The sequence below is a fragment of the Marinobacterium marisflavi genome (assembly GCF_982447095.1).
Window position 1 is genome coordinate 1 of record NZ_OZ457898.1, and the last position, 461,373, is coordinate 461,373.

Sequence of the window (461,373 nt, forward strand, 5' to 3'; positions counted from 1 at the left end):
GCGTTTTGTAAAGTGAATAAGTATTTTTACAACTTCTCAGGAACCTGATTTTGTTGTGGATAAGCAATAGTGATACAGGTAGACTTATCCCCAGTATGTAGATCTTTCCACCGAGAATAATAATGTCTGACGCCATTTGGTCCCACTGCTTAGAAAATCTGCGCGACGAGCTTCCATCGCAGCAGTTTCACATGTGGATAAGGCCGCTGCGCTTAGAAAGCGAATCTGAGGCTCAGATACACCTGGTTGCGCCCAACCGTTTTGTTAAGGACTGGGTGAATGATAAGTTTCTACAGCAGATCAATAATGCGCTCGAGACGCTAACAGGTGGTATTCCTCCAGAAGTCAGTATCAGTATCGCCGGGCAGCCCGACACTGCCGCTCGGGCCTGGCCTAAATCGAGTCAACCTCGTACGCGTCCCGCACCGATCCGACGTAACCCCGATCGATTCACAGATAGCGATTTAAGCGACTCTCAGCGTAGCTACGAGCCCAATACAATTGAGTCAGTAGAGCCTAGTGAAGTAGTCACTAACTCGAGTGAAAGTGAGCAGTCACTTGCACCGCAGGCCCGTGTTTTTCAATCTGAACCATCTTTGTTAGTTCCATCGCAGATGCGTTCTACGATGGTGGATCTGGTTGATCAATCTGAGATCGAGCGTGAGGTACAGGTTGAGGGTGGTCTACGGCATCAGTCTAATTTGAACCCTGAGTTTACCTTTGAGTCCTTTGTTCAAGGTAAATCGAATCAGCTCGCGTTGGCGGCTGCGCGTCAGGTAGCAGACAACCCTGGCGCCGGTTACAACCCGCTGTTCATTTATGGCGGTGTTGGCTTAGGTAAGACCCATTTGATGCACGCAGTCGGCATGGAGATGCGTAAACGCAACCCTAACGCCAAGATTGTCTACCTGCACTCGGAGCGCTTTGTTGCTGACATGGTAAAAGCATTGCAACTTAACGCCATCAACGATTTTAAACGTTTCTATCGTTCGGTAGACGCGCTGCTGATCGATGATATTCAATTCTTCGGTGGCAAGGAGCGCTCGCAAGAGGAGTTCTTCCACACCTTCAATGCTCTGTTAGAGGGCGGTCAGCAGATGATCCTGACCAGTGACCGCTACCCACGCGAGATCAAAGGCGTCGAGGAGCGCCTTAAATCCCGCTTTGGTTGGGGTCTGACGGTGGCGATTGAGCCGCCAGAACTAGAGACCCGCGTAGCGATTTTGATGCGTAAAGCATCAGAGGCAAAGGTGAAGCTTCCTGAAGATGCAGCCTTCTTCTTGGCTCAGAACTTAAGATCGAATGTTCGCGAGTTGGAAGGTGCACTGAAACGGGTGATAGCACACGCTCATTTTCATGGTGTGCCATTAAATATCCCAACAATTAAAGAAGCATTAAAAGACCTGCTGGCATTACAGGACAAACAGGTTAGTATTGAGAATATTCAGAAGGTTGTGGCGGAATATTACAGAATCAAAGTAGCTGATCTGTACTCCAAAAGACGCAGTCGCTCGGTGGCCCGTCCAAGGCAGATTGCTATGACCCTCGTAAAGGAACTGACCAACCACAGTTTGCCGGAGATCGGTAATGCTTTTGGCGGTCGAGACCATACCACGGTATTGCACGCAAACCGCAAGGTTACGGAGTTGCGTGAGACCGATTCGGATATGGCTGAAGATTACAAAAACCTCCTTCGTCTGCTGACGAGCTAAGTTGGAACTGGGATAGGAAACCACATGAGATTTGTTATCACCCGAGAAGCCCTGATTAAGCCGCTACAGTTGGTAGCGGGTGTAGTCGAGCGTCGTCAGACCTTGCCGGTACTGTCAAACATATTGATGGTGGCAGAGGGCGATCAGCTGTCACTGACCGGTACTGACCTTGAGGTTGAGCTGGTAGGCCGTGTGCAACTGGATGAGCCAGCGCAGGCTGGTTCGGTGACAGTTCCCGCTCGTAAGCTGATGGATATCTGTAAATCACTTGCTGACGATGCTCGCATTGAGATGGAAGTGGTTGGGCAGAAGATGGTGATCAAGTCAGGTCGCTCAAAGTTCTCGCTGTCGACGCTTGCGGCCTCTGAGTTTCCAAATGTAGAAGATAGCCCGCAGACGCTGGAGCTGAGCTTGCCACAAGCAGAGCTACGTCAGCTAATCGATAAGACTGGCTTCTCTATGGCGCAGCAAGATGTACGTTATTACCTTAACGGCATGCTTTTGGAAGTGAGTGAGGACTCACTCCGCGCGGTCGCAACTGATGGCCACCGCTTGGCTACATCACTAAGTGATGCCGAGGTTCCTGTGGGTACGCAGCATCAGATCATTGTTCCACGTAAGGGCATTCTGGAACTGGCTCGACTGCTCCAGGGTGGTGATGCAGCGGTCACACTGGTGATCGGTGCGTCGCACATTCGTGCCAACGTGGGTGATTACACATTTACCTCGAAGCTGGTCGACGGTAAGTTCCCGGATTACCAGCGCGTGATTCCAAAGAATGGCGATAAGATCCTTCTAGGAGACCGTCAGGAGCTGCGTCAGGTATTCCACCGTATCGCTATCCTGTCGAATGAAAAATACCGTGGTGTGCGTCTGACGCTCTCTGACGGCTATCTGCAGGTCATGGCGAACAACCCGGAGCAGGAAGAGGCGGAAGAGACCGTTGCTGTGGATTACGAAGGGCCAACCATCGATATAGGCTTTAACGTCAATTATTTGCTAGACGTGTTGTCGATCCTGCACTCTGATGTGGTTAAGTTCACGCTGGCCGATGCTAATTCCAGTGCGTTGGTTGAAGGGTTTGACGACCCGAACTCCACTTACGTCATCATGCCCATGCGTATGTAATCTGCTCGGGCCGGGCGCACTATCACAAGCGCTCGGCCTAGCTTCTCTCCAGCGATGCGTATTCAGCGCTTACAGCTTACTAATCTCCGCTCTCTCACCTCGCTTGCTCTAGACGCTTCGCCAGAGATCAATCTGGTGCACGGGGCCAATGGTAGCGGCAAAACCAGTGTGTTGGAGGCGATCCATCTTCTGTCGCTCGGGCGCTCATTTAGGACGCACCAAGCACGTCACGTTATTACCGAGGGTTGCGCTGAGGCCACGAGCTTTGCGCAGCTGTGCGACGAGCAGGGGGCTTCTGCCGGGAATCTCGGAGTATCACGCTCTAATCAAGGCGAGTTGAGAGCCCGCTTTCAGGGCCAGGATATAGACACTGCTGGCCTCGCTGCACTCATGCCGGTGCAGGTGATCGACTCTGAGGCTTTCAATTTACTGGACGGTTCGCCCGCCATTCGTCGTCAATTTATTGATTGGGGCGGATTTCACCACTCAAATCGATTTATTTCTACTTGGAGAGGCTTTCAGAGGGCCCTAAAACAACGGAATTCTCTGCTCAAATATGGTAGAATCGACCGATCAGTTTTGGAGGTGTGGAATCGAGAATTTCTCTCGTATTCTGAAGAGCTTACGAAGCTCCGCCAGGCTTATGTCGAGGCGTTAATTCCCCAGTTTCAGAGAATTTTGACCGCCCTTATTGGTGAGGGTGTGGGTGGACCGGATGTTGAACTGCGTTATTCACGGGGTTGGGACCGTGAGCGCAGTCTTGAAGAGCTCCTCGACGTCGGCTTCGAGAGAGATCAGCGTCAGGGTTTCACTGGCTATGGTCCTCAGCGCGCTGATCTGCGCTTTAGAGTCGGTGCTCGCAGTGCCGCCGAGCATCTGTCTCGAGGTCAGAAGAAACTCACCGTCAGTGCGCTTAAATTGGCACAGGGGCAGGTTTACAGCGAAACAACTGGCAGACGTTGTATCTATTTGATCGACGATCTGCCCGCCGAGCTTGATGCGCGGCATCTGGGTAAGTTCTGTACTTACCTCAAAGCGAGTGGCAGTCAGTGTTTTATCACCTGCGTCGACCCTCAGTTGCTATTGCAGCTCTGGGGGGCATCGGAGCAGGGAAGACTGTTCAAGCTAGAGAATGGAAAACTCACGGCCAGCGAGCCATTTGGAGATTCAGAATGAGTGATGAGAGCCAAAACTACGACTCTTCCAGTATCAAGGTCCTGAAGGGTCTGGATGCGGTACGTAAGCGTCCCGGTATGTATATAGGTGATACCGATGATGGCAGCGGCCTGCACCACATGGTTTTTGAGCTTGTGGATAACGGTATTGATGAGGCCCTGGCAGGTTTCTGTTCAGAAGTAGGCGTCATTATTCATGCTGATGAGAGTGTTACGGTTAGCGACAACGGTCGTGGTATCCCAACAGACCTGCACCCAGAAGAGGGCGTCTCTGCGGCTGAGGTTATCATGACGGTACTGCATGCCGGCGGTAAGTTCGATGACAACACCTATAAGGTCTCTGGTGGTCTGCACGGAGTAGGCGTCTCTGTTGTGAATGCACTCTCGACGGATCTACGTCTGACTATCCGTCGCGCCGGTGAAGTGCATGAGCAGGTTTATCATCACGGTGTCCCGGAAGAGCCGCTCAAGGTTATTGGACAGACTGATTCGACCGGTACGATCGTTCGTTTCCACCCATCACCAGAGACGTTCACCAACATTAAGTTTGAGTACGATATCCTTGCCAAGCGTTTGCGTGAGCTTTCGTTTCTCAACTCCGGTGTGCGTATTCGTTTGAAGGATGAGCGTGACGGCCGCGAAGAGGTGTTCGAATATGAAGGTGGTTTAGCCGCGTTTGTTGACTTTATGAACACTAACAAGTCGCCAGTGAACTCAATTTTCCACTTCAATGCGATGCATGAGAACGGCGTCGGTGTTGAGGTAGCGCTACAGTGGAATGACTCCTTCCAGGAGAACATCCAGTGTTATGCAAATAACATTCCGCAGCGAGACGGTGGTACCCACTTGTCGGGTTTCCGTGCTTCGCTGACACGCTGTTTGAATGGCTATATCGAGGCTGAACAGCTGAACAAAAAAGGTAACGTCAGCACTAGCGGTGACGATAGCCGCGAAGGTATCTGTGCAATTATCTCTGTCAAAGTTCCCGACCCTAAGTTCTCATCACAGACCAAAGATAAGCTAGTCTCCTCTGAGGTTAAGACGGCTGTAGAGCAGTTGATGGCGCAGAACTTTAACGACTACCTGTTAGAGAATCCTCAGGACGCGAAGGCGGTCGTGCAGAAGATGATCGATGCTGCGCGTGCCCGTGAGGCTGCTCGTAAAGCGCGCGAGATGACTCGCCGTAAAGGGGTGCTCGATATCGCGGGTCTGCCAGGTAAACTTGCAGATTGTCAGGAGAAAGATCCGGCACTCTCTGAACTCTACTTGGTGGAGGGTGACTCGGCGGGTGGTTCTGCGAAGCAGGGCCGCGATCGTCGTACTCAGGCGATTCTGCCGCTCAAAGGTAAGATACTTAACGTTGAGAAGGCGCGTTTCGATAAGATGCTGACCTCGGCAGAGGTGGGTACGCTAATCACTGCGCTGGGTTGTGGCATTGGTCGCGAAGAGTTTGATGTTGAGAAGCTGCGTTACCACAGCATCATTATCATGACCGATGCGGACGTGGACGGATCGCACATTCGTACACTGCTGCTGACCTTCTTCTTCCGCCAGATGCCTGAGCTGATTGAGCGTGGCCACATCTACATCGCTCAGCCGCCGCTCTATAAGGTTAAGAAGGGCAAGCAAGAGCAGTACCTCAAAGATGATGAGGCGATGGATAACTATCTGCTGCAGGGCGCACTCGAGGGTACTTCACTCTACCCATCAGAAGATGCTCCAGCGATCTCCGGTACTGCGCTTGAAGATCTATTCAACCGCTACCGTAGCGTAGGCGCTTTGATGTCCCGCTTGGGACGCGTTTACCCTGAATCAATACTTCGCCAGCTACTATTTATGAACAAGCTTGAGCTCGATGCTATGGGTGATCAGGTGCATGTAGACGAGTGGTGTAAAACTCTCCAGGCTCAGCTTGATGCGCTGCAGGAGAGTGGTTCAGAGGTGTACACGGTTGTACCAGAGCTTGATCGTGAGCACAGCCTCTATGTGCCTAAGATCTCGATCCTCCTGCACGGCATCAGCGATGATTACCGCTTGGACGTCGACTTCTTCCGTTCACGTGATTACGGCCAGATCTCGGCGTTAGGTGCTGAGCTGCAGTCTTTGCTGGCAGATGGCGCATACATCACTCGTGGGGAGCGTCGTATGGAGGTGAGCGATTTGGGAGTGGGTATCAACTGGCTGATGGATCTCGCACGTCGTGGCAGTAGCTTCCAGCGCTATAAAGGATTGGGAGAGATGAACCCCGAGCAGCTCTGGGAAACCACTATGGATCCAGATGCTCGTCGTATGCTGCAGGTGACTATCGATGACGCAATTTCTGCGGATCAGCTCTTCACTACACTGATGGGTGATGAGGTAGAGCCGCGTCGTAACTTTATCGAGTCTAACGCACTGAACGTCTCTAACTTGGACGTTTAGTTAGTATTTGGTTTCACGTGAAACAAAAAAGGCGACCTGTTGGTCGCCTTTTTTATTTAACCTAAACAGCTTCGTCAGGAACAAGCAGGTTCTTAATTGCGTTCACAAGAACCTCACCCGAGACTGGCTTTTGCAGCTTGAGGCTGATACCGAAGGCTTCGGCTAGGCTACTGAACCCCGCGTGGCCGGACGCGACGATGATAGGTATGTGCGGGTCAATCTCTCGTATCTCGGTGATTCCACTTATTCCCTCGTTCTCTGAATCCATCACTAGGTCGGTCACTATCAAGTCAGGATGTGTCCTGTGATAAGTATCGAGCAGGTTTCGCGAATCCGGAAGTGGGTAAATGCTGGCATTGGGAAAGGCATGGCCTATAGCCTGCTGGTAATCAGCCTGAATTAGAAACTCATCTTCGACAATAATTATGGTGTAGCCTGGCATTATAGGATCTCACATTGGTATTGACCACAGTATAGACCCCATACGAACACAGGGTGGTGACGGTGCATTAATTACTGGCGTTCTACAACTGTTTCACGTGAAACCTTTAGGCCTTGGGGCGACAGCAAAAGAAAAGCCTAGATATAAGCGCAAAAAAGCCCAGCAATTGCTGGGCTTTTGGGGGACGTACTGACCTTAAGCAAGCTGAGAGATATCAGCGATACCGATGAATTGCTGACGGAGATTGGCGAGTATAGCTAGGCGGTTCGCTTTAACGGCTTCATCATCTGCCATCACACGAACCTCATCAAAGAACTTGTCAATCGGCGCCCGCAGGCTCGATAGCGCATTAAGTGCGCCTTGGTAGTCTGCATCTTCAACCTTAGACTCAACCTCGGCACGCAGTGTGGATAGAGCGCTGTATAGAGCCTTCTCCGCATCCTCTTGCAGTAAAGCCTCATTGACGCTGGAATCTATATCGCCTTCAAGCTTGCTGAGAATATTGCCAACGCGCTTGTTACCAGCGATTAGTGCAGCAGACGCCTCTTGCTCAGCGAAGCTTGCGACGGCTCGAGCCCGGCGAACGAAGTCGAGCGGCACGCGCGGTTTGAGTGCGCGGACTGACAGATACACCTCAGCGCTAATGGACTCCTCTTCAAACCAGAAGCGGAACCGTTCTAGCATAAACTCAAAGACACTCTCGGCTGCATTATCAAGAGCTGGCAAGTCAGAGTAGTTCTTCGCTGCCACAACGAGAAGGTCCGCCAGATCGAGTGGTAGTTCGTGCTCAACCAGAATGCGAAGAACGCCTAGGGCAGCGCGACGCAGCGCGAAGGGATCTTTAGAGCCGGTAGGGGGTTGGTTAATAGCAAACAGCCCCACCAGCGTATCGAGTCGGTCTGCCAGTGCTACTGCAATGCCGCTCTTAGTTTGCGGCAGATCATCACCGGCGAACTTCGGCAAGTACTGCTCTTGAATTGCCACAGCGACTTCGTCAGCTTCACCATCATGCAGGGCGAGGTGGTAGCCAATTAGACCCTGGAGCTCGGTGAACTCATAGACCGTGTCAGATAGCAGGTCACACTTTGCTAGTTGTGCTGCACGAGCTGCATATTCAGAGTTGCCACCAATCAAGCCTGCAATGTGCTTGGCTGTCGCCTCAATGCGAGCTGCTTTGTCGTAGACAGTACCGAGCTGGTTTTGGAATACAACGCTCTTGAGCTTTTCTAGACGTGCAATCAGTGGCTGCTTTTTATCAGTTTCAAAGAAGAACGCTGCGTCAGCGAGACGAGGGCGGATGACCTTCTCGTTGCCGGCAATAACCTGCTGTGGATCTTTGGATTCAATATTGGCAATGGTGATGAAGTAGGGCATTAAACCGCCTTGCTCATTAACAAGGTGGAAGTACTTCTGGTTCTCTTTCATTGAGAGAATCAGGGCTTGCTCGGGTACTTCAAGGAAACGCTCTTCAAAACGACCAGTTAACGCGACTGGCCACTCATTGAGTGCACAGACCTCATCAAGCAGATCCTCATCAAACTCGACTATTCCGCCGATCTTAGCAGCCTGCTCCAGAACCTGAGCGCGGATCATCTCACGGCGTTCTGCGAAACCAGTGACCACGTAGCCAGTGTTACGCAGGGTAGGTGCGTACTCACTAGCGTTTATGATCTCGATCTCATGATCGTAGTGGAAACGGTGACCGCGGGTTTTGCGGCCAGATTTGATATCCAAAAGCGTACAGTCAACGACTTCGTCTCCGAAGAGCGCAATAACCCACTTAACCGGGCGCACAAATTCAGTACGGCTCGCGGCCCAGCGCATACGCTTAGGAATTGGTAGCTGCTGCATCGCATTTTGTAGCATCTCAGGCAGTAGCTCGGTCGCTGCACGGCCTTTTTCGGTCCCGCGGTAGACGTAGTATTCGCCTTTGTCGGTCTGTTCGATGCTGAGATCGGCCAAAGTTACACCGCAAGAGCCAGCGAAGCCCATCGCTGCTTTCTCAGGGGCTTTGGCTGAAGGGCCGGTGCGTTCGATAGAGCGATCAGGCTGCTCTGTGCTCAACTGCTTAACCAAGAAGCCAAGGCGACGCGGTGCGGCGTAGAGTTCAATTCCTTCAAAGCTCAGTTGCGCTGCCTTGAGTTGTGTCTCAATCGACTCACCCAGAGCGTTGGATAGCATCTTCAGTGCCGTTGGGGGTAGTTCTTCAGTACCGAGCTCAAATAGAAAATCACGTGTACTCATTACTCAGCTCCCTCTAGCGATGCCATAACTTCTTCTCGGATGCTCGCTTCAGCCAACGGGAATCCGGCTGCACGACGTGAATCAAAGTAACCCTGAGCAACACCTCGAGCCAGTGTACGAACCCTTAGAATGTAACGCTGACGTTCAGTGGCTGAGATCGCATGACGGGCATCAAGCAAGTTAAAGGTATGTGAAGCTTGGAGAACCATCTCGTAGGCGGGTAGCGGCAGTTTGGCCTCTAGCAGTTTGTTGCATTCGCGCTCATAGTGTTCGAAGTTTTCAAACAATTTGGGTACATCAGCCTGTTCGAAGTTGTAGGTCGACATCTCTACTTCGTTCTGATGGAAGACATCGCCGTAGGTAACAATGCTGCCATCCGGAGCGCGACTCCAAACCAAGTCATACACTGAGTCGACTTCCTGAATGTACATCGCCAGACGCTCTAGCCCGTAGGTGATTTCGCCCGTTACTGGGTAACACTCTAGGCCACCGGCTTGCTGGAAGTAGGTAAACTGTGTCACCTCCATCCCGTTGAGCCAAATTTCCCAGCCTAGTCCCCAAGCTCCGAGAGTCGGTGACTCCCAGTTGTCCTCTACAAAGCGAACATCGTGCGTCAGGAGATCAAAACCAAGATGCTCGAGTGAGCCAAGGTAAAGCTCCTGGAAGTTGTCCGGGTGCGGCTTCATTACGACCTGAAACTGGTAGTAGTGCTGCAGACGGTTAGGGTTCTCACCGTAGCGGCCATCAGTTGGACGGCGGCTAGGCTGCACGTATGCAGAGTTCCAGTTCTCTGGGCCGATGGCACGCAGGAAAGTAGCCGGGTGGAAGGTACCCGCGCCTACGTTCATATCAAGCGGTTGAACGATGACACAACCCTTCTCTGCCCAGTACTGCTGCAGAGCAAGAATCAGTCCCTGAAAGGTCTTTACATCCGGTTTAGCGATGTCAGTCACGAGAGTGTCCCTCGGAGGTCAAAATAAATGCGCGATTTGCAAAAAAATTAGCGCCACATTATACACGAAAATTCGCTAAAAGCGGCTTAGATATAGGGAGATAGCGCCTAACGACGCCAAAAAGCGGGTGTGAGGAGTACGAGAAGAGTGAATACCTCTAGGCGGCCGAGCAACATTGCCAACACCAGGATCCATTTTGCGGTCTCATTGATGTTGCCGTAGTTCTCAGAAACATCGCCAAGGCCTGGGCCAAGATTGTTTAGTGTGGCACCTACTGCCGACCAGGCCGTCACTTGATCCAGTCCGGTCGCCATCAGTGCGATAAGCATCAGCACAAAGACGATCAGGTAAACCGAGAAGAAGCCCCATACAGCCTCCAGCACCTTGCTGGAGATCGGTCTACGGCCAAGCTTAACCGGCATAATGGCATTGGGATGAATCAGGCGCACGATCTCGCGATACCCCTGTTTGAGGATCAGTAGGATGCGGATCACCTTCATGCCGCCGCCGGTCGAGCCAGCACAACCGCCGGCGAATGCCGCGACAAACAGCATGAACGGCAGCATCGCCGGCCAGTGGGCAAAATCGGCCACAGCAAAGCCTGTTGTTGTTGCGATAGAGACCACCATAAATACCGATTTTCGCAGCGACTCAAGCGGCGGATAGGTATCGGTAAAGTCGAGTACAAAGAGTGTCATCAGTGAGACGCTGATCAGAATGAATAGGTAGAACTTAAGCTCTGGATCGGCCAGGTAATGACTGAGGGTCCTCTGTCTGAAGGCGGCAAAGTGCAGGCCAAAGTTAATGCCCGATAGCATCATAAAAAACACACAGATCGATTCAATCAATGCGCTGTCGAAGTAACCGATACTCGCGTCATGTGTCGAGAAGCCACCAATGGCTACCGTTGCGAAGCTATGGCTGATCGCATCAAAGAGGGTCATGCCTGCGGCCCAGAAACCCAGTGCACAGGCTATCGTCAGTGTTAGGTAGATGTTCCAGAGCGCCTTGGCAGTTTCAGTAATACGCGGTGTCAGCTTAGAGTCTTTTACCGGTCCCGGAGTCTCTGCGCGGTAGAGCTGCATGCCCCCGATGCCTAGCATTGGCAGAATTGCAACGGCCAGTACGATGATACCCATGCCGCCCAGCCACTGAAGTTGCTGGCGGTAGTAGAGTAGGGATTTGGGCAGCTCATCTAGGCCGGTAATGACGGTTGCACCAGTGGTGGTGAGACCAGAAACCGCTTCGAAGATAGCGTCGGTAAAACTCAATGCCAGGGCATCGGCAAAGTGCAGCGGCAAAGCGCCGAAGAAGCTCAGTACGCTCCAGAACAGCACAGTAATTAGGAATCCATCACGGGTACGCAGCTCTTGGCGCACACGCATCACCGGTAGCCAGATAAAGAATCCTGTCAGCAAGGTGATTGCAAAGCCACCGATGAAGGCATTGAGGTTGCCGTCGTCGTAGTAGAGCGATATCAATGCGGGTGGCAGTTGCGTGATGCTGAAGATCATCAGCAGTATGCCTAGGATGCGGAGGATTACCCGAAAGTGCATGTGCGGCTCAGAAGAAGTGCAGGCCGACGGAGAAGAGTTTCTCGACCTCGGCAATCCGTTTGTTATCAACTAGGAAGAGGATGACATGGTCACCATCCTCAATCACCACATCATCGTGGGCGATCAGCACCTGATCATTGCGCACGAGTGCGCCGATGGTGGCACCCTCCGGTAGCTTGATCTCCTCAATCATGCGGCCAACTACTTTAGAACTCATCCGGTCACCGTGGGCTACGGCCTCAATCGCCTCCGCAGCACCTCGACGTAGAGAGTGCACGGCCGCCACATCACCGCGGCGAACATGGGTTAGCAGTGCGCCGATTGTGGTTTGCTGCGGAGAGATAGCGATATCGATGACGCCGCCCTGTACAAGGTCAACATAGGCAGGGTTATTTATTAGCGTCATAACCTTGCGTGCACCCATGCGCTTGGCCAGCATCGAAGCCATAATGTTGGCTTCATCGTCGTTAGTCAGCGCACAGAAAACATCGGTGTCTTCGATGTTCTCCTCGAGTAGTAGTTCGCGATCAGAGGCGCTGCCTTGGAGCACAATCGTGTTATGCAGATCACGCGCCAGTTGATGGCAGCGATTAACATTGCGCTCAATGATTTTGACCTGAAAATCATTCTCAATTGAGTCGGCTAGACGGGCACCTATATTGCCACCACCGGCGATGATGATGCGTTTATAAGGGTTGTCGAGGCGTCGCAGTTCGCCCATTACCGAACGTATATCTTTGGATGCGGCGATAAAAAAGACCTCATCGTCAGCTTCGATTACGGTCGTGCCTTCAGGAATAATCGGTCGATCTTGGCGGAAAATCGCGGCAACACGGGTATCCACATTAGGCATGTGAGCGCGTAAAACCGCTATCTCTCGTCCCACCAGTGGGCCACCGTAATAGGCTTTGACGGCTACCAGTTGGGCGCGCCCATCGGCAAAGTCGAGTACCTGCAAAGCTCCAGGGTGCTCGATCATACGTTTCACGTGTTGTGTTACCAGCTCTTCCGGACTGATCAGGACATCAATAGGAATGGCAGTGTCCGCGAATAGTTGGCGGTTGTTGTAGAGGTAATCCTGTTCGCGCACACGGGCGATACGCTTAGGCACCTTGAACAGGCTGGTGGCAACCTGACAAGCGATCATATTGATCTCATCAGAGTTGGTGACAGCGATAAGTAGATCGGCGTCACGTGCGCCAGCGCGCTCGAGCGTACTCGGCTGAGAGGCGGGCCCCTCAATGGTGCGAATATCTAGGCGGTCGGCCAGCTCGCGCAAGCGCGGCCCGTCTGTATCAACAACGGTTATGTCATTGGACTCGTTTGCCAGGTGCTCCGCGAGTGAACCACCAACCTGACCTGCGCCGAGAATAACGACATTCATCTGTTGTCTACGCCTCCTGCGCTCGCTCTAAACGAGCATAGAAAAATCCATCATGACCCTCTAACTGCGGGAAGAGCTGTCGACCAAACTCCCGCTCTACGCCCCAGTCTGCCTCTATTGGAACTAAGCGAGCATCGGCAGTTTGCTTGATAAACCGCTCAACGATTCGCTCGTTCTCCTGTGGGAAGATCGAACAGGTCGCATAGAGCAATGTACCACCCGGTTTGAGCATAGCCCAGAGATTATCTAAGATCGCGAGCTGAATCGATGCCAGAGCCAAGATATCTTCGTTGCGACGCAGGATCTTTATGTCGGGATTGCGGCGAATCACACCTGTCGCACTGCAGGGCGCATCGACCAGTAGCTGATCATATTGCTCACCGCTCCACCAGTCTGTAGTGCTGGCATCGCCAATCTTCACGCTTGCGCTGAGACCAAGCCGTTTGAGATTCTCATCAATACGAACGGCGCGTCGCGCCTCTAGCTCGACCGCTTCAACAGTTGCGGCAGGCTGCAGCTCCAGTAGGTGGCAGAGTTTCCCGCCGGGAGCAGCACAGGCATCGAGCACTCGCATTCCCGGTTGCGGCGCGAGTAGTTGCCCTGCCAGTTGAGCGGCCTCATCTTGTACTGAGACCCAGCCGTCACTAAATTTGGGTAGCTTATCGACTCCCAGCGGCGACTCTAGATAGATTGCATCCGCTGAGTGTTGACCAGCTTTGGCCTCGATCCCGGCGGCGGCCAGCAGACGCAGATAGCCATCGCGATCGCAGCGTTGGCGATTAACCCGTAGACACATAGGCGGCGCTTGGTCATTGGCATTGAGAATCTGTTCCCACTGATCGGGCCAGTTATGTTTGAGCTTGGCCAGCATCCAGTCTGGATGGTTGAAGATATATCCATCGAGCTTTTGGGCAGCTAGCGTTAGCTCCTCTCGTTCGCGTTGGTAGCGCCGAAGAATAGCGTTGAGCAGCTTGCCAGCCCAAGGTTTGCCGAGCTGCTTACAGGCCTCAACCGTTTCACTGATAACGGCATGATCCGGCACGCTAAGCTGGTCAAGCTGATAGAGCGCTGAGTTCAATAGAATCTGAATATCCTGCTCATCCGGATGGAAGGGCTTGCGCAACATCAGGCTGGCGAGATTCTCATAACGAAACCAGAACCTCAGTGTGCCGTAGCAGATCTGCTGCATCAGCGCGCGATCACGCTCGTAGGCTTTAGCGAGTGCTGCTGGCAACTGGCTAGAAAGAGATCCGCGCTGTTGCAGTAACGGTAAGAGCGCCTGAGCCACGCGGGCACGTAGGTTCAGTCCTGCACTCGATGGCTTGGTTTTATCAGTCAAACTGGGTACCCAACTGGAATGGATGATTGTTGGAGTTCAACAGTGCGGCTGCTTGTGTGGCTTTTTTGCCCGGTAGTTGCAAGCTCTTTATCCAGAGGCGACCCGTACCACAGCTCACAGCAATACCTCGTTTTGACGTTTCGCAAACTGATCCTGCAGGGGTGTTGCCGCTTTGGGCGTCGGGCTCCGCCAGCCAAATTCGCATCGCATTGCCGTCTAGGTGTGTGAAAGCGACTGGCCAGGGACTTAAGCCACGCACTTGGCGTGCAATGGCGTCAGCATCTTGGCTCCAATCTATCCGGCCCTCTTGCTTCTCGAGCTTTGTCGCATAATTTGCTTGGTTGTCATCTTGTTGCTCGGGCTGGAGTTCGCCAGCCAACAGCGCCGGTAATTGATCGACCAGCATTTGGCTACCTAGGTAGGCGAGGCGATCATGAAGTTCACCACTGGTCTCCTGATTGCTAATCTCGGTACGAACCTTCGCCAGCATTGGTCCCGTGTCGAGGCCCGCCTCCATCTGCATCAGCGTTACGCCGGTCTCAGCATCACCTGCAAGTAAGGCACGATGAATCGGTGCTGCCCCGCGCCAGCGAGGTAGTAGTGAAGCGTGTACATTAACGCAGCCGAGTTTTGGTGTATCGAGCACGACCTGGGGCAGGATAAGTCCGTAGGCAACAACAATCATCAAGTCAGCATTTAGCGCTGCCAACTCAGCCTGCGCCTCTTCAGCGCGCAAGCTCAGGGGTTGATAGACAGGGATATCCTGGCTGAGGGCGAGCTGTTTGACGGGGCTGGGCTGAAGTTTACGGCCCCGTCCTGCGGGACGATCGGGCTGGGTGTAAACCGCCGTCACCGGTATTTTGGCGTTGATTAGGGCTTGCAGGTGCTCGGCCGCGAAGTCAGGCGTGCCGGCGAAGATGATGCGTGGATCTGACATCGATACTCCAGAAGCGCAACGGGGCGCTTGAAGCGCCCCTGCGGATATAGAAGAGGTTAGGCGTGAGTGCCCTCAAGCTTATGTTTCTTCTCAAGTTTTGAGCGAATACGATCTCGTTTCAAGCGCGAGATATGATCAACAAAGAGCTTGCCATTTAGGTGGTCCAGCTCGTGTTGAATGCAGACAGCCAATAGCTCTTCAGCGATCAGCTCGTAGGGGTGCCCGTCTCGGTCGAGCGCTTTTAAACGAATACGATTGGGGCGCTCAACATTTTCATAGAAGCCCGGTACAGAGAGGCAACCCTCCTGCATTTGATCCTGATCTTCAGTGAGCACCTCAAACTCTGGATTGATCATGACCAGAGGTTCAGATTTATCCTCGGAGAGATCAATCACGACGATGCGCTTGTGTACGTTCACCTGTGTCGCCGCTAAGCCAATGCCTGGCGCGTCGTACATCGTTTCAAACATGTCGTCGATCAGCTTGCGAACTTCATCATCGACCTGCTCAACGGGCTCCGCGATGGTACGCAGGCGCGGGTCTGGAAACTCAAGAATCTTCAGTAGTGCCATAACAAATTTGTCTCTATATCGTGCGACCGTCGTCGGTCACACATGCATTCCGAAATTTTGGACTATTATACTCATAAAGCATTGCAATGTGTGCACGGTCAGCATGAGGCTAGAGCCGTGGCTTGCGCGTATTGAAAGACGTATTGAAAGACGTATTGAAAGGACTGATTATGCGATACCTACTCGGCTCCCTCTTGGCGCTGGTGTTGGCTCTTGGTACTCCCGCCATCGCGGAGATGCACACCAAAACACAGGGCGATGTGATTCAACTGCGTGATGACCACCCTAAAGAGTACGTTGTCGTGAAGGGCGATACCCTCTGGGATATCTCCGCGCGCTTTCTTCAGAGCCCCTGGCTCTGGCCGGAAGTCTGGGACATGAATAACCAGATCTATAACCCTCACCTTATTTACCCCGGCGATATCATCTACCTCTACTGGTGCGATGGTAAGCCGTGCTTAGGTCTGAAACGCGATACCGGCATGCAGCCTAAAGTGACTCCGCTCGAGGATGCGATTCCGACTATTTCGTTGCGCGACATCGCTGCTTTTCTGAATGATAACCGTGTTGTTGATGAGGATCTGCTGGAGAGAGCGCCTTACATTCTTGGCGGAAAGAATCAGCGCATCATTGCTGGCGCCGGAGATCGGGTTTACGCCCGTGGTGAATTGGTGAGTGATTTACGTCAGCAGAGCATCTACCGCCCGGCAAAAGAGTACCGCGACCCATTCGACAACGAGCTGCTCGGTTACGAGTTGTATAAGGTTGCAGACACTCTGGTTGCTGCCCGTGACGCCGATGTGCTGTCGCTGGATTTGACCGATTCGGTGGAAGAGGTGCGTCTACGTGATCGCGTATTGCCGCGCTCCGAAGAGCCGATTCAATCGATCTTCACACCGCGTGCTGGCCCACCGTTAGATGATGCGGTGATCCTCAGTGTCCTCGGTGGCGTTGCGAATATTGGTCAGTTTGACGCCGTTACCATAAATGCGGGTCTGCGTGAAGGTTTGGACGCGGGTCATGTCTACTCTGTTTACAGCAAGGGCGAGGACGTGCGTGACCCAATTAATGGCGAGACTGTGCGCCTGCCATCTGAGCGTGCAGGCGAATTGATGGTGTTTAAATCGTTTGAAAAGGTGAGCTACGCGCTGATTATGCGCGCCACTGATGTTATCTCTGTTGGTGACGAACTTCGCCAGCCATAGCAGCCCCCGGCTGCGGTAGGCACTAATAGCTTTAAATCGCGCCTCAAGGATGGGGCGCTGTTCACCAGGACTGCAAGGAGCGCAGATGTCCGACACTCTCCTCTGGCTGCAACTTCTGCAGCTTCCACTTACGCGGCTTCAAAAGCGCAAATTGATTAACCGGTTCAATTCCCTAGCAACTCTGTTCGAGAGCGATGAGGCCTGGCAGTTTGTCGCCGAATTTTGTCGTAAACACGAACGGCCGTTACTTGCGAGACAAGATTACAGCGCTGGCGCTGATCAAATTGCCGAGCAGTGTGAGCAACTAGGATGGCAGATACTCAGCGAAGAGCATCCTGATTTCCCTGAGCGTCTGCGAACAATTCCTGACCCGCCATTTCTACTGTTTGCATGCGGTGAACCTATGGCCGTAAGCGAGCCTCAGATCGCGCTGGTAGGCAGTCGTAAAGCGACACCGCTCGGAATTAAAGTAGCAGAGCGCTTCGCTAAACACCTCTCAGATTGGGGTGTGGGTGTAGTGAGTGGGCTAGCACTGGGTATCGATAGTGCTGCGCATTTGGGCGCTCTACAGGGCCCTACCGCTACAACAGCCGTGCTAGCGAACGGCCCAGGAAAGATCTATCCCCAGAGAAATCATGCATTGGCAGATCAAATCGTTAAGCAGGGTGGCCTGCTGCTGACCGAGAATCCGCCCGCAGCGTCGCTTGATGCCTGGCGTTTTCCCGAACGTAACCGTTTGATTGCCGGGTTAGCGCTCGGGACACTCGTGGTTGAGGCTGATCTCAAGAGCGGCTCATTAGTTACCGCAAAGTTGGCATTGAGTCAGGGGGCAGAGGTCTTTGCTGTCCCTGGAGCGCTCTCTAATCCTCAAGCGCGCGGTTGCCATCAATTGATCAAGCAGGGAGCGGTTCTCGTTGAATCTCCAGATGATATAATCAACGCCCTTCATCAACCGCTGCGTCAGTTATGTAGTAGCTCCGGTGATCGCGATGCATCTTCGAGCACTAAGGTTTCAGCAAGCGGTAAGGATCCAATTCTATCTTTGCTGAGCAGTGAAGACCTGAGCTTTGACGAGCTTGTTGAAGTCAGTGGTTTGGATGTAGCTCAGTTGCAGGTGGAGCTAGCCAAGCATGAGCTGACAGGTAAGCTTGTACGTAGAGCGGGTCGCTACTTTTGCAACAGTTAGGAATAGAGCGAGACAGGTTAAATTATGTTGAACGCGTGGCAGATTCGACGGGCAGTTGATTACATTCAGCAGGATGGGGTGATAGCCTACCCAACGGAAGCAGTTTGGGGGTTGGGTTGTGATCCCTATTCAGAGTCAGCCGTTAAACGACTCTTGGCACTGAAGAAGCGGCCGGTTGAGAAGGGTTTGATACTAGTCGCCTCAAAGGTTGCGCAGGTTGAGCACCTGTTAGCCAACTTAACAGTTGAGCAACGCGACACCGTTTTAAACTCCTGGCCTGGGCCGAATACTTGGCTGATTCCCGATACAGAAAACCTGATTCCTGAGTGGATAAAAGGTGAGCACAGCTCGGTGGCGGTGCGTGTATCAGACCACCCGTTAGTCTGTGCGCTCTGCGATCGTTTCGGCCGTTTGCTGGTGTCGACATCGGCCAACCCTGCTACACGTGAGCCCGCACTAACTAAAACCAGAGTAAATGCTTACTTCGGCCCTGAGTTAGATTTTGTATTGGCTGGAGAGTTGGGCGGTCGTGGCGCGCCCTCGGTTATTCGTGATGCAGTGAGCTTAAAGACGCTGCGTAGTTAAAAGATTTATTGGAGACGAGTTAATGAGCCAACCCAGTGTTGCTGAGGTAAAAGCTTACCTGCTGGATCTACAGGATCGCATCTGTTCCGCGCTTGCGGCTGAAGATGGCGGTGCCGATTTTGTTGAAGACAGCTGGGATCGCCCCGAAGGCGGTGGTGGCCGAAGCCGTGTTATCAAGAACGGTGCAGTTTTTGAAAAAGGCGGCGTTAACTTCTCTCACGTACATGGCAACCAGATGCCAGCCTCGGCGACGGCTCACCGCCCCGAGCTTAAAGGTCGCGATTTTGAGGCGATGGGCGTCTCTTTGGTGATGCACCCAGAGAACCCAATGGTGCCCACATCACACGCCAATGTGCGCTTCTTTATCGCAGAGAAAGAGGGTGAGGAGCCCGTCTGGTGGTTTGGCGGCGGTTTCGACCTCACTCCATACTACGGTAACGATGAAGACTGCATCCACTGGCATCGTATCGCCAAAGAGGCCTGTGAACCCTTTGGTGAAGATGTCTACGCACGCTACAAGCAGTGGTGCGACGACTACTTCTTCTTGAAGCACCGTGATGAGCCACGCGGCATTGGCGGTCTCTTCTTTGATGATCTAAATGAGCTCGGCTTTGAGCAGAGCTTCGCGCTGATGCGTGCTATCGGTGATGCCTACGTCGACGCTTATCTACCAATCGTGCAGCGCCGCAAAAACGACCCCTATGGTGAGAACGAGCGTGATTTCCAGCTGCATCGTCGTGGCCGTTATGTCGAGTTCAACCTGGTGTTTGACCGCGGCACGCTGTTCGGTTTGCAGACCGGCGGGCGCACCGAGTCGATTCTGATGTCGTTGCCGCCTGAGGTGCGCTGGGACTATAACTGGGCGCCAGAGCCAGGCACTCCCGAGGCCAAGCTGACAGAGTACTACCTGCAATCTCGTGACTGGCTCGGAGAAGCGGGATGACCGACCTTTACCAGGTTACAGGGAATCCTGTTGGTCACAGCCTGTCGCCGCGTATACATACAGCGTTTGCTCAACAGTGTAAGCAAGATCTGGTCTACCGTGCGCTGCAACTCGAGTCTGAAGAGTTCACTGAGACCATGGAGCAGCTGTTACGTTCAGGCGAGATCAAAGGCTCGAACGTCACCGTGCCACATAAGGAGTTAGCTTGGGATTTGGCGCAGCAGCGGTCTGAGGTTGCCGAGTTAGCTGGCGCGGTGAATACCTTGTTTGTTAGCGCTGCCGGTGAGATCTGTGGCGACAACACTGATGGCTCGGGTTTAGTTGCCGATCTAACCAACAACCTGGGCTTCAAGCTCGAGGGCGCTCGCATTCTGCTGCTTGGCGCCGGTGGTGCCGTGCGCGGTGTGATCTTACCGTTACTGACAGCCGGCGTAAGTGAGTTAGTACTAGCAAACCGTACATTAGCCAAAGCAGAGGTTCTGAAGGAGCTTTTCGACGACGAGCGAATCGTTGTAAGTCGTTTCGAAGAAGTCCCAGCACCGGCCTACGATCTAATCGTAAACGGCACTGCTGCGAGCCTCGCTGGTGACTTGCCGCCGGTACCTGAGAGCGCTGTCGGAACCGAAACGCTCGCTTACGATATGATGTATAGCGCTAAGAAAACGCCTTTCTGCGCTTGGGCTGAATCCCTCGGTGCTCGCTCTGTCGACGGTCTCGGAATGTTGGTAGAGCAGGCAGCAGACGCTTTTTGCATCTGGCGCGGTGTGCGCCCTCAAACAGCGGACCTGTTGGCTGAACTCAACGCTGAGCTGCACCAAACGAGCTAGGTCGATGTTTTTCAGCTTTTGGTTTGACTTAACCTTGCGCGGGTATCAGTCTTAAGGAAAAGATTCTGCCGACTGGAACCGCGCATGGAAAAGCACGCCCCTCTGAGCATCGAACAACTTTACCGCGTCTGCGATACCGACCTTCTCCCATTCAAAACTACCGAAACACTTGAGCCCTTTGCCGGATTTTTCGGCCAAGAGCGGGCGCTAGATGCGATGGAGTTCGGCGTGGGTATGGACCGTCCGGGCTATAACCTCTTTGTGATGGGGACGCCGCACACTGGTCGCTTCTCCTTCGCGATGGAGAGTCTACGTACCGTCGCGAAGAAACAGCGTAAGCCGAGTGACTGGTGCTATCTAAATAACATTAGTGACTCTCGCCATCCGGTGGCGCTCAAATTGCCTGCGGGTAAAGCCGGTCAGTTCCGCCGTGATGTCGGTAAACTACTGGATCGGGTGTTAACCGAGCTACCCGCTGCCTTTGAAAGCCCGGCCTATCAGCGCAAGAAGAGTCAGATAGAGCGCGATTTCAGCCGTCGTTATGATAACGCCGTCGAGACGGTCGAACGTCAGGCGCGTGAATACTCCATCGCTGTCTACCGCGACGCTGGAACCATCGGTTTTACCCCGGTTGCGGAAGGGCAGGCGATTGATGAAGCGGTCTTCTCAGCACTGCCGGAGGAGATTCGAGACGCCTTCACTAAACATATTTCAGATCTCGAAGAGCTGTTGAATGAAGAGCTAACCGAGCTACCAAAATGGCGACGTGAAGCAGCAGAGGCACTGCGTTACCTCGATCGCGACACCGCCCGCGCTGCACTTCAGCCGCTGTTTGCTGAGGTTATTGATCGCTACTCCAGCCACGCATCGGTTGGCCCCTACCTTGAGGAGGTTGAGCGCGACCTAATCCGCAACGCCGGTGAGCTCATTGCCGAGGGTATCTTTGAGAACAAGTCCGAAGCGGCCCGCCGCACCTTTATGGACGAAAATTATGGCATCAATCTGTTGGTCGACAACGAGAAGACCAAAGGCGCGCCGGTCGTCTACGAGGCGCATCCAAATTACGAGAATCTATTTGGCCGCATCGAATACAACTCAGAAATGGGTGCGATGGTGACCAACTACCGTCTGATTCGTTCGGGCGCATTGCATCGCGCTAATGGTGGTTACCTCATAATAGAGGCGGAGAAGCTATTTGAGCAGCCATTCGTATACGGTGCCCTGAAGCGGGCACTTAAGGCGCATGAGATTCGTATTGAGAATCCAGCCAGTGAGTACACCGGCATTAGCACGATTACGCTCGACCCTGAAGCGATCAAGTTGCATGTAAAAATTGTACTGATTGGTAACCGCAACACCTTCTACCTGCTGCAGGAACTGGATCACGACTTCGAAAAGATGTTCCGTGTAGTTGTCGATTTTGAAGAGGATGTGGAGCGCACTCCGCAAACAATCCGCCACTACGCCCGTCTCATGAAGACCCTGGCCACAGAAGAGAAGCTGGCACCGCTGACACGAGGCGGGGTGGCTCGCTTGGTAGAACATAGCTCGCGGCTAGCCGGTGATCAGGAGATGCTCTCGACTCACATTGGTGAACTCAAGGATCTGCTCTGCGAAGCTGACTACCGTCGCAACGTTGATGGCGCAAAACTCATAGCATCAGAGCAAGTGGACGAGGCGCTGGATGCGAAAGAGAGACGGACTGGGCGCTTAGCGCAGAAGATTCAAGATGGCATCACCAATGAGACTGTACTGATCGATACCGATGGTGAAGCAGTCGGTAAATCGAATGGCCTAACGGTTCTGCAGGTGGGCGATGTCAGCTTTGGTACACCGGCGCGTATTACGGCAACCGTGCACCCCGGCTCGCGCGGTATTGTTGATATTGAACGTGAAGTAACCCTTGGCCAACCGATCCACTCCAAAGGTGTGTTGATACTCTCAGGCTATCTTGGCCACCGCTACGCCAAAGACTTCCCAATGACGCTATCGGCCAGTATTGCGATGGAACAGTCTTACGGTTACATCGATGGTGACTCGGCCTCAATGGCTGAGATCTGTACGCTGATCTCTGCGCTAACGCATATCCCCATTAAGCAGAGCTTTGCGATGACAGGCTCGATTAACCAGTATGGCGAGGTACAGGCGATTGGTGGTGTAAACGAAAAGATCGAAGGCTTCTTTAGGCTGTGTGAAACCCGCGGGCTAACAGGCCGCCAAGGTGTCATTATTCCACAGGCGAATGTGCGTCACCTGATGTTGAAACAGTCGGTGGTTGATGCGGTCAAAGAGGGGCTCTTCGCGATTCATGCGGTCTCTACTGTTGATCAGTGTCTTGAGATTCTAACCGGCAAAAGCGCTGGTAACACGAAAGCGGACGGCACGTTTACTCAGCGCTCAATCGGGGCAGAAGTGGTGAAACGCTTGAGGGAAATTGCCAAAGCCAAGCCGTAGGCGGGTCAGGATGTAGGAGGCATCTACGCAAAGCGTACGTCGCCGACCCCTCTTTACTCAGCCTTTACTGCGCGTGCGCCCAATCCTCGGCCAGATGCTCATCCTTAAGGTTAACGTAGTTTCCGGCCGAGTAGCTAAAGTAACTCAGCTCCTCCTCGCTGAGATCACGTACCGCCTTGGCTGGACGCCCCATGTAAAGCTTACCTGACTCCAGGCGCTTGCCGGGAGGTACCAGGGAGCCAGCCCCAATCACCACATCATCTTCTACCACCGCGCCATCCATAATGGTGCAGGACATGCCGATCAGAATGCGGTTGCCGATCGTGCAACCGTGCAGCATTACCTGATGACCAATGATAACCTCGTCGCCGATAATCAGTGGGTAACCCTCGGGGTTGTAACTGCTGGCGTGAGTAATATGCAGGATAGAGCCATCCTGCACATTAGTGCGTTTACCGATTCGAATGCGATGCATATCGCCGCGAATCACGGTCAGCGGCCAGACCGATGAGTCATCGCCAATCTCGACATCACCTAAGACTACAGCACTGGGGTCGACAAAAACGCGCTTACCCAGTTTAGGTGTGATGCCTTTAAAGGGGCGGATTTTCATGGCGCTCTCCAGTTGTATATCGTTATCCGGTTGAAAGTCTGATCTAGGCCCCCCATTCTATAGTAAAGGTTATTAATTCCCAGATTTCCGGAGATCTCCATGAGCAACCCGCTGCTTACCCCAGCCTCTCTGCCGCACTTTAGCGCGATTAAACCCGAGCATGTTGTCCCTGCAATCGATGAGCTTCTGAGTCGCAACCGCGCGCGTGTTGCTGAACTTGTTGAGCAACCGATGACGGACTGGCAGAGCCTGGTCGGTGAGATCGAGCAACTGAACGATGAGCTGGCGCAGGCTTGGTCACCCGTCTCGCATCTTAACGCGGTGCAGAACACGGATGAGATGCGTGAAGCCTACAACGCCTGTCTGCCGAAGCTTTCGGAGTACTTCACTGAGCTGGGCCAGAACGAGAAGCTCTATCAGGCATTCGAAGCTTTTGCAGCGACTGACACCTTCGCTACATTAACGACTGCGCAGAAAAAAGTAATTACTAACTCACTACGTGACTTCCGCCTTTCGGGGATTGGTTTAGAAGGCGAGCAGCAGAAGCGTTACGCAGAACTGCAGCTTGAGCTCTCTGAACTGACCACTAAGTTTTCTGAAAACGTCCTAGATGCGACCCAGGGTTGGGTGAAGCAGGTAACTGACGAAGCGGATCTAGCCGGTTTGCCAGAGCACGTATTAGTTGCAGCTAAAGCAGCTGCAGAGGCGCGTGAGCTGGAGGGGTGGGTGCTGACACTGGACTTCCCGGTCTACTACGGAGTGATGCTACACGCTGACAACCGTGCTTTGCGCGAAGAGTTCTACACCGCTTATGCGACGCGAGCGTCTGATCAGGGACCGAAAGCGGGTGAATGGGACAACTCTGAGTTGATGCAGAAGATCCTGACAGCCCGTTTAGAGCTGGCCAAACTGCTTGGGTTTGAGAACTACGCCGAGTACTCGCTGGCAACCAAGATGGCGCAGTCGACCGATCAGGTCGTACAGTTCCTCGAGGATCTGGCTGAGCGTAGTAAGCCGCAGGCGGCTAAAGAGGTTGCGGAGCTGCGGGCGTTCGCGGCCGAGGAGTCCGGCCTTGAGACACTCGAAGCCTGGGATATGACCTACTATGCCGAGAAGCTAAAGCAGAAGCGTTTCAATATATCGCAGCAGGAGCTGCGCCCTTACTTCCCATTGCCACGTGTTCTCGAAGGCCTGTTCGGTGTAACCGAGCGCTTGTTCAATGTCAGTGTGCGAGAGCTACAGGATTTTGATACCTACCACAAAGATGTGCGCCTGTTTGAACTTAGCCGAGACGGTGAAGTGGTTGCACACTGCTATTTGGATCCCTTTGCACGTTCCGCCAAGCGCGGTGGCGCCTGGATGGATGATTGCCGCGTACGCCGCCGTATCGATACCAGTCTGCAGTTGCCTGTTGCTTATCTGGTCTGCAACTTTACTCCGCCGATTAAGGGTGAGCCGGCGTTACTGACGCATGATGAGGTAACGACGCTGTTCCACGAATTTGGCCACGGTCTGCACCATATGCTGACGCAGATGGAGCACGCCGATATCAGTGGTATCAATGGTGTTGCTTGGGATGCAGTAGAGCTGCCAAGCCAGTTTATGGAGAACTGGTGCTGGGAGCCCGAGGCTTTGGCACTGATCTCCGGCCATTACGAAACCGGTGAGCCGCTGCCTGCACAGATGCTCGAACGCCTGCTGGAGGCGAAGCACTTCCAGTCGGGCATGATGATGGTGCGCCAGCTCGAGTTCTCGTTGTTTGACTTTGTACTGCACCGTGATTACCAGCCGGGTGACACCTCGGTGCAAGCAGTACTCGATCAGGTGCGCTCGCAGGTTGCTGTTGTCACACCGCCAGCATTTAATCGCTTTCAACACAGTTTCAGCCATATCTTTGCCGGTGGTTACGCGGCTGGCTACTACTCTTACAAATGGGCCGAAGTACTCTCAGCGGATGCCTTCTCGCGCTTTGAAGAGGAGGGCATCTTCAATGCGGATACCGGTCAGTCATTCCGCACTGAGATTCTAGAGAAGGGGGGCTCGAAAGAGCCGATGGAGCTGTTTGTAGCTTTCCGTGGCCGTGAGCCTGAGGTTGATGCACTACTACGCCACTCCGGTATTGCAGCATGAGCGTTGTGAAACGCTTTATGGCCGGCGTGGTCTGTCCACGCTGTGCCGCGATGGATAGCACCCGTATGTATCGTGATGACGAACGCGAGTACCGCGAGTGTGTGGATTGTGGTTTTGAGGACTCAATGCGCCTTGATGGCCGTCCGGAACCCAAAGAGCTTGAGACCCGTGTCTCGAAAGAGGGTGTGGATCCACTGAAAAACACACCAGCAACTGAACCCGAGGCTCAGCCGATTAAGTTCTTTGTGAATCCGAAGCTGCAGAAGAGGGATCACTAGTATGAGTGACACCTCACATACCTGCGGTTGGGCGCGCAACTCTGAGATAGAGCACCGCTACCACGATGAGGAGTGGGGTAAGCTAAAACTAGATGACAGGACTCTGTTCGAGTTTGTCGTGCTGGAGTCGGCTCAGGCAGGGTTGAGCTGGCGCACCGTGTTGAACAAACGCGAGGGCTACCGCCAGCACTACCTTAACTTCTATCCCGAAAAAGTCGCGCAATTTGGCGAATCTGAGATAGCCGCGATGCTTGATGATCCCGGCGTTATCCGTAACCGCGCAAAAATAGAAGCCTCTATCGGCAACGCTAAAGTGTTCTTAGCGCTGGTAGATGAGTTTGGCAGCTTCTCCGATTACCTATTCAGCCATATGGGCGGCTCGGTCATAACCAACCGCTGGCAGTCGATGGCAGAGCTACCGGCCGAGACGGATCTCTCTAAAGTTATCGCGAAAGATTTGAAAAAACGCGGTATGCGCTTTTTCGGCTCCACCATCGTTTATGCGTATCTACAGGCCTGCGGTTACGTCAACGACCATATCGAGTGCTGTCCCGAGTACGCTCGGGCTAGGGCCGTGGCAGACAGGGCTGGCTTTCTAAGTTAGTTGATCTTAATCGGTGTTGAACCAGCGCTCTTCGCGCGTAAACTTGATGTAGTAGTAGAGGCCAGCTAGCCCGCGCGCGACAAAGGCTAGCGTAAATGTTAGCCAGAGACCGGTATTCTCCAAGGGTTGAGTTATCCACCAGAGCGGTAGGAATACCAGCAGCACGGTAATCAACATGATCTGCTGCATCGCCCGTGTCTGGGTCGTACCAATTAACACCCCGTCCAATAGGTAGCTGCCTACAGCAATGATTGGCAGCACCCAAATCCAGGGTAGATAGTCGACTGCGATCGCCATCACCGTATCGATATCGGTCATCAGGCCCAATATCGGCTCGCCAAAAAGATAGAAGATCATGGTTAGTGCCAGCGCAAACACCAGCGACCAGATTGCAGCGCTAAAGACTGCCTCATAAAACCCCGGTTTGTCGTTGGCACCAGCATAGCGCCCACAGCCTGCCTCGCTGGCATGCGCAAAGCCATCAAGTGCATGCGAAATGAGCATCAAAAAATTAAGCAGCAGAGCGTTTGCCGAGAGCACTTCGGTACTGATTCGTGCACCTTGGGACGTAAAGAAGGCGAACATAAACAGCAGCAGTGCGGTACGGATAAAGAGATAGCGGTTCACCCGTATCAAGGCACGATAGGCCTCCAGCCGAGTCAGCAACTCCTGTTTGATCTGTCCATCCACCAGTTTAAGCTGGCGAGCGACAAAATAGAGGCCTGCAACCAGACCGGCGTATTCGGCGACAAGCGTGGCCGCGGCTACACCTTGAGCACCCCAACCAAAGCCCATTACAAACAGCAGGTCGAGCGCAAGGTTAACCAGATTTACCAGTGTCAGCAGGTAGAGCGGTACGCGTGTATTCTGATTGCCTACAAACCAGCCAATAATCACGTAGTTGATCAAGGCGGCGGGTGCACCGTAGATGCGGGTATAGGCGTAATCTGAGGCGCTATCGAGCACCTCAGCTTCCGCACCCATTAGCTGCAAGCCAATATTAAGTAGCGGCCACTGCAGCAGTACCATCGCCAGTGCCAGAACCAGCGCGAAGATGATCCCCTGAGCTAACAGTGTTCGATTACGATCGCCATCATTGCGGCCAACGGCCTGAGCCACGAGTCCCGTGGTGCCCATCCTCAAGAAGCCAAACGCCCAGTAGATGGTCGTAAATAGAGTGGCGCCTACAGCGACCGCCCCAAGGTGGCGCGGATCGTCCAGATGCCCGACTACAGCCGAGTCCACCAGCCCAACTAAAGGCACCGTGATATTAGAGAGCATCATCGGCCAGGCAAGCGCCCAGACGCGACTGTGCATCTCGCGACTAGGCCATTTGATAGCTTGGCCGCGGATCATGCGCGGGCTCGTGGTGCCAGAAATATCAGCATAAATAGAACCAGGGCGCTGACCACTACGGACGGCCCGGCGGGTGTGTCTATAAACCAAGAGAGGCTAATACCGCCCAAGACGGAGAGCGTGCCGAGTAGGCCGGCAAAGATCGCCATCTGCTCTGGCGTCTGCGACAGTCGCCGTGCAGCTGCGGCCGGAATTATCATTAAAGAGGTAATGAGCAGCACGCCTACAAGTTTCATAGCCCCGGCTATGACCATCGCTATTAGCAGCATGAGAATGAGACGGTAACGCGACACGTGAATCCCTTCGACCTGAGCCAGCTCCTCGTTGATAGTAATCGCCAGTAGAGGCTTCCATAGCCAGTACACGAGGCCTAGCACAATAACTGCGCCAATTAGGATCCAGCGCAGGTCCTCGGGTGTGATCGCGAGTAGGTCGCCAAACAGATAGGCCTGCAGATCAAGGCGCACATTATCGAGCAGCGATATGGTAACAAGCCCCAGCGATAGAGCACTGTGCGCCATAATACCAAGCAACGTATCGTTGGCGATCCAGTGCTGGCGCTGCATCGCCACAAGTGCCAGAGCCAATCCAACGCAGCAGAGCACGACGGCTAGACTCAGATTGATATCCATCAGCACACCCAGTGATATTCCCAGTAGTGCCGAGTGAGCCAGCGTGTCACCGAAATAAGCCATCCTTCGCCAGACGACGAAAGCGCCAAGGGGCCCGGATACCAGTGCCACAGCGATACCGGCGATAAGAGCGTATAACAGGAAATCAGCCATGGTGATGATCTCCGTCGCAGCGCTCGCCTTGAACCACGTCACCGTGAAGGTCATGGCTGTGATTGTGATGATGGTTGTAGAGCGCCAGAGTTGCAGCGTGTGACGCGCCGAATAGCTCGATATAGGCAGGGTCGGCACTGACTGCCTCAGGGTGGCCGGAACAGCAGACATGGGTGTTCAAGCAGATAACGTGATCAGTCGAGGCCATAACCAGATGCAGATCGTGCGATATCATCAGCACACTGCAGTGTCGCTTTTTACGAATACTGGTGATCAGGTTGTAGAGTTCGGTCTGGCCGTTGATATCGACTCCCTGTACGGGTTCATCGAGTACCAACAAATCTGGGTTGCGCAGCAGTGCACGGGCCAACAGCGTACGCTGCATCTCACCGCCCGAGAGGTCGTGAATCGAGTAGTCCAACAGATGTGGCGCGCCTACATCTGCGAGTACTGACTCAATCTCTAATTTTGAGTAGCTATAGGGAATCTGCAGGAAACGTTTCACCGTCAGCGGCAAGGTACGGTCTATCTGGATTTTTTGCGGCATGTAGCCGACCACAAGTCCTGGACGCTTCCACACCTTGCCACTGGTCGGCTTCACCAGTCCCAAAAGAATCTTCACCAGCGTCGATTTACCGGCTCCATTGGGCCCAATCAGTGTGGTGATGCAGTCATCATGCAGCGACAGATTGATATTACTGAGAATCTGCTTTTTACCCGCCTGTAGGGCGATACCCTCTAGACGAGCTAGGTCAGGGTGGGTCACTTAGCGCCCCCCTGGCAATGTTGGCACAGCCCTATGAGCTCGACACTCTCCTGCTCGACCTGAAACCCCAGGGTTCCGGCAGCAGCCGATAGCGCTGAGTTAAGCTCGGCGGTATCTAGCTCGGCCGCGCTCTTGCATTCGCGACAGATCATGAACGCGTTGGGGTGTGTTTCATCTGGATGGCTGCAACCAATAAAAGCGTTCATTGAGGCGATACGGTGTATCAGTCCAAGCTCTTGCAGAAAGTCGAGTGCACGATAAACGGTTGGAGGTGCTGAGTTGAATCCTGCTTCAGCGAGCTGCGGTAACAGCTCATAGGCCCCCAGAGGCTGATGACTCTGCCATACCAGACGCAATACAAGTTCGCGCACCGGTGTTAACCGCTGGCCACGATCACGACAAAGCGCTTTGGCACTTGTCAGTGCAGCGCTGACGCATTTTTGATGATTGTGGTTGCTGTTGAATGCATCGCTGTTGAATGCGTTGGCCTGTGTGTGCATAATGCGCCTCCCGAAGTGGCGTTATATTATAACAGTACACTTTTTATCGATAGGGTTTTGTCAGTTATGTTGTTTCAGCGTTCCTTTACTATCGTTGCGTCTGCGCTGTTCTCTGTCTCGGCTTCGGCCGCAACGGTGGTTGCCAGTATTAAACCGATCTCACTGATCGCCACTGAACTGCTTGACGGTGTAGCACAGGTTCATACGCTACTCCCCGAGGGTGCTTCACCGCACGACTACGCGCTTAAACCGTCTGACCGCCGCAAGATTGACGAAACCGAACTGATGATCTGGATTGGCCCCGATGTGGAGCCCTACCTGACGAAGATGATTGCCGCCTCGGGTGTTGCTGATATGCGCTGGCTGGAAACCGCAGAGGAGCATGCGCATGAAGAACACGAGCATGACGAGCACGAACACCAAGAATCACAGCACGATCATGATGCTGATCATTCCGACCATGCCCACCATGCCGACGAGCACGGCCATGACGAAAATGAAGTCCATGAGGGTCACGACCACGACAATCTTCACCCCTGGCTGAGCCCAGAATCGGCTGAGCATTTTGCTGAACGTTTGTCCGTGGAGTTGCAGCAGCGTTTTCCTGCTAGCGCTAAGCGTATCGCTGCCAATACCGATGCATTTCTCAGCCCCCTAGTTGCGTTCGACTCCCAAGCGGCAGTTCTGTTGGAACCTCACAAAGAGACGGGCTTTTTCGTGTTCCATGACGCCTACCAGGGCTTAGTGGAGCATTACGGTTTGAACCAAGTCGGTTTCTTTACGCTCGATCCATCGCGCAAGCCCGGCGCTAAGCATCTGGCGCAGCTGCGTCAGCAGCTGGAGCAGGCTCAAGTGAACTGTGTTTTTGTTGAGCCACAGTATTCGGCTGCTCTCATTGAGTCGGTCACCCGTGGTTTGAATGTTCGCCAGGGAGAGCTTGATCCTCTGGCTGGCGCAATTGAGCCAGCGGTGGGCAGTTACCAGCAGTTTATGTCGGGCTTAGTCCAACAGCTTCAGCGCTGCCTGGCACCTCTGTGATGGCCGTAAAGCGCGGTTTGGAGGCTGGTTAAAAAACTATCAGCGGGGCTTCACAAGGTAGTGGTGCATCTATATAATGCGCCGCACTTTCCGAGCAGATGTGGTGGAATTGGTAGACACGCTAGCTTCAGGTGCTAGTGCCTTCACGGGCGTGGGAGTTCGAGTCTCCCCATCTGCACCACTCTTTATCTACCTACAAAGAGTGGCTGCAGCGGTTTAACTGTCCAGGAAAGTAACAATTCGATTGGGTCGTCAGCCCTTCAAAAATGACAACACGCAGATGTGGTGGAATTGGTAGACACGCTAGCTTCAGGTGCTAGTGCCTTCACGGGCGTGGGAGTTCGAGTCTCCCCATCTGCACCACTCTCTATTCTTGTTAGATCACAGAAGCGCCCATAGAAAGCAGGGTTGCTGCCAGAACCAGCATCCAAGCTGGGATCTTGACCTTCTCGATCAGACCGTAAACAGCAACAACTCCGGTCGCCAAGTAGATCGACGTAATTGTTTCCAGTGAAATACCAATCAGCGCGGAAAGAAGCACGCCGACAACTGCAGCGTTTGCACCCGCGATCGCGACTCTGATGGTGTTGTGCGTCTTGATCTGCTCCCAAATCGGTAAAACGCCGAAGAGGAGTGCAACGGCGGGTAGAAAAATCGCGAGGGTTGCCAGCACGGCTGTGCTGACATCACCATTTAATGCGCCACCTAGAAAAGCCGCGAAAGTGAAGAGCGGGCCTGGAACTGCTTGAGCTGCGCCATATCCAGACATGAATATGTCTGAACTGATTAAATCTCTCGCGACGGTCGCATCCGCCAATAGCGGTAACACCACATGCCCGCCTCCAAAAACCAGAGCTCCTGCACGAAAGAAACCATCCAACAGCTGTATTAACTGACTACCGCTTGAGGCTAGAACTGGCAGAGTTAATAGGCCCCCAGTGAACACCGCTAACCACAAGATACTGGGTAGACTAAGTTGCACGCTTAGCTTTCGTATTGAGTGCCGCGCTGAGTCCAGTGTCACAGATATTGTGCCAGCTATCAGTATCAGTATCGGAGTTAGCCAGGGAGAGGCAGCCAGCGATAATATGATTGCACAGCCGATCATCAGTAAGAGATTAGTGGGTGTTTTGCAGAAGTTGCGAGCCATCCCAATCACGGCCTGCAATACCACTGCGATTGCGATCACCTTGAGAAGTAACAGTAAGAGCGGCGGCAGAGTGGTGGAGGGATTGGCTAGGCTCACCCCCAGATAGCCGAGTGCTGCGGCCGAAGGGAGTGTGAAGCCCAGCCAAGCTAACAGCGCACCTAAGTAGCCTGCGCGCTGATAACCTATAAGAAGCCCGACTTGGCTCGAGGCTGGGCCGGGAATGAGTTGGCAAAGTGCTACGTTGTCGGCGTACTGCTGCTCACTGAACCAGCCTCTGCGGGATACAAATTCATCGCGGAAATAGCCTAGGTGAGCGACGGGTCCACCAAAGGAGGTGAGGCCGAGTCGAAAGAAAATAAAGAAGAGAGATAGTTTTGAGTTCATGCGCTATTTATACCCTGCTAGTGCATGAAGTTTAATAGCGTTACCTAAGTCAGGCGACGCACCGATTGCTAGTGAACGTCAATAACGACTCGACGATTGCGTACCTCACTTACGTTATCTGCGGTGGGTACCAGCAGATCGGTTTCACCGCGACCCTCTGTGGTGATAATTGCTGGATCGATTCCGATTTCAATTAGGCTCTGGCGAATTAATTCGGCGCGGCGCTCGGATAGTGCAATATTGTATGCCGCAGAAGCTTGGGTATCGGTATGCCCTACAACCAGTATTTCGGCAGCGGGATATGTCAGGATATCGCTGTATATCGCGTCAATCTTGGCCTTTGATTCATCGGTTAGATCGGTGGTGTCATTGTTGAAGTAGACTGTGCGAATTATCGGCGCAGGGGGTTTCATTGGATCTGGTGCAGGACAGAACACAGGCGGCTCCTCTGACAACACATACTCACCAGCCGGCTCGCGTAGATCCGACACGGGATCTTCAGGCCCTAGTGAATTCACGGCAGTCGAATAGACTGAGCAGCCCCCGAGAAATAGACTGGTGGCCACTAGCGTGAGTGGAAGTTTGATCGCGCGCATTAGGTTCTCCTCTACTACAGATCGATCGGCCGATCTGTAGCGGCCTTGTTGGTCTGACTTCTTAAATATAGGCGAGATGTAGAGGTCCACAAGTACAGCTAGCGAGAACAACTAGGGCATGGCGAATTAAGGTGTATACTCATAGGGGTGGAAAGAGCCACAACGGCTCATTCAGTTGCAAAGAGCACACGAAAAATGCGGAACCCAAGAGTTACGCCGATGCGTCCGGACGATATCAAACTGAGCTTTGGTATTTTCATACTCTATCTGTGCTCATTTCTGATTCAGAACTACGTCATTTTCCCAATTGAGAGCCGATTATTCGAGCCCGCTGTGGTTCAAATTGCCAGTTTGATGTTTATCCCTCACGGTGTAAAAGTGATTGTGGCCACTCTTTATGGCCATCTTGCCGTCTTTCCTATTTTGGTGGGGCAGACGATCGGCATCTACATGTACACCTATGACTTTGAGTTCGCGTTCAGTTTTGGTGCCATCGCAGTCTTGGGTGTCTATATTCCCGTTTTTTTGATTAGTTACCTAGAGCGCGGCGGCTTTGAAGATGGCTCGGATGTGCTAGCTGGTAGGAATACGTTGCTATTAGGGCGTAAAGTGTTGGTAATTGCGTTGATCAGCTCATTATTGAACTCCTATTTCGCAAGCCTTCTGAATGGCGTCACACCTGAGTCTCAAATTTGGTTGCGTTTTCTGGCTGGCGATATGCTAGGCGCTGCTGCAGTGTTTATGGTGGTCTATCTGGTGCGCAGCAAGATACGGAGTTGGTTGTTTAATCGGGTCGGCGTTGAAACGACTAAGAAGATGTAGAGGAGCGCTACTAATGTCCACACTCAATGGTTCATGCCTCTGCGGTGCGGTTCAGTACCGCGTTAAAAACGAGTTCAAACGCTTCTTTATGTGCCATTGCACCCAGTGCCAGAAAGCCACAGGGTCCGCTCATGCATCCAACCTCTTTGCTGTGCCGAATAATTTAGAGTGGTTGACCGGCGAGAATCTTATCAAGCGATTCGATCTGCCCGGGCGCTCGCTGAGCAAAGCGTTTTGCAGCGAGTGTGGTTCAGGCGTTCCGTACACCTCACGCGCAAGTGGTATGTGGGTTGTACCGGCAGGTTCTTTGGACGGTCAGCCGTCAATGACACCGATGGCGAATATTTTTTGGCCTGAAAGGGGTAGCTGGTATGAGGCTGGGTTGGAAGCGCCGCGTTTTGAGAAATTTATGAAGTAGGTGCGTGCGTAGCAGGTGATTTTTGAAGCATCAGGGATTTCGAGCGGACAAAACGGCAGGACAGCCGTTTTGCCCTGACGCGCAGCGTCACCCGTAAGGGGCGAGCACAGGGATGTGCGAGCGGAATGCTCGGGCCATCCTGGCCCTCGGCCCGTTGGGCCCGCCCTTCGGGCGTCCAAAATTGCTCTTGGAAATTTTGTCGAACCACCGGGTCGTGCTTCTCATCCGGCCCCGAAAAACCATTAAAAAAGCCGCACTAAGTAGCGCGGCTTTTTTAATGGTGCCTCGAGGCGGAATGATCAAAATACCTTTTGGGTATTTTGACCCTTCGGGCTTCGCAAGCTTTGCTTGCTCGTCGCCAACTCCTCCTACTCGTCGGAGTTGGTCGAACCGATTGTGATTCTCATCCAACCGCAAGGAATCCAAACAAAAAAGCCGCACATAAACGCGCGGCTGTTTTGTTTGGTGCCTCGAGGCGGAATCGAACCACCGACACGAGGATTTTCAATCCTCTGCTCTACCAACTGAGCTATCGAGGCAACTCAGGAGGCGCGTATTAAACCGAGATTGGATTGGGCTGTCAACAGCTAAGAGGGGAATTCTCTTATTTGCTCGGTGGAACGTATCCTTCGGCCTGCGCGTACTCTTCGCCGGAAAGGAATTTCTGCATCTCTTCCTGCAGGAATTTACGGCTAGCCGGGTCCATTAGGCTTAGGTGTTTCTCGTTGATCAGCATGGTTTGGTGATCAGTCCACTCCTGCCACGCCTTCTTCGAAACGTTGTCGAAGATGTCCTGCCCGATTGGGCCGGGGTAGGGTGCGCGCTCGAGGCCTTCGAGTTCCTCTTTGAACTTCTTACAAAAAACGGTACGGCTCATCTTAGTCTCCAGTGTCGAGCTTATTCAGGTTGGCCAGCAACTTTTTTACCGGGGCTGCCAGGCCGATCTCTGTGGGTTGGTCGCTGTTATACCAAAGCGAAGCCCGCTCTTCCATTAACGCAGCAAAATCGAGATCGGATGCATCGACTAACATCGGTGTAATGTCGAGGTGGTAGTGCGAAAACGTGTGGCGTAAAGGGGCGAGCGGTTTCACCCGATCGATATTGAGCTGCCAGCCTTGGGGTAGGTCGCGCAGATCCGGTGTCTCCGGGAAGCTGTAGAGTCCGCCCCAGATTCCCGTGGGTGGCCTCTGCTGCAGCAGCACCTCAGAGCCACGGCGCACAATCAGCACTAAAGTCTGTTTCTCGGGCAGAACTTTCTTAGGGCGAGGGTGCGGCAGCTCGGTTACCCGATTTTGACTGAGTGCCTTGCAATGCTGTGCTAATGGACATCGATCGCACTCAGGTTTGCTGCGGGTACAGAGCGTTGCACCCAAGTCCATCATCGCCTGGGTATAGTCGCCAACCCTTTCGGTTGGTGTTAGCGCTTCGGCGAGCTTCCAAAGCTCCTTCTGCACACTAGTTGTACCGGCCCAGCCCTCAACACCTGCAAAGCGCGCTAGTACCCGTTTTACGTTGCCGTCCAGAATAGCGGCGCGGCGCCCACCAGCAATTGAGGCGATTGCACCGGCGGTGGAGCGACCGATGCCTGGAAGCGTCTCGAGCTGCTCGGGGTCGGTAGGAAATATCCCGCCAAAGTCCGTAGCCACGTATTGTGCTGCCTTGTGTAAATTGCGAGCGCGAGCATAGTAGCCAAGGCCAGTCCACAGATGCAGCACCTCATCAATCGGCGCTTGAGCTAGATCGGAAACCGTTGGGAAACGCTCCATAAAGCGCTGATAATAGGGAATGACGGTAGCCACCTGCGTCTGTTGCAGCATGATCTCCGAGATCCAGGTGTTATACGCACTCTTCTCCTGTTGCCAAGGGAGGTGCTTGCGGCCGTGCTGATCAAACCAGCTCAGCACGGCCGCGCTAAAATCAAATCCACTCATTCGGGGAGGCAGACTCCTAGTTTCCGAGCTCTTAGTTGCCGAACAGCCCCTTCAGCAGTGAACCCGCTTCACCTTTGAGTTTATCGCCAACGCTGTCCTGCAAGTTCTCTTGCAGTTTCTCTTTGGCTTGCTGTTCGAGCTCAGCTTTTTTCTTGTCGATCTCGGCCTGTGCTTTAGCGCCGAGCGCCTTCTTGATCACGTCGCCGACAAAGCTCGTGTCGAGGGCACAGAGTTTAACAGGGTCGGTATCAAAATTACCCTTGCAGTTCACAGGGATACGCACACCTTTCAGTGCTGGGTTGATACCACAACTCTGCTGAAACAGATCATCGGTAAGCGACAGTCCCAAGTTGTAGTCAAAAGCCTGCTGTGGCAGATCGATGGTACCTTTGGCATCCAACAGGGCTGCATCGAGGCCTGCTGTGGTGCTGGGGTTCGTGACTACGCCATTTTTGATGGTGTAGCCCGACTTCAGATCCGCTATTGGCGTAGTGCGATCAACCTGATCAGGATTGAAGCCTAGCGATGTGATGTTTTCGATCTTTTGACACAGCTCCTGCGCCATGTCGATGCCTTGGATGATCCCCTCATCGGCAGAGAGATTCAGATCGCCATTGAGACTATTGATGATTGAGTGCAGTGAATTACCCTGAGTGGTCAACGCCGCATTGAGATTGGCGTTAGCTTTTACTGGTGTCTCCTCCATCGCTAGCGCCATCAGTTGCTCTACTTTGATGCCGGTAAACTTGGGCTTGATCGCTATCTTAGCCGACGTGGCACGCGCATCTAGTGCACCACTGATATCGGCAGCACCACCAAAGGCCTCGGCCGTCAGTTGTTTCAGGCGAATATCGCCCGCTTTCGCACTCAAATCTAGATTGAGGTTATCGATGCTGTTGCCCTGATAGGTCGCTTTGCCGATGGCCAGTTTGAGGTCGGCATTGATGGCCTTGAGTGGTTCAGCATCAAACAGTGGCTCCTTCGACCAGCCCTTCTCTGCGGGCGTGGTCTCTCCAACGCCTGCAGCTTCAGTAGCTGGCGCCATGTAGGTATCCAAATTGATCTGATCAAGGTTAAGGTTTGCCGCTAACGCACCGCTCTCAAGGTTCATGGCCAGCAGGCCTGTAATCTGAGTCTTATCGACGGTCAGTGCTAAATCTTGTAACTGTACGTTGCTGGCACTACCGCCTAGTTTGAATTTGGCCGCTGCGCTACTCAGAGCGCCCTCTCCGAGGGCTGGCAGTTCAGCGCCAAAGCGCGCTGCCACAGCTCGAGGGTCGAACTGCGCGACATTAATATCGCCTTGTAATGCCTGTGTTGTGAAGTCTGTAAGTGCTAACTTCCCGCTGATATCTAGATCTGCCAAGCTGAGTTTCAGGTTATCTAGATTGATGCGCTGCTCCGTCTGATTCAGACGTAGATCCGAGCTCAGATCAACCACTAGGGGCTGCGCCAAACCTGCTTGTTCGAGCGAGAGCTTAGAGACCAGATTTCGAAGCTCGATGACTCCTTGCTGCACATTCAGACTCAGCTCAGTGCTCAGCTCCATACCCATCTGGGTGGTCAACTCACCGGCATCAGTCTGGGTTAGCGACCCGGTGAAATTGATTGGAAATGCTTGATCAAGAGAGACTGCATTGGCGCTCAGGTTGAGGTCTGCCAGTTCGATTTTACGTGCCCAAATTTGATCTTCGAAGCTCACTTTGGCGTTGCTCAGGCTAATGCTATTGATCGCCAGCCGCAGGTCACCGCCATGCTCACCCCGTCCACTATCTCCATCCTTGGACTCAATCTCAACGCCAGTTTGTGTAGTGGTAACCCAGTTCTCATTGCCCTTGGCATCACGCACCAGATTCAGCTCCAGGCCGTCCACCAGAATGCTATCGAGCTGGACCGCACCGCCGAGCAGCGCGGGAATATTTAACGCTGCTCCGGCACTCGCCAAGGTAGCCAACTGTGGTTGCCCCGGATAGTTAACGCTGAGCTGCTTCAACTCCAGCCCAAGCCAGGGGTAAAACGACCAACCAATATCCCCATTGATCTTCAACTCAACCCCGCCATCCAGCAGTGCCCGCTCCTCAATCTGAGCGCGGTAATCATTGGGGTTAAAGAAGAACATCAGATAGGCCGCCAGCGCCGCCGTCACACCGACGACAAGAAACACCAACCAGCCAATAAGCTTGAGCAAAATCCGCATAGCAGAGCATCCTTTCTTCATATTTGTAATCTCACCCCAGTGTAGACCACAGACAGCCGTTGGGCTCGTCGGCTTTCGGAAATTAGGTCGCGTCGTTCGCTTTGCTCACAACCCTCCTACATGGTGGGTTTTACACACCAAAGCCGCTATAATTGCGGCCTTCGCGCAACTTCTATGGAGCAGAGCATGGCTGAACGTGTAGCCAAGGTCTCTCGAGATACCCTCGAGACTCAGATTAGTGTCGAGATCAACCTCGACGGTACAGGTCAGTTTAACGCTGAAACTGGCGTCCCTTTCCTTGACCACATGATGGATCAGATCTCCCGTCACGGCCTGATCGATCTGAACGTCAACGCAAAGGGCGACCTGCACATCGATGATCACCACACTGTGGAAGATATCGGTATCACTCTGGGTATGGCGTTCAAACAGGCAGTGGGCGACAAGAAGGGAATTCGTCGTTACGGTCACGCTTATGTGCCTCTTGATGAAGCGCTGTCTCGTGTTGTTATCGACTTCTCTGGCCGTCCAGGCCTTGCCATGGATGTAGAGTTCGTGCGCGGTTCTGTGGGTGGTTTTGATGTGGATCTGTTCAGCGAGTTCTTCCACGGTTTTGTAAACCACGCCGGTGTGACGCTGCATATCGATAACCTCAAGGGCAAAAACACGCACCACCAGGCCGAAACCATCTTCAAAGCCTTTGGCCGTGCGCTGCGTATGGCGCTGGAGTTCGATCCACGTGCAGAGGGCATGATGCCTTCAACTAAGGGCTGCCTTTAAGCATGAATCGAATTGCTGTAATCGATTACGGTATGGGCAACCTGCACTCGGTTGCCAAAGCACTGGAGCTGGTCTCTGAAAACACCGAAGTGGTCCTCACCGCAGACCCGCAGGTAGTACGCGATGCAGATCGCGTGCTGCTACCGGGTGTCGGCGCGATTCGTGACTGTATCGCTGAGATGCGCCGTCTAGGTGTAGACGCAGAGGTCAAAGAGGCGATCCAATCAGGTAAACCATTTCTCGGTATCTGCGTGGGCTACCAGGCGTTAACCGACTTTTCGGAAGAGAACGGTGGCGTTGATTGCTTGGGCGAGTTCGGTGGTCGAGTAAACTTCTTCGGCAAGAGCCTCAAAGATGCTCAGGGCGAAAAGCTCAAAGTGCCGCACATGGGCTGGAACCAAGTTAAGCAGACGCTGGACCACCCACTCTGGCAGGGTATCGAGCAAGATACACGCTTCTACTTTGTCCACAGCTACCACGTACATCTTGCCGACAAGGCGTTGGTTGCGGGTACATGTGAGTACGGCGTGCCTTTCGATGTGGCGCTGGCCAAAGAGAACGTCTTTGCTGTGCAGTTCCACCCTGAAAAGAGCTCCAAAGCAGGCCTTAAACTGCTACAGAATTTTGTAAATTGGAACGGCCAGCAGTAAGCCCCGTTCAAGCGTTAGGAAGCTAGTTCAATGCTGATTATCCCCGCGATCGATCTAAAAGATGGCAAGTGTGTACGCCTACGTCAGGGCCGTATGGACGACTCAACCGTCTTCTCTGATAACCCTGTTGATATGGCGGCTAAATGGGTCGATGCGGGCTGTCGTCGTCTGCACCTCGTGGACCTCAATGGCGCCTTCGCCGGCAAGCCGGTCAATGGTGAGATCGTCCAAGAGATCGCTAAAGCCTACCCTGATCTGCCAATTCAGATCGGTGGCGGCATCCGCTCTTCCGAGATCATCGAAGCTTACCTCGCAGCGGGCGTAAGCCAAGTGATTATCGGTACTAAAGCGGTAAAAGAGCCTGAGTTTGTGACTGAGATGTGTAAAGCCTTCCCGGGCCACATTATCGTCGGTCTGGATGCGCAAGATGGTCGCGTCGCCATTGATGGTTGGGCTGAAGTGACCGACGTGATGGCTGTTGATCTGGCGAAGCGTTTCCGCGATGACGGTGTCTCATCAATCGTTTACACCGATATCGCCCGTGACGGCATGATGCAGGGTGTCAATGTTGAGGCGACCGTAGATCTGGCCCAGCAGGGTGGCATTCCAGTTATTGCGTCGGGCGGTGTGACTAATATCGATGATATCCGCGCACTGGCACAAGTGGCTGGCAAAGGTATCTTTGGCGCCATTACTGGCCGTGCGATCTATGAAGGCACCCTCGATGTTGCCGAAGCACAGGCGCTGAGCGATCAGCTGACTGGCAACTAAGCAGGACTCCAAAGATGGCACTGGCTAAGCGTATTATCCCCTGTCTGGATGTTGAAAATGGTCGCGTTGTGAAGGGCGTGAAGTTCCTTGACATCCGTGATGCTGGCGACCCGGTTGAGGTGGCCCGCCGTTACGATGAGCAGGGCGCCGATGAGATCACCTTCCTTGATATTACCGCTAGCCATGAAGGCCGCGACACCATGGTTCACACCGTTGAACGCATGGCTTCGCAGGTATTCATCCCTCTCACCGTCGGTGGTGGAGTGCGCACCTGTGATGATATTCGTACGCTTCTGAATGCTGGCGCTGATAAGGTCTCTATCAACACGGCGGCGGTATTTAACCCCGAGTTTGTGCAAGAGGCGGCCGAGCGCTTCGGTAGTCAGTGTATTGTCGTGGCGATCGATGCCAAGAAGGTATCTGCTCCTGATGAAGAGGGTCGCTGGGAGATCTTTACCCACGGTGGCCGCAAGCCGACCGGGCTCGACGCAATCGAGTGGGCGCAGAAGATGGAAGAGCTGGGCGCTGGTGAGATCCTGCTGACCTCAATGGACCAGGATGGCGTTAAAAACGGTTACGATCTGGGTCTAACGCGTGGCGTGTCAGAAGCGGTTAACATTCCAGTGATAGCCTCAGGTGGTGTCGGTAACCTAGACCACCTTGTGGATGGCTGTATAGAAGGTAAGGCGGACGCTGTTTTGGCCGCTAGTATCTTCCACTTTAACGAGTACAGTGTTCCAGAAGCCAAAGCTTACATGCGTGAGCGCGGCATTGAAGTTCGCCTGTGATAGGCTCAACTAAATAGGGAGTAGAACATGATCTCAGAAAACCGCTTTGAACAGCAGATACGCGCACTCGAACCTTGGCAGCAGATGCTCTTCGCGACCGCGCTATCTGAGCGCATGTTCCTTAACTTTGCACTCTTCTCCCGCCTGATGAACTTTGGCGATCTGGAGAAGATGCGTAATTTGCTCAGCTCCATCTGGGAAGAGCAGATGCAACGTGGCACCAAAGTGAACTACGAAGTGCAGCTCAACCATGTTGAGGATAATATCGTCGACCTCGATGAGTACGACATGTTCGGTGCTATCCCAGCTCGCGATGCCATGATGGCGCTCTTCTCCACGCTGATTTTGAAGCTAGAGCAGGAGAGTGATGAGGCAGTTGCGGTCTCTAACCTCTCGTACGACACCATCGGCGCCTATGTCGAGTTCGCTGAGGCCGATGATCAAATGTCTGATGAGGAGCTAGTGCGCCTGATCAATATGCACGATCTGATGCTAGACGAGGATGCCTTCCAAGAGGAACTTCTGGAACGTCTGTCGGGTACTAGCTTCAAACCCGCCGTGGTTGAGACTGTGCGTGAGCTTGCGCAGAACCAAGGTGTATCCAATATCGGAATTAGCGACGAGGATTGATGCTTAAGCTAGGTCTTGCACTGCTAATCTTGCCCGCTATCGCTCTGATGGCTGGTTACATGGTCGAACAGAATCAGGTCGAAGCCTGTATTCAAGGTGGCGGTGTTTGGCACTGGGCCGCTGAAATCTGTGAAGAGTCCGGCAAATACCCCTTCGTTTCGTTTATGCAGCGTAATCCCCTACTGGTTAATGGCGGCATGTTACTGGTCGTCGTTGGCCTGTTTATGACCTTGATTGGCCTCTACCGTCCTAAAGCTGCGGAGTCACGTTAAGTGAAGAAGGTGATACTGCTGGCGCTCGTGTTAGTCGGCGTTGCTGGTTACATCTGGGTTAAGTTCTACAGCGATGAGTGGCTGGCCGAATTCAATGATGAGCGCCAGAATGCAGCTGCTGAATTTAGACAGCAGGGGCAAGCTTTCGGTCAACAGTCTACTCAGCAGGGCTGTTTTGATCAGGCGCTCACAAGCGTTGAGGATTGCCGCTCACCGATCTGCATGGTCGACTCAGGTAACTTCCTTCGCGGCTGCTTTGAGACCAGTGCCGAAACTCCCAACTTCTGTGAGGGTGTACCCGCCTATCAAACCAAGATCACCGAGGATGAGAAGTCCTGGGCACGCTATGGTTGTTGGGATATCAATAACAAGAGCGATGGCTGTCGACTGCTAAAGCGCCAGCAGCAGGCGCTCTGTAGCAATATCGATACATCTATAGAAACTGAGGTTAACTGATGAATCAGATCTTATTCACCGTAGAGCCTTTTTTCTTTTGGGGTGGCCTGATCGTCTACATTGCATCCCTGTTTATCTACGGCAACCGCACTGGTGACTGGAACGCTATTCTGCGCTTCTGGCAGCCGATGATTCAGTTCAGCGCGCTGGAGTTTAAAGTGAACCGTGCCGGACTTGCGTTAATGATTCTTGCTGTTGTAATTCGTATCTACCTGAACTTCTTTGCATCATGAGTGGTAATAACCCTATAGCAGGATCGCTCTACCTGGTGCGTGGCCTTAGCTACCTACCCAAGCCCGGTATCCGTGCGTTTGTGCTGATTCCGTTGCTGATCAATCTGTTCCTTTTTGGCGGTGCGATCTATCTGCTGATGAGTAACTTCTCTGGTTGGGTGCAGTATCTGATCGACCTCTGGCTGCCTGATTGGGAGTGGCTGAGTTTCCTTGAGTACCTACTTTGGCCGCTACTAGCGGTGCTTGTCGTGATCGGGGTCTATTACGGCTTTTCGGTGGTCGCTAACTTTATCGCAGCGCCGTTTAACGGGATTCTGGCCGAAAAAGTGGAGCAGGATCTGCGCGGGCAGGTGAACTCCAATTTAGACAGCTGGCAATCCGTCGTAAAGATGATTCCTCAGGCTTTAGGCCGTGAGCTCTCTAAGCTCGCCTACTACCTGCCGCGCCTGCTGATGCTGTTCATTTTAAGTTTTATCCCGGTGCTGAACCTGGTGATGCCCTTTGTCTGGTTCGTCTTTGCGGCTTGGATGATGGCGATCCAGTACTGTGACTACCCGATGGATAACAACCGCGTAAGTTTCAAACAGATGAAGCAGCTGCTCGCCGAGCGACGCTGGTCTGCGTTGGGTTTTGGTTCGTTGGTGCAGTTGGGTATGCTGGTGCCGGGGCTTAATTTGATTTTAATGCCGACAGCGGTAATTGGTGCAACGATCTTCTGGGTAGAGCAGTACAAGCGCTAGTCGCGTGTAACTCGATGTGCAGGGAAGGTTATACTGAAGCGGCTGCCCTCGCCAAGCTTGCTGGATACGCCTAGTGTGGCATTGTGACGAACCAGTACATGCTTAACGATTGCTAAGCCCAGCCCGGTGCCACCGCTGTCACGAGAGCGCCCCTCATCAACGCGATAAAAACGCTCAGTTATGCGAGGAATATGCTCTGCAGCGATCCCTTCGCCGTTGTCTGTGACGCTGAACAGTGCTCCTCGCTCCATCGCTTCAAGCTTGATCGCTATTGTTCCCTGTGCCGGCGTATAGCGCACGGCATTGAAGACCAGGTTGGACAGTGCACTTCGAATCTCAGCTTCATTACCTAAGATATCCAAACCCTCCACCATCTCTAGGCTTATCGCGTGTTGCTGGTCACCAGAGACATCGCGTGCTTCGTTGGCAATATTGGTGAGCATGTCGCGAACTTGGATCGGCTGTCGGCTGCGGTTCTCTGCACTCGTCTCTAGGCGCGATAACGTCAAGAGATCAGCAATCAGTGCAACCATCCTATTGCTCTGTGACTGCATGGTGCCGATAGCCCGTGCGATTGGGGCCGGTAGCTCTTGCTCGCGCAGCGTCTCTAAGAAGCCGTGAATCACTGTAATTGGCGTTCGTAGCTCGTGGGAGGCGTTGGCTAAAAAGGTCTGGCGCATCTGCTCGAAGCGCTCGTTTTCAGTCACATCGCGAGCGATCAAAACACGTTCCCGATTTTTTTCGCCGAAGCGATGAATGCGGTACTCAAGCGTCCGTTGGCCATTGGGAGATTCCAGTTTCAGCGACCGTTCCGCCTTGGGGTTCTGATAGAACTCGACGAATTCGGGTTCATTAATCAGCTCTTCCGGGCTGAGCATGCGCGGATCGGGCTTGAGGCCAAAGATGGTTTGAGCAGAGGGATTCCACCATTCGATCCGGTTCTTGCGATCAATGATTATCACGGCATCACTCATGGCCTGCGTTGCCGCTTCGAACTGGTTCATATCCTCATGAACCTCATCATATTCGGCATCGGTTTGATCCCGGTACCTCACCAGGGTCTCTACCACTCGCTCCATCTCAAGTGGTAGTTTTGGCTTCGGCAGCGTCAGCTGGCTGGCGGTCCAGCGTTGAAGTTCTGCAATCCAGAAAACTGTCAGCAGCGCCCAAAGTATTAGGCCGATTAGCGCCCCGTAGATTGAATTGAGATCGATGCTGTAGGCGAGCAGTGCAGGCAGGCCAGTAAAAACCGCCAGAATCAGCAGTTGGCGCGCGATCGATCCTATCAATTGAGACTCCTAGAGTTTGGTGGAGAACCTATAACCGGTACCACGCACCGTTTGGATAAGGTTCTCAAGGTCTGTGCCCAATGCTTTTCTCAGTCGGCGAATGTGCACGTCGACTGTACGTTCTTCAACGTAGACATTACCACCCCAGACCATATCGAGTAACTGGCCGCGCGAGTATGCCCGATCTTGATGGGTCATAAAGAAGTGCAGAAGTTTGAATTCAGTGGGGCCTAGGTTAAGTGATTGTCCGGCAGCATCACTGACTCGGTGAGAAACTGGGTCTAAGATGATGCCACCAATAGAGATCGCGTCTTCATCAGCGTCCGGCAAGGCGCGGCGTAGCACGGCCTTGAGGCGAGCGATCAGCTCTTTGGGTGAGAAGGGCTTAGTGATGTAGTCGTCGATGCCTGCCTCTAAACCTTGCACTTTGTTATCCTCGTCCGCTTTGGCGGTAAGCATAATAATCGGCAGATCCTTGGTCGCTGGATCGCTGCGCAGACGTCGCGCTAACTCAATGCCACTAGTACCAGGCATCATCCAGTCCAACAGCATCATGTCAGGTTTCTCATCAATAATCATGGCGTGGGCGCTCTTTGCGTCGTTTGCTTCTAGCGTGTCGTAACCGGCTAGCTCTAGCGCCATAGCAATCATTTCGCGGATAGCGGCTTCATCATCAACGATTAAGATACGTCGTGCTCTGCTCATGCTCTTTCTCTGCTAATTTGTGATCGCTCCATTTAATGATGCTTTTGTTACAAACAGATGACAATTGAGCTTACCAGTAGGCGGCAATAATCCCCAGAAGCACGAGCAGTTCGGCGACGTGGTTGTTCAGGAAAGCTTTAAAGCAGCCTTCGCGCTGTCGATCGCGTATCAACCACTGCTGATAAGCGAATAGGGTGACTGCGCCTGCGAGCCCCAAATAAAATACGGTACCTAGCTGCTCGATGACTCCTACCCAGATCAAAATTGCGATGGAGAGGGCGTGCAGGGTTGCGATAGCAATCTTATCGTACTGACCAAAAAAGACCGCCGTCGACTTGATGCCGATCTTAAGATCATCGTCGCGATCGACCATTGCATACTGGGTGTCATAGGCGACTGTCCATAGAATCTTGGCAAGGTAAATCAGCCAACCCACCGAGGTTACTTCACCCAGAGTGGCGGTAAATGCCATCGGAATACCCCAGCCGAATGCCATACCCAGGACCACTTGCGGGAAGTGGGTGTAGCGCTTCATAAAGGGGTAGCTGAAAGCCAAGAGCAGTGCCACAGGCGAGAGAAGGATGGTCTCTTTATTGGTAAACAGTACTAGAACAAAGGCCAGCAGCATCAAACCGACAAAGAGTACTATTGCTTCTTTGCTACTTATTCGACCTGTGGGCAGGGGACGCGATGCGGTGCGTTTTACATGACCATCCACTTTACGGTCAGCAAAATCATTGATAACGCACCCGGCTGAGCGAGTAACCCATACCCCAGCGCTAAAGATGATGATTAACTGCCAGGCTGGCAACCCTCCTGCGGCGATCCAAAGTGCCCAGAGGGTTGGCCACAGAAGGAGATAGGTACCAATTGGCTTGTCCGCACGCATGAGTTGCCATGCGGCATGGATTTTATCTGCTGTTATCACGAAAGCGCTCTGAGGTTGGGCGTTTCGCTAAGTATGAAGTGGCAGCATACTTAAAACAACAGAGCCATTTTAGTCGCGTACGATCTCGCGAATCTCTTGGTTATCCATATGTCGCACATCGGTACCGCTAACTTGATAGATTAGCTGCTCTGCGAGATTGCAAGCGTGGTCGCCGATTCGCTCGAGCGAGCGCAGCACCCAGATTGCTTTAAGCACGTTAGTGATAGCGCGTGAGTCCTCCATCATAAAGGTGATTAGAGAGCGCATGGCTGACTGATACTCCTGATCGACATGCTGATCAAACTTAACCACCTTGTAGGCAAGCTCCGTATCGCCGTTGCTAAAGGCCTCTAGCGCAAGGTTCAGCATCTCAACAACGAGCTCACCGGTATGCCGAATCTCAGAAATCCCTTTAGTACCGCTATCAGCCGCAATCAAATCAATCGTCTGTTTTGCCACCCGCGAGGCTTCATCCCCAATTCGCTCGAGGTCGGAAACCGCTCGGCTGATTGAGATGATCAACCGTAGGTCAATTGCTGCAGGCTGGCGAAGTGCAATGATCTGTGTGCAGTCTTGATCAATGCGACGCTCGAATTCATTGGTTTGTCGATCGAGGTCGATCACTGCCTGCGCCAACTCTTGGTTTTGCTCACGCAGTGCTGTAACAGCGTCGCGTGTCTGGCTTGCGACCATCTCACCCATTTTGGAGAAGTCGTTACGTAACTGCTCCAACTCGTCGTTAAACTGTTTGGAGATATGTTGAGAGTAAATTCGGTTGTTGTCGCTCATTCTGGCCCTCGTCATTAGCTGGCAGAAACACTTTGACGCTATTGTTTCACTGAATTGTTAGAGTTTTATGACAATACAAATTCGATCTAGATCTATGGTCTGGTCAGAATCTGGGCCTGAAGGCTAGGCGTAAACCGGCACAACCCCTATGATTGGGGTATACGCAGTGGTTTCACCTAGGGAAGCTTTGATGCAATTAAGCGAGAAAGAGTTAAGTTGGCTCTCATTTAATGAACGCGTCTTGCAAGAGGCGGCGGACGAGCATGTGCCGATCATCGAACGGGTGCGGTTTCTTGGTATCTATTCTAGTAATTTAGATGAATTCTTCCGTGTCCGTGTCGCCGATCTTCATCGAAAGCTTAGGCTAGAGCGTGCAGGTGCTCTGGTGCCGAGTGGAATGTCGGCCGAGGAGCTAGTCCACCGAGTTAATGAGAAGGTGCAGGAGCAAGCTGACCGATTCAACGATATTCACATTGATGTTATCAAGGGCTTGGCACGACGTAAGATCTTTCTCGTTAACAATGACCAGCTTAACGAGAAAGAGGGCGCTTGGTTGCGCAAATATTTCCGTGATGAGGTGCTGCACCATATCACGCCTCTTATCTTGACTGAGACCACAAAGCTCGCTGCGGTAATGAACGATGAGGACGCCTACCTCATGTGTGCACTGCGTCAGGGTAGTAAAACTCAGTACGCACTTGTGCCAATACCCTCAGAACAGACAAATCGTTTTGTGGAGCTACCCCGGATCAAGGGTCAGCGCCGTAAATCCATCATCGTGCTAGATAACGCCATTCGCTACTGCATCGAAGATATTTTTGACGGGTTTTTGGAGTTCGACTCGGCCGAGATGTACTCGGTTAAAGTGACTCGTGACGCCGATTACGACCTCGAGCGTGACGTCGAACTATCGCTGCTCGAGAAGATGTCTCAGGGTATCAAACAACGCGACACTAACCGTCCCGTGCGCCTCGTTTACGATGAGATGATGCCGAATTATATGTTTGACTATATGTGCGAGAATTTGGGACTTGAAGCCGATTCAGAGACCACTGCCAGTGGTCGCTACCGCAACTTTAGGGACTTTATCGGTTTCCCAAATGTTGGTCCTCGTTATCTAGAGAATGAAAAGCTACCGGCGCTCAACAGTAAACAGTTTGATAGCGCCACCAACGTGTTTGAAGCGATATCTAAAGGCGATATCTTGCTGCATTACCCCTATTACAAATTCCGCTATCTGACCGACTTTGTGCGCGCCGCCTCTTTTGATCCGGCGGTGCAGCAGATACAGGTCACAGTCTATCGCGTTGCGCACAACAGTCAGATTCTTAAATCTCTGATTGAAGCCGTGAAGAACGGTAAGAAGGTTATTGTCGTCGTCGAGCTTAGCGCTCGGTTCGATGAAGAGGCTAATATTGAGTGGGCGCGCGAACTGACCGAGGCCGGTGTTGTTGTGGAGTTTGGCGTGGCATCGCTCAAGTGCCATGCAAAGATCATCCACGTGCTGCGTCAGGAAGGTGAGGAGCAGGTCGCTTACGGTTACATCAGCACCGGTAACTTAAACGAGAAGACCGCGCGCACTTATACCGATTTTGGCCTCTTTACCAAGCACCCGGAGATCACTGCCGAGTTGGGACAGGTCTTCGATTTCATTATCAATCCGTATAAAAAGTTCAAGTTCAACCATCTGTTAGTGAGCCCAAACTTTAGCCGTGAACCGATCTATGAACTGATTGATGAGGAGATAGCCGCAGCGCGTGAAGGCAATCGTGCGGAGATCTTCTTGAAGGTTAATAACCTCGTGGATGATGGTCTTGCTGGTAAGCTTTACGAGGCTAGCCAGGCCGGGGTGAAAATTCGCCTAATTGTACGTGGTATGTGTAGCTTACAGCCCGGAGTAAAGGGTTTGAGTGAGAATATCACTATCACCAGTATTGTGGATCGATATCTTGAGCACTCGCGGGTGGCACTCTTTTATGCCAACGGTAAACGTAAGATGTACATTACCTCTGCTGATTGGATGACCCGCAATATTGATCATCGGATTGAGGTGGGGTGCCCTATTCTAGACCGCAATATTCGCAAGGTGATCAAAGATCAGATGGACCTGCATGTCCGCGACACCAGCAAGGCGCGCATCCTTGATCCGGAGCAGCGCAACGAGTACGTGACGCGTGGCAATCGCAAGAAGATCCGTTCGCAGATCGCGATCTATGAGTACTTGAAGCAGTTGGAGAAGTCGCGTGACTGAGAATCAGAACGTCGAGTCAGAAACGCAACACTTTGCGGCAATTGACCTAGGCTCCAACTCCTTTCATATGCTGGTGGTGCGCAAGCTCCATGATGATGTGCAGATACTGTTTAAGCACAAAGAACGGGTGCGCTTAGCCGAGGCTCTAGATGCGAAGAATAATCTTTCGAAAGAGGGTATCAAACGCGGTGTCGAGGTGCTGCAAACCTTTGCTGAACGGCTAAAGCCCATAGAGAACTGTGGTGTGCGTGTTGTCGGTACCCACACGCTACGTATTGCTAAGAACCGCTTCGAGTTTCTCTCTGAGGCGCGCAACGTCTTCCCCTATGATATTGAGATCGTTAGTGGTCAGGAGGAGGCGCGCCTGGTGCATCTGGGTGCTTCAAGCAGCGAGCACCTGGCCGGAAATACTCTTGTCGTCGATATAGGCGGTGGCTCTACCGAGGTTGCGCTGGGGACTGAGCGCAATATGGAGTTGGGCCGCTCTCACACCATGGGGTCCGTAAGCTTCACCCAAGCCTTTTTTCGCGATGGCGTTGATAAGAGCCGCTACAAACGGGCGAAGCTCTACGCCCAACAGCACCTCGAGCGCTTCTCTGCGCACTTTGTTGCTCTGGGTTGGAAGCAGGTCAGATGTACTTCAGGCACCGCTCAGGCCATTGCTGCAGCGAGTGAAAATTTGGGTCTGGAGCCCGGTGAGATAACCGCTGATAGTATTAAAAGCCTGCGCAAGTTAACCATTAAAAATGAGCTCTCCACCAAGGTGATGAAGGGTATCAGTCCAGAACGCGCTACGCTTTTTGCGGGTGGTTTAGCGATATTAGATGCGGTTTTCTCGAGTCTTCAGATCGAGCAGGCGAAGTTTTCATCGGGTGCACTGCGGGAGGGGCTGATAAGCGAATTTCTCTCCTCAGGTGATCAGCTTGATACTCGTACACGAGCAATTCGCTCTTTGATGGCGCGCTATCATGTGGATGTTGCTCACGCCGAGCGTGTGGCCGATACGGCACTTAAACTTTGGCGTCAGGTAGCGCCTGATCTCAGACTGCCGCTGTTCACCAAGCGCTACCTGCAGTATGCCGCGCTGACACATGAGATCGGTCTAAACATTAACTCCAGTGGGTTACAGAAGCACTCGGCCTATATCCTTGAACACTCCAACTTACCGGGCTTCAGCTTCGATCAACAGCGTCTGGTGGCATTGATGGTGCGTATGCACCGCAAGAAGCTGAAGCGTTCCCTGGTCACCAATCTAGGCATGATCTCCAAGCGTCATGCAGTTACGTTAATACTGCTACTTCGCATGGCGGTACTATGGCACCTGACGCGTAATCCTGAGACGCCTGAGGTGCCGCAGATGGAGTTCGATGGTGAGAACCTGACCCTCAGGCTCGACGCCAGCATCGCGGAGGAGAATCCACTCCTTGTTGCTGACCTCGAGCGTGAAGAGGCTTATTGCGAACAGTTTGGCCTCACTACTCGGCTTGAGTTTCGACTTTAGCTTTCAACCAAAGCGACCCGTAATGTAGTCCTGCGTGAGTTTATGCGATGGGTTAGTGAAGATCTGTTCGGTACGCCCCACTTCTACCAGGTCACCGAGGTGGAAGTAGGCCGTACGATCTGAAACACGTGCAGCCTGCTGCATAGAGTGGGTGACGATAACAATCGTGTACTGCTGTTTCAGCTCTTCAATCAGCTCTTCTACCCGCGCTGTAGCGATAGGGTCCAGAGCCGAACAGGGCTCGTCCATCAGAATGACCTCTGGACTCACAGCAATCGCGCGCGCGATACAAAGGCGTTGCTGTTGGCCGCCAGATAGGCCAGTCCCGGGTTGATCTAATCTATCCTTCACCTCACTCCATAGCCCGGCGCGTTGCAGTGCAGATTCAACTACGTCATCTAGCTCGGCTTTGTTGCGCGTCAGCCCATGAATGCGCGGGCCGTAGGCGATATTGTCGTAGATGGACTTAGGGAAGGGGTTGGGCTTCTGAAATACCATACCGACCCGAGCCCGCAGGGGTACAACATCGACGGAGGGTGCGTAGATATCTTCGCCGTCCAGAGTGATTTCACCGCTGACTCGACAGATATCTATGGTGTCGTTCATACGATTTAGCGTGCGAAGAAAGGTCGATTTGCCGCAGCCCGATGGCCCGATAAAGGCGATGACCTCTTGCTCAGCGATGTCTATGGTTACGTCTCTGATCGCGTGTTTATCGCCGTAGTGCACATTCACGTTGCGAGCAGTCATGCGAGGGTTGTCTACATACACATTGCCTGTCGTTGTTGTTGCGATCGTTTCCATGGTTGTACCTGTCGAGCTATTAATCTGTTTTAAACTTGTCATCGTCTCGCCTCTTACCAACGTCGCTCAAGCTTCTTACGCAGGGCGATGGCTGCTGCATTCATGGTGATAAGGAATGCCAGTAGTACGATAATTGCCGCACTAGTTTTCTGAATGAACATGCGCTCTGCGAAGTCTGCCCACATAAAGATCTGCACCGGCAGAACCGTTGCTGGATCGGTAAATCCAGCAGGAATATCGACAATAAAGGCGACCATCCCAATCATAAGTAGCGGGGCTGTCTCTCCGAGTGCCTGTGCCATGCCAATAATTGTCCCTGTCAGCATGCCGGGCAAAGCTAGCGGAATGACATGGTGAAAAATCACCTGCATCTTCGATGCCCCAATACCTAAAGCTGCATCGCGAATACTCGGTGGAACAGCTCTGATAGCAGCGCGGGAGGAAATAATGATGGTGGGAAGTGTCATTAGAGCCAACACAACCCCCCCAACCAATGGGACTGAGCGGGGCATGCCAAAGGTGACGATAAAGATTGCTAAGCCCATGATGCCGAAGACCACCGAGGGTACTGCAGCGAGATTGTTGATATTGATCTCGATAATCTCGGTCCAGCGGTTTTTAGGCGCCAACTCTTCTAGGTAAACAGCGGCCGCCACCCCGAGTGGAAAGGCGATACTGATACAGATTGCCAGGGTCAGCAGAGAACCGATGAGTGCACCTTTAATGCCGGCCATCTCAGCATCACGCGAAGCGGAACCAAAAAACAGATAGTCGCTGATTTCGTAGGAGATCAATCCCGCTTGCTGCCATTTATCGACAACTTCAATTGTTAAGTCGTCGATACGGCGATCTTTCTCAGGCGTCTCTCGCTTAATGAAACCGCGTAAAAACGAGTCAATATCATCATCAACGGCAAACTTTATACGCTGCGTTGTGCCCAACTGCTTTGGATTGTCGGTTACGTACTCAATCAGACGGATTGAGGCGCCGGAAGAGACCATTTTACGCAGCGCTTTTTTAAGTTTACGCCCACCCTCTTCGCCAATTGAGGACAGCGATGCTTCGAGGATTAGCGCTTCGGCATCCCCTGAATAGAGCGACGCCGCTGACAGATCGCCTGCAGGGTCAAGTCTGGCGCGATCAAGTTCCACTTCGAGTTCCACGTAGTACTGAAACATCCCCGGTAACCCTTTGCTTAGGATGCCGGTAAACAGAACCGCGAGGAAGGTGAGTGCCAAGGCTACAGCAGAGAGCCCCATCAAACGGAAGCGCTTTTCACGCTTGCGGCGTTGCTTCAGCGAAGCCGCTACCCGCAGAGTTGCCTCTTGGGGAGAGAGCCCCTTAAATTGATGATCAGTCATATTGCTCCCGATACTTCTTAACGATCTGCAACGCGAAAAAGTTGAGACCTAGTGTCAGAATAATCAGCATGGTTGAGAGGGCGAATGCGGACAGTGTTTTAGCCGACTCAAACTCCTGGTCGCCGACAAGGATAGTGACGATCTGAGATGTAACGGTCGTTACCGCGTCCAGTGGGTTAAACGACAGGTTAGCCGCAAGTCCTGCTGCCATAACCACAATCATGGTTTCACCAACGGCTCGTGACACCGCCAGAATAACCGCAGCAACAATGCCCGGAAGTGCCGCCGGCAGTACAACCTGACGCGTGGTTTCACTCTTGGTTGAACCTAGACCATAAGCGGCATCGCGCAGCGCTTGAGGCACAGCGTTGATGACGTCATCCGCCAGGGATGAGACGAAAGGAATGATCATGACACCCATGACCAGGCCTGCAGCCAGTGCTGACTCAGAGGCCACGGTTAGCCCCAGTGACTCGCCTATCCCTTTAATGGCAGGTGCTACTGTGAGTGCGGCAAAGAATCCGTACACCACGGTTGGAACACCGGCCAGGATCTCTAGCAGGGGCTTAACGGTGGAACGAATCTTGGGACTGGCATACTCCGCGAGGTAGATCGCACTTGCTAGGCCAACAGGTACGGCAACAACGAGGGCAATGGACGAGATTAGGAAAGTACCGGTAAACATCGGTAGCATGCCGTATTTAGCCTCACCACCTCCGGAGCCCGCACGTTCCGCGCCTTCAAATTGTGGGTTCCACTCGGTACCGAAAATGAACTCGGTGGGTGGTACTAATTGGAAAAAGCGTATTGTTTCAAACAGCACTGAGAGCACAATACCTATGGTGGTTAGAATTGCGATCGTGGAAGCACTAATCAGCGCCCAAGACATAATCCCTTCTACAGCATTACGCGCTCGGAACTGGTTGGAGATTTTGCGGTATGCAAATAGACCTCCACCAAGGGAGAGCGTCAGTACGGCAACGGTTTTAAAAGTAGTGGAGTTAGACTCCCATGCCGTCCAGGCGTTGCTCGCCTCAACCACCCAAGCTTCGGGTTCACCAAATCGTACACCCGCGACTAGGTTTTCTACCTTAGCCAGGGCAACGATCTCTTGTGAGCCCCCAGCTGTATGAATCTCGGCAGGATAGAAGTCACGAACCCAGTGTTGAAAAAGCTGAATCTCGATAAGCGACCAGAGCACCAGTAAAATCGCGGCGGGCAGAAAACCAAGCAGTGCGGCCCAAAGACCGTAGTAGTTTGGCAGAGAGTGAAACAGTTCACCTCTGTTCCGTGCTTTGGTCACTCTTTGTGAAGCAACCACATGGAACGCAAGAGCGATTGTCAGTAAAGCGATTAGCAGTGTCGTAAAGGCCATGTATACCCCAAATGCTCGAAAATCCGACCTGAGAACCTCAGGCCGGATTGGTTCAAGGCAGATCGAAGAGTTACTTCAATGCGTCTGCCGTCAGGACTGGAAGATCGCGTATGCGTGCGGCCATCTCCTCACGTTCCGCGTCTGGTAGTGGGATCATGCCGGCGTCTGCCAAAATGCCATCCTCACCCCAATGTTTAGTCCACTCGTTCAAATACTCTTGGATACCTGGCACTACGCCGATATGTTGATGTTTTATGTAGGAGTAGAGTGCACGAGACGCTTTGTAAGATCCGTCAGCAATGGCTTCGAACGTTGGCTCGACACCATCCAGCTGAGCACCCTGCAGCGTGTCGGAGTTCTGATCCAGGTAGGAGAAACCGAAGATGCCAAAGGTTTCGCTATCCTCTTGTAGCTTCTGCACAATCAGGTTGTCCTGCTCGCCCGCTTCAATGTAAGCACCGTCTGTGCGCATCGCACGGCAGGTTTTCGCTTTTTTATCTGCAGCTTCAAGTGCCGCCTTCATCTCTGCATCTTTGCCACAGAAGGCTTTCTCATTAATGATTTCAGCGAACGAAGCGCGCGTGCCTGAGGTTGTTGGCGGGCCGTAGACGCGGATCGCGATGTTAGGCAGGGCTGGGTTTACGTCGCTCCAGTTCATGTAGGGGTTGTCTACCAACTCACCGTTCACGGCCACTTTAGCTGTCAGGGCTTTGCCCAGATCTGATCGAGAAATCTGTAATTGCGGCGCCTCTTTCGAGTTAGCCAGCACGATACCGTCGTAGCCCACTTTAACTTCGGTGAGTTTCACACCGTTGGCGTCACAGTACTCAAGCTCGCCAGTTTTCATGCGCGACGAAGCGTTACCGATATCGATAAACTCAGTACCGATACCATCACATACGCCTTTCTTACCAACTGAAGAGCCACCCGATTCAACAACCGGCGTGTTAAAGGCCGGGTTTCGACCCAGACGTTCTGCAACAATGGTAGCGAAGGGAAGTACAGTTGACGAGCCGGCAATACTTACGTTGTCACGTGCCATTGCCGGGGTGCTGAGTAGAGCGGCAAGTGTAGCCGTTGCTGTAAATTTTGCTGCGGTTAGGCGAAGGATCATTTAGATCTCCTTACTGTCGAATCAGAGTTTCGAAGTTGGGGTTGGCCTTGGTGTCCAACCTTACTGAGATCTATTAGAGGCTTTTTTTGTTACAGGGCCGTGACGCGTTTATGACAATTTCGTGATAGTTACAGAAACGAAAAAAGCCCCGTATAGGGGCCTTTTTGTTGAAGCGATCGGTGGTGTTAAACCATCACACCGCGGATTACGAAGAACAGGATTGCAGCCAGAGTGCCTGAAGCAGGTACTGTGATGATCCACGCTGCAGCGATTTTGTAGACTGCAGAGCGTTTAACCAGCTCCTGTTTGTAGGCTTTCTTCAGTTGCTTGCGCTCTTTCTTGCTCAGTTCAGCAGAAGCAGTTTTCTTCTTCAGCTGCTTAAGCATCGCGCCTTTCTCTTCGATTGTTGCGTTCTCGAATTCAGCCAAGAACTGCTCTACCTCCTCCTGATCCGCGCCCTGGTGGTGAGATTTGATCTCATCCATCATGCGAGCGTGGCTCGATTTGAGGTATTCACGCAGGAAGCCCACACCGAATACACCACCCACTGCGATGTGAGTTGAAGATACCGGCAGACCCAGCTGCGATGCGATAATTACAGTAATTGCCGCAGCCATCGCAATTGAGAATGCGCGAGTCTGGTCAAGTTCAGTGATTTCAGAACCGACAGTCTTGATCAGTTTTGGACCGAAGAGCGCCAGACCCAGAGCGATACCCAGCGCACCGACCATCATAACCCAGAGTGGAATGCTCGCTTTAGTTGAGACACCGTGGTTGATGATTGAGTCGTTGATTGCGGCCAGAGGGCCGACTGCGTTCGCGACGTCGTTTGCGCCGTGTGCAAAGCTTAGCAGTGCCGCAGCGAAGATCAGCGGAATGGTGAACAGCTTATTGACACCAGATTTATCGTTGTCCAGGCGGTCAGCCGCTTTAGCAACCAGACCTTTAACAATGAAGTAGACAACGACAGCGATCGCAAAGCCGATAGCCAGTGCCGATACGAAGTCAAGCTTGATCAGTTTCTTAACACCTTTGAGTGCAAGGTAAGTGCTGAATGCCCAAGCCATCAAGAAGATCAGAACCGGAACCATCTTCTTGGCTGCAACACGCATATCCTTTTTATAGGTTATCGTTCGCTTGATTAGGTAGAGGAATCCGGCTGCAATAAGACCACCAAAGACTGGTGAAATAACCCAGCTCGCTGCGATAGCACCCATCTGATCCCAGTTAGCAATGCCCCAGCCGCCTGCCGCGATACCAGCCCCAAGTACACCACCCACGATAGAGTGTGTTGTTGATACTGGAGCACCGACGTAGGTCGCGAGGTTAAGCCACAGAGCACCCGCAAGCAGCGCCGCCAGCATTAGCCAGATGAAAGTGTCAGCATCACCAATCGCAGACGGGTTAATAATCCCCTTCTTGATTGTGCTCACAACGTCACCGCCGGCTATAAGTGCACCAGCCGCTTCAAAGATCGCAGCAATAAGGATTGCGCCGGTCAGCGTAAGAGCCTTGGAGCCAACAGCGGGCCCAACGTTGTTGGCAACGTCATTGGCACCGATGTTCATCGCCATGTAGCCACCTACAACAGCCGCTACAACGAGAATAAATCCACCTTCGATACCCTCGATATGAGTGCCGATGTAGAGAATGATGCCAACCATGAAGAGCAGTGCGTAACCAATACGCATCGCCTCTGAGCGGCCCGAAGCTGTCGCTTTTTCAAGCTTGTTCATCTGTTTAATGTCCAAGAGAAGCTCCTCTTGTTGATGGTTCAAGATGCGGCACTTAGAGCACCGCGGAAATTAATTCGCGCCATTACAATACAGTTTTGTTACAGCAATGTTACACAGCGGTAATTTTTCTTTAATTTAACTGAAACATTTTTGGCTTGCCCTCAATTATCTGCAAACAGCAGTTCAGACAGGGATATTGTATGGTGTAATAATCTGCAGGTTTTGTGGTCTTGGCAGGGCCTGAGGTAGCGTTATCCGATGTGCAGAGAGAAGTAGCTCGCAGGCGTAGCGCATATCCAGCTTTAGATCGTGATGCAGTACTGCGCTGAGGCGTTGTTGGCGCAGTAGTGTCAGGTTGTCACGATCAAGGTCGTGAGCAATGAAGCAGTCGAGTGATCGTCCAGCGCTATCAAAGGCGTCAAGTATGGCCTGGTTTGCACCGCCAATCGAGTAGACCGAATTGATATCCGGTTCATTCTTTAGCAGTTCAGTTACTGCATTGAAGGTCTGGGTGTAGAGGCCGCTGCCCTGCGCAATCTGGCTAACCTTGGCCATAGGGCGACGCTGTTTGATCGCCTCAAGGTAACCCTGTTCACGCTGCTCCTCACCATGAAATTCTAGGCTACTCAATGACAGCAGGGTGTGAAGCGGACGGTCGGTAGCCATCCACTGATCGGTCAGATAGGCTGCAGTTGAACCTGCAGCGACATTATCCAGGCCGACATAGGCAAGGCGAGCGTCTTCATCGAGGTCTGTAACTAATGTGACTGCTGCAATACCCTGTGCGGCGAGCTTACCAACAGTAGCGCCAAGTTCAGGTGTGTGCGGCAGTTTGAGTAGCAGACCCTGAGTGCCGCGGTTACCGATTTTCTCCAGAGTGCGCCTCAGCTCTCCAGCTGGCCAGTGTTCTGCTAGGTGGTATCGCACACGTACCGCTGCAGGCTGCAGACTGTTTAGCTGCGTCTCTAGCGCTGCTGTCACGGCATCGCTGAAGCGCCTGGGCGTCTCCATCACCAGATCAAACATGAAGCGCCGTCCTTTGAGTCCGAGCACCTGCTCCTGCTGAGTAAGTTCATATAGAGCTTGTTCAACGCGTATTCGCGTCTGTTGGCGCACTCCGGGACGACGGTGCATGACTCGGTCGACAGTCGCGAGGCTAACGCCCGCCTGCTGTGCAACCTGTTTCATCAGAAAGCGGTGTGCCATCGTTGCTGCCCTGATCTATTTGAGGTGTTTTTGAGGTGTTTTATGCTACCTCCAGATCCTCAGGCAGCGCAATATAGGAGCAACTTAATGGAGCCCGCTATGTCGAACTACAATAACTACCTTGACCATCAGAATATCGATCTGCAGCCGTTGCGCGAGCTAATCGCAAGCCATACCGCGCCGGAAGGTCTGCCTTTTGCTCAGGCTATTGATTGTCAGGTGGCAATCTACTCTGCCCAGCAACTGCGCCAGAAAATCACTGAGAATCCCTCTAGTTTGCGAGATATCCAAAGCGAGTGGCACTGGGTGTGGGCAGATGGCCCAGGTGTATTGGTTATTAAAGGGGCATTCGAGGTCGATGTTGTAGATGAGGCGAGCGAGGCGTTCCGCGAAATCATTGAACGAGAACGCGGTACTTCACGTGGTGATCACTTCGCCAAACCTGGCGCTAACGATCGTGTCTGGAATGCTCAAGAGAAGCTGGCGCTGTTAGCGCCTAATTTATACGCCCGTTACTACGCCAACGATATGTTGGCCTGGGCCTGTGAGGCCTGGATGGGGCCCGCTTATCAGATTACTTCACAGGTGAACTCGGTGAACCCGGGCGGCGAAGCCCAGGTGCCTCATCGAGATTACCACCTCGGCTTTATGACACCGGAACAGGCAACTCAGTATCCAGAATCTGTGCATCGTATGTCAGCGCACCTGACCCTGCAGTCGGCTGTCGCTCACGTCGATATGCCGGTCGAGAGCGGGCCAACCCTGCTGCTGCCACATTCACAAAAGTTTAGTCATGGTTATCTGCTGGCCAATACGCCTGAAGCGCATGAGATTTTTGCGCAGAACCGCGTACAACTGCCGCTGGAGAAAGGCGATCTGCTGCTGTTCAGCCCAGCGCTACTGCATGCAGCGGGTTCAAACGTCAGTACCGATATCAAGCGTATGGCAAACTTATTACAGATCTCATCGGCTTTTGGCCGCGCGATGGAGACGGTGGATCGCTTGGCGATGTCGCGTCTGGTTTACCCCGAGTTGTTGGAGTTAAAGCAGACCGGGGCGCTGAATGCAGAGCAAATTCAGCATGCTGTGGCGGCGACGGCAGAGGGCTACGCCTTCCCAACTAACCTCGACCGTGACCCGCCAATTGGAGGGCTTGCGCCAAAGAACCAGCAAGCGCTGATGCTTGAGGCCTTAGAGGCAGGTTGGAGTGCCGAGAAGTTTAGCGCAGCGCTCGACGCTCACGCTGAGCGTCGATGGACTAGCTAGCAGAGAGTCTTGCAGGCTTGCTGCTTAACAGGGCTGCAGGTTGGCAAATCCGACCACTAGCCACTTTACCCCTTCGTAGTCGAAGTTAACCTGTACGCGCGCTTTGGGGCCTGAACCTTCAAAGTTGATCACCATCCCTTCACCAAACTTCGGATGGAGCACGCGTTGGCCCAAGCTTAGTTGCGTATCGGGCACATCGTTACCGCTGCGGTAGTCGCCAAAACCAGAGGGCGCGGGTTCCGACAGCGGGCGGCGAACTGAAGCGTTTAGCCGCACCTCTTCAACTAATTCGATAGGAATCTCATTGATAAAGCGTGACGGGCGGTTGTAGTTAGTCTGGCCATGCAACTGGCGGCATTCAGCGTATGTGATGAAGAGCTTCTGCATCGCGCGCGTCAGACCGACATAACAGAGACGGCGCTCCTCTTCGAGGCGGCCGGGCTCTTCAGCGGACATGCTGTGTGGGAAGAGCCCCTCTTCCATGCCAGCCAAAAATACTAGGGGGAACTCCAAACCTTTTGCGGAGTGTAGCGTCATCAACTGTACCGAATCGGTGTACTGGTCCGCCTGTGCATCACCAGCATCCAGAGCGGCTTGGTCCAGGAAAGCCGAGAGCACATTGGTCTGCTCTTCGCCCTCCATATTCTCCCAGTTCTGCTCGAATTGGCGAGCGGCCGTAACCAACTCCTCCAAGTTCTCAATACGGGACTGGGCTTTTTCACCCTTCTCTTTTTCGTGGTGGGCGATCAGGCCTGAGTAGCGAATAACATGCTCAGTCTGCTCGTGCAGCTGTGCATGCTCGGTGTCCTCTCCTAACTGATTGATTAGGTCGAGGAAGGCCTGCAGCGCGTTGCTGGCGCGGCCCGGCAGTTTTTGATGCTCAACCAGCTCGTTGGCAGCGCGCCACATAGAGACCGACTCGTTGCGCGCATAGTCGCGGATAGACTCGAGTGTGCGCGTACCAATACCGCGCGTCGGCACATTGATAACACGCTCCATCGCAGTGTCGTCATCGCGACTTGAGATTAATCGCAGATAAGCAAGGGCGTTCTTGATCTCGAGGCGATCATAGAAGCGCTGACCACCATAAATTCGGTAGGGTATGCCGGCACGTATCAGCATCTCTTCAAGGACGCGCGACTGGGCGTTGGAGCGGTAGAGAATGGCGCTCTCATCCCGGCGGTTGCCCTCATCAACCCACTTGCTTATTTGATCTACGATAAAGCGCGCTTCATCTTGCTCGTTAAACGCTGAGTAGAGGCTCAGGGGCTCGCCTTCGTTGCCCTGTGTCCAGAGCTCTTTACCCAAGCGCCCTTGGTTGTTCCGGATCACGGCGTTGGCAGCGTCCAGAATTGTGCCAGTCGAGCGGTAGTTTTGCTCCAGACGGATAGTTCTTAGCCCTGGGAAATGTGTTGGTAGGTTCTGAATATTCTCAATTCGAGCTCCGCGCCAGCCATAAATCGACTGATCATCATCGCCGACGGCCATCAGCTTCTCTTCGCCCTGACAGAGCAGACGTAGCCAAGCGTACTGTATCGAGTTGGTATCCTGAAATTCGTCTACCAGCACATAACGGAAGCGCTCACGATAATGCTGCAGCAAATTAGGTGAACGATCGCGCAGCAGCTCAAGACAACGCAGCAGTAGCTCGCCGAAGTCGATCATACCGCCGCGGTCACAGGCCTGCTCATAGGCCTCGTAGACCTTAATCAACGTATCCTGAACGAGGTCGCCAGTCCGTTGGAGATGTTTAGCGCGCAGCCCCTCATCCTTCTGCGCATTGATGTACCACTGCATCTGTTTTGGTGGCCAGCGCTGCTCATCCAGAGCCATCTCTTTAGCGATGCGCTTGATCAGGCGCAGTTGATCATCGCTATCCATAATCTGGAAGTTTTCACGCAGCCCTGCATCTTGCCAGTGCGCGCGCAGCAGTCGATGTGCCAAGCCGTGGAAGGTGCCCACCCACATTCCATGCACATTGACGTTTAGCAGTGACTCTATGCGGCCTCGCATTTCACGCGCCGCTTTGTTTGTAAACGTTACTGCCAAAATAGAGTAGGGAGAGAGCCCTTCAGCCTCGATTAGCCAAGCGATGCGGTGCACGAGGACGCGAGTTTTACCGGAGCCCGCGCCTGCTAAGACAAGCAGGTTGGAGATATCTGCTGATACTGCGTCACGCTGGGCATCGTTTAGATCATCAATGATGTGGGTTACATCCATGGGGCTGTGCGTCCAAGCTTAACTGTGTGGGCGTACAGTATACGCATTTACAGGAACTAATGACTAGGATTAGAGTCTACTGAAAGGACGTACACCCAAGGATGATTTGTGGAAAAAGAAGAGCCGAGAGCGAACAGCGGAGCGCAGCTTACTAGCGCCCCCGAGGTCGGACCTCGTCTGCTCTTTTTTAGTGGTGGTACCGCCCTGAATAGTCTGGCTGCAGAACTCAAGCGGCACACCCACAACTCAATTCACCTTGTTACCCCTTTTGATTCGGGCGGCAGTTCAGCCGCATTGCGCGCGGCGTTCAATATGCCTGCTGTCGGGGATCTTCGCTCTAGGATGATGGCACTGGCCGACGATACCTGCGCCGGACACCCTGAACTCTACCGGTTGATGACCTATCGGCTACCCACGGAGCTTGGGCAGCAGCAACTGCGCCTGCGCCTCGAGCAGATTAGCCAAGCCACTGACCCTCTCTCGAGCTCGTTACAGCAGCCGTTGCAGGGGCTGATCTGTCATTACCTCGAGAGCTTCCTCCAAGAAGCGCCTGAGGAGTTCGATTATCGCGGCGCTAGTCTCGGCAACCTGGTGCTTACAGGTGGCTATTTGCAGGATGGGCGCAGCCTGACGCCGATCACCCTGCTTCTTGCTGAGTTGCTTGAGATGCGGGGTATTGTCTGCCCCATTACGCAACAGGTTGGCCAACTTCGCGTAACGACCGAGTCTGGCCGCACTCTCGTTGGCCAGCATCTGATGACGGGTAAAGAGACTCCACCCCTGGGTGAGCGCATCACAGAGGTAGCATTGGAGCATCCGCCGGGCCAGATAGTCTTACTGAGACCTGCCGAGCGTGACCTGATTCAATCTGCCGATCTACTGGTTTTTCCACCCGGCAGCTTCTTCTCGAGCCTGATTGCCAACATACTGCCGGAGGGTGTCGCTGGTGCGATTGCTAGTAGCCGCGCTCCTAAGGTCTTTGTACCTAACTTGGGGCTGGACCCAGAGCTGTACGGCATGACTTTACGCGATCAAATCGAGGTGTTGCAGCGCCAGTTGGGTGCAATTACAGAGCCTCAAAGGGCGTCGAAGATTGACCTCTTGCTGACGGACTCGAATCTACACCCTGAAGTGGATAGCCAACTTATTTGCTGGCTAAAAGAGCAGGGTATTGAGCTACTTGATATGGATCTGGCAGGTGCCAGCACTGATCGATATGACGAGCAGAAGCTGTGCCGGGCTCTGCTTGCACTCGCCTAATCTAAAACAGCTGTATTAGGGTAGAAGCGAGGGGGTCTGAATACGGTGAAGTAGGATCTCTTTGTACTCATTCGGGTCGAGTAGCGTCTTGCCGGAGCCCTTACCCTGTTGAGCTTCCACCCAAGGTTCCAGGCGCGACAGCCAGAAACGCATCGCGGCAGTGCGCGTGAGTAACGCCCAGGCCTCCCGTTCGGCTGCAGTAAATGCGCGCACCGATGCATAGCCCTCTAACAGCGCTTGCTCCTTCGCAGGGTCGATCTGTAGATCCGCATTGATACACCAGTCATTAGCAACGATCGCGAGGTCGAACAGCAGATAGGCGGTGGCGGCGTTGTAAATATCCAGCACGGCAGTGAGCTGATTATTATCAAACAGCGCATTATCGTGGAACAGATCGCCGTGAATAATGCCCATCGGTAGGTCGGCCGTCTCGCGCAGCTGATCAAAAGCGTCCACTTCGCTCTTCAACAGTGCTGCATCGTCAGCTGGGATCTGACTCGCCAGGCGGCTCGACTCTCGACGCCACCAAAACACACCGCGGTGAGCTTGGCGTTTCATATAGAATTCGCTGCCAGCTTGGTGGTAGCGCGCCAGCATAGCCCCGATCTGAGCACAGTGATCAGGCGTCAGAGCATTGCGTTTGATATGGTCGCCGCTGTAGCAGGGCTGCAGAATTGCGGGTTTGCCACACAGCTGTTTCAGGCCGATGCCATTGCGGTCTGCGATTGCATAGGAGACGGGCACATCGCGATCCGCCAACCAGGTCCCCAGTTCAACAAAGAACGGAACTTCGTCGGGTGATATCTCTTCAAACAGAGTGAGCACATAGCGGGTCGTTTTGCTCGCCAGCTCGATATCAACGAAGTAGTTGGTGTTCTCAATACCACCAGAGATGCCATGTAGCGCTGTTGCCTGGCCGAGTTCGAAGTCTGCCAAAAGGTCGTTGACCTGTTGCAGGCTCACTACTGTGTAAACCGCCATACTATCCTTAAACCGATCGGTTGGCCCGGCGCGCTCAGAGCGCTGAATCAGCACTTGGCGGTAGTCGGCCACTCCCTATTTGTCTATGATGTTGCGTCAAATCTTAGCTCACTACAACAAGTATCTTCATATGACCGATAGCACTAGCGCACCGATTGTCCTCGTTGATGGATCCTCCTACCTCTATCGAGCCTTTTTTGCCTCGCAGCAGGCGGATATGCGTACCAAGGATGGCCGACCCACGGGCGCTATCCGCCTAGTAACTTCGATGATGCGTAGTCTATTGAAGGCCTACCCAGAGTCACCGATTGCAGTGATCTTTGATGCTAAGGGTAAAACCTTCCGTGATGAGATATTTCCGGAGTACAAAGCGCAGCGCCCGCCGATGCCGGATGATCTGCGCTCGCAGGTAGAGCCGATCCATAAAATTATCGCTGCCATGGGCATCCCGCTTTTTGTTGAAGAGGGTGTAGAGGCAGATGATGTGATCGGTACGCTCGCGCGTCAGGCCGAGAAAGCAGACCGCTCGGTAATCATCTCGACCGGTGATAAGGATATGGCGCAGCTGGTAGATGAGCGTGTCACGCTAATCAACACAATGAACGATACGCGTATGGACCCGACCGGTGTGGTGGAGAAGTTCGGCGTTGGACCTGAGCTGATCATCGACTTCCTTGCGCTGATGGGCGACAAGGTTGACAACATTCCGGGTGTGCCGGGCGTGGGTGAGAAGACCGCATTGGCGTTGTTGCAGGGCATCGGTAGTATCTCCGACCTTTATCAGAACCTCGAAAAGATCGCTGAACTGGAGTTTCGTGGTTCAAAGACTATGGCGGCAAAGCTGGAAGAGCACCGCGAGATGGCTGAGCTATCCTATCTGCTGGCCACCATTAAAACTGATGTTCCTTTAAGCATCGATCTGGGCGATATCTGCTGCCCCGAGCCTCAGCCAGAAACGCTGGCGGAACTGTTCCGCGAGTGTGAGTTTCGCACTTGGGTTGCCGAACTTGAAGCGGGTGGTGTTGATAGCGCTTCAGTGGCTAAGCCGACCAAAATTGATGTTGTGCGCGAGTACGAAACGCTACTGGAGCAGGCTCAACTTGAAGCCTGGATAGAGCGACTGACAGCGGCTGGCACCTTCGCCGTCGATACAGAGACTACTAGCCTGAACTACATGGAGGCGAAGCTGGTAGGTCTCTCTTTCTGTTGTGAAGCGGGCAAAGCCGCTTACTTGCCACTCGGGCACGACTACATGGGAGCGCCTGCTCAGATCGATTTCGACTGGGCGCTTGAGAAACTCAAGCCGTTGCTGGAGAGCGAAACGATCACCAAAGTGGGTCAGCACCTCAAATATGATATGAACGTGCTGGCCAACTACGGTATCGAGTTGCGGGGCATCGCGGCCGACACCATGCTGCAGTCCTATGTGCTCAATAGCACGGCGACCCGTCACGATATGGATAGCCTCGCCAATTACTATCTGGATGAGAGCACCACCAAGTTTGAAGAGCTGGCTGGCAAGGGTAAGAAGCAGCTCACCTTCAATCAGATAGAGATAGAACCTGCCAGCGCTTACGCGGCTGAAGATGCTGATATCACCTGGCGTCTTTATGAGACACTGCAACAAGCCTACGCCGACCAACCAGAATTAAACGCTGTGCTAAACGATATTGAAGTGCCGCTAGTACCGGTGCTTTCACATATCGAACGTAACGGGGCATTGATCGACCCGGCAATGCTGCTCGCGCAAAGTGCAGAGATTGAGATCCGCCTAGCCGAGCTGGAACAAGAGGCATACGAAGCGGCAGGCGAGCCGTTTAATCTGAGCTCACCCAAGCAGCTGCAGACAATTCTGTTTGAGAAGCAGGGCTTGCCGGTCATCAAGAAGACACCTAAGGGCGCACCTTCAACTGCGGAAGAGGTGCTGCAAGAGTTGGCACTGGAGTACCCACTACCGAAGCTGATCATTGAGCATCGTGGTTTGGCCAAGTTGAAATCGACCTACACCGATAAACTGCCCACCATGATCGACCCCAGCACTAAACGCCTGCACACCTCCTATCATCAGGCGGTCACTGCGACAGGTCGTCTCAGTTCGACGGATCCGAACCTCCAGAATATCCCGGTACGCTCGGCTGAAGGCCGCCGTATTCGTAATGCGTTCATTGCGCCTGCTGGCTACAAGATTGTGGCGGCCGACTACTCCCAAATTGAGTTGCGTATTATGGCGCACCTGTCTGGCGATGCCGGTCTGGTGAACGCCTTTGCCGCTGGTGAGGACATTCACCGTGCAACGGCAGCGGAAGTATTCAAGGTGACCCCGCTTGAGGTATCAGACGATCAGCGTCGCAGCGCCAAGGCGATCAACTTTGGCCTGATCTACGGCATGTCAGCTTTCGGCCTGGCGAAGCAGTTGGGCACGGGTCGAAAAGAGGCCCAGAGCTATATCGATCACTACTTCGAGACCTACCCCGGTGTGCGGGCCTACATGGACAACACCCGTGAGAAGGCGCGCGATAAGGGGTACGTAGAGACCATCTTCGGCCGTCGCCTACACCTGCCCGAGATCAACGCGCGTAATCCGATGTCCCGCCAAGCAGCTGAGCGCACCGCGATCAACGCACCGATGCAAGGAACTGCCGCCGATATCATCAAGCGCGCGATGTTGGCGGTGGATGCTTGGTTAGCTGAGTCGGATATTGATGCCCATATGATCATGCAGGTGCACGATGAACTGGTGTTTGAGGTGGCAGAGTCACAACTCGACGCGTTTAACACCAAGATTCACCAGCTGATGGAGAGTGCCGCTGAGCTGAGCGTGCCCTTGTTGGTAGAAGTGGGCGTTGGCGAGAACTGGGAGCAGGCTCACTAAAGTGCAGACAAAAGGCCCTTTTCTTCGCGGTTTCCGCCAAGGTTTCTGGAGCGGCTTACCCTTCGCACTGGTGCTCGGCCCATTCGGAATGCTGTTTGGCGTGATTGCCACCGAGGCAGGGCTTAATCTGGCAGAGGTAATGGGTTTCTCAGTGCTGGTGATCGCGGGTGCTGCTCAGGTAACTGCGCTCAGCTTGATGAACGAAAATGCTCCGGTATTAATAGTCGTGTTTACCGCTTTGGCGGTAAATATGCGTATGGCTATTTACTCGGCCGCACTGGTGGAGCACTTTGGCGCCTTCCCGTTGTGGAAGCGGGCGGTCGCCGCCTACTGGCTGTTCGATCAGCCCTTCGCGATGACTTCAGTTGATATCACCAAAAATCCACAACGTCCGCGTGATGAGCGCTTCGGCTTCTACTTGGGGGTAGGCATTCCTCTGGGGATTCTCTGGTATGTTGTGACGTATCTGGGCGCTACCTTGGGAGATCTGCTGCCGACCGATATCGGCATGGAGTTTGCGATACCGGCAACCTTCCTTGCCCTAGTCGCGCCGCTGTTACGCTCGCTGCCACACCTCGCCGCAGCGTTTACTTCTGTGGCGGGTACCCTGGCTTTCGCATCACTGCCGTTCAACTCAGGACTGCTGCTGGCTGCACTGCTGGCCCTGATTGTCGGAGCAGAGATCGAGAAACGTCTTGAGCGTCGGAGGTCGGCGGATGTTTGATTCAAGCTACGTATGGACCATTATCATCCTGCTTGGTATCGGCACCTGGATGATTCGCTTCTCATTTATGGGCCTAGTCGGCGATCGTCCATTGCCGGCATATTTCCGCCGTATGTTGAACTACTCGGCAGTAGCAGTGCTGCCGGGTATCTGTGCGCCGATCATTCTGACCAACAAGACCGGCGACTTCGAGCCGTTGCGACTAATAGCCGCGGCCGCGATCCTAATCATCGGTGTCTGGACCCAATCACTGATGAAATCGATCTCCGCCGGCCTCCTGATCTACTTCGGCATCAACGCCCTGCTCTGAATACACTGAATGCCCTCTCAGCAGGGCTTTACATCAATCTGCGGAGACAATCAGCCAATTCAGGTTTAAACTTCAGTAAATTCACGAATTTAAGTACCGACAATGCCCACAAGAAAAACCTGTGCCCACTGTGGCTCTGACGCCCTCATTCGACTCTCAAGCATCGACTCATTGCTCTGCAGCGACTGCAAGCAGTACACCAACTGGAAGCTGAAACCGAGTGAAGCGTCTATGCTCATCGAGGGACGTGTCGGTGAGGATGATGACAGCCAGGTGACCGGTTGCGTTACGCGAACCCCTGCCGAACTTGAGATGGATGACGACTGAGTGGCGAGCTGAGGAGCTTACTCCCCAGTCGCTTCATGCTCTTCGGGAAGCATCCAACTGCTCAGTCGGTTCTGTAGCAGATCGACTCCCTGCTTCTTCAGTGCAGAGAATACCTGCACGCTCACCTTGTCGCCGAGCACGGCTTTAAGCTCTTTGCGTAGTTTCAGCAGCGTACTTTGTTGCGGACCACGCTTGAGTTTATCTGCTTTGGTGAGCAGGACATGCAGTGGAATACCGGTCGCCTGACACCAGCCCACCATCATCTCATCGAACTCCTTCATGGGATGACGGATATCCATCACTAGTACAACGCCCTGAAGACACTCGCGCTTCTGCAGATACTCATCAAGGTGCTGCTGCCAGTGCTGCTTCATTGCTACGGGTACCTTAGCGTAGCCGTAACCCGGTAGGTCAACGATGCGCAGTCCCTCGATATTAAGCGAGAAGAAGTTGATCAACTGAGTGCGTCCTGGCGTCTTCGAGGTGCGTGCCAGGCTTGTCTGCTGGGTCAAAGCGTTGATCGCACTCGACTTGCCGGCGTTTGAACGCCCTGCAAAGGCTACTTCCGCACCGATATCTTCCGGACACTGGTTCAACTTGGACGCACTTATCTGAAACTTGGCGGTGTTGAAGTGGATTTTTGGCGTTTCTTCAGTCATCTATAGCTCGCGGTTCGACGCTTATTACCAGAAAATCGGTTTTAGAAACGCCTTATAAGGTTTATAATGCCGCCAATTTTAGCGCCCTAGCGACAGAACCACCACAAAAGTTCAGCGTAAATTGGGTAAGCAAACGAATTGCAAGCAAGTTAATTGGAAGTCTAAACGATGAAAAATCTTGTTATAGGAACACTGCTCACGTTCGGTCTAGTTGCCGGTGCACAGGCTGCGGGTGACGCAGAAGCGGGACAGACTAAGGTTGCTGTATGTGCCGGCTGTCACGGTGCTGATGGTAATTCTGCTGCCCCTAACTTTCCAAAGTTGGCGGGTCTAGGTGAGAAGTATCTGTTCAACCAGCTGAAAGATATCCAGTCTAAGAAACGCAACATCGTAGAGATGACTGGCCTGCTAGACGCCTCTTCGGAGCGAGATCTGGCTGACATGGCGGCTTACTACGCGGGTCAGAAGCGTCAGGGTGGTCAGGCTGATCCTGAGCTGGTTGCTCTGGGTCAGGAGATCTACCGTGCAGGTGATGAGTCAAAAGGCTTGGCAGCATGTACAGCCTGTCACGGTCCTACCGGCGATGGCCTGGAATCAGCTGGCTTCCCAGCACTCGCTGGTCAGCACGCAGCATACATCGAGAGCTCACTAGTTAAGTTCGCCAAAGGCGAGCGCGACAATGTGATGATGATGGGCGTTGCTAAAAAGATGAGCGAAGCTGATATGAAAGCGGTCGCTTCCTACATCCAGGGCCTGACCAAGTAAGGTCTGGCACCTGTTAAAAAAAGCAGCTTAGGCTGCTTTTTTTGTCTCTGTCGAAAGCTGTTCAGCATTGTTGCTAGGTTTCAGCTAAGATTCAGCCCACACACCTTTACTATAGCGATAACAGAAACTTATTCGGAGATAACAATGACTAATCGCCTTACGCAGTGGTTTGTTGCAGCACTTTTTGGACTGAGTGCCCTGACAGTGCAGGCGCAAGAGTGGATTGCCGGTGAGCACTACCGTGTAATTTCTAATCCAGTCCCAACTGCAGATGCAAGCAAGGTCGAAGTTGTTGAGGCTTTTGGCTACTGGTGCCCGCACTGTAATGCGTTCGAGCCGATGCTGGCGCCTTGGTCAAAGCAGTTGCCGGCGGATGTAAGCTTCGAGAACATGCCGGTGGTTTTTAGCCGTAGCCACGAGTTGATGGCCCGTGCCTACTACGTTGCTGATCTGCTGGGTGTGAAAGAGAAAGTGCACCAGGCAATATACGATGCACTGCATCTGCAGCGTGTCCGCTTCCGTGACGCTGAGCAGGTTGCCGATCTGTTCGCAGATTACGGTGTAGACCGTGATCGTGTGCTTAAGGAGATGAGCGGCTTCTCCGTAGGTATGAAGTTGAAGATGGGCGCTTCGCGAGCCAAGGGTTATGAAGTGCAGGGCGTGCCGTCTATGATCGTTAATGGTAAATACATCGTCAGCGCTTCTGAGGCCGGCAGCAATGCCAATATGCTCAAGGTAGTCGAGCATCTGATCGAAAAAGAGCGCGCGGCTAATTAATTTGCCTTATCCAAAGGCTCTAGCGACCGCCCCAACTGGGGCGGTTGTTTTTTGTGGGGACTTTAACTGGCATAATGCCGGCTTAACTTATCTGTCTGAGTATCAGCAATAGTGCAAACCATACTAAGGTTGCTGCGCATCTACTGGGTTATTGCGCGCTACCGTCTGGATACCTTCCTTGATCAGGCTGCCTTGCCTGCCTATGTTCGTCTGCTTGTTAAGTTGCTGCCTTGGCGCTTGTTTTTTTCAGCGCGTGCCAGTTCAGCCGAGCGACTGCGTTTGGCGCTGATTGCCCTCGGTCCGGTATTCATTAAATTCGGGCAGACACTCTCAACTCGCCGCGACCTGTTACCTGAAGAGTTGGCGAATGAGCTAGCGAAACTGCAGGATCGAGTGCCTCCGTTCAGCGGTCAGGAAGCACGAGCGATAATCGAAAGGCAGCTACAGCAGCCAATCGAAACGCTGTTTGCCGAATTTGATCCAGCTCCACTTGCTTCCGCTTCAGTCGCTCAGGTTCACCCCGCCCGTCTTCATGACGGGACAGCCGTAGTCGTAAAGGTTATTCGTCCGGGCATCGATAAGGTAATCCGCCAGGATGTGGAGCTGCTCTATACGCTGGCTCATATGGTGCAGCGCCTCTGGTCTGAAGGGCGGCGGTTGCGTCCCGTAGAAGTGGTTGCCGAGTATGAGCAGACGATCATCGATGAGCTTGATCTGCGCAAAGAGGCGGCTAATGGCTCACTTTTAAGGCGCAATTTCGAGGGTTCCACTAGCCTCTATGTGCCAGAGATCTTTTGGGATTATACCCGTCCTCGTGTACTGGTGATGGAGCGTATCTCGGGGATCCCGGTGGCTGATGTTGAGGCGTTGCGCGAGCAAGGTACAGACATGGAGAAGTTGGCGGAGCGTGGTGTGGAGATCTTTTTCACCCAGGTCTTCCGAGACTCTTTCTTCCACGCCGATATGCACCCCGGCAACATCTTTGTTTCGCGTGATAACCCCTCCGACCCGCAATACATTGCGGTCGATTTCGGTATTGTTGGTTCGCTGAACGCTGAAGATCAGAGCTATTTGGCGCGTAATATTCTCGCCTTCTTTAAGCGTGACTATCGTCAGGTAGCACAGCTGCACATTGACTCTGGTTGGGTGCCGCCCAATACCAACGTTCAGGCATTTGAGACGGCGATTCGGTCAGTCTGCGAGCCCATTTTTGAAAAACCGCTGAAGGATATCTCCTTTGGTATGGTGCTATTAGGGCTGTTCCAGACCGCTAGGCGTTTCAATATGGAGGTGCAGCCGCAGCTTATTCTGCTACAGAAGACACTGCTCAATATTGAAGGCTTGGGTCGTCAACTCTACCCCGACCTGGATCTGTGGAAGACCGGTAAGCCTTTCCTCGAGAACTGGATGCGTGAGCGCATGGGCGTGAAGGCAGTGCTAAAGAATCTTAAGCAGCAGGCGCCCGATTGGATTGAGAAGCTGCCGCAAATTCCGCAGCTTATATACGACAACCTTCAGCAAGGCCGCACGGCGCAGCATCAGCACCTCGAGAATTGGGAGAGCTTGCAGCAGAGTTGGGATGTGCGTCGACGCAAAACGCGCCGTTCACTGCTATTGGCGGCAACCCTTGCCGCAGTTGCATCGCTTATGCATCCTACGTTGGCGCATGAGGTCGAGGTGCTGCCCTGGTTTACCTGGGTGCCTGTTGTCGCGTCTTGGTGGTTGATCTGGCGCGCGTAAGAGAGATGAAAATGAGTACTGACTGGTTAAACGCGATTAAATGGGATGATAAGGGGCTGGTACCAGCGATTGCGCAGGATGCCGAAACCAACGAGATCCTAATGGTAGCTTGGATGAATGCTGAGTCGTTGGAGCTGAGCATACGCGAGGGTCGCGCTATCTATTGGTCGCGTTCGCGTCAGAAGTTGTGGCGCAAAGGTGAAGAGTCTGGCAATGTTCAGCAGCTTAAAGAGATGCGTTTGGACTGTGATGCGGATGTTGTCCTCCTGAAAGTGGAGCAGATTGGCTCAGTGGCCTGTCATACAGGTCGACGCAGTTGCTTTTATCGTAAGCTAGACAGCAATACGCTTAGTTGGGAGACGACCGACCCGGTTTTGAAAGATCCCAAGCAGATGTATAGCAAGTAGGGACAAAAGGTGAATATGGTTATTGAGCAACTCGCTGGTATTCTGGAGGAGCGTAAGGGCGCTGATGCAGATTCGAGCTACGTCGCGAGTCTCTACGCTAAGGGATTAAACAAAATTCTTGAGAAGGTTGGCGAAGAGTCCACCGAGATGATTATCGCTGCAAAAGATGCAGAGAAATCCGGTGAGAAAGCTGATCTGGTTTATGAAACCGCTGATCTTTGGTTCCACTCAATGGTCGCTTTGTCGCACTTGGGAGTATCACCTAACGAGGTGGTTGAGGAGCTGGGGCGACGCTTCGGTTTATCAGGCCTTGAAGAGAAAGCAAATCGCCCTAATAAATAATAGAGTTTTACATCTATTCGACTTATCTTTACGAACAACAACAAAGTTACTCTAGGAGAGACACAATGGGTTTTGGTGGAATCAGCATTTGGCAGTTGGTGATCGTTCTTGGCATCATCATTTTGCTGTTTGGTACTAAGAAGCTGCGTAACCTGGGCGGTGACGTAGGTTCGGCCGTTAAAGGCTTCAAGAAAGCAATGAACGACGACTCTGCAGATCAGAAAAAGATTGAATCAGAAGATAAAGATGCAGAGTTCAAAAAGGACGATGTAGCCGCGAAAACTTCTGAGAACACTGAGTCTAAATAATCTCCTATGTTCGATATCGGTTTCGCTGAGCTAATGGTGGTAGCCATCATGGGTCTGGTTGTACTTGGCCCCGAAAAGCTACCGACCGCAGCACGGACAGTAGGTCTGTGGGTTGGCCGTATACGGCGATCGCTTAGCTCTATTCAGCGCGAAGTTCAGGCAGAACTCAAAGTTGAAGAACTCAAGCGCACAGCTGCGGTCAGCAAAGAGCAGGTAGACAAGGAGCTTAACGAGATGTCGCAACCCTTCTCCAAGCCTTTTGGAGAGGACTCACCTGCGCAGAAGGCAGCGATGGATCCACCGCAGATGGATTTTGACCCCGCTTCTTTCACCGCTGATCCTGCTGTCAAAGAAGCCTATGCTGCAACAGACGCCGGGAGCGTTGAGCAGTCAGAGGCTGTTGAGCAGGAGATTGCGTCAGCGCATGAAGCCGACACCCATGCCCCTGAATCCGAGTCGAGCGATACTAAGCGAGACGTATGAGCAATCCTAAAGCAGTAGATCAAGAGCAGCCGCTCGTAGCGCATCTAATAGAGTTGCGTCAGCGGGTGATGCGGATGTTGTTAGCAGTGCTAATAATATTTCTTGGGCTGTTCTACTTCGCTAACGACCTATATACCTATCTGTCGGACCCACTTACTGCACTGTTGCCAGAGGGCACCAGTATGATAGCGACCGATGTAACTTCGCCGTTCTTTGCGCCATTCAAGCTAGCGCTAGTATTGGCGATATTTATCGGTATTCCTTTCATCCTGCATCAACTTTGGGGCTTCATTGCTCCGGGACTGTATGAGAATGAAAAGCATCTGGCGGTACCGCTGTTGCTCTCGTCGATCCTACTCTTCTATGCCGGTATCGCATTCGCGTACTTCGTAGTCTTCCCGCTGATATTCGGCTTCTTTACCAGTGTGGGGCCAGAGAATGTTGCGGTGATGACGGATATCAGTAGTTACCTCAACTTTGTACTGAAGCTTTTCTTCGCTTTCGGTGTAGTGTTCGAAATTCCTATCGCGACACTACTGCTGATCTGGTCGGGTGCTACAACGCCTGAGAGCCTCACTAGCAAGCGTGCTTATGTAATTGTTGGCTGCTTTGTAGTCGGTATGCTACTGACGCCACCGGATATCATCTCTCAGTCTCTGTTGGCAGTGCCAATGTGGCTGTTGTTTGAGCTGGGTGTGATTATGGGTCGTATCTTTACTCGTGGTCGCAAGGATGAGTTAGATGATGAGTTCGAGGCTGCAGAGGCAGAGGACGCATTAAATCGAAATGATTCGGACTATTAAGACGCAGCATTATTGTGCAGTGCAAAACGGTCAGCTTATGCTGGCCGTTTTAGGTTTCTGACGCAGAGAAAATGGTCGGTATCGGCGTGACGATCGAAGCTGGTAATACCGCGATGAGTGTTTAGCCCAAATGCATAACCGAAGAGTGAGTCACTACTCCAGTAGTCAGTCTGTTCAATAAAGAGCCTTTGTTGATTGCCGTAGTTCAATGCAAGAAGCTCAATCATTGTTGGTAAGCGCCAATCGCTTGCAAGAGCGCTACACTGCTGAGCCGAGTCGTTCCAGCTAAACTGCTCGCTACTTATATGCTTTGTTTGCAACCCCGTCGGCTCGGTCTGTAGGACAGCAACTGTCAAGATAGTGAAGCCGCCGACTAGGGCGCTGATACCTGTAACAAAAATTTTCTTAAGCATCACTCTAGATCCACTGTTTGTTTAGGACTTGATAAAGCAGATAACGGGCCAATCTGAACTTTGTCGCGACACAGGAAAATTATTTCAAAGTTTTTACATTTTTTTGCAGATGCGTTGTTGACTTAAGTCGTAGGCATAGTAATATACGCGCCTCGCTTGGGGAGACAGCGGCAACGCGGACTACCGGCTACAAGCAACGCTCTTTAACAAATAGATCAAGTAATGCGTGTGGGCGCTTGTCAGGATTAGGCAACAAAGCTTAATCAAGACAAGCAACCTATATGTGAATTCATTTAGCGTAATGTTTTTCTTGAGCAGATTTAGATGGAAAGCCTTCGGGTTTGAAATCGAAAACTTTTAACTGAAGAGTTTGATCATGGCTCAGATTGAACGCTGGCGGCAGGCCTAACACATGCAAGTCGAGCGGTAACAGAGATAGCTTGCTATCTGCTGACGAGCGGCGGACGGGTGAGTAACGCGTAGGAATCTACCTAGTAGTGGGGGATAAGCCAGAGAAATTTGGTCTAATACCGCATACGTCCTAAGGGAGAAAGGAGGGGATCTTCGGACCTTTCGCTATTAGATGAGCCTGCGTAAGATTAGCTAGTTGGTGAGGTAAGAGCTCACCAAGGCGACGATCTTTAGCTGGTCTGAGAGGATGATCAGCCACACTGGGACTGAGACACGGCCCAGACTCCTACGGGAGGCAGCAGTGGGGAATATTGGACAATGGGGGCAACCCTGATCCAGCCATGCCGCGTGTGTGAAGAAGGCCTTCGGGTTGTAAAGCACTTTCAGATGTGAGGAAAGGTGAGTAGCTAATACCTGCTTACTGTGACGTTAACATCAGAAGAAGGACCGGCTAACTCCGTGCCAGCAGCCGCGGTAATACGGAGGGTCCGAGCGTTAATCGGAATTACTGGGCGTAAAGCGCGCGTAGGTGGTTTCGTCAGTCAGATGTGAAAGCCCAGGGCTCAACCTTGGAACTGCACCTGATACTGCGGAACTAGAGTACGATAGAGGGGAGTGGAATTTCCGGTGTAGCGGTGAAATGCGTAGAGATCGGAAGGAACACCAGTGGCGAAGGCGACTCCCTGGATTGATACTGACACTGAGGTGCGAAAGCGTGGGGAGCAAACAGGATTAGATACCCTGGTAGTCCACGCCGTAAACGATGTCAACTAGCCGTTGGGTAACTTGATTACTTAGTGGCGCAGCTAACGCGATAAGTTGACCGCCTGGGGAGTACGGTCGCAAGATTAAAACTCAAATGAATTGACGGGGGCCCGCACAAGCGGTGGAGCATGTGGTTTAATTCGAAGCAACGCGAAGAACCTTACCTACTCTTGACATCCAGAGAACTTTCCAGAGATGGATTGGTGCCTTCGGGAACTCTGAGACAGGTGCTGCATGGCTGTCGTCAGCTCGTGTTGTGAAATGTTGGGTTAAGTCCCGTAACGAGCGCAACCCTTGTCCTTATTTGCCAGCACTTCGGGTGGGAACTCTAAGGAGACTGCCGGTGACAAACCGGAGGAAGGTGGGGACGACGTCAAGTCATCATGGCCCTTACGAGTAGGGCTACACACGTGCTACAATGGCCGGTACAGAGGGCTGCGAACTTGCGAGAGTAAGCTAATCCCAGAAAACCGGTCGTAGTCCGGATTGCAGTCTGCAACTCGACTGCATGAAGTCGGAATCGCTAGTAATCGCGAATCAGCATGTCGCGGTGAATACGTTCCCGGGCCTTGTACACACCGCCCGTCACACCATGGGAGTGGACTTCACCAGAAGTAGCTAGCTTAACCTTCGGGAGGGCGGTTACCACGGTGGGGTTCATGACTGGGGTGAAGTCGTAACAAGGTAGCCGTTGGGGAACCAGCGGCTGGATCACCTCCTTAAACGATAGCCGAGTCCTGGCAAGCGTTCACACGCATTACTTGATACTGACCTTCTCTTTGAGAGATCAGTATTTTGTCGCTCTTTAAAAATTTGGATCTGAAAAAGTCGTGCTAATTGACCTACTCTAGCCGGGTAGGGAGTTAGCACAAGATTGTCTTGTATTGTTTGATACAAGCGCCAACCGGCGTAATCAATCGTTACGAACCATTCAGTTGATCAGACACCTTCGGGTTATATGGTCAAGTGAATAAGCGTGCACGGTGGATGCCTTGGCAGTCAGAGGCGATGAAGGACGTTGTAACCTGCGAAAAGGTTCGGGGAGCTGGTAAACAAGCTTTGATCCGGACATGTCCGAATGGGGAAACCCACCCGCTTGCGGGTATCTCTTTACTGAATATATAGGTTTAGAGAGGCGAACCTGGGGAACTGAAACATCTAAGTACCCAGAGGAAAAGAAATCAACCGAGATTCCCTTAGTAGCGGCGAGCGAACGGGGACCAGCCCTTAAGCTGTTTAAGTCTTAATAGAACACTCTGGAAAGTGTGGCCATAGTGGGTGATAGCCCCGTATATGAAAAGTCTTTTACAGTGAAATCGAGTAGGACGGGACACGTGTTATCCTGTCTGAATATGGGGGGACCATCCTCCAAGGCTAAATACTCCTGACTGACCGATAGTGAACCAGTACCGTGAGGGAAAGGCGAAAAGAACCCCTGTGAGGGGAGTGAAATAGACCCTGAAACCGTGTACGTACAAGCAGTGGGAGCCGACTTAGTTCGGTGACTGCGTACCTTTTGTATAATGGGTCAACGACTTACTTTCAGTAGCAAGCTTAACCAGTAGGGGAGGCGTAGGGAAACCGAGTCTTAATAGGGCGCATAGTTGCTGGGAGTAGACCCGAAACCGGGCGATCTATCCATGGGCAGGTTGAAGGTTGAGTAACATCAACTGGAGGACCGAACCGACTACCGTTGAAAAGTTAGCGGATGACCTGTGGATCGGAGTGAAAGGCTAATCAAGCCCGGAGATAGCTGGTTCTCCTCGAAAGCTATTTAGGTAGCGCCTCATGTCTCACCTTGGGGGGTAGAGCACTGTTTCGGCTAGGGGGTCATCCCGACTTACCAACCCGATGCAAACTCCGAATACCCAAGAGTGCAATCATGGGAGACACACGGCGGGTGCTAACGTCCGTCGTGAAAAGGGAAACAACCCAGACCGCCAGCTAAGGTCCCAAAGTTCTAGTTAAGTGGGAAACGATGTGGGAAGGCTCAGACAGCTAGGAGGTTGGCTTAGAAGCAGCCACCCTTTAAAGAAAGCGTAATAGCTCACTAGTCGAGTCGGCCTGCGCGGAAGATATAACGGGGCTCAAACTAGACACCGAAGCTGCGGATGCCTTAGGGCATGGTAGAGGAGCGTTCTGTAAGCCGTTGAAGCGGAAGCTGTAAGGCACCGTGGAGGTATCAGAAGTGCGAATGTTGACATAAGTAACGATAAAGGGAGTGAAAAACTCCCTCGCCGGAAGACCAAGGGTTCCTATCCAACGTTAATCGGGGTAGGGTGAGTCGACCCCTAAGGCGAGGCTGAAAAGCGTAGTCGATGGGAAGCAGGTTAATATTCCTGCACCTCGCATAACTGCGATGGAGAGACGGAGAAGGCTAGGCTAGCGCGGCGTTGGTTGTCCGCGTTTAAGGATGTAGGCTGAGGAGCTAGGTAAATCCGGTTCCTCTTAAGGCTGAGATCTGATGACGAGCTTCTATATGAAGTGAAGTAGTTGATGCCCGGCTTCCAGGAAAATCTTCTAAGCTTCAGGTTATGTGGGATCGTACCCCAAACCGACACAGGTGGTCAGGTTGAGAATACCAAGGCGCTTGAGAGAACTCGGGTGAAGGAACTAGGCAAAATGGCACCGTAACTTCGGGAGAAGGTGCGCCGGTTTTGGTGATGGGACTTGCTCCCTAAGCTGAGGCCGGTCGAAGATACCAGGTGGCTGCGACTGTTTATTAAAAACACAGCACTCTGCAAACACGAAAGTGGACGTATAGGGTGTGACGCCTGCCCGGTGCTTGAAGGTTAATTGATGGGGTTAGCTTAGGCGAAGCTCTTGATCGAAGCCCAAGTAAACGGCGGCCGTAACTATAACGGTCCTAAGGTAGCGAAATTCCTTGTCGGGTAAGTTCCGACCTGCACGAATGGCGTAACGATGGCCACACTGTCTCCACCCGAGACTCAGTGAAATTGAACTCGCTGTGAAGATGCAGCGTACCCGCGGCTAGACGGAAAGACCCCGTGAACCTTTACTATAGCTTCACACTGAACTTTGACCTTACTTGTGTAGGATAGCTGGGAGGCTTTGAAGTGGAGACGCCAGTCTTCATGGAGCCAATCTTGAAATACCAGCCTGGTAACGTTGAGGTTCTAACTCAGGTCCCGGAACGGGATCGAGGACAGTGTGTGGTGGGTAGTTTGACTGGGGCGGTCTCCTCCCAAAGAGTAACGGAGGAGCACGAAGGTACCCTCAGGCTGGTCGGAAATCAGCCAATGAGCGCAAGAGTATAAGGGTGCTTGACTGCGACACAGACACGTGGAGCAGGTACGAAAGTAGGTTCTAGTGATCCGGTGGTTCTGTATGGAAGGGCCATCGCTCAACGGATAAAAGGTACTCCGGGGATAACAGGCTGATACCGCCCAAGAGTTCACATCGACGGCGGTGTTTGGCACCTCGATGTCGGCTCATCACATCCTGGGGCTGAAGCCGGTCCCAAGGGTATGGCTGTTCGCCATTTAAAGTGGTACGCGAGCTGGGTTTAGAACGTCGTGAGACAGTTCGGTCCCTATCTGCCGTGGGCGTTTGAGATTTGAGAAGAGTTGCTCCTAGTACGAGAGGACCGGAGTGAACGAACCTCTGGTGTTCCGGTTGTCACGCCAGTGGCATTGCCGGGTAGCTACGTTCGGACGGGATAACCGCTGAAAGCATCTAAGCGGGAAGCCCCCTTCAAGATGAGATCTCACTGGACCTTTGAGGTCCCTAAAGAGCCGTTCAAGACTAGGACGTTGATAGGCTGGGTGTGTAAGCGTTGTGAGGCGTTGAGCTAACCAGTACTAATTGCTCGTGAGGCTTGACCATATAACGCCAAAGTTGTCTGAGGTGTGCTGATTAGAAGCACATCAAGATGAACAACTGAGTGGTTTAAGATTGATTACGGTTGTAGCTTGTATCAATCGATACAGACAAAGACTTTTTCGCTGATCTGACCCAACAAGGTTCAGACAGACAAGATCCGAATTAGCTAGTAGCAGTGCAAAGCAGCAGCTAAGCACATAGAAAGCGCAAAACTAGCAACCAGTTTTGCCTGGCAACAATAGAGCCGTGGAACCACCTGATCCCATCTCGAACTCAGTAGTGAAACGCGTCATCGCCGATGGTAGTGTGGGGTTTCCCCATGTGAGAGTAGGTCATTGCCAGGCACCTAATAAAGCAAAAACCCCATCCACGTTGTGGATGGGGTTTTCTGCTTTATAAGCCACTGCAAGCAGTGGCTACACAACAAGTTCAAGGCGGAGTCACACTGAATATCTACCTCAGCGTGCACTGGGAAGCACTTCAAGGAGGGCAGCCTTGCAGGCTGCAGAGTAGGGCGTCGCCTTTCGCGCATCCATGCGCTCGGCGACATAAAACCATCCTGGTTTTAATTGCCGATCGCTGCGCGATCCCTTATCCCGATACCCCTTGTATTCAGATGTCTTGTGCCTAAATTCGAAACTCAACCGGTAGGTGTCCTGAGACTCTTGATTTACAGGGATGTAAATCACGAAGCGATACACGGACGTCTCGAGCGGGTCTTAGGACATCTGCCGGTTGGGTTACCCAGACCTAAGCTAGTTCAGTTCGTTTCTAGGTATACCACCATCGTATCCGTTCACTACGGCATCGCCTTATCGTGCATCCATGCACTCGGCGATGTAAATCCATCCAGGATTTAACCTGCCGGTTGGGTTACCCTCGCAAACAGATCATTTTGCCGGCGGTATGAACGCCATTTAGCGTTGCTTTTCCTATCCACATCCCCTAGCCTCAGCACATGCATTTTATCCTGATCATTATTGGTGTGGTTCTGTTCATTTACTGGCGGTTTTTTCGGCCGCGTCAGCTTGAGGTGATCATTCTTTCGGTATTGGCGACTATCGCGACGATGACGCTGGTGGCAGTTGTTGCTGATGATGTGAAGCTAGGCTTTATGTTTGTGTTGTCGATTATGGGGTGGAGTCGAGCTTTTCAACATCTGCTGCGTCAGAACTCACCGTTGGCGGTGAAGCTCAAACGCTTCTTAGGCCGTTAACTGAGGCCTTCCAAAACCCTTCAAATTCATCTGCTGGCATGGGTTTGCCGTAGAGGTAGCCCTGAGCGTTATGACAGCCCTCAGCTATAAGGAATGCTGCCTGCTCCGCCGTCTCTACACCTTCAGCAATAACTTCCATATCCAAACCGTTACCCAGCTCTACTATGGTTTTCGTCAGTGCCATATCGGCCTTGTCGTTGGGTAGCCCCCGAACAAACGACTGGTCGATTTTCAGTTTGTTCATTGGGAGGTCTTTGAGGTAGCTAAGCGAGGAGTAGCCTGTACCGAAGTCGTCAATCGCGATAGTGACTCCAAGTTCTCGCAAGGCTCGCAGTTGACTGATTGAGCGTTCGGAACGATCCATAACGAATCCCTCAGTTACCTCCAGCTCAATCTGTTTACTCTCCAGGCGGTACTGGCTCAGTAATGCGCCCAAACGTGTCACTAATCCTCCGCGGCTAAGTTGCAGTGAGGCAACGTTAAGGGCTAAATGATTTACGTTGAGACCCGATTGCTGCCAGCTACTCATCTGTCTGCAACCCTCCTCTAAAACCCAGTCACCGATCTCAACGATTAATCCTGACTCCTCTGCGATAGGGATGAAGCGCGCTGGGGATACAGTGCCGAGGACTTTGTGATTCCAGCGTATAAGGGCTTCAGCGCCTATAACTTCCCTGCGCTTCATATTGATCTGGGGTTGGTAGTAGAGAACCAACTCTTCTCGCTCTGTTGCCTGACGAAGGTCATTTTCGAGGAGTAAGACTTCGAATGCTTTGCGCGTCATCTCCTCTGTGTAGAACTGATAGGTGTTGCGGCCCTGGGCTTTCGCGTGGAACATTGCGGCGTCTGCGTTGCGCATCAGTTCAGATGCATTGGCTCCATCCTCGGGGTAGACACAGATTCCCATGCTCGCCGTCATATTAACGATCTGGTCTGGCAGCTCGATCGGGGCAGCTAGCGCTCGTTGAATTCTCTCGGTCATGAAGCCAAGTTTAGCGATATCTTCGATATCCTCGAATAGCAGAACAAACTCGTCACCGCCAACTCTCGCGAGTGTATCGTCATCGCGAACTACGTGGCGCAGGTTATTTGCCACGTCCGCAATTAATTTATCGCCAACCGTATGGCCGTAGCTCTCGTTGATATGTTTAAAACGGTCCAAGTCCAACATCACTAGAGCGACCCGATTGCTGGTACGGTTAGCGTGGCGGATTGCCTGCTCAACTCGCTCAACCAGAAGCGCTCTATTTGGCAGGTCTGTAAGCGCATCGTAGTGGGTAAGGTGCTTCAACTTCTCTTGTGAGCTTTTTAGCTTCGAGATGTCGGAAAAGATGCCGACGTAGTGAGTCACCTCGCCCTGCTCGTTCTTAAGACTGTTTATAGTCAGAAGTTCGGGGAAAACCGCTCCGTTTTTTTTACGGTTCCATATTTCGCCCGACCAGCGGCCGCTCTCTTTGATGGTTTTCCACATCTCTTTGTAGAAACCTATTGTATGGCGCCCGGATGAGAGAATCGCAGGCGTTTTGCCCACGGCATCCTGTTGTGAGAAACCGGTTATCTGGCGGAAAGCATCGTTTACCTGCACGATGCGCTTATTGGCGTCAGTCAGCATGATCCCCTCTGCCGTATTCTCGAATATCTTGGCTAAGAGTTCGATGCGTCTATTGAGTCGCTGCAGGTCGGTAATATCGGTCAGGGTGATTAAATAACCCCGTTTATTGTGAGCTTCGTTCTGCAGTGTTTTGCATTGAAGCTCGAACTCCTCGCCGCGACCACTGGCTTGTATAACACTGTCTCCGTCTGAGACCAGCTCCCCAAGACGCTCGATCAGCGGTTGCACGTCGCTTTTCGCTAGTTCAGGCAGGTCCCTAAGTTTTTGGCAGCAGGCTTGGGGCTGGGTAAGGCCAAAATAGCTATAGAAAGCCCGATTCGCCCTGCGAACACGAGAATCTGCATCGAGAATCAGGATCTGCTGCTCAGCTTGGTTTATCGCCTCCGTCCACTCAAATTCGGTATCTGCAAGGCGGGTCTCTATGTTTTTCTGTCCTGTGATATCGGTCACGATTGAGGTCAGTCCCAGTAACTCCCCCTCGGCGTTATAGCGATAACTCCAATCAATACGTACCCATATCGCTTCGCCTGTCTTGGTTAGATTATTTGCGATAATGGGTGAGGGTATTGGTCTATCTGCGATGATGTGGGTCAGGTAGTCTCGCGTATCTGCCCTGTCTTGGTCAGTCACGGTGAAGTCCCAGATTTTGCGCCCTATTAACTCGCCTTTGGCATAGCCGAGTATGTTGCGATGTGCTTTGTTACTGAAGGTTATTGTTCCCTCTAGGTCATTTTCCTGTATCCCGTAGGGTAGTGCGTTCAAAATTGAGCTGAGGCGGCTCTCTTTGGCTTCAAGTTGAGCGCTAGCCGCTACAACCTCTGTTACGTCTTGGACGGTACCAACGGTCCGTAGCGGTGTACCGTCGTTTGCATAGGCTGTCATACCGCTCTCGTGAACATATTTGATTCGCCCGTCCGGCAACAACAAGCGATGGGTGAGGCCGTAAGGACGCCGCTCTTCAACCGATTCAGTAAAGGCCTGGTTAAGCAGTTCGCGATCTTGAGGATGGATCAGGGCCAAGAAAGATTCGTATGAAGCGGGTGAAGTCAGTGGATCGAGCTCAAAGATTTTATAGACCTCTAGTGACCACCAAAGCGAATTTTCTAGCAGGTCGAGCTCCCAGCTCCCGACATGACTGAGCGCCTGAGTCTTCGCCAGATGAGCAAAGAGCTTCTCGCGACTCGACAGATGTTGCTTTTCAGGTTTGGGTTGAGCTGACATTGGGGCCTCAATTCAGGGAGCGACCGGTTTATATCTTCGCTGTTTTCAGGGTTTTGTAACTTTAGTAGAGGCCCAACGAGCGTCAAATAGGCAGTCGTGACAGATAAGAAGCTTGTTACAGTTATTTGTAAAAAATTTAGCTAAACTATCGGACCCCAAAATCTGAGTGTGCTCTGCCTCCTTTATGCCCCAACAAGAGAACCCACCTCGCCGACCCTACCTTGCTCGCGGAGCGGGTGTGATTCGTTGCGTGAGTTGTCATCTTCCACAGCAGAGCTGTATCTGCGAGTTTCGCAATCAGGTAAGCGCAGAGGTCGAGTTTGTTGTATTGATGCACCGCAATGAGACCTACAAGCCCACCAATACCGGGCGTTTAATTGAAGCAACGATCGCCAATACGCATGTTATTCAGTGGGTGTCCCGCTCTGACCCTGGAGAGCCGTTGGAAAGGCTGTTGGAGGATCCTGCATATCAACCGATACTGGTATTTCCACCAGGGGATGGTTATCGCGAACGGATGATCAAAACGCCTTTTGCGGCAGAGCAGGCGGGTAAGCCGCTGCTAATTTTACTTGATGGTACCTGGCGACAGGCGCGGCGGATGTTCCGTCTCTCGACCTACCTGCAGAATCTACCGGTGATCAGTTTAGATCAGGTGCGCAGCTCTACCTATGCTTTGCGTAAGGCGATTCATGAAGGTCAGTTGTGTACGGCCGAAGTTGCCGCAGCGCTGCTGCATCAATTGGGTGAAGATAGCGCAGGTGATGCATTAGAGACCTACTATCAGAAGTTTAATTCGCACTACATCGCTTCTCGCCGTCGTTGGGCCAAACGCGACTCAAATACCGGCGAAACCTACGATCTGTAAGAGCGATGTAGCGCACAGCGCTATTTCGCGAAATAAGCCCTTTGCGTATTACCCTTAAACGAACTGCACATACAAAAAAGCCCGGACAGTGCCGGGCCTCTTTTGCTTTCCGCTCAATTACTCAGCGGCGGCTTCAGCGTTTTCGCCTTCGCCCTGTTCCGCTTTGTGCTGCTCCATCAGCTGCTGCAGCTTCTGCTGGTAGAGTGCGTCAAAGTTAACCTGCTGCAGCATCAGAGCTGGGAAGCTCGCTTTAACTGCCAGGTTGTCGACTGCTTCACGTGCATATGGGAACAGTAGGTTTGGACAGTAAGCGCCCAGAGTGTGGTGCATCTGTGCAGGCTCGAAGCCTGAGATCATAAAGATTGCTGCCTGGTGAACTTCGATCAGGAATGCAGTCTCTTCACCAACTTTAACGTTGACTGTCAGAACCAGAGTGACCTCGTAGTGGTTCTCATCCAACTGCGCGTTCTTGGTGTTAACTTCGAGGTTAACAGCTGGAGCCCAATGCTGGTTGAAAATTGCAGGTGCGCCCGGGCACTCGAGTGATGCATCTTTAAGGTAGATGCGCTTCATACCAAACTGTGGCTGTGGAGCCTGTGCTTCTTCTGACATTGTTCGTTCCTAAAACTTATCTTAGTTATTGTCGTTGCTGTTCTTCGCCAGCAATTCATCAAGTTGACCGCTACGCTCTAACGCGTAGAGGTCGTCACATCCGCCCACATGTACTTCATCGATAAATATCTGTGGGACGGTTCGTCGGCCACTGCGCTGCATCATCTGAGCGCGCAGAGCGGAATCTTGGTCGACATCAATCTCATTGTACTCAACCCCTTTGGAGTCGAGCAGCATCTTGGCCCGCATACAAAAACCGCACCAGCGTGATGAGTAGAGATCGATATTCATGGGGCTGCCCTTACTTGGAGACGACAGGCATATTCTGCCCACGCCATTCAGTTATGCCGCCAGATAGACGCACTGGGTTAAAACCAGCAGCCTTGAGTTTGCGACAGGCCGTGCCGGCAGTCTGACCCATATTGCAGACCACAATGATCGGCTTCTCCTTGTGAGAGTTAAGCTCGCTCATGCGACGGTCTATATCTGCCAACGGCATATTGATTGAGTTAGCGATATGGCCTGCGCCAAACTCTTTCTTCGCTCGGATATCAATAACCACCGCATCCTCTTTATTGATCATGCGCGTCGCCTCTGCTGGAGAGGCCGATTTACCGCTCTTCTGACGCTCAGTAAAGATCAGCATCATTAGGGTAAAGACCCAAGCGAGCACTAACAGAGGGTTATTGCCGATAAAATCGAAGATGTTTTCCATGGAGCATCCATCTGTACAAAAAATTATGGGGCAGAAGTATACCCTGACCGGCGCCTCGGTATAAGAGTTTGAGCCAAATTAAGCCGCCAGCGCGTGGCCTTGCGGCGGCAGAATCGGTAAGATTCACACAACTTAAGTCTTAGATGCTGAGAAGAGAGCAAATGACCACCCCAAAACAGACAAAAGCGCTGATTATTCTTGATGGCTATGGCGTAGAGGCGACTGAATCCTCTGCCGTCGCTGCCGCTAACACCCCTGTGTGGGACCGCCTGTTGAGCGCTAATCCCAATTCGCGTATCCAGACCTCAGGCATGGCCGTAGGCCTGCCCGATGGTCAGATGGGCAACTCTGAAGTCGGACACATGAATATTGGCGCAGGCCGCACGGTCTACCAAAACCTCACGCGCATCACCAAAGCGATTGAGGACGGCGACTTCTTTGAGAATAGCGTGCTGTGTAACGCGATGGATGCGGCGATTACCAACGGTCGTGCCGTGCATCTGCTGGGTCTGCTGTCGCCGGGCGGTGTGCACAGCCATGAGGATCATATCTTTGCGCTCGCAGAGATGGCTGTAAAACGTGGTGCCAAAGCTGTCTATCTGCATGCCATCCTTGATGGCCGTGATATGCCGCCACGCTCTGCTGAGGCTTCATTGAAAGCGGCCGATGCGAAATTCGCTGAGTTGGGTGCGGGTGCAGTTGCTACGGTTGTCGGCCGTTACTTTGCCATGGACCGCGATAACCGCTGGGATCGTGTACAGCAGGCGTACGATGCTATGACGCTGGGTAAGGGCCAGCAGACGGCAAACTCGGCCGCAGAGGCGCTGGCCGCGGCCTATGCCCGCGATGAGAACGATGAGTTTGTCGCTGCAACGGTTATAACCGATGCAGCAGGTCAGCCTAAGGGTGTAGTTGCCGATGGCGATGCGCTGATCTGCGCAAACTTCCGTCCAGACCGCGCGCGTGAGATCACCCGCTGTTTTGTTGAAGGTGAGAGCTTTGACGGGTTTGCACGGGCGGCTAGGCCTAAGCTTGCCGACTTTGTGATGCTGACTGAGTATGCTGCGGATATCCCCGCCTCTTGCGCCTACCCACCAGAGAGCATCTCTAATGATCTGGGTGCTTATCTCTCCTCCATCGGCCGCACACAGCTGCGTATCTCAGAAACCGAGAAGTACGCTCACGTCACCTTCTTTTTCAATGGCGGTGCAGAGGCTGTGTACCCCGGAGAGGATCGTATTTTGGTGCCTTCTCCGGACGTGGCAACCTACGATCTGCAGCCTGAAATGAGCCTGCCGGAGGTGTCGGACAAGCTCTGCGAAGCGATTCGCAGTGGTAAGTACGACCTAATCGTTTCGAACTTTGCTAACGGCGATATGGTTGGTCACACCGGTAAGTTTGATGCCGCAGTGAAGGCCTGTGAAGCGGTTGACGCAGCGCTTGAGAAAGTACTGGCGGCGATGGCAGAAGTTGGTGGTGAGACACTGATCACCGCTGACCACGGCAACGTTGAGCTGATGGTGGACCCGAATTCGGGCCAGCCGCACACCTCACACACCACCTGGCCGGTAGCGCTCGTTTATGATGGCCCTCGCAACGCTTCGTTAAAGCTGCGTGATGGGGCCCTATGTGACCTGGCTCCGACACTACTGAAGCTGATGGAACTACCTCAGCCTGAAGAGATGACCGGCCAACCTCTGGCGGATATCTAAGTTGAAGCTTCGAGTTGCTGTGCTGCTGTTGGCTAGCTTGATCTGGCCAGCAGCAGCGCAGACTGCGTCTGAAACTGGCGCTGAACTCGAGCAGCTCAAACAGCAGATCGCCAAGCTAGAAAAGCAGATCGATGCAGAGTTGGGTGATCGCGAATCGCTGCAACGCCAGCTGCGTGCTAACGACAAAGAGATCGCCGACCTTACGTTGCAGCAGCAAGACCTGCAGTTGCGGATCAAAGCACTCAACAGTCGTGCAGGGGATCTCACTGCTCGTCGCGCGCAATTACAAGCTAAGATTGGTCAGAGTCGTGAGCGCCTACAGCAGCTGCTATTAGAGCAGTATCAGCAGGGGCAGCAGCCTCGCCTTAAGTTGCTCCTATCCAACCGCTCTCCTGCCGATCTTGACCGCATGATGCGCTACTACGAGGGGATTAGTTCAGCGGTCAAACACCAAGCCGATGCTTTTAACGCGCAACTGGAGGCACTGGCGACAACGAACGCTGATATTGATGCAAACGAGGCTGAACTGCGGGCTGAGGGTGAGCTCTTAGCTAAGCAAAAACAAGCAGTTGAGACGGCTAAGATTAAACGGGTTAAAACACTGGCCCGTATCAACAGCTCAATCGATAAGAAAAAAGGTCGCGTGGCTGAGCTCAACGCAGACGTCGCGCGATTGCAAAAGCTACTTGAGGATATCAATCGATCAGTCGATCTGATGGCGCTAGAGTCGGGCTCTGCCCCCTTTGATAAGAGCCGAGGCAAGTTACCTTGGCCGGTGCAGGGTAAGGTTCTGCAGCGCTTTGGTTCAGAGCGCAGCAGAGATGGGGTGGTGTTGGCGGTGGATGCCGGTAAAGCCGTTTATGCCATCCATCCAGGCCGCGTGGTATTCTCGGAGTGGTTGAGGGGTTACGGGCTTCTAATTATCGTTGACCACGGCCAGGGCTACATGAGTCTGTATGGCCAGAATCAATCTCTGATGCGTCAGACAGGGGATTGGGTCGGCGCTGGAGACGCCATTGCAGTTTCTGGAAATAGTGGTGGTTATGCCCAACCGGCCCTCTACTTCTCGATCCGACACAATGCCCAAAGTGTCGACCCGATGAAATGGCTTAAGCGATCATAGCGAGGTAAGCATGTTCAAACTCCGTCCACTGATGCTGGCAACAACGCTGGCTCTAAGCACCCCTGTAGTGCCAGTTATGGCGGAGGAGTCCGAGCAGCTGCCACTTGAAGAGCTGCGTATGTTTGCTGAGGTGTTTGGCCGCATCAAGAGTGCCTATGTTGAACCGGTGACGGATGAGCAGCTCCTAGAGGATGCCATTCGCGGTATGGTCGCAGGCCTCGACCCTCACTCCTCCTACCTGGCTCCCGATGACTTTGGCAGTTTGCAGGAGAGTACTTCTGGGCGTTTTGGCGGCTTGGGGATAGAGGTGGGTATGAAGGATGGATTCATCCACGTTATCTCACCGATTGATGATACTCCGGCTTCGCGAGCAGGCCTTCAGTCGGGCGATCTGATCATCAAGATTGATGATACCCCAGTACAAGGCATGGGCTTGAGCGAAGCTGTAGACCTACTGCGCGGTGAGATTGGAACCAGCGTGCGTCTATCGATTATGCGTGACTCTGCTGATGCACCTTTTGAGGTGGAGATTGAGCGTGCGGCGATCAAATCCTCAAGCGTGAAGAGTCGTCTGCTGGCAGATGGATACGGTTATGTGCGCATCAGCCAGTTCCAAGCTAATACCGGTGAAGAGCTCAACAGCGCAATTGCGAAAGTCAGTGAAGCTCAGCCGCTAAAAGGGTTGGTTGTGGATCTGCGAAACAATCCCGGTGGCGTGCTTCAGGCGGCGGTCGATGTCTCTGATGCGTTTCTAAATGAGGGGCGAATCGTCTACACCGAGGGGCGTCTGGAGCGTTCAGAACTGAGTTTTGATGCCAATGCTGATACCGCAGTGCCGATGGAGACACCGGTTATCGTGTTGATCAATGGCGGTTCAGCCTCGGCTTCAGAGATTGTGGCCGGTGCACTGCAAGATCAACAGCGGGCGGTAATTTTGGGTACCCAGAGCTTCGGCAAAGGGTCTGTGCAGACGATCTTACCGCTTTCTGAGGATCGTGGAGTTAAGATTACCACCGCCCGGTACTTCACCCCCTCAGGCCGCTCTATTCAGGCGCAGGGGATAGTACCGGATGTGGTTGTCGAGCGGCGCTCGTTGACGGATGCGGATACACCCGAGGTGGATATCGTGCGCGAACGCGATCTAACCGGTCATCTGGAAAATGGTGACGAGAGCAAACCGGTTGCCGAAGAGCTGAACGGCGAAGATTTCCAACTTTACCAGGCCTACACCCTACTGAAAGCCTTGAATATCGTCAGTAAAAGGTAGGAGTGATGTAGCGCGCAGCGCTATTTCGCGATATCGCTCCCTTATCGCTATGGGTCGCTATGGGTCGCGCAATACGCTTTGCGTACAGCGCTTCTACAGCAGCTTTTACATCTACTCGTCAATCTTACCCGGCGCGCAGACAATCCAGCCGGCAAGGTTCTGTAGCGTTATAACGGCAATGATTCCCCAGACCACAAGCGTCCACTCGTGGCTGAAGTCGTAGATAGCACCCACCAAGCTTGGTGTGACACTGGCTCCCAGATATCCCAAACCCTGTACCATTGCCGATAGCGCCGTAGCTTGGCGCATATCGTGAGTTTTGATCGCGAACAGCACCAGCGCCATACTCAACGAACTACCCCCGTAAATACCTAGCAACGATACCCACAGCTCAGCAAATTTCTCTGGCATCAGTAGCAAGCCAAACATGCCGGCCAACCCAGTGATCAGAATCATTAGAATTAGGCCGCGTTGCGACTGCATACGCGAGGCTAATACTGGAATTATAAAAGCCGCAGGCAGACCAACGAGTGCTAGCAGTGAGGTTAGAGAACCTGCATAGACATCAGTGTAACCACTATCCATCAGAAGACGCGGTAACCAGGTCGCTAAAACATAGAAGACCGAGGACTGCAGTCCCATAAAGGCAGTCAGTGCCCAGGCTTTAGGGAGTCGCCAGACACTCGCGCTCGGTGTCGGCATGTTTTGTGGGGTGAAGCGGACCCGCAACATAGGTAACCAAACCACCGCTGCGAGCAACGGGAGCAGAGCCCACACAACCATAGGAGCCTGCCAGCTATCAAAGTAGTCGCGCATCGGAATGGCACTGACAATACTCAGTGTGGCACCCATTGTTAGAACGACGGTGTAGAGGCCCGTCAGCGAACCGCTCTGTTTCGGGAAGAGCCCCTTCACCAGTCCAGGGATCAATACGTTCAGGACAGCGATACCGGTACCCATTAACAGGGTGCCAAGCAGCATAATTGGGAAGTTGATCAGTAGTCTCAGTGCTGCGCCCGCAGCGATCAGCAGGGTCGCCCCAAGTACCACTTTTAGAGGTTCTATTCTGCGGGCGAGCGAGGGCACAAGCAGCGAAATTAAACCGAAGCATATCAGCGGTAGCGTCATCAACATGCCGAATGCCGAAGCACTAACGCCGAGGTCAGCACGCATGTCGGCGACGATGGGCCCAATAACTACTAGGCCGCCGCGCAGGTTCGCTGCCGCTAGCATCAGCGCAAAAATAGCGCCTACAAAAGCCCAACGCCGATTATCGAAATGTCCAGTCTGCACTTATACGCTCTTCGTTCGGAACAGCCCTTGGGCTAAGCGTGTCCACTGCTCCGGCCAGAACTCTGTTGGGCGGCGACGGAAATCCGTGCGCACGTATTGACGGATGCGTCCTTCAGCCGTCGCAATGATCAGGTTGGCCGCGGAACCGGCTGGAATCTCCGTGCGTGAACCATCGCGCATCTCCGCTTCGCGCAGGACTTGTTTGATCTGCGTTTCGAGCCGTTCGAACAGTTGATTAACTTGCGTGCGCAGGCGTTCAGTTTCACCAGCGAGCGCATCGCCCGCGAGAATACGAGCCATACCAGGGTTCTTCTCAACAAATGCCAGTAGCAGGGTCATCATCTGTTCGCACTGGCGTGCGGCCCCGGCATCGGATTGAACAATCAGTTTAACGCGCGTGAAGATCGTCTCTTCGATAAAGTCGATCAGCCCTTCAAACATGCGTGCTTTGCTGGGGAAGTGACGATAGAGTGCCGCCTCGGAGACACCTACCTCTTTTGCTAGTGCGGCAGTCGTTATGCGCTGGCCGGGGTTGCTCTCCAGCATGCCCGCCAGTGCCTGCAAAATCTGCTCGCGGCGCGAGACTTTTAGTTCGGTCATGCTCCAACCTTTAAGTTCTTGTTAGTGATCAGTGTACCCACACCCTCATCGGTGAAGATCTCTAGCATGCAGGAGTGCTCAACACGGCCATCGATAATGTGTGCCGAGGTCACGCCTGACTTAACCGCGCTCAGTGCACAGTCGATTTTTGGCAGCATACCGCCGTAGATCGTACCGTCTTCAATTAGCTCATCGACCTGTTTAGGAGAGAGGCCAGTCAGTACTTTACCGTCCTTGTCCATGAGGCCGGCGATATTGGTCAGCAGAATTAGCTTTTCAGCCTGCAGTACCTCGGCAACTTTGCCAGCAACCAGGTCGGCATTGATGTTGTAAGAAGCACCATCTTCGCCGACACCGATCGGGGCAATGACTGGAATGAAGTCGGACGCTACTAGCATCTCTAGTACCTTCACGTTGACGCGCTCAACTTCGCCGACATGACCGATATCAATAATTTCAGATGCTGCCATCTCCGGTGTTTTATGCTTCACCACCAGTTTGCGTGCGCGCAGCAGGTCACCATCTTTACCGGTCAGGCCGATTGCTTTACCGCCGGCAGAATTGATCAGGCCGACAATCTCTTTGTTTACCGCGCCACCAAGCACCATCTCAACCACATCCATGGTTTTAGAGTCGGTTACGCGCATGCCGTTAACGAAGTGCGACTCGATTTTTAGCTGTTCCAGAAGTTCACCGATCTGTGGGCCACCACCGTGGACAACAATAGGGTTTAAGCCGATCAGTTTCAGCATGACGATGTCGCGTGCAAAGCTCTCTTTGAGCTTGTCGTCAGTCATTGCATTACCGCCGTACTTAATCACCAGCGTCTTGCCAACAAAACGTTGGATGTAGGGCATCGCCTCTGAGAGGACATTTGCTGTGGAGATCGCTTGATCGCGGTTGAGTGGCATGTCTGCCTCCTGAGTTGTCAGTTAAAAAGCTCGATCGCGCATTCATTTGCGCCTATCTGAGCTAAACTTCGGTTAAATATCGTAATTATCTCGTTTATTCTCTCGCGGCTGTCCGCTTCGAAACGCACCACCAATGCCGGTTCGGTGTTGGACGCGCGCAAAAGCCCCCAGCCATCCCCGAATTCAACACGTAATCCATCGATGCTGATCAGTTCGCGGGCCCCGAATTCAGTACTCTCAAGCTGGCGCACAATCTCAAATTTGCGTTCATCGGCAACTTCAATGCGCATCTCCGGCGTGCTGACACGTTGAGGAAGAGAATCAATCAGCTGATCCAGTGTTTGACCCTTGCGTTGCAGTAGCTCTAGCAGGCGTACCGCAGTGTACAAGCCATCATCAAAGCCGTACCATTCGGCAAAGTAGTAGTGGGCACTCAGCTCGCCGCCACAGAGTGCGCCGCTCGCCTGCATAAGGCGCTTCATCGGAGAGTGGCCGGTACGGCCGATCTGTATGACACCGCCTTTAGATTCAATCTCAGAGCGTACTAGGGAGCTGCACTTTGCATCCATCAGCACCAAGCCCTGCTCTTGTTCAAGGATATCGCTCGCCAGCAACATAAGAAGTTGGTCGGGCACCAAGATACGACCGCTAGCGCTAATTGCGACCACGCGATCTGCGTCGCCGTCGAGCGCAAATCCGATGTCTGCTTTCTGTTTTACGACTGTACGCTGAAGTTCCAGCAGGTTGCTGGCAATGCAGGGGTCTGGTGAGTGGTTAGGGAAGTCTCCGTCCACATCGGCAAACAGCGGGCTCAGGCGGGTGTTGAGGCGCTTGAATAGCATCTCCGTGACTGGGCCGCCAATACCATTGCCGCAATCGATGACTACCTTCATCCCCGGTTTAAGGTCAAAGCGCTGAGCAATGGCGTGTACGTAAGAGGCGTTCTGCGTCTGCTCACGTAGTTTGCCTGCACCCGAGTGCAACTCGTCGCTGCAGCCAAGGGTGGCGAGCTCGCTAATCTCATCATCCAGTAGGGCGCGGTTGTTAAGAATCAGTTTTAAACCGTTCTGATCGCTGGGATTGTGACTCGCGGTCAGCACAATGGCGTTCATAGTCTCTTGCTGTGCTGCGGCAAAGTAGACCACTGGCGTGGCGCAGAAGCCGCAGTCGAGTACATCTGCGCCACCTTCGCGTAGCCCTGCAACCAAGGCTTGTTTGAGTTCAGGGCCGGAATTGCGGCCATCGGCGCCGACGCACACCTGAGCGTCATTTAACCCTCTGAGTTGATGGGCATAAGCGCGACCGAGCCAGTAAACCGCCTGAGCGGTTAACTGGGTAGCGACTCGACCGCGGAAGTCGTAGGCACGGACTATTTCCCGGTCTATTGCCTGTAGGGGCTGGCGAAAGTCAGTGCTCATTGGCGCCCATCAGCTCGGCAATCTGTTCGATCAGCGTCCGCGCAAGTGAGTGTTTACTGTCTCGTGGGAGCTTGAAATCACCCGCAGTACTGACGAGTGTGACCTCGTTCTCATCAGCGTTAAAACCGATGCCGCTCTGAGAGACATCGTTGGCGATTACTAGGTCTAAGCTTTTTCGCTCTAGCTTTGAGCGCGCATAAGTAAGCACGTTCTCAGTCTCTGCCGCGAAGCCGACGGTAAAAGGTCGGTTAGGCAGTGCGGAGACGCTCGCGATAATGTCTGGGTTTTTAACCAGACGCAGTTCCATCAGCTCCTCTTGCCCTTTCTTAATCTTCTGATCGGCTACAGCTACGGGTCGATAATCGGCCACCGCAGCTGCTCCAATAAAGATGTCAGCGGAGGGCGCGACTTCGAGAGCGGTTACTAGCATCTGTTCAGCAGACTCTACGTTGATGCGCTGCACACCTGCCGGAGTCTCCAAGCTGACTGGGCCAGAGATTAGAATAACTTCAGCGCCGGCTTTGGCAGCGGCCGCCGCTAGGGCGTAACCCATCTTGCCGGAGCTGTGATTTGAGATGTAGCGCACAGGATCTAGCGCCTCGCGAGTCGGGCCCGCTGTAATGCAGACACGCACGCCATTCAGATGCGGTTTTCCGAAGGCTTCAGCGGTAAGTTGGGCGAGCTCTGTAGGCTCCAGCATGCGTCCAGGCCCTACATCGCCGCACGCCTGTTCACCCGCACCGGGTCCCCAGAGCTGCACACCCTGAGCCGATAGACGCTGAGCATTCTCTTGCGTACGCGGGTCGCGCCACATCGCTTGATTCATGGCTGGGGCAATACAGATAGGTGCATCGCTCGCCAGACAGAGCGTTGTTAACAGATCATTAGCCATGCCGTGGCTGAGGCGTGCCATAAAATCGGCACTGGCCGGGGCTATCAGAATCAGGTCGGCCCAGCGAGCCAGTTCAATGTGGCCCATTCCCTGCTCAGCTTCGGGGTCCAGAAGGCTCTGATGCACCGGGTTGCTAGAGAGCGCCTGCAGCGTCAGCGGCGTGATGAACTCAGCGCCCGCCGCAGTAAGTACGATGCGCACATTGGCGCCGGCGCCGACTAGTGCACGCGTCAGTTCCGCACTCTTATAGGCAGCGATTCCACCCGTGATTCCAAGCAAAATATTGCGGTTAGTAAGTCTATGCATACCCCGAAAGCCCAGTCATAGCTGAATTGGTTAGGAGGTGGAGAATAGCACCTATACTGAAAACCAAGCAATCTAGAAGCGTGCACAAGGAGGTGCAGAGATGAAGATTCAGAACTGGCCGGCCGCCGAACGGCCACGTGAACGGCTATTGGCCCAGGGCGCAGCGGCACTCAGTGATGCCGAACTGCTGGCACTCTTTATCGGGCAGGGGCTACCCGGACAGAATGCTGTTGAGCTGGCGCGAAGCTGGTTGGCCAACCATCAAGACCTAGCAGGACTGTTAGCGTTAGATAAAAAAAGCTTCTGCCATCTCAATGGTGCGGGTAGTGCTCGCTATGTATTGCTGCAGGCGGCACTGGAGCTCGGTCGACGTGTAATCAGTCAGCCGCTATTGCGTGGTAACGCGCTCTCAAACCCGGAGCAGGTGCAGCAGTTCCTGCAGCTTCAGATCGCGCGCTCCCCGCGTGAGCACTTTGGTGTGCTTTTCTTGGATACTCAGCATCGCGCTCTGCATTGGGAGGTGCTTTTTAGTGGAACGCTCAATGCGGCGGCGGTTTACCCGCGTGAAGTAGTGAGGGCTGCTTTGCAGCAGGGTGCCGCCGCAGTGATATTGGCGCACAACCACCCCTCGGGCGTTGCAGAGCCCTCATTGGCCGATCGACAGATCACCGAACGGATTCAGCAGGCGTTGGCACTTGTGGATATCCGCACCCTAGATCATCTGGTGCTGGGCGCTGGCGTTACTGTCTCGTTTGCCGAACGTGGTTGGCTCTAAGATCTGTTTGACCTCGCGCCGGTGGTGATTATTTGCACAAAAGAGTGGCGTATAGAGGGGTACTTGTGTATTATTGCGCGCCTCTGTCTCACTGGTACGGGATTTTTGTCTCGTTTTCGGACGCTCCGCCTGAGGCTACAGCGAGTTTAAGTGCAGTAGCCAATAAAGATCTGACAGGGTTAAGAAAACATTATTAACTGAGGTTTTAAAATGTCTCGAGTATGTATGGTTACTGGTAAGCGCCCAGTAACGGGAAACAACGTTTCTCACTCACAGCGCAAAACACGTCGTCGTTTCCTGCCTAACCTGCACTGGCACCGTTTCTGGGTAGAGAGCGAAAACAAATTCGTTCGTCTGCGCGTCTCTTCTAAAGGCATGCGTATCATCGACAAGAAAGGCATCGATGCCGTTCTTGCTGAAGTCCGTGCAAACGGCAACAAAGTTTAAGCAAAAGGAGCTAGATCATGGCTAAAGGCGCACGCGAAAAGATCCGACTGGTTTCTTCTGCTGGTACAGGTCACTTCTACACCACAGATAAGAACAAGCGTAACACTCCAGACAAGTTCGAATTCAAGAAATACGATCCTGTTGTACGCAAGCACGTTATCTACAAGGAAGCTAAAATCAAGTAATTGATTTTGCTTCTAAAAGAGCCCGCACTCAGCTAGTCTGACTGCGGGCTCTTTTGTATATGGATGTACTTCTGCTGCGAAGGACAGGATGCCCGAGAGCAGCGCCCTCGATTCATAACTGGGCCTTTGAGTAATCTATGCACCTCTCTAACAATTTCACCCGCGCAGTCCCCTTTCTCTTTGTTGGTCTATGGAGTACCGGCTTTATTGGTGCCCGCTGGGGTTTGCCTTACATAGAACCGTTCAACTTCCTGTTCATCAGGATGTTGCTGACACTGGTCGCCTTTCTCGGCCTGATCTTGTGGTTTAAAGCGCGATGGCCGACGTTAAAGCAGAGTGGCCATCAGATGGTGACCGGTAGTCTTATCCATGCCGGTTATTTGGGCGGAGTCTTTGCGGCGATTAAGTTAGAGCTACCAGCGGGCGTTGCGGCGATTATCGTCGGTTTGCAGCCCCTGCTTACGGCATTTCTATCAAAGTACTTTTTGGGTCAGTCACTGAGTCAGCGCGGCTGGATTGGACTATGGCTGGGACTAGTCGGCGTGGTGGTCGTGCTCGGTTCGGGCGTGTTTGAACATCAGTTTGAGGTGCATCCGGGAGCGCTAGCGGCCGCGCTTGTCGCGCTCTTCAGTATCACGATTGGCACCCTTTACCAGAAACGCTTTGGCGGCGGTGTTAACCTGCTAACCGCCTCATTTGTGCAGTATATAGCGACGGCGATCTGGATGGGGCTGTTAACCTTTAGTTTTGAAACCCGTGAGATCATTTGGGACCCACACTTGATGGGGGCTCTAGCCTGGCTGGTATTTGGACTGTCAGTTAGCGCAATCTTGCTGCTGCTATTTATGATTCGTGAAGGTGAGTCGGCCAAGGTGGCCAGCTATTTCTACCTGGTACCTATGGCAACGACCGTAGAAGCTTGGATGCTCTTTGATGAGCAATTATCGATGCTGGCGCTGGCGGGTATAGCGGTTACCGTGATGGGTGTTTATCAAACCCAGCGAGCGATAACCGCTAAGGTCTGAGTTAGTCGACAGAACAGCTCATATCTTGGCCGCAGCACATCGGTGATTTGATCTTACCGTGGCCGTTCGGACAGCTAGAGATCTGTACTTCGCTACCATCTTCTAGTTTTAGACTGCCGTTTTCTAGTGGTGCATCGCAGTGGCCGCACGTTGCGTTAACAGACATGCCACAAACTTTACATTCGTATGTTGCCATGAGGTTGTTCCTCTTTATCGTTGTTCTTGAGTGTTGATCACTTATCTAGTTTAGACCTTTTCGTAATATGGTTCCTAGGTGGGATGGGACTCCTATCGAAAAGAGGTAGAATTTGATCATTAAACTTCCACTCTTAGGTGTAGTCAGATGAAAAAAGTGATGATGTTGGGTTCGGGTGAGCTCGGTAAAGAGGTTGTAATTGCGTTGCAGCGTTTGGGGCACCATGTGATCGCCTGTGACGCCTACGAAGGAGCTCCTGCCATGCAGGTAGCCGATACCTACGAGGTCTTCTCTATGCTTGATGGTGACGCGCTAGACGCCGCTGTAGCTAAGCACCAGCCTGATATTATCGTCCCTGAAATCGAGAGTATCCGCACCGCCCGATTCTATGACTACGAGGCTCAGGGCATTCAGGTAACGCCGAGTGCCAAAGCCGCCAACTTTACGATGAACCGTAAATTGATCCGTGATCTGGCAGCTAAAGACTTAGGGCTTCGTACAGCGCCCTACGACTACGCCACAACCTACGAGGAGTTTGAGGCTGCAGTTGCGAAAGTGGGTATTCCTTGTGTGGTTAAACCGCTGATGTCGAGCTCCGGTAAGGGGCAGTCTGTAGTTAAGAGTGAAGCGGATATGCGCCATGCGTTTGAGTATGCGCTTGAGGGGTCGCGCGGCGATTTGAAAGAGATGATCGTCGAGGGCTTTATCGATTTTGATTTTGAGATCACCCTGCTGACGGTAACCCAGAAGAGTGGCGAAACTTTGTTCTGCTCTCCGATCGGTCACCGCCAAGAGCGCGGTGACTACCAAGAGAGTTGGCAGCCTTGCTATGTCGAGCCTAGCCAACTTGAGGAGTGTAACCAGATGGCTAAGGCGGTCACTGAAGCACTGGGCGGTGCTGGTATTTGGGGTATCGAGTTTTTCATCTCTAAAGATGCTGTCTACTTCTCTGAATTGAGCCCACGCCCACATGACACCGGTATGGTGACACTCGCCGGCACACAAAACTTTAATGAATTTGAACTCCATGCCCGTGCGCTCTTGGGTCTACCGATCCCAGCAATTGAGCAGCGTTATCCCGGTGTGAGCGCCGTGATTCTGGCCTCGCAGGCGGGAACTCCGAACTTCTCTGGGGTTGAGGAGGCGTGTGCATACCCACAGGCGGACCTGAAGATTTTTGGCAAGCCAACTACGCGTCCTTATCGTCGTATGGGTGTAGCGCTAGCTTACGACCGCACCGGTGAAGAGAGTATGGATCAACTGCGCGCACGTGCTGCTGAAATCGCCTCTAAAGTGAAGGTGCATTAACAGCGTGCCCGAATTACCTGAGGTTGAGACTACCCGCCGAGGGATTGAGCCCCACATTGGTCAGCGGCGGGTCACCGACGTGCGCGTGCGCCAACCAATGCTACGTTGGGCTGTGCCGACTAATCTAACTGAGCTGTTGGTTGGCGAGCAGGTGCGCGCGGTTAAGCGTCGCGGAAAATATGTGCTGGTTAACTTTGATACCGGCGATCTGCTGATTCATCTGGGGATGTCGGGTAGCCTGCGTGTGTTACCGCAAGAGACAGTGCCGGCCAAGCATGATCACGTTGATATAGTCTTTGATACTGGCATGATGATTCGGTTGACGGACCCTAGGCGTTTTGGCGCTGTACTCTGGCAACCCAGCGGTGAGGTGCATAACTTGCTAGCTTCGCTCGGGCCAGAACCCTTGACCGATGCATTCGATGTCGAGCATCTAGCTAAAGCCTGCAAGGGGCGTTCGCAAGCGATCAAGCTGTTGATCATGAACTCGCATGTTGTCGTGGGCGTCGGTAATATCTATGCCAATGAGGCGCTGTTTCGCGCAGGAATCGATCCGCGGCGCGCTGCGGGAAAGATTTCGAAGGCCAGGCTGGCGCGCCTCGTGGGAGAGATTAAAGCGGTTCTGGACTATGCTATTAAGCGTGGCGGCACCACACTGCGCGACTTTCTCGCGTCGGACGGTAAGCCCGGTTACTTTGCCCAAGAGTTGCTGGTCTACGGCCGAGCGGGTCAGCCCTGTAAGAGCTGCTCTAAATCGCTGAAAGAGATACGTCTTGGTCAGCGTTCAACGGTATTTTGTACCCACTGCCAACGGTAAGCCTGTGACCCAAGCACTGCTTCAGGTACCACCAAGCGTCGATGCGCTGCAGGTCAGTATGCGCCAGGGGCTCGGGATTACCGGGATACTTGAGCTGCGAGAGTGCTGGCTATTTGAAGAGCAGCTTCATGTTGAGATCTATCCCCGTTCACACACAGCCCCTACACTGATTTTCCTGCCCGGCATTGGTACTTATGTTGAGCTCTATGCTGAGCTACTAAGTGCGCTGCACAATCGCGGTTTCAATGTCGTCGCGATCGATCCACCGGGCCATGGTTTTTCGGCGGGGCAACGTGGCCGCTTCGAAGTCATTCCATTTGTGCAACAGATTAGTCGGCTAGTCGATGAATTGCAGCAGCGATTTACCGGCAGTTGGGGTGCTTATGGCTACTCGATCGGAGCAGTCAGTGCACTGGCTCTGGCCGAACGCGATGAGCGCATAGAGACGCTGGTATGCGGTACCTTATTACTCAGTGAGTTTCCACCGGATCTGCTACATGCGCTGGGCTGGTCTTGGACATCAATGAGTGCGGTCTGGTTCCCGAGTGTCTGTGTGCCGCTGCGAAGTTTTATTGATTTCGAGACGCTGCTGGGCAGTCACCCAGCAGGGCGCTGGATCAATCAGGACCGGCGCATCGTTTTTGATTATCCGTTGGCAACCTTGGCAAACCTTTTTAGCCATAAGTGCGGTATTTTGGATCGCACGTACCCGTTTAGACTCTACCTTTTGCAAGGTGATCGTGACGAGGTGCTCTCAATTGACTATGCGCAGAAAGTGAAGGAGGAGTCTGAACATCCTATCCAATTAGAGGTTGTTGCCGGGGCTGGGCATATGTTGCCTTGGGATGATCCAGAGGGTTTGGCTAAGCGGGTTTGGGAGTGTTTTTAACAAAGGACTTATGTGGGAGGTTTATTCGGCGTAGCCGAATGACGCGATAGGATTCTGGCCTACGATGCCTTTCTCTCTGCGGGCCGAAAATGAACGGTGGCCTACGACGCCGCGCTCTCTTCGGGCCGAAAATGAACGGTGGCCCACGACGCCGCTCTCGCACATCCATGTGCTTCGCGGCATAAGTACATCCATGTACAAAAAAAGGGCACTCGAATCCTTCGAGCGCCCTCGGATGAGATCTTCCTTTATCCTTGCAGCCTTATCCGCATTCTGCGTGACCCTGATCGCCGCGTAAAATCTCAAAAAGTATCAATCCTTGATTGCTGGCTAATCCTTAACCAACGATCCACACGTGTAGATTAAACAATTCACCGATCTGCAGATATTGGAATAGTTCCTAAATTCCGATTTTTTGGAATAAATGATTCATCTTTAGTCTTATATCGAACAGGTCGTCTATTTCAATCGTTGCAGACAGGCATCCAACGTCGCACCTAAAAGCTCTGCGGGTTATACTCTGCGCACTCTAATTAACTAGCCTTTTGAGGTGTAAAGTGGCCTTCGATCCTAGTCAGCGTGCCTTTCCGTCCACCCGTATGCGCCGGATGCGTGCCAATGAATTTTCACGTGCGATGATGCGCGAGTCGCAGCTCACACCGGCGGACTTTATCTACCCTATGTTCGTAATTGAGGGCGAGGATTGTTCTGAAATTGTCCCATCAATGCCGGGTGTTGAGCGCCTCAGTATCGACCGCCTGGTCAAAGCCGCGTGCGAGGCATGGGATCTGGGTATACCAGCAGTCGCACTCTTCCCCGTCACCCCTCTGGACGTTAAGTCCCTGGAAGCGGAAGAGGCGTGGAACCCGGAGGGGCTTGCCCAGCGTGCAGTGCGCGCGATTAAGGCAGCCTGTCCGGAAATTGGTGTTATTACTGACGTGGCGCTGGACCCATTCACGACTCATGGCCAGGACGGCATCATTGATGAAGAGGGTTATGTTCTTAACACTGAGACAGTGGATGCACTGGTAAAGCAGGCACTGTCTCACGCTGCGGCAGGTGCTGATGTTGTCGCGCCAAGTGACATGATGGATGGCCGCATCGGTGCTATTCGAGAAGCACTCGAAGCGAACGGCTTCATCAACACGCGTATCCTCGCTTACTCAGCGAAATATGCCAGTGCATACTATGGGCCTTTCCGAGATGCAGTAGGCTCGGCGGGTAACTTGGGTAAGGGCAACAAGTACTCCTACCAGATGGATCCTGCCAACTCGAATGAGGCGTTGCATGAAGTCGCACTAGACCTAGCCGAGGGCGCCGATATGGTGATGGTGAAGCCTGGCATGCCCTACCTCGACATCGTACGCCGTGTGAAAGCAGAACTTCAGGTGCCCACTTTTGCTTACCAGGTGAGCGGCGAGTACGCCATGCATATGGCTGCTTTCGAGAAAGGCTGGTTGGATGAGGAGTCGGTGATGCTGGAATCTCTGCTGGCGTTCAAACGCGCTGGCGCCGATGGCATCCTGACCTATTTTGCCGTCAAGGCGGCGCGTCTATTGAACAAAGCTTAAGTAGGCTTAGAGAAGTTCTGCAAAGCCCCGGCGATAGTCGGGGTATATGAGCTCATAGCCTGTCGCACGCAATCGGGTGTTGCGACAGCGCTTACTCCCACCACGCTGTATCGGTACCTCTGATTGAATCTCCACGCCCATCCGCTGTGCCAGCCAATGGGTAATCTCACCGATCGGGCTGGGCGCATCGTCACTTGCCAGATAGACCGGTTCTAGCATCTCGCCTCGCGCATCCAGCTGTACTAGGTGGGTAATAAATCCAGCGGCGTCGTCGCGATGAATTCGGTTGCTGTAATGCAGCGGCTCCATAGGCGCGACCTCGCCGACACGCACTCGATTAAGTAGATGCATACGACCGGGGCCGTATATGCCCGAGAGCCTGACGCGGGTTACAGCGGGATGGGCAGCTGCGAGCGCGAGTTCACCCTGCAACAGCCGTTTACCGAAAGGATTGCTAGGAATAACCTCGCTCTCTTCGTCGATCCACTGATGCTGGTTCTGTGCATAGACTCCCGTAGAACTCGTCAGTATTACCCGCTTGGTAGGTTGAGGCAGCGCGGCCAAAATTTTCAGTGGGCCATCGACATAGATTTTCTGATAGATATCGAGATCACGCGACTTCGCGGCGGCGGTGTAAAGCAGATAATCAACTTGCGGTAATTTTGGTGGCGCATCGCCGTTTAATAGGTCATATTCTATTGGAACCACTGAAGTTGATAGCTGGTCTATATTGCGGCGCATGCCGTAAACGCGTAAGCCTGCGGCGCTCAAGCGCTCGGCAATTGCGTTTCCCAAGTCTCCGCAACCGGCAATAAGAACAGATAACTGCGCCACTTAAACCACTCCTTTTAGTCGCTCACACTGAGGTTTTGGCTAGGGTAGCAGAGGATAGCCTATGACGCTTACTGAACTTCGCTATATCGTCACACTCGCCCGTGAGCAGCACTTTGGCCATGCGGCCGAACGCTGTTTTGTTAGCCAGCCAACCCTCTCAATTGCGGTGAAAAAGCTTGAAGATGAGTTGGGTGTGGCTCTATTTGAGCGCAGCAAGAATGCGGTACGAGCGACTCCGGTGGGTGAGCGTGTGGTAAAGCAGGCTCAGAAAGTGCTGGAGCAGGCGGATGCCATCAAGGAGATCTCCAAAGAGGGTAAGGACCAGCTAGCCAGTGCGATTCGTGTTGGTGCGATCTACACCATCGGCCCTTATCTTTTTCCAAAACTGGTACCTGAGATGCAGCGCATCGCACCGCAGATGCCGCTCTACATTGAAGAGAACTTTACCGAAACACTGCGCCATAAACTACGCAAAGGCGAGTTGGACGCGATCATCATCGCACTCCCTTTCCACGAGCCAGATGTGCTGACTCGGCCCCTATATGACGAGACCTTTAGTCTGATTACGCCGAAAGACCACCCTCTGGTTGCTAAGGGTGAGGTGGATAGTACCGAGTTGAACGAGTTGAGCCTGCTACTGCTGGGCGAAGGGCACTGTTTTCGTGATCAGGTTCTGGAGGCCTGTCCTTCAATCAATCAGTCATTCCACGATCAGCACCGGGTGACCGAGGGTAGCTCGCTGGAGACCATCCGCATGATGGTGGCTTCGGGTTTAGGCACCTCTGTGTTGCCAAAATCGGCCATTGAGGGGCATCCAACCCAGGGGATGGTTGAAGTTTTGCCCTTTAAAGCGCCGCAGCCACAGCGTACAGTAGCTCTAGGTTGGCGAGCTAGCTTCCCGCGTCCACAGGCAATAGACGCGCTGGTAAACGCCATTATCAAGTGCCACGGATCCAATTGACACCAGACTAATGCCCGTTACAGCTATTGCGGAGCGCCCAGTTACCGATCTGAAAGGGGTCGGTACAGCGCTCGCACTCAAACTGCAGCGCCTAGGTATTCACCAGCTGCAGGACCTGTTCTTTCATCTTCCTGCTCGCTATCAGGACCGCACGCGCCTCTCTGCGATGGGTGGGCTGATGCCGTCGATCGAGGCCGTAGTCGAGGGTGAGGTACAGCTCTGTGATATTCAGATGGGGCGACGTCGTGCGCTGCTCTGTCGATTACACGATGGCACGGGTTCTCTCACGCTCAGGTTTTTCCACTTTAATGCTGCTCAGAAGAATCAGCTCTGCAAAGGCGCTCGCGTGCGCTGCTTTGGTGAAGTACGCCCGGGTCCAGCGGGATTAGAGATGGTGCACCCCGAGTATCGCGTGCTCAAAGCGGGCAAAGAGGAGCCGCTAGAGCAGGCCCTTACGCCAATTTATCCCCTGACTGAAGGGGTAACGCAGAGTCGTTTACGCAGTCTAATCCTACAAGCGTTGGAGATGTTAGGTAGCCAGCCGCTTGATGAGCTGGTACCCGAAACGGAGCTGAAACGGCGCAACTATCCTGCTCTAACCGATGCAATTCACTACCTGCACAAGCCTCCTGTTGATGCCGATCAGCAGGCGTTGTTAGCCGGCAGTCATCCAGCGCAGCGGCGTTTGGCGTTTGAAGAGCTGCTGGCGCATAACCTGACCTTGCGTCAGGCGCGCACCAAGATTCAGCGCTACGGTGCTCCACCACTTAAAGCGACCGGCCGTCTCAGCCGTCCCTTCCTAGATCAGTTGCCCTTTCAACTAACCGGTGCACAGCTGCGAGTTGCGCGCGAAGTCGCCCGTGATATGAATAGCGAGCAGCCTATGCTGCGTCTAGTTCAAGGTGATGTCGGCTCGGGTAAAACAATGATCGCCGTTTTGGCGGCCCTTCAGTCTATCGAAAACGGTCGGCAGGCTGCTGTGATGGCACCCACCGAGATACTGGCAGAGCAGCACTATATAAATTTCAAAGGCTGGCTCGAGCCGATGGGGCTCAAGGTGTGTTGGCTGGCGGGTAAGGTGAAAGGCAAGGCCCGTGCCGCGGTACTTACAGAGATAGAGAGCGGTGAGGGCCAGATTATTGTCGGTACTCATGCACTGTTTCAGGATGATGTGCATTTCAACGACCTAGCGATGGTGGTGATTGATGAGCAGCACCGCTTTGGCGTTGATCAGCGCTTGAGCTTGCGTGAGAAGGGACGCAAAGACGGAACACTGCCGCACCAACTGATTATGACTGCAACGCCGATACCGCGAACCTTGGCTATGAGCGCCTATGCCGACCTCGATTGCTCGATCATCGATGAACTACCGCCAGGGCGTACACCGGTTAAGACCCTTGCAATAGATGATTCGCGCCGCGCAGAGGTGATTGAGCGAGTGCGTCAGGGCTGCTCGCAAGGCAAGCAGGCCTATTGGGTCTGCACGCTGATCGAGGAGTCTGAAGCGCTGCAGTGTCAGGCGGCTGAAACCACTGCCACGGAGCTCGCCGAACTCCTGCCGGAACTGCGTATCGGTTTGGTACATGGGCGTCTTAAGCCGGCTGAGAAGGCTGAAATCATGGCGCGTTTTAAAGCGCATGAGCTCGATCTGCTGGTGGCAACTACGGTTATTGAGGTGGGTGTTGATGTACCCAACTCCAGTCTAATGATTATTGAGAATCCTGAACGTCTTGGTTTGTCCCAGCTGCACCAGCTGCGTGGGCGGGTAGGACGCGGTTCACAAGAGTCTTTCTGCGTTCTGATGTATCATGCACCGCTATCGCAGCAAGGGCGCGAGCGAATCGCGGTGATGCGTGAAACTACTGACGGTTTCCGCATTGCCGAGCGTGACCTCGAGCTCCGCGGTCCGGGCGAGGTACTAGGCACCCGCCAGACCGGTATGATGCAGTTTAGAATCGCTGATCTACAGCGCGATGCGGATTTGATGGAGGCGGTGCACCAGTGTGCCGTGCATATCAGTAGCGAGTCGACTCAGGCACTCGCTCTTGGCCGCCGCTGGATAAGCGATGCAGAGCAATACGCACAGGTTTAATAGATGCAACCCACGATACAACAGCTAGCCATAGTTAAAGAACAGATCGGCCGCGAGCCGCGTGGAATCGCAGCCGTTGCGGTTGCTAACCCCGAGGGCGTGCCGCTGGTGCTGCAGATGCGCTCGCTGGTTAATGATAAACCCTTCCCGACCCTTTACTGGCTCTGCAGCCGTGACCTGAGCCGCGAGATCGGCCGCATAGAGATGACCGGTTGGATCAAGCGTTTCGAAGAGGAGCTGGCGGATGACGCAGAGCTGCGGGCCACTTTTCATCAACAGCAACAGGGCTACGTAGATCGGCGATGGGAGCTAATGGACCCCTCGGATCGCGCGCGTTTAGAGGCGCTGGGCTACACCGATATGTTCAACAACGTCGGTATAGGCGGTATCAGCAGCTGGGATAAGGTGCGCTGCCTGCATATGCAGTACGCTCACCATCTGGCTGGCGACAACTTAGTCGGCCAACGCCTCGATGCCGAGTTCAAATTGAACGAACTGAAGCCTCAGATCTAGTAAGAAATGAGATGGACCCACCCACTCTGTGCCAAGATTGGTTTTTGAGAATCAATCAAGTACGGCATCCAAGAAGGGGGTCCACATGAATAAGACTAGCATTATTGGTATCGATCTGGCGAAGAGTGTTTTTCAAGCTCACGGTATGACGAGCAGTGGTAAGCAGACGTTTTCGCGTCAGCTCAAGCGCGCTGAGGTCGCCAAGTTTATAGCTAAACAACCCAAGTGCATTATTGGTATTGAGGCGTGCAGCGGTTCTCACTATTGGGCCAAGTTATTCAAGCAGTATGGTCATCATGTGAAGATCATCCCGCCTGGCTACGTAAAGGCGTACGTGCGGGTTAATAAAAATGATAAACGGGATGCCGCAGCGATTGCGGAGGCAGCGTCCCGAGAGCAGGCGCCGGTAGTAGCTGTTAAAACGACGGAACAGCTCGACCTACAGGCTCTGCACCGAGTCCGCGAAGACTCGGTTAACAACCGTACGCGCATCGGTAATCGGATACGGGGACTACTTGCTGAACAGGGCGTCGTAGTTAAGCGTGGACATGCTGCAACTCGCTATGAGGTCGCTTTGATACTTGAGGACGCTTCGAACGGGTTAAGTTACGGTTTAAGAGAGATCATTGCCGATCTCAGAGAGGAGTGGCTACGCTGCGATGATCGAGTTGATTACTACACCTCACGGATCGAAAAGATCGCTAGGTCTGATGCGCGCTGTAAACGGTTGATGACGATACCTGGTGTAGGCCCAGTCATATCGACCCTGCTGGTTGCGTATGCGGGGAATGGTCAATCATACCGGGGCAGTCGCGACCTAGCCGCCTCGTTAGGCTTGGTGCCCGCCCAGCACTCAAGCGGTGGTAAGGACGTGTTACTGGGGATCAGTAAACGAGGAAATCGACAGTTGCGCAAGCAACTGGTACACGGCGCGAGGGCTGCATACCGCTCACTAGAGAAATGCCCCGAAAGCAGCCGACTTGGCTTATGGGCACAGAGCTTGAGGGCTTCAGGCAAACACGTAAATAAGATCGTGGTAGCGATCGCAAACAAGCTGGCCCGTATCGCCTGGAGCTGCTTAGTAAACGAAAGAGATTACAAAGCGTTGTAATCAACGCAGTACGGAGCCTGCCCAAGGCAGGATAAATAGAGTTAAACCCAACCAAAGAGTTGCGCAGAACGTTAAGACACGACAGATAAGATCGACTTGCTGAAAATCTGAAGATCCCTGTGGCTCACCAAGAAGCCGGGTAAGAGATAAGAACAGCAAGAGCACATCTCATAATGGCCCGGGTGGATACGCCCAAACTGAGAGGCCGGATATAAGCGTGCAATCTACTTCTATCGAGCCAAAACGGTCTTGCAACAAACGGGTGGGTCCATATAAGCGATCTGCGTAAAGCGCACGTTCGCGATCCAATTGGCATCGCTCATCGGCAAATAGCGCTGCGCGCTACATGCCTCGTACAAGGGCAAAAAAAGGGAAGCTTAAAAGCTTCCCTTTTTTTGCGCCGTGCATGCTATCAACCAGCAGCGATCAGTCCTTCATACTTAGCCATCAGCATATCTTCGGTCTCGACGTGATCCGGATCCTTAGGAATACAGTCTACCGGGCAGACTTCGACACACTGTGGTGTGTCGTAGTGGCCAACACACTCAGTACATTTCTTTGGATCGATCTCGTAGATCTCATCTCCCGGAGAGATCGCTTCGTTTGGACACTCTGGCTCACACACATCGCAGTTGATGCATTCATCAGTGATCATCAAAGCCATTTTGACTTACCTCTTAAATCGGACCGCGGTCCGTTAAACTTCAGAAAAATGTTGCTTCAGTGCAGCGTTAACAGCAGGGTGAACAAACTCTGCTACGTCGCCGCCCAAAGACGCGATCTCACGAATTAGCGTAGACGAAATAAATGAGAGGTGCTCATCCGGTGTGAGGAAGAGGCTCTCAGCTTCAGGCGCCAATTTGCGGTTCATATTTGCAAGCTGAAACTCATACTCGAAATCCGAAACCGCTCGCAGACCACGCAGAATTACGTTTGCGTCGTGCTTACGCAGGAACTCCGCTAATAGGCCAGAGAAGCCAACTACCTCAACATTGTCGAGGTGTGCCAGGGCCTGTTTAGTGAGTTCCACACGCTGCTCCAACGGCAGCAAAGGACGCTTTTTAGGGCTCTCGGCAACGGCAACAATGACGCGATCGAATAGTTTAGACGCGCGCTCTACCAGGTCACTGTGACCATTGGTGATTGGATCAAAAGTACCCGGGTATGCAACGGTGTTCATCCTGCTTCTCTCAAGCTAGACCTTATTGCCGCGCATCTTAACGAAGTTCCGCCAACGCGACAAATATTAGAGCATAGTGATAAAGATAAGAAGTTATAAAAAATGATTTGCTTATATTAATAAAGAATATTCGGCTGAGGCTACTGCTCTCGATTGTAAAGTCTATAGCTGACCTGCCCGGCCGCTTTCTCACGATGTAACCGCCAGTTTGACGGCACCTCGGGTGTGCCCAACTCTCTCTCGGTTTCGACATAGATGTAGGCGTCATCGGCTAGAAGGTTACGGCTCTCAAGCAGTTCAGCGATCGGCTTGAGTAGACCCTTGCGGAATGGCGGATCGAGAAAGACCAGATCAAAGCGTTGAGACAGATCGGCGGGTTGCCTCTCTAACCAGCCCAGTGCATCGGCTTCATGAACTTCGGCGTTCTGTGCCTTAAGCGTCTGCAAGTTGGACTTTAGAGAGCGAACCACCTGCGGCGAGGCATCGATCAGAGTCGCTTGTGCGGCACCACGCGATAGCGCTTCAAAGCTGAGTGCACCGCTGCCGCTGAAAAGGTCGAGGCAGCGTGCGGCAGGGGTAACCGCCTGTAGCCAGTTGAATAGAGTCTCGCGTACACGATCGGGTGTAGGGCGCAGGCCCTCTGCTTCCGGGAAACTCAGCTTACGGCTGCGCCACTCGCCGCCGATAATGCGCAGTTCGGAAGCGGGGCTGGTGTTTTTAGGCGCGGCTCTGCGCGGATTGTGTCGACTCATCGTTAACCTTGCTGAGCATTAAATAGACGAGCGCGGCGATCGGCACCCTGTTGCAGTTGCTGGAGTAGGGGTTGCAGCAGCGTCTCTGAGTCGGACCTCAAACGCTTGAAGGCAGACGTCAGCGATAGGGGCTCTAAGTTGTAGAGCAGGATCGCTTCACTCCAAGAGCTCCTGTTTTGCTCAATCGCTTGAGCCCAGCGTCGCTCCAGTTGATCAATCGCTGAATTAAACAAGTCGCTGTCGGAACTCACTTGATTGAGTGCAGCTGTTAGAGACTCTGCCTCAGCGGTTGTCTCGATCAACACCAGTGATCCCTGAGGGGCTAGCTGTTGCTGAATTCTAGTGCTGGGCAGTTCCGCCAGAGATTGGCTGATCAGCACACCCAGTGTCTGTTGGGCTAAATAGCTCGCGCTATCTGTCGGGGCCGCTAGCTGCCAGAGCGAAATGGTGCTCGCCTCTTTGCTGCGCACAGAGATTGATGCCTTGCCCGGCTGCAGCCCACTCAGTTCTGTGTGGCTTTCCAGCGATTGCGGCAGAGGTTCGGACGCAGTCTGGAAGAGTAAGTGAATAGGTTGATCAACCAGCTCGACGTAGGAGCGAGCCGTGAGCTGTAAGTCACTGCTGCTAAGCAGCCCGTCTAATGCGCGCTGACGGCCGTTCTGCCCTGCAAGGTAGGCCTCGGCTGAAATGCGCTCGATAATAGGTGTCCAATCTATTGCCGGCGGCTGTTTTAGCAGTTCGAGGAGGATAGTTAGCGCCTCGGAGTCGATAGAATCGGCCGCAGAGATTGCCAGTGCAGTGTAGAGGCTAGAGCTCTGTGGTTTGACGCGCCAACTCTGTTGGTACAGGAGTTCGTTGATCTGAGGATCATCGAGGCGCAACTTGAGCCCTTCAAGCAGCAGTGCCTGACGCGCGGCATCTTTAGTTGTGAGGCCCGAACCCTGAGAAAAATAGATAGTGAGCTGTGGCTTCTCGCTCTCAATCCAGAGTTGGTCAGGCGCAATCGTTTTACCCACCTCATCAGCGGATGGCTCAAGGCGACTGAGTATCAGAATCGCAACCGGTAGCAGCCAAACGAGTGTCAGCAGATACTTTCGATTGAAGAGCGGTTTATCGCCACTGAATATCACGCGCAAACCTCTATGTTGGGCAGGTTCTTATAGTTGGTCTCTATGCTAAGATATTGCGCAACTTTCTGAAAGCTTTAAACAAACTGTATCCGGCTAGCGCTGGGCCTTCTCTGGAATAGTAGATCATGGAATCGCTGTACGTTTGGATGACTGAGCAGGGTTACGACCCGAGCATCGTCCCGTGGATTATTGGTGGTATCGTCTTTTTGGTGATGCTGTTTATCTGGCGTCTGATTAAGAACGACAACTCTGAGGCGGCCAAAGAGCTGCAGGCTAAAGCCGAGAAGTCGATCGCTGCACAGGAGCGCCGAGAAGCAGCAGCTAAACAGCCAGTTGAGCCCGATCCAGTTGAAACAGTTGAACCTGCTGTAACTGCGACGCCCGTCGAAGAGGTTCAAGAAGAGCAGCCGGCAGAAGCGCAAGTAGAAGAGGCCGAGGTCGCTGCTGTAGAAACAGCAGAGCAATCTGAGCTTGAAGTAGAGCCAGAGGTTGCTGAAGCTGCTGACGTTGATACTCCGCAAGTTGAAGCTCAAACTGAACAGCCAGAGCCAGAGCCAGAGCCAGAGCCAGAGCCAGAGCCAGAGCCAGAGCCAGAGCCAGAGCCAGAGCCAGAGCCAGAGCCAGAGCCAGAGCCAGAGCCAGAGCCAGAGCCAGAGCCAGAGCCAGAGCCAGAGCCAGAAGCGCCCAAGAGCTTCTTCGAGCGTGTGCGCTCGGGCCTGACACGTACTAAAGCCGGTCTGACATCACAGATCAGTAGCCTGTTCGCCGGCTCGCCTGATATTGATGAGGATCTTCTCGAAGAGATCGAGACACTGCTTTTGATGGCTGACGTGGGCGTCGAAGCAACAACCTCAATCATTAGTCAGCTGGAAGATCGTATCAGCGCCGAGAAACTCGATTCAGGTGAGGCGGTTCAAGCAGCTCTGCGTGAAATTCTCGGTGAGCTACTAGCGCCTGTAGAAGAGCCACTAACACTGCAGGCAGAGAAGAAGCCAACCGTTATTCTGATGGTGGGTGTGAATGGCGTTGGTAAAACAACCACGATCGGTAAGCTGGCCAAGCGCTACCAGAGCGAAGGCAAAAAGGTGATGCTGGCGGCAGGTGATACCTTCCGCGCGGCTGCTGTGGAGCAGTTGCAGGTGTGGGGTGAGCGCAACGATGTTCCTGTGGTTGCACAGCACACTGGCGCTGACTCAGCTTCAGTACTCTTTGATGCGCTGCAGTCTGCACAGGCTAAGGGTATTGATGTACTGATCGCCGATACGGCCGGTCGTCTGCAGAATAAAGACAACCTCATGCAGGAGCTGCAGAAGGTAGTGCGCGTTATGCAGAAAATCGACCCCACCGCACCGCACGAAGTGATGCTGGTGCTGGATGCGGGTACGGGCCAGAACGCGATTAGCCAGGCACGCGAGTTCGGTGATGCCGTGGGTGTCACCGGTATCAGCCTGACTAAGCTCGACGGTACAGCGAAGGGCGGCATCATCTTCGCGATCGCCAAACAGTTTGGCCTACCAATCCGCTTCATCGGTGTCGGTGAGCAGATCGACGACCTGCGTCCGTTCGAGGCGAAAGCCTTTGTTGACGCACTGTTCGACTAGGCGCACAGATGTCTGCCATCCGTTTTAGCCAGGCTAGTAAGCGCTACCCCAATGGGCACGATGCGCTGCGCACGGTCGACTTCGAGCTGGAGTCGGGCGAGATGGCCTTTCTAACCGGTCACTCCGGCGCGGGTAAAAGTACACTGCTCAAGCTATTGACGCTGGTCGAGCGACCGAGTCGCGGTGAAGTTTGGGTGGGGGACTACAACCTGGCTACGATGGATCGCCGTCGTATCCCGGGTTACCGCCAATCCTTGGGTGTGGTCTACCAGAATCACCGTCTTCTGAGCGATCGCACGGTTTTCCAAAACATCGCACTGCCGCTGCAGATCGCTGGTTATTCGGATGATGATATCGGCCGGCGCGTGCGCGCTGCGCTGGATCGGGTTGGCTTGCTCAGCACCGAGAACGCCAATCCACTCGCGCTCTCGGGTGGTGAGCAGCAGCGCATCGGTATTGCTCGTGCCATTGTGCACAAGCCGCGTCTACTGATAGCCGATGAGCCTACCGGTAACCTCGATCCACGCCTATCGCTGGACATCATGCAGCTGTTTGAGCAGTTCAATCGCATCGGTACAACCGTATTAATTGCGACGCACGATGTCGCGCTGATCAAACGGATGAAGCACCGCGTGTTGATTCTCGATAAGGGGCGGATGCGTCATGTCTGAAACGCAGAAGGTCCCTAGTCGCAATAGACCAAGCCGCGGCGCCAGCGGCCACCGCATTACCCGTACAGATCGTCTTAAACGCTGGGCAGCTCGTCATCGCTACGAAGCGCAAGATGCACTGGCCCGCCTGTTACAGATGCCGGCATCCGCGCTAATGACCCTGTCGATGCTGGCGGTCGCCCTCGCAGTTCCGGGCTTTTTGCTTACGCTACTGATCAACTTTGAGCAGCTCACCCCGACCACCGAGCTCAAACCCCAGCTAGCCGTCTATCTTAAGCCGGCGACTGAGGCCAAGCGTGTGGATCAGATTAGTCGTGAGATGTTGTTGCGCGATGATCTGTTGTCGGTTGAGTTGATCAGCCCAGATACTGGCGCGGCGGATTTTCGTGAGCGCTCCGAGTTAGGTGGGCTGCTTGAGCTGTTCGAAACTAACCCGCTACCGGCGGTGATCCTGCTGGTGCCACGGGATGAGGATCCTGAGTCGCTGCAGGCTATGCAACAATCACTTTTTGCCATTGAAGAGGTCGATACGGTCGAGCTGGATATAGAGTGGTTGGTGCGGCTCTCGGCAATACTGAACAGTTTCGAGCGTATTAGCTTTATTCTCTCACTATTGCTGGCGCTAACGGTGTTGCTGGTTGTGGCGAATACCATTCGTACGATGATTGGTAATCGCCTTGAAGAGATTGAAGTCAGTCTGTTGATGGGGGCCACTTCTGGTTGGGTGCGTCGGCCATTTCTGTATGCGGGTCTCTGGTATGGGCTATTCGGCGCCATCTTGTCGATCCTGCTCATTTATCTGGCTTTAATTCTGGTGGAATCACCGCTGCGAGAGATGACGGAGCTCTATCTGGGGGCGTTTGAGCTGCAAGGCTTGGGCTTTCAGGGAGTGGTCAGTCTTTTGGCGCTAGGATCACTCTTAGGTTGGGGCGGTGCTTACTTGGCGGTTTCACGTCAGCTGACCCAGTTTGAGCCGAATTAGGCAGCTCGAGCCTAACTAAAGAGCCTGAAAAGGTGATCTGTGATAGCAAAACTTGCGTTTATCACAGGCTCTGGTACATTTTTCAGTCCGGTCGGCTAATATTAGTAACATCTTATGGAACTTTTGCCGCCGAGAAATGTCCAAGTAATAGACAGGACAAGCTCAGTGAAAGCTGAGTAGGTTATTGATTTATATAGAGGTTGAAATCGAATAATGGGCACTAGCTTGCAAGTTGTTGAACATCTGTCACCGGGTCGAGATCTCGACGCGTATGTGGCCAATGTCAGCACTATTCCTATCCTCAACGCTGAAGAGGAGAAGACGCTGGCAGAACGTCTCTTTTTTGACAACGATCTTGAGGCCGCGCGTCAGTTGGTAATGTCGCACATGCGCTTTGTGGTGCACATCGCGCGTAGTTACCAAGGGTACGGTCTGCCACTGGGTGATCTTATCCAAGAGGGCAATGTTGGCCTGATGAAAGCGGTTAAGCGCTTCGACCCAACCATGGGTGTGCGTCTGGTCTCTTTCGCCGTGCACTGGATTAAAGCCGAGATGCACGAGTTCATTCTGAAAAACTGGCGCATCGTTAAGGTTGCGACTACCAAGGCACAGCGCAAGCTGTTCTTCAACCTGCGTTCGCAGAAGAAGGGCCTGGGCTGGATGAACAACGAAGAAGTTAACGCAATCGCTGAAGATCTAGGCGTTGATGCAGCAACCGTTCGTCAGATGGAGGGCCGTATGGCTGCCACTGATATGGCGTTTGATGCACCGTCCGACGCTGATGACGACGCAGCGGTTATGGCACCTTCAATGTTCTTGGAAGATCACTCAGCTGATCCCGCGCTGCTGTTGGAACATCAGAACTACGAAGAGAACAACAACCAGCAGTTGGCAGAAGCGATGTCTGAGCTGGACGAGCGTGCGCGCGATATCCTCGCCCAGCGCTGGTTGGTTGAAGAGAAAGCGACCCTGCACGAGCTAGCGGCTAAGTACGAAGTCTCGGCTGAGCGTATCCGCCAGATCGAGAAGAACGCCATGAAGAAGCTCAAGAACGCCATCATGATCGTCTAACTTGAGAGTCTCTCCCCAGAGGGCCGCTGATGCGGCCTTTTTTGTGCCTGTTAGTTGGCGAATCCGAATTCCTGCGTGCTTCGTTTAAGGAAAAGTCATGCGAACTTCGTTATGACATACTTTTTAGCCGAGTAGTTTCGGTTTGAGGTCTTTATGCAAGATAATAAAAGAGCACTGCTAGTTCTGACATCGCACCGCCAACTCGGAGATACCGGGCGTGGCACCGGCTTCTATTTTGATGAGATGGCCGCTCCTTACTACGCACTGATAGATGGGGGCGTAGACGTTACGCTGGCATCCGTCGCCGGCGGTCAGGCTCATGCTGATCCCAAAACTCTGGTTGAACGCGATAAGCGTCCACCCATGGTGGCGCGCTTCATGGATGATGAGATTGCTATGGCAAAGCTAGCGTCAACACTAAAGGCCTCTGAGGTCGACGGCAGTCAGTATGATTGTGTGTTCTTCCCTGGTGGGCACGGCGCGATGTGGGACTTCGATTCTGAAACCATTGGGCAGATTGCAACCCAAGCCTGGGCGGCTGGCGCTATCGTCGGGGCTGTCTGTCACGGCCCCGCCAGCTTGTTGAAGGCGAAAGCTGAGGATGGTTCGCCGCTTGTCAGTGGACGGCGCGTTAATAGTTTTACAGATTCCGAGACAGAGCAAATTGAACTGATTGGAGTGGAACCTTTTCTGCTAGAGACTGAGCTGCGTAAGCTTGGAGCGTTGTTTGAGAATAGCACTAACTTTACTTCCCACGCTGTACGAGACGGTCGTTTGATAACGGGACAGAATCCTCAGTCTACGATTGCAGTTTGCGAGTTGTTGCGAGAGGCGATGGCAGAGCGATAGAAGTTTCACTGATCTCGATACCTTCACCCTCTAAAATCCAGGAACTGAGCCTGGATTTTTTTGGGGCAGATAAGCGAGTCGAGGTAGTGTATCCTTGCCGCACTGAGAATTGAGGTGAAACGGTGACGCGTAACTTTCTGGTAATTGCCGCTCTGCTTGGCGCCACTGGCGTCATGCTGGGGGCGTTTGGTGCTCACGGTCTGCGTGACCTACTAACGCCAGAGCGTATGGAGACTTACCAGACGGCCGTTACCTATCAAATGTGGCACGCCCTCGCTTTACTAGGTGTCTCCGTATTAGGGGCGCACTTCAGCGCGCGACCCGCTGCAGCAGGCATAAAATCGCTGACTGTTGCCGGCTACGCGCTTACTACAGGCACCCTAATTTTCTCCGGTAGCCTCTACCTGCTAGTGCTGCTGGATCTTCCTATACTCGGCGCCATTACCCCGATCGGCGGTGTGGCCATGATCACTGGCTGGCTTGCGCTAGCCTACGCTGCCCTGCAGTTAAAGAGTTGAGATTTAAAGATGAGTGAAAACGACCAGATTTCTGACCAGACACCTGAAGAGAGCAAGGATTCAGAGAAAAAGCACCGCCGCATTCGTAGCTTCGTTGTTCGCGCAGGCCGCATGACAGAAGGGCAGCAGCGCGCCTACGACGAGAACTGGGCAGAGTATGGCCTAGAGCTAGATGGCGGCATGCTGAACTTTAGCGAGCTATTCGGGAACGATGGCGGTGTTACGGTAGAGATTGGTTTCGGCATGGGCGACTCACTGATCGAGATGGCGCGCCGCGCACCCGAGAAAAACTTCATCGGCATAGAGGTACACCCTCCAGGCGTTGGCCGCCTGCTGGCGCGCGCCAAAGAGGAGGAGCTGACTAATATTCGGGTCTTCTGTGACGATGCAATTGAAGTTCTCGCACAGTGCATCCCAGACGGGTCGCTGGCCGGCGTACAACTCTTCTTCCCCGATCCATGGCATAAGAAGCGTCACAACAAGCGCCGCATCGTTCAGCCCGAGTTCGCTCAGACTATTCGAAATAAATTAAGCATCGGTGGGGTGTTCCATATGGCAACCGACTGGGAACCTTACTCAGAGCATATGATGGAAGTGATGAGCGCCGCAGAAGGTTACACGAACCAGGCGGGTAATGGTCGGTTCTCACCACAGCCCGACTTCCGTCCCGTCACCAAGTTCCAGAAGCGTGGTGAAAAGCTGGGTCACGGCGTTTGGGATCTGATGTTTGAGCGGGTTAGCTAATGGATAACCAGCCCAATAACCCGCTTCACGGTGTCAAACTCGCAGACATCGTTGAACGCCTTGTCGACCATTATGGTTGGGATGAATTGGGCGATCGAATCGATATTAACTGCTTTCAGGTCGACCCATCCGTTAAGTCTTCGCTTAAGTTCTTGCGTAAGCAGCAGTGGGCACGCGATAAGGTTGAGCAGCTCTATATCGATACTTTTTGCTCCTGAGTAGCTGCTTTTAGCTATCTCCCCAATCGCGCCGCTTCCGCGCCAGTTCGCTCTCCCACGCTTCGGCATCACCATACTCCAGGAATTTAGCTGTGCGGGCGTGAGCGCCGCGAGCGCGCTTGGCGTGTTTGATAGGGCACCAGAACTGCTCTGTGCGGGCGGTGATTTCACGCCCGTAAGCCATCACACCGTTGCCGTAGCCGCAGTAGACGCAGTTGAGCTTTTCGATAGCGTTGAGGTAAGCGAGCATGTGGCGGTCAATCACGATGTATTCGCTGCGTTTAACAAGGGGGATGCCGTAAATCCTGAAGCAGATCTGTTGATAGATGGTCATTCCTAAGTCGAGCAGGGCGATCGGAATTACCATTGCGTAGATTATCGGAGCTGAAAGTATATAGCTTGGCGTAGCGCCCCGCAGATACTGCCACACGGTGCGCCGATAGCGTTGTTGAAGTAGAGCAACTGCCTCTTCAAAGCGTATTTTCCCGCTCTCTACTTTATAGTGGAAGCGCTCTTTCTGCTCGTCCACGAGCCGTTCAATCTCTGCTGAAACGTCCTCCTCGGCCTTGCGAACGCGTTCGATAAGCTCCTCAAGTCGCGATTCATTCGCCACGCTGTTCTCCCCAATCAGAATAGTTCTTATACTCTAAGCTTAGTCGAGGAATTCAATGCCGAGGGTGTAGCGATAATGAGTGAATTACCCGGATTTAAGCTCCAGTTTGCAAGTGACAACACCGCCGGTGTCTGCCCGGAGGCGCTGTCGGCATTTAATGAAGCAAACGCGGGCTTTGCTAGCCCCTACGGTAATGACGTCTCTACCGCAAAGGTTTGCGACTTGCTGCGTGAGGTGTTCGAGCGCGATGAGTTGGAGGTGTTTTTTGCTTTCAACGGTACTGCGGCTAACTCGCTAGCGCTTGCCTCAATGTGCCAGCCCTATCAGTCGGTTATCTGCACCGATGCGGCGCACGTAGAGACGGATGAGTGCGGTGCACCGGAGTTCTTCTCCAACGGCTTAAAGTTATTAACCGCACCGCATCACCAGGGCAAGCTGACCGCAGCTGGGGTCGAGGCACTGGTTAAACGCCGTGATGATATTCATTATCCGCGTCCTAAGGTGGTGACGCTGACGCAGTCGACAGAGATCGGTACGCTCTACCACAAAGGGGAAATCGCCGGCATTTCGCATGTGTGTAGAGATCATGGCCTCAACCTTCATATGGATGGTGCCCGGTTTGCGAATGCTGTAGCTAGCCTCGGTTGCGCGCCGGCGGATATCACCTGGCGCTCGGGTGTAGATGTGCTCTGTTTTGGTGGGACTAAGATGGGTCTGCCGGTGGGGGAGGCAATTCTCTTCTTTAACAGGGAGCAGGCTGAGGACTTCGCTTATCGTGGTAAGCAGGCTGGCCAGTTGGCATCTAAGATGCGCTACCTGAGTTCGCCTTGGTTGGCGATGTTGCAGCAAGATAACTGGCTTAAACATGCACGGCATGCAAACAGCATGGCTAGGATTTTGAGCGATCGTATTGCCGACCTACCTGGAGCCGAGATGCTCTATCCCACCGAGGCCAACGCCGTGTTGGTCAACTTGCCGGACGCTGCGGTGACCGAGCTCAATCAGATCGGTTGGAGCTTCTACAACTTTATTGGCGGTAGCGCGCGGTTTATGTGCTCGTGGGCGACTACGGAGGCGGCAATTGACGCGCTAGTGGCCGACATGTCGCGGGTGCTGGAAAGTCTCTAGTCCCGCGCTCTTATGTAAATTTTCAGCGGCCCAAGAATCTATCAATGCCCTCGGTGGCACCTGGATCCATCATGTTCTGCGCCATCACCTCGGCGGCGAAGTCGTAGGCTTCGGCCAGATCCATCTGACGCTGTGGGTGGAACATCGATTTGCCATAGCGAATCGCAGCGGCGTTCTTGCTCAGAATCTTCTCAACCTTCGCCTGCACCGCGGCTTCGAGTTCGTCATCCTCAACAACTTCGCTAATCAGACCGGACTCCACTGCCGTTTCAGCACTTATCATGTCGCCCGTTACCAGCATATCGAAAGCGCGTTTAGCGGAGACCGAACGCGATAGTGCTACAGCGGGGGTAGAGCAGAATAGGCCGAGGTTGATGCCGGGTACGGCGAACTTGGCTCGTTTACCGGCGATGGCGAGATCACAGCTTGCGACCAACTGACAGCCTGCCGCAACGGCAGCGCCGTGCACCTGGGCAATGACTGGAACTGGCAGTGAAACCAGACTCTGCATCATTTTGCCGCAGCGCTTGAATAGTGTCTGGTAGTAGGCGTGCTCTGGGTTTGAGCGCATCTGCTCGAGGTCGTGTCCGGCACAGAAGGCGCGACCCTCAGCGCTAATCACGACACAACGAACATCAGGATCGGCGTTTATCGACTCGATCTCCTGCTCCAGCCGACCGATCACATTTTCGGAGAGCGTATTAAGTTTGTCTGGGCGATTGAGGCGCAGATAGACCACATGGTCTTTATCCGTGCGAATTAGCTCGTCTTTCATGGTCAGCGCAAGTTCCGTAAGTTTTTGGGTTGTCCTGATCATAACTCAGTCGACGCGATCAATACCAAGTCCATGTGGTGATTAATTAGTCGAAATCCGATGCGAGATTTGCGATTATTCTGAACTGCACATACGCGACGGTCGTAATCCTGACGATAACAATAATCAATTCAGCAGAGTTTCGAGATGCATTTAACCGAACGCTTTTTTAATCAGAGTGAAACCGTCCCTCAGCAAACCTGTTTTGCCTCACGATCGCCAGAAGGATGGCAGAAACTTACATGGCGTGAATCTGCACAGTTGGTGCGCTCTGCGATGGCTGGGCTGCGGGCCGCAGGCGTAAAACCGGGGGATCGCGTTGTTCTGCTGTGTGAGAACCGTCCTGAGTGGGCAATCTTCGATCTAGCGATTATGGGTGTGGGCGCTCTGGTTGTGCCGGCCTACACCACACACTCGCGCGCCGACTTGAGTCACATTTACGACCTGGTAACCCCCTCAGCGATTATCGCCTCAAGCAAAGCGCTTACCGAACGGGCGCTGGAGGGGGCCGAGGACTATCGAGGTATAGAGCATGTTTGGTCGCTGCAGGCAGATGCTTTTGATAGCGCGGAGGTGAAATCCTGGAGTGAGCTCCTCGAGGCAGAGCCGAGCGATTCAGCTGTAGAGCCGGGCACACCAGACGATACTTGCTGCCTAATTTTTACGTCGGGTACTAGCGGTCTGCCTAAAGCAGCTATGCTGACGCACCGCTCGATTGGTGCAAACTTAGATGCTGCGGTTCGCCTCCTGAGTGAACTCGGTGTTGGCTATGATGACCGCTTCCTCTCCTTCCTGCCGATGGCCCATGCCTATGAACATATGGCTGGTTTGCATCTGCCAATCGCGCTCGGATCAGAGCTCTGGTTCTGTGAATCTACCGATAAGCTGCAGCAGTATCTGCAAGAGGCTCAGCCAAGTATGGCAACGGCGGTGCCGCGACTTTATGACCTGTTGCACGCACGGATAACCGCGCAGGTTAAGAATGCGCCGCCTACCAAGCAGAAGCTCTTTAATGCGGCAGTGACTCTGGGTCGCAAGCGTCTGGCAGGGGAAAAGCTCTCTATGCTCGAAAGCCTCTTCGATAAGTTACTAGATCGATTGGTTCGCAAGAAGGTGAAGGAGCGTTTCGGCGGACGTATTCGCTACTTCATCTCCGGCGGTGCGGCGCTCAACCTTGAGGTTGGACACTTTTTCACTAGCCTGGGACTTGGCATCATCCAGGGTTACGGCCAGACCGAGGCGAGTCCACTGATCAGTGTGAACCACCCCAATCGCGTCAAACTGCATACCGTCGGTGAGCCGATGGATAATGTAGAAGCGCGCTTGGCCGAGGATGGCGAGCTGCTAGTTCGGGGCGACTGTGTAATGAAGGGCTACTGGGAGGATGAAAAGTCGACCCAGGGCACGATCATCGATGGTTGGCTGCACACCGGAGACTTGGCTGTGATCGACGAGGATGGATACATCGAGATCGTCGGTCGTAAGAAAGATCTAATCGTCACTTCCGGCGGTGACAATGTCGCCCCCGCGAAAATTGAAGCGGCACTCTGTGCTCACCCAGAGATTGAACAAGCCGTAGTCTTTGGTGACGGTCGCCCTTGGTTGGGTGCGGTCATTATTCCGTCGCCTGATGAGGGTGCGGATGAGTCGCAAATAGAGGCGTGCGTGCGCCAAGTAAACCAGCAGTTGAACAACTATGAGCGGGTGCGTAAGTTTGTCATTCAAACAGAGGTCTGCTCCATTGAGAATGGTCTGCTCACCCCAACGCAGAAGGTGAAGCGCGATAAAGTGTTAGCGATTAATCACGAGCAGATTAGCGTGCTCTACTGATTTAGCTAACGGTAAACCAGGTCTTCATTCCTGCCATTTGGTGTTCAATCATGTGGCAGTGGATGAGCCATTTACCCAGATTATCCGCTGGCATACGAATAGTGACGCGCTCTTGTGGCGCCATCAGCAAGGTGTCATGCCAAGCGCTGGCGGGGTAATTTGCGGAGTCTGACTGAAAGTGATGCCCGTGAAAGTGCATCGCGTGATCCCAAGCGGTGTTATTGATCATCTCAATCTCCACCAGGGTACCGCTGGCTACATCAAACATGGGGTCTTCTGCCATATTGGCAATGCCGTTGAGGGCCCAAGCTTGCTGACGCTGCATCAACTCGCGCCCTGAAAGGCGCTCGCCTTTGTAGGTGGCCTCGGATAACCAGCGCATAGCGCCGCCCTGCATCTCGAGTTTTAGCTTCAGACCGGGCTCCCCACTGAGTATCTCAATAGGATTTGCGGGTAGTGGTTTAGGTTCACCGCGAGTCGCTAATGTACTCGCCGGTTCGCTGACGAGGATTTGGGCGATCTCGTAGAACTGACCCTGATATTCAAAGCCAAAGGGCAGGATTGCACCCGCCTCGTTTGGAATATCGAGTAGCAGGTCATAGCGCTCTGCCGGTGCAATATTCAGTGAGCCCTGTAGGGTTGCGACCTCTGCCAGAGGTTGGCCATCTTTAGCAATTATCCAGCCGGGAAGCGGGGCGCGAATCGTCATAACGCGAGCGTTCGCTGCGTTGATCAGCCGCACTCGAACACGCTCACCTGCTTGAGCATCTAGCTGAGGGCCGAGCTGCTTGTTGACGCTCAGCACGTTGCCCATGCGGCCTGAGTGCGACCAGTCGTGCATATCCTCGAGCGATTCTAGATCAATCTGCCCATCCTGCTTAACACGCCAGTCATCCAGCATCATGACTAACTCGCGATCGTAATCGGGTTGAGTGGGCTCCTCAATAATCAGCGGGAGGTAGAGGCCCCGGGCCAGCTGTTCATAGGTGCGATGGTGCGTGTGGGCCCAATAGGTGCCTGCATCCTGAGGGGTGAATTTGTAGATAAAAGTTTCACCCGGCTGAACCGGTTGTTGAGTCAGACCGGTCACCCCATCCATCGCGTTATCGATACGCAGGCCATGCCAGTGCACACTGCTAGGTTCACTCAGTTCGTTTACGAACTCAATCTCGACGGGTTGCCCCTGCACTAAACGCAGTTCATTCTCGGAGTAGCCCCACAGATTCGTCGAGGTGTTCTCATCGAGCATGTTGCGGGTCTCTTCCCGAGCGATTAACCGAATTTTTCGAACACCCTCCTGAGAGTATTGCTGGGCGATGACCAGACGCGGCGCTAGTGTTGCAGCTGCGGTCAGTGCTAGAAAACGACGACGATTGAGATTCATACTAAGCTCCAAATTTGCCTTCAGTGTACCAGCGGTTGGCTGTCATATAGCTGAAGCCGCTCGCGGGCAGAGGAGGCGCAGCTTTAAAAATTTGTCATCAACTGTGCGTCTAGCAGCGCGTGTTTCTCAATTAACCGCGCAAAGTGGAGTTGTTGGGTTTGGCTGGCAGGGCCGAACCCCAAGAATTGACCCTCTTGATGCCTCAACTCTTCAAACCACATTTTTGAATCACGATAAAACACGCGCCGCCGCTTCAGGCCACCGAGCTCGTTACTGATATGTTGCAGTACAAGCGTCGGGCACTCGCGAATCGGCGAGGTCTCCTTAAAACAGGCATCCGCGAGTAAGACGTGGGTGTCTGTCGCAACGAAGAAATAGAAAGCGTACTGCACATTGGCCACCGTTGATTCCGAACAATTTGGATACGAAAAAGCTCGGGCGGGCGATCTAGTTTTTCTTCATAACCGTTAGACCAGAGTAGATTTCTTCAGCAAACGATTCGGGGATTAGCGTGAACGGTTTTTTAGCAACGGCTCTCTTAAGTCTCAGTTTGTTTCTCGGTTCGGTGCATGCCAGCGAGCCTACAGTGATACGTTTTGATCCCCAATCAAGTAGCCTGCTGATCAGCATACCTTCACAAGCAATGCCTCAGAGCGAACATGAAATACCGAAGTTTTTAGCCGTAACAGCTCAGACGCAAGATCTAGTGACTCTGACAGGGAAACTTCCAGAGATTTCGGAGCCCGATAGCCGTTTCGGTGTGGGTGAGGGGGGGGCGTTTCTTTTCAGCGCCATCGATTGGTTAGATCCTGCGGTGTGGGCGGGCGGTTATTTGCGGCTCGAATCACCCTCGGGCTATCCTGGTGTGGCTTCCGGCAGGCGGGTGAGTGAGTTAGATGCGAATGGCCAGTACATAGCGGAATACCGCATCAATAGCGACGAGGACCTTAGCCAGCTTCACGTGTTTTTTGGCCCTTATTTGATCAACACAGAAATACTAGAGCTGAATGACCAAAGCATCGAATTGAGAACGTACTTTAAGCCCGAGAATCAGCCGGACTCTCCGGCCTACTTGAGAGCAGTTGCCACCTACCTAGAAGGGTACTCAAATCGTATTGGACCCTATCCGTTCGAGCGCTTTTCCGTTGTTTCTGCACCGCTTCCGGTCGGACTCGGATTGGACCGTATGACCTATGTGAGCGAACAGATATTGGGGCACTCCTACATGCTGGGGCGATCGCTGGCGCACGAAGTTTTGCATGGTTGGTGGGGCTCGGGTGTGAAGGTTAACTACCAACAAGGAAACTGGGCTGAGGGGTTGACCACTTTTATGGCCGACTATGCGTTAGCGCAGCAACAGTCCGAGGCAAAAGCCATGGAGATGCGTCGAGGCTGGCTGGAGGCACTCAATAGAGTCGATTCATATGAGCCCTTGGGTCGTTTCAGGTATGCCCCGAGACGCACCGATCAGTCTGTTGGGTATGGCAAGAGTGCGATGTTCTTTCACATGCTACACCAGCGCTTGGGTGATGAGGCTTTCTACACAGGGATACGCCAATTCTGGAACAGCTCGAGAGGCGCCTCAGCCGGATGGTCGGAGATACAACATGCCTTAGCGAAGTCGAGTGGCGTTGATCTCTCCGCGGATTTCGAGTTCTGGTTAGCGGCGCAGCGACTACCCAGCTATTCAGTCGAGATAGCGGATCAGATGCAAGCGTCGAATGGCTACAGGGTTGTACTGTCCATTCATGCGACAAACGCCCCTCAGACGGGCCGTTTACCCATAAAGTTTCTAAGCAGTGAGTCTGCCGAAACGCGCTGGGTACAGTTTAATAGGGAGTGGTCCGAGGTTGATCTCATCTTCGCGAATAAGATCGATACAGTGGTAGTGGATCCGCACTTTGAGGTGTTGCGTCGCTTGGATACTAAGCAGTAAGAGCAATCAGAAAATGATTCCACTGGACTCACTGCACCAGCCCTGTAAAACTAGCCGAAAATGCATTGTTAAGGAAAAAACGCTCTCATGAGTTACGAACTATCCGGAACCGTCAAAGTTATTCAACAGCCTCAGACCTTTGCTAGTGGTTTCTCGAAAAGAGAGCTGGTGGTGACTGTGCAGGACGGCAACTACCCGCAAGACATAAACCTTGAGTTCGTAAAGGACAAAGCGGATCTGCTTGATAGCCTTTCAGTGGGTGATTCTGTAAAGGTGTGGTTTGATATCCGTGGCCGTGAGCATAACGGGCGTTACTACAATAACCTCAGCGCCTGGAAAGTGGAGAACCTCAGCGGTAGTCAGCAGGGTGCTGCACCCGTTCAGGAACCGCCTCCGTTCGACGATGATCTCGATGATGTACCCTTCTAACCCTCTCTGAGTACGAATCTGAGTGGATCATCGTCTTCCCATAGACACCCGTGCAACCATGCTGATGACGCTCCTCTGCGTCATCTGGGCAACTCAGCAGGTCGCACTCAAAGCGACCGCGGCTGACTTCTCTCCAATGCTACAAACCGCGTTGCGTTGTGGCTTTGGTGCGCTGCTTGTCTCCCTGTTTGTTTTGGTGCGCCGTCAAGGCGGCTTTACCCACACCGAGCCGACCTTCTGGCCGGGAGCGCTTGCGGGCTTGCTGTTTGCCTCGGAGTTCATGCTTGCGGCGATCGCTATCGAACTTACTAACGTCGCTCATTTGATTGTTTTGCTCTACACCGCGCCCATTTTCGCGGCTATCGGATTGGCGATCTATCTACCGAACGAGCGCTTACATCGGCTTCAATGGCTGGGTATCTTACTGGCGTTCGGCGGAATCGTGATCGCTTTTTGGGAACCGACCGATCAGGGGCTGAGCGATGTTCTGATCGGTGATCTTCTGGCGCTTGCTGCTGGGGCAATCTGGGGTTCGACAACCGTGGTTGTGCGCACTACCAGCCTTACCCGGGCACCCGCGGCCCTAACGCTGATCTACCAACTGGTTGCTTGTTTCCTATTGCTGCTCGCAGTGGCGTGGTTTACCGACGATCTGCGCTTCACTCCAACACCGCTGGTATTGACCAGTTTTACCTTTCAGGTCGTAGTTGTGTCGTTTTTTAGCTATCTGGTCTGGTTCTGGATGTTGAAAACCTACCTGGCCTCACGCTTGGGCGTCTTCTCGTTTTTGACCCCTGTGTTGGGCGTGATGCTCAGCGTACTGCTACTCGATGAGAGCTTTGGGCCGCGTTTTCTCATTGGCACCCTGCTGGTCGTCGTCGGAATTACGTTGGTTAGCGCCCACAGTTTTATCTCGAAGCAGCTAGGATTGCGCAGTAAATAATCGTTGCAACTTTGCATCTGGCGTCGGAATATCTGAGCACAATCCGAATCCCAAGGAGCTCCGATGCTATCCTCCTCTGAAGTCTCTCAAGCCGCCGAACTACTGATTACTGCTCATCGTCAGCACAAACGTATCAATCAACTTCCCGCATCGCTAACACCGACCGATTTTGCGGATGCCTATGCTATTCAAGAGCGGGTTTGGAATGCTTTGGAGCAAGTCGCAGACCAGCGTATTTCTAACTGGAAATGCGGTTGTCAGACGCCAGAGTCAGATCGCTTTGTCGCACCGATCTATACAGATCGCGTATTTTCTAATGGTGAGAAAGTACCGGAAAATCTACTGCATGAAATTGCTGCAGAGTCGGAGATTGCCTATCGAATAGGCAGAGACCTACCTCAACGGGACGAGCCCTATACTGACGAAGAGATACGCGCAGCGATCGATGCGATCGTGGTCAATATCGAGATCTGCGATAGCCGTATAGAGGGTTGGCGTGATGCGCCGTTTTATTGGCAATGTGCAGATAACCAGAACTCGGGGGTCATGGTGGTTGGCGAGGCCTTCAGCGATTGGCAGAGCGTTGATATGGCGCAGCAAGAGGCCCAGCTTTGGGTCGATGGCGAGCTCAAACTTAGTGTGGTTGGCGGTAATACGGTGATCGATCCGTTCAAGGTTGTACCCTCTGCCGTCAATCAGGTCATCAACCGTACAGGCGGTGTTAAAGCTGGGGACCTATTTACTGCCGGCAGTTGTCTAGGAACCCTTGTGGTGTCGCCTGGCAGCGATGTGATCGCGCGTTTCCCCGGCATTGGTGAGGCCAGAGCACTGCTCGGAGTCTAATTATGGAGGCGTTGAAGCTGCAGCGGGGACATTTGACTGATGCTCAGGTCGAAAAGTACTGGGAGCAGGGCTACCTCTTTCCGATACAGGTCTTTGGTGAAGCTCACGCCGCTCAGATACGCGCGGAACTCGAACGGATTGAATCTGACTGGGCGCAGGCAGACCTGCCGCGCTCGGTGAAAACCTACAAACGGGTCAATGCCCACGCCGTCATGCCCTTCGCCTATGACTTGGCTCAACGCTCCGAGCTTTTGGACGTTGTTGAGGGGATTCTGGGTCCTAATATTCTAATCTACGGGGTCGAGTTCTTTATCAAAGAGCCTAATACCCGTCAGTTTGTCAGTATGCATCAGGACCTAACCTACTGGGGCTTGGGTGATACACAGAAGATGGTGACGGCTTGGCTGGCACTCTCTCCGTCCACGACTGAAAGCGGTTGTATGGAGTTTGTTAGTGGAAGCCACAAGTTGGCAATTCAGCCCCATAAAGACACCTTTGCAGAGGATAATCTTCTTTCGAGAGGCCAAGAGGTTCAGGCGGATGTGTCACCTAGTCAGCGCACACCCATTGAGCTGGCGCCGGGTCAGATATCTCTGCATCATGGGATGACAATTCATGGCTCCGGCCCTAACACAAGCGATGATAGGCGTATCGGAGTCGTGATCCGCTATATGTCGACTGATGTCCGGCCGCAGAACGAAGCGCCTGATTACGCGGTGCTTGCTCGCGGAGAATATGATTTCGGTGCGTTTCATCCGATAGATCGCCCTCAAGCACTTTTTCACCCTGACGCCTTGAGTGCCTATGATGAGATTCGAGCGGCACAGGCCAGTGTAAAGTTAGCTAATACCCGGGTAGCCAAAGATCCCTTTCATGAATAGCCATCTATTCCTGTTCGCTTTGCTGACTATGCTGGGGTCCTCCACCCAAGCAGAGGTTGCGCTCAGATTAATTGATCCACACTCGCACCACGAGCGTGATTACGAGACCGAGTTTGATTGCGCAGATGTGATAGCGGCCCTAGACGCGGCATCGGTAGAACGGGTGCTGATCACTAGTGGGGGAAACCACTCCTCCCAGCTCTGTTTCAAGAGGTATCCAGATCGCATTATTCCTTTCTATTCGGTCTATGGCGGGGCACTGGATAAACAGACCTGGATGCATCAACCGGCAAAGATTGATGAGGCTCAGGCAGCGCTAGAGAGCGGCGAGTTTAGTGGTATTGGCGAGCTGCATATCTTTGCTCAGGACAGTGAAAGTGAGGTCTTAGCAGGCTTAGTGGGTTTAGCCCGTCAGCATCGCCTACCGATGCTAATACATGGCGATGCTGAAGTCATCGAGACGGTGTTTACCCTCAATCCTAAAGCACGTGTGCTCTGGGCACACCTAGGAACTGAGCCCGAGATCGAGTTGTTGCAACAGCTGCTAGATCGCTACCCAGAAGGGCTTTATATCGACACCTCAGTGCGCGACACGTTATTGCTTGGAAACCCCATTGTTAATGGCCCGCAGCGTAACCGCCTTACTCCCGATTGGCATGCTTTCTTGGTGCGCAACCAGGATCGATTATTGGTCGCTGTTGATACCTACAGTCTGAATCGCTGGCGCAATTATGCTGAGGTTGCTGATCAAATTCGCCTCTGGCTTTGGCAGTTACCGCCATCGGTAGCAACGAAGCTGAGCTACACGAATGCCCAACGATTTTTTGATGATTCACACAGAGAGTAGCTATGCAGATACGTGAACTGACGCCGCTTGACCGCTTTGAAACCCTTAACCTCTTTAGAACGGTATTCACTGAGTCCGAAGGGGTTGAGGAGGGCAAGATGCTGGAGTCTCTGGTTGGAAAGGTCTTTGACTCGTTGGGCGCGCCCGCGATTTTGGGCTTTGGGGGTTATCTCGATGAGCGTTTGGTGGCTGCGATCTTTTTTAGCCAGTTGGATTTTCCTGACGGTGAGCAGGTTTATCTGCTCTCGCCGGTCGCAGTCGCTACAGCGGAACAACGTAGCGGCCTCGGTTCAGCGCTTATCAAAGCGGGGCTAAGCGAACTTAGATCGCGCGATGTGGTAGTTGTGATGACTTATGGTGACCCCGCCTACTATGGTCGCTTCGGATTTGAAACGGTATCCGTTCAGACTGTTGCTGCGCCTTACCCTCTCTCTATGCCGATTGGTTGGCTAGGTCTCTCTTTGGGCCAAGATAAGCTGCTAGGTCTCAGTGGAACGCCACGAACGCAACCCGCATTTGCAGATCCGGCAATCTGGTAAATCGGCGTTTCCGAGACAGATGTCCGCGGTAATTGAGTCACTTTCAACGCCCCGCTACCGCGTTAACGTCGGCAGGCGCTCTGAATCTCTCTCAGAGCGGGCTGCCAGCGTTCAAAGTCGATAAGTCTGTTTCGCTCTATTGCCGCAAACTTTGACTGGGCAAACCACTCGTTTACACAGGCTTGCACCTCGCCCTGTGTCTCTCCTAGGAAAGCTTCTTTGTCGATCTTTACGCCAACCATGCGTGAGAAGCCATCGTTTAGCCCCATCGCATAGACCCGCTCGCCCGCGCAGCAGACCGCACAGTTGGCTAGGTCGTCATAGGGTTGCCAGCCCCCTAGAGTGGTTGGCGTGTCACCAGACGCATCGGGGTTGAGCATCTCAAGCATGCTCTGCATGCGCCAGTCAGTATCATCCAGAGGATTGAGCAGACGGAAAGGGGTGGCCGCGACTGAGTAGAAGAGCTGCTCATCTGCTAGACCGATAAAGCTGGGATAACCGTCGTTACAGCGATCACCGGCCCACTGCCACCAGAGTGGATAGGCTTCACCGTTCGCCTCTTTGCTAACCATCGCCAGCAGACCAAAGTGGCCAGAGCCCCCAGTGTTAAACATCAACTCTAAGAAGGCGAGTTCACTATCCTCACCAGTATCGAAGCTGCGAAAAAGTGAGTAGCTGTTGAAACCAGCGTAGCCCGGGTATTCAGGGTCTTCAGGATTATCTGAAGAGAAGCTGGTCTGCTGCTCGCCCTGGTTGTCCCAGCTGTGCGTCTCAATCGGTAGTTTGATCAATTCGGGATCGCAGTTCAGCGGCTTCTCTGGATCTATCCCCTCGCCGGAGAACACCGATTTACCGAAATCGGCAAAGCAGTGAGGATGCAGAAACGGCTCTTGAGCGAGTGAGTAAGCTGAAAGTGTCAGCCCTAGGATCGATAGTACGAAGCTTGCGAGGTTCTTCTGCATAGAGAGCGGCCGGTTATTGTTAGAGTAGTTGTTTACATTGATCGTAGCGCAACTCGTTATAGGATATTTGCGATGGGTCGTGCAAAACGCTGGGCGTACAGTACTCCTACAGCGGTTCAGTATAGCTGTCACATCAGCTCCCAAAAAGCCGATACTAGTGGGTTCTTCAGGCTCTTTTTCAACGTGAATAGTCCGATATCAAACGGCTCGAGCGCAGGGTCTACCTCAAGCACTTGGACGCGCTCTGCCAGTGGACTGTTGTCCAACACGATTTTAGGTACGACACCGATCCCGAACCCAAGACTCACCATACTTACGATCGCCTCGTTACCGGCCACTTGCGCATAGATATTCGGTGCGATGCCTTGCTCTCTAAACCATTCGTCCACACACCCGCGTGAAACCCCCGCTTCGGACAGAATCATCGGCACTTGGGCCCACTCTGCAGTGTTTTTAGGCGACGTGGTTGGCAGATTCGGTTGCGGCTGAAGCGGGGCGATAAATAGCAGCGGAGACTGTGTGATTGGCTTGAATGCCAATCCACGGTGCACGATATCTGGGCGTGCGGCGATGGTGACCTCTTCATTGCCGTCCAAAATGCGTGAGATGGCGCGATCGGGATCGCCCGTGTGCAGTTTAATCTCTATACCCGGATGCACTGGACGGAAGCGATTAAGCAGCTCGTAAAGGAAGGAGTAACTAGCGGTTACCGAGCAGTAGATACTGATCTCACCGCTCAGCTGACCGGACTTATCGGTTAGTTCGTGGCGAATGAGATTCCACTGGCTGGCGGTATCGCGAGCGAACTGCAGAAACTTCTGCCCCTCAGCGGTAAGCTCAACGGTGCGGTTATCGCGATTAAACAGACTAACCCCTAACTCCTCCTCCAACTGACGGATATTGCGCGACAGTGCTGAGATGCTGATATGGCACTCTTCACTCGCGCGGCCGAAATGCAGCGTGTCTGCAAGAGCAAGAAAGTGGCTGAGGGTCTTTAGGTTCATTGCGCCATTCTAAACCTTTATCGATTGTGTTGCGAAATATGGGACGTTGTTTTGCAAATATATCAATTTACGAAAAGGTTTGGCTTCTGTACATTGCACGCATTCGCGAATCATCTGCGCTGTTTATCGGGCATCTGAGTCGTTAATTTCACCAAAATTGGGATGTGTTAAGCATGGCTAACTACTTCAACACTTTGCCACTGCGTGAGCAGCTTGCTCAGCTGGCAAAATGTCGCTTCATGGAAATGTCTGAGTTCGCTGACGGCGTAGATGCGCTGAAAGGTAAGAAAATCGTTGTTATCGGTTGTGGTGCTCAGGGTCTGAACCAGGGTCTGAACCTGCGTGATTCAGGTCTAGACGTATCTTACACTCTGCGTGCTGAAGCGATTGAGCAGAAGCGTCAGTCATGGAAAAACGCAACTGAGAACGGCTTCACTGTAGGTACCTACGAAGAGCTGATCCCAACTGCTGACCTGGTTCTTAACCTGACTCCAGACAAGCAGCACACGGCTGTTGTCAACGCTGTAATGCCCCTGATGAAGCAGGGCGCTTGCCTCTCTTACTCTCACGGTTTCAACATCGTTGAAGAGGGTATGAAGGTTCGTGAAGACCTGACTGTAATCATGGTTGCTCCTAAGTGCCCAGGTTCAGAAGTTCGCGCTGAATACGTTCGTGGCTTCGGTGTACCTACACTGATCGCTGTGCACGAAGATAACGATCCTAAGGGTGAAGGTCTGGCTCTGGCTAAGGCTTACGCTGTTGGCACCGGCGGTCACAAAGCTGGCGTTCTGATGTCATCTTTCATCGCTGAAGTTAAGTCTGACCTTATGGGTGAGCAGACTATCCTCTGTGGCATGCTGCAGACTGGTTCACTGCTGTGCTTCGACAAGATGATCGAAGAGGGCGTTGACGCTGGTTACGCGTCTAAGCTGATTCAGTACGGTTGGGAAACTATCACTGAAGCACTGAAATACGGCGGCGTGACTAACATGCTGGACCGTCTCTCTAACCCAGCTAAGATCAAAGCTTTCGACCTGTCTGAAGAGCTCAAGGAGATCATGCGTCCGCTGTACAACAAGCACCAGGACGACATCATGGACGGTACTTTCTCACGCGTGATGATGGAAGACTGGGCTAACGATGACAAAGATCTGCTGGGCTGGCGCGCAGAAACTGCTGAGACTGCTTTCGAGAAGACTCCAGCAGGCGACATGGAGATCTCTGAGCAGGAGTACTTCGATAACGGTATCCTGATGGTTGCAATGGTTAAAGCGGGCGTTGAACTGGCGTTCGAAACTATGACTGCTGCTGGCATCATTGACGAATCAGCGTACTACGAGTCTCTGCACGAAACTCCGCTGATCGCGAACACTATCGCACGTAAGAAACTGTACGAAATGAACGCAACTATCTCTGATACTGCAGAGTACGGTTGTTACCTGTACAACCACGCATGTGTTCCACTGTTGGGCGATTTCATGAAAGGCATCAAGTCTGACGTTATCGGTCGCGGTCTGAACGCTGAAGACAACGGTGTTGATAACGCTCGTCTGATTGAGGTGAACACTGCACTGCGCTCTAACCCAGTTGAGAAGATCGGTACCAAGCTGCGTGGTTACATGTCTGACATGAAGAAGATCGTTTAATTTCTGATAGGAATTAGATCTTCTAAAAGCCGGGTGCCTCGCGAGGAGCACTCGGCTTTTCTCTTTTTGAGAAGCTAGTCATCTTTTTTGAATTTCTGATTGCGTAGGTATCGGTAATGGCATCTGCAATACGTTTAGACAACCTGCACGTTAACTTTGAAGAGCGCTTCGACCTGCTCGATATCAACTGGACGCTCGAGCCTGACCAGCACTGGGTTATCACCGGCACTAACGGCTCTGGTAAATCAGCGTTAGCGGCAGTGCTTGCCGGGGCGGGTGATATTAAATCTGGCTCGTTGGAGGGCCTTCCTGCGCGCATTGGTCTCGTCTCGTTTGAGGTACAGAAAGAGCTGATTGCGCGGGAGTTGAAAAAAGATGATGCGGATATCATGGACGTTATCTCAGAGGGGACTCCCGTCAGTGAGATGATCTTTGACTATGTTGCTGATGCCGAGTTGGCGCAGCAGCTAGTTGAGAAGTTTGGACTGTCACACCTGCTGGATCGTGCTTTTCGCAAGCTCTCCACCGGTGAGACGCGCAAGCTAATGCTGATTCGTGAGCTCTCCAATAAGCCGGATCTGCTGGTACTGGACGAGCCCTTTGATGGACTGGATGCCGATACCTTAGCGATGCTGCAGGAGCATCTGGCGTCGATCATCGATACCACCCCTATGGTATTGGTGTTGAACCGTTTCGATGAGATGCCCGATTTCGTGACCCATATCGCCTATACCGAGAAGCGTCCGGGCGATGCGGGTACATTGTCGTTTACAGTGGATCGCAGTGACGAGGCCGCTTACGCCGACCTTTACCAACTGCTGCACCTGAAAACGACGGATCTGGCTGTTCCATCAACTGATCCTGCACACTCTCTGCCACAGCTCGACTCGGCTCAGCCGCTGGTACGCCTGACTGATGCCACCATCAAATATGGTGATACGGTCATTGTGGATAAGCTCAACTGGACGATCGAGCGTGGTAAACACTGGCAGCTGAGTGGCCCGAACGGTAGCGGTAAAACTGGCGTGCTGTCGTTGATTACCGGTGATCATCCTCAGTGTTACGTCAACGATATCTTCGTATTTGGTTTTCAGCGGGGCAACGGTGAATCGATCTGGCAGATCAAACAGTTCATCGGCTTTGTCTCCAGTGCGCTGCAGTGGGAGTACCGCGTTAGTGTCAGCTGTAAGAACGTAATCATCTCTGGCTTCTACGACAGCATCGGTATGTACACCAAGTCGACCGATGCGCAGAAGGAGATCGCCGATCAGTGGCTAGCGCTGCTCGGTATGACTGAACGTGCAGATGACTCCTTCAACAAACTCTCGTACGGCGATCAACGTCTGCTTTTGATTGCCCGTGCAATGGTTAAGCATCCACCGCTATTAATTCTTGATGAGCCTTGTCTAGGTCTTGATGATATGAACCGTCAGTTGGTACTGGCGCTGATTGAGAAGATCTGTGAAGCGGGCGAAACAACTGTGCTCTATGTGAACCATCACGCCGAAGATCAGATAAAAGGTATAGAGAACTATCTGAAACTAGAGAAGAACAGCTAAATCGCCCCGTAGGAGCGCATTCTTCAGGGCAAGCAAATCGCCGCGTAGGAGCGCAGTTTACTGCGCGATTATGCTGCCTCTCAGATAGACAAATCGCGCAGTAAAACTGCGCTCCCACAGCGAAGGTAAAGACCATGCCGAGCCACGACACCCGCGAAATCAACGCCGATCGCAGCGACATAGAAGCGCTGCATCAGATCTGGCTCTTCGGCTACGGCTCGCTAATCTACAAGGTCGACTTCCCCTACGCCGAATCAGCCCCAGCCTACATCACCGGCTGGCAGCGCCGATTCTGGCAAGGCAGCCACGACCACCGCGGTACACCAGAAAAGCCAGGGCGCGTCCTAACGCTTATCGAGGCACCTGCCGAACGCTGCTTCGGTATCGCGTACCGCGTCTCGCTTGATGTCTTCGATCACCTAGACCATCGCGAAAAGAACGGTTATCTTCGCTCAATTCAGACGCTGGAGTTCACCAATGGCGATTCACACCCCGGCGTTGTCTACATCGGTCAGCCCGATAACCCCGCCTTTGTTGGGCCTGCCCCCGCAGAAGAGATCGCGAAACAGATCTTTCACAGTGTCGGCCCCAGCGGCCCCAACGCTGAATATGTTCAACTGCTTGCCGAGGCATTGCGCGAGCAAGGCGAGACGGATGAGCACGTCTTCGAAATCGACCGCCTACTTAGAGAAATGCGCCAATAGGAGCACTATCTATTTTCTATCACCAAGACTTGGAACAAGGGGTCTGAACCGATACATTCAGATGATTCACGAACAATAGGAGCTTGATGTGAATACATTGGATGCGACGGCAAAGGGCGTCTACCTTATCACTGTTACGCCGTTTACGGATTCGGGTGCTCTAGATTTGGACAGTACTGATCGAATGGTCGATTTCTGTTTGGAGTCTGGTGTTACAGGCCTGACTGTTTTGGGCATCATGGGTGAGGCGACCAAACTCACAGCGCAAGAGTCCCGCCTGTTTGTTAAGCAGGTACTCAAGCGTGTTGATGGTCGAGTTCCTGTAGTGGTGGGGGCGTCTGCTGCGGGTTTTGCGCCAATGAAAGAGCTGACCCAAAGTGTGATGGACCTTGGTGCGTCTGGCGTTATGGTTGCGCCCCCGTCGACTATGCGAACAGATGATCAGATCATTGGCTACTTCGATATGGTTACCGAAACTCTGGGCCCCGATGTGCCTTGGGTGTTGCAAGATCATCCTGTCTCAACGGGCGTTAAGATGTCCGCTGCAGTCATACTTCGTATTGTCGAGAACTCACCCACCTGTGTGATGCTCAAGCATGAAGATGTTCCGGGCTTGGCGAAGATCTCTGCGTACCGTACAGCGAGTGAAAAGGGAGAGGCGCGACGTATATCGATACTGACAGGTAACGGTGGCGGTCTGTTCCTACCCGAGGAGCTATCGCGTGGCGCCGATGGCGCTATGACCGGCTTTGCTTACCCAGAGATGATGGTCGATGTTGTCGCTGCTCATGCGAGAGGTGATATTGAGCGCGCGCACGACCTATTTGATGCTTACCTGCCGCTCTCACGCTATGAACAACAGCCCGGTATTGGATTAGCCGTGCGCAAGCACCTCCTAGCTGAGCGCGGTGTGATTGCCAGCGCTACGATTCGTAAACCGGGGCCTAAACTTTCGGCGCAAGATATTGCCGATATAGACCGCTTGGTGAAACGCCAAACCCGCCGCCTTGCTGAGCTGGGTTAGATAGAACTTCTGTAGGAGGGTTATTTGGCGAAGCCAAATGACGCAACTTTATGGGTCGCCACTTTCGCTGCGCGAAAATACCTCCTACACGAGGTTCTTACTTCCCGAACTGCAGCTCAGCCCAGCGTTTGTAGAGTGAGTTGCTCTCGATCAACTCAGAATGAGTTCCGGTAGCCACCAACTTGCCCTGATCTAGCACGGCAATTCTATCCGCATTCACCACGGTTGCGAGGCGGTGCGCAATGACCAGTGTGGTGCGCTCTTTGGTGAGGCTATCGAGGGCTTTTTGCACCATATGTTCAGATTCAGCATCGAGGGCGCTGGTTGCCTCATCGAGTAGCAGCAACTGGGGATTCTTGAGTATCGCTCGTGCGATGGCTAGACGTTGACGCTGTCCGCCCGAGAGACGGACACCGGCTTCACCGACTTGCGACTCGTACCCATTTGGCAGGCGTTCAATAAACTCATGCGCATAGGCTGCTTTGGCCGCTTCAATGACCTTAGCCTCTGAGGCCTCAGGCGTGCCGTAGCGTATATTATCGAGGACGGTGCCGCTGAAGAGCGTGGGCATTTGTGGCACTAGACCGATGTGCTCACGCAGCTCGAGTGGGTCGATATCACGAATATCGACGCCGTCAAAAGCGATTCGCCCTTGCTGTACGTCGTAGAAACGTAGCAACAGATCGATCATTGTCGATTTACCTGCCCCTGAAGCGCCAACCAAAGCCAGGGTCTCGCCGCGCCCAATATGCAGAGATAGCTGATTGATCGCTAAGTGATCGAGTCGAGTAGGATAGCTAAAGCTGATCTCTTCAATGCTGATATCCGCCTGTGCGCTATTGGGTAGCGTTTTGATGCTTGTAGGGGGAGTGATTAGGTTGGTGACGTTTAGCAGTTCGATTAGTCGTTCAGTCGCTCCGGCCGCACGCTGTAGATCCCCCATCACCTCACTAATGGAGGCCATGGCAGTCGCTACCATGATGGCGTAGAAGAGAAAGGCTGCCAGTTCGCCACCGGTGATTGCACCGGATTGCACATCTTGACCGCCGATCCAGAGCAGCACCGAGATACCGCCAAAGACCAAAATGATAACCGCGACGGTTAGCCAGGCGCGTTGCTTAATACGTATGACCGATATATCGAAAGCATCTTCGACATGCGCGCCGAAGCGTTGTCGGTCCTCGGCCTGGTGATTAAACGCGTGCACCGTTTTTATATTGGAGAGCGACTCATTTACATAGCTGCCTACGTCAGCAATTTTGTCTTGAGTGCTGCGCGAGAGCTGGCGTACTTTGCGTCCGAATATCAGGATAGGTATGACCACTAGGGGCACCGTACCTAGCAGTATTAGCGTGAACTTCACATTGGTGATAAACAGCCAGATAATACCGCCGAGGAACATCAGCACGTTGCGCAGCGCGACCGAGACCGATGATCCCACTACGGTTTGAATCAGAGTGGTATCGGTGGTGATGCGAGACTGAATCTCGCCACTTGAAGTGGATTCAAAGAAGCCTGGGTGCAGCGAGATAATGTGGTTAAACACCGCCTTGCGCATATCCGCGGTGACCCGCTCACCGATCCACGAGACCAGGTAGTAGCGCGTAAAGGTACCCACAGCCAGCAGCACAATCAGGATCATAAAGAACTCAACTGAATCGGCTAGTGCCGCCGCCGAGTCCGAGGCAAAGCCTCCATCAATCAGCAGACGGATCCCCTGACCAATCGACAGTGTTACCCCTGCTGTGAACATCAGTGCAAGCGCCGCACCAAATAAACGCCAACGGTAGGGCGTGATGAATTTGAGAACCGGACGCAGAGCGCTGATTTTGCCTTTGGTCGCGCGGGCGTCAGCTCGAGAGGTTTGGGACATTGATAAGACTCTTCAAAGATTTCGCATATCATACACTGTGTTGGGTCGCGACCGTGCGCTGCGCGCAGGTTCCTCCTACAGAGAGCTGTTGTAGGAGGGTTGTGAGGTGCAGCCGAACGACGCGACCCGACCCGCAGATTCTTCGTACAAAGAGCCATTGTAGGAGGGTTGTACAGCGCAGCTGTATTACCCGACATCCGGCGGATTACAAAAATCGCCTTCTTCGCTCGCTCCTACTGTAAAATGGGCGCTTCACATTCACAGGTAAAGGTACGGCATGGTAGGCTTTTCTGATCTTGGACTTCGCACTGAGCTGCTTGAGACGCTGAGCGTGCTCGACTATGCCGAGCCGACCCCAGTGCAGCAGAAGGCGATTCCACAGGTTCTGAAAGGTCATGACCTGATCGCAGAAGCGCAAACGGGTACCGGTAAAACCGCCAGCTTTGCGCTGCCCATGATTCAGCGTCTTAGTACGCTTCATGTCGAAGGCGAGTATCGTCAGATTCGCGGCCTGGTATTGGTACCCACGCGAGAGCTCTCCGTGCAGGTGGCGGATGACACCCTAGAGTACGGTCGTGCGTTGAAGATGCGTGTGGTCGCGATTTACGGCGGTGTGCGTTTCGACAATCAGATTCGCAAACTTAAACGCGGCGCCGATATTTTGGTCGCGACTCCGGGTCGCCTGTTAGATCTGATTCGCCATGAGGTGATCTCGCTCGCAGAGGTTGAGATGTTGGTGTTTGATGAGGCCGATCGTATGCTCGATCTCGGCTTTATCGACGATATTCGCAAATTGCTCGCCCTGATCCCCGAACAACGCCAAACCCTGCTGTTCTCGGCCACATTGAATGACTCCGTTGAAGTACTAGCCGAACGCATTCTGACGGAGCCTAAGCGCATCGCCATCGCCGCACGTAATTCGGCTAGTAAGCAGGTGAAGCAGAGTGTTTATGCAGTGGAGCGGGGCGATAAAGCTGATGTGCTCGCCTTCCTGATTCAGGCGGGCAACTGGCAACAGACATTGGTATTTACGCGTACAAAAGCGGGTGCCGATGCGCTTACCGAATCGCTGCTTGCCGAGGGTATCAGCGCTGCCGCCATTCATGGTGATCGTAAGCAGCGCGAGCGACTAGCTGCTCTGCAGCAATTCACCAATGGTGAAATTCGCGTATTGGTTGCCACTGACGTTGCCGCTCGCGGTCTGCATATTGAAGCGCTGCCTCAGGTGGTGAACTTTGATCTACCGAACCAGCCTGAAGCCTACGTGCATCGTATTGGTCGTACAGGGCGCGCAGGCCTTAAAGGGCATGCAATTTCGCTGGTGGGTGGGGACGAGCGCCGTTTCCTCAAGGCGATATCGGAGCTGATTGGTAAACCGCTGCAGTTACAGCCGGTGCCGACACTTGAAGACGGGAAATTGGTGGAGGGTGGCTACCTCTCAGAGAAGAAGCGCAACCCCAGCAAGCGTGAGCGTGCTGCGAATAAACAGCAGAGGGCCGCTAAGCCTGCTCCGACTGAGTATCAAAAGGACAAGTCGCGCCCGGCCCTGCGCCAGTCGCTGTTTAAGAAATGATCGTGAGAGGCACTGCGCTTAGCCGTAGTACGAGCGATGTAGAGCGAAGCTCTATTTCGCGGCTCTATCTCGGTATAAGTGTCGGGCAATAGCGCTGCGCGCTACAGCCCTCCTACAGTAGTTGTTCTCCAACCTCAGATTCACTAATCTACGCGTCAATTTCTAACTATTTCTGGTGTTATTTATGAGCAGTTCCAATCAGGCGCTGAATGCATTTGAGCGTATTCGCTCAAACAAAATTTTTGAGCTCAGTGTTATCTCAGTCATCATCGGCTCAGCACTACTAGTTGGCGCGAAAACCTTCCAGTTAAGCCCGCTCGGAGAGCAGATCGTCTACTGGTTGGATATCGCTGTAACGATCTTCTTCCTTCTAGAGATCAGCGTGCGGTTCATCGCCCATGAGAACAAGAAGCGCTTCTTTCACGATCCCTGGAATGTGTTCGATACACTTGTGGTAACGATCAGTCTGGTTCCGATCAGCCAGGCCGATACTGCACTTGTAGCTCGCCTTGTTCGTGTGTTCCGAGTGCTGCGAATGGTGTCTATCATCCCCGAGCTGCGGATGCTGTTGAATTCTCTGGTGAAGGCGCTGCCGCAGTTGGGTTACGTTATTTTGCTGATGTTTATCATCTTTTACGTCTATGCGGCGGTTGGTGCGACGCTGTTCCACGCCATTAACCCGACGCTCTGGGGCGATGTAGCTGTCTCCATGCTAACGCTGTTCCGCGTGATGACCTTTGAGGACTGGACTGACGTTATGTACGAGACCATGACGGTCTACCCGCTTAGCTGGATCTACTACCTGTCGTTTATTTTCCTCACCGCCTTCGCTTTCCTCAATATGGTGATCGGTATCGTCGTGAACGTGATGAACGAGGAGCATGAACGCATCATGCGCGAGGAGGCCGAGGCAGCGAATGAGCCAACCATCGCCGACCTCAAAGCGGAGCTCACTGAGATCAAACAGATGTTGGCGCAACGCAGATGAGTGAACTGAAGAAACACTCGCTGTTTGAGGACCTCCAAGCGATCTTTACCGGTGCTTTGGCGGTGGCGGTGGGCGTACTATTTCTGAAAACAGCGGGCTTGCTGACGGGTGGTACAACGGGGCTGGCGATACTGCTTCACTACTCGACGGGTATAAATTTTGGTCTGACGCTTTTCTGTGTGAATCTGCCGTTCTACATACTAGCTGTAAAACGGATGGGGTGGCGCTTCACTCTGAAAACGCTGTTTGCTGTTTTCCTAGTATCCTCAATGACGGAACTTATCCCTCTTTGGTTACAAATAGAAGCGATTGACCCAGTTTTCGCGTCAGTTGGCGGTGGTTTATTGGTAGGTATCGGTCTGCTGATTGTGTTTCGACACAAAGCGAGCCTCGGTGGCTTCAATGTGCTGGCGCTCTATATTCAAGACCGCTACGGTATAGCTGTAGGTAAAACACAGATGGCGCTGGATGTGAGCATCGTTGTAGCGGGGCTCTGGTTGATCCCGCCTTGGCTACTCGTCGTTTCGGTCGCGGGCGCTGTGGTGTTGAACTTCGTCATAACGGTCAATCACAAGCCGGGGCGCTACACCGGTTTTTAGCACCGCATACAATCAAGAGAGGCGCGTATGAGAATTGCAGAGGTCAGGGTTCATCCGATATCAGTGCCATTGGAGACGCCCTTCTACTTCTCCCAAGGGTGGGTGCATCAGCGCAGCTCAGTCATCGTCGAACTGGTATCAGATGATGGCCTGACGGGTTGGGGGGAGTCACTCTGCCACGGCCTGCAGCCGCCGCAAATAGCCGCTGCCTTTATCGAACATGTGTTTCGTCCGATCCTTTTGGGCGCTGATCCTTTGGATGTAGAGCTTCTTTGGGAGCGGATGTACAACACCACTCAGCCTTATGGCCAAGGCGGGGCCGCCGTCAACGCGATTAGTGGCGTCGATATTGCCCTCTGGGACCTGATTGGCCGTTCGCTAAACAAGCCGATTCACAAGCTTATAGGTGGCGCTTTTCGTAGCGATGTGCAGCCCTATGCGACAGGTTTCTACAGGGTTGAGGGCGCAAACTATCCTGAAGATTCGATCGTTGAAGCTCAGAGCTACGTTGAAGCAGGTTTCAACGCCTTTAAGCTCAAAATTGGCTTCGGAGTCGATGAAGATATCGCTCTTGTGAATGCGATACGGGATGTTATAGGGCCAGACGTTAGAATCATGGCCGATGCCAATGCGGCCTACTCGGTGGGCAGCGCACGCAAGCTGATTGAAGCGACTCGTGACGCCAATCTCTACTTCTACGAGGAGCTGTTAGCACCCGAAGATCTCAAAGGTTACCGAGAGCTCAAAGGGTTATCCTCATCACTTATTGCCGCAGGCGAGCAGCTCTTTGGTAAGCAGGGTTATGCGCCTTGGCTTGAGGCGCGAGCGCTGGATCTAATTCAGCCTGACCTCTGCTCTTCAGGTGGTTTCACGGAACTGAAGAAGATCGCTGCGCTGGCACAAGCTGCTCATACACCGATGACTCCTCATGTTTGGGGTTCAGGTGTCGGCCTGGCGGCATCCTTACAGTTCATCGCTGCGTTACCCTCTCTACCGCTGACGCTTAATCCTGTTGAGCCGATGTTGGAGTTTGACCGTTCGTCACACCCGTTTCGTCGCGAGCTGATCTTTGATGGCATTCAGATGCAAGCTGGCCGGGTGCAGATTCCAGATGCTCCGGGGATCGGCGTTGAGGTTAACCGCGAAGTGTTAGCGCGCTACGCCGTTTAGAAGAGATCTAACTGTTCGTCTGGATTAGGTTTTGGGGCATCGGTCTGATCGCCATTGCGTGCTTCGCTCGCTCCTACAGGCGATATTTCTTCGCTAGTTTCTATTGCGCCGAATAGGGCTGCACCCAAGCCGCTGGCGCGTTCCGTGCGTCGTTGGGCGATTGTTAATAGGTGATCAGGGCGTTCTGAAATCAGTGTGAAAAAGCTGCGGGCGCGGGTGATGGCGGTGTAGACCAACTCACGTGTCAGTACGGGGCTATCCTGAGGTGGTAGCAGCAGCGCGCAGTGCTCAAACTCCGATCCTTGGGATTTGTGGACTGTCATCGCAAAGACTGTTTCGTGAGCCGGAAGACGGCTGGGTGGTATCCAGCGCATCTGTTCATTCGTCTCGGTTGGCATGAAGGCGACTAAGGGGCGATCACCAATAACCAAGCAGATACCCACATCACCGTTCATCAAACCGACGTTGTAGTCATTCGCGCTGATCATAATCGGGCGCCCGTGGTACCACTCGTTGCTGTTGTCGATCAGCTTCAAGGCGTGAAGCTTCTGTTCGATACGTTTGTTTAGCTCGGTTACGCCGAAGTCACCCTGACGTACCGGGGTGAGCAGTTGGAAGCGACTATAGGCTTGGAGCAGTTCGGCAGCCGCTACATTGCGAGCTTCGTAGGTAGTCTCAGCTGTCAGTCGCAGCTCGGACAAGCGTTTCAGATAACCGGCGTAACTCACTTTTGCAGCATCACTAGGCGCCGTGTTCAGGCAGGCCTGTTGCTCGGTTAGCCGCAGCAGGGCCTCAGAACGCTCGGTCGCCTCAGTTTTTTCGGGACTCACAAAGTGTATGTCGGCGTAATCCCCCGCGATGGATGCGTTTAGGATCTCATTAAGTGACTGGTCGGTATTGATTGCCGTAGCCAATTGGCCGATACCTGAAGCTGCATCGAAGCGATAGCTGTGACGCAGCATTGCAACGGATTGGTCGAGTGCCTGACCCTGCTCATCTGTGAGTGTTGCGGGTAGTTTGATACCAGCAACTTGCCTGAGCCAATCAACAGTCGTGGGGAGATAGTGTCCGTCTCTTGAACGAGAACATAGCTCGCCCAATATTGAACCCGCTTCAACGGATGCGAGCTGGTCTTGGTCACCCAGTAGAATGAGTTGTGCATCGGTTGGTAACGCACCTACAACCGCCGCCAGCATGCTCAGATCAACCATTGAGGCTTCGTCGATTACCAGTACATCGATCGGCAGTGGATTATCGCTGTTGTGGCGGAACTCGCGGCTAAAGCGTTGTGAACCCAATAGGCGGTGCAAGGTGCGCACTCTTGACGGTAGGTCTGCTTTAGTTAGGCCGCAGGCTTGGAGTTGGGGTTCGATAGCATCTACCGCTGAACGAATCGACTCGTTGAGGCGCGCTGCAGCCTTTCCAGTGGGTGCTGCGAGTTCGATACGATAGGCTTGCTCTGTGCGTGCTGAATCCGTTTTTGCTTGGGCCTGGAGTAGCGCTAGGAGTTTGATCACGGTTGTGGTTTTACCAGTGCCGGGGCCTCCAGTGATCAAACCAAAATGGCTGCGCGCGGCTAGCGCACAGGCAGCGCGCTGATAGTCAACGGCATCGGTCGCATTGAACAGATGGTTCAGGGTCTGCTGCATTGCTTGCGAGCGTTCTGAAGCCTTATCGTTCAGCCCCTCACGTCGGGTAAGTCTGCTCTGAATCGCTGTCGTGACCTGCTGCTCGTACAGCCAGTAACGGCGCATGTAGAGACGCTGCGAATCAATGACGAGCGGTGTGACCTTTGTGCCATCACTGGCCAGTTCAGTGTGCAGCAGAAGTTGTTCAGCCGCATCAGGGTTAAGTTCGCTTAGCAGGCTCGCGGGCAAATTTGCTTCTGCAGCCTCTTTTGCAGCGAGTTTAGACTGTGGATAACGCTTTTCAGGTGGCGGTATCGCAAGCTGTGAATTGGGTTCGCTCAGCAGGCCAGCTAGGTCGATACAGACGTGCCCACGACCAACTTGATGACTCAAGAGTGCTAGGAGCAGTAGAGCGCTATCGGCACTCTTCTGATCGCTAATTGGAGTCAACTTTACAAGCTGTTTGGCAAACTGCAGATCCACTGCACGAATCCATTCCGCGTCTAACCAGTGCTGCAGAACGCTAAGCATATTGCGACTCATAATGCGGCTCCTGCAAACAGTCGGTCCATCTGCTCAATCAGTGCTTTTGGAGGACGATCGCCTAAAATTCCGGACGTCTCGCTATTAATTCCGCGAAGATACATCACTAGAGCACCACCTATATGTTTGTCATAGTCATAATCGGGCAGCCGACTGCGCAGGTAGCGATGCAGTGCTAGCGTGTAGATCAAATACTGCAGGTCGTAGCGCTTCTCTAGGGTTTTAAGCAGCATCTTCTCTTGGCTGTATGCGCTATCATCTGGCCCGAGAAAAGTCGATTTGTAGTCCAGCACATAGTAGCGACCTTGGTGCTTAAAGGTGAGATCGATAAACCCTTTGAGCATGCCGTTGAACTCTAGCTCTTTGGCGGCCGGGCGAGGAACGGTTGTTGGGGCAAGTCGATTGATCAATTGGTCCAGCTCGACCACTTTCAAATCATTCACCTCAAACCAAAACTCCATCTCAGCTTTGGCAGATTCCAGCCCGTTCAGAGAGCAAGAGTCGCCGTTTGGAAGCGTGAAAGGTCGAGAGATAATTGCCTGTATCCATTCAGTCACAAGTTTAGGATCGTAGTCCGGACTGTTCTTCGATTCGCAACGGCGTTGTACTTCAGCCTGCAACAGCTTTTCGTCTATGCGGTTGAAGCCTTGTTCGCAGCACCACTCGAGGATTGAGTGCAGGAAGTCACCGGGTCCCGCACCTTTAACAAAGGCGTGGAAACCCTCGAGTTTAGTTAGGGTTGGGCTCTGTTCTACAGGAGGCTCATGCTCGTCGGCACGTTTCTCGGCACTTGGGTCATCGATATCACCAAGGCTCTTTGCCTCGTACTGAATGCGCGAATAACTGGCGATCCACCAGTTCTGCTCTAACTTCTGTTGAGCCGCTAGCGCGCTGCCCAACTGCATCTCATCTGAGTCGTTGTAGATCTGTTGATCTGCTTCAGGCTCGCAGATGAGTTTAATTAGGTCATCATCCGCCAGTTGCTGCAGTGCCGGCGATATCTCGGACCCGGGAGATTCCGACATACCCAGCGCATAGCCTAGTGCGCTGATGTGCCAGTTCTCAGTTGCAGCTGCTCCAACCCACATCGCGTATTTGGCACGCGTTAGGGCGACATAGAGCTTGCGCAGATCCTCAGCAAGGCGTTCACGATCTGCGGCTTCTAACTCCGCTTCTGTTGGGTTAAAACGGGTAACCCAGCGGTTGTCGCTGTCGTGATAGCGTACGTGATCTTTGTTTTTCGTCTCGCTACGCAGGCTGGTGCCGAAAGGTAGAAACACCAGCGGATATTCAAGACCTTTGGATTTGTGCACCGTGACCACCTGTACCAGGTTGGCATCGCTCTCCAAGCGCATATTAAGGTGCTCACTCTCCTCATCGGCACTCAGGAGCATCGCCTCATATTGGCGAATTAGCGCATGTTCACCATCCAACTGCATGCTTTCACTCTGCAGCAGCTCACCCAAATGCAGAATATCGGTCAGCGCGCGTTCGTTGTGATTAGCTAGCAGCTTTGCCGGCACCTGATAGTCGTTGAGGTAGCGTCGCAGCGTGGCGTAGATGCCATTGCGCTGCCACTGTCGTTGGTACTCTTCGAACTGCTCTAGCACTCGGCCGAGCTCAAGCTCATCCGAGTTAATGGCCTCAAGTTCAGCGTGAGTCAGTGCAACTGAAGCTGTGCCTAGAGCCGCGCGCAGCAGGTCGAGGCGACGGGGTTCTGCAAAGGCGCGAATCCAGTGCAGGAGCTCCTGTGCCTGCTTGGATAGCAGTACCGAGCTGCGATCGGATAGATAGACGCTTTTTACCTGACGTTCAGCCAGCGCTGCGCGCACTGCATCTGCTTCGGTGCGATTGTTTACCAAGATTGCGATGTCGCCCGGTTCGACCCGTCTAAACTCTGTGTCATCCAAAGCTGCGGCGAAACCGGCTTTGCGGTTGCTCAACAGTTCAACAATCTGACTAGCACAGACGGCTCCGAGAAGTTTGCGCGTTTCTATGGTCCCGAGTGTTTTGAATTCGCCCTTTTTCTTACCCTCGGGAGGATCAAACGCCCAGAGTGTCAGTGCTTTCTGGGACTGGCGGTCAACGTAAAAATTCTTTTTAGTACCATTAGCAGCCATCTTCTCGAAAGGAAGGTCAGACTCTTCGCCCGAACCAAACAGGAAAGCTCCCTCCGATGTTTTGTCCGCATGCAAGAAGAGTCGGTTCACCGCGTCGACCACTGCCTGGTGCGAACGGAAATTCCGACCCAACGTATGGACGCGGTCGGCGACACTGTTGCGTGCATTCAGATAGGTGAAGATATCGGCACCACGGAAGCCGTAGATGGCCTGTTTTGGATCGCCGATCATTACGAAGCAGGAGTTCTGATCGTTATCCGCAACACTATAGATACGATCAAAAATCTCATACTGTATCTGGTCAGTATCCTGAAACTCATCTATCAGGCCGGCTGGGAACTGCGCTCGAATCTGACGTGCCAAGTGTTCACCACGGGGCCCATGCAGCGCAGCATGAAGGTTGTCTAGAAGGTCGTTAAACCCAAGCTCTGCTCGCTTGCGCATCTGTGCGCTGACTCGCTTGTTGAGCCAGTCGGAAGCGTGCTTAAGCAGTGGCTCGGTTAGGTTGTTTAGTTTGGCTTGCAACTGGTAAAGCTGATCGATCGCCACAAAAGCGGGGTGGTCGACCTGGGCCGGAGGCTCAGCCATCATCTCGCGCAGTCGTTCGGGCCGCTGATTTTGGAAACCTTTACTGGTAGCAAAACTTTCCGGGAAGGACTCATCGCTTTCAGCCCAATCTAAAAGCTTGTCCCAGGCTTTAACCATCGAGTTTTTACTGGTGCCGTTTAGCTTGTTGACCTTATTGAAGCTCTGCAGCAGATCGGGGATCTCGTCGTACCATTCAGACCAGGGTAGAGCCTTGAGTCGTGCCAGTTCAGCCTCGAACGCCTGCTCAAAATTATTGAGGAGTTCACCTAGAGAGTGATTATCACTATCTATGCCACCTCCCAGACCTTTGACCTTTTTGAACAGGATTTCAGGGTCTGGGTAGAGGCCTAGATAGCGATCGGCACATGCCCCAATGAGTGGATAGACCTCGGTCCTGTAATAGTCACGAAGTGCCGCAAGTTGCAGCTCTTTGATGCTGGTGACCAGCGTCTGACTAAACAGATTGCCGCTGTCGAAGGCGTGCTCCTGCAGCATCTGGTAACACCAACCATGGATGGTGGATATTGCCGCTTCATCCATCCACTCGGCCGCCAATAGCAGCTTAGCCTGTTGTGTTTTGTGCTCGGACTCATCGAACTGCTCACGCAGCATGAAAAGTATCTCGTTATCTGAGTTGCGCTCGACGTCGCCGGCAAACACCTCAGCCGCCTGAGTTAATCGTTTGCGAATACGCTCGCGCAGCTCCTTAGTAGCCGCTTCGGTAAAAGTCACCACCAGCAGATTCTGTGGCAGCAGACCGGCGGCCAATTCAGCGTTCGATAGTTTAGGTTGGCCCAGCACAAGGCGGACGTAGAGCAGGGCGATGGTAAAGGTTTTCCCGGTACCCGCGCTCGCCTCAATCAGGTGGCTGCCAACCAGAGGTAGTTTTAATGGCTCGAGTGTGTGGCGTTGGCTCATGCTTCCACCTCGCCGCGAGCACTCAGATGTATCAGACGGAGCGGCTCATAGATCTGGCCCGTGTAGAGAGTAAAATTCTCAGAATCATAGAGTGACTCAAAATTTGGGTAAGCGCGTGCAAGGTAGCCGCGATCATAATCTTTGAGCTGTGTCTCATACTTGGCAGCAGCCTTATCGCGCACCTTCTCTGCATCGAGTTTAACTGCAGCTTCGAGCATTTCGTAAGCCACTTCTGGCAGAACGGGTAGCGGTTGAGTCATACCTCTGATCCAGCCCGCCATGATCGCGTCGAACAGTGGGCGCGCCTTTTCGGCAGTTAGTTGAGGCAGTTCGATGCAGCAATCCTCCTCCTTGCTGAGGATAAAGCTTCGGAACCCTACTCCATCGAGTTGCCCTGCTAGGTGAACAACCCAGTCGTTAAGAAGCTTCTCATATCGAACGCGCTTTTTGTTCTGACTATCCAGCAGTTTAGAACCCGAAATATGGATACGCGCGCGTTCGCCCTCTGTGTTTGTTCTCAGTTCTGTTATCCGATCGGCAACCTCGATAGTGCCCTGCTCGTTGCAGTACTCCAGAGCAAAGAGTTGATCAGGAGCGCTCATTGACCAGTGCGTCAGCAGTTCGCAATAGCGCTCAAAAAGATTGGGCATGTTGGAGCTGATCACCTTTGATAGTTGCCTCTCGATGCTATCGACACCGATCGCACCACTGCCCGCCCAGCGTTCCAGCTGCTGTTGCAAGCTGCGTTCAAAGGCTGGGGTGTCGGCACTTTTCTGCACAACTTTTTGAATCAGTTGCGACTCAAAAATGGCCTTCTGCAGATGGCTGAAGGTGAACAGCTCGTTGTCCGTATCGATTTCCTGCAGATCAGTGAACCAGATATTCAACCGCTGATTATAGAAGTAAGCGATTGGGTTCTTCAGGAAGTTAGCGATCGCTTTAAAACTGAGCGGCTCATCAGGCTGAATATAAGATAGTGGGCGTTCACTATCTCTGGATCCGCAGCTAGATCTGTCAAGCGCGTCTCTCCAACTCGTATTGTAGGTGAAGAGTTGGCGCTGTTTTAGCACTGTATCGAGTGATTCCGCTCGGTTCTCTGATGCGTAGTACCGAGGGCTGAACGGTTGCAGCGGGTGGATCGTGCTGAGTAGTTGCGAGCTGCTTTTGTCTGCAACTGGGCTGCTCCAGAGCAGATTGATGTAGTCCTGTAACTGCTCAACTAGCACCGAGGCTGGGCGTTCGGAGTCATCTAGTATGCTACGGGCGACCCAGCTTATGTAGAGCTTTTCGCGAGCAGATAGTAGCGCCTCCAAGAAGAGGTAACGGTCGTCATTGCGGCGTGAGCGATCGCCGGGGCGATACTCGCGAGACATGAGATCAAAGTCCATCGGTGTGCGACTGCGCGGGTAGTCGCCGTCATTCATACCTAGTAGACAGATCATCTTGAAAGGGATCGAGCGCATTGGCATCAGCGTAGAGAAGTTGACGCTTCCTGAGAGGAACCGCTGCCTTAGGTTCGTCTCGTCCATTGATCCAATAACCCGTTCACGGGCGATCAGCAGTGGGATCTCCTGATCGAGTCCGCTACCGATCTCAAGCTCGTCCTGCCAGCGCTGAAGTTGATGCCCTAATCGATCGATCAGTAGCTCATCGGCTGGCTCTTCTGCGGCAAAAAACTGCTGCAGCAGCTGTTTGATACGCTCTATCCAGTTTCGGCCTGTCTGTATTTGACCTAAGTTATGGGTCAGTTGCTGCAGTGCCTCAACAAAGGTGGCTAGGTTACCCGCAATGGCTATCTCACTTCCGGATATTTCGCTATAGCCTTGGATATCCATCCAAGCCTCCTGTTGGCCCAGTGAGAAGCCAACTAGCATTGCCTGAACGCCAGAGAGCCAGGTGTTACGGGCTCCGATAGCCGGGTTGTCAGAACTGCCACGCTGGTCGGCATCTAGACCCCAGCGAATGTGCGTGCCGTCGATCCACTGCGCGATCAGTTCAAGGTCTGATTCGGCGATATTGAAGCGATTGCGCAAGGCGGGCGCCTCCAACAGACTCATCACTTCACTGACACTGCAGCGAGCCTGCGGCAGCGACAGTAATATCTCTAGCGCGCTGAGCAGCGGACTTTGACCGCGTTGCCCAAGGTCAGCAATGTTGAAAGGAATATGCTGTGCTGACTCTCTTGGATACTGGCTGAAGACGGCTTTGATGAACGGGGCATAGACATTGATGTCCGGCACCATCACCATGACGTCGCGTGGTTGTAGTTGTGGATCTGCGTTGAAAGCCGCGAGCAGCTGGTCATGTAGAATCTCAACCTCGCGCAGTGGGCTGTGAGCGAGATGAAACGCCACAGAGTGATCGCTGCCGAGATCGAGTTGGCGTTGCTCCTTCTTGACCTCTTCAAGATCACTAAGGTGGAAAATATCGTCCTGTATTTGGTGCAGCAGAGAAGGAGCATCGGTCTCGCTATGTGGGAAGAAGAGGTCGATCTCGTTACGGTATAGCCGGTAGGCTGCCGCACGTGCTTGGGTGTCATCAAATTCATCGAGCATGCGCAGAAAATCACGCCCCTGCTTGCCCCATCCAGCCAGCAGTGGGTTGGCGTGGCCGTGCAGCGCTTCTAACTGGCAACCGGGCTCAAATCCATCTTTCTCTTTGCCGCGGCGCCTTTCGGCTGTCAGCAGCTCGCGGTCACTGATGATCTCAGCCCAATGGTACTGGCTCGGGTTCAGCACACAGAAGATAACTTGAGAGAAACGGCTCAGCAGTGCGAGCGCCTCGAGTGTCTGCCAGGGTAGAGACGAGACGCCAAATACAAACACGCGTTTGGGTAGCTTGGCACCGACCGGAATCGCGCTTAGCCTTTTTGCCTGCTCAACGAAATGCGTGTGAACGCGCGAGCGACTGGTATTCGCTTCTTGATTGCGCTGCGTATGTATATCTGCACAGATAGCGCGCCACAAAGCGGACTGCCAAGTGTCATCGTCACTTAATGCGGTTTCAAATCCGCTGCTGCTTAGGATCGAGTCGGCTCCCCCCTCCCAATGCGCCAACCAGTCGGCACGATAGACCTGATACTGGTCATAGAGGTCGGCCAGTTTCTCTGCAAGCTGATAGGTTCTTGTTAGCGGTTCTTCGCCTTCAATAAAGCGTTTAAGCGGCCCGTAAACAGGTTGATTAATCAAGGTTGGCAGTAGACCATACAGGCGCCAGCTCAGTGGGCGTTTGTCATACGGAGAGCTCTTTGGAACTTCACTTTCTGTCAGAACTGAGCGGTAAACGCTCCAGATAAATTCGGCGGGCAACTGAAATTTGAGATCAGCGGCGATGCCTAAACCGCCCACAGACGCATCACTGCCTGGATTGGTTGCGATCGATTGCTTCAACCATTGCGCGATACCGTTACTCTGCACCAGCACCACATCCTCATCAAAAGGGTCCAGCGGAGCGGTGCGCAGGAAGGTGATCAGTGATTGGCGCAGATCCTCAAGGCGGTTGCCGTGAATCGCGATAAAGCCACTGTCATTCGGTGCCGGCATTAAAATCTCTTTTCTGGAAAACGGGCGCTAGGAGATTGAAAAATAGCATGTTCTGCACTCAGTTAGGAGCGAATCAGAATCAAATCCCTTATACTTGCTCCATCGAAGAACAGTCATGGAAATCCGATGAAACTCCTTATTCGCAACCTCGCTCGCTCAACAACTGAAGCTGACTTATTGGAACTATTCGAAAGTTACGGCAGCGTGCAGTACTGCAACTTGGTTATGGACTCTGTAACCGGTGGGTCAAAAGGGTTCGGTTTTGTCGAAATGCCTAAGGTAGGCGAAGCCAAAGCGGCGATGAAAAATCTCAATAACACGCTGGTTAACGGCAATATCATTCGCGTAAAGAGAGCTGAGGATAAACCGGTATAGGGCTGAGGTTTTAACATGCTTGCACTGAATCGACTTAATCTCAGCAATGCCCGAGGCGATCTTTTAGGTGGTGTGACGGCCGCGGTTGTCTCTCTGCCTTTGGCACTGACCTTTGGTGTGGCTTCCGGCGCCGGTGCTGAGGCAGGTCTTTACGGCGCCATTCTTATCGGTCTTTTCGCCGCACTTTTTGGTGGCACTTCCACTCTGATCTCCGAACCTACAGGTCCGATGACCGTTGTGATGACCGCAGTCGTCAGTTCGTTGATCGCCGCCGACCCGGAGAATGGATTGGCTATGGCGTTCACCGTCGTCATCCTTGCCGGTATTTTCCAAATAGTTTTCGGCTATCTTCGCCTTGGAAAGTACATCACGTTGATGCCGTACTCCGTCGTATCCGGATTCATGTCCGGTATTGGCGTTATTCTGATCTTGATGCAGTTGGCACCGGCGCTGGGTCAGCGGGCGCCTCCGGGTGGCGTAGTTGGCTCGTTGATGTCACTGCCTGAGCTGATTATGAACATAGAGTTCATTGAGCTGCTGCTGTTCGCTCTTACTCTTGCTGTGCTGTTTAAGATGCCAGAGAAGTACCGCAAGTTGGTGCCGCCCCAGTTGGTTGCGCTAGTAGGGATCTCGCTCTTTTCAGCGCTATTCATATTTGCGGATATCGATGTGCGCCGTATCGGAGAGGTCAACGCCTCGCTGCCATCGGTAAATATGCCCTATTTCACCCACGAGCAGCTCGCAGTCATGCTGGTCGATGCGATGGTGTTGGGTATGCTGGGGTGTATTGACTCCATGCTCACGTCAGTCATTGCGGATAACTTGACGCGCACCGAGCACAACTCCAATAAAGAGCTGGTCGGTCAGGGTTTGGGTAACATTATGTCTGGCCTCTTTGGTGGTCTGCCTGGTGCCGGCGCCACCATGGGCACTGTGGTCAATATTCAGGCAGGTGGGCGTACAGCCCTATCAGGAGTCATCCGAGTTGTTGCGCTCTGTATCGCCGTGTTTGGTTTGGCGGGACTGATTGAGAGTATTCCGCTAGCGGTGCTGGCAGGGATTGCCGTCAAAGTCGGGCTGGATATCCTTGATTGGTCGTTCATCCGTCGTGTTCATAAAGTGTCGAAATACAGCACGATGATTATGTATGCGGTGCTGGTGCTGACAGTCTTTGTTGACCTCATCGTTGCTGTTGGCGTGGGTGTGTTTGTCGCTAACATCATCATTATCCAGAAGCTATCCGCTGCCGAAGAGGAGAACGTGCGTTCGATGTCCGATGTGGATGATTCGATTCCGCTGGATGATGAGCAACGCGATCTTCTCAATGCTGCCGATGGGCGAGTCCTACTGCTGTATTTGTCGGGTGCAATGATCTTCGGCGTGGCCAAGGCGTTGTCGCGTGAGCGCAAAAATATCGATAAACACGACGCAGTTATTTTCGATATCAGTGAGGTAACTTATATAGATGACACCATGGCGTTGTCGCTAGAGAACGTTATCTACGAAGCGCTCGATGCCGGTAAGCATGTGGGATTAGTTATCGGTTCAGATCTGGCCAAGGATAAGCTGATGAACCTCGGTATTGGCGAACGCCTGCCACTCGAGAATTTTGCGCATTCTCGCACTGGGGCCCTGAGACAGGTGTTGGAAAATTTAGAAATTGATGTCCGCTCGGACACGCAAAGATAACGCTCGCGAACACAATTAAACTCTTTGAGCTCGACTGTTTACAGCCCTGCGAGCTTGAAGAGTTGTCTGGTTGTAAACACTGTTGGTTTTAGTATCTCCTCGCTCATATCGATTCCTTTTTTAGGTGTTTTTCCACGCTAGCCCTGCAGGTCAGGCCCGATCTGGCTCTAAAGATCAGACATCAATTAGCAGATGTGATTACCGTGCGTTAGCCGCGGGCCTTTGAAAGTGCGTGGTGCAAATAAGCCAATGTGGTCCGTATGCGTACAAATGTCGTAAAAGATACTAATGCCAATCTATATAATCTTAAAAACCATCTGGTTAGGGGTACGCATGCAAACCAAAGTTACAAAAACAGCGCTGCGGCTGTCGTTAGTTACGCTATCGGCCGCCTTCATTCTAGGTTGCGTGCCTAACGCGGCGGTGAACAGTTCAAACGAATCAGTTGGGATCTATGGCTACAAAGGCGCAGCACAAGCCTTTCTCGACGACTCGGGAGCCCCCTCAGTGAATCCTGATGACCTTCACGAGTTGTTGGTTGCGGGTAAAGCGCTTCATGACGCAGGTATGTGGGAGCAGAGCCGTGAGGTACTCGATACAGCTGGTCAGCAGTTAATGTGGAAGGAAGATACGATAGATACCCCTTCGGAGGCGGTAAAGTTTATTGGAACGACTCTGACAAACGACACTTTGGCTGGGTACAACGGAAAAATTTATGAAGGGTTGATGTTGGACTACTACCAAGCCATCAACAACTTAATGCTGGGTGACGAGAGTAGCGCGCGTGTTTCATTCAATAGGCTGGAGGAGCGCCAGGGCAACGCTGAAATCCAGCTCCAGTCGTATACTCGTTCGCTTAATGACGCCGATATAGAGGTTGACGACCAGCAAGACCGGGAGATCGTCGAGCAGACAGTAGCTGATGCCGATGTGAATTTTGCGCAGGGTTTGGCCAACCTTCCTGAAAATCAGATGGCTGCTCAAATACGCTCACCCTCAGGTGATTTGGTGAATGCTCTGTTTCGACAGACCTCTTCAGCAAGCGCTGATCGTTCTAGCGATCGCACTAAGCGTGCAATCAAAGCGGTTCAGGCCAAAGCGCCTGACGCGACCGCTCGCCGATTCGCAGGGGCACTTGAACAAAGCTTCGCCAATCTAAAAGCAGACCATGTATTCGTTCTTTATGAAGACGGTAGCGGGCCATCTATCGAAGAGTTCCGTGTTGATCTTCCCCTAGCACTTGTCAGTGATGACCTACTGTATGCGGGGGTCGCACTACCTGAGTTTAGACGAGGGTATGTGAACAATCCAAGCTTGACCCTCACCCAAGGCTCTCTGGCAGCTGATACGGTGCCCGTTACTGACATGAACCGCATAGCTTCGTTAGAGTTCAGCGCTGCGTATGACAAGAAGGTTGCAAAAGAAGTTACCAGTGCAATTATAAAAACAGTTGCCCAGGTTGCAGCGAACAAAGCAATTGATCAGGAAGTGGACAACCCACTCGCAGGGCTGCTGATGAAAGTTGCGGTCGCAGGAACTCAAGCTGCACTGACAAGGGCAGATACTCGCCACTGGGTAAATCTTCCCAACCAAATCCAGATGGCGTCTTTTAAGAAATCTGGCACTGAGGCAATCAAAATTTTCGATGCCGTTGGCAATCCAATCGTAACAGTGCCAGCATTACCCGGACACCAGCTGATTTACGTTCGCCAACAGACTCGCGGCGGGGATGTGAAAGTCTACGCACAGCGTCTGCCTGCGAACGACCGGGCGGTAGAGTATGTCACCAACTGGGCACCTGCTGAGTAACCAAGGAAAATAATATGATTAAGTACAGATCCATTGCACTCCTAGCTCTTTTTGCACTTGCGGGATGCACATCCAATCCAGCAGTCGTCTCAACGAATCCGTTATCCGGTTCGGCGACCGGAAACAAAAATGCTTACGAGTCATTTTCTATTACTAGCACTGACATAGGTTATGCAGCTAATGAAGCGGTTCAGCAGTTCTTGGAGGCGCCAGAGTCAATGAAACCGGGTGGTGGTCGATATGTGATTGCCGTAGATCAAATCATTAACGATACCCTAAATAATTTCGAAACCCGAAGACTGACTGCTCAGATCAAACGCAAATTGCGTCAATCGAATCGATTCCGTTTCACTAACGCAATTGGCGCAGATCAAACAAAAGCGATAATTGATGAGCGAGAGCTTCAAGACTCAAAGCTCTTTGATCAATCAACGGTTGCTCAGGATGGAACTCTCGCCGCTCCGGAAATCTATTTGACCGGCGCAATCGTCGTTGATGCAACGCGCTCAGGTGATGGCAAAAAACAGCAGCTGAATTATGCCTTTATGCTCGAGGTGGTCGATAAAGTGAGGGGTTATGTGTTGTTTGATAGTTACATAGAAATCGATAAGACGGGTTCAAACAAAAACTTTGCGTGGTGATTGATATGCGCTTTATCAGCCTAACTCTCGTACTTGCTAGCGTTTCGTTTAATGGTTACGCGGTTGCGAATACTTGCGATAACGCAGTTGCACAGCCTTCTGCGTCCGAAGTCATTGAGAAGCAGATGCGTGCCTTTAGACAGACTGACTTTGGCGCGGCAATTGCTAGTCGAGCAGAAGCTGGCTCACTAGTTTCATTGCGAAGCGAAGCTATTTCTGTTGATCGAAACGTCAGCCACCCTGACTTTGCCAAGTCCCGCGATTTTGCCTATGCAAAGGCTCTGGTGAACGTTCAAGCTAAATTTATATTGAAGAAACAGTCAGAGCTTGCGGCCGAGATTGTCACTGAAGAGTACAACGCAGAACCGGCCTCTGTTGATCTGCAATTCAATGACTCGGACCGAAGCGATGAATGGGTGCGTATCGGGGATAAAGCACTCAGATTAACTGAGGCGAAATTGGACAATGCCCTACGCGAGGAGGGAGTGTCTGATGCTGAAATTAAAGGGGCAACCCGTGAAAAGCGCGTTGATCTTTTCAGGGAGTCAATTGCGCGCAAGACGTCGAGACGAGCTTTTGGAGCCGCTGCGGGTGTGATTCCAGTTAAATCGTTTGAAGCAGTGGATTGTAATGGCCGGGCATCGGTATCCATAATGGCGGTTTACTCCGAGAAGAATCGTGAGTTTGTTCAAGCGATTTTAGGTGGAGAGAGTATGAAGCCCGACGCCTCGAGAGCGTCCGCCATGCCGTTTGAACTTTCAGTAGAGTCTGAGATTGATGACGGCTCAATTGTTTACGAATGGGGTATTCGCAAACTTTATGACTCCACCGGTTTACCGCTCCTCGCGAGTTATGGCCAGTGGGGGTATGTACCACAGGAGGGTATGGCTAAGGCGAATGAGCGCCGTCGCCGGAGTGCCTTGAATCAGGCTGATGCGGGTGCGCTTGAGCAATTGACACTGTTCCTTGACAGCCAGGCGAATTTTCTTAACGAGACATCTCGCGAGGAGTTCTCCAATAGTTTCGTAAAAGTGAACCAGACTACTGAGGGCACTACACGAACTGAAGAAGATGTCAGTGAGATTGTTGAGCGTAGTACCGAGCAGTTTCGAGCTCGCGGATCAGTCCGTTTAACCGGTCTGTCTGATCCTATCCATTGGGATAGGGCATATCCTCACGAACAGGCTCAGGCTAATGTGGTCGGCTCTGTTATCTATTGGTCGCCGAGAGCTGAGGACGCTATTAATCGTGCTACTGGACAGCGCGCGGATCGAGTTTTAACCGAGAAGCCTATAGCTGAGCAACCTCAAGGGGAAGCTCAATCAGCTGGCAGCAAGGTGAAGAACAGTGCAGATGATTTTTAAGTTTCTGTCAGTCTTGGCTTGCACATTGGCGATCGGAGCCAATGCACAGGTTGTAACTCTTTCAAAAGACGCACGTGGGACCGGTGATAGCCGTGGTGAAGCTGTACTCGTAGCGTTAGAAAACGCGGTCGGCAAAGCCTTCGGTTTTCGTCTCGAAGGTGAACTGAGTCGATTCACGTCAGAACACTCGTCATATTCCAACGATAGCGGCAGTGAAGAGCTCGTTTCCAGCGTAAGTCGAGAGATCCGTAAAAGGACTAACACCCCGGACAATACGCCCGTTGTAGGGTATGAGGTTCTGAACGCCTTTGAGACCGGCATGGGGTGGGAAGCGCAGGTACGTTTGCTTTACAAGAGCTATCAAAAGCTAGGCGCTGCCGATAATCGACGAACCGTTGCTGTCTACGCTGAAAATAAATCAGCTTCCAGTCTTGCCGGTGCGCTCGAGAGCTCGCTTGTCGCAAGTCGCCGCTTTAATTTGCTAAAACGGGACTCTGAAACCGCTTTTAATAGAGAGAAAGCTTTTGTGCAGGGCGCCGATGCTGCTTTTGGAGAGGCCGCAAGGTTAGGGCAAGGTGAGGGTGCTGACTATCTTGTTTTAGTGCAGACCTCGGGCTATTACAACCGTGAACTGCCTGTAAGAGTTATAAAAGCGACTGGGGAGCGTCTGTATGCGTCAGAGGCAGGCCTTAACTACAGCATTGAGGTAGTCGAGTTCGCCAGTCGTGAAATAAAGTGGCGTAAAAGAGGTGTCATCGCGGTCGAGTCCAATAGACAGCCCTCTGACGTAGGGTCGAAGTTGGCGGCGCAGCTGAATAAGCTCTCCTTGTCTGCCGCCACAGACCTAACGGAGGCTATTTACCCGGCTCGGATTGCGCGTGTGATGGGTTCTCAAGCCGTGCTAAATCGTGGAGATGGTGCTGTAGCTCTCGGACAAAGGGTCAATATTTACTCAGTCGGCGAGGCGTTGGTCGACCCTCAAAGTGGTGAGTCGCTGGGTGCTTTGGAGGTTCAGGTAGCGTCGGGTTTGATCGTTGATGTCAAACCCAAATTTTCCGTGCTTCTGGTAGAAGATGGGTCGCTTTCAGAGGGCGAGGATTACATTGTCCGCTGGGATGAAGCTAAGGATCGTAAGTCGGTGCAACGGAAATCCAGCGTTAAGCGAGAGCTCGAGCAGAACACGACAGATTCGGTAAGGAAGTTAGACGACGCTTTCCTGAATTAGATTTTAACGTCCACCTAACCTATATTGAATGGACGCTTAAACACCAACAGGCGGGTGTCGATTGTTTGACGTAGGTCGCCGTATTGATTTTTTGTCTCTACATGGATCTGTACGGTGCCGCGATCGGGTTTTGAGCGCGATTCGGTTAAATCTATCACCTCAACTTCGATATGCAAAATATCGCCAGGTCTTGTCGGGCTGAGCCAACGCAGGTCGACGCCGCCTCCTATGACGCCTGTCGCAATCGGTAAAGTCTGTGCCATCAATCGCATAGTTACCGAACCTGTATGCCAGCCACTAGCCGCGAGCCCCTCAAAAAAGGTTTTCTTGGCCTGCTCGTGATCAAGGTGAAAAACCTGAGGGTCGTAGTGCTCGGCAAAGGCGATGATACGCTCCTCGGTCATCTCATACTCTTCGCTGATAAAGCGTTCGCCAACATAGAGATCTTCAAAGTATTTCATCTGCGTAATTCCGTTAATATGGTGTCAGTCATTAGGCCGCAGGCCGGTTTGATCTACAATTACCTAAGAGTACAAATGCGAGGATAAGGCGATGCGTGCACTCTTTTTGTCGATTCTGATGGTGCTCTCACTTGGTCTGAGGGCCGAAACCTTCAACGAGGTGATCTCCATGGACGAGCGCCCAGATGGAGTGGTGTTTGAGATTCTTGCCCCGAATGAGCGCAGCTGGACGAGGACTCAGCCGAAGCTGCTGCAGGCCATAGAGCAGCTCAAGCGCCGCTGGCCAGACATTGATATCGCCGTTGTCAGTCATGGTAACGAACAGTTTGCTTTGACCACTGAGAAGGCGAGTGTCTTCCCTGAGCTGCACCAGTCAGTACTGAATTTGGGCGAACAGGGTGTCGATGTGCACGTCTGTGGCACCTATGCTAGCTGGCGCGATATCAAACCTGAGGCGTTTCCAGACTATGTTGATGTCTCCGCCTCAGGCCCAGCCCAGATCAATGATTACATAGCGCTGGGCTACGTCTTGGTGACCGATTTCGCTTTTTAGCTCGCTGCTTTTACCTCTGACGCCGTTGTTGATGCTAGGCGATCATCGCGAATCATCTGCGAACCCTTGGCTGCAATCATGATGGTTGGCGAGCTTGTATTACCCGAGGTGATCGTTGGCATGATCGAAGCGTCAACAATGCGCAGTCCCTCAAGTCCAATAACACGCAGGCGGCTATCAACGACGGCCTGAGGGTCATCAGTTCTGCCCATCTTACATGTGCCGACGGGGTGGAAAATTGTTGTGCCCACGTCACCGGCTGCTTTAGCCAGCTCTTCATCTGTCTGATACTCAGTACCGGGTACAAACTCTTCTGGTTCAAACGGCTGTAGCGCCTGTTGCTGCACAATTTTGCGCGTCAAACGCAGACTGTTGGCCGCAACCTCTCGGTCGCGGTCTGTCGACAGATAGTTCGGGGCGATCTCAGGCGCGCTGTTCGGGTCGGTATCGGTGATTTTAATAGTGCCGCGCGAGGTTGGACGCAAATTACAGACGCTGGCGGTAAAAGCCGGGAATTTGTGCAGTGGATCGCCAAATTTATCCAGTGATAGTGGCTGCACGTGATATTCAATATCCGGTGTCTCTACCTTGTCATCCGAGTGGGCAAACATCCCTAGCTGACTGGGGGCCATTGTCAGAGGCCCGGTCTGAAAGAGGGCGAACTCCAGTGCCATCATCGCCTGGCCCCAGAGAGAGTTGGCTGTCTTATTAAGAGTTTTAATACCTTTGACTTTGAATACGGTGCGCAACTGCAAGTGATCCTGCAGATTTTCACCGACGCCGGGTAAGGCATGTATAACCTCAATGCCTTTGCTCTGCAGGAACTCTGGGTTACCAATACCGCTGCGCTGCAAAATAGCTGGTGAGCCGATTGATCCCGCTGCCAAAACGGTTTCGATGCGTGAACTTGCTTTGCAAGGCTGGCCTTTATGTAGGAACTCGATGCCGGTTACGCGTTTCCCTTCGACAGTAACCTTGTCGGATAGGGCCGCCGTCATAATGGTCAAATTAGGGCGCGAGCGCACAGGGTCAAGGAAACCGCGTACGCTAGACCAGCGCCAACCGCGCTTCTGATTGACCTCAAACTTCGAGACACCGAGATTGTTGCCAGTATTGAAATCCGGATTGGTTGGGATGCCTGCTTGGTTCGCGGCAGATTCAAAGTGATCGAGGATCTCCCAGCTGAGACGCTGCTGCTCAACGCGCCACTCACCGCCAGAGCCGTGATTGTCGTTCGCACCACGCCAGCTATCTTCAACCGATTTAAAAACGGGTTTAACGCCATTCCAGTTCCAAGCACTGTCACCGGTGAGTTCAGCCCACTCATTGTAATCACGCTCCTGACCGCGCAGGTAGAGCATCGCGTTGATCAGTGTGCTGCCACCCAGGCCCTTGCCGCGCGCATAAATGATAGAGCGACCATTCAGCCCTTTTTCGGGAACTGTTTTATAACACCAGTCAGTGCGGGGGTTGTTGATGCAGTAGAGATAGCCAACCGGTATGCGCGTCCAGATCCACTTCTCATCATTACCTGCCTCTAGCAGCAGAACGCTGACATCTGGATCCTCTGACAGACGGTTAGCCAGCACACAACCGGCCGCACCGCCTCCAGCGATGATGTAGTCATAGGTTCCCAGGTCTTTCATGCGGCCACTCCCGAAGGTTTAAAAAGAGCGTAGCTCTTTTACTGTTAAACGTGTCTGGTGTTGAATTTAAGCGCTGTACTCATGCATATCCAATGAATTATTGTTAGGGTTGTTATTAGAGATTTTTATATCTATGGACCTCAATAGTCTCAAAACTTTTCTTATTGTTGCCCAAGAGGGGAACCTCACTAAAGCCGCAGAGCGACTCTGCCTAACCCAGCCGGCCCTCAGCCATCAGCTGAAGAAGCTGCAAGCTGAGTTGGGCGTGCAACTGTTGGTGCGCGGCTCGCGAGGTATGCAGCTAACCGAAGAGGGGCTAAAACTTTTACCCGCAGCTGAACGCGCCGTTAGAGCAGCAGCGGAATTTTCAGCCTCAGCTAGTAGTCTGCAATCGGCGCTCTCTGGACGGCTCAAGCTCGGCTCAATTGTAGACCCCGGCTTTTTGCGGCTTGGACGTGTGTTGAAACTCCTAGCGTCTCAGCATCCGGTACTGCAGTTTGATTTGACCCATGGAATGTCGGGCCGCGTATCCAGGCAGGTGGAGCAGGGCGAGTTAGACGTAGCCTACACTCTGGGTCATCCCGGGCTATCAGAGTATCAAGGCAGCTTTTCTGTTCTGCCGCTGACAGAATTTCGTTATCGGGTTATCGCCCCGCCCGGTTGGCACAGCATGGTGACAGGACGGGGCTGGCGCGAGTTGGCGAGCCTTCCCTGGATCTGGACGCCCGAAGACTCAGCTCACAATCGCTTTCTGAATACGCAATTCAGCGCAGCTAATGTGCGTCCGAATATCGTGGCCCAGGTCGATCTGGAGCCGTCAATGGCCGATCTCGTGCGTTCGGGGGTGGGCTTAAGTCTAGCCCGTGAAAATTTAGCGTTGGATGCCGCCCATCACGAGGGTATTGTGATCGCGGATGCTGTCTCGGTTGAGGCCGCTCTTGGATTCATCTGTCGGAAGGAGCGGCGGACCGAGCCTGCGATTCAAGCTGCTTTCGACGCTGTAGAGACTGTATGGCACTCTGAGCTGGGCTAAACCTTTGTAGTTTTTCGTGCAGACTTATTGTTCTTCGAGCCTGTGCTCTCAGGCTGAGCGGTTTCAGCATGTGTCAGCTCGAGTTGCGGTTCCGCTGTGGGTTTGCCCCAATGAAAGCCCTGAGCGTAATCGATACCGATCTCTTTAAGCAGATCGACAACGCTTTCATCCTCTACGTACTCCGCCACGGTCATTTTACCGAAGCCTTGAGCGATCTGATGGATGGCGCGCACAGTGGCCTCGTTGGCACTGTCTTGCAGGATATTTACGATGAAGCTGCCGTCTATTTTGACGAACTCTACCGGGAGGCTGCGAAGGTATTTGAAAGAGCTGAAGCCGGCACCAAAATCATCCAAGGAGAAGAGGCAACCGAGAGCGCGAATCTGCTCGATAAATTCAAGCGCTGTATCAATGTTCTCGATCGCGGCTGTCTCGGTAATCTCAAAAATCACGCTCAGTTTCGGTATCTGATTCTCTGCTATCAGTTCACGTATACGCGCCAACAGTTCGCGGTTGCCGATAGAGCGCCCAGAGAGGTTGATGCTGAGCTTCAGTGACACGCCTTGATCTTGATAGGTTTTCATCGTCCGTAGAGCATGGGTAACGACCCAGGCATCGATGTCACCCATCAAACCACTGCGCTCTGCTACCGGGATGAATTCCGCGGGCGAAATGGGTTGTTGATTACTGTCGCGCATACGCAACAGCACTTCATGGTATGCGATGCTGCCGTTGCGAATATCGACGAGTGGCTGAAAATTGAGGGTTAAATCATTACGATCCAGTGCCCTTCGGATCTCGCTTAAAAGGTTAAACTCGCTCAAATTACTCCGCCCGGCTAGATCGTCGGGGGCGAAACAGTGAAGCTGATTACCGCCTGAGCGTTTAGCAACATAGCAGGCCAAATCTGCACGTCGAATTACCTCGGACGCATCTGTACCGGCTTGGTCTACCGTTGTGAGACCCGCGCTGAGCGTTATATCAAAGGCGTGTGTATCCCACCGAAAAACGAATCGCTTAACTAGATGCAGTATGTGAGTTGTCAACGCTTCAGCGTTTTCAAGTGAGGTGTTCGGCAGCAGTAGCGTAAATTCATCGCCACCCATTCTGGCGAATAGATCCGAATTGCGGAGACGGGACCGAACAATACGCACAATGTCCTTGAGTAGCTGATCTCCCGCTTGGTGGCCCGCAGTGTCGTTAACCACTTTGAATAGATCCATATCGAAAAAGATCAGAGAGCACGGGCGATTTGTACCGACTTTTTTAAGTTCACGCTCCAGAGCTGCGTTAAACTGGTGTCTGTTCGCAACACCGGTCAGTAGGTCATGCTCGGCAAGGTATTTAATCCGCTGCTGTGTCTCGTGTGCCTCAGAGATATCACGAAAAACCATAACAGCTCCAACAACACGACCCGATTCAAGTCGAATCGGAGAGGCTGAGGCGGAGATCACAAACTCTTGCTCGTTGTGCTGTACCTGCACCCGCGCCTCGTTAACTAGAACTGACTCGCCAGTCTGCAGGCAGCTCTCTAGAGGCGTTTGTACCTCTGTGTTGTAGGGGCCCTCAATAAGACCCAAAATTTCAGAAATATGCTGATTTTTTGCGATCTCCTCGGAAACCTGTGTAAGCCGAACCGCAGCTTCGTTGAATACTTCGACAAATCCCAAGCGATCAGTCGCGATAACGGCATCAGCGATACTCTGTAATGTGATCACCGAGCGCTCATGCTCGTACTCTATGGTCCTTTTACTTTCGAGCAGCTTGACCAGTGTACGCCGATTGTTCTCGAGCTCTCGGTTCAAAGCAGAGAACTGACCGGACCCCTGAATCTGCCAACTGCAGTGCAGTGCAATCATTTTTCCGTGACTGGATATCGAATCTGATTCAAACCGAGAGGCGAAAGTTTTCAGTTTGAGATTCTCTCTATTGTGTCGCCAGTTCAATGGCGTCAATGTTGGGCTGGTACTTCTGGCTGATCGCGCTAAAAACTCTCGCAGTTGTGCTTCGGAGTTATCTAACAGAGAGATGAGTTCTAGGCCCAGAATAGTGTTGGCCTGCAGATTAAATTGTCGTTGCGCGGCTCGGTTTGCTGCGACTAGTCGACCATCTAGGTCAACTAGAAAGAAGATATCTGGAACGGCATCTATCAGTCTTATGAGCGTCGGAAACGGCACCGGTTAACCCTCGTAATACTCGATGCCACGCAACGAATCTTCATTCGCGGGCGGGGAGAGGTAGACAATCACCTTGCAACAGCCATCACCGGCAGCAATGGTTTTATCCAAAATGACTCGAGAGTAACCGTTATTCTCGGCAGCGATAGTGCCAAAGACCGTCGACGTCATCATGCAGAGCGATTGTCGACCCAATACTTTGTCACCAAAGGGACAGCGGCTGTTACTTAGGACCACTTTGGTCTCGTCGACTGATTCCAGTTTGAAATCACCCTCGATTCGCTCTTTCAAGTCGACCAATACTTGCGCCAGTTTATCTAACGGCAGTCGCTCGAGTTCATACTTAGAGCGATATTCACTGTTTATCCAATCGCCGATTTTCTGCCCAACAAGTGAGATATACCCAGATGCCTCTTCGAGGCCCACAAGGTCCTCAAGTGTACCGCTCAGTTCACGCAGTAAATTGCGCAGAAAAATGTCTCTGTCGAGTTCGATTTTGAGTTCGTGTGCACTTAGATCGCTCATTCACTTTACCTGCGCAGGCAAGCCTCCAGTGCTCATTGGATACAACATCGCTCCAGATGTTGAGAGGAATTTTAAGTGTAGTTGGGATTTGGGCGCTCTGGGGATTCCAACAGACGTTAAGCGGGCAATGAATATGAAATTACTTCAAGCTTCTCAGGCGCTTAGGACATTTATGCAGGTTAGCGCCCGCCGGCAACATCTACCAGATTGCCCGTTACATAGGAGCTCTGCTCTGATAGCAGCCCATAGATGGACTCAGCCACATCGTATGTCTTCCCTGCGCGCTGCAGCCGAGGCGATATCTCCGGCAGCCTCAGGACTGGAGTGACGTCGCAAGTACTCAGGGCAACAGAGAAGACAGCTATTGACGTTTTCCTGGATGACCTTGTTGAAACGGTCAAAATAACGTAACCCAGGGTAGTCCGTTGAAATAGGATACCGACATTAATGGGGGTGTTTTAAGCTGATGACTTCACTGTGGTGCACAGCAGCAGCGCAAAAGGTAAGCTAGCAGCGATGGTTTTCAATAGAGTTTTAGTATGCAAATTAGTCGCGCAGAATATGGCATCAGTCGAGCAGGTCAGGCCGTTGATAAATACACGCTCACAAACGACTCGGGTATGAGTGTTGAGCTCCTTACCTATGGGGGACGAGTAAGCGCAGTCTATGTGCCGGCGGCTGGCGGTGAGCCCGAAAACGTCGTTCTCGGTTTCGATGATTTAGTGAGCTACGAACAAGATAGTGCCTATATCGGTGCGCTTGTGGGTCGTTATGCGAACCGGATTGCTGGTGCGTCCTTCGATATTGAAGGTAAAACGTACCAACTCAGCGCTAATGAAGGCGAGAATCAGCTGCATGGTGGTTTTCAGGGTTTGCATAATCGCGTGCTTGAGTCTGATACCTTTGAATCTCCTGATGAGGTAGGCGTGAAGCTATCGACGGTTCTGGAGGACGGCCTAGAGGGCTTTCCCGGCAATCTCTCTGTTCGCGTTCGAATCTCACTCAATTCCAGCAATGAATTGAAGTTCGACTATCAAGCAAAGTGCGACACGCCTACGCATGTTAATCTGACTCACCACGGATATTTTAACCTGGCCGGGGCCGACTCTGGCAGTTGCATGGGGCATGAGCTTTGGATAGATGCCGACCGTTACACACCAGTCGATAGTCAGTCGATTCCCACGGGCGAGCAACGCGCTGTTAGCGATACAGTTTTCGATTTCAGGCAGGCAAAGAGTTTGGGAGCCGACTCAGGCGCATTTGTTGGAGAGCCTGCCGGTTTCGATCATAACTTCGTGCTGAATAAACACGAGGGAGAGTTGACGGAGATAGCTAGGTTGAGAGATCCAGTTTCGGGTCGCTCAATGTTAGTTAGCACTACGAAGCCCGGTCTCCAGCTTTACACCGCGCAGTATTTGGATAGTAGTTCGGTTGACGGCCGGGTTCGTTTTGCTTCGTATGCGGGTGTCTGTTTGGAGACTCAGCACTTTGCAAACAGTCCCAATGAACCCTCTTTCCCATCTACGCTGTTGCGACCGGGTGAAGAGTACCGTCAGCAGACTGTCTATCGCTTCGAGTATCAGTGATTAGCCTGCCAGACTGTTGAGCCAAGCTCGGTGTCCCAGTGCCATATTAGCCATCTGGCTGCTTTGACGTGTTAAAAAGTCGGTAGTCTCACGCGCGAAACGCTGAAACTGTTTGTCTTGATTCATTACTTTGCGGGCAAGGTTTTGATTGAGTAGCCCAAGCCCGTCTAGCACAGGTAGGTGTAGCAGCTCCTCTAAATGGGGAAGGCCATCTAGTTCGTTGCTGAAATCCTCAGGCCCCGGCATTTTCTGGCTCCAGAGCGCCAGACGTTCTCGGGTTTCTGGCTGAACATATTGCTCTGCGACATCGCACCAGAAGGGTGAGTCCCTGCGTTCGCTGACATAGTGCAAGTTAATAAAGTCTCTGAAGTCGTCGGTCTGTCCGCAAATTGCACGGTTGAACGAGGCCTCTTCGTCCGCAGTTATCGTACTAAGATTGTTCAGATGACGGCCCGCGAATAGCAGTATGCTTACCAGCGTACCGTGTATCGATGTCGCCTCTAGGGGCTCTAGAAACGAAGCTGCCAGGCCAATAGCGAGCACGTTCTTATTCAGCGGCTGCTCAACCCGACCTGACTCGATCTTTATATCGTTGCGAGGTTCTATCGGGTGTCCCAGTGTCCGCTCAATTTCAGCCTGGGCTTGCTCAGGTGTCAGGTGCGCATCGGAGTAGACATAACCGCAACCGATGCGCTTCTGGGTGGGTATCTGCCACATCCAGCCCGAGCTTTGTGCCCAGGCGTGGGTGTAGGTTGGGATCTCATCATCATCTTTGAGTTCTACCCAGAAGGGCATCGCGCGGTTGACGGGCAGCACATCACTGTAACTTTTCCACACGGAACCCATTTCGTTGCAGATAAGAGAACGTCTGAAACCAGTAGCGTCTATAAAAAAACTGCCCGATACCGTTTCACCGGTATCGAGCACAAGCGAGACAATCCTGCCGTTTTCAGAATTCAGTCTCGCACCCTCTACTGCTGCATCTATATGCGTGATGCCATCCGCTTTACTGCGCAACCAGGCCCCGACTTTAGCCTGATCGAAATGGTAAGCGTGGTGGAACTGACTAAGGGGCTTCAGCCCGCCCGGTGTTTGTGCCACAGGTGCCCGGTTCTGTTGCATCAGGGCGCCAAACAGGTGCGGTTCCGCTACTGATCGCCCGGCAGCAACACAGAACGTATCTATCCAGGAGCCTTTTCCTTCGACCCGATCAGCCAGGTGATAGACGTCATCTATAGGGCCGTCATAGACATGCCCTTTGCGACGCCAGTCGCGATGGCGGATACCGTATTTTATGGTCGCTTCGGTCTTGGCGATAAACTCCTGTTCATCAAGGCCTAACCGGTGCAGTACTCCGCGGAATAGCGAGGTTGTGCCCTCGCCAACACCTATGGTCGGTATCTTCGAGCTCTCAATAAGCGCGATAGAGAGAGGCTTTCCAGCGCTTTTAGACTCTGCCTGAAGGATCATTGCGGCCAGCCATCCAGCTGTGCCGCCGCCAACAATTACGATATCTGCTGTGCTTTGTGCCATCTCTCTCGCTTTACCTTAGTTCTTGGTGTGTACCCACTCTGGTAGCCATTCGCCGTGCGCCTCGATCAGCTCATCGATCAACTGCCAGATCTGCTCCAGGTCTAGTTCGGCACCTGTATGCGGATCCATCATCGCCGCGTGGTAGATGTGCTCGCGCTTCTCCTGCATCAGAGCTTCAACTGTGAGCTCCTGCACGTTGACATTGCTGCGCATAATAGCCGCAAGCTGCGGGGGAACATGATCGATGCGTGTTGGTTGGATGCCGTTGTGATCCACTAGACAGGGTACCTCAACCGCACAGCCATCGGGTAGCGCGCTGATGTAGCCGTTGTTACGTACGTTACCGTAAATCACGCTGGGGGTGCCGGTCCAGGCCGAGTTAATGATCTGTGAGGCGTACTCTACTGAGCTTGGAACCTCGATTTTCTCGGCTTGCTGGTACTCAGCGAGCTGATCTTTCCAGCGACCAATCTGTTCAACGCAGCGTTTAGGATACTCATCCAACGGAATACCAAACTTCTCAATCAGATCCTCGCGTCCCTCTTTAATGAACCAGGGCGTGTACTCCGCAAAGTGTTCTGAGCTCTCTGTACAGAAGTAGCCAGTGCGCTTCATCATCTCGTAGCGAACCTTGTTCGGGCAACGCGGGTTCCAGCTCGATTCTGGGCGTGGGTAGACGCCATCAGCGTAGCCTTTCTGCAGGTCAGGGTAGAGATCGCGGTAAGTACCGTCCTCCATGATCTCCTCAAACTTGAGGAAGAATGCAACATGGTTAATACCCGCCGAAATATACCGAATTTTGCTGTCATCCATCTGCAGATCAGTCGCGAGTTCATGCGCGGTGCCTTGAACCGAGTGGCATAGGCCAACCTGTTTGATCTGGGGGTACTTGCGCGCAATCGCCCAAGTGTTGATTGCCATCGGGTTAACATACTGCAGCATCAGCGCGTCTGGGCAGACCTCTAACATATCCTCACAGATAGCCCAGAGGTGCGGTACGGTGCGAAGACCGCGCATGATGCCACCGACGCCAAGAGTATCGGCGATAGTTTGGCGTAGCCCGAACTTCTTTGGAATTTCGAAGTCGGTTACCGTGCAGGGCTCGTAGCCACCGATCTGAAACGCAACTACTACGAAGTCTGCACCTTCAAGTGCGGAGCGTCGATCTGTGTGTAGAGAGTGGGTCGCTTTTGCACCCAGGGAAGCCACCAGCTTGTTGAAGACAATCTCTGATTCAGCAAGACGTCCTCCATCTATATCCATCAGGGCAACGTGAGCAGCTGACAGTGCCGGGCGCTGCAGTACATCACCGATGATGTTCTTCATGAAGACGGTGGAACCTGCACCTATAAATGCAATCTTAGGCGATGAGCGCATAGTGTTTCCTCTTAGCTATCTATATCTGTCTAGGCGACAACATTAAAAGCAGCATCAACAAGACGCTGGGTATATTCGTTAGTTGGGTTACTGAGTACCTGCTCGGTTGGCCCCTCCTCAACAACTTGACCGTGCTGCATCACAATCACGTTGTGGCATAGAGCACGAACCACCTTGAGATCGTGGCTGATGAACAGGTAACTGAGATCGTGTTTGCGGCGCAGTTCGCGCAGCAGATCGATTATTTGAGCTTGTATCGACAGGTCGAGTGCTGAAGTCGGTTCATCTAGCAAAATAAATTCGGGTTTAAGAGCCAGAGCGCGAGCGATCGCGATGCGCTGGCGCTGTCCGCCGGAGAATTCATGCGGGAATCGCTGCATCGCATCGGCTGGCATTTGCACATCCTTAAGCGCTTGCTTAATCAACTCCTCGCGCTCGGACGCTGTTTTGCCAATGCCGTTTACGATCAGCCCCTCTTCCAATATCTGGCGCACGATCATACGCGGATTGAGTGACGAAAAGGGGTCTTGGAATACGACCTGGATACGGGTGCGATAGGGGCGCATCGCCGTACGATCCAGTTGATCTATACGGTCGCCATCAAAATAGATGGCCCCGGAAGTCACCTCTTGTAACCGAACCATAGACATCGCAAGCGTCGTTTTGCCTGAACCACTCTCGCCTACAATACCCAGCGTTTCGCCTTTACGAATTTTTGCCGAGATGTCATCAACGGCGATCAGTTCATAGTTCTTGCGGCTGAAAAAGCCACCGTATTGGGTGTTGTAGACCTTTCGCAATTTGTCGCTGGACATAACAACCGGTGCAGTCTCCTCCAGCGGGTCGGGATGCCCCTTAGGTTCCGATGCGAGCAGGTGTTGGGTGTAGGGGTGTTGAGGGTTGGCAAACACCTCTTCGGTACGACCGCGCTCTACCACCTCCCCATAGCGCATCACTACGACGTTATCAGAGGTCTTCTCAACTACCGTCAGGTCGTGCGTAATGAGAATAACAGCCATGTTGTGGCTGCGTTGTAGCTCTTTCAGTAGTCCAAGAATCTCAGCCTGAACCGTAACGTCCAGTGCCGTAGTGGGCTCGTCTGCAATGAGAAGATCGGGTTTGTTAGCCAAAGCCATAGCGATCATGACACGCTGGCGCTGGCCACCTGACATCTCATGCGGGTACTGGCTCAAACGCGCTTCAGGATTTGGGAGGCGCACCTCTTCAAATAACTTCAGCACTTCGGCCATCGCTGCTTTCTTTGACATGGGGCGGTGGGTCAAGATGATCTCTGCCACCTGATCCCCAACGCGGTAAATAGGGTTGAGCGAGGTCAGGGGCTCCTGAAAAATCATTGAGATCTGATTACCGCGCAGACGCTGCATCTCCAGTTCTGAATACGTGGAGATATCTTTGCCTGCAAAGGTGATGCGTGAATCCCCACCTACAACCGCATTTTCGGCTAGCATCGACATGATCGCGCGAGCAGTAACCGATTTACCCGAACCACTCTCGCCAACGACAGCAAGGGTTTCACCACGGGCGACCTCGTAAGAGACACCCCGTACGGCGTTAACGGTACCCGCAACGGTCCGGAAATCGACGACAACATTTTCGACTTTAAGTAGTGGTTCAGTCATTGGCGTATGGATCCATTGCATCGCGCATGCCGTCACCAAAGGCGTTGAAAGCAAGTACGGAGATAATAATCATGGCTACTGGTGCCATCAGCCAGGGGGCTGCGGCAAAGGATTGAAAGTCTCTCACCTGGTTGAGCATGGTTCCCCAGCTCACCATTGGAGCCTGTACACCCACGCCCAGGAATGAGAGGAAGCTCTCTAGTAGAATCACCTCAGGGAGTTGATAAGTAGCCCATACAATCATGTGCGAAGAGGTGTTAGGCACAATGTGGCGAGCTAGTATGCGTTTGTCTGATGCACCTACAGATACTGCGGCACGCACATACTCCATTGAGCGCAGGGAGATCACCTTACCCCGCAATTCGCGGCTGATATCTGCCCATCGAAGCAGCACCAGTATCGCCGCGAACATGATGAAAATAGTCATCGGTTCAGCACGGCGCGGCAAAATAGCCACCAGTGCCAGATAGAGCGGTAGATCCGGGAAGGATTTTACGAACTCCACGATACGCTGTGTGATTAGGTCGAAGCGACCGCCATAATAGCCAGACGCCACGCCAACACTGGTACCGATTACCAGTGCCGCGCCCATTACTAAGAAGCCCATGAGCAAGGTGATTCGCGTCCCCCAAATCATGCGCGAGAAGACGTCTCGTCCGAGCGAATCAGTGCCCAAGAGGTGGAATTTGGCCCCCGAAGTGGTACCAAAAAGGTGCGTAGAGAATTCCATGCCAAGCAGCGTCCAACTATCGCCCTGAACGAAGAGGCTGAGATCGTGTCGGTCGCTTGGATCTGGAACGAAGGTGATCTCGAAGGTGTTCATATCCATCTCCTCGGCAAAACCAAGGATATAGGGGCGAGCCAGGGATCCATCTTCATTGAAAAAATAGATGGACTGGGGCGGGTGATATATAGCCTTGCGATCCTTAGATTCAACGCCGTACGGTGCGATCAATCCCGCAAAAATGGCTGAACAGAGCACAAAGATACAGCCGATGAGTCCAGCAACACCGTATCGGTTGCGCATAAAGCGGCGACGTACGAGTTGCCAGTAGCTCAGGCCTGAAGAGTTCTGGGTGGCCTCTGCGTTCATGCTGATATTTGTCGTACTCATCAGATCAACCCCGCGCCAATGTTGCACGGCGAACTCGCGGATCAAGCAGCGCCAGGATTAGATCGGCAAACAGGTTGCCTAGAACAAGAAGTACCGCAACCATCATGAATATGGCTGAGACGACGTACATATCACGATCAGCCACTGATGAGAGAATCAGCGGACCAACCGTCGGAATACCGAGGACAATAGCGATCTCAATCTCACCCTTAATCATGTAATCGAAGCGTGTTCCGAGGTTCATAACGACGGGGTGGAGCGCGTTCGGTACGGCGTGTTTATAGAGCACTTTACGACGACTCAAACCTTTGGCACGTGCGGTTTCGATGTATTGCATATTCATTACGTCGAGCAGGTTTCCGCGCATCATTCGAGTGGTGTATGCCTGTCCTGCCCAGATAGAGACCAGCAGTACAGGCCAGACATGCTTGAGGAAATCCCAAAACTTTGGCAGATCCCAGTAATCTTGCAGCACATACTGTGCTGAGTTCACAGCCCCGATGTAGGGGGAATGCCATACGAAGGCCAGCAGGTAGAGAATAACCAGTGAGATAACGAACTTCGGTATGACAATGCCGATAAAGGCGATAAACGTAGCGATGTTGTCGCCGAGTTTGTACTGATGTGTTGCGGCAAAAATACCTAGCATGACACCAATAACCTGACTCAGCACGACGGTAATGATCGCCAGAAAGAGCGTTCGCGGCAGGCGAACACCGATTACCTCAGTGACAGGTCGGTTGTGTCGAAAGGACATGCCGAAATCACCAGAGATCACAATATCTTTAACCCATACCAGATACTGAACCGGTAGAGGTTCGTCTAGTCCCAGGCGTTCGCGCATCACTTCGGCCTGAGGCAGGAGTTCATCATAGGATTTGCCGGTTTGTGCCGATGTGGCGGATATCCAAGTGTCGACATAGTCGCCTGGCACGGCCTGGATAATCCCGAATGAGACGATCGATATACCGATTAGGAGCGGTATGGTCGCCAACATTCGTTTGGCAAAGAAAATGACAAAGTCCATCTTAAAGACCTAAAGCTTGGGTGAGAATCTTGGATAGACCGCCCCCGGGAGTCCGGGGGCGACTATTTGCGCTGAACTTACTTGTAAGTCGGAATGGTGCCAGGTAGCAGCTCAGCCATCTGCTGATCTTCTGGTACCCAGAGGCGCTCGCGAACTACACCATCCTCAGCCCACTCGTACATAAATACGGGTGTTCCAGGGTGAGCGTTCTTAACACGCTTGTTTACCAGTAGTGCTGCAGGAACTTGCACCAAGCCAACGTTGTAGACGTTTTCAGTCAGCAGCTGCTGCATGCGGTTTGCATACTCGGTCTGCTTCGCGGCATCGTCCGTTGAGTTGAACTTAGTCACCAGTTCGCCCAGCTCAGCTTCAAACGACATCAGCTCACGACCGTCGCTGCCTGATAGGTGGAATGCCGGACAGATATCTGACACAGGCAAGTTACCGCAGGTTTCACGCGTTGGTAGGATGAAGTTTGCGCGCTGTAGGATGGCAGTGAAGTCACCCGAGTTGCGCATTGGGTCAAAGCTGGTCTCGTCTACCGATTTTGGTAGTACACGAATGCCGACTTCAGCGAGCTGTGAGGTAACCGCGTCCATCTGTTTGCGGTCATCGTTGCGCTGCGCTTTGTAGGTCATATCGATCACCAGATCCTGACCTGTACCCGGCAGGTTCAATACGCCATTGCCGTCGGTGTCTTTCAGCCCAAGACCTGCCAACAGCTCACCGGCCTTCGCCTGATCGAACGGGGTGTAGTCGGTAGAGTCAGCGTTGTAGTACGGTGAACCCGTTGCGTAGCCGCCCATGTATGGGTAGGCAAATGGGCCACGTGCAAGCGCCTGACCTACAGCATCACGATCGATTGCATGAGACATGGCTTTACGGAAGTCGAGATTGCGGAACAGGCCGCGGAGCTCTTTTTCGTAATCATCTTTACCCATGTTCTGGGCAAAGTTCAGTTCGATGCGCCACGCCAGAGTACGCGGACCAAACTTAGCTGAAACTGGCGAGCTTGCGTCCTGAGACTGCTTTAGCGCCTCAACGAAGTTGCCGGGGTTCTCCATGTTTGACCAGTCGCCGGTGCCGGCTACTGCCTGAGTTGTACGGTCATCCCAGGTGGTCAGCTTGAAGTGCATCTCGTTGATATATGGAAGCTGGTTGCCCTTGTCGTCGACTTTAAAGTAGTAGGGGTTGCGACGCAGGATTACGATCTCGTCGGGCTTGTGCTCGACTGGAATCCAGGCACCTAGGCCAACAACCGGCATTTTGTCTGAAGGCGCGGCGTTCAGATAGTCGTCATAGGTCTTCGCTGAATTGTATTTAGGGTGCGACTCTTTCAGGATGTGAGACGGACCCGGACAACCCTGAATGTACGCCAGACCTTCAACCAGAGTATTGGACTGTGCAGACGGGAATACAAACTTAAAGGTGTGCGCGTCGATGACTTCGAGCTTAGCACCACCGCCAAAAGAACCCTGCGAAATACGCGCGTTTACGTTTGGATCTTCGACGTTGTCGTTGTACCAGAACGCAATATCTTCGGTATCGAACGCATCACCGTCAGACCATTTAACACCTTCAACAAGATGCATGGTTAGCTCGGTCATGTCGCTGTTCCACTCCCAGCTCTTGGCGAGGTTTGGTAACGGGCCGGTCTGGTCTTCAGGTTTAACCTGCCAACGTGGACCCTGGCGCACGAGACACTCTTGCACCGCCATGTTGATACCACCCCAGCCTTGGTGCTGACCTGCAAGCCAGTTGAAGCCTTCAGGGCGACCGCCGATTACATGGCGGAAAACACCGCCGTAAGTGCCCACACCGTCCGACATCACGCCTGAGTTGTGAACTAGTGGCTCTTTAGGGAGGCGATCTTCAATCTTAGGGAGCTTGCCAGCTGCCACAAGGTCAGAGAGGAATGGTGCTTCGTTGTATTTCGACAACGATTTGTAGGTCCAGAGGTCATCACGTCCGATCAGCTCATAGTTAAGACCTGCCAGACTCTTTTCTGGAGGCATCTGATCTGCAACTGCAGGTGTTGATAACAGGGCGGTAGCGCACAGGGTGCTAACAACGCAGCTTAAGGGTTTTAATCTAAACATCGGCTTTTCCTTTGTTATTGTTCAGCGCATTTTTAATCTACTGGGAAATTACCGCAGTAAACTTCCGAAAAACTAATGTGAGTTTCCAGAAAAGGGTCTATTCTCGAGTTTTGCTGTTGTGTGATTAGAGAGGCTTCGTTAATTATGTCTGCGAAACGTTTTTCAAAGGCAGTAACTTATGGGCGCAAATTTGGCTAGGGCGAGAGATGTTGCAGAGGTCGTTCCCTACTCTGAACAGCATGACCGCACACGCATGCCTGCGCCGAATCAGTTCATTATTGAGCGGCATGAGCCGGCTATGTTTGATGCGCCTTTCCATCACCACACCTCCGTCGAGATCAACTTTTTACGTGGCTGTGAGATGCAGTACTCCTTCTCCGGCGTGCCTGTGAGTGTAAAACGAGATTCGCTCACGATTTTCTGGGGAGCCCAACCCCACCGCGTCATCTCTGTTTCTCCGGGGGGAGAAATTACTAACCTCTACCTATCTCTCGGCCAGTTTCTGCGCTGGGGGCTACCTGAGGAGCTGGTGCAGGCGATACTTGCCGGTACGGTGATTGCGGGTCGCACCAGCAGTTTCGATGATGCTGGCCTGATGGACCGCTTGTGGAATGAACGAGAACGCGATCGAGAGAATGGTGCCTGGCGCCGCACCCATCTGGACGAGATCAGCAACCGCTTGCGTCGACTCGGCCTGGAAGGGTGGGATGTACTCTTGGATCCGCGCTCAGCCTCATCTGTTTTAGATGCTGATGTGCGGACGATGAATCATGTGGAGGCGTTGCTCCGCTTTATCGCGGATAACTTCAACCAGCCGGTAAGCATCGCCGATATTGCGGCCGGGGTAAGCCTATCAGCTGGACGAGCAATGACGTTATTCAAAGAGGTGATGGGAGTATCAATTAAACACCACCTCACACGTACGCGGCTGAGTCACGCCAAAATGTTACTCAGTGAAACCGATCAAAAGATCGTCAATATCTCGATGGATAGTGGCTTTGGCAGTCTCTCTAGCTTTTATGATGCCTTCGCAGAGCACAACGAGGGTATGTCACCGGCTAAATATAGACGGACCATGCGAAGGGGCTAGGCCGCTTCAATTTTTGCTTTAATAGGACAGATTAAATGACACAGACAGCTACATTTCACGACCTACGCGATACCGTGGTTTTCATCACCGGTGGTGGGTCAGGCATTGGTGCGGCCCTTACTGAAGGCTTCCTGCAGCAAGGTGCTAAGGTCGGTTTTGTTCAGCGCTCCGATGCGAGCTCCTTTGTTGAGGAGATGGCGGCGAAATATCCTAACGCACCTCTTTTCGTTCAGTGCGATATCTCTGATGTTGATGCGCTTAAAGCTGCCATCGCACAGGTTGAGACAGCGCTTGGCACTATCTCTGTCCTGGTGAATAACGCAGCCAATGATGCTCGCCATACTCTCAATGACTACAGCGTCGATGAGTGGGATCGGGGTATGGCAGTGAATCTTCGCCCGCACTTTTTTACCGCTCAGGCCGTTTTTGAGGGCATGAGAGCGGCCGGTGGCGGTTCGATCATCAACTACTCATCCATCTCCTACATGATGGGCAATGCCGGCTACCCAGCGTACGCCACCTCTAAAGCTGCAATTACAGGTTTAACACGCTCGTTAGCACGGGAGTTGGGACCGGACAATATTCGCGTCAATGCACTGATGCCGGGCTGGGTATTAACAGATAAGCAATTGGAGATGTGGGCTACGCCCGAGGATCTGGCGACGCACCTGGAAAAACAGTGTCTAAAAGAGCACCTAAAACCCCAAGATGTGGTTGATGCGACGCTCTTTCTTGCCTCGCAAACCAGCCGCATGATTACCGGGCAAGCGCTGGTAGTTGACGGCGGTGTGGTGGTTACGGGATGAGTAACCTGGAGTGGATTGCGGTTGACTGGGGTACCAGTCGGATGCGCCTTTGGGCGCTGGATAGCCGCGGTAGTGTGATAGATAGTCAGAGCTCTGACACGGGCATGGCAAAGCTAGCGCGCGACGAGTTTGAACCAACCCTGCTTGGTTTAATTGAGCCGTGGATAAACGATGCGACTGGTCCTGTGCCGGTGATTGCATGCGGCATGGTTGGTGCCCGACAGGGTTGGCAGGAGGTGCCGTATGAAGCGGTCCCTTGCAGGCCTTCTATCCAATTAAGCCGAGCTGAAACTCAGTCACTGAAGGTCGACGTACGTATCTGCTGGGGGCTTAAGCAGCTGGATCCCGCCGATGTAATGCGCGGGGAGGAGACACAAATAGCAGGCTTGTTGGGTAACTATGCAGATTATGCTGGCGTTGTCTGTTTGCCCGGTACGCATTGTAAGTGGGCACGGGTTGATCAGGGGGCTGTGACGGAATTCCAGAGTTACATGACGGGTGAGATATTTGACCTGCTGTCGAAAAGCTCAGTCCTGCGCTTCTCGATTGATCAGCAAGACTGGTTGGATGAGGTGTTTGATGCTGCGGTTCTTGAGGCATTAGATGCACCTGAGAAAATCAGTGGGTGGTTGTTTGGTTTGCGCGCTGAGTCTCTGGTTAGCGAGGATCCTAGAGGCGGCAATGCCGCACGCTTGTCTGGTTACCTGATCGGTCTGGAGCTGGCTTCGACGCGCTCGTACTGGGAGTCTAATGAAGTTGCTATTATCGGTGCCTCGGCACTAGCGCGACACTATCAACGTGCATTGAGTTTAGTGGGGAGAGCAGCGCAGATGCTGGATACCCAAGAGATGACGCTGGCCGGTTTAACAGCCGCTTACACTGCCTATAAGGATCGAAATAATGTCTGATCGAGAGCTAATCGCCATACTGCGCGGTATCAAACCTTCTGAAGCAGTGGATGTGGCCAGTGCTCTAATAGACGCTGGATTCAGCCGCATTGAGGTCCCGCTTAACTCCCCTGACCCGATTACTAGCATTGCTAAAATGGTCGAGGCATTCGGTAAGGATGCGCTCATTGGTGCCGGCACAGTTCTCAATGTCGAGCAAGCCGAGGCAGTCGCTGCGACAGGTGCAAAACTGATCGTTTCGCCCAACACCAATACTGCCGTGATTGAGCGTACGCGAGAACTTGGCATGCTCTCCTATCCTGGTGTTATGACACCTACTGAGTGTTTTGCCGCGATCGATGCAGGTGCCACGGGGCTGAAGCTCTTCCCTGCTGATTTGGTTGGCGTTGCGGGCGTTAAAGCGTTCAAAGCCGTTCTGCCATCTGAGATGAAACTTTACGCTGTTGGGGGCGTCGCAAATGACAATCTGGGACAGTGGCGTGCCGCTGGCGTGACCGGTTTTGGTATAGGTAGCTCACTCTACAAGGCAGGTCGCACTGTGGATGAAGTGCACACTATCGCGAAAGGGATCGTCGCTGCGTACGACCAACTTTAATGCCTCTTGGAGCTCGCCGATATGAAGCCCGAACTTGGTTGTTGTTACTACCCAGAGCACTGGCCTGAAGAGCGCTGGGCAATTGATGCTCAGATGATGGTTGAGTCTGGTCTTTCGTGGGTCCGCATTGGAGAGTTTGCCTGGAGTCGGTTAGAGCCCAAACCTGGGCAGTTTCAGTTTGAGTGGCTCGACAGAGCGATAGCGACTCTGGCCAATGCTGGTTTGAAAATTGTATTGGGAACTCCGACCGCCACGCCGCCACGATGGATGTTAGATATTTACCCGGACATGCTGGCAGTTGATCGTGAAGGTCGTGAACGAGGGTTTGGATCGCGGCGCCACTACTGTTTCAGTCACCAAGGCTACCGCCAAGCCTGTGCAGATATTGTAGAGAGCTTGGGCCAGCGGTATGGCTCTCACCCGGCGATACAAGCTTGGCAGACCGACAATGAATATGGTTGTCACGATACAGTCCTATCGTACAGCGATGCTGCGCTAGTCGAGTTTCGCATTTGGTTGCAGCAGCGTTATCAAACGATTGAACGACTGAATGAAGCCTGGGGCACAGTTTTTTGGTCGATGGAGTATGCGTCCTTCAATGAGATAGGGTTGCCGAATCTGACTGTGACCGAGGCAGCGCCCTGCCATGAACTGGATTTCAAACGTTTTAGCTCTGGCCAGGTGGTGAGCTTTAACCGTCTACAGACGGAGATTCTGCGCCGCCACACCCCTGCTGCACTGATCCATAACTACATGGGCCGCATTGTTGAGTTTGACCATTTCGCCGTTGGCGCAGACTTAGATATCGCAAGTTGGGACGCCTATCCGCTAGGTTTCCTCGAGGATCGAAGTGACTATGGTGAGGCTTGGCGTGCGCGGTTCGCACGTCAGGGAGACCCGGATTTTCAGGCGTTTCATCACGATTTATATCGCGCGGTAGGGCGAGGCCGTTGGTGGGTCATGGAGCAGCAACCGGGTCCGGTAAACTGGGCGCCGTTTAATCCTGCGCCTCTCGATGGCATGGTGAAGCTCTGGAGTTTAGAGGCGATCGCCCATGGGGCAGAGGTGGTTAGCTATTTTCGCTGGCGACAACTGCCATTTGCCCAGGAGCAACATCACGCCGGCCTGTTGACGGCAGATGGCCGTCCGGCCCAGGGATTGAAAGAGGCTCAGGCGACAGCAGCTTTACTAGCGCAACTCGGTGAGCTTGCGCAGAAACCGGCAGATGTGGCCATTTTGTTCGATTATGAGTCCGCTTGGGCCTGGCAAACTCAGCCTCAAGGAGAGAGCTTCGACTACTTCAGATTAGTATTCGAGCAGTACCGGGCCCTGCGTCGTCTAGGTGTCAACGTCGATATCATCAGCAAGCAGGGTATCTCTCAACAACGCTACAAACTGCTCTGTGTCCCTGGGCTAATGAGTGTTGATCAAACGCTACTGTCCCAAATGCGAGATTGCGCTTCAATTCTTTTGATGGGCCCACGAACTGGCAGCCGTACGGAAGATTTCCATATGGATACGCATCAACCGCTGCTTTTTGAGACAGTCCATCAGGACCGTGTTGAATCCTTGCGGGCCAGTGCGGCTTATAACACCGGTACCGGTGCGATAGAGCATTGGTTTGAGCACTATGATGCTCCCGATGAGCTTGTGGTGCATCGCACGGAGACGGGCCGGCCTGTGTTGCTCGAACAGAACGCCAACTTCTATCTGTGTGGTTGGCCCGATGCTGAATACGCGCATTCGCTCTTTGCTAATCTGCTATCGCAGTTGGGCATCAATACGTACGAGCTGCCCGAGGGATTGCGATTGAGGGAGACCAAAACACATCGGTTCTGGTTTAACTACGATAGTCAGCCTGTGGTATTTCGTGGTTTAGAGTTGCCTCCGACCGGAGTAAAAATTGAAGCGCTCTAGGGCGGTTTAAACAGATATTAGCCTTCGCCAGCTATAATCTCGCTCGCAATCTATGTTTAAAGGCTGGGTGAATATCTGAGTTCGTCTCATCAGTTATTGGCTTGTATCAGGCGCTGAGTCAGGCTCGTTCTCTTGCTGCAGATGCCACATCTGCGCGTAACGTCCGGCCTTGGCTAAGAGTTGTTGGTGTGTTCCGGTTTCGATTAGCTCGCCGTGCTCCATTACAAGTATCTGATCTGCATCAACAATCGTAGAGAGTCTGTGAGCGATTACGAGGCTGGTGTGGTTGCGAGCGAGTGTCTCGAACGCAGCAAGAATGGACTTTTCTGTTGCGCTATCGAGGGCCGAAGTTGCCTCGTCAAACAGGAGGATTGGTGGACGTTTCAGTAATACCCGCGCAATCGCGATACGTTGCTTTTCACCACCTGAGACTTTCAGTCCTCGTTCGCCTACTTTGGTTTCGGTGCCTTCGGGTAGGGAGCTAATGAAGGGCTCGAGATTAGCCATGAGAATTGCATCACGCACCTCTTCAGCAGAGGCGGTAGGGCGCCCGTAGGCGATATTGTTGTAGATGCTGTCGTTGAACAGAACTGTATCCTGAGGGACTACGCCAATGGCCTGTCGCAGACTCTCTTGTGTAACCTGGCTGATTGACTGCCCATCAATGCGTATCGCGCCTCTCTGAATATCGTAGAAACGAAATAGCAGACGGGCCAAGGTCGATTTGCCTGACCCGCTTGGGCCTACGATCGCCACCTTCGATCCGGGCTCGACTTTAAAGCTCAGATCTTTCAGGATCGGCCTTTCTTTGTGATAGGCAAAGCTCACCTTATCAAATTCAATTCCGCCCTCTGTTACTCTGAGGGGCATAGCTGCTGGAGCGTTTTCAATGCTGGGATTGCGCTTGAGCAGGCCAAACATGTTCTCTAGGTCTGTCAGTGCACGGCGCACTTCGCGGTAGACCATGCCGAGGAAATTAAGTGGCATAAACAGTTGCAGGATGTAGGCGTTAATCATCACCAACGAACCCAACGTAATTGCGCCGCTGGCAACATCGCGCGCAGCCATCCACAACAAAAGTACCATCCCTAAGCCAATAATCAGTGCCTGACCTGAGTTCAGTAGCATCAGGGTCATGCGGGTTTTCAGGCGTGCGCTCTCCCATCGCGCCAGGTTGGAGTCATACTGCTGCGCCTCAAACTCCTCGTTGTTGAAGTACTTAACCGTCTCATAGTTGAGTAAGGAGTCGATGGCGCGAGTGTTGGATTGGGAGTCCAGCTGATTGGCTTCACGCACAAAACGGTTGCGCCACTCGGTTGTCAAAATGGTGAAGTAGATGTAGCAGCCAACACTGACGAGAATGATAATCGCATAGAGGTAACTGAAGTTAACTAGTAAAATCGCGGCAACCATACCCAGTTCGATCAGGGTTGGCACTATATTGAACACCAGCATGCGCATCAAAAAGCTAAAACCATTCCCCCCGCGATCAATATCGCGTGATATGCCACCTGTTTGACGCGAAAGGTGGAACTCAAGCTCTAGCGAATGGAGATGGCGGAAAACCTTAAGCACCATGGAGCGCATGGCCCGTTCAGTTATCCGACTGAATATTGCATCTCGCGCCTCAGCAAAGAAGACCGATCCGAAACGTAACAGGCCATAGGCGATAATCAGCATGACCGGAACGACGAGCACCGGATTGATCGACTCATCCAGACCATCAACAATCTGCTTGAGAACCCAAGGCATAGTGACCGTGGCCACCTTCGCGAGCACAAGCAGCACAAAGGCAAATCCGAGGCGAGCACGAAACTCCCACAGATAGGGCCAGATCATCTTAATCACATCAAAAGCCTCAGACCAACCAGCCGGTTTACGGTCGTTGGAGGCACTGTCAGCCGAACTAGAATGGCGCAATATACGGCGCTCCGAATGAGAGGGGTTTTATTGTTATTGAAGCCTATCAGAAATGTGGAGCGGGTGTTCAGTCTATCATTGCTAGTTCAAGTACATCGGGCGCTGCAAGACAGACGGCCTGAACTGTTTGCTCAGCCGGATCAGCCTCGCGTTTTAGCTCTTTGAGCAGCAATTCGCGCTCCTCAAAACAGGTGCTCATCTTCAGGTAATGACCCTCTGATGTGGCTGCGACTTCGCCTGTACCCAGCAGGCTTACGAATACTAGGACATAGCCCATATTGACCCCTCGAGTGCAAAAACACTCTACTGGTGTGTCACGTCTTACCCTTCAGTCCCTGAGTGCGTGAGCTTCTCTTTGTTCTACGTATAAGTTAACGGCTAAGATCTACTTTTCCTTGAGGTATAAAGAGCTTTAACTGCTAGACTGCAATGCAGAGAATGGCTAGCCCGATACAAAGGAATGGAAAGATGGCCGTAACGATTAATGAGACCTCCTGGCCGCAACTCCAGCGGTTGCGCTTTATCGAACGTCAGTTGCTGTGGGAGCGCGAAGTGACGCCCACCATGCTAACCGGGGCTTTCGGGATTCTGCGCCCACAAGCTCTCGAGTCAATACACACCTATATCGAGTTGGCACCTGAGAACGTGCGTCCTTATGAACCGTCTGATCGCAGCTATAAGCCAACCTCCGAATTTAAACCGAAATTGATTCCCGACTCAGCAGACTCGTTGATCACCATCTCGCGTCTGGCTGTGCCGAGCAACCCTGACTTTCACTCGGTGCCGGTACTCAGTCGCAGTACCGCGCCAGGTACACTCGCAGCGATACTTACCGCCATCGAGCACCGTATCCGGTTTGAAACGACCTATGTCTCGATGCAGAACCCAAGCGGTTCCCGCCGTAGTCTGACACCCTGCGCCATTATTAGTGCGAGTAACCGTCTGCACGTTCGTGCGTACTGCTGGGAACGCCAGGGCTTTCGTGATTTTGTCCTCAACCGTTTTCGCGGGACCCCTAAATTAAAGTTCGGTGAGCCCGACCTGTTACCAGAGGATAGCGCCTGGGAGGAGAGTCTAGAGGTGCGTCTAGTCCCGAATCCTGCACTTTTGCCTGAGCAGCAGACCTTGATCAGTGATGACTACGATCTAAATCAGCTAGAGCCATTTAAGATCCGAAAGGCGCTGATCACCTATTTTTTGCAGGCCAACCTGCTGCCGACCAGCGATGCGGAACTGAGCGAAGCAGCGCAGATGCCACAGCGGTTTCCGGTTCTGGCAGTCAGTGCGGATAGCGGGGAGAGCGTCGTTAGCTTTGCTTTCTAGTACGGATGTTGTCGTCCGTACGCGAACAAGGAGACCTAAGTCCCCTTGTTAATTTAATCTAGCGACGTGTTAGTCGTCACACTTCTCTTCACCGTGGCCGCCGCGTTTACCCCAGCCCTTACCTTCGCCGTGGCCCTTTTTGCCTTTATGCTCACGATCGCCGCGCGCCTCTTTTTCGGCATGCATCTGATCAAATAGAGCGACCTGTTCAGGTGTTAGCAGTGCTTTAATCTGTGACTCAGTCTGAGCTTTCATCGCGTCACGCGCATTCTCGCGAAGGTTCTCACGCTGCTCTTCGGTGGTGCTCTCCATCATGTTTTTACGATCGAGGACCTTTTGGTCAAAGATCTCTTTGATTTGCACCTGCTGCTCTTCAGTCAGGTTAAGACGCTCAGTTAAGCGTTCAACAGCACCCTCAGGGCCTTTGCTGCCTTTGTGAGCGAATGCTACGCCAGAGATAGCACCGGCAGTCAGGGTTACAGCAGTCAATATAGCGATCAGTCTCTTTTTCATGGTTGTCTCTCCGTTGAGGGCTCATCAATGTCTCTGTTTCGATGAATTCATTATGGCGAGGAGCAATGCTAAGTTGGGTTGCGATAGCGTAAAGAAGGGTAAAGATGATCGGCTCTTACTAACAAAAAACGCCCGCTTTTGCGGGCGTTGAAGTTAGTTAGGTAAGCGCGGCTTACTCAGATGCAGTGTTGCCGTATGGAGCCTCTTCGAAGCCTTTCATGTCGAAAGCATGAGCGACAGTCGCTTCAGCTGCAGCGTAATTCTCGGCTGGGCGCTGCACACCATACGTTGGCTCCTGGGTGTAGGCGGTTGCCACGGTTGCCTCGCCAATGGCACGCAGAGCAGGCTGCTGGGATTCGCCGTATGTTGGCGCCATCACGTAAGCCGAGCTGACTTGTGCTTCCTGTTCAGCGTAGGTTGCTCCAACTGCTGCAATAACTTTTGGTGCAGCAGATTCAGTCGTCTCAGCTGCGTTGTACTGGTAAGCGGTCGCAACAGTCGCTTCGCTCAGAGCTCGGTTCTCAACAGGTGTTGCTTTACCGTATGTTGGCTGCTGTACGAATGCTGATGCGACAGACGCTTCGTCAATTGCCCGCAGTGTCGGCTGTTGTGATTCACCAGAAGTCGCTGCCATTACATAAGCGCTGCCGACTGTGGCTTCGCTCTCAGCGTAAGTTAGGTCTGCGGCGTTTACTGCAGAAGTTGCCAGGATTGCTGCGCCAAGGATTGAAACATTTTTCAGGGTATTCATCGTTGTATCTCCAACTTGTTCGTTTTGATGAGTCCAGTATGGTCTTGGCGCGCGTTAAGTTGGGTAAGGGCAACGTAAAGTTGCGTTAAGTTTGTGTAAGTATTTTAAATGAGCATTAAACTGCAGATATCGATTGAATAAGGACACTACGAGAAAATGGCTGCACGCATTCTGCTAGTTGATGATGACACCGATCTTTCTGACTTATTGGCTGAGTATCTTGGCAACGAGGGATTTGAGGTCCAGACCGCTGATAGTGCCGAGGCTGCCATTGCCCGCCTGAATGCTCAAGAGAGTTTCGACCTTTGGGTGCTGGATATTATGATGCCGGGCATGTCCGGTTTAGAGCTCTTGCAGCAGGTGCGCCCGCGCATGCAGACACCAGTAATTATGCTGACTGGCCGCGGTGATGATATCGATCGAATTCTGGGATTGGAGATGGGGGCTGATGACTATCTGCCCAAGCCCGCAAATCCACGTGAACTCTTGGCTCGCATTAAAGCTGTGTTGCGCCGTGCCCAGTCGCACCCAGCCGAAACTGCCGATGGATTTCCACAACAGCAGATGCATCTCGGTGATTTGAGTCTCGACCCTCAGCTGCGCGAGGTGCGCATAGCTGGCGAACCTCTGAGCCTGACGAGCGCAGAATTCTGTGTGCTTGCTTATTTGATGCAGTCAGCTGGCCACCTTGTAACTAAAGAGCGACTGACCGAACAGGTTCTACACCGGAAATTAACTGCCTATGACCGCGCTATAGATGTCCATGTAAGTCGCGTCCGTACAAAGCTTGCGCAGGTATCGACAGGACTGGCAGAGAGCATAAAAACGGTTCGCGGTCAGGGGTATCAGTTAGCCCTGAGGGAGTCGAGCTAATGCGCTGGTATCAAAAGCTGTTCTGGCGCATCTTTGGCGCTATCTGGCTGGTCAGTATGGCCGGTATCCTTGTAAGTGTGGGTGTCTACCAAGAGTTGGCGCAAGAGCAGGAGCGCCGTGGGCTGCAGCAGGAACGCGCTCAGCTATATGCTGAGCAAGTTATCGAACGCTATGAGTCCGGTTTAGAGCTGGAACCCCGTCAGGCGCGTGGCTTACCTATCTGGGTGATCGATGAGAAATCAGGACGCCAGATCTTCGGAGGTAAACGCCGGCCTCCGAGAGATGCTCAGCACATTGAAGTAGAGTCTCAACAGGGCAATGAATACAAGATATTCTTCCCTTCGGCACCCGATTCGCAAATGTTGGAGCGGATGTTCCACTTTGTGCTCTCTTTCCAGGTTCTCTGGCTGCTTATTGTCTCGTTGATTAGCAGCCTACTGCTCGCCTGGCTCATTGTGCGTCCGATCAACAAGCTCCGTGCTCAGGTACGAGAGGTTTATGACAGCGATGACTGGCGCCCGAAGAGTAGTTTTGCGCTGCAAGATCGCAAAGACGAACTTGGCGAACTCGCACGCGAGATGAATCAGGCTGCTCGCTATGTAGAAGAGACGCTCAACGCCCAAGAGAATCTCCTACGTGATGTCTCACATGAACTGCGTGCTCCGCTGGCGCGCCTTCAGGCTTCAGCCGGTCTGGCCGAGCAGAAGTTAGGTGAAGACGACAAGTTAGTGGTGCGTATCAATACCGAGTGCGCGCGCCTCGAGAAGTTGATTAGTGAGCTGCTCTTACTCTCGCGCCAGCAGGTTGCCCAGGCGAATCAACAGCCAGTTCTGCTCAAACCACTGTTGCAGGAGCTGATTGAGGATGCGCGACTATTGGATCCAGCGCGCGAGATTAGTGCTGACTTCAACGCAGTAGGCGAGTCTGTGCGTTTCTCTGCCGAGCCGCTTAGTCGAATCGTGAACAATCTATTGGCTAACGCTGTTAAGCACGCTGGCGATAGCGCCAAAGTTGAACTGAAGGCGATTAGCACCAGTGAACAGCTCAAGGTAGAGGTGTTTGACGATGGTGTTGGTGTGCCTGGTGAACTGCTTGCTCAGTTGGGTCAGCCGTTTAAACGTGGCGCTAAATCTAGCGGGTATGGCCTGGGCTTGAGTATCTGTCAGCGTGCGGCCCGTCAAGTTGGCGGTGAGGTTCGCTTTGCCAATCGGGACTCTGGCGGCTTCAGTGCTACTTTGATTCTGCCGTTGCGGTAAGAGTCAAACTTCAGCCATAAAAAAGGAGCCATCAGGCTCCTTTTTTATGATCTTACTGCTATTACAACGCGTCTGAACCGGTCTCACCTGTACGGATACGGATAACCTGCTCAACTGGCATAACGAAGATTTTGCCGTCGCCGATCTTACCAGTGTTCGCAGTTTTAGTGATCGCTTCAATCACCTGATCAACCATATCGTCGTCGATAGCAACCTCTATTTTTACTTTAGGAAGGAAATCTACAACGTACTCTGCACCACGGTAGAGTTCGGTGTGTCCCTTCTGGCGACCAAAACCTTTAACTTCAGTTACGGTGACACCCTGTATGCCGATGTCTGAAAGTGCTTCACGTACATCGTCGAGTTTGAAGGGTTTGATAACCGCAGAAACCAGTTTCATTCTTTTCTCCTTAGTAGTGAACGCTCATCAGCCCTGACTAGCGCATTGCTCACTTTGGGTTATTAAGAAAACAAAATCTTATTACAGCGCATTATGGATGCTAAAGCGGGGTTACTCAAGTCGGTTATTTTTTGCGGGCAGTTGAACCACGTACGACCAGCTCGACGCTGTCCACGCGTTGCATCTTCGCTGCGGGTTTATCCTCAATCAGATCGAGAACCATTTTTGCTATAGGGGCGCATGCGTCATTAATTGGCCTGCGTGTCACGGTTAGCGGTGGGCTGAACTCGTTGGTCTGACCCTGAGATATATCATCATCGTGTGCAATGACAGAGAGATCCTCGGGAATTCTTAACCCAAGTTCACGCGCGGCTCGGTAGACGCCCAATGCTTGGAACAACCCGTTAGCGCAGTATATGGCAGTAGGGCAATCGGCCTGGCTCAGTGCGCGTTTCGCAATTGAGTAAGCGAAATGGGACTGGTGCTCGTCGATTAGCAGTTCTGAACTACAGCCACTGTGCTTAGCGACTGCACTTTCGAACCCATCGAGTCGGCTGGCGGCAAACGCGAGATTGGTATCACTGAGAAGAATGGCCAGGCGTTCATGGCCTAAATCACAGAGGTAATCAGCCGCCTGTTTGGCACCTCCAAAGTTGTCGATGTCGTAGTAGGCGTAGCCTTGATGACGAATATCGCGACCGTGGACTACATACTTTGCACCTGCCTCTTCAAGTGCTTCTATGCGGTAGTCGTCTACATGAGGAGCGTTGATAATGATGCAGTCGACGAAGTTGCGGGTAGCAAAACGTTTGTACGGTTCCGTTTTCTCTGAGGGTGAAATTAGGCGCACGACTAGGTCTAGGTCATGTTCCGCAAGGGTGTGAGTAAGCTGGCCTAGGAAAGAGTCGGTAGAGAGATCCAGCAAGCTGTTTTTCTCTTCCTGCACTAGCAGTGCGACTACGCCGGAGCGTCCCGTTATCAATTTGCGGGCATGCAGATTTGGGCGATACCCAAGTTGCTTGGCCGCCTCGCGGACTTTGGTTTTGGTCTTTGCGCTAACTTCCGGAAAATCATTAAGCGCCCGGGATACGGTAGCGCGAGACAAGCCAAGATGGTCGGCAATATCTTGTAAAGTTGCCATGCTTTACCCCTTAACGCCGCCGGCTGACAGGCCCGAGACCAGGAAACGCTGCGCGAAAAGGAACAGCATTGTGATAGGTGCTCCGGATAGGATTGCAGCTGCAGCGAAATCGCCCCACATATATTTGTTATCCATTAGATATTGGCGCGAGCCTACAGCGAGGGTTAGGTTCTCCTCGGCGCGCAACATTATACTGGCGAGAGGGTAGTCGCCAATTGCGCCAATGAAGGCCAGCACGAATATTACCGCCAAAATGGGTGTTGCTAGGGGTAGAAATATCCATTTAAAGGTTTGGAAGTGGCTGGCGCCATCAATCGCTGCGGCCTTATCCAGCGCTGGGTCTATTGAGTCAAAATAGCCTTTGATGGTCCAGATATGCATCGCAACGCCGCTGAGATAAACCAGTATCAGTGACCAGTGACTATCGATTCCGAGGATCGGTAACACGTCGCCAAGCGAGTCAAACAGCGCATATAGCGCAACGATTGCCAGTGCTGCCGGGAACATCTGTACGACCAGCATGGTATCCAACAGTGTCGCTTTTCCTCGGAATCGCAATCGTGAGAAGGCATAGGCGGCTGTGGCAGCCATACAGAGCACACCAAAGGATGCGATAAAGGCGATCTTCACCGAGTTCCACAACCAGAGTAACACCGGGAAAGGTGGCTCTACTACTGTGCCATCTGGGCGAACGTACTCAAGTCCAAACGCCAGATACCAGTGCTCCAACGTTGGGTTGCTTGGGATAAGACTTCCGGTAACGAAGTTACCCTCTCGAAAAGAGATCGACAGCGTGACGAAGAAGGGAAATAGAATAATGCCGAGGAAGATCCACAGAAATCCGTGAGCCAGAAGCTTGCGCACAAACAGATTCTTTTTGGCGTGTACCATGCTCATACTAGCGCGTCCCCTTAGCCATTTTGCGCATCGCTATTAGATTGGCGTAGGCGATAACGGCCACGATAATGAACATCACCATCGATATCGCGCCTGCCAAGCCAAAATCTTGCGCTGAGTCTGAGAACGCGATGCGGTAGGTGAAGGAAGCCAGAATATCGGTGCTACCCGCTGGTATAAGCGTTCCTGGCATATCGGGTCCGCCGCGAGTCAGCAGAATAATCAGCACCAGATTGTTGAAGTTGAAAGCGAAAGCTGAAATCAACATAGGCACAAAAGGCGGCAAAATCTGTGGCAGTGTGATGGAGAAGAACCGCCGCACAGGCCCCGCCCCCTCAATAGCTGCAGCTTGATAGTGATCGGTCGGGATAGACTGTAGGAACCCCATCGCCAGCAACATCATGTAGGGGTAACCCAGCCATATGTTGACGAAGAGTACTATTGAGCGAGCCAGGAAGGGGTCGGTAAACCAGTCAGGTTTTATGCCGAACAATGTATCTAACAGGAAGTTGATCTCGCCGAAGTTCTGGTTGAAGAGTCCGCGGAATACCAAGATCGAGATAAACGCGGGCACCGCATAAGGCAGAATTAGCAGAATACGGTAGATGCTCTTACCACGCAGTTCGGGCCATTGCAGAATGAGTGCGAGCAGCATGCCAACACCGAAGCAGCCTAGAACTGAACCAAAGGCGAAGATAAGGGTCCAGATAAAGATCTCAACAATCGGTTCGCGAATCCCCTCAGAGTTGAGCATGCGATCGAAGTTGCGTCCTCCGACCCAGGTCTTCCAGCCAGGCTTCAGATGCTCACCATCTGCTGTTTGGTAGTACCCTTCGGAGTGGTCCGGCGTCAGGATCTGACCGTTAGCGTCCTCGAGCCGTCCGGTCTCATCAATCAAGCGGTAGGCGGGTACAACTGTAGCCAGTGTTTTGATGCTAGCGCTCTGGAGTAGCACTCCATCAGGCGTTTCAAAATTTAGCGTGCCCAGCAGCTTGCGCTGTTTAACCATCGCTTTAATCGGCAGAGTCTCTGTCGGTTCTGTTGAAGGTGCTAGCTGAAGTATTGAACCTGTTGAATCCGCGGTAAACGGTTCTGAAAGCAGTTGAGAATCAGGCAGCCAAAGCTTTAACCCATCGCTGGTCTCGCTGAGTTTGAACTGTTGCTCAGTGCTCTTATCGACGACCACTTGTGTGGTGTAGAAGCGCTGTACCTGCTCGAAGCTGAGTAGGTTGGATCCACCGTAGTTTGTGAAACCTACATACCCTGTGTAGAGCACCGGGAAAACAGTGAACAGCAATAGCCCGCCAATAGCCGGGTAGTAAAAGCGGGCAGTATAGAGCCGCTTCGATGTGAAGATGATGGCAAACGCCGCCGTAAGCACCACAAAGACCATGGCCAGCGCGTACTGTTGGGTGATGAATAGCGCAGTGCTAGCGTACAGCAGTAAAAGCAGTACAGCGGCAGTCGTGAGTGTCTGGGCGTTGAGTTTTAGTGTCATAAGTGATGGCGCCGGGGGAGTGCCCCGGCGCTTGTCAGTAGCGGTGGATTATTCGCCGCTCAGGATACGTTTGGCAGCATCATCCAGTGCGTCTTCAGCACTCTGCTGACCGCCTGAGATGTTAGCCAGTGCTGGGCCCATTGCGCCCCAGAACGCACCCATTTCAGGGTTGTTTGGCATCGCAATACCGTTCGCTGCGTTCTCTAGAGTAATTGCCAAACGTGGGTCATCTTGAGTAGCTGCAACGGCTGCGTTAACCATCGCTCCATTCAGTGAAGCGGCCAGTTTACCCAAGCCGTCCTGCGTCATCACATACTCTTCCATGAAGAGCTTCGCCAGGTCTTTGTTTGGGCTTGCCGCATTGGTAGCGACCGAGAAAACGCCAACAAAAGGTTTTGAGGCATTTCCGTTGATTGATGGAATAGGCGCCAGACCGATGTCGAGGCCAGCCTGCTCGTAACCACTCCAAGACCAAGGCCCGTTGATGATCATGCCGACTTTGCCAGCTGCGAATTCCGAATCCATGATGCCGTAGTCAGCACCTGCAGGCATGCCGTTGTCGATCAACTGTTTGATGACTGCAGCACCCTGTTTGGCGCCGGCATTATTCACACCGGTATCTTTACCATCGTAAATGCCGTTTTTCTTGGCGAATGCATAGCCGCCGTTTGCGTGCAGCAGTGGCATAGTGAAATAGGTGTTGTTGTAGTCCCAAAGAATTGGCTGAACGCCGTCTGGAACTTTTACATCGCCAGCGAGGATCTCTTCAAACGAGCTGGGTGGGTTTGGCACCAGGTTCTTGTTGTAGATCAGTGATACGGCTTCAGCAAAGATTGGGTAACCGTATACCTTGTCACCAATTGTTACTGCGTTCCAGGCAAACTCAGCCGACTCTTTTTTGAGGTCAGCATCGACGTCAACGGCGGAAATCAGGCCTGAATTCGCCCAATCACCAAAGCGGTCGTGAGCGAAAAAGATGAGGTCAGGGCCATCACCGGTTGATGCTGCCTGTTGGAACTTTTCAGTGATTGGATCTGGGTTTTCGATAACTAGGCTCACACCTGTATCAGCTTCGAATGCTGCACCTATCTCAGCCCAAGCGTCTGCGCCGCGCTCGCCCCAAATGACGAGTTTGCCGTCTTCGAAAGCTTGAGCGCTTGATGCCATGCCAGCAAGCACCGCTACTGCCAGGAGTTTGCGAACTGGAGTCTGCATATTTTGACCTCATTGTTGTGTTTATTTAAGTAAGTGCTGTATTTGTACAGAAATTTAAATCGATTTGGAAGTGTTGAGTTTGAAATCTTCTATTCGGCAGATAAAGTCACGTATTTGGCTATCTAAATGGTGAATTTAGGAATTAAATCGATTTGAAAATGCGTGGTGAATTCGCCGTAACCTGTGTAAGATTTTGCAGAAAATTAGAGCGAGGGTGTCAAGAGACGATGGAATCGGTGCTGAAGATTTCGGATCTGGATAAGGTCTACGAAAACAATGTCTCCGTGCTGGAGAAGATCAATATAGAGATGGAGCCCGGTGGTTTTCTGATTCTGGTTGGCCCCTCCGGATGCGGTAAGTCAACGCTCCTTAACTGCATTGCCGGGCTAGAAACCTGTACTTCTGGCGCTATTGAGATCGCTGGGCGAACCGTGACAGAGGTAGAGCCCAAAGATCGTGATATCGCCATGGTTTTTCAGTCATATGCTCTCTATCCGACCATGACGGTAGGCCAGAATATCGCCTTCGGTATGAAAGTCCGAGGCGTCCCGAAGTCAGAACAGCAGGCAAAGGTTTCTGAAGTGGCCAAGCTGCTACAGATTGAAGCCTTGCTAGATCGTAAACCTGCACAGCTATCGGGGGGGCAGCGTCAGCGTGTCGCTATCGGTCGCGCGCTGGTGCGTCAGCCGTCACTCTATCTGTTTGATGAACCGCTCTCGAACCTGGATGCCAAGCTGCGAGTCGAGATGCGTGCTGAGCTCAAAGCGCTGCACCAGAAGACAGGTTCATCCTTTGTCTACGTTACACATGATCAGGTTGAAGCGATGACCATGGGAACGCAGATTGCGGTACTCAACGGCGGAAGTGTGCAGCAGTACGGAACGCCGGCAGAGATCTATCATAATCCTGCGAATGTCTTTGTTGCCTCCTTTATGGGGTCGCCACCGATGAATATCGCCAAGGCGCGCGTGGATCGTTCTGCTGGATTTGCGGTAGAGCTGAGTGATGGTCAGCGTCTTCGTCTGCCTGCGTATGAGACAAGCAAGCTTCAACAAGGTAATCAGGTGCTGGTAGGGGTGCGCCCTGAACACTGTCATCCGGAACTTGGTGATATCAGCGTGCGGCTAAGTGCAGTCTCCGTTGAGGTGACCGGAGCAGACCAGTTTGTCCGATTCGACCTAGGGGTTGGCGACAAGCTTACCGCCCGATTTACCGATATTGCCCCTGTGCATGCAGGATCTGAGATGAGCTTTACGCTGAAGTCCGCTGATGTGCGTCTGTTTGACTCTCAGACCCAGCTTGCTGTGGAGGTGTGCTGATATGAGTGCGATTGATCTCTCTTTGCGTCCACCTGAATGGTACAAAGACGCGGTGATCTATCAGGTTTACCCGCGCAGTTTTCAGGATAGTACTGGAGATGGCGTCGGGGATTTGCAGGGCATCAGCTCCAGATTGGAGTATCTGGCAAGTCTTGGGGTCGACACAGTTTGGCTATCACCCTTCTTCAAATCACCCATGAGAGACTTCGGGTACGATGTCAGTGACTACTGCGATGTTGATCCGATATTTGGCAATCTTGATGACTTCAAAAAACTGGTAGAGAAAGCCCACTCACTTGGATTGCGCATTATTATCGACCAGGTGCTTAGCCACACATCTGACCAACACCCCTGGTTTGTTGAGAGTCGAAAGAACCGAACCAACGACAAAGCCAACTGGTATGTCTGGTCCGATCCGAAAGATGATGGCACTCCACCAACGAACTGGCTATCAATCTTCGGCGGCACTGCTTGGCAGTGGGATGCGCGCCGCAGGCAGTATTATCTGCATAACTTTCTGACGGAACAGCCGGATCTCAATTTCCATGAACCTGAGGTGCAGGATGCAATTCTTGCAACGATGAAGTTCTGGCTGGATCTTGGCGTGGATGGTTTTCGCCTCGATACCGTGAACTACTATTTCCACGATCAGCGCCTACGCGACAATCCGCCGAACATATCCAGCATAACGCAGGATCCAAGCGATCGCTCGCACTCGGTTTATGATCATCAGCATCACTACTATGACAAGTCTCGCCCGGAAAATATTGTCTGGTTGGGGCGTATGCGCGAACTCTGTGACGGCTACCAGGCGGTACTGCTTGGAGAGATTGGTTGTGAGCGGCAGATAGAGCGGATGCTCGAGTACACACTGGGCGATGACAAACTGCATACCGCCTACAGCTTCGCGTTGATGGGGCCAGACCACTCAGCTGAGTTTATCACTGAGCAGGTGATGCCCTTTGTTGAGAATCAAACCGAGAGCTGGCCTTGTTGGGCGACTTCAAATCACGACGTCAAACGTACAGCGAGCCGCTGGTTGGTTGACGGTGAGGCGGAGGCGAGTCGCAGCGCGCTGGAGAGTCATGCGGTACTGCTTGCGACTCTGTTTGGTACACCCTGCATCTATCAGGGCGAGGAACTGGGCCTAACCGAGGCGGACTTGGCGTTTGAGGATCTGGTCGATCCCCCGGGCATTACCTTCTGGCCTGAATATAAAGGTAGAGATGGTTGCCGGACGCCGATGGTATGGAACGCTGAGGCTGTGAATGCGGGATTTTCCGATGCCAAACCTTGGTTGCCTGTATCGCCTGAGCACTTGGCGAAAGCGGTGGATCAGCAGGTTTCGAATAGCGCATCGCTGCACGCTTTCTATGTGCGCTTGCTGAGTTGGCGCAAGCGTAACGATGTTGTGCGTCGCGGTGAGTTTAGGTTTGTTGATGCAGCCGAGCCCCTGTTGGCTTATGAGCGCAGCTTAGATAAGCAGATGGTGCGAGTGGATATCAATCTAGGTTCAACCAGTGCCGTTGTAGATGAAGTGCCGGGTGAGTTGGTGTTCGGTGTGCCGGGTGCTGAATTGCAGCCTGGTGAGTACAGGGTAGTGATGCGGACAAAGTAGGGTGATGTTGCGCAGGTCTCTCAGTGCTTAACTTTAAGCGGTGGCCCACGAGCCCCGGCAGTGTGCTCCTGCACTGCCGATATACAGTACATCCGTCGGGCTAATTCCAGACTTACGGCGCCGCTCTCGCACATCCTTGTGCTTCGCGGCACCTGTGCCCGGACGGGTATAAGTGCGTCCATGCACAAAAAAGCCCCAGCTGGAAGGCTGGGGCTGGAGAGGGCGGCTGAGTCCTTCAGCCGCGGTCAACAGATGTGGGTTACTTGCGAGTAGTGGTGAACTCTGGGTACGCTTCCATACCACATTCAGAGATATCTACACCTTCGTACTCTTCCTCTTCGCTTACTCGTACACCCATCACAGCTTTGATGATGGTCCATACGATCAGGCTGACTACGAATACCCAAACGAAGATGGTACCTGCGCCGATCAGCTGGCCAGAGAAGCTAGAGCCATCGTTAGTTACTGGTACCAGAAGCAGACCCAGCAGACCTACAACACCGTGTACAGAGATCGCACCGACTGGATCATCAATCTTCATCTTATCAAGAGTCAGGATAGAGAAGACTACCAGTACGCCACCCAGCGCACCAAAGATGTGAGCCTGAAGTGCAGAAGGAGTAGAAGGTTCAGCTGTAATAGCTACCAGACCAGCCAGCGCACCGTTCAGTGCCATTGTCAGGTCAGCTTTGCCGAATAGCATGCGAGCTACGATCAGGGCAGCAACAGCACCGCCTGCGGCAGCAGCGTTAGTGTTCATGAAGACAACTGCGACAGCGTTTGAGTTCGCAACATCAGAAGTCGCCAGAACCGAACCACCGTTGAAGCCAAACCATCCCAACCACAGGATGAATGTACCCAGGGTAGCCAGTGGCAGGTTAGCACCTGGGATCGCATTGATCTCACCGTTCTTGCCGTACTTGCCTTTACGAGCACCCAGTACCAGAACACCCGCCAGAGCAGCAGCTGCACCAGCCATGTGTACGATGCCTGAACCTGCGAAGTCAGAGAATCCGAGGTCACCCAGAGTGTACATGCCAAAGACAGCGTTGCCGCCCCAAGTCCATGAACCCTCCATAGGGTAAATGAAACCAGTCATGACAACTGCGAAGACTAGGAATGCCCAAAGCTTCATACGCTCAGCAACTGCACCCGAGACGATAGACATAGCCGTTGCGACGAATACCACCTGGAAGAAGAAGTCTGCCGATGGCGCATAGGTTGCAGGCTCGTCACCGGAGAAGCCATCGCCAGTGATACCGGACAGGAAGTACTCGCCGCCGTACATGATTGCGTAGCCGCTGACGAAGTACATGATAGAAGCGATCGCGTAGAGCGCGATGTTCTTGGTTAGAATTTCAGTTGTGTTTTTAGAACGGACCAGACCTGCTTCGAGCATCGCGAAGCCAGCAGCCATCCACATGACTAGGGCACCACACACCAGGAAGTAGAAGGTGTCTAGTGCATACTTGAGCTGAGTTACATCCACAGCTGTTGTGTTGAGCATCTCTTCCATTGTTCAGTCCTCCAATGGCAGCAAAATTAAAGTGCGTCGTTGCCGGCTTCGCCGGTACGGATGCGGATAACCTGTTCCAGCTCAGAGACAAAGATCTTGCCGTCGCCGATCTTGCCGGTGTGAGCTGCTTTAGTGATCGCCTCGACAACCTGATCTACCAGCTCGTCAGAGACAGCAGCGTCTAAACGAACTTTAGGGAGGAAGTCGACAACATACTCGGCGCCCCGGTAGAGCTCGGTGTGGCCCTTCTGGCGGCCGAAGCCTTTAACTTCTGTGACGGTGATGCCCTGCACACCAATCTCTGACAGTGCTTCACGCACGTCGTCGAGCTTGAAGGGCTTGATAACGGCTGACACTAATTTCATGTCTGTTCTCCTTAGAAAGAAAATCGGTCTTTTTCGAATTCGTATGTCTGGGATTGCGTAAGTCGTGCCAACTATTAATAAAATTATTTATAAACAATGAGTTATAAGTGTTTTTATGCGTGGGGAAAGTTCTTAGGAAAAAGTCTGTGCACCTTTTTGGAGAGTGATGCGTGCACATATTTGGTGCGCGCACTATTTTGGTGCATTGCGAGATGGTGCAGACAGCCTGTGTATTCAATTGGGGGGTGTGGCTAGCGGCTGGTATACTGTGTGCTCTTTTTTGGCGTTTTTTCTGGAGATGAAAAAGATGATCGATCCCAAGGTTTTCGAGTCAATCAGTGCTGGAATGGCGCAGTTCATGCAATCTCGACCAGATCTTCCGGGGCAGGAGATGCTACAGCAGCAGATCAAGCAGATGTTGCAGAGCAGTTTTTCTAAGCTAGATCTGGTGACCCGGGATGAATTTGATGCCCAGGCGGCTGTTCTGAGTCGAACCCGAGAGAAACTTGAGCAGCTCGAAGCGCAGGTTGCCGCTCTTGAAGCGCGCCTGAATGAGCAGCAGTAGGCTTCTAGCTGCAGCTTAAAAAGCGGCTTTAATAACAGGGTCCAGATCTGCTGCTACACTGAAAAGCAGTTCTGAACAGAGACACAAGGATGGTGTCATGGCCCTAGCTAAACTAAAAACCCGGGCGCAGCTCGGTATCGATGCACCGCTGGTAAGCGTTGAGGTGCACCTCTCCGGGGGACTCCCCCACTTCACAATTGTTGGCCTAGCTGAAACCGCTGTCCGCGAAAGCCGTGAGCGGGTGCGCAGCGCGCTGTTGTTATCCGGTTTCGATTATCCTCAGCGGCGCATCACTGTGAGTCTGGCACCGGCAGATATCCCCAAAGAGGGTGGCCGATTCGACTTGGCGATCGCGTTGGGTATTTTGCAAGCCTCGAACCAGATCAATAGCGCTCATCTGCAGCAGTTGGAGCTCTATGCCGAGCTTGGGTTAGACGGCCAGTTGCGTCCGGTATCAGGTCTGTTCCCAGCGCTGCTGGCCTGTCAGCAGAGCGATAGCGCTGCCGTTGTTGCGCCCGAACAGTACGCAGAGGCCGGGTTGGCGGGCTGTTCGGTGCTGAGTGGGGTTGCCAATTTGTTGGAGCTTTGCCATCGTCTGCAGCAGGCTGACATCGAAACTCAGCAACCAGATCCGGCTCTGTGCGGCGCTGAAAATGCCGAGCACGCCTCCCAAGAGCTGTCGCAGATTCGCGGGCAACTGAGTGCGCGCTTTGCGCTAGAGCTGACAGCAAGTGGAGCACACAATTTACTGATGCAGGGCCCGCCAGGCAGTGGCAAAAGCCTTCTAGCGCATGCGTTACCGGGTATTCTGCCACCGCTGACACCGCAACAGGCGCGCGAAGCCGCTGCACTGCACTCGATCACCGGTAAGCCGATAGATTCGCTCTTTGCAGGCCTGCCACCGATTCGATCGCCGCACCACAGCGCTTCGGCTACTGCCATTATTGGGGGTGGCTCGATCCCTCGCCCAGGAGAGGTGTCGCTGGCCCATAATGGTGTGCTATTTCTCGATGAGGTGGCGGAGAGTTCACGCAGTACACTGGATATGTTGCGCGAACCACTGGAAACGGGCGCGGTCACGATAGCGCGGGCTAAAGCACGTTTTACCTTTCCTGCTCGCTTTATGCTGATTGCGGCGCTCAATCCCTGTCCTTGTGGCTACTACGGCGACGGCAGTGACCGCTGTGTCTGCGCGCTAACCGCGATTGAGCGTTATCAGGCGCGTCTCTCAGGCCCTTTGCGAGATCGCTTTGATCTGCAACTCACATTGGAGGCAGTTGATCAGGAGGATCTGATTCGAGCATCTCAACCGATGGAGGGCAGCGCTGATGTGCGAGCGAGGGTATCGCGAACCCGAGAAGTACAACTTCAGCGTCAGGGGTGTCTCAATTCACAATTAGATATGGAGGCGGTGCAGGCACTGCTGAGTCACTCAGAGCCGCTGCAGCAGCTCTATATTGATGCCAGCTCTAAGCTCAAGCTCTCCGCCCGAAGCACCCACCGATTGTTGCGCGTGGCGCGGACGCTAGCCGATATGCAGCAAGCTCAGCATATAGAGGAGTCACACTTGTTGCAGGCGCTGAGCTATCGTCATTAGCTTAGGTCACTGGCATTGGGAATGCCCGGCTGAGGGTGTAAACTTGTCGCCCGCATAACACTGCCGAGTACACTGCATGTCACGACTCAATCCACGCCAAAAAGAAGCTGTCGAATATATCGGCGGGCCGCTGTTGGTGCTGGCCGGTGCAGGTTCGGGCAAAACCAGTGTAATCACCCGCAAGATCGCCTACCTAATCGAAACCTGCGGCATCGAGGCGCGCAATATCGCTGCGGTCACATTTACCAACAAAGCAGCGCGCGAGATGAAAGAGCGTGTGCTGCAACTGGTGCAAGGGAAGGCGAGTCGCGGTTTGACGGTCTCAACTTTCCACAACCTTGGGCTCACCATCATTCGGCGTGAGCACAGAGCGCTGGGAATGAAACCGGGCTTTTCTCTTTTTGATGATCAGGATTCGCGCATCCTGATACGTGATCTACTGCTGCATCATGATGAGGATGCCGACCACGTGAATACCGTGCAGAATCAGATCTCTGCGTGGAAGAACGAGATGATCACGCCGCAGCAAGCGATCGCCCAAGCGGATGGTCCGTTAGAAGTTCTCTGCTCTCGCGCCTATGAGGCGTACGAGCGCTCGTTGCGGGCATATAATGCGGTCGATTTTGACGACCTGATACTTGTGCCCGTTCGCCTGTTCGATGAAAACCCCGAAGTTCTCACCCGCTGGCAGAATAAGATCCGCTACCTTTTAGTCGATGAGTATCAGGATACCAACCTATCGCAGTATCGTTTGGTGCGTCAGCTAGTGGGTCACCGTACGGGGCTGACTGTCGTCGGTGATGATGATCAGTCTATCTATGCCTGGCGTGGCGCGCGTCCTGAGAACTTGGCGCAACTCCAGAATGACTTTCCAAGTCTGAAACTCGTGAAGCTAGAGCAGAACTACCGCTCAACTAGCCGAATCTTGAAAGCCGCCAATACGCTTATTGCCAATAACCCGCACGTGTTTGAGAAGACCCTATGGAGTGAGATGGGCATGGGCGACCCGATTAGGGTTATTCATGTACCCCATGAGGATGCAGAGTGTGAGCGTATCGCCACTGAGATTCTAGAACGTCATATTCGAGAAAAGGCACCGTTTAAAGACTTCGCCATTCTCTACCGTGGCAACCATCAGGCGCGCTTGCTAGAGATCAAACTGCAGAACTTTAAGGTGCCCTACAAGCTCAGCGGCGGTACCTCTTTCTTCGCACGCGCGGAGATCAAAGATCTGATGGGCTATTTCAAAGTACTGATCAATCGTGATGATGACAATGCGTTCTTGCGCATCATCAACGTACCTCGGCGTGAGATAGGCCCTGCAACGCTGCTGGCGTTGGGCGAATATGCGACGGGGCGCGGTGTTAGCCTCTATGCCGCAATTAACGAAATTGGCGTTGAGCAGGTACTCAAACCTCAAGCATTAGCGCGTCTGCGAAGCTTTAGCGAGATGATGGAGCGCCTACACGATCAGTGTCAGCGCGCGAATCCTATCACCGCCATACACGACTTGATCGCTGAGATCGGTTATGAGGACTGGATCCGCTCCAACTGCTCCAGTGACGGTGTTGCCGAGAAGCGGATACAAAACGTGTGGTTCTTGGTGGAGTCGTTGAAAAACACCTTGGAGCGTCTTCAGGAGGACGAGCCGGATGCCGGTATTGAAGAGGCGATATCACGTCTCGTACTGCTGGACTTACTGGAACGCCAGGAAGAGGAGGATGACTCCGATCGCGTGCAGTTAATGACGCTACACGCCTCCAAAGGGCTGGAGTTTCCGCACGTCTACCTAATGGGTGTGGAGGAGGATCTTTTACCGCACCGCAACTCGATTGATAGCGACACAGTCGAGGAGGAGCGCCGCCTCGCTTATGTGGGTATCACACGCGCCCAGCGTACGCTGGCTCTGACGCTAGCGAGCAAACGCAAGCAGTTTGGCGAGTGGCAGAACTGCGAACCCAGTCGGTTCCTAGAGGAGCTACCTCAGGAAGATCTTGAGGTAGAGGGGAAGGGGCAGATGGACCCCGAGCGTAATCGTGCGCGGGGTAAGCAGACATTGGCTGGGCTACGAAGCCTGCTCGACGATCTCTAACCTTTTACCAGGTTCGGTAGCTCCAGACATTTCGCACAGTTATGAGCTCGGTCTCTATTTTACGAGTGGGTTGAGTGAGTACTTCGCCAGCCGCCAGGCGTATTCCCAGCTCTGCAGCGAGTGCGCCAATTTTTGATGGAAACTGTGCTGCCGTCGCTTTGATCAATGTGTCGTCCTCTTTAATGCGCAGTTTGGCCTCGGGTGCGCCATCAACGCTTACAATCATCACATCATCTCGACCGGCGGCCAGCGCCGCCTGCTCGGCGCCCATTGCGCTGGGGTCGTTGATTGCAAACACGGCATTAATCTCTGGAAAGGCGGTAAGCAGGTGAGTCATGCGCTCGAAGCCCCCATCAAAGGTGCCACCGCCGTTCTGATCGGTATCCAGCACCTCAATAGCGCTGTGCTGTGCGAGCACATCGAGACAGCCATCAATGCGGTCGATGATAGAGGAGACGGGGGGGCCATTAATAACGCCAACCGTACCTTTGCCCTTCAGTTGCTCGGCAATGTAATCACAGCTGATGCTGCCAGCTTGGTTGTTATCCGTCGTGATGGTTGCATCAACGCCCTCGGCTTTCACGTCGACGGCGATAACCTTTGCACCTTTGGCACGCAGCTCTGTGATTGTCTCTGTGAGACCATCGTAGCTCGCCGCTGAGACCAGCATGATGTGATATCCCTCAGTGAAGAAGCGTTGGAGCTGACGCGATTGACGCTGCAGGTCGTAGGCGCTGGAGACGACTAGAACATCAACACCACCCGCTATGCGACCCGCCTCAGCTTCGGCTGCGCGTGAGAGCTGCCGAAAATAGGGGTTGGATAGGTCCGAGACTGAGATGCCGATTTTTAACGGTTTCTGCTCTTGGGCGTTGGACAGCGGTATCCAGCTTAGACTCAAGGCTAGGGTTAGGGCGCTAAGCCAGTATCGATTGTGCATCGCTGAACTCTCCATTCTTGTTCTATGCCAACGCTTGATTGAGGCGTTCCAGTAGCGCCTCTTTGCTGTACGGCTTTGCCAGTACAGTCGCAGTGCTATCCAATCCAAAACTCTCAGTCAGTTGTTCTGGAGGTAATCCCGATGTCAGTACAACCGCCGTTTTGGGCCAGTCTCGCGCTATTTGCTGCATCAGGTCGATACCGGTTCGGCGCTCGCCTAGGTTGATATCGGTAAATACCAGTTGAATATCCGAGTTGCTCTCTAATGATCCTATGGCGGAATCATAGTCAGCAGTGGCGGTCGGCGAAAAACCTAACTCGGTCAGCATGTCGGTGATCATGGCGCGCACCTGCGGGTCATCCTCTACCACCAGAATCTGCTGGCCGTGGCCTCGTTGCGCGGTACTCCTTGGTGCGTCGCTAAGAGCGTCCCTCTCATCGATCTCCAGAGGGTCGGTGACTGGCATCCAGATTGAGATCTTTGTCCCTTGGCCAACTTTGGAGTCAATATGTAGTTCGCCATCTGATTGCTTCACAAAGCCGTAAACCATACTTAATCCAAGGCCGCTACCTTCACCCACCTTCTTGGTGGTAAAGAAAGGCTCAAATACGCGGCTTAGGAATTCTGGGGCAATACCTGAGCCCGTATCGATGACATCCAAAAGCACACCGAAGTCGCCCGCCGGACCCGCTTTCAGGGCTGTTCGTAATACTAGCTTGCCACCCTCAGGCATTGCACTGGCGCTGTTAATCGCGAGGTTCAGCAGAGAGTTCTCCATCTGTCCCGGGTCGAGTAGGCTCAGCGCATCTGGAGCTTGAAGGTCGAGCTGAATATCTATTTTACTGCCGACAGAGTACTCCAGCAGGTCGCGTATTCCCTCGATGAGTTCATCGATGATGGTGAGCTCGGGTTCTAGGCGTTGCTTACGCGAGAAAGCTAGAAGGCGTTGGGTTAGCTGCTCGCCGCGCTCAGCGGCGGTGAGTGCGCGTTCAGCGGCACCTCGTGCCTTGTCAGCCTTGTCTAAACGCATCTCTACAAGTTGCAGGTTACCGATGACCGCTGCTAGCAGGTTGTTGAAGTCATGGGCCACGCCTCCCGTGAGCTGGCCAAGTACCTCCATCTTTTGAGCTTGGCGCAGTTGGGACTCAATCTCTTTCCGCTCTGTAAGGTCAGAGTAGAGGGTAACAAAACCACCCTCAGGCAGCGGGCTAGAGCGGAACTCTACGATTCGACCATCCTCGAAACGGCGTTCAAATCTTTGAGCGGTCTGCTGGCGCTTCACGCGTAGCTCATCGCGGTCAAGTACACCCCCTTTCAAACTCCAGCTATCCTGTGCCGCTTCTGGCAATAATTGGGTGATTGCCTCCATCGGCATGCCGGGCTGCAGCTCGCTCACCGGCAGTTTAAGCATTGAGGCGTATTGCGGGTTCCAGGCGCGTAACCGGTCGTGCTTATCGAACACACTCAAACCGTCGTTGATGCTGCTAAAAACCGTCTCCAACAGCTTGGTTTGCTGGCGCAGTGAGTCACCCATCTCCTTTATTTCCTGTGCATTGCGCTGGAAAACGCCAAAGGCGGTCACGAGCTCACCGATCTCATCGTTCTCTTTGACGCGTGGGGGAGATGCGGAGCGGTCGGCCCGGGAGAGGCGTGTCATCATTGAAGTGACTGCGGCAAGATTTTTTGATAACCGTCCCACAATCACAATACCGGCGATCGCGACGATCACACAGAGTGCAGTCAGTAGGGTGATACGCGTGAGGCCCTGAGCAAGCTGGTCATTCACCTCGGCTGAGCGACTGTTGGCCAGTGCCTCAGCGCTGGCAACGAAGCCACCCACTTCTATGCTTAACTGGTCGGCAATGGCACGGGTGGTCGAAAGTAGAAAGCGCCCTTGTTGTTCCAGGATCAACTCGGTGCGTTTAAGTTCAAACAGGTTGCCCGGATCAATTGCGGCGTGCTCAATGGTGCGTTGCCACTCCCGGTTCTGTCCGAGTAGTAGAGGGTCCATCTGCAGGTACTGCATGCGTACTCGTTGATTCAGGCGCGCCAGTTCACCGATGCTATTAAGTTTAGTACTCAGTTGCATCCGTTCGGCCATAAGCAGAATCTCTGAGCCCTCTGTTTCGTCTAACATCTGGACCGAGGCTACAAGGCTGTCGATATCGTATTCGAACTGCAATAGGTCTTCGCGCAGAAAGAGCCGCTGATTCGTAAGTTCAACTAGCCGGGTTACCGTCTGCTCTAGCTGTGATAGCAACTCCTGTAATCGCGGAGCTGTTTTTTCAAGCTCAGGTATTGAGTCGGCCAGCTCCAAAACTAGCCGGGTACGTTCCTGTAGGTCTTCACTCTCCGAGCGCAGGGTCGATGCACTCGCTGCGTTAGTGAGGTAGGGTGCGGCCGCTGCAAGGTTGGAGGTTCGTTCTGCCAGCTCAAGAGAGCGGGAAATATCGGGCAGGGCATCTGCCTGAAAGGCCGTGAGTGCGCGATTTGCGTCTTGGAGAATATTCCAACTTACGGTAGCGAGCGTCAGCGTTGCGAAGATCAAAAAGAAAAACGCCAGCATTAAGCGTGTTCGTACCCGCATGCTGAAGTTGTTTAGCACGCTCGAACCTCTTCGCGGAAAATGTAGCCCAAACCGCGCTCTGTTTGGATGTAGCGTGGTCGGCGCGAGTCCGGCTCAATTTTGCGACGTAGGCGCAGTATCAGCACATCAATCGTACGGTCAAACACGTCGGCCTGCATGCCGCGTGTCGCCTCCAACAACTGCTCGCGGCTGTAGACACGGTTAGGCGAGCGCACGAGTACTTCCAGTAACGAGAATTCGGCAAAGGTGAGTTGCTCAAGTTTTCCATCGGGGCGCGTCAGCGTGCGTGACGTAAAGTTGATGATCCAGTTATCAAAGCAGAGCTGTTCGAGCTCTACGCTGGGCGTGGCAATTGCCGACTCGGTCACAGGGACAGCTTGTGGTTTGGCGCGACGCAAGAGGGCACGAATGCGTGCGATCAGTTCGCGATTGTTGAAGGGTTTCATCATGAAGTCATCGGCTGCCAGCTCAAGACCCACAATGCGGTCGGTCTCATCACCTTTGCCGGTCAGCATTAGAATCGGAAGGTCGGAATCGGTCCGTACAGCGCGGGCTAATTCCATACCATCTTCGGCCTGCAGTCGTAGATCGAGCAACAGCAGATCCACATCGTTGGCAGCTAGATGCTCACGCATCTGCGCGCCATCGGCGGCTAACAGCGGAGTAAACCCGTGCGATGACAAAAGATCCGCCAAGAGTTCACGAATCTCGATTTCATCATCGACAACTAGAATGCGAGGAGTGACCTCATTCATTACGCGTTGGTGCTCTTATTATTCTCTGTATGAGCCTGCATTATTGCAGATACGGTGGGTACTGATAAGACAAAAAAATCCCCGCATGAGGCGGGGATTATTCAAGGTTTTTTGGTGCTTACTGCGAGTTCGCGATCATATCTTCGATCGCCAGTTTGATCTCGTCGTCAGAACAGTCACCGCAGGTACCGCGAGCAGGCATGTTGCCGATACCGTTGATTGCGTTGGTTACCAGCATATCGAGACCTTTCTCGTCGAGACGAGCCGCCCAGTCACCAGTACCGGTTTTCGGTGCGCCCAGTACACCGGCGTTGTGACAGCCTGCACAAGCCTGCGCCACGATATCTGCGCCAGTACGCGCTCCGCCCGCTGCAGCTGCTGCAGCCGTACCACAGCTGTCATCGCCCTGAAGGCAGACGCTGCCGACAGGTTTGATGCGCTCGATGATCGCCTCATCGCTTGTTGCAGCATGAATAGTAACTGACAGAGCCAGAACTCCCAGAGCAGCCGAAGCTTTAGCAAACAATGTTTTCACAGGTGTGACCTCATACATAGTTTTGTTGCTGTCGCCTAAGAGTAGATACTCTTATAGCCAACAGACTGAAATTTGGCGGCGATTATACCGACAAATTATGCACAAGCGAAATATGAATTGGACTAACGGCCTAGCCAAGCTTGCAATGGGATAGTTTGCAGGTAATATGCGTCATCTCTCGTAAGCGATATAACGAGTCTATCTCGTCGTTGGATAGCACTATACAATTTAGGAAAAATTACGCGCCCGTAGCTCAGCTGGATAGAGTAGCAGGTTCCGATCCTGTTGGTCGGGGGTTCGAATCCCTCCGGGCGCGCCACCTAAAGGTATTATCAGATGAACATCACCCTCTACTCCAAGCCCGCGTGCCCTGGCTGTGACCAGATCAAAAACTACCTAAAGGCGGCCCAGGCTACCTATACTACCGTTACTGCTGGCGTAGATCTGTCTGTTGAGGATATGCAGGCAGAGGTACTAGAGAAAACAGGTCAGGCGCTGACTACTGTACCTTTCGTACTGATTGATGGTGAAGTGCTGGGTGGGCTGGACAAGTTCATGCCCTGGTTCCGTGAGCACAAAGATGGCCTGAAAGAGGCGACTGCCAAAGATGAAGACATGGATCTTGGCGATCTCAGTCTCTGACACTTAGCCCTTAAAGCCTCGACCCACGACATACACCTCACGTGATCTAGCACGTGAGGAGTCAGGCTTGCGAATCACTACGCTGTCGAACTGCTCGCGCACCTGCGCAACAAAGGCGTCGTAACCTTCCCCCTGAAACGCTTTAGCGACAAAGCTTCCCTTAGGTTTGAGCACTTGGTTAGCCATATCGAGGGCGAGTTCTATCAGATAAATTGAAGCGGCTTGGTCTGCTGAGGAGATACCGCTCAAGTTTGGTGCCATATCCGAGATCACTGCGTCCACGGGCTGGCCACCGATAGCCGCCATAATTTGGTCAAACACAGCCTCCTCGGTGAAGTCGCCCTGGATGAAGTCCACTCCCGGCAATGGGTCCATGGGTAGAATATCTGAGGCGATCAGTTTGCCGTGGTCACCTACAAGCTCCGAGGCCACCTGCGACCAGCCTCCCGGTGCTGAACCCAGATCGATTACCAGCATGCCCGGTTTTATCAGCTTATCTTTGTCGCTCAGCTCTTTGAGCTTATAGCTGGCACGCGAGCGGTAACCATCCTTCTGTGCCTGTTTCACAAAAGGGTCGTTGACGTGCTCTTTAAGCCAGCGCGCGCTGCTTTTTGATCGTGCCATTGCTACTACGAATCCGGTAAACGTGAATTAAGCGCGCATTATAGCGCTGCATCGCAGCCGCGCACAGAGAGCGGACTCGCGCGGAAAGTTAGGGGCGCGTATACTCTGCCAGCAAAGTAAAAGGCCCTCTATGAACCTCGATACCATCAAAAAACTGCAGCAGAAAAAGTACCGCAATGAACTGGGGTACTGCTTGGTCGAGGGTGAACACCTGATCTTGGAGTTGCAACAGGCGGCAAAGTCTCAGCCCGGCCTACTGCAGGCAGAGCTCTACCTTACTGAGCAGTACGAGAACTGGGAGACTGACTTTAAGGTCAACTTGGTCACGGCCAAACAGATGACGGCCCTAAGTGCGACCAAAAGCCCGCAAGGCATTTTGGCGGTACTACCAACTGATGCGATTAAACCGAGTTCAAATGCGTCCGAAGCCGGTATCTATTTTCATGAGATTCAAGATCCTGGCAACCTCGGTACTATCCTGCGCACGCTCGCTTGGTTTGGCGGCTACCGTTGTCTGCTAAGCCCGGGTTCGGTCGATCCGTTTAATCCCAAAGTGATTCGCGCCAGTATGGGGGCGATATTCCATGTGCCAATAGAGTTGGATGTTGAGCTAGACTCTCTATCCAAGCGCTACCAGAGGATAGGATGTCTCGATATGCAGGGGGACGCACTTAGCTCTGCGGCGTTTAAAGCCTGTGATTGTTATCTATTCGGCAACGAAGCCCGCGGTGTTCCACGCGAGCAGTTGAGCGCACTTAACGCTCAGGCCTTCACCATCCCTGGCGTTGGTCTAATTGAGTCACTAAACCTTGGTACCGCGGTTAGCCTGAGCGTCTACGAGCGTCAGCGTTAGATTAATCGCACACCGATAACCTGATCTACCGCCTTTACGGCGTCGATCAGTTCGCTGTCCGGCGCCTCCTCGATATCAATGATGTTGTAAGCGATATCACCACGGCTTTTATTCATCATATCGAGCACGTTTACATTATGCTCTGCCAGTACAGAGAGCACATGTCCCAGCACCCCAGAGACGTTTGCATTACAGAACGTGATACGTGCGCTACCTGCACGAGCCATGGTCACTGCAGGGAAATTAACAGAGTTTTTAACGTTGCCGTTCTCGAGGTAGTCCATTAGTTGCTCGGCAGCCATCACCGCGCAGTTCTCCTCAGCCTCGGCGGTGCTGGCACCGATATGAGGCATGGCGATCACGTCGGCACGACCGAGTAGACAGGGCTCAGGGAAATCACAGATGTACTGCGCCAGATTACCACCATCCAAACTCTGCACGATCGCCTCAGGATCAACGATCGCATCACGGGCAAAGTTGACCAGAATCATCCCTTTTTTAGCGGACTGCAGCGCCTCAGTATTGATCATATGCCGCGTTGCATCCAAGGCTGGCACATGAAGACTGACATAATCAGACTTTGCTAACAGAGACTGCAGGTTCTCCATACGCTCAACCTGGCTCGGTAGTCTCCAGGCGGCTTCCACCGAGAGGGCGGGGTCGTAGCCTAGCACCTTCATGCCCATAGCGAGCGCCATCTCCGCCACCATGGAACCGATCGCGCCGAGACCAACAACACCCAAGGTGCGGCCATAGAGCTCGTTGCCGGCAAAACGCTTCTTCTCTTTTTCGAGCAGTTTCGACATCTCGCTAGCGTCGGTGATATCGGTGAGACTCTGCACGTAACTCATCCCTTCGGTGATGCCGCGAGAGCCAAGTAGGAGGCCGGCCAGAACCAACTCCTTAACCGCATTGGCGTTGGCACCCGGCGTATTAAATACCACCACGCCACGTTTGGAGTACTGCTCGACAGGGATGTTGTTTACACCGGCACCCGCGCGGGCCACAGCGACGAGCGTGTCTGGGATAGGCTCGTCGTGCAATTTCTGGCTACGCAGTAGAAAAGCGTCAGGGTGGCCGATTTCGCTGGCCACCTCATAACGGTCGCGTGAGAAGCGATCAAGCCCTTTAACGGAGATCGCGTTGTACGTTTTGATCTTAAACTTGGCCGTCTCTGACCCTGTTGCTGCTGACATTGTTGTTCCTTTTCATTGTTATTTTTATTCTCAGACGTTGTCTAAGATCATCGGCTACTGTGTCGCTTGGGTGTAGGCCCAGCTTAGCCAAGGCATGAGTGCCTCAAGATCTGCTTCTTCAACCGTTGCACCCGCCCAGATACGCAGCCCAGCAGGTGCATCACGGTAGGCGCCAATATCATAGGCAACACCCTCGGCCTCAAGCAGTTTGGTCATCGCCTTAACCTGATCTTCATTCGCATCAAGAGTAAAGCAGACGCTCGTGTTTGAGAGAGTTGCAGGATCCTGTGCGAGGAAATGGATCCAGTCGTTGGCTGCAACAAAACGCTCCAGCACTGCCAGGTTTGCTTTTGACTTGTCGATAGCAGCCTGCTGCCCACCAATCGAGCGGATCCAGTCGAGCGCGTCCAGGTAGTCGGCTACCGCTAGCATTGACGGAGTATTAATAGTCGCACCCTTGAAAATACCCTCAATCAGTTTGCCGCCTTTGGTCATGCGGAAGATCTTTGGCATTGGCCAAGAGGGTGTGTATGTCTCGAGACGCTCAACCGCTCTGGGACTCAGAATTAGCATGCCATGAGCACCCTCACCCCCGAGCACTTTCTGCCAACTGAAAGTGACGACATCGAGCTTCTCCCAAGGCATCTCCATCGCGAAGACCGCAGACGTTGCATCACAAATGGTTAGCCCCTGACGGTCGTCAGCAATCCAGTCCGCATGAGGAACTTTTACACCGGCAGTGGTCCCGTTCCAGGCGAAGACAACGTCGTTATCGCAGTTCACCTGTGTCAGGTCAGGTAGCTGGCCGTAGTCTGCTTTTAACTCAGTAACATTTTCGAGTTTCAGCTGTTTGGTGATATCCGATAGCCAGTCAGAACTGAACGCCTCCCATGCCAGTACATCGACTGGACGTGCACCCAGCAGAGACCAGAGTGCCATCTCAACCGCACCGGTATCAGACGCTGGCACAACACCCACGCGGTAGCCTGCCGGCAGGCCGAGGATATCGGCTGTATCGCTGCAGGCACGCTCTAAAGCTGATTTGCCAATCGCAGAGCGGTGCGAGCGGCCCAGCGTAGTCAGATCGAGTTGGTTAACGTCGTATCCTGGTCGCTTGCTGCACGGGCCTGATGAGAAGTTGGGATTGTTGGGCTTAACCTGTGGTTTCATGATCGTCCTCATTAACGATTAACGCCGCCTCGATGGGCGCTTAGGTGTTCCATTGTTGGCACTGTTACCGCGGCTAGATGGTTTACCTGCCCGCGGCCCCTTAGTTGTCTGTTTTGCTCCACGAGCACCGGGAGCGGCTTTACTGCTTGTGTTCGTTCGGCCTCGACCAGGGGGTTTCTGACTACTTGCGCCAGCACGTGTCTTAGCAGGCTGCTTTGCCCCTCTCTCTTTACCCTGACCTTGGCTTACTTGCGCTTTCGCTGCGCCGGCAGCGTTTGATTTACGTGGTGTATGGCCACGCTTTTTAGTGCCGGGTTTTGCTTCAGATGAAGAGTGCTCTACTGACTTTAGCAGCGTCCCCAGCTCTTTCTCTGTCAGGTCGCGCCACTCGCCAACTGGCAGCTTGTTCAAGCTAACATTCATGATGCGCGTGCGTTCGAGTTTCACTACCTCGTAGCCAAAATGCTCACACATACGCCGGATCTGTCGGTTTAAACCCTGAACCAACGTAATGTTGAATACGAAAGGCGCGAGTTTCTCTACTGGGCACTTTTTGGTCATAGTGCCGAGAATGGGCACGCCACCTGCCATACCTTGGATAAACTTGTCGGTAATCGGCTTATTCACTGTAACCACGTACTCTTTCTCGTGGTTATTACCTGCACGCAGTACTTTATTAACCAGGTCGCCATTGTTGGTTAGAAAGATCAGCCCCTGTGAGTCTTTGTCGAGACGTCCAATCGGAAAGATGCGCACACCGTGATTAACAAAATCGACAATGTTGTTGGGCCGGGTGGTTTCCGTGGTGGACTCAATGCCAACTGGCTTATTTAGCGCGATAAAAACAAAGTCTTCGGCGTCCTGTGGCTCAATAGTCTGGCCGTTAACTTTTACAAAATCGCCGGGGGATACCTGGTCACCTACCTGAGCCCGTTTGCCGTTTATAAAGACGTTACCCTGCTCAATATATCGGTCTGCCTCACGGCGCGAGCAGATGCCGCTCTCGCTAATATACTTATTGAGGCGTTTAGAGTTGGACGGGTAAATGGGGCACCACCTAGGTTTTTCACTTCAGGGTTGAACGAGTGGGTATTTAGCCCCAATTCCTCTTGAGTAGCAATCCAACCTCTGGCAATCCAACTTAGCAAGAGCACAGATCGAAACAGATCAGCTTGCGTATAGCTAGATGAGCGAGAAAGGAGCTTAATTGATGCGAAGATGGTTCGGACTTCTGTTGGCTGCACTGCTGTTGAGTGGCTGCGGTGCTAAGTTCGCGTACAACAATCTCAGTTTGATCACCCCCTGGTATGTGGATGACTATATCGACCTGACTGAGCAGCAACAGGTGATTTTCGACCGGCACCTCGAGAATCTGCATAGTTGGCATAGGCAAACCGAGTTGCCTGAGTATCGTCGGCTATTCAGCGACCTGCATCAGCACCTGCAGCAACCTGAGCTCGATCCACAGCTATTACGCACGAAGATCACCAAACTGAGAGGCCACTGGGATGCGCTGATTCAGCAGGCTAGCCCTGCTGTAATTGAGCTCAGTGCAACGCTGACCGACGCGCAGCGAGAAGCGTTTTTTGCTGCACTTGACGAGCGTAACCAGAAACGGCTCGAAAGGGCCGACACGCCAGTGGAGCACAAGCAGGAGAGCTTAGAGCGCATTGAGAAGTGGATGGGGCCCCTCTCCAAGCAGCAGCGCACCTGGGTGGAGCGTTTCGCCGCTGAGAACCCCGATTTAACAGAAGAGACGGTGGCTGCTCATCGCGCGTTTCAGGCTCAGCTCTCCAACCTGATGTCGCAAAGTACGATGGCGAGTTTCCCATCACGAGTCGGCGCTCTGCTGGCTGACGCACTGGGAGGGTCGCAAGAGGGACAAGAGCTGAACAGACTGCGCGAGCAGCAACTCAATGCCCGGGTGGAGCTGTTTCAAAAACTCTGGATTAGCGCCACCGACAATCAGAAGCGCAAAGTGCGCTCCCGATTAAAGGGGTACATCGATGATATCGATGATCTGTTAGAGGGTTAGCCGCTGTTAGCTGTTTGCCGCCGCCGCTTTGTCAGCGCCCTCGCGCAGCGCTTTGAGCTTCTTCCAGGTCACGCCGGGGTCTATCTTGCCATAGCCTGCAAAGGTACCGAATCCGCAGTCTGTGCTGGCTACAACACGGTCGATCCCCACAATATCGATAAACCGCTGCAAACGCTGAGCCACTAGGTCCGGGTGCTCAATGTAGTTGGAGCAGGTATCGATTAGTCCGGGAGCCAAAACCTTATTGTCTGGGATCTTGGCATCGCGCCAGACAATCCACTCATGTTCGTGGCGTGGGTTGGCGGCCTCAAATAGAACCGTTGCCGGACGCGCTTTGAGGATTGAGTCGATCACCTGAGTTAACGGGATATCATGGTCATGCGGTCCCTCGTAGTTACCCCAGCAGATATGCATGCGCATCTTCTCCGGTGCAATATTGGCGGTGGCAGCGTTAAGCGCCTCGATGTTAGCTGCCGCAATTTTGACGAACTCCTCATCGCTCAGATCTTGATAGCCTGTATGGCGCGACATCGCCAAATCAGGGCAGTCCAGCTGTAGGTAGAAGCCAGCATCAACAATCGCCTCGTACTCAGCGCGCATCGCGTCCACGAGATCCGCCAAGTAAGCTTCGTGAGATGGATAGAACTGGTTGGGCTGAAACGCGGTAATCAGACCAGGCGAGGCCGAGTTCATAAAGGCTTTTATCGGTTGGTTAACGGCACCTAGTGCGGTTTTGAAACGGCGAATATCGTCGTGTAGCGGCTGCAAGTTAACCAGTTTCACCTGATCGATACAGGCAGCCCGCACAAACTCCTGCGAACCCATGATTGCTGACAGCTTTTTCGCCAGATCAGGGTGGTTGGCGAGGTCGCGCGCAGGTTTGCGTGCAATATGCGCATCGCCGAAGCCGCTCAAGCGCTCTGTCATATAGGTGGAGTAGCCCACCTTGCCAAGTTCACCGTCGCTCACTACAGAGACGCCTGCGTCTATCTGGTGGCGTAGTGCATCTTCAATTTCACTCTCTACTAGGGTGTCAAAGGCTGCATCGTCCGTATGTTTGCCGTGATCGCGGGCAATCAACACCTCGGCAAGCTCCATGCTGCGTGGTAGGCTGCCAACGTGGCTTGTATCTATCTGCTTCGAACTCATCTTGTTGCTCTCTTATTTTTCTTGTTAGCTGGCGCGCAGGTCGACTGACCCGAGGCGTTGACTGAATAACCACTGGCCATCGACGCGCTCTAACCGGTCTTTAAATCGACCGATTAGATAGGGTGGTTTGGACTCGGTGGAGTTGATAGGTGCCGTGTAAAGCAGGACGTAGCTCAGTGCTTCGGCTCTGTTCTCGTCGACAATGTCGACCAATATGTTACTGATGAAGTGGCGGCTGATCCGCAGTGGACGCGCTTTGAAGGCGGCAAGTATCGCCTCTTTGCCGCTGAGAATATCCTGAGGCTGACTGGGTCGGGCGAATTCGCCCGATTCGGTAAACATCCCGACCATCTCGTCGTATGCGTTTTCATCATTAAGCACGGCAAAACGTTTAATTAGTCGTTCGCACTGGTGCTCAGCAAGCATCCTTTCAGCCGGTGTCATCCCGCCTCCGATCTGTTGTCATTATTGGATAGACCAAATGAGATACGCGCCACGTCTGAGTAGCGGATTAGCCTTGGCTAGTTATACATAAAAAAGCCCGCCGATGTCTCCATTGGCGGGCCTTATTAGCTGTAAGAATAGCTATGATAAGCGCTCAGGGTTTGATGCGCTCTTCGCTCTGTGGATCGAAGGCTACGGCCTTGTCCATGTTGATCGCAAAATCGAAGCTCTGCTCCGGTGCTATGTTCACATCGGCACGCATACGTGCGATTACATCTTTACCTGAGAGTGTCATTGTCACGAAGGTATCAGAGCCCGCTGGCTCGGTGACGCCTACCGTGTTGGTCAGGTGCTGCACGTTAGTTGCATTGCGGTCTGCACCCTCAGAGTCGGTGATCGCCTCAGGGCGAATGCCCAGCAGAATCTCTTTGCCGTTCCACTCTTGCAGGTAGTTGGTGTTGAACTTCAGCTGCTGCTTGGCTCCGTTTGAATCTTCGATCTCGGCGTAAGCATCATCACCGTTGATAACCACTTTGGCAGGCACGATGTTCATCGCTGGGCTACCCATAAAGGTGGCTACAAACACGTTGGCAGGGGTGTCATAGATCTCTTGTGGGGTGCCAAGCTGCTGTACGTAACCGTTGTACATAACTGCGATACGCGTAGAGAGCGTTAGCGCCTCGATCTGGTCATGAGTTACGTAAACTACTGTTGTTTTCAGCTTCTGGTGCAGCTTCTTAATCTCAGTACGCATATCAACACGCAGTTTCGCGTCGAGGTTAGAGAGCGGCTCGTCGAACAGGAATACGTCGGGGTTACGTACCAGGGCACGGCCCATGGCAACACGCTGGCGCTGACCGCCGGAGAGCTGACCTGGCTTGCGATCCAGTAGGTGGTCGATCTGCAGCAGCGACGCAACATCGGCCATAGCCTTATCACGTTCAGCCTTAGGTACGCCGTGCATCTCCAGGCCAAAGGTGATGTTCTGACCTACAGTCATGTTGGGGTAGAGCGCGTAGCTCTGGAACACCATCGCGATGTTTCGACGTGATGGGTGTACGCCATTCACCACGCGACCGTTGATAGAGATCTCACCTGAAGTGATCTCCTCAAGACCGGCGATCATGTTCAACAGGGTTGATTTACCACAGCCAGACGGGCCGACAAGTACGAGGAACTCACCCTCCTGCACGCTGATATCTACGCGGTGCAGTACTTCGGTATTACCGTAAGCTTTGGTGACGTTAGCAATATCAAGAAAGCCCATAATTTTATCCTTTTACTGAACCCGCCATCAGGCCGCGGACGAAGTAGCGTCCGGCGACAATGTAGACGAGCAGAGTTGGCATGGCGGCTAGAATGGCGCCTGCAAAGTGTACGTTGTACTCCTTAACACCCGTTGAGGAGTTAACCAGGTTGTTCAGTGCGACTGTCATTGGCATCGAGTCCACGTCGGCAAATGAGGCACCGAAGAGGAAGTCATTCCAAATGTTGGTGAACTGCCAAATGATCGATACCACCGCGATCGGTCCCGATACCGGCAGCATGATGCGCCAGAAGATGCGGAAGAAGCCAGCACCATCAATCTGCGCTGCACGCACCAGTTCAGTTGGGAATGCTGCATAGTAGTTACGGAAGTAGAGGGTCGTGAAGCCCAAGCCGTAGACCACGTGAACCAGCACCAAACCTGGTGTTGAGCCTGCCAGCCCCATGATGCCAAGCATACGAGCCATGGGGATCAGGATGATCTGGAATGGAATGAAGCAGGAGAAGAGCAGCAGACCAAAAACGATGTTATCGAAACGGAAGCGCCATTTAGTCAGGACGTAGCCGTTCAATGCGCCCAGAACTGTAGAGATCGCTACAGCAGGCACCACCATAAGAATGGAGTTCCAGAAGTAGGGCTTAAGTCCGGTTGGCTCTACACCAATTTGCGCAGACGACCAAGCCGCCAACCAAGCGTCTATGGTCCAAGTCTCTGGTATCGCCATCATGTTACCGCCGGTCACTTCAGCCAGAGGCTTGAGTGAGTTGGACAGCATCACGTAGAAAGGCACCAAGTAGAACAACGCGAACATTACCAGTACAAGGTAGATCGTCGCGCGGACGAAACCGCCGGTGCGTACCGCTGTATCTTGAGAAGCAACAGACATTATTTCTTCTCCTTCAGTTCAGCGTAGATGTACGGGGTCATAACAGCGGCGATGGTCATCAGCATGATTACCGCGGATGCCGCACCTATACCCATGGAGTTACGTGTAAAGGTGTAGGAGTACATGAACGTCGCTGGTAGTTCAGTTGCTCGGCCAGGTCCACCACCGGTAAGGGCGATAACCAAGTCGTAAGACTTAACGGCAAGGTGTGCCAAAATCACGACTGCAGAGAGGAACGCAGGGCGCAACAGAGGGATGACGATGCGACGGTAGAGGCTCCAGTTTGAAGCACCGTCGATCTGTGCTGCTTTAAGAATCTCATTGTCGATGCCACGCAGGCCCGCCAGGAACATCGCCATAACGAAACCACTGGTCTGCCACACAGCGGCAATCACAACGGTGTAAATCGCCATATCGCGGTCTTTGATCCAGCGGAACTCGAATGACTCCCAACCCCACATCTGCATGGTATTTTGCAGACCTAGACCCGGATCAAGGAACCACTTCCAAGCAGTACCGGTCACGATGAACGACAGTGCCATAGGGTAGAGGTAGAGTGGACGTAGCACGCCTTCGCCACGGATCTTTTGGTCTAGCAAGATCGCTAGCGTCAGGCCGATGAGCGTACAGATGCCGATGTAAAGTGTCGCAAAAACTGCGAGGTTAGTAACTGCGGTCCACCAGGCGCGCAGGCCCCAGAGTTTTACGTAGTTATCGATACCGAGCCAGTCATAGCTGGGCAGCATCTTCGAGTCAGTAAAACTGAGGTAAACGGTGAACACGATAAAGCCGTAAACAAACACAACCATGGCTGCGACAGTCGGCGATAACACGAGCTTGGGCAGGAGATCCTGTAGTCTCGTGCGGAAATCGGCTTCACTTGCGTGATTGGCCATATCCCCTCCTAAATTCGTGCGCTGGCACGAATCAATAATTCAAATGTGCTTAAAGATCAGGGTGTAGCAGAAGCAAAGTCGGGGGCTTTGCAGCCCCCGACTCGTTGGATCAATGGATTACATTGATTCCAGAGCAGCAGACAGCTCTTCGACTGCAGCAGCAGCGTCGAACTCACCGTTGAAGTGAGCAGTTACGACGTCGTATGCAGCGTTTTTCAGTGCAGCTGGCTGGCCGTGGCCGTGTGCCAGTGAACCTACGAGACCGCCAGTTGCGTTAGCGTACGCCAGGTCAGCCATACCTTTTTGTGCACAGATATCGAACACGCTACGGTCGATGTCAGTACGTGAAGGCACAGAGCCTTTAACCTGGTTGAATGCGATCTGGAAAGATGGAGCCATGATTGCAGAAGCCATCTTAGCCTGAGCATCTTTCGCTTCAGCTGAGTCTACGTTGAACATAGCGAACTGGTCAGCCAGGAAGGTCATAGAACCTTCTGAACCTGGTACGCGGAAACATAGGAAGTCTTCACCTGGTACTTTACCAGCGTTGATGAACTCACCTTTCGCCCAGTCACCCATGATCTGGAATGCAGCTTCACCGTTGATAACCATTGAAGAAGCGAGGTTCCAGTCACGACCAGAGAAGTTGTCGTCTACGTAAGAGCGCAGTGTCTCCATACGTTTGAATACTTCAAGCATACGGTCGCTCTCTAGAGCAGAACGCTTACGCTCGATCAGAGCTTCACGGTAGAAGTCAGCACCGCCTACAGAGAGTACGATACCGTCGAATACAACCATCTCCTGCCAAGCCTGACCACCGTGAGCCAGTGCGATCTTGCCAGCAGCTTTAGCTGCAGCCATGGCTGCTACGAACTCATCCCAAGTGTGTGGCTGTGCAACACCAATCTCGTCGAGAACAGCTTTGTTAGCCCAAACCCAGTTGTCAGAGTGGATGTTTACTGGCGCAGAGATCCAGTTGCCATCGTACTTAGCGAAGTTCTGCAGTGGAGCAGGTACTACGTCGTTCCAGCCTTCAGCTGCAGCGATGTCGTTCAGGTTACCCAGAGCGCCTTCAGCAGCCCAGTCCTGAATGTCGTAACCAAGCATCTGTACCGCAGTTGGTGGGTTACCCGCAGTTACACGTGCACGCAGAGTGGTCATAGCAGCTTCACCGCCACCACCAGCAACTGGCATGTCAGTCCAGCCGATGCCCTGACCCTGAAGGTCCTCTTTCAGTACGTTCAGTGCAGCAGCCTCACCGCCTGAAGTCCACCAGTGCAGAACTTCTACATCTGTTGCGTGAGCAGCAGTTGCAGCCATAAGGGCGCCAGCAATGGCAAACTTTTTGACGAATTTAGTTTTCATGGATTTACTCCGACTTTTGTTGTTATCGATCTACCGTCTTTTGCAAAAGTGCGGGGCAGCGGCCGCCCCTGTTGAACTTCTAACGGGTGGAATCGTGCAATTTGAATGTTAATGGAATATTTCAAAATTTAAGTTTTTTGTTACAGATTGAAATATTCCGATCTAAAAAACGGGTGAGACTCAGACCTCATAGTCAAAGGCGAGAATGCCAGAGTGGTCTGGATCGCAGGCGGCAATGATCTTTCGCCCGGTAGCCTGATGGTTAGGGTCGGCCTGATAGAGAGCCAATGCATCCCAAGAGGCTAGCGCCAGTGTGAAGCCGTAGTTATAGCCGTGATCACGATCTTCCGGCGTCTTATTAGGCCCATGCTCAAACCCCAGTATTCCCGGATGCGTCGGCTTAAGTGCCTCTATCTCATCCATTAGGGCGATAAATTCTGCCTCGGTCACCTCAGGACGCTTCTTGAATAACACGACATGCTTAACTTGCTTAGACATAACCTAACTGCTCCTTGCCAAGTGGGCTGAGTTGATCGGGTGTAAACCGGCCTTTGAAGTCGATCTCATAGTCCTCGGGAGCGAAGTCGGGGCAGGATTTACCGGCTTCGAAAGCGGGGCGCAAAATCTCAAGGAAACGGCGGTTTTTTTCGCAGTCCGGTGCTGCACCTATATACATCACATTGGAGTAGCCACTGCCGGTGTGTTTGTCCTCAACACCGTGTATGACATCGGGGTGCCACCAGACGGTGTCACCCGGATTGACTGTAGGAATCGGCACATAAGCATCCATCACCAGCTCGTGGTACTCCTTGAACACGCCGAGAGCACGTCCGGCTTTGGCACGGCAGAGCGCATCGGCTGGAATATCATCGGCCAGGGCCCGCAGTAGCAACCAGGCGATGGTGCGAGTGATTGGAACGATGTTGAGAGTACCGTCACCGGGGCCCTGTTTGGTCAGTGCCGTCCAGCCCTGATAGGTGCGGAACATCTGGCATACCGCAGGGGAGGGGATCTCGTTAGTGCGTGTACGATAGTGGGCATCCCAAGGGTTGTATTTCTCTGGGTCGCCAAAGAAGACTTCGCGGTAGACTTCATGGAAGCTCGGATCGATCCAGCGCTCGACCGAGCCACCGTCGATGTGCGGGCTCAAACCGAGTGAGGCATCTCCCGGTTCACGCTGGCGGATACGATCTGCGTAGAGGCACTCCTTGTTTGGATCAAATTCAGGATTGTCAGCGTCTAGCTCCCACAAATCATTGAGCCATTTGCGCAGATCCGCCATCTGCTGCGACGTACGTGCCTGCATCTGCGGTTGCGACCAGTAGAGGCCGAAGATCTGCGGTTTGCTTGATGCCAGCGCACCAAAGTAGTTATCCAACCCCGCCTTCTCTTTCTGCTTGTCGAAGTAGTTGTTGTCGGCAACGTAGCGCATCAGATTGTCGTTCCAGGCATTTACCTGCGCCTGATCGAAAACCTTACGTACAACGATAACACCACGTCGGTGAATCTTATCGATGGTTGCCTGGCTTATCTTCCCAGCCTGTATGTCAGCAAAATCAATATCCACCACAGCATGCCCCTCAGCCATCTCCTGTTTTACCGCAGCGATTTCAGCTTTAAGACGCGCTGTCTCTTGCTCCAGGCGCTGCTCAAAGTCCGGCATGCGCTCACGTAGTGTCCGCTTGGAGTCGATGATCTGCTGTTCGATGTTGTTTGGGTCTAACATTTTCGGGTCCTCAGTCTAGGGGATAGGCCACAGGGATTAGGGTCTGGATTGGTTCGCGGGTGGGCGCACGTAGACGAGTAATCAGCGTCTCTGCAAGCTGCTCTCCAGCCGTGTAGAGATCTTCGGCAATCAAGCGGATGCCGTCTTTGAGCTGGTAGCCAAGCGGCTGGCTCAGTGCTTTAACAACGTATTCTGGTCGTGGATTGGTGGGATTCTGATGTCGGCCCTCAAATAGTGCCGGCAGAATTGCATCAGAGAGCAGCACTAAGCCGTCATACACTTGCTGTCGCTCTTTTGCCCAGCTGACCAGGGCTTCGGCCGGCGATTCGTTATTGATATCGCTGATCACCTCGCCTTGGATTCCAAACGCACTGCAGGCGTTATTGAAGGCGCGGCGCGTAATGAACTCATAGGTGGTATTCGCGCTTGGTAGAATGATGCCTAGTTTGTGTGCGCCTCGTTGAGCAAGGTCTGCTACAGCGCGCTGAACAAAGGCGTCGTTATCGAAGTCGACGTAGTCATGCTCAAAATCGAGCAGAGTACGGCCGTGGGTTACAAAGGGGAAACCTTCGGTGTGTAGCCAGCTGACGCGGGGATCTTTTGGCGCTGTATGGGTCAACACGACACCGTCACAAGCGTTGTAGCGTTTGAGGTACTCAATGGAACCGAGTGGTGAGATCTCATGCTCGGGTATCACGACAAGGTGGTAATCATCCTGTGACATGCGGTCCGTCAGGCCGAGCAATAGTTGGCGCGCAAAGCTATCCGATGGATCGGTTCGATTAAGGATAAGGCCAATGACTCGGGTTTCACCGGTCTTTAGACGGCGAGCAGCACGATCGAGTTTGAAACCCAGCTCATCGCACGCGTTGTCGACTAGGTCACAGGTTTTGGCTTTGACCTTGTCTCGCTGACCATTAAGTACGCGCGATACGGTTGCGACTGACACGCCAGCTAATTGAGCTACATCTTTTATGGTCGCTTTTGTCATCTAATTTGGTAATTACTGTTGTTGATCTAGATTTTCAAAATGTAAACGTTTACATTGTGTTACATTAACCGATTGATAGAAGATTTAGCAACCCGGTTTTAGATAAAATTTGAACAAAAATTCACCAAAGAGTTGAGGGCATGGTTATGCGATGGGGTTTAGTAGGAGCCAGTACAATTGCGGCGGAGTGGATGATCGATGCGATTCGCGCCAATGGCGGAGAGATTATTGGCGTTCAGTCTGGTAGCGCCGAGCACGGCGCTGACTATGCGCAAAAACACGGGATAGCATACTCAACCACCGACCTCGCAGCGCTGTTGGATCAGAAACCTGACGCGATCTATATCTCGTCAGTCAATGATAAGCACCGTGCACAGTTAGAGGCCGCGGCTAGTCGTGGTATCCATGTGCTGTGCGAGAAGCCCTTAGCGATAAGCCTTGATGATGCTAAAGCGATGATCAAGGTCTGTGATGAAAACAATGTGCGCTTTGCGACCAACCATCACCTGCGTTGGGCAGCGACTCATCAGGCGATACGTGCAGCAATAGAAGCAGGCAAGATAGGCGAAGTGCGCTCTGCGCGTGTCTTCCATGCTGTTTACCTACCCCCACATTTGCAGGGCTGGCGCATCGATAACCCGGCTGCCGGAGGCGGGGTTGTTCTTGATATCACCGTCCACAACTGCGATATCCTCGCGTACCTGCTGGGCGAATACCCACAAGAGGTGGTTTCGATGACCGATCATAAGCTCTTCGGAGATCTCGTCGAAGATGAAGCGATGAGTGTTTGGCGCTACCCCAGTGGAGTGCTGGCTTACACACACGAGAGCTTCGCCACGCCACATGCTGGCCACGGTATCGAGATCCACGGCAGTGAAGGCTCCCTGTTCGGTGAGTCGGTGATGAGTCAGCAGCCGGTCGGTAAGGTCTATCTACAGCGAGATGGTGAGCGAGAGGAGCTACCCGTGAGCCCACATAACCTCTACCAAGCCGGTGTAGCTGACTTTATAGCGGCCATCAACGAGGGTAGAGCACCAGCCTGTGATGGCATTGCCGGTACGCGCTCGCTGGCCGTCGCCTTGGCTGTACTAGAGTCCGCTAAGAGCGGCAATAAGGTGAGCGTAGACTATGCGGGAGTTTGATATGCAGTTTGATACGCGCGAGTTTCTGCAAACACACACCGAGTCTGTCTTGGCTTTCTACGAGCCGGTTGTGCGTGACCCTAAGGGCGGTTTCTTTCAAAACTTTCGCGACGACGGTTCTGTTTACGACCCGGTGAATCGCCACCTTGTTTCGTCTACGCGTTTCGTTTTCAACTATGCCGAGGCCTACCGCCGCGGCTATGGTGAGCACTATGCGGACTGGGCGCGCATGGGTCTTAAGTACCTGGAGACACACCATCGAGTGGACGCTACTGGCCATTTTGGCTGGATGCACGGTGATGAGCTGGATAACACTGCCATGGCGTACGGCCAGGCTTTTGTGATTCTGGCTTATTCGCACGCACACCTAGCAGGGCTGACCGATGGTACTGCGGCGATCGCGGCCGTCCATCAATTGTTGGACGAGCAGTTTTACGAGCCCGAGCACCGTGCCTATGCTGATGAGCGCAGTGCTGACTTGCAGACACTCGACCCTTATCGCGGGCAGAATGCCAATATGCACCTGTGCGAAGCTTACATTGCGGCGTACCGAGCAACGCAAGATCCGATCTACTTCGATCGCGCAAACTCACTCGCGCGCCGTTTTGCTGGCGAGCTTGCCGGCGTCTCAGGCGGATTGATCTGGGAGCACTATGACGCGGATTGGAATCCCGACTGGCAGTACAACATCGACAAACCCGACGACCTATTCAAACCCTGGGGTTTCCAACCGGGGCATCAGAATGAGTGGGCCAAACTTCTGCTACAGCTTAACGCGCTGAAACCAGATAGCTGGTATGTTGAGCGCGCAAAGGCACTCTTTGATGACGCGGTAGAGAAGGGGTGGGACAGCGAGTTTGGCGGTCTAGTTTACGGCTTTGCGCCCACCGGTGAATTTGCTGATGCGCAGAAGTACTTCTGGGTGCAGGCTGAATCAATCGCTGCGGCTTATCGCCTCTATAAGGTAACGGGTGAAGAGCAGTATCTGGATTGGTACAACCGTATCTGGCAGTACAGCTGGGACAATTTGGTTGATCACCAGTACGGTGCCTGGTTCCGTGTAGTCGGGCGTGATGGTTCAAAGATATCAGATGAGAAGTCCCCGATGGGCAAGGTGGATTACCATACCCTCGGGGCCTGCTGGGATGTGATGGATAATTTGAGCTCAGCTCAGCTTTAAGATCTCACTCTTAAGCTCGAACTCTTCGATGAAGCGGCCCAGCGCCTGACTGGCATCCGCTTCAATATTGGCGAAGGTCTGGAAAGCGTCGATGCCTTGATAGAAGAACAGATCAAAGCCGCTTACCAGATCCAGCCCAGCCGCATGCGCGGCTTTTAGGAACTCAGTCTCCAGAGGTACATAGACCGCATCAAATGCCCACTGCTGCCCGCCAAACAGACTTGGATCCAATGGGATGCCAGGGGTTGCGTAGTGGCCAACCGGAGTGCAGTTCACTAGGCCATCGGCCTGCCTCGCTGCTGCTTCAATCTCATCTGCGCTAATAACTTCCGCCGTGTAGCCCTTGGCGTTCACCGCATCCGCGAGCGCTTTGGCGCCTTTTGTATTCAGGTCAAAGATTCGTAGTTTGGTAGTGCCGCAGTGGAACAGACCGAATGCGACTGCACGGCCTACACCACCCGCGCCCAGCATCAAGACTTCGCCGGCGGGTTTATCGCCGCGGCGCGCTTTGTAGCCGCGAATAAATCCGGTGTAGTCGGTGTTGGTCGCGCGCACTTTCCCGTCTGCCAAGTAGAGTGAATTGGTGGCGCCGACCTCGACTACCGCCTGGTCAGGCTCATCCACATACTCCACCGCTAGCGCCTTAAATGGGAATGTGACGTTACAGCCGGTGTAACCCTCATCTTTGAGCGTCTGCAACATTCCCTCAAACGCCTCACGGCTATTCTCGCCCGGATCGTTGAGGTTGTAGGTAACATCCACCCCGTAGATATCGCCTAGCATGCGGTGTAGGAAAGGCGCGCGCGACTGAGAGATAGAGTTGCCGATCAGGCCGAGTTTAATGTTCATGGGGACGTTCCGAATAAAAAGAGAGTGCACACATGATAATGACTTGGCGTCTACACTCAAAGCTGAATGGTAATAGGAGGCGAGTGTGGATAACGACGTATTGGAGTTCTGGTTCAACGAACTCGAGCCTAAGCAGTGGTTCGTAAAAGACCGAGATTTGGACGCGATGATCGAGGCGCGTTTCTCTTTGCTAGTTGAGCAAGCGCGCGCGGGTGAGCTGTTCTCCTGGCGAGTCGCGCCTCAGGGGCGCTTAGCTGAGATAATCCTAATCGATCAGTTCTCGCGTAATATTTTCCGCGACAAACCTGAGTCGTTTAGTGCCGACCCTGTTGCTCTAGTGCTGGCGCAAGAGGCGATTGGTGCGGGTGCCGATCAGCGGTTAGATGTCCAGGAGCGGGCATTCCTTTATATGCCCTTTATGCACTCGGAATCGCAAGCTATACACGAGCAGGCTGTTGTACTGTTTGATCAGCCAGGGTTGGAGTACAACTTGGAGTTTGAGTACAAACACAAGGCTATAGTCGATCGCTTCGGGCGATATCCGCACCGCAATGAGATCTTGGGACGCAAGTCGACTGAAGAGGAGATCGCCTTTTTAAAAGCGCCGGGATCATCATTCTAGGGGTTCTTTTATGGTGCAATTTGGTCTGACCATCGAAGTTTGTACGTAGTTTTGATATAGCTCGATAGATAGTTTGATAGATAGTTTGATAGAGAGTGTGTAAGGATTCAGCGCGCTCGACGACAAAACAATAACTAGACCCGCTAAGGAATTTATGAACATGTCAAAACGACCCCTTCTGCCGGCACTTCTGCTGGCTTTACCCTTTGCTTCAATCACTCATGCACAAGATTGGAATGCTGTAGAGAGCGAAGCGCGCGGGCAGACAGTCTATTTCAATGCCTGGGGCGGTAGTGATGTTATCAACAACTACATTGAATGGGCCGCAGGACGTGTTGCCGAAGAGTCCGGCGTACAGGTCGAGTTAGTCAAAATTACGGACGCAGCAGCAGTCGTTACCCGGATCGCCACAGAGTTTAAGGCGGGTAACACAAACGAAGGTAGCGTCGATCTAATGTGGGTGAACGGCGAGAACTTCCGCCGCCTGAAGCAGGAAGGGTTGCTGGCTGAATCCTGGGCACAAGATCTACCCAATGCCGCTCTAGTTGATTACAGCTTGCCTGTGACCACGGATTTCTCGATTCCCACTGAGGGGCAAGAGAGTCCTTGGGGCGGCGCGCAGCTAACGCTGATCTATCATCCGGATCGATTGGAGACGCCTCCCGCGGATGCAAAGGAACTGCTGGCGCTGGCTAAAAAGCAACCCGGCACACTGGCCTATCCTCGCGTCCCTGATTTTCATGCAACCAGTTTCCTGAAGCAGCTGTTGCTTGATCTCTCGGACGAAGACAGTGCGCTCTACCAGCCAGTGACTGATGCTGAGTTCGAGCGCGTGACCGCACCGCTATGGAGTTATCTGGATCAGCTGCATCCGCTGCTCTGGCGTGAAGCTCAAGCTTTTCCTCAGGGTATTGCTCAAATGCACAGTTTGTTTGCCGACGGTGAGTTGCTAACGTCGCTCAGCTTTAACCCAAATGATGCCGCTAATTTAGTGCGCTCGGGAACCTTACCTGAGGGTGTGCGCAGCTTTGGGTTTGAGCGCGGAATGCTCGGCAATATTCACTTCGTAGCGATTCCCGGTAACTCAAAATCGAAAGCCGGCGCGCAGGTGTTCGCCAACTTCCTGCTCTCACCTGAAGCGCAACTGCGCAAGGCCGATCTGGATGTATGGGGCGACCCGAGTGTGCTGGATTCGAGTAAGGTCTCAGGGCCGAGTGCTAGGCAGCTGAAAGAGCGCGATCCAGCTGCACTACCAGCTAAGACTCCATGGATAGCAGAGCCGCATGCAAGCTGGGTAGAGCCGCTCGAAAAAGCCTGGCTTGTGCGTTATGGAGCGGGTAGTTGAGTATCAGGCTACTCGGTGTTGCCGCGCTACTGATCTCTCTTACGCTCTATCTCCCGGTCATAACGCTCTTCGCTCCGTTTTGGGAACTTGAGCTCCTCTACTTGTGGGCAGAGTTGTTCAAGGCGACTGAGTTTGGGCCGGCGCTCGCAGCAACTCTGGTCTCGACACTCGCAAGCTTGGCGGTTGCGCTAGGGCTCAGCTACCTGTTGATGGGCGCTCTCGTCTTTACCCACGCTTATCAACGATTCGCCCGTCAGTTGCCGCTGCTATTAGCCGTACCGCACTTAGCCTTTGCTGTTGGCCTGTACCTGCTACTGAGCCCTAAGGGGTGGCTAGAACGTCTCGTCGCCCCAATGGATGTCGGTATCTGGGTGCAAGATGGCTATGGACTGAGTTTGGCTGTGGCGTTAGGCATTAAAGAGAGCTGGTTCCTCTGCTGGATGATCTGGGCGCAGCTGCAACAGAGCAGCTTGGCAGATCAATTCTTGGTCGCCCAGTGCCAAGGATACCAGCGCGGGCAAATAGTCAGACAGATCCTCGTACCACAGCTGCTGCCCAAACTGCGATGGCCGCTACTCGCTGTCGCGGCTTACAGCTTATCATCGGTTGAGATGGCTTGGGTGTTAGGGCCCACTCATCCACCTACGCTTGCCGTTTTGGCCTGGAACTGGATGCTCGATCCGATGGTGGAGCAGCGTGACCTCGGCATGGCGTTGACGCTCTTGTTAATGGTACTGATGCTGGCGCTATCACTGACGATTTGGCAGCTACCTCGGGTATTCAGCGGCATAGTGCCCTCGGGAAGGCGCCGTGTCGGGCGACTACGCATCGGTCTGCCTGCGAAGCGGCTGCTCCTTATGCTGCATCTGGTATTGGGGCTATTAATTCTTCTCTGGTCGTTTACCCACAGCTGGTTCTATCCAGCGCTATTGCCGGGACGTTGGAGTCTGAACGCCTGGCAGAGCCTAGCCGTTGAGCCGCTATTGAACACCCTCAGCCTCGGCCTCGTCTCTGCACTACTGGCAATAGCGCTGGTGTTGCTGGTGTTAGAAGCGGGTATCAAACAGACGGGTTGGATATTGCTTCCACTCTTCCTTCCAGTGCTGCCGTTGGTGGTGGGGCAATACCAGATCAGTCTCTTTGTGGGTATGCCCCCTAGCTGGTCAGCCGTGCTTTTGGCACATCTGCTGTGGGTGCTACCCTATGTTTATCTGGTTCTAAAACCTGCTTATCTCGCGCTGCCCCATGAGCAGTTACTGACGGCTCGCACACTTGGCCTGAATCAAACCGACTTGTTCATGCGGGTTAAGCTACCGCTGTTGCTACGTCCGATCTGTGCGGCCTTTGCGCTTGGGTTTAGTGTTAGTCTGGCACAGTACCTGCCAACGATCTTTATTGGGGCAGGAAGGGTGGAAACACTCACCACGGAGACTCTGAGCCGCTTTGCCGGCGGTGATAAGCGTCTACTTGGTGCTCAAGCGATGGCGCTGTTGGCGGTGGCCCTGCTTGCCTACATCCTGGCACAAAGGTTGCCTCAGATTGTCTATGCCAAACGGAGGGCGATGCACTGATGTTGGAGTTGAGCCGGGTCGAGATAGAGACGCCTGAACGCAAGTTGTTCGGTCCCCTGACGTTTCAGATCGAGCGCGGAGAAATTCTAGGGCTGCAGGCTGCCTCCGGCAGTGGAAAGTCAGTGCTGTTGCGCTGGATGCTGGGCGCCGTACCTGAGGGGCTGAGTGCTAGGGGTGAATTATCCCTGGATGGCCGCAGGATTCATCAATTGCCCACAGATGAGCGGCAGATCGGATTACTGTTACAGCAGGCGACGCTATTTCCACATCTCAGCGTAGCGGGAAATCTGCAGTTTGCGATGCCACCATCGTCAGACCGAGCACAAAAGATCGCTCAGCTTTTACAGCAAGCGGGGCTCAATGGTTTTGAACAGCGCGACCCGGCAACCTTGTCGGGCGGGCAACAGGCGCGGGTGGCACTGTTGCGGGCACTGGCAGCCGAGCCGAAAGCGCTGCTGTTGGATGAGCCCTTTTCGAGCCTAGATCCTGAGCTTCGAGCAGAGTTCAGAGCTTGGGTGTTTGATCAGATTAGGGAACGGCAAATTCCAGCGTTGGTGGTGAGTCACGATCGCGACGATCTGCAGCAGTGCAGCCGGGTGTTGAGATTAAACGGAGAAACAGTCGATGTTTGATGCGCGTGTGCTAGAAGCGAGCCGGGCTTGGATCGAAGATCTGGCCGAAGCACTTGATGAACGGGGATTCAAAGCGGATCAGGTAACCTGGGCCGGTTTTGCGCTTGGCCTGCTGGCGCTGCCTTTTTTGGCGCTGGGAGCAGAGTTATTGGCGATCATAGCAATACTCGCCAACCGAGTTGCAGATGGGGTTGATGGAGCGTTAGCGCGTAGGCAAGGGCCAACCGATACCGGTGCGTTCCTCGACATTCTGCTCGATTTTATCTTCTACGCCTCAATACCGCTGGGGTTTGCACTACAAAATCCGGAGCAGAACGCTACTACAGCGGCGCTGCTGCTATTTAGTTTTATCGGTACTGCCAGCAGTTTTTTGGCGTTTGCGATCTTTGCCGAGCGGCGCAAGCTGAGCAGTCTCGAGTTTCCTCGTAAAGGTTTTTACTATCTTGGCGGGCTAACCGAAGCGACCGAGACGATAGCGCTCTTCCTGATCTGCTGCCTCTTTCCTGGTCTCTTTCCAACCTTGGGTACGCTCTTTGCGGTGCTCTGTCTAATTACCACTGCAATGCGACTGAAAGCAGGTATGGAGGCGCTAAGCTGATATGAAAAAGATTCTGATTGTACTGTTTGTGTCCGCTTTAGGCGCCGCCTATCACTTTGACTTGACCAGTTATCTGAATTTCGACGCTGTGCGCGGGCAACTCGATAATGCTCGCGCAGAAGCTGCTGCGGCGCCGCTCTTTGTCGGGTTGCTGTTGTTCGGGATCTACACGGCCGTGACGGCTTTATCGATTCCCGGTGCGGTACCGCTGACCTTGCTGACTGGCGCTATTTTCGGTCTAGGCTGGGGTACCCTGATCGTCTCCTTCGCCTCAACTCTGGGCGCGACCTTAGCGTTCCTAGTGGCACGTTACCTGCTACGTGCCTACCTTGAAAAACGTTTCGGTTCGACATTCAGCAAAATCAATGCGGCGATGGAGCGCGAGGGTGCGCGCTACCTCTTTTCACTGAGGCTAGTGCCGCTCTTTCCGTTCTTTTTGATCAATTTGCTGATGGGTCTGACCCGTATTCCAACGCTGAAGTTCTATTGGATAAGTCAGCTTGGCATGTTGCCCGGAACGCTGGTCTACGTGAATGCAGGTAGCTCGCTGGCGGAACTCGAGAGCCCTGCCGGAATTCTCTCTGTGGAGATGTTTGTTGCTTTCGCGCTTATCGCGCTACTGCCCTGGGTCTCCAAGTGGCTGCTTGGTTGGATGGATAGGCGTCGGGTTTACCAAGGCTTCAAACGTCCAGCCAAGTTCGATACCAATATGGCGGTGATTGGTGCCGGTGCTGGCGGTTTAGTCAGTGCCTATATCGCGGCAGCGGTAAAAGCCCGGGTGACTCTCATTGAAGGGGCCGAGATGGGGGGCGACTGTCTTAACCGCGGCTGTGTGCCGAGTAAGGCGCTGATTCGGGCGGGCGCTGTGGTTCGAACCATTGAGACCGCTAACAAGTTTGGTGTTAACGGCACGGCAGAGGTCGATTTTCCGGCGGTAATGCGGCAAGTACGGCAGGTGATTGCTGAGGTTGAACCGCATGATAGCGTTGAGCGTTATACCGGGCTCGGCGTGGACTGTGTGCAGGGTTGGGCGCGATTTGTTGACCCTTGGACGCTAGAGATAGAGCAGCAGGGCAAGCTGAGCCGACTAACCGCTGAAAATATTGTCGTGGCCACCGGTGCTAAACCGAGGCAGCTGCAGATTCAAGGATTGTCGGATGCGTTGACGCTCACTAGCGACTCCTTATGGGACTACTTGAGTTCACTCGATACTGCACCCGAGCATTTGGCTATTTTGGGTTCGGGCCCTGTAGCCATTGAGCTAGCGCAGGCGCTTAATCGTTTGGGCGTCAGAATAACGTTGGTGGTGCGTTCCGAACGGATCCTAAAACGAGAGCCGACTGAAGCGGCCCAACTGGTTCAAACTCAGCTTCAGGCTGAAGGGGTTGAGATGCTGTTTAACGCGCAGGTCAGCGAGGCTAGCTCAACTGAACAGGCAGTGCTCAGTATCCAGCATTCTGGGGGTGTCTGTGAGGTGACAGTCGATCGTGTGCTGTTCGCATTGGGGCGCGAGGCCAGCATGGCGGGGTTGGGGCTTGAGGCGCTGGACGTCGATACCTCAGAGGTGCGCTTGAATGAGTATCTGCAGACGCACTTTCCGCATATCTACGCCGTCGGCGACCTGGCTGGGCCTCATCAATTTACTCATGCAGCTGCGCATCAAGCTTGGTACGCAAGCGTCAACGCGTTGTTTGGCAAGTTTAAGAGCTTTAAGGTCGACTATTCGCTGATACCGCGTGTCACTTTTAGCGATCCGCAGGTCGCTGCTGTCGGGTTGACGGTTGATGAGGCCAAACAGCGTAACATTGGATATGAAGTGACACGATTCGACCTTGAGGAGCTCGATCGCGCTATCGCCGAGGGGGAGGCGCGCGGTTATATTGAAGTTTTGACGTCGACTGGGTCGGACAAGATCCTAGGTGTAACGATTACCGCACCCGAGGCAGGTGATCTCTTGGGTATCTTCTGTGTCGCGATGCGCCACAAACTCGGCCTGAACAAACTCCTCAGCGTGGTGCATGCCTATCCAACGATGAACGAAGCGAGTAAATACGTCGCGGGCAACTGGAAACGCGCACACCAGCCCGAGCGTCTGCTTAAGTTCACAAGCTGGTGGTTCAATCGTCGTTTAAAGTCCTGAACGGAAAGGGAGGGTTAACAGCTTCCCTAGCGGCACCGCACGAGGGTTAGGTGTACGGCTGATTCCGAAGGTGATGCCCAACTGGCCGTCGACCGAGTCAGCTCTGTAGGTGCCGAAGAGCTTATCCCAGATCGCCAAATTAAAGCCGTAGTTGGAATTTGCCTCCTCCATGCGCCACGAGTGGTGTACACGGTGCATATCTGGGGTTACAAACAGCCTTCTGATAACGCCATCGAGCCTGTTTGGCAGGCGAACGTTAGAGTGTGTGATCATCGCGCAGCCATTCAGGATGATCTCGAAGAGCAGTACAGCAATCGCTGGAAAACCGAACAGTAGAATCAATGCAGCTTTGATAAACATCGAGAGCAATACCTCGATGGGGTGAAATCTAAGTCCCGTTGTCAGATCAAAATCTAGGTCGGCATGGTGCACACGGTGCAGCCGCCAGAGGATAGGAATCTTATGGAACAGCAGGTGCTGGTACCAGATAAACAGGTCTAGCAGTACGATAGATGCCAGTACCACCCACCAAAGCTGCCCTATTTCAAACCAGTGAATCAGACCTATCGAGTTGCTCTCAGCCCACAGGGCTGTGCCGACGGCGGCCGCTGGGAAGATGAAGCGAATAACCAGCGTATTAACGACAACAAGGCCGAGATTATTGAGCCAGCGTCTGCCTTTAGCGATGCTCAACTCGCGTCTCGGAGCCAGAATTTCCCACAAAGCCATCACTACAAAGATTGATAGGAAGGCTCCGAGTCGAATACTAGATTCAATTTCAATAAGATTATCCATGCTGTAAAGATACGCAGAGAGAGGTTTTCTGATCAACAAAAAACGGCACCCGAAGGTGCCGCTTTGTCGATGGTGGCCGATTAAGGCTTAACCGTCGTCAGGCCGAGGTTCTCCCAATCCTGCATGCCGCCACGGTACCACTTGATCTTGTCAGCTGGGTAGCCGAAGTCGAGCAGCGCCTTGATGTTAGTTGGCGACTGGCCACACCACATACCGTTACAGTACATAACCAAAGTTTTAGCGCCGCCAAACTTCCACAGGCCGTCAAACTCTTCTGCACCGAACTGTTCAGTGAAGATATCACCGATAGAGATTGGGTCAGCCCCTTTTGCTGTGTTCAGTGCAGTCCAAGGGATATTGACGGCACCCGGAATCATCCCACGCTCCGCCCAATCTGGGGTACGTGAGTCGATAACGAGAATGGAGTCGTCACCGGCTGTCATCTTCTCTAGGTAGGCTAGCATCTCAGTCTCACCGATGGTCTCCACTCCTTCAGACAGTTTCATCGGCTGAATACAGAATGGCGGGCAGGGACGGGAAGTCAGTGCGAAGCTAGGGTTAACGGTGTTTTTGTTGTCAGCGTTACGGGAAATCGTGACCGACGCACCGTTGTGCATCACATCAACACTCATCAGGCTGCTTGTAACGCCGACTGGTTTACCCGCAGGTGCTGCCGCTTTTTCTGCCGTAGCTTGGCAGCCGCTCAAGATAAGTGCACAAGCTGCAATAGTAAGTAGTTTTTTCATGGTCGGGCTCTCTTATTGTTATCGTCTCTACAAAGTGCGAATAAAAAAGCAGTGCTTTTGAGGGCACTGCTTTCTATTTTGACTGAGCTAATCCTCAGCTTATGGCTTAACTGTAGTCAGACCCAGGTTTTCCCAGTTCTGCATACCGCCACGGTACCACTTGATCTTCTCAGCTGGGTAGCCGAAGTCGAGTAGCGCTTTGATGTTAGTTGGCGACTGGCCACACCACATACCGTTACAGTACATAACCAGAGTTTTAGCGCTGCCAAACTTCCACAGGCCGTCAAACTCTTCTGCACCGAACTGTTCAGTGAAGATATCACCGATAGAGATTGGGTCAGCACCTTTCGCTGTGTTCAGTGCAGTCCATGGAATGTTAACTGCGCCTGGAATCATACCGCGTTCAGCCCAATCTGGAGTACGTGAGTCGATAACCAGAATTGAGTCGTCGCCGCTAGACATACGATCAAGGTAGTCAACCATCTCTACTTCACCGATTGTCTCAACGCCTGGAGCTAGTTTCATAGGCTGGATACAAAACGGTGGGCAAGGACGTGAAGTCAGAGCAAAAGATGGGTTAACAGTATTTTTGTTGTCAGCGTTGCGCTCGATAGTAACCGCTGCGCCGTTGTGCATTACTTCAACGCTCATAAGGCTGCCAGTGATGCCAACTGGCTTATCTTCGGCAGATGCTAGAGTGGCAAAGCCAGATGCAGCAATGCCGATTAGGCCAACCATCAGTGATTTACGGATCATAGTTTGTTCCCTCAGTGTTTCTTTTATTTTTGAGTGTTGCGGTGTTTACGTGACGTTACCTAGTGACTGACTACAGATTAGTCACACTCCGGCTCCGGTTCTCCATCTGGTACACAGAGTGAACCATCATCACAGTAAATCGATTTCTTCTCAGCGTCCTCTGCTGCAAACGCACTGCTACCAACAAACCCGCTCATCAGCGCAAAGGTAGCGAGCAAGACAGACATAAATCGTACCAACATTAGCTCTCTCCATTTTGATCGCCTCTATGCTAGAGGGGTGAGCCGTCAATCGCAAAGCGAAATGGTATAAAAACCTAGACTGATTACACATACTGAGCATAAATCATATGACATATATGAATATTCGACCTTCGAATATGGGACTAATAGAATAACAATATATCTATATTGTATATGTGTATGCAGTTTGTAGTACTTATGGTCAGACCAATCAGTTTTGGTCAGAAAGCTAACGGTTTATTTAGTTTCGCATGAAAACTCAGACCGCATCATCATTGTGATCGCGTCGACGGCATTTGCGGGGCGCTTCGCTTGATCTCGCCAAAAGTTGAGAAAGCTAGCGTAGATTACCTGATCGGCATCAGGTCGTAGTGGAATCGCAAAACACTCGCGGGGATCAGTTGAGTGCTTGAGCGCGTCAACAACGCCGAGGGTGTATCCCTGCAGCACCATCGACTCTTGTGACAGGGCATCGTAAAGGTCGTCACCGCTGATAAAGCTGTAGGGCTCTGGCATCTCTGCCTTCGCAGAAACGCTGAGTAGCACACTCGCCAGAAGAGCGGCGACGAACTTCATTAGAGGCTCCAGCGCTCTGCAATCGCTGAGCGAGTCGGAAGGTCGGCTCCTACGCGTTCGCAGGTGAGGGCAGCCGCGTGTGAGGCAAAACGACAGACACGCTCGGCATCTAGCGTATCCAACATGGCGGGGCCACCCTGCTCAAAGATCTCGAAGATCATCGCCGCTTGGAAGGTATCACCGGCACCCACGGTATCTTTAACATCAATCTTAGGCGCAGCCACACTGAAGTGTTCGCCGTTCTGACCAAACACCTGAGAACCTTCACCACCTTGAGTCACAAAAACCCAGCGTGGGCCTAGCTCCAGGCAGCTCTGAGCGTACGCTGCGATGCTGCTGTCCGGAGCCAAGAAGGCGATATCCTCATCAGACAGTTTCATAACATGGGCAATAGATCCGAGCTTTTCGACGGTTGCTTGCCAAACTGCACGATCCGGCTGAATAGATGGGCGAATATTTGGATCGTAGGCGATCAGAGCGCTCTCTTGTGCTTCATTCGCAAACCAAGCCAGTGTGGTTGCACAAGGCTCTACCACAGTGCTGTAAGATCCTAGCGAGATCGCTCTGAACTGCGACGGTTCTGGGCACTGCTCTTGGCTGAGTGATACATCGGCACAGCCCTCTAGGTAGAAGGAGTAGCTTGGATGGCCCTGTTCGTTCAACGCAATCATTGCCAGTGACGTGTTGAGATCGCTGGGCGCAAGAAATTGAGTCGAGACGCCGTTGGACTCGAGATGTTTAGCCAGTTTCTGGCCCAATGCATCTTTGGAGTTTGCTGTAAGGTAGCCGGTCTCTAAACCGAGGCGCGCCATGCCGATCGCGACATTGAGCGGTGAACCTCCCACAGTCGCGTTGAGTGTGATCTGCCCGGAAGAGGCTGAGTCACCAGGAAAAACATCATAAAGGGCATCGCCACAAGCAAGAAACATCATTACTCCCTAAGTACCTACGCAAAGTAATCGCTATGAATTAGACGGTGAAGTCTTATACTAAAGTTTTGGATGAGGCGGATTTTACCCCGATGGAATGGCTATTAGATAGTGCGAAGCGTGAAGATTGGAAGAGAGTATCAATCACGGGGCTTTTTTCGGCTATCACCACTAACCCATTGTTGATTCAGCGCGCTGGGTTAGATGTTAGCTTTGTCCGCTACCGCGCTCTGGTTGATGAGGCGCTTGATCTGGGTTTTGAACATATCCAACTACAGGTGTTTGGTGATGATTGGCACGGCGCAGCCGAACAGATCCTAGAGCTTTCAGAGCAGACAATCGTTAAAATTCCTGCCACTGAGGCGGGTTTTTCCCTAGTGAAAACCCTCGGAGTGCCTGAACGTACCACGCTAACCGGTGTCTACTCTGTTCGTATGGGGGCGATTGCTGAGCGCCTCGGTGTACGCTACGCCGCACCCTACTACGCCCGCTTGATCGAGTCTGATCGAGATGCAGACGCAATTTTTACCGGACTTAGAACGAGCTGCCAGAAAACCAACATTCTGGTGGCAAGTTTGCGAAATATCGGGCAGTTTGATCACTTGCTGGCAAATGGTCACCGCTGCTTTACCCTGCCTGGCCCGCTCCTTGATGATCTACTTTGCGATCCGATGACGCTTGATGCGGTCGCCCAGTTCGATGAGGCGGCTAGACTTTCGATTAGTCGACTATAATAGTAGTTCCGACATACTCGATGACAAAAGTGCAGACGAGCTCGTTCGTCGCCATAATTGAGACCCAAATCAGTGAATAACCGTTTTGAAGAGCTAAGACGACGAATTGAGCGTGCAGGGGTCGAAACACCTGACAAGGATTTCGTAAAGCTGTCCTCTGATGAGTTGATTCACGAGATCAGCGTCTACCACGCCGAGCTTCTCGCGCAGAATGAGGAGTTGGGACATGCTGCGGTGCTTGCTCAAGATTAAGCTGCCGCCAACACAGCCCGGCTCAAGTAGATGCGGATGCCGTTACCAAAGCTGAACAAGTTGAGTCAGTACTGAATGGTGCGCGGATCTTATTAGCTGACGACGATCAGTTCCAGCGAATGCTTTTGAAAAGTACCTCGAAAGCCTCGGCGCAGTGGTTGCTGAAGTTGAGGACGGCGCCGTTGCACTGGAAGTTTTGGAACAGCAAGAGTTTGATCTTCTCGTATCGGATCTGAATATGCCGAACCTTGACGGGTTAGACTTACTCAGGGAGCTGCGCCTGATTGGAAAGAGGCTTGATAGCCTGATTGTTACTGGGAGTACCGACCCTGATACACGTCAGCGGCTTAAGAGTCTAGGGGCCATTGATGTCCTTCATAAGCCTGTTACAGCTGCAGACATTGCGCAAACGGTAGCCAACCACCGTTTTTCATAGCCGAGAGGTAGTTGACTCATCATGAGCAGGCCGCTCAACTGATAAGTGGCCTCGATTTTGGACTGTTACGCATCCTTCAACAGCGGTTCGAAGAAGTGGCACAAGCCGTCAAAATCTTCCAGCGGTAGCACATCAGCTACATACTGATCTGGGCGCACAATAATGATACAGCCCTCACGGCTGATGCCGCGCATATCATAGATATCAGGTCCAGTTAGATGGTCGACACAGAAAGCCTTTTCGTGATCACGCAGCCCGTAGCGGCCCTTCTCTGGCGCCAACACTGGATGCATCGAGGTGGTCTCGAACGATTGGTGGTGCTGCTGGAACACCGCGCGCACATCAATGACTGAATCGGGATCAGCATCTGCCGGTGTATAGCGTTTAATGGGTGATTTTAGATCTGTGGCCAAGCGTTCGCACAGAGCCTTAACTCTGCAGCTGTCGCTCATCGGCTCTTCTGGACCAGCAAATAGGAACAGACGGTAGGCGGCGTTGGCTGTGATGCAATGGCCGAGTTGTACGGGCTTAGCATCGCCATGACGAATGACCGGTGCTGAGTGGAAACGCATGCCAATCGTTTGGCCAGTAGCCAGATCCTGGTGCTTGCCCTCGCTCGTCATGATTGATGGGCGGTATTGGATAGAGACACCCGCAGTGTAGCGACCGAAGAGTTGGAAGTAGCGTTTGAACTCTTCCGGATCTACGCCGTTTGGATTCTCTTTAGTCTTTGGCTTGGCACTGAACATCGCTGCCCACTCTTTATCAAAGTCGATTAGCTTCTTGCCGTATTCATGACGCTCTGTTGAGTAGGTTTTAAGCAGCGACTCATCCGCGCGACCTGTCAGGACATGGGCCATCTTCCAGCCAAGGTTCCAAGTATCCATCACTGAAGTGTTTAGGCCCTGGCCCGCTTTCGGGCTGTGGGTGTGGCAGGCATCGCCAGCAAGGAATACGCGCGCAGCGCGATCCTCAGTCGAATCATCAAAGCCGGTAGTGATGCGCTGGCCAATCTCGTAAACGCTCCACCAAGCAACCTCTTTAACATCAAGTGTGTAGGGGTTCATAATGCGGTTAGCCGCTGCGATCAGTATTTCAGGCGACATCTGATCACGCGCGACACGCTCGTCCTCCTTGAGCTTGTCCAGCTCGACGTAGATACGAATCATGTAACCACCCTCACGTGGGATGATCAGCATATTGCCTTCGTTATCGGACTGAATCAGTGCTTTGAGGCGTACATCGGGGAAGTCAGTATTGAGCAGGACATCCATCACACCCCAAGCCTGGTTCAGAGGATCGCCTACTAGTTCCTTGCCAATCGCCGTACGCACACTAGAGCGTGCCCCATCACAACCGACAACGTATTTGGCTTTAACGGTCTCAACTACCTTGTTGAACTGCGCCACGCTGACACCGCGCTCGAGGCGTACCGTAACTGGGTACTCGCCACCCTCTGGATCGACTTCAATATCGAGTAGACGACGCTGGTAGTGTGGCTCTACTTTGCCCGGACTTTTACGCATTACATCGAGGAAATGATCGTGCACTCGCGCCTGGTTGATAATCAGGTGCGGCATCTCCGAGAGATCCTCTTCGACATCGGCGACCTTGTCAGCACGAGCGATCTTTGAAGAGTCGCTTGGATCGGGTTTCCAGAACGCGGCCTCATTAACCTGGTACCCCTCTTGAATGATTTGATCCGCAAAGCCATAAGCTTGGAACATCTCTAAGGTACGACAGGCCATCCCATCAGCCTGACCAACAAGTAGACGGTCATCCTTCATATCAACTATTGCAGTTTTTATCTCGCCGAACTGGGACAGCTGCGCAGCTAGGTTCAAACCTGCAGGTCCGCAACCCACGATCAGTACGTCTACCTCTTCTGGCAGTGAGCGTTTAATCGGCGGTGGAACTACTGCGTCTTGAGGATCTGCATAGCGAGGGTCACCGGGGGTGTAACCGTTGAGATGAAATTGCATGGTCGTCTCCTTGTTTTTGGACACTCTAATGCTGATTAGGTATAAAGAAAAATAGATATTTTCTTTCAGATATAAAGAATACGCATATATGAATCCTAACCTATTGAAACAGTTAGCTATCGTTGTAAAGCAGGGTTCGATTAGTAGTGCAGCTGAGCAGCTCTATGTCACTCAGCCGACCTTGACGCGTGGTATTCAGCAGTTAGAGGCCCGTGTGGGTGCGCCGGTGCTGAAGCGCACACGATACGGAGTCGTTCCCACTGAAATTGGTGCGCGTTTGGCGCTAATCGGTGAGCGGATTTTGGCCGATACCGATCAGGGTGAGGAGGTCATTCGGCAGTTTCACTCGGGCTATCAAAGTGAGTTTGCGATTGGTATCGATCCGCTCTGGGAGTTTGCCACAGCGCGAGATTTTGCTGAGCTTTTGCTGCAAGAGTCACAGCATGTATTTCACCTTCGTACCGGTTCTGCGTCCGTACAGATGCGCTTACTGCAGGAGAGGGAGCTGGATTTTTTGCTGGCCCCAGCGCATCTCACCGTGCCTCAGGGGGAGTTGCAACGCGAAATACTGTTTCGCGACCGGGCCGGGGTGCTGGCGGGAGCCAAATCAAAACTCATTGGACGAGCGGGGCCGATATCACCGCAGGAGCTGGAACAGCAACAATGGATTACCGCAGGTGCGCGGGCCGGTTTTCTCGATGCCCAAGGCGAGTTTGCCGGTCCCCAAGCAGCTAAAATGGCTTTTACTGGCAGTATATTCACCGTTCTACATCTACTTAAAACGACGGACTATTTAGTTCGCATGCCGGCGCGGTTAGCGTTGCTCACTGGGCAACTTGCCGAGTCGCAGCTATTAGATGTCGCTACCGAACCCGGGCCGCGTCGTGATGTCGCTCTTTGGTATCGGGCGGCCGATATTGAGCGCCCCGATTTTAGCCGCGTACATCATACCCTACAGCAGCTTGTCTCCAACCTCGATGCTCAAGCCCCAACATTTGGCGTCAATCTTGCTAGATGAATCCAGTAATAGAGTCGTGAGAATTATTCCTAGATAAGTTAGTCTACAAATTAAAATCGGTCCATAGCCATGCAAACACTAAGAAGTCGTTGTGTTTAAGAATTTATCGCGAAAGAGATTATTAGATTTGGCACTGCTGCTAGCCGCACTGTTTTGTGTGGTCGAGCTTCTCTTTTTTTTGATAAACCACTCACCCGAACAGAACAGGTCGACCACTACCTATTTGGAGCTGATTAGTGCGCTGCTGGGCTTTGCACTTTTTGCGCTGCTGTTGGTCTACCGTTCCGGATATAAGCAGATCTCGGCGGTGGGGATAGCCTTGGACCATGCCGCCAACCTTTCAGGCGTTGGTTATCTGCACTATTTTCCGCAACAGGGTCGGTGGGTCGCCAATCATGTGGCTCAAGCCTTGTTACGGCGCTCGACACCTGAATTCAATGCGACGCTGGTAGAGATCTTGCAGAGAGTACATCCTGATGACCGAGAAGCCGCCGCAGCTGCCGCGGAATCAGCATTGCGTGGGGGGGATTCTGTCAGTGGGCGGGTGCGTATCGGTGACAGTGTGTATGGCTATACATTGGTCAGCTACCACGCCTACAAACTACAAGATGACTCCCTGTCGATCTCTCTGGTTGATATTGATCCAGAGCACGAAGCGCGCAGGCTTGCAGAACGGACGGACGGTAGGCTAAAGGATGCTTTGAAGGCGGCGCGAGCCACTCGGTTTGAGATCGATCTCGACTCGCTACAGATCGTTGCTGCCGCGGCGGCTCGAGAGGCTATAGGGCTCGAACCTGCGGGAGGTCTGTTAGATCTGATCAACTGCGTTGATCTGGAGTATCGGGATGATCTGCAGCTACGCTTTGAACAGCGTCAGGCTTTCGAGAATCTCTATCCCGTAACAACGCAAGACGGTGCAAAGCGCTGGCTACGATTTACTGCCAGCGTTGAGGCCCGCTCTAGGCTTAATTTGACACTGGTCGATCTGACCGAGCATAAAGAGGTGGAGTTTGAACAGCGTAACTCGTTGAGTCAGATTCAAGCTGCGTCGAGAGTCGCTAAGTTATCGATCTACAAGGAAGAGACAGAAACAGGCATTCTGGTGCCGATCTACCAGGATCCGCAGCAGAAGTTTGATTTTTGCGGTGGTGAACAGCGACTGCTGCGTATTCCTGCCCAGTACCACGCTTTGTTGAGTGTAGCTCTAGAGAGTATCGGTGAAGTCGTTGAGTTTCCCTACTTGGCTGACAACGGCTCTGAGGTCTGGTTACGGTACTCGGTTATTGCTGTTGATGCGCACTCAACACCACCGACTCAGACAGTAATAATTCAAGATATTACAGGTTTGGCGGCCCAGCGCCAGGAGCTTCAGGACTCCTTACATGAGATGGAGAAAGTCCGCGGACAGTTACAAAACCGAGCTGAACGAGAGCGGCAGATGTTTGCGGTAATAGGACATGAACTGCGCACACCTGCGGCGAATATAAAGATGCTGCTGGATGAGCTTGAGCTTGATCAGGCCTCGGAACATGCGAAGACATTGGCCGATCAGGCTGATCATCTGCTGGATGTGTTGGATGACGTACGCATCCTTGTGAGTCCCGATCGGGTCTACAAAACTCAAGAGAGCTTCATGGCGCTGCGCCCAATTCTGGAGCGAGCAACCCTAGCTTTGCAGCCGCTGACACTGGATTCGCGGCTCGAGGTCTCCCTAGCGGCCGACGAGGGTGCTGAAAGACTGTACCGCTTAAATCCACAACTTCTTCGTCAACTCACGCTCAATCTTATCCGAAACGCTTGCTTCCATGCAGACGCCAGTTTTTTGCGAATTACTCTTCGCACGCGAGAGATTGATGATCTGAGTACCAGAGTGATGTTGAGCTTCGCAGACAATGGTAAGGGCGTGCCAGAATCATTTAAGGGACAGCTTTTTCAGCCGTTCCATCGGGCAGATAATGAGTCCCAAGGGATGGGTCTTGGACTGTCCATTTGTGAAACGCTGGCGAAAAAGCTCAATGGTAGTATTCGATATGAGGATACTCCCGGTGGCGGAGCGACCTTTGTAGCGGAGTTCGAGTTGACTCCTGTCGCTCAGGCTGCTGACCAGATAGAGGCTGACGATAGCGCAGAGGTGGCCGAAGCGGAGCAGATTAATTGGCAAGGTCTGCGGATTCTATTTGCTGAAGATAATGCCACGTTGCGACTGTTGACCCAGAAGATGTTAACTGTGAAAGGGGCGTCAGTGGTTGCTGCTGAAGATGGTCAGTTGGCACTTGCGCAGTTCGATAGCGGTACGTTCAATTTGGTTGTCACCGATATCTTTATGCCGAACGTGGATGGTTATGACTTTGTTGCCGAGCTGCGCAAGCGCGGTTTTGACGGACCGGTAGTTGGTATCTCAGCTGCGGTAGTAGGTGAAGAGACCGACAAGTTGATCGAATCGGGTGCTGATGCGGTATTGAGTAAGCCGATCAACATGGGTGAGTTTGAGCAACTACTGAAAGCTGAGGCTGAGCGCATCCAGTATTTCGATGGCTCAGCCGGTGAAGCTTAGGTTTTAGCTCACTTTCACGACTACGCGCCCACGCAGCTTACCGTCCAAGATTCGGGCTGAGGCATCAATTGCTTCAGTGAGTGAAATCTCCTCAGCAATGGCGCCCAGTTTTGCAGGATCCAGATCTTCTCCTAAACGTCTCCATGCCTCGAGGCGCAGCTCGCGCGGTGCCATCACTGAGTCTATACCTGCCAGCGTAACACCTCGCAGGATGAAGGGCGCTACGGTTGACGGCAGGTCCATACCACCCGCTAAGCCACAAGCTGTTACGGTACCGCCATATTTGGTGCTGGCGCAGGCGTTGGCCAGCACGTGCGAGCCAACAACATCGACCACGCCGGCCCAGCGTTCACGCGCTAGTGGACGCCCCGGCTCAGACATCTCCTCACGCGGGATAATATCGACAGCGCCGAGAGACTGCAGATACTCCTTTTCCTCTGGACGCCCTGTTAAGGCAATTACCTGATAGCCAAGCTTTGCTAGTACTGCGATAGCGACACTGCCGACACCGCCTGCAGCACCGGTTACTAGAATCTCGCCATCTTCAGGTTTTACACCCTGACGCTCCAGAGCTATCACACAGAGCATGGCCGTGTATCCTGCAGTGCCGATCGCCATGGCTGTTTTAGCATCGAACGCCTCGGGTAGTGGCACCAGCCATTCGCCTTTGAGGCGAGCTTTTTCGGCTAGGCCGCCCCAGTGACCTTCACCCACGCCCCAGCCGTTAAGTAGTACTTTGTCGCCGGGTTTGTAGTCTGAGTTTGCTGAGTCAGATACGGTTCCAACCAGATCGATACCGGGTACCATCGGGAAGGAGCGTACAACAGGCGCCCCTTTGTTGATGGCAAGCGCATCTTTGTAATTCAGCGTGGAGTACTCAACGGCAATGGTGACATCACCCTCGGGCAGAGATGCTTCATCAATATCGCTTATTGCAGCGGTTAAAGTGCCATCCACTTTGTCGATCAAAATGCCTTTAAACATGGGTTCTCCCTTAGGGTTGAGTGTTTAATACTTAGTTCGCCAAAAACGCTCTAGCGAAGAGTTTTAGAGGACGATCGGTTCGTTCGAGCTTGGCTCGCAGAACCGCACCCTCCCAGCCGATCCAAAATAGGTATGCAAGTGTTGTCGGCGCCGTGTGATTAGACAGTTGGCCGAGTTGCTGAGCTTCCTGTAGACACTGAGCAAGGCGCGCCTCCCAATCAGCGAAAACTGTCTCGATCTGAAAGCGGAAGGGTTCGGGGAGGGTGCTAACCTCCTGCCCCAAGTTACCTAGTAGGCAGCCGCGGCGGAATTCGTAACGGGCCATGCCAGCCGCCGCAGCCTCAACAAACTTGAGAATACGCTCGAGCGGTGGGTGGCGAGCGTCCAATAGATGCTTATCAAGCAGGCTGGCGAAAAACGCAGCATATGCGTCAATGACCTCGGCAACGAAGGCATCTTTGGATTCGAAATAATAGTAGAACGAACCTTTTGGAACGCCAGTGGGTTTGAGAATCGCATCTATCCCAGTGGCGGAATAACCGCGTTCGGTCAGCAGCTCCATACCGCGACGAATCAGTGTGCTGCGCATCGCGCGAAGCTGTTCAGGCGACTTGGCTGGGCGGCCGCGACGGGGCTTTTCGGCTGTTAGATTATCCATAAGAATAATATTAGACCGACCGTCTATTAAACTCAATCTGAAATGCTAAGACCAGTGCTCGTCCTCTCTCGAAGCGCTGAATTGGTGGTCCTCGCCGCTGGCGCCGAGCTGCTGAATCTTTTGCGGAACACCATCTTTGTCAAACTCTATCCAGCCAATGCCGGGGGAATTTACCAGGCGTCGTCCGATAGGAAATTGGCTCGGGATGCGCGGTCGGATGCGCATCAGACGGCGCTTAGTGAGCCAGTTAAGTGGTGACCAGCTGGCGTAAAGCCAGCGATTGAGCCGATCGAGAATTGCCAGAAGTTTCCCTGGGAAAGCATTACGCAGACCGCTGCTGGTAATTTGATAGATTCTGGGTCCGCCGTTGCGAAACCGTAGCTTGATATCGTAGACAAAGGAGTAGTGCACATCGCCAGAGAGCACGACAAACTGCTCTGGCGTGCGGCTGTGTCGGAAAATATTCAGAATGACATTGGCGGAGCCGGGGTGAGCCATCCAGTTCTCCGCATCGACCATCAGTGGCTTACCGATAAGAGTGAACACACGTTGTATCGCTTCGATAAGTTTGACACCAAAAATGGGTGCGGCTGAGACCAGGATGACCTGTTTACGATTTATCAGGCTCTGTTGCAGGTCGACCAGTTGCTCCCAATCCATCAGTCCAGAGGGTTTCTGCGGACTGCGCTTCGACCGCCAACGTTGGGTACGGGTATCCAGCACAACAATACCCGGTTCAATTGGAATCTCATTACCCCAGTATGGGTATGACTGCAAGGCTTATCAGGTGGTTGCGTGCCGAATCTGACGTGAATATTGGCTTGCGCTTGGCTTCGAAGAAGCTGCGTTGCAGGTCCTCGGTCGCTTCACTATCCGGCAGTAGTTCACTGCGCTGATAGTAGCAGCGCGGGTCACGCTCTTGATTATCAGAGTGTGCAGCCAACAATGACTGCCTAAAGGATAATTGAGAGACTCAATCTGCTTCTGTTCAAGTTCAGTGATCAAACCGTCGGGGCCGTACAGTTCTAATCGATATTCGACGATTCTGCTCGAGACCAGCTGTAGACAGATCTGCTTCGGGCTCGCTCGTCGAAGGATGGGGCCGACAAGCACTGCGGGTAGGGTTTTATCCGGGTCCGTTGAGATCATAGAGTAACTCTAGTTCGTTGGGACGCAGCTGCCAAAGAGAGCGGTAAAAAATCCCGCCCCGAATTGCTTACTAGAGCATGCTGGGGCGGGTTACTGCTGAAGGGGCAATAAGAACAACAGTCGCAGGATATTCGGTAAAGCTGACAAAAACCTGAGACCTCCTATTGAATATATTCTATTTGGTTATGTTCTTATTGGTTTTGTGTTGCTATGCTCGCCGGCAAGTTATCTTGGGTGAGGAAGTATTAAATGAAGAACACAATTTTTGCAGCGCTCGCGTTGGCGCTTACAACGGCTCTCACGCCTGTTTACGCCAATGAAGAGGCGATAGAGGTCATGAACGACTACATGGCCTTCCAAGAATACGAATCTGGCATTATGGTGCCGCAGCAGATTGATCAGGTTGTATTTGAAGCGTCGACTTTCATCGACACACGTGATGCGGAGCAGTTTGCTGCTGCCACGATTCCTGGCGCGATCAATATTGAGTGGCGTGAGGTTTTAGAGCGTATTGATGAGATCCCAGAGGAGGGTAAGGTAATTCTGTTCTGTAATACCGGTTCTCTGTCCGCTCAGGCGACCTTTGCGCTGCGTGTTGCTGGGCGCGAGAACGTAGTTGTTCTACAATCAGGATTCTTGGGTTGGCAGGAGAACGCCGCCTACAAGCCGTAATAAGTCTGAAGCGTCTATACTCAGATAAAGGATGCACACAGAAGGACCCTAAACGATGAGAGTTTTCGATAATACCGAATGTTATCTTGGCGAGGGTCCACTTTGGCATCCGGAGCTGAAGCAGCTCTTCTGGTTCGATATTGTCAATGCCAAGCTCTACTCCCTCTCGGGGAATACTGCTTCCTCGTGGTGCTTTGACCAGATGGTCTCCGCGGCAGGATGGATCAGCAAAGAAGAACTGCTAATCGCGGGTGAGACCTCTCTGTTTCGATTTAACCTGCGCACGGGTGAAGAGAGTGAGTTGGTCCCGCTTGAAGCAGATAACCGAGTCACACGCTCAAATGATGGACGCGCTGACCCTTGGGGTGGTTTCTGGATTGGAACCATGGGTAAAAAGGCAGAGACCGGTGCTGGAGCGATTTACCGTTATTACGCCGGTGAGCTTCGTCAGCTATACCCCGATATCAGCATTCCCAACGCGATCTGCTTTGCACCTGATCGCAATTGCGCCTACTACACAGATACGCCAACCCGTAAGGTAATGCGTCAACCCTTGAACGCCAAAGATGGTTGGCCCGAGGGTGAGCCTGAACTCTTTATCGACCTGAACGACGCGGGGTTGAACCCAGACGGTGCAGTAACAGACTCAGAAGGAAATATCTGGATCGCCTGTTGGGGTGACGCAGCCGTGCGTGCTTTCAACCCGGCTGGTGAAGAGATCGAGAGAGTCGCTTTACGCGCGGAACATGCAACTTGTCCCGCTTTCGGCGGCTTAGACTTATCAACGCTTTACGTTACCTCTGCTCAGCAGGATATACCGATGGAGAAACGCGACCTGCAGGCCGCAGGGCAGACTTTCTTTGAGGGTGTTCGGTTTACGGGTGTGCCTGAGCCGGCGGTGCTGATTGAGGAAGAGACGGGCGACTAGGCGAGGCGTTTACCAATCGCGATCAATCTGTTTTTAGCTACCAGTAAAAGCAGAAGCACCACAACAACTCCCAGCATATCCCCGATGAAATACTTCAACGCTACCAGATCGAGTGGTGACGTAGAGAAGCGTACAGCCCCTATTGCCCCATTAACCAAAGACGAGATGGCACCGACAACGATCACAAGCCGAAATAGGCTGAGATTCTCTGTGTTGCCAACGGCGAGCGGCGATAGCGCCGGCTGGTGACTCAGATAATTAATTAGAACCAAAGGCACCACCATTGCTAGAACGGTAGCTGCCCCGGAGATCGCTCCTGCAGTTAAACTGAGCCCGATCGCTAAATCCGTTATCAAATGAGCAAGAAAAATAGGCGCAAGGGCGGAGGCGCCGCTGAGTACGACGGCGATTGCGCGTATTCCGTGCGGTATGAACATCAAGCTGGCTACAGCGAGAGGGCTGTATTCAAGCAGCGAACTTTCGATCTTCCAGATGACTTGAAACTGGATTAAAAGCGATATCAGCATTAGCGCTAGGATGATCAACTGTTGGGATAACATTCTCATAGATACTGCCCATAGAGCTATAAGATCGACATTGTACGCATTCTGCTACAGCAATGCGTAGAATTTTATTCAACAAGCGGTGGAATGTTGTGTCGGTGGTGTTGGGCTGTTTTATCTATCTTGGGTCTGTGTCCGGATAGAGTGATGGTTGTGATCGAGGCGGACAAAACGGCAGGACAGCGGTTTTGCCCTGACGCGTTAGCGTCAACCGAAGGGACGAGTACAGAGAGGTACGAGCTGAACTCGAGCCGGAATGATCCAAACGCCTTTAGGCGTTTGGCCCCTTCGGGCTTCGCAAGCTTTGCTTGCTCGTCGCCAACTCCTCCTATTCGTCGGAGTTGGTCGAACCGATTGTGATTCTCATCCAACCGCAAGGAATCCAAACAAAAAAGCCGCGCTCAAAGCGCGGCTGTTTTGTTTGGTGCCTCGAGGCGGAATCGAACCACCGACACGAGGATTTTCAATAATCGAATGCGATTATAAGTTCAATTAAATCATATAGTTACTGGGGTGTCTGTTGCGTGACTTTCATAACTATACATAACAAAGCACTACTTGTTCACGCAAAACTCCGAACAGATTGGCATTGCTAATTAATGACTCATTACCCGCAACACCGGTCATTCAATGCCATCCATGCTGGGAGTCTGCTCTCGATCCAGAGCGGTCTTTGCATGCGAAGGGTCTAAAGAACAACCGCACAATCGTAAAATGCCGGAGAGATCCGGAATCATTACTACGTCGCCCGCAATTAATTACTAATATACCGGCGCAGATCGAGCTTTTAATAAAACCTATTCTACTCTTCTGATTTCATGTCGAAACTTTCCATGGGGAGGCTCGGTGTGCATGACTCTCTAACGTATTTATAGATGGAATCAAGCCCTCTGCGAGGGATTGAATACTGAGACTAATCAACACAAATAATTCGATAGCGAATTATTTGTGTTGACCTAAATCAAATTTATATCTACCATTATCAAAATTAGCCATCTAACTTTAAGGTGGTAGCGTCTGACAGCATAGGTGCGTCCGCTAGGCGATTAGTCTGTAAGCGCATCACATATGAACTAGAGATTGTGCGTAATGCATAGATAATAACGGGAGGTCTAGAGGAAGGGAGATATATTTATTGGCTGTCGTGTAATCCGGCAGCTGAAGACAATACACATAATGCTTTACATAGTTGGTTGACTACCAAGTTCAAAAATAAGAGGAATTTAACTATGTTATCAAGTTTGAAAAAGTGTCTTGCAGTTTCGTTAACGACAGCTGCATTGCTTCAAATGCCAACCGCACAGGCTGAGTCATATGAGATGACTGTTGCAGGTGCGTCTCCGGGAGGGCTGTGGAGCTTGTTAGGCGCTGGTTTAGATTCAAGCGTCAGAGCAGCATACCCTGATTCAAAAATCACCTATCAAACCTCTGGTGGTGGTATCGCCAACATTGGTCAACTAGACCGAAATCAAGCAGATCTGGCCATTGTTCACGATGCAGAATTGCTACTGGCCAAAAAAGGGGAATCACCATTTCGCGAACCGATAGATTCCATTCGCGTTCTTTCCTATTTGTACACTTGGGCTCCGATGCAGGCGCTTGTACGTAACAGCTTTGCAGAAGAGTATGGTATTCATACCCTTGAAGATATCGCTAAAGTTAAACCACCCATCACAATTGCTATCAACAAGCGCGGTAACATCGCATCAAATGTAGCCGTTGAAATGCTGAATGCTATCGGTGTTACTGAAAAAGATATCGAAAGCTGGGGCGGTAAAGTTATCTATGCTGCTTCAGGTGAACAGGTGTCTTTGATTACGGATCGCCGAGCAGATCTGATGATCAACTCGCTCTTCGTACGCCACAGTTCTATTCAACAGGCAGCTAACAGTGTCGAATTAACCCTGCTAAGCATGGATCCTGCAACCGTTGAAGCTGTGAACAAGGTAAGTGGAACGATTCCTTTTGTTATTCCTGAAGGGACCTATGAATGGTCACCAGGAAAGGTCGACACCCCGTCCTTGGGTGCAACCCTCGCTGTAAGAGCTGATATGGATGATCAGAAAGCTTACAACCTAACAAAGGCCATCTTTGAAAATTACCAGCAAATCGCTGGCGTACATCCAGCCATGAAAGCGTTAACTCCTGAGGTTATGGCCTCTGTCACTGTGGTTCCATACCACCCAGGTGCGTTGAAGTATCTGGAAGAAGCAGGCTTACGTTAAGCTAATAAAGCTATAAAAGTTATAAGAGCTAGTTAAATGTCGAATATACTTTCATCAATGTTAGAGACCGGTACTAAACGTCAGTTGAGTCCCGGGCTTGCCCGAATACTCCAATCAATCGCAGCAATAATAGCGTTAGGAGTGATCTACACAACTACTATCGTCTACGTCGATCTCTTTGCGATGACGATCGTATTTTTGTCATCAATGCTAGCTCTTCTGTTCTTGTTATACACACCTGGACCCTGGGGGCGTACTAACGCCCCTGGAATAGCCGATTGGTTACTTTCACTGACAAGCGTTGCGGCCGGTGTTTACTTTCTAGTAGAAAGTTCTCGAATCGTAGAACGGATTACGTTGTTATTTCCTCTGGAAATGCCCGACCTTATTGCGGGCTCGGCACTATTTTTCCTGACAATTGAAGCCACGCGAAGAACAGTCGGATTTGGCCTAACCAGCGTAGTAACGATTTTTGTACTCTACAATCTCTTTGGGCATGGTTTGCCCGCGGGACTTGGTTTCCGTGAAGTAGGGTATAACCACTTTCTTGATATCATGATGTTTACCAGTGATGGATTGTTTGGCGTACCACTCCGTGTAGCTGCAACTTATGCGTTTCTTTTTGTACTCTTTGGGACTTTCTTATCCCGAGCTGGTGGTGCAGATTTCTTCTTTGATCTTGCATCGGCTGTGGCGGGAAGGCGGGTTGGCGGTCCAGCAAAAATCGCTGTTATCTCTTCAGGTCTGTATGGAACGATGTCTGGCAGTCCTACATCTGATGTTGTAACTACCGGATCGATTACGATTCCGATGATGCAACGTTTGGGTTACGGAAAATCGTTGTCTGGAAGTGTTGAGGTTGCAGCATCGACAGGCGGTAGTTTGTTACCCCCTGTTATGGGGTCAGCAGCCTTCATTATGGCTGAATATACGGGTATCGAGTACCGGGATATTGCTATCGCAGGTATTGTTCCAGCGCTTCTGTACTACGTGTGCGTTTATACACAGATTCATTTGCGATCTGAAAAAATGGGCCTTAAAGGTCTAGAGGAAAACGAAGTTTCAACGGTAAAAGTAGCAATGTCGAACGGAGGATTGTTCATTATTCCTCTACTGGTTCTTTCAGTAGCTCTTGTTATGGGATATTCGCCAACTTATGTTGCAGCATTTGCCTCTTTAAGTGTCATTGCAGTTGCAGCGATAAAGCCCTCGACTCGTATGGGACTAAAATCCATTTGGGAAGCGCTCGGTGAAACGACCCTTAGAATGGTTTCTGTAACAGCTGCTTGTGCTGCTGCCGGTCTCGTAATCGGTGGTATATCAATGACAGGACTCGGTGGTAAATTTGCTGACCTAGTGTTCATGCTTGCGGGTAACAGTAGTATCTTGGTTCTGATCATTTCAGCAATTTTGGCAATCATTCTAGGTATGGGTATGCCAACACCGTCGGCATTTATACTCGCGGCAGTATTGGTAGGGCCGACCTTAAGCTCGCTTGATTTCTCTGCGATGCAGTCGAACATGTTCATCCTTTACTTCGCGGTGCTTTCCGCTATGACCCCGCCGGTGGCTGTAGCTGCATTTGCTGCTTCGGCGATAGCGGATGCAAAACCTCTTGGTATATCGGTTGGAGCGGTAAAGCTTGCGATTACAGCGTTCGTGGTTCCATTCGCCTTTATGTATGGAGAAGGGTTACTGCTTGAAGGGCCGATTACGGGGATAGTTTTGAACTGTCTGACTGCTACCCTAGGCGTTATCGTGCTAAGTGCAGGTATAGAAGGATACTGGAAAGCACCACTATCAGGCATAGCGCAGGCTATGTTGTTGGTGGCTGGCTTAATGTTCTTGGCACCGAGTATCATCGCATTGGGCATAGCTGTCGCTTTGGTGGTGGCCGCTGTCATATCAACACCTCATCTGAGGTCTCGAGCCAAAATAGCTTAATCATTCAGAATGATTGATTTCTAACCGGACATTCTTTAAAGCGAGGCAACATAGTGGAAGTGATTTATGCATTATTGTCTTCCATTATGTTTGCGGCTACATTTTTACTTGTGAAAATAGGTCGTGAAAGTGCCTCGCACCTTTCTGTTTTATGGATCACGCTTACCATCAATGTCGTTGTGCTGGGTTTATCTACCTTATTTATAGATATTCCTAAATCTCTAACGCTGGTTGATCTTAAGTTTTTTATTGTTTCGGGTATATTTGCGCCATTACTTGGCCGGCTATTCCAGTTCGTTGGTATGTCTAGATTAGGGGCAAATACAACGACAGCATTAACTTTGACTCATCCTTTGGTAACAGTATTAATAGGATTAGTATTTCTCGGCGAGTCCGGAAGTGTTGTTCAAATGCTTGGTGCATTTTTGATAATCACAGGGTCGTTGTTAATTGCTATATTTTCTGGATCAAATGGAAATCTAAGAATTTCGAGTGGTTATCAGATATATCTTATATATCCTCTGCTGGCATCATTGACCTATGGGATATCTATTGCGCTAAGGAAAGTGGGCATCGACCAACTTAATTCACCTGTACTCGCTAGTGCGGTGACGGTTTCTGCCTCGTGGATTATACTGAGCCTATATATTTTGGTTGCTAGATGTAAAATTTCATGTAGTAGTCGAGAGTTTACTTATTTTGTTTACGCAGGAATACTTTCAAGTATAGGGCCGATTTTTCTTTATCTATCGTTGGCAGTTGGAAACCTGCTTCTGATTGCTCCCTTAGCGGCTACCACTCCGTTGTTTGTACTGGTGGGGACTTGGCTTTATTCAAAGAATAATGAAAAATTTGGATATCAGATAATCGTTGGAACAGTCGGTATATTTATTGGAGTGACACTGCTAACGCTATTTAAAAATTAGCAGTGTGCTTGGTTTGAAGTTGATAACTCTCAAACTTCTGGTAGCCAAGACTTCTGAGCCTTAATCGCTCTTGTTTTCCATAGATTCCATGGGCGGTCTACTTGCCCTTCGTTGGTTACTTGAGTAGCTTGAGCCTCTCCTTCAGATAAGAATTCAATTGGTCCGAGTCTGGACGCTTCGATCTGTAATTGTGCGTTAACTTCTACATAGACCGCTCTATAAACCGCTTGTTTGAGGCTAGGTGCAACGACTGTAGAGCCATGGCCTCTCATCAGTACTAACGTATTTTCTCCAAGAGACTGGGTTAGCGAAGAACCAAGTTTCCGGTTGGTAATCAACATATTGGTTTTATCACCCGCTACATCGCGTATTTCAAATATAGGCACATGTGTACCCATGAAACCACTCATGTGGCACATAGGTTTTAAGGGGGCAGATTTTACAACACTAAAAGGTACCACAGAGTGAGAGTGGCTATGTACGATCGCCTCGACATCATCTCGCTCTCTGTAGATTTCGCTGTGAATATAACGTTCTAGATAGACCTTTCTGGGATCGTTGTTTACAACTTCACCATCAAGGTTAAACTCGAGTATATCTTCCTTGGTAACAAGCCCTGGGGCCATATTTCGAGCTAAGAAAAAATGATCTCTGTTATGAGGATTTCTTACGCTTACGTGGCCGAAAGCATCCAGTACACCTTCATTGAATAGAATTAAATTTGCAGTTACTAAATCGTCTATTAGGCTTTCTAATATTGTATTATTCATGGATATTCCTTTTCATTTTGTTATTTGTTTCAGGGTTGAAAGTAATAATTTATTATATATAATTAGCAATCTAAGAATTTGATTCTACACCTCATTAAAAGGAAAATAAATGATGAGTTATGAGTCTCCTTATCAGGCTCTGAAAGAATCAGGGATTCGAGATTTGGTTAATGAGTTTTACAGAATCATGGATGCCTCGCCAAACTATTCAGAGCTGAGAGCTATGCATTCAGCTGATCTGAGTGGTATTTCTGAAAAGTTAGGTGACTATTTAGTTGGTTGGATGGGCGGTCCACAAATTTATTTAGAAAAATATGGGTCGGTATGCATGACAGGGCCGCATAAAGCTTTTTCTATTGGTCCTAAAGAAAGGGACGCTTGGGTCTCGTGCATGTATGAAGCTATGGATTCGTTAGCACTTAGTGACGATGTAAAAGAGATGCTAAAGAATCCGATATACCGCCTCGCTAATGCTGTGAAGAACAGGTAATATCATTTCTAAATATGGCTTGTTTTAACTACTAGGTTCCTCGAGGAGCTGCTTTGTTGCAGCTTTTCTTTCGCAGATATTCTATATCTGCTTTTTTTTGAACGAGAAAATTTTATCTATCTAGAGACTATGGCAAGGCCCTAGTTTCCTAGACAGCTGCCAGCTTTTGTAAATACTGCTCTTCATATTGAGCTGGAGACATCCCATTATTGTTGCCGTGACGGCGCGATGAGTTGTAGAACAGCTCGATGTAATTAAAGATATCCGCTCTTGCTTCATTCCGTGTTGGGTAGATTTTGCGCTTGATCCGCTCGGTTTTGAGGTTCGAGAAGAAGCTCTCGGCGACGGCGTTATCGTGACAGTTCCCGCGTCGACTCATGCTGGCTTCTAAACCGTGGTCCTTTAAGAAGGTACGCCAGTCGCTGCTAGTGTATTGAACACCTTGGTCGGAGTGGATCAGAACAGTTCCTTTGGGTTGCCGACGCCAAAGAGCCATCATAAGCGCATCGATGACCAGCTCTGCCCGAGGATTGTTCTTCATACTCCAGCCGATGACTTGACGGTTAAATAGGTCAATGACAACAGCCAGATATAGCCAACCCTCGTGAGTTCGGATGTAAGTAAAGTCGGTCACCCAAGCCTCATCGGGAGCGTCAACATCAAACGCTCGAGCAAGCGTATTCGGCACCACTAGACTAAGATCCCCGCCACTGAAGCCTCTGTGTTTCTTATAACCCCGGTGAGATGAGATGTCGTTCTGCCGCATAATACGATGCACTCGGTTTTTCCCGACCTGCTCGTTATCATCCTTCAGATCTTTTGTTATATTTCGGTAGCCGTACACAAATCCACTCTCAGCCCAAAACTGCCTGATCTTCGTTAATAAGCGCTTATCTTCCTGTGCGCGTTTCGACTCCGGGTTCCTACGCCAGGCGTAAAAACCGCTGCGTTCAACATCGAGCACTCTGCACATCGCTGCGATTGGGAACTGATCAAGTCGTGACTTTATGAACGCGTACTTCTCTTTGACTCGGCTGCAAAGTACGCTGCGGCCTCCTTTAATATGTCTCGTTCTTCAGTGACACGTCTAAGCTCAGCCTTGAGTTTACGGAGCTCTTCCTGCTGATCATTAATCGTATGATGTTGAGAGCTCGCGGAGCCATATTTCTTAACCCAGTTGCGAAGAGTCGGCTCTGAAACTCCTAATCTCGTAGCTACTTCGCTGAGCCTGTAGTTGCGTTCCGTGACTTGCTTGGTTGCTTCGATTTTGAACTCTTCAGTGTAACGTTTCGCACTCATTTGTGATCACCTCATGTTAGGCGTTAGTGTAACGCTAACAGGTGTCTACAATACTAGGGCCTTGCCACTAGCCATTTTTGTAATTTCTTGGTGAGCCAGGGCGCGATTAGAGCCGTTGTTATCCCAGTAAGAATTGTGGCGACTAACAACAGACCGATAGGTTCGGGTACTTTCGACGTAATCGGCTTTAGTAGATAGATTAATACGATAAGGGCCGGGTAAACAGCGACTAAGCTAACAATCCATCGTTTCCAAAGGCGTGGAGGCTTTGGGGGGATTGGTAGGTTAACAACAGGCTCAAACCAAATATTTGAGCCATAGGCTTGTTGTCTGTCTACGTCGAGTACGGATAGTGTTTCAATAGGGTCAAGTACGGTCTTCCTGTCCGGAGAAAGCTTCCAGGCTTCTAAATCATCTTTACTTCTAAACCTCGCGATACAAAATATATCGATGCCTTGCCCATCATCTCGACGAACTATGTCGATAGACTCAAATCCGTCATGATCTTCTAATAGAAGATTCAATTTAGCAAGATGCGATGCAAACCTATCAACGTCTGAATAATTGATACGCAGAGAAACTAAATAGGATGCTGAATGGACGGTATTGTGCCCTGCATCGAGTAAGTTATCATCGTTCATGTGTTGAATGTCTCTGTATCGGAGTAATGGTTCAATATTGGGTAAAAAAACCAGCGAGGAGTGACCTGGCTGGTTTGCTTCTATACCGTTTGTAACTAAAGATATCTACAGAGAATAGACCTCGGTAGTTGCTGGGTGGAACAGTTCATCTACAGAAAGATGTCTTGAACTCAGCCCCTGTTCGTAGTGGTTGCGCAGGAAGTATTCTAGCGTTTTGACGTTCGGTGCGACTCCGTATGACCAAAGATCCTTGGACATTTGTTGCGTTACGCCCAAAACATCTTCGACAAATGGCATTGTCACTTTGGTTGCTGAAGTATCTGATAGGGCATCAAGCGCCATTGTTTTAGCTTCAGTGAAGGCCTTGAGTAGAGCGCCGGGTAACCAGGGGTGCTGCTCAGCTAGGCTACGACGCACACCTAGAACGTGCATGATTGGGAACAACCCGGTGTCTTGATGCCATTGGCGTGCAGCAGAAAAACCATCTTGCCATAGGCGACGGATCTGAGGGTGGCCTTCGTGGAAACAACGTGGCCATCTAGGGCCGATGAAACCATCAATTTCCCCGTCGATTAGCATCTGGTTTAGGGTAGCGCCTTCTGGAGCGTTCTCGATAGTTACGTTGTCTGGTAGATCAAGTTTGATCTTTTCAGGACGTCCTGGCTTGTCCATTCCCCCGCGTACCCAGGTAATCTGATCAGGAGTCACACCTGCATCTGCAAGAATAGCTCTAACCCATACGTTTGCTGTCAGTTGGTATTCCGCGATGCCGATGCGGCGACCTTTGAGATCTTGAGGTGTTTCTATTCCTCTATCCGCACGAATATAAACAGAGGAGTGGCGGAATGCGCGGCTAAGGAAAACAGGAATTGCGATGTATGGAGGATTCTCTCGAGTCAACGAAACGCAATATGAACTCAACGATATTTCTGAAATATCGCTGGTTTCGTGGCGAAATGCGTTGAAGAACATCTCTTCTGGTGATTGAAGAAAAGTGATCGGATCGACACCGTCGATCTGTACTCGTCCATCATGAATAGGGCGAGTTCGATCATAATCACCCATTGCTAGGGAAAGTTGGAGCTTAGACATTTTTTATCCTTCTTGGTAATTAAGTGTGACTGTGTCACCCGTTTCGCTACTGGTAAGTAGTGCATGACAGATTTCGAGTGAAGCTCGGCCCCATTTGCCATCCTGCAATGGAGTCGTTTGTTCACGAACTGCGGCATAAAGTGTGTCAAATACTTCTGCTCGGGCGGTTCTAAAAGGTGCGGGGTAGAATTCGGGTCCATTCGTATCGGTAATTTCTACTCCGTTCGGCGTCAGGCGCAGGTCTCCGCGGTCGCCGAATACGAAAACCTGACCAAAGTGCTCGTGAGTTTGAGCCTGAGGGCAGGTTTCGAGGGATGAGAAACCACGTGATGACTTAAACTCCGATTCGTCCTGGACGGATTCCAGTATTTTGCGGGCGCTCTTGAATTCATCTGACTTGGGTATGCCTAATTCAGCAGTGTTCTCCATTAGCCGGTCGCCATCAAAATGAGCGTAACCTGAGTACGTCAGGCTGGCATAGACACCTTCGCTGAAATCAATCAGCATGCTGTAGGCGCCCTCGGTCGGTCGGTCAGCATCCCAGGCTCCACCCGTTCTGGCGGTAACACGCTGAGCGGGGACAGCAGCGAGTCGGCGGACGAGATCGATTTGATGGACGGCTTGGCTAAACACTACACCTCCACCTAAGTCTGTAGAAAGCTCTGCCGCTGTTCTTGGGCGATATAAAAAATCGGTTGCATAGAGCGCATGTATCATCCTTACGCGCCCTATCTTACCTTCCGCGATTAAAGCTTCAGCGAGCTTAACCGGACCATCAAAGCTGTGGCTAGGGCCAACAATGATCTGTACTCCCGCCTTTTTTGCCGCTTCAATTAGCGATGACGCATCTTCTAATGAGACAGTCATCGGCTTTTCGATAAGGACGGATTTGCCGGCGTTTATAGCAGCTAAAGCATGCTCTTTATGTAATCCATGAGGCGTGGATACATAGACCGCTTCCACGTCTGGGTCTGTTACTAGGTCGCGAACATCGGCATAGGTCTTTGCACCAAAAGTCGTTTCAAATGACCTCCTATGCTCGGAGTTTGGCTCCGCGCCAGCGACTAAGTTAACACCTGGGTGTGCATGAATAGCGGGGGCTGATAGCGCAAAGGCTCTCCCTAATCCCGCTACGCCTAGGCGTATTGGATTAGATATCGAGGACAAGGCGATCACCTTTTGCTCGGGATACACACAGCATAATAGTGTCGGATTTCTCGTCATCCATTAAAGCTAAGTCACGGTGATCCACTTCACCTTCCGTATATTTGCATTTACAGGTGCCACAAGTCCCGGTTTCACAGGAGCTGGAAAAATCGTGTCCATTAGCGCGCAGAGCTTCCAGAATAGTGTGATCCGCGGGAACAGTTATCGTTTCACCTGATTTAGCGAGTTCGACGGTGAATTCGGTATCGCTATCTCGAATGATTTCTACGGGCATGAACTCTTCAAAATGCACTCGGCCATCAGGCCAATGGCCCGTACCGCCTTTCACTTCTTCCATTAGAGACGTTGGCCCACAGCAATAGATATGCTCCTGCGTTGGCGTCATCAGCAGATCCCAAAAATCGAAAGCGTTTGAACTATCGCCTTCGCTATAGTGGATAGTGATTGCATCTCCGCAAAGCTCCTGAAGCTCATCAGCGTACGCTGCTTTTTCATAGCTGCGAGCTAAATAAACAACTCGGAATTTTCTACCTTCTGCTTTTAGTCTTTGTGCCATAGAGTAAATCGGTGTGATACCAATACCGCCACCGATTAACAAAGCATCGTGCTTCGGACCGAGAGGAAACTCATTATCAGACGTTTCTACATCCAGAACCGTCGATACTGTTGCCTGTTCATGCATCGACTTTGAACCACCACGAGAATTGGGCTCTTTTTTGATCGCAACGGTGTACGCGCTTAAGTTGTCACCAGAGTAAACCAACGAATAATAACGATGAGCCCCAGAGGGAGTGGTGATAGAGATGTGTGAGCCAGGCTCTGCTGGTGGCAACTGTTGCCCATCAACAGGGGTCAGGGTGAATTCTTCAATCTCTGGCGTGAGTGTGCGCCGAGCAGTTACGTGCAGTTTCATTGTTCTTCTCTCTAGGTATCACTACATATTGATTTGGTGTCATCAATCCTTAAATAGGGATGTTCGTGACTTGGATCAATATTAGCAATCTAATTATTTATCGTCAATAAAAATTAGATTGCTAATTATGTTGACTGTGCAAAATTAGATATCTATTATTTGTTCCGTTGAGGTAATCGAACATGAGACTGATTTTCTGTTAACGCCTCCTCGACATGTTTTGTCGACTCGTCAAATAGAAACTTGGTTACAAATTTGGCTTACAAGCAGTGACGTAGGGTGCTTGTAGCTATACGAAATAAAATAAAATGGAGAAAGGCACAATGCTTACACCACAAGAAAATGAATTGTTAACTCATGTTATGCCAACCGACCCGATGGGTAAGCTTATGCGCCAGCATTGGACGCCGGTTTGTTTGCTCGAAGAAGTTAAAGAGTGCGATGGCACTCCAGCACTGGTTGAAGCATTAGGTTCTCGTTATGTTGCATTCCGCGATACTGAAGGTCGAGTGGGGTTGTTGGATGAGCTTTGCCCACACCGCTTGGCTTCCTTGGTGATGGGTCGTAATGAAGATTGTGGTATCCGCTGCCTGTATCACGGCTGGAAGTTTGATGTGGAAGGTAACGCTGTAGCAATGGCTTCAGAGCCACCGGAAGCAGAGAAATCAATGTGCTCTAAAGTAAAGCACAAAGCTTATAAAACAGTTGAGTGGGGTGGTTTCCTTTGGGCTTGGTTGGGAGAAGGTGATGCGCCGGAATTTAAAAAGCCAGCATTTGCACCTAATGAAGATGTGCAAGTCTCTATCCTCAAAATTCGCCTACCATGTAACTGGGCTCAAGTTCTAGAAGGTCAGATTGACTCAGCTCATTCTTCATCATTGCACTCTTCGGACATGGTTCCTGCAAAAGTTGAAAGTGCGGCTGCGGATGATCAAGGTTGGTACCGTCCATCAACTGATAAGTCCCCGCGTATGCAGTCTGCGAAAACTGATTATGGATTCCATTACGCTGCGATTCGTCGTCCTATCGCGAATGCTGCAACCCACGACTACATTCGTATCACTCAGTATGTCGCACCTTACTACGCGCTGATTCCGCCTAACACTTCATACAACGTCGCAGCAGTCATCGTTCCGATCGACAATGAAAACTGTAACTTCCACTTTATTGCCTGGGGTAACCCTGAAACTACGCCAGATACGACTGCTTGGCGTGAGTTTGCTCGTGCGGTACCGGGAGTAGATGTTGATCCAATCACTTGGGCCACGGTCGGTAATATGGAAAACCGTTTCCGTCAGGATCGTGTAAAAATGAAGGAAGGTGATTTTACTGGTATCGCGGGTATTCCAAACCAAGACATCGCGATGTGGGTATCGATGGGTAAGATTGTTAACCGTACCGATGATATTCTTGGTTCTTCTGACTTGGCGATTGTGGAATTCCGTCGCACAATGGTTGAGGCTGCTCAAAAAGTTGCTGATGGCGAGCCTGCGATTGGTGCTAGTCCTGAAATTATTCAGTCTTCGATCGCTTCGTTCCAGGGTGTTGTGCCAAAAGAATCGGATTGGCGTGAACTTTGGAAAGAAAACGTAGTGGCGGAATAAACACTAAAGAGGTTGGCTTCCTTTAAGGTTTCTTAGAAGTGCCAAATGCCCCAGTATGAGCAAAGTCTTGTGCTGGGGTTTTGCTTTCTGCTATCTCGCTACCGGCTATTTTCTGCCTTAGCAGTCATCACAAATTAGGTATTGTCTTTCACAAGGTTGGAATGCATGTTCAATAAATATTTGCGAACGATTGCAATTTCCTCAGGGCTCATGCCGCTTTGAGCGACGTCATTGACCTCTTTTGCTAGAGGTTCAAGGGTGTCCTTAAGGCTCTTTCCATATTCAGTTAAATAAACGACCTGTCTTGGCTTTCCTTCAATGATAGGACGAAGTTCAACGAGGCCTGCCGCTAACATGCGTTTAACAACGGAGTTCGTTGTGGGTCCAGTAAGCCCCACTCGTTCACTTAAGGTCTTTTGGGAGATTCCTTCCTCGTTCCACAGCTCACGTAAATATCCCCAAAATCCATGGTTTACGCCGTAGGGCAGTAGTCGCCGTTCCAATGAATTAAAGTACTGCTTAGAGAGCTCTCGAACGATGTGTGCCATCCTCTCGTATTTTAGCTCTGGAACAGTATTTAATTTCTCTACAGACATGTTCTTGTTTCCTGAGATTTCTCATAATATCGAACCTGTAAACTTGGCTTTGAAAGCTCTTGGTTTACTGGTGCTTTAAGCATCAGGGTTAATCCGATCGTGTTGGTATAACAAAGTTAACTAACACGATCTGTGATCTTAGGCCCTTACTATGCTTCCATGTATAGCCGCATCGATAAATCGACGGCTGTAACATCTTTGGTAAGCGTACCCATTGATACATAGTCAACGCCAGCTTGTGCGATGTCTATTAGCGTATCGTCATTTATACCGCCAGAGGCTTCGATTTTCGCCTTACCACGGCTCAGTTCTACCGCTTTCTTGGTATCTTCTAATGAGAAATTATCCAGCATAATGATATCTGCACCGGATTGGAGCGCCTGCTCTAGCTCCTCAAGAGTTTCAGTTTCAACTTCGATTAGCTTATTTGGCGCTAGAACTCGTGCGGCCTGAACAGCTTTATCGATACCACCGCAAGCTGCGATATGATTTTCTTTTATCAAGAATGCATCGTACAGACCCATTCTATGATTCTGTCCGCCACCACAAGTGACAGCATATTTTTGAGCCAGTCTTAGCCCAGGTATCGTTTTCCGTGTGTCGATGAGTTCCATTTGGTTGCCACGAACTTTACTAACAAAGTATTGAGTTCGCGTTGCAACAGCTGACATGAGTTGAAGAAAATTAAGTGCCGTTCTTTCACCTGTGAGGAGTGAGCGGGCGGGTCCAGTAACCTCTACAATAAGATCATCAGCTTTGAGGCTATCACCATCGTTAAAGTGCCAGCGTAGTTCGATCGAAGGATCAATTTGGCGGAAGGTCTCGATCACCCAAGCTGTTCCGCATAGCACAGCATCTTGCCGTGTAATAATTTTTGCAACAGCCGTTTGAGACTCTGGGATAAGTAATGCGTTGATGTCCCCACTCGCAACATCTTCAGTAAGAGCTGCACTTACATTCGCTGCAATCGCAATCTGTAACGCTGTATTATCTAAATTGTACACTATTATAACTCTCTCTCTCTCTCTCTGATATTGCCACTGTGTAAATTTATTAAGGCTACTCAATGGAGTACGCGTGAAAAATTTTGACAGCGTTACTATCTGATAAATTTACTATTTTTGAGTAACGATTCTACCACATGAAGTGGACTCTTTTGGTAATTATTAGGTATGTAATATTTTTAACAGTGAGGCTTAAATTAGCATACGGTTGAAAGTTACCGATCGAGGTTTCAGGTAGGTTGGAAGTAGACCATCCAATACTGAAGGTCTATTTATCGCTCATTGGAGTCGTTCAAAAGCCTCCAAATCGTGTGATTTGATAGTCTGCTTTTGAGGGTTATCTTGATCTAAATCAGCACCCGAACCTGCTTCTCTGGCTGAGTTGCGAACATGACCTAGTCTTCAATCTCCAATAAACATTGGAGGTGAAAGATGAGATATTCCGTTCAACATGATGGCTCTTGGAACAAGGGCCGTATTCTGGGACAAAAGCGTCCATTGAAGTTAAAGGAGATCTGGGCTATCCGCGTACGTCTGGAGCTCGCCAAGGCGATTCGAGACTTGGCTCTATTTGATCTAGCGATTGATAGTAAGTTGCGTGCCTGTGATTTGGTAAAACTCCAAGTGCATGATGTCATGCATGGCAATACGATACTTTGCCGCACGATGGTAGTTCAGCAAAAAACCAAGCAACCTGTTCGTTTCGAAATAACAGAAAAAACACGAGACGCTTTGAAGGCCTGGATCACGGAAGCCAAGCTCAGAGGAAGTGACTTTATCTTTCAAAGCCGGTTGCACGCTTCACAACACCTATCAACGCGACAGTATGCCAGGATTGTGAAGGGTTGGGTTGAGAGCATTGGGTTGGATTCTGCCGAATATGGAACGCATAGTATGCGACGCACCAAGGCCTCTTTGATTTATAAGAAAACCAAGAACATTCGTGCGGTTCAATTATTACTAGGCCACACCAAACTTGAAAGCACAGTGCGTTATCTGGGCATAGATGTCGATGATGCTCTTGAGTTGTCGGAACAGATTGATGCTTGAGCGTGTCTTTGTCATCGCGGATGAAAAGAGTACAATGTACACCGGCAGGAGGTCCGCGTTTGACTAAAGCGATAGAGTTTATTGAAACGAGTATATTTACTCGTCAGATTAAAGAGTTAGCTACTGATGATGAGCTGAGAGAGTTGCAGACGGAGCTGATTGCAAATCCAACAACTGGCGCACTGATCGTAGGAACCGGCGGCCTGAGGAAGATTCGGCTCGCTACCGGTGGAAAGGGGAAAAGCGGCGGCTCCCGTATTATTTACTTTGTAGCTACGGAGGAAGTGATTTACCTCGTGTTAGCCTATCCGAAATCTACGAAAGAGACTTTAAGCTCTGCTGACAAGGCCGCTTTGAAGTCGCTTGTGAAGCAGTTGAAAGAGGAGTGATTACAATGAGCATTGCTGAAGATTTAAAAGCTTCCCTAGAAGAAGCTATAGACATTAAAAATGGTCGGAAAGACGCATCACGCCTTACTCGCTTTGATATAGCTGATGTAAAGGCTATACGTGCAGAACTCAATGTGTCTCAGGCAGAGTTTGCGCAGGCCCTCGGCACCAGTATTGATACTGTGAAGAGTTGGGAAGGTCGACGTCGCAATCCAACAGGACTGGCTGCAAAAGTTCTCGCGTCAATAAAAGATGACCCGAAAATATATGAACAACTGGCCTCTCACTAGCTGGTGACAGGTGTTTTTTCAATACCATCGCGTTTCTAAAATTTCTCTACTGATTGCCTCACATCCGTTTTAAGTATCGGCTCCCAAGTGATTTAGACGGCTGAACGGCGGGAATTGGATCAACTTTAGCCGTTCAAGTTACATTGATTGTTCTGAATCGAACGGCGGGAAAGGGCAATTATAAGACATCATTCACATGCTTTTAGCGGCTGGTTCTTTTGTAGAGTATGGTAAAATTAGGGTGTTCTAAATTGAGGTGCACCCTATGCCTAAATTGAAGAAACCATCCACATTAGAGTCCGAAATTCTAGCTGGCGCTGGTAGTGAATATATATCAGCAGAGCTTGCTGAGGAGCTTTTTAAAACGGGTGACGGATCTACTGTAGATGTTTCGAAATTCGTCTCAGAAGCTCGCTCCTTGGCTGAGAGTGTTAAGTCTGGAGACAATGGTAATCTTGTCGATAAGCTAACATCGCAACTTCACCTGCTTGATGTGCTTTTTACCCGTACTACCCGGCTAGCTGTCGCTCAAAACAACCCTGAACGAATGCTGGCGATCATGGATATGGCGCTGAAAGTTCAGAACCACTCACGTCGAACAGCTAGTACGATCAGTGAACTAACCCACCCTAAAGCCAATGTGAGCTTTATCCGTGCTGAGAATGCCAATGTGGCTACCAATCAGCAGATCAACTTTTCAGAAAAAAATCTCGAAAACGAACTAAACACTGGTGATATCCATGAGATGGACAGACGAAGCTCGGGCAAAGCAAGCAGAGCGGATCAGGAAATCGAAGCCTTGGTTGAAGTCGACAGGGCCTAGGACAGAGCAAGGTAAACGTGTTTCCCGAATGAATGCTCGGAAAGCTGGCGTATTTGATGCCGAGATGCGTGAACTTAATGAGCTAATCAACGCACTCCTATCGTAATACCCCCGCAATACATACCTGTGCACCAATGCAACATAACCCGTGCATATATGCCCTCCTGTGCAATATATTTATGTATATCTTTAATAATTATAGGGTGGATCTATGGGTACCAGTTTTCCAGGCGACTATTTACATGGGGATTTCTTAAATTCTGCATTTGCCATACCAACATTTGCAGCTCAACAAATTGCATTAAGCCATGGTCTCACTGAGGAGGATGTTAAGTCTATTCAGAGCGTTGTATGGGCTGGATTATTGGAATGGGTTGCGGAAAATACACCTAGGTTGCTTCCAATTGTTCGTGAATATTCGATGGATCAATTGATCGTAGATAGTAACTTTTGGGGTGAGCTGAACGTTGAAATAGTCGACATTATAGATGCCATTGTGATTATCCAAGATAGTAATGGTGATTCTTTATTATTGGGTGAAGCATTCAATAAGATAGGTCATGAAAAAGTTTATGCTGCGTTGATTTTGTTGGGTGCTGAGGTCGCATCTAAAAGGCCTGTACATAAGTTTAAGTTGGAGTTTTTGAGTTTGTCCTCCATGGTTAATAAGTGTTACACCCAGTTAACACTCCTTGAAGACGGTCCATTTATGCATAAAAAACAGCATCTCAATGAAATTAAAGCTGTTCAAAAAATGCTGGCGCGAGGTAATCAGTATATGGGGGAATCTGGCGGTAAGGGCAAGGGGAAATCATACGAGCCTATTAGGGAGCTATTGCAGAAGCTTATTAATGAGAGAAGACCAGCTTCTATGGCTGAAGCAGCAGGTATGTTTTTAGATGAAGTTATAGAGTTTGATAAAAATGAAAAGTGTTTGTTTTATAAGACAGAAGATAAGTATAGGGCTGTTTATAACCAAATATCGAAACTAAATAATGATAAGCGACTATTCAAAGTTTTTACCAAGTAGCCATTTAATCGTTTGCTGAATACATAATACTTGTATTGTGTAAACGAAATACTTGTATTGTGTTTTTTCGTCAGAATTGAAAATGAAATAGTTTAGGTTCCAGTAATTATTTGGGATCTGAACATGAAAAATGAAAATGCTTTTAACCCTTCAAACCTTCGCCTTTCTCAAAACTTTAGAGAAAATACTGGTGTGAAGAAACACCTAACAACCATCCCTGTCCGAAAGCCGGGCAAACAGGACTTTGTTAGGGTTCACCCAAGCCAAGAGTATCGCGTTGATACTGCAGTTATCGAATTAAAAGAGGAGCGTGAAATTTATCTTCTCGCACCAGATCTTTTATCCGAGCTCCCATCTGAATGGGTGGCAAAATCCTTAATCACATACATTAACAGGCAGGGAGTTCTTGCCCTCTGGCCCATCGGTCTCCCAAATGCAGAGGGTCGCACTAACAGCTGGAACGAATCTGCTCGCGATGCCGCTCAGATAGCCCAGGATTCCTGGGTGCGTGTATCGGCGAATATGTCACTGGGCGCATACGATACTTTTACTGCGTTAGGTGATATCCCAGAGCCAGAATGGCCAGATCTTTCATTTGAGGAGATCTTAAAAATTGCCTTCAAAGGTAAGTACATCGAATCGACTGATCATGTTGTTATTCGTGACTTGCTAGGAGGTGAGCTATGAGCAAGCTCATGACGCCAATCAAATCTATCTGGTTTGTTGATTTTGAGTTCATAGCAATCGATGGTAACAATCCTGAGGTGGTTTGCCTCGTTGCCCATGAGTACCTATCTGGGCGAACGGTTCGCTACTGGCAGGATGAGCTCATACAGATGGAAGAGCCTCCTTACGATATAGGTAAAGACTCCGTTTTTGTTGCCTACTATGCCTCGGCTGAGATGGGTTGCCACCTTGCCCTAGGTTGGGACATGCCAGAAAGGGTGGTTGACTTGTATGTCGAGTTCAGAAACCTCACCAACGGCTTAGATACGCCCTGTGGGCGGGGTTTGATAGGTGCGTTGGCATATTATGGTTTGGATGCATTAGAGGGTGCTGAGAAGGATTCTATGCGCGAGCTGATTTTAAGTGGTGGGCCCTGGAGTGAATTCGAGCGCCGGCAAATTCTTTCCTATTGCGAATCCGACGTTCAGGCACTTAAACGACTATATCCAGCAATGGAGTCTGATCTAGAGCTCCCGTATGCATTCATACGAGGCTCGTATATGAAGTCTGTAGCGCGCATGGAGTTCAATGGAGTGCCCATAGATACAGTGTCCCTCGACCTTCTCAAAGGCTCTTGGGACTCTATTCAAGATGCTCTCATCGAACAAATTGCAGGTGAAACAGGTATCTATGAGGGGCGGACATTTAAACAAGATCGATTTGCTCAGTTCCTGATTGATCATGAAATACCTTGGCCCCGCTTACCTACTGGTAAATTGGACCTGAGTGATGACACGTTCAGGGATATGGCCAAGTCGTACCCTGAAGTGTCTCCACTGCGTGAGCTGAGATACCTGCTTTCTAAGATGCGGCTGTCTGATTTGCCTGTTGGGGCTGATGGAAGAAATCGTTGCCTGCTTTCACCTTTCAGTGCTCGAACAGGCCGCAATCAACCCAGTAACTCTCGATTCATCTTTGGCCCCTCAGTGTGGTTGAGAAGCCTTATCAAGCCCAAAGAGGGCTACGGTATTGCTTACATTGATTGGTCACAGCAGGAGTTCGGTATTGCTGCTGCACTCTCTGGTGATAAGAAGATGAAAGCAGCCTACAAGTCTGGCGATCCCTACCTTGCGTTTGCTAAACAAGCTGGCGCTGTTCCAGAAAGTGCCACTAAGCATAGTCACAAGTCAGAACGTGATCAGTTTAAGGCATGTGTCTTAGCGGTTCAGTATGGTATGGGGGCCGAGTCGTTAGCAGCTCGCATTAATCAACCAGTTGTCAGGGCAAGAGAGCTACTCCGACTTCACCGAGAAACCTACAGAGAGTTTTGGGCCTGGTCAGACGCAGCTGTAGATCGAGCTATGCTCCGTAATCAGCTATACACAGTCTTTGGTTGGAAGATCAATGTTGGTACAAACCCCAACCCTCGTTTCTTGAGGAACTTCCCCATGCAAGCAAACGGGGCTGAAATGCTACGGATGGCAATTAGCGTCATGCTTGATGAGGGTATCAAGGTATGCGCCCCCATCCATGATGCGGTTCTTATTGAAGCACCACTCGATGAATTAGATGAAGTCATAAGCAAGGCACAAGTCATCATGGCAGATGTTAGTGACTATATCTTGAGTGGATTCCGCTTGAGCTCTGATGTGGATGTCGTGAAATACCCCGAACGCTATTCCGACGACAGAGGTGCTCATTTGTGGGAGACCATTATTGGGCTAGCAGCTGACACCTTAGGCTGAGGGTAGTGCTATGTCGATTGATCCTAAACAGATTGCTTTACCTAATGGCCTCCGTCCTGCATCTACTTCCACCAAAAATGAAGTGGTTGTTGATAAGGCTTCTAGGAAGCGAATCACAGGCCGTTTTCTGAGGGGTCCGATACCCCTGGAATGGCTCATGAAAGCTGGTCAGCAGTCTGGTCAGGCCCTTCATGTAGCTATAGCAATTTGGTTTTTAACTGGAGTAAAGAATACGAATTCTGTCCAGGTGTCGAACAAATTGCTGAGCGAGTTTGGGGTCAATCGATATTCTAAAAGAAGAGCACTGAAACAACTTTCAAATGCGAAGTTGATATCTGTAGAGCAAGGCCGAGGTAAAAGCCCTGTTGTAACAGTGTTGGAGTGCTCAGATGTCTGCTGAACAAATACTCCTACCCCGATTGATTAGGTTGCGTGATGCTCCGTTTTACTTGGGTATGGATCGCAATAGGTTTAGTGCTGAAGTACGGCCTTATGTAACTGAAATAAAGATGGGGGTGCAAGGAGTCGCGTTCGACAGGCTTGAACTAGACGCTTGGGCGGAGCAATATAAGGCTCGCAACGGGCGTCCTGGTCAACCGAAAGGAGAGGCCATATGGGACGTAAGAAAATACCCGGACTCATCAAAAGAGCCGGTGTCTGGCACATCGACAAGCAAATCTCAGGGCGGCGCATTTGCCGCAGCACTGGCACAGATCAACTTGTAGAGGCCGAAAAACTCCTAGCGCGAGTGATCGAAGAAGCTCGCCAGGCGGAAATATACGGTGTAAGACCTGAGCGGTCATTTGAGCAAGCTGCGGCTAAGTATGTGTTGGAAAACACTCATAAGCGGAGCCTGAAGAATGACATTAGTCGTTTGAAACAGCTTATGCCGTGGATTGGCGATACATCAATCAGCCGCCTGAATCTAGGATCTTTGCAGCCGTGGATTGACCACAGGCGAGCAGAGGGTGCTGCCGCTGGCACCATAAACCACGGCTTAAAAGTTGTGCGCCGTATACTCAACCTTGCGGCACACGAATGGGTAGATGAGTATGGCCTGAGTTGGCTTCTGACAGCACCTAGAATTAAGTTGTTGCCAGATGTTGATAAGCGCCAGCCTTATCCACTTAGCTGGGATGAGCAGGAGAAGTTGTTTGAGGCGTTACCAAAACACCTTAAGCAAATGGCTCTGTTTACAGTGAATACGGGTTGTCGAGACGCTGAAGTTTGTAATCTCCGATGGGATTGGGAAGTTCAGGTGCCTCAACTTAAAACCTCAGTATTTATTATCCCCAGCGAACACGTTAAGAACGGAGATGAACGTCTCATCGTTTTGAACGACGTAGCTAAGAGTGTTGTAGAGGAACAGCGAGGTTTGAGTAACACCTATGTGTTTCCATACCAAGATAGACCGGTACAACGCATGCTTAATGGGGCTTGGCTACGTGCTCGAAAGTCAGTTGATCTTGAGATGGTGAGGGTCCACGACCTAAAACATACTTTTGGCAGACGATTGAGAGCAGCTGGTGTTAGCTTTGAGGATCGGCAGGATCTCTTGGGTCATCGCTCTGGTCGGATAACAACGCATTATTCGGCTGCTGAGTTAACGTCACTGATTGAAGCAGCAAATAAGGTCTGCTCTAAGAGCGACAAGCCAGATTTAGTCGTGATGAGAAGGTTGAGGCTAGTGGGGTAGGTCCCGCAAAAGTCCCGCAAGGGAAAAATAAAAAAGGCCCGCAATCTCTGCAAGCCTTTAATATTGGTGCCTCGAGGCGGAATCGAACCACCGACACGAGGATTTTCAATCCTCTGCTCTACCAACTGAGCTATCGAGGCATCAGGCGGCGGCATTAAAACCTTTGAGAGAAATTAAGTCAACCGCTGTGCAGAAAATTGCGTTAGAAATCAGACGCTGATGCCGTATTCGGCGCGGTAGGCTTTGATCGCCTCTAGTTCTGTGGTGTGATCGCCGAGCTCTTCTAGATATTCGATCAGGTCATCCAACGAGATTATGCTGGCTACTTGCATGCCATAGTCGCGCTCAACTTCCTGAATGGCAGAGAGCTCGCCCTTGCCTCGCTCCATTCGGTTAAGTGCGATAACCGTTGCGGCGGGGATGGCGCCGGCCTCTTCAATAATCACCATCACTTCGCGAATCGCTGTGCCCGCAGTGATCACATCATCGATGATTAGAACACGACCCTCTAGAGGAGCACCTACCAGGTTGCCTCCTTCGCCGTGGTCTTTCTTCTCTTTGCGGTTGAAGACGTATGGCACATCCCTGCCGAAGTCATTGGCAAGTGCCACTACAGTAGTGGTTGCCAGTGGAATACCTTTGTAGGCTGGGCCAAGCATGATGTCGTAGTCGATACCCGAAGCTTCAATCGCAGCTGCGTAAAAACGCCCGAGTTTGGCGATCGCCTCGCCGGTGTTGAACAGACCTGCATTGAAGAAGTAGGGGCTGGTGCGACCAGATTTAAGAGTGAATTCGCCGAAGCGCAGCACGCCCTTCTCGATTGCAAACTGAATGAATTCGCGCTGGTATGACTGCATGACTCTGAAACCTCGGAAATTGCGTATTTAGAGAGGCGCTAAGGATACCTGAATTCAATCAAAGCGCCCAAATTTCTCAGCCTTGAAGTTCTGTAAATAAGACCGTATCAAGGCTACAATGTTTGCTCTCCTTAATAACGCTTAGAACGGAGTACACCATTTCAATGCGTGTGATTAGCTTTAACGCTCAGGGAATCGTCCAGGCTGCCGATCGCGGCTTCTTTGACTGGATGGTTAAACAAGATGCTGATGTCGTCTGTATTCAGAACCTTAAGGCGCGTGAATACCAGCTTGACGACGAACGTTATCACCCAGAGGGTTATCATGCTTACTTCTTCGAAGCTTGGGATGATGGTTACTCAGGTGTCGCAATCTACACGCGCCAAGTACCTAAAGCGATCATGACCGGTCTAGGCTTTGAGGCGTGCGATACCGAGGGGCGTTTCATTCAAGCGGACTTCGACCGCGTTAGCATCAGCTCATTCACTATCCCATCGGGTTTGAAGAGCGAAGAGGCACAAGCGCGCAAGATGGATTACCTTGAGCACTTTCACGGTCACCTATCCAAAACCCTGCGTAAGCGTCGCGAGTTTATCTTTGCCGGTACGGTTAATATTGCCCACAAACCGGTGGATCTAAGCAACTGGTATGTGAATCAAAAGGTGTCGGGATTTTTAGCTGAAGAGCGTGAGTGGATCGAAGAAGTGTTCGGCGAAATGGGATTCGTGGACTGTTTCCGCGAGGCCAACAAAGCCGAGAAACAGTTTACTTGGTGGCCTGACTACAACCGCGCTTGGACTCTAAACGAGGGCGCACGTCTGGACTATCAGATCTCCACGGCCAACCTGCGTAAAACCGTCCGCTCAGCCTCAATCTACAAAGGTGAGCGTTTCTCTGACCACGCCCCTCTAATCATCGACTACGCGATCGATTTCTAGGCATCTGCCGACAAGTTAAATGAAGAAGGTCGGCTTAATGCCGACCTTTTCGGTTCTGGATCTCGCCTCAAGAGACGACCTACTCACGGGTTGGTTGTGTTGAGCAGGTCAGGTCTTGATCTGGCAGGCCGATAACCTGCGATGCTCAGCTTTCGAGAGCTGCAGTCTGCGCAGCTGTGATTTCAGCTATCCCTTTACGCGCCAGAGCCAACATCGCATTGAGCTCCTCTTCGCTGTACGGTTCGCCTTCAGCGGTACCCTGTACTTCAACAAAGCCGCCTTTTTCAGTCATCACAACGTTCATGTCTGTTTCGGCAGAGGAGTCCTCAGCGTAATCGAGGTCGAGGACGGCCTGCTCTTTGTAAATACCTACTGAGATGGCAGCGATCTGGTGTTTCAAAGGGTTGCCCTTCATCGCACCGTTTTTGTCCTTCTTCAGGAAAGCGATCGCATCGCACAGCGCAACATAGGCGCCAGAGATCGATGCGGTACGCGTGCCGCCGTCAGCTTGAATAACATCACAGTCGATGGTGATAGTATTCTCGCCGAGTTTGTTCAGGTCCATAGCGGCACGCAGTGAGCGTCCGATCAGACGCTGAATCTCCAGAGTGCGTCCACCCTGCTTACCGCGTGAAGCTTCGCGTGCTGTACGTGTATTCGTAGCGCGTGGCAGCATACCGTATTCGGCGGTAACCCAACCCTGGCCAGAGCCGCGTAGGAAACGTGGGACGCCGCGCTCGACTGATGCAGTGCAGAGTACTTTGGTATCACCAAACTCAACCAGTACGGAACCTTCGGCATGCTTGGTGTAATTGCGCGTAATGCGGATTTCACGCATCTGGTCTGGTTCGCGACCGCTTGGGCGCATGGCATCGAGGCCGAGATTTTTTAGTTGATCTGACAGCGTAGAACTCATTGAGGTACCTTCCTGCGCGTTCAAAAGGCTAGTCGCCCGATAGAGCGGATAGTGAACGGCTGTTATAGTGAGTGGATAACCGAATTTTAATAGAGATTGCCCGTTTATGACACAGAGTATGACCGCATTTGCGCGCAAAGAGGCGACTTATTCCTGGGGAAACCTGAGTTGGGAGCTGCGCGCGGTGAATCATCGTTATCTTGAACCACAGTTAAAGATTCATGAGGCTCTGCGAGATATCGAGCCGGTTGTGCGTGACAAGCTGCGCTCGAAATTGAGCCGCGGCAAGGTTGAGTGTGCGTTGCGCTTCCATGCCGAGTCAGGTGCCTCAGCGATTGAGGTTGATTCGCACCGAGTCGCTGCGCTGATTAAAGCGCTGGAACAGATAAGGTCTCACTCTAGCGATCTCGCGCCTGTGGATCCGCTGGCGCTGCTGCACTATCCGGGCGTGCAAAAGAGTGCCGGCATCGATACTGATGCGGTGCTCAGTGCCGCTGCGGCACTGTTGGATGAGACGCTGGAGCAATTTATCGAAGCGCGCAAACGTGAAGGGGTAGAGCTTGCGAAGCTCATTGAACAGCGCCTAGACGCCATTGATCAAATCGTGGCCGAGGTTCGTCGCTTGATGCCAGAAATCCTGCAGGCGCAGCGTGGTAATTTGCGTCAGCGTGTCGAGCAGCTCGGTGTGGACCTTGATCCCGAGCGCTTGGAGCAGGAAGTTGTAATGCTGGCGCAGAAAGCGGATGTGGCTGAAGAGCTTGATCGTCTCGAAACTCACGTGAATGAGGTCAGGCGGGCACTCAAACAGAAGGGTCCCGTGGGCCGTCGCCTCGACTTTCTAATGCAAGAGCTCAACCGTGAAGCCAACACGCTCGGATCTAAGTCGATAGTAACCAGCACTACCGCCTGCTCGGTTGAGTTGAAGGTGTTGATTGAGCAGATGCGGGAGCAGATCCAGAATATAGAGTAAATTCCATAAATATCTCGGACTGTCCAATAAGCCCAGTATTTACTGGGTTTTTTGTTGCTCGTAATCCTGTAATGTCTTGTGAAATCTTTTAAAATCCTGGTCTAATTGGTGGGTAAAGTGGTGGGTATTTAGTGATTTACTCATTTAAAAGTGGTGGGTATTATTGATTTTAATTGGTCGGCTGCAGTGGATGGTTGGATATGAGTGAGAAGTTAACGGTTAAAGAGATCCAGTCTCTAGTTGGTAAAAATGAAATAGGAAAACATCCTGATGGAGGTGGTCTTTACTTTGTTATACCAAGATCAGGTACGCCATATTGGATGCTTCGTTATACCTCTAACAAGAGACGTAAAGAGATGACTTTGGGTCAGTACGCAGACTTGTCTCTAAAGGATGCCAGATTCGAAGCTGCAGCTAAGCAGAAGCAGAATCGTGAAGGTATGGATCCGCTTTTGGCAAAGCAGCGCTCAAAGCAAGAAAGCATTAAAACAGTAAATGATCTCTTTAATGACTGGTACCCGACTCTTGAGAGTAGGCTTAAGCATCCGCAGATTCCAAAGAGAATTTATACAAAAGACATAGCGCCACATATCGGCGAATTCAAACTAGATCAGCTATCAGCACGTGACATCCGAAATATTATCGAAGCGATTAAGAAAACGGGAAGAATGGCGATAGCAAATGATGCATTGGGATATTGTAAGCAACTATTTAATCACGCAATCAAGCTTGATTTGATGGGATTGAATCCAGCGTCAGCTTTCACATTTAGAGATGCAGGTGGCTTGGAAAAGAGTCGAGAGAGAGCCCTAAGTGAAGGCGAATTAAAGCAATTCTTCTCAGTGGCAAAAGCAAATAGTAAAAGTTTTAGTCGCGAAAATTATTTGGCGTGTCTGCTATTAGTATCAACAGGGGTTCGTAAATCAGAACTTTGCGAAGCTAAGTGGGAAGAGTTCTCTTTGGAGGAAGGTTTATGGAAGTTGCCTGCGTCTAGAAGTAAAACTAATGTTGGTTTTGATATTCCACTAGCTCCACAGGTTCTTGTATGGCTAGAAGAGTTAAAAGTAAGAGCGTTTGGTTCAGGCTATGTGTTTCCAAGCCGACGAACTAGCACTAGGCCTCACATGGGAGCCGATACCTTAAATAGAGCGATTTCTAAGTTATTTGGTCATGAGGCTGGTAAGAAAAAACAACCACCTAATCTGATGGGGGATATGGAACACTTTGCAGTTCATGATTTGCGAAGAACTTGCCGTACGCTCCTGGCCCAGCAGGGTACACCAGGATATGTGGCTGAGCGGTGTCTCAATCATAAGCTGAAGGGGGTAGAAGGTGTTTATAACAAACATGATTATTTAGATGAGCGAAAGGTAGCTCTGAACTTGTTGGCTGAAAAGGTAAGTAGTCTCCAGCCATTGCAGCAAAACTAGGTGCGCAAAACATAGGCATCTCTATAATTTGTTAGATGCGAAGTGTGCAGTTGTGCATACCAAAAACTGCACACTCTTTGCATAGTTGCTGCGCACTTGTTGCACACATCCTGCGTACTTCATGCGCACCCTAAATCTCTAATCAATTACACTGGATGACTTAAGTATTAGTTAGCATGTCAGCAATTTGGAAAAAAGGTTGTTTCAGCATCTCTTTGGTGTCGATATCACATTCAATTGAGTCCAAGGCCATATCCATACACAGCATCCATTGGTCTCGATCGTGTTCGGAGATTTTATACTTTGAATGTGAGTCGGTAAGGCATAGGCTACCACGACGTTCTAAAAAGTAGTTGGGTCCTCCCATCCATGTGATGAGGAACTCGGCGAGCATCGCTTTTATTCCGGATAAGTCTTTTGCATGCATAGCTCGGATAGAGCTTGCTGATGGTAAATCATTCATGATGTCGTAAAAATTTGAGGCTAGGTCTCTGATTTTTTCTTCGCCGAGCGCTTCAAAAGGTGTCGAATGTTTATTCATAATGTATCTGTGTAAAAAAATCTGGAAGGCCCGATAGAACCTTCCAGAGGATTACTTCTTAGGGATAAGCGTGGCTAGCGCGGCGGTATTATCTATCAGAGCGTCTTCTGGAGGAGATAGCTCTAACTCGATCAATTTTTTGCCTACCATAAATGCTTTCGCATTGTTGATGGCATCGACTGATATCAAGTTGCCTTCTTTGAAGTACCATATTGATAAGCTATTCGTTGTTTCCTCATTACGGACTACGGTGTGGTCATATCCAATGTTTAACCCTGCAATCTGTAGCTTTGTTTCATATTGATCGGACCAAAACCAAGGAATTGCCGAATAGCCGAGATTTGCTTTGTTACATATAGAATCGGCAGCTAACTCTCCCTGAACGATCGCATTTGGTACCGATTCAATTCGAGTTTTAGTGCCGTGGTATGAGTAAACACAGCAATCTCCGACAGCGTAGATAGATGGGTCGTTTGTGCGGCATCTGCGGTCGACCAAAAATCCGTTCTCCGTCTTGAGATCGCAGTCAGTTGCAAGGTCGTCATTCGGGATAACACCAATACCAACGACGACGATGTCAATTTTAATGCTGCTACCATCTGAGAGCATTGCTTGTTCGGCATTCTGGTTGCTACCAGTTAGGTCTTTTAGACCTACTCCTTCGATGATTTTGACGCCGCGATTAGTGTGTAAGTTTCTAAAGTAATCAGATGTCGTAGGTGACGCTACACGTTGTAGAATCCTTTCTGACATTTCAAGAACAGTAACCTCCATCCCAAGTTCCCTAGCAACGGCAGCCATTTCGAGACCGATATAGCCACCACCGACAATTAACATGCGAGACGCGCTGCCCAATTTCGAACCCAGACTTTTGGTATCGTCGAGTGTTCTTAAATAGAAAATGTTCTCAAAGCTATGAGCGACACTATCAGGCAGTTTTCTGGGTCTTGAACCAGTTGCGATTATGAGGTCATTGTATCGGAGAGTATCCTGACTTGATGTGAACACGGTTTTGGATGTTCTATCAATCGCGGTAACAGATGTATTGGCTAAGATGGCGATGTTTTTCTGAGCGTAGAAATCATCAGGTCTCAAGTACAGCTCGTTTTCGGTAATCTCTTGCTTTAGAAATTTCTTCGAAAGAGGAGGTCGTTGATAGGGGAAGTAACTCTCATCTCCGACTATTGTGATGTCACCCTCATAGTCATTTTTTCTCAGTTTTAGCGCCGCAGATGCAGCTGCCTGTCCGGCACCAATAATTATAGTAGATGGCTTCATAATTTTATTCTCGACACCTATCTGAGATCGTTAGTGAGATAGTGATCTTCCCATTCACCGAACGAGACCTTTACTCTTACTTCATCCAATACTTCGCATTCGAGCGTTAATGAATTAGCAAGTTCTTCGCTGTTAGAAAATTCTTCTACTTCTTTAGAAAAGTGAAGCGCGTCATCTTTTGTCAGACGCCACTCAACCTTGTAAGTGTCTTTATCGACCAGCCAAGCTCCCGGTTTTCGACCGTCTTGATCTTTATGTTCAACCAGAAACACTTCGGTATCGGTAGAAAAAATATTCTCTTCTCTCAAACTTTTGGAAACGCCATCCTTGGCGAATGTTTTAAGAATGTCTGCTACAGCCATGAGTTCAACACGACTTCCTAGGATTAGAACAATCGGGTGAAAGTCAGAGGGCATAAAGCTCATTCTAAGCATGATAAATTCCCTTTATTTTCTCGTTTAACCGTCGACTTCGACTTCTGCGATATCCTGGCTGTGAACCAGTTCGCTTTCTTCGTCGTCGAATGTACAGGACAGCCACTGTCCATCACCGATATTTTCATCGACGACACAAGTGCGGCCATCTAAAAGAGTAATCTTTGCACCAACTGGAATCTGAAGAATATCCGTTGTGGTATTAAGAATTAGTCGTCCCATTTTAAAGTCCTCACTAGAAGAAGGTTGATAGGTTTTTAGCCATGAGAACGTTCTGATCCAGGATGATTTCCCTTCTCAGCAGCTTCCATTCGTCATTTTCCTTAACCAATGTGTCGTAACGGCGACCTACAAAAAAGTAAGTTTCGTATTCAACACGGTTGAGGTAGACGATGAACCGACAGGAGCTCGATACTTTTTTAGGATCTTCGATATTATCTACTTCCTGAATTTGAACGTTTGTAATCAAATGCGAAGTTCGAGATAGGGGTTCTTCAGCGTAGTGAACGCCAGTAAGAATCTGTTCGACGCGCTTGGTTACAGTCCACTTATCTTCGTTGAACCAGCTGATGCCTTCGTCTTCACGCGTGTTTTCGAATTCGGCGTGTTGACCGAATTTTACGTTGCGTCGCATTGGCATGAAGTAGCGAAGGTCTTCATGAAGCATGTCCAGCCAGCCGTGGAAATTGCGGTTGTCGATATTCTCCGCTTCATCGTAGAAGAATTCTTCGATATTGGATCGAAGTTGGAAATAACTATCGTTGCGATCGATATTCTTTAAGTTTTTTGATTGCATAATTAAGTCTCAGCTTTATAAGTTTCACAGAGGGGTAGATGACCCTTGATGGAAGAAACATCCGACATCGATTACTGTTCCAGAAATCGAGTCACCATCGTCTGACAGCAGGAACGAGATGACTTTCCCTAGGTCATCTCCGCTGGTGTATCTACCCGCAACATTGCCCACCGCGTTCTTTCTCAACTTTTCATAGTCACCGGAGACGCGACCAAGGCTCATCCCCGCAGCAATGCCGCCGCCGCCTGGGATGACAACGTTGACGGCTATACGATCTTTGAAATGATCGAGCGCTAGTGCGGAGGAGAAAGCAATAAGTCCACCTTTGGAAGTTGAGTAGGCAGCCATATTCGGCTTGCCCCAACCGGCACCGGATCCAATATTGATTATTCGACCCACGCCTTCTGATTTCATCAGAGGAATAATCTCTCTGGACATTAGGTACGGTCCTTTCAAGTTAACCGCCATGATTTGATCCCAGAGATCAGGGTCTGTATCAAGAATTGTTCCCAAGGGCCCAATAGCCGCATTATTAACAACGCCGAATATTGATCCGTGTAGCGCTAAAGTGGTTTCAACAACTTTTTTGATATCGGACGCATTAGTTACATCCGCTTCAATAAATTTGATGTTGAAACCACTGTTATCCGCCTCAGCCTGAAGTGCCGCTATCGTCGTATCAGCGATACTCGATACCTGTGGAGCTTCTAGACCGATGCCAACAACGGGCCAACCGCGTTGTGCAAGTAGGTGAGCGATCTCCTTACCGATGCCGAAAGTTGCACCGGTAACGATTACTGCCTTTCCTTCATAGGTGCTCATTTAGAACTTTCCTGAGCGTTTGAGTGGTAGTAAGGATCATCCTTACCTGACAAAACGTCCCAGCTCTTTCCGTCAATGTACTGTGACCAGCGCTTATAATAGCCGAGCGCCATGTGCTCAGTTTCCTGCTGGTTTACTACGCCACGTAATTGAATACCGTGGACAATGGGATCCAGCTCCGCTTTTGTCATAGACTGTGAGTAGTTGAATGGGTATCGGCGGGCAACGGTACCGACAGATGCGGCAGTCGCGTAGAGCCAGTTTTCCATGTCATCCTGTTCAGTCATGCCGGCTGGGCCGGAGTAGCGCATATAATAAGTACGCAGGAAGTCTTTAACGGCCTTCGGTGCGTCTGCATCTACCAGAAAGAATCTCCAACCCTCAGTCTTATCGGGTCCATGCGGATGCCAAACGCATAGGTTTCGAGGTTGGCGGCCGTGGTATGAGGTGTTCGGGAAGATGGTCCCTACGAAAGGAAGGAATCGGGAATCGTCACCGAGGCGTTCTTTACGCTGCTCGTAGCAGTTGCGGAAGTACTCTTCGATTTCTGGATCGTTTTTAAATTGCTCTTTGTATGAGGAGCCTTCAGGCATTACCGCTGAGTGAACACCGTGTCCGCCTGCAAAAGATACCCAAATGTGCTGAGCTACTTCGAGCTCGTTATCACGGCGTCCTTTGACACCTCCTTGCGCGGATGGACCGATGCCGATCAGATCGACAGATCTGTGGCTGGGGTTGTGGTACGTATCACCCAAGAAGTTTTCAGCAGCGAACTTCCAGTTGGAAGGGAAGATCCATTTGTGAACGCCGATTACCTCTGAGCCGCCTGGACGTCCGTCACGGCAATCCAAAGCGTGATCCAAGTGAAGCTTTGCCTCTCCCAAATAGGTTTCAAAATCTGGTGCGTTTGGATCCCAAGTTGCCCAGATCGAGCCTTTGTAGTTAACAATCTGTGCGACTTCGATGAGAGACCAGTCATCACGTTCCAGTACGCCTTCATACAGGGTTTTGTAACGTGGAATACCACGGATTTTGCCGTCCGTTGTATACGTCCATGAGTGATACGGACAAGTGAACAGAGTGGTGTTGCCTGACTCGTAGCGACAAACCTTCATGCCTCTGTGGCGGCATGAGTTTAGAAATACGTGAATCTCATTAGCTTTGTCTCGAACAAGAATTACGGATTCCTCACCCATTCTTGATGAGAAGAAATCGCCTGGGTTCGGTATCTGGCTTTCATGACCGACAAACAGCCATGCGCGCATGAATACGGTTTCCAGCTCTTTCTTATACACCTCATCGCTTACGAAGATTTCTCGACTGATCGTTCCTCTTTCGAGATCAACGAGTCCTTCAGCATTTAAGTTATTGTTCTCAACCATTTTTATATTCCACCTTCGGGCTAAGTAAATCTGACACACGGTTCTGAATGCCATCCCTTAATATAGTTAACTTGTTTACTATAATTCTGTCAACACTAGCTTTTTTATCCCGTCAGAATTTGTTGATTAAAATTCATACAGGTTGCAGTATGAAAATAAAACCCATAAACATCATTAAGTTAAATATATTATTTGACGATACAATGCTTGATAAAATAAAAATAACTAGCAACATAGTTGATTGACCGAGATCAATGAATTACTGTTAACGTGTTAATTGAATTCAGGTAGGACTGATCGATTGGCGTCTCGTTGAGGAAGACCTTACAAAATGAATAAGCAGGTAGCTTGATGAAAATGTTGAAAAAAATACTTACTTGCACAGCGATATCGATCGCGATTGGTGCAACTACAGCAAAGGCTGAATTAACTAACATAACCGTTGGAACAAACCCGTCCGGGTCGACTTTTTACCTACTCGGGGGCGGTTTCAGTAAGTTGTTTCAGGAAAAGTTAGGTATTAGATCTTCTGCACAGCCCTTCATGGGGTCGTCAGTTTATCTTCCGATGATTCAACAGGGCGATGTGACTTTGGGGATTTCCTCTACTGTCGATGCGCGAATGGCGTACACGGGCGGTTTGGAGTATCCAGCGGAGATGACCGATCTGCGCGCCTTGGCAAACGTATGGGAGCTTCCATATGCATTCATTACTAGAGCAGATAGTGGAATAAATACTATCGAGGATCTAGCTGGAAAGCGGGTTATGGGGGATATCCCCGCGTCACAGGCCTTGACTTTAATTGATACCATCATGCTTCGCTCAGGCGGTCTTGAGCTGAGCGATGTCGAGTTCATGAAAAGTGGTGGTTTGATGGATGGTATCAATGCGCTGGTTGAAGGGCGAGTTGATGCGGCACCTGTTGCGACCACGATGCCAGTTCTTACCGAGTCAAACTCATCTGTACCCGGTGGTCTGAGAATAATTGCTAACGGCAAATTGGCTGAAGATCCAAACTATTACTCGACACAGTTGCCAGGTATTAGAAGCACTATCGCCAAAGAAAATCCAAAGCGTCCTTACATTATTGGCGACACTCCAATCGTTGCATATAACACGTTGCTTGTCGGTAATGTGAATCTTACTGAGGACGATGCCTATCTGCTGACTAAAACTCTTTACGACAACTGGGAAGAGCTTCAGAAAGACTATGGTCCTTTGCGCGGTGTTCAAAAGGATGATCTTCTGATTGGGCACAACACAGTCCCATATCACGATGGTTCAATTCGATTCTTTAAAGAATTGGGTCTCTGGACGGATGCTAATCAAGAGCACCAGGACGCCTTGCTCAAATAATAATAGGTAGTAGAAACCACTCCTAACCTGAGAGTTCTCGCAGGTTAGGAGTATCCGAGATATGACTATGAACAGTGTGAACAAGACAATAAGTACCATACTCTTATTAGCTGTACCGATCCTCGGGATACTTTGGATTCTTAATGTCCCGCAATATTTTGGTTTGCCTTGGGTTACACCTCAGGTCGTAGCGGCATTGCTTGGTATCGCAACTGGTGCGGTATTGTTGACTCACCCTTACCCCACTAAGTTCCGGTATTTTGACACGATACTTGCTGTAGCGGCTGTGGCCTCATGGGGATGGTATGCGTGGAATTTCGAACCTTGGGCCGTCAAGATTGCGTTTAGAACGCCTGATATGTGGATTCCAGGGATTATCGGGATTGTGTTGCTGTTAGAGGGTCTGCGGAAATCAGTAGGTTTGGGAATAGCGGTCCTAATTTGGGCGGTAATCGCGTACGGCTTTTTTGGGGATGTGGTTCCTGGTTCTCTTCAGGCCCAAGTAATGGCCCCTACTAGAACAGTGCTATATCTTTATGCTGATTCAAATGGGATTCCGGGTCTGGTGCTTACGGTAATTACTACGTTAGTGCTGCCCTTTGTGATTTTCGGAAAAATGATGGAAATCTCGGGGGGCATGAAGTTCTTCAATGATCTGGCTTTTGGACTAATGGGTCATAAGCGTGGTGGTCCAGCGAAAGTTGCTGTTGTTGCATCCGGTTTCTTTGGAACGCTGTCCGGTTCTACAGTAGCCAACATTATGTCGACTGGGATTATCACAATTCCATTGATGGTAAAAAGCGGATTCAAGCGCACATACGCGGCCGCTATCGAGGCGGTAGCCTCGAATGGGGGGCAGATAATGCCGCCGATTATGGGTGCGACAGCCTTTATTATGGCTGAGTTTTTACAGCTTCCGTACTCTGAGGTAGTCGTCTCCGCGGCCGTTCCTGCACTCATCTATTACTTAGTATTGTTGATGAAAATCGATGCAATATCTGAGCGTGATAACATCACTGGAATTGACAAGGAAGACCTTCCTTCGGTTAAGTCTACGCTGGTTGATGGTTGGATAGTAGTTATCCCACTTCTGTATCTGTTTTATCTTCTGTTCTACAAAGGCTACAACCCGGGTATTTCCGCCCTGATGTCGTCAGCCCTCATGTTTGGCGGATACGCATTGAAAACGCGTCTAAAGATAAACTTCAAGGAAGTATATGAATTAGCTTTGGATGCTGGACGGGAGATGTCTCCTCTACTACTGATAGGTGGAGCAGCTGGAGCAGTAATTGGGATGCTTAATTCTACCGGCTTCGCATTCCAGTTATCTTTGATGCTTACAACTATGGCGCAGGACTATGGTCTTTTGGTTCTGCTTCTATTGACGGCAATCATTTCGATAATTCTTGGGATGGGAATGCCCACGGCCGCCGTTTATATCATTCTCGTAACAGTAGTAGCTCCGTCCGTTGTTGACTTTGGTGTGGAGCCGTTAAGCGCGCATCTATTCCTTTTCTACTTCGGGCTGATGAGCATGATAACTCCTCCGATTGCTATCGGCAGCATCGTTGCAGCAAGGCTGGCAGACGCCAATATGTGGAAGACAGGGTACAACGGTATGAGATTTGGTCTCGCTGCCTATTTGTTGCCGTTCTTGTGGATATATAACCCTGCGTTGTTACTTAAAGGAACGGTGCTGGAGATCGTGTTGGTCCTTATCACAGTTGTGATTGCGGCTTACGTGTTGAAGCAGACTGTGTATACAAGTCCTTGGAAGGTAGTGCCCACTTGGCTACACAGGGTTGCAATGTATATAGCAGCCCTCTTCGTTGGGAGTTCGACGGTTTACCTGGGTAATGATCAGGTGGTGAGCTTAATCCCGGCAGCGATTCTATTGGGTTACATCGTAGTTACCAGAAAGGTGGCTGCCTCAACACTGTAAATCTATTTCATTCTAAGACCCTCGAGGAGCGCTTCACTCCTCCTCGATGGGTGATAGGACAAGTCTTGTAAAAACAAACTTTTCCGGAAAAAGTAAACAAGTTAACAATTATTATCGAATGGAGAAATATCATGCCTACGGTTAACTATGTGATGCCAGATGGCTCCGTAATAGTCGCGGAAGTTGACGAAGGTCGTTCAATCATGGAGGCCGCACTCGCAAGCGGTGTTGAAGGGATTATCGGTGAATGCGGTGGAGTGTGTTCGTGTGCTACATGTCACGCTTATATCGATTCTGAATGGATAGAAAAAGTAGGCGAGGCGGTCGATGATGAGGCAGATATGCTCGAATTCCTTGACTCGTGCAAGCCAGAATCCAGGCTGACCTGTCAGATTCACATGACAGATGAGCTTGATGGTATAAAAGTATACATACCTGAAGAGCAAGACTAATAAAGTCGTCAATAGCAGTGTTGTATCCAAAGCAGTGTTGTATCCAAAAAAGGCGACAGACTTTAGCGTCGCCTCCTGTCAAACCCTCTTGGAAGAGAGAGCATAAGCCTAGGTCTCATATCATTATGCTCTCGATTAACAGGTGAATTGTGTATAGTATGTCCAATCTGCTTGTTAATGTAGCGTTCGATATGTCACCTTCCTCAAAATCCAAATATGCCAGCATGCCGTATGCTAGACGTTCATTGGCGATTGCCTGTATTCGTGGGCGTGAAGCGGTTGTAAGTCGGTTTAAAGATCTACTACTTTCAGTAGATCTTACTGAGCAGCAGTGGCGTATTATGAGGATCGTTTACGATGAGTCTCAGATCTCCGGTACGGAATTATCTCAGTTATCTTGTATACATAAAGCAAGTATGTCTCGAATATATCTAGTATTAGAAAAGCGTAAACTTATACAGCGAGTTTCAAGTGAATCAGACGGTAGATCATTCATCGTTAAATTGACGGCAAAAGGTAAAAAATTCATGGATATTGCGCTACCAAAGGCTGATGAAATTTACCTTAGTATAATTTCGGACTTCGGTGAAGATAGATATCTTGCGCTTCTGGAATTGCTAGGAAATTTGGCTGATATCAATGCAAAGGATTTTTAGGTTCTAATAACATCTTCAAATTTTCTTTGTTTCAATTGGTTTAAGATATTTCGGTCACTGGTTCCTCTTTCGCTATTTTTAATACTCAGTTGGTTGCATCCGGGTATCCCGTCAAGGAATACCATCTCTCCGTCGATTCCTTCTTCCTCGCTCATGGTAATCGTGTATTTTATCCCGTCATATAATCCTTGGAAGTAGAGTTGTGCATTAATGAATTGCATTAATCATATCATTCGTAAGCGTTGACTGCTTACACCTAGATCGCTTCAGCAACCTGTGAGTCGTTGAGGTTGATGTTCCAAGGCAGCAGACTGTTCACCTCTGAAGTCTTGGTACTGTTGATCCGTTTCAACACAGCCGTCAGATAGGCCTTCGGATCGATACCCTTGAGCTTGGCGGTAATGATGCTGGGATTGTTTTGGAAGATGCAAAACTAGATGAGCTTGCTTTTAAGAAGTTATATCTTGGTGCATTTATGAGTTCAGGCCAGGTTTGTATGGCATTGAAGCGTTTATATGTGCATAGAAGTCGTTTCGATGAGGTTGTTCAGGGGCTGGAAGATATTTGTAATAAACAGATCATTGGTGATGGTACGCTTCCTGAAACAACAATGGGACCTTTAAATAATGCAAAACAGTTTAAAGTTGTTAGATCCATGATTGATGAAGCAATTGCTGCTGGAGCTGACGTAAGAGAGTGCGGTCAAGTCCCTGATAAAGAAATGTATAAAGAAGGGTATTTTCAACGTCCAACTTTGATTGTAAATCCTAGTCCATCTCTTAGAGTTGTCTGCGAGGAGCAGTTTGGGCCTGCATTACCAATTATTCCTTTTGATACAGAAGATGAAGTTATTGAAATGGCAAACGATAGTGAGTTTGGTTTGTGTTCTTCAATTTGGACAGAAGATTATAAGAAGGCAGTCAAACTGAGCCGTCGATTAGAAGCAGGTTATACCTACCTAAACGCTCATGGCCCATCAGCTCAAGATGGTAAAGGCCCTTTTGGCGGTTTTAAACAATCTGGATTTGGGCGTAATTTCGGCTACGAAGGAGTGATTGCTTTCCAAGGTTACCACTGTATATCGGCACCTAAAGGTAATTTATTTGCTAGTCATTGAAACCTATTTCTTGGGGCACCTTGATTAACATTCTTGGTGAATTTGGGTGGGTCTCACCTTGAGCCGCATTTCATTTGAGTGCGGTTTTTTTTATATTGATAAATCAATTCGTTTATTGCCTATGATTTATCCCAAAAACTAGTCCACTCCTGCGTTATCAACTCTAGTTGTCGAGGGGCTGCTATGTGCCGGTAACAGCCCCTCATTGTTACTGGTACATACACTAAACTAGTCCTCCTGAATTACCTACACGACCATACACCTAGCTCTCGCGTTCCCATCCAGGAACCTTTACATACAAGCCCATACACAGAACAGGTTTTGACGTACATGAAAGTACAGTTAAGTTAATGTCAGAGCGCTTTAGTAACTAGGTGACCATCATCATGAACGGATAACAAACTACCCAGCGATAATTAATCCGTCCGCATTAAATTAGGGATAAGCGGCTGCTCACGACCCAAACCGGACCTAAGTACTCTCTCGAGATTGAGTTGCAGCTCAGTAAAAACGCATTGTTTCACTGATTCAAATCACCCAAAAGCAGACCTTTGATCTCGTTCGCCAGCAAGGGGTGAAATGCTCATCAATACTTCTTCGTGATACTTACGAGGATAAAATAATGAGTGAAGAAAATCAGAATGTACCCTGGAATAAAGGCAAACTACTCGGACAGAAACGCCCACTGAAGCTTAAAGAGATATGGGGAATCCGTATCCGTCTTGAGCTCGCAGGACAGACCCGCGATTTGGCGATGTTCAACTTGGCGATAGACAGTAAGCTCAGAGGCTGTGATTTGGTCGGGCTGAGGGTGAAGGATATTAGCCACGGAAACACCATCCAGCGCAGAGCCATTGTCGTTCAAAAGAAAACGGGGCGGCCGGTGCAATTCGAGATCACTGAGGAGACGCGTAAATCTCTTCGTGTATGGATCGATGAGAAAGGGTTAGGCAGTAATGACTTTCTATTTCCGAGTAGGATTAGCCGCGGTCGGCCCATCTCTACGCGCCAATACGCACGAATCGTCGATAAGTGGGTCACGAGTGTCGGACTCGATCCCTGCGATTATGGGACGCATACAATGCGAAGAACAAAGCCCACGCTGATTTACCGCCGGACTCATGATCTGCGTGCTGTGCAGCTTCTTTTGGGACACTCCAAGTTGGATAGTACTGTGCGGTACCTGGGCGTAGAGCTGGACGATGCGTTAGTTTTAGCTGAGCAGACTGACGTGTAAAAAGATCCGTCTTCAATAAAGTGGCCTTTTAGCTGCAGTGGGTTACCGTTGGTCAGCTACAAATTACTCGGTAGAAGGTGGCCATTGCTGTGCGGTGTGCAATACCCGCAGAATCCGTACAGAGATCGCGTTTTCGTCGTAGACGACTACATGATTTGTCCAGATGACTAACTCTCGGGTGCCTTCTACCCGCCCAGGCCGCCCCATTCTGGGGAAGTCTTGTAATCTTGTTACTTTGTATTCAATGTCATCCTTTACACGTTGGGCCGCATCAGGATTATCATCTGCAATGTATTCGATTATCGACAGTAGATCGGCACGGGCAGGCTCTAGCCATTCAAGTTCAGGCACCGCGACGTTTCCTGTCGATCATTGCTTGAACCTCATCCATTACGTCCTTATGGGCAACGGTAGGACGATTATCTTGCAGAGCTTCATTCACTTTTTCTCGAAACCAGGCATCGTGAGCTTCAGGATCTGAGGTGAGCCCAGCTGGCAAGCCGCCTTCTTTAGTAATTCTGGTGAGCAAAATCCTTACCGCGTCGGAAACGGTCAATCCGAAGTTAGCTAGAGTTTCAGTTGCTTCGGTTTTCAGCTGGTCGTCGACGCGAACGTGTAACATTGATGAGTGAGCCATAACTGATCCTCCAAGTAGTAACAGTATTATGTATCTCAATTGAGATACTCGCAACCTCGCGGAGGTCTATCAGTTAGATTTCGATTTGGACGTGAAGATAGTCCGGCGAAGTTCTTGCTCAAGTAGTGCAGTTAGAATCCACGGCGCCACCTCTTCAGCAGACGATAAAAGCCAGCCCTTTAGCGACGAGTGCTGGCCCAAACCGGTCCGTTAGCGATTTCTAATAAATCTATATAGCGGACGAAAGAAATTCGATTATTTTCTAGCGATGCATTTGGTTTCATCCCAGCGCTATCACGTAGACTCTGCGAATCAGAGGATTCGTGCGCAGATCTATTAACTTATCTGTGTGGAGTGGGCTCCAGATGGATTTTATCTACAAAACGTCCAAGAACTCTGGATGCTCTGGTAGATATCGGTTATCGGCCCTGATATACCGGTCGGCGTTTTTCCATAAAGGCACGAGGCCCTTCGCGTGCATCCTCTGATGACATCACAATTGCTTTGGCTTCATCTTCTAGGGAACATGCGATCTAGTCCCTTGTTTTCGGCTAATTCGGCAGTTGCAGCGCCATAGCCATTATTTTGGCCGAATTTCAGCCAAACTTTCTCACTTTTCAGTGTCTGGGTGCTGACTTTTCAGAATCCAGACGGATTTGTCCTGCTATCGAGCCCGTAACATCTGGTCTACGCGAACAATATTCGCCAACGTAAACAGCATAGCCAGCTTACTGTCGTTCCTCACCAGACCACGATAGCGCGCCTTAACGAATCCGAATTGACACTTAATAATCCTGAATGGATGCTCAACCTTGGCGCGGATACTGGCCTTCAGATACTCTGTACGCAACTTACGTTTATTGATTCTCGGATGCTTTTTGAGTGCCCGGATTTTTCCAGGCTGTTCCGCGATATGCCATCCCGCTTTAACACCTTGGAGCTCCTTGCGCTTCTCGGCTCCACGGTACCCAGCATCAGCAAAGATAAACTCCTCCTTCCCATGAAGGAGATGACCTGCCTGATTTAAGTCGTGCTCATTTGCAGCCGTTGTTGTAAAACTATGTGTAATACCTGTTCGAGCGTCTACGCCAATGTGCGCCTTCATCCCGAAATGCCATTCATTACCTTTCTTGGTTTGATGCATTTCAGGATCCCGTTCGCCTGACTGATTCTTTGTCGACGTTGGAGCCTCGATGATCGTAGCGTCTACTAAAGTACCTTCTTTGAGTAAAACATTAGCTTCCGTCAGCCACTGATCGACCTCGTTGAACAGCTTTCGTGCCAACCCTTTACGTTCCAGAAGATGGCGGAAGTTCATAATGGTCGTATGGTCTGGTATCGCCTTATCAAGCGATAGGCCCGCAAACAGCCGCATCGATGCAATCTCATATAGCGCATCTTCCATAGCGGGATCACTCAGGCTGTACCATTGCTGCATACAGTGAATGCGTAGCATGGTCGATAACGGATAAGGCGTCCGGCCATTGCCTGCTTTAGGGTAATGCGGTTCGATGATGAACTCCAGACGCTTCCATGGAATCGCCTTGTCCATACGCTCTAGGAATATCTATTTGCGTGTGCGCAGGCGTTTCTGGTTGAACTCGCTATCGGCGAAGGTCAGTTGGTGATCCATCAGTGATCTCTAAGCAGGTTGGGCGGCGGATTCTCTCAATTTGAAGGACTTATTCGCAACTACCCTAGGTAGATTGGTTCTTTATAGATAGCTCTATATTTTGGTATTGAGGCCGGTTTAGGCTCTTTGAACCTACAAGGAGTTATTGTCAAAAGTAGACGGAGCGGTAAAAAGTCACTGCTCTTCTTTTGGGAAACGTGATTCAGCGTGACCGACCAGTTTCCGCTTGAGCGACTTTGCAGGGCATTCAGCTGATTTCAGCGCACTCATCGCACTTCCAGCTTCAGTTGCCTACCAATCAGAACAAGAATAGGCCGTTTCAGCCCGTATAGGCCGCGACACGTTTAATATTCATGCCCAGCGCTCTCAAATAGACCGCATACTTCAAAGAGTGTCTGCCTCGAACTCGTAAGGAGGATAGACCCATCTGATGCTTCAGTCTCGACATAGTTGCCTCAATGCCTGCGCGCCATCGGTACCGATCAATAAAGTATTCCGATTTCTCAGCTAGCCTGCGACGGCGTTGTGCGACTCGATCTGGCGTGTATTGCCATCGACGATTGTTCACACTCTTTGATTGAGTGTAACCAGGACAACGCTGACGGTCTTTGCAACTACTGCAATCATCCTGATCAAACTGAACCTCAATCCTCTTCGTGCTTTGAGAAGTACTCACAGGTACAAGCCCCGCAGGACAACTGACCACAACACCTGAAGCATCCAGTTGAAAATCCTCCAGATTCAGTTTTCCGAGCTTATAACCTCGTGGTGGCATGGATGGCGATACGACCTCAACGCCTGTTTGCACAATCCGCTTCATCGTCTCGACAGATCCGTAATGACTATCTCCTAAAATGACCGCGGGCTTTATAGCGCGCCTCTCCAGTTCATCAAGCGCGGGCTCTATGGCTCGAGAGTCGTGTTGCGTCATTTTTTGGACGTCAATATAGGTGATGAGATTAGGTTTGTTGTCCTCAGAAGGCGACTCTGGGGTGTACGTCTCCACAACCTGAACAAGATAGCCCACACCACGGTGGCTGTTATAACTGGCATCAGGATCTGATGGGTTTTGCACCGTATCACTCGGGATGGTAGACGGCTCTTTAACCTGAACTAACAAGTCTTCGGTAGTACTGTGAACCACTTCGCATTGCTCTTCGAATACGCGAGACAGCACTAGATAGCTTTCTAAATCCGCAGCGCTTGTATCTCTGTATTGAGTTACTAAATCAGCTAAAACCTGTGCCGCTTCCGGTAACTGGCGCTTCGTTTCACTGGGTTTTCCAAAACCGAAACACTCTCCCTCGCGATCGACATAGCGTTGAATAATTTGTGGCTCAACCTGAGCATGCAAAGCAGGATTATGACGCGCTAGTTCGCGCAGAAACTTGCTAACCGCAGCAACCAAAATACCCAGTCGAGTCATCGTACGCATTGCTGAACGGACAGCCGTTGAGTCAATTCGCTGTCGAGTCGTGTCTACTGCAAACGCATTGATTAGCTTGTCTGTAAGGTGTTCAAACAGCTCTTCATCTAGGCCCTTATCAATGACCCATCTACGATAAGTTCGCAGAGTTCGCTGACAGATATAGCTTTCGGAGGAGTGTTGAATATCCAGGGCATAATGCCACGCAATATTGAAAGAGACCGCCTCGACAGTGGCCGCATCAGTCAAATCATGTAGTTGCTGCAAAACCAACGCGCCAAGAACCACGTGCAGATCTTTACTCGGCCGGCCGAAGGATTCAGTCAATTTATCAGCTAACTTCGCAGCAGGGAGTTGTTTCAATAAATGCTCGCGGAATACACCCGCCCAGCATCGGTCCAATAGCTTTCTTCGCTTTTCACCCAAGGACTCCCAAGGGTCAAAAAGGTTGTAGGTGCTTCTGTCGCGTAATGTGATCATCTCGAAAGGATAACTCAACGCATATACCATACGCATCTATATCGGTACTTTTTGCCGCCCCGTCAAAAGTAGTGTTTAGGCTGTTGCCCGAACGGTGGTCTGGCTGAGGTGCGTCACCTCTTCACCATCTTTAAACCTGATGCCCTGGATAACCTTGGCCAGGTAGTTAAATCCTCGTTGTTTTCTCCAGTTCTTCTGAGCACACTCGCCCAGTTTGAAGATCATATGTAACATCCCATCGCGGCTCATACAGCCTTTTGATCGTTTGGTTCGGTGACGGATCGTACCGAACGTCGATTCAATTGGATTGGTGGTTCTCAGACTCTGCCAGTGCTGGGCGGGAAAGTCGTAAAATGCCATAAGCTCTTGCCGATCTTTCTGTAAACACTGCACCGCCTTTGGGTGCTTGGGTTCGAACATTTTCTCGAATTTACCGAAGGCTTTCTCAGCATCATCCCGCGTGGGAGCACGCCATATATCATGCAGGCAATCTTTCATCTTAGGCTGCACTGACTTGGGCGCGTAGTTCAGTACATTACCTGTCTTGTGCATCCAACAGCGTTGCTGACGAGTCTCTGTAAACACCTCATCCATAGCCGCCCAGAAGCCCATTGCACCATCACCGATAGCGAGCTTCGGTGTATTCATGTCTCGCCCTTTGAGGCTCAGCAAGACCTCTCTCCAGCTCTGCGTGGACTCACGTACGCCGTCTTCAATCGCCAGAAAGTGCTTCTGTCCGCGCTCATTGACACCGATGATGACCAGGGCACACAACTTGGTATTTTCTGCCCGTAAACCACTGTAGATACCGTCTGCCCAGAGATATACCCAGCGATCTTTATCCAGCCGTGACTCCCGCCATAGGCTGTACTCATCTGCCCACTGTCGCTTCAATCTTGAGACCGTACTGGCTGACAGACCCTTTGCGTCTGGACCGACCAAAACCTCCAGAGCATTCTCCATCTCCCCGGTAGACACCCCTTTAAGGTACAGCCAGGGCAAGGCTGCTTCCAGTGAGCGAGTTTTGAGCACATACGGCGGAACCAATGCGGAACGAAATGCGACAGGTTTCCCATCACGTGATCGCACCTTCGGTACCTGAACAGTGACTGGACCAATGCCGGTTTGAATCTCTCGCTCAGGATGATGTCCGTTGCGAATGACGGCGGCTCGACCATCTTCAAGACGACGACTACCGAAGCTTTGAAGATACTCGGCCAACTCAGCTTCAACAGCTTTCTGAATCAGCTCGCGCGCGCCTTCACGCAACAACTCTGATAAAGGATCAGTTGATCCTGCTCGACCTGAAAGCGCGACAACGTTACTCTTATCCATGCGGTGTATCTCTGTGTTGTTTTGATTTGTTTGGCGACAACAAATCAACCAGATACACCGTTCTTATTCAACCTACCCAAACACCAGATTCAGTTATAACTCCCTACAAGTTCGTATATAGGTTAACAAGGAAGAAACTCTACATTATGTGAGTTATTCTTTTTGCTCCATCTTGTAGTATAGGTAATGAGTTTTTTATGAAATCGTCGAGAGACTGTCGGTCGGTCTGAGTGCTAACTCCAATAGCAGCAATTGCTGTGCCCTGATTGTTTCTAATTGGGACAGCTAACGCGAGTAGTCCTATATCAAGTTCTTGATCAACAATAGCATAACCTTGCGCTCTCACTTTGGTTAACGATTCTTTAATTTCATTTACGTTGGTTACCGTGTAGGGTGTCAATGATACAGGTGGATTTCTGACGAAAAATTCATCTACCGCTTCTTTGTCAAGTTCGGCAAGAAGAGCCCTTCCCATACTGACGGTATTGACTGGAATACCGCGCCCAGGAGTCAAGTTGACTTTTAGCTGCCGAGGGCCTTGAGCTCGAGCGACTACGATTATTTGGTCGTTAGAAAGTACTCCGATCGAGCATGGCTCGTGAAGTTTTCGTGAAATCTCCTCCGCAACTGGATTTGCTAATTGCCACCACGGTAAGTTCGATAAGTAGTTATATCCAAGTGTAAGTACTTTTGGGGTAAGGCTGTATCGCTTATTTGACATAGTTAAATACCCTAGGTCTACCAGTGTTAATAAGAAGCGCCTGGTAGTGGCAAGGTTCAGCCCAACATTTTCTGCGACTTGACTAAGCGTCAATTCAGATCGTCCGTCTGAAAAGCTTTGTAGAACTAGTAGCCCCTTGTGGAGCGATTGCGCTCTATCCGAGCTTTTGTCGACTATGCTTTTTATCATGGTCATCCCGTATAGATTAATTCAAACCCAAGCATAGTGTAATCATGACATAGCTTGTACGCCGGCTACTAGCTAAAACGGCGTTAAATCAAGGTGTTGTTTTTACTATAGCCTTGAAAAGCTAGTTCAGAGCAAGTTGTAAAACGCTTGCTTTAGGTAGTCGTATCAAGGCCAATACAGTTTAAATCCATTTCATGGAAATCGTTAGCTATGGAAGGTGCGATCAAGCACCCAGTTTTCGGCTAATCCACGAGTTCTAGTGGCTTAGCCGTCATGTTGGCTGACTTTGAGCCAAAACTTCCCATAATTTTAGTGTCTGGAAGCTGATTTAGCAGGTGCCATACGGATTTATCCTAGTCTTAGGCCCGCAAGAGTTGGCTCACGCGAACGATATTTGCCAGCGCAAACAGCATCGCCAGCTTTGAATCGCTCTTCATCAGTCCAAGATAACGAGCCTTAACAAAACCGAACTGGCATTTGATGATCCGGAACGGATGCTCCACCTTGGCCCGCACACTCACTTTCAAGTATTCAGTGCGTATAGGCGCTTTGTTCTTTCTTGGATGTTTCTTCAGTGCCCTGATCTTTCCGGTGCGCTCAGCAATGTGCCAATCGGCTGCAACAGATTTGAGTTCTTCTCGCTTCTCGGCGCCCTGATAACCCGCATCGGCGAAAATAAACTGCACCTCGCCATGCAGGAGCTGGCCAGCTTGATTGAGGTCATGCTCATTGGCCGCTGTGGTCGTGAAGCTATGGATGAATCCTGTACGCGCATCGATGCCTATATGCGCCCTCATGCCGAAGTGCCAGGCATTGCCTTTCTTGGTCTGATGCATATCAGGATCACGCTCGCCCGATTTGTTTTTGGTCGAAGTGGGCGCTTCGATGATGATGGCATCCACCAGTGCGCCTTCTTTTAACAGGACGCCCGCATCGGTCAACCACTGGTTAACTACCTTGAAGATTTTACGGGCCAACTTCTTATGTTCCAGAAAGTAGCGAAAGTTCATGATCGTGGTTTGATCAGGAATCGGCTTATCCAACGAGAGGCCAGCAACGAGTCGCATTGAGGCAATCTCGTACAGCGCATCTTCCATAGCGGGATCACTCAGGCTGTACCATTGCTGCATACAGTGAATGCGTAGCATGGTCGATAACGGATAAGGCGTCCGGCCATTGCCTGCTTTAGGGTAATGCGGTTCGATGATGAACTCCAGACGCTTCCATGGAATCGCCTTGTCCATACACTCTAGGAACATCTATTTGCGTGTGCGCAGGTGTTTCTGGTTGAACTCGCTATCGGCGAAGGTCAGTTGGTGATCCATCAGTGATCTTGTCAAAAAGGCATTCGCTGATTGTCTCAGGTCAGGGGACTTGATCGCAACTTTCCTAGCTCTTATCTTCTATAGCTCCATCAAAGTTTTTTCATCTTCACGTACGGTCGCTAATAGTATTCAAAAGCGCTGCTTTTGGATGTCAGTCAAGACTAGGCTCATAGCGTTAAAAATCTCGATTGACTTGACACATGCAATGCCTAGTGATAATTTCAATATAGAAATAAATATTAGGATAATGAAATTAGAGGGTCGAAATGCATTCGTTAGAGTTTTGTATGCGCGAGACGGAAGGTCTGGGTTGCATGTCTAAATCTAAAAAGTTGTTCCTAAAGTTGGGAGCTCAAGATGAACGCTAACAGGAGGGAGCTTTCCGGTATTTCGGCGAGATTAGTTCTTTTTATGGCAGCTTTAGTCCCGGTTTCGGCATTGGTTTATGCTATGAGGCTACTGCCTGAAATTGGAGTTATCATCTATAAAGAACAGTTTTTGGCATTCTTTCTCTCCGTTTGCCTGATGATTACATTCATGGTGAAGCCGGCGACTGCAAAGGCAGTTGAGGTGAAAGTACCGTGGTATGACGTAGTTTTGATTTTTGCCACGTTAGGTGCTGGCGGATATACAGCCCTTTGGTACCACGAGTTGGTTGAAACTATGGGATTGATAACCCTAGACAAAACTATATTAAGTGGGATTGGCTTGTTTGTGCTCTTAGAGGCGGCGCGCCGACTAGCCGGGTTAACGATGGTGATGGTCGCGATTGTTGCACTAGGATACGCGTTTTTTGGGCACTACCTGACAGGTATGTTCGAAACGCGTGCCATTCCTGTTGAACGCCTGTTGATCTATAACTTCCTAGGCACGGACGCTGTTCTTGGTACTCCTTTGTACGTCGCAGCTACTATCGTTACCGCTTTCGTTCTTTTCGGTCAGATTTTGTTCTTAGTTGGTGGTGGCGAGGCTATATCCAATCTTTCATTTTCCCTAATGGGGAATCGTCGGGGTGGACCGGCCAAGGTTGCTGTTTTTTCGAGTGCGCTGTTTGGTTCATTGTCAGGAAGTGCTTCGGCCAACGTGGCAACAACCGGAATGATTACGATCCCTATGATGAAGAGAGTTGGTTACTCGAGCGAGAAGGCTGGGGCGATTGAGGCTGTGGCGTCGACAGGGGGACTAGTCTTACCGCCGGTAATGGCAGCTACGGGATTTCTGATGGCGGAGTTTTTGGGCGTTCCATACAGTGCCATTGCGATAGCGGCGGCTATACCTGCTCTGCTGTTTTACTTATGTGTTTATCTGCAAGTCGATCTAGAGGCTGGGAAAAGCGGAATTTCGGCGCTGGAAGGGAATGAAGTACCTCCTTTGAAGGTTGCGTTGATACAAGTGGCGCCGGTTGCATTTTCTTTTGCGGTACTACTGTATTTTCTGTTTGCTTTGATGCAGAGCCCAGAGAGTTCGGCGTTCGCGGCAACGGCGGCAACAGTGGCAGTTAGCTTGTTTCTTCCGTCTATGCGGAGAGCTTTTCTCCAATACGCGAAGGTTCTTTCAGCAACTGGAGAAGCTGTGGTTTTTATCGCAGTGATGTGTGCGGTCGCAGGTTTAGTCGTGGGATGTTTAGGATTAACTGGTCTAGGTTCTAGTTTGTCGCAGAATCTAGTGAATTTGGCCGAGGGCAATGTATGGTTGCTACTAATTTTTTCGGCTATTGGTTGCATAGTTCTAGGTATGGGCGTTCCGGTAACGGCTACGTACATTATTTTAGTAATTCTTGTAGGGCCAGCTCTGACTCAAGTGGGAGTAAATGAACTTGCTGCTCACATGTTTGTGTTTTACTTCGGAACCTTATCATTCTTAACTCCTCCAGTATGTCTTGCGGTATTTGTTGCAGCATCTATCGCTGGTTCAAAACCGTGGTCGACAGCTTTATATGCGCTTCGGTTCGCCGTTATAGCTTATCTGATTCCATTTGTATTTGTTTTCAATGACGCATTCCTGATGCAGGGTAGCCTATTTGAAATAGCGCTTGCTTCTGTGGCAGGTGTAATCGGTGTTTTCCATCTCTCTATCGCTTTGGTTGGCTATTGGAACGGTGTGGTCAGTCCAATATTAAGAGTATTCGGCTTTGGCTCTGGCATTTTGGCATTTTCTCTAGGATCTACATCTTGGGTTGTATGCCTGTTTTCAATGTCAGTTTTAATAGGGATTCATTATTTGCAGAAAAGAAGGAGTATTAAATTAGTATCTACATGAAAATTTTACGAGTTTAGATATTTATCGACGATAAATTAACGGTTAGCAATTAGATTGCTTAGAGGATATAAAAATGAAAAAAGCAAAACTCCGTAATAAGTTTGTTGGGGTAGTAGCAGGTGCTTTATTAAGTATGGCTGCATCGGTGTCATCAGCAGGAATAATTGTAATGGGGGGTAATCCTGCGGGTAGTCTTTTCTATACTCAGGCGCAGGCTCTGGCAACCACTATAAGCAAATACAGTGGCGACCGAGTTGATGTTTTACCTCAGTCTGGATTGGTGTTTTTCCCGATGTTTATGAGCCAGGAAGCAGACTTGGGGATCGCTAGTCCGGTAGAGGCAAAGCTTGCTTACGATGCAGAAGGCCCTTTCGAAGGAGTCAATCAAGGTAAGGGTTACGAGATGCGTACCCTGATGCTTGGATCGAAGATTAGACTGTCTTTGGTTACTAGGAAAACCGACGGTATTAACTCTATAGCGGAATTAAAGGGTCGGAGAGTCGTGGTCGATTATGGGGCTTTCGCTGGTGCGACTAAGACGGCACTTGCTGCTTTAGCAAACGCCAATCTCACTGAAAATGATATTCAGGTGGTTCGGGTTTCTAGTTATCCAGAGGGTGTTCGTGCTGTCATGGAGGGGCGAGCAGATGCGGCTGTCGGTTCCGTTGGTAGTGGAATACTTCAAGAGTTAGATGCGCAATCCGGCGCTAAGCTTCTTCCTATTGATCCTTCCCCTGATGCGATGCGTCGCTCGCAAGAAGTTGGGCCTGCTTTTGTCTCCTTTCACACAAATGCAGGGCCGGTAGGAATAGAAGATGGTGATATTGACGTTCTTAGTTATCAGACGACTCTTTATGTGCGGCCTGATCTGGATGACGATACCATCAAAAAAGTGATGAATGCTCTCTGGGATCACGCAGATGAGCTGCCGCTGATCACTCGAACTTTATCAACTTGGACTCCTTCAGCATATGCAAACACAGATGCAGTAATACCTTTTCACTCGATGGCTGTTGATTTCTATAAAGAAAAAGGTGTTTGGACTGACGAGTTAGAAATTCATCAGCAACAATTGCTAAATTCGAAATAGATTTAAAATGTAGAAAATAGGGCGTTATTTTAATTCACTTAACGGAATACTATGCGCCCTAAATTTAAAATCTAATTATTTCTTAATCTTTAAATCACAAAGTAAAGCTATCTAAATCATATTCATAGAATTGATTTATAGGTGAGTATTGTCTTCGAAAACTCGAGAAGGAATTTATATGACGACTCCAAAGCATCTAGTTTTAGCCAGCGTATCAGATGTTCCAGTTGATGATGTAATTGCTGTGCATGTTTCTGGGCACGATATAGCTCTCTATAACGTAGATGGAAAATTTTATGCTTCGAAAGACCTATGTAATCACGGTAACGCCATGTTGTCGGAAGGCTTTTTAGATGGGGACGTTATCGAATGCCCACTCCACGGAGGTTGTTTTAACGTTGTTACAGGAGACCCGTGCGGAGCGCCTGTGACGCATCCGATGATTACTTATAGCGTAGACGTAGTGGATGGTTTGGTTGTGTTAACCGCTCCAGAGGAACTGGAGCTTGGCAATGCCAACTAGAAAACGGATTGTGATTATTGGAACTGGTATTGCAGGCTCTACTGCTGCGGTTAGTGCTAGGTCACAAGATTCTTGCGCCGAGATTATCCTAATTGGTGAAGAGCCGCATTTTCCCTATGACCGTACACACCTTTCTAAACAGCAATTGGATGAAAATGCGAATCTATCCACTTCAATACTAATAACTAGCGCTGCGTTTAAAGAACTAAATATACATTTAGTAACGGGAGTGAAGGTAAGGGAATTACACACAGATGAACATTTTATCGTTCTCGATAATGGAGAGCAGTATTTATATGACAAATTAATTGTAGCTACTGGATCGTCTGTGCGTCCCTTGCCAGATTCATGGGGGTGTATTAACGATGAGCGGATCCATTCTGTAAGAACGGCAGAGGATTCACATCGTCTCCGTATTGCACTAGGAAAGTCGGAAAAGATCGTTGTTATAGGTGCTGGGTTAATTGGGCTGGAAGTAGCTGCGGTGGCCCGGGAAAAAGGGATAGATGTAACTGTAGTAGGTCCTGGTAAGCGTATATTGACGAGATCCTGCGATGAGGTAACTGCTGATAGGTTGGAAAGCATTCATCGTGACAATGGAGTTCACTTTAGGCTTGGCATGTCAGTAGAGGCTATTAGGAAGCTGACTAGCGGTGAGCTAGAAGTATTACTATCAGATGGTAGCACATTGGCTGCGGATAATGTGGTAGTCGGAATCGGAGTACTACCAAATGTCGCAGTAGTTTCAGGCACAGATATTGAAATTAACGACGGTATCGTAGTAGATCGTTTTGGCCAAACTAATATACCGGATATTTTCGCCGCCGGTGAAGTTGTTAGTTTGTTAGACGAAACAGGAACCTCGAATTTCAGATTAGAAACTTGGCGGCACTCTCAAGAACATGGGCGCCTAGTTGGTGAAAATGTTTTAAACAATGAGATGAGAGCATACGAATTAAACTCATCATTTTGGTCCGATCAGTATGGTCATAGGCTTCAAGGTGTAGGTTTAATTCCACCCGAGAACTATAACCTTATCGTTCGCGCATATGATGATCATAGTCATATCAGCTTCTGCATTGGAGCAAATCAAAAGTTACTGGCTGTAGTAGGCCTAGATGATAGTAAAGATGTCAATGCGGTGGGCCGCCTAGTAGGTTTTCCATTGACAATATCGACCGAAGTATTAGAAGACGCCTCAAAGCCGCTCGTACCTTTGGTCAAATCAATCCTGAAAAAAATGAAATAAGAGGATTTCTAGCATGTCTGAAATTATAGCTAAGTCGAGTGATATTCAGTGGCCATCGAATAAGACATCGACAATACCTTATGCTTTATATACTGATGCTAATCAGTACCACCTTGAACGCGAAAAAATATTCAAGGGACCAACTTGGAATTATCTTTGTCTAGCAGCTGAATTGCCTGAACCTGGTACATATTTTGTTTCTCGTATTGGTGAGACCCCGATTGTTGTTACCCGTGATTTAGACGGAGAGTTACATGCTGTAGTTAACCGATGTTCTCATCGCGGTTCTCTGCTGTGCCTTAAAAAACGTGGCAAAGCAGAAAATCTAACCTGTGTTTATCATGCTTGGAGCTATGATCTAAAAGGGAATCTGGACGGAGTAGCTTTCCAGCGCGGGATAAAACGACAGGGTGGTATGCCAGATAAATTTTGTAAAGGCGATCATAACCTTCGTAAGCTAAAAGTTATTGAATTTTGTGGTTTGGTATTTGGTTCATTTTCTGAAGATGTTCCTGAAATTGAAGATTACCTTGGTCCTGAGGTGTCAGGTCGAATCAAGCGAGTATTAAAGAAACCGCTGCGCGTTCTTGGCCATAATACCCAGGTTCTAAAGAATAACTGGAAGTTATACTTTGAAAATGCGAAGGATAGTTATCACGCAAGTATACTTCACACATTTTTTACAACTTTTGAGATCAATAGATTAAATCAGGTTGGTGGCATCATTGTTGATTCTAGTGGAGGTAATCACGTCTCATATTCGATGGTTGATCCAAGCATATCAAACGAGGTTTACGGCGATCAGCAAATTCGTTCCGCGAAGGAAGAATACCGCTTGGCGGATGGTAGTTTACTAGAATCCGTTGATGAATTTGGAGATGGTATAACACTTCAGATTCTTACCGTCTTTCCTGGCTTGGTGTTACAGCAGATTCACAATGCTATAGCAGTAAGACAGATTGTGCCAACGAGCGTAGATACAACTGACCTAGTTTGGACTTACATCGGATTTGAAGACGACGACGAAGAGATGATCCAACGCCGTTTGAAACAAGCGAATCTTGTCGGGCCTGCAGGGTTAGTTTCGATGGAAGATGGCGCGATAGGCAATTTCGTGCAGCGTGGGATCGCTGGTACTGATGAAGATACTGGGGTAGTGATGATGGGAGGAGAAACCGCAGAGAGTCAGCCGTTTCGAGCCACTGAAACGTCCGTCCGAGGTTTTTGGAAAAAGTATAGAACCTTGATGGAAGGTGAAGTTCCAAACGCATAAATAGTTTAAGGAGACTTAATATGTTCGAGAAAAATAGAAGCTTGATTGAGAATCTTATGATGGATTACTCAGAATCAATAGATAGCAAAGAATATGAACGGTGGCCTGAATTATTTACTGAAGATGGTCATTATCGCGTGACTAACAGTGACGATTTTTACCAAGGTTATAAACATGGAATAATTTGGGTTGATTCTCGTGGGATGATGAAGGATCGTGTTAGTGCGTTGCGTGAAGCGAACGTATATGAAGAACAGGGTTATCGCCATCTAAATAGTATGGTTCGGGTTTTAAAAGAAGATCCGGATAATAATACATTATCCTTAACTTCTAGTTTCATGGTCGTACGTATTCTTCATACCGGAGAAACTCATTTATTTGCTACTGGTAGATATCTTGACCGGATTCAAATTAAAGATAACGTTGCTCTGTTCAAAGAAAGGATTGTCGTGTGTGACAGCCAAAGAATCGATACGCTATTAGCTATTCCTTTGTGATGGATTTTAATCGAAAAATAGTGGCTGTCCCAATTGGGGATCCGGCCGGTATCGGCCCAGAGATAGTTCTCCGGGCCTTAAAAGATCGGAAAATCCGAAACCTCATGGATATTGTAGTTGTTGGTGAGGCTGAGGTATTGAGGCGTCATTCGGAAGCCTGTGGATTGAATATCGAAGTCAAAGAAGCTTCGATTTTAGTTCCCAGTTTACCACCGGTGAAGCTTATAAATGTTCCGGTTCTAGAGAATCATGATTGGAAGTTCGGAGAAATAAGTGGAGCTACAGGAAAAGCGTGTTATGAATATGCTTGTACTGGAATAAAGCTAGCTTTAGAAAAAAAGGTAAGTGTGGTAGTTGCAGCGCCCCATACCGAAGCGTCAGTTAACTTAGCTGGATTAAGGTTTCGAGGTTACCCAGGATTGGTAGCTGAAAAAACAGGTACTCCTCAAGAAAGCACGTTTCTTATGCTGCTCTCCCCATTCTATCGGGTTGTTAATGCAACCCTTCACCTTTCCTTAAGAGAGGCAATTAATTTACTCGATAAGAAACTAATTCTGAATGCTCTAAAATCTACAAAGCAGGCTTTGGATGATTTAGGTCTCCCTGATGGTTCCATTGGCGTTTGTAGCTTGAATCCTCATGCAGGAGAGGGAGGTTTAATGGGGTCAGAAGAGGCTGATTTTATCGAACAAGGGGTTTATGAAGCTAGAAAACTAGGAATTAATGCAAATGGACCATTCCCATCGGACTCTTTATTTGGTGATCGAAGGTATGATGCGTATTTAGCTTTGTATCATGATCAGGGACATATACCAGTGAAAGTTGCATCACCAAGGTTAGCTTCGGCTATCACTATCGGTACACCAGTCTTATTTGGATCAGTGGCTCATGGTAGTGCGCTTGATATAGCTGGGAAGGGTGTGGCCTCTGAAAAGGCTTTTATACAGGCGCTAAATAATCTCGTTAGTTACTCCGATTTGGAGGCTTTATAATACATTTTAGCTTTAATATTCTCCTTGAGTAGGGTTATTTATATAACCTCTATTCGTTTGGCCTGCGTAAGCAGGCCTTTTTTGTTTAACCTGTCGATCCTGAAAAATACGCAACCAATTGATTCTTAATGATTTATAATAGGTCTCTGTTCTAGAAAACCTACGGTTTTCACCCTTCAGAGCCCAAAAAGTTGCAGAATCGTTGATTTATGAAACCGAAGAAAAAGCTTTCAGAACCGCAAAACGATATGTTCAAGCCTCGACTGGAGGATATTGTCAGTCCTGCGCATCCTCTGGTTCGTTTGTCGGCGGTGATTGATTGGGATCGGATAGATCAGGAGCTGGACCATCATTTTGCAACGGTGGGTGCGTCAGCATTACCCACTCGATTGATGACCGGGCTGATGTATCTGCAGCATATTCATAACCTGTCAGATGAAGCGCTTTTGAATCAGTGGTTGGAGTCACCGTACTACCAGTATTTCTGTGGAGAGACTTTCTTCCAGCATAAGCTGCCGTGTCATCCGACCAGTCTGATCAAGTGGCGTCATCGGTTGGGCGAAGAAGGCTGCGAATGGCTGTTAACCGAGACGATTAACGCAGGTTTGAAGCTTAGCGTAGTAAAGCCATCCAGCCTTAAACGTGTCGTTGTGGATACGACCGTTCAGGAAAAGAATATTACCTTTCCCACCGATGCGAAGCTGTATTACAAAGCGCGGAAAACATTGGTATCGGTAGCTCATGACCACCGAATCACCTTAAGACAAACGTACGATAAAGCCTGTCAGGATCTGATGCCAAAAATTGGCCGCTATGGTCACGCGCGTCAGTTCTAACGGATGCGCAAAGCGATCAGGCAGGTTAAAGGGTTTCTTGGGCGTGTTGTTCGCGATCTGAAGCGCCAGGTTGAATCTCAAGGCATTCGGCTGAGTGACGTGCAACGATCACATCTGAACCAGGCGAAGCCGCTTTTGGAGCAGACGCGTAAAAGTAAAAACAAGATCTACAGCTTGCACGAGCCAGACGTCGATTGCATCTCCAAAGGCAAAGCCAATAAGCGCTATGAGTTCGGTGTAAAAGCGAGCATCGCCGTTACCGCTAGAGAGTCATTTATTGTCGGTGCACGCAGTTACCGGTAATCCGTATGACGGCCATACGCTTGCCGATCAACTTCAGCAAGTTGAAACATTGACTGGACGTACACCTGAAGCCTGCTTTGTCGATCGCGGCTATCGTGGATCGGGCGTGAAGAATGTTGCTGTTTATATTGCAGGCCAAAAGCGTGGTTTACCCGAGAAGGAAAAACGCTGGCTGAGTCGACGGAATAGCGTTGAACCGATCATTGGACACCTGAAATCTGATGGAAAAATGCGACGATGTTACCTGAAGGGCAAACTGGGTGATGCAGTTAATGTTCTGCTGAGCGCCTGTGGCCAGAATCTGCGTAAGCTACTGCGGTGGCTTTATTTTGCGCCAAATAAATACCGTATTTTGGCGGCTTATTTGATCGGGTTGTTGAAGCAGAGAGAAATGAACACACAACACGGGATTTTAGGTTGTGCGTAAAGGGTATTTTTCAGGGACGACTAACAAGGCGCATCAGTTCGCAGCCATAGGCTGCCGGAATCGCTACGCTCGTCGCTTTGCGCGGCGTTAAAGTCAGCAAAGAGCTCTCCAGCTGAGCGGGAGAGGGAATTGCCTCATAGCCAACTTCTGCTGTTGGGGTCTCGGGTAAATTTGGTTCTGACCGCTATGTGCGCTTATCAGCTCTGAGAAAATTGGAAGCTAATGTCTGGTATTGCGCAGTCATTCACAGAGTTATTGGGTTCACTTGTTCACGCGGTTCCAGAGGGTAAAGCACAGCCTTCAATTCCGAGAGGCTAAATACTAATCCCGATACTTGCAGTCACTTGTCACTCTACGTTCGTTAGTTTGGCTAACGTCCGCTTCTGAGGATTCTCTTCAGTAGCCTTTGGGTCGCTGTTTACACTTTGCAACTATTCACCGTTTTGAGGCTAGGGTCCGGAGTGTGCCGATAACAGCCGCTGAATTAGCCATCTCTCAATCGATGTTTGCCACTCCTAATGGAGTGTCATCATCTCTAATACTTCGCGCTTATGGAGTGCGTAGCTCCGTGTCGCTTCGCTAACTACGCTACTGCTCCAGCGCTCAGTAACGAGCTGAACAGCATTGCTTTCTAGTTCTTAGGTTTAGTTCTGTTTTTATTTTTACTTATAGAGAAATGGAACGATCTTGCCTGGCAGATCATGCTGGGCTGTTAATGAAACTAGGGGATATGCCCCTGGCACATACTTCCTAACGATTGCTCCCTAGTTCTCTTGCATTTCTTGTCTCGATCAGTTTAAACCTTAAAACAATAGCTTTCATACGTAGCTATTACGCGTTTACATTTCTAACCATCTTTTAATCATAGTTAGTAAGATTGAACCGAAACTAACATCACGTGAATTCACTATGGCAGTTAAACCAGGCTATATCTACATTCTGAAACATCCCTCTGATGAGACCTTGATCAAGGTTGGCATGACTACACGTAATGTTGAGCAGCGTATCAAGGAGCACAACACACAGCTTGATAAAGCAGTTGGAAAATTAGTGAAGGCAACCGGCCAAGAGTGGGTACTTTATGATTCATTCCCTGTAGTAGATACATACAACGCAGAGGCTGCATTTTGGCAACGACCACCATGGACAGAGATTCCATTTAGAGGAAAGGAAGAGCTTATTAGATTAATTGGTGGGCTGGATTGGTCCTGGGTAGAAGAGGGTGTCGAAGCAGCAAAATCAGCAGGTGTTCGTAGTGATATATCAAAGCCTCCCATTCCTACGCCTAGTCCAAAAGCTAATGCTGATAGTTATCAGGAACAACTCTCAAGAACAGGTATAAGTCCAGTAAAAGGTTACGGAAACGGTATTACTAAGGTTTGGTTTTCTTGTTCTAACAGCCATGTCTTTAAGCTAGATTCAAAAACGCTATGTAGATTTTTAGCATGCCCTTTATGTGAGCCATCTAAATTTGATGACTACACATTAAACAGAGTTGAGTACGAATAGATAACAGCGACTAGGCACCATTACTCCCTAGTTTCCCTTCAGTGCCAACCATTACACCTGCCATGCGTTACGCAGGCATTGCCCCCAAATTTGGTATTACTTCTATCTTTAATCTTATATAGGGGTTCACCACTTTTGGACTGGCTTCCTCAGCAACTTAGTTGACCTGAACTCGCCATACGTAAAATTGCTCTCGTTTGGTGAGAGGGTATTACTTACTTACACAACTTACTGATCATACATACCCCCCTAGTTGTATTTATCCAAGGGGCTCATTTCCCGAAGTTCGATTCTTGTGGGTGGAATCTAACAACTAGGGATAAGCCCATGAGTAAATTTACAAACCAAGAGCAGCAGTTAATCAATGCTGCGTTACACGTCATACACAACAAGCTCAGCCAAGAGAATGGCCTGGCATTACCAGTAGAGATGCAGAACTATCTGAGGATACGCCTAGCTTGCGATAAGGATGAATGGCTATGCGCCATGTTCATGAACAACCAGTACAGGATGATCAGCTTCCAGAGGCTCTTCAGGGGGGCTGTGAGCGTATCTAGCATTATGCTGAGGGTTATTGTCCGTAAGGCGCTAGAACTCAATGCTGGGGCTGTGGTGCTGTGTCAGAATCATATAGAGGGGGACGTAGTACCTAGAGATGAAGACAGGGTGTTAACAAGTAAGGTCAGAGATGCGCTGGCGTTGTTTGGTATTCAGCTGCTTGATCACATTTTTGTATCTAAGAAGGACTCGTACTCTTTAGCTGAGTATGAGTTGTTGTAATGGCTACAGGCATACACCACCTAGCTTTATGAACAGGACCTTGGAGATGTTTTTGATTTCTTCAGGACAGATGGCATAGCCATAAGAGCGTTCTCAGCCTCTGCCGAGGCTTCGTCATCTTTACCCCTTAGTCTTTTGCTTACGGAACATTGAAGCACTTCGCTTCGCTCGGGTGCTTCTAGTTCCGACGCAACGACACGGGGTAAATCTGAACACTAGGTGGGGAGTAGGGTGATGCTAGGTCGGCATCTCCTTCCAGATTTCTGCCACCTTCTCAAAGCTGTGGGCTGGTATGAAGAGGTATGGGTTCAGCACGTATTGACCAGGTTTGACTTGCTTAAGCACGCCCTTCTTCTCCAGTGTCTTCCGATTTCTGTTCTGACTCATCCTAGTTCTAATGCTCTGATGCATCGGGTTCATTTTTTTCTGAAGGACAACTAGGTTGGGGTTCTCCACTTTTCTCTTAGCAAAATGGTTGTCCATATTCTGCTCGATCAGAATATCTTTCAGATCAATGAATAGAAGCTGCTGAGCCTTCGTTAGCTGAGCAAAGATATCAAAGGCATCAATTGCCATATCCTCAGGGCAAGTCTTGGATGACTTGCCGTTGCCAACCGAAATGAACGGTGGTGTTTTGTCTTTTCGTTTTTTCTGAAAGATGACTTCGAGTTGCTCGTCACTGTTCAGATTATCGAGCTGTTGCTCTAATTCGTTAAGTTTGTTCATGATTTAATTCCTAAAGGGTTGATAGATTTTTGAGTCAAAAATCTGTTGGATTGATTGGTTGGATTGCTATTAAGTAGCTGTTTTTAAACGTTTTTTAATAGTTATTAAATAAAAGTAAGGCACTCGCCCATTCCTGATAGAAGCGATACATGTGATCTAGTGATCTAGAGGGTTTTGCTTGTTTGGAAAGGGTGGAGCGGGGTGACAGCAAAGATCTGCCAAATTATTCTAAATGAAATGATTGGAGCATGCCGTCACTCCCGTCATTGTGCCGTTTCATTTAAGACAACGTGATACCTTTAAAACCGCGGGTCTTGCTATTGCGGAAGGGTTGAACAAGAGAGTTGTGTTCGAAGTACAACGCAGCTCGTTTACTGAAGCCCTGCATTCGCTCTGGAATCTTGAGGTTATCTCTACACCAGGTTTCGTATGCATCGAACAGTTGCTTGGTCGCGATGACCTGATCGGCATCAAGCACAATGATGTTGTTCAAGAACTCGGTCACTGAGTCGATTTCAATCCGATACTCTAGACTCTCATCAAAGATTTGCTGAGGTGTCTGTAGTCCATTCTGATTCCAAGCTGAAAGTCCATCTAGCGCCCAGTTAAGGATGCCAGGCAATTCAGCCTTTAGCTTATGGAGCAGAGCTGGATCTCGGTCCTCTTTAGGCACAACGTAGCCAAAGTGGATGAAACGGAATCGACGCCAGAAGCCTTCATCATTGATATTGCCATATGGCTTATCATTCCCGTACATCACTAGCTTAGCTGTCGACTTGAACGTGATCGGATTCTGACGTAGAAATCGACCAGTCACCTCATCATCACCAGAAATCGACTTGAGTGTTTGAGCATCAAATGCTGAGTCACCATCATTGGTTTCGTCAGTAATTGCTAATCGAGCACCAGCTAGCATGGCTAGACTTGCTTGAGCGCCCAAATTCAAAGTCCCACTGCGCTTTTTCATGAAGCTATCGGATGACACCTTCACTCCATAACTTCCCAGCAGGCTCTTGACCAAATCAATAAACGTTGATTTGCCATTAGCTCCTGTTCCGTAGAAGTAGTAGATCTCTTGCTCTCGCGTGCTGGCTGTTAGGAAGTACCCAACAAGTCGCTGAAGGTAATCAATCATCTCCTGATCGCCCTGCATGGCTGAGTACAGGAATTGCTTCCATTGTGGACAGTCAGCAGTTGGATCGAAATGAGTACCTAATGACTTGAAGACCAAATCCTTGGCACGTGCCGGCCTAGTTGTATTGGCATCAATTTCATACACCATATCCTGAATGCCAATGAGGTTATGATCAGCATTCATGCTCTTGATGCCTTTAGCGGTCAGAATCTCGACATACTTCAACACAGCAGAAGCCTTGTTTTGATTCATGACGCTTTTTAGCCATTTGGCATCGCCAATTTGATATTGAGGGTATTTGTAATCTGAGATGTCCAGAACGATTCTGTAGTAATACTCTAGAACCTTCCTGGCTGCATCTTCAGCCTCAATCCATATCCCATCACAGAACACTTTCCATTCCTTAAGTGAGGTGTCGTAAATCAGGTTGTCTCCATGTTTTTTTACGAGCAAGTCAGCAACCATTGCGTCATGTTCATCAATGAGCAAATTGTCTTCGCTGCTCGTGTTGTTGGTTTTAATAGAACTAGCATCTTTGGCTAGGTGTTGTATTGCCATAATCGGATTGTTCTTCGTATGGACGTTTACTAAGGTTGAGTTCATTAGATTTCTCCTTGTTAGTTGGTTTGAGTTATTAAGGTGTACTTCGCTTGACGCCTAGGAAATAGATATTTCCCAGTCCTCTCCTTTACGCGCCGTGACATGATGCACAGCCCCTTTTTCCTGAGTTTATTGATGACCGCACTAGGGCGCTTGATGCCTAGATCAACAAGTAGATCAGTGGTTGCTGATCCTCTTTGCTGAAGAACCGCAATAACCAATTCCTCTTGGGTGTATTTTCGTTTGATGTCGTTAGAGCGAATGATTAAGAGATTCATAGAGATGCACCTCCATCCCGACAAGCAATTCTGCTTTCCACCCAATCCTGTACTTCAGATTCCAGCCATGCACTGGATCGTTCGCTGAGTTTGATTGGTTTTGGGAATTCCCCTTTTTGTATGAGCGCATACATATGCGATCGAGATAATCCAAGGTTAGATGTGATATCAGTCCTTTTGAGTAATTTATGATTTGTCATATTTAGTTTCCTTAATGAGTGATGCGTCAGTGACGCTAGATAAGTTAATAGGCATAGATAGCCCTCCTTCCCTGTTAGGTTCTAGTTGGGATTGCTCAACAAATGAACATGGCAGCAGAAGGATTTGGATGAATGAAAATAAAAAGATATTTTCATCATCCCGTACGAGGCGAAGAGAGAAATGAAAAAGAGAGAGCAAGCTTATGGGTAAGATAATTAAATAAATAATTACTTATCCTTCTTCCCATAAAATAAAAATATAAGTTTTTGCTTTTATTAATATAGCTTGTATTTTTTAAAAAAAGATCGTTAAAACAATAAGTTATAAAAATAAAATACTATACCAATCATAGTAATATTAAAATTACACATATAGATTGTATTGAAAATTCAAAAGTCATTAACCAGCTTCTAAGTTGAAATTGAGGTTTTTTTCTATTTCTTATATAGTGTTTTGAGTAATAAACTATATTTAATGAGATGTTTTTTAGCATTTTCTATATAAAATATAACCAGTATTTTGCATTATCGGAGGTGATATGGAGCTTGAAAAAGCAGCTGTGACTGTAGAGAAACCGCCTTACTGGAAAGATCCTAAGCCGCCCTACACCATGATTGGAAGTGGGGAAAAAAACCGTATGTTTCCCCAGGGAACTGTCGATGCACTTTGGGTTATTGGATCGCTAAATAAATCTCAACTGACCCTCTTCATGTGCTTTAAACTTTTAATAATGAGTAACTATCAGTTGGATAGGGAGATGCCGGGGGGTGATAAGAATAGAAATCTAAACGAGGTAGATCTTAGGGTTAGCGGTATCGATGTGATGAAGAAATTGATGCAGCGCAACAACAACATTAAAGCTTTAACTGAGAAGGGTATAGTTAAGAAGGGCAAGGGTAAGCGCTACATGGTCAATCCGTATATCCTCATCCCTAATCGTGATTTCAAGCGGCATGCTGCAACGTGGATGTATTACAAGCTGATTGATGCAGAGAAGGGCCTTGACCTTGAGATGGTTTTAACCGGGATGAATTTGTCGCTCGAAGAATCAATTAAGCAGATGAAGCATGACATCTAAGCCTAGTTGATATTTGCTAAGCGTTGGTTTTAAGCTCGTCTAAGTAATCAGTCCAGTGCTGCATCATCTCAGTTCTTTGAGCTAGGTGCTTGGTGTGGTTGTAACTCAACGGCTTGGTAACGGCAATCCTTGTGGTGGGTTAAATGGTGGGTAAAAGATAAAAATCACTAAAATATTTTTATTAAGCTACTGATAAATAATAATTTTAATTTGATATTCTATATTCAGATACAGAATATAGAGTAACCAGAGGCGCTCTCCTTGGTTTTGCCCTCCCAAAGAGAGCTATCACAGTGCCCGCTGAAGTATGTCGCGATACTCTTCAGGTGTTGCGACCCGCGGGTTGGTCAGGTGGCAGTGATCCTTCGTTGCACCGGCGATGATCTTATCGAACTGTGACTCACCTATACCCATCTCAGACAAGCCGCTCGGCATGCCCAGGCGTTCATTCATTGAGTTGAGGGCGCCAACTACCGTTTCACCTGCACCTAAGTTCATTGCTTGGGCCATGCGCATCAGCTTCTGCTCACGCTGCATTGTCTCGGCAGGTGTGTTGAACTCAACAATCAGCGGCATAAATATAGCGTTTAAGGTTCCGTGGTGTAGTCGCGGATCTACGCCGCCCATCGAGTGGCTCAGGCTATGTACCGCGCCTAGACCTTTCTGGAATGCCATCGCGCCTTGCATTGACGCACTCATCATATTCAAGCGCGCTTCGCGGTTGCTGCCATCCTGGGTGGCCCGCTCGATGTATGCCCAGCCCCGGCGCAGGCCATCCAGAGCGATACCATCGGCCGGGGGGTTAAACGCCGGAGACATGAAGGTCTCCATGCAGTGGGCGATGGCGTCCATCCCGGTTGCTGCGGTGAGAGCGGGCGGCAGGCCAAGCGTGAGCTCAGGATCACAGATCGCAACTTTCGGCATAACATAAGGGGAGATGACGCCAACTTTGCGGCCGTCATCTAGAATCAGAACGCCGGCGCGACCCACCTCGCTACCCGTACCCGCCGTTGTCGGGATGGCTATAACCGGAGCAGTTGCTGAGGTGATACGGTTTAATCCGCCCTCAATTAACGCGTACTGGCTTAACGGTCCCTCATGGGTTGCACATACAGCAACGCCTTTTGCTAGATCGATGGCTGAGCCGCCGCCGACGGCAATCAAACCGTCGAAACCGCCATCAGAGTACTTTTGCGCTGCCAAGCGCACGGTCGCTTCATTGGGGTTGGGTGGTGTCTGATCGAATATCTGCTCTTGTGAAAAATCGTTCAGTTGGGTGCCTACTTGGTCGATTAACCCAGCCGCTCGCACCCCTTTGTCAGTAATGATGAGCGGACGTTTGATTGATAGCAGGTCGCATTCGCTCTGAAGAGAGGTCAGGCTGCCAAAACCAAATTGAACACGTGTGAGATAGTTGATCAGATGCAAAGCCAGCTCCTAGCGCTGAGATTCCAGTTGTTGAATCTCTTTATATACCGCATCGGCTTTTTCGGATAGCTTTGAGTAGCCTTCGATATCGCCGTTGCGTTGAGCATTCATCGCCTGCTCGAGAAGCTGGCCATACTCTTTATTGAGTTGCTTAAGGGGATCTTTCTTGAATAAACCGAACATCGACTGCTCCTCTACATTAATTCAGTACCTGGGTACGCAGCCCATGCCATGACGGTTCGGACTCTGGGGTATTTACTCAGCGTTGGTTTTTGCCTGCCAAGTGTTTAAAGGTTTTGAGATTGCACTTTCGGCGAATAGGCAAAGCCCTTCTTGAGGCGTAAAGTCGGAATCACTGAGATTATATATTGTTGTTCTGCACAACAATTAATTGTAAAGTTCATCTAAGTCTTAAAGTAGATGCTCAAATACTAATAATAGATTGGGGGCACCATGAGTCACTCACCCTTTGAAACGAATTTAGATCAGTGCGCTGCGAACTACGCTGCGCTGACGCCGATCAGCTACCTCGAACGCTCGGCATTTGTATATCCCAACAAAGTGGCAACGGTTAATGGTGAGGTGCGTCGCACCTGGAGTGAAACCCTCAAACGTTGTCGCCAGTTAGCCAGTGCACTAAAGAAAGTGGGCGTAAAAAAGGGTGAAGCGGTCTCTATTATCGCCTCCAACCTACCTGAGCATTTTGAAGCGCACTTTGGTGTGCCCATGGTCGGCGCCATTCTCAACTCAATCAATACACGACTGGACGCCGCGACGGTTGCCTTTATCCTGCAGCACGCTGAAGCCAAGGTTTTCCTAGTCGATAAAGAGTTCGCTGAGGTCGCCACAGCGGCACTTGCAACCATCGATAATAAGCCACTGGTGATCGGTATCGATGATGCCAGCTTTGAAGGCGGCGAGATGATCGGCGAGATGGACTACGAAGCGTTCATCGCAAACGGTGATGAAGAGTATCTTGGCGAGGCGGTAACCGACGAGTGGAATGCCATCACCCTGAACTACACCTCAGGTACTACCGGTGATCCTAAAGGGGTTGTGTACCACCATCGCGGTGCTTACCTGAACGCAGCGAGCAATGCGCTCTCATGGAGTATGGGTATGCATCCGGTCTACCTCTGGACGCTGCCGATGTTCCACTGTAACGGCTGGTGTTTCCCGTGGACTATCGCTGCTCAGGCGGGTGTCAGCGTGAGCCTGCGTCATGTTCGCGCCGACAAGATCTTTGAACTGATCAAGAGCGAAAAGGTTGGCTTCTTCTGCGGTGCGCCAATCGTTCTGAATATGCTCAACTCAGCGCCTGCTGAGATGAAAGCGGGTATCGATCACAAAGTCAGTGTTATGACTGCAGGTGCTGCGCCGCCGGCAGCAGTTATCGCGGGTATGGAGAGTATCGGTTTTGATGTGACGCATGTTTACGGCCTCACCGAAACCTACGGCCCATGTGCTATCTGTGCTTGGAATAACGATTGGGACGATAAATCTGCTGAAGATAAGGTTGTGCTCAAGGCGCGTCAGGGTGTGCGCGCGCCGATGCTTGAAGATATGGCCGTGCTGGATCCTGAAACCCTTGAGCCGGTACCTCAAGATGGTGAAACCATGGGTGAGATCTTCATGCGCGGTAACCTTGTCATGAAGGGCTACTTGAAAAACCCAGCGACAACCGAGAAATCCTTCCGTGGTGGCTGGTTCGCTTCAGGTGACTTAGCGGTTTGGCATGCAGACGGGTACGTGCAGATCAAAGACCGCTCGAAAGACATCATTATCTCCGGTGGCGAGAACATCTCATCAATCGAGGTTGAAGGTGTTCTATACGCCCATCCGCACATTCAGGAAGCTGCGGTTGTCGCTAAGAACGATGACAAATGGGGCGAAACGCCTTGTGCTTTTGTCACCCTCAAAGAGGGAGCGCCTGATGTAAGCGAAGCCGAGGTGATCGAGTTCTGTCGTGAGAATATGGCGCGGTTTAAAGTGCCTAAAAATGTGGTGTTCGGACCACTGCCGAAAACCTCAACCGGCAAGATTCAGAAATTTATTCTACGAGAGCAGGCTAATTCGCTCTAAGAGTTAACCAAGGCGCCGAGCAGGTTTGGGCGCAGAAGGAAGTAAAGATGAAAGCAATAGTCGCGGTTAAACGCGTTATCGATTACAACGTGAAGGTTCGCGTTAAAGCTGACAACTCAGATGTTGATCTGGCGAACACCAAAATGTCGATCAACCCTTTCTGTGAGATCGCTGTTGAAGAGGCGGTACGCCTGAAAGAGGCGGGTACGGTATCTGAGATCGTAGTTGTCTCGGTTGGCCCTAAAGCGGTACAGGAGCAGATGCGTTATGCCATGGCTCTGGGTGCTGATCGCGGAATTCAGGTTGAGACTGAAACCTCTCCCAGCTCTCTCGACGTTGCCCGCTTGCTGGCGAAGATCAACGAAGAGGAGAATGCTGACCTGTTCATCTTGGGTAAGCAGGCTATCGATTCCGACAACAACCAGACAGGCCAGATGCTGGCTGCGCTGCTGGATATCCCACAGGCAACCTTCGCCTCTGAAGTGAAAATTGCTGATGGCAAAGCTGAAGTAACCCGCGAAGTGGACGGTGGTTTGGTAACACTGGAGATGGATCTGCCAGCTGTTGTTACTACCGACCTGCGTCTGAACGAACCACGTTTCGCTGCGCTTCCCAAGATCATGCAGGCCAAGCGCAAGCCACTGGCAGTTAAAACGGTCGAAGAGCTGGGTGTTACGCTGAGTAACAGCACCGAACTTCTCTCTGTAGAGCCGCCAGCCGAGCGTCAGGCTGGAATCAAGGTGGGCTCAGTAGACGAGCTACTCGATAAACTGCGTAACGACGCTCAGGTTCTTTAAGGAGAGATGATGAAAACCCTGATTATTGCCGAACACGAAAACGGCGCTATCAAGAGCGCAACTCTCTCAGCAGTTACTGCAGCGGCAGACCTAGGTGCCCCTGTTGACATGCTGGTAACCGGTAGCGATGTGGCCGCGGCTGCACAGGCAGCTTCACAGGTTGCTGGTGTCTCTGCAGTACTGACCGTAGAGGACGCTGCGCTGGCACACCCTCTGGCTGACCTTATGGCCCCTGTCGCGAAGCAGCTGGCGGGCGATTACACCCACATTCTGGTGGGTGCGAGCACCTTTGGTAAGGACTTGGCACCACGTCTGGCGGCGCTGTGCGGCGTAAACCAGATCTCTGACATTATCACAGTGATCGATGCGGATACCTTCAAGCGTCCTATCTACGCTGGTAACGCTATCGCGACCGTTAAGAGCAGTGATGCCACTAAGGTGATCACTGTTCGTGGTACGGCTTTCGCAGCAGCAGCTGCAGAGGGCGGTAGCGCTGCTGTAAGCGCAGCAAGTGCCACTGTGGGTACCGCAAAAGTTCGCTTCGTGCGTGCCGATGTTACCGAATCTGATCGTCCAGAGCTGGACTCGGCCGATATCGTTGTATCGGGCGGCCGTGGTGTAGGTTCTAAAGAGGACTTCGCTAAGGTATTCGAGCTGGCTGATAAGCTCGGTGCTGCTGTAGGAGCATCACGTGCAGCGGTAGATAGCGGCTTCGTTCCTAACGATATGCAGGTAGGCCAAACCGGTAAGATGGTTGCACCTAAGCTCTACATCGCTGTAGGTATCTCGGGTGCTATCCAGCACATTGCAGGTATGAAAGAGTCAGGCGTTATTGTTGCGATCAACAAAGACGAAGAGGCGCCAATCTTCAATATCGCTGACTACGGTCTGGTAGGTGATCTGCACGATATCCTGCCGGAACTCGTTTCTAAAATCTGATCGACCGCCGGGGCCGGCTCTGCGCCTTCCCCGGTTCGCTAATTTTCTGAGACCCTAACCATGAGTATCTACAACGCCCCGGCGCAGGACACTGCTTTTGTGCTCGACCAGTTAGTGCAGTTAGACAAACTGTGCGAAGCGATGCAGCTTGAGGAGGTTAACCTCGAGCTGGCTAATGTGATCGTAGAGGAGGCGGGTAAGCTCGCGTCTGAGGTGCTGGCGCCGTTGAACGCTGAAGGCGATTCAAATGGCGCTAAGCTCAGCGATGACAAAGTGCAGGAGTCTGCGGGATACTCAGATGCTTATCAGCAGTACATGGAGAATGGTTGGGCGACGCTGACAGCTCCTGAGGGGTTTGGCGGTCAGGCGCTACCCAATGTTGTAGGTACCGCAGTAAACGAACTTTGGCACTCAGCCAATATGGCGTTTGCGCTCTGCCCAATGCTGACTCAGGGTTCGATTGAGGCGTTGATAGCGCACGGTAGTGATGAACTCAAGCAAGCCTATCTGCCGCGCCTAGTCAGTGGCGAGTGGACAGGTACAATGAACCTGACTGAGCCCGCTGCCGGTTCGGATCTCGCAGCTGTGGCAACCAAAGCGGTACCCAATGGCGACCACTACCTGATAACCGGTCAGAAGATCTATATCACCTGGGGTGATCATCAGATGACCCCGAACATCGTTCACCTGGTGCTGGCGCGTCTGCCTGATGCACCCGCCGGCGTGAAAGGGATCTCACTGTTTATCGTGCCCAAGTTCCTGCTCGACGAAAACGGCGAGCCGGGCGAGCTGAACGATGCTAAATGTATCGCGCTGGAGCATAAGCTCGGCATTCACGCCAGTCCTACCTGCACCATGAGCTTCGGCGACAACGGCGGTGCCGTAGGGTACCTCGTGGGTGAGGCTAATAAAGGTCTAGCCTACATGTTCACCATGATGAACCATGCGCGTCAGTCGGTTGGACTGCAGGGTTTGTCTATCTCTGAGCGTGCATATCAGCAGGCGGTTTGGTACGCCAAGGATCGCACTCAGGGTAGCCGTAAAGATGGCTCAAAGATCCCTATTCTTGAGCATCCCGATGTGCGTCGTATGTTGATGGCGCAGCGCGCAGGGTGTGAAGCGATGCGCGGACTGGCGCTTATCGCCGCTGCAGAGATTGACCGCGCACATGTGGGCGAAGTGGGAGCTTCTGCCCGTGTTGAGTTGTTGACCCCGATCGTCAAAGGCTGGATGACCGAGATGGCGAACGAGCTCACCTCGCTGAATATCCAGGTGCATGGCGGTATGGGCTTTATCGAAGAGTCAGGTGCGCCACAGCACTACCGCGATGCGCGCATCCTGGCGATCTATGAGGGCACTAACGGTATTCAGGCGCTCGACCTGATTGGCCGCAAAACAATCTCAGACCAGGGTGCTGCTCTTGCCGCACTGCTTGATGAGATGGCGGGTCTAGAAGCTCAACTGCGCAGCGCTGGTTTGGATAAGCTTGCTAAGCGTTACGCCGCATCTGTTACGCGTGCCAAAGAGGTACGTGAGTGGATTTTGGAGAACGCAGCAAAGGACCGTCAGATTATGGGGGCGGTGGCGTTCGACTTCCTCATGCTCATGGGTTACCTCAGCGGTGCTTGGGTGATGGCTAAGTCAGCTGTTGCAGCGAAAGCGCTTGAGGCGCAGGAGAATCCTTACGGTGCACCTTTCCTCAGTGCTAAAGTGGCAACAGCACGTTTCTTTGCCGAACACTATTTGCCGCGCGTCGAGCAGCATGCCCAGACCCTTATGACTGGTCTGGATGCAGCCTTTGTTCTGACTGACGAGCAGTTCTGATAGCGCTGCAGCGCGTTAAAGATTTTGGAGATCCCGATGGAATACGAAGTAATGGTGTTTGATGTCCTGATTGTGGGTGCTGGCCCTGCAGGACTCTCGGCTGCTTGCCGCATCAAACAGCTCAACGAAGAGCTGAGTGTCTGTGTGGTGGAGAAAGGCTCCGAAGTGGGTGCTCACATACTTTCAGGTGCTGTAGTAGACCCTAAAGCACTGAACGAACTCTTTCCTGAGTGGAAAGAGCAAGGTGCACCACTGGTTACTGAGGCAAAAACTGACGAGATCATTCTGCTCAAGAGTGACACAAAGTCAGTCACTATTCCTAACTTCGCTGCACCAAAAACCATGCACAACCACGGCTGCTACATAGCGTCTGTTGGCAACTTGGCGCGCTGGTTGGCTGAGCGCGCAGAAGAGCTTGGTGTAGAAGTTTTCCCCGGCTTCCCAGCAGCAGAAGTGCTCTACAACGAGGATGGCGGTGTTAAGGGTGTGCTGACCGGCGCAATGGGCGTAGGTGAGAACGGCGAAGAGAAAGACACCTATGTACCGAGCATGGCGCTGGAAGCTAAGTTCACACTATTTAGCGAAGGCTGTCGTGGCCACCTTGGTAAAGAGCTGATTAACAAGTTTGATCTGGCCGCCGGTAAGGATCCGCAGCACTACGGCCTGGGTATCAAAGAGCTTTGGGATATTGAGCCTGAGCGCCATCAGGAAGGTCTGGTTATCCACGGTAGCGGTTGGCCACTGTCGGATGGTACTAGCGGTGGTTTCTTCCTCTACCACGCTGAGAACAACCAAGTGGTTGTTGGTCTTATCGTAGACTTGAACTACTCCAACCCTTGGGTGAGCCCGTTCGATGAGTTCCAGAGAATGAAGCATCATCCGAAGCTGGCGCAGTACCTCGAGGGTGGTAAGCGCGTCTCTTACGGTGCACGTGCAATCGCGAAGGGCGGTTACAACTGTCTGCCTGAGATGACTTTTGATGGTGGTCTGTTGATTGGCTGTGATGCCGGTACGCTGAACTTCTCGCGTATCAAGGGCGTTCACACAGCAATGAAGTCAGGCATGCTCGCGGCTGAAAGCGTTGTTGAAGCGATTGCTGCTGGTAGTACTAAGGCACAAAGCTTCAATGACAAGTACAAAAACTCCTGGCTCTACGACGAGCTCTACTCGTCACGTAACTTTGGCCCAGCGCTACACAAGTTTGGTCCTATTTTGGGCGGTGCTTTCAACACCCTAGACCAGAACATCTTTGGCGGTCGCATTCCGGTGACACTGCACGATACCCATGCAGACCACGAGCAGATGCGCAAAGCAAGCGAGTGCAGCAAAATTGAGTACCCTAAACCGGATGGCAAGCTGAGCTTCGATAAGCTCTCGTCAGTGTTTATCTCAAACACTGCGCATGAAGAGGATCAGCCCTGTCACCTACAGCTGTTGGATGCTTCGGTGCCAACCAGCGTGAACATCCCCGATTATGCCGAACCAGCGCAGCGCTACTGCCCAGCAGGGGTTTATGAAGTGCTCGAGGATGAGGGTGCACCACGTCTGCAGATTAACGGTGCCAACTGTTTGCACTGTAAGACCTGTGATATCAAAGATCCCATGCAGAATATCCGTTGGGTGACACCGGAGGGTGCAGGCGGCCCCAACTATCCTAATATGTAGGGCCAAATATGTAGGGCCCAACATGTAAGTCCAAACATGTCGGGCTTACCGTCTAGAGTCGTGGGTTTAAACGCCGTGATCTGATATTGTGCCGACTCGTAAGACGGCACATCTGTTGTAGCCGTTGGCAAAAGTATTTGTTTTATAATTCGATTGGCCTAAAGGTAACACTCTTTAGACTAAACTGCTTTAAACCCCCCTGTTGGAGCTCCACATGGCAACTAGCCGCCTCACTGTCGTCCTCGCGGCACTACTTCTGACACTCAATGCTCAAGCAGAAACGCCTGTCTCAGCCGAGCCCGTATCTGCACTGGTGTTTTATCCTGAATTTAGTGCACCCGCAGAGGTAATCAGCAAGCAGGATGCTTTCCTCAGTGCGCAGATAAGTGCCCAGATCGAGAAAATACATGCCCAGGTGGGTGATCAGGTGGCTGCCGGCGATACTCTGGTTGAGCTCGACTGTGCAATCTATCAGGCGCAACTCAATACCCAGAGCGCGGCCTTGGGTGAGATTGATGTCCAATTGAGCCTCGCATCAGATCAATACAACCGCGCTAAACGGCTCAACGAAGCGGGCAATCTGGGTGAAGAGGGTCTGCAGCAGCGCGCGACCGAATTGGAAGCGCTACAGGCACGGCGTGTGGTACAGGAACAACAGGTTAAGGTTGCGCAAATCTCCGTCGATCGCTGTGTGGTCATCGCACCTTTTGCGGGTGTGGTGACGGAGCGTGCAGCGCAACTTGGCGCTCTAGCAGCTCCGGGCTCACCGTTGATACGTCTGGTGCAGTTGGCTGATGCTGAGTTGAATGCTCGAGTACCGCCAACGCAGAGCTTTGCAGAGAATCAGCTGTTGATCTTCGACTATCTTAACCGCGACTATCCAGCGCAGTTGCGTGTGGTACTGCCAGTGGTGGACAGCCGGCAGCGTACCCAAGAGTTGCGCCTCACCTTCCCAGAACACATGCCTCCACCGGGTGCCGCTGGACGGCTGCTGTGGCAGGCGAGTCAGCCGCACCTCCCCGCGGAGTTGCTAGTACGTCGTCAGCAAGGTGAAGCCTGGAAATTGGGTGTGATGGTTGCGGTGGATGGAACAGCGGTGTTCTATCCGACTGATAACGCGATAGAGGGGCAACCCTTCGCCACTGACTTGCCACAAGACTCGATGATTATTACTGATGGACGCCTTTTGGTGCGTGAGGGTCAGGCGGTGAGTCTACGCGGGGACGACCTCTAATGTTCCAGCGCTTCATAACCAACCACGTGTTGGCAAACCTCGCGTTTGTTCTGGTGCTATTTATCGGTTTGACCTCCTACCAGTCACTGCCGCGCCAGCAAGATCCAACAATAAACTTTAACTGGATCATTGTAACGACGGTTCTACCGGGCGCCTCCGCCAGTGATGTTGAGTCTAAAGTGACGGGGCCGCTAGAGGATGCGATTCGCTCTTTGGCGGATGTGAAGTTCGTCTCCAGTAATTCGCGTGAGGGTATCTCCAGCATGCTGGTGCGTTTTGTCGATATCGATCAACGCACCTTTGATAAGCGACTCTCGGATCTGCGCCGGGAGATTCAGAATGCCGAAGCGGAGCTGCCGGACGAGGCTCTCGATCCCCTTATCTTAGAGATTACCAGCTCTAACGCCTTTCCATCGGCAACGCTGGCCGTAACCAGCCTGGCCGATGACGAAAACCTGCGTGCTCAAGCCACGCGCATCAAAAAGGATCTCGAACGCCTCAAAGGTGTATCGCGTATAGACCCAGTTGCGTTACCCGATCCCGAACTACAGGTGAATTTCGATCTGGCTGAGATTGAGAATCTCGGTATCTCGCCACAACAGGTCGCCAATACCGTTACTGCATTCTTCCAAGACGAAGCCGCAGGATCTTTGCGCCAGGGTGATCGTAACTGGTTGGTGCGAGTTGTTGGCACCGCATCTGATCCGAGTTACCTCGCACAGCGGCCTGTGTTGGGTGCCGCCGGTGAGCTTAACTTAGGGCGAGTGGCTCAGGTAGAGCGCGCACGGGAGAAGGCGAGCTATCTGGTGCGTGTCGATCAGAAACCTGCGGTGCTGTTGGCGGTAATGAAGAAGGAGTCGGCGAACACTCTGGAGCTGGTTGAGCGCGTACAAGCTTACATGGATGATCGTAATCGCTTCGCCGCCGATACCGGCGTTGAGTTGGTGTTAATCGATGACCAGACTATCGCTACACGTAATTCGATTGCGATTATGGAGAACAACGCGCTGATCGGTCTTATCCTGGTCTTGGTGGTTGCATGGCTCTTTCTCGGTACGCGGATTGCTCTGCTCACAGCAATCGGTATTCCATTTGTACTTGCGGCTACCTTCTGGGTACTCGCGGGTACTGGCGAGACACTCAATGTAACGGTGCTTCTGGGCGTCGTTATCGTTCTTGGTATGTTGGTTGATGATGCTGTAGTGGTGGTGGAATCGATCTATTACCGACTGCAGCGGGGATTTGATGGGCTCTCGGCGGTTAAAGGTGCTTTGCATGAGGTAGCAGCCCCAGTCACAGCTGCGGTGTTAACAACGATCGCCGCTTTCATGCCGCTGATGCTGCTGCCCGGTATCCTCGGGAAGTTTATGAAAGTGATCCCGATGGTGGTGTCGATTGCGCTGGCGATCAGCTTGATCGAGGCGTTCTGGATGCTACCTTCACACGTGCTTGCCGCAAAGGTGGGCTTTGCTAAGAAGTCGCGAATACAGCGCGCACGTGAGTGGTTCACCCACCGTATTCAGCTCTTCTATGTGCGGATGCTGATCAAAGCGTTGCGCCGTCCCTTCTTGGCGCTGCCGCTTGCCATTCTGCCGTTCGTTGCCGCAGTAGGTGCGCTGGGGCAGGGCTATATTAAGATGGATTTCTTCGCATCCGATCCGATGCGACTCTTCTACGTCAATGTAGAGATGCCTCCAGCGACGCCTGTATCCCGAACTATGGAGCTGGTGGCGCGCGTGGAAGATCAGGTGCGCAAGCATGTGAACGAGGGCGAGGTTCGTGAAATGGCCGCTTACGCCGGTCAGATGTTTACCCAAACTGAACCGCGCATTGGTGAACACTACGGGCAGATTCTGGTCGGCCTTAATCCTAAAGCAGAGGGTTTGCGTGACGTCGATGAGATGATCGAAGCGATGCGTGCTGATGTCACCTCTGTGGTCGGTCCGGTGCGGATCTCCTTCCTGCGCATGGCTGGTGGCCCGCCTGTGGCTAAACCTATCTCTATCAAGGTGCGAGGCGATGATTATCAGGAGTTGCGTCAGGCTACCGATGAGCTGATCGCCATTATGGCGACCAACTCTGACTTTATTGATGTTGAAGATGATGCTGCTCGCGGCCGCTACGAGCTTGAGCTAGAACTTGATACTGATGCCATTAACCGTGCTGGATTGAATCCGATCGATGTGCGCCGCACGCTGCGCCTGTTGGTGGACGGTGAGATTGTCGCCAGTATGCGAGATCAGGGCGAAAAGCTCGATGTGCGTGTACGCGCTCTGCCCGAATCGCGCCCATCTCTGGAGCGCCTGCTGAGCTACCGTATGCCGTTGGCCGACGGTGGCTCTATCCCACTCTCTGAACTGGTCGAGCAGGAGCGGCGTCAATCACTGGGTAATATTCGTCACTACAATTTCCGCCGCGCGATCACGCTCGAAGCCGATCTGGTAGAAGGTGGCTTGGATACTGTAGCGGCAAACGCGTATGTGCTTGAACGCTGGAAGGCTATAGAGGCGAACTACCCGAATATCGCACTCGACTTCTCCGGGGAGCTTGATGACATCCAGGAGAGCTTGGACTCTATCGCGGTGCTCTTCCTCTTTGGGGTTGGGCTCATGTATATGATCCTTGGCACCCAATTCCGCAGCTACTGGCAGCCGTTGATGATTCTTGCGACTGTGCCCATGGCATTCACTGGCGTAGTGCTGGGTCTGATTCTGACGCAAAATCCTCTGAGTCTATTTACTTTGTACGGGGTTGTGGCCCTTGCAGGTATTGCCGTGAACGCGGCGATTGTTTTAATCTCCGCGGCCAACAGTCGACTAGAAGCGGGCATGAGCCTGATGCACGCAACACTCTACGCCGCGCGTCGACGGGTAATCCCAATCATGATAACTACTCTGACAACCATCGCGGGCCTCTTCTCGCTAGCGGCCGGCTTGGGTGGTGACTCTCTGATTTGGGGGCCTGTAGCGACGTCGATTGTATGGGGTCTGGGCTTCTCGTCTGTACTGACACTCTTCGTCATTCCGCTGCTCTACCGCATAAGTATGCGCGGCACGGCGAAGAAGATCGCCCAGCAGAGAAAAACAACGTAGTAGGGATCTCGCGCAGCGAGGTCGCGACCAATATGGAAGTGTCGCGACGTTCGCTCTGCTCACATCCCTCGTACAAATTTAATCGACAGCCGAATATGAATCTCCAAATCGATCAGCTAATCCAACATTTAGATGCCCTGCCTAAACAGGGGCGCCAACTCGTCGCTGTAGTCGGTGCCCCGGGCGCGGGTAAATCTACCCTTTCTGAAGCCGTGGTGGAGCATCTGCGCCAGTCAGGTCGCAGGGTTCAATTGGTACCGATGGATGGATTTCACCTGGATAACGGCATTCTCAATGCTCGTGGACTCTTCGCTCGCAAGGGTGCGCCACAGACGTTCGACGCTGCCGGTTTCCTGAGCCTGGTACAGCGTTTGGTCAAAGGCGAAGAGGTAATAGCACCGACCTTTGATCGCATGCATGATCTGTCGATCGCTGGTGCCGTTCAGGTTCCAGCTGATGTGGAGTTGCTAGTTTTAGAAGGGAACTATCTGCTGCTTGATCAGCCTATCTGGAGAGAGCTAAAACAATACTGGGATCTCAGTATCTATCTGGACGTGCCGTTAGACGAGCTGGAGCGTCGTTTGATTCAGCGCTGGTTGGATCATGGGCTGGATCCAGAGGCGGCCGCTGCGCGTGCTCGCGGTAACGATCTGGTGAATGCTCAACTGGTGGTTGAGCATTCACAACCAGCCGATGTAACGATTCAAAACTACTGATTTTTTCGCGACATTCGCTGCGCGAATATCCCTCTTACAGAGCTCTCTTGTTGGAGGGATCTGCCAAAGGCAGGTCGCGACCCGACAAGACACTTAAAACGGCTGTGGGTACCTGCGTAACACAGCCGCAACCTCAGCCTGAACCTCTTCGCTCAACGGCATATCAAAGGCTGCGATATCCTCTTTCAACTGCTCCATGGTCGTGGCACCGATAATTGTCGAGGTCACCCCATCGACCTGATCACACCAAGCCAGAGCTAATTGGCAGGGTGTGTAGCCATGGCGCTTAGCAACCTCGGCATAGGCCGCGATCGCTTCATGTGCTTCTGGAGTGTTGCGGTGTAGTGATGCGGGGTTAGAGATACTCCAACGACTCCCTTCAGGCATTGCTCCGTTAGCGTATTTGCCGCTGAGCATGCCGGAAGAGAGCGGCGACCAAGGCAGGTAAGCAACGTCCTCGTGCAGGCAGTTCTCAATTAGGAACGGCCAGTCTTTGGTGTGCAGCAGATTGAACTCGTTCTGGATCGATACGACGCGTGGCAAGTCATGCTTTTCGCTCAACTTGAGATAGGTGTTGATGCCCCAAGTAGTGTCATCTGACAGGCCGAAATGGCGAATCTTACCCGCTTTTACGCACTCGCCGACGCCCTGCAATATATCCAACATCTGCGCTTCGTGATCTGCAGCATCAATATCGCTGAACTTAAAGAAGTTGGGCGCATGTTTACCGAAATGTGGAGAGGTGCGGTTTGGCCAATGCAACTGGTAGAGGTCTATGTAGTCCGTCTGCAGGCGCTTGAGCGAGTTATCGACCGCCTCGATAACCGCTTTTCCAGTGATCGGGCCGCCATTACGTACCCAGGAGAGTCCCGGACCCGCGATCTTGGTTGCGATAATCATCTCGGAGCGGCGCTCGGGGTTACGTGCCAGCCAGTTACCGATGCAGGTTTCAGTCTTGCCGTAAGTCTCAGCAGTCGGTGGGACAGCGTACATCTCGGCAGTATCGAAAAAATTGATGCCGACAGAGAGTGCATATTCGATCTGCTCGTCAGCCTCAGCCTGAGTATTCTGTCGACCCCAAGTCATTGTGCCTAAACAGATCCGCGAAACCTCAAGTCCTGATCGGCCGAGTTTGGTGTACTGCATTGCTAACCCCTTAAATTGAAATAAGTTTGCTCGGTTATACGTTGAATTTAGGTTGGAATCCACCCGCCCGATCACTTTGGCTTTATCGCATGTCAGTGGAGTCACAATAGTCTATAGTCAATGAAGGTTTAGGTATCGGACAGAACAATGAAGAATAGAGGCTTTACCTTAATTGAACTGATGATGGTTGTGGCGATCATTGGCATTTTGGCGGCCATAGCGCTCCCTGCTTATCAGAAGTATGTCTATCGGGCTAAAGCTGCGGACCTCGTGACCGAGTACGATGCACTGAGAGTGAAGTATTGTGCTGCTTTGGCAACGGGGGATGTCTCTTCCTCAAAATCTCTTGGTGCGATTGGCAATCATGTGGAACATTTCGATGTTACGGTCAGCAGTAAGCCAGGTCCGATTGTCGCTTTTCACCCGAATGATGCTGAAGGTAGACATATTGCTGACGCTGCTCTTTCAATCTTACCTACGTCAACATTCGCACCTGCTAAAACTCTTCAAGCTAAGGTATCTTTGCAAGGGGGTACGCTGAGTTTGAAGTTAGATTGCGGTCTCTCGATGCCCAAAACTTTGGCGTCACAAAGCGGGACCTCACCGAACCCTCAAATTCCAAGTGTCGCGAATAAAAAACAACCCAAAGTGGTTACGACGAGTAAGCAGGTTCAACGCATACCGGCCTGCCCGATGGATCAGAGAGTGTACCACTCAGTTCCTAATCCAAATGATCCATGCTCACGACCTATAACTGAACGCCCCGCTAATTACTGTGCGCCTGCGCTTATCGTGTATGTGGCAAATCCTGATCCGGCTGATTCCTGTCAGCGACAAGCCCCATCACAGATTGCAGTGTTAGCACCACCTAAAATTGCCCAATCGATCCCTCAGGTTGCGCCTGTGGTGGCTCAGACCCAAGTCTTTATTTGCCCTGTCCCTCAGAGTTGCAGCGGGTCGGGCGCATCATCCAATGGCCTGGCTGATTGCCCCTCGACCCAAACTCGGCTGTACTCGACGGCTGCGGGCTTGGTTTTTTCAACCACTGCTCAGCCTTGCCCAAAAATTACAGGACCCGTTGCCACGGCCGCTGTTGTTAATCCGTCGGCCACGAGGCCCCCGCAAACGTCTCAGCCGCCCAGTTCAAATACGGGAGGCGTAGTCGTTCAGGCGACGAGTGTGAGCCAGGGACAAACGTCCAATATGAACCCGCCAAGGTCTCCTGCGCCCGCAGGTGTGTGTACTACCCGTGCTCCAACCGATGAAAAACACTGTCGACAGAACGGCTTGTGGCACCATTTTTGCCCAATTAAGAAGATCTACTCAGACAGCAGTTGGGACCCCAAGTCCGGGTTTAGCTGCTAAGTGATTGAGGAGTAAACAGAGTGAGTACGTTAAACGAGTTAATCGCTGCGGCTGTTGATAGCGACGTGGAGGATACCCCCGAGGTACGACGGGTGAAACGTCGTTCAAAAATTAAGATGACGTCGTTGCTCTGGCTCTGTTTGGTGATACTGATTGCTTATGAGGCTGAGCATATTCTCATTGGAATGGGTTTAGAGGCCGCTAAGCCGGTTGAGACCCTTTCTGTCGAGGCTATGTACGATCGTGCTCAGCAGATTTTGACGACTCGTTTCCAAAATGGGCAGCTTCTTGATCAACCCTTCGAGGATCCGGTGCTCGACCGGTGGATTGCCATCATCTATGAGGGTAGAGGAAGCTACACACTTTATTACATGGGTGCGCGCGATCATGAAATAGCCGGGCGCAACTTACAGTTCAGCTGGGAGTAACAGATGCAGTGGCTTGTTGATCTGCTTTCGCGCAGTAAACCCGAATATGCCGAGACACTCGCTAGTCTTAAGCTTCCAGAGGATCCCGGCCATGCTTGGTCCGTTATTGGTCGAAAGCTAAGTATAGGTACTGATCAACTGCTGAAAATAATCAGTAAGAGCGGTATACCCGTAGCGGATTTGGATCGCATCGGTGCCAGTGAGATTACTCGGATCCCTGAAGCGATTGCGCGTAAGTATCAGGTCGTTGCTGCGGCCCGCACCAGAAGCCACCTGCAGCTAGGCTGTGCGACACCGCTCAGAGATGACTTGGCTAAGGAGCTTGGGTTTGCCCTCAAGCATCCAGTCGAGCTGCTCTTCTCTCCGCCCGACCAGATCGCTAATTCACTCAACCGCTTCTACTCCGCCAATGTTGGTGAGGCGGGGCGTACGCTTTGGGTCGATGAGAAAGAGCTTGAGAAAGCCAAGGTCAATCCGGAAGAGGCGATCGCCCGCATTACACAGCACATTCTTAACGATGCGGTGAAGCTGGGCGCCAGCGACATACATATTCAGCCATTCTTGGGTGGCGGCTTGGTGCGCTACCGCGTAGATGGCATGCTGATGCGCGGTACCAGTTTGCCAGTGACGGTGCGTGATTCGGTGCTGCGTTTTAGTCTGACCCAAGCCGATTTAGACATCTCTAATCACACGACTCCACAAGACGGCCGCTTACGCGTGCAGATCAACGATGGCACCTATGATCTGCGTATCTCCTATCTACCAAGCCATGACGACAGTCGGTTGGTTATCCGCCTGCTCAACCAGAGCCGTAATTTTTCGTTAGAAGCGCTGGGTTTCCCGATGCGAGACCAGCAGACGCTAAAGCAGGTTTGTCGCCAGTCGAAAGGCCTGATCTTGTTCACCGGCCCGACAGGCTCGGGTAAAACGACCAGCCTCTATTCTCTGCTAGCCGGTCTGAATAAACCCGAAATCAATATCATGACAGCGGAGGACCCGGTGGAGTATCAGTTGCAGGGTATCAGCCAGATAGAGGTAGACGAGGGGCGGGGTCGCCGTTTTGATACGGTCCTTAAATCGATGCTGCGTCAGGATCCTGATATCATCCTGGTGGGTGAGATCCGTGATGCTGAAACGGCTCAGATGGCGATGCGGGCCGTGATGACCGGTCACCTAGTATTTTCGACTCTGCATACGCAGGATGCCCTGGGAACCATTCAGCGCCTCGTTGACCTGGGAGTGACGCAGGGGCAGTTGGCCGATGGCCTTAAAGCGGCTGTGGCGCAACGTATGGCACGTAGGGTCTGCTCGCACTGTGCCGAAGAGGTTAAGCAGCGTACACCGCTAGAACAGCTGTTTTTTGATAATTTCAGTGAAACACCGCCGTTACGAGCTATCGGTTGTGAGAGCTGTCACTTTACGGGTTACCTGGGGCGCTTCCCGTTAATCGAGATTTATCAGCCTGATGCGGATGCGCGTGCTCGAATGCGCAAGAGTCAGTACCTGGAAGAGCCGGATCTTGAGTTGAATCGCAGCCTTGCCAAGGTTGCCGTGCAGGCGATTGTGGGTGGAATTACAACGATCGACGAGGTTACTCGTGTCCTTGGTGCTGACTTCTGGGGCAGTATCGATCCGGAACATATCAATGTGGCGATGTCGATGGCTGGGCTGGAGCTTAACGATCAGCGCAAGCCCGGTTTCTTGCTGCTCGGCGGGGATCAAACCTTGGCTGACCAGTGGTCTGAAGTGATCGATTATCCGATTACGATTGCCGGTAGCGGGCCAGAAGCGGCCCGTATCCTGCGTCAGGATACGCAGATTTTTGGGCTGATCTACCACATCGATATGCCTGATGAGCAGGTACGCCCGCATATGGAGAGCTTGCGCCGATATGTTGCGTGGGCAGGTCTGCCGCCGGTTTATGTGTTGGCGCAGTCACATCCTGAGCTGGAAACGGCACTAAGACAGCATGGGGTTAACGATTGGGTTACAGGCTCAGATGATACTCTCAAACTCAAGCAGCTCTGTGACGGAGCACTTACGTAGATCCGGATCAGGCACTGGGGCTATTACTAGCGCGATATCTGGCCAAGTCAGCCATTGCTTAGACTCGTTGAGCGCATGCCATCAACAGAATCTATCTACCCTAAAAGTTTTAATTAATCCGATTAAACTCTGACGCACTTTATTCCGCAGGTGCGAAATAAATCTGCATCAAAGTTTAAATATCTGGGCGGATTGTTTAAAAATCACACAGCTTCCGGTGCTACTCTGATGCGCAGACTCTGGCTAGAAGACGTTAAAACTTGCTTTAACGTACTAGAACGGGCTCTAAGAAGAATAATCCATCAGGAGTAACACAATGAAACTGAAAATGCTCTCTGCTGCCGTTGCCGGTAGTATCCTCGCATCAACAGCCGCTATGGCAGGTTCTCACGCCGGTACTGAGCTGGTTATCGCGACTGTAAATAACGGTCACATGATCGAAATGCAGAAGCTGACGCCAAAGTTCGAAGAAGAGACTGGCATCAAAGTTAAATGGGTAACCCTAGAAGAGGGTGTGCTGCGTCAGCGTGTAACAACTGACATCGCAACGAAAGGCGGTCAGTTCGATATCATGACTATCGGTATGTACGAAGCACCCATCTGGGGCGCGAAGGGCTGGCTTGCGCCACTTAACTTCAGCGCCAGCTACGACGTAGATGACATCCTGCCAGCAATGCGCGGCGGTCTGTCTCATGAAGGCAACCTCTACGCTGCACCGTTCTACGGCGAGTCTTCGATGGTCATGTACCGCAAAGACCTGACTGACAAGGCTGGTATTACTCTGCCTGAAAACCCAACTTGGGCTGATATGGAACAGGCTATCGAAGCCATGCATGATCCAGCTAACGGCGTCTACGGCGTGTGTCTACGCGGTAAGCCAGGCTGGGGCGATAACATGGGCTTCATCACCACGTTGGCAAACACCTTCGGCGCTCAGCTATTCGGCATGGATTGGAAACCACAGTTCGATTCACCTGAGTGGAAGCAGGCGATCAACTACTATGTTGACCTGATGAACAAGTACGGACCTCCAGGTTCTACTGCCAACAGCTTCAACGAAATCCTTGCACTGATCAACGAAGGCAAGTGTGGAGCATGGATTGATGCGACCATCGCTGCATCATTCGTATCTGACCCATCACAGTCTAAAGTTGCTGACGTAATCGCTTACGCTCAGGCGCCTACACAGAAGACTAAGCGCGGTGCAAACTGGCTGTGGGCTTGGGCACTGGGTATCCCAGCTTCTTCTGAGAAGAAAGATGCTGCGATGAAGTTCCTCGAGTGGTCAACGTCTAAGGACTACATCAACCTGGTTGGCGAAACTAACGGTTGGGGCCGAGTACCTACAGGTACACGCGCATCTACCTACGCTAACGAGAAGTTCCAGGCTGCTGCTAACTTTGCAGATGCCGAGCTGACAGCGATCTACAGCGCTAACCCATACGACTCTACCTTCAACAAGTCTCCATACACTGGCGTACAGTTCGCTGCGATCCCAGAGTGGCAGGCAATCGGTACAGCTGTAGGTCAGCAGATGGCTGCTGCACTGGCAGGTGAGAAGTCTGTTGATGAGGCACTAGAAGCGGCGCAGGCTGCAGCTGATCGCGAAATGCGTAAGGCGCGTTACTACTAAGCGGTGCTAACGGTGGGGCTTCCAGCCTCCCGGTAAAATCAGAGCCCGGCGCTGGGTATCCGGCGCCGGGCTCTTTGTTTGGTCTATTTGAACGGGTATCTTCCCATGTCTACTGAGCGCACACAGAGCCGATTTATGCCACGGCTTCTGCTGAGTCCGGCTGTAATTACGCTGTTGATCTGGATGATCGTGCCACTGGCTTTGACGATCTACTTCTCGTCTATTTTCTATAACCTGATGCAGCCCGATGTGACCGGTTTTGCTGGTTGGATGAACTATGAGTTCATGATTACCAACCCAGCGTTTACCGACGCCATCTGGAACACGCTAGTACTGTTGGCATCAACTGTTGCGATTACACTGATTGGTGGATTGGCTATCGCATTGTTGATCAACGAAGCCTTCCCCGGACGCGGTATTGTGCGTCTGCTGTTGATCTCCCCCTTCTTCGTCATGCCTACAGTGAACGCGCTGTTGTGGAAACACATGATGATGAACCCAATTTATGGTGTGCTGGCCCAGGTTTGGACCTTCTTTGGCCTGACACCGATTAACTGGCTGCAGGACCTGCCGCTCTTCTCGATCATTCTAATGATCAGCTGGCAGTGGCTCCCCTTTGCCTGTCTGATTCTGATGACCTCACTACAGTCTATGGACCGTGAACAGCTGGAAGCGGCTGATATGGACGGTGCCAACTACTGGCAGAAGTTCCGCTACATGTACCTGCCACACCTGGCACGTCCGATCTCGGTTGTGATCATGATTGAGGTGATCTTCCTGCTGTCGGTCTTCGCAGAGATCTTTGCGACCACCAACGGTGGCCCAGGTACGCAGAGTACTAACTTGGCCTACCTGATCTTTAACGAAGCGCTGCAGGCCTTCGATATCGGTGTCGCGTCTGCAGGTGCTGTATTTGCGATCATTCTGGCCAACATCGTAGCGATCTTCCTGATTCGCATCATCGGTAAGAACCTGGAGAAGTAAGACGATGAATACGAAAAAGAGATGGACTCCAAGCCTGATTATCCGCACCGCGGCGGCTTGGGGTATCGCACTGCTGCTGTTCTTCCCGCTGATTTTCATGGGCTTCACAGCATTCAAAACTGAGTTGCAAGCGATCGCTGTACCGAGCCTCTGGGCATTTGAACCGACCTTTGAGAACTTCGAAGTGGTCAACGAGCGCTCGGACTACGTTCAGTTTGCGTGGAACTCGGTAGTAACCAGCGTGTTGTCGACTGTACTGGGTCTGCTGATCGCCGCACCGGCGGCTTACAGCATGGCGTTTGCACCGACTAAGGGTACTAACGGCCTGCTGCTATGGATGCTCTCGACCAAGTTTATGCCAGCAGTCGGTGCACTGCTGCCGATCTACGTCATTTTCCAGCAGCTCAATATGCTGGATACCAAAGCGGCGCTGGTCATCATCTTTACCATGATGAACCTGCCGATCATGGTGTGGATGCTCTACACCTACTTCAAAGATATCCCGCAGGAGATCCTTGAGGCGGCGCGTATGGATGGCGCAAGCGTTTGGGATGAGTTTAAGCATGTACTACTGCCACTGGGTATTGGTGGTCTGGCCTCAACCGGTCTGCTCTGTCTGGTATTGGCGTGGAATGAAGCCTTCTGGGCGCTAAACCTCGGTGCGGCTGAGGCCGGCACCCTGGCAACCATGATGGTGAGCTACTCAAGTCCTGAAGGTCTGTTCTGGGCGAAACTCTCTGCCGCGTCGCTGATGGCGATCGCTCCAATCGTTGTGATCGGTTGGTTCTCGCAGAAGCAGTTGGTTCAGGGTCTCACCTTCGGTGCAGTGAAATAAGTTGTTGGAGTAATTAGAAATGTCATATTTAGAGCTTAAGGGCGTTGAGAAGTACTACGGCGACTTTCACGCAATCAAAGGAATTAACCTAAACATCCAGAAGGGCGAGTTCATTGTATTCGTTGGCCCTTCCGGCTGTGGTAAATCAACGCTGCTGCGCATGATCGCGGGCCTTGAAGATATCAATGGCGGTGATCTGGTGCTGGACGGTAAGAACATCACAGACATGCTGCCCTCCAAGCGTGACCTGGCGATGGTGTTCCAGTCATACGCGCTCTACCCGCACATGACAGTGGAGGAGAACATGTCCTTCGCACTGCGTATCCAGAAAGAGGATCCGGCAGTGATCCAAGAGAAGGTGGCGAAGGCGGCTGAGAAGCTGAACCTGACCGACTACCTCAAGCGCACACCGAAGGAGCTCTCCGGTGGTCAGCGTCAGCGTGTGGCGATTGGTCGTGCGATCGTTCGCTCGCCTAAGGTGTTCCTGTTTGACGAGCCACTCTCTAACTTGGATGCGGCGCTGCGTGGCCAGACGCGTGTTGAGATTGCACATCTGCACCGCGAGCTGAACGCAACGTCCATCTATGTAACGCATGACCAGGTTGAGGCGATGACGCTGGCAGACCGCGTGGTGGTTATGCAGGCTGGTGTGATCGAGCAGTGTGGTACGCCGATGGAGTTGTACGATCGCCCAGCCAACAAGTTTGTGGCGCAGTTTATCGGCATGCCGAAGATGAACATGATGCCGGCCAAACACTTCCCGAGCGTCGCTCCAAACGTAGCTGAGGTGGGGGTGCGACCTGAACACTTTTCGCTGGTCGACGCCGGTAGTGGCGATCTGCAGGGCAAGGTTGAAATGGTTGAAGCCCTCGGTAACGAGACCCTAATTCATGTCGAACTTGAAGATGGCGAAATGATTATCGTGCGTCAGTACGAGCAGACGACACTGCGTCCAGAGGCAACTGTGGGCGTCAAGTTCGATCCAGTTCAAATTCACTGTTTTGATGCGCAGGGACAAGCGGTTCGCTAAGAGGTAAAAATTATGAGTCAGGCACTTACACAACTTCACTTGGGTCTAGGTTCATTTCATCGAGCTCATCAAGCCGTTTATCTGCAGCAACTGCATGATCTTGGTGATACCTCATGGGAAATTGCTGCCGGTAATATCCGCGCGGATAGCGAGGAACTTATTCAAGCGCTGATAGAACAGAAGGGACGCTACACTCTCGAGACAGTCACACCCCAAGGGGCACGCAATTATAAGGAGATCGGTTCGATTAAACGTGTCGTCGCCTGGGATGCGGACTTGAGTGGATTGACGCAGGTTGCTGTTGAACCCACCACTCGGATTATCTCCTTCACCGTAACGGAGGCGGGGTATTATTTGGATGCCCTCGATCAACTCGATCACTCGTATCCGGATTTGGTCAGCGACCTGAAAGGCGACACTTGCTGCACACTATACGGCGCGCTATCGCGCCTGCTGGATGCACGTCGTGCTGCAGGTGTAGGGCCAGTCACATTGATGTCCTGTGATAATTTGCGCTCCAATGGGGACCGTTTTGCCAAAGGTTTTAAACAGTTCCTTGAACAGCAAGGCAAAACGGAACTTTTGGCTTGGGTAGCGGCTAACACGAGCGCCCCCAATGCGATGGTCGATCGTATTACCCCCCGTCCAACACTCTCCGTAGCTGAGCGCGTAACAGCAGCAACGGGTGTCGAAGACAGAGCCGCACTGAGCGCTGAAGCGTTTATTCAATGGGTCATTGAAGATCATTTTGTGGCCGGACGTCCCGCTTGGGAGAAAGTAGGCGTTGAACTGGTTGAGGATGTGCTGCCTTACGAGGAGGCGAAGATTCGTCTTCTAAATGCGACGCATAGTTGCATTGCTTGGGCCGGAACTCTTGCGGGATATACCTATATTCATGAGGGTGCACAGGACAGCGAAGTGCGTCAGCTTGCATATAACTATGTAACTCAGGATGTGCTGCCTTGCTTACAGCCCTCGCCACTAGACCTGCAGGATTATCGCGATGTGGTATTGGATCGTTTCTCTAATCCAAATATTCTTGATACAAATGCTCGTGTAGCGATGGATGGGTACTCTAAGGTACCGGGCTTTATTCTGCCAACCATTAGTGACCGCCTGACTTCGGACCAGAGCATTGCATGTGTTGCGGTGCTGCCGGCTCTTTTCTTGGAGTTCTTGGCCCAGGAGCGAGCTGGCTTCGTACCTTATCGCTACGAGGATCAATTGATGGAGCCAGGCACCGCAGAGGCGATACTGGATTCCGACGATCCAGTACAGGCCCTATGTAACGAGCGCTTGTTATTTAACGACTTAGCAGGCGATACTCGATTGATTGAGGCCGTACGTGATGCATACGCGCGCGTCCAGGCTTTCTCAAAGTCGCGTAAAGCAGCTTGAAAAGAGACAGTCTAAATGGTGCCGCGACTAGTGAGTTGTCCGGCACCTTGAAAGTAAGAGGGATGACGTTATGGGAGTCCATAGAGGTAGTCTGAACAGCTTACAAAAACCGGTGATGGAGAAGAGCTATCAGCGGGGGACTGAGCTTGGTTATGAGCCGCAAGTTGATGGCCTCTTGCGGTTTGTTGAACATGGCTCGCCCAGTCCACTGATTCGCTGGCATCAGCACGATGAGTATGAGCTACATCTAGTCACGGCTACGCGCGGACGGATGTTTATCGGTGACTTTATCGGAAACTTTGAGCCCGGAAATTTGGTGCTGACCGGCCCGCGTCTGCCCCACAATTGGGTGACCACTGAATATGAAGAGGGCGATGCTGCACCTTTGCGTGATCGTTGCCTCATCTTCCTCGATGACCCTATTCGTCGTGCTGCTGAATATATTCCGGAGATGCGTTCTGTTTTTCCGCTACTAGAGCGAGCAAAAAACGGAATCCAGTTCTTTGGTATTAGCGATTCGGTTTCCAAACACCTGGACCAGATTCGAGATACTCAGGGTGCGCGACGGATGGCGGCCTTTATGGAGTTGCTCAGTGATCTCGCGCAGCATGAGAACTACAGACTTTTGTCGTCAGCGCAATTGCAGAACTTTGGTGATCATAAAGCGCAGTCTCGCATCAGTGAGATTGTTGATTACATTTCGGATAACTTCCATCAGCATCTCTACATGGGTGACGTTGCCGAGCGTTTCGGTATGAGTGAGAGTCGCTTCTCCCGCTATTTCCGTAAGGAGACGGGTAACTCGTTTACTGACTTTGTGAACCAAATCAGGGTAAATAAAGCCTGCCAATTACTGACCGAAACTGATAAGTACATCAGTACCATTTGCTATGAAGTTGGCTTCAACACAGTCGCAAACTTCAACCGCCGCTTTGGTGAGTTGCGTGATATGACTCCGACGGAATTCCGTAAGAACGCTAAGATGCGCTACCTGCACTCGTAGTTTCGGTGTAGGAGGTATTTGCCAAGGGCAGGTCGCGACCTGCGGCTTTGCCGCATATCCCTACAGTGCCAAGTCCTTGAGTGCTGGATAGATGCGGGTGTAGTGCTGGTAAGCATCTTCGTAAGCAGCTTGATGCTGCGGCTCAAATACCGCATCGACCGCCGGAGTGGTCAGCAGGTCGGTTGGGTTGGCTCCGCTAGCGGCCTGTTGAGCCAAGCGTGCCGCGCCAAAGGCTGCACCAAAATCACCATCTTTGGGCAGCTCAACCGGTAGGTTGAGAATATTCGCTAAGGTTTGCAGCCAGAATTTAGAGCGCGAACCACCCCCAACCGCAACTACGGACTGCAACTGAGTACCTGCGCTGCGCAGTGCTTCCAAGTTGTCTCGGATAGCGGAAGAGACACCTTCAAGTACGGCCTGAGTCAATGTTGCTTGATCGGACTGATGCTCCAAACCAATAAAAGCGCCGCGAACACGGGCATCGTTGTGTGGCGTTCGTTCCCCAGAAAGGTAAGGGAGAAAACGAACACTGCTTGGCCCTGAGGGTGCGTCGCCTAGGGTGGCCGTAAGAGTCGCCGCATCTTTACCGGCAATACCTGCATACCAGTTCAACGCATCGGTGGCTGAGAGAATGACACCCATCTGATGCCAGGTGTTGGGGATCGCATGACAGAATGCGTGAACGGCGCTTTCCGCCTTGGGCTTGTAGCCATCAGTTGCTGCGAATAAAACGCCAGAGGTGCCGAGAGAGAGAAAGGCTTGTCCCTCACGCACAACACCCATCCCTATCGCCGAGGCGGCGTTGTCGCCAGCGCCTCCGCCAACTACAGGTGCTTTGCTAAAGCCCCAGTGAGCAGCTAGATCAGCACGCAGCTCGCCAGCCATCTCAGACCCTTCAACGAGTCGTGGCATTTGCTCTACGCGCATACCGGAAGCAGCAAGGAGCTCGTGAGACCAATCCCGTTTGGCGACGTCAAGCCAGCTAGTCCCCGCGGCATCGGACATCTCCGATACATACTCACCGGTTAACCAGAAACGCAGATAGTCTTTCGGCAAAAGTACTTTGGCAACGCGGGCGAAGTTCTCTGGCTCATGCTTAGCTACCCAGCAGAGCTTTGGCGCGGTGAAACCCGGAAAGACAATATTGCCCGATAGTTGGCGAAACAGGGGATTAGCATCCAGCTCTGCTGCCTCCATATAACTGCGGGTATCATTCCAGAGAATGCACGGGCGGATTACCTGTCCAGAGCTGTCTAATAGTGTTGCTCCATGCATCTGGCCAGAAAACGATATCGCCTCGGTCGCTGTTAACTCGACAGGATACTTTTCACGCAGCTCGGCCATCGCCTGTCCACAGGCGCTGATCCAATCTTGCGGGTTCTGTTCCGACCAGCCCGGATTCGGCCTTGATACATTAATGTTCGCGTTTGCCGAGCCAATGATACGCTGCTGGGCGTCCATTAAGAGCGCTTTGATACCTGAGGTGCCGAGGTCGAGGCCAATGTACATCATTGTTTCCTATGTGATTTTTGCGACTTTCGCAACGGAATTCGTGAGTAAAAGTACTCTAATTCTTGAGTTATATTACTGTAATCTTATCTTGCAGTTTTTTACGCAAATGCGAAATAGAAGTGCAAATAAGTACAACACTTTGTTAAGGCCGTACAATTCTGTACCAGTTTGCGGTGCTACTCTGTTGCACAGACGCTGACAACCTAACCTGTTGCTGCGGAATTGCGTATCAGCGGTAGGCGTCTGGATAAAAATAATATTCCTTCAGGAGTAAAAAATGAAAATCAAAATGCTTTCTGCTGCCGTTGCCGGTAGCATCCTAGCTTCTACTGCAGCTCTGGCTGGCTCCCACGCTGGTACCGAACTGGTTATCGCTACTGTAAACAACGGTCACATGATCGAAATGCAGAAGCTGACACCAAAGTTTGAAGAAGAGACTGGTATCAAAGTTAAGTGGGTCACTCTGGAAGAGGGTGTTCTGCGTCAGCGTGTGACAACTGACATCGCAACTAACGGCGGTCAGTTCGACATCATGACTATCGGTATGTACGAAGCACCAATCTGGGGTGAAAAAGGCTGGCTTGAGCCTCTGAACTTCAGCGCTAGCTACGACGTAGACGACATCCTGCCAGCAATGCGCGGCGGTCTGTCTCACGACGGCAACCTCTACGCAGCACCTTTCTACGGTGAGTCTTCTATGGTTATGTACCGTAAGGACCTGCTGGACAAAGCGGGTATCACCCTGCCATACAACCCAACTTGGGCTGATATGGAGCAGGCGATCGCTGCAATGCACGATCCAGAGAACGGTGTTTACGGTACCTGTCTGCGCGGTAAGCCAGGCTGGGGTGATAACGCTGCATTCATCACTACTATTGCGAACACCTTCGGTGCGCGTTGGTTCGATGAGAACTGGAAGCCACAGCTGGACTCTCCAGAGTGGAACGCTGCAATCACTTTCTACGTTGATCTGATGACTAAGTACGCGCCTCCAGGCTCTACTGCAAACAGCTTCAACGAAATCCTTGCACTGATCAACGAAGGCAAGTGTGGTTCTTGGATCGATGCAACTATCGCTGCATCTTTCGTATCTGACCCATCACAGTCTAAAGTTGCTGACGTAATCGCTTACGCTCAGGCGCCTACACAGAAGACTAAGCGCGGTGCAAACTGGCTGTGGGCTTGGGCGCTGGGTATCCCAGCTTCTTCTGAGAAGAAAGATGCTGCGATGAAGTTCCTGGAGTGGTCAACTTCTAAGGACTACATCAACCTGGTTGGCGAAACTAACGGTTGGGGCCGTGTACCTACAGGTACTCGTACTTCTACCTACGCGAACGAGAAGTTCCAGGCTGCAGCAAACTTTGCTGACGCAGAGCTGGATGCGATCTTCAGCGCTAACCCATACGACTCTACTTTCGAGAAGACGCCATACACCGGTGTACAGTTCGCTGCGATTCCTGAGTTCCAGGCTATCGGTACAGCAGCTGGCCAGCAGTTTGCTGCTGCACTGGCAGGCGAGAAGAGTGTAGAAGAAGCGCTGGCTGCAGCTCAGGCTGCAGCTGACCGCGAAATGCGTAAAGGCCGTTACTACTAAGCAGTAGTAACCGGGTGGGGTTTCGCCTCACCCAACACGTACACCACCCCCGGCAGAGTCTCCTTGTCGGGGGTGTTTTTCCCCTGAATAATTTTCGGTATCTGATTATGTCATCGCAATCCCGAAGCAGTCGCTTTATGCCGCGTCTGTTGCTAAGCCCGGCTGTGATCACGCTGTTGATCTGGATGATCGTGCCACTGGCTTTGACGATCTACTTCTCGTCTATTTTCTATAACCTGATGCAGCCCGATGTGACCGGTTTTGCTGGTTGGATGAACTATGAGTTCATGATTACCAACCCAGCGTTTACCGACGCCATCTGGAACACGCTAGTACTGTTGGCATCAACTGTTGCGATTACAGTGATTGGTGGATTGGCTATCGCGTTGTTGATCAACGAAGCCTTCCCCGGACGCGGTATTGTGCGTTTGCTGTTGATCTCCCCCTTCTTCGTCATGCCTACAGTGAACGCGCTGTTGTGGAAACACATGATGATGAACCCAATTTATGGTGTGCTGGCCCAGGTTTGGACCTTCTTTGGCCTGACACCGATTAACTGGCTGCAGGACCTGCCGCTCTTCTCGATCATTCTAATGATCAGCTGGCAGTGGCTCCCCTTTGCCTGTCTGATTCTGATGACCTCACTACAGTCTATGGACCGTGAACAGCTGGAAGCGGCTGATATGGACGGTGCCAACTACTGGCAGAAGTTCCGCTACATGTACCTGCCACACCTGGCACGTCCGATCTCGGTTGTGATCATGATTGAGGTGATCTTCCTGCTGTCGGTCTTCGCAGAGATCTTTGCGACCACCAACGGTGGCCCAGGTACGCAGAGTACTAACTTGGCCTACCTGATCTTTAACGAAGCGCTGCAGGCCTTCGATATCGGTGTCGCGTCTGCGGGTGCTGTATTTGCGATCATTCTGGCTAACATCGTAGCGATCTTCCTGATTCGCATCATCGGTAAGAACCTGGAGAAGTAAGACGATGAATACGAAAAAGAAATGGACTCCAAGCCTGATTATCCGCACCGCGGCGGCTTGGGGCATCGCACTGCTGCTGTTCTTCCCGCTGATTTTCATGGGCTTCACAGCATTCAAAACTGAGTTGCAAGCGATCGCTGTACCGAGCCTATGGGCATTTGAACCGACCTTTGAGAACTTCGAAGTGGTCAACGAGCGCTCGGACTACGTTCAGTTTGCGTGGAACTCGGTAGTAACCAGCGTGTTGTCGACTGTACTGGGTCTGCTGATCGCCGCACCGGCGGCTTACAGCATGGCGTTTGCACCGACTAAGGGTACTAACGGCCTGCTGCTATGGATGCTCTCGACCAAGTTTATGCCAGCAGTCGGTGCACTGCTGCCGATCTACGTCATTTTCCAGCAACTCAATATGCTGGATACCAAAGCGGCGCTGGTCATCATCTTTACCATGATGAACCTGCCGATCATGGTGTGGATGCTCTACACCTACTTCAAAGATATCCCGCAGGAGATCCTTGAAGCGGCGCGTATGGATGGCGCCAGTGTTTGGGATGAGTTCAAACATGTACTACTGCCACTGGGTATTGGTGGTCTGGCCTCAACCGGTCTGCTCTGTCTGGTGCTGGCGTGGAATGAAGCCTTCTGGGCACTGAACCTCGGTGCGGCTGAGGCCGGTACCCTGGCAACCATGATGGTGAGCTACTCAAGTCCTGAAGGTCTGTTCTGGGCGAAACTCTCTGCCGCGTCGCTGATGGCGATCGCTCCAATCGTTGTGATCGGTTGGTTCTCGCAGAAGCAGTTGGTTCAGGGTCTCACCTTCGGTGCAGTGAAATAAGTTGTTGGAGTAATTAGAAATGTCATATTTAGAGCTTAAGGGCGTTGAGAAGTACTACGGCGACTTTCACGCAATCAAAGGAATTAACCTAAACATCCAGAAGGGCGAGTTCATTGTATTCGTTGGCCCTTCCGGCTGTGGTAAATCGACGCTGCTGCGCATGATCGCGGGCCTTGAAGATATCAATGGCGGTGATCTGGTGCTGGACGGTAAGAACATCACCGACATGCTGCCCTCCAAGCGTGACCTGGCGATGGTGTTCCAGTCATACGCGCTCTACCCGCACATGACGGTAGAGGAGAATATGTCCTTCGCACTGCGTATCCAGAAAGAGGATCCGGCAGTGATCAAAGAGAAGGTGGCGAAGGCGGCTGAGAAGCTGAACCTGACCGACTACCTCAAGCGCACACCGAAGGAGCTCTCCGGTGGTCAGCGTCAGCGTGTGGCGATTGGTCGTGCGATCGTTCGCTCACCGAAGGTGTTCCTGTTTGACGAGCCACTCTCTAACTTGGATGCGGCGCTGCGTGGCCAGACGCGTGTTGAGATTGCACATCTGCACCGCGAGCTGAACGCAACGTCCATCTATGTAACGCATGACCAGGTTGAGGCGATGACGCTGGCAGACCGCGTGGTGGTTATGCAGGCGGGTGTGATCGAGCAGTGCGGTACGCCGATGGAGCTGTACGATCGCCCAGCAAACAAATTTGTGGCGCAGTTTATCGGTATGCCGAAGATGAACATGATGCCGGCAAAACTGATTTCTGGTCAGGCCGATAACGTAGTAGAGGTGGGTGTTCGCCCTGAGCACTTTGCACTCACTGGTGCTGGTGAAGGTCAGTTGCAGGGCGAGGTAGAGATGGTTGAAGCGCTCGGCAACGAGACCCTGATACATGTCGCACTAGAGGGCAGCAAGGAGATGGTTATCGTACGTCAGTACGAACAGACATCAGTGCGTCCTGGCAATAAAGTCGGTATTAACTATGATGCGTCGCAGCTGCACTGCTTCGATGCTCAGGGTTTAGCACTTCGCTAAGGGGGCTCTATGAGTCAGGCACTCACACAACTACATCTTGGATTGGGCTCGTTTCATCGTGCCCATCAGGCGCTCTACATGCAGTTTCTGCATGACATGGGCGATACATCCTGGGAGCTTGCCGGCGGAAATATCCGCCCGGACATGGCAGAGCTGATTGAAGCGCTGCAAGCTCAGAATGGAGCCTATATGCTTGAGACAGTCTCACCTCAGGGTGAACGCGAATACAAGCAGATCAGCTCAATTAAGCGAGTGATTAGCTGGGATGCTGAACTCGCGGGTTTGACTGCGGTAGCTGTGGAACCGACCACACGTATCATCTCCTTTACCGTAACAGAGGCGGGCTACTATCTGGATACCAGTGACAAGCTGGATCAGAACTACCCGGATTTGGTATCCGATATCAAAGGCGATACCTGCTGCACGCTCTACGGTGCGCTGTCGCGCTTGTTGGATGCTCGCCGAGCTACCAATGCAGGCCCAGTGACTCTGATGAACTGTGATAACTTGCGTGCAAATGGTCACCGTTTCGCTGCAGGTTTTAAACAGTTCTTAGAACTTCAGGGTAAAGCTGAGCTGCTGGATTGGGTTGAAGAGAATACCAGCACGCCTAACGCCATGGTGGATCGCATTACACCACGCCCAACACCGGCTGTTGCTGATCGTGTAAAGGCCGCCACAGGCGTTGACTGTAAAGCAGCCCTAATGGGCGAAAAGTTTATTCAGTGGGTGATTGAAGATCACTTTATCGCTGGCCGCCCTGCTTGGGAGAAGGTTGGCGTGGAGATGGTTGAAGATGTGATGCCCTATGAAGAGGCTAAAATTCGCATCCTCAATGCGACACATAGCTGTATCGCTTGGGGCGGAACGCTGGCAGGCTTCAACTACATTCATGAGGGTACGTTAGACGAGGAGGTGTGCAAATTCGCATACGACTACGTCACAGAGAATGTAATTCCCTGTTTGACACCTTGTCCGCTACCGTTAGAAGAGTACCGCGACGTTGTTCTGGATCGTTTCTCGAATCCAAACATTCAGGACACCAACGCCCGCGTGGCGATGGATGGTTACTCAAAAGTGCCTGGCTTTATTTTGCCGACTATCCGTGAGTCGCTTGAGAAGGGATTGGATCTGAGTGCGGTTGCGATGCTGCCAGCCTTTTATCTATCGTTCCTGCTACGCGAGAACAAAGGGCTGATCCCATACAAGTATGAAGATCAGTTGATGGATCCTCAGAGCTTCAAGCGTATTGTAGAATCTGACGACCCAGTGGCCGCTTTTGTAGCGGAACCCCTGTTGTTTGATGATTTGGCGGGGAATGAGCAGGTGACCGCGGCGGTGCGCGACGCCTATGCCCGTTCTGAAGCCTTTACTGCGAAACGAGGCGCGTTCTAATGAGTGGATTGCTAGAGGGAAAAGTTGCAGCCGTTACCGGTTCTGCATCAGGAATAGGTTTGGCCAGTGCTGAGGCGATGATGGCCGAAGGTGCCCGGGTTGTCTTTGTTGATTACAACGAAGCTGCACTGGCTAATTTGGTTGCCAAACATGGTGGCTCTGCCATCCCTTTGGCAATTAATCTGCTTGATGCAGATGAGTGCGCATCCATGATGCCGCGCATTCTGGATCAAGTAGGCCAGCTCGATATTTTTCACGCAAATGCCGGCCTCTATGTAGGCGGTGACTTGCTGGAGAATGATCCGGCAGCGATCGACCGCATGCTGCAGCTGAACGTGGCTGTAGTGATGAAAAATGTTCAGGCTGTACTTAAACATATGACCGAGCGCGGTACTGGTGATGTGTTGGTTACCAGTTCGTTGGCGGCACACTATCCAACCCCCTGGGAACCGGTGTATGCGTCGTCTAAGTGGGCGATTGATTGCTTCGTGCAGACCACACGTCGGCAGATGTTTAAACATGGAATTCGTATCGGATCGGTCTCACCCGGTCCGGTAATTACCGGTCTGTTGGCGGACTGGCCGGCAGAGAAACTAGCTGAGGCGAAAGCCAATGGCAGTTTGGTGGAGACAGAAGAGATTGCACAAGCGCTGATCTTTATGCTGACTCGACCAAGGCACGTTACCATCCGCGATATGGTGATAATGCCGACTAATTTTGACCTCTGATTTAGAGGTAGGGACACTGAAGCTGAACGTTGTTCAGCTTCATTATTAGGGTCTCTGAGCTTACAGAAATATAATAAAGCTCGTGTAGTGAGGTAGTGGTATGGCGCAAGCAACCAGAGTGCATCAGGCACCCGAAGTTGAAAAAAATTATCAACGAGCACCGGAGTTAGGGTACGAGCCTGACGACGTCGGTCTGTTACGATTTCTTGAACATGGCGCGCCACATCCTCTCATTCGTTGGCATATCCACGACGAGTACGAGCTACATATGATCACCAATACCTACGGCAAAGCCTTTGTTGGGGACTACATTGGTCATTTTGGACCGGGGCAGTTGGTGTTAACAGGTCCTCGCCTTCCGCATAACTGGATCACGACTGACTATCCTGAGGGTGGCGAAGCCCCGTTGCGTGATCGCGCTGTGCAGTTTGGCGATACACCCATTCGTGAGGCGGCCAAGCTGATTCCTGAGCTGCAGACTATTCTTCCGTTGTTAGATCGTGCCAAGAACGGTATCGAGTTTTTTGGAATTAGTAACCAAGTCTCTATCTATCTGGACCAAATCAAAGACAGTGTTGGTAGCAAGCGTCTAGCAGTTTTTATCGAACTGATGACAGAGCTTGCAAATCACAGTAACTACCGCCTGCTATCCTCCGCACAGATTCAGAGTGAGGATGATCAGCAGCAGCTCGATCAGGTGAATGATGTGGTTGAGTTCATCACCTCCAACTACGCTGAACCCTTTAGCATGGCTGAGGTTGCAGAGCGCTTCGGTATGAGCGAGAGCCGCTTCTCGCGCTATTTCCGTCGCTCTACAGGCAATACATTTACTGACTTCGTTAACCGCGTGCGCGTGAATAAAGCTTGTCAGTTGCTGCTGGAGACGGATAAATACATCAGTACCATCTGTTACGAGGTCGGCTTCAACAATGTGGCCAACTTTAACCGGCGCTTTAGTGAGTTCCGCGGTATGACCCCGAGTGAGTTCCGTAAAACGGGTAAGTTAAGGTATTAGGCGCGCTCTGTAGGCCACTACTTTGTGTGAAATGTGATGGACCCACCCACTCTGTGCCAAGATTGGTTTTGAAAGATCAATCAAGTACGGCATCCAAGAAGGGGGTCCACATGAATAAGACTAGCATTATTGGTATCGATCTGGCGAAGAGTGTTTTTCAAGCTCACGGTATGACGAGCAGTGGTAAACAGACGTTTTCGCGTCAGCTCAAGCGCGCAGAGGTCGCTAAGTTTATAGCTAAACAACCCAAATGCATTATTGGTATTGAGGCGTGCGGTGGTGCTCACTATTGGGCCAAGTTGTTCGAGCAGTATGGCCATCATGTGAAGATCATCCCGCCTGGCTACGTAAAGGCGTACGTGCGGGTTAATAAAAATGATAAACGGGATGCCGCAGCGATTGCGGAGGCAGCGTCCCGAGAGCAGGCACCGGTAGTAGCCGTCAAAACAACTGAACAGCTTGACCTACAGGCTTTGCACCGAGTCCGCGAAGACTCGGTTAACAACCGAACCCGCACCGGCAACCGGATAAGAGGACTGCTTGCAGAACAGGGCATCGTAGTAAAGCGCGGACATGCTGCAACTCGCTACGAGGTCGCGTTGATACTTGAGGACGCTTCAAACGGGTTAAGTTATAGCTTAAGAGAGATCATTGCTGATCTGAGAGAGGAGTGGCTACGCTGTGATGATCGAGTTGATTACTACACCTCACGGATCGAAAAGATCGCTAGGTCTGATGCGCGCTGTAAACGGTTGATGACGATACCTGGTGTAGGCCCAGTCATATCGACCTTGCTGGTTGCGTATGCGGGGAATGGTCAATCATACCGGGGCAGTCGCGACCTAGCCGCCTCGTTAGGCTTGGTGCCCGCCCAGCACTCAAGCGGTGGTAAAGACGTGTTACTGGGGATCAGTAAACGAGGAAATCGACAGTTGCGCAAGCAACTGGTACACGGCGCGAGGGCTGCATACCGCTCACTAGAGAAATGCCCCGAAAGCAGCCGACTTGGCTTGTGGGCACAAGGCTTGAGGGCTTCAGGCAAGCACGTAAACAAGATCGTGGTAGCGATCGCAAACAAGCTAGCCCGTATCGCCTGGAGCTGCTTAGTAAACGAAAGAGATTACAAAGCGTTGTAACCAACGTAGTACGGAGCCTGCCCAAGGCAGGATAAATAGAGTTAAACCCAACCAAAGAGTTGCGCAGAACGTTAAGACACGACAGATAAGATCGACTTGCTGAAAATCTGAAGATCCCTGTGGCTCACCAAGAAGCCGGGTAGGAGATAAGAACAGCAAGAGCACATCTCATAATGGCCCGGGTGGATACGCCCAAACTGAGAGGCCGGATATAAGCGTGCAATCTACTTCTATCGAGTCAAAACGGTCTTGCAACAAACGGGTGGGTCCATATAAGGGATCTGGCGAAGCCAGGTCGCGACATGAAATTTGGTCGCGACCTTCTGCTCTGCACAAGATCCCTCCTAAAAATCCTCATTTTTTGCTACATTTACACCATTCGCTCATATCCCCAAGGCACATCATCGGCTTATGCACTCTAAAGGTACGCTCTACATCGTCTCTGCACCCTCAGGTGCGGGTAAAACTAGTCTGGTTAAGCAGCTGTTGGAGCGTGATCGTAAGATCATGGTGTCAGTCTCGCACACCACGCGCGAGCCGCGCTGGGGCGAAGAGAATGGCGTTGCTTACAACTTTGTCTCAACGGAAGAGTTTGATGAGTTGATTGCCCGCGGCGCTTTCCTGGAGTACGCAGAAGTTTTCACAAACAAGTATGGAACCTCGCAGCTCTGGGTACAGGACCAGCTGGATAAAGGCCGTGATGTGATTCTTGAGATTGATTGGCAGGGTGCGCAGCAGGTGCGTCGCCTCGTTCCTGAAGCGCTGTCTATCTTTATTCTGCCACCCAGTCGTGAAGAGCTGGAGAGTCGCCTGCACAGCCGCGGCACCGATTCACACGAAGTGATTGAGCAGCGTATGTCCCAGGCAATCAGCGAGATGTCACATTATGGTGAGTATGATTACTTGGTGATTAACGACGATTTCCAAACGGCACTGCAGGAGCTACACGCGATCTTCCTTGCGACACGTCTGCAACAGCCGACTCAGGCACAGAATCACGAGCATCTATTGGCGGCGCTCTTGTCTTAGGGTGGTGATAATCTGTACAATCGCCGGTTCCGAAATTTAGTGTAAATAGTTTGAGGCTTGTTAAATGGCTCGCGTAACAGTTGAAGATTGCCTGGATAACGTAGAAAACCGCTTTGAGTTGGTTATGGTTGCATCTAAGCGTGCTCGCCAGATCCAGGTTGGCGGCAAAGACCCTAAGGTTGAGTGGGAAAACGACAAGCCGACTGTTGTCGCTCTGCGTGAAGTTGCAGAAGGTCTGACCACACCAGCCGTTCTTGACGAACAAGAAGCCGAGTAAGCTTCCAACTCCCTCGCCTTTGCGGCATCATCTACGCAGTAACCCTCTATACTGATAGATGATGCCAAACATAGACGCACTCTCCGAACGCCTTCACGACTACCTGGATCCTGCACAGATCCAGCGGGTTAGGCGCGCCTATTTCTATGCCGAGCAGGCACATGATGGCCAACGCCGCAAAAGCGGCGAACCCTACGTGACTCATCCCCTCGCTGTTGCCAATGTTCTGTCAGAGATGCATATGGACCATGACAGTTTGATTGCGGCGATGTTGCACGATGTCATCGAAGATACTGAGATCAGTTATGAGGGCATACATACTCAGTTTGGTGAACAGGTCGCGACTATCGTTGATGGCGTCTCCAAACTGACGCATCTTGAGTTTGAAACCAAGGCTGAAGCCCAAGCTGAGAACTTTCAGAAAATGGTGCTGGCGATGGCGGAGGATATCCGCGTTATCATCGTGAAGCTTGCCGACCGCTTGCACAATATGCGCACTCTCGGTGCGATGCGCCCTGATAAGCAGCGTCGCATTGCAAAAGAGACACTGGATATCTATGCGCCGATCGCCGCACGTTTGGGTATGCGTGATCTGCAGGTCGAGTTGGAGGACTTAGCCTTTCAGGCTTTCCATCCGATGCGCGCTAAATATATCCGCCGTGCGGTGGTAAAAGCGCGCGGGCAGCGCAAGGACATCATTACTGAGATTCAGCAGGCAATTCAGAAGCGCCTGGATCAAGAGCACATGAGCGGCATTGTCACCGGTCGCGAAAAGCACCTCTACTCCATCTACCGTAAGATGAAGAGCGAGAATCGATCTTTTGCCAGCATCATGGATGTGTTTGCGTTCCGAATTGTGACCGAAACAGTTGATGACTGTTATCGTATTTTGGGCGCAGTTCACAACCTCTTCAAGCCAGTTCCGGGTCGTTTTAAAGATTATATCGCCATCCCCAAAGCTAATGGTTATCAATCGCTGCATACCGATCTTTTTGGTGCGCGCAACATCACCATTGAGGTGCAGATCCGCACCAAAGAGATGGATGCGGTTGCCAGCCAGGGTATTGCTGAGCACAGCCACTACAAAGTGTATGGCGACTCAGAGAGCGCAGTCGGCTCCTACAACCGTGCACGAAAATGGGTTGAAGGGCTGTTGGAGATGCAGCAGCGAGCCGGTGACTCTATGGAGTTTATCGACAGTGTGAAGAAGGATCTCTTCCCTGATGAGGTGTATGTGTTCACCCCTAAAGGGAAAATATTCGAGCTGCCACGTGGCTCCACGCCGGTCGATTTTGCCTATGCGGTGCATACGGATATCGGCAACTCCTGTGTCTCCTGTCGTATCGACCGCAGACTCGCGCCGCTATCTGAGCCGCTATCGACTGGTCAGACAGTTGAGATTATCACCACACCGCGAGCCCAGCCCAACATGGCGTGGCTCAATTTTGTTGTAACCGGGAAGGCACGGACTTCGATTCGTCACTTCCTAAAAAATCAGCAGCGGCATGAGTCCGTGGAGTTGGGACGCCGTCTGTTGAATCAGTTCTTGGCGACCTATGACCTGAGCATTGAGCAGGTGGACTCTGAAAAGTTGGAACAATTGCTTAAAAGCGCTGATCTCAATAAGCTTGATGATCTGCTCGAGGATATCGGTATGGGTAACCGTATGGCCTATGTCGTTGCTCGAATGCTGCAGCCCGATCCTTTTATTGAGGCCTCGGAAGCTCAGCAAGATCGTGCTCGCGGTGCGGCGGTGGGTATACGTGGTGCTGAGGGTATGGTGATGCATTATGCCCGCTGCTGTCATCCAATTCCTGGTGATAGCATAATTGGCAATATTTCGACGGGTCGTGGATTGGTGGTACACCGCGCAGATTGCCGTAACCATAAGAAGAAATCGAAAGACGAAGAGCAGCGTACTATCTACCTCGAGTGGTCAGAGACAAATGATGATGAGTACCCGGTGGTATTGCAGCTTCAGGTCGAATCACAGCGCGGCATGATTGCGCAATTGGCAATGGCGGTATCGGCTGCAGGTGCTAACCTTCTTAAGGTGGACTCCGGTGAAAAAGATGGCCAGATGAACGCCGTCTCCATGGAGCTCACCGTGCATAACCGAGTACACCTTGCGCGAGTGATGAGAAAACTCAAAACAGTGCGACAGGTAACGCGCGTTACACGTCAATAGTTTAGGGAGCTCCGAGTCTCCCGATCCCGTAGATTGGAGTGTGGCTATGGAGCAACAGGGGCAGAACCTCAGGCTTCTGATGATGCAGGATGAGCTGGGCAAGCACCTGCTCGTTATCCCTGCTGATATGGAACTCAAAGCGGATCTATTGGAGGAGGCGACCGACCGCCAACTCCGCGCTATCTCTCCAGCCGCGCTACAGCGATACTTTCGCCAGCCAGGTATGCGCCGTCCCGAAGGTCAAGCTAAGCTTTTTGATGGCCTCCCTGTCCTAGCGGACAGCTCTGTTAGAGCCGACGAGCCCCTCTTACTCGAGGCGACAACCGGTATGCTGATCGATATGGATCTTGCAGAGACCCGCTTAAAAGATATGCCGCGCGCTAATCTGGGCCGTCGAATTGCGCCTGTTAAGACGCCCGATGATAGCTTGGATAAACAGATAGACTCTGCGCTGTTCGAGCACACTCAACGCCGTATCGGAGAGCGTATCGAAGAGACCCTCTCTATCCCCACCCTTTCACCAACAACTCAAAAACTGCTGCAGTTACGTGGCAATCCTGATGCAGGTATCGGAGAGCTTGTGCCTTTGGTCAGCTCCGACCCCAGTTTGAGCTCACAGGTGGTAGCCTGGGCGAATTCACCGATGTTCGCTGCGCCTGGACGGGCCAAGTCAATTGATGACGCAGTGGTACGTATCCTTGGCTATGACCTAGTGCTTAACCTGAGTATCTCTATGCTGCTCAGCAGTGAGCTCAATTTTGAAGTGAAGGGGCCGCGCGGCGCTGTACCCTTCTGGACGCGAGCACTGGCTACAGCTCGCTTGTCGGAGTTGTTGGCCCGTCAGATCCCAGTCACGCGCCGACCCTCCATGGGGTTGGTCTATTTGACCGGCTTGCTGCACAACTTTGGGACTCTTATTCTGGCTCACCTTTTTCCACCGCAGCACGCCAAACTCTGTCGAGCTATCGAGCTAAACCCGCATATCGAAGCTTGGCGCCTCGAGCGCAGTCTGCTGGGAATTGATAGTGCACAACTGGCTGCTTGGCTCTTCCGTCACTGGGCTTTGCCGAACACACTGGTTGAAGCTATTGAATGGCAGAATCAACCCGAGCATGCGCCGCAGGGCTCAGCTATGGCCATGTTGTTGAGTCTCTGTAATCGACTTTTACGCGAACAGGGTTTTAGTGACGGCCCGGTTGAGGCGCTACCGGAGGGTATCACCGAAAAGCTTGGGCTCAGGTATCAGCAGATTGAAGAGGCCGTGCAGCTGTTTGAGGGTATGCGCGAAGAGATTGCAGAGACGGTTTCGCAATTGAATGGATAAGTTATCGCGTGCTGTGCTCGCTCCTACAGATCGGGAGCGAGCGTAGCACGCCACCTAAAGCGCCCTAGGCTAATTCAGCCTTAAAGAACTCAACGGTTCGGCTCCATGCCAACTCTGCAGCCGCCTCGTCATAGCGACCGGTAGAGTCGTTGTGAAAACCGTGATTAGTCTGCGGGTAAACGTGCGCAGTGTAGCTTTTGCCTAGCTTATCAAGTACCGCTTGGTACTCTGGCCAGGTGGCATTTACGCGTTTATCCAATTCAGCAAACTGAATCACCAGTGGTGCAGTGATATTCTCAAAGCCCTCACTCGCAGGGGTGCCGTAGAAGGGGACGCCGGCGTTAAGGTCGGCACCGAGATCAACTGCGAGCTTGTTGACTAAGTAGCCACCGAAGCAGAAGCCGACCATACCCAGTTTGCCATTGCTGAAGCTGTGGTTTTTCAGCATCTTGGAGGCGGCGATAAAGTCCTGCTCAATCTTGCCGCGATCAAGGGTCTTCTGCATCGCACGGCCATCATCGTCATTGCCGGGGTAGCCACCGAGCGGGTAGAGCGCGTCTGGGGCAAAGGCGATAAAACCAGCCTTGGCGAGACGTCGAGCCACATCTTCGATGTAGGGGTTGAGGCCGCGATTCTCATGGGCAACCAGAACAGTCGGTGCCTCGTTCATCTCATCGACGCCGGTGGGTACGACTAGGTAACCGCGGCCTTCGCCATGGCCCATAGGTGAGTCAAATTTTACGTAGGTGCCCTTGATGTCTGGGTCGGTAAAGTCGACCTGATGCGCCAGAGCGTAGTTCGGTGTTAGTGCTGCGGTCATCGCGCCCAGAGTCAGGCCGGCGATTCCCAGTGTGCCGAGGCGTGCTAAGAAGGTCCGTCTATCAATATCTCCATGCGCATACTCATCGTACCAGTCGAACGCGACCTGGGGGATGTGCAAAACCTCGTTTGAAGCTTGTTGTTGCTGAGTTTGCATCTGTGCTCTCCTAAAGTTAATGCAGCAGTCTGCTTTCAGGCTTACGGCGCCCTTTACTGTTCAGACTGCTACGAGAAATATAGAAGAGATTTTTGAATCAGGTAGGTGCGTTTTCAAGCCGACACCGAGTTGAACGAGCCCCGATCTACAGCGACGCCTCAAGTTCGTCCAGCGCTTCCTGGCGCTCCATCCAGTCGTTCTCAGCTTGATTGAGCCTGCTGGATAGCTCAGCTTGTTGTGCCAGCAACTCCTTCAGCTCAACTTTGCGCTCATCGCTGTAGATGTCAGGGTCAGCAAGCTGATTCTCTACCTGCTCGAGTTTTGTGCTGATGCTATCGACCAGCTCCTCAAGCTTTTCGACCTGCTGTTTTAGGGGGCGCAGTTTGGCGCGTCGTGCAGCTTCAAGGCGCTTCTGCTCTTTGCGATCAGCTGCACTGGCACCGCGACTCTCGGTAGTGATCTGCGGTTTAGCCTCTGAGCGCTGTGATGCCAACCACTGATGGTAGTCGTCTAGGTCGCCAGAGAACTCCTCCACCTTACCGTCTGCTACGAGCAGGAACTGGTCAACGGAGTTTGCCAACAGGTGACGATCGTGCGACACCAGAATGATGGCACCCTCAAAGCTCTGCAGGGCCAGCGTTAACGCGTGGCGCACTTCTAGATCTAGGTGGTTGGTCGGTTCGTCGAGTAGCAGCAAGTTTGGCTTACGCCAAGCAATCAGAGCCAGGGCTAAACGCGCCTTCTCACCACCAGAGAAGCGTTTAATCGGCTCCAGTGCATCATCCCCGCTAAAGCCAAAGCTACCCAAGAATGACCGCAGATTCGCTTCGCTCGCCTTAGGATCCATGCGCTGCAGATGCAGCATCGCTGAAGCCTCGAGGTCGAGCGCTTCAAGTTGATGCTGGGCAAAGTAACCAACGCTCAGATGTTCGCCGGCCTGGCGCGCACCACTAATAAGTTCGAGATCACCCATCAGGGATTTCACTAGGGTCGATTTGCCGGCGCCGTTGCGCCCCAGCAGGCCGATACGCTGTCCAGGTACAAGGCTTAATTTAATTCCGTCGAGAATTTTTGCTCCGGGGTAACCCAAATCAGCTTGGTATAAATTTAACAGCGGCGATGAGATTTTATCGGAGCTATCAAAGCGGAAGGTAAACGGACTGTCGATATGAGCCGCCGAGATCATCTCCATGCGCTCGAGTTCTTTGATTCGGCTCTGAGCCTGTTTCGCTTTGCTCGCTTTAGCTTTAAAGCGACGCACGAAGTCCTCAATCTGTGCAACGCGCTCTTGCTGCTTCACGTAGGCTGCCTGCTGCTGCGCTAGACGCTCCGCACGCATGCGCTCGTAAGCACTGTAGTTACCTTTATAAAGGTGCAGCTTGCGCTGGTGAAGATGTACAACGTGACTCGCGACAGCGTCAATGAAGGTGCGGTCATGCGAGATCAGAATTAGCGTACCGGGGTAGTTGCGCAGCCAGCTCTCTAGCCAGAGCGTGGCGTCTAGATCCAAGTGGTTGGTGGGCTCGTCCAGTAACAGTAGATCAGAGCGACTCATCAGTGCTTGGGCAAGGTTCAAGCGAATACGCCAACCACCCGAGAAGGCATTAACCGATTTTGACGCATCGGCTGTGCTAAAGCCGAGGCCGTCCAGCAGTTGATGGGCGCGTGATTCAGCGCGATAGCCGTCTATCGCTTCCAGCTCGGCATGCAGGGTACCCACCTCGGTGCTGTGATCAGCCTCTGCTTGCGCCAGTTTTGCTTGAATATCGCGCAGTTGCAGGTCGCCATCCAGCACGTAATTCAGTGCTGTTCGATCACTACTCGAGACCTCTTGCGCCATATGCGCTATCTGCTTGCGGTCAGGTACACTGAGATCACCGGCGTCCGCATGTAGCTCGCCCAAAAGTAGTTTGAATAGACTCGATTTGCCTGCACCATTGGCACCCACGAGGGCCAATTTCCAGCCGGAATGGACGCTCAAGTTGGCGCCGTCGAGAAGTTTTGTAGAGCCGCGCAGCAGGCTGAGGTTTTCGAGTCTGATCATGGTCGCGGATAGTACCAAAAAGCGTGCTAGCATAGGGAAAACTTTCGCTATTGGAGTTGTCTGTGATCCCTGACGGCATTAGGTTGCAAAACCCGCTCTGGGAGTTTGCACTGGAGGTCTACCCAAGGCTGAGCGAGCCGCTGTTAGCACTACAAACTGAGGGTGCGCGGGTCAATCAGCTACTCGCTGCTCTGTGGTGTGTTGAGACTGGGCGAGCTTGGCCCGGCCCAATCCCGAAAGAGATTGAGGCTTGGCACAACATCGAAGTCTTACCCATGCGCCAACGACGTATGGCGCTCAAACCGCAGTTAGCGGACCATCCCGAGCTAGAGAAACTCTACCAGGCCTACAAACAGGTGGAGTTGAACTGCGAGCGGGTTGAGTTGGCTATGCTTTATCAGTGGTTGGAAGGAAGGCCGTCCGGGGAGGCTATTGATCTGGCAGCAACAATAGCTGATGTGCTCGAGCTCAATCGTATACCGCGCCCCTCCCAAAGGATGCAGCCCCTAATAATTGCTTATCAGAAATTAATTAGCGAGAGGAGTTAAGCGATGGCCTTAACGCTATTCACTCACACCGACTTTGAGCTACACAATATGGGCGACAGTCACCCTGAGTCGCCACAGCGTTTGGCCTCTATCCGCCAATCGCTTGAGGAGTTTGCGAGTGATGAGCTCGAACTTAATGACAAAGCACCGCTCGCCGAAATCGAACAGCTGAAGCAGACCCATCAAGCCGCCTACATCGACAACCTTATCGAGAAAGATGGCTGGCTGGCGCTACGGGTCAAAGAGGGGGAGGTGAATCCTGAGGTTCAACTAGACCCCGACACTGCGATGATGCAGCATACCTGGAAAGCAGCTCGGCGCGCAGCCGGAGCTGGTATTGCAGCGGTTGATGCGGTCTTAGATACCAACAATAGGCGTGCTTTCTGTGCCGTGCGTCCGCCGGGCCATCATGCGTTACGCGACGGAGCTATGGGCTTTTGCGTGTTGGGTAACATCGCCATTGCTGCACATCATGCGCTGAATCATCGTGGTTTGAAACGCGTGGTGATTGTCGACTTTGATGTTCACCATGGCAACGGTACGGAGAATATCGTAGAGGGTGATGAACGGATTCGGCTCTACTCCTCCTACCAGGCCAACTATTACCCGTTTCCAGACATTAGCGCAGCCAAACCGAATGTAATTCACACACCCCTCGCTCGCGGAAGTGATGGTGCTATTTTTCGCGAGGCTGTGACGCCTTGGTTTGCCGATATTGATGCGTTCGCGCCTGAACTTATTCTGATCTCCGCGGGCTTTGATGCTCATGCTGAGGATCCGCTAGCGCAGATTAAATTAGTCGAAGAGGATTATCGCTGGATTACGCTTGAGCTGATGAAACTGGCTGACAAGCATGCCGATGGTCGCATTGTCTCTATGCTCGAAGGTGGCTACAACCTTAGTGCTCTCGGTCGTTCAGTAGCGGCACACATCGAAGTGTTGGTAAAGAGCTAGATATCATCCTCGCTGTCGTACGCTGCATTTGTGGGAGGGATCTGCCGCAAAGTCGCAGGTCGCGACTTATTAATTTCCTCCAGAGGTTGTTTTCATGTGGAATTCATCTTAGGTTGTCAGCCTAGTCTTAGTTGATACAGCATTCAAAGTCTATTTAGGAACTAACCCAATGAAAAAAGCGATTTTAACAGTCGCACTGGCCAGCACACTGACCTCAGGTGTGGTACTGGCTGGCTCACACGCGCCACAGACTGACGAACAGAAATTGAGCTACGGTCTGGGTTACATACTCGGCCAGCGTTTGAAGCCGGATTTTGATACCTTGGATTTCGATATGCTTAAACAGGGTATTGAGGATCTGTTCACCGGCGCTGAACCGCTGATGACTGATGGCGAGATCGCCGAGCAGATGCGTGCCTTCCAGCAAGCTAAGATGGAAGCGCAGCGCGAGCAAGCAGCTGCCGTTGCCGTCGAAAACTTGGAGCAGGGCAAGGCTTATCGCGAAGAGAACGGCAAGAAAGCCGGTGTAACCACTACGGCCTCCGGTCTACAGATCGAAATTATGGAGCAGGGCGAGGGTGCGCAACCCACTGCGGAAGATAGTGTAAAAGTTCATTACCGCGGCACGCTGATTACCGGTCAGGAGTTCGATAGCTCATACGGCCGGGGTGAGCCGGTAACCTTCCCGCTGACAGGTGTGATTCGTGGCTGGACCGAAGGTCTGCAGTTGATGAATCAAGGCGGGAAGGCACGTCTGGTCATCCCATCAGAACTGGCTTACGGTCCTGGCGGAGCGGGCGAGATGATCGGTCCTAACGCTACGCTGGTGTTTGAGGTTGAGCTGTTGGAGATCAACCCAGCGGAGTAACACTCTGCGTATCAACGAGAAGCCGCCAATGGGCGGCTTTTTGCGTTTATTTTGTTTCTTGGTTGGTTTGATAAATAAAGACAATGGCTAAACATATCTCGTTTTGAAGATTTGATTCTTACAGTGAGAGTGGTTATTTAATTGGTTTTTCCTATTTTCAGGGCCGAAAATAAAAGTACTGACACTCAACTCAAGTTTTGGAGGTACTCAATAGGTCTACAAAACAGGATCTAATGGAATATTAAGACTTTTTCTTATAGACATCTGTCACTTCTGGGTCGATAGTCATGAGATGCACAAAAGTAAAAAATTAAGGGAATTCACTTTATGCAGATAAAAGTGAGGAACCGACAATGGCAGCGAGACTAGCCCTAGCGCTCTCTCTACTCCTGACTTCTTGGGTTGTCTGTGCAGACCAGCCTATTCTTTTGTTCGAAGATAGCGAAGGACAGCAGACGATTTTTGATGTTTCCCAAAACCCTCAATGGTTTACGGAGACTCAGCAGACCGCCCGCGGCGTTACGGATGCGGTTTTTTGGCTCAAGGTACGAATCTCCAACCTCTCAACTGAAGCCAGCCATAGGTATGTCGTTTTTGAATCTAATCGGCTCGGCTCTGTTGTTGAATTCAAAAAGATAAGCGAGGGGTTTCGACAGAGAGAACATGGCGCCGACGTACCTTTAAACCTGCGGGCTTCCTCCGGCACAGCGATCAGTTTCCCGCATAACTTTGAAGAGCGTCAAACTGACGTCGTCTATTATCGCATCAGCGGTCAACACGTGATTAACCTGGGTTACAGCGTCGTTGACGGCGAGGTCGCCCAACGGATTGAGGCACGTGGTGCTGCAGTTGACGCTGGGTTAACGGCAGTAGCGATAACGCTACTGCTATTCAACCTTGTGATAGCGTTCTATCTAAGGTCACCAATCTACTGGTATCTTTGCGCATTTCTGGCTTCGACCGCACTGCTGATCCTTAGCTCCACCCGGTTGTATGAGTTGGTGGGAATCACCACCAATCAACTAGCGATAGAGATGGCCGCTCGGGCCTTGCTCTTTGTAACAGCCTATTTACTGATCGAGTGTGCTTTCCAGCGCCACAATAACGTGTTTATCAAGAAATTGAGGAGCTCAATTATTGCGGCGGCTGTCCTTTACACAGCGAGCATCGTCCCTGTCGCACCGTCGGGTGCTCGACATATTTATGCGGCTGGGGGCTCATTCCTTGCAATGCTGGCTATCGGGTATCTCATCATCAATGCACTGCGGGCAGGCGATAAGCAGGCCTGGGTGATGTTGTTGGGATTCTTACCCCTTGTAATTAGTTCCGTCAGTTACAGTCTGTACACTCACGCGTATCTGGGGCCAGAGGCTGAGCCTGTTGTATTTGGCAGTTTGGTTGTACTCGGGCCGTTATTCTCGCTTCTACTAGCGTTCAAACTAAAAAGAGCGGATAGAACTGAGGAGTTGTTAGCGCAAACTAAGTTCGTTGCTGAGAAGACAGGAAGCGCCTACTGGCATCTAGATCTAACCGCTAATCAGATGAGTTATAACTCAACCTTCGCACACCGTTGGGGGTTGTCCGAAGATCAAAGACTTAACTTCAATGACTATATCGCGAGGCTATCTCCGAACGTTCGAGAGGTAGTTGAAGATGCGATGGAGCGTGTCGTTACCTCTAAGCGGCATACTGAACAAGTGTTCCAGACGACTCAGCATGGTTTGAAAGGCCGGTGGATGAAACTACAGCTCGAGCCTGTTGCTGATGAGCGAGGAGGGGTAATCGGTGTTGTTGCGGCGAGTACTGACGTCACGGAGCTCAAATTAGCAGAGATCAACCTAGAGCGTGCGGTTCTGGATAGTGAGGAGGCAAGGTTACGCAGCGATTCAGCACGTCATGCAGCCCAAGAGACTTTAGCAAGACTAGAAGCTGTGAGTAGTGCTGTCGATATGGTGTATTGGACCTATAACGTCAAGAGTTCTACTGTTGCTTACGGCGACCGCTTCGCTGAGGTACATAGCCTGAAGCCTGGCGGCACGCTGAGTTGGCAAGAGTTTGGGCGGTTGAATCTACATGAACCTCGATCGCTATTCGGACAGATGATTATGGATGTACTGAAAACTGGCAAAGAGTGTCGTAAGACGCATCCCGGCATACAATCTGGACATCGGAATAGAACCCACCAAACGATCTGTTTGCCTGATCAGGTTGTACAGCCGATCAGTAGTGTCACCTTTGTGACGCGGGATATTACTGACCTGATGCATAGCCAGCGTGAATCAGAGAGAGTTGCATCAGAGCTAAAAAGAGCCAACCATGCTTTGCAGACTTTGCAAGAGAAGCGTAATCAGCTCTTCGGTATGGTAGCTCACGAGTTACGCACACCGGTCGCGGCTATCATGATGATGGTCAACGAGAGCAGTGACGCTGAACTGCTGGAGCGCAAATCTGACATTTTGCGGTCTAGTCGGGATTTGCTCAACACGATTGATGATATGCGCATGTTGGTAAATCCAGATTTGAAGCGGCCGATTCGCTTGGAGACCTTTACTGTTGAGGAGTTGAATGAGCAAATATCCACCAGTGTTGCATCGATTGTCTCTGCGACCGGTATGCAGTACTTGCAGCGCAACGCCCTCCCAATCCGCTCGGCAACACAGTCGTTCTCCAGTGATAGCTACCGAGTGCGTCACGCGGTTGCCAATCTAATCAAGAATGCCTGTCTGCACGCAGACGGGTCGCGCGTCAGTTTGATCTCCCGTATCTATCAAGATGGGCTCGGTGATGATTATCTGCAGTGGGTTGTCCTGGATGATGGAGTCGGTATCCCCGAGGCGATGGTTCAAAGGTTGTTCTCAGCGGGTGAGCGCGGCCACTCCAAATCTGACGGCAGCGGTTTTGGCTTGTATATAGCAAAAAGCTGGATTGAAGAGCTAGGCGGTTCGGTGAATTACCGATTACGCCAAGGGGCGAATCGGGGTAGCGAATTCAGAGTCACTGTACCGCTGGTGCGTGAGTCCGCTGAGTCGCCCGTCGAAGTTGCATCAGAGTCTGAAGCACAACGCCTGAAGCAGTTCAGTGAACTCAAAGTTCTTATGGTTGAAGACGAAGCAGTGCTCAGGATGCTAGGTCAGAAATTGGTTGGGCAGGTCGTTGCGAGCGTGGATGTCGCTGAGAACGGCGCTGTCGGTTTAGAACGATTCTCAGAAGCGTATGATCTTGTGCTCACCGACTACTTCATGCCGCAAGTTAACGGCCCAGAGATGATCAAGGCGATGCGTGCTCAAGGTTTTAAGGGGCCAATTATTGGAGTCACTGCGGCAACTATTGGCGAGCAACGCTTGGATCTGCTCGATGCAGGTGCGGACTTGGTGCTCAATAAACCGTTAACCAAAGAGTCGATCATCGATGCTTTTAAGCAACTCTCTCAGAGCGGCCGGTTGAAGCAGACAGAAGAGCAGGGCAACCACCGTGAATGATGCTGTCGAGATAATTGTGGTAGAGGATGATCCTCTCTACCAAACACTCTACGCAGATGAACTCTGTGCCATCGAAGCAAATGTGTCCTACTGCTCCAACCTTGCTGCAGCTGATTTGTTGATCCATGACATGCCGCCAGACGCAATCATTGTCGATCTATCGCTCCCTGACGGAGACGGCACTCAGATCGTGGAGAAGTTAACCACTTCAGAGTCAGGCGCTCCTCCAATGATTATCGTAGTGACCGCTGATACTGATGCGCAGAGGCTTGCTGCCGTTGAACGTGCAGGTGCGCAACGCGTGATTACCAAGCCGTTTGAAGCGGGCGCGATACAGAGTGCGCTCGCCACCTTGCCAATGAGACGGCTACTAGGCTGATTCCGCTGACCCTAATGCTGCTGTCGTGCGTACTGACAGCAAAGCAGAGGAGTCAGAGATGCTACCGAGTGACACTGTTCAATGCCCATTTTGTTGGGAGAGCATAGAGATTGTTTACGAGCCAGACGAGGGCACCGACGCGTTCGTCTGCGACTGCACGGTCTGCTGTAATCCCATAAACTTTACTGTCGTTGATGATGGTATGGGTGGCACCTATTTAGTGGCTCAGTCGGATGATTTTTGAATCCGCCCCATATCCTCTAGTTTTTCCTTTGATCCAATGCCTCGATAATTCCCTAGGACTCAGTAACACCTGATTGAAAGTAGTTTACAAACTAAAGCTGATTCGCTACATTTGATGAAATCGTTTTCATGCTTATGGTTAGATAAAGTAAAGGCTGAGCAGTTAAGCCTGAAAACGTTGCCATAAATCCGTAAAGCACAGCTCTGATTGAGTAGACATTTAAATCAATGGGCAGAGGAATAACAATGAAAAAGCTTGGTATCGCTACAGCCATAGCTACTGTTGTAGCAACTGTGAATATCGCACATGCCGCTGGTGCGCATGCTCAGGGCGGCACGTTGACCGTCCCTATTATCACACAGACATTCGTAGAGGACTTTAACCCCTACTCTGGTGCCCAGGCCGACATGGTAAGCGGAACCATGTACGAGCCACTGTACGTAATTAACACGCTCAAAGGGGATATCAACTGGCGTCTAGCCGAGAACTACACCTACGCCAAAGATCTGATGTCGATGACCATTAAGCTCAAGAGTGGCCTCACTTGGTCAGATGGTCAGGCGTTGAATGCAGATGATCTCGTGTTTTCCCTTAACCTCGGCCGAGATGATGCCAAGCTTGATGCAACGGGCCAGTGGGGCTCGAAGAAATTCAGTTCTGTGGAAAAGCTGGATGATCTTACTGTGAAGATTAATTTCAGTGCTAAGGATGGCACTATCGATTGGCATCTGCCGCGTCTGCATGTAGTGCCGGAACACATATTCGCCGGTGTAGAAGATCTGTCCACATTTAAAAACCCTAACCCGGTTGGTTCTGGTCCTATCACGGAAGTTAAACAGGTACGCGATAATCAGATCGAAATCTGTCGTAATCCGAATTACTACAAAGCCGCTGAGGGGCTTCCGTACCTCGACTGTATCAAGTTCCGTCAGTACACCGATAACTCCCAGATTCAGGCTGCTCTGATTAATGACGAAATTGATTGGGGTTCAAACTTCATTTCAGATATCGATAAGACATATGTAGCAGCTAACCCTGAGACGCATGGCTATTGGTACCCTGCTAATGACCTGATTAACGTATATCTGAACACGCGAGAGCTCCCGTTTAGCGATGTCCGCTTCCGTCAAGCTTTCTCAATGGCGATGGATCGTGAGTTGATCGTAGATTTGGCAGCCTATGGTTATCCAACAGTTGAGACTCAGGTTTCAGGTATCGGCGAGTTCTTTAAGACCCACCTCAATGATGAGGTAAATAGCAAGTACAACTACCTTGCTGAGTACAACCCAGAGCGCGCGATGGAGTTGCTTGAGGAAGCTGGCTTTAAAGATGTTGATGGTGATGGCTTTGTTGAAAACCCAGACGGTTCTGAGATTAATTTCGACATTCATGTTGTAAATGGTTGGACGGACTGGGTTCAGACTGTGCAGATGGTAAGCGAGTTCCTTGCTGAAGTCGGTATCAAAGCGAACACCAAAACGGTTGATTGGTCTGTTTACGACAGTGCGCTGAAAGAGGGTACCTACCAGGCCTCAATTAACTGGTCGCGCACCAACGGCGAAGATCCAATCCAAGCCTACCGCGACTACTTCTACACCGCTCAGCAGGGCCTCTCTTGGCACACTAACCACGGTATCAGCAGTGAAAAAGTGGACAAGCTTATCGATGAGTACTCCGCCACTGTTGATGAGGCGCGTCGGAAAGCGATTCTGGCAGAGTTGATGGAGTTTACATCCGAAAATCTGCCGTTCGTCCCACTCTTCTCTAACCCGACCTGGTATCAGTACAACGCTACGCGTATTGGCGGATGGCCGACTGAAGAGAATGATTTTGTGCAGCCAGTTTTCTATAACGGCGGTAACAAACTCCTCGTGTTTGAGCAGCTTTACGCTAAGTAAATCATGTCGCTCGCGGGGTTTTGCCTCGCGAGCAGTTTTCGGCCACGCTCTGTGGCACGCTTTAATCGTATCTTACGGGTGCAGTCATGAGCTTTATCCTCAGGCGCTTTGCGTTCTATTTGGTGGCGATACTCATAGCCATTTCGTTTAACTTTCTGATCCCCAGGCTGATGCCAGGCGACCCGGTGGATGCACTGTTTGCCAGCGCGCAGGGCCGTATGCCGTTGGAGACACTGCAAGCTTACAAGGAGATGCTCGGCTTCGTAGATGGCCCGTTGTGGGTACAGTATCTGCAGTATATGAAGAGCATCTTTACTTGGGACCTCGGCCCAACGATTATGCTTTTCCCTTTGCCAGTTACCGAGCTGTTGGCAGTTAAACTGCCATGGACACTGGGCTTAGCAGGTATGTCTACGGTGATCTGTGTGATGATCGGTCTGATCATCGGCACCTTTGCGGCCTACAACCGTGGCGGCTTCACCGACCGCTTCATGCCAGCATTCTGGGCCTTCATGGGTGCGATGCCGCAGCCTGTTACTGCGCTTTTCTTATTCTTTATATTGGCGCTGAGCTGGAAGTGGTTCCCACTTTCCTACGGGGCCAACCCTGACCTCGATCCAGGCTGGACGCTAGAGTACGTGTCTAGCGTGCTTCACCATGCGGTATTACCAATTCTTTGCATGATCATAGGCGGCATCGGGGCTTGGATCTTCAATATGCGCAACGCGATGATCAATGTTTTGGGCGAGGACTACATCACCATGGCGCGCGCCAAGGGGTTGTCAAACCGTCGCGTAATGACCCACTACGCGGCTCGCAACGCACTGCTTCCGGTGGTGACCGCTGTATCCATGCAGGTCGGCTTCGTGATGGCGGGTGCAATCTTTATCGAGACAGTATTTAACTACCCAGGGGTTGGGCTTCTGCTCTTCAAAGCACTCGCAGCGCGTGACTATCCGACGATGCAGGCCTGCTTCCTGATGATCGTCGTATTCGTTTTGGTCTTTAACTTCATTGCAGACCTATTGAATCTTTGGCTGGACCCAAGGCTGCGCAAGTAGATCCAATTGCGTAGCACGGAGCAATATTATGTTTTCAAACAAGTTTTTTAAGTTTTTACGTCGTTTCTACAAGGGTAATCCGGCCGCAATTATTGGCTCGTTTATCGTCGCATCGATGATTCTTTTGAGCGTCTTCGCTGGTGCGATTGCCGAGAATGACCCCAATAAACGTGTGGCAAGGGGACATCAGCCGCCTAGCGCCGAACTGCTCTTGGGCTCAACGCGTTCAGGCAAAGATGTATTCAGTCAAGTTCTTCATGGTGGCAAGATCTCGCTGCTTGTTGCTTTCTCTGCTGCTGCAATTACTACCGTAATCGCTGTGGCGGTGGGCGTAAGTGCCGGGTATTTTGGTGGGCGCGTCGACGAGATTTTGATGTCGACCACAAATATCGTATTGGTTTTCCCGCAATTGCCTTTGCTCATCATCATTGCGGCCTTTGTAGGGCAGGTGGGGCCATTGGTCATCGCACTGATCATTGGGCTGTCATCCTGGGCGTGGGGAGCTCGCGTCATTCGCAGTCAGACGATGGCGGTAAGAAATAAGGAGTTTGTCCTCGCTGCCGAGGTCATGGGCGAATCAAAATTACGCATCATCTTCGTTGAAATCCTGCCAAATCTTACGAGCATCGTGGTTGGTGGGGCTATGGGTACGTGTATTTATGCGCTTATGGCAGAGGCTGGCCTTGAGTTCCTCGGGTTGGGTGACCCAACTATCATCACGTGGGGCACCATGCTGTTCTGGGCTCAATCCAATTCAGCCTTTATCGTAGGTGCTTGGTGGGACATGGTTGTTCCAGGTGCTGCAATTGCGATATTTGGCGGTGGTCTTGCGTTGCTCAATATGTCGATTGACCAGGTGGCTAACCCGAAACTTAAGACGGGTGGGTACATTAAGACTTGGCGTCGAATGAAGGCTGATGTCGAAGCACGGAGGGCCGCAGCATGAGCACTCCTTTACTTGAGATCAGAAACCTCTGCGTGGATTACGTTACTGATTCGGGTAACGCACGCGCGGTCAATAATGTAGATCTAGACATCTATCCAGGAGAGACTGTAGGTCTTGCAGGTGAGTCGGGCTGTGGTAAGAGCACATTGGCGTTTGCTATCGCAAACCTACACAGCGCGCCTGCTCTGATCACTGGTGGTGAGATACTCTTTGAGGGCCAGGACGTTCTCAAAATGTCTGAGGAGGAACTACGTGGTTTCCGCTGGGCCAAAGCGAGTATGGTTTTCCAGAGCGCGATGAACGCCTTGAACCCCGTGATAACAATTGGTGAGCAGCTTACCGATGTTGTTTTGGCGCACGAAGATGTTAGCCCTGCTGATGCTCGTGAACGAGCGATCAAAAATCTGGAGTTGGTTGGTATTCACGCCTCGCGCATGGAGTCCTATCCGCATCAGTTGTCGGGTGGTATGCGCCAACGTGTCGTGATCGCTATTGCTCTGATTCTGCGTCCGAAACTTATTATTATGGACGAGCCGACTACAGCGCTGGATGTGGTGGTTGAACGTGAGATCATGGATCAGCTATATGAGCTCAAAGAGCAGTTCGGTTTCGCAATTTTGTTCATCTCGCATGACCTTGGCTTGATGGGCGAGATCACTGACCGCATTGGCGTAATGTACGCTGGGAAGATGGTGGAGCTTGGGGCATCTAGCGAATTGATGGCTGCCCCTAAACATCCGTACACACGTGGTTTGCTTAAATCCTTCCCCACGATATTCGGGCCAAAGACCCGTTTGGAGGGGATACCGGGTAACCCGCTTAACCTGCTTGAGGTTCCTGATGGATGCTATTTTCAGGCGCGTTGTGGGGAGTGTGTCGATCAGTGTATTTCAGCTATGCCACCTCTTAAACGCATAGCAGGCGGGTCCGAGCGGCTTGTCGCTTGCCACCTAGTTGAGGAGGGTGAGCTTGTATGAACCAGTCAGTAGATGCCAAGGTGGTTGAAATGAAGCAGTCCGTTAGTGACGTTGAACAGCTAGAGGTAGACGGGCTTGTAATCGACTTTGCGCTCGATAACGCGCTGTTCAATCGCCAATATATGCGCGCCGTTAACGATGTAAGTTTTTCAATTAAAGCGGGCGAGGCACTGGCGATTGTCGGCGAATCTGGCAGTGGTAAAAGTACCTGTGCGCGGGCGTTAACTCGCCTTTACGAGCCGGCTAGTGGAACCTTGCGCCTCAACGGCAAGGATATCAACGACAAAGCTGCTCCCATAGCTCAGGGCGCATTGGCCAAGCAGGTGCAGATGATTTTTCAGGATCCTTTTGGATCGCTGAATCCAGTGCACACAATTCGCCATCACCTGTATCGCCCAATAAAGATACACATGCCTCATCTCAAAGGTGAGGCGGTTGAGCAACACATGCTCGAGATGCTTGAGAAGGTAGGGCTAACCCCTGCGGCGCAGACGGCCGATAAATACCCGCACGAGCTCTCTGGTGGTCAGCGTCAGCGTGTCGCCATCGCGCGTGCTGTTGCGACAGGCGCGCGTTTCATCCTGGCGGACGAACCCATCTCCATGCTCGATGTCTCTATCCGTTTGGGCATTCTCAACCTGATGGCGGATATGAAAGACGAAGGCATAGGTTTTCTATACATTACCCACGATATCGCTACAGCTCGATACTTTGCTGAGCGCACGGCAGTGATGTATGTCGGGCATATGGTGGAGTGGGGCGAGAGTGACTCGGTGACGCAGAAACCAAGACACCCTTACACTCAGCTTTTGCTCAGCGCAGTACCCGAGGTAGGGCGCCAGCGAGATGTGAAACGTGCTGATAGCAAAACGAAGAATCAGATCCCGTTGTGGAAGCCTGACTCCGTTGGCTGCCCGTTTGTTTCAAGGTGTACGCTCGCTACCGATCGCTGCAGTCGGGAGATGCCCGGGGTAAAACAGATTGCTTCTGATCACTTTGTTCGTTGTTTCGCAGTCGAATGAGGTAGAATTCGTCTGTCGTAAGAGATTATCCAATGAATAGATCGAATATATTAGAAGTTGCAAAGCTTGCGGGTGTTTCCCCGTCTACTGTGTCACGCGTTACCAGTGGTAACGCAGTTGTAAAGCCTGAGACCCGCCAACGTGTTCAGGAGGCGATGGACAAACTGGGCTACAAACCCAACTCGGCGGCGCAATCGCTCTCATCAAAACGGTCGAATACAATTGGAATGGTGGTAGCCGGTCTGGACGGTCCTTTCTACGGCCCCATGATTGCTGGCGTTGAATCGGCACTCCGGGAACGTGGCAAACACCTGTTGATCGCTAGTGGTTCGGGTACTACCGAAAGCGAGATTGAAGCCGTTGAATTCTTGCTAAGCCGTCAAGTGGATGGCCTCATTCTACTAACGGAATGGTTGGAGCAACGCTACGTTTCTGACTTAACTGCGAGAATCCCTGCCTATATGATCAATCAGTATTATGACGGTATGGAAAACCGGGTGATGTTGCTCGACGATGTTGATGGTGGTTATCGCGCAACTAAATACTTGTTGGATAACGGGCACACAGAGATTGCTTGCATCAGCGCACAGGAGTTCAAACAGGATGCTAACGATCGAGTCAAGGGCTATAAAACGGCTCTACGAGAAGCCGGCATTCCTGTGCTCGATGACTTAATTGCACGAACCAGCTTTGAAGTGCAAGGCGGGATTGAAGGGATGCAGCAGCTGTCTGAGCGAGGTGCAAATTTCACAGCAGTCGTAGTAGGCAACGATGAGTCTGCGATCGGTGTTTACTCGTGGGCGAAAGACCGCGGATTACGAATACCGGAAAACCTATCAGTCATCGGCTACGACGATATTCTGTTAGGTCGCTTCCTAACCCCACCGCTCACAACGATGCATGCTCCGAATTTTGAGATGGCCAAGCGTGCCGCTGACAGTGCGTTCAATGAAATTTATCGAAAAGGTTCACCGTTGGGTGGAAGTTTCAAGACGAAATTGATAGAGCGGGAATCGGTTGCCCCGCTTATACGCGAGGTAGATAAGCAGGCACTTACCAGTTAATTGCCGGTTACAGAGTTCGTATAGATCGGCAGTGTGAAAAGTCATCCTAGGGTGGCTTATTCTTTTTCTGGGCGTCAAATTCAAACTGGAATTATGAAATCATTTTCAATGATTAAATCCCGCCTGCTTTGTGATCGAAAAATGTCCTTTTTTCATATGAATTAACGCCATTAGCTTGATGGTTGGCTTGCTTTCTATTCCGGCTTGTAGCAATATCATGAAAACGATTTCATGATAATTAGCCGGCCTCGCGCCGAAAATAACGATAACAGGGCAGGATCATACAGTGATTACTGATACGAAGACGTTCTCTCCATCCATTCTTGCTTCGGCAATTATTGCTGCAAGTACCTTTTCAACATCTGCGATTGCGCGTGGGCCTGATCTGCCCGTTGAGCTGCTTGGCGGTAGTTTGACCGTTGACGGCCTCGTAAAGAACGGTGCCGCGCGCCAGTTGGATGGTGGTAATTCGCTCTTTCTCGACCTGGGTTTAACAGGGCTGGGGTTCGCAGGTGAAATGACGTTGAATGCCATGACTAAGTCATCGGACAGTGACATCTACTTCAAGTACGGTGATCGCTTAGAAGCCCAAGACTATCCGAATGGTGGCAAGAAAGTTGAGGTATACAGCTTTACAGCAAGTCACATTGGAGACGAGTATGACCTGAATCTCTTCTACCATGTTCCACGTTACCACTGGGGTTACGAAGGTGACGCGTTTGGTCTGATGCGCGAAACCACCAACATGGCTGATCAGGATACCTGGAATGCCAAAGCGCCTGCAGGTGTCGAGTTTGTTGGTAAAGGCTCTCTCGACGGTCTTAAAGTGGTGGGTGGTAAGCAGATCTACTGGGGTGCTGAGCCGATGATTATGGCGAAGTACCAGTTTGGTGATAAGAAGCAATATTCATTCATAGCCTCTAGCGATACTACCGATGGGGTTAACGATCAGCAGTTTTCACTTCAAGGCGGATTTGAACTATCCGATACAGCATCTCTTGACCTCGGTTTGTTGCGTTCGGGCGCTGAGAAAGTGGGGCAGAGCTTTCTCTATGACGATGGCGCGAACGTCTACTCAGATGAGGTAGACTCAGCAGACGCATATGCCGTAAAAGCGCGCGTTACAGAGAAGTTCTCAGGTGGTGTAAGCGCGTATGTCGAGTTTAATTACGCGGGTCTTGTGGCCGACGCTGGTGAGCATCAAGAAATATGGACAACAGGTCTTCCTTACTCAGAATTGGGGAACAAGAAGTCTGTAGAGCTCACGGGTGAGATCATTCGCGGTAACTGGATGTTTAAACCTCGTCTATTCGCGCGTCGCAATTTGGTTGATGCGTTGTCGCTAGCAGCTCAAGCCGCGCGCGGTAAGAAGATTACCCGGTCAATCACAACGACGGAAACCACAGTTGTCTCGCCGTTTTCGGTTACAAGCAACCGAGAAGCTGATGCTGTTGAGCTTTTCGCTACCTACGATACAACCCCAAATACTTACTTCTACGAGTGGGATAATTACCTGCGTGAGGATGCCCCAGTCGCCTTTAATATCGGTATGACACACATTGATTTTAAGGGCAAGACTGACTCTAGCATTATGAATTTTGATACGGGGGCTTTCCCCGATGCAGGGCGTGGTGCTGAGAAGGTTACGAAGGTTGAGGGGCGTTTAGTCCTAAACCCTACCGATGCGATCCGTCTCAATATGAACTTCGCAGTGGGTAAACAGCAACCCGTCTTTGCACAGGTGCCTGTTACCAATTTTGCATCCGTGGCGGGTACGGTGGTTCATGCGTCAAAAAATATCTACGAGTTCAAATTGGCGCGTGATGCCTACGGTGAATACGACTTCCAAGAGGAGCAGGGCGTGGCTTACCCATTGCAGATGGTGCTGGGTTACGAGCGAATTATCGATTTGGGCGATGGCGACAGCCGAGTGGGTGTTAAGGCGACAAAACGAACAAATGATGGTGCGGCGGACGAGTCGGAAGTTCGTGCCTACTTTACTTACAGTTTTTAAGTAAGAGATCGAGTACTGATGAAGCAACTTAGCTCTATATTAGCAGCGTCCATAATCGCTGCATCATCCTCCGCATCGGCTACAGACGGTGATTTTAATACGATTGATTATGCCCTCAAGAAGGGTTGGAAACTTGAGTGGAGCGATGAGTTCGACGGCAAGGATGTTGATGAGTCGAAATGGGATTGGGAAGAGAATTGTTGGGGCGGTGGTAACAATGAGCTTCAGTGTTACACCGATCGACACAAGAACTCTTTTATTCGCGATGGAAAGCTCGTTATCCAAGCCCACAAAGAGACTTTCCGTGGGCTTGCAGATGTAGAAGAGTCGGGAACGAAAGAGAAGAGAACGCTCCCGTACACTTCTGCTCGCTTGCGCACTAAAAATAAGGGTGATTGGACCTTTGGGCGGATCGACGTCCGTGCCAAGCTCCCGGCTGGTCAAGGTCTTTGGCCAGCGATCTGGATGCTGCCAACCGATAGCAAATACGGAATCTGGGCAGCTAGCGGCGAGATCGATATTTTAGAGATGGTCAGCCAAGCACCTGAGGACCCAAACAAGGAAGTTCATGCAACTCTTCACTACGGTCGTACCTGGCCAAACAATGCGTATTCAGGCTCTACGTATGAGTTTGAAGACACGGATCCGACCAAAGAGTTTCATACCTACTCCCTAGAATGGGCGGACGGCGAAATGCGTTGGTACATCAATGACCATCACTGGGTGACCCAGTACGCCTCAGGTTGGTGGACCCAGGTTCCGGATGAGAACGGCGACCTCTACAATGTGGAAGGAAACGCACCCTTTAATGAGCGTTTCCACCTCTTACTTAACCTGGCGGTCGGCGGAACTTGGCCAGGCTCACCCGACGACACCACCAAGTTTCCAGCAGAGATGGAAGTGGATTTCGTTCGTGTTTACTCATGTCCCGGTGCGGAAGCCTCTCTTCGCGGATGTGCAACCAAGAACCGTCGCGCAGAGCGTAACTTCGGCACACAGGCGCCTGAGATTATTCAATACGACCCCAACTTCATTAACGCAGATATCGTAGATGTGTTTACCGATGAGGCGATACCACCATATGCACTCGGTACATACGCTGCAGGTGGTAGTATTGACACCCTGCTTGTGGATGCGGGTGATCGCGGCAAGGTTACTCAGCTCAACTTTAAAACTGATCAGGGCGTGGCCTACTGGCAGAGTCTGCAGGGACATGACTTCTCACCGTTCCAGTACGTTGAGTTTGATCTTCGAAAGATCGCGGATCCACGTGCTAGCGGCGACATCATTATTAAGGTGGACTGTGGATTCCCATGTAGTAGTGGTGAGTACAAGCTCAAAGATGCGCCGACTGATGAGTGGAAGAGCTACCGCATACCGCTTTCTGAGTTGGTGGGCAATGCAGGCTCGTCGCTTGATCTGAAAAAGGTGAACACACCGCTGGTAGTATCGCCTGAGTTCGGTAATCAGAACGGTGTAGTAATTCAGGTAGATAACGTTCGCATGGTTCGTTAACCCTCATCGCTTCAGTGTGACAAAACAAAACCGGTCAATTGACCGGTTTTTTTGTTTGCTTTGGGCGGTGGTTCTGAGCTACCTAGGACTATCGCTAGGCGATCAGAGTATCGCTAAGACACGCTTGGCATTCAGAGTGTAATCATCGAACAGCGAGTTCACTGCGACGGCTATCACCTCCGTGGAAGTTGCCCACGAAACAATGAAGTACTTCGTGACCCAACACTTCAAGATTCACGCTATGCCCGACTGTGATTTCACATGTGTTGTACTCTTTTCCTGTAGATTTAAGAGTTTTGTTAGGGGGCCATCTGGCGCAACTTTGGTATCTGGCCACGACTTGAGGATAGTTGGTTCCGGCACCTTCATTGCAGCTGTCGTGTACATCGTCGACGACCTTTATTTGCAAGACAGAGACGTTTCGTTGCAGTTCAGGCAAGGGTTTTTGGGGAAAAGTACAGCCCGTTATCATTAAAGCCGTACAAACTATAATTGACATTTTCAAGGTTTTTACCACCAGCAATTTTGGTCATAATATTGAGATGGTAGTCTAGACCCGTTGATAAGTCTCTTTTTGGAAACGTTTTCATTAAAAATAGTTTAAACATCTTACTGCAAAGTAGAATTAATAGAGAGTTAGATTACTTTGAGCCTGTGGTGCTGTAGGAGTGATAACATCTACTCAAACCATAGGGAGCAGAGTGATGCTTGAAGCTGGAGCGAGTAAATTTTGAGTGGTATGGCATAAAAAAGCCGGCTCAAAGCCGGCTTGATAGAGGTTACAGATTACTAAGCGATGTAACCACCAAAGTTTACGTTATCGAAATAGTAGACTTCACCGTCACCCGCATTGCCAAAGTCGAAGAAGATCGACGCCTTGTCATAGTTGTTGAGATGATTGAGCCCATCCACGGCTGAGAGATCCCAAGATAAGGTTTCCCATGCGTCCGATCCGTTGCTCTCAGTGATTGCATCGAGTTCAACGACTATATTGCCGTTTGAGCTATCCTCTAGTTTTAGTCGAACTGCAACTCCGTCTTTTGCACTGAATACATCAGCCGTGATTACTGATCCTCCATCGCTTATGAGCTCGCCGTCACCGGAGAGTTCAAAGAAGGTAGTGCCGGCCCAGGTTTCAGCGCCAGTAGTCTTCAATACTTTCACAACTGAACCGTCAGATCCTGTCGGTGCGTCAGCACCAGCAACAACACTGGAGGCGTTACCACCGAAATCAGTCAGCACAAAACCTGAACCATCATTTGAGTCGAACGTTAGAGTTAGTTCAGGCGGTGTGAGGTCTGCAACAGTTCCGTCTTGCTGGTATATGCGAACGTAGTCGACTTCCATGGCGTACTCGAAGTTACTGCTTGGTACTGTTCCACCCAATGTGCCGCCAATCGCGATGTTCAGAATCAAGTCCATTGGTCCATCGTATGGCCAGGTATTGTTTGTGGCATTTTCAGGTTTTGAGTACACCAAGTGGGAGTCTGCTTCTGTACCATCCACCCCAATTTTAATTGAGTCAGGTGTCCACCATAGCTGGTAGGTGTGCCACTCATCGACGGCGCTGGACAGCGTTGCGTTGGTATCGTTGGCACTTTCACCATGGGCAGCAGGATAATGCAACGCGCTAATGATCTCTGTATCGCCGCTAGCGTAGGCCGATGACCACTCAACCAGATCGATTTCGCCATCAGCAGGCCAAGTTGAACGACCTCCCTCACCAAGCAGCCAGATTGCTGGCCAAGCACCCGCTTCAGACGGTAACTTGGCGCGCACCTCGTAGTAGCCGTACGGGCCAACATCAATGTCACTCTTCACACGTGCAGAGGTGATAGTCCCGTCTACGTTCTTGGCTGTGATGCGCAGAGCACCGTTGACCGCAGTTGATGGGTCCCAGTCAACGATTTGTGCATCATCTAAACCAGACTGATAGTCCTGAGCCTCACCGTTACCCCAGCCATCGTTTCCTAGGTCGAAGGTCCAGTTAGTCGAATCAGGCGATTCGCCTACTGCGTTGAATTCGTCCTCGAAGACTAGTGCGTAGCCGGTCAGGTCGGCCGGGCTGACAGGGCTATCCGAGTAAGTAGTGTACTGAGCACCGCTGCTCAGTTCGGTGTCGGTGAAGAAGAAGTCGAATGTTGCATCAGCCTGATCCCCTGGAGGGCCCATGAGATAGCCTGAGTGGTTAGCGATCTGATCAGCATTGCTAAACTCAGAGAACGGAATGGACACGGAGTACCAACCGTTGCCTTCATCAATTGAACCTGCGTAGGTGTCGAGATCGATAGTGGCAACACTGTCGAGACCCTCGCCTGCGCCAATGAATTTCACTTCGAGGTTACCCAGAGGCGAACCATACACTTTAGCGTTGAAATGATCAGCGCCATCAGTGAAGCCTGCTCCGATACCTGGGAAGGCAGCAAACGCCACATGTACACCGGCGCCATAGCCTTCGCCGCTGGTGATCTGGAACACCCGGCTGTAAGTGCCTGCGGGATCGGTTGCGTCGCCGTTGAATGCGGCACCGCTGCCGAAGTTTTCAACAGCATTCCAGTGGTTGGGGTGGTCAGCATCTGCGGAGGTGTCTGAAGAGTAGAGCTGAATACGTACCGACTCTTGAGTTGGCTCTTCGGTTGTCTCTTCTTGCGAAACAGAATATTGAGCACCGCTGCTCAGTTCGGTGTCGGTGAAGAAGAAGTCGAATGTTGCATCAGCCTGATCCCCTGGAGGGCCCATGAGATAGCCTGAGTGGTTAGCGATCTGATCAGCATTGCTAAACTCAGAGAACGGAATGGACACGGAGTACCAACCGTTGCCTTCATCAACTGAACCTGCGTAGGTGTCGAGATCGATAGTGGCAACACTGTCGAGACCCTCGCCTGCGCCAATGAATTTCACTTCGAGGTTACCCAGAGGAGAACCATACACTTTAGCGTTGAAGTGATCAGCGCCATCAGTGAAGCCTGCTCCGATACCTGGGAAGGCAGCAAACGCCACATGTACACCGGCGCCATAGCCTTCGCCGCTGGTGATCTGGAACACCCGGCTGTAAGTGCCTGCGGGATCGGTTGCGTCGCCGTTGAATGCGGCACCGCTGCCGAAGTTTTCAACAGCATTCCAGTGGTTGGGGTGGTCAGCATCTGCGGAGGTGTCTGAAGAGTAGAGCTGAATACGTACCGACTCTTGAGTTGGCTCTTCGGTTGTCTCTTCTTGCGAAACAGAATATTGAGCACCGCTGCTCAGTTCGGTGTCGGTGAAGAAGAAGTCGAATGTTGCATCAGCCTGATCCCCTGGAGGGCCCATGAGATAGCCTGAGTGGTTAGCGATCTGATCAGCATTGCTAAACTCAGAGAACGGAATGGACACGGAGTACCAACCGTTGCCTTCATCAACTGAACCTGCGTAGGTGTCGAGATCGATAGTGGCAACACTGTCGAGACCCTCGCCTGCGCCAATGAATTTCACTTCGAGGTTACCCAGAGGAGAACCATACACTTTAGCGTTGAAGTGATCAGCGCCATCAGTGAAGCCTGCTCCGATACCTGGGAAGGCAGCAAACGCCACATGTACACCGGCGCCATAGCCTTCGCCGCTGGTGATCTGGAACACCCGGCTGTAAGTGCCTGCGGGATCGGTTGCGTCGCCGTTGAATGCGGCACCGCTGCCGAAGTTTTCAACAGCATTCCAGTGGTTGGGGTGGTCAGCATCTGCGGAGGTGTCTGAAGAGTAGAGCTGAATACGTACCGACTCTTGAGTTGGCTCTTCGGTTGTCTCTTCTTGCGAAACAGAATATTGAGCACCGCTGCTCAGTTCGGTGTCGGTGAAGAAGAAGTCGAATGTTGCATCAGCCTGATCCCCTGGAGGGCCCATGAGATAGCCTGAGTGGTTAGCGATCTGATCAGCATTGCTAAACTCAGAGAACGGAATGGACACGGAGTACCAACCGTTGCCTTCATCAACTGAACCTGCGTAGGTGTCGAGATCGATAGTGGCAACACTGTCGAGACCCTCGCCTGCGCCAATGAATTTCACTTCGAGGTTACCCAGAGGAGAACCATACACTTTAGCGTTGAAGTGATCAGCGCCATCAGTGAAGCCTGCTCCGATACCTGGGAAGGCAGCAAACGCCACATGTACACCGGCGCCATAGCCTTCGCCGCTGGTGATCTGGAACACCCGGCTGTAAGTGCCTGCGGGATCGGTTGCGTCGCCGTTGAATGCGGCACCGCTGCCGAAGTTTTCAACAGCATTCCAGTGGTTGGGGTGGTCAGCATCTGCGGAGGTGTCTGAAGAGTAGAGCTGAATACGTACCGACTCTTGAGTTGGCTCTTCGGTTGTCTCTTCTTGCGAAACAGAATATTGAGCACCGCTGCTCAGTTCGGTGTCGGTGAAGAAGAAGTCGAATGTTGCATCAGCCTGATCCCCTGGAGGGCCCATGAGATAGCCTGAGTGGTTAGCGATCTGATCAGCATTGCTAAACTCAGAGAACGGAATGGACACGGAGTACCAACCGTTGCCTTCATCAACTGAACCTGCGTAGGTGTCGAGATCGATAGTGGCAACACTGTCGAGACCCTCGCCTGCGCCAATGAATTTCACTTCGAGGTTACCCAGAGGAGAACCATACACTTTAGCGTTGAAGTGATCAGCGCCATCAGTGAAGCCTGCTCCGATACCTGGGAAGGCAGCAAACGCCACATGTACACCGGCGCCATAGCCTTCGCCGCTGGTGATCTGGAACACCCGGCTGTAAGTGCCTGCGGGATCGGTTGCGTCGCCGTTGAATGCGGCACCGCTGCCGAAGTTTTCAACAGCATTCCAGTGGTTGGGGTGGTCAGCATCTGCGGAGGTGTCTGAAGAGTAGAGCTGAACACGTACCGGTTCTTGAGTTGGCTCTTCGGTTGTCTCTTCCCCGGTGCCGATGTCAGCTCCGCCGGCATAATATTCGGGCTCACCAAATCCCATAACGACATTATCTACATAGTAGGTAACGTCCTCTGTTAGCGCTGCTCCAACCTCGTTACCGGCGTAATCTTTGCCGTTGTTCCAATCGATGAACAGGCTGAGTTTGTCGTAGGTAGCATCTGCTGCGATTGGTGTTGCTAAAGAGCCATTAGCTTCGTCCACGTAACGAACAACTGGGCTGGCGAAGTCAAAGACAACATCGTTCCACCCGGTACTCAGTGTCGCTTCAGCATGTACATTGAAGTACATATTTTGAGCTGCTACCGCTGAAGAATCAGCAATCTCCATTCGCGCGACGATGCTGTCTGACGGTGACCAAATGCGAGCATTAATTGTTGTCTCGCCAGCATCTGCGTTGATCGGGATTTCACCTACCGTTGAGCCGGTTAGGTAGCCCAAGCTGACACCTGAATAGTGCTTCGAATCCGGGGTTCGTACAAATTTTAGAACAGAGTTGGATGTATCGGTTGGATCTGTAAGCAGTCCACCGTTAGATCCTTCGAAGAACTCTATCTGGTATTCGTTCGCGGCTAATTCGAAGTCCAATCCGCCAAAGGCATTATTATTTGGTACGCTGGCACCAGCGATCTCTGAGTCGACATCGAACTGATCAAGCGTCGTCAGGGCTGCAGTAGCATCATCGGCTTCAAGTACCGAAGTGGCGCTCTGGGCTAACCCGACCTGAGCAGTTTTAGCGGCTTTGTAAATCTGCTGTAGAGCAGCGGTAGGATCACTAGCGCCTGAAGTTGCTGCGCTTAGGATTGCCGCGTTTGTGGCGGCTATTTTGGTGCTCAGCGAGTTGCTGAGTGCTGCGGTAACACTCGTATCGATCTGCGCACCACTGTCGTTGATAATCGACTCAAGTGTCTCCTTCACAACGGTCGCATCAGTCAATGAGAAACCGACAGTATTGAGCTTGGTTGCGATGGTGCTTGCAGCAGTTTGAGTCGCGGAAGCAGAATCAACCCCTGCGGAGCTGAGTGATTCTGAGGAGACATCAAGGATGTTAGAGACCGCTGTACTCGCAGCTTTGAACTTCAGCGCTGCTTCGATTTCAGCCGTACTAGCGCCTGTAGCTGTCGCGGCGGCGATTGGATCGAAACTTGTAATGTCGATACTGGCGTCGAGGCCGAATGCTTGTTTGATTTGCTCTTGCGTAGCACCGGCACTCATCAGCGTTGAGAGCGGCGAAACTACTGCGCTTCCGGCCGGTGCTGTGAACACCGTAGAGACACTCGCGCCGGTAGTCTGGTCGGTCGCGGTAACTGTGTCGCCCGAGTTGTTGGTCCAAACAGGCTGAGCGATAATCTGCCCGGCACCCTCTACGTAGCCGTTTAGGCTAAAACGCCCAAGCGAGTCGGTTGTGCCTGTTGGTTCGCCACTGTCGAACGTGCCGTTCCCGTTGTTATCCTGGAAGACGCGCGCATCCTTTATGTAGCCGTTGATCAACTGCCCAGAGAAAGAGGAGTCGAGTGTCGAAACAACGGTACCGCCACCGCCACCGCCACCACCACCGCCAGCCGCAAGACCAAGCGCTCCCAAACCTGCACCAGGTCCAACGAAGCCTACATCCGGCATCGATAGTAGCTCGGCTTCCGACTCGGCCGCAGCCTCAGCGATCTGCTGCAGCTCCTCTGCGCTAGCTTGCTCCAGCGCCTCAGCATATTGCTGTTCGAGTTCGCTTAGCAGTGCGGCTTCTTCTTGCGTCAGTGTGCCGACGGCCTGCTTCGCTTTGAGTTCGTTAATCTGCTTGGAGAGTGCTTCAACTGCAACCATCTTTCAGTCCTACGCTATTGCGGTTTTTTAATTATGTTTCCAGGATCAGCTATGGCTGCTCTGAAAATTATTGTGTTGAAATCGTTTTCATGGGAGTATCTAGCAATAGGTGAGTAAATGTCAACCCATTAATGAGTTTGGCTAACCTTGCAGTTGCGAACTCGCTGTACGTCCCGGATTGTTTGGTCTAGTGGAATAGAAAACCGCATCGATATATCTGGCGTAATAGAATAAAGATGGCCGTATTCGAACGCTTGCTGCTCTGAAAAGGCTTTCATCAAAACAATAAAGGACACAGGTATATGACTCTTCAAACGGCCATCAAGTTAGTGCCGGTAACGATTCTGCTAACTTTCGGTTCCGGAACTTTCGGTGCGGAGCCGACACAATCCTTGTCACTTGAACGGCTATTAGAGCAAGTCAGATCAAATCCAGAACTCGGTGTTGAGCAGGCACGCAGTAGCTCTCGGCAAGCCCGGTTGGATATTGTCGAATCTCGAAGGCTGCCGACTCTGCAGTTTGCCGGGGACGGTGATCTGATTAGCTCGACCAGCGAGCAACGGTTGATCAGTGCAACTGTAGAACAGACCATTATCGACTGGGGAGCGCTCTCATCCGATCTGCAGAGCGCCTCGGAAAGCCTCGAAGCGCAACGCCAAGCCCAGTTAGCCACTGAAGTTGAGTTGCGTCGCAGGGTTGTTGATAGTTACATGGCCGCGGTTGTAGCAGAACAACAGCTAGAAGCGACTCAAACAGCAATTGCCACAACGTCAGATATTCGCAGTATCATGCAGAGGCGAGTTGATCAACGTGTTGATGCCGCGAGTGATCTACTACTTATAGACAGTCGCATCAGTCAATTGGAGGCACGAGTCTTCCAACTCAGAGGCGCCCAGAGAGACGCTCAACTGAACCTGTTGCAAACGGTGGGGTTTCGCGCCGACGTGCGTGAGTCACTCAGCTGCAACGGTGATTTGGATGAAGCCTACCTCGCCGAGCTCGCTGTTGAGCGTTCCGCTGACCTAGCTGCAACCAAAGCGCGCTCGCGCAGCATTAAAGCCGAATTTGGTGCCGTTGATGCCAAGCGTTTGCCTGCAATTGTCGCTGGTGTGACACTGAGCCGTGACGTTGACGATGCGGACGATGAGGCGCGGGCCTTCTTGCGCGTTCGATATAACTACGATCTTGGGGATAGTCTAGACTCGGAGCTCGCCGAGTTAAACGCAGACTACTCCGCGTCTGTCTACGAAGAGCAGCGATTGGCGCAAGCCATCGTTCGGGAATCAGCGGGCCTTGTGAATCAGTATCAAGTCAACGCATCGCAGTTGCCTGTCTTATCTTCGCTCACTGAATTGCGTCAACAGCAGCTGGATTCGTTCAGCCGGCGGTTCAGTTCGGGTAAGTCTTCACTGCTCGATTTGCTGAATGCTGAATCGGAACTTCTGGACGCACGGCTCGCTAGGGCGGATGCGTTCGGCAATGCGTGCCAAGCTATCCTAACGTTGGAGCAGTTCGTTGGGAGGAACCTGCGTGACTGAAATCAACAGAGCGGCTCCAGAACAACTGGAAGACGATACAGCACCCTCACATGCTATCTCTGCGCTGCTAAGCCAGCTTTCGATGGCAAAGGGTAACGGTGCTTCTCAGCGTCGCATACTTGAATGCCTTGAACGATTAGAGCTAAAAAGCGCCGGTGATATAAATCGCAAACGGCTACGCAAGGTATGGAGGGATCTTTTTCCGAAGTCACGGGTCGAAGAGCGCTCGCTAACTGCCCTCAGTGAAAGTGACTATCCCTGTCTTCTAATCGATAGAGATTCGCAGGAGGCATACCTCTGCAAAGGTCAGTCGCCAAAGGGTGTGCTGTTGCAAGATTCGCTCGGGCAGAGCCATGTTCGCGACCCTGAAACTTTAAACAGTCAGGTGTTCACCTTTAATTCGGTCAAGCAGCGAACGAGTCGCAAGCCGATAACGGCAAGCGATCTGTTTCGACTGGCGATGAGATCTCACCGGCGCTTGCTTAATGAGGCGTTACTCGCTTCGTTGGTGGCTGCAATACTAGGTGTGGGTTCTGCGTTATACACCATGCAGGTTTACGATCGAGTTGTCCCAACGGGAGCCTACTCGACTCTAATTGTGCTGTCTGTCGGTGTTGCGGTGGCGGTGCTGTTGGAGTTCTTTTCAAAGCAGATCAAAACAAGCTTCGTTGATAGAGCCACCGAGTCAGCCGATCTTGGTTTAAGCCAGCTGTTCTTCGAGCGCGGTATTGACCTAAGTCTGGCAACGCGCCCCAAAACCGTTGGCACGCTGGCAGCCCAGATAAAGAACTTTGAGTTAGTTCGGCAGTTTATGGTGACTTCGCTGTTCTTTTTGTGGGCAGATCTGCCATTTGCGATATTTTTTCTAGGGGTCATCTGGATGATCGGCGGGCAGATTGTTCTAGTGCCTCTTGTTTTGCTCCCATTAGGTGTGCTCTTCGGGCTGCTGCTTCGCGGCCCGATTGAAAAAAATACCAAGCTGAACATGCAGGAGTCCAATAAAAAAAGTGGTCTTCTAATCGAAGCGCTTGATGGTATCGAGACAGTCAAGGCGGCGGGCGCGCGTAGCTTCTTCACGCAACGGTGGAAGAGTTTATCTGAGGCTGTAGTAGTGGGTGAATTCCGGGTCAAGCGTCTGTCGGCGTTGGCGACTAATGTGAGTCAGACCCTGCAACAGTTCTCTTACATTGGAATGGTTACTTTTGGCGCCGTTTTGGTCACACAGGGTGAACTAACTATGGGGTCGTTGATCGCGTGTACCATTTTAGGTGGTCGTGCCTTGGGCCCGCTATCTCAGTTCCCGAATATGCTGGCTCAGGCTAAAAAATCGAAGATTGCGGTCGAGGCGTTAAATGGCATTATGGCACTGCCTGTCGATAGAGATGTCAATCAAAGTAAGGTTGTTCCTGATCGTTGCACCGCCCGTCTGGAGACTGACGCGATCTCTTTTGGTTACGACCAGCGACCCGCGGTCTCTTTCCCTGCGTTGCGTTTTAATCCAGGTCAAAAGACTGCAATTCTTGGGGCAGTCGGTTCCGGTAAATCCACCTTATTGAAAATACTAGCCGGCCTGTATGCACCTTCAGAGGGTCGCGTACGGCTGGACGATTATGATCTACACATTCTTGCCGAAGACTTTGTGCGCGAGCAAATTAGTTACCTACCTCAGGACGTGAAGCTTTTCAGTGGGACGCTGCGTGACAATCTGACGCTGGGCTTACCGATGATCAAAGAGAGTGAGCTCAATGAAGCGTGCCAACTTACGGGGTTGTCGCGGGTCATTGCAGGTAATCCGATGGGGCTTGATCTGCCGATTCATGAGGGTGGGCAGGGGCTTTCGACAGGTCAACGTCAGCTTGTCGGTATCACGCGTCTACTGTTGGCAAAACCAAAGATCGTACTCTTGGATGAACCCACTTCAGCACTAGATCAGCTGTTGGAACAACACCTTCTCAAGGTGATCTTCAGTCAATTATCCGAGGCCACGATCATTATGGTGACGCACAAGCTGGCCCACATAGAGTATGTCGAACGTGTAGCCGTAGTTGATCAAGGGCGCATGGTGATGGATGGCCCGCGAGCCGAGGTGATGGCACGCCTTAACGGAAAAGCAGATGCAGGAGGTGCCAAATGAATTGGCTATGGTTCAGGGAGGAGCTTCCCACCGACTTTGGCGCAGTTGAGGTCCGTGCCAGGGTACGAGGGCGACGAGTGGCATTGTGGATGCTGGTGTTCTCTCTGGTTTTGTTCTTTGCATGGGCTGAGTGGGCCGAGATTGATGAAGTGACTCGCGCGGGCGGTTCAGTTATCGCGAGCTCCAAAACGAAGGTTGTTCAGTCGCCAGAGCCCGGAATCGTTGCCGAGATAAATGTGGTGGAGGGCTCTCGTGTCGAGCAGGGGGAGTTAGTTGTCGCTTTGCAAAAGGATCAGACTGCAAGTGAGTTGGCCGAGGTTCGTGCAGAAAAGGCATCACTTGCAGCAGTTCAAGCACGGCTCAAAGCGGAGATAGATCGCGTGGAGCTCAAGTTTTCTGCTGAATTGGATGAATTTCCGAGCTTTATCAGTACTCAGCGCGCGCTTTATGAGACTCGGCAGAAGGCTCTTGCGGATGAGGTGAAAGCAATAGAGGCTATCGCTCGGAATGTAGAGCGTGAATTGAATCTGCTTCGGCCTCTACTTGCAAATAATGACGTTGCGGAAGTTGATGTCATTCGTTTGGAACGCCAGCTTGACGAACTGCGTGGTCAGGCGGCGAACACGCGCAACCGTTTCTACCGCGATAGCGCGGCTGAACTGAGTAAAGTCGAAGAGCAGTTGGCCAGTGTGGAGCAGCGGTTGAACCAAAGTGAGGACCGACTGTCTCGCACTGAGCTGCGAGCACCAGTAAACGGAATCGTCAAAAATCTCGCAGTGACAACTGTAGGCGGTGTTGTTCGACCCGGTGAAGTGCTGCTAGAGATCCTTCCATTAGATGACAGCCTGATTGTGGAGGTGGAAATTCCTCCGTCCGAGATCGCGTTTGTTGATTTGGGCATGCCAGCGACCATCAAAATGGATGCTTATGACTACACCATATTTGGTGATCTAGAGGGAGAGCTGGTTTACCTGAGTCCGGATACGCTGCTAAAACAGACGGACGCCGGTTCAACGCCGTATTATCGAGCGCAAGTACAGACCCTAGGTAAGCGGTTCTCTAAGCGTCCCAACTTCGAGTTCGATATCATTCCCGGTATGACTGCGACTGTTGAGATCAAAACGGGTTCAAATACGGTACTGAACTACCTGACTAAACCTTTGACTAAGACATTGGCTGAGTCGTTTAGCGAGCGCTGATTCCGTTATGTAAGCCAGATGGATCATCAGCGGTTGCGTTTGTCTGATAAACGCAGAGCACAAAAAATACCCCGCACAAAGCGGGGTTAATTTTGCGTGCTTCTTTTCGAGGCTAATCTGGCTGGAAGCGTATATTACCCAGTCGGAATTTTACTGGCTGCTCGCTGTAGATTAAGAAAGGCGAACTCAGATTGATAAAGTCTGCGCCCGCTTCGTCGAATTTAGACAAGGGTATCTTGACCGTCGTCCAACTTGACTCGCTCGTCGAATTGACGTCGGGCAAGAGATCGATAAGCGAAATTTCACCCATGCATGGCCAGGTGCAGTGCATCGCGAGCTTGAGCACAGCCGGCGGCTCTGAGATTAGGTCAATATCGAACACGAGGTGCCCGCCAGAGCTTATGTAGCCACGGGCATCCAGGGTGTCGTCTTCCAACATTCGGACATAGATCTGCGCGGGCTCACCGCTAAATTCGACTAATAAGGCATCTTGCTGGTGTTTGTAATCGATAGGCGTAGTAGAGACGCCGGGGACCGATGTTTTCGTGCCTTTCGACACTTTAACGGGGCTCCAGTTGTTGCCCGCACCCGACATGACCATCTCAAAGTCGGCATCAGCAGTGGCGCCAAATAGTTCGAGTAACTCTGTCGCCGTTGCTGCTGCAGAGATACCGCAAGCACCCTCACTTAAGTCGAGCTTGATATCGCTTAGGTCGACACCCAAATCAGTCGCTTTGTTTCTGTCATAGGCGAGTCCGTAGCCAAACGGGAACAGTGGTGCGTGTTCTCCGTTCAGGTCTTGCTCGTGCGCGGGGCGCTCAAAGTTGGGTATGTGAGAGGGCGCAACATTGATTGAGGTTCCGCATTTAGTTGCTGGCCACGAAAAGCTCAGTCGGCCGCGGAAGTCATAACCAAACTCCTCAAAGAGTACATCGGTAATACCCCCTGCCTCAGTCCCAGGTAGCCACGCTGCAACGAAAGCATCAGATAATTGAATCTCCTCATTAACGTAAAGCGGTCTGCCGCTATACATCACTGTTACCACCTTGCGGTTAGAGGATTTTAGAGCGCGGAGGAGTTCCAAATCGGCAGCGTAAGAGCGTTTGATCTTGGCATATTCAAGGGTGCGCGAGCCTTTGATATCGCCCATCATCTCAGCGTACGGATCCTCGCCAATCACGACAAGAGCAATCGCATCCCCAGGCGCTTTTTCTAGATCGGTGTATACGTTCTCGATACCTACAACACTCTGTACTGCTTGCAGAAGCGTTTGCGCACCCGGGAAATCGCGATCGATAATATTCTCATCGCCTTGCCAGGATAGCGACCAACCGCCAGTCTGTTTTTGGATATCGTTTGCGCCACTACCCAAAACAACAAACTTGCTCTGGCTCGAGAGTGGCAGGGTAGCCGAGTCATTCTTCAACAGCACAAGAGACTCGCGCACAGCTCGGCGAGCGAGCGTGCGATGTGATTCTCGGCCGAGAAGATTCTCCGCTCCAGCATGTCGGCGTGCTGCAGGGGACGGTTTTTCCCATAGCCCAGCACGCATTTTGACCCTAAGTACACGAGTTACGGCATCATCGATGCGACTCATCGGTATCAGCCCGGCCTCTACCTGAGTCACAACATTGGAAAAGAACTGTTTCCAGTCTTTGCGCGCAGTCACCATGAACACATCGTTACCAGCCAAAACCGCTTGAGGGCAGTTGCCTGAGGTGCAGCCGCTGATTTCTGAGTGCCCGTTCCAGTCGGTGACTACGATGCCATCAAAGCCCATTTTGTCTTTAAGAACGTCTGTAATGATGTATTTACTACCGTGTAACTTGTAGTTGTAGCCGCCGGATTCGAGGAGGTCGTAGTTTTTGGCGTCATGCCAAGAGTTGAATGATGTCATAACAACTTGCGCACCGGCTTCTAGTGCTGAGAAATATCCTGGCGCATGAATATTTATAAGATGCTCTTCGCTGTAGTGGTTCTCGCCACGATCGACACCTTTGAATGTGCCACCGTCGCCAACCCAGTGTTTCACAGTAGAGATGACTTTATCTGTGTCTAAGCCTTGACTGAGGTCGCCTTGTAGCCCCTTAACCATGCGTTTAGCGTATGCGTATGTGATTTGTGGATCTTCTGAGTACCCCTCATACACACGTCCCCAGCGGTAATCCCGCGGTACAGCAACTGTGGGGGCAAAAGTCCAATCCAAGCCTGTGGCAGCGATCTCCAGTGCTGTAGCAGCGCCGATCTCTTCAATGAGATCCGGATTATTTGCTGCACCCAGTCCGATGTTATGCGGGAACAAAGTCGCTTTGAACACGTTGTTGTGGCCGTGTACTGCATCAGTTGCCCAAGCAAAAGGTACCCGGAATCCGCGGTCGGAGTAACCGCGCTCCAGAGCTTGATAGAACTTCTCCGACTCTTGCGCCCAGTCAGTTGCTGAAGCATATTTGTTGTTGCTAGGCCAAGCTCCACCACCATTTAAAACCGAGCCAATTTTGTACTCTTCTGCCTCTTCGGGTGTTATTTCGCGCAGGTCAGGCTGAATCATCTGACCAACTTTTTCTGGCAGTGTCATCTTGCTGAGTATCTCGGCGATACGTTGCTCGTGTTCTGGTTTTTTTCGCACCGAGCTCTGGATTGCAGGCCAGTCTGAGTAGTAAGCCAGTGTTGAGTATTGGGGTGTATGTTCCACTGTCATCGAGTTATTCCGACTTTTTATCGCCCACCAGGGACTTTTGATACTTTTGATGGACGGATGTTACCGCGAATTGACAACAAATGAAATCGTTTTCATGAGGTAGAGGTTTGAATTTAGAATAGGGTTTTTAGGAAAGCGGTTCTGAGAGTAGCTGAATTAGGTACAGTGGGTGAGGTATCTATCTTTGGGAGAGGAGAGAGATTGCATTTACTGAAAACGGTTCCAAATCCCGTTAGAACCCATAGCGCTGATACTCGAGTCGGGACCAAAAGCGACATCGTAAACGCCGGTCTGTACAGGGCCATAGCTCTCCTTGGTGGCAACCCGCCAGCGCTGTAGCTCTTCGCCGCTAGCGACATCCCAGAGCTGCACGAGGCCGGCAGCCGTGCCGGTGAGGAGCTGACTGCTGTCGTCCGAAAAACTGGCGGTGAGATAACTGACTCTCTTTGGCCAATACCACTCATCGCCGCTAAGACTATGGATCATCTCTCCAGTCGTGATATCCCATATCTGCGCGCTGCCGAGCGTCTCGGCGCTGAACGCGAATTGGTTGTTGGGTGCCAAAGCAACTGAGTCGATCTGGTTGGTAAAGGCACGCTCAAACAGCATGGTTTCGGTGGTGACATCCCATATACGGGCGACGTAATCATCGGCGCCCGTCAGCGCGAGAGTGCCCTCGGCATTAATCGCCACACTACGCACACTCGCGGGGTGATACATACGCTTGAGCACGCCGCCTTGCTGGATATCAAAGATCACCGCCTCAGCATTGTCCAGACCCAAAAGGGCATAGCGTCCATCGCTGACCAGGTCGATATCGTGTATTTCGTCCGGTGTTTTCCAGTACCACTGGGGTGCTCCCGTTTCGATGCTCCAGAGCACGAGATCAAAGGGGCTGGCGGTCACCGCCAAGCGATTGTCTTTGGAAAAACGGGTGTGGTTTAGAATGGTGTAGCCACCTTGCTGATGGTTCCAGTCGAATAGGCGTTCGCCTGATCGAAGGTCCCAGAGTGAGCCGCCGTGATCGACGGCCGCGACTAGGGCAAAGTTGCCATCTGAGGAGAGGGCAGCGGCGTTGGCACCACGGATGGTGGTCTCCAGCGTTTGTTGCGGCCCGGGGGCATCACTACAGGCTGTCAGAAGGGACAGGCTGAGTAGCGCACCGCCAAGCCGTTTTATCATTAGGACTCCGTTGAGGCCTGCTCCCGATGAGACTCATGCAAAAGTGCAATCATCTTGTCTTCAAGATCAAAGCGCTCTTCCAGGAATTCGCCTAGTTCAGACAGGCGTGTGCTGAAATCTCGAATTTCAGCAACTGAGGGCTCATCGAAGCGAGTAAAGTCATCGTTGAAGTCCAGCGCACGGTCGGTCGACACCTGAATCAGCGGCAGCAGCTTTTCACCCGCTGCGTCGGAGCCATCAGCGAACTCTTTGCCCTCAAGCATCAACTGCTCGTAGACCTCAAAGTGGCCGGATGAGAGGTAGTCCATTAACAGATCGCAGAAGTTGCTCAGACGCATATTGAGCTCCTCTCCGATTGCTGCAGAGGGCAGTGATACGAACGCGCTGATCAGAGCCTGGCGTGAACCCAGCCAGTTGTCGATAATCTCGCTAACACCACCCCAGCGCTCCTGCGCCGTTTTGCAATTTTCCAGCATAGAGTGTTCTCCTTTTTCGTCAGTGTATCCCTCCCCCTGCAAAATTGCCAAAGTTCCTCAGAAATAGTCCTAAAAAATTGTTTGGAATTCCGATCTATACTGCTCGTAACCGTTTCAAATTGAGGGAAGTACCATGCGCTTGCTGCGAATAGGTTTGTATTCTGTTTTCGCCATGCTTCTAGGTTGGAGCACCGCCGCAACAGCTGAGGGGGAAGAGGGCACCCCTTATGTAGGGTATATCGAGCTGAAGCCTTTCGTAACCAACTTTGATGGCGGCGACAGACTACGATTTTTGAAGGCTGAGGTTACTGTGCAGGTTGACCAAGAGATCGCCCATCACTATATAAACTCCCACAAGGCTCAAATACGTAATGATCTGCTATTCCTCTTCGCCGAGCAGACTGAGCAGGATGTCAAAGGGGTGGCAGCACAGACGACGCTGGCGGGAAAAGCGCTGGATGTGGTGCAGAAGGCGATGATTGCAGAGACGGGTGAGCCTCAAGCCGCAGACCTGTTCTTCACCAGTTTTGTAATTCAATAGAGGTAGATAGGCGCAACCCACTAGGTTGGCTTTCAAGCCAACAATTTTGGGTAGATCTGGTCTCAAGAGGTTACCTACGTTGGGCCCACTAGTTTTCCAAATAGTGCTGTAGGAATTGATCAAAAGGCTCCTGCGGCTGCGCTTCTTGTTCTTTCTGACTTTGAATAGAGTCCGCGGCCATTTTATCGAGCTCATCTCGGCGTGCATCCGCTAGTGGCTCCTTCGCCAAGGCTTGGCGATGCTCGCGACTCTTCTCTAGCGCCCAATCTTGATAGCTCACCCCCGAGCTCTTCAACTGCGCCAGAATCTGCGCTGAGGGTGTTAGCTCCGGATCAGCTAAGCGAGCGCGCTGAGTCGCTACAGACGCTGTGTAAGCTCGGGTAGAGTGCACTTCGTCCAGCATTTGTGCCACCAGCTCCACCTGATCCAGAATATGCGTTCCGAGGAGTTCGCGCGAGGTCTCGCCATCTAGCTGTTGTAAACGCAGGCCCGGCTTGCGCCCCTCTTTGACCACGGTGCTTTTGTTCAGGTTGAGCAGTGAACACTCGCGGTCGCTCAGATGGTTGTCGGAACCGAGTAGGCAGGAGATCAGGTAAGCATCCATAAAACGTGCTTGTTCTGCATCGATGCCCAGCGGCAGTAGTGGATTGATATCAGTATTGCGTACTTCAATGTACTGAACGCCGCGATCGATCAGCGCATGAACTGGCTTCTCACCACTGAACGTGACACGTTTGGGGCGGATATCGCTGTAGTACTCGTTCTCAATCTGCAGCACGTTCGCACTGAGCTGACGGTAGTGGTCGTCCACTTTCACGCCCAGAGCCTTGTAGGGCGGGTGTACTGTTCTGATCGCCTGCTGCAAAGTGGTGGCATAGGTTGATAGCTGATTAAAGCAGACGTTCAAACCTTTTTGGGCGCGGTTTGAGTAACCTAAATCTGACATGCGCAATGAAGTAGCGTGCGGCAGATAGAGCGTCTCGCTATCCAGTTCGGCCAGTGCATGAGCGCTGCCTTGCATAAAGTCTTTTCCCAGGGCCGGCGAGGCACCAAAAAGATAGAGCAGCAGCCAGGAGCTGCGGCGGAAATTACGAATCAGGGTGAAGTAGCCGGCACTGGCGAGGTGCTTATCACTCAGGCTGCTCTGTTTGAGTTCGCGCCAGAGCGGCCAAAATGCCTCAGGCAGAGAGAAGTTATAGTGAATCCCGGCAATGCACTGCATCATCTTACCGTAGCGATACTCCAAGCCCACTCGATAAATATGTTTGAGCTGACCAACATTGGAGCTGCCATACTCGGCGATACGAATATCCCGATCAGAGGCGATGCGACAAGGCATGCTGGCATTCCATAGCTCCTCAGTGCTGAGCTTCTCATAGCTGAACTGATGCAGCTCTTTGAGGTGGTTTAGTAGCGCATCGATATCCTCTTGAACCGGAGTAATAAACTCTAGCAGAGCCTCGGAGTAGTCGGTGGTGATCTGCTCATGGGTGAGCGTCGACCCCAGTGCAGCTGGATGATCGCTCTGAGCGATAGCGCCCTGCGCGTCGACCCTCAGGCCCTCTTTCTCTATGCCGTGCTGCAGGGAGCCCAGAAGTTGGCTCTGACCAGATTTGACCAGCAGGTCCAGGTTCGCGATGAGATTCTGTGGCACAAGAGATCCTTAGAGAGGCATTTTGAGCTGTGATGAACAGTTGGCAATAGTATAAACCACTGTACTCTGTGTTGTTAGTCGCTGGCTGCCCCGAGGTTAGGCTTGCAAGCCGTGCTTCAGTGCGAAAGAATCGAAACTAGAGGACTCAGAGTTTCATAATGCTAACAACGAAGCCGCTCCAACAATCAAACCGACCGCTGATTCTGGTGGTGACCGTGACGCTATTCGCTGCGCTGATTATCTATGTCAGCTTGGTTACGCGTGCTCAGGTGATGGTGGAACTGAAGCAGAAGGCGGCTACGGACCTAGCCCAATATCAAGATAGCTTGCAGCAGCGTTTGGAGCGCTATCGAAGCTTACCTCAGCTTTTAGCTAACCATGACCTGCTGCGTCTGGTGGTGACCGCTGGGCGTACCCCAGAACTTGTTAACCGAGCGAACCGCTATCTAAAAGACTCTGCCGAATTGGTGCATGCGCTTGATGTATACGTGATGGCAGCTGACGGTACAACCACGGCCGCGAGTAACTGGCAGAAAGAGACCAGTTTTGTCGGCCGCAATTTTAGTTTTAGGCCCTATTTTACCGATGCGATGCAGGGCAAGCCGGGGCGCTATTTCGCTCTGGGTAGCACGACCAAAAAGCGTGGCTATTACTTCAGTTACCCTATCGAGAGTCCAAACGGGGTTATTGGTGCTGTAGTTGTTAAGATCGATCTCGATCAGATTGAGGAGCGTTGGACTGATCCCAATACCCAGATTATGGTCGCTGACGATGACGGCGTGGTTGTAATCAGCACCCAGCCTGAATGGATGTTTAGGACACTCAGGCCGTTGGATAACCAGCAGATGCAGCGTATCGTAGACAGTCTGCGCTACGGCGACCAACAACTGGAGTCTCTGGATATTGTCTATCAAGGTGAGGCCGATGGCGTAGAACAGGTAACAGTTCTTAGTGGAGATAGGCTCGGCGGTGATAACCTGGAGGCTGTGCAAGCGCAGCGGTTTTTCCGTATCTCCGAAGACCTTGCAGACACAGACTTGCGTGTACATATGCTGGTCAGTCTCGAGCCACTTGAGGAGCGTGTTCTGCTTGCTCAGGCGCTCTCTTCATTCCTCTTTCTTTTGGTCGTGTTGGTCATCAGCCTCACACAGCAGCGTCGGCGCATTCGTCGTGAGCGAGAGCTGTTCCGCAAGCGTGAGGAGCAGGTACGCCAAGAGAATGAGGCGCGGGTAACAGGGATCCTTAACAACACCCACGCGGGTCTTGCGTTGATCAATACCGACGGCTGCATTGAGTACTTTAATCCAGTACTTCAGCGTCTATTTGGTTATCAGCCTCAGGATATGATGGGCGAGCCGTTCTATCGTCTGTTGGCTTCGGAAGACCAGACATTGATGCAGCAGTACGTAATGCGTGAAGTGAGCACGCGAGAGCAGAACTTACGTTTGGAGGTCAGTGCTCTTAATGCCCACGGTGAGCAGATTCCTGTTGAGATGACGCTCAATACGATGCTGCTTAGTGGCAAGTACCACTTAATCGTAACCCTTGTAGACATCACTGAGCGCCGACTCCATCTTGAAGAGATGGAACGGATACAGGGTGAGCTGGAGCAGCGAGTGACCGAGCGGACCAGCGACCTGGAGGCGACTAACCAACTGCTACGTACCGAGATGGAACAGCACCGCCAGACTGAGAGTGAGTTGGTGCAAGCTGCGAAGTTAGCGGTCTTGGGGCAGATGTCTGCTGGCATCAACCACGAGTTGAATCAGCCACTGACCGCGATTCGCAACTATGCGGATAATGCCCAGCGTTTTTTGCAACGGGGTATGCCCGAGAAAGCGGACTCTAATATGACGGCCATTGCCGGTCTCACCGAACGCATGGCGCGTATTCTTCACCCGCTAAAAGAGTTCGCCCGCAAGAGTGACGCAGACACCAGCAGAGTCTGTCTGCGCGACCTGCGTGATGGCGCAATGTCGATACTCTACGGGCAGCTTGAGAGAGCCGGAGTGCGGGTAGCCTGGCCAGAGAGTCTCGAGCGTCATTGGGTTGCAGGTGATCAGCTGCGTCTTGAGCAGGTGGTCGTCAATCTATTGAACAACGCGATGCAGGCGATGGAGTCTGCTGAGACCAAAACAGTTCAGGTGCACCTCTACGATGACGAGTCTGGCCGAGTCGTGCTTGGTTTTGAGGACAGTGGGCCGGGTGTCACCCCAGAAGTCGCTCGCCGTATATTCGAACCTTTCTTTACCACCAAAGCTCAGGGGCTTGGACTAGGGTTAGGCCTCTCTATTTCCCAACGTATCGTGCATAGCCTCAACGGCGAGCTGAGGCTCAGAGAGGGTAAGAGCGGCGGTGCTGAATTCATCTTAAAACTATCGCGCTGTGAGGCTCCACAATCACAGCCCAAGCAAGTGAGTTAACCGTGACTGCAACGCTGGATGATAAGACTAATTTAATCTTGGTTGATGACGACCCGCATATCCGCGAAGCCGCGGGTCAGACGTTGGAACTTGAGGGCTATGAAGTAGCAACCTATGCCAATGCCGAGGACGCCCTGGCTGCCACTCCTGAGGGCTGGTGTGGGGTTGTGGTGAGCGACATAAATCTGCCGGGTATGAGTGGCCTCGAGTTGCAAGCACAACTGCATCAGCGTGATCCCCAACTACCGGTCATCATGATTACAGGGCACGGTGATATCTCTATGGCGGTCAATGCGATTCGCAACGGTGCCTATGACTTCATTGAGAAACCTTTTCCTTCGGACCTGCTTATTGATGTGGTCCGCCGTGCGATTGAGACGCGTCGCCTCACACTGGAGAACCGCGCGCTTAGAGAGGAGATTGCCACCCACAATATGGCGGGCCCGCGAATCATCGGAAATGCGCCCGGCATTCAGCGCTTACGCCTGTTGGTTAAGAATTTAGCCGATATGCCAACTGATATCTTGATCCATGCTGAGACTGGCTCGGGTAAGGATATGCTAGCGCGCTACATCCACGAGACCTCGAATCGTCGTAGTGCGAACTTCGTTGCCATCAACTGTGGTGCTGTGCCCGAGAATCTTATCGAGTCCGAGCTATTTGGCCATGAGGCGGGTGCTTTTACCGACGCTAAAAGCCGGCGCATCGGCAAGTTTGAACATGCGAATGGCGGCACGTTATTTCTCGACGAGATTGAGTCGATGTCGATGGCGATGCAAGTCAAACTGCTGCGCGCACTTGAGGAGCGAACCATTGAGCGGCTCGGCTCCAACCAATCCATACCACTTGATATTCGCGTGATAGCCGCAAGCAAGAGCGACCTGAAAGCCCTAGCTGAACAGGGGAATTTCCGCGAAGATCTCTACTACCGACTCAACGTTGTACGGCTCGATATCCCCCCGCTGCGTGATCGTCGGGAGGATATACCGCTACTGTTTAAACACTTCTCGTTGGTGGCTTCAGGTCAGTACGGGCGCGAAGTGGCGCCGCTGCCTACCGAGCAGATGCAGGCGTTGGTAGCACACAACTGGCCCGGTAATGTGCGTGAGTTGCGCAACCTGGCGGAGCGCTATGTCCTGTTAGGAGACACCTGCGATTTCGACCTTGGTTCACAGGAGTTGCCGGCGGTATCGAATAGCACACTGAGCTTGCCGCAGCGGGTGGAAAACTTCGAAAAAATGCTGATACAGAACGAGCTAGAGCGTCATGCAGGATCGATCAAAGAGACCCTAAATACTCTGGGTGTTCCGCGCAAAACCCTTTACGACAAGATGCGTAAATACGCGCTGGACAAGGCTGATTACAAGTAGGAGGAGCGCAGAGCAAAACTCTGCTGACTAATGTTTGTTTAGCAGTTTCTCCCCAGATCACTGAATTGATATACTGCGCGCCGTCGATTTTTTTGAGGTTATTTTTGTGGGAATGGTTGCTGCCCTCTGGGGCTTTGCAGGGATTTTTCTGCTGCTATCCAGCGCAATTTATCGCCTAACACCGATGGCGTTAGATATTCCCTTTGCTGAGATCGGCCTATTTCATTGGGTCGTGCTGGTAGTTTGGGTGCTGATGATGGCTTACTCGGAAGGCTACAAAGGCTTCCAGAAGAACTTCTCGCCGCGCGTTGCCGCGCGTATCCGTTATTTGCGCCACCACCCGACACCGGTTCGTTTTCTGCTGGCTCCGGTTTTCTGTATGGGGTTTTTCTATACAACACGCAAACGCAAAATTGTCGCATTCAGTCTGACGACCGGTATCATTTTGCTAATTATTCTCGTGCACTACATCCCTCAACCTTGGCGCGGAATCATCGATGCCGGAGTCGTTGTTGGACTGACTTGGGGGCTGACCTCGATGACGCTCTACACCATTCAAGCGATGGTACGAGATCACTTTCATCACTCACCCGAGACGCCCTGTAACAATACCAGTAGCCCTAACTAGAGTTATGAAGTAGAGCCGATCAACGCCAATCGCTCCTGAATCGGCTGCATACCTGCCGTCAATGGCTCGATAGCGCTCCTACATGGTTGCTGGCGTACCGAACTTCTTGGAGCGCTAGATAGTCCTCAAGCTGCTGCTGTTGCTCTTGCGATAGACGTAAACCCTGCTTCGTTCTGCGCCACAGCACATCCTCGGCCGTCACAGCCCATTCGTTCGCTATCAGATAATCGACCTCACAAGCGAATAGTGTCGCGCCGAAGTGTTGCCCCATATCTTCTACGCATGTCCGACCGGTGAGCACCTCATGAGTCAAAGTGCCGTAGGTGCGCACGTAGCGTTTGCGCACGAGCTCGGGTAGCCAGGGGTATTGGCTTGCCAGTTCGGTATTGAGCGATTGATGATCACTAAAATCGCCGCCTGGCATCGTTGCGCTCTTGGTCCAGGCTTTTCCAGCCTGTGGAAAGTGCCTGCAAATCGCGTTTGTTGCTGCTTCGGCCAGCTTACGATAGGTCGTGATTTTGCCACCAAATACAGATAGTAAGGGGGCTGAGCCTGCAGGCGCATCCACCTCAAAGGTGTAATCACGTGATGCCTTCTGTGCCGATCCACCTTCGTCATCCATCAGTGGGCGCACACCGGAGTAACTCCAAACCATATCGGCGGGAGTTAGCTGTCTCTTGAAGTGTGCGTTTACAACACCCAGCAGATACTCTATCTCCTCATCAGAGATTGTCGCTTTCTTGGGATCGCCGGTGTAATCAACATCTGTGGTGCCAATGAGCGAGAAGTCATCTTCGTAAGGGATAACGAAGACGATGCGGTTGTCCTCATTCTGAAGGATGTAGGCTTCGTCATGATCGTAAATCTTTGGCACAACCATGTGGCTGCCTTTGACCATGCGTATCTCTTTAGGTGCTGGCGTATGCAGTGCCTCTCCGAAGAGCTTGCTGACCCAGGGCCCAGCTGCGTTTACGAGCGCCTTTGCCGAGACAGAACGTTTCTCGCCGGTCTGCATATCCTCAGCCTCGATGATCCAGAGGTTGCTCTCTCTTTTTGCGGAAGTTACTTTGTTGCGAGGCAGAATGCTTGCACCATGCTTTTGTGCCTCCAGAGCGCAGTAGACAACCAGTCGAGCATCATCAACCCAACCATCTGAATACTTAAATCCCTTTCTAATGGTATCTTTCAGTGGGGAAGACGAGTCAAAACGCACTCCCTCAGAGGCCCTCAAGGTCTCCCGTTTAGCGAGATGGTCATACAGAAATAATCCTATGCGGATCATCCACGAAGGCCGAAGGTGCGGGCGATGTGGAAGAATAAACCGAAGAGGCCACATAATGTGGGGCGAGTTGCGCAGCAGTGACTCGCGCTCTGCTAGAGCCTCTTTAACCAGTCTGAACTCGTAGTGCTCGAGATAACGGAGTCCGCCGTGGATTAATTTGCTGGAATTCGAAGAGGTTGCCGCTCCGAGGTCGTGCATCTCGATCATCGCGACCTTTAGACCGCGTCCCGCTGCATCCATCGCAATGCCCGCACCGTTAACGCCGCCACCAACAACGACAACATCGAAAACCTGTTCAAGTTGAGCCATAAAACTAACCGCACCACATACTGAATTGTTGAAGTTTACTATTTCAATCTAATATCGAACATAAACGAATTAAAAAGAAAAATAAACGAAAATAAAGTAAAAATAGTTAGTGCTTTGTTACGGCTGTTTTCGATTTTGCTTCAGTTATGAAGATTGTGGACAGTGAAGTTGAACGCCATAGGATTTGATAAGTTCTGGATACTCCCCACCGGGACAATCGTCCGTATAGAGATCATCGATCTGTTCTAATGTGCCCAGCCTTACCATTGCGCTGCGCCCAAACTTACTTGAATCCGTACACAGCATTACGCGGCGTGAGTTTGCGATGATTGCTTGGGCTACCTTTACCTCGCGGTAATCGAAGTCGAGCAGGGTCCCATCCGCCTGGATTCCGCTAATACCAATAATCGCGAAATCCATTTGGAACTGCCTTATCAGGTCTACAGTGGCCTCACCTATTATGCCGCCATCGCTGTGCCTCACTTCGCCGCCTGCGATGATGACTTGAAAATCTTCTCTCTGAGAGAGGATCGAAGCGACGTGTAAGTTGTTGGTCACAACCTTCAATGCCTCTTTCTGTAACAGCTCTCTAGCGATGGCTTCAGTTGTTGTACCAATGTTGATGAATAGAGATGAGCCATCGGGTATGTCTCTGGCGACCATTTTCGCGATAGCGTTCTTTGCTGAGGTTCCTTGCGTTTGACGGGTGTTATACGCGGTATTCTGCGTGCTTGACTCTATGCCGGCCCCGCCGTGATGGCGGACTAGATGGCCGGAGTCTGCGAGTTGGTTTAGGTCCCGTCTTACGGTCTGAGGGGTCACGTCAAATAATTCAACTAGCTCATCTATGCTGACGAATCCGGTCTCCTCAAGTATCTCGAGAATTCTGTCTTTTCGTAATTGCTGCTTCATAGCGGCCTCTTTTATTCCCTCTCTAATCGTTGTTATCGGGAAGTCTACGTCAATTTTCGTAAACTCGCTCTGGCTTCTGTAATAATTCCTCCAATATTGATTCACTAAGTCTCGGTACGAATATCTTAGGCACAAAATACGAACATAGTCGAACATAAAAATTTTCCTTTACTTTCGATTTTTACTTTGGCACATTTTGGAAAGCCGATGGAGCCTCCGTCTCAGCGGCGACAAGAATAATTAACAAGGAGATGAAGCTATGCGTAAGCAACTTGCTGTAGCAGTAGCGCTGGCGTCAATGACGCTTACAGGTCAAGTTCAGGCAGATATCGCTGCGGCTAAGAAGTGGATCGAGTCTGAATTCCAACCCTCATCACTCTCTCAGGAACAGCAAGTTTCAGAGATGCAGTGGTTCATCGACGCTGCCAAGCCATATGCGGGCATGGAGATCAACGTCCTATCAGAAACCATTCCTACTCACACCTACGAATCGACAGTCCTAGCCAAAGCGTTCGAAGAGATCACTGGTATAAAAGTGAACCATCAGCTGCTAGGCGAAGGTGAAGTGGTTCAGGCTGTTCAGACTCAAATGCAGACCAAGCGTAATCTTTACGATGCGTATGTAAACGACTCTGATCTTATCGGTACTCACTCACGACTGCAGCTTGCCTACAGTCTGACAGACTTAATGAACGGCGCGGGCAAGGATGTTACTAGTCCAACGTTAGACCTCGATGATTTCATGGGGCTGCAGTTTACAACGGGTCCTGATGGTGAGGTCTACCAGTTACCCTCGCAGCAGTTCGCCAACCTATACTGGTTCCGCAAAGACTGGTTTGATCGTGAAGATCTGCAGGCACAGTTTAAAGCTAAGTACGGTTACGATTTGGGTGTGCCAGTTAACTGGTCGGCTTACGAAGATATCGCAGAATTCTTCTCTAATGACGTCAAGGAAATTGACGGCACAGCTATCTACGGTCACATGGACTACGGTAAGCGCGCTCCTGACCTAGGCTGGCGTATGACCGATGCGTGGCTCTCCATGGCAGGTGCCGGTTCGAAAGGCCTACCAAATGGTACTCCTATCGATGAGTGGGGTATCCGCATGGAAGAGGGTAGCTGTAACCCGGCGGGTGCAAGTGTAACCCGCGGCGGTGCCACTAACGGCCCTGCGGCTGTATACGCAATCCGCAAGTGGGATGAGTGGCTGCGTAATTACGCTCCTCCGGGCGCTGCATCCTACGACTTCTACCAGTCCCTGCCAGCATTGAGTCAGGGTAACGTAGCTCAGCAAATTTTCTGGTACACAGCGTTTACAGCTGACATGGTTAAGTCTCAGGCAGACGGTAACAACACGGTTGATGCGGAAGGTACTCCTCTGTGGCGCATGGCACCAAGCCCACATGGTCCATACTGGGAAGAGGGTCAGAAAGTCGGTTATCAGGACGTGGGCTCTTGGACAATTCTGAAATCTACCCCAGAAGATCGTGCAAAAGCGGCCTGGTTGTACGCACAGTTCGTTACCTCCAAGACCGTTGATGTTAAGAAGTCACATGTCGGTTTGACGTTCATTCGTGACTCTTCAGTTAACCACGAATCGTTCACAGAACGTTCACCAAAACTGGGTGGTTTGGTTGAGTTTTACCGTTCGCCTGATCGCAACATGTGGTCACCCACCGGTGTAAATGTTCCAGACTATCCGAAGCTGGCACAGATCTGGTGGCAGCAGATTGGTGACGTAAACTCGGGTGCGTTCACTCCGCAGGAAGCGATGGATCGCTTGGCTGAAGAGATGGACATCACCATGGCTCGTATGGAGCGCGCTGATAAAGGTGCAGAGGTATACGGTGGCTGTGGCCCACGTTTGAACGAAGAGAAAGACGCGTCCTACTGGCTGGGTCGTCCAGACGGTCCTAAGGCTAAGCTCTCTAACGAGAAGCCTCAGGGTATGACCGTGAACTACGATGAGCTCGTCAAGAGCTGGACTAACTAATTAGTCTACATGAGCCACTCCGCCGGAGTGGCTCATTTTTTTTCACTGTTTGAGAAAGTTGTCATGAAACTCGAACTTCGAGATGTATCGAAGCGCGTCGGCGCCGACATACATATCCATGAAACCAGTTTGGTTCTTGAATCCGGTGCATTTAATGTTCTTTTGGGGGCTACGAATGCCGGAAAAACTACGCTGATGAAACTGATGGCGGGTCTGGATACTCCGACCTCAGGTCAGGTTCTGTATGACGGCGTAGATATGACCAAAGCGCCGCCACAGCAGCGCAATATTAGTTTCGTTCACCAGTTCTTCATTAACTACCCTCACCTAAGCGTACGCGACAACATTACTTCGCCTCTGCGTCTTGCAAAGGTAAGTCCGTCTGAAATTAAGCGCCGCTTAGATGAAACGGCAGATTTGCTGCGCCTGGGGCCAATGCTGGATCGCCGTCCTCATGAGTTATCCGGCGGACAACAGCAGCGCTGCGCTCTGGCGCGCGCGATTATTAAAGATTCAGTAGTGGTTTTTCTTGATGAGCCACTCGCAAACCTTGATTACAAGCTGCGCGAAGAGTTGCGTTCAGAATTGCCGGGGATCTTTGCAGATCGTGGGGCGATTGTGGTTTACGCGACCTCTGAACCCGCTGAGGCTCTGATGTTGGGTGGTCATACTGCTGCCATGTATGAAGGTCACATTGCTCAATTTGGCAGTACCGCTGACGTCTACCGTTCCCCAGCGAATCTTAATGCGGCACAGGTATTCTCTGACCCACCGCTGAATATATCCAAAGTACAGAAGCGCGGTGGCTCGATCGCTCTTACGAACGCGTTTAGTTGGCCCGCGCAAGGTGAGGCGGCAACGCTGACTGAGGGCGAGTATACCTTGGGAGTGCGTCCGCATTTTGTAAGACCGAAACCGGATTCGGAAGCAAAAATACCCCTGCATGGCGATGTTAGGGTAACTGAGCTCTCCGGTTCCGAGAGTGTTGCTCACTTCCAATTGGACCACGAGGTCTGGGTATCTCAATCGGACGGCCTGCACCCATACAAAGTCGGAGAACGACATGATTTTTATCTTGATGACAGCCGCTGTTTCTTCTTCGGCGCTGACGGTCAGCGAGTTGTGTAGGGGGCAGTATGGCTAAGATTAAGCTCGAAAATATACGTCACTCCTACTACCCAAATCCAAAGAGTGAAGATGACTTCGCTCTAAAACGGGTACATTTTGATTGGCAGGATGGTGGTGCCTACGCACTTCTGGGGCCCTCGGGTTGTGGTAAGACAACACTTCTGAACATTATTTCAGGTCTCTTGGTGCCTTCACATGGCAAGCTGACGTTTGATCAGACTGATGTGACTAAGCTATCGCCTAAAGATCGTAATATCGCGCAGGTTTTCCAGTTTCCCGTCATATACGACACTATGTCTGTTTATGACAACCTTGCATTTCCGTTGAGAAATCGTGGTGTTGCAGAGGCTAAGATCGATGCAAAGGTCCGTGAAATCGCGGGCATGCTCGAGATCGAGGATATGCTCTCCAAGAAAGCTGCTGGGTTGTCGCCCGACAATAAACAGAAGATCTCTCTGGGTCGTGGCCTCGTTCGTGAAGATGTAAATGTCATCATGTTTGATGAGCCGTTGACTGTTATTGATCCGCACCTGAAATGGAAGCTCAGATCAAAGCTAAAAGAGCTTCACCAGCAGGTGAAAACAACGATGATCTACGTCACTCATGATCAGACCGAAGCTCTGACGTTTGCTGATCAGGTGGTCGTGATGAACTTTGGTCAAGTATTGCAGGTCGGCACGCCTGAAGCATTGTTCGATCGACCGGAACACACCTTCGTTGGCCACTTTATTGGTTCCCCAGGCATGAACGTGTTGCCGGCAGAGGTTAAGGACGGAGAGGTTTGGGTCGAAGGGCAGTGTGTTGCGGTTGATAGTCCTACACATGACCTTCCGGAAGGTCCATTGGAGATCGGGGTGCGCCCTGAGTTTGTGTCTCTGGCCGACAGTGGTGTGCCCGCCAAGGTTCGAAACTTGATGGACGTAGGTCGGCACAAGGTTCTGGAAACCCTGGTGGGTGACCGAAAAGTCAACGTCATCCTTGATGAACATCAGGAGATCAGCTCAGAGCAGGTATTCCTTCAATTTGAACAGTCTAGCACGCGCCTCTACGCCGACGGCTGGTTAGTTGATCTGCAGCACGAGTTTGAGGAGGCATAATAATGAAAACAGAGAACCCTAGAGCTTGGTTTCTAGTGCTGCCAGTAATTCTACTGGTTGCGTTTAATGCGTTGATACCGCTAATGACAGTGGTCAACTACTCCGTACAAGAAACTTTTGGTAATAACGTATTCTTCTGGCAGGGCGTTGATTGGTTTGAGCAGATTCTTCACTCAGAACGATTTCACGCGGCCTTAGGTCGGCAGTTCCTGTTTACAGGAATAATCTTGGCTATCGAGATCCCATTGGGTGTGGCGATCGCCTTGGCTATGCCGCGCAAGGGCATTTGGGTGCCGGTGTGCTTAATTCTGATGGCGCTACCACTACTTATCCCCTGGAACGTCGTTGGTGCGATGTGGAACATCTTCACTTTGCCTGACATCGGTCTGATGGGTTACGGCCTGAATAACTGGTTGGGTATCGATTACGATATGACTCAAAGCCCGTTAGCGGCGTGGGTGACGATCGTCGTAATGGATGTCTGGCACTGGACCTCGCTCGTGGTGCTGCTCGCATATGCTGGTCTGGTATCGATTCCGGATGCTTACTATCAAGCGGCCGAGATTGATGGTGCATCTAAGTGGTCGGTTTTCCGCTTCATTCAGTTGCCGAAGATGAAGCAGGTTTTGACGATTGCCATACTGTTGCGTTTCATGGACAGCTTCATGATCTACACAGAGCCTTTCGTTCTAACCGGAGGTGGTCCGGGTAACTCCACCACCCTGCTCTCTATCGATCTAGTAAAAGTGGCGTTAGGTCAGTTTGACCTAGGCCCTGCAGCTGCGATGTCGCTGATCTACTTCGCGATTACGTTGCTGGTTAGCTGGATTTTCTACACATTGATGACGAAAGAGTCCAAGGACTAGGAGAGGGTGCTATGAGACTTCGAAGCGTAGCTCCGCTACTTTACATTCTATTTTTGATGCTGCCTATTTATTGGCTAGTGTCGATGAGCTTTAAAACTACTAACGAGATACTCAGTGGGTTCTCCTTCTTTCCGCAGGTGTGGACTCTTGAGAACTACGCAGTGATCTTTACTGACCCAACTTGGTATTGGGGTTACATCAACTCTACGTTGTACGTGGCTATCAATACAGTCATCTCGCTGATGGTGGCTTTGCCCGCAGCTTATGCATTCAGTCGCTATCGCTTTATGGGTGATAAGCATCTGTTCTTCTGGCTGTTAACTAACCGTATGGCCCCACCAGCTGTTTTCGCACTGCCGTTCTTTCAGCTGTACTCGGCTGTTGGGTTGTTTGACACGCACATAGCAGTTGCACTTGCGCACTGTCTGTTCAATATACCGCTAGCTGTCTGGATCCTTGAAGGTTTTATGTCGAGCGTGCCGAAAGAGTTAGACGAAACGGCCTATGTCGATGGGTATTCGTTTAAGCGCTTCTTCGTTCAGATCTTCATGCCGAATATTAAGGCAGGTATTGGTGTGGCAGCTTTCTTCTGCTTCATGTTCTCCTGGGTGGAGTTGCTACTTGCGAAAACTCTGACAGCCGTGGACGCAAAGCCAATCGCAGCAACGATGACAAAGACAGCATCAAGTGCCGGATATGAGTTGGGGCTACTTGCAGCTGCAGGTGTGCTAACCATTATCCCTGGCGCGATTGTAATCTACTTCGTGCGCAACAATATCGCGAAAGGTTTCGCGATGGGGAGGGTCTAATGTTGAGTTGGATGGCATGGACGTGGCCAACGGCAGCAATTTTTGTCTTCATATTTTCTTGCATCGGAATTTTGGCCTTCCTCGAAGCCAAATACCCCGGAGGCGCCGAGCGAACTGGTGTATTTGGCATCACTACAACCCGCGGCGACAGGCTCTTTATCTCAATTCTAGGATCAGTATTTATTATGCTGGGCTGGCTGGGATTTATGGGCACCCCCTTGTGGGGAGGGCTTGCACTTTGTATCTTCTGGGCGGTATTCGTTTTTAGGAAGGTATAATGACAAAGTACATTCTCGCGATCGATCAGGGTACAACCTCGTCCCGCGCTATTGTGTTCGATACGAACCTGCGGCCGGTCTCTACCGGTCAGCAGGAGTTTGAGCAGATATTCCCGAACTCCGGCTGGGTCGAACACAACCCCGATGAGATCTGGTCATCCACAGTAGGCGTTTGCAGTGCAGCGATCGAGAAGGCAGGTATCTCTGCTGCAGATATCGCAGCAATCGGTATCACCAATCAGCGCGAAACCACCTTGGTCTGGGACAAAGCCACGGGTGAGACTGTCTACAATGCGATTGTTTGGCAGGATCGTCGCACCGCTGAGTTCTGTGAAGGCCTAAAACAGCAGGGTCACGAACCGCTCTTTACTGAGCGTACGGGATTACTGCTCGATCCTTACTTCTCTGGTACCAAGGTGAGCTGGATCCTCAATAATGTTGAGGGCGCTCGCGAGCGCGCTGAACGAGGTGAATTACTGTTCGGTACGGTGGACACCTATCTGATCTGGAAACTGACTGGCGGTGAGTCATTCGTTACCGACGCCACAAACGCTTCGCGCACGTTGATGTACAACATCCGAGACGGTCACTGGGACCAGGAGCTGCTCGATATCCTCGGCGTTCCGGCCAGCATGCTGCCTGAAGTAAAAGACTGTGCCGCTGATTTCGGTACCGCGCGCAAAGAGCTGTTTGGTGGGTATGCACTGCCTATCTACGGTGTGGCCGGCGATCAACAGGCAGCAACCTTGGGGCAGGCCTGTTTTGAACCTGGGATGTTCAAGTCGACCTACGGTACTGGTTGTTTTGCACTGCTGAATACCGGCGATAAATGCGTACATTCGAAGAACCGTCTGCTCTCCACGATCGCTTATCAGCTGGATGGTAAACCGACCTATGCTCTGGAAGGGTCCATCTTTATCGCTGGCGCGGTGGTTCAGTGGCTGCGTGATGGTCTGCAGATTATCCGCCACGCCAGTGAGACTGAGGCGCTTGCCTCGGGGGCTAAACCTGAAAACCGCGTCTATCTTGTGCCAGCGTTCACCGGTCTGGGTGCGCCCTACTGGGACTCTGAGTGCCGCGGCGCGATCTTTGGGCTCACTCGCGATACCGGATTTGCTGATCTTGCGCGTGCTGCTTTGCGTTCGGTGGGTTATCAGACACGAGACCTGTATGAAGCGATGCGTTCAGATTGGGAAGCGAGTAGCGGCGAGTCTGCAGAGGCCGTGCTGCGCATTGATGGCGGCATGGTAGCGAATGACTGGATGGCGCAGTCGCTAGCTGACATTCTGCAAGCGCCGGTGGATCGTCCTAAGGTCATAGAGACAACCGCTGTCGGTGCGGCCTGGTTGGCTGGCTATAGAGCGGGCATTTACCCAGCTCAAGGTGAGTTTGCCAAGACTTGGGCGTTAGAGCGCCACTTTGAACCGCAGATGAGCGCGGCAGATGCCGACGAGCGTTATGCTGGGTGGTTGGACGCGGTTAGGCGGGTTTTAACCAAGGGGTAGCCCAGGGTCGGGTAATGCGCTTTGCGTACAACCCTCGCACAGGACGTTTTTTTGCGTACGAGGGATGTACCGCGCAGCGGTATTTCCCGAAATTACACGAGACCCTAGGTCGGGTCTCGACCCGACCTGTTCTGCTTAGGCCGACTCTTTAAACGCGATAGAGGCCAGAATACGACGATCGCCTTCGAACGGCTGGCGAGCGTGCAGTACCGTGTGGTTGTTAATCCACAGCACGTCACCTTTCTCCCATTTGAAGTTCACACATTTCTCGTCCATTGCTTCGACTAGACGCGCCATAACGTCCGCATCGAGGTACTCCCCATTTGCCGTAAGCACAGCGGTTTCGCCTTTGTTGCGGCTATCGTTCCAGCCGGTGTAGACCGCCGCCAACGAGTTGAAGAACACTTTGCGATGGGTCTCTTTGTCTAGTCGAACGGCGGGTAGAACAGCGGTGTATGTCTTCACATCGCCGTTCTCCAACCACTCCCACTCCATGCCAGCGGCGCGCATCGCCTCCTCAGCCTGTTCGCGCGTCTCAACCTGGAAGGTATCTTTCCATGAACGACCAATAGCTGACGCAGTATCGGTTATCTCAGGCATCACGCGGATGTAGCGCACGCCTTGTTCCTCGACTTTGGCAGCAAACTCCGGGTTGAGTTCAAAGAAGGTGTCGCAAATCTCTGCCGAGTGCAGGATAGAAGTAGCTCCGCCCACTGGTGACGGAATGTCGCAGTAGAAGAAGATGTACCCGGGCGGTGTAGGTACCTGTGCCATCTCGTGGTGAAATGGGATCTTTTCAGTCGCCGGCGACTCATTTGCAGTGACAATACGCGAAGCGGTCACTTGTGTACGTGGCGCAGCCCCACCGATGTACGGCATATTTTCGTAGTTTGTATGGTCCAACATGCGTTCGAACGCATCTGAAGAGTCCACTGGGAACCCGCGGAACAGTACAGCTCCGTGCTTGATCAAGAGCTGGTGCAGCTCTTCGCGATTATCACTAATCCACTGGAGGCTGGATGCCTCAGTTGCACTTACCTCATCCGATGGCGGTGTGATCAGCAGTGGGAAATCTAAACCGTCTACCTGCTTCTGTTCTGCCAGTTTTGAAATTTGGATGCTCATGATGACTCCAGCTCTTTAAATCGCTTTCTCAATAAGGTGAATCAATAATGCATGAATCGCACCTTATCTGAAAAAACATCGCATGTAAATGATTAGTGTATGAATTTATTTATCAGCGGTAGCTCAGTCCCGAATCAACAATCTCTACAGCTCTACCTGTGCGCGCCGACTCTTGCGCCGCTAGGCCGAGAACGACAGCCTTAAGGCCGTCTTCGACAGTCACGTCTACCGCGCCGCCCTCGGTAATCGCACGGAAAAAGCCAACGTGCTGGTAGTAGGTTGATCCGTTGTGATCGCCGGCTGCCAAGATTGTCTCATCCACAGGAATATCCAGCTCGATCGGACCTTTAGGTTCGCGTGGGCTGATAACGAGTTTAGGAATGGGAGCGGCTCCCAGTGTCTCCGTTGGCCAGAAGCGGCCGGGGCCCGGTACAAAGCACTCTAACTTCGCTTTCGGTCCGATCGCGCAGATCTCCTCTTGGTATCGCGAGCCCTCGGCGAACATGTTTAGATCGAGCGATGCCCGTTTGCCGTTGGCGAAGTCGACAATCACAAAAGCGTTATCGATGATGTCAGGGGTCTTGCCGTCGTATGTTTCGTCAAGATGGTTAGCGTCTTGTCCGGTCGAGGCGTACACACGGATCGCCTCACCGCCCACGATTAAACGCATAAGGTCAAAGAAGTGGCAGCACTTCTCAACCAGAGTACCGCCTGTTTTGTGGTTGAAGCGGTTCCAATCCTGGACTTTTTCCAAAAATGGAAAACGGTGCTCGCGGATGGCTAGCATTTTCAGATCGCCGAGGTCTCCTGCGCTAATTTGCTCGCGAAAACGCGCTACCGGCGGCATGTACCGATACTCCATAGCGACCCAAACCGGCGCCGGGTGTTTTGCAGCGGCTTCATGCACTGCCACCGCTTGTTCTAGCGAGGTCACGATCGGTTTCTCAACCAAAATAGGGAGTGTAGTGCGCTTAAACAGTTGTAGCAGTTGATCAGCGTGCTGATAGTTGGGTGTAGTTATCACCAATGCATCTAATTCAGTGTCGCTGTCGAGTAGTTGCTCAAGCGTGTCGTAGCAGATGGCATCCGGAACCAGTTCTAGGCTGCGCGCACGCATCTGAGCGTCGGGCTCTACCAGCGCTACGACCGTTGCGCCATCTATCAGCGCTAGATTGCGCAGGTGCTCCTGTCCCATCATGCCTGAACCGAGTAGGCCGTACCGAACAACATGTGTCATTATCGAGATGCTCCGAAAAAGAGAGATTAATTAGCGCCAACGCGCCACATAGCGGGCCTTGGCGGGATCAAACCAGGTGTAGGAAAACTCTTCCACGTGGTTTTCGTTGGACCAGCTCCAACGTTGAACACGTGGTAATACCGAGCCTTCGGGGAGTCCTAAAGACTCGCAAACCCAAGCAGGGGCCTTGGCACAGTCAATCTGATCCTCGACCTTGCTGATCCAGAATCCGAAGTGAGTTTCGTAATGTAGGTACAGCGATTCGTGTAGATCCTTCAACTCCAGTTTTTTTGCGTGCGCAGAGTTGAAAAAAATCTCCTCCATCGCCACCAGACGCCGATTTAGCATACGCTCGCGGCGGATACTCCATACTCGGCCGCCCGGAAAGGTGGATGCGAGGAATGTAACGTCGCGAGGCTCCACCAGCAGGGTGTTTGCTGACGGGGCGCCGCCACCTTCAACTAACTCAAGGTGGAAAAAGGAGTAGATCGCTTTGCCATCAGGTGCGCGTTTGACATAGGTTCCGGAGCCTTGACGGCGCTCAATCAAGCCATCTTCCTCCAGTTTTGCCAGCGCCTTGCGTAGCGTGCCCACTGCAACGCCCAGATTCGCGGCTAGTTCTGCCTCTATCGGCAGGCGATCGCCGGCCAGCCAGCGACCGGAAAGAATCTCGCGATGGAGGTATTCGCTAATCTGCTGGTAGATCGGCAATTTGTTACTAGTCTTAGAGCTGCGGGCTGGCATTGGGCACCTTATCACTGTGAAGATCGAATATTTTCGAAAAGAATAACGAAAATACCTACAACATTCATTTACATTATTTCAGCTCGTTGTTAGGATCAAGCAAAATTGATTCACTATTGATACTTATTTTTGGTAGCACAGAGTAAACAGGGGTTCAGTATGCAGCGTGTCACTCTCGGGAAGTCAGATCTATCACTCAGCCGTCTCGTTTATGGGGTTTGGCGTCTTGCTGATGGCGATGATCAGAGCTCTGCGACCGTACGCGCCAAGATTGATACTTGTCTTGAGCAGGGTATCTCTAGTTTCGATCATGCAGACATTTATGGTGATTACGAGTGTGAGCGCTTGTTTGGCGAAGCGCTGAAAGAGGCGCCTAGTCTGCGCGACTCTATGGAGCTGGTGAGCAAGTGCGATATCGCGCTGATCTCCGACAAATATCCTGGCCGTCGCGTGAAATACTACGACACCAGCGCCGGCTACATCAGCACGAGTGTTGATAATAGCTTGCGTCACCTACACACAGATCACCTCGATCTGCTCCTGATTCACCGCCCCGATCCGTTTATGGATGCCGCTGAAACAGGCGCAGCCCTCGACAGTTTGATTGCTAGCGGTAAGGTTAAACAGGTGGGTGTCTCTAACTTCGGCGTCTGGGATTGGAAACTGCTCCAACAACACATGACCAATCCGCTAGTGGTCAACCAGATAGAGATGAGTTTGTTGCACCGCGATCCATTCACTGACGGAACGTTATCAGCGATGCAGCTGGACAACATTAGCGCGATGGCTTGGTCACCACTGGGTGGTGGCTCGCTATTTTCAGGATCGGCAGCAGCTGATCGACTCCAGCCAATTTTCCAACGTCTGGAGTCTGAACAGGGGGTTTCGAGTGACCTAGTGTCACTAGCGTGGTTGCTTGCGCATCCGGCACAGATCCTCCCGGTGATCGGTACCAACAACCTTGGCCGAATTAAAAGCGTTTCAAAGGCCCTTGAGGTCGAGCTTGATCGCGAAACTTGGTTTGAACTCTTGACGGCTGCTGCTGGACACGAGGTACCTTAAGTTGGATAGTCGTAGCGATCGGACTGACTGCTCGATCGCTACGCGGGTGCCCGCGGGGCAACAACAAAAAATATAATAAAGGACAGTCAATGAGAGCGGTTGATAAAGCGCTGGATGGTCTTGGGTGGGTAAATGATCAGGCTGGCAGAGTAGGTCTGGGTATCGCCTGGGTTCTGGTCGCGATTATGGTCGCGACCATCCTCTTGCAAGTCGTTATGCGGTACGTATTCAACAACGCCTTACCCTGGCCGGAAGAGGTAGCACGTGCGCTAATGATCTGGATGATGGCGCTTGTCGCTGCGCCAGCGTTGCGTCGCGGTGATTTTGTCGCAATTACGTTATTGCCTGACTCCCTTCCGCGATTCTTGAGCCGTCTTTTACGCCTAGTCTTGACCTGTGTCGCCGTTGCCATTCTGGTGATTCTCAGCGATATCTCTATCGACTTCTTTCAGCGGGGTTTTCGCACTCGCGCGGCGAGCTTTAATCTACCTAGGGCTTGGATCTATCTCGCTATGGCAGTCTGCTACTTCACCATGCTTTTTGTCACTATCGAACTGGCGCTGAAGCATCTCAAAGCACTCTTCAGCGGGGAGCAGTCAGCATGAGCTTAACCTTCTTTTTACCGCTATTCCTGATTCTCATTCTGATCGGCATGCCGGTGTTTTTTGCAATGTTGGCCGCGCCCGGTTCTATGCTGATGCTTCTAGATATGGATCGCGATATTCCGCTGCTGTTCCGCAATATCTATAACGGCATCGATAGTTTCCCATTGATGGCGATTCCTTTCTTTATGTTGGCGGGCGAGTTGATGAACCGTGGTGGGATTACTCTGTCACTCGTGCAGTTTAGTCAGTCACTACTCGGACACATTCGCGGTGGTTTGGCCCATGTGAACATCTTCAGCTCAATGCTCTTTGCCGGACTCTCGGGTAGTGCAGTAGCCGACACCAGTGCCTTGGGATCGATGCTGATCCCGGCAATGGAGAAGAATGGTTATAAACGTAAATTCGCAGCGGCAATCACCGCAGCTAGCTCGGTTATAGGCCCTATCATCCCGCCGAGCGGCATCATGATTATCTACGCGTACACCATGGAGGTGTCGGTTGCAGCGCTGTTCGCCGCGGGCCTAGTGCCGGGCATTCTAGTGGGTGTGTCTCTGATGGCGATCACCTCAGTCATGGCGCGCAAATACGATTTCCCTGTGGCGAGCAAAAAAGCGAGTTGGCGTGAACGAGGCCAAGCCGCGCGGAGTGCGTTTCTGCCTCTGCTGACGCCCGTTATTATCCTTGGTGGTATCCTCGGGGGTATTTTCACACCGACCGAAGCCAGCGCTATCGCAGTAGCCTATGCCCTTGTTCTGAGTCTATTCATCACTCGCACATTGAAGATGAGCGAACTGCCAGAGATCTTTAATAAAGCGGCGATGTCGAGTGCAGTCGTTCTCCTGCTGGTCGGTGCTGCTATCGCCTTCAAAACCGTGGTCAGTTTGTCACATGTGGCCGAGGATTTAGCGACCTATGTTCTGGGGCTCAGCGACTCGGTTTATATGTTGCTGTTCCTGATCAACATTTTGCTATTCGTTGTGGGAATGTTCTTGGATGCAGGTCCTGCAATCATCATATTGGGTCCTATCCTAGGCCCCGTGTTTATCAGCATGGGCATAGACCCCGTGCACTTCGCGATCATTATGAGCGTCAACCTGACGGTTGGTTTGGCGACGCCGCCCATGGGGCTGGTGTTGTTTGTTGCCAGCTCAGTATCAGGCGAAAAAGTGGAGACTATTAGTCGTGCGATTCTGCCATTCTTGGCGGTCGAGATACTGGTGATATTTCTAATCACCTATTTCCCGGCAATATCGATGACGATACCCAGATTGTTAGGGCTAGCGAACTAACCCTGATTAAAACCGAGGCCCAGCCTCACCCAGCAAGCAAGAGGAAGCAACATGTTTAATAAAACCAAAAAAATGTTGAGCGCAGCCCTGATTGGCTCAAGCATTGCGCTATCTGGCGCGGCAATGGCGGCTGATTACAATCTGCGTGCCGTCGCAAACTCAAACGAGAACGACGAAGACTATGATGGTCTAGTAGTTTTCAAAGACTACGTAGAAGCTGCGAGTAACGGTGCGATTAAAGTTGACCTGTATATCGGCACACAGCTTTGTGCTAACGGTACCGAGTGTCTGCAGGCGATTGAGGACGGTAGCGTAGATATCTACATCTCTACCTCGGGTGGTGTTGCAAGCACGTTCCCATACGTGCAGATGTTCGACCTGCCATACGTAATGGCGAATGACCGTGTTGCTGAAGAGGTTCTGACTGGCCCATTCGTGCGTGATCTGCGTGATCAGATGCTGAAAGACTCTGACGGTGTTGTACGTCTGATGACCGTTGGTAACACTGGCGGCTGGCGTAACTTTGCGAATACTAAGCGCACTCTGAAATCACCTGCAGACTTTGATGGTTTGAAAATCCGTACCGTCGTTGCGGACCTGCCGCAGGAGCTGGTTAAAGCTCTGGGTGCAAGCCCAACGCCAATCCCATGGCCAGAGCTGTTCTCAAGCTTCCAGACCGGTGTTGTAGACGGTTCGAAGAATGGTATCACCGATATCATGGGCATGAAGTTCCCAGAAGCGGGCCTTAAATACGTAACTCTCGATGGTCACGCCTACATGGCAGCGCTGTGGATGATGAACAACGAAGTGTTCACCTCTATGCCAGAAGATATGCGTAAAGTGGTTGTTGATGGTTTCGCCGCGCTGCAGCAGGCGACCTTCGCAAGCCCCAAGCGTAAGTCAATTCAGGCATACCAGGAGTTTAAAGAGATCGGTGGTGAACTCTACGTGCCGACACCTGCAGAGAAAGCTGCACTGGCCGAAGCTGCTAAGCCTGTTTACGACTGGTTCCAAACTAACGTGCGCGAAGGTGATCGCTTCTTCAAAGCCTTCCAGGCTGCTTCTCAGGAAGCTGAAGCTAAGTTCGCTAAAGAGTACGAACGTGATCTGATGTAATTCAGAGCTAAGTAAAAAGGGGGACGTTTGAGTCCCCCTGTTTTATTGGAATGGGTAGATATGAGCGCGGTAATCTTTAACCAGTATCAGGCTCTGTTCAATCTCTTCTGGGGTCATCTTTTTAACGATCTCCTCAAGACTGATCGCCGCATCCGGATCGCCACCTATGGCAGACAGGGTGTACCAAGCGTAGCCCCTTACAAGGTCAGGAGCCGGCATGCCACGGCCGACCTCGTAGTACCAGCCGATACCCGACTGTGCGCCCGGATGGCCACGCAAACTCGCGCGCAGATACCATTCGAAGGCGCGAATGTCGTCGCGTTCAACGCCAGTGCCCAGCGCATACATGCTACCAATCAGCTCTTCTGCTTCGGCGTTGCCGGTTTGAGCCATGGGGTAAAGTACCTTGTAGGCCTCCTCGTACTCCCCGCGTTCCATCATATTTTTCGCATCCTCAACATCGATAGCCAAGACCGGAGTTGATAGCGCAATGCAGGTTGTTAAAACTAAAGTTTTAAGCATTCTTACTCTTATCTCTCTGCCCGTATTTGCTGAGCTGCCGTGGCAGCCAATCAAGGTGGAGGATTATCTTACCACTCGACCTGAAACTGTCGAGCTCGGTAAGAGGCTCTTCGCTGATGAGATTCTCAGTGGTAACCAAAACATATCTTGTCAGACCTGCCATCACCCAGATCAGGGCACGGCTGACGGTCTCTCATTAGGGTTGGGCGAAGGGGCGATGGGTATTGGTCCTGATCGCAAGGCCAACCCTGAGATTATGAAACGTGTACCCCGACATTCGCCGCATCTGTTTAATCTTGGACACAAGTCAGTTACCGAACAGTTCTGGGATGGGCGGGTATCGATAGATCCCGGGGCTCCCTCGGGGTATGACAGCCCAGCTGAGGCTTGGCTGCCGCATGGACTCACCAGTTTATCAGCCGTTCAGGCCACACTACCGGTGACAGCTCAATTTGAAATGGCTGGAAATACCGGCGAGAACGAGGTGATAGGTGCGGTGCGTCAGCGTATTGATTACGCCTGGCCGGTCATTGTTGAGCGTGTAATAGCCGATGATGAGTACTGGCGCTTGATCAACGCGGCCTATCCGCAGTTGGAGCGCCGCCGAGATACGGAATATACCCATTTAGCCAACGCGATCGGCGATTACATAAATTCCGAGTTTCAAAGCTTTAACGCGCCTATCGACCGCCTATCGCGCGGTGAACAGATTGATATGAGCGCTGATCAGAAAGCGGGTATGGCATTGTTCTATGGCGAAGGCCGATGCGGTGAATGCCACTCAGGGCCGCTGTTTACCGACGGCAAATATTACTCACTAGGCTTGCCTCCGATGGGGCCCGGTCGCACTCGCCAGTGGGACCCCTGGGCACGAGATGTCGGTCGAATGGGTGTCAGCAATCGAGCCGAGGACGCCTATGCGTTTCGGGTGCCGAGTCTCAGGAACCTCTCATTTACGGCACCTTATGGTCACAACGGGGCCTATGCAACGCTGCGTGCGATGATCGAACATCATAATGACCCGATTGCAGCGCTTGAAAGCTATGATCGCTCCCAAGCTATCTTGCCTGAGGCGCCCCATATTGAGGTGATTGATTGGATCGGCTTCGCCGATAAACGCGAGCTAGAGCGCATCAAACGCTCTGTTGATCTTGAACCTCTGGGTTTAAGCGATGCTGAGATCGGTCAGATTCTCGAATTTTTGAAACTGCTTGATGAACCCGAACTGATAGCCAAATTGCAGTCCCGATGAGTGCCTCGTCGCCTCGTTCGCCGCTCGGCGGCTCACAAGCCTCGTACAAAAGTGTTTTGTACGAGGGATCGTCGCGTAGCGACGGTCGCGACTTGGCTAACCCAAAAACAGCGTGTATGCCGGGTTCTGTGTCTCATCAAACCAGGTGTAGCCTAGTTCGTCGAGGTAGTGGTTCACCTTCTCACGATCTTCCGGCGGCACTTCCATCCCCACCAGTACTCGGCCGTAGGCCGCACCGTGGTTGCGGTAGTGGAACATGGAGATATTCCAGCGCCCGCCCAGCTTGTTGAGGAACTTCATGAGAGCACCGGGGCGCTCAGGAAACTCAAAGCGGTAGAGCAGCTCATGCTCAACTTGCGCTGGCTTATGGCCGCCAACCATGTAACGGACGTGTACCTTGGCCATCTCGTTGTCGGTCAGGTCCTCAACTTTGTCGAGCTCCTGCTCGAGTTCCGCCATCAGTTCTGCGCGGCCGCCATTGTCAGGATTGACCTGTACGCCGGCGAACACAATCGCCGCTTGAGAGTCCGCGTAGCGGTAGTTGAACTCGGTGATATTGCGGTTGCCCAGCACCTTACAGAAATTCTTGAACGCGCCCGGGCGCTCTGGGATCTGCGCAGCGATCAGCATTTCGCGCTTCTCACCCAGCTCAGAGCGCTCGGCGATATGACGCAGACGGTCGAAGTTGACGTTCGCCCCCGAGTTAATCGCGATGAGCGTCTGTTCGGTGCACTGCTCACGCTCAACATAGGCCTTCAGGCCTGCGACGGCGAGCGCGCCAGCTGGCTCTGAGATAGAGCGGGTATCGTCGTAGATATCTTTCACTGCGGCGCAGATCTCATCGACACCAACCGTGATCACCTCATCGACATGATCTTTACAGATATCCCAGGTGTGTTCACCGATCTGCGCAACGGCGACACCGTCAGCGAAGATACCAACAGTATCAAGTACTGCGCGATGGCCCTCTTTCATGGCAAGTGCCAGACAGGCCGACTCGTTAAACTCGACACCGATCACTTTAGTCTCGGGGCGCAAATATTTGACGTAAGCGGCAACACCGGCGATCAAGCCGCCGCCACCAACAGGCACAAATATCGCATCGATGGGGCCGGTGTGCTGGCGTAAGATCTCCATGCCAACAGTGCCCTGACCGGCAATGACCTCCATATCATCGTATGGAGGGATGTAGGTCAGCCCCTTCTCTTCCATCAATTTCGCCGCATGTTTGCGCGCGTCGTCGAAAGCGTCGCCATGTAGCACCGCACGGCCGCCCATGCGGCGCACGTTGTCGACTTTGACGGAAGGGGTGGTCTTAGGCATGACGATGGTTGCTTTGATGCCTAGATGACGCGCAGAGAAGGCAACACCCTGAGCGTGGTTACCTGCGGATGCAGTGATGACGCCACGGGCTTTCTCTTCATCGGTGAGCTGAACCATACGGTTGTACGCGCCACGAATCTTGAACGAGAAGACCGGTTGCTCATCTTCACGTTTGAGTAGCACGTGGTTATGTAGACGCTCGGACAGACCACGCGCCTCACTTAGAGGGGTCTGCTCGGCAACGTCATAGACGCGTGCTTCAAGAATTTTACGGATATAGCGCTGCATAGTCGGAGTTACTCACGGACCTAATAATTTCCAGTGCGCAAATGGTATAGATTTGGGCTAATTTCGTCTACATAACTGCCCAGTTCACGTATAATCGAGGCACTTTTTTACACGAATCTAGTGAGATCGATCCGATGACTCAAGACGAAATGAAACAGGCCGTTGCTCAGGCTGCAATCGACTATGTTGTCCCTAAACTTAAGTCAGATGACATCATCGGTATCGGTACAGGTTCAACTGCGAACTGTTTTATCGATGCGCTGGCTCAACACAAGGATAAGTTCCAGTCCGCGGTAGCCAGCTCAGAAGCCTCGGCAGAGCGTCTGCGCTCGCACGGTATTGAGGTGGTCGATCTGAATCAGACTGGTGGGCTGGAGTTCTATGTGGATGGTGCCGACGAGTTCGACCCACATCTGAACCTCATTAAAGGTGGTGGCGCAGCGCTGACGCGCGAGAAAATTGTGGCCGGAGCGTCAAAAGAGTTTGTCTGTATCGTTGATCAGAGCAAACAGGTAGACGTGCTTGGCGCCTTCCCGCTGCCCATAGAGGTCATTCCTATGGCGCGCTCCTATGTTGCGCGTGAATTGGTAAAGCTCGGCGGTGAGCCAGAGTACCGTCAGGGTGTAGTGACAGATAATGGCAACATTATTCTCGATGTGCACAACATGAGCATTCTCGACCCGAAAGCGGCCGAAGATCAGATTAACAACATCGCCGGTGTTGTGACGGTCGGTCTGTTCGCGCTGCGTGGAGCTGATCTTCTGATGATGTCGACACCTGAGGGTGTTGAGGTGATCAAAGCCGATTGATACTGGAGGCTGGGTCCATGACCCGGTCTACTGCCCCACCGCTGCATATTAAGCTAAAGACGCTTCATGGAAGTATCTTTAGCTTAGTCGGTGCTCACCACTGAACCACGGTGAGCAGGGCAATGCTCACAGGCATCGTAATCCAAGCCAAAGCGATTAGGTTGATGACAATCCAGCCCCAGCCGCTCTCGTCGCCTTTGAAATCTTCGTGTGCCATGTTTACTCCGAAAAGTTTGATTCAAGTCAAAAAATTTGGCGCGGATTCTAGCAGGTGTTGACGATTCGTGCACGGTCGCACGGATCCGCTGAATCTAGCTCTTTGGTTTTAGATTGATCAGGTTTTCTTGGTGTAGAAACTCGTGAGCTGAACTAAGCTTAAGGCTCTAGACCCAATTATTTTAGCTGGAATGACTGCCTCTATGAGACTTGTTTACTGGATCGCATCTCTGCTTCTGGTGGGCGCCCTAATGTTGCACTCCGCGCCCTACGTGGCACGCGATGTTATTGTCTATTCGCTGATTGAGCGGGGTGCCGACAGTGCCAAGCTCAAGCGTGTACGTATCGATTGGTTCAACGCGAAGCTCGAGCTCCAAGGGCTCGACTTGAGTTATCAGGGGCGCTCCGCGCTGAGTGGTGAACGTCTGAGTTTTGATATCTATCTGCAAGAGTTGCTAGATAATCGTCTGCGCCTGTCGGGTCTTCGACTTGAGGGTATCTCGGCTCAACTGACACAACAGGATCAGCTACTGCTGCTGGGCCCGATTGTGCTCTTGGGTGGGGAGTCTCAGGTACAGAAACTCGAGGAGAGTGAGAGCAGTTACGAGTTCGGCTCGGATCTGATCGAGCTTGTTGATGTAGATATCGAACTGTTACAGCCAAACGCCTCGCAAAAACTCAACATTGAGCGCCTAAATATCGGTGGTCTGTATCAATGGTCACCGCTTGAGGCCACCGATCTGCGCTTTGTTGGTCACCTTAATGGTGCGCCAATCACTATCGACTCCTCCGCACTGCCACTGCCCGAGCGTAAAACACTCTCAGTACAATTGGCGCTTCGACAGTTGGAACTGACACCCCTGGTCGCAACATTCTCTCCCGGGCTAGCGGCCACCGTCGACCTTAACTTGAACGTTGAGTTGGCTTTGGAGGGCTACCAAGCCTGGATCTCTCAATCGGGCAGCGTGCAGTTGAGTGAGGTCTCATTAGCTCTGGATGAGAGTCGAGCCGAACTGGGTAGCCTTAGTTGGCAGGGCGAGAGCTCGCAGCTGCTCAACCTGCAGGAGGGTGCTGAACCCTTGATTGAGTTGGCGCTTAACGGATTGCTCGGGGCAGATCAGATCGAACTTTTGCAGGGCGATCTTGCTGCTCGGCTATCTACGTTTTCACTTAAGACCGATCTAAGCGTCACGCCGGAAACGCTGACTATGCAGGGCTCAACCTCACTAGCTCTGGTTGAATTGGGTTTGAGTCAGCCTGGTCAAAATCTGGAGTTGGGCGCCCTGGATGTGAATATTCCCGATCTCTCAAGTGGCCCCCAAACCAGCGTCGATTTGAGTGCGACTGACCTGCGCGCGACGCGAAGCAGCGCCGAAACTCTGAGTCTCGCACGACTCAACGCAGATCTAGTTTTGGGCCAGCAGAGTGGTCAGCCAATCTGGCAGCCAGTCTCGGTAGCTGGGGATATAAGTTTAAACCAGCTGGATGCCAGTGCTGAGGGTATTGAAGTTGCTCTGCAACAGCTGCAGGCGAAACTATCCAGTAGCTCGCTCAGTGAAGTTGAGAAGCTAGCGGTGGATGCAGGCTTTGAGGGTATGACTGCACTGCAGGCCGACACCCGTATGATCCTCGGCTCGGGGAATGTGGCGCTCAATTATGATGTTGCTACCGAGCTGTTTGAGCTGCGCTCAGAGTTAGGTCAAAGCGAGCTGTGGTTAGCGGATCAGCAGCTTAAGTCCGACTCCATTCGCTCCACCGTGAATGGCAGTTTACCGTTGGACTTCAGTCAGTTTAGCGGCGAGGTTGGATTGCAGTCAGAGCAGCTGATGTTCTTCGCATCCAAGCTTGATGCTAGTTGGGAGGCGCTAAGCTTCGCGGGACCGGTCAAACTCCAACTCTCGCCCGATATTTTGAGTCTACCGTTGACCCTTAGGGGTGACCTCGGACTTAAACAGCTGCAGTTGAAGGCCGCTGAGACAGATCTCAGTTTGGCGGGTCTTGCAGGCAGCCTGAAACTGAACCAAGAAGAGGCACTATCTCTAGCGGCCAGCTTAAGAATCGATCAGCTGAATCTCGATCAGAAAGGCCAGCGAGCTAGATTCAACAGAGCGCAACTGCGCCCCAATCTTAACTTCAACCACTCGCTCGCCCAGCTTGATCCGCTAGCGGTTGAGGGGGGCGTGCAGTTAAGCCTGAATGAGTTGGGCGCCAATTTTGGCGGGCAGGATCTTAGTCTGACTCGGCTCACATCCGATCTTCAACTGCAATCTGATGCCAAGAGACAGACTCTGAAGGGCAGTCTGAGCACCGGAGCGTTGAGCTATCAAGCAGATCAACAGAGCCTGGAATTAGCCGAGTTTAGCGCTCAACCTGAGATTGCCCGAGACAGTGCGGGCGTGACAATCGATACACCAATCAGCCTGTCAGGCTTGGCCTATCGAGACACGGACCAGAGCGCTAATCTGGATAAGTTGAATGGCTCAGTCAGCACTCGACTGAATCCCGATTTAAGCTTCTTCAGTGCAGAGCTCAGTGCGCTTTCGCTGACCGGTCTGATGGCAGAATTTGATGAGATACTCCGGCTAGAGCAGGCACAGCTGGCCAAACTGACTGTGGAGCAGCCACTGCACGCGCAACTACAAGCACAACTGCAGGCGCTCGAACTTAGGCAGTTCAGCTTTGGACCGCAAGAGGCAAATCTGGTTAGCCTGAGCAGTTTGAACCTTGACCGAGCCACGTTTGGTGATGATCTGTTAGACCTCGGTGTATTACTTACGGAGAACTTACAGGCGAATCTGCAATCAGAGTTGAATAGCCAAACTGTGAAATCTGAGTCGGATCCCAGCCAGACGAATGCGACAGGGCCATCCGCTGATCCAGCCCAAGATCGTCACCTGCCGATTGATATAAGACTTCAAAGCTTTGATGCTCGTGGTCAGACACAGCTGAATTACCGGGACTCTTCGCTGGCAGCGCCGCTGAATCTGAATTTGGTTGCGTCAAAATTGAGCGCTGGAAGCTGGGATTCGCGCGCTAGAAAGCCGCTCGCAATTAATCTGCGCGCGAAGCTTAATGAATCGGCTGATATCTCCCTAGATGCCAGTTTTACGCCATTGAAGGCCAAACCTGATGGGCAATGGAACGCCCAGATTCAATCGCTGCAGATGCCTATCTTAAGCCCGCTGGTGCAGACCTTTGCCGGTTATCAGATTCGCGCAGGGGCGTTGAGCCTAGATGCTAACGGCACGCTAGAGGCAGGGCAACTGAATGGTAGCAACGCCGTACGGATCCAGCGTCTAGAGGTTCAGCGTGGTGCCGAGAGCGCTGCTGATGAGACAGATAAACTCTTCACGATGCCGCTACCCAGCGCCGTCTCTCTGTTGGAGAAAGAGGAGCGGTTAATTGAGTTGGATCTGCCGGTGAGTGGCGATATCAATGATCCCAAATTCAACTACCAAGACATCATCCAGATTGTTGTGACCAAAGGCGTGAAGGAGGGGGCAACGCTCTACCTGACCAACGCCCTGCAGCCTTTTGGCGCCATCTATATGCTCTACAACACCGTTAAGGATGTGAATGAGAAGGGTCGGTTTATTCAACTGCAGCCGCTGGAGTTTGATCCGGCAACCGCTGAACTCAATCGTGCTGGTAGAGACTATGCAGCCAAGCTCGGTGGCATGATGCAGGAGCGTCCAGGCCTGACGCTCGAGATCTGTCCCATCACTCTGGAGAGTGAAGAGCAGTTGCTTTGGGATGAGCTGGTAAAAGCGCAAGAGGGCGCAGAGAAGGCGCTAACCGGTAAAGCACTCGGCGATGAGTGGAATCAGCGAATAGCCGCTTTGGCCGCGGCGCGGATCGAAGCTCTGCGCTCTAGTCTGATTCGCTTGGGCGTCGCAAACGAACGCATCTTCCCCTGTATCGCTCGCAGCGGCGCTACCGAGGGAGCGCCGCGTGTTGAGCTCGCCTTCTAGCCTGGAGCTATCAGGTCTTGCTGCGCAGTATGTGGTAGCACTGCTCAATCCGCAGCGGCGTGCGCAGCATAAAGCCGATGCCCACAAACAGTAGAACCGCGAGCGGTGGCAGGCTGAACCAGAGCTCGGGGTGCAGGCGGACATCAACACGCAGTAGATTCTGATGCAAGGCTGCCAGCACTAGCTCAGCACTGGCTGCTGCAAGGGCACCACAAACGGCACCCAAGAGCGCAAACTCGAGCAGGTCCAGTCGTTGTGTCTGTTTTGATGTGCTGCCCAAAGTCTGTAGCAGTGCAGCTTCAAACCGGCGTTGTTCGAGGGCCTGCAGTAGCGTAACGGCAATCAGTATCAGGCCACAGGCGAGTGTTAGACCCAGTACCATCGCTGAACTATCTGCTAAGCGCTGCAGCCAGCCTGCGAGCTGCTCGAGAAGTTTATCAATATCGATCAGGGTCAATGATGGAAACTCGCGCAGCATGTCGGTTGCCGCGGTGCGTTTATCATCATCCAGTTTGAAACTGGTAATCCAAGTGCCCGGGTAGTTCTCTAAGGCCTGACGCGAAAAGATAACGTAGAAGTTAGGGCGGAACGACTCCCACTGCACTTCGCGAATGCTGGTTATGGTGCCGCTGACCGGCTGGCCACCCACATCAAACCCGAGTTTGTCACCTAGCTTCAGACCTAAGTCCTCAAGCATATCCCGTTCAATCGAAATCTGCGGTTCAGTCGAATTCGCGTCCCACCACTGGCCGCTCAGTAGCTGGTTGTGCTGCGGCATGGTGTCGCGCCAGGTAAGGTTGAGCTCGCGGCGTAGCGCACCATCTTTAAGCTGCTCCTCGTTTAGCTGTGGGCGTATGGGAGCGTCATTGAGCTCAGTGAGTCGGCCACGGATCATCGGGTAGAGATCCGTCTCTATCTGACGCTGCTCAAGGAACTCATCTAACCCTGGCTTCTGCCAATCTTGGATATTAATGACGAAGTAGTTGGGTACGTCATCGGGGAATTGCGCTTGCCACTCCTGCAGTAGATCCTGACGGCTGACCCATACAACACTTAAAAGCGTCAGCAGCAGTACAACAACGGCCGACTGCAGACGGTGCCAACGACGCTGCTGGCTTAAGCGAATTTTCAACAGGCGCCCCAGCGTCATCTGCTTGGCCAGTGGTTTGGCAATCCAGTGCAGCAGTTGCTGGGCAACCCAGCCAAAGAGAATGCCGCATATGCCGAGAGCTAACAGCAGCAGAAAGGCTGCGAGTGGAGCTTGCAAGAAGAGCAGAATGGTTACGCCCAAGAGCGCCAAACTGAGTGCGTAGAGCGAACGGCCCGAGCCAGTTTGGGTGCCCAGTTCTTCGCCTCGCAAAAGCTGGGCCACCGGGACCCGTGCTTGCTCCAATGTCGGGGGTAGACCTAATAGAATGAGCATCGCAAAGCCGAGTGCCGCACCACTGAGGTAGCTCCACCAGTTTGCAGAGGGCAAGGCTTGAGGTAGTAGGTCAGAGATCCAGTAATCTGCGATACGTTCAAATGTGATTCCGCTTATTGTGCCTGCAGCACCAATAACGAGCGCCGCTATCAGCAGCTGCCAAAGATAGAGGCGCACCACTTCGCGTGGCTGAAGTCCCATAGACATGAGCAAAGCACTGCGCCCCTGCTGGCCATTACTGAATCGGCGTAACGCAAGCATGATCGTTAGCGCAGACAGAAGGAGCGCAGTGAGCGCACTCAGGCGTAGGTAGGACATACCGTTGCCTAGCGCATTACCGGTAACCGGCTGATCGCTGGTTAGCGATAGCAGGCGTTCGTACTGCGCCAAATTTGGTTCAAGTTCTGTCTCAAAAGCGGAAATCAGTTCAGCGGCTCCTGCCATCAACAGCCTGAACTCTGCCCGGCTCCCCGGAGCCAGTACACCGCTTGCTTCAAGATCAGCCTTGTTGACTAACACATGTGGGCTAAGGCTACGAAAACCGCTGCCGCGGTCGGGTGAAGTGAGCATGCGCGCTGTGACGGTCAGATCGACGTAACCAAATTGAATGCTGTCACCGATATCAATTTGTAACTGTTCTAGAATCCGGGGCTCCACCCAAGTCTCGCCGGGGGCTGGAACTGCTGTGCTCTGAGACGGTTCGGTAACGATTTCGCCTCTCAGTGGATAGGGTGCGGTCACGATACGAGCCGAACTCAGTACTAGGTTATCGCCGGCGCCAACCATAGTGGGGAACTGTATAACCTGGGTGGTCTCTAAGCCTGCTTGCTGCGCATCCAAAACGCGCTGCTCGTCAAGTGGTCGACTTGAGCGTAGCACCAGATCGGCACCCAACACGCTGGCGCTCTCTCGCAACAGCCCCTGTTCCAGACGATCACTGAGCAGCGATAGGAAGGTGGTCAATGTAATGGCCAGCCAGGTGGCCAGCACGAGAGCGCGCCACTCAACGGTGCGCAACTGAGCCCAGAGCTGGCGTTGAGCGAGCTTTATAACAACAGGATTCATTAACGCTCCTCCAGAGTACCGTTCGCGAGGAGGATGCGACGCTGGCAGCGAGCTGCCAATTCAGAATCATGGGTGATGAGAATCAGCGTGGTGCCCTGCTGTTCATTGAAAGCAAAGAGCTGATCAATAATCTGGTTGCCAGTCTCCTCATCTAGGTTACCAGTTGGCTCGTCAGCGAACAGTACCTTTGGCTCACCGGCGAAAGCACGGGCGATTGCCACACGCTGCTGCTCACCACCCGAAAGCTGCGAGGGAGTGTGGTCAAGACGCTCTCCCAATCCCACTCGCTTCAGCCAGTCTACTGCTTTCTGCATTGCGTTGGGTTCGTTACGAATCTCCAGTGGCAGTGCAACGTTAGCCTGTGCGTCCAGCTCGGGTAGCAGGTGAAATGATTGGAAGATAAAAGCGATCTGCTCGCTGCGTAGTTTGGCGCGTGTGGCATCATCAAGCGTGTCGAGTCGCTGGCCGTCCAAGCTAATCGAACCAGAGGTAGGCACATCTAAGCCTGCCAAAAGGCTTAGCAGTGTCGATTTGCCTGCGCCGGATTTCCCTACAATTGCTAGAGTCTCTCCCGCTTTAACGCTCAAGTTGAGCGACTTAAATAGTTCGAACTCGCGTCCGGCGGAGCGAAAAGATTTAGCAAGATTTTGAGTTTCGAGGACAGTTGCAGGTGCATTCATCAGCGCTTTGCTCTTCTCATTCAGGTGATCTAAAGATTTGCAGTCTAGTATATGTCAATACGCCCTATCCTGTTGTTTAGCTCAGGTTTTGGAAGGAATCGACGTGATAAGACTTGGTATAACAGTATTTATAACAGCCCTTACTTTCACTTCGCTGAATGCCCGTGCCGACGGCATCCTTGTGCTCGGCGACAGTTTGGCCGCCGGTTATGGGTTGCAAGCTGATGAGGGGTGGGTTGATATGTTAGAGCAACGCCTCGGTGAAGCGCCGCAACCGATTGAAGTAATCAATGCGAGTGTGAGCGGCGAAACGACTTCGGGTGGCCTGTCGCGCCTGCCCGACCTGCTAAAACTGCATAAGCCTGATATGGTGCTGCTTGAACTCGGCGCCAACGATGGTCTGCGCGGCCTGCCGTTGCAGATTGTCGAGGAAAATCTTAATGCCTTGGTGGAAATGTCTCAGCAATCGGGTGCACGTGTGGTGGTGCTGGGCAACCGCCTCCCGCCGAACTACGGGCCGCGATACACTCAACAGTTTTTTGATCTGTTCGGCAAACTGGCAGCTAAGTATGAACTACCGCTCGTCCCCTTCCTGCTGGATAAGGTCGCGACTGAGTGGGATCTAATGCAGTCCGATGGCCTGCACCCCAATGCTCAGGCTCAACCTATCATTTTTGATACAGTCTGGGCGGTGCTCGAGCCAGAGCTGTAAGAGCGATCTGCCGAAGGCATGTTCGCGATCGATCGTGTGCCGCCAATATGCAGCCAATGCAGGAGTTATTTGCAGATATCACATATGCAAAGATGACTGATCAGTTGAGACGTAAATGATTTGAAATGCGACAGATTGGCGATTTTCGCCCCAATCGCTCCCTTTTCGGTGCTAACATCCAACCCTAATTTTAAATAGAACAATATCTAGGGAGATATGATGAGAACTCGTGCTGCCGTCGCCCTTGCACCGGGCAAACCACTGGAAGTTATGGAAGTTAACCTTGAGGGCCCAAAAGCCGGTGAGGTTCTAATTGAGATCAAGGCGACGGGTGTGTGTCATACCGATGAATTCACACGTTCAGGTGATGACCCAGAAGGCCTTTTCCCAGCGATTCTTGGCCATGAAGGAGCGGGTGTTGTTGTGGAAGTCGGCGAAGGCGTGACTACGCTCAAGCCAGGTGATCACGTTATCCCTCTCTACACGCCTGAGTGCCGCCAGTGTCACGCTTGTCTCAGCGGCAAAACCAACCTCTGTACTGCGATCCGCGGAACTCAGGGTCAGGGTTTGATGCCAGATGGCACAACCCGTTTCTCTATGCTGGACGGTACGCCAATCTACCACTACATGGGCTGTTCAACCTTCGCTAACCACACGGTTATGCCTGAAATCGCTCTAGCAAAAGTGCGTGATGACGCGCCATTCGACAAGATCTGTTACATCGGTTGTGGTGTGACGACGGGTATCGGTTCTGTTATCAACACGGCGGGCGTAGAGATTGGCTCAACCGCTGCTGTATTTGGTTTGGGTGGTATCGGTTTGAACGTAATCCAGGGCCTGCGCATGGCAGGTGCTGACAAGATCATTGGTGTCGACCTCAACGACGACAAAGCTGAGATGGCGAAGAAGTTCGGTATGACTCATTTCGTTAACCCATCGAAGATTGAGGGCTCCGTTACTCAGGCGATCATCGAGCTGACTAAGACCGAGCAGGACCAGTTCGGTGGAGTAGATTACTCATTCGACGCTACGGGTAACGTTAACGTGATGCGCGATGCACTTGAGTGTTCGCACCGTGGTTGGGGTGTCTCGGTCATTATCGGTGTAGCACCAGCAGGTGCAGAGATTAGCACACGTCCATTCCAGTTGGTCACTGGCCGCGTATGGAAAGGTACGGCCTTCGGTGGTGCTAAGGGACGTACTGATGTGCCTAAGTTCGTTGACTGGTACATGGATGGCAAGATCGAGATCGATCCAATGATCACGCACAAGCTCAAGCTTGAAGACATCAACCAGGCGTTCGATCTGATGCACTCAGGTGAATCTATTCGCGCGGTTGTTGAGTTCTAAAGTAAAGGGTCAAAGGAAAGTTCTGATGGAAGTTCTATCAAGCAACAAGAGCTTCGGTGGTGAGCAGTTGGTAATTCGCCATGCTGCTAAATCCACTGGGTGTGATATGACCTTTGCGCTCTTCCTGCCCCCGGGTGAAGGGCCGTTCCCAGTCGTTTGGTATCTCTCGGGCCTTACCTGCAGCCACGCCAATGTGATGGAGAAGGGGGAGTACCGCCGTGTCGCCGCTGAGCTGGGTGTGGCGGTGGTCTGTCCCGACACCAGTCCACGCGGCGAGGATATCGCTGGCTTCGATCCATCCGATTGGCAGATGGGGCAGGGAGCAGGCTTTTACGTTGATGCAACGCAGGAGCCCTACGCAGCAAACTACCAGATGTACTCCTATGTAACCGAAGAGCTGCCACAGCTGCTGTTTGCTGAGTACCCTCTGGATGCCCAGCGTCAGTCTGTGTTTGGTCACTCTATGGGCGGTCACGGTGCGCTGGTTTGTGCGCTCCGTAACCCCGATCGCTACAAGAGCTGCTCTGCGTTCGCTCCGATTGTGCAGCCATCAACGGCTGACTGGTCTAAGCGTGCGCTGGGTGAGTACTTGGGCGCGGATGAAGCCAACTGGCGTGCATACGACAGTGTCGCGCTGATCGAAGATGGTGCACGTTTCCCAGAGTTCTTGGTGGATCAGGGGGAGGCTGATGGTTTCCTCAACGACGGTCTGCGCCCTTGGCTCTTGGCCGATGCGTGTAAAGAAGCGGGAATTAATCTGACGCTGCGGATGCAGCCAGGTTATGACCACTCCTACTTCTTTATCTCCAGCTTTATGGAAGACCACCTGCGCTGGCACGCCAAGCGTTTGCGATAACTCTCTTTAGGAGCGCAGCTCTGCTGCGTTTGGATTCGTTTGTAAGAAATGAGATGGACCCACCCACTCTGTGCCAAGATTGGTTTTTGAGAATCAATCAAGTACGGCATCCAAGAAGGGGGTCCACATGAATAAGACTAGCATTATTGGTATCGATCTGGCGAAGAGTGTTTTTCAAGCTCACGGTATGACGAGCAGTGGTAAGCAGACGTTTTCGCGTCAGCTCAAGCGCGCTGAGGTCGCCAAGTTTATAGCTAAACAACCCAAGTGCATTATTGGTATTGAGGCGTGCAGCGGTTCTCACTATTGGGCCAAGTTATTCAAGCAGTATGGTCATCATGTGAAGATCATCCCGCCTGGCTACGTAAAGGCGTACGTGCGGGTTAATAAAAATGATAAACGGGATGCCGCAGCGATTGCGGAGGCAGCGTCCCGAGAGCAGGCGCCGGTAGTAGCTGTTAAAACGACGGAACAGCTCGACCTACAGGCTCTGCACCGAGTCCGCGAAGACTCGGTTAACAACCGTACGCGCATCGGTAATCGGATACGGGGACTACTTGCTGAACAGGGCGTCGTAGTTAAGCGTGGACATGCTGCAACTCGCTATGAGGTCGCTTTGATACTTGAGGACGCTTCGAACGGGTTAAGTTACGGTTTAAGAGAGATCATTGCCGATCTCAGAGAGGAGTGGCTACGCTGCGATGATCGAGTTGATTACTACACCTCACGGATCGAAAAGATCGCTAGGTCTGATGCGCGCTGTAAACGGTTGATGACGATACCTGGTGTAGGCCCAGTCATATCGACCCTGCTGGTTGCGTATGCGGGGAATGGTCAATCATACCGGGGCAGTCGCGACCTAGCCGCCTCGTTAGGCTTGGTGCCCGCCCAGCACTCAAGCGGTGGTAAGGACGTGTTACTGGGGATCAGTAAACGAGGAAATCGACAGTTGCGCAAGCAACTGGTACACGGCGCGAGGGCTGCATACCGCTCACTAGAGAAATGCCCCGAAAGCAGCCGACTTGGCTTATGGGCACAGAGCTTGAGGGCTTCAGGCAAACACGTAAATAAGATCGTGGTAGCGATCGCAAACAAGCTGGCCCGTATCGCCTGGAGCTGCTTAGTAAACGAAAGAGATTACAAAGCGTTGTAATCAACGCAGTACGGAGCCTGCCCAAGGCAGGATAAATAGAGTTAAACCCAACCAAAGAGTTGCGCAGAACGTTAAGACACGACAGATAAGATCGACTTGCTGAAAATCTGAAGATCCCTGTGGCTCACCAAGAAGCCGGGTAAGAGATAAGAACAGCAAGAGCACATCTCATAATGGCCCGGGTGGATACGCCCAAACTGAGAGGCCGGATATAAGCGTGCAATCTACTTCTATCGAGCCAAAACGGTCTTGCAACAAACGGGTGGGTCCATATAAGGGATCCGCCGGAGGCGGGTCGCGACATAATTGTTCGGTTGTCGCACATTCGCTTTGCGAATATCCCTCCTACCTTGTTAAAGCATTTTCGCTTTTTTGTCGGGAAATACGCCTTTGGCGTACATCCCTCCTACGGAGTCGCTCTTCGCTGGGTGTACTTGGAGATCGACCACTCCAGGGCTACGCCGACTACCAGTGCCGTCATCAAGCCGCCCCAGAGAGCAACTACCGTCATAGCGGCAATAATCAGCTTGCAGGAAGGTCTTACCTTGAGAATCTTGGCGGGCTCCGCGAGGTGCCAACTGGCAAATAGCACCAGCACAGCTACAACTTCCATGGGTACAGCAGTCAGTAGGTGCGTGACCTGCGCGCCAAACAGTGCAGCCAGCACGAGGCAAGTTATGCCGAAGATAGCGATGGACCATCCCGAGCGTGATCCCATCGCATGATGCGCCGCCAGTCCACCTGCGCCGTGACACATGGGTATTGCCCCCAGGGGTGCGAGTAAGAAGTTAGCCAGCCCCGAACTCAGAGCCAGGCGCTTTTCGGTTGCCGGCTGCTTATCATCGGGAAAATAGTCCTGCGCAATTACCGCCGTAAGTATGAGCGCGTTGGTAAGCGTCAGTGCCAGCTGTGGCAGATAAGCGAGTTCCAGAGCCGAGGTGAAGGCTGCTGCTTGAGGGAACTGTATTTCGGGCAGGCTAATTGCGCCTAAGGCTGCTGCCGGTATCTCAGAATCGCCCAGAACCATCCACCCTAACGCCAAAATCAAGAGTCCGCTAAACGCACGCAGTGCAGTGAACTGCAGGCCGACCAGCAGAAGCAACAGCGTGCCGGTCCAATACAGGGATATGAAACCAAGACCGTAAGCGTTGGTGATCAGTGTAAGCGCCAGAGCCGCACGCATGCCGTGCAGTATGGTTGGTGGGATCAGGCGTTTAAGTTTTAGCGTCAGTTCAGTCTGGCTCAGCAGTATCAGCGTTAGGCCAAGCAGCATACCTGTAGCAATCAGCACCTCGGTACCAATCATCCCAGCAACGGCCATAGCGGCTGTCGCTTTCATCGGCTGAACAGGTATAGGTCGTCTGTAGAAGAGGGCGGTACCCAGGGCGAAGAGGCCGAAGCCGTATAGCAGACCAATAGGGTCAACGCCAGCAAGCACAATGAGGCCAACGACCAGAGGTAGAAAGGTACCTAGGTCGGCAAAGGCGGCGGATGACTCAGTCAGTGCTCGGGTTGCCTTCATATTGGGCTCTTATTTTTCTTCTCTCTACATCTTAGTGATTTTTCTTCGGCTTGCAATTGATCCGTTTACGGTAAAGAATGCGAAAAAATTACATATTCTGAAAAAAATGCACAAATATGCTTATTGATGCGTTCTCTGAGGCCGTTATCCTGATCGGTTCGGCGGACCCTGATCTCTTTGAAATCATGCTGTTATCCATCGAGGTCAGCCTGACAGCCCTACTTATCTCTGTGCTCTTGGCGTTGCCTTTGGGTACCCTGTTGGCTATCAGTCAGTTCCCGGGTAAACGCATTGTAATTACCTGCCTCAACTCTTTGATGGCGATGCCGCCGGTCGTCATTGGGCTGCTGGTCTATCTGATGCTGTCGCGCTCGGGCCCACTCGGTGTACTCGGGCTACTTTACACTCCTACTGCCATGGTCATTGCGCAGGTCCTGCTTATTACGCCAATCATCGCCTCTTTGGCTCACCAGACAATGGAGGATCTGCACCTTGAGTACTCCGAGCTGTTTCAGAGTCTTCGTGTGTCGAAAATGAGAGCCATTCCTGTCTATCTTTGGGATGCGCGTTACTCGCTTGTAACCGCCGTGCTCGCGGGCTTCGGACGGGCCGTTTCTGAGGTGGGTGCCGTGATCATAGTGGGCGGCAATATCGATCACTTAACACGTGTCATGACGACGGCCATCGCGCTGGAGACAGCCAAAGGCGAACTCGCGTTGGCGTTGGCGCTGGGGATTATTTTGGTGACGATGGCGCTGTTAGTGAATGCCGCAGTGATGCTAGTTCGGACTTTCGCCCAGAGGAACGCCTATGTTTAATCCTCAGCCACTCGCCTCTAACCTAAATGAACCTGTGCTTTCGGTACGTTCACTGCGTCTTACATTGAGCGGACAGGAGTTGCTGCGAGGGCTGGACCTTAATTGCTATGAGCCTGGCGTTACCATGATGATGGGTGCCAATGGTGCGGGCAAAAGCCTCTTCTTGCGCTCCCTACATGGTCTTTTACCGGCTGAAGGTGTGATTGAGTTTACCGGTCGTTCGCTGCGAGAAGCTCAGGGCGAGCAGGCGATGGTGTTCCAGAAGCCTACACTGTTGCGTCGTACCGTTGAGCAAAACATGCAGTTCGCCGCTCCTGAGGGCACGTCAACTGCCCAGATCAATGCGCTACTGCGCGAGGTGCACTTGAGTGAGAAGGCAAAGCAGCCAGCACGCCGGCTCTCGGGTGGCGAGCAGCAGCGTCTGGCGCTGGCGCGTGCTCTGCTGACACAGCCGAGGATACTGTTGTTAGATGAGCCGACTGCGAGTTTGGATCCTGGCTCCGTTTTGATTATTGAGCGTCTGATTCAGCAGGCATCTGCGGCGGGCGTCAAAGTTATCTTCGTCTCTCATGATATCGGCCAGGCGAAACGTTTAGCGTCCGATGTGGTGTTTATGCATCAAGGAAAAATTACCGAGCATACGAGCGCTCAAACATTCTTTCATCAGCCAGCTTCGCGGGAGGCGCAGGCCTATCTCGCGGGTGAACTGCTGATTTAACGACCCGGGAAATACAAGAAGGAAAACCCTCAATGAAAAGCCCAAACGCTCTACCCTTTGCAACAGCGCTACTGGCTGCGTCGCTATTCAGTGGCATCGCTCTTGCTGACTCAATCATTGTACAGTCGACTACTTCAACCAAAAACTCAGGACTGTATGACCATCTTTTGCCGATGGTAGAGGCTGATACGGGTGTCAAAGTTAACGTTGTCGCCGTCGGCACGGGGCAGGCGATCAAGAATGCTGAACGTTGTGATGGGGATGTGCTGCTCGTTCATGCCAAAGCATCAGAAGAGAAGTTTGTTGCAGCCGGTTACGGTGTTAGTCGCTCTGATCTGATGTACAACGATTTTGTTGTGGTCGGCCCCAAGGCAGACCCCGCAGGTGTGCACGGTTCTAATTCAGTGTCGCAATCCCTAGAGAAGATCGCCGCTGCTAAGGCGCTTTTTGCCTCACGTGGTGACGACTCCGGTACGCATAAGGCTGAACTGCGTCTGTGGAAAGCAACCAGTGTAAATCCTGAAGCGAGCTCTGGTACTTGGTACCGTGAGACGGGCTCGGGTATGGGCGCTACCCTTAATATCGCAGTAGGCATGGGAGCGTACGCGATGACAGACCGCGCTACCTGGACCAAGTTTGGCAACAAAGATGACTTCCAGATTCACGTAGAGGGTGATACGCGACTGTTTAATCAATACGGTGTAATACTGGTGAACCCTCAGAAGTGCCCCAATGTTAATGTTGAAGGCGGACAGCAATTTATCGATTGGTTGGTTTCGGACAAGGGGCAGAGTGCGATTGCCAGCTACAAAGTGGCAGGGAATCAGCTATTTTTCCCAAACGCGAACTGAGCTCTAACGGGTTCCGTTAAAGAGCACTTTACCGGTCTGGGTTACGTCGTAACCGACGTAGCGGTTGGCCTCTGCAGCGAAGGCGGATGTTCTTGTGAAACCCAGTAAAGACTGTATAGCTGGCTCGAAATAAGCGTGGCGGTCTATCACCAAATCGTAGGACTCGATACAGATCGGTACGAAGTCGAGACGATAGCGTTCGGCAAAACAGCGTAGTCCGAACGCAACATCCGCTTGATCTTCGAGTATGGCAAGTGCCGCTTCCGTTTCTGTTTGCGCTTCGCGGGTAAAATTGAGCGCTTGCGGACTCAGTCCCGCTTGCTCAGCGCGTGATAGGAAGGCGGTTTGGGAGCCGGTACCTGACTGACGCGCCACCAGCCGTTTGTCAGCTAAATCAGTGAAGCCGGAAATCTCTGCACCCGGTTTAACGATCAAGCCGCGCTCGCGCCGAGCCCAGTGCACTAACACACTCTGACTGTTTGCGAGCTCTTGATTGACTATCTCAGAGTTCCAGCCGGACTGATCAGCGTTCTCAATATGAATTGCGCAGATAATACCTTCTCGGTTTTTGAAACGCTGCAGGCCATCGTAGCTGCCGCTGAATAGCGTAGGAATGCCTGAGCCAGATGCACCGAGTGCCCACTCAAACACTGGATCATGTGATCCCAGAACGACTGCCGCAGGTGCAGCCGTTGTGTCGGAATTGATTCCTTTTTCCTGCATCCAAGCCTTAATTTCGGCTTTTGGAAACAGCAGTTTGCCGGTGGCTTTGGCGCAGGGGATAGCATTGCGAGCCGCGAGATCATACACCTTGCGCTCCTTGATGCGCAGTAGATCGGCCACCTCTTTAGTCGTTAAAAACTCTGACATGGTTTACTCTCTGAAGCAGAGCGTTAAGGATACAACAGTCGAGCGACTCAGCGTACCGCAGTTTAGATCTTTTGGCTGATCAGAGAGGCTGGTCTGCACGTATTGAAAGAGATATGCAGCCTCGCCCGCGATTAATTAGCCCCTTAGCTGGCAATAATATTATGAACCAGAAAAATCCTGTCCCAAATCCAAGTGATCCGCGTCTCTCTCGAGAGGTCGAAGGTATTGATGAACTTGGACAACCTAAATCAATCAAGGTTATTGAAGAACGCCCGCTGACAATCTATCTCAACTCACAAGAGATCGTTACGGCGATGACGATTGGTGATTACCCTGAATACCTTGCGCTTGGTTTTCTGCTAAATCAGGGAATGCTCAAGCCGACTGATGAGATAACGGCCATCGACTATGACGAAGAGCTAGAGGTTGCCGTGGTGCGCACGGCGGCGCCGACCAATGTTGAGGCGAAACTCGAGAAGAAAACCCGCACCTCGGGGTGTGCAGTAGGTACAGTGTTTGGCGACATGATGGCCGGACTAGAGGGTTTGGAGCTCGAGGATACGCCCGTAAACACTAGTAGCTTCTATGCACTCTCTTATAAGGTGAACCATACTCCGAGCCTCTATATGGAGACCGGAGCTATTCACGGTACAGCGCTTTGTCAGGGTGAGGAAGTACTCGCTTACATGGAGGATGTAGGACGCCACAACGCGGTTGATAAAATTGCAGGTTGGATGCATGTGAACGGCATCAGTGCCGCTGATAAAGTCCTCTACACTACGGGCCGACTCACCTCAGAGATGGTCATCAAAACGGCGTTGATGGGTATTCCAACGCTGATTAGCCGTTCTGGATTTACCGCCTGGGGTGTTGATATAGCCCGCCAGGTTGGTCTGACGCTGATTGGCCGAATGCGCGGGAAAAAGTTTACCTGCCTCAGCGGTCAGCACCGCTTGATCTACGATCAAGATCTTAATTTGGTGGTCGACGAGAGCGACAAAATGCAACGCAAAGGAGCGCGACTTGGCTGAGTGTGCGGTTATATTGGCGGGCGGGCAGGCGACCCGTATGGGCGGTATCGATAAAGGCCGTCTTGAGCTGCACGGGCAAACTCTGATTGAACGTGTTATCGCGCGAATTTCGCCGCAGGTCGATGCGGTTGTGATCAATGCTAATGGGGAGTTGGAGCGTTTCGCTGATCTAGGTTTACCGGTTGTTGCTGACTCTATATCAGACTACCCGGGCCCCCTTGCGGGGGTTTTGGCGGGTATGGATTGGGCTGCAGAGCAGGGCTATGAATGGATTGTTAGCGTTGCAGCGGATACCCCGGATTTTCCTGCAGACCTCGTTCAACGTTTTCGCACCGAGACAACCCCCGTTGTGCTAGCGGCAACACCTGATCCGCAGCGTGGGCGCCTGCCTCAACCGACTTTTGGGCGCTGGAAAGTGAGCTGCAGGGACGATCTGCGCCAAGCGTTGCAGGAAGGGGTAAGAAAGATTCGCCAGTGGACGCAAGCTCAGGGTGAATCTCTGGTACTCTTCAACGAGAACGACTTCTTTAATATCAATACGCCAGAGGATCTGGCCCGGGCGGAGCAGCACCTTAAGTGAAGATTATCGGGATAGTCGGTTGGAAGAACTGTGGCAAAACAACTCTAGCCACTGCTGTTATCAATGAGTTGAGTTCTCGCGGGTTCAACGTGAGTTCTGTCAAACATGCCCACCACTTTGTTGATGTAGACCAGAAAGGTACTGACAGCTATCGGCATAGAGAAGCTGGCGCAAATGAGGTGATCCTGGCTAGTGGTCAGCGTTACGCAATCATGCGTGAGCTGCGTGGTGCGCCCGAGCCAGATCTTGACGAGCTACTCACTCGGCTGAGTCCTTGCGACTGGGTCGTAGTTGAGGGAATGAAATCCCACCGGCATCCGAAAATTGAAGTACACCTACAAACTTGCGATCAGACTCCGCTGTTTCATCAGGATCCCGATATAATCGCGGTGGCGACCGACCATAAGCTGGACTTTGACGGCCCAGAGTTCGATATTAATGACGTCAAATCTATGGTCGACTTTATTCTGGTGCAGGAGGCACATGAAGCCCTTACGTAATGACTGTTTTGCGCTGCCGCCTGGTGTTAACTGGACACCGGTTGAGGAGGCGTTGGCGCGCTTAAAAGAGCGACTCCATCCCGTTGTTGAAATTCAAGCTGGGGTGCCGCTGGCCGAAGCCAATGGCCGTATCCTTGCACAGGATGTTGTTGCTCCACGCGCTCATCCGCCGAGTACCAACTCAGCGGTTGATGGTTACGCCCTTGCCGGTCCACTCACGGATGTGCCCGCGCAGATGCCACTGGTCGATGGCCGCAGTGCGGCAGGGGTCCCCTACCAAGGGGAGGTCCCTGAGGGCTATGCAATTCGCATTCTCACCGGTGCAGTCGTACCAGCGGGTACCGACACTGTCGTATTGGATGAGGATTGTGAGGTTATTGACGGCGTATTGCACCTCAATGGCACGTTGAAACAGGGCGCTAACACACGCCTGGCGGGTGAAGATATTCACTCCGGTGATGCCATTATCACCGCCGGCACTCGTCTCGCACCGACCCATATTTCGGTACTCGCCAGTGTCGGTGTAACCCATGTAGATGCCTTCAAGCCGCTTCGAGTTGGGGTGCTCTCTACCGGGGATGAGGTGAAACCGGTCGGATCTGAAGTGACGGACTGGCAAATCTACGATGCGAACCGGCCGATGTTGATCTCCTTGGTTGCTCAATTGGGTTACCAAGTGGTCGATTTGGGCCATGCACTTGATCGCGCTGAAGAGGTTGTGGCGGCGTTGGACAGGGGCGCTCAGCAGTGTGACATTGTTCTGACCAGTGGTGGTATCTCTGCGGGCGATGAAGATCACGTCTCTAAAACCCTGAAAGCCGAGGGTGAGATCAGTAACTGGCGTATCGCTTTGAAGCCTGGCCGGCCGTTGGCACTGGCGATGTACAAAGGGACGCCTGTCGTTGGTCTGCCCGGCAATCCGGTGGCCGCTTGGGTGTGTACGCTGAGATTTGCTGCGCCTGCGATGGCCTTGCTTTCAGGTGGTGAGTGGTTTGAGCCTCAGGGGTTTGAGATGCCGGCTAACTTTACCAAGAATAAGAAGCTAGGACGTTCAGAGCTGCTGCGCGCGCGAGTGCGTGATGGCAAGGTTGAGGTGTTTAGTTCTGAGGGTTCAGGCCGGGTGACCGGATTAGCTTGGTCTGAGGGCTTGGTCGATCTGGATGAGTCAGCTCAGCAGATCGAACCAGGCGTTATAGTGCGCTACATCCCTTACTCAAGTTTTGGGCTCTGACCAGAGCCCGTTTTAACTTCAAGTTTCAGTCGTAACTGCCGTGCACCGCAAAGGCTTCGAGTGAGGCATCCTGAGGTGCGCGGGATCGATAGGTCTCCTCTACGCCTAGATCGGTTAGAGTCCTGCTCACCATCAAAAGAGTGTTGTCCTCGAAATCCTCACACATAGCCTGCATCTGCTCAACTTCATCGATCGCTACCGGCATGGCTGCTTCAATGCTTGGTGCACCATAGATCTCTACAAAGGTCTGAGCGAGCTGTCTTTTTACGGCGTCTAGTTCCGCCTCTGTAATGGCGCATACGCTGACGAAGCTGGCTCGGCCGCCAGACTCCACGCTATACCAGCCATTGCTAAATGCCTGTTTGGCTTTACCTTTGAGATCGACTTCGCTCCAGTTAGAGAACTCAAAACCGCCCGAAATAGCCCACTCACCGCTTTCGGCAGGCTGGTCAAACACATTCTGATCGGAGATGTCTAAGCGTACAGTTCGAGCTAACTTCATTGGTGCTCCGCGTAGTTAATCAGGCTCAGTGTTTCCGTCATTACGCCTTGGCGTAACAACATCCGTCCCTTCTCGTCCAATCCGACAAACAGCCCTTCCATCGGCGCTTCAATCTCTTTGCCGAGGCTGTCGCAGCGGGGCCGCCATTCGTTGTGGATCCGGTCGAAACCGCTATCCAGAAAGTAGGTAAGCCACAACAACGTGTGTTTCGACCAGCTCTCCAATAGCGCCATAGGTTCTATCTCGCCGCATCCCTCTTCGTAGAGGCATGTCTGGTGAGGATTAGCGCCGGGATCATCCGTTTCAGGTATGAACGCGACCTCAATTCCAATCACCAACCAGTTAGGTATCTGGCCCGGGTCCATGGTCTCTGCGGCATAGCGAACTCGACCGCACGCCGCGCCGTTCACTTTGATGCGGTCAGGCCACTCGAAATGCACAGGCACTTCGGGCGGGGCCAGAGCGCCTAAACTCTCTGCAAGGCCGATTTGAGCCACATACACTGCTTGTATGGACTCTTCTAGAGGGGTTTCTGGCGCAAGTACTAAGGCTGCCCTTAGTGTGTCGCTATCCTCAGAGTAGAATATGGTTCCTGAATCGATACCAGCAACCGCACGGCTGACCGCCTTGTCAAAAGGGTCAGTGTGCTTTGGTACTTTTTCACCGTTAAAGAGCGGTGGAAATTGGGGTGTCTGTGTCATAGAACCGCCTGGGCGTAGACCTCAGAGTTAATAATCTGATCAGCAATGCGACTAAAAGCCTGAGCTTGTGGGCTGTCGGGTTTAGAGACGACGATGGGTACGCCGCCGTCTGCACCGATACGGATATCCAAATCCAGAGGAATTTCGCCCAAGAAGGGCGCGCCAATCTTCTCTGCCTCGGCGCGTGCACCGCCAGAGCCGAAGGGATGGTGCTCTTTGCCACAGCCATCGCAGACAAAAGAGGCCATGTTTTCGATCAGGCCGAAGAGGGGTACCTCCATGCGTTTGAACATATCGATGCCCTTGCGTGCATCCAGCAGAGCAATGTCTTGGGGTGTAGAGACAACGACTGCACCCGCTACAAAGAACTTCTGACTGAGCGTCATCTGCACGTCACCGGTGCCTGGTGGTAGGTCAACTAGGAGTACATCGAGCTTGCCCCACTCAACCTGGTTCATCATCTGCTCAAGTGCACCCATCAGCATAGGTCCACGCCAGATAATTGCTTCATCCTCCGGCATCATTAGACCGAGTGACATCAAGGTTACGCCGTGGTTTCGCAGCGGCAGAATGGTCTGACCGTCTGGACTTGAAGGACGCCCGGATACGCCCAGCATACGGGGTTGGCTAGGGCCATACACGTCGGCGTCTAGCAGACCCACCTTTAAGCCTTTGGCGGCAAGTGACACCGCTAGGTTGGCTGAAACCGTTGACTTGCCTACACCGCCTTTGCCCGATGCGATGGCGATTATGCGATCGATACCGGACGGATTCTTATCCTGCGGGCGTGGCGCATCAGTGCCGATAATATTTGGGTTGGCGCCTACGTCTACAAATTGTTCCATGTTCTATTCCATTATTCTTCTTAGCTGTCGAGATAGTCATCAGTGGTGCGGACTCTTGGTCGCTCGCCCATTGCCATAGGAGAGCTCTCTCCATGGTATTGTGCTTTCACGCGGCAGTCATCACACATCTTCACTAACTGCAAATTATCGGTATTGGTGTACATCCAGTGGTTGCCCTCCAGCTTCTCCACGATTCGATTGATCGTACTGGCAACGCCAAAGGGTTTGCCACAGCTGATACATTCGAACGGGTCCTCACCATGTAGCGCACGCTTCTCAAGCGCACTTTTGCTCAGCTCCAGTTGAGGGATAAGTTGGATAGCGGTTTCCGGACAAGTGCTCTCACAGACACCACATTGTACACAGGCATTTTCGGTAAACTGCACCTCTGGACGGTCGGGGTGGTCGGCCAGTGCTCCGGTTGGGCAGAGCGAAACACAGGCTAGACAGAGCGTACACTTATCGGAATTGATCTCGATCGCACCGTAGGGCGCGCCTGCTGGCAACGCTATAGCCTGTTCGGTTGAGCCACCTGCTTTGGTTGTAATTGCAGCTGCGGTAACTCGAGTGATATCACGTCGACCGCCGAGAAGCAGGACAGGATCGCAGGCAGCTACAGTGTGCGTTGCCGCCGAGCTCAACTGCTCGACACCGATCAGTTTTACTCGCTCTGCTTGCGACGAGGCACCCGTTAGCATCGCATGTGTCAACTCCAGCTGTGGTTGCAAAACCGCAGCATCTTCAGCGCTATCTGGAAGTATCAGTACTTCAGAAAAGCCAGCGCCCAAAGCAGCTAGCATTTCGGCGTGTCCGAAACGGTCGGTATGTTCGATCGCAAAAGGGATCAAATCATCGGCCAAGCCCTCTGCTTGACGCGCGTGTTTAGCTATGGACTCGTAACCCAATTGCGCAGTGTGCACCAGTAGTCGTGGCGCCTCTTTGGTCTGTTCGGTGTAGGTCTTCGCCATCAGTGACAGCGCTTTGGTAATAGACTCGAAGGGCGACTCATTCATATCGATGGCGGATGTAGGGCAGACTGATGCGCAGGTGCCGCAGCCAGCACAGATATTCGAGTCGATCTGCACAAAGTCGCCAGCCGAGTAGATCGCTTCGGTTGGGCACACATCCAAGCAGCGTGTGCAGCCAACCTTGGATGCGCGCGAGTGTGCACACAGATTAGTGTCCAGCTTGTAGTAGACGCTCTTCTCAAACTCGCCCACCCGCTCGCGAGCGACCAAAGCGATGCGTTCTAGTTCGCCGTCTTTGGCGGGATCTGCCCAAAAGTAGCCGTTACGTTTTTTGTAACTAGGGAAGGCTGGTTCTGTGCCGCGCAGGTCTATGAATACGTCACAACTGCTGCTGGCAGACGGGTTTGGAGCGGAGAAGCTGGGTGTACCGCGGCCAGGATGGCTCAACGTTTGAAGGTTGGTAAACTCAAGCTCGAAGCAGCCGAGGGCACCTTTGGCCGATTTTAATTGACCCTTGGCGACATCGTAACGCGATGACGGCAGTGCGATTGGGCCTGAGTCAGTCACAACACAAGTGACCCCAAGATCGTCCTGAACCAGCTCGGCCATCCGTATGCACTGCTCTGTGGGGCCAACTATGCAGCAGACTCCGTCGGAAACAATGTTTTTAAGCGGCACGATCGGGTTAGCGAGTTGTGATGCAGCGAGCAGTCCTGATTGCTTGGCCGTGACGCGTTTTGACTTCGCGCCTTTGGGCGCCCAGCCAGCGCGATCACGTAAATCAATAAAATCGAGTGGTGCCACTCGTCCAGCATTTTGCTCTATCTCGTCAGACAGTCGCTCGAACAGAGCTGCTTGCTGCCCGCAAGCTATTAGAACCTCGCTCTCACCATTCAAATGCTGCACTGCGACGCCGAGTTCGTTTGTGCACAATTGATCGACTTTGACAGCTTCGTCAGCCTTCGCAGCGGCTTTTAATGCATTGATATCAATAGATTGAGTTTTGTCGCAGCTGCACAGCAGCAGGGTTTTGTTGGTCGCCATCAGGGAGAGACTCGTGTTGTTATTAGGTCTACTTATTCTGCATTTCGCAATGCGGACACTCTGTTATTACCAAAGTGATCTACGAACGTCTATATTAAGTAGATTAGCGTAGGTTCGCGAATTCGGATAGAACAACAAGAGAATAGCCATGAGCGGTCGTACTGATAGTTGGAGACGAGAGCTTCCTGTCGGCGCAGTTGTGCGTTGTAGCCCCGGCGTGACGCGCTGGGCCAAGCATATTTGGAAGCCGGTAGCGGTCATACCAGGCGCCACAGATGCGTTCTGGAAAGAGCTGGTGCGCGAGGGTGATGTCGTTGACTATCACGCAGGCACGGTAACGCTGGAGCTGTTCCGCGCTGACGTAGAAGCCTACCTTGTCTCTCTTAACATGGCTGTCCCTTCTCTCTGGGTGGTTCTCGACCGAGACGAAAGTGGCCAATCCCCTTCTGATTATTTCCTCAGTGCTATCACTGCGAGTGCATACGAAGCGCAAGATGCCTTGGACAGCGGTGAAAGCATCGTTGAAGCCGTGCCGATGCCTGACTCTTTGGCGGCGTGGATCAAGGAGTTTATCGATATGCACTACATCGAGGAGCCATTTAAAAAACGCCGTCGTGATAAACAGAAGGTGGATGGTATCGAGGATGGCAAAGGTGATGTGCGTATTCGTCAGGAGAGTGACGTCTACCGGGCACCTACCACGATCAAAAAGGCGAGTGTGCACTGATGGCTGAGTCTCGATTTGAGCGCTGGTCGCGTCGCAAGTCTGAGGCGCGTCAGGAGGAGCAGTTAGCCGAACAAACGGCGGTGGAGTCGAAAGAAGAACTCTCTGAGGAGCTTTCCGAGGAGGAGCGCGAGCTTGCCGTCAATGAGACGCTTAGCGACGAGGAGATTCTGGCGAAATATGAGCTGCCCAATCCAGATGTGTCTGAGCTCGGTATGGATATCAAAGGGTTCATGCGAACCGAAATCCCGGAGGCGCTCAGGCGTCGTGCTTTACGGTCGCTGTGGCGTTCTAATCCGGTGTTGGCTGTACTCGATGGTCTGAATGACTACGACGAGGACTTTAATGCCGTGACCACCGGTGCTGAGGGTGTGAAGACACTCTATCAGGTTGGCAAAGGGATGTTTGACAAAGCCCAGAGAGCGCAAGAGAAGTTAGACGAGCTAGCGGCTCAATCCCAGAATGAGATCCAGAATTTTGAGGTCGACGTAAGCATTCCGGTTGAGCCGCAGATTCAAGCAGCCGCATCTGAGCCTGAAATGCTGACTCAAGACGCGGCGCAGATAACCGAAGACTCTTTTGAACGCGAGGACAAGGAGAGTTCCCAGAGGTCAGAAGAGGTGCAGCAACCGGAGATCCCAGCGACTCGATACCGGCCGAGAATGAGTTTTAGTTAAAGGATTGAAAGCCGCTGTGCAGGATGCTTAGCGCCGTTTGAAACAAGACGTAAAAACGCCTTACCAAGAACAATTAAAAGGAAAACACCTTGGAAAATAGTGCGGAAAAACAGTGCCCTCGATCTATCACCCCTGAAGATCGAGCCCGCGCGCAGCTATATCAGTTGCTGGGCAGTCTGCTCAGCGCACCCCCGTCTGCCGAACTCTTGGCAGGGCTTGCAACAGTTAGCGGCGATGAGACACCCGTCGGCCAAGCAAGTCAGAACCTTGCCAAACTCGCGGCGAGAACCAACTCATCCAACGCTGAGCGCGAATTCAACAATCTTTTCATAGGTCTAGGGCGCGGCGAACTTCTGCCTTATGCCAGTTACTACCTAACCGGTTTCCTCAATGAAAAACCCCTAGCAGATCTGCGTACCGATTTGATGCGCCGCGGTATTCAGGCAAACGAGGACGTGAAAGAGCCAGAGGACCACATGGGCACTCTGTGCGAAATCATGGCCGGGATCATCACCGATGAGTTTGCCTGCGATGGCGATCTTGCATCGCAGAAAGCGTTTTTCGACGCCCACTTAGGGAAGTGGGCTGAGCTCTTTTTCGCTGACTTAGAAGAAGCGCAAAATGCTGTGTTCTATGCCCCTGTAGGCTCCCTCGGGAAAGCCTTCATGGCGGTAGAGGCTCAGGCTTTTGCAATTCAATAACCGGGACTTTCGAGTCCTTTAAATCAGGTGGAGGTGTTCCATGGAGAACCAAACGCGTGAAAACAGCCGTCGCCGCTTTTTGCGGTTGGCAGTAACTGCAGCCCCTGCTGCTGTTGCTGTGGCAGTTGCACCGAAAGCCGCCGCTCAGGCCGCCGCAGATGGCGTCCCTAAGAGTCGTGGCCTACGTGACACTGAGCACACACGCAAGTATCTGGAATCGGCTCGCTTCTGAAGAAATTTTGATCCCCGCGGTTGCGTGATGCCCACGGGGTGAATTTTTTTTGACGAACGAGAAAAATAAAAACATGAGGTAATAGGCATGTTAAGAAAGAAAACGAATGGGGTAGCGAAAGGCTCCCGTGCGGGATCTTTACTATCATCGCTTGCGGCCAAAACATTGGATCGTCGATCATTCTTGGCGGCATCCGGTGTGGCAGTAGGCGGGTTAGCAACCTTGTCTCTCGGCTCTTCGCGAGTACAAGCTGCTACACCATCCGATGCGGGTGGTGAGGTAGTACGTAAGAAGTCGGTATGTACACACTGTTCAGTGGGTTGTACCGTTGAAGCAGAAGTACAGAATGGTGTTTGGACTGGCCAGGAACCTGGCTGGGATAGCCCATTCAACCTAGGCGCACACTGTGCCAAAGGTGCTGCTGTTCGTGAGCATGCTCACAACGAACGCCGTCTCAAACATCCGATGAAAATGGTCAACGGTGAGTGGCAGAAGATCTCTTGGGATCAAGCGATCAACGAGATCGGTGACAAAATGTTGCAGATCCGTGAAGAGAGCGGTCCTGACTCTGTCTACTGGCTTGGTAGTGCGAAGTTCTCGAACGAACAAGCCTACCTGTACCGTAAGTTTGCAGCCTACTGGGGTACAAACAATATCGATCACCAGGCTCGTATCTGTCACTCAACTACGGTGGCAGGTGTAGCGAATACCTGGGGTTACGGTGCGATGACCAACTCCTACAACGATATTCACAAGTCGAAAGCGATCTTCCTGATCGGGGGTAACCCAGCTGAAGCGCACCCAGTGTCTCTGCTGCACATCCTCAAAGCGAAAGAAGAGAACAACGCACCTGTGATCGTATGTGACCCACGATTCACCCGTACCGCAGCCCATGCTGACGAGTACGTGCGTTTCCGTCCCGGCTCAGACGTTGCGTTGATCTGGGGTATTCTCTGGCACATCTTTGAGAACGGCTGGGAAGATAAAGAGTTCATCCGTACTCGTGTCTACGGCATGGATGACATCCGTGAAGAGGTTAAGCGCTGGAACCCTGCAGAGGTTGAGCGTGTAACCGGTACTCCGGGTGCGCAGCTCGAGCGTGTTGCTCGCACTTTGGCGAACAACCGTCCAGGTACAGTTATCTGGTGTATGGGTGGTACTCAGCACACCAACGGTAACAACAACACACGTGCATACTGTGTGCTCCAGCTGGCGCTGGGCAACATGGGTGTTGCGGGCGGTGGTACCAACATCTTCCGTGGTCACTGTAACGTACAGGGCGCAACTGACCTGGGTGTTCTGGCAGATACACTGCCAGGTTACTACGGTCTGGCAGCGGGCTCTTGGGCTCACTGGGCGCGTGTATGGGAAGAGGATCTCGATTGGCTGAAAGGTCGCTTCGCTACACTGGATAAAGACGGAAAGTCTCGTCCGATGATGAACGAGAAGGGTATCCCTGTATCTCGTTGGATCGACGGTATCCTGGAGACGAAAGAGAACCTGGATCAGCCTGATAACACACGCGCAATGGTGCTTTGGGGTCACGCTCCGAACTCACAGACGCGTATGCTAGAGATGAAAGAGGCGATGGAGAAACTCGACATTCTTGTTGTAGTTGACCCATTCCCAACTGTCTCTGCAGTACTGCATGACCGTAAAGATGGTGCTTACCTCTTGCCTTCGACAACCCAGTTCGAGAATGCAGGTTCAGTAACAGCATCTAACCGCTCACTGCAGTGGCGCGAGAAAATCGTGGAACCGTTGTTCGACTCTAAAGTCGATCACGAGATCATGAAACTCTTCGCTGATAAGTTCGGATTCACCGACCGTTTCTTCCGCAATATCAAGCTCGAAGGCGATATCCCGAACACCGAGGACATTACTCGCGAGTTTAACCGTGGTATGTGGACGATCGGCTACACCGGTCAGTCTCCAGAGCGTATCAAGAAGCACATGCAGTACCAGCACCACTTCGACAAGACCACACTGCGAGCAGTGGGTGGACCTTGTGACGGTGATGTCTACGGTATGCCATGGCCTTGCTGGGGTACACCTGAGATGAACCACCCGGGTACACCTAACCTCTACGATATGTCGTTGCCTGTGTCTGAAGGTGGTCTCACCTTCCGTGCACGTTTCGGTGTAGAGCGTGATGGTGAAAGCCTGCTGGCTGATGGTGTCTACTCGAAGAACTCGGAAATCAAAGATGGTTACCCAGAGTTTACGATGCAGATGCTGATGGACTTGGGTTGGGATAAAGATCTCACTGCAGACGAGCGGGCGGCGATCGATGCAGTAGCGGGTCCTAAGACCAACTGGAAAGTCGACCTCTCCGGCGGTATCCAGCGTGTAGCTATCAAGCATGAGTGTGCACCATTTGGTAACGCGAAAGCGCGTGCGATCGTCTGGAACTTCCCAGACCCAATACCGCTTCATCGTGAGCCGTTGTACACCACTCGACGTGATCTGGTTGAAGATTACCCAACCTACGCTGATAAGAGCTTCTGGCGCGTTCCGACTCTTTACGAGTCAATTCAGAAGAACGACTTCAGTAAAGAGTTCCCAATCATTCTGACCTCCGGTCGACTGGTTGAGTACGAGGGCGGTGGTGAAGAGACCCGTTCGAACCCTTGGCTAGCAGAGTTGCAGCAGGATATGTTCATAGAGGTGAACCCGCGTGATGCGAATAACCTGAACATACGTGATGGCAACGACGTTTGGGTCTCTGGTCCGGAGGGCGGTCGCATCAAGGTCAAAGCGATGGTAACCGAACGTGTCGGTGAGGGCGTAGCCTTCATGCCGTTCCACTTCGGTGGTCACCTAGAGGGTAAAGACCTGCGGTCGAAATACCCAGCGGGTGCCGACCCATTCGTTTTGGGTGAATCATCCAACACCATTCAAACATACGGTTATGACTCGGTTACCCAAATGCAGGAAACCAAGGCGACCCTATGTGCGATTGAGCCAGCATAAGAGGAGGTGTAGAAGATGGCACTTGAAGGACAAGCACGCGCAAAGTTCCTTTGCGACGCCGAACGCTGCATCGAATGTAATGCTTGCGTCACGGCTTGTAAAAACGAGCATGAGGTCCCTTGGGGCATCAACCGCCGTCGCGTGGTAACCATCGAAGATGGTAAGCCAGGCGAGCGTTCGATCTCGGTAGCATGTATGCACTGTTCAGACGCGCCTTGTATGGCAGTCTGCCCAGTGGATTGTTTCTACCAGACAGACGACGGTGTGGTGTTGCACTCTAAAGATCTCTGTATCGGATGTGGCTACTGCTTCTATGCTTGCCCATTCGGCGCACCTCAGTTCCCGCAAGCGGGTAACTTCGGTAGCCGAGGCAAGATGGATAAGTGCACATTCTGTGCAGGTGGTCCGGAAGAGGACAACTCAACTGTGGAGTTTGCTAAGTACGGACGTAACCGTATTGCAGAAGGCAAATTGCCTATCTGTGCGGAGATGTGTTCGACCAAAGCGTTGTTGGCCGGTGACGGCAACGACGTAGCAGACATCTATCGTCAGCGTGTCATTAACCGTGGTTTCGGTTCTGGCGCCTGGGGATGGGGCACAGCCTACGAGAAGAAAGCCTAATTGGGCTTTGGCCGGGGCCTATGGGCCCCGGGTTATCTCTAACTGCTTCATTTAGTGAATTCTATTGGAGTGCTCTTATGAACTTCAAAGCGGTAACTGCTGCCTTTCTTTTGGTAGCATCACTGTTAAACACCAGTTGGGCGAACGAGGCGGCTCCGGTCGTTGATCGCACGTCAACTGGCGGTGCTCAGACACTGGAAGACATTATGGCGCGTCAGGCGCAGTTGAATGTTGATGAGCGCTTCAGATCCGAGAACATCGGTGATCCGAGCCGAGCTAAGCCGATTACTGAACAGCTCGGTACTAATGGCGGCACCTCAGATTCTGAGGTTTATCGCGCAATTCGTTACAACGAGATCGACCCGTCGCTGCAGCAGCGTGGACCGGCAGCCGCAGTCCTGATCCAGGATGCAGGTATGCCCTGGTACAAGCTGCGAGAGGGGCCAGTCATCACTTACGGCGGTGGTGCTCTGCTGGGTATCATCAGTCTATTGATTATTTTCTACTTCGTCCGTGGCCGAATCATGATCGATGGCGGTCCTGCTGGCACAACGATCGAGCGCTTCAAAGCGATTGAACGTTTCGGACACTGGCTGTTGGCCGGCTCTTTTATTGCACTGGGCATCACTGGATTGTTGACGTTAATGGGGCGTAAGTTCCTCATACCGGTCATGGGGCCAGAAGCCTTCGCAACATTGGCGGCGGGCTCCAAGTTTATTCACAACAACATCGCCTGGGCCTTCATGATCGCGCTGGCAATGACCTTTGTTATGTGGGTGGCTCACAACATTCCGAATAAACTTGATATCAAATGGCTATTGGCGGGCGGCGGTATTTTTACTAAATCCCACCCGTCGGCTAAGAAGTTCAATGCCGGTCAGAAGATCATTTTCTGGACCGTCATGTTGCTGGGCTTCTCGGTATCGCTGTCGGGTTTGTCTCTGCTATTCCCATTCGAGCTGCCGATGTTCGCCAAAACTTTTGCGCTAATCAATTCAGTGGCTGGTACTGATCTACCTACGGTGCTCCTGCCGCATGAAGAGATGCAGTACGCCAACATTTGGCACTCCATTGTGGCATTCGTCATGATGCTGGCGATCATTGCGCACATCTATATCGGTTCTGTCGGTATGGAGGGCGCGTTTGATGCTATGGGTAATGGCCAGGTGGATCTTGAGTGGGCGCGTCAGCACCATGACCTTTGGGTTGCTGAAGTCGAGGCCAAACAAGGTATAGGGCAGGGTAAAGGAGGTCCATCATGAAGGCTATGATCTCTGCTTTCGTGATTGCACTGGTGATCGCCTTTGCGGCGCCATCGGTGCTAAGTGAGTTTGGTTGGTCGTCTGCAGAGCGAGGCAGCAGTGCAAGCAGCGTACGACTTAACTGAGCAGGCTGAGGTGATGCAGGTTGACGCTGTCGGCCTGCTTTGCCCTCTACCCATTCTCCGCCTAAAGAAGCGCACCGCCGGCCTTGCGAGTGGTACGGAGGTAGATTTCCTTACTGATGATCCCAGTGGCCGTAGAGATCTGTTATCCCTCTGTGAGCTTGTAGGACATGAGCTGCTTTCGATTGAAGAGTCCGATCGCGGTGTTATTCATTATCGGATTAAGCTCGCCTGATGCAGCGCGTTGATGGCCAAGCTGAATTTCAGCGCCTTTGGCCGACACTGTTTATGGCGATCCGCTTGCCGGGCTATGATGCGGCTAATCCTGTTCTATCCGCTTTGGTGCTGCAAGCCAATGCCCAGCATAATCAGCTTACTACTAACTATCTCAATCAAAACCTATTCGAATTAAATCATCCTGCCATAGGCTGGCTGCAGCAGTGCGTAATGCGTGCGATCGCTGATTATACAGTCGAGACGGGGATGGAGAAGATGCCAGAGGTTTCGGTACAGGCCTGGGCTAATGTAAACGCTAAAGGCGATTACCATAACCTACATAATCATCCGCACTCTTGGTTGTCTGGTACCTACTATCTGGATGTGCCTACTCAACCAGAATCGGGATCTGCCCGCGATGATCTGAACCCTGGCTGTATCAGTTTTTTTGACCCTCGCGGTACGGCCAATATGAGCGCGCTGAGAAACGATGGTCAATTCGACCCAGAGTATCGGCGTCTACCTGAAGCCGGCGAACTCCTGCTCTGGCCTGCTTTTCTACATCACTTTGTACACCCCAATATGGCTGATCAGCCAAGACTCTCTATCTCATTTAACGTCGTAGTCACCAACAAATCCAAATTCCTGTAGGAGCGATGTAGCGCAAAGCGCTATCTCTCGACCTGACCCTGTAGGAGCGCACTTTATGCGCGATCGCGCAGCATAGCCGCGCTCCTACAGGGTGGTCTGTCTCAGTAACCGGTGAACTGATCGGTCAGTTCAACGTCGCAGGTCTGTTCAATCTGCTCAGCATTGAATCCAGCGCTGAGACGGAAGGTACCCGCGTCTACACGCCAGCCTTTGGCATCGACATCGCAGTAGGCGAAGTCGCGCAGACCCAGTTCAAACTCTACAACCGCGCTCTCGCCAGCCTCCAGTGTGAGTTTGTTAAACTGCTTCAACTCCTTAACCGGACGCTCAACCTTGCTGTTCAGCTCTGAGGTGTAGAGCTGCACTACGGCAGTACCGCGGTTTGCACCGGTGTTGGTCACGTTGACGCTAGCTGAGACGCCGCCGTCAACATTGGTTTCTGCGTTGAGGTCGCTCAGCGAAAACTCGGTGTAGCCCAAGCCAAAACCGAAAGGGAAGAGTGGCTTCACACCGGTCGTATCGTAGTGGCGGTAACCGATATTGAGCTTTTCGCGGTACTCGACACGGCCAGCTTTGCCCGGGTAGACCAGGTCATCACCCATAGCTGTTGGGTTGTCGCTCCATTTTACGGGGAAGCTCTGAGGCAGGCGGCCGGTTGGTTCTGCATCGCCAAAGAGGACATCGGCAATCGCGTTACCGCACTCCTGACCAGGGTACCAGGCCTGCACAACGGCCGGGGCCTGATCGATCCATGGCATTTCGATGGGGCCACCCGTTTGAAGCACAACGATTGTGTTTGAATTTACCTCAAGTATTTTGCTGATTAACTCATCCTGGCGCCCGGGAAGGGTAATATTTTCCAGATCACTACCTTCAGTGTCCCACTCTCCAGACCGCCCCACAAAAAGAATAACTGTATCGGCTTGAGTTGCAGCTTCAATTGCAGCTTGAAGCTCGATATCACCGAGCGGCTTCGATATACCCAGGCGCCACGCTGAGAGTGTGAGGTTATCGCTCTCGCGGCTCATGAAGTCGAAATGAATTTTGTACTCGTTGCCTGCCTCTAGCTCTACTGCAACCGTCTGCTCGTCACACCCCTCTTCGAAGAAGGTGCGGCCTTTCTGCCAGTTGTCTGTTAAATCAAGAATAAGCTGATCATTTAGAAAGACCCTAGCGAGCCCGGCACAATGAAACCCGAGGTGGTGCGTGCCGGAACTATCAGCTGTGTATTTGGCTGAGACCCTTGCGGAGAAGTTACCAACTTCAACTTTATTGCCGCCGAAGGGAGGTATCCAGAAGGCAACACCATCTGTCATCGTTTCGGTGTGCACAGGTTCGCCGGATAATTGTCGGTTAGCAAAAAACTCAACTTGCAGCTCACCTTCGTACAACGGTTCAAATCGATAATTGCTGCACCCCTCGGAGAAGGTTAGTTTGGAACTCCCTATCCGAGCTTCAAGGCCCTCTAATGGGGTCACTGCATAGTGCGGGTTAAGCTGTGCAGAACCGCCGCCCATAATGCGGGCTACCTTCGCATTGGGGCCGATGACGGCTACTTTTCCCGCGCTCTCTGCTTTGAGTGGCAGCAGATTGCGTTCGTTTTTTAACAGCACCATACCTTCCGCACCCGCTTTCCGAATCAACGCGCGATGTTCGGGGAGGTCGTCTGCGTGCTCTTGAAATGGGCGATTGTCATCTAGCGAACCGACGCGCTCCATTAAGCGCAGAACGTCGAGTGCTAAGGCCCTCACTTGATCTCGAGTAACCTCTCCTGAGTCGACTGCATTGATCAACTTCTGGCCACGATCACGGACTGGACCTGGCATCTCCATATTGAGGCCAGCATTAATTGTTGGAGAGGTTGAGCGTGAGCCGAACCAGTCAGAGGTGAGTGCACCGTCAAATCCCCACTCTTCTCGTAGAACTTGAGTCAAGAGCCAGCGATTTTCGGCTGTGTACGTCCCGTTCAACTTGTTATAGGACGACATCATCGACCATGTGCCAGCTTTCTTAACAGCGTCTTCAAATGGGCGTAAGTAGATTTCGCGCAATGTCCGTTCATCAACGATGGAATCGATGGTAGTCCGCTCAATTTCGCTCTCATTTCCAGCAAAATGTTTCACAGCAGATCCGATACCCTCTTTTTGCAGTCCCTTGATATAAGCTGTTGTCAGCGACGATGCTAGCTCTGGATCCTCTGAATAACATTCAAAATTTCGGCCATTTGTACAGCTGCGGTGCACGTTTACCGTTGGTCCCAGTGAAAGGTGTGCGCCTTTGGACTTTACCTCTTGCGCGATCGCTGAGCCGATCTCTTCGGTGAGTTCTGGGTTCCAGGTTGCACCAATACAAATTCCACAGGGAAAGCAGGCGGCGCTTACACCGCCAAACAGCGAGCCGGAGCCGCGCGCGCCGTTAGGGCCATCTGTTACGCGCATTTTATTTATTCCAAGACGCGGTATAGCCGGTAAAGACCAAAAGTCTTCACCTGACAGAAGGCTGACCTGCTCCTCTAGGGAGAGTTGATCGACAAGTTGTTCGGCGCGGCTTGATTCGGTTGACATATTAGCTACCTGTTGGATTGGCATCACGTTTTGAAGGTGTGAATTTATAACGTTGCAAAAAATGTTGCAACGTTTTAACTTTGTTGGGAAAGAAGTTCACTAGATCGAAATAAGATGGCACGAGCAACACTCAAGAGTATCGCACTCGAACTAGGCGTCGCAGTCACTACCGTATCAAGAGCCATGCGCGATGATCCTGCAATTAAAGCTGAGACGCGCCGACGCGTGAAGCAGAAAGCGGATGAGCTTGGCTATGTGCCAGATAGAGCGGGAGTGCGTCTACGAACCGGCAAAACGAACGTTATCAGCGTGCTTTTTCCGATAGAGCGAAACATGTCGAACTATCAAACGCGACTACTTGAGGCGATTGCTGAACGGCTGAAAGGGTCCGGTTATCACTTAAATACCAGTTATTACTTCGATGAGGAGGATGCTCTGCGCGAGACTCGGTATTTGGTGGAGACCCGCGCGGCCGACGGTATAATCCTCAACAATACGTCCCCGCGTGATCCGCGTGTGCGCTATATGCTGGACAATAACTTCCCATTTGCTGTTCACGGTCGAACTGACTGGTGTGAACGACACGCTTATTACGATTATGATAATCACCGCTTCGCAACCCTAGCGGTCGAAAAGCTGACTCAGCTGGGTCGCAGGAAAATATTAGCCATTCTTCCTCCAGAGAGTGCAAACTATAGGTTTGAAATGCTGTCAGGCTTGGAGGCGGCTGCAGACGATATTAGCGTTGTTACATGTCCAGAGGTGCATGCTGATAGTCCGTATCTCGAGATTGAAAAGGCAGTGGAAGAGGCCGTGGATGCTCTACCGCAGATCGACGGTATACTCGCCTCGTCTCCAGTGTCGTGTATGGCGGCGGTAAGCGCCGTTGAGAGGCGTGGGCGCAAGCTAGGTAAAGATATTGATGTGCTTAGTCGGGAGGCGATACCTTTTCTGAAGATGTTTCGTTCAGAGCTGATAGTCGCTTATGAGGATGTTGCCAGCGCGGGGTTGTTTTTGGTGGACGCCCTGCGTCAGCAAATCGAACAGTCGGAATGTTCGCCTTTGCAGCACTTGGCACCCCCTAGCATGAGCGACTTCAGATAATCTAGACACAAAAAAAGGAAGCCGTAGCTTCCTTTTTTTTACTTGGGCCTGGCTTATGCAGCGAGGTTCGCGTTTGCGAACTCCCAGTTTACCAGTGACCAGAAACCGTTCAGGTAATCTGGACGCACATTGCGGTAATCGATGTAGTAAGCGTGTTCCCACAGGTCAACAGTCAGGATTGCAGTCTGACCGTCAGTCATCGGGCTGCCAGCGTTGCTGGTGTTAACGATGTCGAGTGAACCATCAGCGTTCTTAACCAACCAAGTCCAAGAAGAACCGAAGTTGTTAACCGCTTTATCGTTGAACGCTTCTTTGAATGCGTCAAAAGAGCCCCACTTAGCATTGATCGCATCAGCGATAGCGCCTGTTGGTTCACCGCCACCGTTTGGTGACAGAGAGTGCCAGTAGAAAGTGTGGTTCCAGATCTGTGCTGCGTTGTTGAATACGCCACCCGCTGGAGCAGACATGATGATCTCTTCCAGTGTCTTACCTTCAAACTCAGAGCCTGGCAGCAGGCCATTCAGTTTAACAACGTAAGTGTTGTGGTGTTTGCCGTGATGGAAGTCCAGAGTCTCAGCTGAGATGTGTGGTTCCAGTGCATCTTTTGCATAAGGCAGTGCTGGCAGTTCAAAGCTCATGGGTTGCTCCATAATGATCAATTGTTATCGAAAAGCCTGTAAAGCGCTGGGGCGTATGATAACACCCTTTTCTAATACTTAAAGCGCAGATACAGGGCTGTTTAGCGCTCTTAGTTAGGCGCTTATAACTGGTTTGCGTGGTGCAACTAAAGTTAGCTGGCGCCACCCCTCAACAGCCTTACAATAGGGCCGCATTTTCATTATTCAAGGTTAGGCTATGTCAAAAGTGCTCGTTTGGATCAGTATTGTGATGCTGGCAATCTATGTGGTGAAGACCCAGTACCTTACTTCAAAGACTTGGGAGCCGTTCCGCGATGGCTGTACCGCTGGTGGTGGTACTGAGGCGCAGTGTAACTGTCTGGCTGATTATGTTCACGAGCGCTTCTCAGATCTGGAGGTCGAGCGCATCATGCGAATGGAGCAGGGTGATTCGGCTTTTGAGGCCAAGGTGGAGCAGACGATTATGGCTGGAACGCTGGCTTGTAAAGCGGGCGAGTGAAGCCTCGCGAACATGCCGTTGGCAGATCACTCATACACGGATGCTAACGATTCTCTGCCAACCAGTTCTTCAGCAGGAATAGAGCTGCAATAGCCCGGCCTTCATGGAAGTCAGCTTGGGTGATCAGGTCATCAATTTCGGACAGGGGATGGCGCACTACTTCAAGAGGCTCGGGTTCATCACCCTCAAGCTTGCTTGGGTAGAGGTCGCGGGCGATGACTAGGTCGAGCATATGCCCCATATAGTTGGGTGCGGCGCTGATGCGTTTAAGGGGATGCAGTTCTCGAGCACCGAAACCGGCCTCCTCCTGCAGTTCCCGATTTGCCGCTTGCAGCGGATCCTCACCTGGATCGATCACCCCCTTGGGTAGTGTCAACACATACTCATCAAGCCCGGCAGCATACTCTCGGATCAGGATCAGTTGATCGTCCGAGTCGATCGCGATCACCATCACAGCCCCGCGCGGTGGCGTGATCAAACGCTCGAACATCCGTTCTTCACCGTTACTAAAACGCAAATGGACCTGCTCTACATGAAAGAGGCGTGAGCGCTCTGGGCGACTTAGCTTCAAAATCTCTGGTTTGATGGGCATACTTATAGTCTTCCGTGCTGAACCCTGAGTGTTCCCTGATTATGTTGAATTGGCAAGCGATAGATACCGTCTTTCTCGATATGGACGGAACTTTGCTCGATCTCCACTTCGATAGCCACTTCTGGCTAGAGTTTATCCCTGCTGTCTATGCTGAGAAAAATCAGCTCGATCCAGATGAGGCCCGAATTTGGCTGCACGAACGCATTATGCGCGAGGTCGGCACACTGCAGTGGTACTGCTTCGACTACTGGTCAAAAGAGCTGGATCTGCCGATCACCGAGTTGAAAGCAGAGGTGGCCGATAAGATTGGCTACCGTGACTCGGTGCAGGAGTTTTTGCACCGTGTGCGCCAAACGGGTCGACGCATAGTGATTGTGACCAACTCTCACAGAGGCGGTGTTGATTTGAAATTCAAACACACTGAGCTGGAATCTGAGATCGACCGAGTTATCAGCTCACACGATTTAGGTGTGCCAAAGGAGCAGCCGCTATTCTGGGAAAAGCTGCAGGAGATCGAACCCTTCGATCCTGCGCGTACTCTGATGGTGGATGATAGTCTGCCGGTACTGCGTTCAGCGCGCGAGTACGGTATTGCTCATCTGCTCACCATTGCACAGCCAGATAGTCAGCAGCCGCCGCGTGATCTAGCCGATTGTGATTTTCAGGTATTAAATGATTTTTCTGAGGTATTTCCCGACTAATGAGTGATTCAGAACAGGTTCGGCTCGATAAGTGGCTCTGGGCTGCGCGTTTCTACAAAACGCGCGGTTTAGCTAAAGAGATGATCGAGGGGGGCAAGGTTCAATATAACGGACACAAAGCGAAGTGTTCGCGAAACGTTGAGATAGGGGCCGAAATTAAACTGCGTCAAGGTTACGAAGAGAAAACCATCGAAGTCCTCGGATTGTCCGATACGCGCCGCGGAGCGCCTGAAGCGCAGAAGCTCTACCGTGAGACTCAAGATAGTGTCGATAAACGAGCATCCAACGCCGAGGCGCGCAAAAACCTGGGCTCTGCACCAGAAAATCGACCCAATAAGAAGAGTCGTCGAGAACTGCTCCGTATCAAGGGGTTCTGGGACGGTTAAAACAGACTCGGCTGCTGCCCATTTTTTCGTTACAATTTGCGCCTCGCAAAATATGCCGTTTTTTATCGAGTTTGAGCCCAAAAATTCATGAGTAGTCCCGACCAGATTCAACGCCTTCTGTTTGATGATATTGATGTGCGAGGCGCCCTAGTTGGCCTCGACAAAGCGTACGCTGAGGTGTTGTCGCGCGCCGACTACCCGGAGCGCTTGCAGATTCTGTTAGGTGAATTGCTAGCAGCCGTTGCGCTGCTTACCTCGAACCTCAAAATCGAAGGCCGTGTGTCACTCCAAGCTCAAGGTGAGGGCGCTGTTCGGATTCTGATGGCTGAAGCGACGCATGATAACCATCTGCGTGGTATTGCGCGTTTCGATGAAGGAGAGCTGCCTGAGGTCGAGCGCTTTGACGAGCTGTTGAAGAATGGTCGTATGGCTCTCACGATCGAGCCAAAGGACGGTCAGCGCTATCAAGGCGTTGTGCCACTTGAAGGTGCCACCCTCAGTGACTGTCTTGAGCGTTACTTCTCTCAATCGGAACAGCTACCCACCAAAATTCAGCTTGCCGCTGATGGGAAGCATGCAGCCGGTATGTTGACTCAGGTGTTGCCGGCGGCAGGTACGGGCTCAGCGGACTGGGAACATATCGTTGCCTTAGCTCAAACGCTTAAAGCCGATGAACTGCTGGGGCTTGATAACGAGACCATTCTCTACCGCCTTTACCACGAAGAGAAAGTGCGTCTGTTTGAGCCCGATGACCTTATCTTTAATTGCGACTGTAGCCGCGAGCGTAGCGCTAATGCGATGCAGATGATGACGCAAGAGGAGTTGCTCGAACTTGCCGAAGAGCAGGGCGGTGCAATCGAGATGAGCTGTCAGTTCTGTAATGAGCTGTACAGTTTTGATACGGCGGATATTCGCGCACTCTTTCACAACGATGGCCGTCTAAATGATGAGGGCTCATTGCACTAATAGCTAAGGCTCCAAACGTACGCATGCGCCGCGGCTTGTGAGAAAATCCGTGGCACAAGATTTGCTTCGTTACAGAAGCTAGCGACACAACAAAACAAGAGACTAGATCGACTGGTCCATATCCTACCCAAGCAAAGCGTCAATGAACGTGGCCCGCTAGAGGCCAGCTGGGTTTTTATTTCCAGGTAAACGGGGCAGTGCCCGAAAGGATAGAAAAACAGATGACTAAAGAGTCAGTTTCCACGACCCACCTTAATCTAGCGCCCGCAGCGCTGGTTGAAGCCGCAGTTGCTCGCGGTGAAGGCGTGCTAGCCAACACTGGCGCGCTTGTTGTAACGACGGGTAAACGCACCGGTCGCTCACCTATGGACCGTTTCATCGTGCAGGAGCCGAGCACCGCGGACTCCATCGACTGGGGAGCAATCAACCGCCCATTCGATGCAGCTAAGTTCGATGCGCTCTGGTCACGCGTTGAAGCGCACCTGAGTGACAAAGAGCACTTCGTCTCTGAAGTGCATGTTGGCTCAGATCCAAACCACTACCTTGCAGTACGAATGACAACAGAGACGGCTTGGCAGAACCTGTTCGGCCAGAACCTCTTTATTCGCCCTGCGCACTTCAACCCGAAGGATAAAGAGGAGTGGCAGATTCTTAACGTCGCCAGCTTCGAATGCGATCCTGAGCGTGACGGCACTAATTCAGATGGCTGTGTCATCCTCAACTTTGCTAAACGCAAGGTGCTGATTGCCGGTATGCGTTACGCCGGTGAGATGAAGAAAGCGATGTTCTCAGTACAGAACTTCCTGCTGCCCGAGCGCGATGTGCTGCCGATGCACTGTTCAGCAAACATCGGTGAAGATGGCGCGACAACGCTCTTCTTTGGTCTTTCTGGCACCGGTAAAACGACCCTCTCTGCGGATCCTGATCGCTACCTCATTGGTGATGATGAGCACGGTTGGGGTAAAGGCACTGTCTTCAATTTGGAGGGCGGGTGCTACGCCAAGACGATTAACCTGAGCCACAAAAACGAGCCGATTATCTGGGAAGCGATCCGTTTTGGTGCAATTGTTGAGAACGTGACCCTTAATGATGCACGTTGTGCTGACTATAACGACACCAGCCTGACGGAGAATGGTCGCTGTGCCTACCCGCTCGAGCATGTTGAGAAGCGCTCAGCGACCAATATGGGTGCCGAGCCCGACAATATCATTTTCCTTACTTGTGACCTGACCGGCGTGCTACCACCGGTATCCGTACTCACCAAGGAAGCTGCGGCTTACCACTTCCTGTCGGGCTACACAGCGCTTGTTGGATCTACGGAGATGGGTTCAGGCGGTGGCATTAAGTCGACCTTCTCAACCTGTTTCGGTGCGCCCTTCTTCCCTCGTCCAGCGGCTGAATACGCCGAGCTACTAATGAAGCGTATCCAAGAGTTCGGTTCGCGTGTCTACCTGGTTAATACCGGTTGGACTGGCGGTAGCTATGGCACGGGTCAGCGCTTTAGCATCCCAACCACGCGTTCAGTGATCTCAGCGATTCAGAATGGCTGTTTGAATGATATTGAGACCCAGCACATTGATGGGCTGAACCTCGACGTTCCTGTGGCTGTGCCTTCAGTGGATTCTAATCTTCTTGTGCCACGCCAGACTTGGGAGTCGACTGAAGCTTATGACGCTGCCGCAGCTGAGTTGGCCTCGAAGTTTGTGAAGAACTTTGAGAAGTTCAGCGGTGTGGATGAAGCGATTATCGCGGCGGGCCCACAGGTTTGATCGGTTAGGAGCGATGTGTCGCGAACGTACGCTTCGCGTAGATCGCTGCTACACAATCGTCCTGTAGGAGGGTTGTAGCCGCAAAGCGGCTATTACCCGACCCGTTCCGTTGGCTCTTTTACCACCGATGTAGCAAACCACCGATCCAGCATCCTATCTGGAATCAACGGAATGAGCCTCGCAATGATTGCAATCAGAAGCAGCGCCCAGATCAACCTGTAACCCACCACTGCCCAAAGTGATGCGCCGGTCAGTGCAATCAGCAGGGTATCCTCAATCAGGCTGTGACACAGTCCCAGCAAACTGATGGCCGAGAGAATTTCTCGTGGCGTGAGTTCGCCTTTTTCCGCTTCGCGAATCAAAAGGCCGCCGCCAAACGCGAGCCCTAATGTCATACCGATCAATGTCATCGACAGCGCTTTTTGTGAGATTCCAATCAGTTTCAGCAGTGGTTTAAGAGCTCTCTCTAGCATGCGTTCAATGCCGGTGACCTTGAGAATCTGTAGGGCCGTGACTAGCACAAAGATAACAACGGCTGTCCAGAATAGGCTGGCGAGCTGGGTTTTAGTCCATGTCGCCCAGTCCGCGCCGCGCACCTCGGGCTGCCAGATGAAGGCGTGGGTTTGCTGCATCATCGCATCGTCGGCGTAGTACCAACTCAATAGCCAAGCGAGTAGAAAGGCGCTGACAATCCGCATCAGTGTTTGTGGCAGGATGCGACAGCCCGCTTTACGCGCAATGCTGACCTCTACCAGCAGGTTATGAGCGCCGAGCATCAACATACCCATGCAGGTCACCTGCGCCAGTGTCCAATCGGATGCGTAGGTGATCATGATCACCAGACCGGCATAAATGTTGGTCAGCATCGCTGTTGCCCAAATCAATCCAGCCAAGGGTGGCAGGTCGATTAGGTGCATCAGTGGCGCCAGTAGTTGGGCAAGTAAATCAACAAATCCGGCCTGTTCCAGCAGGCGTACCACAATCAATGCTGGAATCAGAACTTTAAACAGAGTGACTGTGATTTCGTACCATTGATGAGCCACTATACGGCTATGTTGGGCAAAGCTCAGGTGCATGTTTGAATGATCTCGAAAGGGGTGCACAAGTTAAACCTTGGGGCGATTCCCCAAAAGTGGATACAGATGCTATTATCCAGCCACTGTTTTGCGCAATAGAGTGCGTAAGAATTCGTTTCATAGACGTATACTGATTAACAGCGTGCAAGCGCTTTGGAGAGATTCACGAATGAGTGAGAACATCGTTAATGTAAGTGATGCCAGCTTTGAAGAAGATGTACTGAAAGCTGACCTACCGGTATTGGTTGATTACTGGGCTGAGTGGTGTGGTCCATGCAAGATGATTGCACCTGTCTTGGAAGAGATCGCGAAAGAGTACGACGGACGCATTAAAGTCTGTAAATTGAACATTGACGAGAACAATGAGACTCCGCCTAAGTTTGGCATTCGCGGTATCCCAACGCTGATGCTTTTCAAAGGCGGTAACGTTGAAGCGACCAAAGTTGGCGCGCTGTCGAAGTCGCAGTTGGCTGCCTTTGTAGACGCAAATCTATAAGCTTTTGTTATTCGAAAAGAGCAGATTTCATCGATCTGCTCTTTTTTTGACCAGTTTGCTGGACAGCCCCGCAGACGCTGTATATATTTAGCCTGACATTCCGAAAGAAACTTTTCGAACTCCTTCTTCTTAACTTAAACCTTCCGGCAATCCAGCCGTTCGGCTGCAACTAGCCCTTCATCTATTACGACAATGAATCTTACCGAACTTAAATTAAAATCTATGCCCGACCTGCTCAACATTGCAGCAGAGATGGGACTCGACAACCTCGCTCGTTCACGCAAACAGGATGTTATCTTCGCGATTCTGAAGAAGCATGCGCGCAGCGGTGAAGATATCTACGGCGACGGCGTACTTGAGATCCTGCAGGATGGCTTCGGCTTCTTACGCTCCGCGGACTCCTCGTACCTGGCCGGCCCAGACGATATCTACGTATCACCTAGCCAGATACGCCGATTTAATTTGCGTACCGGTGACACAATCTCCGGTAAGATCCGTCCGCCGAAGGATAGTGAGCGTTACTTTGCGCTGCTGAAGGTCTCTGAGATCAACTATGATCAGCCAGAGAACGCTAAGAACAAGATCCTATTTGAGAACCTGACGCCACTGTTTGCGCAGAATCGCATGCGCATGGAGATCGGTAACGGCTCAACTGAAGATATCACTGCGCGTGTACTGGATCTGGTAAGCCCTATGGGTAAAGGTCAGCGCGCGTTGATCGTGTCACCGCCGAAGGCAGGTAAGACACTGATGCTGCAGAACATTGCTAACAGCATCACGCGTAACAACCCAGACGTGTACCTAATCGTGCTGCTGATTGACGAGCGTCCGGAAGAGGTAACCGACATGCAGCGCACCGTGCGCGGCGAAGTGGTTGCGTCAACTTTCGATGAGCCTCCATCACGCCACGTACAGGTTGCAGAGATGGTGCTGGAGAAGGCGAAGCGCCTGACCGAGCACAAGAAAGACGTGGTTATCCTGCTTGACTCTATCACCCGTCTGGCACGCGCGTACAACACGGTTATCCCTTCATCCGGTAAAGTACTGACCGGTGGTGTGGATGCACACGCACTCGAGCGTCCTAAGCGCTTCTTTGGTGCTGCACGTAACATTGAAGAGGGTGGCAGCCTAACCATCATCGCGACTGCGCTGGTCGATACTGGCTCCAAGATGGACGAAGTTATCTTTGAGGAGTTCAAAGGCACAGGTAACTCTGAGGTTCATCTGGATCGTCGCGTTGCAGAGAAGCGTGTCTTCCCTGCGATCAACATCCGCCGTTCAGGCACGCGTCGCGAAGACCTGC

Annotated in this window: 414 protein-coding genes, 5 tRNA genes, 3 rRNA genes and 6 pseudogenes (1 of these 428 only partly in view); 257 read left to right on the top strand and 171 right to left on the bottom strand. The window is 51.8% G+C overall.

The features are described from left to right. Positions 1-122 precede the first annotated feature (122 nt). From dnaA to gyrB, 4 genes are read left to right on the top strand one after another with little or no spacing between them, the layout of a single operon-like run. Entirely contained in the window at positions 123-1,712 is a 1,590-nt protein-coding gene (gene dnaA / locus AC1WNR_RS00005; protein WP_481642511.1) for a chromosomal replication initiator protein DnaA, read from the top strand. Positions 1,713-1,736: 24 nt separating this feature from the next. Further along, positions 1,737-2,840 carry a DNA polymerase III subunit beta gene (gene dnaN / locus AC1WNR_RS00010; protein ID WP_481642512.1) on the top strand — a complete coding sequence of 368 codons (1,104 nt, stop codon included), beginning with the start codon at positions 1,737-1,739 and terminating at the stop codon, positions 2,838-2,840. Positions 2,841-2,894: 54 nt separating this feature from the next. Beyond that, on the top strand, positions 2,895-4,016 hold the full coding sequence (recF, locus tag AC1WNR_RS00015; protein WP_481642513.1) for a DNA replication/repair protein RecF: 1,122 nt from the start codon (positions 2,895-2,897) through the stop codon (positions 4,014-4,016). Further along, positions 4,013-6,436, top strand: a complete 2,424-nt coding sequence (gene gyrB / locus AC1WNR_RS00020) for a DNA topoisomerase (ATP-hydrolyzing) subunit B (RefSeq protein WP_481642514.1) — start codon at positions 4,013-4,015, stop codon at positions 6,434-6,436. The genes recF and gyrB overlap by 4 nt, the downstream gene beginning before the upstream one ends. A 61-nt stretch (positions 6,437-6,497) precedes the next feature. On the opposite strand, the gene AC1WNR_RS00025 is transcribed toward gyrB, so the two are convergent. From AC1WNR_RS00025 to def, 8 genes are all read right to left on the bottom strand, one after another. Continuing rightward, a complete protein-coding gene (locus AC1WNR_RS00025; RefSeq protein ID WP_481642515.1) occupies positions 6,498-6,878 on the bottom strand; it encodes a response regulator in 381 nt (126 codons plus the stop codon). A gap of 195 nt (positions 6,879-7,073) precedes the next feature. Next, positions 7,074-9,122, bottom strand: a complete 2,049-nt coding sequence (gene glyS / locus AC1WNR_RS00030) for a glycine--tRNA ligase subunit beta (RefSeq protein WP_481642516.1) — start codon at positions 9,120-9,122, stop codon at positions 7,074-7,076. Next, positions 9,122-10,075 (bottom strand): glycine--tRNA ligase subunit alpha, encoded by a 954-nt coding sequence (gene glyQ, locus AC1WNR_RS00035; protein WP_481642517.1) that lies wholly within the window; start codon positions 10,073-10,075, stop codon positions 9,122-9,124. The genes glyS and glyQ overlap by 1 nt, the downstream gene beginning before the upstream one ends. A 107-nt stretch (positions 10,076-10,182) precedes the next feature. Then, complete coding sequence (locus tag AC1WNR_RS00040; RefSeq protein ID WP_481642518.1) at positions 10,183-11,631, bottom strand: TrkH family potassium uptake protein; 1,449 nt, start codon at positions 11,629-11,631, stop codon at positions 10,183-10,185. A 7-nt stretch (positions 11,632-11,638) separates the two neighbouring features. Continuing rightward, the gene (trkA, locus tag AC1WNR_RS00045; protein ID WP_481642519.1) at positions 11,639-13,015 is read right to left on the bottom strand and encodes a Trk system potassium transporter TrkA; all 1,377 of its coding nucleotides are present in this window, start codon (positions 13,013-13,015) and stop codon (positions 11,639-11,641) included. Between the two features lie 7 nt (positions 13,016-13,022). Further along, positions 13,023-14,354 carry a 16S rRNA (cytosine(967)-C(5))-methyltransferase RsmB gene (gene rsmB / locus AC1WNR_RS00050; protein ID WP_481642520.1) on the bottom strand — a complete coding sequence of 444 codons (1,332 nt, stop codon included), beginning with the start codon at positions 14,352-14,354 and terminating at the stop codon, positions 13,023-13,025. Beyond that, positions 14,347-15,291: a methionyl-tRNA formyltransferase gene (gene fmt / locus AC1WNR_RS00055; RefSeq protein ID WP_481642521.1), complete on the bottom strand. Its 945-nt coding sequence runs from the start codon at positions 15,289-15,291 to the stop codon at positions 14,347-14,349. The genes rsmB and fmt overlap by 8 nt, the downstream gene beginning before the upstream one ends. A gap of 56 nt (positions 15,292-15,347) precedes the next feature. Beyond that, positions 15,348-15,863 (bottom strand): peptide deformylase, encoded by a 516-nt coding sequence (gene def / locus AC1WNR_RS00060; RefSeq protein ID WP_481642522.1) that lies wholly within the window; start codon positions 15,861-15,863, stop codon positions 15,348-15,350. A 170-nt stretch (positions 15,864-16,033) separates the two neighbouring features. On the opposite strand from def, the gene AC1WNR_RS00065 reads away from it, so the two are divergent. The 6 genes from AC1WNR_RS00065 (at position 16,034) to AC1WNR_RS00090 (ending at position 23,063) form a co-directional block, all read left to right on the top strand. Further along, positions 16,034-17,068 (top strand): LysM peptidoglycan-binding domain-containing protein, encoded by a 1,035-nt coding sequence (locus AC1WNR_RS00065; RefSeq protein WP_481642523.1) that lies wholly within the window; start codon positions 16,034-16,036, stop codon positions 17,066-17,068. Positions 17,069-17,153: 85 nt separating this feature from the next. Continuing rightward, the gene (gene dprA, locus AC1WNR_RS00070; RefSeq protein ID WP_481642524.1) at positions 17,154-18,254 is read left to right on the top strand and encodes a DNA-processing protein DprA; all 1,101 of its coding nucleotides are present in this window, start codon (positions 17,154-17,156) and stop codon (positions 18,252-18,254) included. A gap of 24 nt (positions 18,255-18,278) precedes the next feature. Next, on the top strand, positions 18,279-18,839 hold the full coding sequence (tsaC, locus tag AC1WNR_RS00075; protein WP_481642525.1) for an L-threonylcarbamoyladenylate synthase type 1 TsaC: 561 nt from the start codon (positions 18,279-18,281) through the stop codon (positions 18,837-18,839). A 22-nt stretch (positions 18,840-18,861) separates the two neighbouring features. Continuing rightward, the gene (hemF, locus tag AC1WNR_RS00080) at positions 18,862-19,782 is read left to right on the top strand and encodes an oxygen-dependent coproporphyrinogen oxidase (RefSeq protein ID WP_481642526.1); all 921 of its coding nucleotides are present in this window, start codon (positions 18,862-18,864) and stop codon (positions 19,780-19,782) included. Then, positions 19,779-20,609 (top strand): shikimate dehydrogenase, encoded by an 831-nt coding sequence (gene aroE / locus AC1WNR_RS00085; protein WP_481642527.1) that lies wholly within the window; start codon positions 19,779-19,781, stop codon positions 20,607-20,609. Before hemF ends, aroE begins: the two co-directional genes overlap by 4 nt. Before the next feature lie 84 nt (positions 20,610-20,693). Next, positions 20,694-23,063 (top strand): Lon protease family protein, encoded by a 2,370-nt coding sequence (locus tag AC1WNR_RS00090; protein WP_481642528.1) that lies wholly within the window; start codon positions 20,694-20,696, stop codon positions 23,061-23,063. A 64-nt stretch (positions 23,064-23,127) separates the two neighbouring features. Here AC1WNR_RS00090 and AC1WNR_RS00095 read toward each other — a convergent pair whose 3' ends face one another. Then, positions 23,128-23,676: a gamma carbonic anhydrase family protein gene (locus AC1WNR_RS00095; protein ID WP_481642529.1), complete on the bottom strand. Its 549-nt coding sequence runs from the start codon at positions 23,674-23,676 to the stop codon at positions 23,128-23,130. 99 nt (positions 23,677-23,775) lie between these two features. On the opposite strand from AC1WNR_RS00095, the gene prlC reads away from it, so the two are divergent. From prlC to AC1WNR_RS00110, 3 genes are read left to right on the top strand one after another with little or no spacing between them, the layout of a single operon-like run. Further along, positions 23,776-25,806 carry an oligopeptidase A gene (gene prlC, locus AC1WNR_RS00100; protein WP_481642530.1) on the top strand — a complete coding sequence of 677 codons (2,031 nt, stop codon included), beginning with the start codon at positions 23,776-23,778 and terminating at the stop codon, positions 25,804-25,806. After that, entirely contained in the window at positions 25,803-26,084 is a 282-nt protein-coding gene (locus AC1WNR_RS00105) for a YheV family putative zinc ribbon protein (RefSeq protein WP_481642531.1), read from the top strand. The genes prlC and AC1WNR_RS00105 overlap by 4 nt, the downstream gene beginning before the upstream one ends. A gap of 1 nt (position 26,085) precedes the next feature. After that, positions 26,086-26,688, top strand: a complete 603-nt coding sequence (locus tag AC1WNR_RS00110) for a DNA-3-methyladenine glycosylase I (RefSeq protein ID WP_481642532.1) — start codon at positions 26,086-26,088, stop codon at positions 26,686-26,688. Positions 26,689-26,694: 6 nt separating this feature from the next. Here AC1WNR_RS00110 and AC1WNR_RS00115 read toward each other — a convergent pair whose 3' ends face one another. The 4 genes from AC1WNR_RS00115 to AC1WNR_RS00130 are packed head-to-tail and all read right to left on the bottom strand — an operon-like array spanning position 26,695 to position 30,095. Continuing rightward, positions 26,695-28,044, bottom strand: coding sequence for an MATE family efflux transporter (locus tag AC1WNR_RS00115; RefSeq protein ID WP_481642533.1), 1,350 nt, complete (start codon positions 28,042-28,044; stop codon positions 26,695-26,697). Further along, the gene (znuB, locus tag AC1WNR_RS00120) at positions 28,041-28,829 is read right to left on the bottom strand and encodes a zinc ABC transporter permease subunit ZnuB (protein WP_481642534.1); all 789 of its coding nucleotides are present in this window, start codon (positions 28,827-28,829) and stop codon (positions 28,041-28,043) included. Before znuB ends, AC1WNR_RS00115 begins: the two co-directional genes overlap by 4 nt. Beyond that, positions 28,822-29,595: a zinc ABC transporter ATP-binding protein ZnuC gene (gene znuC / locus AC1WNR_RS00125; protein WP_481642535.1), complete on the bottom strand. Its 774-nt coding sequence runs from the start codon at positions 29,593-29,595 to the stop codon at positions 28,822-28,824. Before znuC ends, znuB begins: the two co-directional genes overlap by 8 nt. Beyond that, positions 29,592-30,095, bottom strand: coding sequence for a Fur family transcriptional regulator (locus tag AC1WNR_RS00130; RefSeq protein WP_481642536.1), 504 nt, complete (start codon positions 30,093-30,095; stop codon positions 29,592-29,594). Before AC1WNR_RS00130 ends, znuC begins: the two co-directional genes overlap by 4 nt. Positions 30,096-30,161: 66 nt before the next feature. On the opposite strand from AC1WNR_RS00130, the gene znuA reads away from it, so the two are divergent. From znuA to AC1WNR_RS00145, 3 genes are all read left to right on the top strand, one after another. Further along, positions 30,162-31,133, top strand: a complete 972-nt coding sequence (gene znuA, locus AC1WNR_RS00135) for a zinc ABC transporter substrate-binding protein ZnuA (protein ID WP_481642537.1) — start codon at positions 30,162-30,164, stop codon at positions 31,131-31,133. Positions 31,134-31,227: 94 nt separating this feature from the next. Next, positions 31,228-31,314 (top strand) — tRNA-Leu (locus AC1WNR_RS00140). A gap of 95 nt (positions 31,315-31,409) precedes the next feature. Further along, positions 31,410-31,496 (top strand) — tRNA-Leu (locus AC1WNR_RS00145). A 13-nt stretch (positions 31,497-31,509) separates the two neighbouring features. Here the strand turns inward: AC1WNR_RS00145 and chrA are convergent. Both chrA and AC1WNR_RS00155 read right to left on the bottom strand, forming a co-directional pair. Further along, complete coding sequence (gene chrA, locus AC1WNR_RS00150; protein WP_481642538.1) at positions 31,510-32,667, bottom strand: chromate efflux transporter; 1,158 nt, start codon at positions 32,665-32,667, stop codon at positions 31,510-31,512. A gap of 68 nt (positions 32,668-32,735) precedes the next feature. Next, the gene (locus AC1WNR_RS00155) at positions 32,736-33,263 is read right to left on the bottom strand and encodes an OmpA family protein (RefSeq protein ID WP_481642539.1); all 528 of its coding nucleotides are present in this window, start codon (positions 33,261-33,263) and stop codon (positions 32,736-32,738) included. Between the two features lie 195 nt (positions 33,264-33,458). On the opposite strand from AC1WNR_RS00155, the gene AC1WNR_RS00160 reads away from it, so the two are divergent. Continuing rightward, complete coding sequence (locus tag AC1WNR_RS00160) at positions 33,459-34,085, top strand: hypothetical protein (protein ID WP_481642540.1); 627 nt, start codon at positions 33,459-33,461, stop codon at positions 34,083-34,085. Positions 34,086-34,098: 13 nt separating this feature from the next. Further along, positions 34,099-34,503, top strand: coding sequence for a GFA family protein (locus tag AC1WNR_RS00165; RefSeq protein WP_481642541.1), 405 nt, complete (start codon positions 34,099-34,101; stop codon positions 34,501-34,503). A 463-nt stretch (positions 34,504-34,966) separates the two neighbouring features. On the opposite strand, the gene AC1WNR_RS00170 is transcribed toward AC1WNR_RS00165, so the two are convergent. From AC1WNR_RS00170 to AC1WNR_RS00185, 4 genes are all read right to left on the bottom strand, one after another. Further along, a tRNA-Phe gene (locus AC1WNR_RS00170) sits at positions 34,967-35,042 on the bottom strand. Between the two features lie 65 nt (positions 35,043-35,107). Then, a complete protein-coding gene (locus AC1WNR_RS00175) occupies positions 35,108-35,380 on the bottom strand; it encodes an oxidative damage protection protein (RefSeq protein ID WP_481642542.1) in 273 nt (90 codons plus the stop codon). Position 35,381: 1 nt separating this feature from the next. Then, positions 35,382-36,434 (bottom strand): A/G-specific adenine glycosylase, encoded by a 1,053-nt coding sequence (mutY, locus tag AC1WNR_RS00180; RefSeq protein ID WP_481642543.1) that lies wholly within the window; start codon positions 36,432-36,434, stop codon positions 35,382-35,384. A gap of 31 nt (positions 36,435-36,465) precedes the next feature. Further along, positions 36,466-38,631 carry an AsmA family protein gene (locus AC1WNR_RS00185; protein ID WP_481642544.1) on the bottom strand — a complete coding sequence of 722 codons (2,166 nt, stop codon included), beginning with the start codon at positions 38,629-38,631 and terminating at the stop codon, positions 36,466-36,468. Positions 38,632-38,817: 186 nt separating this feature from the next. Between AC1WNR_RS00185 and hisB the strand changes: the two genes are divergently transcribed. The 9 genes from hisB to cysZ are packed head-to-tail and all read left to right on the top strand — an operon-like array spanning position 38,818 to position 43,951. Next, positions 38,818-39,411, top strand: a complete 594-nt coding sequence (hisB, locus tag AC1WNR_RS00190; RefSeq protein WP_481642545.1) for an imidazoleglycerol-phosphate dehydratase HisB — start codon at positions 38,818-38,820, stop codon at positions 39,409-39,411. 2 nt (positions 39,412-39,413) lie between these two features. Continuing rightward, positions 39,414-40,061: an imidazole glycerol phosphate synthase subunit HisH gene (gene hisH, locus AC1WNR_RS00195; RefSeq protein ID WP_481642546.1), complete on the top strand. Its 648-nt coding sequence runs from the start codon at positions 39,414-39,416 to the stop codon at positions 40,059-40,061. A 30-nt stretch (positions 40,062-40,091) separates the two neighbouring features. Then, complete coding sequence (gene hisA, locus AC1WNR_RS00200; protein WP_481642547.1) at positions 40,092-40,832, top strand: 1-(5-phosphoribosyl)-5-[(5-phosphoribosylamino)methylideneamino]imidazole-4-carboxamide isomerase; 741 nt, start codon at positions 40,092-40,094, stop codon at positions 40,830-40,832. Between the two features lie 14 nt (positions 40,833-40,846). Next, the gene (gene hisF / locus AC1WNR_RS00205; protein ID WP_481642548.1) at positions 40,847-41,620 is read left to right on the top strand and encodes an imidazole glycerol phosphate synthase subunit HisF; all 774 of its coding nucleotides are present in this window, start codon (positions 40,847-40,849) and stop codon (positions 41,618-41,620) included. A 27-nt stretch (positions 41,621-41,647) separates the two neighbouring features. Further along, on the top strand, positions 41,648-42,250 hold the full coding sequence (locus AC1WNR_RS00210; protein ID WP_481642549.1) for a DUF416 family protein: 603 nt from the start codon (positions 41,648-41,650) through the stop codon (positions 42,248-42,250). Then, positions 42,250-42,522: a hypothetical protein gene (locus tag AC1WNR_RS00215; protein WP_481642550.1), complete on the top strand. Its 273-nt coding sequence runs from the start codon at positions 42,250-42,252 to the stop codon at positions 42,520-42,522. The genes AC1WNR_RS00210 and AC1WNR_RS00215 overlap by 1 nt, the downstream gene beginning before the upstream one ends. Next, positions 42,523-42,978, top strand: coding sequence for a hypothetical protein (locus AC1WNR_RS00220; RefSeq protein ID WP_481642551.1), 456 nt, complete (start codon positions 42,523-42,525; stop codon positions 42,976-42,978). Further along, positions 42,978-43,211 (top strand): hypothetical protein, encoded by a 234-nt coding sequence (locus AC1WNR_RS00225; RefSeq protein WP_481642552.1) that lies wholly within the window; start codon positions 42,978-42,980, stop codon positions 43,209-43,211. The genes AC1WNR_RS00220 and AC1WNR_RS00225 overlap by 1 nt, the downstream gene beginning before the upstream one ends. Beyond that, positions 43,208-43,951 (top strand): sulfate transporter CysZ, encoded by a 744-nt coding sequence (gene cysZ / locus AC1WNR_RS00230; protein WP_481642553.1) that lies wholly within the window; start codon positions 43,208-43,210, stop codon positions 43,949-43,951. The genes AC1WNR_RS00225 and cysZ overlap by 4 nt, the downstream gene beginning before the upstream one ends. Here the strand turns inward: cysZ and phoR are convergent. The 4 genes from phoR to phoU all read right to left on the bottom strand — a co-directional run bounded on the left by phoR (position 43,948) and on the right by phoU (position 47,662). Continuing rightward, positions 43,948-45,240, bottom strand: coding sequence for a phosphate regulon sensor histidine kinase PhoR (gene phoR / locus AC1WNR_RS00235; protein ID WP_481642554.1), 1,293 nt, complete (start codon positions 45,238-45,240; stop codon positions 43,948-43,950). The two genes, cysZ and phoR, sit on opposite strands and share 4 nt — an antisense overlap. Positions 45,241-45,249: 9 nt before the next feature. After that, on the bottom strand, positions 45,250-45,945 hold the full coding sequence (gene phoB, locus AC1WNR_RS00240; RefSeq protein WP_481642555.1) for a phosphate regulon transcriptional regulator PhoB: 696 nt from the start codon (positions 45,943-45,945) through the stop codon (positions 45,250-45,252). 70 nt (positions 45,946-46,015) lie between these two features. Continuing rightward, a complete protein-coding gene (ubiA, locus tag AC1WNR_RS00245) occupies positions 46,016-46,873 on the bottom strand; it encodes a 4-hydroxybenzoate octaprenyltransferase (protein ID WP_481642556.1) in 858 nt (285 codons plus the stop codon). Between the two features lie 69 nt (positions 46,874-46,942). Beyond that, entirely contained in the window at positions 46,943-47,662 is a 720-nt protein-coding gene (gene phoU / locus AC1WNR_RS00250) for a phosphate signaling complex protein PhoU (RefSeq protein WP_481642557.1), read from the bottom strand. A 190-nt stretch (positions 47,663-47,852) separates the two neighbouring features. On the opposite strand from phoU, the gene ppk1 reads away from it, so the two are divergent. Beyond that, complete coding sequence (gene ppk1, locus AC1WNR_RS00255; protein WP_481642558.1) at positions 47,853-49,913, top strand: polyphosphate kinase 1; 2,061 nt, start codon at positions 47,853-47,855, stop codon at positions 49,911-49,913. Further along, on the top strand, positions 49,906-51,414 hold the full coding sequence (locus AC1WNR_RS00260; RefSeq protein ID WP_481642559.1) for a Ppx/GppA phosphatase family protein: 1,509 nt from the start codon (positions 49,906-49,908) through the stop codon (positions 51,412-51,414). The genes ppk1 and AC1WNR_RS00260 overlap by 8 nt, the downstream gene beginning before the upstream one ends. Before the next feature lie 3 nt (positions 51,415-51,417). Here the strand turns inward: AC1WNR_RS00260 and pstB are convergent, their stop codons facing one another. From pstB to AC1WNR_RS00290, 6 genes are all read right to left on the bottom strand, one after another. Beyond that, entirely contained in the window at positions 51,418-52,260 is an 843-nt protein-coding gene (gene pstB / locus AC1WNR_RS00265; protein ID WP_481642560.1) for a phosphate ABC transporter ATP-binding protein PstB, read from the bottom strand. An 11-nt stretch (positions 52,261-52,271) separates the two neighbouring features. After that, the gene (pstA, locus tag AC1WNR_RS00270) at positions 52,272-53,579 is read right to left on the bottom strand and encodes a phosphate ABC transporter permease PstA (RefSeq protein WP_481642561.1); all 1,308 of its coding nucleotides are present in this window, start codon (positions 53,577-53,579) and stop codon (positions 52,272-52,274) included. Further along, entirely contained in the window at positions 53,572-54,954 is a 1,383-nt protein-coding gene (gene pstC, locus AC1WNR_RS00275; RefSeq protein ID WP_481642562.1) for a phosphate ABC transporter permease subunit PstC, read from the bottom strand. Before pstC ends, pstA begins: the two co-directional genes overlap by 8 nt. A gap of 70 nt (positions 54,955-55,024) precedes the next feature. Then, positions 55,025-56,068, bottom strand: a complete 1,044-nt coding sequence (locus AC1WNR_RS00280) for a PstS family phosphate ABC transporter substrate-binding protein (protein WP_481642563.1) — start codon at positions 56,066-56,068, stop codon at positions 55,025-55,027. 185 nt (positions 56,069-56,253) lie between these two features. Beyond that, on the bottom strand, positions 56,254-57,804 hold the full coding sequence (locus AC1WNR_RS00285) for an inorganic phosphate transporter (protein WP_481642564.1): 1,551 nt from the start codon (positions 57,802-57,804) through the stop codon (positions 56,254-56,256). 183 nt (positions 57,805-57,987) lie between these two features. Then, entirely contained in the window at positions 57,988-59,010 is a 1,023-nt protein-coding gene (locus tag AC1WNR_RS00290) for a LacI family DNA-binding transcriptional regulator (RefSeq protein WP_481642565.1), read from the bottom strand. Between the two features lie 99 nt (positions 59,011-59,109). Between AC1WNR_RS00290 and AC1WNR_RS00295 the strand changes: the two genes are divergently transcribed. Then, entirely contained in the window at positions 59,110-60,276 is a 1,167-nt protein-coding gene (locus tag AC1WNR_RS00295; protein WP_481642566.1) for a phytanoyl-CoA dioxygenase family protein, read from the top strand. A gap of 24 nt (positions 60,277-60,300) precedes the next feature. Here AC1WNR_RS00295 and uvrD read toward each other — a convergent pair whose 3' ends face one another. Continuing rightward, positions 60,301-62,496: a DNA helicase II gene (uvrD, locus tag AC1WNR_RS00300; RefSeq protein ID WP_481642567.1), complete on the bottom strand. Its 2,196-nt coding sequence runs from the start codon at positions 62,494-62,496 to the stop codon at positions 60,301-60,303. Between the two features lie 108 nt (positions 62,497-62,604). Here uvrD and AC1WNR_RS00305 point away from each other — a divergent pair, with 108 nt between their 5' ends. Next, entirely contained in the window at positions 62,605-63,756 is a 1,152-nt protein-coding gene (locus tag AC1WNR_RS00305; protein ID WP_481642568.1) for a GAK system CofD-like protein, read from the top strand. 15 nt (positions 63,757-63,771) lie between these two features. Here AC1WNR_RS00305 and AC1WNR_RS00310 read toward each other — a convergent pair whose 3' ends face one another. Beyond that, positions 63,772-64,809, bottom strand: a complete 1,038-nt coding sequence (locus AC1WNR_RS00310; RefSeq protein WP_481642569.1) for a homoserine kinase — start codon at positions 64,807-64,809, stop codon at positions 63,772-63,774. Between the two features lie 58 nt (positions 64,810-64,867). Here AC1WNR_RS00310 and polA point away from each other — a divergent pair, with 58 nt between their 5' ends. From polA to AC1WNR_RS00330, 4 genes are all read left to right on the top strand, one after another. Further along, positions 64,868-67,609, top strand: a complete 2,742-nt coding sequence (gene polA / locus AC1WNR_RS00315) for a DNA polymerase I (RefSeq protein ID WP_481642570.1) — start codon at positions 64,868-64,870, stop codon at positions 67,607-67,609. Position 67,610: 1 nt separating this feature from the next. Next, complete coding sequence (locus AC1WNR_RS00320) at positions 67,611-68,333, top strand: AzlC family ABC transporter permease (protein WP_481642571.1); 723 nt, start codon at positions 67,611-67,613, stop codon at positions 68,331-68,333. Beyond that, entirely contained in the window at positions 68,326-68,643 is a 318-nt protein-coding gene (locus tag AC1WNR_RS00325) for an AzlD domain-containing protein (protein WP_481642572.1), read from the top strand. Before AC1WNR_RS00320 ends, AC1WNR_RS00325 begins: the two co-directional genes overlap by 8 nt. A gap of 102 nt (positions 68,644-68,745) precedes the next feature. Next, positions 68,746-68,970, top strand: a complete 225-nt coding sequence (locus AC1WNR_RS00330) for a hypothetical protein (protein WP_481642573.1) — start codon at positions 68,746-68,748, stop codon at positions 68,968-68,970. 17 nt (positions 68,971-68,987) lie between these two features. On the opposite strand, the gene yihA is transcribed toward AC1WNR_RS00330, so the two are convergent. Then, positions 68,988-69,629 (bottom strand): ribosome biogenesis GTP-binding protein YihA/YsxC, encoded by a 642-nt coding sequence (gene yihA, locus AC1WNR_RS00335; RefSeq protein ID WP_481642574.1) that lies wholly within the window; start codon positions 69,627-69,629, stop codon positions 68,988-68,990. A 168-nt stretch (positions 69,630-69,797) separates the two neighbouring features. Here yihA and AC1WNR_RS00340 point away from each other — a divergent pair, with 168 nt between their 5' ends. From AC1WNR_RS00340 to tatC, 8 genes are all read left to right on the top strand, one after another. Continuing rightward, on the top strand, positions 69,798-70,394 hold the full coding sequence (locus AC1WNR_RS00340) for a c-type cytochrome (protein ID WP_481642575.1): 597 nt from the start codon (positions 69,798-69,800) through the stop codon (positions 70,392-70,394). Between the two features lie 144 nt (positions 70,395-70,538). After that, positions 70,539-71,171 (top strand): thiol:disulfide interchange protein DsbA/DsbL, encoded by a 633-nt coding sequence (locus AC1WNR_RS00345; RefSeq protein WP_481642576.1) that lies wholly within the window; start codon positions 70,539-70,541, stop codon positions 71,169-71,171. 111 nt (positions 71,172-71,282) lie between these two features. Then, positions 71,283-72,911 (top strand): ubiquinone biosynthesis regulatory protein kinase UbiB, encoded by a 1,629-nt coding sequence (ubiB, locus tag AC1WNR_RS00350; protein WP_481642577.1) that lies wholly within the window; start codon positions 71,283-71,285, stop codon positions 72,909-72,911. A gap of 11 nt (positions 72,912-72,922) precedes the next feature. Next, positions 72,923-73,318, top strand: coding sequence for a phosphoribosyl-AMP cyclohydrolase (gene hisI, locus AC1WNR_RS00355; protein ID WP_481642578.1), 396 nt, complete (start codon positions 72,923-72,925; stop codon positions 73,316-73,318). 15 nt (positions 73,319-73,333) lie between these two features. Next, a complete protein-coding gene (locus AC1WNR_RS00360) occupies positions 73,334-73,660 on the top strand; it encodes a phosphoribosyl-ATP diphosphatase (RefSeq protein WP_481645343.1) in 327 nt (108 codons plus the stop codon). 65 nt (positions 73,661-73,725) lie between these two features. Further along, entirely contained in the window at positions 73,726-73,968 is a 243-nt protein-coding gene (gene tatA / locus AC1WNR_RS00365; protein ID WP_481642579.1) for a twin-arginine translocase TatA/TatE family subunit, read from the top strand. A 6-nt stretch (positions 73,969-73,974) separates the two neighbouring features. Then, positions 73,975-74,451 carry a Sec-independent protein translocase protein TatB gene (tatB, locus tag AC1WNR_RS00370; protein ID WP_481642580.1) on the top strand — a complete coding sequence of 159 codons (477 nt, stop codon included), beginning with the start codon at positions 73,975-73,977 and terminating at the stop codon, positions 74,449-74,451. After that, positions 74,448-75,254, top strand: a complete 807-nt coding sequence (gene tatC, locus AC1WNR_RS00375; protein ID WP_481642581.1) for a twin-arginine translocase subunit TatC — start codon at positions 74,448-74,450, stop codon at positions 75,252-75,254. The genes tatB and tatC overlap by 4 nt, the downstream gene beginning before the upstream one ends. Before the next feature lie 35 nt (positions 75,255-75,289). On the opposite strand, the gene AC1WNR_RS00380 is transcribed toward tatC, so the two are convergent. After that, entirely contained in the window at positions 75,290-75,667 is a 378-nt protein-coding gene (locus tag AC1WNR_RS00380; RefSeq protein ID WP_481642582.1) for an Lcl C-terminal domain-containing protein, read from the bottom strand. A gap of 358 nt (positions 75,668-76,025) precedes the next feature. Between AC1WNR_RS00380 and AC1WNR_RS00385 the strand changes: the two genes are divergently transcribed. The 4 genes from AC1WNR_RS00385 to AC1WNR_RS00400 all read left to right on the top strand — a co-directional run bounded on the left by AC1WNR_RS00385 (position 76,026) and on the right by AC1WNR_RS00400 (position 81,902). After that, positions 76,026-77,565: ribosomal RNA gene (locus AC1WNR_RS00385) — 16S ribosomal RNA — on the top strand. Positions 77,566-77,803: 238 nt separating this feature from the next. Continuing rightward, positions 77,804-80,689, top strand: a 23S ribosomal RNA gene (locus tag AC1WNR_RS00390). A gap of 225 nt (positions 80,690-80,914) precedes the next feature. Beyond that, positions 80,915-81,030, top strand: a 5S ribosomal RNA gene (gene rrf / locus AC1WNR_RS00395). The 16S, 23S and 5S rRNA genes sit together here, the layout of an rRNA operon. Positions 81,031-81,644: 614 nt before the next feature. After that, on the top strand, positions 81,645-81,902 hold the full coding sequence (locus AC1WNR_RS00400; protein ID WP_481642583.1) for a hypothetical protein: 258 nt from the start codon (positions 81,645-81,647) through the stop codon (positions 81,900-81,902). On the opposite strand, the gene AC1WNR_RS00405 is transcribed toward AC1WNR_RS00400, so the two are convergent. Then, entirely contained in the window at positions 81,880-84,735 is a 2,856-nt protein-coding gene (locus AC1WNR_RS00405; protein ID WP_481642584.1) for an EAL domain-containing protein, read from the bottom strand. The two genes, AC1WNR_RS00400 and AC1WNR_RS00405, sit on opposite strands and share 23 nt — an antisense overlap. A 250-nt stretch (positions 84,736-84,985) precedes the next feature. On the opposite strand from AC1WNR_RS00405, the gene AC1WNR_RS00410 reads away from it, so the two are divergent. After that, positions 84,986-85,603 (top strand): tRNA-uridine aminocarboxypropyltransferase, encoded by a 618-nt coding sequence (locus tag AC1WNR_RS00410; protein ID WP_481642585.1) that lies wholly within the window; start codon positions 84,986-84,988, stop codon positions 85,601-85,603. Positions 85,604-85,720: 117 nt separating this feature from the next. Here the strand turns inward: AC1WNR_RS00410 and secB are convergent, their stop codons facing one another. Genes secB through AC1WNR_RS00425 form a run of 3 tightly spaced genes read right to left on the bottom strand, consistent with a single transcriptional unit; the run spans position 85,721 to position 86,930 of the window. Then, the gene (gene secB, locus AC1WNR_RS00415) at positions 85,721-86,215 is read right to left on the bottom strand and encodes a protein-export chaperone SecB (protein ID WP_481642586.1); all 495 of its coding nucleotides are present in this window, start codon (positions 86,213-86,215) and stop codon (positions 85,721-85,723) included. A gap of 21 nt (positions 86,216-86,236) precedes the next feature. Beyond that, positions 86,237-86,506 carry a glutaredoxin 3 gene (gene grxC, locus AC1WNR_RS00420; RefSeq protein WP_481642587.1) on the bottom strand — a complete coding sequence of 90 codons (270 nt, stop codon included), beginning with the start codon at positions 86,504-86,506 and terminating at the stop codon, positions 86,237-86,239. Positions 86,507-86,516: 10 nt separating this feature from the next. After that, a complete protein-coding gene (locus AC1WNR_RS00425; RefSeq protein ID WP_481642588.1) occupies positions 86,517-86,930 on the bottom strand; it encodes a rhodanese-like domain-containing protein in 414 nt (137 codons plus the stop codon). Between the two features lie 161 nt (positions 86,931-87,091). On the opposite strand from AC1WNR_RS00425, the gene gpmI reads away from it, so the two are divergent. From gpmI to AC1WNR_RS00440, 3 genes are read left to right on the top strand one after another with little or no spacing between them, the layout of a single operon-like run. Then, positions 87,092-88,642, top strand: a complete 1,551-nt coding sequence (gpmI, locus tag AC1WNR_RS00430; RefSeq protein WP_481642589.1) for a 2,3-bisphosphoglycerate-independent phosphoglycerate mutase — start codon at positions 87,092-87,094, stop codon at positions 88,640-88,642. A gap of 1 nt (position 88,643) precedes the next feature. Then, positions 88,644-89,765 carry a murein hydrolase activator EnvC family protein gene (locus AC1WNR_RS00435; protein ID WP_481642590.1) on the top strand — a complete coding sequence of 374 codons (1,122 nt, stop codon included), beginning with the start codon at positions 88,644-88,646 and terminating at the stop codon, positions 89,763-89,765. A 10-nt stretch (positions 89,766-89,775) separates the two neighbouring features. Then, complete coding sequence (locus AC1WNR_RS00440) at positions 89,776-91,032, top strand: S41 family peptidase (RefSeq protein ID WP_481642591.1); 1,257 nt, start codon at positions 89,776-89,778, stop codon at positions 91,030-91,032. Between the two features lie 111 nt (positions 91,033-91,143). On the opposite strand, the gene AC1WNR_RS00445 is transcribed toward AC1WNR_RS00440, so the two are convergent. Genes AC1WNR_RS00445 through coaBC form a run of 5 tightly spaced genes read right to left on the bottom strand, consistent with a single transcriptional unit; the run spans position 91,144 to position 96,452 of the window. Beyond that, the gene (locus tag AC1WNR_RS00445) at positions 91,144-92,325 is read right to left on the bottom strand and encodes a CynX/NimT family MFS transporter (RefSeq protein ID WP_481642592.1); all 1,182 of its coding nucleotides are present in this window, start codon (positions 92,323-92,325) and stop codon (positions 91,144-91,146) included. Further along, a complete protein-coding gene (gene slmA / locus AC1WNR_RS00450) occupies positions 92,326-92,925 on the bottom strand; it encodes a nucleoid occlusion factor SlmA (RefSeq protein WP_481642593.1) in 600 nt (199 codons plus the stop codon). Further along, the gene (gene argB / locus AC1WNR_RS00455) at positions 92,922-93,836 is read right to left on the bottom strand and encodes an acetylglutamate kinase (RefSeq protein ID WP_481642594.1); all 915 of its coding nucleotides are present in this window, start codon (positions 93,834-93,836) and stop codon (positions 92,922-92,924) included. Before argB ends, slmA begins: the two co-directional genes overlap by 4 nt. A 17-nt stretch (positions 93,837-93,853) precedes the next feature. Next, positions 93,854-95,254, bottom strand: a complete 1,401-nt coding sequence (locus AC1WNR_RS00460; RefSeq protein ID WP_481642595.1) for a phosphomannomutase/phosphoglucomutase — start codon at positions 95,252-95,254, stop codon at positions 93,854-93,856. Beyond that, positions 95,244-96,452, bottom strand: coding sequence for a bifunctional phosphopantothenoylcysteine decarboxylase/phosphopantothenate--cysteine ligase CoaBC (coaBC, locus tag AC1WNR_RS00465; protein ID WP_481642596.1), 1,209 nt, complete (start codon positions 96,450-96,452; stop codon positions 95,244-95,246). Before coaBC ends, AC1WNR_RS00460 begins: the two co-directional genes overlap by 11 nt. 100 nt (positions 96,453-96,552) lie before the next feature. On the opposite strand from coaBC, the gene radC reads away from it, so the two are divergent. The 4 genes from radC (at position 96,553) to AC1WNR_RS00485 (ending at position 98,884) form a co-directional block, all read left to right on the top strand. Further along, positions 96,553-97,227: a RadC family protein gene (radC, locus tag AC1WNR_RS00470; protein WP_481642597.1), complete on the top strand. Its 675-nt coding sequence runs from the start codon at positions 96,553-96,555 to the stop codon at positions 97,225-97,227. Positions 97,228-97,437: 210 nt separating this feature from the next. Then, positions 97,438-97,674: a 50S ribosomal protein L28 gene (gene rpmB / locus AC1WNR_RS00475; RefSeq protein ID WP_481642598.1), complete on the top strand. Its 237-nt coding sequence runs from the start codon at positions 97,438-97,440 to the stop codon at positions 97,672-97,674. A gap of 17 nt (positions 97,675-97,691) precedes the next feature. Beyond that, complete coding sequence (rpmG, locus tag AC1WNR_RS00480; RefSeq protein WP_027854336.1) at positions 97,692-97,859, top strand: 50S ribosomal protein L33; 168 nt, start codon at positions 97,692-97,694, stop codon at positions 97,857-97,859. Between the two features lie 137 nt (positions 97,860-97,996). Then, positions 97,997-98,884 carry a DMT family transporter gene (locus AC1WNR_RS00485; protein WP_481642599.1) on the top strand — a complete coding sequence of 296 codons (888 nt, stop codon included), beginning with the start codon at positions 97,997-97,999 and terminating at the stop codon, positions 98,882-98,884. A 1-nt stretch (position 98,885) separates the two neighbouring features. Here the strand turns inward: AC1WNR_RS00485 and AC1WNR_RS00490 are convergent, their stop codons facing one another. Beyond that, entirely contained in the window at positions 98,886-99,080 is a 195-nt protein-coding gene (locus AC1WNR_RS00490; RefSeq protein ID WP_481642600.1) for a hypothetical protein, read from the bottom strand. Between the two features lie 147 nt (positions 99,081-99,227). On the opposite strand from AC1WNR_RS00490, the gene purT reads away from it, so the two are divergent. The 4 genes from purT (at position 99,228) to hemB (ending at position 103,665) form a co-directional block, all read left to right on the top strand. Further along, complete coding sequence (gene purT, locus AC1WNR_RS00495; protein WP_481642601.1) at positions 99,228-100,388, top strand: formate-dependent phosphoribosylglycinamide formyltransferase; 1,161 nt, start codon at positions 99,228-99,230, stop codon at positions 100,386-100,388. Positions 100,389-100,392: 4 nt separating this feature from the next. Further along, on the top strand, positions 100,393-101,205 hold the full coding sequence (gene mutM, locus AC1WNR_RS00500) for a bifunctional DNA-formamidopyrimidine glycosylase/DNA-(apurinic or apyrimidinic site) lyase (protein WP_481642602.1): 813 nt from the start codon (positions 100,393-100,395) through the stop codon (positions 101,203-101,205). Then, on the top strand, positions 101,162-102,094 hold the full coding sequence (locus AC1WNR_RS00505) for an alpha/beta fold hydrolase (protein WP_481642603.1): 933 nt from the start codon (positions 101,162-101,164) through the stop codon (positions 102,092-102,094). The genes mutM and AC1WNR_RS00505 overlap by 44 nt, the downstream gene beginning before the upstream one ends. 557 nt (positions 102,095-102,651) lie before the next feature. Continuing rightward, the gene (gene hemB / locus AC1WNR_RS00510) at positions 102,652-103,665 is read left to right on the top strand and encodes a porphobilinogen synthase (protein ID WP_481642604.1); all 1,014 of its coding nucleotides are present in this window, start codon (positions 102,652-102,654) and stop codon (positions 103,663-103,665) included. A 6-nt stretch (positions 103,666-103,671) separates the two neighbouring features. Here the strand turns inward: hemB and AC1WNR_RS00515 are convergent, their stop codons facing one another. Then, positions 103,672-104,499 carry an SDR family oxidoreductase gene (locus tag AC1WNR_RS00515; RefSeq protein WP_481642605.1) on the bottom strand — a complete coding sequence of 276 codons (828 nt, stop codon included), beginning with the start codon at positions 104,497-104,499 and terminating at the stop codon, positions 103,672-103,674. Positions 104,500-104,560: 61 nt separating this feature from the next. Between AC1WNR_RS00515 and AC1WNR_RS00520 the strand changes: the two genes are divergently transcribed. The 4 genes from AC1WNR_RS00520 to AC1WNR_RS00535 all read left to right on the top strand — a co-directional run bounded on the left by AC1WNR_RS00520 (position 104,561) and on the right by AC1WNR_RS00535 (position 109,176). Beyond that, positions 104,561-105,460, top strand: a complete 900-nt coding sequence (locus AC1WNR_RS00520; RefSeq protein ID WP_481642606.1) for a LysR substrate-binding domain-containing protein — start codon at positions 104,561-104,563, stop codon at positions 105,458-105,460. A 10-nt stretch (positions 105,461-105,470) separates the two neighbouring features. Then, on the top strand, positions 105,471-107,552 hold the full coding sequence (recG, locus tag AC1WNR_RS00525; protein WP_481642607.1) for an ATP-dependent DNA helicase RecG: 2,082 nt from the start codon (positions 105,471-105,473) through the stop codon (positions 107,550-107,552). Positions 107,553-107,555: 3 nt separating this feature from the next. Then, positions 107,556-108,065 (top strand): DUF501 domain-containing protein, encoded by a 510-nt coding sequence (locus tag AC1WNR_RS00530; RefSeq protein ID WP_481642608.1) that lies wholly within the window; start codon positions 107,556-107,558, stop codon positions 108,063-108,065. 85 nt (positions 108,066-108,150) lie between these two features. After that, the gene (locus AC1WNR_RS00535) at positions 108,151-109,176 is read left to right on the top strand and encodes an IS110 family RNA-guided transposase (protein ID WP_481642609.1); all 1,026 of its coding nucleotides are present in this window, start codon (positions 108,151-108,153) and stop codon (positions 109,174-109,176) included. Between the two features lie 412 nt (positions 109,177-109,588). Here AC1WNR_RS00535 and AC1WNR_RS00540 read toward each other — a convergent pair whose 3' ends face one another. The 4 genes from AC1WNR_RS00540 to AC1WNR_RS00555 all read right to left on the bottom strand — a co-directional run bounded on the left by AC1WNR_RS00540 (position 109,589) and on the right by AC1WNR_RS00555 (position 112,238). After that, positions 109,589-109,840, bottom strand: a complete 252-nt coding sequence (locus AC1WNR_RS00540; RefSeq protein ID WP_481642610.1) for a YfhL family 4Fe-4S dicluster ferredoxin — start codon at positions 109,838-109,840, stop codon at positions 109,589-109,591. A 33-nt stretch (positions 109,841-109,873) separates the two neighbouring features. Continuing rightward, entirely contained in the window at positions 109,874-110,356 is a 483-nt protein-coding gene (coaD, locus tag AC1WNR_RS00545) for a pantetheine-phosphate adenylyltransferase (protein ID WP_481642611.1), read from the bottom strand. A 140-nt stretch (positions 110,357-110,496) separates the two neighbouring features. Continuing rightward, positions 110,497-111,108, bottom strand: a complete 612-nt coding sequence (rsmD, locus tag AC1WNR_RS00550; protein ID WP_481642612.1) for a 16S rRNA (guanine(966)-N(2))-methyltransferase RsmD — start codon at positions 111,106-111,108, stop codon at positions 110,497-110,499. A 2-nt stretch (positions 111,109-111,110) separates the two neighbouring features. Beyond that, positions 111,111-112,238 (bottom strand): hypothetical protein, encoded by a 1,128-nt coding sequence (locus AC1WNR_RS00555; protein WP_481642613.1) that lies wholly within the window; start codon positions 112,236-112,238, stop codon positions 111,111-111,113. A 125-nt stretch (positions 112,239-112,363) separates the two neighbouring features. On the opposite strand from AC1WNR_RS00555, the gene ftsY reads away from it, so the two are divergent. The 8 genes from ftsY (at position 112,364) to AC1WNR_RS00595 (ending at position 118,892) form a co-directional block, all read left to right on the top strand. Then, positions 112,364-113,839, top strand: coding sequence for a signal recognition particle-docking protein FtsY (gene ftsY, locus AC1WNR_RS00560; protein ID WP_481642614.1), 1,476 nt, complete (start codon positions 112,364-112,366; stop codon positions 113,837-113,839). Between the two features lie 8 nt (positions 113,840-113,847). Then, entirely contained in the window at positions 113,848-114,510 is a 663-nt protein-coding gene (ftsE, locus tag AC1WNR_RS00565) for a cell division ATP-binding protein FtsE (protein WP_481642615.1), read from the top strand. Next, positions 114,503-115,492 carry a permease-like cell division protein FtsX gene (ftsX, locus tag AC1WNR_RS00570; RefSeq protein WP_481642616.1) on the top strand — a complete coding sequence of 330 codons (990 nt, stop codon included), beginning with the start codon at positions 114,503-114,505 and terminating at the stop codon, positions 115,490-115,492. The genes ftsE and ftsX overlap by 8 nt, the downstream gene beginning before the upstream one ends. Positions 115,493-115,705: 213 nt before the next feature. Then, positions 115,706-116,563 carry an RNA polymerase sigma factor RpoH gene (rpoH, locus tag AC1WNR_RS00575; protein WP_481642617.1) on the top strand — a complete coding sequence of 286 codons (858 nt, stop codon included), beginning with the start codon at positions 115,706-115,708 and terminating at the stop codon, positions 116,561-116,563. Between the two features lie 153 nt (positions 116,564-116,716). Continuing rightward, positions 116,717-117,412 (top strand): type 1 glutamine amidotransferase domain-containing protein, encoded by a 696-nt coding sequence (locus tag AC1WNR_RS00580; protein ID WP_481642618.1) that lies wholly within the window; start codon positions 116,717-116,719, stop codon positions 117,410-117,412. Between the two features lie 122 nt (positions 117,413-117,534). Next, positions 117,535-117,930, top strand: a complete 396-nt coding sequence (locus AC1WNR_RS00585) for a DUF423 domain-containing protein (RefSeq protein WP_481642619.1) — start codon at positions 117,535-117,537, stop codon at positions 117,928-117,930. A 9-nt stretch (positions 117,931-117,939) separates the two neighbouring features. Further along, positions 117,940-118,674, top strand: a complete 735-nt coding sequence (trmB, locus tag AC1WNR_RS00590) for a tRNA (guanosine(46)-N7)-methyltransferase TrmB (RefSeq protein WP_481642620.1) — start codon at positions 117,940-117,942, stop codon at positions 118,672-118,674. Then, on the top strand, positions 118,674-118,892 hold the full coding sequence (locus AC1WNR_RS00595; RefSeq protein ID WP_481642621.1) for a VF530 family protein: 219 nt from the start codon (positions 118,674-118,676) through the stop codon (positions 118,890-118,892). The genes trmB and AC1WNR_RS00595 overlap by 1 nt, the downstream gene beginning before the upstream one ends. 10 nt (positions 118,893-118,902) lie before the next feature. Here AC1WNR_RS00595 and AC1WNR_RS00600 read toward each other — a convergent pair whose 3' ends face one another. Then, positions 118,903-119,505 (bottom strand): hypothetical protein, encoded by a 603-nt coding sequence (locus AC1WNR_RS00600; RefSeq protein WP_481642622.1) that lies wholly within the window; start codon positions 119,503-119,505, stop codon positions 118,903-118,905. A gap of 75 nt (positions 119,506-119,580) precedes the next feature. Between AC1WNR_RS00600 and AC1WNR_RS00605 the strand changes: the two genes are divergently transcribed. Further along, positions 119,581-120,633 (top strand): threonine aldolase family protein, encoded by a 1,053-nt coding sequence (locus tag AC1WNR_RS00605; protein ID WP_481642623.1) that lies wholly within the window; start codon positions 119,581-119,583, stop codon positions 120,631-120,633. A gap of 22 nt (positions 120,634-120,655) precedes the next feature. Here AC1WNR_RS00605 and AC1WNR_RS00610 read toward each other — a convergent pair whose 3' ends face one another. After that, positions 120,656-121,408 carry an enoyl-CoA hydratase gene (locus tag AC1WNR_RS00610; RefSeq protein ID WP_481642624.1) on the bottom strand — a complete coding sequence of 251 codons (753 nt, stop codon included), beginning with the start codon at positions 121,406-121,408 and terminating at the stop codon, positions 120,656-120,658. Between the two features lie 186 nt (positions 121,409-121,594). Here AC1WNR_RS00610 and AC1WNR_RS00615 point away from each other — a divergent pair, with 186 nt between their 5' ends. After that, positions 121,595-123,277: an AMP-dependent synthetase/ligase gene (locus AC1WNR_RS00615; protein WP_481642625.1), complete on the top strand. Its 1,683-nt coding sequence runs from the start codon at positions 121,595-121,597 to the stop codon at positions 123,275-123,277. Between the two features lies 1 nt (position 123,278). Here AC1WNR_RS00615 and AC1WNR_RS00620 read toward each other — a convergent pair whose 3' ends face one another. Next, complete coding sequence (locus tag AC1WNR_RS00620) at positions 123,279-124,661, bottom strand: multicopper oxidase family protein (RefSeq protein ID WP_481642626.1); 1,383 nt, start codon at positions 124,659-124,661, stop codon at positions 123,279-123,281. A gap of 83 nt (positions 124,662-124,744) precedes the next feature. Continuing rightward, positions 124,745-125,062 carry a hypothetical protein gene (locus AC1WNR_RS00625; protein ID WP_481642627.1) on the bottom strand — a complete coding sequence of 106 codons (318 nt, stop codon included), beginning with the start codon at positions 125,060-125,062 and terminating at the stop codon, positions 124,745-124,747. A gap of 185 nt (positions 125,063-125,247) precedes the next feature. On the opposite strand from AC1WNR_RS00625, the gene AC1WNR_RS00630 reads away from it, so the two are divergent. The 7 genes from AC1WNR_RS00630 (at position 125,248) to AC1WNR_RS00660 (ending at position 131,079) form a co-directional block, all read left to right on the top strand. Beyond that, complete coding sequence (locus AC1WNR_RS00630) at positions 125,248-126,597, top strand: M1 family aminopeptidase (protein ID WP_481642628.1); 1,350 nt, start codon at positions 125,248-125,250, stop codon at positions 126,595-126,597. 87 nt (positions 126,598-126,684) lie between these two features. Further along, positions 126,685-127,026: a DUF3127 domain-containing protein gene (locus AC1WNR_RS00635; protein ID WP_481642629.1), complete on the top strand. Its 342-nt coding sequence runs from the start codon at positions 126,685-126,687 to the stop codon at positions 127,024-127,026. A 22-nt stretch (positions 127,027-127,048) separates the two neighbouring features. Next, positions 127,049-127,969 carry a DMT family transporter gene (locus AC1WNR_RS00640; RefSeq protein WP_481642630.1) on the top strand — a complete coding sequence of 307 codons (921 nt, stop codon included), beginning with the start codon at positions 127,049-127,051 and terminating at the stop codon, positions 127,967-127,969. A 63-nt stretch (positions 127,970-128,032) separates the two neighbouring features. Continuing rightward, the gene (locus AC1WNR_RS00645) at positions 128,033-128,812 is read left to right on the top strand and encodes a 2-keto-4-pentenoate hydratase (protein WP_481642631.1); all 780 of its coding nucleotides are present in this window, start codon (positions 128,033-128,035) and stop codon (positions 128,810-128,812) included. Between the two features lie 2 nt (positions 128,813-128,814). Beyond that, entirely contained in the window at positions 128,815-129,693 is an 879-nt protein-coding gene (locus AC1WNR_RS00650) for a phytanoyl-CoA dioxygenase family protein (protein ID WP_481642632.1), read from the top strand. Next, positions 129,686-130,540 carry an amidohydrolase family protein gene (locus AC1WNR_RS00655; RefSeq protein WP_481642633.1) on the top strand — a complete coding sequence of 285 codons (855 nt, stop codon included), beginning with the start codon at positions 129,686-129,688 and terminating at the stop codon, positions 130,538-130,540. Before AC1WNR_RS00650 ends, AC1WNR_RS00655 begins: the two co-directional genes overlap by 8 nt. A 2-nt stretch (positions 130,541-130,542) precedes the next feature. Then, entirely contained in the window at positions 130,543-131,079 is a 537-nt protein-coding gene (locus AC1WNR_RS00660; protein WP_481642634.1) for a GNAT family N-acetyltransferase, read from the top strand. A 62-nt stretch (positions 131,080-131,141) separates the two neighbouring features. Here the strand turns inward: AC1WNR_RS00660 and AC1WNR_RS00665 are convergent, their stop codons facing one another. Together AC1WNR_RS00665 and ilvY are read right to left on the bottom strand one after the other, a co-directional pair. After that, positions 131,142-132,041, bottom strand: a complete 900-nt coding sequence (locus AC1WNR_RS00665) for a hypothetical protein (RefSeq protein WP_481642635.1) — start codon at positions 132,039-132,041, stop codon at positions 131,142-131,144. A gap of 128 nt (positions 132,042-132,169) precedes the next feature. Then, positions 132,170-133,045, bottom strand: coding sequence for an HTH-type transcriptional activator IlvY (ilvY, locus tag AC1WNR_RS00670; RefSeq protein WP_481642636.1), 876 nt, complete (start codon positions 133,043-133,045; stop codon positions 132,170-132,172). 173 nt (positions 133,046-133,218) lie between these two features. Between ilvY and ilvC the strand changes: the two genes are divergently transcribed. From ilvC to AC1WNR_RS00690, 4 genes are all read left to right on the top strand, one after another. Further along, entirely contained in the window at positions 133,219-134,691 is a 1,473-nt protein-coding gene (gene ilvC, locus AC1WNR_RS00675; RefSeq protein ID WP_481642637.1) for a ketol-acid reductoisomerase, read from the top strand. A 116-nt stretch (positions 134,692-134,807) separates the two neighbouring features. Then, entirely contained in the window at positions 134,808-136,250 is a 1,443-nt protein-coding gene (modF, locus tag AC1WNR_RS00680; protein ID WP_481642638.1) for a molybdate ABC transporter ATP-binding protein ModF, read from the top strand. A 134-nt stretch (positions 136,251-136,384) separates the two neighbouring features. Continuing rightward, complete coding sequence (locus AC1WNR_RS00685; protein WP_481642639.1) at positions 136,385-136,954, top strand: gamma-glutamylcyclotransferase; 570 nt, start codon at positions 136,385-136,387, stop codon at positions 136,952-136,954. A gap of 88 nt (positions 136,955-137,042) precedes the next feature. Beyond that, positions 137,043-137,978: a dihydrodipicolinate synthase family protein gene (locus tag AC1WNR_RS00690; RefSeq protein ID WP_481642640.1), complete on the top strand. Its 936-nt coding sequence runs from the start codon at positions 137,043-137,045 to the stop codon at positions 137,976-137,978. 97 nt (positions 137,979-138,075) lie between these two features. On the opposite strand, the gene AC1WNR_RS00695 is transcribed toward AC1WNR_RS00690, so the two are convergent. Next, positions 138,076-139,851 carry an ABC transporter transmembrane domain-containing protein gene (locus tag AC1WNR_RS00695; protein ID WP_481642641.1) on the bottom strand — a complete coding sequence of 592 codons (1,776 nt, stop codon included), beginning with the start codon at positions 139,849-139,851 and terminating at the stop codon, positions 138,076-138,078. Between the two features lie 277 nt (positions 139,852-140,128). Here AC1WNR_RS00695 and AC1WNR_RS00700 point away from each other — a divergent pair, with 277 nt between their 5' ends. From AC1WNR_RS00700 to AC1WNR_RS00715, 4 genes are all read left to right on the top strand, one after another. After that, positions 140,129-141,424: a DEAD/DEAH box helicase gene (locus AC1WNR_RS00700; protein WP_481642642.1), complete on the top strand. Its 1,296-nt coding sequence runs from the start codon at positions 140,129-140,131 to the stop codon at positions 141,422-141,424. Positions 141,425-141,608: 184 nt separating this feature from the next. Then, on the top strand, positions 141,609-142,412 hold the full coding sequence (locus tag AC1WNR_RS00705; RefSeq protein WP_481642643.1) for an ion transporter: 804 nt from the start codon (positions 141,609-141,611) through the stop codon (positions 142,410-142,412). Then, positions 142,409-143,011 carry a DUF6198 family protein gene (locus tag AC1WNR_RS00710; protein WP_481642644.1) on the top strand — a complete coding sequence of 201 codons (603 nt, stop codon included), beginning with the start codon at positions 142,409-142,411 and terminating at the stop codon, positions 143,009-143,011. Before AC1WNR_RS00705 ends, AC1WNR_RS00710 begins: the two co-directional genes overlap by 4 nt. Before the next feature lie 27 nt (positions 143,012-143,038). Then, entirely contained in the window at positions 143,039-144,181 is a 1,143-nt protein-coding gene (locus AC1WNR_RS00715) for a mandelate racemase/muconate lactonizing enzyme family protein (protein WP_481642645.1), read from the top strand. On the opposite strand, the gene recD is transcribed toward AC1WNR_RS00715, so the two are convergent. The 3 genes from recD to recC are packed head-to-tail and all read right to left on the bottom strand — an operon-like array spanning position 144,178 to position 153,520. Then, on the bottom strand, positions 144,178-146,352 hold the full coding sequence (gene recD / locus AC1WNR_RS00720; RefSeq protein ID WP_481642646.1) for an exodeoxyribonuclease V subunit alpha: 2,175 nt from the start codon (positions 146,350-146,352) through the stop codon (positions 144,178-144,180). The two genes, AC1WNR_RS00715 and recD, sit on opposite strands and share 4 nt — an antisense overlap. Next, on the bottom strand, positions 146,349-149,978 hold the full coding sequence (gene recB / locus AC1WNR_RS00725) for an exodeoxyribonuclease V subunit beta (protein ID WP_481642647.1): 3,630 nt from the start codon (positions 149,976-149,978) through the stop codon (positions 146,349-146,351). The genes recD and recB overlap by 4 nt, the downstream gene beginning before the upstream one ends. Continuing rightward, positions 149,975-153,520 (bottom strand): exodeoxyribonuclease V subunit gamma, encoded by a 3,546-nt coding sequence (gene recC, locus AC1WNR_RS00730; protein ID WP_481642648.1) that lies wholly within the window; start codon positions 153,518-153,520, stop codon positions 149,975-149,977. Before recC ends, recB begins: the two co-directional genes overlap by 4 nt. 126 nt (positions 153,521-153,646) lie before the next feature. Here recC and AC1WNR_RS00735 point away from each other — a divergent pair, with 126 nt between their 5' ends. From AC1WNR_RS00735 to AC1WNR_RS00760, 6 genes are all read left to right on the top strand, one after another. Next, complete coding sequence (locus AC1WNR_RS00735; RefSeq protein ID WP_481642649.1) at positions 153,647-153,895, top strand: RNA recognition motif domain-containing protein; 249 nt, start codon at positions 153,647-153,649, stop codon at positions 153,893-153,895. A gap of 15 nt (positions 153,896-153,910) precedes the next feature. Beyond that, complete coding sequence (locus AC1WNR_RS00740; protein ID WP_481642650.1) at positions 153,911-155,584, top strand: SulP family inorganic anion transporter; 1,674 nt, start codon at positions 153,911-153,913, stop codon at positions 155,582-155,584. A gap of 333 nt (positions 155,585-155,917) precedes the next feature. Beyond that, on the top strand, positions 155,918-157,393 hold the full coding sequence (locus AC1WNR_RS00745; protein WP_481642651.1) for a COG3014 family protein: 1,476 nt from the start codon (positions 155,918-155,920) through the stop codon (positions 157,391-157,393). 14 nt (positions 157,394-157,407) lie between these two features. Further along, positions 157,408-158,034, top strand: coding sequence for a penicillin-binding protein activator LpoB (locus tag AC1WNR_RS00750; RefSeq protein WP_481642652.1), 627 nt, complete (start codon positions 157,408-157,410; stop codon positions 158,032-158,034). A gap of 5 nt (positions 158,035-158,039) precedes the next feature. Continuing rightward, the gene (locus AC1WNR_RS00755) at positions 158,040-159,398 is read left to right on the top strand and encodes a DUF6844 domain-containing protein (protein ID WP_481642653.1); all 1,359 of its coding nucleotides are present in this window, start codon (positions 158,040-158,042) and stop codon (positions 159,396-159,398) included. Continuing rightward, entirely contained in the window at positions 159,388-160,623 is a 1,236-nt protein-coding gene (locus AC1WNR_RS00760; RefSeq protein ID WP_481642654.1) for a hypothetical protein, read from the top strand. Before AC1WNR_RS00755 ends, AC1WNR_RS00760 begins: the two co-directional genes overlap by 11 nt. A gap of 14 nt (positions 160,624-160,637) precedes the next feature. Here AC1WNR_RS00760 and AC1WNR_RS00765 read toward each other — a convergent pair whose 3' ends face one another. Next, positions 160,638-161,084 carry a MaoC family dehydratase gene (locus AC1WNR_RS00765; protein ID WP_481642655.1) on the bottom strand — a complete coding sequence of 149 codons (447 nt, stop codon included), beginning with the start codon at positions 161,082-161,084 and terminating at the stop codon, positions 160,638-160,640. Between the two features lie 91 nt (positions 161,085-161,175). On the opposite strand from AC1WNR_RS00765, the gene AC1WNR_RS00770 reads away from it, so the two are divergent. Further along, entirely contained in the window at positions 161,176-161,637 is a 462-nt protein-coding gene (locus AC1WNR_RS00770; RefSeq protein ID WP_481642656.1) for a DsrE family protein, read from the top strand. Here AC1WNR_RS00770 and AC1WNR_RS00775 read toward each other — a convergent pair. Further along, positions 161,634-163,283: a GMC family oxidoreductase gene (locus AC1WNR_RS00775; protein ID WP_481642657.1), complete on the bottom strand. Its 1,650-nt coding sequence runs from the start codon at positions 163,281-163,283 to the stop codon at positions 161,634-161,636. The two genes, AC1WNR_RS00770 and AC1WNR_RS00775, sit on opposite strands and share 4 nt — an antisense overlap. A gap of 133 nt (positions 163,284-163,416) precedes the next feature. Between AC1WNR_RS00775 and AC1WNR_RS00780 the strand changes: the two genes are divergently transcribed. Further along, on the top strand, positions 163,417-164,316 hold the full coding sequence (locus tag AC1WNR_RS00780; RefSeq protein WP_481642658.1) for a LysR family transcriptional regulator: 900 nt from the start codon (positions 163,417-163,419) through the stop codon (positions 164,314-164,316). Here the strand turns inward: AC1WNR_RS00780 and AC1WNR_RS00785 are convergent. After that, on the bottom strand, positions 164,313-166,493 hold the full coding sequence (locus AC1WNR_RS00785; RefSeq protein WP_481642659.1) for a putative bifunctional diguanylate cyclase/phosphodiesterase: 2,181 nt from the start codon (positions 166,491-166,493) through the stop codon (positions 164,313-164,315). The genes AC1WNR_RS00780 and AC1WNR_RS00785 overlap by 4 nt on opposite strands. A gap of 3 nt (positions 166,494-166,496) precedes the next feature. Then, positions 166,497-167,018: a methanogen output domain 1-containing protein gene (locus AC1WNR_RS00790; RefSeq protein WP_481642660.1), complete on the bottom strand. Its 522-nt coding sequence runs from the start codon at positions 167,016-167,018 to the stop codon at positions 166,497-166,499. Positions 167,019-167,557: 539 nt separating this feature from the next. Here AC1WNR_RS00790 and AC1WNR_RS00795 point away from each other — a divergent pair. Next, the gene (locus AC1WNR_RS00795) at positions 167,558-168,604 is read left to right on the top strand and encodes an aldose epimerase family protein (RefSeq protein ID WP_481642661.1); all 1,047 of its coding nucleotides are present in this window, start codon (positions 167,558-167,560) and stop codon (positions 168,602-168,604) included. Here the strand turns inward: AC1WNR_RS00795 and AC1WNR_RS00800 are convergent, their stop codons facing one another. From AC1WNR_RS00800 to AC1WNR_RS00825, 6 genes are all read right to left on the bottom strand, one after another. Continuing rightward, the gene (locus tag AC1WNR_RS00800) at positions 168,605-170,137 is read right to left on the bottom strand and encodes a tryptophan halogenase family protein (RefSeq protein WP_481642662.1); all 1,533 of its coding nucleotides are present in this window, start codon (positions 170,135-170,137) and stop codon (positions 168,605-168,607) included. A gap of 15 nt (positions 170,138-170,152) precedes the next feature. Beyond that, positions 170,153-171,514, bottom strand: coding sequence for an alpha-galactosidase (melA, locus tag AC1WNR_RS00805; RefSeq protein ID WP_481642663.1), 1,362 nt, complete (start codon positions 171,512-171,514; stop codon positions 170,153-170,155). A 29-nt stretch (positions 171,515-171,543) separates the two neighbouring features. Then, the gene (locus AC1WNR_RS00810; RefSeq protein ID WP_481642664.1) at positions 171,544-173,154 is read right to left on the bottom strand and encodes an ABC transporter ATP-binding protein; all 1,611 of its coding nucleotides are present in this window, start codon (positions 173,152-173,154) and stop codon (positions 171,544-171,546) included. After that, on the bottom strand, positions 173,147-174,268 hold the full coding sequence (locus tag AC1WNR_RS00815) for an ABC transporter permease (protein ID WP_481642665.1): 1,122 nt from the start codon (positions 174,266-174,268) through the stop codon (positions 173,147-173,149). Before AC1WNR_RS00815 ends, AC1WNR_RS00810 begins: the two co-directional genes overlap by 8 nt. 4 nt (positions 174,269-174,272) lie before the next feature. Next, positions 174,273-175,295, bottom strand: coding sequence for an ABC transporter permease (locus AC1WNR_RS00820; protein WP_481642666.1), 1,023 nt, complete (start codon positions 175,293-175,295; stop codon positions 174,273-174,275). A 77-nt stretch (positions 175,296-175,372) separates the two neighbouring features. After that, entirely contained in the window at positions 175,373-177,394 is a 2,022-nt protein-coding gene (locus AC1WNR_RS00825; protein WP_481642667.1) for an ABC transporter substrate-binding protein, read from the bottom strand. A gap of 178 nt (positions 177,395-177,572) precedes the next feature. Here AC1WNR_RS00825 and AC1WNR_RS00830 point away from each other — a divergent pair, with 178 nt between their 5' ends. Genes AC1WNR_RS00830 through AC1WNR_RS00850 form a run of 5 tightly spaced genes read left to right on the top strand, consistent with a single transcriptional unit; the run spans position 177,573 to position 182,710 of the window. Next, positions 177,573-178,484, top strand: a complete 912-nt coding sequence (locus AC1WNR_RS00830; RefSeq protein WP_481642668.1) for a helix-turn-helix domain-containing protein — start codon at positions 177,573-177,575, stop codon at positions 178,482-178,484. A 35-nt stretch (positions 178,485-178,519) separates the two neighbouring features. Continuing rightward, on the top strand, positions 178,520-179,290 hold the full coding sequence (locus tag AC1WNR_RS00835) for an SDR family NAD(P)-dependent oxidoreductase (RefSeq protein ID WP_481642669.1): 771 nt from the start codon (positions 178,520-178,522) through the stop codon (positions 179,288-179,290). Beyond that, positions 179,287-180,198 (top strand): 2-dehydro-3-deoxygalactonokinase, encoded by a 912-nt coding sequence (locus AC1WNR_RS00840; protein ID WP_481642670.1) that lies wholly within the window; start codon positions 179,287-179,289, stop codon positions 180,196-180,198. The genes AC1WNR_RS00835 and AC1WNR_RS00840 overlap by 4 nt, the downstream gene beginning before the upstream one ends. After that, entirely contained in the window at positions 180,191-180,793 is a 603-nt protein-coding gene (locus AC1WNR_RS00845; protein WP_481642671.1) for a 2-dehydro-3-deoxy-6-phosphogalactonate aldolase, read from the top strand. The genes AC1WNR_RS00840 and AC1WNR_RS00845 overlap by 8 nt, the downstream gene beginning before the upstream one ends. 21 nt (positions 180,794-180,814) lie before the next feature. Beyond that, on the top strand, positions 180,815-182,710 hold the full coding sequence (locus AC1WNR_RS00850; protein WP_481642672.1) for a beta-galactosidase: 1,896 nt from the start codon (positions 180,815-180,817) through the stop codon (positions 182,708-182,710). 93 nt (positions 182,711-182,803) lie between these two features. Here AC1WNR_RS00850 and AC1WNR_RS00855 read toward each other — a convergent pair whose 3' ends face one another. Beyond that, complete coding sequence (locus tag AC1WNR_RS00855; protein WP_481642673.1) at positions 182,804-184,630, bottom strand: ABCB family ABC transporter ATP-binding protein/permease; 1,827 nt, start codon at positions 184,628-184,630, stop codon at positions 182,804-182,806. Positions 184,631-184,697: 67 nt separating this feature from the next. Then, a complete protein-coding gene (locus AC1WNR_RS00860) occupies positions 184,698-184,907 on the bottom strand; it encodes a hypothetical protein (RefSeq protein WP_481642674.1) in 210 nt (69 codons plus the stop codon). Positions 184,908-185,098: 191 nt separating this feature from the next. On the opposite strand from AC1WNR_RS00860, the gene AC1WNR_RS00865 reads away from it, so the two are divergent. Beyond that, positions 185,099-185,953 carry a BrxR family helix-turn-helix transcriptional regulator gene (locus tag AC1WNR_RS00865; RefSeq protein ID WP_481642675.1) on the top strand — a complete coding sequence of 285 codons (855 nt, stop codon included), beginning with the start codon at positions 185,099-185,101 and terminating at the stop codon, positions 185,951-185,953. Between the two features lie 69 nt (positions 185,954-186,022). On the opposite strand, the gene AC1WNR_RS00870 is transcribed toward AC1WNR_RS00865, so the two are convergent. Both AC1WNR_RS00870 and AC1WNR_RS00875 read right to left on the bottom strand, forming a co-directional pair. Next, positions 186,023-186,466, bottom strand: a complete 444-nt coding sequence (locus tag AC1WNR_RS00870) for a Spy/CpxP family protein refolding chaperone (protein WP_481642676.1) — start codon at positions 186,464-186,466, stop codon at positions 186,023-186,025. 172 nt (positions 186,467-186,638) lie between these two features. Next, complete coding sequence (locus tag AC1WNR_RS00875; protein ID WP_481642677.1) at positions 186,639-187,217, bottom strand: hypothetical protein; 579 nt, start codon at positions 187,215-187,217, stop codon at positions 186,639-186,641. Positions 187,218-187,373: 156 nt separating this feature from the next. Here AC1WNR_RS00875 and AC1WNR_RS00880 point away from each other — a divergent pair, with 156 nt between their 5' ends. Together AC1WNR_RS00880 and AC1WNR_RS00885 are read left to right on the top strand one after the other, a co-directional pair. Continuing rightward, positions 187,374-188,090: a response regulator gene (locus AC1WNR_RS00880; RefSeq protein ID WP_481642678.1), complete on the top strand. Its 717-nt coding sequence runs from the start codon at positions 187,374-187,376 to the stop codon at positions 188,088-188,090. Then, entirely contained in the window at positions 188,090-189,346 is a 1,257-nt protein-coding gene (locus AC1WNR_RS00885) for a HAMP domain-containing sensor histidine kinase (RefSeq protein WP_481642679.1), read from the top strand. Before AC1WNR_RS00880 ends, AC1WNR_RS00885 begins: the two co-directional genes overlap by 1 nt. A 61-nt stretch (positions 189,347-189,407) precedes the next feature. Here the strand turns inward: AC1WNR_RS00885 and glnK (AC1WNR_RS00890) are convergent, their stop codons facing one another. The 5 genes from glnK (AC1WNR_RS00890) to malE form a co-directional block, all read right to left on the bottom strand. Further along, positions 189,408-189,746 (bottom strand): P-II family nitrogen regulator, encoded by a 339-nt coding sequence (glnK, locus tag AC1WNR_RS00890; protein WP_481642680.1) that lies wholly within the window; start codon positions 189,744-189,746, stop codon positions 189,408-189,410. Between the two features lie 124 nt (positions 189,747-189,870). After that, complete coding sequence (locus tag AC1WNR_RS00895) at positions 189,871-190,887, bottom strand: LacI family DNA-binding transcriptional regulator (RefSeq protein WP_481642681.1); 1,017 nt, start codon at positions 190,885-190,887, stop codon at positions 189,871-189,873. Between the two features lie 3 nt (positions 190,888-190,890). Next, positions 190,891-191,784: a maltose ABC transporter permease MalG gene (malG, locus tag AC1WNR_RS00900; protein ID WP_481642682.1), complete on the bottom strand. Its 894-nt coding sequence runs from the start codon at positions 191,782-191,784 to the stop codon at positions 190,891-190,893. 1 nt (position 191,785) lies between these two features. After that, a complete protein-coding gene (malF, locus tag AC1WNR_RS00905; RefSeq protein WP_481642683.1) occupies positions 191,786-193,282 on the bottom strand; it encodes a maltose ABC transporter permease MalF in 1,497 nt (498 codons plus the stop codon). A gap of 48 nt (positions 193,283-193,330) precedes the next feature. Continuing rightward, entirely contained in the window at positions 193,331-194,497 is a 1,167-nt protein-coding gene (malE, locus tag AC1WNR_RS00910; RefSeq protein ID WP_481642684.1) for a maltose/maltodextrin ABC transporter substrate-binding protein MalE, read from the bottom strand. Positions 194,498-194,724: 227 nt separating this feature from the next. Here malE and AC1WNR_RS00915 point away from each other — a divergent pair, with 227 nt between their 5' ends. Next, positions 194,725-195,816: an ABC transporter ATP-binding protein gene (locus AC1WNR_RS00915; protein ID WP_481642685.1), complete on the top strand. Its 1,092-nt coding sequence runs from the start codon at positions 194,725-194,727 to the stop codon at positions 195,814-195,816. 1 nt (position 195,817) lies between these two features. Beyond that, positions 195,818-197,434 (top strand): alpha-amylase family glycosyl hydrolase, encoded by a 1,617-nt coding sequence (locus AC1WNR_RS00920; protein WP_481642686.1) that lies wholly within the window; start codon positions 195,818-195,820, stop codon positions 197,432-197,434. Between the two features lie 259 nt (positions 197,435-197,693). On the opposite strand, the gene AC1WNR_RS00925 is transcribed toward AC1WNR_RS00920, so the two are convergent. Both AC1WNR_RS00925 and glnK (AC1WNR_RS00930) read right to left on the bottom strand, forming a co-directional pair. After that, positions 197,694-198,950, bottom strand: coding sequence for an ammonium transporter (locus tag AC1WNR_RS00925; RefSeq protein WP_481642687.1), 1,257 nt, complete (start codon positions 198,948-198,950; stop codon positions 197,694-197,696). 26 nt (positions 198,951-198,976) lie between these two features. Beyond that, positions 198,977-199,315, bottom strand: a complete 339-nt coding sequence (gene glnK / locus AC1WNR_RS00930; protein ID WP_481642688.1) for a P-II family nitrogen regulator — start codon at positions 199,313-199,315, stop codon at positions 198,977-198,979. A gap of 307 nt (positions 199,316-199,622) precedes the next feature. Between glnK (AC1WNR_RS00930) and AC1WNR_RS00935 the strand changes: the two genes are divergently transcribed. The 3 genes from AC1WNR_RS00935 to rep all read left to right on the top strand — a co-directional run bounded on the left by AC1WNR_RS00935 (position 199,623) and on the right by rep (position 203,569). After that, the gene (locus tag AC1WNR_RS00935; RefSeq protein ID WP_481642689.1) at positions 199,623-199,880 is read left to right on the top strand and encodes an accessory factor UbiK family protein; all 258 of its coding nucleotides are present in this window, start codon (positions 199,623-199,625) and stop codon (positions 199,878-199,880) included. 97 nt (positions 199,881-199,977) lie between these two features. Continuing rightward, the gene (locus tag AC1WNR_RS00940) at positions 199,978-201,477 is read left to right on the top strand and encodes a YifB family Mg chelatase-like AAA ATPase (protein ID WP_481642690.1); all 1,500 of its coding nucleotides are present in this window, start codon (positions 199,978-199,980) and stop codon (positions 201,475-201,477) included. Positions 201,478-201,553: 76 nt separating this feature from the next. Next, positions 201,554-203,569: a DNA helicase Rep gene (gene rep, locus AC1WNR_RS00945; RefSeq protein ID WP_481642691.1), complete on the top strand. Its 2,016-nt coding sequence runs from the start codon at positions 201,554-201,556 to the stop codon at positions 203,567-203,569. Positions 203,570-203,573: 4 nt separating this feature from the next. On the opposite strand, the gene AC1WNR_RS00950 is transcribed toward rep, so the two are convergent. The 4 genes from AC1WNR_RS00950 to AC1WNR_RS00965 form a co-directional block, all read right to left on the bottom strand. Continuing rightward, a complete protein-coding gene (locus tag AC1WNR_RS00950) occupies positions 203,574-204,509 on the bottom strand; it encodes a substrate-binding domain-containing protein (RefSeq protein ID WP_481642692.1) in 936 nt (311 codons plus the stop codon). Positions 204,510-204,531: 22 nt separating this feature from the next. Beyond that, positions 204,532-207,114: a PAS-domain containing protein gene (locus tag AC1WNR_RS00955; RefSeq protein ID WP_481642693.1), complete on the bottom strand. Its 2,583-nt coding sequence runs from the start codon at positions 207,112-207,114 to the stop codon at positions 204,532-204,534. Further along, positions 207,108-207,851 carry a response regulator gene (locus AC1WNR_RS00960; RefSeq protein WP_481642694.1) on the bottom strand — a complete coding sequence of 248 codons (744 nt, stop codon included), beginning with the start codon at positions 207,849-207,851 and terminating at the stop codon, positions 207,108-207,110. Before AC1WNR_RS00960 ends, AC1WNR_RS00955 begins: the two co-directional genes overlap by 7 nt. Positions 207,852-207,969: 118 nt before the next feature. Further along, positions 207,970-208,386, bottom strand: a complete 417-nt coding sequence (locus AC1WNR_RS00965) for a c-type cytochrome (protein ID WP_481642695.1) — start codon at positions 208,384-208,386, stop codon at positions 207,970-207,972. Between the two features lie 242 nt (positions 208,387-208,628). On the opposite strand from AC1WNR_RS00965, the gene AC1WNR_RS00970 reads away from it, so the two are divergent. Together AC1WNR_RS00970 and AC1WNR_RS00975 are read left to right on the top strand one after the other, a co-directional pair. Beyond that, positions 208,629-208,705, top strand: a tRNA-Arg gene (locus AC1WNR_RS00970). A gap of 17 nt (positions 208,706-208,722) precedes the next feature. Continuing rightward, positions 208,723-209,028 (top strand): glutaredoxin family protein, encoded by a 306-nt coding sequence (locus AC1WNR_RS00975; protein ID WP_481642696.1) that lies wholly within the window; start codon positions 208,723-208,725, stop codon positions 209,026-209,028. A gap of 3 nt (positions 209,029-209,031) precedes the next feature. On the opposite strand, the gene rlmE is transcribed toward AC1WNR_RS00975, so the two are convergent. Then, positions 209,032-209,652, bottom strand: coding sequence for a 23S rRNA (uridine(2552)-2'-O)-methyltransferase RlmE (gene rlmE, locus AC1WNR_RS00980; protein ID WP_481642697.1), 621 nt, complete (start codon positions 209,650-209,652; stop codon positions 209,032-209,034). A 130-nt stretch (positions 209,653-209,782) separates the two neighbouring features. Between rlmE and AC1WNR_RS00985 the strand changes: the two genes are divergently transcribed. After that, entirely contained in the window at positions 209,783-210,505 is a 723-nt protein-coding gene (locus tag AC1WNR_RS00985; RefSeq protein ID WP_481642698.1) for a TrmH family RNA methyltransferase, read from the top strand. Here AC1WNR_RS00985 and AC1WNR_RS00990 read toward each other — a convergent pair. From AC1WNR_RS00990 to rluF, 3 genes are read right to left on the bottom strand one after another with little or no spacing between them, the layout of a single operon-like run. Continuing rightward, positions 210,502-211,701: a phosphoglycerate dehydrogenase gene (locus tag AC1WNR_RS00990; RefSeq protein WP_481642699.1), complete on the bottom strand. Its 1,200-nt coding sequence runs from the start codon at positions 211,699-211,701 to the stop codon at positions 210,502-210,504. The genes AC1WNR_RS00985 and AC1WNR_RS00990 overlap by 4 nt on opposite strands. A 54-nt stretch (positions 211,702-211,755) precedes the next feature. After that, entirely contained in the window at positions 211,756-212,871 is a 1,116-nt protein-coding gene (locus AC1WNR_RS00995) for a phosphoserine transaminase (RefSeq protein ID WP_481642700.1), read from the bottom strand. An 18-nt stretch (positions 212,872-212,889) separates the two neighbouring features. Continuing rightward, positions 212,890-213,918: a 23S rRNA pseudouridine(2604) synthase RluF gene (rluF, locus tag AC1WNR_RS01000; protein ID WP_481645344.1), complete on the bottom strand. Its 1,029-nt coding sequence runs from the start codon at positions 213,916-213,918 to the stop codon at positions 212,890-212,892. Positions 213,919-214,081: 163 nt separating this feature from the next. On the opposite strand from rluF, the gene AC1WNR_RS01005 reads away from it, so the two are divergent. Next, positions 214,082-214,906, top strand: coding sequence for a DUF6279 family lipoprotein (locus AC1WNR_RS01005; protein ID WP_481642701.1), 825 nt, complete (start codon positions 214,082-214,084; stop codon positions 214,904-214,906). Between the two features lie 6 nt (positions 214,907-214,912). Here the strand turns inward: AC1WNR_RS01005 and AC1WNR_RS01010 are convergent, their stop codons facing one another. From AC1WNR_RS01010 to AC1WNR_RS01050, 9 genes are all read right to left on the bottom strand, one after another. Further along, the gene (locus AC1WNR_RS01010; protein ID WP_481642702.1) at positions 214,913-216,055 is read right to left on the bottom strand and encodes a cobalamin-independent methionine synthase II family protein; all 1,143 of its coding nucleotides are present in this window, start codon (positions 216,053-216,055) and stop codon (positions 214,913-214,915) included. A 24-nt stretch (positions 216,056-216,079) separates the two neighbouring features. Next, positions 216,080-216,499 (bottom strand): nuclear transport factor 2 family protein, encoded by a 420-nt coding sequence (locus AC1WNR_RS01015; protein ID WP_481642703.1) that lies wholly within the window; start codon positions 216,497-216,499, stop codon positions 216,080-216,082. Between the two features lie 154 nt (positions 216,500-216,653). After that, positions 216,654-217,766: an ABC transporter ATP-binding protein gene (locus AC1WNR_RS01020; protein ID WP_481642704.1), complete on the bottom strand. Its 1,113-nt coding sequence runs from the start codon at positions 217,764-217,766 to the stop codon at positions 216,654-216,656. Positions 217,767-217,770: 4 nt separating this feature from the next. Continuing rightward, positions 217,771-218,652: a carbohydrate ABC transporter permease gene (locus tag AC1WNR_RS01025; RefSeq protein ID WP_481642705.1), complete on the bottom strand. Its 882-nt coding sequence runs from the start codon at positions 218,650-218,652 to the stop codon at positions 217,771-217,773. Beyond that, entirely contained in the window at positions 218,652-219,548 is an 897-nt protein-coding gene (locus tag AC1WNR_RS01030) for a carbohydrate ABC transporter permease (RefSeq protein ID WP_481642706.1), read from the bottom strand. Before AC1WNR_RS01030 ends, AC1WNR_RS01025 begins: the two co-directional genes overlap by 1 nt. Before the next feature lie 117 nt (positions 219,549-219,665). Continuing rightward, positions 219,666-220,913, bottom strand: coding sequence for an ABC transporter substrate-binding protein (locus tag AC1WNR_RS01035; protein ID WP_481642707.1), 1,248 nt, complete (start codon positions 220,911-220,913; stop codon positions 219,666-219,668). 180 nt (positions 220,914-221,093) lie between these two features. Beyond that, complete coding sequence (locus tag AC1WNR_RS01040) at positions 221,094-221,411, bottom strand: Dabb family protein (RefSeq protein WP_481642708.1); 318 nt, start codon at positions 221,409-221,411, stop codon at positions 221,094-221,096. Next, positions 221,404-222,639, bottom strand: a complete 1,236-nt coding sequence (locus AC1WNR_RS01045) for a YbiU family protein (protein ID WP_481642709.1) — start codon at positions 222,637-222,639, stop codon at positions 221,404-221,406. Before AC1WNR_RS01045 ends, AC1WNR_RS01040 begins: the two co-directional genes overlap by 8 nt. 10 nt (positions 222,640-222,649) lie before the next feature. Beyond that, positions 222,650-223,630: a LacI family DNA-binding transcriptional regulator gene (locus tag AC1WNR_RS01050; RefSeq protein WP_481642710.1), complete on the bottom strand. Its 981-nt coding sequence runs from the start codon at positions 223,628-223,630 to the stop codon at positions 222,650-222,652. A 140-nt stretch (positions 223,631-223,770) separates the two neighbouring features. Here AC1WNR_RS01050 and AC1WNR_RS01055 point away from each other — a divergent pair, with 140 nt between their 5' ends. After that, positions 223,771-224,772: a Gfo/Idh/MocA family protein gene (locus AC1WNR_RS01055; protein ID WP_481642711.1), complete on the top strand. Its 1,002-nt coding sequence runs from the start codon at positions 223,771-223,773 to the stop codon at positions 224,770-224,772. 1 nt (position 224,773) lies between these two features. Continuing rightward, positions 224,774-225,952: an AGE family epimerase/isomerase gene (locus AC1WNR_RS01060; RefSeq protein WP_481642712.1), complete on the top strand. Its 1,179-nt coding sequence runs from the start codon at positions 224,774-224,776 to the stop codon at positions 225,950-225,952. Here AC1WNR_RS01060 and AC1WNR_RS01065 read toward each other — a convergent pair. Further along, a complete protein-coding gene (locus AC1WNR_RS01065) occupies positions 225,938-226,801 on the bottom strand; it encodes a shikimate dehydrogenase family protein (protein WP_481642713.1) in 864 nt (287 codons plus the stop codon). The two genes, AC1WNR_RS01060 and AC1WNR_RS01065, sit on opposite strands and share 15 nt — an antisense overlap. Before the next feature lie 85 nt (positions 226,802-226,886). On the opposite strand from AC1WNR_RS01065, the gene AC1WNR_RS01070 reads away from it, so the two are divergent. The 6 genes from AC1WNR_RS01070 to AC1WNR_RS01095 all read left to right on the top strand — a co-directional run bounded on the left by AC1WNR_RS01070 (position 226,887) and on the right by AC1WNR_RS01095 (position 233,709). Then, positions 226,887-227,423, top strand: a complete 537-nt coding sequence (locus AC1WNR_RS01070) for a DUF924 family protein (RefSeq protein WP_481642714.1) — start codon at positions 226,887-226,889, stop codon at positions 227,421-227,423. A gap of 160 nt (positions 227,424-227,583) precedes the next feature. After that, positions 227,584-228,768, top strand: a complete 1,185-nt coding sequence (locus AC1WNR_RS01075) for an ABC transporter substrate-binding protein (protein WP_481642715.1) — start codon at positions 227,584-227,586, stop codon at positions 228,766-228,768. Further along, positions 228,765-230,339 (top strand): ABC transporter permease subunit, encoded by a 1,575-nt coding sequence (locus AC1WNR_RS01080; protein ID WP_481642716.1) that lies wholly within the window; start codon positions 228,765-228,767, stop codon positions 230,337-230,339. The genes AC1WNR_RS01075 and AC1WNR_RS01080 overlap by 4 nt, the downstream gene beginning before the upstream one ends. Further along, the gene (locus AC1WNR_RS01085; RefSeq protein ID WP_481642717.1) at positions 230,339-230,971 is read left to right on the top strand and encodes an ATP-binding cassette domain-containing protein; all 633 of its coding nucleotides are present in this window, start codon (positions 230,339-230,341) and stop codon (positions 230,969-230,971) included. Before AC1WNR_RS01080 ends, AC1WNR_RS01085 begins: the two co-directional genes overlap by 1 nt. Beyond that, positions 230,964-231,569: a CDP-alcohol phosphatidyltransferase family protein gene (locus AC1WNR_RS01090; RefSeq protein WP_481642718.1), complete on the top strand. Its 606-nt coding sequence runs from the start codon at positions 230,964-230,966 to the stop codon at positions 231,567-231,569. Before AC1WNR_RS01085 ends, AC1WNR_RS01090 begins: the two co-directional genes overlap by 8 nt. 1 nt (position 231,570) lies before the next feature. Then, positions 231,571-233,709, top strand: coding sequence for an FAD-dependent oxidoreductase (locus tag AC1WNR_RS01095; protein ID WP_481642719.1), 2,139 nt, complete (start codon positions 231,571-231,573; stop codon positions 233,707-233,709). Here AC1WNR_RS01095 and AC1WNR_RS01100 read toward each other — a convergent pair. From AC1WNR_RS01100 to AC1WNR_RS01125, 6 genes are all read right to left on the bottom strand, one after another. After that, positions 233,698-234,504 carry a sterol desaturase family protein gene (locus AC1WNR_RS01100; RefSeq protein WP_481642720.1) on the bottom strand — a complete coding sequence of 269 codons (807 nt, stop codon included), beginning with the start codon at positions 234,502-234,504 and terminating at the stop codon, positions 233,698-233,700. The two genes, AC1WNR_RS01095 and AC1WNR_RS01100, sit on opposite strands and share 12 nt — an antisense overlap. 80 nt (positions 234,505-234,584) lie before the next feature. Beyond that, positions 234,585-235,250 (bottom strand): rhodanese-like domain-containing protein, encoded by a 666-nt coding sequence (locus AC1WNR_RS01105; RefSeq protein WP_481642721.1) that lies wholly within the window; start codon positions 235,248-235,250, stop codon positions 234,585-234,587. Positions 235,251-235,349: 99 nt separating this feature from the next. Then, positions 235,350-236,006, bottom strand: coding sequence for a rhodanese-like domain-containing protein (locus AC1WNR_RS01110; protein ID WP_481642722.1), 657 nt, complete (start codon positions 236,004-236,006; stop codon positions 235,350-235,352). Between the two features lie 77 nt (positions 236,007-236,083). Further along, positions 236,084-236,248, bottom strand: a complete 165-nt coding sequence (locus AC1WNR_RS01115; RefSeq protein WP_481642723.1) for a hypothetical protein — start codon at positions 236,246-236,248, stop codon at positions 236,084-236,086. 237 nt (positions 236,249-236,485) lie between these two features. Next, positions 236,486-236,824 carry a hypothetical protein gene (locus AC1WNR_RS01120; protein WP_481642724.1) on the bottom strand — a complete coding sequence of 113 codons (339 nt, stop codon included), beginning with the start codon at positions 236,822-236,824 and terminating at the stop codon, positions 236,486-236,488. Further along, positions 236,824-237,753, bottom strand: a complete 930-nt coding sequence (locus tag AC1WNR_RS01125; RefSeq protein ID WP_481642725.1) for a carbohydrate kinase family protein — start codon at positions 237,751-237,753, stop codon at positions 236,824-236,826. The genes AC1WNR_RS01120 and AC1WNR_RS01125 overlap by 1 nt, the downstream gene beginning before the upstream one ends. A 47-nt stretch (positions 237,754-237,800) precedes the next feature. On the opposite strand from AC1WNR_RS01125, the gene AC1WNR_RS01130 reads away from it, so the two are divergent. The 3 genes and pseudogenes from AC1WNR_RS01130 to AC1WNR_RS01140 all read left to right on the top strand — a co-directional run. Further along, positions 237,801-238,487 carry a transaldolase family protein gene (locus tag AC1WNR_RS01130; protein WP_481642726.1) on the top strand — a complete coding sequence of 229 codons (687 nt, stop codon included), beginning with the start codon at positions 237,801-237,803 and terminating at the stop codon, positions 238,485-238,487. Between the two features lie 72 nt (positions 238,488-238,559). Continuing rightward, positions 238,560-238,739: a hypothetical protein gene (locus AC1WNR_RS01135; protein WP_481642727.1), complete on the top strand. Its 180-nt coding sequence runs from the start codon at positions 238,560-238,562 to the stop codon at positions 238,737-238,739. A gap of 130 nt (positions 238,740-238,869) precedes the next feature. Further along, positions 238,870-239,175: pseudogene (locus tag AC1WNR_RS01140) on the top strand (response regulator); the annotation flags it as partial. Positions 239,176-239,240: 65 nt separating this feature from the next. On the opposite strand, the gene AC1WNR_RS01145 reads toward AC1WNR_RS01140, so the two are convergent. Beyond that, complete coding sequence (locus AC1WNR_RS01145) at positions 239,241-241,157, bottom strand: FAD-dependent monooxygenase (RefSeq protein ID WP_481642728.1); 1,917 nt, start codon at positions 241,155-241,157, stop codon at positions 239,241-239,243. 88 nt (positions 241,158-241,245) lie between these two features. Between AC1WNR_RS01145 and AC1WNR_RS01150 the strand changes: the two genes are divergently transcribed. Both AC1WNR_RS01150 and AC1WNR_RS01155 read left to right on the top strand, forming a co-directional pair. Next, positions 241,246-242,175 carry a LysR family transcriptional regulator gene (locus tag AC1WNR_RS01150; RefSeq protein ID WP_481642729.1) on the top strand — a complete coding sequence of 310 codons (930 nt, stop codon included), beginning with the start codon at positions 241,246-241,248 and terminating at the stop codon, positions 242,173-242,175. 127 nt (positions 242,176-242,302) lie between these two features. Next, on the top strand, positions 242,303-244,729 hold the full coding sequence (locus AC1WNR_RS01155; protein ID WP_481642730.1) for an ATP-binding response regulator: 2,427 nt from the start codon (positions 242,303-242,305) through the stop codon (positions 244,727-244,729). 3 nt (positions 244,730-244,732) lie between these two features. Here the strand turns inward: AC1WNR_RS01155 and acuI are convergent, their stop codons facing one another. Genes acuI through AC1WNR_RS01175 form a run of 4 tightly spaced genes read right to left on the bottom strand, consistent with a single transcriptional unit; the run spans position 244,733 to position 247,314 of the window. Then, positions 244,733-245,713, bottom strand: coding sequence for an acrylyl-CoA reductase (NADPH) (gene acuI, locus AC1WNR_RS01160; RefSeq protein WP_481642731.1), 981 nt, complete (start codon positions 245,711-245,713; stop codon positions 244,733-244,735). A 31-nt stretch (positions 245,714-245,744) separates the two neighbouring features. Next, on the bottom strand, positions 245,745-246,371 hold the full coding sequence (gene acuR / locus AC1WNR_RS01165) for an acrylate utilization transcriptional regulator AcuR (protein WP_481642732.1): 627 nt from the start codon (positions 246,369-246,371) through the stop codon (positions 245,745-245,747). A 45-nt stretch (positions 246,372-246,416) separates the two neighbouring features. Continuing rightward, a complete protein-coding gene (locus AC1WNR_RS01170; protein ID WP_481642733.1) occupies positions 246,417-247,148 on the bottom strand; it encodes a metallophosphoesterase family protein in 732 nt (243 codons plus the stop codon). Next, positions 247,123-247,314 carry a hypothetical protein gene (locus tag AC1WNR_RS01175; RefSeq protein WP_481642734.1) on the bottom strand — a complete coding sequence of 64 codons (192 nt, stop codon included), beginning with the start codon at positions 247,312-247,314 and terminating at the stop codon, positions 247,123-247,125. The genes AC1WNR_RS01170 and AC1WNR_RS01175 overlap by 26 nt, the downstream gene beginning before the upstream one ends. Before the next feature lie 455 nt (positions 247,315-247,769). Here AC1WNR_RS01175 and AC1WNR_RS01180 point away from each other — a divergent pair, with 455 nt between their 5' ends. Together AC1WNR_RS01180 and AC1WNR_RS01185 are read left to right on the top strand one after the other, a co-directional pair. Then, positions 247,770-248,192, top strand: a complete 423-nt coding sequence (locus AC1WNR_RS01180) for a rhodanese-like domain-containing protein (protein ID WP_481642735.1) — start codon at positions 247,770-247,772, stop codon at positions 248,190-248,192. Between the two features lie 55 nt (positions 248,193-248,247). Further along, positions 248,248-249,120 carry an SMP-30/gluconolactonase/LRE family protein gene (locus AC1WNR_RS01185; protein WP_481642736.1) on the top strand — a complete coding sequence of 291 codons (873 nt, stop codon included), beginning with the start codon at positions 248,248-248,250 and terminating at the stop codon, positions 249,118-249,120. Here the strand turns inward: AC1WNR_RS01185 and AC1WNR_RS01190 are convergent. Continuing rightward, entirely contained in the window at positions 249,117-249,686 is a 570-nt protein-coding gene (locus AC1WNR_RS01190; protein WP_481642737.1) for a hypothetical protein, read from the bottom strand. The two genes, AC1WNR_RS01185 and AC1WNR_RS01190, sit on opposite strands and share 4 nt — an antisense overlap. 1,226 nt (positions 249,687-250,912) lie before the next feature. Here AC1WNR_RS01190 and AC1WNR_RS01195 point away from each other — a divergent pair. From AC1WNR_RS01195 to AC1WNR_RS01205, 3 genes are read left to right on the top strand one after another with little or no spacing between them, the layout of a single operon-like run. After that, a complete protein-coding gene (locus AC1WNR_RS01195; RefSeq protein WP_345423152.1) occupies positions 250,913-251,908 on the top strand; it encodes a TAXI family TRAP transporter solute-binding subunit in 996 nt (331 codons plus the stop codon). A 36-nt stretch (positions 251,909-251,944) separates the two neighbouring features. After that, positions 251,945-253,852 carry a TRAP transporter permease gene (locus AC1WNR_RS01200; RefSeq protein ID WP_345423149.1) on the top strand — a complete coding sequence of 636 codons (1,908 nt, stop codon included), beginning with the start codon at positions 251,945-251,947 and terminating at the stop codon, positions 253,850-253,852. Positions 253,853-253,905: 53 nt separating this feature from the next. Then, positions 253,906-254,778 carry a DMT family transporter gene (locus tag AC1WNR_RS01205; protein ID WP_345423146.1) on the top strand — a complete coding sequence of 291 codons (873 nt, stop codon included), beginning with the start codon at positions 253,906-253,908 and terminating at the stop codon, positions 254,776-254,778. Between the two features lie 29 nt (positions 254,779-254,807). Here AC1WNR_RS01205 and AC1WNR_RS01210 read toward each other — a convergent pair whose 3' ends face one another. Beyond that, entirely contained in the window at positions 254,808-255,548 is a 741-nt protein-coding gene (locus AC1WNR_RS01210) for a class II aldolase/adducin family protein (protein ID WP_345423143.1), read from the bottom strand. A gap of 109 nt (positions 255,549-255,657) precedes the next feature. On the opposite strand from AC1WNR_RS01210, the gene AC1WNR_RS01215 reads away from it, so the two are divergent. Further along, a complete protein-coding gene (locus AC1WNR_RS01215; protein WP_345423140.1) occupies positions 255,658-256,038 on the top strand; it encodes a group II truncated hemoglobin in 381 nt (126 codons plus the stop codon). 148 nt (positions 256,039-256,186) lie between these two features. Here AC1WNR_RS01215 and AC1WNR_RS01220 read toward each other — a convergent pair. The 5 genes from AC1WNR_RS01220 to AC1WNR_RS01240 form a co-directional block, all read right to left on the bottom strand. Continuing rightward, positions 256,187-257,337 (bottom strand): IS3 family transposase gene (locus tag AC1WNR_RS01220; protein WP_481642738.1). Its coding sequence is split into 2 segments (ribosomal slippage): positions 256,187-257,100 and positions 257,100-257,337, totalling 1,152 coding nucleotides; the frame shifts between segments, so codons are not numbered across the junction. 53 nt (positions 257,338-257,390) lie between these two features. Continuing rightward, positions 257,391-257,978, bottom strand: coding sequence for a hypothetical protein (locus AC1WNR_RS01225; RefSeq protein ID WP_481642739.1), 588 nt, complete (start codon positions 257,976-257,978; stop codon positions 257,391-257,393). 105 nt (positions 257,979-258,083) lie between these two features. Further along, positions 258,084-259,070, bottom strand: coding sequence for an ABC transporter substrate-binding protein (locus AC1WNR_RS01230; RefSeq protein WP_115469681.1), 987 nt, complete (start codon positions 259,068-259,070; stop codon positions 258,084-258,086). 3 nt (positions 259,071-259,073) lie between these two features. After that, positions 259,074-260,237, bottom strand: a complete 1,164-nt coding sequence (locus tag AC1WNR_RS01235) for a Gfo/Idh/MocA family protein (RefSeq protein WP_211313905.1) — start codon at positions 260,235-260,237, stop codon at positions 259,074-259,076. Beyond that, positions 260,221-261,150, bottom strand: a complete 930-nt coding sequence (locus tag AC1WNR_RS01240) for a PDR/VanB family oxidoreductase (protein ID WP_299081232.1) — start codon at positions 261,148-261,150, stop codon at positions 260,221-260,223. Before AC1WNR_RS01240 ends, AC1WNR_RS01235 begins: the two co-directional genes overlap by 17 nt. Positions 261,151-261,473: 323 nt before the next feature. Here AC1WNR_RS01240 and AC1WNR_RS01245 point away from each other — a divergent pair, with 323 nt between their 5' ends. After that, positions 261,474-262,754: a Rieske 2Fe-2S domain-containing protein gene (locus tag AC1WNR_RS01245; protein WP_345423125.1), complete on the top strand. Its 1,281-nt coding sequence runs from the start codon at positions 261,474-261,476 to the stop codon at positions 262,752-262,754. A 134-nt stretch (positions 262,755-262,888) separates the two neighbouring features. Here AC1WNR_RS01245 and AC1WNR_RS01250 read toward each other — a convergent pair whose 3' ends face one another. After that, entirely contained in the window at positions 262,889-263,350 is a 462-nt protein-coding gene (locus tag AC1WNR_RS01250; RefSeq protein ID WP_345423122.1) for a MarR family winged helix-turn-helix transcriptional regulator, read from the bottom strand. Positions 263,351-263,499: 149 nt separating this feature from the next. Further along, the gene (nadC, locus tag AC1WNR_RS01255; RefSeq protein WP_345423119.1) at positions 263,500-264,354 is read right to left on the bottom strand and encodes a carboxylating nicotinate-nucleotide diphosphorylase; all 855 of its coding nucleotides are present in this window, start codon (positions 264,352-264,354) and stop codon (positions 263,500-263,502) included. Between the two features lie 432 nt (positions 264,355-264,786). On the opposite strand from nadC, the gene AC1WNR_RS01260 reads away from it, so the two are divergent. The 9 genes from AC1WNR_RS01260 (at position 264,787) to AC1WNR_RS01300 (ending at position 272,043) form a co-directional block, all read left to right on the top strand. Then, a complete protein-coding gene (locus AC1WNR_RS01260; protein ID WP_345423116.1) occupies positions 264,787-265,404 on the top strand; it encodes a tyrosine-type recombinase/integrase in 618 nt (205 codons plus the stop codon). Positions 265,405-265,463: 59 nt separating this feature from the next. After that, positions 265,464-265,793 (top strand): type II toxin-antitoxin system RelE/ParE family toxin, encoded by a 330-nt coding sequence (locus AC1WNR_RS01265; RefSeq protein WP_481642740.1) that lies wholly within the window; start codon positions 265,464-265,466, stop codon positions 265,791-265,793. Positions 265,794-265,798: 5 nt separating this feature from the next. Beyond that, complete coding sequence (gene nadS, locus AC1WNR_RS01270; protein ID WP_345423113.1) at positions 265,799-266,083, top strand: NadS family protein; 285 nt, start codon at positions 265,799-265,801, stop codon at positions 266,081-266,083. Positions 266,084-266,348: 265 nt separating this feature from the next. Beyond that, entirely contained in the window at positions 266,349-266,906 is a 558-nt protein-coding gene (locus AC1WNR_RS01275; protein WP_481642741.1) for a hypothetical protein, read from the top strand. 211 nt (positions 266,907-267,117) lie between these two features. Beyond that, positions 267,118-267,936: a hypothetical protein gene (locus AC1WNR_RS01280; protein ID WP_481642742.1), complete on the top strand. Its 819-nt coding sequence runs from the start codon at positions 267,118-267,120 to the stop codon at positions 267,934-267,936. A 123-nt stretch (positions 267,937-268,059) separates the two neighbouring features. Next, positions 268,060-268,623, top strand: coding sequence for a hypothetical protein (locus tag AC1WNR_RS01285; RefSeq protein ID WP_481642743.1), 564 nt, complete (start codon positions 268,060-268,062; stop codon positions 268,621-268,623). Then, positions 268,620-270,347 (top strand): DNA polymerase, encoded by a 1,728-nt coding sequence (locus AC1WNR_RS01290; protein ID WP_481642744.1) that lies wholly within the window; start codon positions 268,620-268,622, stop codon positions 270,345-270,347. The genes AC1WNR_RS01285 and AC1WNR_RS01290 overlap by 4 nt, the downstream gene beginning before the upstream one ends. Before the next feature lie 10 nt (positions 270,348-270,357). Beyond that, entirely contained in the window at positions 270,358-270,747 is a 390-nt protein-coding gene (locus tag AC1WNR_RS01295) for a hypothetical protein (RefSeq protein WP_481642745.1), read from the top strand. A 213-nt stretch (positions 270,748-270,960) separates the two neighbouring features. After that, entirely contained in the window at positions 270,961-272,043 is a 1,083-nt protein-coding gene (locus AC1WNR_RS01300; protein WP_481642746.1) for a tyrosine-type recombinase/integrase, read from the top strand. 64 nt (positions 272,044-272,107) lie between these two features. On the opposite strand, the gene AC1WNR_RS01305 is transcribed toward AC1WNR_RS01300, so the two are convergent. Together AC1WNR_RS01305 and pyrE are read right to left on the bottom strand one after the other, a co-directional pair. Beyond that, positions 272,108-272,183 (bottom strand) — tRNA-Phe (locus AC1WNR_RS01305). Between the two features lie 69 nt (positions 272,184-272,252). Next, a complete protein-coding gene (gene pyrE, locus AC1WNR_RS01310; RefSeq protein WP_481642747.1) occupies positions 272,253-272,900 on the bottom strand; it encodes an orotate phosphoribosyltransferase in 648 nt (215 codons plus the stop codon). Positions 272,901-273,064: 164 nt separating this feature from the next. Here pyrE and AC1WNR_RS01315 point away from each other — a divergent pair, with 164 nt between their 5' ends. Further along, positions 273,065-273,838, top strand: a complete 774-nt coding sequence (locus AC1WNR_RS01315) for an exodeoxyribonuclease III (RefSeq protein ID WP_481642748.1) — start codon at positions 273,065-273,067, stop codon at positions 273,836-273,838. 145 nt (positions 273,839-273,983) lie between these two features. On the opposite strand, the gene rph is transcribed toward AC1WNR_RS01315, so the two are convergent. Further along, positions 273,984-274,706, bottom strand: a complete 723-nt coding sequence (rph, locus tag AC1WNR_RS01320; RefSeq protein WP_481645345.1) for a ribonuclease PH — start codon at positions 274,704-274,706, stop codon at positions 273,984-273,986. Positions 274,707-274,872: 166 nt separating this feature from the next. Here rph and AC1WNR_RS01325 point away from each other — a divergent pair, with 166 nt between their 5' ends. After that, on the top strand, positions 274,873-275,724 hold the full coding sequence (locus AC1WNR_RS01325) for a YicC/YloC family endoribonuclease (protein ID WP_481645346.1): 852 nt from the start codon (positions 274,873-274,875) through the stop codon (positions 275,722-275,724). 200 nt (positions 275,725-275,924) lie between these two features. Next, entirely contained in the window at positions 275,925-277,154 is a 1,230-nt protein-coding gene (locus AC1WNR_RS01330) for a tyrosine-type recombinase/integrase (RefSeq protein ID WP_481642749.1), read from the top strand. Between the two features lie 160 nt (positions 277,155-277,314). On the opposite strand, the gene AC1WNR_RS01335 is transcribed toward AC1WNR_RS01330, so the two are convergent. From AC1WNR_RS01335 to AC1WNR_RS01365, 7 genes are read right to left on the bottom strand one after another with little or no spacing between them, the layout of a single operon-like run. After that, complete coding sequence (locus AC1WNR_RS01335; protein ID WP_481642750.1) at positions 277,315-277,695, bottom strand: group II truncated hemoglobin; 381 nt, start codon at positions 277,693-277,695, stop codon at positions 277,315-277,317. 51 nt (positions 277,696-277,746) lie between these two features. Further along, a complete protein-coding gene (locus AC1WNR_RS01340) occupies positions 277,747-278,973 on the bottom strand; it encodes an NAD(P)/FAD-dependent oxidoreductase (protein ID WP_481642751.1) in 1,227 nt (408 codons plus the stop codon). Between the two features lie 17 nt (positions 278,974-278,990). After that, entirely contained in the window at positions 278,991-279,407 is a 417-nt protein-coding gene (locus tag AC1WNR_RS01345; RefSeq protein ID WP_481642752.1) for a hypothetical protein, read from the bottom strand. A gap of 24 nt (positions 279,408-279,431) precedes the next feature. Then, the gene (locus AC1WNR_RS01350; protein WP_481642753.1) at positions 279,432-279,629 is read right to left on the bottom strand and encodes a hypothetical protein; all 198 of its coding nucleotides are present in this window, start codon (positions 279,627-279,629) and stop codon (positions 279,432-279,434) included. A 13-nt stretch (positions 279,630-279,642) separates the two neighbouring features. Continuing rightward, positions 279,643-280,203 (bottom strand): 3-phenylpropionate/cinnamic acid dioxygenase subunit beta, encoded by a 561-nt coding sequence (locus AC1WNR_RS01355; protein WP_481642754.1) that lies wholly within the window; start codon positions 280,201-280,203, stop codon positions 279,643-279,645. A 24-nt stretch (positions 280,204-280,227) separates the two neighbouring features. Then, positions 280,228-281,025: an SDR family NAD(P)-dependent oxidoreductase gene (locus AC1WNR_RS01360; protein WP_481642755.1), complete on the bottom strand. Its 798-nt coding sequence runs from the start codon at positions 281,023-281,025 to the stop codon at positions 280,228-280,230. Continuing rightward, entirely contained in the window at positions 281,022-282,407 is a 1,386-nt protein-coding gene (locus AC1WNR_RS01365) for an aromatic ring-hydroxylating oxygenase subunit alpha (protein ID WP_481642756.1), read from the bottom strand. The genes AC1WNR_RS01360 and AC1WNR_RS01365 overlap by 4 nt, the downstream gene beginning before the upstream one ends. 351 nt (positions 282,408-282,758) lie before the next feature. Here AC1WNR_RS01365 and AC1WNR_RS01370 point away from each other — a divergent pair, with 351 nt between their 5' ends. The 4 genes from AC1WNR_RS01370 to AC1WNR_RS01385 all read left to right on the top strand — a co-directional run bounded on the left by AC1WNR_RS01370 (position 282,759) and on the right by AC1WNR_RS01385 (position 286,813). After that, positions 282,759-283,763 carry a TAXI family TRAP transporter solute-binding subunit gene (locus tag AC1WNR_RS01370; protein WP_481642757.1) on the top strand — a complete coding sequence of 335 codons (1,005 nt, stop codon included), beginning with the start codon at positions 282,759-282,761 and terminating at the stop codon, positions 283,761-283,763. A gap of 61 nt (positions 283,764-283,824) precedes the next feature. Beyond that, positions 283,825-285,705: a TRAP transporter permease gene (locus tag AC1WNR_RS01375; protein ID WP_481642758.1), complete on the top strand. Its 1,881-nt coding sequence runs from the start codon at positions 283,825-283,827 to the stop codon at positions 285,703-285,705. A 131-nt stretch (positions 285,706-285,836) separates the two neighbouring features. Continuing rightward, positions 285,837-286,157 carry a 2Fe-2S iron-sulfur cluster-binding protein gene (locus tag AC1WNR_RS01380; RefSeq protein ID WP_481642759.1) on the top strand — a complete coding sequence of 107 codons (321 nt, stop codon included), beginning with the start codon at positions 285,837-285,839 and terminating at the stop codon, positions 286,155-286,157. Positions 286,158-286,315: 158 nt separating this feature from the next. Continuing rightward, entirely contained in the window at positions 286,316-286,813 is a 498-nt protein-coding gene (locus tag AC1WNR_RS01385) for a MarR family transcriptional regulator (protein ID WP_481642760.1), read from the top strand. A gap of 256 nt (positions 286,814-287,069) precedes the next feature. Here AC1WNR_RS01385 and AC1WNR_RS01390 read toward each other — a convergent pair whose 3' ends face one another. Next, complete coding sequence (locus tag AC1WNR_RS01390; protein WP_481645347.1) at positions 287,070-287,240, bottom strand: transposase domain-containing protein; 171 nt, start codon at positions 287,238-287,240, stop codon at positions 287,070-287,072. Between AC1WNR_RS01390 and AC1WNR_RS01395 the strand changes: the two genes are divergently transcribed. Further along, on the top strand, positions 287,190-287,930 hold the full coding sequence (locus AC1WNR_RS01395; RefSeq protein ID WP_481645348.1) for an aldehyde dehydrogenase family protein: 741 nt from the start codon (positions 287,190-287,192) through the stop codon (positions 287,928-287,930). The genes AC1WNR_RS01390 and AC1WNR_RS01395 overlap by 51 nt on opposite strands. A 622-nt stretch (positions 287,931-288,552) precedes the next feature. Further along, positions 288,553-289,167: a tyrosine-type recombinase/integrase gene (locus tag AC1WNR_RS01400; RefSeq protein WP_173482843.1), complete on the top strand. Its 615-nt coding sequence runs from the start codon at positions 288,553-288,555 to the stop codon at positions 289,165-289,167. Between the two features lie 63 nt (positions 289,168-289,230). Here the strand turns inward: AC1WNR_RS01400 and AC1WNR_RS01405 are convergent, their stop codons facing one another. The 8 genes and pseudogenes from AC1WNR_RS01405 to AC1WNR_RS01440 form a co-directional block, all read right to left on the bottom strand. Then, positions 289,231-289,518, bottom strand: a complete 288-nt coding sequence (locus tag AC1WNR_RS01405; RefSeq protein ID WP_173482842.1) for a type II toxin-antitoxin system RelE/ParE family toxin — start codon at positions 289,516-289,518, stop codon at positions 289,231-289,233. Further along, entirely contained in the window at positions 289,511-289,804 is a 294-nt protein-coding gene (locus AC1WNR_RS01410; RefSeq protein ID WP_173482841.1) for a type II toxin-antitoxin system RelB/DinJ family antitoxin, read from the bottom strand. Before AC1WNR_RS01410 ends, AC1WNR_RS01405 begins: the two co-directional genes overlap by 8 nt. Before the next feature lie 664 nt (positions 289,805-290,468). Further along, positions 290,469-291,371 carry an IS5 family transposase gene (locus AC1WNR_RS01415; RefSeq protein WP_481645349.1) on the bottom strand — a complete coding sequence of 301 codons (903 nt, stop codon included), beginning with the start codon at positions 291,369-291,371 and terminating at the stop codon, positions 290,469-290,471. 385 nt (positions 291,372-291,756) lie between these two features. After that, complete coding sequence (locus AC1WNR_RS01420; protein ID WP_481642761.1) at positions 291,757-293,343, bottom strand: transposase; 1,587 nt, start codon at positions 293,341-293,343, stop codon at positions 291,757-291,759. A gap of 75 nt (positions 293,344-293,418) precedes the next feature. Next, entirely contained in the window at positions 293,419-294,678 is a 1,260-nt protein-coding gene (locus AC1WNR_RS01425) for an IS256 family transposase (RefSeq protein WP_481642762.1), read from the bottom strand. Between the two features lie 139 nt (positions 294,679-294,817). Further along, positions 294,818-295,399, bottom strand: a complete 582-nt coding sequence (locus tag AC1WNR_RS01430; protein WP_481645350.1) for an IclR family transcriptional regulator domain-containing protein — start codon at positions 295,397-295,399, stop codon at positions 294,818-294,820. 12 nt (positions 295,400-295,411) lie between these two features. Continuing rightward, positions 295,412-295,594: pseudogene (locus tag AC1WNR_RS01435) on the bottom strand (helix-turn-helix domain-containing protein); the annotation flags it as partial. 353 nt (positions 295,595-295,947) lie between these two features. Next, on the bottom strand, positions 295,948-296,847 hold the full coding sequence (locus AC1WNR_RS01440; RefSeq protein WP_481642763.1) for an IS5 family transposase: 900 nt from the start codon (positions 296,845-296,847) through the stop codon (positions 295,948-295,950). A 423-nt stretch (positions 296,848-297,270) separates the two neighbouring features. On the opposite strand from AC1WNR_RS01440, the gene AC1WNR_RS01445 reads away from it, so the two are divergent. From AC1WNR_RS01445 to AC1WNR_RS01490, 10 genes and pseudogenes are all read left to right on the top strand, one after another. Beyond that, positions 297,271-299,172, top strand: a complete 1,902-nt coding sequence (locus AC1WNR_RS01445) for a TRAP transporter permease (protein ID WP_481642764.1) — start codon at positions 297,271-297,273, stop codon at positions 299,170-299,172. A 73-nt stretch (positions 299,173-299,245) separates the two neighbouring features. Next, positions 299,246-300,262: a TAXI family TRAP transporter solute-binding subunit gene (locus tag AC1WNR_RS01450; RefSeq protein WP_481642765.1), complete on the top strand. Its 1,017-nt coding sequence runs from the start codon at positions 299,246-299,248 to the stop codon at positions 300,260-300,262. 178 nt (positions 300,263-300,440) lie between these two features. Beyond that, positions 300,441-300,785, top strand: a complete 345-nt coding sequence (locus AC1WNR_RS01455) for a non-heme iron oxygenase ferredoxin subunit (RefSeq protein WP_481642766.1) — start codon at positions 300,441-300,443, stop codon at positions 300,783-300,785. Continuing rightward, the gene (locus tag AC1WNR_RS01460; RefSeq protein WP_481642767.1) at positions 300,775-302,034 is read left to right on the top strand and encodes an NAD(P)/FAD-dependent oxidoreductase; all 1,260 of its coding nucleotides are present in this window, start codon (positions 300,775-300,777) and stop codon (positions 302,032-302,034) included. The genes AC1WNR_RS01455 and AC1WNR_RS01460 overlap by 11 nt, the downstream gene beginning before the upstream one ends. A gap of 13 nt (positions 302,035-302,047) precedes the next feature. After that, positions 302,048-303,307 (top strand): SRPBCC family protein, encoded by a 1,260-nt coding sequence (locus tag AC1WNR_RS01465; protein WP_481642768.1) that lies wholly within the window; start codon positions 302,048-302,050, stop codon positions 303,305-303,307. A 20-nt stretch (positions 303,308-303,327) separates the two neighbouring features. Next, positions 303,328-303,804 (top strand): aromatic-ring-hydroxylating dioxygenase subunit beta, encoded by a 477-nt coding sequence (locus tag AC1WNR_RS01470; RefSeq protein WP_481642769.1) that lies wholly within the window; start codon positions 303,328-303,330, stop codon positions 303,802-303,804. Between the two features lie 104 nt (positions 303,805-303,908). Beyond that, entirely contained in the window at positions 303,909-304,796 is an 888-nt protein-coding gene (locus tag AC1WNR_RS01475; protein WP_481642770.1) for a PdxA family dehydrogenase, read from the top strand. A 209-nt stretch (positions 304,797-305,005) separates the two neighbouring features. Further along, a pseudogene (locus AC1WNR_RS01480) lies at positions 305,006-306,362 on the top strand (IS5 family transposase). A 909-nt stretch (positions 306,363-307,271) separates the two neighbouring features. After that, a complete protein-coding gene (locus AC1WNR_RS01485; RefSeq protein ID WP_481642771.1) occupies positions 307,272-307,871 on the top strand; it encodes a GIY-YIG nuclease family protein in 600 nt (199 codons plus the stop codon). Positions 307,872-308,198: 327 nt separating this feature from the next. Then, positions 308,199-308,651, top strand: a complete 453-nt coding sequence (locus AC1WNR_RS01490; RefSeq protein ID WP_481642772.1) for a JAB domain-containing protein — start codon at positions 308,199-308,201, stop codon at positions 308,649-308,651. A 237-nt stretch (positions 308,652-308,888) separates the two neighbouring features. On the opposite strand, the gene AC1WNR_RS01495 is transcribed toward AC1WNR_RS01490, so the two are convergent. The 4 genes from AC1WNR_RS01495 to AC1WNR_RS01510 form a co-directional block, all read right to left on the bottom strand. Continuing rightward, complete coding sequence (locus AC1WNR_RS01495) at positions 308,889-309,377, bottom strand: hypothetical protein (RefSeq protein ID WP_481642773.1); 489 nt, start codon at positions 309,375-309,377, stop codon at positions 308,889-308,891. A gap of 280 nt (positions 309,378-309,657) precedes the next feature. Then, positions 309,658-311,115 (bottom strand): DNA primase family protein, encoded by a 1,458-nt coding sequence (locus AC1WNR_RS01500; RefSeq protein ID WP_481642774.1) that lies wholly within the window; start codon positions 311,113-311,115, stop codon positions 309,658-309,660. 14 nt (positions 311,116-311,129) lie between these two features. Beyond that, positions 311,130-311,390: a helix-turn-helix domain-containing protein gene (locus tag AC1WNR_RS01505; RefSeq protein WP_481642775.1), complete on the bottom strand. Its 261-nt coding sequence runs from the start codon at positions 311,388-311,390 to the stop codon at positions 311,130-311,132. Next, positions 311,387-311,590, bottom strand: coding sequence for a helix-turn-helix transcriptional regulator (locus AC1WNR_RS01510; protein ID WP_481642776.1), 204 nt, complete (start codon positions 311,588-311,590; stop codon positions 311,387-311,389). The genes AC1WNR_RS01505 and AC1WNR_RS01510 overlap by 4 nt, the downstream gene beginning before the upstream one ends. Before the next feature lie 539 nt (positions 311,591-312,129). Between AC1WNR_RS01510 and AC1WNR_RS01515 the strand changes: the two genes are divergently transcribed. Then, complete coding sequence (locus tag AC1WNR_RS01515) at positions 312,130-312,669, top strand: hypothetical protein (protein WP_481642777.1); 540 nt, start codon at positions 312,130-312,132, stop codon at positions 312,667-312,669. A 288-nt stretch (positions 312,670-312,957) separates the two neighbouring features. On the opposite strand, the gene AC1WNR_RS01520 is transcribed toward AC1WNR_RS01515, so the two are convergent. Then, complete coding sequence (locus AC1WNR_RS01520) at positions 312,958-314,097, bottom strand: iron-containing alcohol dehydrogenase (RefSeq protein WP_481642778.1); 1,140 nt, start codon at positions 314,095-314,097, stop codon at positions 312,958-312,960. Between the two features lie 9 nt (positions 314,098-314,106). After that, positions 314,107-314,280, bottom strand: a complete 174-nt coding sequence (locus AC1WNR_RS01525; protein ID WP_481642779.1) for a DUF6435 family protein — start codon at positions 314,278-314,280, stop codon at positions 314,107-314,109. A 270-nt stretch (positions 314,281-314,550) separates the two neighbouring features. Here AC1WNR_RS01525 and AC1WNR_RS01530 point away from each other — a divergent pair, with 270 nt between their 5' ends. From AC1WNR_RS01530 to AC1WNR_RS01565, 8 genes are all read left to right on the top strand, one after another. After that, the gene (locus AC1WNR_RS01530; protein ID WP_481642780.1) at positions 314,551-316,179 is read left to right on the top strand and encodes an acyl-CoA synthetase; all 1,629 of its coding nucleotides are present in this window, start codon (positions 314,551-314,553) and stop codon (positions 316,177-316,179) included. 47 nt (positions 316,180-316,226) lie between these two features. Beyond that, positions 316,227-316,976 (top strand): electron transfer flavoprotein subunit beta/FixA family protein, encoded by a 750-nt coding sequence (locus tag AC1WNR_RS01535; protein ID WP_481642781.1) that lies wholly within the window; start codon positions 316,227-316,229, stop codon positions 316,974-316,976. A gap of 9 nt (positions 316,977-316,985) precedes the next feature. Continuing rightward, complete coding sequence (locus AC1WNR_RS01540) at positions 316,986-317,915, top strand: electron transfer flavoprotein subunit alpha/FixB family protein (protein ID WP_481642782.1); 930 nt, start codon at positions 316,986-316,988, stop codon at positions 317,913-317,915. Between the two features lie 60 nt (positions 317,916-317,975). Continuing rightward, positions 317,976-319,739 carry an acyl-CoA dehydrogenase family protein gene (locus tag AC1WNR_RS01545; protein WP_481642783.1) on the top strand — a complete coding sequence of 588 codons (1,764 nt, stop codon included), beginning with the start codon at positions 317,976-317,978 and terminating at the stop codon, positions 319,737-319,739. 36 nt (positions 319,740-319,775) lie between these two features. Beyond that, positions 319,776-321,404, top strand: coding sequence for an electron transfer flavoprotein-ubiquinone oxidoreductase (locus AC1WNR_RS01550; protein WP_481642784.1), 1,629 nt, complete (start codon positions 319,776-319,778; stop codon positions 321,402-321,404). A 214-nt stretch (positions 321,405-321,618) separates the two neighbouring features. Beyond that, positions 321,619-322,638: an efflux RND transporter periplasmic adaptor subunit gene (locus tag AC1WNR_RS01555; RefSeq protein ID WP_481642785.1), complete on the top strand. Its 1,020-nt coding sequence runs from the start codon at positions 321,619-321,621 to the stop codon at positions 322,636-322,638. Further along, on the top strand, positions 322,638-325,730 hold the full coding sequence (locus AC1WNR_RS01560) for an efflux RND transporter permease subunit (RefSeq protein ID WP_481642786.1): 3,093 nt from the start codon (positions 322,638-322,640) through the stop codon (positions 325,728-325,730). Before AC1WNR_RS01555 ends, AC1WNR_RS01560 begins: the two co-directional genes overlap by 1 nt. A gap of 32 nt (positions 325,731-325,762) precedes the next feature. Beyond that, positions 325,763-326,446, top strand: a complete 684-nt coding sequence (locus tag AC1WNR_RS01565; protein ID WP_481642787.1) for a nucleoside triphosphate hydrolase — start codon at positions 325,763-325,765, stop codon at positions 326,444-326,446. 93 nt (positions 326,447-326,539) lie between these two features. Here AC1WNR_RS01565 and AC1WNR_RS01570 read toward each other — a convergent pair whose 3' ends face one another. Next, positions 326,540-327,592, bottom strand: a complete 1,053-nt coding sequence (locus AC1WNR_RS01570; RefSeq protein ID WP_481642788.1) for an aldo/keto reductase — start codon at positions 327,590-327,592, stop codon at positions 326,540-326,542. A 147-nt stretch (positions 327,593-327,739) separates the two neighbouring features. On the opposite strand from AC1WNR_RS01570, the pseudogene AC1WNR_RS01575 reads away from it, so the two are divergent. From AC1WNR_RS01575 to AC1WNR_RS01615, 9 genes and pseudogenes are all read left to right on the top strand, one after another. Then, positions 327,740-327,857: pseudogene (locus tag AC1WNR_RS01575) on the top strand (prepilin-type N-terminal cleavage/methylation domain-containing protein); the annotation flags it as partial. Between the two features lie 1,120 nt (positions 327,858-328,977). Continuing rightward, positions 328,978-329,385: a hypothetical protein gene (locus tag AC1WNR_RS01580; RefSeq protein WP_481642789.1), complete on the top strand. Its 408-nt coding sequence runs from the start codon at positions 328,978-328,980 to the stop codon at positions 329,383-329,385. A gap of 3 nt (positions 329,386-329,388) precedes the next feature. Next, a complete protein-coding gene (locus AC1WNR_RS01585) occupies positions 329,389-331,431 on the top strand; it encodes a GspE/PulE family protein (protein WP_481642790.1) in 2,043 nt (680 codons plus the stop codon). Between the two features lie 316 nt (positions 331,432-331,747). Next, the gene (locus AC1WNR_RS01590) at positions 331,748-333,064 is read left to right on the top strand and encodes an ABC transporter substrate-binding protein (RefSeq protein WP_481642791.1); all 1,317 of its coding nucleotides are present in this window, start codon (positions 331,748-331,750) and stop codon (positions 333,062-333,064) included. Between the two features lie 105 nt (positions 333,065-333,169). Further along, on the top strand, positions 333,170-334,048 hold the full coding sequence (locus tag AC1WNR_RS01595; RefSeq protein ID WP_481642792.1) for a carbohydrate ABC transporter permease: 879 nt from the start codon (positions 333,170-333,172) through the stop codon (positions 334,046-334,048). A 4-nt stretch (positions 334,049-334,052) separates the two neighbouring features. Beyond that, complete coding sequence (locus AC1WNR_RS01600; protein WP_481642793.1) at positions 334,053-334,883, top strand: carbohydrate ABC transporter permease; 831 nt, start codon at positions 334,053-334,055, stop codon at positions 334,881-334,883. A gap of 19 nt (positions 334,884-334,902) precedes the next feature. Beyond that, entirely contained in the window at positions 334,903-335,913 is a 1,011-nt protein-coding gene (locus tag AC1WNR_RS01605) for an ABC transporter ATP-binding protein (protein WP_481642794.1), read from the top strand. 12 nt (positions 335,914-335,925) lie between these two features. Further along, on the top strand, positions 335,926-337,311 hold the full coding sequence (gene dalD / locus AC1WNR_RS01610) for a D-arabinitol 4-dehydrogenase (protein WP_481642795.1): 1,386 nt from the start codon (positions 335,926-335,928) through the stop codon (positions 337,309-337,311). 70 nt (positions 337,312-337,381) lie between these two features. Next, entirely contained in the window at positions 337,382-338,314 is a 933-nt protein-coding gene (locus tag AC1WNR_RS01615) for an AraC family transcriptional regulator (RefSeq protein WP_481642796.1), read from the top strand. A 60-nt stretch (positions 338,315-338,374) separates the two neighbouring features. On the opposite strand, the gene xylB is transcribed toward AC1WNR_RS01615, so the two are convergent. Then, a complete protein-coding gene (xylB, locus tag AC1WNR_RS01620) occupies positions 338,375-339,823 on the bottom strand; it encodes a xylulokinase (protein ID WP_481642797.1) in 1,449 nt (482 codons plus the stop codon). Between the two features lie 280 nt (positions 339,824-340,103). Here xylB and AC1WNR_RS01625 point away from each other — a divergent pair, with 280 nt between their 5' ends. From AC1WNR_RS01625 to AC1WNR_RS01680, 12 genes are all read left to right on the top strand, one after another. Continuing rightward, positions 340,104-341,420 (top strand): ABC transporter substrate-binding protein, encoded by a 1,317-nt coding sequence (locus tag AC1WNR_RS01625; protein ID WP_481642798.1) that lies wholly within the window; start codon positions 340,104-340,106, stop codon positions 341,418-341,420. A gap of 107 nt (positions 341,421-341,527) precedes the next feature. Beyond that, a complete protein-coding gene (locus AC1WNR_RS01630) occupies positions 341,528-342,406 on the top strand; it encodes a carbohydrate ABC transporter permease (protein WP_481642799.1) in 879 nt (292 codons plus the stop codon). A gap of 4 nt (positions 342,407-342,410) precedes the next feature. Continuing rightward, on the top strand, positions 342,411-343,241 hold the full coding sequence (locus tag AC1WNR_RS01635; protein ID WP_481642800.1) for a carbohydrate ABC transporter permease: 831 nt from the start codon (positions 342,411-342,413) through the stop codon (positions 343,239-343,241). Positions 343,242-343,260: 19 nt separating this feature from the next. Further along, positions 343,261-344,274: an ABC transporter ATP-binding protein gene (locus AC1WNR_RS01640; protein WP_481642801.1), complete on the top strand. Its 1,014-nt coding sequence runs from the start codon at positions 343,261-343,263 to the stop codon at positions 344,272-344,274. Positions 344,275-344,283: 9 nt separating this feature from the next. Next, a complete protein-coding gene (dalD, locus tag AC1WNR_RS01645; RefSeq protein WP_481642802.1) occupies positions 344,284-345,669 on the top strand; it encodes a D-arabinitol 4-dehydrogenase in 1,386 nt (461 codons plus the stop codon). Continuing rightward, positions 345,669-346,397, top strand: coding sequence for an SDR family oxidoreductase (locus tag AC1WNR_RS01650; protein WP_481642803.1), 729 nt, complete (start codon positions 345,669-345,671; stop codon positions 346,395-346,397). The genes dalD (AC1WNR_RS01645) and AC1WNR_RS01650 overlap by 1 nt, the downstream gene beginning before the upstream one ends. A 100-nt stretch (positions 346,398-346,497) precedes the next feature. After that, on the top strand, positions 346,498-347,412 hold the full coding sequence (locus tag AC1WNR_RS01655; RefSeq protein WP_481642804.1) for an AraC family transcriptional regulator: 915 nt from the start codon (positions 346,498-346,500) through the stop codon (positions 347,410-347,412). 110 nt (positions 347,413-347,522) lie between these two features. Next, positions 347,523-348,548: an IS110 family RNA-guided transposase gene (locus AC1WNR_RS01660; RefSeq protein WP_481642805.1), complete on the top strand. Its 1,026-nt coding sequence runs from the start codon at positions 347,523-347,525 to the stop codon at positions 348,546-348,548. A gap of 411 nt (positions 348,549-348,959) precedes the next feature. After that, positions 348,960-349,577 carry a guanylate kinase gene (gene gmk, locus AC1WNR_RS01665; RefSeq protein WP_481642806.1) on the top strand — a complete coding sequence of 206 codons (618 nt, stop codon included), beginning with the start codon at positions 348,960-348,962 and terminating at the stop codon, positions 349,575-349,577. Positions 349,578-349,641: 64 nt separating this feature from the next. After that, positions 349,642-349,854, top strand: coding sequence for a DNA-directed RNA polymerase subunit omega (gene rpoZ / locus AC1WNR_RS01670; protein WP_481642807.1), 213 nt, complete (start codon positions 349,642-349,644; stop codon positions 349,852-349,854). A 61-nt stretch (positions 349,855-349,915) separates the two neighbouring features. Continuing rightward, positions 349,916-352,042 (top strand): RelA/SpoT family protein, encoded by a 2,127-nt coding sequence (locus AC1WNR_RS01675; RefSeq protein ID WP_481642808.1) that lies wholly within the window; start codon positions 349,916-349,918, stop codon positions 352,040-352,042. A 46-nt stretch (positions 352,043-352,088) separates the two neighbouring features. Further along, positions 352,089-353,366 (top strand): HDOD domain-containing protein, encoded by a 1,278-nt coding sequence (locus tag AC1WNR_RS01680; RefSeq protein ID WP_481642809.1) that lies wholly within the window; start codon positions 352,089-352,091, stop codon positions 353,364-353,366. A gap of 64 nt (positions 353,367-353,430) precedes the next feature. Here AC1WNR_RS01680 and AC1WNR_RS01685 read toward each other — a convergent pair whose 3' ends face one another. Together AC1WNR_RS01685 and AC1WNR_RS01690 are read right to left on the bottom strand one after the other, a co-directional pair. Then, entirely contained in the window at positions 353,431-354,342 is a 912-nt protein-coding gene (locus tag AC1WNR_RS01685) for a dienelactone hydrolase family protein (RefSeq protein WP_481642810.1), read from the bottom strand. Between the two features lie 145 nt (positions 354,343-354,487). Next, positions 354,488-356,386: an ATP-binding cassette domain-containing protein gene (locus AC1WNR_RS01690; protein ID WP_481642811.1), complete on the bottom strand. Its 1,899-nt coding sequence runs from the start codon at positions 356,384-356,386 to the stop codon at positions 354,488-354,490. 62 nt (positions 356,387-356,448) lie between these two features. Here AC1WNR_RS01690 and AC1WNR_RS01695 point away from each other — a divergent pair, with 62 nt between their 5' ends. From AC1WNR_RS01695 to AC1WNR_RS01760, 14 genes are all read left to right on the top strand, one after another. Then, positions 356,449-356,934, top strand: a complete 486-nt coding sequence (locus AC1WNR_RS01695) for a DUF2390 domain-containing protein (RefSeq protein ID WP_481642812.1) — start codon at positions 356,449-356,451, stop codon at positions 356,932-356,934. Positions 356,935-356,937: 3 nt separating this feature from the next. Continuing rightward, on the top strand, positions 356,938-357,888 hold the full coding sequence (locus AC1WNR_RS01700; protein WP_481642813.1) for a histone deacetylase family protein: 951 nt from the start codon (positions 356,938-356,940) through the stop codon (positions 357,886-357,888). A 169-nt stretch (positions 357,889-358,057) separates the two neighbouring features. Then, complete coding sequence (locus AC1WNR_RS01705) at positions 358,058-358,756, top strand: FKBP-type peptidyl-prolyl cis-trans isomerase (protein WP_481642814.1); 699 nt, start codon at positions 358,058-358,060, stop codon at positions 358,754-358,756. 353 nt (positions 358,757-359,109) lie between these two features. Beyond that, positions 359,110-362,235, top strand: a complete 3,126-nt coding sequence (locus tag AC1WNR_RS01710; protein WP_481642815.1) for an ATP-binding protein — start codon at positions 359,110-359,112, stop codon at positions 362,233-362,235. Further along, positions 362,228-362,614: a response regulator gene (locus AC1WNR_RS01715; protein ID WP_481642816.1), complete on the top strand. Its 387-nt coding sequence runs from the start codon at positions 362,228-362,230 to the stop codon at positions 362,612-362,614. The genes AC1WNR_RS01710 and AC1WNR_RS01715 overlap by 8 nt, the downstream gene beginning before the upstream one ends. Before the next feature lie 58 nt (positions 362,615-362,672). Next, positions 362,673-362,858 carry a zinc ribbon domain-containing protein gene (locus AC1WNR_RS01720; RefSeq protein WP_481642817.1) on the top strand — a complete coding sequence of 62 codons (186 nt, stop codon included), beginning with the start codon at positions 362,673-362,675 and terminating at the stop codon, positions 362,856-362,858. A 245-nt stretch (positions 362,859-363,103) separates the two neighbouring features. Beyond that, entirely contained in the window at positions 363,104-364,756 is a 1,653-nt protein-coding gene (locus AC1WNR_RS01725) for an ABC transporter substrate-binding protein (RefSeq protein ID WP_481642818.1), read from the top strand. A gap of 86 nt (positions 364,757-364,842) precedes the next feature. After that, complete coding sequence (locus tag AC1WNR_RS01730) at positions 364,843-365,817, top strand: ABC transporter permease (protein ID WP_481642819.1); 975 nt, start codon at positions 364,843-364,845, stop codon at positions 365,815-365,817. A gap of 28 nt (positions 365,818-365,845) precedes the next feature. Further along, positions 365,846-366,763, top strand: coding sequence for an ABC transporter permease (locus AC1WNR_RS01735; RefSeq protein WP_481642820.1), 918 nt, complete (start codon positions 365,846-365,848; stop codon positions 366,761-366,763). Beyond that, positions 366,760-367,740, top strand: a complete 981-nt coding sequence (locus tag AC1WNR_RS01740; RefSeq protein WP_481642821.1) for an ABC transporter ATP-binding protein — start codon at positions 366,760-366,762, stop codon at positions 367,738-367,740. Before AC1WNR_RS01735 ends, AC1WNR_RS01740 begins: the two co-directional genes overlap by 4 nt. Then, on the top strand, positions 367,737-368,762 hold the full coding sequence (locus tag AC1WNR_RS01745; RefSeq protein ID WP_481642822.1) for an ABC transporter ATP-binding protein: 1,026 nt from the start codon (positions 367,737-367,739) through the stop codon (positions 368,760-368,762). Before AC1WNR_RS01740 ends, AC1WNR_RS01745 begins: the two co-directional genes overlap by 4 nt. Positions 368,763-368,794: 32 nt before the next feature. Next, a complete protein-coding gene (locus AC1WNR_RS01750; RefSeq protein WP_481642823.1) occupies positions 368,795-369,826 on the top strand; it encodes a LacI family DNA-binding transcriptional regulator in 1,032 nt (343 codons plus the stop codon). 286 nt (positions 369,827-370,112) lie between these two features. After that, positions 370,113-371,840 (top strand): hypothetical protein, encoded by a 1,728-nt coding sequence (locus tag AC1WNR_RS01755; RefSeq protein ID WP_481642824.1) that lies wholly within the window; start codon positions 370,113-370,115, stop codon positions 371,838-371,840. 18 nt (positions 371,841-371,858) lie between these two features. Beyond that, on the top strand, positions 371,859-373,355 hold the full coding sequence (locus AC1WNR_RS01760; RefSeq protein WP_481642825.1) for a family 16 glycosylhydrolase: 1,497 nt from the start codon (positions 371,859-371,861) through the stop codon (positions 373,353-373,355). Positions 373,356-374,144: 789 nt separating this feature from the next. Here the strand turns inward: AC1WNR_RS01760 and AC1WNR_RS01765 are convergent. Then, positions 374,145-380,099, bottom strand: coding sequence for a family 16 glycosylhydrolase (locus AC1WNR_RS01765; protein WP_481642826.1), 5,955 nt, complete (start codon positions 380,097-380,099; stop codon positions 374,145-374,147). A gap of 302 nt (positions 380,100-380,401) precedes the next feature. On the opposite strand from AC1WNR_RS01765, the gene AC1WNR_RS01770 reads away from it, so the two are divergent. The 4 genes and pseudogenes from AC1WNR_RS01770 to AC1WNR_RS01785 all read left to right on the top strand — a co-directional run bounded on the left by AC1WNR_RS01770 (position 380,402) and on the right by AC1WNR_RS01785 (position 384,970). Then, positions 380,402-381,637: a TolC family protein gene (locus tag AC1WNR_RS01770; protein WP_481642827.1), complete on the top strand. Its 1,236-nt coding sequence runs from the start codon at positions 380,402-380,404 to the stop codon at positions 381,635-381,637. Between the two features lie 460 nt (positions 381,638-382,097). Beyond that, positions 382,098-382,886: pseudogene (locus AC1WNR_RS01775) on the top strand (ABC transporter transmembrane domain-containing protein); the annotation flags it as partial. A 249-nt stretch (positions 382,887-383,135) separates the two neighbouring features. Next, positions 383,136-383,771: pseudogene (locus tag AC1WNR_RS01780) on the top strand (ATP-binding cassette domain-containing protein); the annotation flags it as partial. Continuing rightward, complete coding sequence (locus AC1WNR_RS01785) at positions 383,768-384,970, top strand: HlyD family type I secretion periplasmic adaptor subunit (RefSeq protein ID WP_481642828.1); 1,203 nt, start codon at positions 383,768-383,770, stop codon at positions 384,968-384,970. The pseudogene AC1WNR_RS01780 and the gene AC1WNR_RS01785, both read left to right, overlap by 4 nt. Before the next feature lie 112 nt (positions 384,971-385,082). Here AC1WNR_RS01785 and AC1WNR_RS01790 read toward each other — a convergent pair whose 3' ends face one another. The 3 genes from AC1WNR_RS01790 to rsd form a co-directional block, all read right to left on the bottom strand. Beyond that, the gene (locus AC1WNR_RS01790) at positions 385,083-387,668 is read right to left on the bottom strand and encodes a glycoside hydrolase family 3 protein (protein ID WP_481642829.1); all 2,586 of its coding nucleotides are present in this window, start codon (positions 387,666-387,668) and stop codon (positions 385,083-385,085) included. Positions 387,669-387,875: 207 nt separating this feature from the next. Next, entirely contained in the window at positions 387,876-388,850 is a 975-nt protein-coding gene (locus tag AC1WNR_RS01795; RefSeq protein ID WP_481642830.1) for a WD40 repeat domain-containing protein, read from the bottom strand. Continuing rightward, complete coding sequence (rsd, locus tag AC1WNR_RS01800; protein ID WP_481642831.1) at positions 388,850-389,326, bottom strand: sigma D regulator; 477 nt, start codon at positions 389,324-389,326, stop codon at positions 388,850-388,852. Before rsd ends, AC1WNR_RS01795 begins: the two co-directional genes overlap by 1 nt. 133 nt (positions 389,327-389,459) lie before the next feature. Here rsd and AC1WNR_RS01805 point away from each other — a divergent pair, with 133 nt between their 5' ends. After that, the gene (locus tag AC1WNR_RS01805) at positions 389,460-389,867 is read left to right on the top strand and encodes a flagellar basal body-associated FliL family protein (RefSeq protein WP_481642832.1); all 408 of its coding nucleotides are present in this window, start codon (positions 389,460-389,462) and stop codon (positions 389,865-389,867) included. A gap of 88 nt (positions 389,868-389,955) precedes the next feature. Here the strand turns inward: AC1WNR_RS01805 and gshA are convergent, their stop codons facing one another. Continuing rightward, positions 389,956-391,521, bottom strand: a complete 1,566-nt coding sequence (gene gshA / locus AC1WNR_RS01810; RefSeq protein ID WP_481642833.1) for a glutamate--cysteine ligase — start codon at positions 391,519-391,521, stop codon at positions 389,956-389,958. A 158-nt stretch (positions 391,522-391,679) separates the two neighbouring features. Here gshA and AC1WNR_RS01815 point away from each other — a divergent pair, with 158 nt between their 5' ends. The 3 genes from AC1WNR_RS01815 to AC1WNR_RS01825 all read left to right on the top strand — a co-directional run bounded on the left by AC1WNR_RS01815 (position 391,680) and on the right by AC1WNR_RS01825 (position 395,942). Next, positions 391,680-393,944 (top strand): ATP-binding protein, encoded by a 2,265-nt coding sequence (locus tag AC1WNR_RS01815; RefSeq protein ID WP_481642834.1) that lies wholly within the window; start codon positions 391,680-391,682, stop codon positions 393,942-393,944. A gap of 2 nt (positions 393,945-393,946) precedes the next feature. Beyond that, entirely contained in the window at positions 393,947-395,314 is a 1,368-nt protein-coding gene (locus tag AC1WNR_RS01820) for a sigma-54-dependent transcriptional regulator (protein WP_481642835.1), read from the top strand. Positions 395,315-395,426: 112 nt separating this feature from the next. Beyond that, positions 395,427-395,942 carry a hypothetical protein gene (locus tag AC1WNR_RS01825; RefSeq protein ID WP_481642836.1) on the top strand — a complete coding sequence of 172 codons (516 nt, stop codon included), beginning with the start codon at positions 395,427-395,429 and terminating at the stop codon, positions 395,940-395,942. Positions 395,943-396,000: 58 nt separating this feature from the next. Here the strand turns inward: AC1WNR_RS01825 and glpD are convergent, their stop codons facing one another. Both glpD and AC1WNR_RS01835 read right to left on the bottom strand, forming a co-directional pair. Further along, the gene (gene glpD, locus AC1WNR_RS01830; protein ID WP_481642837.1) at positions 396,001-397,533 is read right to left on the bottom strand and encodes a glycerol-3-phosphate dehydrogenase; all 1,533 of its coding nucleotides are present in this window, start codon (positions 397,531-397,533) and stop codon (positions 396,001-396,003) included. Positions 397,534-397,677: 144 nt separating this feature from the next. Then, positions 397,678-398,445 carry a DeoR family transcriptional regulator gene (locus tag AC1WNR_RS01835; protein ID WP_481645351.1) on the bottom strand — a complete coding sequence of 256 codons (768 nt, stop codon included), beginning with the start codon at positions 398,443-398,445 and terminating at the stop codon, positions 397,678-397,680. Positions 398,446-398,704: 259 nt separating this feature from the next. Here AC1WNR_RS01835 and AC1WNR_RS01840 point away from each other — a divergent pair, with 259 nt between their 5' ends. From AC1WNR_RS01840 to glpK, 7 genes are all read left to right on the top strand, one after another. Continuing rightward, positions 398,705-400,438 (top strand): ABC transporter substrate-binding protein, encoded by a 1,734-nt coding sequence (locus AC1WNR_RS01840; protein ID WP_481642838.1) that lies wholly within the window; start codon positions 398,705-398,707, stop codon positions 400,436-400,438. Between the two features lie 63 nt (positions 400,439-400,501). Next, complete coding sequence (locus AC1WNR_RS01845) at positions 400,502-401,566, top strand: ABC transporter ATP-binding protein (RefSeq protein WP_481642839.1); 1,065 nt, start codon at positions 400,502-400,504, stop codon at positions 401,564-401,566. 8 nt (positions 401,567-401,574) lie between these two features. Then, positions 401,575-402,663, top strand: coding sequence for an ABC transporter ATP-binding protein (locus AC1WNR_RS01850; protein ID WP_481642840.1), 1,089 nt, complete (start codon positions 401,575-401,577; stop codon positions 402,661-402,663). 2 nt (positions 402,664-402,665) lie between these two features. Beyond that, positions 402,666-403,529 carry a carbohydrate ABC transporter permease gene (locus AC1WNR_RS01855; RefSeq protein ID WP_481642841.1) on the top strand — a complete coding sequence of 288 codons (864 nt, stop codon included), beginning with the start codon at positions 402,666-402,668 and terminating at the stop codon, positions 403,527-403,529. An 11-nt stretch (positions 403,530-403,540) separates the two neighbouring features. Beyond that, positions 403,541-404,338 carry a carbohydrate ABC transporter permease gene (locus AC1WNR_RS01860; protein ID WP_481642842.1) on the top strand — a complete coding sequence of 266 codons (798 nt, stop codon included), beginning with the start codon at positions 403,541-403,543 and terminating at the stop codon, positions 404,336-404,338. After that, entirely contained in the window at positions 404,338-404,616 is a 279-nt protein-coding gene (locus AC1WNR_RS01865; protein ID WP_481642843.1) for a DUF2160 domain-containing protein, read from the top strand. Before AC1WNR_RS01860 ends, AC1WNR_RS01865 begins: the two co-directional genes overlap by 1 nt. Then, complete coding sequence (gene glpK, locus AC1WNR_RS01870) at positions 404,616-406,121, top strand: glycerol kinase GlpK (RefSeq protein ID WP_481642844.1); 1,506 nt, start codon at positions 404,616-404,618, stop codon at positions 406,119-406,121. Before AC1WNR_RS01865 ends, glpK begins: the two co-directional genes overlap by 1 nt. A gap of 135 nt (positions 406,122-406,256) precedes the next feature. Here the strand turns inward: glpK and AC1WNR_RS01875 are convergent, their stop codons facing one another. From AC1WNR_RS01875 to AC1WNR_RS01885, 3 genes are all read right to left on the bottom strand, one after another. Beyond that, a complete protein-coding gene (locus AC1WNR_RS01875) occupies positions 406,257-407,246 on the bottom strand; it encodes a TauD/TfdA family dioxygenase (RefSeq protein ID WP_481642845.1) in 990 nt (329 codons plus the stop codon). A gap of 112 nt (positions 407,247-407,358) precedes the next feature. Next, positions 407,359-408,483, bottom strand: a complete 1,125-nt coding sequence (locus tag AC1WNR_RS01880; RefSeq protein WP_481642846.1) for a Gfo/Idh/MocA family protein — start codon at positions 408,481-408,483, stop codon at positions 407,359-407,361. Positions 408,484-408,513: 30 nt separating this feature from the next. After that, positions 408,514-409,227, bottom strand: a complete 714-nt coding sequence (locus AC1WNR_RS01885; RefSeq protein ID WP_481642847.1) for a GntR family transcriptional regulator — start codon at positions 409,225-409,227, stop codon at positions 408,514-408,516. A 159-nt stretch (positions 409,228-409,386) separates the two neighbouring features. Here AC1WNR_RS01885 and AC1WNR_RS01890 point away from each other — a divergent pair, with 159 nt between their 5' ends. The 4 genes from AC1WNR_RS01890 (at position 409,387) to AC1WNR_RS01905 (ending at position 413,299) form a co-directional block, all read left to right on the top strand. Beyond that, positions 409,387-410,289 carry an aldo/keto reductase gene (locus AC1WNR_RS01890; RefSeq protein WP_481642848.1) on the top strand — a complete coding sequence of 301 codons (903 nt, stop codon included), beginning with the start codon at positions 409,387-409,389 and terminating at the stop codon, positions 410,287-410,289. 89 nt (positions 410,290-410,378) lie between these two features. Next, positions 410,379-410,894 (top strand): TRAP transporter small permease, encoded by a 516-nt coding sequence (locus AC1WNR_RS01895; RefSeq protein ID WP_481642849.1) that lies wholly within the window; start codon positions 410,379-410,381, stop codon positions 410,892-410,894. Further along, positions 410,891-412,183 carry a TRAP transporter large permease gene (locus AC1WNR_RS01900; protein ID WP_481642850.1) on the top strand — a complete coding sequence of 431 codons (1,293 nt, stop codon included), beginning with the start codon at positions 410,891-410,893 and terminating at the stop codon, positions 412,181-412,183. Before AC1WNR_RS01895 ends, AC1WNR_RS01900 begins: the two co-directional genes overlap by 4 nt. 51 nt (positions 412,184-412,234) lie before the next feature. Further along, on the top strand, positions 412,235-413,299 hold the full coding sequence (locus AC1WNR_RS01905) for a TRAP transporter substrate-binding protein (protein ID WP_481642851.1): 1,065 nt from the start codon (positions 412,235-412,237) through the stop codon (positions 413,297-413,299). 42 nt (positions 413,300-413,341) lie between these two features. On the opposite strand, the gene AC1WNR_RS01910 is transcribed toward AC1WNR_RS01905, so the two are convergent. Next, positions 413,342-413,821: a tetratricopeptide repeat protein gene (locus AC1WNR_RS01910; protein WP_481642852.1), complete on the bottom strand. Its 480-nt coding sequence runs from the start codon at positions 413,819-413,821 to the stop codon at positions 413,342-413,344. On the opposite strand from AC1WNR_RS01910, the gene AC1WNR_RS01915 reads away from it, so the two are divergent. After that, positions 413,790-415,073, top strand: coding sequence for a cytochrome-c peroxidase (locus tag AC1WNR_RS01915; protein ID WP_481642853.1), 1,284 nt, complete (start codon positions 413,790-413,792; stop codon positions 415,071-415,073). The genes AC1WNR_RS01910 and AC1WNR_RS01915 overlap by 32 nt on opposite strands. Before the next feature lie 96 nt (positions 415,074-415,169). Here AC1WNR_RS01915 and ilvA read toward each other — a convergent pair whose 3' ends face one another. Then, complete coding sequence (gene ilvA / locus AC1WNR_RS01920) at positions 415,170-416,684, bottom strand: threonine ammonia-lyase, biosynthetic (protein WP_481642854.1); 1,515 nt, start codon at positions 416,682-416,684, stop codon at positions 415,170-415,172. Positions 416,685-416,818: 134 nt separating this feature from the next. Here ilvA and rpiA point away from each other — a divergent pair, with 134 nt between their 5' ends. After that, a complete protein-coding gene (gene rpiA / locus AC1WNR_RS01925) occupies positions 416,819-417,493 on the top strand; it encodes a ribose-5-phosphate isomerase RpiA (protein WP_481642855.1) in 675 nt (224 codons plus the stop codon). A 94-nt stretch (positions 417,494-417,587) separates the two neighbouring features. Here the strand turns inward: rpiA and AC1WNR_RS01930 are convergent, their stop codons facing one another. Further along, positions 417,588-417,710, bottom strand: a complete 123-nt coding sequence (locus AC1WNR_RS01930) for a hypothetical protein (RefSeq protein WP_481642856.1) — start codon at positions 417,708-417,710, stop codon at positions 417,588-417,590. Positions 417,711-417,912: 202 nt separating this feature from the next. On the opposite strand from AC1WNR_RS01930, the gene AC1WNR_RS01935 reads away from it, so the two are divergent. Beyond that, a complete protein-coding gene (locus tag AC1WNR_RS01935) occupies positions 417,913-421,680 on the top strand; it encodes a DUF748 domain-containing protein (protein ID WP_481642857.1) in 3,768 nt (1,255 codons plus the stop codon). Between the two features lie 10 nt (positions 421,681-421,690). Here AC1WNR_RS01935 and AC1WNR_RS01940 read toward each other — a convergent pair whose 3' ends face one another. Continuing rightward, positions 421,691-424,168 (bottom strand): ABC transporter permease, encoded by a 2,478-nt coding sequence (locus tag AC1WNR_RS01940; RefSeq protein ID WP_481642858.1) that lies wholly within the window; start codon positions 424,166-424,168, stop codon positions 421,691-421,693. Further along, positions 424,168-424,848, bottom strand: a complete 681-nt coding sequence (locus AC1WNR_RS01945; RefSeq protein WP_481642859.1) for an ABC transporter ATP-binding protein — start codon at positions 424,846-424,848, stop codon at positions 424,168-424,170. Before AC1WNR_RS01945 ends, AC1WNR_RS01940 begins: the two co-directional genes overlap by 1 nt. A gap of 103 nt (positions 424,849-424,951) precedes the next feature. Here AC1WNR_RS01945 and AC1WNR_RS01950 point away from each other — a divergent pair, with 103 nt between their 5' ends. From AC1WNR_RS01950 to AC1WNR_RS01965, 4 genes are all read left to right on the top strand, one after another. Beyond that, positions 424,952-425,560: an arylesterase gene (locus AC1WNR_RS01950; protein ID WP_481642860.1), complete on the top strand. Its 609-nt coding sequence runs from the start codon at positions 424,952-424,954 to the stop codon at positions 425,558-425,560. 219 nt (positions 425,561-425,779) lie between these two features. After that, positions 425,780-426,910, top strand: coding sequence for an S-(hydroxymethyl)glutathione dehydrogenase/class III alcohol dehydrogenase (locus AC1WNR_RS01955; RefSeq protein WP_481642861.1), 1,131 nt, complete (start codon positions 425,780-425,782; stop codon positions 426,908-426,910). A gap of 25 nt (positions 426,911-426,935) precedes the next feature. Continuing rightward, positions 426,936-427,766 carry an S-formylglutathione hydrolase gene (fghA, locus tag AC1WNR_RS01960; protein WP_481642862.1) on the top strand — a complete coding sequence of 277 codons (831 nt, stop codon included), beginning with the start codon at positions 426,936-426,938 and terminating at the stop codon, positions 427,764-427,766. Between the two features lie 127 nt (positions 427,767-427,893). Further along, complete coding sequence (locus tag AC1WNR_RS01965) at positions 427,894-428,919, top strand: IS110 family RNA-guided transposase (RefSeq protein ID WP_481642609.1); 1,026 nt, start codon at positions 427,894-427,896, stop codon at positions 428,917-428,919. Positions 428,920-429,325: 406 nt separating this feature from the next. Here the strand turns inward: AC1WNR_RS01965 and AC1WNR_RS01970 are convergent, their stop codons facing one another. Next, positions 429,326-430,441, bottom strand: coding sequence for a putative sulfate/molybdate transporter (locus AC1WNR_RS01970; RefSeq protein ID WP_481642863.1), 1,116 nt, complete (start codon positions 430,439-430,441; stop codon positions 429,326-429,328). Positions 430,442-430,557: 116 nt separating this feature from the next. Here AC1WNR_RS01970 and AC1WNR_RS01975 point away from each other — a divergent pair, with 116 nt between their 5' ends. From AC1WNR_RS01975 to AC1WNR_RS01985, 3 genes are read left to right on the top strand one after another with little or no spacing between them, the layout of a single operon-like run. Beyond that, positions 430,558-431,259 (top strand): ABC transporter permease, encoded by a 702-nt coding sequence (locus AC1WNR_RS01975; protein WP_481642864.1) that lies wholly within the window; start codon positions 430,558-430,560, stop codon positions 431,257-431,259. Next, the gene (locus AC1WNR_RS01980) at positions 431,252-431,977 is read left to right on the top strand and encodes an ATP-binding cassette domain-containing protein (RefSeq protein WP_481642865.1); all 726 of its coding nucleotides are present in this window, start codon (positions 431,252-431,254) and stop codon (positions 431,975-431,977) included. The genes AC1WNR_RS01975 and AC1WNR_RS01980 overlap by 8 nt, the downstream gene beginning before the upstream one ends. A 32-nt stretch (positions 431,978-432,009) precedes the next feature. Then, positions 432,010-432,828: an ABC transporter substrate-binding protein gene (locus tag AC1WNR_RS01985; protein ID WP_481642866.1), complete on the top strand. Its 819-nt coding sequence runs from the start codon at positions 432,010-432,012 to the stop codon at positions 432,826-432,828. A gap of 3 nt (positions 432,829-432,831) precedes the next feature. On the opposite strand, the gene AC1WNR_RS01990 is transcribed toward AC1WNR_RS01985, so the two are convergent. Beyond that, positions 432,832-433,698, bottom strand: coding sequence for a substrate-binding domain-containing protein (locus AC1WNR_RS01990; protein ID WP_481642867.1), 867 nt, complete (start codon positions 433,696-433,698; stop codon positions 432,832-432,834). A 161-nt stretch (positions 433,699-433,859) separates the two neighbouring features. On the opposite strand from AC1WNR_RS01990, the gene fdhD reads away from it, so the two are divergent. From fdhD to AC1WNR_RS02010, 4 genes are read left to right on the top strand one after another with little or no spacing between them, the layout of a single operon-like run. Further along, positions 433,860-434,729, top strand: a complete 870-nt coding sequence (gene fdhD, locus AC1WNR_RS01995; protein ID WP_481642868.1) for a formate dehydrogenase accessory sulfurtransferase FdhD — start codon at positions 433,860-433,862, stop codon at positions 434,727-434,729. Continuing rightward, entirely contained in the window at positions 434,722-435,309 is a 588-nt protein-coding gene (gene mobA, locus AC1WNR_RS02000) for a molybdenum cofactor guanylyltransferase MobA (protein ID WP_481642869.1), read from the top strand. The genes fdhD and mobA overlap by 8 nt, the downstream gene beginning before the upstream one ends. Then, on the top strand, positions 435,306-435,809 hold the full coding sequence (mobB, locus tag AC1WNR_RS02005; protein ID WP_481642870.1) for a molybdopterin-guanine dinucleotide biosynthesis protein B: 504 nt from the start codon (positions 435,306-435,308) through the stop codon (positions 435,807-435,809). The genes mobA and mobB overlap by 4 nt, the downstream gene beginning before the upstream one ends. Further along, a complete protein-coding gene (locus AC1WNR_RS02010) occupies positions 435,793-437,040 on the top strand; it encodes a molybdopterin-binding protein (RefSeq protein ID WP_481642871.1) in 1,248 nt (415 codons plus the stop codon). The genes mobB and AC1WNR_RS02010 overlap by 17 nt, the downstream gene beginning before the upstream one ends. Positions 437,041-437,065: 25 nt before the next feature. On the opposite strand, the gene AC1WNR_RS02015 is transcribed toward AC1WNR_RS02010, so the two are convergent. The 4 genes from AC1WNR_RS02015 to AC1WNR_RS02030 are packed head-to-tail and all read right to left on the bottom strand — an operon-like array spanning position 437,066 to position 441,100. Further along, complete coding sequence (locus AC1WNR_RS02015; protein WP_481642872.1) at positions 437,066-437,542, bottom strand: DUF6505 family protein; 477 nt, start codon at positions 437,540-437,542, stop codon at positions 437,066-437,068. Further along, a complete protein-coding gene (locus AC1WNR_RS02020) occupies positions 437,539-438,243 on the bottom strand; it encodes a biotin/lipoate--protein ligase family protein (protein ID WP_481642873.1) in 705 nt (234 codons plus the stop codon). Before AC1WNR_RS02020 ends, AC1WNR_RS02015 begins: the two co-directional genes overlap by 4 nt. Continuing rightward, the gene (locus AC1WNR_RS02025) at positions 438,240-439,088 is read right to left on the bottom strand and encodes an Mrp/NBP35 family ATP-binding protein (RefSeq protein WP_481642874.1); all 849 of its coding nucleotides are present in this window, start codon (positions 439,086-439,088) and stop codon (positions 438,240-438,242) included. Before AC1WNR_RS02025 ends, AC1WNR_RS02020 begins: the two co-directional genes overlap by 4 nt. Before the next feature lie 20 nt (positions 439,089-439,108). Then, complete coding sequence (locus AC1WNR_RS02030; RefSeq protein WP_481642875.1) at positions 439,109-441,100, bottom strand: 4Fe-4S binding protein; 1,992 nt, start codon at positions 441,098-441,100, stop codon at positions 439,109-439,111. A gap of 148 nt (positions 441,101-441,248) precedes the next feature. Between AC1WNR_RS02030 and AC1WNR_RS02035 the strand changes: the two genes are divergently transcribed. The 10 genes from AC1WNR_RS02035 (at position 441,249) to AC1WNR_RS02080 (ending at position 449,279) form a co-directional block, all read left to right on the top strand. Further along, positions 441,249-441,827, top strand: coding sequence for a DUF3305 domain-containing protein (locus AC1WNR_RS02035; RefSeq protein ID WP_481642876.1), 579 nt, complete (start codon positions 441,249-441,251; stop codon positions 441,825-441,827). Then, complete coding sequence (locus AC1WNR_RS02040) at positions 441,827-442,501, top strand: DUF3306 domain-containing protein (RefSeq protein ID WP_481642877.1); 675 nt, start codon at positions 441,827-441,829, stop codon at positions 442,499-442,501. Before AC1WNR_RS02035 ends, AC1WNR_RS02040 begins: the two co-directional genes overlap by 1 nt. A gap of 89 nt (positions 442,502-442,590) precedes the next feature. Then, on the top strand, positions 442,591-443,202 hold the full coding sequence (locus AC1WNR_RS02045) for a TorD/DmsD family molecular chaperone (RefSeq protein WP_481642878.1): 612 nt from the start codon (positions 442,591-442,593) through the stop codon (positions 443,200-443,202). Positions 443,203-443,242: 40 nt separating this feature from the next. Continuing rightward, on the top strand, positions 443,243-443,434 hold the full coding sequence (locus tag AC1WNR_RS02050; protein WP_481642879.1) for a hypothetical protein: 192 nt from the start codon (positions 443,243-443,245) through the stop codon (positions 443,432-443,434). A 165-nt stretch (positions 443,435-443,599) separates the two neighbouring features. Continuing rightward, entirely contained in the window at positions 443,600-446,407 is a 2,808-nt protein-coding gene (locus tag AC1WNR_RS02055) for a formate dehydrogenase subunit alpha (protein ID WP_481642880.1), read from the top strand. A 15-nt stretch (positions 446,408-446,422) separates the two neighbouring features. Further along, positions 446,423-447,028, top strand: coding sequence for a formate dehydrogenase FDH3 subunit beta (gene fdh3B, locus AC1WNR_RS02060; protein ID WP_481642881.1), 606 nt, complete (start codon positions 446,423-446,425; stop codon positions 447,026-447,028). Positions 447,029-447,105: 77 nt separating this feature from the next. Next, positions 447,106-448,290, top strand: a complete 1,185-nt coding sequence (locus AC1WNR_RS02065; RefSeq protein WP_481642882.1) for a formate dehydrogenase subunit gamma — start codon at positions 447,106-447,108, stop codon at positions 448,288-448,290. Beyond that, on the top strand, positions 448,287-448,415 hold the full coding sequence (locus AC1WNR_RS02070; protein ID WP_481642883.1) for a hypothetical protein: 129 nt from the start codon (positions 448,287-448,289) through the stop codon (positions 448,413-448,415). The genes AC1WNR_RS02065 and AC1WNR_RS02070 overlap by 4 nt, the downstream gene beginning before the upstream one ends. Further along, positions 448,390-448,647 carry a sulfurtransferase TusA family protein gene (locus AC1WNR_RS02075; RefSeq protein ID WP_481642884.1) on the top strand — a complete coding sequence of 86 codons (258 nt, stop codon included), beginning with the start codon at positions 448,390-448,392 and terminating at the stop codon, positions 448,645-448,647. The genes AC1WNR_RS02070 and AC1WNR_RS02075 overlap by 26 nt, the downstream gene beginning before the upstream one ends. Continuing rightward, positions 448,647-449,279: a 2OG-Fe(II) oxygenase family protein gene (locus tag AC1WNR_RS02080; RefSeq protein ID WP_481642885.1), complete on the top strand. Its 633-nt coding sequence runs from the start codon at positions 448,647-448,649 to the stop codon at positions 449,277-449,279. Before AC1WNR_RS02075 ends, AC1WNR_RS02080 begins: the two co-directional genes overlap by 1 nt. Before the next feature lie 101 nt (positions 449,280-449,380). Here the strand turns inward: AC1WNR_RS02080 and AC1WNR_RS02085 are convergent, their stop codons facing one another. Then, positions 449,381-451,843, bottom strand: coding sequence for a glycoside hydrolase family 3 C-terminal domain-containing protein (locus AC1WNR_RS02085; RefSeq protein ID WP_481642886.1), 2,463 nt, complete (start codon positions 451,841-451,843; stop codon positions 449,381-449,383). Positions 451,844-451,957: 114 nt separating this feature from the next. Between AC1WNR_RS02085 and AC1WNR_RS02090 the strand changes: the two genes are divergently transcribed. Next, a complete protein-coding gene (locus AC1WNR_RS02090; RefSeq protein WP_481642887.1) occupies positions 451,958-452,947 on the top strand; it encodes a LacI family transcriptional regulator in 990 nt (329 codons plus the stop codon). 53 nt (positions 452,948-453,000) lie between these two features. Here AC1WNR_RS02090 and AC1WNR_RS02095 read toward each other — a convergent pair whose 3' ends face one another. Further along, positions 453,001-453,585, bottom strand: a complete 585-nt coding sequence (locus AC1WNR_RS02095) for a superoxide dismutase (protein WP_481642888.1) — start codon at positions 453,583-453,585, stop codon at positions 453,001-453,003. Between the two features lie 217 nt (positions 453,586-453,802). On the opposite strand from AC1WNR_RS02095, the gene AC1WNR_RS02100 reads away from it, so the two are divergent. After that, complete coding sequence (locus tag AC1WNR_RS02100) at positions 453,803-454,084, top strand: hypothetical protein (protein ID WP_481642889.1); 282 nt, start codon at positions 453,803-453,805, stop codon at positions 454,082-454,084. Between the two features lie 43 nt (positions 454,085-454,127). On the opposite strand, the gene nudE is transcribed toward AC1WNR_RS02100, so the two are convergent. Next, positions 454,128-454,676, bottom strand: a complete 549-nt coding sequence (nudE, locus tag AC1WNR_RS02105; RefSeq protein WP_481642890.1) for an ADP compounds hydrolase NudE — start codon at positions 454,674-454,676, stop codon at positions 454,128-454,130. Positions 454,677-454,717: 41 nt separating this feature from the next. Between nudE and yrfG the strand changes: the two genes are divergently transcribed. From yrfG to AC1WNR_RS02125, 4 genes are all read left to right on the top strand, one after another. Continuing rightward, positions 454,718-455,377, top strand: coding sequence for a GMP/IMP nucleotidase (gene yrfG / locus AC1WNR_RS02110; RefSeq protein WP_481642891.1), 660 nt, complete (start codon positions 454,718-454,720; stop codon positions 455,375-455,377). Further along, positions 455,377-455,763 (top strand): RNA-binding S4 domain-containing protein, encoded by a 387-nt coding sequence (locus AC1WNR_RS02115; protein WP_481642892.1) that lies wholly within the window; start codon positions 455,377-455,379, stop codon positions 455,761-455,763. The genes yrfG and AC1WNR_RS02115 overlap by 1 nt, the downstream gene beginning before the upstream one ends. A gap of 87 nt (positions 455,764-455,850) precedes the next feature. After that, positions 455,851-456,729, top strand: a complete 879-nt coding sequence (gene hslO / locus AC1WNR_RS02120) for an Hsp33 family molecular chaperone HslO (protein ID WP_481642893.1) — start codon at positions 455,851-455,853, stop codon at positions 456,727-456,729. Between the two features lie 221 nt (positions 456,730-456,950). After that, on the top strand, positions 456,951-458,498 hold the full coding sequence (locus AC1WNR_RS02125) for a phosphoenolpyruvate carboxykinase (protein ID WP_481642894.1): 1,548 nt from the start codon (positions 456,951-456,953) through the stop codon (positions 458,496-458,498). 92 nt (positions 458,499-458,590) lie between these two features. Here AC1WNR_RS02125 and AC1WNR_RS02130 read toward each other — a convergent pair whose 3' ends face one another. Continuing rightward, positions 458,591-459,601 carry a hypothetical protein gene (locus AC1WNR_RS02130; protein ID WP_481642895.1) on the bottom strand — a complete coding sequence of 337 codons (1,011 nt, stop codon included), beginning with the start codon at positions 459,599-459,601 and terminating at the stop codon, positions 458,591-458,593. Positions 459,602-459,743: 142 nt separating this feature from the next. On the opposite strand from AC1WNR_RS02130, the gene trxA reads away from it, so the two are divergent. Continuing rightward, complete coding sequence (gene trxA, locus AC1WNR_RS02135) at positions 459,744-460,070, top strand: thioredoxin TrxA (protein WP_481642896.1); 327 nt, start codon at positions 459,744-459,746, stop codon at positions 460,068-460,070. Positions 460,071-460,262: 192 nt separating this feature from the next. Then, on the top strand, positions 460,263-461,373 hold the 5' portion of the coding sequence (gene rho / locus AC1WNR_RS02140; protein ID WP_481642897.1) for a transcription termination factor Rho. It continues 149 nt past the right edge of the window; only the first 1,111 of its 1,260 coding nucleotides appear in the window; its start codon is at positions 460,263-460,265; its stop codon lies off the right edge, out of view.

Excerpts from the sequence above, each read along its gene's own strand:
- dnaA (WP_481642511.1), top strand. The coding sequence starts at position 123 with ATGTCTGACGCCATTTGGTCCCACTGCTTAGAAAATCTGCGCGACGAG.
- dnaN (WP_481642512.1), top strand. The coding sequence starts at position 1,737 with ATGAGATTTGTTATCACCCGAGAAGCCCTGATTAAGCCGCTACAGTTG.
- recF (WP_481642513.1), top strand. The coding sequence starts at position 2,895 with ATGCGTATTCAGCGCTTACAGCTTACTAATCTCCGCTCTCTCACCTCG.
- gyrB (WP_481642514.1), top strand. The coding sequence starts at position 4,013 with ATGAGTGATGAGAGCCAAAACTACGACTCTTCCAGTATCAAGGTCCTG.
- AC1WNR_RS00025 (WP_481642515.1), bottom strand. The coding sequence starts at position 6,878 with ATGCCAGGCTACACCATAATTATTGTCGAAGATGAGTTTCTAATTCAG.
- glyS (WP_481642516.1), bottom strand. The coding sequence starts at position 9,122 with ATGAGTACACGTGATTTTCTATTTGAGCTCGGTACTGAAGAACTACCC.
- AC1WNR_RS00040 (WP_481642518.1), bottom strand. The coding sequence starts at position 11,631 with ATGCACTTTCGGGTAATCCTCCGCATCCTAGGCATACTGCTGATGATC.
- trkA (WP_481642519.1), bottom strand. The coding sequence starts at position 13,015 with ATGAATGTCGTTATTCTCGGCGCAGGTCAGGTTGGTGGTTCACTCGCG.
- fmt (WP_481642521.1), bottom strand. The coding sequence starts at position 15,291 with ATGTCAGATCCACGCATCATCTTCGCCGGCACGCCTGACTTCGCGGCC.
- def (WP_481642522.1), bottom strand. The coding sequence starts at position 15,863 with ATGGCACTACTGAAGATTCTTGAGTTTCCAGACCCGCGCCTGCGTACC.
- AC1WNR_RS00065 (WP_481642523.1), top strand. The coding sequence starts at position 16,034 with ATGCGATACCTACTCGGCTCCCTCTTGGCGCTGGTGTTGGCTCTTGGT.
- dprA (WP_481642524.1), top strand. The coding sequence starts at position 17,154 with ATGTCCGACACTCTCCTCTGGCTGCAACTTCTGCAGCTTCCACTTACG.
- tsaC (WP_481642525.1), top strand. The coding sequence starts at position 18,279 with ATGTTGAACGCGTGGCAGATTCGACGGGCAGTTGATTACATTCAGCAG.
- hemF (WP_481642526.1), top strand. The coding sequence starts at position 18,862 with ATGAGCCAACCCAGTGTTGCTGAGGTAAAAGCTTACCTGCTGGATCTA.
- aroE (WP_481642527.1), top strand. The coding sequence starts at position 19,779 with ATGACCGACCTTTACCAGGTTACAGGGAATCCTGTTGGTCACAGCCTG.
- AC1WNR_RS00090 (WP_481642528.1), top strand. The coding sequence starts at position 20,694 with ATGGAAAAGCACGCCCCTCTGAGCATCGAACAACTTTACCGCGTCTGC.
- AC1WNR_RS00095 (WP_481642529.1), bottom strand. The coding sequence starts at position 23,676 with ATGAAAATCCGCCCCTTTAAAGGCATCACACCTAAACTGGGTAAGCGC.
- prlC (WP_481642530.1), top strand. The coding sequence starts at position 23,776 with ATGAGCAACCCGCTGCTTACCCCAGCCTCTCTGCCGCACTTTAGCGCG.
- AC1WNR_RS00105 (WP_481642531.1), top strand. The coding sequence starts at position 25,803 with ATGAGCGTTGTGAAACGCTTTATGGCCGGCGTGGTCTGTCCACGCTGT.
- AC1WNR_RS00110 (WP_481642532.1), top strand. The coding sequence starts at position 26,086 with ATGAGTGACACCTCACATACCTGCGGTTGGGCGCGCAACTCTGAGATA.
- AC1WNR_RS00115 (WP_481642533.1), bottom strand. The coding sequence starts at position 28,044 with ATGATCCGCGGCCAAGCTATCAAATGGCCTAGTCGCGAGATGCACAGT.
- znuB (WP_481642534.1), bottom strand. The coding sequence starts at position 28,829 with ATGGCTGATTTCCTGTTATACGCTCTTATCGCCGGTATCGCTGTGGCA.
- AC1WNR_RS00130 (WP_481642536.1), bottom strand. The coding sequence starts at position 30,095 with ATGCACACACAGGCCAACGCATTCAACAGCGATGCATTCAACAGCAAC.
- znuA (WP_481642537.1), top strand. The coding sequence starts at position 30,162 with ATGTTGTTTCAGCGTTCCTTTACTATCGTTGCGTCTGCGCTGTTCTCT.
- chrA (WP_481642538.1), bottom strand. The coding sequence starts at position 32,667 with ATGAACTCAAAACTATCTCTCTTCTTTATTTTCTTTCGACTCGGCCTC.
- AC1WNR_RS00155 (WP_481642539.1), bottom strand. The coding sequence starts at position 33,263 with ATGCGCGCGATCAAACTTCCACTCACGCTAGTGGCCACCAGTCTATTT.
- AC1WNR_RS00160 (WP_481642540.1), top strand. The coding sequence starts at position 33,459 with ATGCGGAACCCAAGAGTTACGCCGATGCGTCCGGACGATATCAAACTG.
- AC1WNR_RS00165 (WP_481642541.1), top strand. The coding sequence starts at position 34,099 with ATGTCCACACTCAATGGTTCATGCCTCTGCGGTGCGGTTCAGTACCGC.
- AC1WNR_RS00175 (WP_481642542.1), bottom strand. The coding sequence starts at position 35,380 with ATGAGCCGTACCGTTTTTTGTAAGAAGTTCAAAGAGGAACTCGAAGGC.
- mutY (WP_481642543.1), bottom strand. The coding sequence starts at position 36,434 with ATGAGTGGATTTGATTTTAGCGCGGCCGTGCTGAGCTGGTTTGATCAG.
- AC1WNR_RS00185 (WP_481642544.1), bottom strand. The coding sequence starts at position 38,631 with ATGCGGATTTTGCTCAAGCTTATTGGCTGGTTGGTGTTTCTTGTCGTC.
- hisB (WP_481642545.1), top strand. The coding sequence starts at position 38,818 with ATGGCTGAACGTGTAGCCAAGGTCTCTCGAGATACCCTCGAGACTCAG.
- hisH (WP_481642546.1), top strand. The coding sequence starts at position 39,414 with ATGAATCGAATTGCTGTAATCGATTACGGTATGGGCAACCTGCACTCG.
- hisA (WP_481642547.1), top strand. The coding sequence starts at position 40,092 with ATGCTGATTATCCCCGCGATCGATCTAAAAGATGGCAAGTGTGTACGC.
- hisF (WP_481642548.1), top strand. The coding sequence starts at position 40,847 with ATGGCACTGGCTAAGCGTATTATCCCCTGTCTGGATGTTGAAAATGGT.
- AC1WNR_RS00210 (WP_481642549.1), top strand. The coding sequence starts at position 41,648 with ATGATCTCAGAAAACCGCTTTGAACAGCAGATACGCGCACTCGAACCT.
- AC1WNR_RS00215 (WP_481642550.1), top strand. The coding sequence starts at position 42,250 with ATGCTTAAGCTAGGTCTTGCACTGCTAATCTTGCCCGCTATCGCTCTG.
- AC1WNR_RS00225 (WP_481642552.1), top strand. The coding sequence starts at position 42,978 with ATGAATCAGATCTTATTCACCGTAGAGCCTTTTTTCTTTTGGGGTGGC.
- cysZ (WP_481642553.1), top strand. The coding sequence starts at position 43,208 with ATGAGTGGTAATAACCCTATAGCAGGATCGCTCTACCTGGTGCGTGGC.
- phoB (WP_481642555.1), bottom strand. The coding sequence starts at position 45,945 with ATGAGCAGAGCACGACGTATCTTAATCGTTGATGATGAAGCCGCTATC.
- phoU (WP_481642557.1), bottom strand. The coding sequence starts at position 47,662 with ATGAGCGACAACAACCGAATTTACTCTCAACATATCTCCAAACAGTTT.
- ppk1 (WP_481642558.1), top strand. The coding sequence starts at position 47,853 with ATGCAATTAAGCGAGAAAGAGTTAAGTTGGCTCTCATTTAATGAACGC.
- pstB (WP_481642560.1), bottom strand. The coding sequence starts at position 52,260 with ATGACAAGTTTAAAACAGATTAATAGCTCGACAGGTACAACCATGGAA.
- pstA (WP_481642561.1), bottom strand. The coding sequence starts at position 53,579 with ATGACTGATCATCAATTTAAGGGGCTCTCTCCCCAAGAGGCAACTCTG.
- pstC (WP_481642562.1), bottom strand. The coding sequence starts at position 54,954 with ATGGCCTTTACGACACTGCTAATCGCTTTACTGACAATCGCTCTTGCG.
- AC1WNR_RS00280 (WP_481642563.1), bottom strand. The coding sequence starts at position 56,068 with ATGATCCTTCGCCTAACCGCAGCAAAATTTACAGCAACGGCTACACTT.
- AC1WNR_RS00285 (WP_481642564.1), bottom strand. The coding sequence starts at position 57,804 with ATGAACAAGCTTGAAAAAGCGACAGCTTCGGGCCGCTCAGAGGCGATG.
- AC1WNR_RS00290 (WP_481642565.1), bottom strand. The coding sequence starts at position 59,010 with ATGGCACACCGCTTTCTGATGAAACAGGTTGCACAGCAGGCGGGCGTT.
- AC1WNR_RS00295 (WP_481642566.1), top strand. The coding sequence starts at position 59,110 with ATGTCGAACTACAATAACTACCTTGACCATCAGAATATCGATCTGCAG.
- uvrD (WP_481642567.1), bottom strand. The coding sequence starts at position 62,496 with ATGGATGTAACCCACATCATTGATGATCTAAACGATGCCCAGCGTGAC.
- polA (WP_481642570.1), top strand. The coding sequence starts at position 64,868 with ATGACCGATAGCACTAGCGCACCGATTGTCCTCGTTGATGGATCCTCC.
- AC1WNR_RS00325 (WP_481642572.1), top strand. The coding sequence starts at position 68,326 with ATGTTTGATTCAAGCTACGTATGGACCATTATCATCCTGCTTGGTATC.
- AC1WNR_RS00330 (WP_481642573.1), top strand. The coding sequence starts at position 68,746 with ATGCCCACAAGAAAAACCTGTGCCCACTGTGGCTCTGACGCCCTCATT.
- yihA (WP_481642574.1), bottom strand. The coding sequence starts at position 69,629 with ATGACTGAAGAAACGCCAAAAATCCACTTCAACACCGCCAAGTTTCAG.
- AC1WNR_RS00340 (WP_481642575.1), top strand. The coding sequence starts at position 69,798 with ATGAAAAATCTTGTTATAGGAACACTGCTCACGTTCGGTCTAGTTGCC.
- AC1WNR_RS00345 (WP_481642576.1), top strand. The coding sequence starts at position 70,539 with ATGACTAATCGCCTTACGCAGTGGTTTGTTGCAGCACTTTTTGGACTG.
- hisI (WP_481642578.1), top strand. The coding sequence starts at position 72,923 with ATGAGTACTGACTGGTTAAACGCGATTAAATGGGATGATAAGGGGCTG.
- AC1WNR_RS00360 (WP_481645343.1), top strand. The coding sequence starts at position 73,334 with ATGGTTATTGAGCAACTCGCTGGTATTCTGGAGGAGCGTAAGGGCGCT.
- tatA (WP_481642579.1), top strand. The coding sequence starts at position 73,726 with ATGGGTTTTGGTGGAATCAGCATTTGGCAGTTGGTGATCGTTCTTGGC.
- tatB (WP_481642580.1), top strand. The coding sequence starts at position 73,975 with ATGTTCGATATCGGTTTCGCTGAGCTAATGGTGGTAGCCATCATGGGT.
- tatC (WP_481642581.1), top strand. The coding sequence starts at position 74,448 with ATGAGCAATCCTAAAGCAGTAGATCAAGAGCAGCCGCTCGTAGCGCAT.
- AC1WNR_RS00380 (WP_481642582.1), bottom strand. The coding sequence starts at position 75,667 with ATGCTTAAGAAAATTTTTGTTACAGGTATCAGCGCCCTAGTCGGCGGC.
- AC1WNR_RS00400 (WP_481642583.1), top strand. The coding sequence starts at position 81,645 with ATGCATTTTATCCTGATCATTATTGGTGTGGTTCTGTTCATTTACTGG.
- AC1WNR_RS00405 (WP_481642584.1), bottom strand. The coding sequence starts at position 84,735 with ATGTCAGCTCAACCCAAACCTGAAAAGCAACATCTGTCGAGTCGCGAG.
- secB (WP_481642586.1), bottom strand. The coding sequence starts at position 86,215 with ATGTCAGAAGAAGCACAGGCTCCACAGCCACAGTTTGGTATGAAGCGC.
- grxC (WP_481642587.1), bottom strand. The coding sequence starts at position 86,506 with ATGAATATCGATCTCTACTCATCACGCTGGTGCGGTTTTTGTATGCGG.
- AC1WNR_RS00425 (WP_481642588.1), bottom strand. The coding sequence starts at position 86,930 with ATGGAAAACATCTTCGATTTTATCGGCAATAACCCTCTGTTAGTGCTC.
- gpmI (WP_481642589.1), top strand. The coding sequence starts at position 87,092 with ATGACCACCCCAAAACAGACAAAAGCGCTGATTATTCTTGATGGCTAT.
- AC1WNR_RS00440 (WP_481642591.1), top strand. The coding sequence starts at position 89,776 with ATGTTCAAACTCCGTCCACTGATGCTGGCAACAACGCTGGCTCTAAGC.
- slmA (WP_481642593.1), bottom strand. The coding sequence starts at position 92,925 with ATGACCGAACTAAAAGTCTCGCGCCGCGAGCAGATTTTGCAGGCACTG.
- argB (WP_481642594.1), bottom strand. The coding sequence starts at position 93,836 with ATGCCACTCAACCGCGATCAAGCGATCTCCACAGCAAATGTCCTCTCA.
- AC1WNR_RS00460 (WP_481642595.1), bottom strand. The coding sequence starts at position 95,254 with ATGAGCACTGACTTTCGCCAGCCCCTACAGGCAATAGACCGGGAAATA.
- coaBC (WP_481642596.1), bottom strand. The coding sequence starts at position 96,452 with ATGCATAGACTTACTAACCGCAATATTTTGCTTGGAATCACGGGTGGA.
- radC (WP_481642597.1), top strand. The coding sequence starts at position 96,553 with ATGAAGATTCAGAACTGGCCGGCCGCCGAACGGCCACGTGAACGGCTA.
- rpmB (WP_481642598.1), top strand. The coding sequence starts at position 97,438 with ATGTCTCGAGTATGTATGGTTACTGGTAAGCGCCCAGTAACGGGAAAC.
- rpmG (WP_027854336.1), top strand. The coding sequence starts at position 97,692 with ATGGCTAAAGGCGCACGCGAAAAGATCCGACTGGTTTCTTCTGCTGGT.
- AC1WNR_RS00485 (WP_481642599.1), top strand. The coding sequence starts at position 97,997 with ATGCACCTCTCTAACAATTTCACCCGCGCAGTCCCCTTTCTCTTTGTT.
- AC1WNR_RS00490 (WP_481642600.1), bottom strand. The coding sequence starts at position 99,080 with ATGGCAACATACGAATGTAAAGTTTGTGGCATGTCTGTTAACGCAACG.
- purT (WP_481642601.1), top strand. The coding sequence starts at position 99,228 with ATGAAAAAAGTGATGATGTTGGGTTCGGGTGAGCTCGGTAAAGAGGTT.
- AC1WNR_RS00520 (WP_481642606.1), top strand. The coding sequence starts at position 104,561 with ATGACGCTTACTGAACTTCGCTATATCGTCACACTCGCCCGTGAGCAG.
- recG (WP_481642607.1), top strand. The coding sequence starts at position 105,471 with ATGCCCGTTACAGCTATTGCGGAGCGCCCAGTTACCGATCTGAAAGGG.
- AC1WNR_RS00530 (WP_481642608.1), top strand. The coding sequence starts at position 107,556 with ATGCAACCCACGATACAACAGCTAGCCATAGTTAAAGAACAGATCGGC.
- AC1WNR_RS00535 (WP_481642609.1), top strand. The coding sequence starts at position 108,151 with ATGAATAAGACTAGCATTATTGGTATCGATCTGGCGAAGAGTGTTTTT.
- AC1WNR_RS00540 (WP_481642610.1), bottom strand. The coding sequence starts at position 109,840 with ATGGCTTTGATGATCACTGATGAATGCATCAACTGCGATGTGTGTGAG.
- coaD (WP_481642611.1), bottom strand. The coding sequence starts at position 110,356 with ATGAACACCGTTGCATACCCGGGTACTTTTGATCCAATCACCAATGGT.
- rsmD (WP_481642612.1), bottom strand. The coding sequence starts at position 111,108 with ATGAGTCGACACAATCCGCGCAGAGCCGCGCCTAAAAACACCAGCCCC.
- ftsY (WP_481642614.1), top strand. The coding sequence starts at position 112,364 with ATGGAATCGCTGTACGTTTGGATGACTGAGCAGGGTTACGACCCGAGC.
- ftsE (WP_481642615.1), top strand. The coding sequence starts at position 113,848 with ATGTCTGCCATCCGTTTTAGCCAGGCTAGTAAGCGCTACCCCAATGGG.
- ftsX (WP_481642616.1), top strand. The coding sequence starts at position 114,503 with ATGTCTGAAACGCAGAAGGTCCCTAGTCGCAATAGACCAAGCCGCGGC.
- rpoH (WP_481642617.1), top strand. The coding sequence starts at position 115,706 with ATGGGCACTAGCTTGCAAGTTGTTGAACATCTGTCACCGGGTCGAGAT.
- AC1WNR_RS00580 (WP_481642618.1), top strand. The coding sequence starts at position 116,717 with ATGCAAGATAATAAAAGAGCACTGCTAGTTCTGACATCGCACCGCCAA.
- trmB (WP_481642620.1), top strand. The coding sequence starts at position 117,940 with ATGAGTGAAAACGACCAGATTTCTGACCAGACACCTGAAGAGAGCAAG.
- AC1WNR_RS00595 (WP_481642621.1), top strand. The coding sequence starts at position 118,674 with ATGGATAACCAGCCCAATAACCCGCTTCACGGTGTCAAACTCGCAGAC.
- AC1WNR_RS00605 (WP_481642623.1), top strand. The coding sequence starts at position 119,581 with ATGAGTGAATTACCCGGATTTAAGCTCCAGTTTGCAAGTGACAACACC.
- AC1WNR_RS00610 (WP_481642624.1), bottom strand. The coding sequence starts at position 121,408 with ATGAAAGACGAGCTAATTCGCACGGATAAAGACCATGTGGTCTATCTG.
- AC1WNR_RS00615 (WP_481642625.1), top strand. The coding sequence starts at position 121,595 with ATGCATTTAACCGAACGCTTTTTTAATCAGAGTGAAACCGTCCCTCAG.
- AC1WNR_RS00620 (WP_481642626.1), bottom strand. The coding sequence starts at position 124,661 with ATGAATCTCAATCGTCGTCGTTTTCTAGCACTGACCGCAGCTGCAACA.
- AC1WNR_RS00635 (WP_481642629.1), top strand. The coding sequence starts at position 126,685 with ATGAGTTACGAACTATCCGGAACCGTCAAAGTTATTCAACAGCCTCAG.
- AC1WNR_RS00645 (WP_481642631.1), top strand. The coding sequence starts at position 128,033 with ATGCTATCCTCCTCTGAAGTCTCTCAAGCCGCCGAACTACTGATTACT.
- AC1WNR_RS00650 (WP_481642632.1), top strand. The coding sequence starts at position 128,815 with ATGGAGGCGTTGAAGCTGCAGCGGGGACATTTGACTGATGCTCAGGTC.
- AC1WNR_RS00655 (WP_481642633.1), top strand. The coding sequence starts at position 129,686 with ATGAATAGCCATCTATTCCTGTTCGCTTTGCTGACTATGCTGGGGTCC.
- AC1WNR_RS00660 (WP_481642634.1), top strand. The coding sequence starts at position 130,543 with ATGCAGATACGTGAACTGACGCCGCTTGACCGCTTTGAAACCCTTAAC.
- AC1WNR_RS00665 (WP_481642635.1), bottom strand. The coding sequence starts at position 132,041 with ATGCAGAAGAACCTCGCAAGCTTCGTACTATCGATCCTAGGGCTGACA.
- ilvY (WP_481642636.1), bottom strand. The coding sequence starts at position 133,045 with ATGAACCTAAAGACCCTCAGCCACTTTCTTGCTCTTGCAGACACGCTG.
- ilvC (WP_481642637.1), top strand. The coding sequence starts at position 133,219 with ATGGCTAACTACTTCAACACTTTGCCACTGCGTGAGCAGCTTGCTCAG.
- modF (WP_481642638.1), top strand. The coding sequence starts at position 134,808 with ATGGCATCTGCAATACGTTTAGACAACCTGCACGTTAACTTTGAAGAG.
- AC1WNR_RS00685 (WP_481642639.1), top strand. The coding sequence starts at position 136,385 with ATGCCGAGCCACGACACCCGCGAAATCAACGCCGATCGCAGCGACATA.
- AC1WNR_RS00695 (WP_481642641.1), bottom strand. The coding sequence starts at position 139,851 with ATGTCCCAAACCTCTCGAGCTGACGCCCGCGCGACCAAAGGCAAAATC.
- AC1WNR_RS00700 (WP_481642642.1), top strand. The coding sequence starts at position 140,129 with ATGGTAGGCTTTTCTGATCTTGGACTTCGCACTGAGCTGCTTGAGACG.
- AC1WNR_RS00705 (WP_481642643.1), top strand. The coding sequence starts at position 141,609 with ATGAGCAGTTCCAATCAGGCGCTGAATGCATTTGAGCGTATTCGCTCA.
- AC1WNR_RS00710 (WP_481642644.1), top strand. The coding sequence starts at position 142,409 with ATGAGTGAACTGAAGAAACACTCGCTGTTTGAGGACCTCCAAGCGATC.
- AC1WNR_RS00715 (WP_481642645.1), top strand. The coding sequence starts at position 143,039 with ATGAGAATTGCAGAGGTCAGGGTTCATCCGATATCAGTGCCATTGGAG.
- recD (WP_481642646.1), bottom strand. The coding sequence starts at position 146,352 with ATGAGTCGCAATATGCTTAGCGTTCTGCAGCACTGGTTAGACGCGGAA.
- recB (WP_481642647.1), bottom strand. The coding sequence starts at position 149,978 with ATGAGCCAACGCCACACACTCGAGCCATTAAAACTACCTCTGGTTGGC.
- recC (WP_481642648.1), bottom strand. The coding sequence starts at position 153,520 with ATGCCGGCACCGAATGACAGTGGCTTTATCGCGATTCACGGCAACCGC.
- AC1WNR_RS00735 (WP_481642649.1), top strand. The coding sequence starts at position 153,647 with ATGAAACTCCTTATTCGCAACCTCGCTCGCTCAACAACTGAAGCTGAC.
- AC1WNR_RS00740 (WP_481642650.1), top strand. The coding sequence starts at position 153,911 with ATGCTTGCACTGAATCGACTTAATCTCAGCAATGCCCGAGGCGATCTT.
- AC1WNR_RS00745 (WP_481642651.1), top strand. The coding sequence starts at position 155,918 with ATGCAAACCAAAGTTACAAAAACAGCGCTGCGGCTGTCGTTAGTTACG.
- AC1WNR_RS00750 (WP_481642652.1), top strand. The coding sequence starts at position 157,408 with ATGATTAAGTACAGATCCATTGCACTCCTAGCTCTTTTTGCACTTGCG.
- AC1WNR_RS00755 (WP_481642653.1), top strand. The coding sequence starts at position 158,040 with ATGCGCTTTATCAGCCTAACTCTCGTACTTGCTAGCGTTTCGTTTAAT.
- AC1WNR_RS00760 (WP_481642654.1), top strand. The coding sequence starts at position 159,388 with ATGATTTTTAAGTTTCTGTCAGTCTTGGCTTGCACATTGGCGATCGGA.
- AC1WNR_RS00765 (WP_481642655.1), bottom strand. The coding sequence starts at position 161,084 with ATGAAATACTTTGAAGATCTCTATGTTGGCGAACGCTTTATCAGCGAA.
- AC1WNR_RS00770 (WP_481642656.1), top strand. The coding sequence starts at position 161,176 with ATGCGTGCACTCTTTTTGTCGATTCTGATGGTGCTCTCACTTGGTCTG.
- AC1WNR_RS00775 (WP_481642657.1), bottom strand. The coding sequence starts at position 163,283 with ATGAAAGACCTGGGAACCTATGACTACATCATCGCTGGAGGCGGTGCG.
- AC1WNR_RS00780 (WP_481642658.1), top strand. The coding sequence starts at position 163,417 with ATGGACCTCAATAGTCTCAAAACTTTTCTTATTGTTGCCCAAGAGGGG.
- AC1WNR_RS00790 (WP_481642660.1), bottom strand. The coding sequence starts at position 167,018 with ATGAGCGATCTAAGTGCACACGAACTCAAAATCGAACTCGACAGAGAC.
- AC1WNR_RS00795 (WP_481642661.1), top strand. The coding sequence starts at position 167,558 with ATGCAAATTAGTCGCGCAGAATATGGCATCAGTCGAGCAGGTCAGGCC.
- AC1WNR_RS00800 (WP_481642662.1), bottom strand. The coding sequence starts at position 170,137 with ATGGCACAAAGCACAGCAGATATCGTAATTGTTGGCGGCGGCACAGCT.
- melA (WP_481642663.1), bottom strand. The coding sequence starts at position 171,514 with ATGCGCTCATCGCCTAAGATTGCATTTATAGGTGCAGGTTCCACCGTC.
- AC1WNR_RS00810 (WP_481642664.1), bottom strand. The coding sequence starts at position 173,154 with ATGACTGAACCACTACTTAAAGTCGAAAATGTTGTCGTCGATTTCCGG.
- AC1WNR_RS00815 (WP_481642665.1), bottom strand. The coding sequence starts at position 174,268 with ATGAGTACGACAAATATCAGCATGAACGCAGAGGCCACCCAGAACTCT.
- AC1WNR_RS00820 (WP_481642666.1), bottom strand. The coding sequence starts at position 175,295 with ATGGACTTTGTCATTTTCTTTGCCAAACGAATGTTGGCGACCATACCG.
- AC1WNR_RS00825 (WP_481642667.1), bottom strand. The coding sequence starts at position 177,394 with ATGTTTAGATTAAAACCCTTAAGCTGCGTTGTTAGCACCCTGTGCGCT.
- AC1WNR_RS00830 (WP_481642668.1), top strand. The coding sequence starts at position 177,573 with ATGGGCGCAAATTTGGCTAGGGCGAGAGATGTTGCAGAGGTCGTTCCC.
- AC1WNR_RS00835 (WP_481642669.1), top strand. The coding sequence starts at position 178,520 with ATGACACAGACAGCTACATTTCACGACCTACGCGATACCGTGGTTTTC.
- AC1WNR_RS00840 (WP_481642670.1), top strand. The coding sequence starts at position 179,287 with ATGAGTAACCTGGAGTGGATTGCGGTTGACTGGGGTACCAGTCGGATG.
- AC1WNR_RS00845 (WP_481642671.1), top strand. The coding sequence starts at position 180,191 with ATGTCTGATCGAGAGCTAATCGCCATACTGCGCGGTATCAAACCTTCT.
- AC1WNR_RS00850 (WP_481642672.1), top strand. The coding sequence starts at position 180,815 with ATGAAGCCCGAACTTGGTTGTTGTTACTACCCAGAGCACTGGCCTGAA.
- AC1WNR_RS00860 (WP_481642674.1), bottom strand. The coding sequence starts at position 184,907 with ATGGGCTATGTCCTAGTATTCGTAAGCCTGCTGGGTACAGGCGAAGTC.
- AC1WNR_RS00865 (WP_481642675.1), top strand. The coding sequence starts at position 185,099 with ATGGCCGTAACGATTAATGAGACCTCCTGGCCGCAACTCCAGCGGTTG.
- AC1WNR_RS00870 (WP_481642676.1), bottom strand. The coding sequence starts at position 186,466 with ATGAAAAAGAGACTGATCGCTATATTGACTGCTGTAACCCTGACTGCC.
- AC1WNR_RS00875 (WP_481642677.1), bottom strand. The coding sequence starts at position 187,217 with ATGAATACCCTGAAAAATGTTTCAATCCTTGGCGCAGCAATCCTGGCA.
- AC1WNR_RS00880 (WP_481642678.1), top strand. The coding sequence starts at position 187,374 with ATGGCTGCACGCATTCTGCTAGTTGATGATGACACCGATCTTTCTGAC.
- AC1WNR_RS00885 (WP_481642679.1), top strand. The coding sequence starts at position 188,090 with ATGCGCTGGTATCAAAAGCTGTTCTGGCGCATCTTTGGCGCTATCTGG.
- glnK (WP_481642680.1), bottom strand. The coding sequence starts at position 189,746 with ATGAAACTGGTTTCTGCGGTTATCAAACCCTTCAAACTCGACGATGTA.
- AC1WNR_RS00895 (WP_481642681.1), bottom strand. The coding sequence starts at position 190,887 with ATGGCAACTTTACAAGATATTGCCGACCATCTTGGCTTGTCTCGCGCT.
- malG (WP_481642682.1), bottom strand. The coding sequence starts at position 191,784 with ATGAGCATGGTACACGCCAAAAAGAATCTGTTTGTGCGCAAGCTTCTG.
- malF (WP_481642683.1), bottom strand. The coding sequence starts at position 193,282 with ATGACACTAAAACTCAACGCCCAGACACTCACGACTGCCGCTGTACTG.
- malE (WP_481642684.1), bottom strand. The coding sequence starts at position 194,497 with ATGCAGACTCCAGTTCGCAAACTCCTGGCAGTAGCGGTGCTTGCTGGC.
- AC1WNR_RS00915 (WP_481642685.1), top strand. The coding sequence starts at position 194,725 with ATGGAATCGGTGCTGAAGATTTCGGATCTGGATAAGGTCTACGAAAAC.
- AC1WNR_RS00920 (WP_481642686.1), top strand. The coding sequence starts at position 195,818 with ATGAGTGCGATTGATCTCTCTTTGCGTCCACCTGAATGGTACAAAGAC.
- AC1WNR_RS00925 (WP_481642687.1), bottom strand. The coding sequence starts at position 198,950 with ATGGAAGAGATGCTCAACACAACAGCTGTGGATGTAACTCAGCTCAAG.
- glnK (WP_481642688.1), bottom strand. The coding sequence starts at position 199,315 with ATGAAATTAGTGTCAGCCGTTATCAAGCCCTTCAAGCTCGACGACGTG.
- AC1WNR_RS00935 (WP_481642689.1), top strand. The coding sequence starts at position 199,623 with ATGATCGATCCCAAGGTTTTCGAGTCAATCAGTGCTGGAATGGCGCAG.
- AC1WNR_RS00940 (WP_481642690.1), top strand. The coding sequence starts at position 199,978 with ATGGCCCTAGCTAAACTAAAAACCCGGGCGCAGCTCGGTATCGATGCA.
- rep (WP_481642691.1), top strand. The coding sequence starts at position 201,554 with ATGTCACGACTCAATCCACGCCAAAAAGAAGCTGTCGAATATATCGGC.
- AC1WNR_RS00950 (WP_481642692.1), bottom strand. The coding sequence starts at position 204,509 with ATGCACAATCGATACTGGCTTAGCGCCCTAACCCTAGCCTTGAGTCTA.
- AC1WNR_RS00960 (WP_481642694.1), bottom strand. The coding sequence starts at position 207,851 with ATGAATGAGGTCACTCCTCGCATTCTAGTTGTCGATGATGAAATCGAG.
- AC1WNR_RS00975 (WP_481642696.1), top strand. The coding sequence starts at position 208,723 with ATGAACATCACCCTCTACTCCAAGCCCGCGTGCCCTGGCTGTGACCAG.
- rlmE (WP_481642697.1), bottom strand. The coding sequence starts at position 209,652 with ATGGCACGATCAAAAAGCAGCGCGCGCTGGCTTAAAGAGCACGTCAAC.
- AC1WNR_RS00985 (WP_481642698.1), top strand. The coding sequence starts at position 209,783 with ATGAACCTCGATACCATCAAAAAACTGCAGCAGAAAAAGTACCGCAAT.
- AC1WNR_RS00990 (WP_481642699.1), bottom strand. The coding sequence starts at position 211,701 with ATGTCAGCAGCAACAGGGTCAGAGACGGCCAAGTTTAAGATCAAAACG.
- AC1WNR_RS00995 (WP_481642700.1), bottom strand. The coding sequence starts at position 212,871 with ATGAAACCACAGGTTAAGCCCAACAATCCCAACTTCTCATCAGGCCCG.
- AC1WNR_RS01005 (WP_481642701.1), top strand. The coding sequence starts at position 214,082 with ATGCGAAGATGGTTCGGACTTCTGTTGGCTGCACTGCTGTTGAGTGGC.
- AC1WNR_RS01010 (WP_481642702.1), bottom strand. The coding sequence starts at position 216,055 with ATGAGTTCGAAGCAGATAGATACAAGCCACGTTGGCAGCCTACCACGC.
- AC1WNR_RS01015 (WP_481642703.1), bottom strand. The coding sequence starts at position 216,499 with ATGACACCGGCTGAAAGGATGCTTGCTGAGCACCAGTGCGAACGACTA.
- AC1WNR_RS01020 (WP_481642704.1), bottom strand. The coding sequence starts at position 217,766 with ATGGGCTTTCTTGATATTGCTAACGTCACCAAAGCTTACGGTAATACC.
- AC1WNR_RS01025 (WP_481642705.1), bottom strand. The coding sequence starts at position 218,652 with ATGTCTGTTGCTTCTCAAGATACAGCGGTACGCACCGGCGGTTTCGTC.
- AC1WNR_RS01030 (WP_481642706.1), bottom strand. The coding sequence starts at position 219,548 with ATGGCCAATCACGCAAGTGAAGCCGATTTCCGCACGAGACTACAGGAT.
- AC1WNR_RS01035 (WP_481642707.1), bottom strand. The coding sequence starts at position 220,913 with ATGAAAACTAAATTCGTCAAAAAGTTTGCCATTGCTGGCGCCCTTATG.
- AC1WNR_RS01040 (WP_481642708.1), bottom strand. The coding sequence starts at position 221,411 with ATGTCTAAGCAAGTTAAGCATGTCGTGTTATTCAAGAAGCGTCCTGAG.
- AC1WNR_RS01045 (WP_481642709.1), bottom strand. The coding sequence starts at position 222,639 with ATGTTAGACCCAAACAACATCGAACAGCAGATCATCGACTCCAAGCGG.
- AC1WNR_RS01050 (WP_481642710.1), bottom strand. The coding sequence starts at position 223,630 with ATGACAAAAGCGACCATAAAAGATGTAGCTCAATTAGCTGGCGTGTCA.
- AC1WNR_RS01055 (WP_481642711.1), top strand. The coding sequence starts at position 223,771 with ATGGTTATGCGATGGGGTTTAGTAGGAGCCAGTACAATTGCGGCGGAG.
- AC1WNR_RS01060 (WP_481642712.1), top strand. The coding sequence starts at position 224,774 with ATGCAGTTTGATACGCGCGAGTTTCTGCAAACACACACCGAGTCTGTC.
- AC1WNR_RS01065 (WP_481642713.1), bottom strand. The coding sequence starts at position 226,801 with ATGAACATTAAACTCGGCCTGATCGGCAACTCTATCTCTCAGTCGCGC.
- AC1WNR_RS01075 (WP_481642715.1), top strand. The coding sequence starts at position 227,584 with ATGTCAAAACGACCCCTTCTGCCGGCACTTCTGCTGGCTTTACCCTTT.
- AC1WNR_RS01085 (WP_481642717.1), top strand. The coding sequence starts at position 230,339 with ATGTTGGAGTTGAGCCGGGTCGAGATAGAGACGCCTGAACGCAAGTTG.
- AC1WNR_RS01090 (WP_481642718.1), top strand. The coding sequence starts at position 230,964 with ATGTTTGATGCGCGTGTGCTAGAAGCGAGCCGGGCTTGGATCGAAGAT.
- AC1WNR_RS01095 (WP_481642719.1), top strand. The coding sequence starts at position 231,571 with ATGAAAAAGATTCTGATTGTACTGTTTGTGTCCGCTTTAGGCGCCGCC.
- AC1WNR_RS01100 (WP_481642720.1), bottom strand. The coding sequence starts at position 234,504 with ATGGATAATCTTATTGAAATTGAATCTAGTATTCGACTCGGAGCCTTC.
- AC1WNR_RS01105 (WP_481642721.1), bottom strand. The coding sequence starts at position 235,250 with ATGAAAAAACTACTTACTATTGCAGCTTGTGCACTTATCTTGAGCGGC.
- AC1WNR_RS01110 (WP_481642722.1), bottom strand. The coding sequence starts at position 236,006 with ATGATCCGTAAATCACTGATGGTTGGCCTAATCGGCATTGCTGCATCT.
- AC1WNR_RS01115 (WP_481642723.1), bottom strand. The coding sequence starts at position 236,248 with ATGTTGGTACGATTTATGTCTGTCTTGCTCGCTACCTTTGCGCTGATG.
- AC1WNR_RS01120 (WP_481642724.1), bottom strand. The coding sequence starts at position 236,824 with ATGAAGTTCGTCGCCGCTCTTCTGGCGAGTGTGCTACTCAGCGTTTCT.
- AC1WNR_RS01125 (WP_481642725.1), bottom strand. The coding sequence starts at position 237,753 with ATGTTTCTTGCTTGTGGCGATGCCCTTTATGATGTTTTTCCTGGTGAC.
- AC1WNR_RS01145 (WP_481642728.1), bottom strand. The coding sequence starts at position 241,157 with ATGCAATTTCATCTCAACGGTTACACCCCCGGTGACCCTCGCTATGCA.
- AC1WNR_RS01150 (WP_481642729.1), top strand. The coding sequence starts at position 241,246 with ATGAATCCTAACCTATTGAAACAGTTAGCTATCGTTGTAAAGCAGGGT.
- acuI (WP_481642731.1), bottom strand. The coding sequence starts at position 245,713 with ATGTTTAAAGGCATTTTGATCGACAAAGTGGATGGCACTTTAACCGCT.
- acuR (WP_481642732.1), bottom strand. The coding sequence starts at position 246,371 with ATGGATAATCTAACAGCCGAAAAGCCCCGTCGCGGCCGCCCAGCCAAG.
- AC1WNR_RS01180 (WP_481642735.1), top strand. The coding sequence starts at position 247,770 with ATGAAGAACACAATTTTTGCAGCGCTCGCGTTGGCGCTTACAACGGCT.
- AC1WNR_RS01185 (WP_481642736.1), top strand. The coding sequence starts at position 248,248 with ATGAGAGTTTTCGATAATACCGAATGTTATCTTGGCGAGGGTCCACTT.
- AC1WNR_RS01190 (WP_481642737.1), bottom strand. The coding sequence starts at position 249,686 with ATGAGAATGTTATCCCAACAGTTGATCATCCTAGCGCTAATGCTGATA.
- AC1WNR_RS01195 (WP_345423152.1), top strand. The coding sequence starts at position 250,913 with ATGTTATCAAGTTTGAAAAAGTGTCTTGCAGTTTCGTTAACGACAGCT.
- AC1WNR_RS01200 (WP_345423149.1), top strand. The coding sequence starts at position 251,945 with ATGTCGAATATACTTTCATCAATGTTAGAGACCGGTACTAAACGTCAG.
- AC1WNR_RS01210 (WP_345423143.1), bottom strand. The coding sequence starts at position 255,548 with ATGAATAATACAATATTAGAAAGCCTAATAGACGATTTAGTAACTGCA.
- AC1WNR_RS01215 (WP_345423140.1), top strand. The coding sequence starts at position 255,658 with ATGATGAGTTATGAGTCTCCTTATCAGGCTCTGAAAGAATCAGGGATT.
- AC1WNR_RS01225 (WP_481642739.1), bottom strand. The coding sequence starts at position 257,978 with ATGAACGATGATAACTTACTCGATGCAGGGCACAATACCGTCCATTCA.
- AC1WNR_RS01230 (WP_115469681.1), bottom strand. The coding sequence starts at position 259,070 with ATGTCTAAGCTCCAACTTTCCCTAGCAATGGGTGATTATGATCGAACT.
- AC1WNR_RS01240 (WP_299081232.1), bottom strand. The coding sequence starts at position 261,150 with ATGAAACTGCACGTAACTGCTCGGCGCACACTCACGCCAGAGATTGAA.
- AC1WNR_RS01245 (WP_345423125.1), top strand. The coding sequence starts at position 261,474 with ATGCTTACACCACAAGAAAATGAATTGTTAACTCATGTTATGCCAACC.
- AC1WNR_RS01250 (WP_345423122.1), bottom strand. The coding sequence starts at position 263,350 with ATGTCTGTAGAGAAATTAAATACTGTTCCAGAGCTAAAATACGAGAGG.
- AC1WNR_RS01260 (WP_345423116.1), top strand. The coding sequence starts at position 264,787 with ATGAGATATTCCGTTCAACATGATGGCTCTTGGAACAAGGGCCGTATT.
- nadS (WP_345423113.1), top strand. The coding sequence starts at position 265,799 with ATGAGCATTGCTGAAGATTTAAAAGCTTCCCTAGAAGAAGCTATAGAC.
- AC1WNR_RS01275 (WP_481642741.1), top strand. The coding sequence starts at position 266,349 with ATGCCTAAATTGAAGAAACCATCCACATTAGAGTCCGAAATTCTAGCT.
- AC1WNR_RS01280 (WP_481642742.1), top strand. The coding sequence starts at position 267,118 with ATGGGTACCAGTTTTCCAGGCGACTATTTACATGGGGATTTCTTAAAT.
- AC1WNR_RS01285 (WP_481642743.1), top strand. The coding sequence starts at position 268,060 with ATGAAAAATGAAAATGCTTTTAACCCTTCAAACCTTCGCCTTTCTCAA.
- AC1WNR_RS01290 (WP_481642744.1), top strand. The coding sequence starts at position 268,620 with ATGAGCAAGCTCATGACGCCAATCAAATCTATCTGGTTTGTTGATTTT.
- AC1WNR_RS01295 (WP_481642745.1), top strand. The coding sequence starts at position 270,358 with ATGTCGATTGATCCTAAACAGATTGCTTTACCTAATGGCCTCCGTCCT.
- AC1WNR_RS01300 (WP_481642746.1), top strand. The coding sequence starts at position 270,961 with ATGGGACGTAAGAAAATACCCGGACTCATCAAAAGAGCCGGTGTCTGG.
- pyrE (WP_481642747.1), bottom strand. The coding sequence starts at position 272,900 with ATGCAGTCATACCAGCGCGAATTCATTCAGTTTGCAATCGAGAAGGGC.
- AC1WNR_RS01315 (WP_481642748.1), top strand. The coding sequence starts at position 273,065 with ATGCGTGTGATTAGCTTTAACGCTCAGGGAATCGTCCAGGCTGCCGAT.
- rph (WP_481645345.1), bottom strand. The coding sequence starts at position 274,706 with ATGCGCCCAAGCGGTCGCGAACCAGACCAGATGCGTGAAATCCGCATT.
- AC1WNR_RS01325 (WP_481645346.1), top strand. The coding sequence starts at position 274,873 with ATGACCGCATTTGCGCGCAAAGAGGCGACTTATTCCTGGGGAAACCTG.
- AC1WNR_RS01330 (WP_481642749.1), top strand. The coding sequence starts at position 275,925 with ATGAGTGAGAAGTTAACGGTTAAAGAGATCCAGTCTCTAGTTGGTAAA.
- AC1WNR_RS01335 (WP_481642750.1), bottom strand. The coding sequence starts at position 277,695 with ATGAATAAACATTCGACACCTTTTGAAGCGCTCGGCGAAGAAAAAATC.
- AC1WNR_RS01340 (WP_481642751.1), bottom strand. The coding sequence starts at position 278,973 with ATGAAGCCATCTACTATAATTATTGGTGCCGGACAGGCAGCTGCATCT.
- AC1WNR_RS01345 (WP_481642752.1), bottom strand. The coding sequence starts at position 279,407 with ATGCTTAGAATGAGCTTTATGCCCTCTGACTTTCACCCGATTGTTCTA.
- AC1WNR_RS01350 (WP_481642753.1), bottom strand. The coding sequence starts at position 279,629 with ATGGGACGACTAATTCTTAATACCACAACGGATATTCTTCAGATTCCA.
- AC1WNR_RS01355 (WP_481642754.1), bottom strand. The coding sequence starts at position 280,203 with ATGCAATCAAAAAACTTAAAGAATATCGATCGCAACGATAGTTATTTC.
- AC1WNR_RS01360 (WP_481642755.1), bottom strand. The coding sequence starts at position 281,025 with ATGAGCACCTATGAAGGAAAGGCAGTAATCGTTACCGGTGCAACTTTC.
- AC1WNR_RS01365 (WP_481642756.1), bottom strand. The coding sequence starts at position 282,407 with ATGGTTGAGAACAATAACTTAAATGCTGAAGGACTCGTTGATCTCGAA.
- AC1WNR_RS01370 (WP_481642757.1), top strand. The coding sequence starts at position 282,759 with ATGAAAATGTTGAAAAAAATACTTACTTGCACAGCGATATCGATCGCG.
- AC1WNR_RS01375 (WP_481642758.1), top strand. The coding sequence starts at position 283,825 with ATGACTATGAACAGTGTGAACAAGACAATAAGTACCATACTCTTATTA.
- AC1WNR_RS01380 (WP_481642759.1), top strand. The coding sequence starts at position 285,837 with ATGCCTACGGTTAACTATGTGATGCCAGATGGCTCCGTAATAGTCGCG.
- AC1WNR_RS01385 (WP_481642760.1), top strand. The coding sequence starts at position 286,316 with ATGTCCAATCTGCTTGTTAATGTAGCGTTCGATATGTCACCTTCCTCA.
- AC1WNR_RS01400 (WP_173482843.1), top strand. The coding sequence starts at position 288,553 with ATGAGTGAAGAAAATCAGAATGTACCCTGGAATAAAGGCAAACTACTC.
- AC1WNR_RS01410 (WP_173482841.1), bottom strand. The coding sequence starts at position 289,804 with ATGGCTCACTCATCAATGTTACACGTTCGCGTCGACGACCAGCTGAAA.
- AC1WNR_RS01420 (WP_481642761.1), bottom strand. The coding sequence starts at position 293,343 with ATGATCACATTACGCGACAGAAGCACCTACAACCTTTTTGACCCTTGG.
- AC1WNR_RS01425 (WP_481642762.1), bottom strand. The coding sequence starts at position 294,678 with ATGGATAAGAGTAACGTTGTCGCGCTTTCAGGTCGAGCAGGATCAACT.
- AC1WNR_RS01430 (WP_481645350.1), bottom strand. The coding sequence starts at position 295,399 with ATGTCAAATAAGCGATACAGCCTTACCCCAAAAGTACTTACACTTGGA.
- AC1WNR_RS01440 (WP_481642763.1), bottom strand. The coding sequence starts at position 296,847 with ATGTTCCTAGAGTGTATGGACAAGGCGATTCCATGGAAGCGTCTGGAG.
- AC1WNR_RS01445 (WP_481642764.1), top strand. The coding sequence starts at position 297,271 with ATGAACGCTAACAGGAGGGAGCTTTCCGGTATTTCGGCGAGATTAGTT.
- AC1WNR_RS01450 (WP_481642765.1), top strand. The coding sequence starts at position 299,246 with ATGAAAAAAGCAAAACTCCGTAATAAGTTTGTTGGGGTAGTAGCAGGT.
- AC1WNR_RS01455 (WP_481642766.1), top strand. The coding sequence starts at position 300,441 with ATGACGACTCCAAAGCATCTAGTTTTAGCCAGCGTATCAGATGTTCCA.
- AC1WNR_RS01460 (WP_481642767.1), top strand. The coding sequence starts at position 300,775 with ATGCCAACTAGAAAACGGATTGTGATTATTGGAACTGGTATTGCAGGC.
- AC1WNR_RS01465 (WP_481642768.1), top strand. The coding sequence starts at position 302,048 with ATGTCTGAAATTATAGCTAAGTCGAGTGATATTCAGTGGCCATCGAAT.
- AC1WNR_RS01470 (WP_481642769.1), top strand. The coding sequence starts at position 303,328 with ATGTTCGAGAAAAATAGAAGCTTGATTGAGAATCTTATGATGGATTAC.
- AC1WNR_RS01475 (WP_481642770.1), top strand. The coding sequence starts at position 303,909 with ATGGATATTGTAGTTGTTGGTGAGGCTGAGGTATTGAGGCGTCATTCG.
- AC1WNR_RS01485 (WP_481642771.1), top strand. The coding sequence starts at position 307,272 with ATGGCAGTTAAACCAGGCTATATCTACATTCTGAAACATCCCTCTGAT.
- AC1WNR_RS01490 (WP_481642772.1), top strand. The coding sequence starts at position 308,199 with ATGAGTAAATTTACAAACCAAGAGCAGCAGTTAATCAATGCTGCGTTA.
- AC1WNR_RS01495 (WP_481642773.1), bottom strand. The coding sequence starts at position 309,377 with ATGAACAAACTTAACGAATTAGAGCAACAGCTCGATAATCTGAACAGT.
- AC1WNR_RS01500 (WP_481642774.1), bottom strand. The coding sequence starts at position 311,115 with ATGAACTCAACCTTAGTAAACGTCCATACGAAGAACAATCCGATTATG.
- AC1WNR_RS01505 (WP_481642775.1), bottom strand. The coding sequence starts at position 311,390 with ATGAATCTCTTAATCATTCGCTCTAACGACATCAAACGAAAATACACC.
- AC1WNR_RS01510 (WP_481642776.1), bottom strand. The coding sequence starts at position 311,590 with ATGACAAATCATAAATTACTCAAAAGGACTGATATCACATCTAACCTT.
- AC1WNR_RS01515 (WP_481642777.1), top strand. The coding sequence starts at position 312,130 with ATGGAGCTTGAAAAAGCAGCTGTGACTGTAGAGAAACCGCCTTACTGG.
- AC1WNR_RS01525 (WP_481642779.1), bottom strand. The coding sequence starts at position 314,280 with ATGTTCGGTTTATTCAAGAAAGATCCCCTTAAGCAACTCAATAAAGAG.
- AC1WNR_RS01530 (WP_481642780.1), top strand. The coding sequence starts at position 314,551 with ATGAGTCACTCACCCTTTGAAACGAATTTAGATCAGTGCGCTGCGAAC.
- AC1WNR_RS01535 (WP_481642781.1), top strand. The coding sequence starts at position 316,227 with ATGAAAGCAATAGTCGCGGTTAAACGCGTTATCGATTACAACGTGAAG.
- AC1WNR_RS01540 (WP_481642782.1), top strand. The coding sequence starts at position 316,986 with ATGAAAACCCTGATTATTGCCGAACACGAAAACGGCGCTATCAAGAGC.
- AC1WNR_RS01545 (WP_481642783.1), top strand. The coding sequence starts at position 317,976 with ATGAGTATCTACAACGCCCCGGCGCAGGACACTGCTTTTGTGCTCGAC.
- AC1WNR_RS01550 (WP_481642784.1), top strand. The coding sequence starts at position 319,776 with ATGGAATACGAAGTAATGGTGTTTGATGTCCTGATTGTGGGTGCTGGC.
- AC1WNR_RS01555 (WP_481642785.1), top strand. The coding sequence starts at position 321,619 with ATGGCAACTAGCCGCCTCACTGTCGTCCTCGCGGCACTACTTCTGACA.
- AC1WNR_RS01560 (WP_481642786.1), top strand. The coding sequence starts at position 322,638 with ATGTTCCAGCGCTTCATAACCAACCACGTGTTGGCAAACCTCGCGTTT.
- AC1WNR_RS01565 (WP_481642787.1), top strand. The coding sequence starts at position 325,763 with ATGGAAGTGTCGCGACGTTCGCTCTGCTCACATCCCTCGTACAAATTT.
- AC1WNR_RS01570 (WP_481642788.1), bottom strand. The coding sequence starts at position 327,592 with ATGCAGTACACCAAACTCGGCCGATCAGGACTTGAGGTTTCGCGGATC.
- AC1WNR_RS01585 (WP_481642790.1), top strand. The coding sequence starts at position 329,389 with ATGCAGTGGCTTGTTGATCTGCTTTCGCGCAGTAAACCCGAATATGCC.
- AC1WNR_RS01590 (WP_481642791.1), top strand. The coding sequence starts at position 331,748 with ATGAAACTGAAAATGCTCTCTGCTGCCGTTGCCGGTAGTATCCTCGCA.
- AC1WNR_RS01595 (WP_481642792.1), top strand. The coding sequence starts at position 333,170 with ATGTCTACTGAGCGCACACAGAGCCGATTTATGCCACGGCTTCTGCTG.
- AC1WNR_RS01600 (WP_481642793.1), top strand. The coding sequence starts at position 334,053 with ATGAATACGAAAAAGAGATGGACTCCAAGCCTGATTATCCGCACCGCG.
- AC1WNR_RS01605 (WP_481642794.1), top strand. The coding sequence starts at position 334,903 with ATGTCATATTTAGAGCTTAAGGGCGTTGAGAAGTACTACGGCGACTTT.
- dalD (WP_481642795.1), top strand. The coding sequence starts at position 335,926 with ATGAGTCAGGCACTTACACAACTTCACTTGGGTCTAGGTTCATTTCAT.
- AC1WNR_RS01615 (WP_481642796.1), top strand. The coding sequence starts at position 337,382 with ATGGGAGTCCATAGAGGTAGTCTGAACAGCTTACAAAAACCGGTGATG.
- xylB (WP_481642797.1), bottom strand. The coding sequence starts at position 339,823 with ATGTACATTGGCCTCGACCTCGGCACCTCAGGTATCAAAGCGCTCTTA.
- AC1WNR_RS01625 (WP_481642798.1), top strand. The coding sequence starts at position 340,104 with ATGAAAATCAAAATGCTTTCTGCTGCCGTTGCCGGTAGCATCCTAGCT.
- AC1WNR_RS01630 (WP_481642799.1), top strand. The coding sequence starts at position 341,528 with ATGTCATCGCAATCCCGAAGCAGTCGCTTTATGCCGCGTCTGTTGCTA.
- AC1WNR_RS01635 (WP_481642800.1), top strand. The coding sequence starts at position 342,411 with ATGAATACGAAAAAGAAATGGACTCCAAGCCTGATTATCCGCACCGCG.
- AC1WNR_RS01640 (WP_481642801.1), top strand. The coding sequence starts at position 343,261 with ATGTCATATTTAGAGCTTAAGGGCGTTGAGAAGTACTACGGCGACTTT.
- dalD (WP_481642802.1), top strand. The coding sequence starts at position 344,284 with ATGAGTCAGGCACTCACACAACTACATCTTGGATTGGGCTCGTTTCAT.
- AC1WNR_RS01650 (WP_481642803.1), top strand. The coding sequence starts at position 345,669 with ATGAGTGGATTGCTAGAGGGAAAAGTTGCAGCCGTTACCGGTTCTGCA.
- AC1WNR_RS01655 (WP_481642804.1), top strand. The coding sequence starts at position 346,498 with ATGGCGCAAGCAACCAGAGTGCATCAGGCACCCGAAGTTGAAAAAAAT.
- AC1WNR_RS01660 (WP_481642805.1), top strand. The coding sequence starts at position 347,523 with ATGAATAAGACTAGCATTATTGGTATCGATCTGGCGAAGAGTGTTTTT.
- gmk (WP_481642806.1), top strand. The coding sequence starts at position 348,960 with ATGCACTCTAAAGGTACGCTCTACATCGTCTCTGCACCCTCAGGTGCG.
- rpoZ (WP_481642807.1), top strand. The coding sequence starts at position 349,642 with ATGGCTCGCGTAACAGTTGAAGATTGCCTGGATAACGTAGAAAACCGC.
- AC1WNR_RS01675 (WP_481642808.1), top strand. The coding sequence starts at position 349,916 with ATGCCAAACATAGACGCACTCTCCGAACGCCTTCACGACTACCTGGAT.
- AC1WNR_RS01680 (WP_481642809.1), top strand. The coding sequence starts at position 352,089 with ATGGAGCAACAGGGGCAGAACCTCAGGCTTCTGATGATGCAGGATGAG.
- AC1WNR_RS01685 (WP_481642810.1), bottom strand. The coding sequence starts at position 354,342 with ATGCAAACTCAGCAACAACAAGCTTCAAACGAGGTTTTGCACATCCCC.
- AC1WNR_RS01690 (WP_481642811.1), bottom strand. The coding sequence starts at position 356,386 with ATGATCAGACTCGAAAACCTCAGCCTGCTGCGCGGCTCTACAAAACTT.
- AC1WNR_RS01700 (WP_481642813.1), top strand. The coding sequence starts at position 356,938 with ATGGCCTTAACGCTATTCACTCACACCGACTTTGAGCTACACAATATG.
- AC1WNR_RS01705 (WP_481642814.1), top strand. The coding sequence starts at position 358,058 with ATGAAAAAAGCGATTTTAACAGTCGCACTGGCCAGCACACTGACCTCA.
- AC1WNR_RS01710 (WP_481642815.1), top strand. The coding sequence starts at position 359,110 with ATGGCAGCGAGACTAGCCCTAGCGCTCTCTCTACTCCTGACTTCTTGG.
- AC1WNR_RS01720 (WP_481642817.1), top strand. The coding sequence starts at position 362,673 with ATGCTACCGAGTGACACTGTTCAATGCCCATTTTGTTGGGAGAGCATA.
- AC1WNR_RS01725 (WP_481642818.1), top strand. The coding sequence starts at position 363,104 with ATGAAAAAGCTTGGTATCGCTACAGCCATAGCTACTGTTGTAGCAACT.
- AC1WNR_RS01730 (WP_481642819.1), top strand. The coding sequence starts at position 364,843 with ATGAGCTTTATCCTCAGGCGCTTTGCGTTCTATTTGGTGGCGATACTC.
- AC1WNR_RS01735 (WP_481642820.1), top strand. The coding sequence starts at position 365,846 with ATGTTTTCAAACAAGTTTTTTAAGTTTTTACGTCGTTTCTACAAGGGT.
- AC1WNR_RS01740 (WP_481642821.1), top strand. The coding sequence starts at position 366,760 with ATGAGCACTCCTTTACTTGAGATCAGAAACCTCTGCGTGGATTACGTT.
- AC1WNR_RS01745 (WP_481642822.1), top strand. The coding sequence starts at position 367,737 with ATGAACCAGTCAGTAGATGCCAAGGTGGTTGAAATGAAGCAGTCCGTT.
- AC1WNR_RS01750 (WP_481642823.1), top strand. The coding sequence starts at position 368,795 with ATGAATAGATCGAATATATTAGAAGTTGCAAAGCTTGCGGGTGTTTCC.
- AC1WNR_RS01760 (WP_481642825.1), top strand. The coding sequence starts at position 371,859 with ATGAAGCAACTTAGCTCTATATTAGCAGCGTCCATAATCGCTGCATCA.
- AC1WNR_RS01765 (WP_481642826.1), bottom strand. The coding sequence starts at position 380,099 with ATGGTTGCAGTTGAAGCACTCTCCAAGCAGATTAACGAACTCAAAGCG.
- AC1WNR_RS01770 (WP_481642827.1), top strand. The coding sequence starts at position 380,402 with ATGACTCTTCAAACGGCCATCAAGTTAGTGCCGGTAACGATTCTGCTA.
- AC1WNR_RS01785 (WP_481642828.1), top strand. The coding sequence starts at position 383,768 with ATGAATTGGCTATGGTTCAGGGAGGAGCTTCCCACCGACTTTGGCGCA.
- AC1WNR_RS01790 (WP_481642829.1), bottom strand. The coding sequence starts at position 387,668 with ATGACAGTGGAACATACACCCCAATACTCAACACTGGCTTACTACTCA.
- AC1WNR_RS01795 (WP_481642830.1), bottom strand. The coding sequence starts at position 388,850 with ATGATAAAACGGCTTGGCGGTGCGCTACTCAGCCTGTCCCTTCTGACA.
- rsd (WP_481642831.1), bottom strand. The coding sequence starts at position 389,326 with ATGCTGGAAAATTGCAAAACGGCGCAGGAGCGCTGGGGTGGTGTTAGC.
- AC1WNR_RS01805 (WP_481642832.1), top strand. The coding sequence starts at position 389,460 with ATGCGCTTGCTGCGAATAGGTTTGTATTCTGTTTTCGCCATGCTTCTA.
- AC1WNR_RS01815 (WP_481642834.1), top strand. The coding sequence starts at position 391,680 with ATGCTAACAACGAAGCCGCTCCAACAATCAAACCGACCGCTGATTCTG.
- AC1WNR_RS01825 (WP_481642836.1), top strand. The coding sequence starts at position 395,427 with ATGGTTGCTGCCCTCTGGGGCTTTGCAGGGATTTTTCTGCTGCTATCC.
- glpD (WP_481642837.1), bottom strand. The coding sequence starts at position 397,533 with ATGGCTCAACTTGAACAGGTTTTCGATGTTGTCGTTGTTGGTGGCGGC.
- AC1WNR_RS01835 (WP_481645351.1), bottom strand. The coding sequence starts at position 398,445 with ATGAAGCAGCAATTACGAAAAGACAGAATTCTCGAGATACTTGAGGAG.
- AC1WNR_RS01840 (WP_481642838.1), top strand. The coding sequence starts at position 398,705 with ATGCGTAAGCAACTTGCTGTAGCAGTAGCGCTGGCGTCAATGACGCTT.
- AC1WNR_RS01845 (WP_481642839.1), top strand. The coding sequence starts at position 400,502 with ATGAAACTCGAACTTCGAGATGTATCGAAGCGCGTCGGCGCCGACATA.
- AC1WNR_RS01850 (WP_481642840.1), top strand. The coding sequence starts at position 401,575 with ATGGCTAAGATTAAGCTCGAAAATATACGTCACTCCTACTACCCAAAT.
- AC1WNR_RS01855 (WP_481642841.1), top strand. The coding sequence starts at position 402,666 with ATGAAAACAGAGAACCCTAGAGCTTGGTTTCTAGTGCTGCCAGTAATT.
- AC1WNR_RS01860 (WP_481642842.1), top strand. The coding sequence starts at position 403,541 with ATGAGACTTCGAAGCGTAGCTCCGCTACTTTACATTCTATTTTTGATG.
- AC1WNR_RS01865 (WP_481642843.1), top strand. The coding sequence starts at position 404,338 with ATGTTGAGTTGGATGGCATGGACGTGGCCAACGGCAGCAATTTTTGTC.
- glpK (WP_481642844.1), top strand. The coding sequence starts at position 404,616 with ATGACAAAGTACATTCTCGCGATCGATCAGGGTACAACCTCGTCCCGC.
- AC1WNR_RS01875 (WP_481642845.1), bottom strand. The coding sequence starts at position 407,246 with ATGAGCATCCAAATTTCAAAACTGGCAGAACAGAAGCAGGTAGACGGT.
- AC1WNR_RS01880 (WP_481642846.1), bottom strand. The coding sequence starts at position 408,483 with ATGACACATGTTGTTCGGTACGGCCTACTCGGTTCAGGCATGATGGGA.
- AC1WNR_RS01885 (WP_481642847.1), bottom strand. The coding sequence starts at position 409,227 with ATGCCAGCCCGCAGCTCTAAGACTAGTAACAAATTGCCGATCTACCAG.
- AC1WNR_RS01890 (WP_481642848.1), top strand. The coding sequence starts at position 409,387 with ATGCAGCGTGTCACTCTCGGGAAGTCAGATCTATCACTCAGCCGTCTC.
- AC1WNR_RS01895 (WP_481642849.1), top strand. The coding sequence starts at position 410,379 with ATGAGAGCGGTTGATAAAGCGCTGGATGGTCTTGGGTGGGTAAATGAT.
- AC1WNR_RS01900 (WP_481642850.1), top strand. The coding sequence starts at position 410,891 with ATGAGCTTAACCTTCTTTTTACCGCTATTCCTGATTCTCATTCTGATC.
- AC1WNR_RS01905 (WP_481642851.1), top strand. The coding sequence starts at position 412,235 with ATGTTTAATAAAACCAAAAAAATGTTGAGCGCAGCCCTGATTGGCTCA.
- AC1WNR_RS01915 (WP_481642853.1), top strand. The coding sequence starts at position 413,790 with ATGCAGGTTGTTAAAACTAAAGTTTTAAGCATTCTTACTCTTATCTCT.
- AC1WNR_RS01910 (WP_481642852.1), bottom strand. The coding sequence starts at position 413,821 with ATGCTTAAAACTTTAGTTTTAACAACCTGCATTGCGCTATCAACTCCG.
- ilvA (WP_481642854.1), bottom strand. The coding sequence starts at position 416,684 with ATGCAGCGCTATATCCGTAAAATTCTTGAAGCACGCGTCTATGACGTT.
- rpiA (WP_481642855.1), top strand. The coding sequence starts at position 416,819 with ATGACTCAAGACGAAATGAAACAGGCCGTTGCTCAGGCTGCAATCGAC.
- AC1WNR_RS01930 (WP_481642856.1), bottom strand. The coding sequence starts at position 417,710 with ATGGCACACGAAGATTTCAAAGGCGACGAGAGCGGCTGGGGCTGGATT.
- AC1WNR_RS01935 (WP_481642857.1), top strand. The coding sequence starts at position 417,913 with ATGAGACTTGTTTACTGGATCGCATCTCTGCTTCTGGTGGGCGCCCTA.
- AC1WNR_RS01940 (WP_481642858.1), bottom strand. The coding sequence starts at position 424,168 with ATGAATCCTGTTGTTATAAAGCTCGCTCAACGCCAGCTCTGGGCTCAG.
- AC1WNR_RS01945 (WP_481642859.1), bottom strand. The coding sequence starts at position 424,848 with ATGAATGCACCTGCAACTGTCCTCGAAACTCAAAATCTTGCTAAATCT.
- AC1WNR_RS01955 (WP_481642861.1), top strand. The coding sequence starts at position 425,780 with ATGAGAACTCGTGCTGCCGTCGCCCTTGCACCGGGCAAACCACTGGAA.
- fghA (WP_481642862.1), top strand. The coding sequence starts at position 426,936 with ATGGAAGTTCTATCAAGCAACAAGAGCTTCGGTGGTGAGCAGTTGGTA.
- AC1WNR_RS01965 (WP_481642609.1), top strand. The coding sequence starts at position 427,894 with ATGAATAAGACTAGCATTATTGGTATCGATCTGGCGAAGAGTGTTTTT.
- AC1WNR_RS01970 (WP_481642863.1), bottom strand. The coding sequence starts at position 430,441 with ATGAAGGCAACCCGAGCACTGACTGAGTCATCCGCCGCCTTTGCCGAC.
- AC1WNR_RS01975 (WP_481642864.1), top strand. The coding sequence starts at position 430,558 with ATGCTTATTGATGCGTTCTCTGAGGCCGTTATCCTGATCGGTTCGGCG.
- AC1WNR_RS01980 (WP_481642865.1), top strand. The coding sequence starts at position 431,252 with ATGTTTAATCCTCAGCCACTCGCCTCTAACCTAAATGAACCTGTGCTT.
- AC1WNR_RS01985 (WP_481642866.1), top strand. The coding sequence starts at position 432,010 with ATGAAAAGCCCAAACGCTCTACCCTTTGCAACAGCGCTACTGGCTGCG.
- AC1WNR_RS01990 (WP_481642867.1), bottom strand. The coding sequence starts at position 433,698 with ATGTCAGAGTTTTTAACGACTAAAGAGGTGGCCGATCTACTGCGCATC.
- fdhD (WP_481642868.1), top strand. The coding sequence starts at position 433,860 with ATGAACCAGAAAAATCCTGTCCCAAATCCAAGTGATCCGCGTCTCTCT.
- AC1WNR_RS02010 (WP_481642871.1), top strand. The coding sequence starts at position 435,793 with ATGAAGCCCTTACGTAATGACTGTTTTGCGCTGCCGCCTGGTGTTAAC.
- AC1WNR_RS02015 (WP_481642872.1), bottom strand. The coding sequence starts at position 437,542 with ATGAAGTTAGCTCGAACTGTACGCTTAGACATCTCCGATCAGAATGTG.
- AC1WNR_RS02020 (WP_481642873.1), bottom strand. The coding sequence starts at position 438,243 with ATGACACAGACACCCCAATTTCCACCGCTCTTTAACGGTGAAAAAGTA.
- AC1WNR_RS02025 (WP_481642874.1), bottom strand. The coding sequence starts at position 439,088 with ATGGAACAATTTGTAGACGTAGGCGCCAACCCAAATATTATCGGCACT.
- AC1WNR_RS02030 (WP_481642875.1), bottom strand. The coding sequence starts at position 441,100 with ATGGCGACCAACAAAACCCTGCTGCTGTGCAGCTGCGACAAAACTCAA.
- AC1WNR_RS02035 (WP_481642876.1), top strand. The coding sequence starts at position 441,249 with ATGAGCGGTCGTACTGATAGTTGGAGACGAGAGCTTCCTGTCGGCGCA.
- AC1WNR_RS02040 (WP_481642877.1), top strand. The coding sequence starts at position 441,827 with ATGGCTGAGTCTCGATTTGAGCGCTGGTCGCGTCGCAAGTCTGAGGCG.
- AC1WNR_RS02050 (WP_481642879.1), top strand. The coding sequence starts at position 443,243 with ATGGAGAACCAAACGCGTGAAAACAGCCGTCGCCGCTTTTTGCGGTTG.
- fdh3B (WP_481642881.1), top strand. The coding sequence starts at position 446,423 with ATGGCACTTGAAGGACAAGCACGCGCAAAGTTCCTTTGCGACGCCGAA.
- AC1WNR_RS02065 (WP_481642882.1), top strand. The coding sequence starts at position 447,106 with ATGAACTTCAAAGCGGTAACTGCTGCCTTTCTTTTGGTAGCATCACTG.
- AC1WNR_RS02070 (WP_481642883.1), top strand. The coding sequence starts at position 448,287 with ATGAAGGCTATGATCTCTGCTTTCGTGATTGCACTGGTGATCGCCTTT.
- AC1WNR_RS02080 (WP_481642885.1), top strand. The coding sequence starts at position 448,647 with ATGCAGCGCGTTGATGGCCAAGCTGAATTTCAGCGCCTTTGGCCGACA.
- AC1WNR_RS02085 (WP_481642886.1), bottom strand. The coding sequence starts at position 451,843 with ATGTCAACCGAATCAAGCCGCGCCGAACAACTTGTCGATCAACTCTCC.
- AC1WNR_RS02090 (WP_481642887.1), top strand. The coding sequence starts at position 451,958 with ATGGCACGAGCAACACTCAAGAGTATCGCACTCGAACTAGGCGTCGCA.
- AC1WNR_RS02095 (WP_481642888.1), bottom strand. The coding sequence starts at position 453,585 with ATGAGCTTTGAACTGCCAGCACTGCCTTATGCAAAAGATGCACTGGAA.
- AC1WNR_RS02100 (WP_481642889.1), top strand. The coding sequence starts at position 453,803 with ATGTCAAAAGTGCTCGTTTGGATCAGTATTGTGATGCTGGCAATCTAT.
- nudE (WP_481642890.1), bottom strand. The coding sequence starts at position 454,676 with ATGCCCATCAAACCAGAGATTTTGAAGCTAAGTCGCCCAGAGCGCTCA.
- yrfG (WP_481642891.1), top strand. The coding sequence starts at position 454,718 with ATGTTGAATTGGCAAGCGATAGATACCGTCTTTCTCGATATGGACGGA.
- AC1WNR_RS02115 (WP_481642892.1), top strand. The coding sequence starts at position 455,377 with ATGAGTGATTCAGAACAGGTTCGGCTCGATAAGTGGCTCTGGGCTGCG.
- hslO (WP_481642893.1), top strand. The coding sequence starts at position 455,851 with ATGAGTAGTCCCGACCAGATTCAACGCCTTCTGTTTGATGATATTGAT.
- AC1WNR_RS02125 (WP_481642894.1), top strand. The coding sequence starts at position 456,951 with ATGACTAAAGAGTCAGTTTCCACGACCCACCTTAATCTAGCGCCCGCA.
- trxA (WP_481642896.1), top strand. The coding sequence starts at position 459,744 with ATGAGTGAGAACATCGTTAATGTAAGTGATGCCAGCTTTGAAGAAGAT.